Source organism: Luteibacter sp. W1I16 (genome assembly GCF_050434905.1).
Lineage (GTDB): Bacteria > Pseudomonadota > Gammaproteobacteria > Xanthomonadales > Rhodanobacteraceae > Luteibacter.
In genome coordinates this window covers 170,493-631,865 of sequence record NZ_JBNDJJ010000001.1, presented here as the reverse complement: position 1 = coordinate 631,865, position 461,373 = coordinate 170,493, and the positions used below count along the sequence as shown (strand labels likewise).

Annotated in this window: 393 protein-coding genes, 2 tRNA genes, 1 other RNA gene and 3 pseudogenes (2 of these 399 running past the window's edge); 222 read left to right on the top strand and 177 right to left on the bottom strand. The window is 66.0% G+C overall.

The window, feature by feature from the left end:
* The 13 genes from lysS to treY form a co-directional block, all read left to right on the top strand.
* On the top strand, positions 1-301 hold the 3' end of the coding sequence (lysS, locus tag QFZ41_RS02745) for a lysine--tRNA ligase (RefSeq protein WP_429197352.1). 1,232 nt of this gene lie to the left of the window's left edge; 301 of the gene's 1,533 nt are visible here — the last part of the coding sequence; its start codon lies off the left edge, out of view; the stop codon is at positions 299-301.
* Positions 302-327: 26 nt separating this feature from the next.
* The gene (locus tag QFZ41_RS02740; protein ID WP_429197351.1) at positions 328-627 is read left to right on the top strand and encodes a YciI family protein; all 300 of its coding nucleotides are present in this window, start codon (positions 328-330) and stop codon (positions 625-627) included.
* Positions 624-890 (top strand): BolA family protein, encoded by a 267-nt coding sequence (locus QFZ41_RS02735; RefSeq protein WP_429197350.1) that lies wholly within the window; start codon positions 624-626, stop codon positions 888-890. The genes QFZ41_RS02740 and QFZ41_RS02735 overlap by 4 nt, the downstream gene beginning before the upstream one ends.
* Positions 891-1,203: 313 nt before the next feature.
* Positions 1,204-4,704 (top strand): chromosome segregation protein SMC, encoded by a 3,501-nt coding sequence (gene smc, locus QFZ41_RS02730; RefSeq protein WP_429197349.1) that lies wholly within the window; start codon positions 1,204-1,206, stop codon positions 4,702-4,704.
* A 24-nt stretch (positions 4,705-4,728) separates the two neighbouring features.
* A complete protein-coding gene (gene zipA / locus QFZ41_RS02725; protein ID WP_429197348.1) occupies positions 4,729-5,739 on the top strand; it encodes a cell division protein ZipA in 1,011 nt (336 codons plus the stop codon).
* Between the two features lie 2 nt (positions 5,740-5,741).
* The gene (locus QFZ41_RS02720; protein WP_429197347.1) at positions 5,742-6,377 is read left to right on the top strand and encodes an FMN-binding negative transcriptional regulator; all 636 of its coding nucleotides are present in this window, start codon (positions 5,742-5,744) and stop codon (positions 6,375-6,377) included.
* Positions 6,378-6,534: 157 nt separating this feature from the next.
* Entirely contained in the window at positions 6,535-9,807 is a 3,273-nt protein-coding gene (locus QFZ41_RS02715) for a maltotransferase domain-containing protein (protein ID WP_429197346.1), read from the top strand.
* A gap of 3 nt (positions 9,808-9,810) precedes the next feature.
* The gene (gene treS / locus QFZ41_RS02710) at positions 9,811-13,128 is read left to right on the top strand and encodes a maltose alpha-D-glucosyltransferase (RefSeq protein ID WP_429197345.1); all 3,318 of its coding nucleotides are present in this window, start codon (positions 9,811-9,813) and stop codon (positions 13,126-13,128) included.
* Positions 13,125-15,308: a 1,4-alpha-glucan branching protein GlgB gene (gene glgB / locus QFZ41_RS02705; RefSeq protein WP_429197344.1), complete on the top strand. Its 2,184-nt coding sequence runs from the start codon at positions 13,125-13,127 to the stop codon at positions 15,306-15,308. Before treS ends, glgB begins: the two co-directional genes overlap by 4 nt.
* 11 nt (positions 15,309-15,319) lie before the next feature.
* A complete protein-coding gene (gene glgX / locus QFZ41_RS02700; protein WP_429197343.1) occupies positions 15,320-17,428 on the top strand; it encodes a glycogen debranching protein GlgX in 2,109 nt (702 codons plus the stop codon).
* The gene (treZ, locus tag QFZ41_RS02695; RefSeq protein WP_429197342.1) at positions 17,425-19,176 is read left to right on the top strand and encodes a malto-oligosyltrehalose trehalohydrolase; all 1,752 of its coding nucleotides are present in this window, start codon (positions 17,425-17,427) and stop codon (positions 19,174-19,176) included. Before glgX ends, treZ begins: the two co-directional genes overlap by 4 nt.
* A 3-nt stretch (positions 19,177-19,179) precedes the next feature.
* Positions 19,180-21,258, top strand: a complete 2,079-nt coding sequence (malQ, locus tag QFZ41_RS02690) for a 4-alpha-glucanotransferase (protein WP_429197341.1) — start codon at positions 19,180-19,182, stop codon at positions 21,256-21,258.
* Positions 21,255-23,918 (top strand): malto-oligosyltrehalose synthase, encoded by a 2,664-nt coding sequence (gene treY, locus QFZ41_RS02685; protein WP_429197340.1) that lies wholly within the window; start codon positions 21,255-21,257, stop codon positions 23,916-23,918. Before malQ ends, treY begins: the two co-directional genes overlap by 4 nt.
* Positions 23,919-24,021: 103 nt before the next feature.
* Here treY and QFZ41_RS02680 read toward each other — a convergent pair whose 3' ends face one another.
* Positions 24,022-24,282 carry an acyl-CoA-binding protein gene (locus QFZ41_RS02680; protein ID WP_429197339.1) on the bottom strand — a complete coding sequence of 87 codons (261 nt, stop codon included), beginning with the start codon at positions 24,280-24,282 and terminating at the stop codon, positions 24,022-24,024.
* Positions 24,283-24,407: 125 nt separating this feature from the next.
* On the opposite strand from QFZ41_RS02680, the gene cmk reads away from it, so the two are divergent.
* The 8 genes from cmk (at position 24,408) to galU (ending at position 33,547) form a co-directional block, all read left to right on the top strand.
* Positions 24,408-25,088 (top strand): (d)CMP kinase, encoded by a 681-nt coding sequence (cmk, locus tag QFZ41_RS02675; RefSeq protein WP_429197338.1) that lies wholly within the window; start codon positions 24,408-24,410, stop codon positions 25,086-25,088.
* Positions 25,089-25,263: 175 nt separating this feature from the next.
* On the top strand, positions 25,264-26,937 hold the full coding sequence (gene rpsA, locus QFZ41_RS02670; protein ID WP_371024961.1) for a 30S ribosomal protein S1: 1,674 nt from the start codon (positions 25,264-25,266) through the stop codon (positions 26,935-26,937).
* 81 nt (positions 26,938-27,018) lie between these two features.
* Entirely contained in the window at positions 27,019-27,321 is a 303-nt protein-coding gene (locus QFZ41_RS02665; RefSeq protein WP_306847660.1) for an integration host factor subunit beta, read from the top strand.
* A gap of 1,008 nt (positions 27,322-28,329) precedes the next feature.
* Positions 28,330-28,587, top strand: a complete 258-nt coding sequence (locus QFZ41_RS02660) for a LapA family protein (RefSeq protein ID WP_429197337.1) — start codon at positions 28,330-28,332, stop codon at positions 28,585-28,587.
* Complete coding sequence (lapB, locus tag QFZ41_RS02655; protein ID WP_429197336.1) at positions 28,584-29,756, top strand: lipopolysaccharide assembly protein LapB; 1,173 nt, start codon at positions 28,584-28,586, stop codon at positions 29,754-29,756. The genes QFZ41_RS02660 and lapB overlap by 4 nt, the downstream gene beginning before the upstream one ends.
* Entirely contained in the window at positions 29,753-30,790 is a 1,038-nt protein-coding gene (locus tag QFZ41_RS02650; RefSeq protein WP_429197335.1) for an MraY family glycosyltransferase, read from the top strand. The genes lapB and QFZ41_RS02650 overlap by 4 nt, the downstream gene beginning before the upstream one ends.
* A complete protein-coding gene (locus QFZ41_RS02645; protein WP_429197334.1) occupies positions 30,777-32,675 on the top strand; it encodes a polysaccharide biosynthesis protein in 1,899 nt (632 codons plus the stop codon). Before QFZ41_RS02650 ends, QFZ41_RS02645 begins: the two co-directional genes overlap by 14 nt.
* Entirely contained in the window at positions 32,672-33,547 is an 876-nt protein-coding gene (galU, locus tag QFZ41_RS02640) for a UTP--glucose-1-phosphate uridylyltransferase GalU (RefSeq protein WP_429197333.1), read from the top strand. The genes QFZ41_RS02645 and galU overlap by 4 nt, the downstream gene beginning before the upstream one ends.
* A gap of 204 nt (positions 33,548-33,751) precedes the next feature.
* Here galU and QFZ41_RS02635 read toward each other — a convergent pair whose 3' ends face one another.
* Entirely contained in the window at positions 33,752-35,335 is a 1,584-nt protein-coding gene (locus QFZ41_RS02635; protein ID WP_429197332.1) for an amidase, read from the bottom strand.
* A gap of 132 nt (positions 35,336-35,467) precedes the next feature.
* Between QFZ41_RS02635 and QFZ41_RS02630 the strand changes: the two genes are divergently transcribed.
* Together QFZ41_RS02630 and QFZ41_RS02625 are read left to right on the top strand one after the other, a co-directional pair.
* Positions 35,468-36,172, top strand: a complete 705-nt coding sequence (locus QFZ41_RS02630) for a c-type cytochrome (protein ID WP_429197331.1) — start codon at positions 35,468-35,470, stop codon at positions 36,170-36,172.
* 4 nt (positions 36,173-36,176) lie between these two features.
* A complete protein-coding gene (locus QFZ41_RS02625) occupies positions 36,177-37,397 on the top strand; it encodes a c-type cytochrome (RefSeq protein ID WP_429197330.1) in 1,221 nt (406 codons plus the stop codon).
* Here the strand turns inward: QFZ41_RS02625 and QFZ41_RS02620 are convergent.
* Complete coding sequence (locus tag QFZ41_RS02620; RefSeq protein ID WP_429197329.1) at positions 37,373-37,906, bottom strand: mismatch-specific DNA-glycosylase; 534 nt, start codon at positions 37,904-37,906, stop codon at positions 37,373-37,375. The genes QFZ41_RS02625 and QFZ41_RS02620 overlap by 25 nt on opposite strands.
* Before the next feature lie 71 nt (positions 37,907-37,977).
* Here QFZ41_RS02620 and QFZ41_RS02615 point away from each other — a divergent pair, with 71 nt between their 5' ends.
* Together QFZ41_RS02615 and QFZ41_RS02610 are read left to right on the top strand one after the other, a co-directional pair.
* Complete coding sequence (locus QFZ41_RS02615) at positions 37,978-39,096, top strand: mechanosensitive ion channel family protein (protein ID WP_429197328.1); 1,119 nt, start codon at positions 37,978-37,980, stop codon at positions 39,094-39,096.
* Between the two features lie 91 nt (positions 39,097-39,187).
* Positions 39,188-39,742 carry a DUF1003 domain-containing protein gene (locus QFZ41_RS02610; RefSeq protein WP_429197327.1) on the top strand — a complete coding sequence of 185 codons (555 nt, stop codon included), beginning with the start codon at positions 39,188-39,190 and terminating at the stop codon, positions 39,740-39,742.
* Between the two features lie 214 nt (positions 39,743-39,956).
* Here the strand turns inward: QFZ41_RS02610 and typA are convergent, their stop codons facing one another.
* The 8 genes from typA to QFZ41_RS02570 form a co-directional block, all read right to left on the bottom strand.
* A complete protein-coding gene (gene typA, locus QFZ41_RS02605; protein ID WP_429197326.1) occupies positions 39,957-41,801 on the bottom strand; it encodes a translational GTPase TypA in 1,845 nt (614 codons plus the stop codon).
* A 93-nt stretch (positions 41,802-41,894) separates the two neighbouring features.
* On the bottom strand, positions 41,895-44,081 hold the full coding sequence (locus tag QFZ41_RS02600) for a pilin (RefSeq protein ID WP_429197325.1): 2,187 nt from the start codon (positions 44,079-44,081) through the stop codon (positions 41,895-41,897).
* 139 nt (positions 44,082-44,220) lie between these two features.
* Entirely contained in the window at positions 44,221-45,189 is a 969-nt protein-coding gene (locus QFZ41_RS02595; RefSeq protein ID WP_429197324.1) for a hypothetical protein, read from the bottom strand.
* Positions 45,186-46,043, bottom strand: a complete 858-nt coding sequence (locus tag QFZ41_RS02590; protein ID WP_426287440.1) for an ABC transporter ATP-binding protein — start codon at positions 46,041-46,043, stop codon at positions 45,186-45,188. Before QFZ41_RS02590 ends, QFZ41_RS02595 begins: the two co-directional genes overlap by 4 nt.
* Positions 46,040-46,414, bottom strand: a complete 375-nt coding sequence (locus tag QFZ41_RS02585) for a GntR family transcriptional regulator (RefSeq protein WP_029213371.1) — start codon at positions 46,412-46,414, stop codon at positions 46,040-46,042. Before QFZ41_RS02585 ends, QFZ41_RS02590 begins: the two co-directional genes overlap by 4 nt.
* A 5-nt stretch (positions 46,415-46,419) precedes the next feature.
* Positions 46,420-46,755, bottom strand: a complete 336-nt coding sequence (locus QFZ41_RS02580) for a hypothetical protein (RefSeq protein WP_429197323.1) — start codon at positions 46,753-46,755, stop codon at positions 46,420-46,422.
* A 34-nt stretch (positions 46,756-46,789) separates the two neighbouring features.
* Positions 46,790-46,972 carry a hypothetical protein gene (locus tag QFZ41_RS02575; RefSeq protein WP_429197322.1) on the bottom strand — a complete coding sequence of 61 codons (183 nt, stop codon included), beginning with the start codon at positions 46,970-46,972 and terminating at the stop codon, positions 46,790-46,792.
* A 383-nt stretch (positions 46,973-47,355) separates the two neighbouring features.
* Complete coding sequence (locus tag QFZ41_RS02570; protein ID WP_429197321.1) at positions 47,356-49,626, bottom strand: TonB-dependent receptor; 2,271 nt, start codon at positions 49,624-49,626, stop codon at positions 47,356-47,358.
* Positions 49,627-49,919: 293 nt separating this feature from the next.
* Between QFZ41_RS02570 and QFZ41_RS02565 the strand changes: the two genes are divergently transcribed.
* Positions 49,920-51,347: a porin gene (locus QFZ41_RS02565; protein ID WP_429197320.1), complete on the top strand. Its 1,428-nt coding sequence runs from the start codon at positions 49,920-49,922 to the stop codon at positions 51,345-51,347.
* Between the two features lie 233 nt (positions 51,348-51,580).
* Here the strand turns inward: QFZ41_RS02565 and QFZ41_RS02560 are convergent, their stop codons facing one another.
* Entirely contained in the window at positions 51,581-53,326 is a 1,746-nt protein-coding gene (locus QFZ41_RS02560; protein WP_429197319.1) for a M28 family metallopeptidase, read from the bottom strand.
* Positions 53,327-53,739: 413 nt separating this feature from the next.
* Between QFZ41_RS02560 and QFZ41_RS02555 the strand changes: the two genes are divergently transcribed.
* From QFZ41_RS02555 to QFZ41_RS02540, 4 genes are all read left to right on the top strand, one after another.
* On the top strand, positions 53,740-54,720 hold the full coding sequence (locus QFZ41_RS02555) for a helix-turn-helix domain-containing protein (protein WP_429197318.1): 981 nt from the start codon (positions 53,740-53,742) through the stop codon (positions 54,718-54,720).
* Between the two features lie 154 nt (positions 54,721-54,874).
* Entirely contained in the window at positions 54,875-57,946 is a 3,072-nt protein-coding gene (locus QFZ41_RS02550) for a YadA family autotransporter adhesin (protein ID WP_429197317.1), read from the top strand.
* Between the two features lie 74 nt (positions 57,947-58,020).
* A complete protein-coding gene (locus QFZ41_RS02545; RefSeq protein ID WP_429197316.1) occupies positions 58,021-58,980 on the top strand; it encodes an LD-carboxypeptidase in 960 nt (319 codons plus the stop codon).
* A gap of 79 nt (positions 58,981-59,059) precedes the next feature.
* The gene (locus QFZ41_RS02540; RefSeq protein ID WP_429197315.1) at positions 59,060-60,463 is read left to right on the top strand and encodes a chloride channel protein; all 1,404 of its coding nucleotides are present in this window, start codon (positions 59,060-59,062) and stop codon (positions 60,461-60,463) included.
* A gap of 3 nt (positions 60,464-60,466) precedes the next feature.
* Here the strand turns inward: QFZ41_RS02540 and QFZ41_RS02535 are convergent, their stop codons facing one another.
* On the bottom strand, positions 60,467-60,808 hold the full coding sequence (locus QFZ41_RS02535; RefSeq protein WP_429197314.1) for a hypothetical protein: 342 nt from the start codon (positions 60,806-60,808) through the stop codon (positions 60,467-60,469).
* Positions 60,809-61,005: 197 nt separating this feature from the next.
* Here QFZ41_RS02535 and QFZ41_RS02530 point away from each other — a divergent pair, with 197 nt between their 5' ends.
* From QFZ41_RS02530 to QFZ41_RS02520, 3 genes are read left to right on the top strand one after another with little or no spacing between them, the layout of a single operon-like run.
* On the top strand, positions 61,006-62,250 hold the full coding sequence (locus tag QFZ41_RS02530; RefSeq protein WP_429197313.1) for a sensor histidine kinase: 1,245 nt from the start codon (positions 61,006-61,008) through the stop codon (positions 62,248-62,250).
* The gene (locus QFZ41_RS02525; RefSeq protein WP_429197312.1) at positions 62,243-63,010 is read left to right on the top strand and encodes a LytR/AlgR family response regulator transcription factor; all 768 of its coding nucleotides are present in this window, start codon (positions 62,243-62,245) and stop codon (positions 63,008-63,010) included. Before QFZ41_RS02530 ends, QFZ41_RS02525 begins: the two co-directional genes overlap by 8 nt.
* A gap of 14 nt (positions 63,011-63,024) precedes the next feature.
* Positions 63,025-63,354: a hypothetical protein gene (locus QFZ41_RS02520; protein ID WP_429197311.1), complete on the top strand. Its 330-nt coding sequence runs from the start codon at positions 63,025-63,027 to the stop codon at positions 63,352-63,354.
* A 7-nt stretch (positions 63,355-63,361) separates the two neighbouring features.
* On the opposite strand, the gene QFZ41_RS02515 is transcribed toward QFZ41_RS02520, so the two are convergent.
* The gene (locus tag QFZ41_RS02515) at positions 63,362-65,347 is read right to left on the bottom strand and encodes a CocE/NonD family hydrolase (RefSeq protein ID WP_429197310.1); all 1,986 of its coding nucleotides are present in this window, start codon (positions 65,345-65,347) and stop codon (positions 63,362-63,364) included.
* A gap of 185 nt (positions 65,348-65,532) precedes the next feature.
* Here QFZ41_RS02515 and QFZ41_RS02510 point away from each other — a divergent pair, with 185 nt between their 5' ends.
* Entirely contained in the window at positions 65,533-67,128 is a 1,596-nt protein-coding gene (locus QFZ41_RS02510; protein WP_429197309.1) for a Na+/H+ antiporter, read from the top strand.
* Between the two features lie 2 nt (positions 67,129-67,130).
* On the opposite strand, the gene QFZ41_RS02505 is transcribed toward QFZ41_RS02510, so the two are convergent.
* The gene (locus QFZ41_RS02505; RefSeq protein WP_429200299.1) at positions 67,131-67,328 is read right to left on the bottom strand and encodes a hypothetical protein; all 198 of its coding nucleotides are present in this window, start codon (positions 67,326-67,328) and stop codon (positions 67,131-67,133) included.
* A 671-nt stretch (positions 67,329-67,999) separates the two neighbouring features.
* Positions 68,000-68,179 (bottom strand): annotated as a pseudogene (locus QFZ41_RS02500) (alpha/beta fold hydrolase); the annotation flags it as partial.
* Positions 68,180-68,500: 321 nt separating this feature from the next.
* Here QFZ41_RS02500 and QFZ41_RS02495 point away from each other — a divergent pair.
* On the top strand, positions 68,501-68,722 hold the full coding sequence (locus tag QFZ41_RS02495; protein ID WP_429200297.1) for a hypothetical protein: 222 nt from the start codon (positions 68,501-68,503) through the stop codon (positions 68,720-68,722).
* A 50-nt stretch (positions 68,723-68,772) separates the two neighbouring features.
* Here the strand turns inward: QFZ41_RS02495 and QFZ41_RS02490 are convergent, their stop codons facing one another.
* Both QFZ41_RS02490 and QFZ41_RS02485 read right to left on the bottom strand, forming a co-directional pair.
* Complete coding sequence (locus tag QFZ41_RS02490; protein ID WP_429197308.1) at positions 68,773-71,799, bottom strand: TonB-dependent receptor; 3,027 nt, start codon at positions 71,797-71,799, stop codon at positions 68,773-68,775.
* Positions 71,800-72,178: 379 nt separating this feature from the next.
* Positions 72,179-72,832: a DUF6766 family protein gene (locus tag QFZ41_RS02485; protein WP_429197307.1), complete on the bottom strand. Its 654-nt coding sequence runs from the start codon at positions 72,830-72,832 to the stop codon at positions 72,179-72,181.
* Positions 72,833-73,062: 230 nt separating this feature from the next.
* On the opposite strand from QFZ41_RS02485, the gene QFZ41_RS02480 reads away from it, so the two are divergent.
* Both QFZ41_RS02480 and QFZ41_RS02475 read left to right on the top strand, forming a co-directional pair.
* A complete protein-coding gene (locus QFZ41_RS02480; RefSeq protein WP_429197306.1) occupies positions 73,063-73,521 on the top strand; it encodes an Hsp20 family protein in 459 nt (152 codons plus the stop codon).
* A gap of 950 nt (positions 73,522-74,471) precedes the next feature.
* Positions 74,472-74,810 carry a hypothetical protein gene (locus tag QFZ41_RS02475; RefSeq protein WP_429197305.1) on the top strand — a complete coding sequence of 113 codons (339 nt, stop codon included), beginning with the start codon at positions 74,472-74,474 and terminating at the stop codon, positions 74,808-74,810.
* Positions 74,811-74,890: 80 nt separating this feature from the next.
* Here the strand turns inward: QFZ41_RS02475 and QFZ41_RS02470 are convergent, their stop codons facing one another.
* Complete coding sequence (locus QFZ41_RS02470) at positions 74,891-75,625, bottom strand: SDR family oxidoreductase (protein ID WP_429197304.1); 735 nt, start codon at positions 75,623-75,625, stop codon at positions 74,891-74,893.
* Between the two features lie 88 nt (positions 75,626-75,713).
* On the opposite strand from QFZ41_RS02470, the gene QFZ41_RS02465 reads away from it, so the two are divergent.
* Positions 75,714-76,367 (top strand): TetR/AcrR family transcriptional regulator, encoded by a 654-nt coding sequence (locus tag QFZ41_RS02465; RefSeq protein ID WP_429197303.1) that lies wholly within the window; start codon positions 75,714-75,716, stop codon positions 76,365-76,367.
* 15 nt (positions 76,368-76,382) lie between these two features.
* Here QFZ41_RS02465 and QFZ41_RS02460 read toward each other — a convergent pair whose 3' ends face one another.
* Positions 76,383-78,176: an IlvD/Edd family dehydratase gene (locus tag QFZ41_RS02460; protein WP_429197302.1), complete on the bottom strand. Its 1,794-nt coding sequence runs from the start codon at positions 78,174-78,176 to the stop codon at positions 76,383-76,385.
* Positions 78,177-78,369: 193 nt separating this feature from the next.
* On the opposite strand from QFZ41_RS02460, the gene chvE reads away from it, so the two are divergent.
* From chvE to mmsB, 3 genes are read left to right on the top strand one after another with little or no spacing between them, the layout of a single operon-like run.
* On the top strand, positions 78,370-79,497 hold the full coding sequence (gene chvE, locus QFZ41_RS02455) for a multiple monosaccharide ABC transporter substrate-binding protein (RefSeq protein ID WP_429197301.1): 1,128 nt from the start codon (positions 78,370-78,372) through the stop codon (positions 79,495-79,497).
* Between the two features lie 17 nt (positions 79,498-79,514).
* On the top strand, positions 79,515-81,071 hold the full coding sequence (gene mmsA, locus QFZ41_RS02450; RefSeq protein WP_429197300.1) for a multiple monosaccharide ABC transporter ATP-binding protein: 1,557 nt from the start codon (positions 79,515-79,517) through the stop codon (positions 81,069-81,071).
* On the top strand, positions 81,055-82,260 hold the full coding sequence (gene mmsB / locus QFZ41_RS02445) for a multiple monosaccharide ABC transporter permease (protein WP_429197299.1): 1,206 nt from the start codon (positions 81,055-81,057) through the stop codon (positions 82,258-82,260). Before mmsA ends, mmsB begins: the two co-directional genes overlap by 17 nt.
* A 30-nt stretch (positions 82,261-82,290) precedes the next feature.
* On the opposite strand, the gene QFZ41_RS02440 is transcribed toward mmsB, so the two are convergent.
* On the bottom strand, positions 82,291-83,040 hold the full coding sequence (locus tag QFZ41_RS02440) for a FadR/GntR family transcriptional regulator (RefSeq protein WP_429197298.1): 750 nt from the start codon (positions 83,038-83,040) through the stop codon (positions 82,291-82,293).
* A gap of 95 nt (positions 83,041-83,135) precedes the next feature.
* Here QFZ41_RS02440 and QFZ41_RS02435 point away from each other — a divergent pair, with 95 nt between their 5' ends.
* The 3 genes from QFZ41_RS02435 to QFZ41_RS02425 are packed head-to-tail and all read left to right on the top strand — an operon-like array spanning position 83,136 to position 86,643.
* Positions 83,136-84,686: an aldehyde dehydrogenase (NADP(+)) gene (locus QFZ41_RS02435; protein ID WP_429197297.1), complete on the top strand. Its 1,551-nt coding sequence runs from the start codon at positions 83,136-83,138 to the stop codon at positions 84,684-84,686.
* Positions 84,687-84,715: 29 nt separating this feature from the next.
* The gene (gene araD1 / locus QFZ41_RS02430) at positions 84,716-85,708 is read left to right on the top strand and encodes an AraD1 family protein (protein WP_429197296.1); all 993 of its coding nucleotides are present in this window, start codon (positions 84,716-84,718) and stop codon (positions 85,706-85,708) included.
* Positions 85,709-85,710: 2 nt separating this feature from the next.
* Complete coding sequence (locus QFZ41_RS02425; RefSeq protein WP_429197295.1) at positions 85,711-86,643, top strand: Gfo/Idh/MocA family protein; 933 nt, start codon at positions 85,711-85,713, stop codon at positions 86,641-86,643.
* Between the two features lie 150 nt (positions 86,644-86,793).
* Here QFZ41_RS02425 and QFZ41_RS02420 read toward each other — a convergent pair whose 3' ends face one another.
* Both QFZ41_RS02420 and QFZ41_RS02415 read right to left on the bottom strand, forming a co-directional pair.
* The gene (locus tag QFZ41_RS02420; protein ID WP_429200168.1) at positions 86,794-86,961 is read right to left on the bottom strand and encodes an excisionase family DNA-binding protein; all 168 of its coding nucleotides are present in this window, start codon (positions 86,959-86,961) and stop codon (positions 86,794-86,796) included.
* Positions 86,962-86,988: 27 nt separating this feature from the next.
* Positions 86,989-87,644, bottom strand: a pseudogene (locus QFZ41_RS02415) (transposase); the annotation flags it as partial.
* 368 nt (positions 87,645-88,012) lie between these two features.
* Here QFZ41_RS02415 and QFZ41_RS02410 point away from each other — a divergent pair.
* Entirely contained in the window at positions 88,013-88,441 is a 429-nt protein-coding gene (locus QFZ41_RS02410) for a limonene-1,2-epoxide hydrolase family protein (RefSeq protein ID WP_429197294.1), read from the top strand.
* A gap of 72 nt (positions 88,442-88,513) precedes the next feature.
* On the opposite strand, the gene QFZ41_RS02405 is transcribed toward QFZ41_RS02410, so the two are convergent.
* The 5 genes from QFZ41_RS02405 to QFZ41_RS02385 all read right to left on the bottom strand — a co-directional run bounded on the left by QFZ41_RS02405 (position 88,514) and on the right by QFZ41_RS02385 (position 93,719).
* Positions 88,514-90,802 (bottom strand): FdhF/YdeP family oxidoreductase, encoded by a 2,289-nt coding sequence (locus QFZ41_RS02405; RefSeq protein WP_429197293.1) that lies wholly within the window; start codon positions 90,800-90,802, stop codon positions 88,514-88,516.
* 201 nt (positions 90,803-91,003) lie between these two features.
* Positions 91,004-91,282 (bottom strand): hypothetical protein, encoded by a 279-nt coding sequence (locus QFZ41_RS02400; protein WP_429197292.1) that lies wholly within the window; start codon positions 91,280-91,282, stop codon positions 91,004-91,006.
* A gap of 258 nt (positions 91,283-91,540) precedes the next feature.
* A complete protein-coding gene (locus tag QFZ41_RS02395; protein WP_429197291.1) occupies positions 91,541-92,314 on the bottom strand; it encodes an alpha/beta hydrolase in 774 nt (257 codons plus the stop codon).
* 125 nt (positions 92,315-92,439) lie between these two features.
* Positions 92,440-93,099 (bottom strand): response regulator, encoded by a 660-nt coding sequence (locus tag QFZ41_RS02390; RefSeq protein ID WP_429197290.1) that lies wholly within the window; start codon positions 93,097-93,099, stop codon positions 92,440-92,442.
* Between the two features lie 53 nt (positions 93,100-93,152).
* Complete coding sequence (locus QFZ41_RS02385) at positions 93,153-93,719, bottom strand: helix-turn-helix domain-containing protein (protein ID WP_429197289.1); 567 nt, start codon at positions 93,717-93,719, stop codon at positions 93,153-93,155.
* 201 nt (positions 93,720-93,920) lie between these two features.
* On the opposite strand from QFZ41_RS02385, the gene QFZ41_RS02380 reads away from it, so the two are divergent.
* The 11 genes from QFZ41_RS02380 to QFZ41_RS02330 all read left to right on the top strand — a co-directional run bounded on the left by QFZ41_RS02380 (position 93,921) and on the right by QFZ41_RS02330 (position 107,293).
* Positions 93,921-96,896: a sensor histidine kinase gene (locus QFZ41_RS02380; protein WP_429197288.1), complete on the top strand. Its 2,976-nt coding sequence runs from the start codon at positions 93,921-93,923 to the stop codon at positions 96,894-96,896.
* 238 nt (positions 96,897-97,134) lie between these two features.
* Positions 97,135-98,538 (top strand): cytochrome ubiquinol oxidase subunit I, encoded by a 1,404-nt coding sequence (locus tag QFZ41_RS02375; protein WP_429197287.1) that lies wholly within the window; start codon positions 97,135-97,137, stop codon positions 98,536-98,538.
* Entirely contained in the window at positions 98,531-99,514 is a 984-nt protein-coding gene (gene cydB, locus QFZ41_RS02370; RefSeq protein ID WP_429197286.1) for a cytochrome d ubiquinol oxidase subunit II, read from the top strand. Before QFZ41_RS02375 ends, cydB (QFZ41_RS02370) begins: the two co-directional genes overlap by 8 nt.
* A 36-nt stretch (positions 99,515-99,550) precedes the next feature.
* The gene (locus tag QFZ41_RS02365) at positions 99,551-99,808 is read left to right on the top strand and encodes a YtcA family lipoprotein (protein ID WP_429197285.1); all 258 of its coding nucleotides are present in this window, start codon (positions 99,551-99,553) and stop codon (positions 99,806-99,808) included.
* Between the two features lie 9 nt (positions 99,809-99,817).
* Positions 99,818-100,852, top strand: a complete 1,035-nt coding sequence (locus QFZ41_RS02360) for an HlyD family efflux transporter periplasmic adaptor subunit (protein ID WP_429197284.1) — start codon at positions 99,818-99,820, stop codon at positions 100,850-100,852.
* Entirely contained in the window at positions 100,842-102,782 is a 1,941-nt protein-coding gene (locus QFZ41_RS02355) for an FUSC family protein (protein ID WP_429197283.1), read from the top strand. The genes QFZ41_RS02360 and QFZ41_RS02355 overlap by 11 nt, the downstream gene beginning before the upstream one ends.
* Positions 102,763-104,295 carry a TolC family protein gene (locus tag QFZ41_RS02350; RefSeq protein WP_429197282.1) on the top strand — a complete coding sequence of 511 codons (1,533 nt, stop codon included), beginning with the start codon at positions 102,763-102,765 and terminating at the stop codon, positions 104,293-104,295. Before QFZ41_RS02355 ends, QFZ41_RS02350 begins: the two co-directional genes overlap by 20 nt.
* On the top strand, positions 104,292-106,001 hold the full coding sequence (locus QFZ41_RS02345) for a thiamine pyrophosphate-dependent enzyme (RefSeq protein WP_429197281.1): 1,710 nt from the start codon (positions 104,292-104,294) through the stop codon (positions 105,999-106,001). The genes QFZ41_RS02350 and QFZ41_RS02345 overlap by 4 nt, the downstream gene beginning before the upstream one ends.
* Before the next feature lie 111 nt (positions 106,002-106,112).
* Positions 106,113-106,388: a hypothetical protein gene (locus QFZ41_RS02340; RefSeq protein WP_429197280.1), complete on the top strand. Its 276-nt coding sequence runs from the start codon at positions 106,113-106,115 to the stop codon at positions 106,386-106,388.
* A gap of 105 nt (positions 106,389-106,493) precedes the next feature.
* Entirely contained in the window at positions 106,494-106,784 is a 291-nt protein-coding gene (locus QFZ41_RS02335) for a hypothetical protein (protein WP_429197279.1), read from the top strand.
* Positions 106,785-106,888: 104 nt separating this feature from the next.
* Entirely contained in the window at positions 106,889-107,293 is a 405-nt protein-coding gene (locus QFZ41_RS02330; protein ID WP_429197278.1) for a hypothetical protein, read from the top strand.
* Between the two features lie 455 nt (positions 107,294-107,748).
* Here the strand turns inward: QFZ41_RS02330 and QFZ41_RS02325 are convergent, their stop codons facing one another.
* From QFZ41_RS02325 to smpB, 3 genes are all read right to left on the bottom strand, one after another.
* Positions 107,749-108,714, bottom strand: a complete 966-nt coding sequence (locus QFZ41_RS02325; protein WP_429197277.1) for a hypothetical protein — start codon at positions 108,712-108,714, stop codon at positions 107,749-107,751.
* 105 nt (positions 108,715-108,819) lie between these two features.
* Positions 108,820-109,212, bottom strand: a transfer-messenger RNA (tmRNA) gene (gene ssrA / locus QFZ41_RS02320).
* Positions 109,213-109,293: 81 nt separating this feature from the next.
* Complete coding sequence (gene smpB, locus QFZ41_RS02315) at positions 109,294-109,794, bottom strand: SsrA-binding protein SmpB (protein WP_306847568.1); 501 nt, start codon at positions 109,792-109,794, stop codon at positions 109,294-109,296.
* A 79-nt stretch (positions 109,795-109,873) separates the two neighbouring features.
* Between smpB and QFZ41_RS02310 the strand changes: the two genes are divergently transcribed.
* Both QFZ41_RS02310 and QFZ41_RS02305 read left to right on the top strand, forming a co-directional pair.
* The gene (locus QFZ41_RS02310) at positions 109,874-110,302 is read left to right on the top strand and encodes a type II toxin-antitoxin system RatA family toxin (protein ID WP_429200167.1); all 429 of its coding nucleotides are present in this window, start codon (positions 109,874-109,876) and stop codon (positions 110,300-110,302) included.
* A complete protein-coding gene (locus QFZ41_RS02305; RefSeq protein WP_429197276.1) occupies positions 110,295-110,576 on the top strand; it encodes an RnfH family protein in 282 nt (93 codons plus the stop codon). Before QFZ41_RS02310 ends, QFZ41_RS02305 begins: the two co-directional genes overlap by 8 nt.
* 9 nt (positions 110,577-110,585) lie before the next feature.
* Here QFZ41_RS02305 and QFZ41_RS02300 read toward each other — a convergent pair whose 3' ends face one another.
* Positions 110,586-111,068: an outer membrane protein assembly factor BamE gene (locus QFZ41_RS02300; RefSeq protein ID WP_306847563.1), complete on the bottom strand. Its 483-nt coding sequence runs from the start codon at positions 111,066-111,068 to the stop codon at positions 110,586-110,588.
* A 72-nt stretch (positions 111,069-111,140) separates the two neighbouring features.
* On the opposite strand from QFZ41_RS02300, the gene fur reads away from it, so the two are divergent.
* Complete coding sequence (gene fur / locus QFZ41_RS02295; protein ID WP_306847561.1) at positions 111,141-111,554, top strand: ferric iron uptake transcriptional regulator; 414 nt, start codon at positions 111,141-111,143, stop codon at positions 111,552-111,554.
* Between the two features lie 445 nt (positions 111,555-111,999).
* Here fur and QFZ41_RS02290 read toward each other — a convergent pair whose 3' ends face one another.
* Positions 112,000-113,619, bottom strand: coding sequence for an MASE1 domain-containing sensor histidine kinase (locus QFZ41_RS02290; RefSeq protein ID WP_429197275.1), 1,620 nt, complete (start codon positions 113,617-113,619; stop codon positions 112,000-112,002).
* An 86-nt stretch (positions 113,620-113,705) separates the two neighbouring features.
* Here QFZ41_RS02290 and QFZ41_RS02285 point away from each other — a divergent pair, with 86 nt between their 5' ends.
* Positions 113,706-114,335 (top strand): response regulator, encoded by a 630-nt coding sequence (locus QFZ41_RS02285; protein WP_371024859.1) that lies wholly within the window; start codon positions 113,706-113,708, stop codon positions 114,333-114,335.
* Here QFZ41_RS02285 and recN read toward each other — a convergent pair whose 3' ends face one another.
* Complete coding sequence (recN, locus tag QFZ41_RS02280; protein ID WP_429197274.1) at positions 114,336-116,006, bottom strand: DNA repair protein RecN; 1,671 nt, start codon at positions 116,004-116,006, stop codon at positions 114,336-114,338.
* A gap of 134 nt (positions 116,007-116,140) precedes the next feature.
* Here recN and hrcA point away from each other — a divergent pair, with 134 nt between their 5' ends.
* The 4 genes from hrcA (at position 116,141) to dnaJ (ending at position 121,101) form a co-directional block, all read left to right on the top strand.
* Positions 116,141-117,202: a heat-inducible transcriptional repressor HrcA gene (gene hrcA / locus QFZ41_RS02275; RefSeq protein ID WP_429197273.1), complete on the top strand. Its 1,062-nt coding sequence runs from the start codon at positions 116,141-116,143 to the stop codon at positions 117,200-117,202.
* Between the two features lie 86 nt (positions 117,203-117,288).
* A complete protein-coding gene (gene grpE / locus QFZ41_RS02270) occupies positions 117,289-117,828 on the top strand; it encodes a nucleotide exchange factor GrpE (RefSeq protein ID WP_429197272.1) in 540 nt (179 codons plus the stop codon).
* An 88-nt stretch (positions 117,829-117,916) separates the two neighbouring features.
* Positions 117,917-119,845: a molecular chaperone DnaK gene (gene dnaK, locus QFZ41_RS02265; protein ID WP_429197271.1), complete on the top strand. Its 1,929-nt coding sequence runs from the start codon at positions 117,917-117,919 to the stop codon at positions 119,843-119,845.
* Between the two features lie 128 nt (positions 119,846-119,973).
* A complete protein-coding gene (gene dnaJ / locus QFZ41_RS02260; RefSeq protein WP_429197270.1) occupies positions 119,974-121,101 on the top strand; it encodes a molecular chaperone DnaJ in 1,128 nt (375 codons plus the stop codon).
* A gap of 60 nt (positions 121,102-121,161) precedes the next feature.
* Here the strand turns inward: dnaJ and QFZ41_RS02255 are convergent, their stop codons facing one another.
* Positions 121,162-121,608, bottom strand: coding sequence for a DUF2147 domain-containing protein (locus QFZ41_RS02255; RefSeq protein WP_429197269.1), 447 nt, complete (start codon positions 121,606-121,608; stop codon positions 121,162-121,164).
* Between the two features lie 140 nt (positions 121,609-121,748).
* Here QFZ41_RS02255 and apbC point away from each other — a divergent pair, with 140 nt between their 5' ends.
* From apbC to QFZ41_RS02240, 3 genes are all read left to right on the top strand, one after another.
* Positions 121,749-122,834: an iron-sulfur cluster carrier protein ApbC gene (gene apbC, locus QFZ41_RS02250; protein ID WP_429197268.1), complete on the top strand. Its 1,086-nt coding sequence runs from the start codon at positions 121,749-121,751 to the stop codon at positions 122,832-122,834.
* Positions 122,835-122,903: 69 nt separating this feature from the next.
* Positions 122,904-123,470, top strand: coding sequence for a dCTP deaminase (gene dcd, locus QFZ41_RS02245; protein WP_036114141.1), 567 nt, complete (start codon positions 122,904-122,906; stop codon positions 123,468-123,470).
* An 86-nt stretch (positions 123,471-123,556) separates the two neighbouring features.
* Entirely contained in the window at positions 123,557-124,048 is a 492-nt protein-coding gene (locus tag QFZ41_RS02240; RefSeq protein WP_429197267.1) for a hypothetical protein, read from the top strand.
* Positions 124,049-124,106: 58 nt separating this feature from the next.
* Here QFZ41_RS02240 and QFZ41_RS02235 read toward each other — a convergent pair whose 3' ends face one another.
* Entirely contained in the window at positions 124,107-124,838 is a 732-nt protein-coding gene (locus tag QFZ41_RS02235; protein WP_429197266.1) for a response regulator, read from the bottom strand.
* 45 nt (positions 124,839-124,883) lie between these two features.
* Between QFZ41_RS02235 and QFZ41_RS02230 the strand changes: the two genes are divergently transcribed.
* The 12 genes from QFZ41_RS02230 (at position 124,884) to QFZ41_RS02175 (ending at position 135,151) form a co-directional block, all read left to right on the top strand.
* Entirely contained in the window at positions 124,884-126,911 is a 2,028-nt protein-coding gene (locus tag QFZ41_RS02230) for a hypothetical protein (RefSeq protein WP_429197265.1), read from the top strand.
* A 45-nt stretch (positions 126,912-126,956) separates the two neighbouring features.
* Complete coding sequence (locus QFZ41_RS02225) at positions 126,957-127,565, top strand: YdbL family protein (protein ID WP_429197264.1); 609 nt, start codon at positions 126,957-126,959, stop codon at positions 127,563-127,565.
* Between the two features lie 88 nt (positions 127,566-127,653).
* Positions 127,654-128,955 (top strand): 23S rRNA (uracil(1939)-C(5))-methyltransferase RlmD, encoded by a 1,302-nt coding sequence (gene rlmD, locus QFZ41_RS02220; RefSeq protein ID WP_429197263.1) that lies wholly within the window; start codon positions 127,654-127,656, stop codon positions 128,953-128,955.
* 14 nt (positions 128,956-128,969) lie between these two features.
* A complete protein-coding gene (locus QFZ41_RS02215) occupies positions 128,970-129,494 on the top strand; it encodes a CYTH domain-containing protein (protein ID WP_429197262.1) in 525 nt (174 codons plus the stop codon).
* Positions 129,488-130,489, top strand: a complete 1,002-nt coding sequence (nagZ, locus tag QFZ41_RS02210) for a beta-N-acetylhexosaminidase (RefSeq protein WP_429197261.1) — start codon at positions 129,488-129,490, stop codon at positions 130,487-130,489. The genes QFZ41_RS02215 and nagZ overlap by 7 nt, the downstream gene beginning before the upstream one ends.
* A 7-nt stretch (positions 130,490-130,496) precedes the next feature.
* On the top strand, positions 130,497-131,051 hold the full coding sequence (locus tag QFZ41_RS02205; RefSeq protein WP_429197260.1) for a hypoxanthine-guanine phosphoribosyltransferase: 555 nt from the start codon (positions 130,497-130,499) through the stop codon (positions 131,049-131,051).
* Positions 131,048-131,794 (top strand): S-methyl-5'-thioinosine phosphorylase, encoded by a 747-nt coding sequence (locus QFZ41_RS02200; protein WP_429197259.1) that lies wholly within the window; start codon positions 131,048-131,050, stop codon positions 131,792-131,794. The genes QFZ41_RS02205 and QFZ41_RS02200 overlap by 4 nt, the downstream gene beginning before the upstream one ends.
* A 135-nt stretch (positions 131,795-131,929) precedes the next feature.
* The gene (locus QFZ41_RS02195; protein WP_306846354.1) at positions 131,930-132,136 is read left to right on the top strand and encodes a cold-shock protein; all 207 of its coding nucleotides are present in this window, start codon (positions 131,930-131,932) and stop codon (positions 132,134-132,136) included.
* Positions 132,137-132,328: 192 nt separating this feature from the next.
* Positions 132,329-132,673 (top strand): type IV pilus modification PilV family protein, encoded by a 345-nt coding sequence (locus QFZ41_RS02190; RefSeq protein WP_429197258.1) that lies wholly within the window; start codon positions 132,329-132,331, stop codon positions 132,671-132,673.
* On the top strand, positions 132,655-133,185 hold the full coding sequence (locus tag QFZ41_RS02185) for a PulJ/GspJ family protein (protein WP_429197257.1): 531 nt from the start codon (positions 132,655-132,657) through the stop codon (positions 133,183-133,185). The genes QFZ41_RS02190 and QFZ41_RS02185 overlap by 19 nt, the downstream gene beginning before the upstream one ends.
* A gap of 224 nt (positions 133,186-133,409) precedes the next feature.
* Positions 133,410-134,429, top strand: coding sequence for an isoaspartyl peptidase/L-asparaginase (locus QFZ41_RS02180; protein WP_429197256.1), 1,020 nt, complete (start codon positions 133,410-133,412; stop codon positions 134,427-134,429).
* A 2-nt stretch (positions 134,430-134,431) separates the two neighbouring features.
* Positions 134,432-135,151 carry a copper homeostasis protein CutC gene (locus QFZ41_RS02175; protein ID WP_429197255.1) on the top strand — a complete coding sequence of 240 codons (720 nt, stop codon included), beginning with the start codon at positions 134,432-134,434 and terminating at the stop codon, positions 135,149-135,151.
* Between the two features lie 8 nt (positions 135,152-135,159).
* On the opposite strand, the gene pdeM is transcribed toward QFZ41_RS02175, so the two are convergent.
* From pdeM to QFZ41_RS02125, 10 genes are read right to left on the bottom strand one after another with little or no spacing between them, the layout of a single operon-like run.
* Positions 135,160-135,804, bottom strand: coding sequence for a ligase-associated DNA damage response endonuclease PdeM (gene pdeM, locus QFZ41_RS02170; RefSeq protein ID WP_429197254.1), 645 nt, complete (start codon positions 135,802-135,804; stop codon positions 135,160-135,162).
* The gene (locus QFZ41_RS02165; RefSeq protein WP_429197253.1) at positions 135,801-138,242 is read right to left on the bottom strand and encodes a ligase-associated DNA damage response DEXH box helicase; all 2,442 of its coding nucleotides are present in this window, start codon (positions 138,240-138,242) and stop codon (positions 135,801-135,803) included. Before QFZ41_RS02165 ends, pdeM begins: the two co-directional genes overlap by 4 nt.
* Positions 138,199-139,794, bottom strand: coding sequence for an ATP-dependent DNA ligase (locus tag QFZ41_RS02160; protein WP_429197252.1), 1,596 nt, complete (start codon positions 139,792-139,794; stop codon positions 138,199-138,201). Before QFZ41_RS02160 ends, QFZ41_RS02165 begins: the two co-directional genes overlap by 44 nt.
* The gene (locus QFZ41_RS02155) at positions 139,794-140,816 is read right to left on the bottom strand and encodes a ligase-associated DNA damage response exonuclease (protein WP_429197251.1); all 1,023 of its coding nucleotides are present in this window, start codon (positions 140,814-140,816) and stop codon (positions 139,794-139,796) included. The genes QFZ41_RS02160 and QFZ41_RS02155 overlap by 1 nt, the downstream gene beginning before the upstream one ends.
* A gap of 52 nt (positions 140,817-140,868) precedes the next feature.
* On the bottom strand, positions 140,869-142,632 hold the full coding sequence (locus QFZ41_RS02150; protein WP_429197250.1) for an ABC transporter transmembrane domain-containing protein: 1,764 nt from the start codon (positions 142,630-142,632) through the stop codon (positions 140,869-140,871).
* Between the two features lie 55 nt (positions 142,633-142,687).
* Entirely contained in the window at positions 142,688-143,290 is a 603-nt protein-coding gene (locus QFZ41_RS02145; protein WP_429197249.1) for an IMPACT family protein, read from the bottom strand.
* A complete protein-coding gene (locus QFZ41_RS02140; RefSeq protein ID WP_429197248.1) occupies positions 143,287-143,895 on the bottom strand; it encodes a hypothetical protein in 609 nt (202 codons plus the stop codon). The genes QFZ41_RS02145 and QFZ41_RS02140 overlap by 4 nt, the downstream gene beginning before the upstream one ends.
* A 1-nt stretch (position 143,896) precedes the next feature.
* Entirely contained in the window at positions 143,897-144,451 is a 555-nt protein-coding gene (locus QFZ41_RS02135) for an RNA polymerase sigma factor (protein WP_429197247.1), read from the bottom strand.
* Between the two features lie 16 nt (positions 144,452-144,467).
* A complete protein-coding gene (locus QFZ41_RS02130; RefSeq protein WP_429197246.1) occupies positions 144,468-146,192 on the bottom strand; it encodes a vWA domain-containing protein in 1,725 nt (574 codons plus the stop codon).
* 56 nt (positions 146,193-146,248) lie between these two features.
* A complete protein-coding gene (locus QFZ41_RS02125) occupies positions 146,249-147,760 on the bottom strand; it encodes a diguanylate cyclase (RefSeq protein WP_429197245.1) in 1,512 nt (503 codons plus the stop codon).
* A 252-nt stretch (positions 147,761-148,012) separates the two neighbouring features.
* Here QFZ41_RS02125 and QFZ41_RS02120 point away from each other — a divergent pair, with 252 nt between their 5' ends.
* Both QFZ41_RS02120 and egtB read left to right on the top strand, forming a co-directional pair.
* The gene (locus tag QFZ41_RS02120) at positions 148,013-148,390 is read left to right on the top strand and encodes a DUF427 domain-containing protein (RefSeq protein ID WP_429197244.1); all 378 of its coding nucleotides are present in this window, start codon (positions 148,013-148,015) and stop codon (positions 148,388-148,390) included.
* 23 nt (positions 148,391-148,413) lie between these two features.
* Complete coding sequence (gene egtB / locus QFZ41_RS02115; protein ID WP_429197243.1) at positions 148,414-150,612, top strand: ergothioneine biosynthesis protein EgtB; 2,199 nt, start codon at positions 148,414-148,416, stop codon at positions 150,610-150,612.
* A 131-nt stretch (positions 150,613-150,743) separates the two neighbouring features.
* Here the strand turns inward: egtB and pgaD are convergent, their stop codons facing one another.
* From pgaD to QFZ41_RS02085, 6 genes are all read right to left on the bottom strand, one after another.
* A complete protein-coding gene (pgaD, locus tag QFZ41_RS02110; RefSeq protein ID WP_429197242.1) occupies positions 150,744-151,187 on the bottom strand; it encodes a poly-beta-1,6-N-acetyl-D-glucosamine biosynthesis protein PgaD in 444 nt (147 codons plus the stop codon).
* Entirely contained in the window at positions 151,184-152,434 is a 1,251-nt protein-coding gene (gene pgaC, locus QFZ41_RS02105; protein WP_429197241.1) for a poly-beta-1,6-N-acetyl-D-glucosamine synthase, read from the bottom strand. Before pgaC ends, pgaD begins: the two co-directional genes overlap by 4 nt.
* On the bottom strand, positions 152,431-154,305 hold the full coding sequence (gene pgaB, locus QFZ41_RS02100) for a poly-beta-1,6-N-acetyl-D-glucosamine N-deacetylase PgaB (protein WP_429197240.1): 1,875 nt from the start codon (positions 154,303-154,305) through the stop codon (positions 152,431-152,433). Before pgaB ends, pgaC begins: the two co-directional genes overlap by 4 nt.
* Positions 154,306-154,310: 5 nt before the next feature.
* Positions 154,311-156,365, bottom strand: a complete 2,055-nt coding sequence (gene pgaA / locus QFZ41_RS02095) for a poly-beta-1,6 N-acetyl-D-glucosamine export porin PgaA (protein WP_429197239.1) — start codon at positions 156,363-156,365, stop codon at positions 154,311-154,313.
* A gap of 224 nt (positions 156,366-156,589) precedes the next feature.
* Positions 156,590-157,933, bottom strand: coding sequence for an ATP-binding protein (locus QFZ41_RS02090; protein WP_429197238.1), 1,344 nt, complete (start codon positions 157,931-157,933; stop codon positions 156,590-156,592).
* Positions 157,930-158,640: a response regulator gene (locus tag QFZ41_RS02085; RefSeq protein ID WP_429197237.1), complete on the bottom strand. Its 711-nt coding sequence runs from the start codon at positions 158,638-158,640 to the stop codon at positions 157,930-157,932. The genes QFZ41_RS02090 and QFZ41_RS02085 overlap by 4 nt, the downstream gene beginning before the upstream one ends.
* Positions 158,641-158,803: 163 nt before the next feature.
* Here QFZ41_RS02085 and QFZ41_RS02080 point away from each other — a divergent pair, with 163 nt between their 5' ends.
* Both QFZ41_RS02080 and QFZ41_RS02075 read left to right on the top strand, forming a co-directional pair.
* Positions 158,804-159,043, top strand: a complete 240-nt coding sequence (locus tag QFZ41_RS02080; protein WP_429197236.1) for a hypothetical protein — start codon at positions 158,804-158,806, stop codon at positions 159,041-159,043.
* Positions 159,040-159,789 carry a MipA/OmpV family protein gene (locus QFZ41_RS02075; protein ID WP_429197235.1) on the top strand — a complete coding sequence of 250 codons (750 nt, stop codon included), beginning with the start codon at positions 159,040-159,042 and terminating at the stop codon, positions 159,787-159,789. Before QFZ41_RS02080 ends, QFZ41_RS02075 begins: the two co-directional genes overlap by 4 nt.
* 6 nt (positions 159,790-159,795) lie before the next feature.
* On the opposite strand, the gene QFZ41_RS02070 is transcribed toward QFZ41_RS02075, so the two are convergent.
* Positions 159,796-159,987, bottom strand: coding sequence for a hypothetical protein (locus QFZ41_RS02070; RefSeq protein WP_371024038.1), 192 nt, complete (start codon positions 159,985-159,987; stop codon positions 159,796-159,798).
* Between the two features lie 91 nt (positions 159,988-160,078).
* Here QFZ41_RS02070 and chrA point away from each other — a divergent pair, with 91 nt between their 5' ends.
* Positions 160,079-161,308 (top strand): chromate efflux transporter, encoded by a 1,230-nt coding sequence (chrA, locus tag QFZ41_RS02065; protein ID WP_429197234.1) that lies wholly within the window; start codon positions 160,079-160,081, stop codon positions 161,306-161,308.
* A 6-nt stretch (positions 161,309-161,314) separates the two neighbouring features.
* Here chrA and QFZ41_RS02060 read toward each other — a convergent pair whose 3' ends face one another.
* From QFZ41_RS02060 to rnd, 5 genes are all read right to left on the bottom strand, one after another.
* Positions 161,315-161,776 (bottom strand): N-acetyltransferase family protein, encoded by a 462-nt coding sequence (locus tag QFZ41_RS02060; RefSeq protein ID WP_429197233.1) that lies wholly within the window; start codon positions 161,774-161,776, stop codon positions 161,315-161,317.
* Between the two features lies 1 nt (position 161,777).
* Positions 161,778-162,851, bottom strand: coding sequence for a type II toxin-antitoxin system antitoxin DNA ADP-ribosyl glycohydrolase DarG (gene darG / locus QFZ41_RS02055; RefSeq protein ID WP_429197232.1), 1,074 nt, complete (start codon positions 162,849-162,851; stop codon positions 161,778-161,780).
* Positions 162,851-163,501, bottom strand: a complete 651-nt coding sequence (gene darT / locus QFZ41_RS02050; RefSeq protein ID WP_429197231.1) for a type II toxin-antitoxin system toxin DNA ADP-ribosyl transferase DarT — start codon at positions 163,499-163,501, stop codon at positions 162,851-162,853. Before darT ends, darG begins: the two co-directional genes overlap by 1 nt.
* 278 nt (positions 163,502-163,779) lie before the next feature.
* Positions 163,780-163,855: transfer RNA gene (locus QFZ41_RS02045), tRNA-Ala, on the bottom strand.
* Positions 163,856-163,907: 52 nt separating this feature from the next.
* Positions 163,908-165,023 (bottom strand): ribonuclease D, encoded by a 1,116-nt coding sequence (rnd, locus tag QFZ41_RS02040; protein ID WP_429197230.1) that lies wholly within the window; start codon positions 165,021-165,023, stop codon positions 163,908-163,910.
* 110 nt (positions 165,024-165,133) lie between these two features.
* Here rnd and QFZ41_RS02035 point away from each other — a divergent pair, with 110 nt between their 5' ends.
* The 3 genes from QFZ41_RS02035 (at position 165,134) to QFZ41_RS02025 (ending at position 168,627) form a co-directional block, all read left to right on the top strand.
* Positions 165,134-167,089 (top strand): formylglycine-generating enzyme family protein, encoded by a 1,956-nt coding sequence (locus tag QFZ41_RS02035; protein WP_429197229.1) that lies wholly within the window; start codon positions 165,134-165,136, stop codon positions 167,087-167,089.
* A 75-nt stretch (positions 167,090-167,164) separates the two neighbouring features.
* Complete coding sequence (locus tag QFZ41_RS02030) at positions 167,165-167,749, top strand: TetR/AcrR family transcriptional regulator (RefSeq protein ID WP_429197228.1); 585 nt, start codon at positions 167,165-167,167, stop codon at positions 167,747-167,749.
* A 140-nt stretch (positions 167,750-167,889) separates the two neighbouring features.
* Positions 167,890-168,627: a 3-oxoacyl-ACP reductase family protein gene (locus QFZ41_RS02025; protein ID WP_429197227.1), complete on the top strand. Its 738-nt coding sequence runs from the start codon at positions 167,890-167,892 to the stop codon at positions 168,625-168,627.
* Between the two features lie 28 nt (positions 168,628-168,655).
* On the opposite strand, the gene QFZ41_RS02020 is transcribed toward QFZ41_RS02025, so the two are convergent.
* From QFZ41_RS02020 to QFZ41_RS01955, 14 genes are all read right to left on the bottom strand, one after another.
* Positions 168,656-170,221 (bottom strand): DUF5597 domain-containing protein, encoded by a 1,566-nt coding sequence (locus tag QFZ41_RS02020; RefSeq protein ID WP_429200166.1) that lies wholly within the window; start codon positions 170,219-170,221, stop codon positions 168,656-168,658.
* 23 nt (positions 170,222-170,244) lie between these two features.
* On the bottom strand, positions 170,245-173,145 hold the full coding sequence (locus QFZ41_RS02015) for a TonB-dependent receptor domain-containing protein (RefSeq protein ID WP_429197226.1): 2,901 nt from the start codon (positions 173,143-173,145) through the stop codon (positions 170,245-170,247).
* 142 nt (positions 173,146-173,287) lie between these two features.
* Positions 173,288-175,225, bottom strand: a complete 1,938-nt coding sequence (locus tag QFZ41_RS02010; protein ID WP_429197225.1) for a beta-L-arabinofuranosidase domain-containing protein — start codon at positions 175,223-175,225, stop codon at positions 173,288-173,290.
* A 77-nt stretch (positions 175,226-175,302) separates the two neighbouring features.
* Positions 175,303-177,684, bottom strand: coding sequence for a twin-arginine translocation signal domain-containing protein (locus QFZ41_RS02005; protein WP_429200165.1), 2,382 nt, complete (start codon positions 177,682-177,684; stop codon positions 175,303-175,305).
* A gap of 19 nt (positions 177,685-177,703) precedes the next feature.
* Entirely contained in the window at positions 177,704-179,287 is a 1,584-nt protein-coding gene (locus QFZ41_RS02000) for an APC family permease (RefSeq protein WP_429197224.1), read from the bottom strand.
* 2 nt (positions 179,288-179,289) lie between these two features.
* Entirely contained in the window at positions 179,290-181,059 is a 1,770-nt protein-coding gene (locus tag QFZ41_RS01995) for a DUF885 domain-containing protein (RefSeq protein WP_429200164.1), read from the bottom strand.
* A gap of 6 nt (positions 181,060-181,065) precedes the next feature.
* Entirely contained in the window at positions 181,066-182,847 is a 1,782-nt protein-coding gene (locus QFZ41_RS01990; RefSeq protein ID WP_429197223.1) for a DUF885 domain-containing protein, read from the bottom strand.
* A 112-nt stretch (positions 182,848-182,959) separates the two neighbouring features.
* Positions 182,960-184,162, bottom strand: coding sequence for a M24 family metallopeptidase (locus QFZ41_RS01985; protein WP_429197222.1), 1,203 nt, complete (start codon positions 184,160-184,162; stop codon positions 182,960-182,962).
* The gene (locus QFZ41_RS01980; protein WP_429197221.1) at positions 184,159-185,754 is read right to left on the bottom strand and encodes an aldehyde dehydrogenase family protein; all 1,596 of its coding nucleotides are present in this window, start codon (positions 185,752-185,754) and stop codon (positions 184,159-184,161) included. The genes QFZ41_RS01985 and QFZ41_RS01980 overlap by 4 nt, the downstream gene beginning before the upstream one ends.
* A gap of 3 nt (positions 185,755-185,757) precedes the next feature.
* Complete coding sequence (locus tag QFZ41_RS01975; protein WP_429197220.1) at positions 185,758-186,663, bottom strand: dihydrodipicolinate synthase family protein; 906 nt, start codon at positions 186,661-186,663, stop codon at positions 185,758-185,760.
* Entirely contained in the window at positions 186,660-187,955 is a 1,296-nt protein-coding gene (locus QFZ41_RS01970; protein ID WP_429197219.1) for an FAD-dependent oxidoreductase, read from the bottom strand. The genes QFZ41_RS01975 and QFZ41_RS01970 overlap by 4 nt, the downstream gene beginning before the upstream one ends.
* Entirely contained in the window at positions 187,948-188,190 is a 243-nt protein-coding gene (locus QFZ41_RS01965) for a (2Fe-2S)-binding protein (protein WP_429200163.1), read from the bottom strand. The genes QFZ41_RS01970 and QFZ41_RS01965 overlap by 8 nt, the downstream gene beginning before the upstream one ends.
* 2 nt (positions 188,191-188,192) lie before the next feature.
* The gene (locus QFZ41_RS01960; protein ID WP_429197218.1) at positions 188,193-189,290 is read right to left on the bottom strand and encodes an NAD(P)/FAD-dependent oxidoreductase; all 1,098 of its coding nucleotides are present in this window, start codon (positions 189,288-189,290) and stop codon (positions 188,193-188,195) included.
* A complete protein-coding gene (locus tag QFZ41_RS01955; RefSeq protein WP_429197217.1) occupies positions 189,287-190,228 on the bottom strand; it encodes a 4-hydroxyproline epimerase in 942 nt (313 codons plus the stop codon). Before QFZ41_RS01955 ends, QFZ41_RS01960 begins: the two co-directional genes overlap by 4 nt.
* A gap of 213 nt (positions 190,229-190,441) precedes the next feature.
* On the opposite strand from QFZ41_RS01955, the gene QFZ41_RS01950 reads away from it, so the two are divergent.
* Positions 190,442-191,146, top strand: a complete 705-nt coding sequence (locus tag QFZ41_RS01950; protein WP_429197216.1) for a helix-turn-helix domain-containing protein — start codon at positions 190,442-190,444, stop codon at positions 191,144-191,146.
* A gap of 103 nt (positions 191,147-191,249) precedes the next feature.
* Here the strand turns inward: QFZ41_RS01950 and QFZ41_RS01945 are convergent, their stop codons facing one another.
* Positions 191,250-192,464 carry a glycoside hydrolase family 27 protein gene (locus QFZ41_RS01945; protein ID WP_429197215.1) on the bottom strand — a complete coding sequence of 405 codons (1,215 nt, stop codon included), beginning with the start codon at positions 192,462-192,464 and terminating at the stop codon, positions 191,250-191,252.
* Positions 192,465-192,854: 390 nt separating this feature from the next.
* On the opposite strand from QFZ41_RS01945, the gene QFZ41_RS01940 reads away from it, so the two are divergent.
* Genes QFZ41_RS01940 through QFZ41_RS01930 form a run of 3 tightly spaced genes read left to right on the top strand, consistent with a single transcriptional unit; the run spans position 192,855 to position 195,464 of the window.
* Positions 192,855-194,360 (top strand): HWE histidine kinase domain-containing protein, encoded by a 1,506-nt coding sequence (locus tag QFZ41_RS01940; protein WP_429197214.1) that lies wholly within the window; start codon positions 192,855-192,857, stop codon positions 194,358-194,360.
* Positions 194,353-194,721 carry a response regulator gene (locus QFZ41_RS01935; protein ID WP_429197213.1) on the top strand — a complete coding sequence of 123 codons (369 nt, stop codon included), beginning with the start codon at positions 194,353-194,355 and terminating at the stop codon, positions 194,719-194,721. The genes QFZ41_RS01940 and QFZ41_RS01935 overlap by 8 nt, the downstream gene beginning before the upstream one ends.
* A 17-nt stretch (positions 194,722-194,738) precedes the next feature.
* Positions 194,739-195,464 carry a DUF72 domain-containing protein gene (locus tag QFZ41_RS01930; RefSeq protein WP_429197212.1) on the top strand — a complete coding sequence of 242 codons (726 nt, stop codon included), beginning with the start codon at positions 194,739-194,741 and terminating at the stop codon, positions 195,462-195,464.
* A gap of 122 nt (positions 195,465-195,586) precedes the next feature.
* Here the strand turns inward: QFZ41_RS01930 and QFZ41_RS01925 are convergent.
* From QFZ41_RS01925 to QFZ41_RS01835, 19 genes are all read right to left on the bottom strand, one after another.
* Positions 195,587-195,671: transfer RNA gene (locus QFZ41_RS01925), tRNA-Leu, on the bottom strand.
* 21 nt (positions 195,672-195,692) lie between these two features.
* Entirely contained in the window at positions 195,693-196,271 is a 579-nt protein-coding gene (locus QFZ41_RS01920) for a cysteine dioxygenase (RefSeq protein WP_429197211.1), read from the bottom strand.
* A gap of 49 nt (positions 196,272-196,320) precedes the next feature.
* Entirely contained in the window at positions 196,321-197,427 is a 1,107-nt protein-coding gene (gene metX / locus QFZ41_RS01915; protein WP_429197210.1) for a homoserine O-acetyltransferase MetX, read from the bottom strand.
* Positions 197,428-197,669: 242 nt separating this feature from the next.
* A complete protein-coding gene (locus QFZ41_RS01910; protein ID WP_429197209.1) occupies positions 197,670-198,338 on the bottom strand; it encodes a tetratricopeptide repeat protein in 669 nt (222 codons plus the stop codon).
* Positions 198,335-198,778 carry a cytochrome c-type biogenesis protein gene (locus QFZ41_RS01905; protein ID WP_429197208.1) on the bottom strand — a complete coding sequence of 148 codons (444 nt, stop codon included), beginning with the start codon at positions 198,776-198,778 and terminating at the stop codon, positions 198,335-198,337. Before QFZ41_RS01905 ends, QFZ41_RS01910 begins: the two co-directional genes overlap by 4 nt.
* Entirely contained in the window at positions 198,775-199,317 is a 543-nt protein-coding gene (locus tag QFZ41_RS01900) for a DsbE family thiol:disulfide interchange protein (protein WP_429197207.1), read from the bottom strand. Before QFZ41_RS01900 ends, QFZ41_RS01905 begins: the two co-directional genes overlap by 4 nt.
* Positions 199,314-201,281: a heme lyase CcmF/NrfE family subunit gene (locus QFZ41_RS01895; protein ID WP_429197206.1), complete on the bottom strand. Its 1,968-nt coding sequence runs from the start codon at positions 201,279-201,281 to the stop codon at positions 199,314-199,316. The genes QFZ41_RS01900 and QFZ41_RS01895 overlap by 4 nt, the downstream gene beginning before the upstream one ends.
* The gene (gene ccmE / locus QFZ41_RS01890) at positions 201,278-201,739 is read right to left on the bottom strand and encodes a cytochrome c maturation protein CcmE (protein ID WP_426284851.1); all 462 of its coding nucleotides are present in this window, start codon (positions 201,737-201,739) and stop codon (positions 201,278-201,280) included. The genes QFZ41_RS01895 and ccmE overlap by 4 nt, the downstream gene beginning before the upstream one ends.
* A complete protein-coding gene (gene ccmD, locus QFZ41_RS01885; protein WP_306846465.1) occupies positions 201,723-201,923 on the bottom strand; it encodes a heme exporter protein CcmD in 201 nt (66 codons plus the stop codon). Before ccmD ends, ccmE begins: the two co-directional genes overlap by 17 nt.
* Positions 201,920-202,687: a heme ABC transporter permease gene (locus tag QFZ41_RS01880; protein WP_429197205.1), complete on the bottom strand. Its 768-nt coding sequence runs from the start codon at positions 202,685-202,687 to the stop codon at positions 201,920-201,922. The genes ccmD and QFZ41_RS01880 overlap by 4 nt, the downstream gene beginning before the upstream one ends.
* Before the next feature lie 66 nt (positions 202,688-202,753).
* Complete coding sequence (gene ccmB / locus QFZ41_RS01875) at positions 202,754-203,440, bottom strand: heme exporter protein CcmB (RefSeq protein ID WP_429197204.1); 687 nt, start codon at positions 203,438-203,440, stop codon at positions 202,754-202,756.
* Complete coding sequence (gene ccmA / locus QFZ41_RS01870; RefSeq protein WP_429197203.1) at positions 203,437-204,072, bottom strand: cytochrome c biogenesis heme-transporting ATPase CcmA; 636 nt, start codon at positions 204,070-204,072, stop codon at positions 203,437-203,439. The genes ccmB and ccmA overlap by 4 nt, the downstream gene beginning before the upstream one ends.
* A 152-nt stretch (positions 204,073-204,224) precedes the next feature.
* The gene (locus tag QFZ41_RS01865; RefSeq protein WP_429197202.1) at positions 204,225-205,604 is read right to left on the bottom strand and encodes an FAD-dependent oxidoreductase; all 1,380 of its coding nucleotides are present in this window, start codon (positions 205,602-205,604) and stop codon (positions 204,225-204,227) included.
* Positions 205,605-205,692: 88 nt separating this feature from the next.
* Complete coding sequence (gene phaR, locus QFZ41_RS01860; protein ID WP_371024070.1) at positions 205,693-206,193, bottom strand: polyhydroxyalkanoate synthesis repressor PhaR; 501 nt, start codon at positions 206,191-206,193, stop codon at positions 205,693-205,695.
* Positions 206,194-206,299: 106 nt separating this feature from the next.
* Entirely contained in the window at positions 206,300-207,868 is a 1,569-nt protein-coding gene (locus QFZ41_RS01855) for a DHA2 family efflux MFS transporter permease subunit (RefSeq protein WP_429197201.1), read from the bottom strand.
* Positions 207,865-209,064 carry an HlyD family efflux transporter periplasmic adaptor subunit gene (locus tag QFZ41_RS01850; protein ID WP_429197200.1) on the bottom strand — a complete coding sequence of 400 codons (1,200 nt, stop codon included), beginning with the start codon at positions 209,062-209,064 and terminating at the stop codon, positions 207,865-207,867. The genes QFZ41_RS01855 and QFZ41_RS01850 overlap by 4 nt, the downstream gene beginning before the upstream one ends.
* Positions 209,061-210,521 carry an efflux transporter outer membrane subunit gene (locus QFZ41_RS01845; RefSeq protein ID WP_429197199.1) on the bottom strand — a complete coding sequence of 487 codons (1,461 nt, stop codon included), beginning with the start codon at positions 210,519-210,521 and terminating at the stop codon, positions 209,061-209,063. Before QFZ41_RS01845 ends, QFZ41_RS01850 begins: the two co-directional genes overlap by 4 nt.
* Positions 210,518-211,045, bottom strand: a complete 528-nt coding sequence (locus tag QFZ41_RS01840) for a MarR family winged helix-turn-helix transcriptional regulator (RefSeq protein WP_429197198.1) — start codon at positions 211,043-211,045, stop codon at positions 210,518-210,520. Before QFZ41_RS01840 ends, QFZ41_RS01845 begins: the two co-directional genes overlap by 4 nt.
* Before the next feature lie 85 nt (positions 211,046-211,130).
* Complete coding sequence (locus QFZ41_RS01835) at positions 211,131-211,895, bottom strand: TatD family hydrolase (protein WP_429197197.1); 765 nt, start codon at positions 211,893-211,895, stop codon at positions 211,131-211,133.
* Positions 211,896-212,038: 143 nt separating this feature from the next.
* Between QFZ41_RS01835 and QFZ41_RS01830 the strand changes: the two genes are divergently transcribed.
* Together QFZ41_RS01830 and QFZ41_RS01825 are read left to right on the top strand one after the other, a co-directional pair.
* On the top strand, positions 212,039-212,641 hold the full coding sequence (locus tag QFZ41_RS01830) for a glycine zipper 2TM domain-containing protein (RefSeq protein ID WP_429197196.1): 603 nt from the start codon (positions 212,039-212,041) through the stop codon (positions 212,639-212,641).
* 29 nt (positions 212,642-212,670) lie between these two features.
* A complete protein-coding gene (locus QFZ41_RS01825; RefSeq protein ID WP_429197195.1) occupies positions 212,671-213,138 on the top strand; it encodes a glycine zipper 2TM domain-containing protein in 468 nt (155 codons plus the stop codon).
* Positions 213,139-213,442: 304 nt separating this feature from the next.
* On the opposite strand, the gene QFZ41_RS01820 is transcribed toward QFZ41_RS01825, so the two are convergent.
* Entirely contained in the window at positions 213,443-213,877 is a 435-nt protein-coding gene (locus QFZ41_RS01820; RefSeq protein ID WP_429197194.1) for a cell wall hydrolase, read from the bottom strand.
* A gap of 455 nt (positions 213,878-214,332) precedes the next feature.
* Positions 214,333-215,115: a YgfZ/GcvT domain-containing protein gene (locus QFZ41_RS01815; protein ID WP_429197193.1), complete on the bottom strand. Its 783-nt coding sequence runs from the start codon at positions 215,113-215,115 to the stop codon at positions 214,333-214,335.
* 126 nt (positions 215,116-215,241) lie between these two features.
* Between QFZ41_RS01815 and QFZ41_RS01810 the strand changes: the two genes are divergently transcribed.
* The 9 genes from QFZ41_RS01810 (at position 215,242) to lolD (ending at position 221,728) form a co-directional block, all read left to right on the top strand.
* Entirely contained in the window at positions 215,242-215,409 is a 168-nt protein-coding gene (locus tag QFZ41_RS01810; protein ID WP_429197192.1) for a DUF1674 domain-containing protein, read from the top strand.
* Positions 215,410-215,470: 61 nt separating this feature from the next.
* A complete protein-coding gene (sdhC, locus tag QFZ41_RS01805) occupies positions 215,471-215,863 on the top strand; it encodes a succinate dehydrogenase, cytochrome b556 subunit (protein ID WP_429197191.1) in 393 nt (130 codons plus the stop codon).
* Positions 215,860-216,246, top strand: a complete 387-nt coding sequence (sdhD, locus tag QFZ41_RS01800; protein ID WP_429197190.1) for a succinate dehydrogenase, hydrophobic membrane anchor protein — start codon at positions 215,860-215,862, stop codon at positions 216,244-216,246. Before sdhC ends, sdhD begins: the two co-directional genes overlap by 4 nt.
* 3 nt (positions 216,247-216,249) lie before the next feature.
* Positions 216,250-218,034, top strand: a complete 1,785-nt coding sequence (sdhA, locus tag QFZ41_RS01795; protein WP_429197189.1) for a succinate dehydrogenase flavoprotein subunit — start codon at positions 216,250-216,252, stop codon at positions 218,032-218,034.
* A 21-nt stretch (positions 218,035-218,055) separates the two neighbouring features.
* Positions 218,056-218,841: a succinate dehydrogenase iron-sulfur subunit gene (locus QFZ41_RS01790; RefSeq protein ID WP_371024084.1), complete on the top strand. Its 786-nt coding sequence runs from the start codon at positions 218,056-218,058 to the stop codon at positions 218,839-218,841.
* Positions 218,842-219,041: 200 nt separating this feature from the next.
* Entirely contained in the window at positions 219,042-219,290 is a 249-nt protein-coding gene (locus QFZ41_RS01785; protein WP_429197188.1) for a succinate dehydrogenase assembly factor 2, read from the top strand.
* A complete protein-coding gene (locus QFZ41_RS01780; RefSeq protein WP_429197187.1) occupies positions 219,262-219,678 on the top strand; it encodes a hypothetical protein in 417 nt (138 codons plus the stop codon). The genes QFZ41_RS01785 and QFZ41_RS01780 overlap by 29 nt, the downstream gene beginning before the upstream one ends.
* A 123-nt stretch (positions 219,679-219,801) precedes the next feature.
* The gene (locus tag QFZ41_RS01775) at positions 219,802-221,043 is read left to right on the top strand and encodes a lipoprotein-releasing ABC transporter permease subunit (protein WP_429197186.1); all 1,242 of its coding nucleotides are present in this window, start codon (positions 219,802-219,804) and stop codon (positions 221,041-221,043) included.
* Positions 221,036-221,728: a lipoprotein-releasing ABC transporter ATP-binding protein LolD gene (gene lolD / locus QFZ41_RS01770; RefSeq protein ID WP_371024088.1), complete on the top strand. Its 693-nt coding sequence runs from the start codon at positions 221,036-221,038 to the stop codon at positions 221,726-221,728. Before QFZ41_RS01775 ends, lolD begins: the two co-directional genes overlap by 8 nt.
* Here the strand turns inward: lolD and QFZ41_RS01765 are convergent.
* Both QFZ41_RS01765 and QFZ41_RS01760 read right to left on the bottom strand, forming a co-directional pair.
* Positions 221,725-222,474, bottom strand: coding sequence for an anti-sigma factor family protein (locus QFZ41_RS01765; protein WP_429197185.1), 750 nt, complete (start codon positions 222,472-222,474; stop codon positions 221,725-221,727). The genes lolD and QFZ41_RS01765 overlap by 4 nt on opposite strands.
* Complete coding sequence (locus QFZ41_RS01760; protein WP_429197184.1) at positions 222,471-222,983, bottom strand: sigma-70 family RNA polymerase sigma factor; 513 nt, start codon at positions 222,981-222,983, stop codon at positions 222,471-222,473. Before QFZ41_RS01760 ends, QFZ41_RS01765 begins: the two co-directional genes overlap by 4 nt.
* A gap of 135 nt (positions 222,984-223,118) precedes the next feature.
* Between QFZ41_RS01760 and QFZ41_RS01755 the strand changes: the two genes are divergently transcribed.
* The 4 genes from QFZ41_RS01755 to QFZ41_RS01740 all read left to right on the top strand — a co-directional run bounded on the left by QFZ41_RS01755 (position 223,119) and on the right by QFZ41_RS01740 (position 227,167).
* Positions 223,119-224,198 carry a catalase family peroxidase gene (locus QFZ41_RS01755; RefSeq protein ID WP_429197183.1) on the top strand — a complete coding sequence of 360 codons (1,080 nt, stop codon included), beginning with the start codon at positions 223,119-223,121 and terminating at the stop codon, positions 224,196-224,198.
* Positions 224,195-224,737, top strand: a complete 543-nt coding sequence (locus tag QFZ41_RS01750) for a cytochrome b (protein ID WP_429197182.1) — start codon at positions 224,195-224,197, stop codon at positions 224,735-224,737. Before QFZ41_RS01755 ends, QFZ41_RS01750 begins: the two co-directional genes overlap by 4 nt.
* Positions 224,738-224,777: 40 nt before the next feature.
* Positions 224,778-225,836 carry an aminopeptidase gene (locus tag QFZ41_RS01745; protein ID WP_429197181.1) on the top strand — a complete coding sequence of 353 codons (1,059 nt, stop codon included), beginning with the start codon at positions 224,778-224,780 and terminating at the stop codon, positions 225,834-225,836.
* 62 nt (positions 225,837-225,898) lie between these two features.
* Positions 225,899-227,167 carry a dicarboxylate/amino acid:cation symporter gene (locus QFZ41_RS01740; protein WP_429197180.1) on the top strand — a complete coding sequence of 423 codons (1,269 nt, stop codon included), beginning with the start codon at positions 225,899-225,901 and terminating at the stop codon, positions 227,165-227,167.
* Positions 227,168-227,272: 105 nt separating this feature from the next.
* Here QFZ41_RS01740 and QFZ41_RS01735 read toward each other — a convergent pair whose 3' ends face one another.
* Positions 227,273-227,638, bottom strand: a complete 366-nt coding sequence (locus tag QFZ41_RS01735; protein WP_429197179.1) for a c-type cytochrome — start codon at positions 227,636-227,638, stop codon at positions 227,273-227,275.
* Positions 227,639-228,186: 548 nt separating this feature from the next.
* Here QFZ41_RS01735 and QFZ41_RS01730 point away from each other — a divergent pair.
* Together QFZ41_RS01730 and pncB are read left to right on the top strand one after the other, a co-directional pair.
* Complete coding sequence (locus QFZ41_RS01730; protein WP_429197178.1) at positions 228,187-228,570, top strand: thioredoxin family protein; 384 nt, start codon at positions 228,187-228,189, stop codon at positions 228,568-228,570.
* Positions 228,567-229,772 (top strand): nicotinate phosphoribosyltransferase, encoded by a 1,206-nt coding sequence (gene pncB, locus QFZ41_RS01725; RefSeq protein ID WP_429197177.1) that lies wholly within the window; start codon positions 228,567-228,569, stop codon positions 229,770-229,772. Before QFZ41_RS01730 ends, pncB begins: the two co-directional genes overlap by 4 nt.
* Here the strand turns inward: pncB and QFZ41_RS01720 are convergent.
* The 3 genes from QFZ41_RS01720 to QFZ41_RS01710 all read right to left on the bottom strand — a co-directional run bounded on the left by QFZ41_RS01720 (position 229,742) and on the right by QFZ41_RS01710 (position 232,310).
* Complete coding sequence (locus tag QFZ41_RS01720) at positions 229,742-230,557, bottom strand: MetQ/NlpA family ABC transporter substrate-binding protein (protein ID WP_429197176.1); 816 nt, start codon at positions 230,555-230,557, stop codon at positions 229,742-229,744. The genes pncB and QFZ41_RS01720 overlap by 31 nt on opposite strands.
* A gap of 77 nt (positions 230,558-230,634) precedes the next feature.
* Positions 230,635-231,309 carry a methionine ABC transporter permease gene (locus QFZ41_RS01715; RefSeq protein WP_429197175.1) on the bottom strand — a complete coding sequence of 225 codons (675 nt, stop codon included), beginning with the start codon at positions 231,307-231,309 and terminating at the stop codon, positions 230,635-230,637.
* A complete protein-coding gene (locus QFZ41_RS01710; RefSeq protein WP_429197174.1) occupies positions 231,306-232,310 on the bottom strand; it encodes a methionine ABC transporter ATP-binding protein in 1,005 nt (334 codons plus the stop codon). Before QFZ41_RS01710 ends, QFZ41_RS01715 begins: the two co-directional genes overlap by 4 nt.
* A gap of 105 nt (positions 232,311-232,415) precedes the next feature.
* Here QFZ41_RS01710 and QFZ41_RS01705 point away from each other — a divergent pair, with 105 nt between their 5' ends.
* The gene (locus tag QFZ41_RS01705) at positions 232,416-232,898 is read left to right on the top strand and encodes a glutathione peroxidase (protein ID WP_429197173.1); all 483 of its coding nucleotides are present in this window, start codon (positions 232,416-232,418) and stop codon (positions 232,896-232,898) included.
* 113 nt (positions 232,899-233,011) lie between these two features.
* On the opposite strand, the gene dacB is transcribed toward QFZ41_RS01705, so the two are convergent.
* Positions 233,012-234,508: a D-alanyl-D-alanine carboxypeptidase/D-alanyl-D-alanine endopeptidase gene (gene dacB, locus QFZ41_RS01700; RefSeq protein WP_429197172.1), complete on the bottom strand. Its 1,497-nt coding sequence runs from the start codon at positions 234,506-234,508 to the stop codon at positions 233,012-233,014.
* A 110-nt stretch (positions 234,509-234,618) separates the two neighbouring features.
* Positions 234,619-235,404 carry an enoyl-CoA hydratase-related protein gene (locus QFZ41_RS01695; protein WP_429197171.1) on the bottom strand — a complete coding sequence of 262 codons (786 nt, stop codon included), beginning with the start codon at positions 235,402-235,404 and terminating at the stop codon, positions 234,619-234,621.
* 184 nt (positions 235,405-235,588) lie between these two features.
* On the opposite strand from QFZ41_RS01695, the gene QFZ41_RS01690 reads away from it, so the two are divergent.
* Genes QFZ41_RS01690 through QFZ41_RS01680 form a run of 3 tightly spaced genes read left to right on the top strand, consistent with a single transcriptional unit; the run spans position 235,589 to position 237,965 of the window.
* On the top strand, positions 235,589-235,834 hold the full coding sequence (locus QFZ41_RS01690; RefSeq protein ID WP_429197170.1) for a FeoA family protein: 246 nt from the start codon (positions 235,589-235,591) through the stop codon (positions 235,832-235,834).
* Positions 235,831-237,678, top strand: a complete 1,848-nt coding sequence (feoB, locus tag QFZ41_RS01685) for a ferrous iron transport protein B (RefSeq protein WP_429197169.1) — start codon at positions 235,831-235,833, stop codon at positions 237,676-237,678. The genes QFZ41_RS01690 and feoB overlap by 4 nt, the downstream gene beginning before the upstream one ends.
* Positions 237,675-237,965 carry a DUF6587 family protein gene (locus tag QFZ41_RS01680; RefSeq protein ID WP_429197168.1) on the top strand — a complete coding sequence of 97 codons (291 nt, stop codon included), beginning with the start codon at positions 237,675-237,677 and terminating at the stop codon, positions 237,963-237,965. The genes feoB and QFZ41_RS01680 overlap by 4 nt, the downstream gene beginning before the upstream one ends.
* Positions 237,966-238,057: 92 nt before the next feature.
* On the opposite strand, the gene QFZ41_RS01675 is transcribed toward QFZ41_RS01680, so the two are convergent.
* Positions 238,058-239,533 carry a phospholipase D-like domain-containing protein gene (locus tag QFZ41_RS01675; protein WP_429197167.1) on the bottom strand — a complete coding sequence of 492 codons (1,476 nt, stop codon included), beginning with the start codon at positions 239,531-239,533 and terminating at the stop codon, positions 238,058-238,060.
* Between the two features lie 37 nt (positions 239,534-239,570).
* Here QFZ41_RS01675 and QFZ41_RS01670 point away from each other — a divergent pair, with 37 nt between their 5' ends.
* The 3 genes from QFZ41_RS01670 (at position 239,571) to QFZ41_RS01660 (ending at position 243,923) form a co-directional block, all read left to right on the top strand.
* Positions 239,571-241,517, top strand: a complete 1,947-nt coding sequence (locus QFZ41_RS01670; RefSeq protein ID WP_429197166.1) for an acetyl-CoA hydrolase/transferase C-terminal domain-containing protein — start codon at positions 239,571-239,573, stop codon at positions 241,515-241,517.
* 249 nt (positions 241,518-241,766) lie between these two features.
* A complete protein-coding gene (gene ispG / locus QFZ41_RS01665; RefSeq protein ID WP_429197165.1) occupies positions 241,767-243,026 on the top strand; it encodes a flavodoxin-dependent (E)-4-hydroxy-3-methylbut-2-enyl-diphosphate synthase in 1,260 nt (419 codons plus the stop codon).
* Between the two features lie 66 nt (positions 243,027-243,092).
* Positions 243,093-243,923 (top strand): aldo/keto reductase, encoded by an 831-nt coding sequence (locus QFZ41_RS01660; protein WP_429197164.1) that lies wholly within the window; start codon positions 243,093-243,095, stop codon positions 243,921-243,923.
* Between the two features lies 1 nt (position 243,924).
* Here the strand turns inward: QFZ41_RS01660 and QFZ41_RS01655 are convergent, their stop codons facing one another.
* The gene (locus QFZ41_RS01655; protein ID WP_429197163.1) at positions 243,925-244,290 is read right to left on the bottom strand and encodes a peptidase C13; all 366 of its coding nucleotides are present in this window, start codon (positions 244,288-244,290) and stop codon (positions 243,925-243,927) included.
* A gap of 130 nt (positions 244,291-244,420) precedes the next feature.
* Here QFZ41_RS01655 and QFZ41_RS01650 point away from each other — a divergent pair, with 130 nt between their 5' ends.
* Positions 244,421-244,735, top strand: a complete 315-nt coding sequence (locus QFZ41_RS01650) for a hypothetical protein (protein ID WP_429197162.1) — start codon at positions 244,421-244,423, stop codon at positions 244,733-244,735.
* A 64-nt stretch (positions 244,736-244,799) separates the two neighbouring features.
* Here the strand turns inward: QFZ41_RS01650 and QFZ41_RS01645 are convergent, their stop codons facing one another.
* On the bottom strand, positions 244,800-245,510 hold the full coding sequence (locus tag QFZ41_RS01645) for a YdcF family protein (protein ID WP_429197161.1): 711 nt from the start codon (positions 245,508-245,510) through the stop codon (positions 244,800-244,802).
* 129 nt (positions 245,511-245,639) lie between these two features.
* Between QFZ41_RS01645 and QFZ41_RS01640 the strand changes: the two genes are divergently transcribed.
* From QFZ41_RS01640 to QFZ41_RS01590, 11 genes are all read left to right on the top strand, one after another.
* Complete coding sequence (locus QFZ41_RS01640) at positions 245,640-246,263, top strand: XrtA/PEP-CTERM system exopolysaccharide export protein (protein WP_429197160.1); 624 nt, start codon at positions 245,640-245,642, stop codon at positions 246,261-246,263.
* Between the two features lie 33 nt (positions 246,264-246,296).
* Positions 246,297-247,829 (top strand): XrtA system polysaccharide chain length determinant, encoded by a 1,533-nt coding sequence (locus QFZ41_RS01635; protein WP_429197159.1) that lies wholly within the window; start codon positions 246,297-246,299, stop codon positions 247,827-247,829.
* A 2-nt stretch (positions 247,830-247,831) separates the two neighbouring features.
* Positions 247,832-248,599 (top strand): polysaccharide biosynthesis protein, encoded by a 768-nt coding sequence (locus QFZ41_RS01630; RefSeq protein WP_429197158.1) that lies wholly within the window; start codon positions 247,832-247,834, stop codon positions 248,597-248,599.
* A gap of 62 nt (positions 248,600-248,661) precedes the next feature.
* Positions 248,662-250,020 carry an outer membrane beta-barrel protein gene (locus QFZ41_RS01625; protein ID WP_429197157.1) on the top strand — a complete coding sequence of 453 codons (1,359 nt, stop codon included), beginning with the start codon at positions 248,662-248,664 and terminating at the stop codon, positions 250,018-250,020.
* Positions 250,021-250,022: 2 nt separating this feature from the next.
* On the top strand, positions 250,023-250,799 hold the full coding sequence (locus tag QFZ41_RS01620) for a serine aminopeptidase domain-containing protein (protein ID WP_429197156.1): 777 nt from the start codon (positions 250,023-250,025) through the stop codon (positions 250,797-250,799).
* Entirely contained in the window at positions 250,799-251,635 is an 837-nt protein-coding gene (locus QFZ41_RS01615) for a dienelactone hydrolase family protein (RefSeq protein WP_429197155.1), read from the top strand. Before QFZ41_RS01620 ends, QFZ41_RS01615 begins: the two co-directional genes overlap by 1 nt.
* A complete protein-coding gene (gene galE, locus QFZ41_RS01610; RefSeq protein ID WP_429197154.1) occupies positions 251,632-252,636 on the top strand; it encodes a UDP-glucose 4-epimerase GalE in 1,005 nt (334 codons plus the stop codon). The genes QFZ41_RS01615 and galE overlap by 4 nt, the downstream gene beginning before the upstream one ends.
* Positions 252,637-252,950: 314 nt before the next feature.
* Positions 252,951-254,417 (top strand): hypothetical protein, encoded by a 1,467-nt coding sequence (locus QFZ41_RS01605; protein ID WP_429200162.1) that lies wholly within the window; start codon positions 252,951-252,953, stop codon positions 254,415-254,417.
* The gene (locus QFZ41_RS01600; protein ID WP_429197153.1) at positions 254,414-255,961 is read left to right on the top strand and encodes an oligosaccharide flippase family protein; all 1,548 of its coding nucleotides are present in this window, start codon (positions 254,414-254,416) and stop codon (positions 255,959-255,961) included. The genes QFZ41_RS01605 and QFZ41_RS01600 overlap by 4 nt, the downstream gene beginning before the upstream one ends.
* Complete coding sequence (locus QFZ41_RS01595; RefSeq protein ID WP_429197152.1) at positions 255,958-257,091, top strand: GNAT family N-acetyltransferase; 1,134 nt, start codon at positions 255,958-255,960, stop codon at positions 257,089-257,091. The genes QFZ41_RS01600 and QFZ41_RS01595 overlap by 4 nt, the downstream gene beginning before the upstream one ends.
* A gap of 103 nt (positions 257,092-257,194) precedes the next feature.
* Complete coding sequence (locus QFZ41_RS01590; RefSeq protein ID WP_429197151.1) at positions 257,195-258,022, top strand: TIGR04325 family methyltransferase; 828 nt, start codon at positions 257,195-257,197, stop codon at positions 258,020-258,022.
* Here the strand turns inward: QFZ41_RS01590 and QFZ41_RS01585 are convergent.
* The 18 genes from QFZ41_RS01585 to QFZ41_RS01500 all read right to left on the bottom strand — a co-directional run bounded on the left by QFZ41_RS01585 (position 257,986) and on the right by QFZ41_RS01500 (position 293,251).
* On the bottom strand, positions 257,986-261,084 hold the full coding sequence (locus tag QFZ41_RS01585; RefSeq protein ID WP_429197150.1) for an efflux RND transporter permease subunit: 3,099 nt from the start codon (positions 261,082-261,084) through the stop codon (positions 257,986-257,988). The genes QFZ41_RS01590 and QFZ41_RS01585 overlap by 37 nt on opposite strands.
* Entirely contained in the window at positions 261,084-262,181 is a 1,098-nt protein-coding gene (locus QFZ41_RS01580) for an efflux RND transporter periplasmic adaptor subunit (protein WP_429197149.1), read from the bottom strand. The genes QFZ41_RS01585 and QFZ41_RS01580 overlap by 1 nt, the downstream gene beginning before the upstream one ends.
* Positions 262,178-263,452: a TolC family protein gene (locus QFZ41_RS01575; protein ID WP_429197148.1), complete on the bottom strand. Its 1,275-nt coding sequence runs from the start codon at positions 263,450-263,452 to the stop codon at positions 262,178-262,180. Before QFZ41_RS01575 ends, QFZ41_RS01580 begins: the two co-directional genes overlap by 4 nt.
* 70 nt (positions 263,453-263,522) lie before the next feature.
* Positions 263,523-263,888: a hypothetical protein gene (locus tag QFZ41_RS01570; RefSeq protein WP_429197147.1), complete on the bottom strand. Its 366-nt coding sequence runs from the start codon at positions 263,886-263,888 to the stop codon at positions 263,523-263,525.
* Between the two features lie 10 nt (positions 263,889-263,898).
* Positions 263,899-265,083: a hypothetical protein gene (locus QFZ41_RS01565; protein ID WP_429197146.1), complete on the bottom strand. Its 1,185-nt coding sequence runs from the start codon at positions 265,081-265,083 to the stop codon at positions 263,899-263,901.
* Entirely contained in the window at positions 265,080-266,246 is a 1,167-nt protein-coding gene (locus QFZ41_RS01560) for a glycosyltransferase family 4 protein (RefSeq protein ID WP_429197145.1), read from the bottom strand. The genes QFZ41_RS01565 and QFZ41_RS01560 overlap by 4 nt, the downstream gene beginning before the upstream one ends.
* The gene (locus tag QFZ41_RS01555) at positions 266,243-266,881 is read right to left on the bottom strand and encodes a polysaccharide deacetylase family protein (protein ID WP_429197144.1); all 639 of its coding nucleotides are present in this window, start codon (positions 266,879-266,881) and stop codon (positions 266,243-266,245) included. Before QFZ41_RS01555 ends, QFZ41_RS01560 begins: the two co-directional genes overlap by 4 nt.
* Positions 266,878-268,050 (bottom strand): glycosyltransferase family 4 protein, encoded by a 1,173-nt coding sequence (locus tag QFZ41_RS01550; RefSeq protein ID WP_429197143.1) that lies wholly within the window; start codon positions 268,048-268,050, stop codon positions 266,878-266,880. The genes QFZ41_RS01555 and QFZ41_RS01550 overlap by 4 nt, the downstream gene beginning before the upstream one ends.
* A complete protein-coding gene (locus QFZ41_RS01545; RefSeq protein WP_429197142.1) occupies positions 268,047-269,165 on the bottom strand; it encodes a glycosyltransferase in 1,119 nt (372 codons plus the stop codon). The genes QFZ41_RS01550 and QFZ41_RS01545 overlap by 4 nt, the downstream gene beginning before the upstream one ends.
* A complete protein-coding gene (locus QFZ41_RS01540) occupies positions 269,162-270,517 on the bottom strand; it encodes a phenylacetate--CoA ligase family protein (protein WP_429197141.1) in 1,356 nt (451 codons plus the stop codon). Before QFZ41_RS01540 ends, QFZ41_RS01545 begins: the two co-directional genes overlap by 4 nt.
* On the bottom strand, positions 270,514-271,776 hold the full coding sequence (locus tag QFZ41_RS01535; RefSeq protein ID WP_429197140.1) for an O-antigen ligase family protein: 1,263 nt from the start codon (positions 271,774-271,776) through the stop codon (positions 270,514-270,516). The genes QFZ41_RS01540 and QFZ41_RS01535 overlap by 4 nt, the downstream gene beginning before the upstream one ends.
* The gene (locus tag QFZ41_RS01530; protein WP_429197139.1) at positions 271,764-272,861 is read right to left on the bottom strand and encodes a polysaccharide deacetylase family protein; all 1,098 of its coding nucleotides are present in this window, start codon (positions 272,859-272,861) and stop codon (positions 271,764-271,766) included. Before QFZ41_RS01530 ends, QFZ41_RS01535 begins: the two co-directional genes overlap by 13 nt.
* 5 nt (positions 272,862-272,866) lie before the next feature.
* Positions 272,867-273,997: a glycosyltransferase family 2 protein gene (locus tag QFZ41_RS01525; protein ID WP_429197138.1), complete on the bottom strand. Its 1,131-nt coding sequence runs from the start codon at positions 273,995-273,997 to the stop codon at positions 272,867-272,869.
* A gap of 26 nt (positions 273,998-274,023) precedes the next feature.
* On the bottom strand, positions 274,024-280,407 hold the full coding sequence (locus tag QFZ41_RS01520; RefSeq protein WP_429197137.1) for an amino acid adenylation domain-containing protein: 6,384 nt from the start codon (positions 280,405-280,407) through the stop codon (positions 274,024-274,026).
* Positions 280,404-287,156 (bottom strand): amino acid adenylation domain-containing protein, encoded by a 6,753-nt coding sequence (locus tag QFZ41_RS01515; RefSeq protein ID WP_429197136.1) that lies wholly within the window; start codon positions 287,154-287,156, stop codon positions 280,404-280,406. Before QFZ41_RS01515 ends, QFZ41_RS01520 begins: the two co-directional genes overlap by 4 nt.
* A 380-nt stretch (positions 287,157-287,536) precedes the next feature.
* Positions 287,537-289,084: a hypothetical protein gene (locus tag QFZ41_RS01510; protein ID WP_429197135.1), complete on the bottom strand. Its 1,548-nt coding sequence runs from the start codon at positions 289,082-289,084 to the stop codon at positions 287,537-287,539.
* A 40-nt stretch (positions 289,085-289,124) separates the two neighbouring features.
* A complete protein-coding gene (locus QFZ41_RS01505) occupies positions 289,125-291,128 on the bottom strand; it encodes a hypothetical protein (protein ID WP_429197134.1) in 2,004 nt (667 codons plus the stop codon).
* Between the two features lie 86 nt (positions 291,129-291,214).
* Positions 291,215-293,251, bottom strand: a complete 2,037-nt coding sequence (locus tag QFZ41_RS01500) for a hypothetical protein (RefSeq protein ID WP_429197133.1) — start codon at positions 293,249-293,251, stop codon at positions 291,215-291,217.
* A 421-nt stretch (positions 293,252-293,672) separates the two neighbouring features.
* Here QFZ41_RS01500 and QFZ41_RS01495 point away from each other — a divergent pair, with 421 nt between their 5' ends.
* Positions 293,673-296,174, top strand: coding sequence for an autotransporter outer membrane beta-barrel domain-containing protein (locus tag QFZ41_RS01495; protein ID WP_429197132.1), 2,502 nt, complete (start codon positions 293,673-293,675; stop codon positions 296,172-296,174).
* A 311-nt stretch (positions 296,175-296,485) separates the two neighbouring features.
* On the opposite strand, the gene QFZ41_RS01490 is transcribed toward QFZ41_RS01495, so the two are convergent.
* Positions 296,486-297,205: a hypothetical protein gene (locus QFZ41_RS01490; protein ID WP_429197131.1), complete on the bottom strand. Its 720-nt coding sequence runs from the start codon at positions 297,203-297,205 to the stop codon at positions 296,486-296,488.
* Positions 297,206-297,315: 110 nt separating this feature from the next.
* On the opposite strand from QFZ41_RS01490, the gene QFZ41_RS01485 reads away from it, so the two are divergent.
* Positions 297,316-297,987: a J domain-containing protein gene (locus QFZ41_RS01485; RefSeq protein WP_429197130.1), complete on the top strand. Its 672-nt coding sequence runs from the start codon at positions 297,316-297,318 to the stop codon at positions 297,985-297,987.
* 29 nt (positions 297,988-298,016) lie between these two features.
* Here QFZ41_RS01485 and QFZ41_RS01480 read toward each other — a convergent pair whose 3' ends face one another.
* The 4 genes from QFZ41_RS01480 to tviB form a co-directional block, all read right to left on the bottom strand.
* The gene (locus QFZ41_RS01480) at positions 298,017-299,417 is read right to left on the bottom strand and encodes a TIGR03013 family XrtA/PEP-CTERM system glycosyltransferase (protein WP_429197129.1); all 1,401 of its coding nucleotides are present in this window, start codon (positions 299,415-299,417) and stop codon (positions 298,017-298,019) included.
* Positions 299,418-299,569: 152 nt separating this feature from the next.
* A complete protein-coding gene (locus QFZ41_RS01475) occupies positions 299,570-301,213 on the bottom strand; it encodes a GMC oxidoreductase (RefSeq protein WP_429197128.1) in 1,644 nt (547 codons plus the stop codon).
* Positions 301,214-301,243: 30 nt separating this feature from the next.
* The gene (locus tag QFZ41_RS01470; protein WP_429197127.1) at positions 301,244-302,254 is read right to left on the bottom strand and encodes an NAD-dependent epimerase; all 1,011 of its coding nucleotides are present in this window, start codon (positions 302,252-302,254) and stop codon (positions 301,244-301,246) included.
* Between the two features lie 16 nt (positions 302,255-302,270).
* Positions 302,271-303,539, bottom strand: a complete 1,269-nt coding sequence (tviB, locus tag QFZ41_RS01465) for a Vi polysaccharide biosynthesis UDP-N-acetylglucosamine C-6 dehydrogenase TviB (protein ID WP_429200161.1) — start codon at positions 303,537-303,539, stop codon at positions 302,271-302,273.
* A gap of 326 nt (positions 303,540-303,865) precedes the next feature.
* Between tviB and QFZ41_RS01460 the strand changes: the two genes are divergently transcribed.
* From QFZ41_RS01460 to QFZ41_RS01450, 3 genes are all read left to right on the top strand, one after another.
* Positions 303,866-304,516 carry a response regulator gene (locus QFZ41_RS01460; protein ID WP_429197126.1) on the top strand — a complete coding sequence of 217 codons (651 nt, stop codon included), beginning with the start codon at positions 303,866-303,868 and terminating at the stop codon, positions 304,514-304,516.
* Positions 304,513-306,801, top strand: coding sequence for a hybrid sensor histidine kinase/response regulator (locus QFZ41_RS01455; protein ID WP_429197125.1), 2,289 nt, complete (start codon positions 304,513-304,515; stop codon positions 306,799-306,801). The genes QFZ41_RS01460 and QFZ41_RS01455 overlap by 4 nt, the downstream gene beginning before the upstream one ends.
* A gap of 74 nt (positions 306,802-306,875) precedes the next feature.
* Positions 306,876-307,739: an aldo/keto reductase gene (locus QFZ41_RS01450; RefSeq protein ID WP_429197124.1), complete on the top strand. Its 864-nt coding sequence runs from the start codon at positions 306,876-306,878 to the stop codon at positions 307,737-307,739.
* A gap of 15 nt (positions 307,740-307,754) precedes the next feature.
* Here QFZ41_RS01450 and QFZ41_RS01445 read toward each other — a convergent pair whose 3' ends face one another.
* A complete protein-coding gene (locus QFZ41_RS01445) occupies positions 307,755-307,913 on the bottom strand; it encodes a hypothetical protein (protein ID WP_429197123.1) in 159 nt (52 codons plus the stop codon).
* Positions 307,914-308,091: 178 nt separating this feature from the next.
* Positions 308,092-309,357, bottom strand: coding sequence for an NAD(P)/FAD-dependent oxidoreductase (locus QFZ41_RS01440; RefSeq protein ID WP_429200160.1), 1,266 nt, complete (start codon positions 309,355-309,357; stop codon positions 308,092-308,094).
* Between the two features lie 142 nt (positions 309,358-309,499).
* On the opposite strand from QFZ41_RS01440, the gene argS reads away from it, so the two are divergent.
* Positions 309,500-311,260, top strand: coding sequence for an arginine--tRNA ligase (gene argS, locus QFZ41_RS01435; protein ID WP_429197122.1), 1,761 nt, complete (start codon positions 309,500-309,502; stop codon positions 311,258-311,260).
* A 45-nt stretch (positions 311,261-311,305) separates the two neighbouring features.
* Here the strand turns inward: argS and QFZ41_RS01430 are convergent, their stop codons facing one another.
* Entirely contained in the window at positions 311,306-311,647 is a 342-nt protein-coding gene (locus QFZ41_RS01430) for a carboxymuconolactone decarboxylase family protein (protein ID WP_429200159.1), read from the bottom strand.
* A gap of 202 nt (positions 311,648-311,849) precedes the next feature.
* Here QFZ41_RS01430 and QFZ41_RS01425 point away from each other — a divergent pair, with 202 nt between their 5' ends.
* From QFZ41_RS01425 to QFZ41_RS01415, 3 genes are all read left to right on the top strand, one after another.
* Positions 311,850-312,770, top strand: a complete 921-nt coding sequence (locus QFZ41_RS01425; RefSeq protein ID WP_429197121.1) for an AraC family transcriptional regulator — start codon at positions 311,850-311,852, stop codon at positions 312,768-312,770.
* Between the two features lie 146 nt (positions 312,771-312,916).
* Positions 312,917-313,384 carry a DUF1203 domain-containing protein gene (locus QFZ41_RS01420; RefSeq protein WP_429197120.1) on the top strand — a complete coding sequence of 156 codons (468 nt, stop codon included), beginning with the start codon at positions 312,917-312,919 and terminating at the stop codon, positions 313,382-313,384.
* Between the two features lie 57 nt (positions 313,385-313,441).
* On the top strand, positions 313,442-313,612 hold the full coding sequence (locus tag QFZ41_RS01415; RefSeq protein WP_429197119.1) for a hypothetical protein: 171 nt from the start codon (positions 313,442-313,444) through the stop codon (positions 313,610-313,612).
* 1 nt (position 313,613) lies between these two features.
* Here QFZ41_RS01415 and QFZ41_RS01410 read toward each other — a convergent pair whose 3' ends face one another.
* Entirely contained in the window at positions 313,614-316,511 is a 2,898-nt protein-coding gene (locus tag QFZ41_RS01410) for a TonB-dependent receptor (protein WP_429197118.1), read from the bottom strand.
* A gap of 868 nt (positions 316,512-317,379) precedes the next feature.
* On the opposite strand from QFZ41_RS01410, the gene QFZ41_RS01405 reads away from it, so the two are divergent.
* The 12 genes from QFZ41_RS01405 (at position 317,380) to QFZ41_RS01350 (ending at position 332,845) form a co-directional block, all read left to right on the top strand.
* Positions 317,380-320,013 carry a TonB-dependent receptor gene (locus tag QFZ41_RS01405; RefSeq protein WP_429200158.1) on the top strand — a complete coding sequence of 878 codons (2,634 nt, stop codon included), beginning with the start codon at positions 317,380-317,382 and terminating at the stop codon, positions 320,011-320,013.
* Between the two features lie 2 nt (positions 320,014-320,015).
* The gene (locus tag QFZ41_RS01400; protein ID WP_429197117.1) at positions 320,016-321,878 is read left to right on the top strand and encodes a beta-galactosidase; all 1,863 of its coding nucleotides are present in this window, start codon (positions 320,016-320,018) and stop codon (positions 321,876-321,878) included.
* Positions 321,871-323,226 carry an APC family permease gene (locus QFZ41_RS01395; protein ID WP_429197116.1) on the top strand — a complete coding sequence of 452 codons (1,356 nt, stop codon included), beginning with the start codon at positions 321,871-321,873 and terminating at the stop codon, positions 323,224-323,226. The genes QFZ41_RS01400 and QFZ41_RS01395 overlap by 8 nt, the downstream gene beginning before the upstream one ends.
* Positions 323,205-324,152, top strand: coding sequence for a carbohydrate kinase family protein (locus QFZ41_RS01390; protein ID WP_429197115.1), 948 nt, complete (start codon positions 323,205-323,207; stop codon positions 324,150-324,152). The genes QFZ41_RS01395 and QFZ41_RS01390 overlap by 22 nt, the downstream gene beginning before the upstream one ends.
* A complete protein-coding gene (locus tag QFZ41_RS01385; protein WP_429197114.1) occupies positions 324,130-325,539 on the top strand; it encodes a 6-phospho-beta-glucosidase in 1,410 nt (469 codons plus the stop codon). The genes QFZ41_RS01390 and QFZ41_RS01385 overlap by 23 nt, the downstream gene beginning before the upstream one ends.
* Positions 325,509-325,721, top strand: a complete 213-nt coding sequence (locus QFZ41_RS01380) for a hypothetical protein (protein ID WP_429197113.1) — start codon at positions 325,509-325,511, stop codon at positions 325,719-325,721. Before QFZ41_RS01385 ends, QFZ41_RS01380 begins: the two co-directional genes overlap by 31 nt.
* 289 nt (positions 325,722-326,010) lie before the next feature.
* Positions 326,011-326,535, top strand: coding sequence for a hypothetical protein (locus tag QFZ41_RS01375; protein ID WP_429197112.1), 525 nt, complete (start codon positions 326,011-326,013; stop codon positions 326,533-326,535).
* Between the two features lie 29 nt (positions 326,536-326,564).
* Complete coding sequence (locus QFZ41_RS01370; protein ID WP_429197111.1) at positions 326,565-328,181, top strand: peptidoglycan-binding protein; 1,617 nt, start codon at positions 326,565-326,567, stop codon at positions 328,179-328,181.
* A 427-nt stretch (positions 328,182-328,608) separates the two neighbouring features.
* The gene (locus QFZ41_RS01365) at positions 328,609-328,908 is read left to right on the top strand and encodes an ATP-binding cassette domain-containing protein (protein WP_429197110.1); all 300 of its coding nucleotides are present in this window, start codon (positions 328,609-328,611) and stop codon (positions 328,906-328,908) included.
* Positions 328,823-329,272, top strand: a complete 450-nt coding sequence (locus QFZ41_RS01360) for an ABC transporter ATP-binding protein (protein WP_429197109.1) — start codon at positions 328,823-328,825, stop codon at positions 329,270-329,272. Before QFZ41_RS01365 ends, QFZ41_RS01360 begins: the two co-directional genes overlap by 86 nt.
* Positions 329,273-329,351: 79 nt before the next feature.
* Positions 329,352-331,775, top strand: a complete 2,424-nt coding sequence (locus tag QFZ41_RS01355; protein WP_429197108.1) for an FtsX-like permease family protein — start codon at positions 329,352-329,354, stop codon at positions 331,773-331,775.
* Positions 331,775-332,845 (top strand): lipocalin-like domain-containing protein, encoded by a 1,071-nt coding sequence (locus QFZ41_RS01350; protein ID WP_429197107.1) that lies wholly within the window; start codon positions 331,775-331,777, stop codon positions 332,843-332,845. Before QFZ41_RS01355 ends, QFZ41_RS01350 begins: the two co-directional genes overlap by 1 nt.
* 22 nt (positions 332,846-332,867) lie before the next feature.
* Here QFZ41_RS01350 and QFZ41_RS01345 read toward each other — a convergent pair whose 3' ends face one another.
* Positions 332,868-333,992, bottom strand: coding sequence for a hypothetical protein (locus QFZ41_RS01345; protein WP_429197106.1), 1,125 nt, complete (start codon positions 333,990-333,992; stop codon positions 332,868-332,870).
* A gap of 85 nt (positions 333,993-334,077) precedes the next feature.
* On the bottom strand, positions 334,078-334,971 hold the full coding sequence (locus tag QFZ41_RS01340; RefSeq protein ID WP_429197105.1) for a LysR family transcriptional regulator: 894 nt from the start codon (positions 334,969-334,971) through the stop codon (positions 334,078-334,080).
* Between the two features lie 85 nt (positions 334,972-335,056).
* Here QFZ41_RS01340 and QFZ41_RS01335 point away from each other — a divergent pair, with 85 nt between their 5' ends.
* Positions 335,057-335,845, top strand: coding sequence for an NAD(P)H-dependent oxidoreductase (locus QFZ41_RS01335; protein ID WP_429197104.1), 789 nt, complete (start codon positions 335,057-335,059; stop codon positions 335,843-335,845).
* A 59-nt stretch (positions 335,846-335,904) separates the two neighbouring features.
* Here the strand turns inward: QFZ41_RS01335 and QFZ41_RS01330 are convergent, their stop codons facing one another.
* The gene (locus tag QFZ41_RS01330) at positions 335,905-336,360 is read right to left on the bottom strand and encodes a hypothetical protein (RefSeq protein ID WP_429197103.1); all 456 of its coding nucleotides are present in this window, start codon (positions 336,358-336,360) and stop codon (positions 335,905-335,907) included.
* 189 nt (positions 336,361-336,549) lie between these two features.
* Positions 336,550-337,512, bottom strand: a complete 963-nt coding sequence (locus QFZ41_RS01325; protein WP_429197102.1) for an AraC family transcriptional regulator — start codon at positions 337,510-337,512, stop codon at positions 336,550-336,552.
* Positions 337,513-337,607: 95 nt separating this feature from the next.
* Here QFZ41_RS01325 and QFZ41_RS01320 point away from each other — a divergent pair, with 95 nt between their 5' ends.
* The 3 genes from QFZ41_RS01320 to QFZ41_RS01310 all read left to right on the top strand — a co-directional run bounded on the left by QFZ41_RS01320 (position 337,608) and on the right by QFZ41_RS01310 (position 340,535).
* Positions 337,608-338,843, top strand: coding sequence for an MFS transporter (locus tag QFZ41_RS01320; RefSeq protein WP_429197101.1), 1,236 nt, complete (start codon positions 337,608-337,610; stop codon positions 338,841-338,843).
* Positions 338,844-339,070: 227 nt separating this feature from the next.
* A complete protein-coding gene (locus QFZ41_RS01315; protein ID WP_429197100.1) occupies positions 339,071-339,721 on the top strand; it encodes a hypothetical protein in 651 nt (216 codons plus the stop codon).
* A 34-nt stretch (positions 339,722-339,755) separates the two neighbouring features.
* Positions 339,756-340,535, top strand: a complete 780-nt coding sequence (locus QFZ41_RS01310; RefSeq protein ID WP_429197099.1) for a YkgJ family cysteine cluster protein — start codon at positions 339,756-339,758, stop codon at positions 340,533-340,535.
* A 378-nt stretch (positions 340,536-340,913) separates the two neighbouring features.
* On the opposite strand, the gene cydB (QFZ41_RS01305) is transcribed toward QFZ41_RS01310, so the two are convergent.
* Together cydB (QFZ41_RS01305) and QFZ41_RS01300 are read right to left on the bottom strand one after the other, a co-directional pair.
* Positions 340,914-341,921 carry a cytochrome d ubiquinol oxidase subunit II gene (gene cydB, locus QFZ41_RS01305; RefSeq protein ID WP_429197098.1) on the bottom strand — a complete coding sequence of 336 codons (1,008 nt, stop codon included), beginning with the start codon at positions 341,919-341,921 and terminating at the stop codon, positions 340,914-340,916.
* A 5-nt stretch (positions 341,922-341,926) separates the two neighbouring features.
* Positions 341,927-343,345 (bottom strand): cytochrome ubiquinol oxidase subunit I, encoded by a 1,419-nt coding sequence (locus tag QFZ41_RS01300; protein ID WP_429197097.1) that lies wholly within the window; start codon positions 343,343-343,345, stop codon positions 341,927-341,929.
* A 226-nt stretch (positions 343,346-343,571) separates the two neighbouring features.
* On the opposite strand from QFZ41_RS01300, the gene QFZ41_RS01295 reads away from it, so the two are divergent.
* The 4 genes from QFZ41_RS01295 to comJ all read left to right on the top strand — a co-directional run bounded on the left by QFZ41_RS01295 (position 343,572) and on the right by comJ (position 346,217).
* Positions 343,572-344,330 (top strand): COG4705 family protein, encoded by a 759-nt coding sequence (locus QFZ41_RS01295; RefSeq protein WP_429197096.1) that lies wholly within the window; start codon positions 343,572-343,574, stop codon positions 344,328-344,330.
* Between the two features lie 81 nt (positions 344,331-344,411).
* Positions 344,412-345,527 carry a calcium:proton antiporter gene (locus QFZ41_RS01290; protein ID WP_429197095.1) on the top strand — a complete coding sequence of 372 codons (1,116 nt, stop codon included), beginning with the start codon at positions 344,412-344,414 and terminating at the stop codon, positions 345,525-345,527.
* 13 nt (positions 345,528-345,540) lie between these two features.
* Complete coding sequence (locus QFZ41_RS01285) at positions 345,541-345,708, top strand: hypothetical protein (protein WP_429197094.1); 168 nt, start codon at positions 345,541-345,543, stop codon at positions 345,706-345,708.
* Positions 345,709-345,755: 47 nt separating this feature from the next.
* Positions 345,756-346,217: a competence protein ComJ gene (gene comJ, locus QFZ41_RS01280; protein ID WP_429197093.1), complete on the top strand. Its 462-nt coding sequence runs from the start codon at positions 345,756-345,758 to the stop codon at positions 346,215-346,217.
* On the opposite strand, the gene QFZ41_RS01275 is transcribed toward comJ, so the two are convergent.
* The 8 genes from QFZ41_RS01275 to QFZ41_RS01240 all read right to left on the bottom strand — a co-directional run bounded on the left by QFZ41_RS01275 (position 346,174) and on the right by QFZ41_RS01240 (position 352,667).
* Entirely contained in the window at positions 346,174-346,812 is a 639-nt protein-coding gene (locus QFZ41_RS01275) for a YoaK family protein (protein ID WP_429197092.1), read from the bottom strand. The two genes, comJ and QFZ41_RS01275, sit on opposite strands and share 44 nt — an antisense overlap.
* Positions 346,813-346,931: 119 nt before the next feature.
* On the bottom strand, positions 346,932-348,227 hold the full coding sequence (locus QFZ41_RS01270; protein ID WP_429197091.1) for a carbohydrate-binding protein: 1,296 nt from the start codon (positions 348,225-348,227) through the stop codon (positions 346,932-346,934).
* Positions 348,228-348,576: 349 nt separating this feature from the next.
* The gene (locus QFZ41_RS01265; RefSeq protein ID WP_429197090.1) at positions 348,577-349,299 is read right to left on the bottom strand and encodes a 3-keto-disaccharide hydrolase; all 723 of its coding nucleotides are present in this window, start codon (positions 349,297-349,299) and stop codon (positions 348,577-348,579) included.
* Between the two features lie 99 nt (positions 349,300-349,398).
* On the bottom strand, positions 349,399-350,211 hold the full coding sequence (locus QFZ41_RS01260; RefSeq protein ID WP_429197089.1) for a CHAD domain-containing protein: 813 nt from the start codon (positions 350,209-350,211) through the stop codon (positions 349,399-349,401).
* Between the two features lie 80 nt (positions 350,212-350,291).
* Positions 350,292-350,663: a 2-hydroxyacyl-CoA dehydratase gene (locus tag QFZ41_RS01255; RefSeq protein WP_429197088.1), complete on the bottom strand. Its 372-nt coding sequence runs from the start codon at positions 350,661-350,663 to the stop codon at positions 350,292-350,294.
* 180 nt (positions 350,664-350,843) lie between these two features.
* The gene (locus QFZ41_RS01250; protein ID WP_429197087.1) at positions 350,844-351,362 is read right to left on the bottom strand and encodes a hypothetical protein; all 519 of its coding nucleotides are present in this window, start codon (positions 351,360-351,362) and stop codon (positions 350,844-350,846) included.
* An 85-nt stretch (positions 351,363-351,447) separates the two neighbouring features.
* The gene (locus tag QFZ41_RS01245) at positions 351,448-352,179 is read right to left on the bottom strand and encodes a 2OG-Fe dioxygenase family protein (protein WP_429197086.1); all 732 of its coding nucleotides are present in this window, start codon (positions 352,177-352,179) and stop codon (positions 351,448-351,450) included.
* A gap of 68 nt (positions 352,180-352,247) precedes the next feature.
* The gene (locus tag QFZ41_RS01240; protein ID WP_429197085.1) at positions 352,248-352,667 is read right to left on the bottom strand and encodes a low affinity iron permease family protein; all 420 of its coding nucleotides are present in this window, start codon (positions 352,665-352,667) and stop codon (positions 352,248-352,250) included.
* Positions 352,668-352,773: 106 nt separating this feature from the next.
* On the opposite strand from QFZ41_RS01240, the gene QFZ41_RS01235 reads away from it, so the two are divergent.
* Entirely contained in the window at positions 352,774-353,265 is a 492-nt protein-coding gene (locus QFZ41_RS01235; protein WP_429197084.1) for a DUF421 domain-containing protein, read from the top strand.
* A gap of 10 nt (positions 353,266-353,275) precedes the next feature.
* Here QFZ41_RS01235 and QFZ41_RS01230 read toward each other — a convergent pair whose 3' ends face one another.
* Complete coding sequence (locus QFZ41_RS01230) at positions 353,276-355,009, bottom strand: L,D-transpeptidase family protein (RefSeq protein WP_429197083.1); 1,734 nt, start codon at positions 355,007-355,009, stop codon at positions 353,276-353,278.
* Positions 355,010-355,144: 135 nt separating this feature from the next.
* Between QFZ41_RS01230 and QFZ41_RS01225 the strand changes: the two genes are divergently transcribed.
* Positions 355,145-355,867 carry a murein L,D-transpeptidase catalytic domain family protein gene (locus QFZ41_RS01225; RefSeq protein WP_429197082.1) on the top strand — a complete coding sequence of 241 codons (723 nt, stop codon included), beginning with the start codon at positions 355,145-355,147 and terminating at the stop codon, positions 355,865-355,867.
* Positions 355,868-355,920: 53 nt separating this feature from the next.
* Positions 355,921-356,256: a hypothetical protein gene (locus QFZ41_RS01220; protein WP_429197081.1), complete on the top strand. Its 336-nt coding sequence runs from the start codon at positions 355,921-355,923 to the stop codon at positions 356,254-356,256.
* Positions 356,257-356,260: 4 nt separating this feature from the next.
* On the opposite strand, the gene QFZ41_RS01215 is transcribed toward QFZ41_RS01220, so the two are convergent.
* Positions 356,261-356,650 carry a hypothetical protein gene (locus QFZ41_RS01215; RefSeq protein WP_429197080.1) on the bottom strand — a complete coding sequence of 130 codons (390 nt, stop codon included), beginning with the start codon at positions 356,648-356,650 and terminating at the stop codon, positions 356,261-356,263.
* A gap of 126 nt (positions 356,651-356,776) precedes the next feature.
* On the opposite strand from QFZ41_RS01215, the gene QFZ41_RS01210 reads away from it, so the two are divergent.
* The 7 genes from QFZ41_RS01210 (at position 356,777) to QFZ41_RS01180 (ending at position 361,600) form a co-directional block, all read left to right on the top strand.
* On the top strand, positions 356,777-357,181 hold the full coding sequence (locus QFZ41_RS01210; RefSeq protein ID WP_429197079.1) for a hypothetical protein: 405 nt from the start codon (positions 356,777-356,779) through the stop codon (positions 357,179-357,181).
* A 65-nt stretch (positions 357,182-357,246) separates the two neighbouring features.
* A complete protein-coding gene (locus QFZ41_RS01205) occupies positions 357,247-357,486 on the top strand; it encodes a hypothetical protein (RefSeq protein ID WP_429197078.1) in 240 nt (79 codons plus the stop codon).
* Positions 357,487-357,590: 104 nt separating this feature from the next.
* Positions 357,591-357,827 carry a hypothetical protein gene (locus QFZ41_RS01200; protein ID WP_429197077.1) on the top strand — a complete coding sequence of 79 codons (237 nt, stop codon included), beginning with the start codon at positions 357,591-357,593 and terminating at the stop codon, positions 357,825-357,827.
* 72 nt (positions 357,828-357,899) lie between these two features.
* Positions 357,900-360,317: a DEAD/DEAH box helicase gene (locus QFZ41_RS01195; protein WP_429197076.1), complete on the top strand. Its 2,418-nt coding sequence runs from the start codon at positions 357,900-357,902 to the stop codon at positions 360,315-360,317.
* The gene (locus QFZ41_RS01190; protein WP_429197075.1) at positions 360,314-361,219 is read left to right on the top strand and encodes a ribonuclease H-like domain-containing protein; all 906 of its coding nucleotides are present in this window, start codon (positions 360,314-360,316) and stop codon (positions 361,217-361,219) included. Before QFZ41_RS01195 ends, QFZ41_RS01190 begins: the two co-directional genes overlap by 4 nt.
* A gap of 47 nt (positions 361,220-361,266) precedes the next feature.
* Positions 361,267-361,425, top strand: a complete 159-nt coding sequence (locus QFZ41_RS01185; RefSeq protein WP_429197074.1) for a hypothetical protein — start codon at positions 361,267-361,269, stop codon at positions 361,423-361,425.
* Between the two features lie 19 nt (positions 361,426-361,444).
* On the top strand, positions 361,445-361,600 hold the full coding sequence (locus QFZ41_RS01180; RefSeq protein ID WP_371021923.1) for a hypothetical protein: 156 nt from the start codon (positions 361,445-361,447) through the stop codon (positions 361,598-361,600).
* A gap of 35 nt (positions 361,601-361,635) precedes the next feature.
* Here QFZ41_RS01180 and QFZ41_RS01175 read toward each other — a convergent pair whose 3' ends face one another.
* The gene (locus QFZ41_RS01175; RefSeq protein WP_429197073.1) at positions 361,636-362,220 is read right to left on the bottom strand and encodes an FMN-dependent NADH-azoreductase; all 585 of its coding nucleotides are present in this window, start codon (positions 362,218-362,220) and stop codon (positions 361,636-361,638) included.
* Between the two features lie 125 nt (positions 362,221-362,345).
* On the opposite strand from QFZ41_RS01175, the gene QFZ41_RS01170 reads away from it, so the two are divergent.
* From QFZ41_RS01170 to QFZ41_RS01160, 3 genes are read left to right on the top strand one after another with little or no spacing between them, the layout of a single operon-like run.
* Positions 362,346-363,374, top strand: coding sequence for a LysR substrate-binding domain-containing protein (locus QFZ41_RS01170; protein WP_429197072.1), 1,029 nt, complete (start codon positions 362,346-362,348; stop codon positions 363,372-363,374).
* A gap of 9 nt (positions 363,375-363,383) precedes the next feature.
* Positions 363,384-364,529 carry a pyridoxal phosphate-dependent aminotransferase gene (locus tag QFZ41_RS01165; protein WP_429197071.1) on the top strand — a complete coding sequence of 382 codons (1,146 nt, stop codon included), beginning with the start codon at positions 363,384-363,386 and terminating at the stop codon, positions 364,527-364,529.
* A complete protein-coding gene (locus tag QFZ41_RS01160; protein WP_429197070.1) occupies positions 364,517-365,320 on the top strand; it encodes an amidohydrolase in 804 nt (267 codons plus the stop codon). The genes QFZ41_RS01165 and QFZ41_RS01160 overlap by 13 nt, the downstream gene beginning before the upstream one ends.
* Positions 365,321-365,503: 183 nt before the next feature.
* On the opposite strand, the gene QFZ41_RS01155 is transcribed toward QFZ41_RS01160, so the two are convergent.
* The 4 genes from QFZ41_RS01155 to QFZ41_RS01140 are packed head-to-tail and all read right to left on the bottom strand — an operon-like array spanning position 365,504 to position 368,497.
* Positions 365,504-366,565 (bottom strand): C13 family peptidase, encoded by a 1,062-nt coding sequence (locus QFZ41_RS01155; RefSeq protein WP_429197069.1) that lies wholly within the window; start codon positions 366,563-366,565, stop codon positions 365,504-365,506.
* On the bottom strand, positions 366,549-367,232 hold the full coding sequence (gene mtnC / locus QFZ41_RS01150; RefSeq protein ID WP_429197068.1) for an acireductone synthase: 684 nt from the start codon (positions 367,230-367,232) through the stop codon (positions 366,549-366,551). Before mtnC ends, QFZ41_RS01155 begins: the two co-directional genes overlap by 17 nt.
* Before the next feature lie 54 nt (positions 367,233-367,286).
* Positions 367,287-367,856, bottom strand: a complete 570-nt coding sequence (locus QFZ41_RS01145; protein WP_429197067.1) for a 1,2-dihydroxy-3-keto-5-methylthiopentene dioxygenase — start codon at positions 367,854-367,856, stop codon at positions 367,287-367,289.
* Positions 367,853-368,497, bottom strand: coding sequence for a methylthioribulose 1-phosphate dehydratase (locus QFZ41_RS01140; RefSeq protein WP_429197066.1), 645 nt, complete (start codon positions 368,495-368,497; stop codon positions 367,853-367,855). The genes QFZ41_RS01145 and QFZ41_RS01140 overlap by 4 nt, the downstream gene beginning before the upstream one ends.
* A gap of 159 nt (positions 368,498-368,656) precedes the next feature.
* On the opposite strand from QFZ41_RS01140, the gene QFZ41_RS01135 reads away from it, so the two are divergent.
* Positions 368,657-368,989 (top strand): high-potential iron-sulfur protein, encoded by a 333-nt coding sequence (locus tag QFZ41_RS01135; RefSeq protein ID WP_429197065.1) that lies wholly within the window; start codon positions 368,657-368,659, stop codon positions 368,987-368,989.
* Positions 368,990-369,291: 302 nt separating this feature from the next.
* Here QFZ41_RS01135 and QFZ41_RS01130 read toward each other — a convergent pair whose 3' ends face one another.
* From QFZ41_RS01130 to QFZ41_RS01120, 3 genes are all read right to left on the bottom strand, one after another.
* Complete coding sequence (locus tag QFZ41_RS01130) at positions 369,292-370,731, bottom strand: amino acid permease (RefSeq protein ID WP_429197064.1); 1,440 nt, start codon at positions 370,729-370,731, stop codon at positions 369,292-369,294.
* A gap of 90 nt (positions 370,732-370,821) precedes the next feature.
* Positions 370,822-372,309 carry an amino acid permease gene (locus QFZ41_RS01125; RefSeq protein ID WP_429197063.1) on the bottom strand — a complete coding sequence of 496 codons (1,488 nt, stop codon included), beginning with the start codon at positions 372,307-372,309 and terminating at the stop codon, positions 370,822-370,824.
* Positions 372,310-372,524: 215 nt separating this feature from the next.
* Positions 372,525-373,490, bottom strand: coding sequence for a transporter (locus tag QFZ41_RS01120; RefSeq protein ID WP_429197062.1), 966 nt, complete (start codon positions 373,488-373,490; stop codon positions 372,525-372,527).
* Positions 373,491-373,646: 156 nt separating this feature from the next.
* Here QFZ41_RS01120 and QFZ41_RS01115 point away from each other — a divergent pair, with 156 nt between their 5' ends.
* On the top strand, positions 373,647-374,207 hold the full coding sequence (locus QFZ41_RS01115; RefSeq protein ID WP_429197061.1) for an NUDIX hydrolase: 561 nt from the start codon (positions 373,647-373,649) through the stop codon (positions 374,205-374,207).
* A 106-nt stretch (positions 374,208-374,313) separates the two neighbouring features.
* Here QFZ41_RS01115 and QFZ41_RS01110 read toward each other — a convergent pair whose 3' ends face one another.
* The gene (locus tag QFZ41_RS01110; RefSeq protein ID WP_429197060.1) at positions 374,314-374,838 is read right to left on the bottom strand and encodes a 3-hydroxyanthranilate 3,4-dioxygenase; all 525 of its coding nucleotides are present in this window, start codon (positions 374,836-374,838) and stop codon (positions 374,314-374,316) included.
* 53 nt (positions 374,839-374,891) lie between these two features.
* Here QFZ41_RS01110 and QFZ41_RS01105 point away from each other — a divergent pair, with 53 nt between their 5' ends.
* Entirely contained in the window at positions 374,892-376,250 is a 1,359-nt protein-coding gene (locus tag QFZ41_RS01105) for an NAD(P)/FAD-dependent oxidoreductase (RefSeq protein WP_429197059.1), read from the top strand.
* Between the two features lies 1 nt (position 376,251).
* Positions 376,252-376,587: a tRNA-binding protein gene (locus tag QFZ41_RS01100; protein WP_429197058.1), complete on the top strand. Its 336-nt coding sequence runs from the start codon at positions 376,252-376,254 to the stop codon at positions 376,585-376,587.
* On the opposite strand, the gene QFZ41_RS01095 is transcribed toward QFZ41_RS01100, so the two are convergent.
* The 4 genes from QFZ41_RS01095 to QFZ41_RS01080 all read right to left on the bottom strand — a co-directional run bounded on the left by QFZ41_RS01095 (position 376,565) and on the right by QFZ41_RS01080 (position 381,979).
* Complete coding sequence (locus QFZ41_RS01095; protein ID WP_429197057.1) at positions 376,565-377,506, bottom strand: MBL fold metallo-hydrolase; 942 nt, start codon at positions 377,504-377,506, stop codon at positions 376,565-376,567. The genes QFZ41_RS01100 and QFZ41_RS01095 overlap by 23 nt on opposite strands.
* 146 nt (positions 377,507-377,652) lie before the next feature.
* Entirely contained in the window at positions 377,653-378,861 is a 1,209-nt protein-coding gene (locus QFZ41_RS01090) for an acetyl-CoA C-acyltransferase (RefSeq protein ID WP_429197056.1), read from the bottom strand.
* A gap of 51 nt (positions 378,862-378,912) precedes the next feature.
* Entirely contained in the window at positions 378,913-381,282 is a 2,370-nt protein-coding gene (locus QFZ41_RS01085) for a 3-hydroxyacyl-CoA dehydrogenase/enoyl-CoA hydratase family protein (RefSeq protein ID WP_429197055.1), read from the bottom strand.
* Between the two features lie 34 nt (positions 381,283-381,316).
* Complete coding sequence (locus tag QFZ41_RS01080) at positions 381,317-381,979, bottom strand: TetR/AcrR family transcriptional regulator (RefSeq protein WP_429197054.1); 663 nt, start codon at positions 381,977-381,979, stop codon at positions 381,317-381,319.
* Positions 381,980-382,223: 244 nt separating this feature from the next.
* Between QFZ41_RS01080 and ndk the strand changes: the two genes are divergently transcribed.
* The 8 genes from ndk (at position 382,224) to moeB (ending at position 390,215) form a co-directional block, all read left to right on the top strand.
* On the top strand, positions 382,224-382,649 hold the full coding sequence (ndk, locus tag QFZ41_RS01075; protein ID WP_306846747.1) for a nucleoside-diphosphate kinase: 426 nt from the start codon (positions 382,224-382,226) through the stop codon (positions 382,647-382,649).
* An 8-nt stretch (positions 382,650-382,657) separates the two neighbouring features.
* Positions 382,658-383,782 carry a 23S rRNA (adenine(2503)-C(2))-methyltransferase RlmN gene (gene rlmN / locus QFZ41_RS01070; protein ID WP_426284695.1) on the top strand — a complete coding sequence of 375 codons (1,125 nt, stop codon included), beginning with the start codon at positions 382,658-382,660 and terminating at the stop codon, positions 383,780-383,782.
* Complete coding sequence (gene pilW / locus QFZ41_RS01065; protein WP_429197053.1) at positions 383,772-384,542, top strand: type IV pilus biogenesis/stability protein PilW; 771 nt, start codon at positions 383,772-383,774, stop codon at positions 384,540-384,542. The genes rlmN and pilW overlap by 11 nt, the downstream gene beginning before the upstream one ends.
* 89 nt (positions 384,543-384,631) lie before the next feature.
* On the top strand, positions 384,632-385,597 hold the full coding sequence (locus QFZ41_RS01060) for a helix-turn-helix domain-containing protein (protein WP_429197052.1): 966 nt from the start codon (positions 384,632-384,634) through the stop codon (positions 385,595-385,597).
* Positions 385,598-385,752: 155 nt separating this feature from the next.
* Positions 385,753-386,403: a YfgM family protein gene (locus tag QFZ41_RS01055; protein ID WP_429197051.1), complete on the top strand. Its 651-nt coding sequence runs from the start codon at positions 385,753-385,755 to the stop codon at positions 386,401-386,403.
* Positions 386,400-387,599, top strand: coding sequence for an outer membrane protein assembly factor BamB (gene bamB / locus QFZ41_RS01050; protein ID WP_429197050.1), 1,200 nt, complete (start codon positions 386,400-386,402; stop codon positions 387,597-387,599). The genes QFZ41_RS01055 and bamB overlap by 4 nt, the downstream gene beginning before the upstream one ends.
* A gap of 23 nt (positions 387,600-387,622) precedes the next feature.
* On the top strand, positions 387,623-389,020 hold the full coding sequence (gene der / locus QFZ41_RS01045; protein WP_429197049.1) for a ribosome biogenesis GTPase Der: 1,398 nt from the start codon (positions 387,623-387,625) through the stop codon (positions 389,018-389,020).
* Positions 389,021-389,045: 25 nt separating this feature from the next.
* A complete protein-coding gene (moeB, locus tag QFZ41_RS01040; protein WP_429197048.1) occupies positions 389,046-390,215 on the top strand; it encodes a molybdopterin-synthase adenylyltransferase MoeB in 1,170 nt (389 codons plus the stop codon).
* A gap of 4 nt (positions 390,216-390,219) precedes the next feature.
* Here the strand turns inward: moeB and QFZ41_RS01035 are convergent, their stop codons facing one another.
* On the bottom strand, positions 390,220-390,798 hold the full coding sequence (locus QFZ41_RS01035) for a GNAT family N-acetyltransferase (RefSeq protein ID WP_429197047.1): 579 nt from the start codon (positions 390,796-390,798) through the stop codon (positions 390,220-390,222).
* Positions 390,799-390,848: 50 nt separating this feature from the next.
* Between QFZ41_RS01035 and folD the strand changes: the two genes are divergently transcribed.
* From folD to QFZ41_RS01010, 5 genes are all read left to right on the top strand, one after another.
* Entirely contained in the window at positions 390,849-391,703 is an 855-nt protein-coding gene (folD, locus tag QFZ41_RS01030) for a bifunctional methylenetetrahydrofolate dehydrogenase/methenyltetrahydrofolate cyclohydrolase FolD (protein WP_429197046.1), read from the top strand.
* A 70-nt stretch (positions 391,704-391,773) separates the two neighbouring features.
* The gene (gene guaB / locus QFZ41_RS01025; RefSeq protein ID WP_306846757.1) at positions 391,774-393,228 is read left to right on the top strand and encodes an IMP dehydrogenase; all 1,455 of its coding nucleotides are present in this window, start codon (positions 391,774-391,776) and stop codon (positions 393,226-393,228) included.
* 89 nt (positions 393,229-393,317) lie between these two features.
* Entirely contained in the window at positions 393,318-394,874 is a 1,557-nt protein-coding gene (gene guaA, locus QFZ41_RS01020; protein ID WP_371021894.1) for a glutamine-hydrolyzing GMP synthase, read from the top strand.
* 16 nt (positions 394,875-394,890) lie between these two features.
* Positions 394,891-395,259: an ester cyclase gene (locus tag QFZ41_RS01015; protein ID WP_429197045.1), complete on the top strand. Its 369-nt coding sequence runs from the start codon at positions 394,891-394,893 to the stop codon at positions 395,257-395,259.
* An 18-nt stretch (positions 395,260-395,277) separates the two neighbouring features.
* On the top strand, positions 395,278-396,066 hold the full coding sequence (locus QFZ41_RS01010) for an alpha/beta fold hydrolase (protein WP_429197044.1): 789 nt from the start codon (positions 395,278-395,280) through the stop codon (positions 396,064-396,066).
* Here the strand turns inward: QFZ41_RS01010 and QFZ41_RS01005 are convergent.
* The gene (locus QFZ41_RS01005) at positions 396,063-396,944 is read right to left on the bottom strand and encodes a LysR family transcriptional regulator (protein WP_429197043.1); all 882 of its coding nucleotides are present in this window, start codon (positions 396,942-396,944) and stop codon (positions 396,063-396,065) included. The genes QFZ41_RS01010 and QFZ41_RS01005 overlap by 4 nt on opposite strands.
* 97 nt (positions 396,945-397,041) lie before the next feature.
* Here QFZ41_RS01005 and QFZ41_RS01000 point away from each other — a divergent pair, with 97 nt between their 5' ends.
* The 6 genes from QFZ41_RS01000 to QFZ41_RS00975 all read left to right on the top strand — a co-directional run bounded on the left by QFZ41_RS01000 (position 397,042) and on the right by QFZ41_RS00975 (position 402,043).
* Positions 397,042-397,536 carry an SRPBCC domain-containing protein gene (locus tag QFZ41_RS01000; protein WP_429197042.1) on the top strand — a complete coding sequence of 165 codons (495 nt, stop codon included), beginning with the start codon at positions 397,042-397,044 and terminating at the stop codon, positions 397,534-397,536.
* 16 nt (positions 397,537-397,552) lie between these two features.
* A complete protein-coding gene (locus QFZ41_RS00995; protein ID WP_429197041.1) occupies positions 397,553-398,056 on the top strand; it encodes an SRPBCC domain-containing protein in 504 nt (167 codons plus the stop codon).
* 25 nt (positions 398,057-398,081) lie between these two features.
* On the top strand, positions 398,082-398,876 hold the full coding sequence (locus QFZ41_RS00990) for an SDR family NAD(P)-dependent oxidoreductase (RefSeq protein ID WP_429197040.1): 795 nt from the start codon (positions 398,082-398,084) through the stop codon (positions 398,874-398,876).
* Positions 398,877-399,250: 374 nt separating this feature from the next.
* Positions 399,251-399,514: a helix-turn-helix domain-containing protein gene (locus QFZ41_RS00985; protein ID WP_429197039.1), complete on the top strand. Its 264-nt coding sequence runs from the start codon at positions 399,251-399,253 to the stop codon at positions 399,512-399,514.
* Between the two features lies 1 nt (position 399,515).
* Positions 399,516-400,856: a type II toxin-antitoxin system HipA family toxin gene (locus QFZ41_RS00980; RefSeq protein ID WP_429197038.1), complete on the top strand. Its 1,341-nt coding sequence runs from the start codon at positions 399,516-399,518 to the stop codon at positions 400,854-400,856.
* Between the two features lie 530 nt (positions 400,857-401,386).
* A complete protein-coding gene (locus QFZ41_RS00975; RefSeq protein ID WP_429197037.1) occupies positions 401,387-402,043 on the top strand; it encodes a carboxymuconolactone decarboxylase family protein in 657 nt (218 codons plus the stop codon).
* Positions 402,044-402,049: 6 nt separating this feature from the next.
* On the opposite strand, the gene QFZ41_RS00970 is transcribed toward QFZ41_RS00975, so the two are convergent.
* On the bottom strand, positions 402,050-403,186 hold the full coding sequence (locus tag QFZ41_RS00970) for an FAD-dependent oxidoreductase (RefSeq protein ID WP_429197036.1): 1,137 nt from the start codon (positions 403,184-403,186) through the stop codon (positions 402,050-402,052).
* A complete protein-coding gene (locus QFZ41_RS00965; protein ID WP_429197035.1) occupies positions 403,183-404,715 on the bottom strand; it encodes an FAD-dependent monooxygenase in 1,533 nt (510 codons plus the stop codon). Before QFZ41_RS00965 ends, QFZ41_RS00970 begins: the two co-directional genes overlap by 4 nt.
* A gap of 45 nt (positions 404,716-404,760) precedes the next feature.
* Between QFZ41_RS00965 and QFZ41_RS00960 the strand changes: the two genes are divergently transcribed.
* A complete protein-coding gene (locus tag QFZ41_RS00960) occupies positions 404,761-405,429 on the top strand; it encodes a TetR family transcriptional regulator (RefSeq protein WP_429197034.1) in 669 nt (222 codons plus the stop codon).
* Positions 405,430-405,515: 86 nt separating this feature from the next.
* The gene (locus QFZ41_RS00955) at positions 405,516-405,992 is read left to right on the top strand and encodes a VOC family protein (RefSeq protein WP_429197033.1); all 477 of its coding nucleotides are present in this window, start codon (positions 405,516-405,518) and stop codon (positions 405,990-405,992) included.
* On the opposite strand, the gene QFZ41_RS00950 is transcribed toward QFZ41_RS00955, so the two are convergent.
* Positions 405,989-406,852, bottom strand: a complete 864-nt coding sequence (locus QFZ41_RS00950) for an aldo/keto reductase family oxidoreductase (RefSeq protein WP_429197032.1) — start codon at positions 406,850-406,852, stop codon at positions 405,989-405,991. The genes QFZ41_RS00955 and QFZ41_RS00950 overlap by 4 nt on opposite strands.
* 120 nt (positions 406,853-406,972) lie before the next feature.
* Between QFZ41_RS00950 and QFZ41_RS00945 the strand changes: the two genes are divergently transcribed.
* Complete coding sequence (locus QFZ41_RS00945; protein ID WP_429200157.1) at positions 406,973-407,854, top strand: LysR family transcriptional regulator; 882 nt, start codon at positions 406,973-406,975, stop codon at positions 407,852-407,854.
* A 7-nt stretch (positions 407,855-407,861) separates the two neighbouring features.
* On the opposite strand, the gene QFZ41_RS00940 is transcribed toward QFZ41_RS00945, so the two are convergent.
* Positions 407,862-409,373 carry an FAD-dependent oxidoreductase gene (locus QFZ41_RS00940; protein ID WP_429197031.1) on the bottom strand — a complete coding sequence of 504 codons (1,512 nt, stop codon included), beginning with the start codon at positions 409,371-409,373 and terminating at the stop codon, positions 407,862-407,864.
* A gap of 78 nt (positions 409,374-409,451) precedes the next feature.
* Here QFZ41_RS00940 and QFZ41_RS00935 point away from each other — a divergent pair, with 78 nt between their 5' ends.
* Positions 409,452-409,901: a MarR family winged helix-turn-helix transcriptional regulator gene (locus QFZ41_RS00935; protein ID WP_429197030.1), complete on the top strand. Its 450-nt coding sequence runs from the start codon at positions 409,452-409,454 to the stop codon at positions 409,899-409,901.
* Positions 409,902-409,903: 2 nt separating this feature from the next.
* Here the strand turns inward: QFZ41_RS00935 and QFZ41_RS00930 are convergent, their stop codons facing one another.
* Positions 409,904-410,536, bottom strand: coding sequence for a TetR family transcriptional regulator (locus QFZ41_RS00930; protein WP_429197029.1), 633 nt, complete (start codon positions 410,534-410,536; stop codon positions 409,904-409,906).
* A 91-nt stretch (positions 410,537-410,627) separates the two neighbouring features.
* On the opposite strand from QFZ41_RS00930, the gene QFZ41_RS00925 reads away from it, so the two are divergent.
* Positions 410,628-411,296, top strand: coding sequence for an O-methyltransferase (locus QFZ41_RS00925; protein ID WP_429197028.1), 669 nt, complete (start codon positions 410,628-410,630; stop codon positions 411,294-411,296).
* Between the two features lie 73 nt (positions 411,297-411,369).
* Positions 411,370-412,026, top strand: a complete 657-nt coding sequence (locus QFZ41_RS00920) for a dihydrofolate reductase family protein (RefSeq protein ID WP_429197027.1) — start codon at positions 411,370-411,372, stop codon at positions 412,024-412,026.
* Here QFZ41_RS00920 and QFZ41_RS00915 read toward each other — a convergent pair.
* Positions 412,008-412,904: an SDR family oxidoreductase gene (locus QFZ41_RS00915; protein WP_429197026.1), complete on the bottom strand. Its 897-nt coding sequence runs from the start codon at positions 412,902-412,904 to the stop codon at positions 412,008-412,010. The genes QFZ41_RS00920 and QFZ41_RS00915 overlap by 19 nt on opposite strands.
* 94 nt (positions 412,905-412,998) lie before the next feature.
* Here QFZ41_RS00915 and QFZ41_RS00910 point away from each other — a divergent pair, with 94 nt between their 5' ends.
* The 5 genes and pseudogenes from QFZ41_RS00910 (at position 412,999) to tadA (ending at position 416,759) form a co-directional block, all read left to right on the top strand.
* Entirely contained in the window at positions 412,999-413,835 is an 837-nt protein-coding gene (locus QFZ41_RS00910) for a helix-turn-helix transcriptional regulator (RefSeq protein WP_429197025.1), read from the top strand.
* A 74-nt stretch (positions 413,836-413,909) separates the two neighbouring features.
* A pseudogene (locus tag QFZ41_RS00905) lies at positions 413,910-415,004 on the top strand (NADH:flavin oxidoreductase/NADH oxidase); the annotation flags it as partial.
* A gap of 152 nt (positions 415,005-415,156) precedes the next feature.
* On the top strand, positions 415,157-415,618 hold the full coding sequence (locus tag QFZ41_RS00900) for a DUF1348 family protein (RefSeq protein ID WP_429197024.1): 462 nt from the start codon (positions 415,157-415,159) through the stop codon (positions 415,616-415,618).
* A gap of 43 nt (positions 415,619-415,661) precedes the next feature.
* Complete coding sequence (locus QFZ41_RS00895; protein WP_429197023.1) at positions 415,662-416,213, top strand: DNA-3-methyladenine glycosylase I; 552 nt, start codon at positions 415,662-415,664, stop codon at positions 416,211-416,213.
* Between the two features lie 66 nt (positions 416,214-416,279).
* On the top strand, positions 416,280-416,759 hold the full coding sequence (tadA, locus tag QFZ41_RS00890; RefSeq protein WP_429197022.1) for a tRNA adenosine(34) deaminase TadA: 480 nt from the start codon (positions 416,280-416,282) through the stop codon (positions 416,757-416,759).
* Here tadA and QFZ41_RS00885 read toward each other — a convergent pair.
* The gene (locus QFZ41_RS00885) at positions 416,756-417,586 is read right to left on the bottom strand and encodes an NAD-dependent protein deacetylase (protein ID WP_429197020.1); all 831 of its coding nucleotides are present in this window, start codon (positions 417,584-417,586) and stop codon (positions 416,756-416,758) included. The genes tadA and QFZ41_RS00885 overlap by 4 nt on opposite strands.
* Positions 417,583-418,401, bottom strand: coding sequence for a hypothetical protein (locus QFZ41_RS00880; RefSeq protein WP_429197019.1), 819 nt, complete (start codon positions 418,399-418,401; stop codon positions 417,583-417,585). The genes QFZ41_RS00885 and QFZ41_RS00880 overlap by 4 nt, the downstream gene beginning before the upstream one ends.
* 93 nt (positions 418,402-418,494) lie before the next feature.
* Between QFZ41_RS00880 and QFZ41_RS00875 the strand changes: the two genes are divergently transcribed.
* From QFZ41_RS00875 to yjjX, 3 genes are all read left to right on the top strand, one after another.
* Positions 418,495-419,133, top strand: a complete 639-nt coding sequence (locus QFZ41_RS00875) for a response regulator (protein ID WP_429197017.1) — start codon at positions 418,495-418,497, stop codon at positions 419,131-419,133.
* A 102-nt stretch (positions 419,134-419,235) separates the two neighbouring features.
* The gene (gene pgm / locus QFZ41_RS00870; RefSeq protein WP_429197015.1) at positions 419,236-420,882 is read left to right on the top strand and encodes a phosphoglucomutase (alpha-D-glucose-1,6-bisphosphate-dependent); all 1,647 of its coding nucleotides are present in this window, start codon (positions 419,236-419,238) and stop codon (positions 420,880-420,882) included.
* Between the two features lie 14 nt (positions 420,883-420,896).
* On the top strand, positions 420,897-421,457 hold the full coding sequence (gene yjjX, locus QFZ41_RS00865; protein WP_429197013.1) for an inosine/xanthosine triphosphatase: 561 nt from the start codon (positions 420,897-420,899) through the stop codon (positions 421,455-421,457).
* Positions 421,458-421,467: 10 nt separating this feature from the next.
* On the opposite strand, the gene QFZ41_RS00860 is transcribed toward yjjX, so the two are convergent.
* Positions 421,468-422,214, bottom strand: a complete 747-nt coding sequence (locus tag QFZ41_RS00860; protein ID WP_371021856.1) for a glucose 1-dehydrogenase — start codon at positions 422,212-422,214, stop codon at positions 421,468-421,470.
* A 245-nt stretch (positions 422,215-422,459) separates the two neighbouring features.
* Here QFZ41_RS00860 and zwf point away from each other — a divergent pair, with 245 nt between their 5' ends.
* The 5 genes from zwf to QFZ41_RS00835 all read left to right on the top strand — a co-directional run bounded on the left by zwf (position 422,460) and on the right by QFZ41_RS00835 (position 426,933).
* Entirely contained in the window at positions 422,460-423,947 is a 1,488-nt protein-coding gene (zwf, locus tag QFZ41_RS00855; protein WP_429197011.1) for a glucose-6-phosphate dehydrogenase, read from the top strand.
* 119 nt (positions 423,948-424,066) lie between these two features.
* Positions 424,067-424,531, top strand: a complete 465-nt coding sequence (msrB, locus tag QFZ41_RS00850; RefSeq protein WP_429197009.1) for a peptide-methionine (R)-S-oxide reductase MsrB — start codon at positions 424,067-424,069, stop codon at positions 424,529-424,531.
* The gene (gene msrA, locus QFZ41_RS00845; RefSeq protein WP_429197007.1) at positions 424,528-425,028 is read left to right on the top strand and encodes a peptide-methionine (S)-S-oxide reductase MsrA; all 501 of its coding nucleotides are present in this window, start codon (positions 424,528-424,530) and stop codon (positions 425,026-425,028) included. The genes msrB and msrA overlap by 4 nt, the downstream gene beginning before the upstream one ends.
* 67 nt (positions 425,029-425,095) lie before the next feature.
* Positions 425,096-426,175, top strand: a complete 1,080-nt coding sequence (locus tag QFZ41_RS00840; protein WP_429197005.1) for a sensor histidine kinase — start codon at positions 425,096-425,098, stop codon at positions 426,173-426,175.
* A complete protein-coding gene (locus QFZ41_RS00835; RefSeq protein ID WP_429197003.1) occupies positions 426,172-426,933 on the top strand; it encodes a LytR/AlgR family response regulator transcription factor in 762 nt (253 codons plus the stop codon). The genes QFZ41_RS00840 and QFZ41_RS00835 overlap by 4 nt, the downstream gene beginning before the upstream one ends.
* 40 nt (positions 426,934-426,973) lie before the next feature.
* Here QFZ41_RS00835 and QFZ41_RS00830 read toward each other — a convergent pair whose 3' ends face one another.
* Both QFZ41_RS00830 and QFZ41_RS00825 read right to left on the bottom strand, forming a co-directional pair.
* On the bottom strand, positions 426,974-427,642 hold the full coding sequence (locus QFZ41_RS00830; protein ID WP_429197001.1) for an HAD hydrolase-like protein: 669 nt from the start codon (positions 427,640-427,642) through the stop codon (positions 426,974-426,976).
* A 29-nt stretch (positions 427,643-427,671) separates the two neighbouring features.
* Entirely contained in the window at positions 427,672-428,334 is a 663-nt protein-coding gene (locus QFZ41_RS00825; RefSeq protein WP_429196999.1) for a TetR/AcrR family transcriptional regulator, read from the bottom strand.
* Between the two features lie 114 nt (positions 428,335-428,448).
* Here QFZ41_RS00825 and QFZ41_RS00820 point away from each other — a divergent pair, with 114 nt between their 5' ends.
* The 4 genes from QFZ41_RS00820 (at position 428,449) to QFZ41_RS00805 (ending at position 432,137) form a co-directional block, all read left to right on the top strand.
* Positions 428,449-429,948: an MDR family MFS transporter gene (locus QFZ41_RS00820; RefSeq protein WP_429196997.1), complete on the top strand. Its 1,500-nt coding sequence runs from the start codon at positions 428,449-428,451 to the stop codon at positions 429,946-429,948.
* Positions 429,949-430,284: 336 nt separating this feature from the next.
* Entirely contained in the window at positions 430,285-430,455 is a 171-nt protein-coding gene (locus tag QFZ41_RS00815) for a hypothetical protein (RefSeq protein ID WP_429196995.1), read from the top strand.
* Between the two features lie 59 nt (positions 430,456-430,514).
* Positions 430,515-431,606, top strand: a complete 1,092-nt coding sequence (locus tag QFZ41_RS00810) for an ATP-grasp domain-containing protein (RefSeq protein WP_429196993.1) — start codon at positions 430,515-430,517, stop codon at positions 431,604-431,606.
* Between the two features lie 123 nt (positions 431,607-431,729).
* Complete coding sequence (locus tag QFZ41_RS00805; protein ID WP_429196991.1) at positions 431,730-432,137, top strand: hypothetical protein; 408 nt, start codon at positions 431,730-431,732, stop codon at positions 432,135-432,137.
* Positions 432,138-432,160: 23 nt separating this feature from the next.
* Here QFZ41_RS00805 and QFZ41_RS00800 read toward each other — a convergent pair whose 3' ends face one another.
* Both QFZ41_RS00800 and QFZ41_RS00795 read right to left on the bottom strand, forming a co-directional pair.
* Positions 432,161-433,231: a redoxin domain-containing protein gene (locus QFZ41_RS00800; protein ID WP_429196989.1), complete on the bottom strand. Its 1,071-nt coding sequence runs from the start codon at positions 433,229-433,231 to the stop codon at positions 432,161-432,163.
* Positions 433,232-433,310: 79 nt separating this feature from the next.
* Positions 433,311-434,030 carry a Crp/Fnr family transcriptional regulator gene (locus tag QFZ41_RS00795; RefSeq protein WP_429196987.1) on the bottom strand — a complete coding sequence of 240 codons (720 nt, stop codon included), beginning with the start codon at positions 434,028-434,030 and terminating at the stop codon, positions 433,311-433,313.
* Positions 434,031-434,178: 148 nt separating this feature from the next.
* Here QFZ41_RS00795 and QFZ41_RS00790 point away from each other — a divergent pair, with 148 nt between their 5' ends.
* On the top strand, positions 434,179-442,665 hold the full coding sequence (locus tag QFZ41_RS00790; protein ID WP_429196985.1) for a GH36-type glycosyl hydrolase domain-containing protein: 8,487 nt from the start codon (positions 434,179-434,181) through the stop codon (positions 442,663-442,665).
* Between the two features lie 202 nt (positions 442,666-442,867).
* On the opposite strand, the gene QFZ41_RS00785 is transcribed toward QFZ41_RS00790, so the two are convergent.
* Positions 442,868-443,806 carry a LysR substrate-binding domain-containing protein gene (locus tag QFZ41_RS00785; RefSeq protein ID WP_429196983.1) on the bottom strand — a complete coding sequence of 313 codons (939 nt, stop codon included), beginning with the start codon at positions 443,804-443,806 and terminating at the stop codon, positions 442,868-442,870.
* Between the two features lie 186 nt (positions 443,807-443,992).
* Between QFZ41_RS00785 and QFZ41_RS00780 the strand changes: the two genes are divergently transcribed.
* The 6 genes from QFZ41_RS00780 to QFZ41_RS00755 form a co-directional block, all read left to right on the top strand.
* The gene (locus QFZ41_RS00780; protein ID WP_429196981.1) at positions 443,993-444,781 is read left to right on the top strand and encodes a response regulator transcription factor; all 789 of its coding nucleotides are present in this window, start codon (positions 443,993-443,995) and stop codon (positions 444,779-444,781) included.
* Complete coding sequence (locus QFZ41_RS00775) at positions 444,774-448,316, top strand: two-component regulator propeller domain-containing protein (RefSeq protein WP_429196979.1); 3,543 nt, start codon at positions 444,774-444,776, stop codon at positions 448,314-448,316. Before QFZ41_RS00780 ends, QFZ41_RS00775 begins: the two co-directional genes overlap by 8 nt.
* Before the next feature lie 304 nt (positions 448,317-448,620).
* Positions 448,621-458,295 (top strand): cadherin-like domain-containing protein, encoded by a 9,675-nt coding sequence (locus tag QFZ41_RS00770; protein WP_429196977.1) that lies wholly within the window; start codon positions 448,621-448,623, stop codon positions 458,293-458,295.
* Between the two features lie 55 nt (positions 458,296-458,350).
* Positions 458,351-460,273, top strand: a complete 1,923-nt coding sequence (locus QFZ41_RS00765) for a TolC family protein (protein WP_429196975.1) — start codon at positions 458,351-458,353, stop codon at positions 460,271-460,273.
* Positions 460,270-461,064 (top strand): efflux RND transporter periplasmic adaptor subunit, encoded by a 795-nt coding sequence (locus tag QFZ41_RS00760; RefSeq protein WP_429196973.1) that lies wholly within the window; start codon positions 460,270-460,272, stop codon positions 461,062-461,064. The genes QFZ41_RS00765 and QFZ41_RS00760 overlap by 4 nt, the downstream gene beginning before the upstream one ends.
* Positions 461,065-461,068: 4 nt before the next feature.
* On the top strand, positions 461,069-461,373 hold the beginning of the coding sequence (locus tag QFZ41_RS00755) for an efflux RND transporter periplasmic adaptor subunit (protein WP_371021837.1). 1,075 nt of this gene lie beyond the right edge of the window; 305 of the gene's 1,380 nt are visible here — the first part of the coding sequence; the start codon lies at positions 461,069-461,071; the stop codon falls past the right edge of the window.

The window sequence follows — 461,373 nt, the reverse complement described above, 5'->3', positions numbered from 1 at the left end:
GGACAAGGGCATCACCGACCGTTTCGAGTTGTTCATCAACGGCAAGGAGATCGCCAACGGCTTCTCCGAGCTCAATGATTCCGAAGACCAGGCCGCTCGCTTCCAGGCCCAGGTGGATGCGAAGGATGCCGGCGACGACGAGGCCATGCACTACGACGCCGATTACATCCGCGCACTCGAGGTCGGCCTGCCACCCACCGGCGGCCTCGGCGTGGGCATCGACCGCCTCGTCATGCTGCTGACCGGCTCGTCGTCCATTCGCGATGTGCTGCTCTTCCCGACCATGCGTCCCGAGGCCTGATCCAGCCCCGTTATCCGGAGATTTCCATGTGGTATGCCATCGTCGCCCTCGACCATCCGAACTCGCTAGAAAAGCGCGTGGCCGCGCGTCCTGCGCATCTCGCCCGGTTGAAGGCTTTGCTCGATGAAGGACGCCTCAAGCTGGCAGGCCCGTTTCCGGCCATCGATGCCGAGGATCCGGGCGAGGCCGGTTTCGACGGAAGCATGATCATCGCCGAGTTCGGCGATCTCGCGGCCGCGAAGAGTTGGGCCGATGTCGATCCTTACGTCGAGGCCGGCGTTTATCGCGAAGTGACGGTCCGCCCGTTCCGCGTGACCCTGCCATGACCGTCGAAAAAGTCGAGCGCATCCGCACCCTGCTGACCGAGGCCCTGGCTCCGGTCCAGCTGGATGTCATCGACGAAGGCCACAAGCACGCGGGCCATTCGGGCGAGGGCAAGGGTCATTTCCTCGCCCGCATCGTCAGCCCGGCCTTCGCTGGCAAGAACCCGATCCAGCGGCATCGCATGGTCTACGCGGCCCTGGCCGAGATGATGCCGGACGGCATCCACGCCCTGGCCATCGAGGCGAAAGCCCCCGGGGAACCATAATCTGGGCCAGGGGCCCCAACCTGGCCAGGGAAGCCATAACCTGGTGGGAGCCGACCCTGTCGGCGATGGGTGCTTGCCGCAACCCGGCCCGCTGCCGCGGGATCGCCGCTGAAGCGGCTCCCACCAGGTTATGGCTCCCACAAAGGCTGTGCTCATCGAGTCGGAAGGTGGTTTTCGGTAAAACAATGGGTTAGCGCTTTAACCTCATGCTACTTCGTGTATTGCGCACCCCGTCCCCCTTTGGCAAAGTGACCGATCAGCCAGGGGGAGGCTCCGAACGGGAGCCCACGGCCGCGTCCCAACGGAAAACATAATGCGTCTGACCACGATCAAGCTGGCGGGATTCAAGTCCTTCGTCGACCCCACCACGCTGCACCTGCCCACCAACATGACCGGCGTCGTCGGCCCGAACGGCTGCGGCAAGTCGAACATCATCGACGCCATTCGATGGGTGATGGGTGAATCGGCCGCCAGCCGCTTGCGTGGCGATTCGCTCACCGACGTCATCTTTTCCGGTTCGAGCGCGCGCAAACCGGTGGGCCAGGCCACGGTCGAACTGATCTTCGACAATAGCGACGCCACCATCCAGGGCGAATACGCCAGCTTCGCCGAGATCTCGGTGAAGCGCGTGGTCAGCCGCGACGGCCAGTCCGCCTATTTCCTCAACGGTGCGCGTTGCCGCCGGCGCGATATCACCGATCTCTTCCTCGGTACGGGCCTCGGCCCTCGTTCCTACTCGATCATCGAGCAGGGCATGATCAGCCAGATCATCGAGGCCGCCCCCGAGGAACTGCGCACCCACCTGGAGGAAGCCGCCGGCATCTCCAAGTACAAGGAGCGCCGCAAGGAAACCGAGAGCCGCATCAAGTCCACGCGCGAGAACCTCGACCGCGTGCGCGACGTGCGCGACGAGGTCGAGAAACAGCTCGACCACCTGAATCGCCAGGCCCGCGCCGCCGAGCGCTGGAAAGCGTTCAAGGAAGAACACACCCGCCGCGAGGCCGAGTTGCGCGCGCTGGAATACCGCACGCTGCATCGCCGCCATGAGGGCGAGGGCTCCGGCCTGCGCGAGGCCGAGTTGGAGATCGAGAAACACCTCGCCACGCAGCGCCAGGTCGAGGCGCAGCTGGAGAGCGTGCGCGAGCGCCACCAGGGCGCCAGCGAACACATGAACCAGGTGCAGGCCGATGTGTACAAGGTCGGCGCCGAGATCGCTCGCGTCGAGCAACAGGTACGGCACAACCGCGATCTCAGCGAGCGCCTTACGCGTTCGCGAGCCGATGCCGAACGGGAATACGAGGAACTGCTGGGCCATATCGGCGCCGACCGGGAGCAGATCGAGGCCTTGCGCATGGCGCTGGCCGAAGGCGAGCCGAAACTGGAAGCGTTGCAGCAGATCCAGGACGAGACGGGCGAGGCGCAGCGCGCGACGGAAGCCAAGCTCGCCGACTGGCAGCAACGTTGGGACACGCATACGCGTGGCGCTTCCGAATCCAGCCGCGCAGCCGAAGTGGAGCGCACCAAGCTGGCCTACCTCGACCGTCAGGCGGTCGACCTGTCCAAGCGCCGCGAGGCGCTCGAAGCCGAACAGCGCGCCACCGACGTCGCCGCGCTCGATGCGGCCGCCGAACAACTGGACACCGAACACGAGACCCAGCGTGAACGCGTGGAGCAACTCGGCGGCGTGCTCGACCAGCACAAGGTCGCCTACGAGCGCGTGCTCGACGAAGAGCGTCAGGTGCAGTCGGCGTTGAACGACGCACGCCAGCAATTGCAGACCGCACGCGGCCGCCAGGCCTCGCTGGAAGCCTTGCAAAGCGCGGCGCTGGGCCAGGAAGAAACCGCCGCCAGCGGCTGGCTGGCCCGCCTGGGTCTGGACCGCTCGCGCCGCCTCGGTGAATCCCTGCAAGTGGACGCCGGTTACGAATCCGCCGTGGAAACCGTGCTGGCCGGCGTGCTCGACGGCGTGCTGGTCGACGCCCCGGATGCGCTGACGCCGGAATTCGAGGCGCTGGGCCAGGCCGACGTCGCCTTGTTCGCGCGCGAGCAAGGCGGTCCCGGCAGCGCCGGCACGCTGGCAGCCCATGTACGTGGCCCGCTCGCCGCGGTGAACCTGCTCGGTCATGTCTTCGTGGCCGATTCGGTCGAGGAAGCCGCCTCGCGGCTCGCCTCGCTGGCGCCGCACCAGTCGGTGATCACCCGCGATGGCGCCTGGATGGGCCCGGGCTGGGCCCGCGTGCTGCGCGCGCAGGGCAACCAGGTAGGCGTGCTCGCCCGCGAGCGCGACATCCGCCAGCTCGCCGAACAGATCGAGACGCTCGAGGCTTCCATCGAGGAACGCACCGAGCAGCTGGAAACCCTGCGTGCCCGCAAGTTCGAGACCGAGCGCCTGCGCGACGATGCGCAGCGCGACCTCTACGCCGCGCACCGCCGGCTTTCCGAACTGGCCGGTCAGTTGCAGAGCCATCGCGGCAAGATGGAAACGGCTCGTGCCCGTGCCGAGAAAGTCGGTGGCGAGATCTCGGTCATCGTAGAGCAGCTCGACGAACTCGAGGGGCAGACCCGCGAGGCGCGCGCCCGTCTCGACGAGGCGGTGGGGCACATGGGCGACCGGGAAGACGAGCGCCGTGGCCTGGAGAACGAACGGCGCGAATTGCTCGAGGCACGCGAGGAAGCGCGCATCAACGCGCGCGAGGCAGCCGACCAGGCGCACCAGCTCGCGTTGAGCATGGAATCCAAGCGTTCCGCGCTCGGTTCGCTGGAACAGGCGCTGGGCCGCCTCGATACGCAGCTTCGCCAGGTGGTGGCTCGCCGCGACGAGATCGACCAACAGCTCGCCGCCGGATCCGACCCCATCGCCGAGCTCGAGGCCGAGCGGCAGACCTACCTCGACCAGCGCCTGCTGGTCGACAAGCAGTTGGTGGAAGCGCGGCGCGCCCTGGAAGACTGCGACGCCGAATTCCGCCGCCTGGAGCAAGAACGCCAGCGCATCGAGCACGTGCTGAACCAGGTGCGCGAGAGCGTGTCGGAGAAGCGTCTCGCGGCTCAGGCACTGCAATTGCGCGCGGAACAGCTTGCCGAAGCCATCGCCGCCTCCGGGCTCGAACTGGAGGCCTTGCTCGCCGAACTCGCCGAAGATGCCGAGCCGGAACGTTGGCAGCAGCAGTTGGTCGATCTTTCACAAAAGATCGCGCGCCTGGAGCCGGTCAACCTTGCGGCCATCCAGGAACACGCCGAGCAGTCGCAGCGCAAGGAATACCTCGATGCGCAACTGACCGATCTCGCCAGCGCTCTCGAAACGCTCGAAGGCGCGATCAAGAAAATCGATCGCGAAACGCGCCAGCGCTTCAAGGAAACCTTCGACCGCGTCAATGCGGGCGTGCAGGAACTGTTCCCACGCCTGTTCGGTGGTGGCCATGCGTATCTCGAACTCACCGGCGAAGACCTTCTCGATACCGGCGTGGCGATCATGGCCCGGCCTCCCGGCAAGCGCGTGTCCAACATCACGCTGCTTTCCGGCGGCGAGAAGGCGCTGACCGCGGTGTCCCTGGTGTTCGCGATCTTCGGACTCAATCCCGCGCCGTTCTGTCTCCTGGACGAGGTGGACGCACCGCTGGACGAGGCCAACGTGGGCCGCTTCTCGGCCATGGTCCGCGAGATGAGCGAGAAGGTGCAGTTCATCTTCGTGAGCCACAACAAGGCCACCATGGAAGCCGCGCACCAGCTCTGTGGCGTTACCATGCGCGAACCAGGCGTATCGCGTCTCGTCCAGGTCGACCTGGCCGAGGCGACCAAGCTCGTCGGCGTCGCCTAAGCATCACATCCAAGGAATCGAACCATGAATCCCGCCATCGGCCTCGCCTGGAATCCCGCAGTAGGCATCCCGATGCTCTTCGTCGGCATCGTCGCGCTCGTGTTGCTCTGGCTGTTCGGTCAGCCCCGCAAGGAACAGGGGCGCCGCAAGCCGTTGCAGGAACAGCCCGAGCGCGCGCGCGAGCGCCGCGAGCCGGTGTTCGGCGACGAGCGGGACGAAGGGGAGGCCGATGCCGGGGAATCGTTCAGTGCGCGTGACGAGGACGCCGGCGATCCGCTGTTCAGCCCCAAGGCGACACAAGGCGAACTCGATGTCGACCTGCGTGCCGAACTGGAACGACTGGGCGCCTCTCTGGCGGGCGAGCGGACGGCGTCGGCCGCTCCGGTGATGAAGGACGAGCCCGCCAACCGCGGCCCGTCCGCGCGAATCGATCCGCGGCTGGACCTGCCTTTCGAGACCGATGAACCCGCGTTCCATGCCGCCGCTCCGGTCCCGGCTCCCGCATCGGCCCCGGCTCCGACTCCCGCACCGGCGGCTCCGCCGAAGGCGCCGCCCCGTTCCGACCTGGGCCGCCGGCCGCCGCATGCGCCGGTCGAGCGCATCGTCAGCCTGTATGTCGTTTCCCGCGAGGGCAGCAAATTCAACGGTTCCGACCTGGTGGTCGCCGCTGAAAAGGCGGGCCTCGAGTTCGGCGACATGGGCATCTACCATCGCCTCGTCGACGGTCATCCGGAACACGGCCCCATCTTCAGCGTGGCGAACCTGGTCAAACCCGGCAATTTCGACATGGCGCGCATCGCGACGCTGCAGACCCCCGGCCTGTCCTTCTTCATGGCCTTGCCGGGGCCGGTGTCGGCCCTGGACGCGTGGGACGCGATGCTGCCCACGGCGCAGCGCCTCGCCGAATTGCTCGACGGCCTGGTCCTCGACGAGGAACGCAATGCCCTGGGTCGCCAGCGCATCGCGCACATGCGTGACGAATTGCGCGGCTGGGATCGCGGTCACGAAGGCGAAGAGATCAAGTTCGGCCAATAAGCATGTACACGCCGAAGGCATTCCTCGAAGAACGGCTGCCGGTGCTGCACGGAGCGATCCGCGAGATGGCCTTCGGTATGCTGGTGACGGCGGGCGAGGGCGGTATCGAGGCGTCGCATCTGCCCTTCGTACTGGCAGCGGACGAAGGCCCGTGGGGAACCCTTTACGCCCACGTGGCGAAAGGCAACGACCATGTCGCCCGTCACGCTGGCGAGGCCCTGGCGATCTTCGCGGGCCCACACGCTTACATCTCGCCGAACGGATACCCCGGCAAGGCCACGCATCATCGCGAGGTGCCGACCTGGAACTACATCGCGGTGCATGCCTATGGCGTGCCCGAAACCTTCGTCGACCCGGCGCGCCTTCGCGCCTTGCTCGTACGCCTGACCGGTCAATCCGAAACGGACGCGGCCCAGCCACGCCCATGGCGACTGGACGACGCGCCCGGCGATTACGTCGCCAGCATGCTCAAGGGCATCGTCGGCATCCGCATGCCCCTCGATCGCATCGAGGGAAAATGGAAGTTGGGACAAAACCGCACGGCGGAAGATCGCCAAGGTGCCGCGGCCCTGCTCGCCGAACGGACCGGCGACGACGAACAAGCCATCGCCCGGGCCATGCGATCGTTCGAAGGCTAGTGGTCCGGCTCCTGCCGGACCGCCCTTGCGGTGTGCATTCACACTGCCGCAACACCCCTCTGCGTCACTGTCGTGGTCTTCGCGTGCCCGGGTCATTGGCACGATGCATACATCCGGCCCGGCATGCTCGTCTCCATCTTCGAGGAACGCGAGTCACATGTCGGCCAGTCCGTGTGCGCCATTTCGCATTTATTACCTGCACCCGCTCCTGGCGGGGCCGCTGACCGCCTGGAACGCGTGGATCGAACACGCGGCGGCGCTCGGGTTTCGCCAGCTGCTTGTCGCGCCGCCCTTCGAGCCGTCGGCTTGCGGCGATGTCTTCGTGACACGCGACTTCGACCGGCTGCATCCGGCCCTCGGCGCGGACGGCGATGCCACGACGCGCCTTGCGCAGATCGCCAAGGCATGTCGTGCGCATGACCTGGAACTGTGGCTCGACCTGCCCCTGGATGAACTGGCTGCGGATGCGCCCGTGCGCCTGGAACATCCGGAGTGGTTCCGCGCGGTCGCCGCGCAACATGGCACGCCCGATCCACGGTGGACGCCGAGCGAAAGCGACAGTGCGAGGTGGCGGTTCAACGACCCAGGCGTGGTCGACGCGGCCTGCCAGTGGTGGATCGATCGCTTGCGCCGCTGGACGGCCGCGGGCGTCTCGGGATTCCGCCTGGTTCATCCGCAGCGTCTCGGTGCGGCCGTGTGGAAGACGCTGGCCGACACCGTGCGGACCGATGCGCCGCGCGTTGCATTCCTGGCGTGGACACCGGGACTCACGCCCGAGGAAGTGACTGCGTTGCGCGGCTCCGGTTTCGACGCGGTGGTCTCGTCGGCCAACTGGTGGGACTTCCGCGCGCCCTGGTTCGCGGAGGAGGCCGAACGTCTCGACACCTTGGCTCCCGTGCTCGCCTGCGCGGAAGCACCGTTCGCGACGCGGCTGGGCGACGAACTGGGCGAGGAGAACCAGTTGGATCGCGCGTATTGCCGCGCGATCGCCTTCAGCGCCACCTCGCCCGCGGGCTGGCTCATGCCGCTCGGTTTCGAATACGCCGCGCACGATGCCCTCGATCCACGACGCGGTCAGCCGGTGACGCCGGCAGCGATGGCGAAGGATGCGGTGCTCGACGTCACCGCGACCGTGAAAGCGGCGAATGCCGCGGTGGGCGAGCGCATGCCGGGACCGCCCTCGATCAGGACGGCGCATGGCGTGGCGATGTTCCTCACCGTCGACGGCGCCGATCCCCGCACCGCGGAACAAGCCACGCTCACGCTGGTGAACGCGTCGCTGGATCGCGAGGTGCCCGTCGCGGCGGCGGAAGCCCTGTCCGGCACCGCGGCGCATTTCGCGCCGTGGACCACGCCGGATGGTCGCAAGGTCTTCGACCAGGGCGACGGGGTGGCCCTGGCGCCCGGCGCGGTGCTGACCCTTCGGGGCACGCCATCGGCGCCGGCGAAGCGGAAGCTCGGCGCCACGGCGCAGAAGGAATTCCTGCAAGCCTCGACGCGCGCGCCCCGCGTGATCATCGAGGCGGTGACGCCGACGGTCGACGAAGGACGGTTCCCCGCCAAGCGCCTCGTTGGACAGCCCGTGACCGTCACGGCGGATATCTTCATGGACGGCCACGACGTGCTTTCGGCGCGCCTGCGATATCGCGCGCAGGACGAAAAGGCCTGGCGCGAGACGCCGATGACCTTCGTCGACAACGACATCCATACGGCCAGTTTCACGCCGACGCGGATCGGCCGTTACGAATTCCAGATCGAGGCATGGCACGACCCGTTCGCCACCTACCGGCACGAGATCGAAGTGAAGCACGCCGCCAAGGTACCTGTCGCCCTGGAACTGGAGGAGGGCAGGTTGCTGGTGGAAGCGCGCGCGAAGGACGCGGCCGGCCCGAAGGCGAAGGCGTTGCGCCATCTCGCCGCGGCGGTGGCCAAGGCGGAAGGAGATGACCGGCTGGAAATCCTGCTCGCCGACGGCACGCTGGAATTGATGACCGCGACCGACCCCCGAGAGCGTTCGAGCATGGCCGGTCCGTACGTTATCGAAGTGGATCGCCGGGAGGCCGGATTCGCGAGCTGGTACGAACTGTTCCCGCGTTCGATGACCGGCGCGAAGGAGAAGCACGGCACGTTTCGCGGCACGATCGCCCGCCTTCCCGCGATTCGCGACATGGGCTTCGACGTGCTGTATTTCCCGCCGATCCACCCGATCGGCACGGCGTTCCGCAAGGGACCGAACAATACGCTAAGCCCCGGCCCGAACGATCCGGGCAGCCCGTATGCCATCGGATCGCCGGAAGGCGGCCACACGGCGATCCATCCGCAGCTGGGCACGCTCGACGACTTCCGTGCGCTGCGCGATGCCGCCCACGCCCATGGCCTGGAACTGGCGCTGGATTTCGCGATCCAGTGCTCGCCCGATCATCCATGGTTGAAGGAACACCCCGAGTGGTTCGACTGGCGCCCGGACGGCAGCATCAAGTACGCGGAAAACCCGCCGAAGAAATACCAGGACATCGTCAATGTCGACTTCTACGCCGAAGGCGCGATTCCGTCGCTATGGCAGGCGCTATGCGACGTGGTGCTGTTGTGGGCGGCCGAGGGCGTGCGCACGTTCCGCGTGGATAATCCGCACACGAAACCCTTTCCGTTCTGGGAGTGGATGATCGCGCGGGTGCGTGCGAAATACCCGGATGTGCTGTTCCTTTCCGAGGCGTTCACGCGCCCCAAGCCGATGTACCGCCTGGCCAAGGTCGGCTTCAGCCAGTCGTACACCTATTTCACGTGGCGTAACTCCAAGCAGGAGTTCATCGACTACCTGACCGAGTTGACCACCACGCCGCCGAAGGATTTCTTCCGGCCGAACTTCTTCGTGAACACGCCGGACATCAACCCGTATTTCCTGCAGACCTCCGGGCGCCCGGGATTCCTTATCCGCGCCGCGCTGGCGACCACCTTGTCGGGTCTCTGGGGCATGTACTCCGGTTTCGAGATCTGCGAATCGGCACCGGTTCCCGGCAAGGAGGAATACCTGGATTCGGAGAAGTATGAAATCCGCGTCCGCGATTTCGACGCTCCCGGCAACATCGTGGCGGAGATCACGCAGTTGAACCGGATCCGCCGCGCGCACCCCGCCTTGCAGACGCACCTGGGCGTGCGCTTCCTCCCGGCGAACAACGACCAGGTGTTGTTCTTCGAAAAGCGGGCGGGCGACGACCTCGTCCTCGTGGCGATCAGCATGGATCCGTTCAACGCCCAGGCCGCCGACCTGAGCCTGCCGCTTGGCGACTGGGGACTTTCGCCGGATGCGCCGTTGGATATCCACGACCTTTTGCACAACCGATCCATCACCTGGCGCGGCTCGACACAGCATGTATGGCTCGGCCTAGGCCAGCCTTACGCGGTCTGGCACGTGCGGCTTCCGGGAGTCTGATCCATGGCAATGCGCGGCAAGGGAAAAAAGCAGGCGGTCGCTCCCGATTTCTCGAGCGATCCGCTCTGGTACAAGGACGCGATCATCTACCAGGTACACGTGAAGTCGTTCTTCGATGCCAACGACGACGGCGTCGGCGACTTCCAGGGCCTCATCGATAAACTCGACTATATCGCGGAGCTGGGCGTCAACACGCTCTGGTTGCTGCCGTTCTATCCGAGTCCACGGCGCGACGATGGCTACGACATCTCCGAATACAAGGCCGTGCATCCCGATTACGGCAAGTTGTCCGACGCGCGGCGTTTCATCGCAGAGGCGCATGCGCGCGGGCTGCGCGTGATCACCGAGCTGGTCATCAACCATACCTCCGATCAGCATCCATGGTTCCAGCGCGCGCGCAAGGCGAAGAAGGGCTCCGCCGCACGTGATTTCTACGTCTGGTCGGATACCGACCAGGCCTACGACGGCACGCGCATCATCTTCCTCGACACCGAGAAGTCGAACTGGACATGGGACCCCGTGGCCGGCCAGTACTTCTGGCATCGCTTCTTCTCGCACCAGCCCGACCTGAACTTCGACAACCCGGCGGTGCTCAAGGCGGTGCTCAACGTGATGCGCTTCTGGCTGGACCTGGGCGTGGACGGCCTGCGCCTGGACGCCGTGCCGTACCTGATCGAGCGCGAGGGCACCAACAACGAGAACCTGCCCGAGACACACGCGATCCTGAAGCTGATACGCGCCGAGATCGACCAGCATTACCCGGACCGCATGCTCCTGGCCGAGGCCAACCAGTGGCCCGAGGATACCCAGGATTATTTCGGCGCCGGCGACGAATGCCACATGGCGTTCCATTTTCCGCTGATGCCGCGCATGTACATGGCCATCGCGCGCGAGGACCGTTTTCCGATCACCGACATCATGCGGCAGACCCCGGCGATCCCGGAGAACTGCCAGTGGGCGATCTTCCTGCGCAACCACGACGAGCTTACCCTCGAAATGGTCACCGACAGCGAACGCGACTACCTCTGGCAGACCTATGCCGCCGACCGCCGCGCGCGTATCAACCTGGGCATCCGTCGCCGCCTGGCGCCCTTGCTCGAACGCGACCGCCGCCGCATCGAACTGATGAACGCCTTGCTGCTGTCGATGCCGGGTACGCCGGTGCTGTACTACGGCGACGAGATCGGCATGGGCGACAACATCCATCTGGGCGATCGCGATGGCGTGCGCACGCCGATGCAATGGTCGGTGGACCGCAATGGCGGGTTCTCGCGCGCCGATCCCGCGAGCCTCGTGCTCCCGCCGATCATGGACCCCTTGTACGGTTTCCAGGCCATCAACGTGGAAGCGCAGGCGCGCGACCCGCATTCGCTGCTCAACTGGACGCGCCGCATGCTCGCGGTGCGCAAGCGCTACAAGGCATTCGGACGCGGCAGCCTGAAATTCCTTTATCCCGGCAACCGCAAGGTGTTGGCGTACCTGCGCGAGTACGAGGGCGAACACGTGCTCTGCGTGGCGAACATGTCGCGCTCGTTGCAGGCGGTGGAGCTGGACCTCGCCGCGTTCGACGGACAGGTGCCCATCGAGATCATGGGTGGTTCCTCGTTCCCTCCCGTGGGACAGTTGCCGTACCTGCTCACCGTGCCGCCCTACGGTTTCTACGCGTTCCAGATCTGCCCGAACGCGCAGATGCCGGCATGGCACGAGGTGCCGGCGGAGCCGATGCCCGATTACGAGACGCTGGTGTTGCGTGGCGCCCTGGTGGAAGGCCCCGTGATGGCCCACCACCGGGGCGTGATCGAGAAGCAGGTGTTGCCGAACTACCTCGCGGTGCGCCGCTGGTTCGCGGCGAAGGATCGAGGCATCGAGTCGGTGAAGATCCTCTACGGCGCGGCCTGGCCCGACCGGGGCGACGATCTCATCCTCACCGAGGTGGAGGCCACGCTGTCCGATGGCGGGAAGGAGCGCTATAGCCTTCCGGTGGGCATCGTCTGGGAAGACGAGAACCCGACCGCGCGCGCGCAGCAACTGGCGTTGGCGCGCGTGCGCCGCGGGCGCCGGATCGGCCTGCTCACCGATGGCTTCGCGCTCGAGGCGTTCGCCAGCGGTCTCCTGATCGGCTTGCGCAACGGCGTGGAGCTGGCGACGCAGGGTGGCGCCGTGCGCTTCGAACCCACGATCGCCTTCGCGGGCGTCATCTTCGATACGACGATCGAGAATCGCTGGTTGTCCGCCGAACAATCCAACAGTTCCATGATCCTGCATGACGCGGGTGTCGTGAAGCTGTTCCGGCGTACGTCGGCGGGCGTGAACCCTGAAGTGGAAATGGGCCGCTTCCTTACCGAGAACGGCTACGCCAACACGGCGCCATTGCTGGGCGAGGTGGTGCGCCTGGGCGAGCATGGCGAGCGGACGACGCTCGCGGTCCTGCAAGGCTTCCTGCGCAACCAGGGTGACGCGTGGGCGTGGACGCTGGACTATCTGCGTCGCAGCTACGACGAGTTCAGCCATTCCGACGAGGAGGAACGCAGGGCCGAGATCGAAGGCGGTTATGATGCGTTCGCCGCCGCGGTGGGTACGCGATTGGGCGAACTCCATGCGCTGCTTGCCAAGCCTAGCGAACTTCCGGCGTTCTCGCCGGAGTCCGCGGGCGATGCGGTGGTGACGAACTGGCGTGAAAGCGTTCGCGGGCAGGTGCGGCGTGCGCTGCAATCGGTGGATTCGGCGGCCGAGCTGCCGCCCGCGCTGGTCGCGGACGTGGACGCCCTGCGCGGCCTGGCCGACGCGTTGGACGATCGTATCGCCACGCTGGCCGCCGCCGGGCAGGATGCGCTCACCACGCGCACCCATGGGGACTTCCACCTGGGCCAGATCCTGGTCGTGCAGGACGACGCCTACATCATCGACTTCGAAGGCGAGCCCGCACGCACGCTCGACGAGCGCCGCGGCAAGAGTTCGCCGTTGCGCGATGTCGCGGGTTTCCTCCGCTCGCTCGACTATGCGGCCGCGATGGCCCGACGTGGGGAGGACGGACTGGCACCGGTCGAGGACGAGGGATTCGGCGAATACCTCACCCGCTTCCGCGCGCGCTCGGCGAAGGTATTCCTCGACGCGTACCGCGCCGTGCTCGATGCCGCGTCCACGCCTTGGATCGCGGCCGGGGCGCTGGCCCCGGTGCTCGAACTCTTCATCATCGAGAAGGCCGCCTATGAAGTGGTTTACGAGGCGGCGAACAGGCCGGGCTGGCTCGACGTGCCGCTGCGTGGATTGCTGTACATCGCGCGCGGCGAGACAGCGAACGAACTGAAGGAGGATACGTGACCGATCCCCTTACCTATGGGCTTTCCGATCCCTCCGCGGTGGATGCGCTGGTCGAGGGCCGCCATGGCGACCCCTTCGCCTTGCTCGGCCCGCACGCGGTGGAAGGGCGCCGCGTGGTCCGCGCGTTGCAGCCCGGCGCCCAGGGTGTCGAGCTGATCGATGCGCGGGGTCATGTGCTGGCCGAGCTGGCGCGCGTTCATCCCGCTGGCCTTTTCGCGGGGTTCGTCGACGATGGGCCCTACCGTCTGCGCGTGCATTGGCCGGCCGCGACGCACGACACGCACGATCCTTACGCCTTCGGTACCTTGCTCGGCGACGAGGATCTGCGACGGTTGTCCGACGGCAGCCATATCGAGTTGTTCCGCTGCCTGGGCGCTCATCCCGTCACGGTCGATGGAGTGCACGGCGTGCGCTTCGCGGTATGGGCGCCCAACGCGAAGCGCGTCAGTGTCGTCGGCGACTTCAATAGCTGGGACGGCCGCCGCCACCCGATGCGCAAGCGCGTGCCAGCGGGTGTCTGGGAGCTTTTCGTCCCGGGCCTGCTCGCCGGCGCACGCTACAAGTACGAGATCTGGGGTGCGGATGGCTCCTTGACCCAGCGCGCCGATCCGGTCGCGCTGGCCGCGGAACTGCCGCCGGCCACGGCGTCGATCGTGGCCGATCCCACGGCCTTCCACTGGACCGACGAAGGCTGGCTTCGCCGGCGAGGCGCCCTGCATCATGCGGGGTCGCCGTTGAGTATTTACGAACTGCATGCCGGTTCGTGGCTGCGTGGCAAGGACGGCAAGGAACTGCACTGGGACGAACTGGGCGAGCGGCTGATCCCTTACGTCGCGGGCATGGGTTTTTCGCATATCGAGTTGCTGCCGATCTCCGAGCATCCGTTCGGCGGCTCCTGGGGTTACCAGCCGCTCGGGCAGTTCGCCCCCACCTCGCGCTTCGGCACGCCGGAAGCCTTCGCCCGTTTCGTCGACCGCTGCCACGAGGCGGGTATCGGCGTGATCGTGGACTGGGTGCCCGCGCATTTTCCGACCGATATCCACGGGCTGGCACACTTCGACGGCACGCCGCTGTACGAGCACGCGGACCCGCGCGAAGGATTCCACCAGGACTGGAACACGCTGATATTCAACCTGGGCCGCAACGAGGTGTCGGCCTTCCTGGTGGCCAGTGCACTGGCCTGGCTCGAACGTTTCCATGTCGATGGCCTGCGCGTGGACGCGGTGGCGTCGATGCTCTACCGCGATTACTCGCGCAAGCACGGCGAGTGGGTTCCGAACATCTACGGCGGCCGCGAGAATCTCGAATCCATCGCTTTCCTGCGCCGCGTCAACCAGCTCGTGGCGGAACGCCACCCGGATTGCATGACCATCGCCGAGGAATCCACCGCGTGGCCGGGCGTGACCCAGCCGGTGGAGCAGGGTGGCCTCGGTTTCACCTTCAAGTGGAACATGGGCTGGATGCACGACTCACTGGAATACATGTCGCGCGATCCGATCCACCGCCGCTGGCACCACGGTGAAATGACCTTCAGCATGGTCTACGCGTATTCCGAGAAGTTCGTGCTGCCGCTGTCCCACGATGAAGTAGTGCACGGCAAACGTTCGCTGCTGGGCCGCATGCCTGGCGACGAGTGGCAGCGCTTCGCTAACCTGCGCGCCTATTACGGATTCATGTGGGGCCACCCGGGCAAGAAGCTGTTGTTCACCGGCGCCGAAATCGCCCAGCCGCATGAATGGAACCATGACGCCCAGATCGCCTGGGACCTGCTCGACCATCCCTTGCACCTGGGCGTGCAGAAGCTGGTCCGCGACCTGAACCTGGCGTATGCCGCCACGCCCGCCCTGCACGCCTGGGATACGGATCCCCGTGGGTTCCGTTGGGTGATCGGCGACGACGCGGCGCAGAGCGTGTTCGCGTGGGTACGCCTGGCCGAGAGCGGTCCTCCCGCGCTGGTGGTGAGCAACATGACGCCGACGCCGCGCCTCGGCTTCCGTATCGGCGTGCCGCGAGGCGGACGCTGGCGCGAGGCGATCAATTCCGACGCGGCCGACTACGGCGGTTCCGGCGTCGGCAACGAAGGCGAACGGCATGCGCAAGATGTTCCCGCGCATGGTTTTGAGCACTCGCTGGTGATCAGCCTGCCGCCCCTATCCACGGTCATCTTCGTGGCCGACTGACGAGGAATCCGATGCCCGCTCTACCCGAACGCATGCAGTCCGGTATGCCGTACCCGCTGGGTGCCACATGCGACGGCATGGGAACCAACTTCGCCGTGTTTTCCGCCCATGCCGAACGCATGGAGCTCTGTCTTTTCGATCCGTCCGGCAAGCGCGAAATAGCACGTTACGAATTGCCCGAGTGCACCGACGAGATCTGGCACGGCTACCTGCCGCGCGTCCGCGGCGGCACCCTGTACGGTTTTCGCGCGCACGGCCCTTATGCCCCGGAGGAAGGGCATCGTTTCAATCCGAACAAGTTGCTGCTCGATCCCTACGCCCGTCTGTTGCATGGGCAGGTGCGATGGTCCGACGCGCTGCACGGTTATCGCGTGTCCTCGCCGCGTGCCGACCTGTCGTTCGACCGGCGCGACAGCGCGGCGGCGATGCCCAAGGCGGTGGTCGTGGACGAACCGATGCACTGGACCCACGGCAACCGTCCGCATACCCCGTGGAACGAGACGGTGATCTACGAGACCCACCTGAAGGGGTTCACGCGTACGCTGAAACGGATACGCCAGCATGAGCGGGGTACCTTTATCGCGCTGGCCGACCCTTACGTGATCGATTACCTGGTGAAGCTCGGCGTCACCGCCGTCGAACTTCTTCCGGTGCATGCGTTCCTGCAGGATCGCCGCCTCACCGAGATGAAGCTGCGCAACTACTGGGGCTACAACACGCTCGCCTTCTTCGCACCCGAGCCGGCATACCTCGCCGAGGGTGCGCTGAACGAGATACGCGCCGCGGTGCAGGCCCTGCATGCGGCCGGTATCGAGGTGATTCTCGACGTGGTCTACAACCACACCTGCGAGGGCAGCGAACTGGGCACCACCATGTCGTTCCGTGGCCTCGACAACAAGAGTTACTACCGGCTGATGCCGGACAACCCGCGCTATTGCATCAACGACACCGGCACGGGCAACACGGTGAACACCGCGCATCCGCGCGTGCTCCAGCTGGTCATGGATTCCCTGCGCTACTGGGTGCAGACCTTCCACGTGGACGGTTTCCGTTTCGACCTCGGCGTCAGCCTCGGCCGCGAGGAACACGGTTTCGACCCGTGTTGCGGCTTGTTCGACGCGATGCGCCAGGATCCCGTCCTGGCCAACGTGAAGCTGATCTCCGAGCCCTGGGACATCGGCCCCGGCGGTTACCAGCTAGGCAACCATCCGGCGGGCTTCGCGGAATGGAATGGTCAGTTCCGCGACGATATCCGCAAGTTCTGGAAGGGCGATTCCAACATGCGCGGCGTGCTCGCAGGGCGCTTGCAGGCTTCGGGGGAGCTGTTCGACCACCATCGGCGCAAGCCCTGGGCGTCGGTGAATTTCCTCACGGCACACGATGGCTTCACGCTCGAGGATCTCGTCAGCTACAACGACAAGCACAACGAAGCCAACGGAGAGGACAACCGCGACGGCGGCAACGACAACGAAAGCTACAACTACGGCGTGGAGGGGCCGACCGACGATCCCGCCATCCGTACCGCGCGCGACCGGGTGAAACGCGCCATGCTGTCCACGCTGTTCTTCTCGCACGGCACGCCGATGCTTCTCGGTGGCGACGAGTTCGGCCGCACGCAGCAAGGCAACAACAACGCGTATTGCCAGGACAACGAACTGTCGTGGTACGACTGGAAGCTGGCCACGGACGACCGCGGAAGGGAGCTGACCGACTTCGTCGCGCGTCTCGTCCGTCTTCGCGAGAAGCATCCGACGCTCAGGGCGGCGCACTTCCTGCGTGGAGACACGGAAGTGGCGCCGGGCATGCGCGAGGTGGCGTGGTTCGACGAGAGCGGCACGGAAATGACCCAGGAGACCTGGGGCTATACCGAAGGGCGCCTGCTGGCGCTGCGCCGCGCACAGGCCTACGGCGAGAAGCGTGCCGACGTGACCCTGGTCCTGATCAACGCCACCCCAGAGAAACACGTGTTCCATCTTCCGCAGCCGGCCGTGAACTGGCGGATGAGTTGCAACAGCGCCGTGCCCTCCGCACCGGAGGCGCCGTGGAACGAACCGTCGATCGAGGTGGAAGGCCGCAGTGTCGTCCTGCTGTCGGCATCGGTGAGGACCGACCCGGCATGACGGAGGAATTCGTCCACGCGATGCCTTATGGCGCCCGGCACCTGGGCGACGGTCGAACCCGTTTCCGCCTTTGGGCGCCCGACGTGGAGGCGGTGACGATCGAGTGCGACGGCGGCCATACCTCGCCGATGCGTGCGCTCGACGATGGTTGGTTCGAATGCGTCTGTCCGGCGGAGGTGGGCTCGGGCTACCGCTTTCGTATCGGCGACGACCTGGTCGTGCCCGATCCCGCCTCGCGCAGGCAGATCGGTGGCGACGTGCATGGCTTCAGCATGGTCACCGATCCGGCGGCTTACGCGTGGCGCCATGCCGGCTGGCGGGGCCGGCCGTGGAGCGAATCGGTCATCTATGAACTGCATGCGGGGGCGCTGGGTGGCTTTCATGGCGTGGAGATGGTCCTGCCGCACCTCGCCTCGCTGGGCATCACGGCCGTCGAACTCATGCCCATCGCCGAGTTCGCGGGAGAGCGCAACTGGGGCTATGACGGCGTGCTTCCGTTCGCTCCCGCGGATGCCTATGGTTCGCCGGACGACCTGAAGTCACTGATCGACACCGCCCACGGACTGGGGCTGATGATTTTCCTCGACGTGGTCTACAACCACTTCGGACCGGAGGGAAACTATCTGGGCGCATACGCGTCGCCGTTCTTCGATGAGTCGGCGCCGACGCCTTGGGGCGCCGCTATCGGCGTGGCGACGCCGCAGGTGGGCGACTACTTCGTGCACAACGCGCTCTACTGGTTGCAGGAATTCCGCTTCGATGGCTTGCGCTTCGACGCCGTGCACACGATCGGCAATCCCGGCTGGCTGGCGACGCTGGCCGATCGAGTGCACGCCGCCGTGGAACCCGGGCGGCATGTCCACCTGATCCTCGAGAACGAGGCCAACCAGGCGAATCTTCTCGGCCGCGGCCGCTTCGACGCGCAATGGAACGACGATTTCCACAATGCGCTGCATGTGCTGCTCACGGGGGAGAACGAGGGCTATTACGCGCACTATCAACCGCCGATGGAAAAGCTGCTACGCAGCCTGCGCGAGGGCTTCGCTTTCCAGGGCGAACCCATGGGCGGGCGTCGCCGCGGTGAACCGAGCGCCCACCTGCCACCGGCGCGGTTCGTCAATTTCCTGCAGAACCATGACCAGGTGGGCAATCGCGCCTTCGGCGACAGGTTGAGCACCCTCGTCGCCACCGACACGCTGGATGCGGCCCTGGCGTTGCTCCTGCTGTCGCCCTTCGTGCCCATGCTGTTCATGGGCGAGGAGTGGGCGAGCCGCACGCCGTTCCTGTTCTTCACCGATTTTCCCGACGAGGACCTGCGCAAGGCCGTGCGCGACGGCCGGCGCAAGGAGTTCGAGGCCTTCACGGGGTTCGCCGGCGAGGAGATACCCGACCCGAACGAGTACGGCACGTTCACGGCGTCCATCCCCGTGCGGGACCGCGAACGTGGCGAGGCGCGCCGGTTGCTCGTGAAGGAATTGATCGCCTTGCGCCAGAAGCACATCGCGCCGCATATCGAGGAGGCGCGCAGCCTCGGCGCCGAGGAGGCCGGCGAACGCGCCTTCGTCGCGTCCTGGTCGCTGGGGGGCTCCTCGCTCACGTTATTCGTCAATTTCGGCGACGCCGACGTCACTTTCGCGAAGCCACCATCGCCGTCTGCGGCCTGGTTGCATGGCGATGCCGCCGATGTCGCTTCCGTTTCGCGCGGCCTGCTCCCCGCACGCCGCACGCTCGCCTGTCTGGAGTCCTGATTCGTGAACGAGCCCCTCGACGACCGCCTCGCGTTACTGGCCGAACAGGCCGGCATCGACGTGAACTGGCGCGACGCACTGGACCGGCCGCAATCGACACCGGCACGCACGGTGCGGGCCGTCCTGCAGGCCCTGGGGCTGCCGGCGGACAATGCGGACGATGTCGAAGCGAGCCTGCGGCGCATCGAGGAAGAACGCAGCGGCCGGCAACCGCCGAGGCTGCTTACCGCCGAGGCGGGCGGCAGGGTGGAATTGCCCGCGGCGGCACGCGGCCGGTCATGGAAAATCGTGACGGACGAGGGCGGTCCGGTGAGTGAAGGCGCCTTGCCCTCGGGCGAACGCATCGTCGATGCGCCCGCCTTGCCGGGCTACTACAGCTTGTTGATCGACGACGAGCCGATCATTCTCGCCGTCGCGCCTCCCCGGGCTTTCGGCATCGGCGACATCGCCGGGGCCACCCGGCCGTGGGGCATCGCCGTGCAGATGTCGGGCTTGCGTCGTCCCGGGGATGGCGGCATCGGAGATTTCACGGCGCTGGAACTGTGCGCGAAGGCAGCCGCGGAGAAAGGGGCGGACGCGTTGGCGATCAGTCCGCTGCACGCCTTGTTCGCCGCCGCTCCCGAACGCTACAGCCCTTATGCGCCGTCGAGCCGCCTGTTCCTCAATGGCCTGTACATCGATCCGGTGCGGACCAGTGGCGAGCAGACGGTGCGCGCGGTGATCGATACGCATAACCTGCGCCAGGAACTGGCCGAGCTCGAATGGCTGGAATTGATCGACTGGCCGCGTGCGGCGCGTGCCCGCATGACCATCCTCCGTTCCGTCTTCGAATGGGCGTCGGTGGACATCGCCCATTCGGAGCGCTTCGCCGCCTTCCGGCGCGAACAAGGCGAGCCGCTGGAACGGCATGCGCGCTTCGAGGCCTTGCATGCCGACTTCACCGCGCACGGAAGGCCTGGCGGCTGGCAGGGATGGCCCGAGGCGTTCCACGATCCGGCAAGTCCCGACGTGGCGGCGTTCGCGCGCGAACACGCCCGCGAGGTCTCGTTCCACGCCTGGCTGCAATGGCTCGCCATGCAGGGCCTGGAAGGCGCGCAAAAAGCCGCGCGTGAGGCGGGCATGGCGATCGGCCTGGTGGCCGATCTCGCGGTGGGGGCCGACGCGGGCGGCAGTCATGCGTGGGCACACCAGAAGGAAGTGCTCAACGGTCTGTCCGTCGGCGCGCCACCCGATGCGCTCAACCGCCTCGGCCAGGACTGGGGGCTGACGACCTTCTCACCGCGCGGATTGCGCGAGACCGGTTTCAGGGGCTTCATCGGCATGCTGCGCGCGGCACTGGCGCACGCGGGTGGCGTGCGCATCGACCATGTGCTGGGCCTGAAGCGCCTGTGGATGGTCCCGCACGGCGCCGGTGCCACGGAGGGCGCTTACGTGCGCTATCCGCTGGAAGACATGCTGCGTTTGATCGCGCTGGAATCGCATCTGCACCGCGCCATCGTCATCGGCGAAGACCTGGGCACGGTGCCCGGTGATTTCCGCCAGACGATCGCCGGGAAGGGCGTACTGGGTATTCGGGTGTTGTGGTTCGAGCGCGCAGCGGACGGTGGCTTCATCGCTCCCACGGAATGGTCGGGCAAGGCCATGGCGACCACCAGCACGCATGACGTGCCGACGGTGGCGGGATGGTGGAGCGGGCGGGACGTGGAATGGCGCAAGCTCACCGGTCTCGATAACCCCGAGGTCGACGAAATGGCACAGCGCGAGCGTGAGCGAGTGATGCTCTGGCGTGCGTTGTTCGCCTCCGGGTCGGCATGGAACGAGGACGCCCTGCCGGCGCCGGACGATATTTCGCCCGTCGTGGTGGCGGCCGCGAGACACGTGTCCCAGGCACCCGCGCCGCTCGCGATCTTTCCCGTGGAAGACGTGCTCGGCCTGCACGAGCAGCCGAACCTTCCCGGTCCCACCGACGCCATCCACCCGAACTGGCGGCGAAGGATGCCCGATTCGTCTTCACGCCTGTTCGATGGTCCTATCGCGCACGCCGTCTGCGCGGCGATCGACCAGACCCGGCATCGCGCATGAGCATCCCGCGTGCGCTGGCCCGCCTGCAGTTCCATGCGGGCTTCACCCTCGACGACGCGGTCGGTGTCGTCGGCTACTACGCGCGCCTCGGTGTCAGTCATCTTTACGCTTCGCCGGTCCTTCGTGCGCGCGCCGGCTCCACGCATGGTTACGACGTCGTCGACTGCCACGAGGTGAACCCGGAGATCGGGGGCGAGGACGCGTTGCGCCGCCTTGTCTCCAGCCTGCGTTCCCACGGCATGGGGTTGGTGCTCGACATCGTGCCCAACCACATGGGCGTGGGGGTCGAGAACGCATGGTGGATGGATGTGCTTCGGCACGGCCGCGAGAGCCGCTACGCGGGGTATTTCGATATCGAATGGCAGGCGCCCGATCCACTGTTGAGGGGACGCTTGCTGCTGCCGATCCTGGGCACGGGCTACGAGCAGGCCCTGCGTGACGGGCACGTGCAGTTGGCCCGGCGGCGCGGTGAATGGATGCTGCGGGTCTACGACGATCACCTGCCGCTGTCGCCGGCTTCGTCGGCCCACCTGGGCGAGGATGCGCGGGCCATGCACGATCCGGCGTCCGGCGAGGGCAGGGCGGCACTGCACGCGTTGGTCGAACGGCAACACTATCGCCTGGCGTTCTGGAAGCTCGCCAGCGACATGGTCAACTATCGCCGCTTCTTCGACATCAACGAGCTGGCGGGGCTGCGCATCGAACGGACGGCGGTCTTCGAAGACACGCACAAGACCATTTTCCGGCTGTATGCCGAGGGACTGATCGATGGCGTGCGATGCGACCATGTCGACGGACTGGCCGACCCGCGCCGCTATTGCAGGCAATTGCGCCACCGGCTCGAGCGCCTGCGCACGCAACGTCCCGCGGATGCACCGCGCGGCGGTGCCTACCTCGTGGTGGAAAAGATCCTCGCGCCGGAGGAAAGCCTGCGCCTCGACTGGCGCACCGATGGCACCACCGGCTATGAATTCATGGACCAGGTGTCGGCCGTGCTGCACGACGAAGACGGCGAGGCACCGCTGACCGGCTTGTGGCGCAAACTCACCGGCGAGAGCGCCGACTTCGGCACGCAAGCGGTGCGCGCGCGGCGGCAGATCCTCGTCGACAGTTTCGAGGCGGAACTGGACCGCACGGCGCGAACCCTGTTCGCCGCGGCGCGTGCCGATGTCGCGACGCGCGACGTTTCGCTGGCCGGCATCCGGCGCGTGCTGGTGGAACTGCTCGTGCATTTCCCGGTATATCGCACGTATGCCGGGGGCGCCGGCCGCGACGCCTATGACGAGGCCGTGTTCGCACGCGCGGTCGAAGGCGCGCTGCGTACCATCCGTCTCGAAGACAGCGAATTGCTGCACCTCGTCGCCCGGTGGCTGGGTGGCGAAGCGCCCCGTTCGTTGCCCCCGGGCCCGGTGCGCCGTGCGCGTGAGCGAGCCCTCGCGATGTTCCAGCAGGCGACCTCGCCAGTAGCCGCCAAGGCCGTGGAAGACACGGCGGGCTATCGCTATGGCCGTCTGCTCTCGCGCAACGAGGTGGGCGTCGATGCGGCGAGGCTGGCGATCGCGCCGGAGGATTTCCATCGCCATTGCGCGGAGCGCGCAGCCACGTTGCCGCATAACCTGCTGGCCACCGCCACGCACGACCATAAGCGGGGTGAAGATCTTCGCGCACGTCTGGCCGTGCTCTCCGAGGTGCATCAGCGCTGGATTCTCACCGTCGATCGCTGGCGCGCCCGCCATGCCGGATTCCGGCAACGTGCGGAAGGAAGGATGGCGCCCTCGGCGGCGGACGAGCTGATGCTCTATCAGATGCTCGTCGGGGCGTGGCCGCTCGGGCTGTCGCCAGGCGACGTGGATGGCGTGGAGCGTTTCGCCACGCGGATCGCCGCGTGGCAACGCAAGGCCCTGCGTGAGGCGAAGCGTTGGACTCGCTGGACTTCGCCGAATGAACCCTACGAGGATGCCTGCGAGGATTTCCTGCGTAGCGTGTTGTCGGGTGATTCGGTCACGGAACTGGCCGCCTTCGCGAACTATATCGGTGTACCCGGAGCCGCGAACGGATTGTCCCAGGCCACGTTGCGCCTGACCACGCCGGGCGTGCCCGATCTCTATCAGGGGACGGATTACTGGGATTTCAGCCTGGTCGATCCCGACAACCGGCGCCCCGTGGATTTCCTCGCCCGGGCCTCGTCGCTGGAACGCGACGATCCGCCGTCGGCCTGCTTGCCCACCTGGCGGGACGGCGCGATCAAGCAGGCGGTCATCGCCCGCCTGTTGCGGCTACGCCAGGCACATCCCGACCTGTTCGCGCGGGGAAGCTATCGGCCGCTGGTGGCCGAAGGCCCGGCGGCGGGGCACGTGCTGGCCTTCGTTCGCGAGTGGCGGGGCCAACGGCTCGTGGTCGCCGTGGCGAGGCACACGGCGGGGTGGCTGGGTGGGACGGAGACGCCCGCGATTCCCGCCGGGCGATGGGAGGGGACATCGTTGCGCTTGCCCGAAGGCCGATGGAGCGGGGTGCTCACCGAAGGCCGGCTGGAGGCGGCGGAGCCCCGGCGGGGTGCGCCGGTCTCCGCGGCGGCGGCATCCGGCAGCCCGCCTGTCGCCGCGGCGACAGTGTTCGGCAACCTCCCGGTCGCCGCCTGGATCTCGCTCCGCGCTTCGTAGGATCGCCGATGAATCGGCTCCCACGAAGAGCCCTGCCGTTTGGCAAGCCGCTCCGGACGTCGGGTCGGGTGTGGGAGCCGCTTCAGCGGCGATACCCGTGTCCTCAACCCCCCAGCGACCTCACCAGGTCGATGTAGTCGCGCATCGCGTCTTCCCGCGGCACCCCCTTCAGCGCCGCCCAGGCTTCGTGCTTGGCCGTGCCCACGAAATCGAAGAAGCCAGGTTTGTCGCCGTGCACGTCCCCCTCTGAGCCCTGCTTGTAAAGGGCGTAGATGCGCAGGAGGGTGTCGTTGTCGGGCCGGTGGCCAAGACGGGTGAGGTCCAGGTAAGCCTGCTCGAACTGGCTCTGGAGATGGTCGGACATGGAACGCTTCAAACCCGTGGCGCATAGAGGTTGGGGGCTTGTAGCACGGCCTCCGGGGGCTGTCCATGGCCGGTTTCAGGCCTCCGACGCGATATCATGCGTGTTTCGCGAACGAGGTTGATCCCATGGCCCATACGGCTGCCGTCCCCGTGCTGACCATCGACGGCCCGTCGGGCTCGGGCAAGGGCACCATCAGCCGTCTGGTGGCCGATCGGCTGGGCTGGCGCCTGCTCGATTCCGGTGCGCTCTATCGCGCCGTGGGCTATGCGGCGGGCGAGGAGGGCATCGACCTTTCCGACGCCGAGGCCGTGACCCGCTGCGCGCAGACGGTGAAGATCCGCTTCCAGGCCAGCCCTGACGGTGGAGAAACCCGGGTTCTGGTGAATGGCCACGACGCCACGGACGAACTACGCACGGAAACGGCAGGGGCCGCGGCCTCCGCCATCGCCGTGATTCCCTCGGTCCGCCAGGCCCTGGTGGACCTCCAGCACGGTTTCCGCAAGGCGCCGGGCCTGGTGGCGGACGGCAGGGACATGGGAACGGTGATTTTCCCCGATGCCGCCCATAAGTTCTTCCTCACGGCCAGCGCCGCCGAGCGTGCGAAAAGGCGCTATAAGCAGTTGAAGGATAAGGGCCTGAGCGTTACACTTACCCTTCTCCAACGAGAGATCGAGGCACGTGACGAAAGGGATGCGTCGCGGCCGGTCGCCCCGTTGAAGCCCGCCGAGGGCGCCGTGGTGATCGATACCACCGGCATGCCGATCGAGGCGGTGGTGGAAAAAGTATTCGCCGTGGTGCGTCCTTAAGGGCGCATCCGGCACAACCCCCGCGCACGCTGTGTGCTCGGGATATTGGCAACGGTGCAGGGCGGTTTCCCAAGAGGCTTCCCCCATGCGCCCACGACCGGTGGGTCCCCCGTCCGCTTGCGCTCGAGAATCGAGGCAGACGCCGGGTACGACCTTTCATAACCCTGGAATCAACATGACTGAAAGTTTTGCCGAACTGTTTGAACAGAGCCAGCAGGCCATTTCCAAGCTGAAGCCCGGCTCCATCGTCACCGGTATCGTTGTGGAAATCCGCAACGACGTGGTGGTGATCAACGCCGGCCTGAAGAGCGAAGGCATCGTCCCCATCGAGCAGTTCAAGGACGAATCCGGCGCGCTGGAAGTGGAAGTGGGCGACGAGGTCAAGGTCGCGCTCGACGCGCTCGAAGACGGCTTCGGCGAGACCAAGCTCTCCCGTGAGAAGGCCAAGCGTTCGATGGTGTGGGACGACCTCGAGCAGGCGTTCGACAAGGAAGAGACCATCACCGGCAAGATCTCCGGCAAGGTCAAGGGCGGCTTCACGGTCGACATCAAGGACGTCCGCGCATTCCTGCCGGGCTCCCTGGTCGACGTGCGTCCGGTCCGCGATCCGGTCTACCTCGAGGGCAAGGACCTCGAGTTCAAGATCATCAAGCTCGACCGCAAGCGCAACAACGTCGTCGTCAGCCGCCGCGCGGTCGTCGAGACGGAGTTCTCGGAAGAGCGCGAGAAGCTGCTCGAGCGCCTGACGGAAGGCGCGGTCGTGAAGGGCGTGGTGAAGAACCTCACCGATTACGGCGCATTCGTCGACCTCGGCGGCATCGATGGCCTGCTGCACATCACCGACATGGCGTGGAAGCGCGTGCGTCACCCGTCCGAAGTCGTCAACGTCGGCGACGAGCTGGACGTCCGCGTGCTCAAGTACGACCGCGAGCGCAACCGCGTGTCGCTCGGCCTCAAGCAGCTCGGCGACGACCCGTGGGTCGCCATCGCCCGCCGCTATCCGGTCGGCAGCCGCCTGTTCGGCAAGGTCTCCAACGTCACCGATTACGGCTGCTTCGTCGAGATCGAGCCGGGCGTCGAAGGCCTCGTGCACGTCTCCGAAATGGACTGGACCAACAAGAACGTCAACCCGGCCAAGGTCGTGCAGGTCGGTGACGAGACGGAAGTCATGGTCCTCGACGTGGATGAAGAGCGTCGCCGTATCTCCCTCGGTATCAAGCAGACCCGCTCGAACCCGTGGGAAGCGTTCGCCGCCATGCACAAGAAGGGCGACAAGGTGTCCGGTCAGATCAAGTCGATCACCGACTTCGGCATCTTCATCGGCCTGGAAGGCGGCATCGACGGTCTCGTCCACCTGTCCGACATCTCGTGGCAGGCATCGGGTGAAGACCTCGTGCGCAACTTCAAGAAGGGCGACGAAGTCGAGGCCGTGGTTCTGGCCGTCGATCCGGAGCGTGAGCGTATCTCCCTCGGCATCAAGCAGATGGAGCAGGATCCGTTCGGCCAGTTCATGGCCACGAATCCGCGCGGCACGGTCCTGACCGGCACCGTTCGCGAAGTCGACGCCAAGGGTGCGATCGTGGATCTCGGCGAAGGCGTCGAGGGCTACATTCGCGCGAACGATATCGCCAAGGAGCGCGTGGACGATGCCACGCAGTACCTGAAGGTCGGCGATGCGGTCGAGGCGAAGTTCACCGGCATGGATCGCAAGGGCCGTCAGCTCCAGCTGTCGATCCGCGCGAAGGACGAGGAAGATCTGGCCGATACCATGGCCGACTACCAGTCCGCCGCTGGTGGCACGACCAAGCTCGGCGCGCTCCTGAAGGAACAGATGAACAAGGCCGACTAACCGTCGGGCGAGGGGCGGCCGTGCCGCCCCTCGCTGTTGTTTGACAGATTAGCGTCAGCTTCGAGAACCACCAGGGGACCCATGACAAAGTCGGAACTGATCGAGGCGCTGGCGCGGCGCCAGACCCACCTTGCCTTCAGCGACGTGGAACTTGCCGTCAAGAGTGTGCTCGAACAGATGAGCCACGCCTTGTCCACGGGTGAACGTATCGAGATTCGCGGCTTCGGCAGCTTTGCGTTGCACTTCCGTCCGCCGCGCATGGGGCGTAACCCCAAGACCGGCGAAGCGGTAGCTCTGCCGGGCAAGCACGTGCCACATTTCAAACCCGGCAAGGAATTACGCGAACGCGTAAACCTTATCGAGGAAACCGACGCCGCGCAGTGACGCGGCGTTTTTTTTGCGCTTCGTACGGCTCGGCTTGGCCGTCGCGTGGGGGCGGGCAGAGCCGTCGGCCGCCACCCTCGTCGCTCCGAGCTGCACCGTCGCTCGGGAAAGGATGCCGCTGCGCGGCCGTGTCTTATGGCTGACGCCCCTTCGCGCCCGTCGCGCCGGGCGGGGTTTCCGATTCGCCCTCCGTGGCTCAGCGGAAACGGCCGGCCATCCATGGCCGGCCCCCTACGGGCCTTTTCGCCCGTCGCTCCTCGGTTCCACAAGTCGCGACGAGGGTGGCGGCCGACGGCTCTTCCGAGCACTAAGGGGTCGTGCGACAAGGGCAACGCTCGCCAGGGGTTGGACACCGCACATGGAAACCGCCTCCCGTGAGTCTCCCTCACCCGGGTGGGAAGCGGGCTGGCCCGCGATTCGCCTCCCTGTTTTCGAACGAATGAAGCTGTGCATTGCAATCGAGCGAGCGGTGACAACCCTCGCCCGATCATCGCAAGGCTTCCTTCGCCAGCGGAGAGATCGAGGACTCGCGGGCCAGCCCGCTTCCCACCCGGGTGCGGCAACCGGCAATCGGCAAATGGCTGGTGACTGGCTGCACGTGGCGCGGCGGGCTTTGCTCTTCCCACCAATCACCCCAGTGTCGAGTGAGCTGCCGGGCGCCACCCTCGGCGCGACATTAGGAGCCGAGGACGGACGGGTGGAAAAGGCCCGCAGGGGATCGGCCAGGACGGCCGATCGTTTCCGCTGAGCCAGGAAGGCGAATCGGAAACCCCCGCCCGACCGTCCGAGCCCGAAGGGGCGCAGCCATCAGACATGGCCGCGCAGCGGCATCCCTTCCCGAGGGACGGCGACTACCGTCGCGCCGAGGGTGGCGCCCGGCAGCTCCCCCGCCTCGCCACACAACCAACCGCGTCATCGCCGGCACACAGTCCTGAACGTGCCGCCGAAGCTGTATGAAAAGCCAACCGCACCGCACCATGTTATTCAGGATTCGGGTAGAGTCGCCGGATGCGTCTGCTTGCCATCATCTTTCTCTTGCTGTTCATCGCCGCCGGCATCGTTTTCGGTGCGCTGAATGCCGATCTCGTGCCGTTCGACCTCGGCTTCGCCCAGTTGTCCCTGCCGAAGGGCGGGGCGATGCTGGGGGCCGTTCTGGTGGGATGGATCCTGGGCGGCATCACGGCCTGGCTGGGGACGTCCTTCGCGCACCGGCGGCGCCGGCGCGACCGCGGCGAACGCAAGGCGGCCAACGCGACGACCGCATGAATCCGATCTGGTTGTTGGCGCTCGTTCCCCCGCTGGCCTTCGCCTGCGGCTGGTGGCTCGGCCGGCGGAGCCACGCCAGGCGCTCCGGCGATCGCGTCAATGAGCTTTCCTCCGATTATTTCCGGGGCCTGAACTACCTGCTGAACGAAGAGCAGGACAAGGCGCTCGAGGTGTTCCTGCGCCTTGCGGAATACAACCGCGACACTGTCGAGACCCATCTCGCGCTGGGCAATCTCTTCCGCAAGCGCGGCGAGGTCGACCGGGCCATCCGCCTGCATCAGCACCTGGTCTCGCGCCAGGGACTCTCCGATGAAATGAAGACGGTGGCCTTGCTCGAACTGGGCGAGGACTACATGCGAGCCGGCTTGCTCGACCGGGCGGAAACACTGTTCTCCGACCTCGTGGCCATGGATGCGCTGGCACCCTCTGCATTGCGCCATCTCGTCGCGATCTACCAGCACGAGCGCGAGTGGCACAAGGCCATCGACCACGCCCGCCGGCTGGAGACCATGACCGGCGAGGACGAGTCGGCGATGATCGCCCAGTTCTACTGCGAGCTCGCAGAGCAGTCGCGCCAGCATGGTGCGCGTACCGAGGCCCGCGAGTACGTCAAGGAAGCCTTCGGCTGCCAGCAGGATTGCGTCCGCGCGCACATGATCGCTGGCCGTCTCTCCTCGGAAGACGACGAACTCGATCCGGCGATCGCGTCGTACGAGGCCGCCATCGCGGCGGATATCGCCTTCGTTCCCGAGATCCTGCCGCCGCTGCTCAACTGTTATGCCCGCTCGCAGCAGATGGATCGCGCCGAGACCTTCCTGCGCGAGATCATGGAGCGCTACCACGGCATATCGCCCGTGCTGGCCCTGACCCGGCTCTACGAGGGCAGGGACGGTGAGCGGACCGCCATCGACTTCCTCACCGGGCAGTTGCGCAAGCGTCCCTCCGTGCGCGGCCTCATGGCGCTGATCGACGCGACCATGGACAAGGTCTCCGGCGAGGCCCGTGAGAACTACCTCATCTTGCGCGACCTGACGCGCAAGCTGCTCGAAGGGCAGGCGATGTACCGCTGCAGCCGCTGTGGCTTCGGTGCCAAGGCGCACCACTGGCAGTGCCCGAGTTGCAAGAACTGGGGCACGGTCCGGCCCATCCACGGCGTCGCCAACGAATGACGGGCACAGTCGCGAGCGCCGGCTCCTTGCTGATCGGCTGCGCCCTGGCCGCCTTCCTCGTCTCCTTCGCCAGCGTGCGCGTCGCCATCGCCTACGCGCATCGGCGCGGCATGCTCGATGCGCCCGGTCATCGCCGCTCGCACACGATGCCCACCCCCCGCGGCGGCGGTATCGGCATCGTCGCCGGCGCGCTGGCGGGCATGCCGGCGGCGCTCCTCCTCCTGCCGGGCTCGCCCGGGGTGGCGGTCGTCGGCGCGTTCACCGTGGCGGTGATCGCCGTGGCGGCCATCGGCTGGCTGGACGACCATGGCTCGCTGCCGATCAAGCCCCGCCTGCTCATCCAGCTGGCAGCCACCCTCCTGTTCTGCGTCGCGGTGGCCACCGGCACCACGAGCCTGCTCTGGTCCTTGCCCTTGCTGGTGGCCGGCGTCTGGTGCATCAACCTGCACAATTTCATGGATGGAATCGACGGCCTGGCCGCCCAGCAGGCGATCTTCTTCGGCGCGGCCTCGGCGGCCCTGGCCTGGGCCGCCGGCAACCCGGCCATCGCCGGTGCCGCCCTCGCCCTGGCTTCGGCTGCCGTGGGTTTCTGGTGGTTCAACCGCTCCCCGGCCCGGATATTCATGGGCGACGTGGGCAGCGGAACCGTCGGCCTCATGGTTTTCGCGATTTCCGCGACGTTATGGGCTTTTCGTACGAATTTGCTCTGGCCGGCGCTGATTTTCTCCTCCGCCTTCGTCATCGACGCGACCTTGACGTTGCTCGTGCGAATGCTGCGCGGTGCGCGCTGGTACACTCCGCACCGCGAACACCTTTACCAGTGGCTCGTGAGGCGAGGGGCGTCACATCGGAAGGTAGCCGCGGGCTACTTCGCATGGAACGTGCTCGTCTGCGTTCCCGTCGCATGGATCGCGTTCCGCTCGCCAGCGGCGGCGCCCCTGTGCATGGGAGCGGTGTACCTGTTGGGAGCAGCGGTCTGGCGTACTGGCAAGCGAAACTGCTTGCGTCGAAGGGAGCGACATGTTTCTGCGTAAGTTCATCGGCATCATCCACCCTCGTACGGCGGTCGTCGCGCACGACCTGGCCATGGCGGCACTCGCGTGGTGGATCGCGAAAGCGCTGCGCTATGCCTTGATGCCCGACCTCGCGCCGGTCACGTACCTGCCGATGGAATTTCCCATCGTGCTGCTGGTGCAGGGCGCCGTGTTCAACTGGACCGGCCTCTACAAGGGTGTCTGGCGGTTCGCCAGCCTGCCCGATCTCTGGAACATCATCCGCGCCACCGTGATCGGTGCGTTGATCATCGGCCTGGCCATGGTCATGTATGCGCGCCTCGATGGCGTGCCCCGCTCGGTATTGCTGGTGTACCCGGTGGTGCTGGTCGTGCTGCTCGGGCTGCCCCGGCTCAGCTACCGTTTCTGGAAGGACAGCCGCATCGACCTGTTCCAGTCGGCACCGACCAAGCGCGTGCTCATCGTGGGCGCCGACCGGGCGGGTGAAGCCTTGTCGCGCGACCTTCGCCGCGACAGCCGCTACAGCGTGATCGGCTTCGTCGACGACAATCTCGCGCTTCGCGGCGCGCAGATCGGTGGCATCCCGGTGCTGGGAACGGTGGACCAGTTGGCCGAGTTGTCGAAGGCCGTGGCCGTGCAGATGCTGCTGATCGCGGTGCCCGGAGCGACCACGGCGCAGATGCGCCGGATCGTGGCGTTCTGCGAAAGTACCGGCTTGCCGTTCCGTACCGTGCCGCGCCTCGAGGACGTGGTCGCGGGGCGTGCGCAGTTCAACGAGATCAAGGAAGTGGCCATCGAGGACCTGCTCGGCCGCGATGCGGTGGAGCTGGATTGGACGGCCATTCGCGAGAACATCAGCGGGCGCCGCGTCCTCGTGACCGGCGGCGGCGGCTCGATCGGTTCGGAACTTTGCCGGCAGGTGGCGCGCCTGGGCGCCAACTCGCTCACCGTGGTCGAGATGTCGGAGTACAACCTGTACCGCATCGGGCAGGAGCTGACCTCGGCCTATCCGGAACTGATCTTCAACGGCGTCCTCGCCGATGCGCGCGACGCCACCGCGGTGAATCGCCTGTTCGAGGAGACCCAGCCGCAGATCGTCTTCCATGCCGCAGCCTACAAGCACGTGCCGATGTTACAGGGGCAGTTGCGCGAGGCCTTCCGCAACAACGTGCTCGGCACGCGCATCGTCGCCGATGCGGCCGTGCGTTGCGGTGCGGAATCGTTCGTGCTGATCTCCACCGACAAGGCGGTGAACCCGACCTCGGTGATGGGCGCCTGCAAGCGCATGGCCGAGATCTGGTGCCAGAATCTCGCAGCGCATACTTCGACACGTTTTATTACGGTCCGCTTCGGTAACGTACTGGACTCCGCCGGTTCGGTGGTCCCGTTGTTCCGCAGGCAGATTCGCCAGGGCGGCCCGGTGACGATCACGCACCCGGAGATATCGCGCTATTTCATGACCATTCCCGAGGCCTGCCAGCTGATCCTCCAGGCGGCCAGCCTCGGCAAGGGTGGTGAAATCTTCGCGCTCGACATGGGCGATCCCGTGAAGATCCGCGACCTCGCCGAACAGATGATCCGTCTCGCCGGCAAGCGTCCCGGTTCCGACATACAAATCGTCTATACCGGGTTGCGTTCGGGCGAGAAGTTGTTCGAGGAACTGTTCCACCCACTGGAGAACTACACGAGCACCACCCACGCGAAGATCTTCCAGGCTCAGCACCGCCAGGTCTCGTGGGAAATGTTACAGATCCAGCTGGCACGCGCCGAGGAGGCCGTGACCGCGTTCGATGAAGAAACCCTGCGCCGGTGCGTGTCGCAGCTGCTGCCTTCCTTCCGCTGGAGCGAGCCGCAGACCGACAACGTGCTGCCGCTACGCCGCAACGAAAGTGGAGACAACGCATGACCCAACCCCTGCGCAAGGTCGTATTTCCCGTCGCCGGTCTCGGTACGCGCTTCCTTCCCGCGACCAAGGTGGTGGCCAAGGAAATGCTGCCCGTGCTCGACCGTCCGCTGATCCAGTACGCAGTGGATGAAGCCGTCGACGCGGGTGCCGATACGCTGGTGTTCGTCACCAACCGCTACAAGCATGCGATCGCCGACTACTTCGACAAGGCTTACGAGCTGGAAGAAAAGCTCGCGGAGAAGAACAAGGAAGAACTGCTGTCGATCCTGCGTGGCATCCTGCCGCGTCACGTTCGCTGTGTGTTCGTCACCCAGCCGGAGGCCCTCGGTCTCGGCGACGCCGTACTCCGCGCCGCCCCGGTGGTGGGCAACGAGCGTTTCGGCGTGATGCTGCCGGACGACCTCATCTGGACCAAGGGCAAGGGCGCGCTTCGCCAGATGGCCGAGGTGGCCGACGCGAACGACGCCGGCGTGATCGCTGTCGAGGAAGTGCCGGAGAACGATACCGACAGGTACGGCATCGTCGATACCAGCGAACAGCTCAGCGACCGTGCATCCGTGATCACCCACATGGTGGAGAAACCGAAGCCCGCCGATGCGCCGTCGAATCTCGCCGTGGTGGGCCGCTACGTGCTGCCCAGCGGGATCTTCGAGTACCTGCGCAACACGAAGGAAGGCGCCGGCGGCGAGATCCAGCTTACCGACGCCATCGAGAACCTGCTCAAGGACAAGGGCAGGGTGCTGGCTTATCGCTTCGAAGGCACGCGCTTCGATTGCGGCAACAAGGCCGGCCTGGTCCGCGCCACCATGGCGATGGCGCTGGAAGATCCGAAGCTCGCACCGATCGTGCGCGAGTTCGCCAACAAGGCGTAATCGCCATCGCCGACAGGGTCGGCTCCCACCAGGGCTGCGGAAGTCTCTGTAGACGAGCCGGCCCTGTGTGGGAGCCGCTTCAGCGGCGATCCCCGCGGCAGCGGGGCGGGTTGCGCTAGCACCCATCGCCGCTGAAGCGGCTCCCACAAGTACTCCCACGACCGGGGTGCTTCCGTTACTGAAGCGGCTGCCCCGTGAGTATCGTTATTTCGTCGGCAAGGTCGGCAGGAACTTCGGGCGGCGGAAGGCGTTGGCCTTCTGCTCCACGCCGTAGGCGATCGCGATCAAAGTGGGTTCGCTCCACTTCGCGCCGAAGAACACCACGCCGACCGGCAACTCGTGCGCGAATTCCACCGGCAGCGTGATCGACGGGTAGCCGGCGATGGCGGCCGGCGCGGAGACGCCGCCGACGGTCGGGTCGCCGCTCACGACGTGGTCGCCCAACACCAGGTCGTTGACGAAGGCGGGACCCCAGCTCGGTGCCAGCAGGGCGTCGAGATGGTCTTTCGCCAGTGCCGCGTCGATACCCTCGGGACCGGCGAGCCGCTTGTTCGTGTCGCGCATCCGGATGTATGACGGATCGTCCAGGCCTCCCTTCGCCTGCGCGGCAAGGAACAGTTCCTGGCCGAACCAGGGCATTTCCCGCGCCGCCTCGCGCTGGTTGAACGCGATGAGGTCGGCCAGTGTCTTCATCGGCTGGTCCGGGCGCGTGGCGAGGTAGGCCTGGATGTCGTGCTTGAACTCGAACAGCAGCACGTCCAGTTCGTTGTCGCTGAGTTCTTTCAGGTGCGGGATCTCCACGGGATCGATGACGGTCGCGCCCTGCGCCTTCAGCAGGGCGATCGTGGTTTCCAGTGCATGGTCCGCGTTCGGTTCGATGCCCGCCAACTGGCGTACCACGCCGATGCGCTTGCCGCGCAGCGCATCGGGAGCGAGGAACTTCGTGTAGTCGGAGGCGTGCTTGTCCGCCTCGGCCGTGGCCGGATCGCGTGGATCGCTGCCCGCGATGGCGCCCAGCACGATCGCCGCGTCCGCCACGCTGCGCGCCATCGGGCCTGCCGTGTCCTGGCTGTGCGAGATGGGAATGATGCCTGCGCGGCTGACCAGGCCCACCGTGGGCTTGATGCCGACAAGGCCGGTCATGGCGGCCGGGCAGATGATCGAACCGTCGGTCTCGCTTCCGATCGCCACCGTGGCGAGGCCGGCGGCCACGGCAGCGCCCGACCCGGCGCTGGAACCGCAGGCGTTGCGATCGAGCACGTAGGGATTGACCGTGAGGCCGCCACGTCCGGTCCAGCCGCTGGTGGCGTGGTTCGAGCGCATGTTCGCCCATTCGCTGAGGTTGGTCTTGCCCAGGATCACGGCGCCCGCCTTGCGCAACCGGGCGGCGACGCCCGAGTCGCGTGGCGCGGGCTTGCCGACGAGGGCCAGCGAACCCGCCGTCGTCATCATGCGGTCGCCTGTATCGATGTTGTCCTTCAGCAAGACGGGGATACCCGCCAGCGGACCCGTCTTGCCGCTCTTGCGCGCGATGGCGAGTGCGTCGGGATTGGTTTCAAGCACGGAACGGATCGTGGGGCCGGCCTGGTCGATCTTCGCGATACGTTCGATGAAGAGGCGTGTGAGACCCTCGGGCGTGAGCTCGCCGGACGCGTACGCCTGGCGAATCGTGGCGATCGAGGCGAAGGCATCGTCCTCGCCGGCTTCGCGGGCGGCGACGGTGCCGCCGGCCAGCATCAGTGCGACAGCGGCCGCGAGGGCGGCGGGCTTTGACCAGACATGCGGCATGTGACGTTCCCCTTGGCGGATCGGACGGCGGGTCGCGTCAATCTTACCCGCGCGGAGCCCGGCTATACTGCATCGACGCCGTGCCCGCCCGTTATCCGGCGGGCGTAGCCCACGTCATCCAGGGAGTCCCACATGCGCTGTCTCGTCCGCCGGCTCGCCGTCACGGCTGCCGTGCTCTGCGCCGCATCGGCGATGGCCACCGATTCGCCGGCGGTGCCCGACACGCTGGTCCAACGCATCGCCGCTTGCACGAGTTGCCATGGCGAACACGGCGAGGGTGGCGACAACGGATTCAATCCGCGCCTGGCGGGAAAGCCCGCAGGCTACCTGCACCGCCAGATGCAGGACTTCCAGCGCGGTCTGCGCCACTACGACATCATGGAATACACGGTCGCGCCGCTGACCGACGATTACATGCGGGAGATCGCCGGGTACTTCGCGGCACAGGAGGTGCCTTATGCGCGACACCCGGTGCCGGCGATGACTCCGGCCGCCATGGCGCGCGGCGAACAGCTGGTCACGAAGGGCGATTCAGCCCGTGGCATTCCCCCTTGCATGGCGTGCCATGGGCCCAACCTCACGGGCGTGCAGCCGGATATTCCCGGGCTGGTCGGCCTGCCGTACGACTACATCAGCGCGCAGCTGGGATCATGGCGCACCCATACGCGCAGCACGGTCGAACCCGATTGCATGGCGACCATCGTCAGCCGCTTGAGCGACGCCGACATCAGCGCGGTCTCCGCCTGGCTGGCGCAGCGCCCGGTGCCCGTCGACGCGCATGCGGAACCGGCCGGCAGCGTGACGCCACCGCTGCGTTGCGGCGTGCTGGGAGGCTGAACCCATGACCACGATATCCCGCCTCCTCGTGTTGCTCTGGCTGGCCCTGGCCAGCACTTTCGTCTTCGCCGACGATGCCGTGCAACGCGGCCGATACCTCGCCGCGGCGGGCGATTGCGCCGCCTGTCACACCGCGCGCAACGGGCAACCCTTCGCTGGTGGCCGCGTGATACCCACGCCCTTCGGAGCCATTCCCGCACCGAACCTCACGCCGGACCGTGAGACCGGACTCGGCGCGTGGAGCGCCGACGATTTCTACCGGGCCATGCATTCGGGCAAGAGTCACGATGGCACGTCGTTGTATCCGGCGTTTCCCTTCACCTCCTATACGAAGGTCACGCGTGCCGACACGGACGCGATCTTCGCGTACCTCAAGACCCTGCCCGCGATAAAGCGCGCGAACACGGGCAACACATTGGGCTGGCCTTACAGCATGCGTTCGCTGATGGGTGCCTGGCGCACGATGTACTTCGAGGAGGGCGAATTCCAGCCAGACCCGGCGAAGTCCCCGGCATGGAACAGGGGCGCCTATCTCGTCCAGGGCATCGGCCATTGCAACGAGTGCCATGCGCGGCGCAACAGTTTCGGCGCGATGGTGGACGATCCGTTCCTTGCCGGTGGCATCGTCCCGGTGCAGAACTGGTACGCGCCCGACCTGTCGATGGGTGCTGGCGGTGGGCTCGCCGGGTGGACCGAAGCCGACGTCGCCGCCTTGTTGAAGACCGGCCGCTCACGCAAGGGGACGGCATTCGGGCCCATGGCCGAAGTGGTGATGCGCAGCACGCAGCACCTGAGCGACAGTGACCTCGCGGCCATGGCCACCTACCTGAAGTCGCTGCCTCCTCGCGACCCGCCACGCCTTCGCGAATCGGCAGCCGATGCGCGCGAACTCGCATCGAGGGGTCGCAAGGTCTACACCGACCAGTGCGCGACATGCCACGCCGACGACGGCCGCGGGAAGGGAGACGCCTATCCGCCACTCGATGGCAACGGGTCGGTGACCGATCCCACCGGTATCAATGCGATTCGTATCGTGCTGTCCGGGGGCTTCGCGCCCGCCACGGCCTCGAACCCCCGGCCTTATTCGATGCCGCCGTTCTCGCAGAAGCTCAGCGACGACGATGCGGCCGCGGTGGTCACGTACATCCGGCAGGCGTGGTCGAACAAGGCGCCGTCGGTGTCACCCAACGACATTCGCGCTTACCGTTCGGTCCCGGGCGGCTGAGCGGCGACGAAATCGGCCAACGCCTGCCACACGCCGATGTCCCATGAACGTCGTGCCTGCCCGGAGGGCGAGGGCAGCACGAAGGCAGGCACGCCGGCGAAAGGCGCGGCCTGCAATCCGTAAGTCGCGCCTTTGCCGAGCGCCGATACACCTGCGTGTTTGCTGGTGAAGGCGATTACGCGCGGCGCGTAGTGTTCGATCTTGCTATGCAGGGCGGCGACATCGAAGGCATCGACCGGAAGGTCGGCGTCATTGCCGTGGTGGAATTTCGAAAGATCGGTGAGGCCGATGCCGAATGCCGGCAACGACGGAAATTCAGCCGGCGCGAGCAAGCGTGGCGTCAGCCCCACGGCGAAAAGCGTGCGCCAGAACATGTTGCCGGGATGGGCGTAGTAGCTGCGCTCGCGCGCGGAGCGCGTGCCCGCGGCGGTCCCGCAGATGACCAGGCGCAGCCCCGGTTGCAGCAGATCGGGCAGGACGAAGGATTCGGTGCTGAAACGCGTGGCCATGGCGCCACTTTACCTCGTGCTTGCTGCGTCACAACAAAACGTGGACATCGTTCGTCCTAAGGTAGGTGCCCATGAACCCTTCCGACTGGATGCCCGATTTTGCGCATCCGTGGACGCGTTTCGCGCTCGCCGTGGTGGTGGCGCTAGCGGTCGCGGGTCTGCTCCGCCGCGTGGTGCTGGCCTTCCTGCGCCGTTTCGCCCTGCGCCATCCGCGGGGCGCGAGCATGATCGCGCGAGCCAATGCACCCATGGAGGCCATCGTTCCGTTGGCCATGCTGTTGCTGGCTTTCCGTGCCGCGCCGGACGAACCGGCACGACTGATCGGCGCGCTCGAACACATGGTCGGCCTGAGCCTGATCGTCGCCTGCACATGGTTCGCCGTGCGCTGCGTCGGTGCGTTGGACGCGATGGTGTCCCGCTTCAACCCCATCGACCTCGAGGACAACCTGCGGGCGCGCCGCGTGCAGACCCAGGTGCGCGTGTTGAGCCGCACCGCGATGGTGGTGATCGTGGTGCTGGGCATCGGCGTGGCCTTGATGACGTTTCCCGCCGTGCGCCAGTTCGGCGCGAGCCTGCTCGCCTCGGCGGGACTCGCAGGCCTGGCAGTGGGCCTCGCCGCGAAGCCGGTGCTCGGCAACCTCATCGCGGGCATCCAGATCGCACTCACGCAGCCGATCCGTATCGACGACGTGGTGATCGTCGAGAACGAGTGGGGCAGGGTGGAGGAAATCACCAGTACCTATGTCGTGGTGAGCATCTGGGACGAGCGGCGGATGATCGTTCCGTTGCAGTATTTCATCGAGAACCCGTTCCAGAACTGGACGCGGACCAATTCGCAGATACTCGGCTCGGCGATGCTCTGGTTCGACTACGGCTTGCCGCTCGATCCCCTGCGTGCTGAACTGGAGCGGCTGTGCAAGGCCGCACCCGAATGGGACGGGCGTGTTTGCGTGCTGCAGGTGGTGGACACCAACGACAAGGCGATGCAATTGCGGGCATTGGTGAGTTCGCCGAACTCCGGCAAATCGTGGGACTTGCGCTGCAAGGTTCGCGAAGGGTTGATCGATTATGTAAGGCGTGAATTTCCAGACTTCCTGCCGCGTGTCCGCGGCGAAGTGGCGAGCGATGTCCGCATGGCCGACGCAGGCACGCCTCCCTTCGGGCACCGGATGACGTCCGCGCGACGTTGAACGCCCGCGAGATATCGCACCAAGCGATGCCCTCTCACGGCGTGATAGCGTCACGCCGGAATCGATCCCCTATCCTCGAGAGGACTGCCCCATGTCATTGAACGAACACCCCAGCGAACACGCGGCGCGCCGCTGGTTCGCCAAGAGCCTGTCGGACCTCGGCCACGCCGAGCAACGGCTCCTCGATCGGCTGGCCCAGCGCAAGCTGGTCGCCGAGGACGTCAACGAGGTGTTCAGTTCGGACCTGACCTATGGCCAACGGCTGGCGGACAAGGTCTCGAGGTTCGGTGGCTCGTGGACCTTCATCATCGTCTTCGCGATCGTGCTGGCCCTGTGGACGGGCCTGAATTCCTACCTGCTGCACCGGCCCTTCGATCCTTACCCGTACATCTTCCTCAACCTGCTGTTGTCGATGCTCGCGGCCATCCAGGCGCCGGTCATCATGATGAGCCAGAACCGCCAGGCGGCGAAGGACCGGCTCGATGCGGAGAACGATTACAAGGTGAACCTGCGCGCCGAGATCGAGATCATGGGGCTGCACGACAAGCTCGACCAGATGCGCAGCGACGAACTCGAACGCATGCTGGTGAAGCAGCAGGAACAGATCGACCTCTTGTTGAAGCTGGTCGGCAGAGGGGAAGGGTGAGGCAAGCACCCATCGCGCCCCGCAGTGGGAAGTGCTGTGGGAGCCGACCTTGTCGGCGATCCCGCGGCAGCGGGCCAGCTTGCCGCAAGCACCCGATCACCGACAGGGTCGGCTCCCACCAGGTAGCAAGGCCACCAGTAGCGCGGCCCGTCAACGAAAAGGCCCGGCTATTCGCCGGGCCTCCTTTTCAACGCACGAGGAACAGTGCTCGGCTTTAACCGCGCGATGCCTTCTTGCGATCGTTTTCCGTCAGGTGCTTCTTGCGCATGCGGATTTCCTTCGGCGTCACCTCGACGAGCTCGTCGTCGTCGATGAAGTCGAGCGCCTGCTCCAGCGTGAACTTCGTGGCCGGGGTCAGCTGGATGGCGTCGTCCTTGCCCGAGGCGCGCATGTTGGTCAGCGGCTTCGGCTTGATCGCGTTGACCGTGAGGTCGTTGTCCTTCGCGTGGATGCCGATCAGCTGGCCTTCGTACACGGAGTCGCCCTCGGCGGCGAACAGCTTGCCGCGCTCCTGGAGGGGGCCGAGCGAGTAGGCCGGCGTGGTGCCCGGGGCGTTCGCGATCATGACGCCGTTCTGGCGCTTGGCGATCGGGGCGGGCGTGTACGGACCATAATGCTTGAACACGTGGAACAGCAGGCCCGAACCCTGGGTCAGGGTCTTGAACTGGTTCTGGAAGCCGATCAGGCCGCGAGCCGGGATTTCGTACTCGAGGCGGACGCGACCGTTGCCGTCCGACACCATGTTCTTCAGTTCACCCTTGCGGATGCCCAGGCGCTCCATGACGCCACCCTGGTGGATTTCCTCGACGTCGATCACCAGTTCCTCGATCGGCTCCATCTTCTGGCCGTCGATTTCCTTGATGATGACTTCCGGACGCGACACGGCCAGTTCGTAGCCTTCGCGACGCATGTTCTCGATCAGCACCGAGAGGTGCAGTTCACCGCGACCCGAGACCAGGAACTTGTCGGCGTCGGAGCCATCTTCCACGCGGAGGGCGACGTTGTGCACCTTCTCGCGGTCGAGGCGCTCGCGCAGCTGGCGGCTGGTGAGGAACTTGCCGCCGGAAAGATCCTTGTTGCCGACGAAGGGCGAGTTGTTGACCTGGAAGGTCATGCTGATCATCGGCTCGTCGACGCTGAGCGCCGGCAGCGCTTCCGGCACGTCGAGCGAGGTGACCGTGTCGGAAATGGTCAGGTCGGGGATACCCGAGATGGCGACGATGTCGCCCGCTTCGGCGGAATCCTGCTCGATGCGCTCGAGACCGAGGAAGCCGAGCACCTGCACGATCTTGCCCTGGCGCTTCTTGCCTTCGCGATCGATCACGGCGACGGGCATGCCCTTGCGTAGGGTGCCGCGCTGGATGCGGCCGATGCCGATGACGCCGACGAAGTTGTTGTAGTCCAGCTGGCTGATGCGCATCTGGAAGGCGCCGTCGGGATCGACGTCCGGCTTCGGCGCATGCTGCATGATCGCTTCGTACAGCGGAGTCATGTCGCCTTCGCGGACGTTCTCGTCGAGCGAGGCGTAACCGTTCAGCGCGGAGGCGTAGACGATCGGGAAGTCCATCTGCTCATCGGTCGCGCCGAGTTTCACGAAGAGGTCCCAAACCTGCTCGACCACCCACTCCGGACGGGCGCCCGGACGGTCGACCTTGTTGACGACGACGATCGGCTTGAAGCCCATCGCGAACGCCTTCTGCGTGACGAAGCGCGTCTGCGGCATCGGGCCGTCCATCGCGTCGACGAGGATCAGCACCGTATCGACCATCGACAGCACGCGCTCGACCTCACCACCGAAGTCGGCGTGTCCCGGAGTGTCGACGATGTTGATGCGGTTCTTGACGCCCTTCTTCTTGTCTTCCCAGGTGATCGCGGTGTTCTTGGCGAGGATCGTGATGCCACGTTCCTTTTCCTGGTCGTTCGAATCCATCACGCGCTCGGCCAGCACGGTGCGCTCGTTGAGCGTGCCCGACTGCTTCAGAAGCTGATCGACGAGGGTGGTCTTGCCATGGTCGACGTGAGCGACGATGGCGATATTGCGCAGGTTTTCGATCGACATGCGTTATGCGCCGGCGGTGGGCCGGATCGCCTCTTTGGTTTGGGAAGCCGCCGATTATAAAGGAAAAGCGTGGCGGCCGCATGACTGGGGGGTTTAGGGCAGCAGTGGCTCGTCGCGGCAGCTCGCCGGCAGGTATTTGGCGTCCACGCCCTCGCCGGAGCACCCCCACGAGACCGTATGCCCCTCCACCCGCGGCGTCAGCACCAGCGTGGCGGAATCCAGCCGCGCGTCGGTCTTGTGGGGAGGCGTGGCGTCCATGGTGACGACGATCCCGCCACCGGGACCCACTTCGACCGAGCCGGCGTAGTCGTTGCCGAGGCTTTCCGGCGCACCCAGGCCGGCGGCCTTGTTGCTGGCCGGGAATTTGCCCGTGCTCTGCCGGTGCTCCGCCACCGCGACTTTCACTGCTTCCGCGGCGGCGAGCGCCCCACCGACCTGGCTGCGCAGCGTGTAGTTCTGGTACTGCGGCACGGCGATGGCCGCCATGATGGCCGTGCCGGCGACGATACCCATGCCGCCCACCGAACCGACCAGCTCGACGGGGCTTTGCTCGTAGGTGAACGAGATCGCCAGCGTTTCCGAATCGACCTCCACGGCCGCGCCGATCACACCCTTCTCCGGGAGGTTCAGGGTATGCGCGGAAGGCAGGCGGCTGATGTCCACGTCCGCCCCCGAGGCGGCGCCGAGAAACTGCAGGATCTGCAGGTAGCTGTAATAGGCCTCGCGCTGGGCGTCGCGGCTGGTGGCCGTGTAGCCGATGAGGGTCCGGCCGCCGGGGTAGGCGCGTGCCTTGAACCAATCCTCGAGCGAGCTCTCCGGCTTTGCCGCGGCGCGGTCGGCCAATGCCTGGGGCACCTTCGCCATGACGATCCAGTCGCCGTCCTCGACCCAGTACGAGCGGCCACCGAGGCGACCGGTGAGGGCCAGTAGCGGTTTCAACGAGGGGTCGGCGTCGGCCGGCATCTCCTCCGTGCCCGGGCCAGGCATGTACAGCCAGTGCACCTCGGTGCCGTCGACCGTCGACACCCCGGTCTTCCATCCCTTGGCCGCCAGGGCGTTCATCCGCGCGTACCAGTCCTTGCGGTCGGGTGTGCGCATGGCGAAGAACAGGCCCGCGTCGTCGGAGAACACGAGGAATTCCGGCCCGAACCAGCGGAACCAGTCCGCGGGTTCGGCGCCGTAGCGGTCCTTGATCTTCGCCACGCCGGTGCGATAGCTCTTCGCGGCGTCCTGACCGAAGTCGAGGTTGAGGTTGTCCTCGAAGGTCTTGTACGCCTTGGCATCGGGTAGCGACATCGTCATCGCCCAGCGAGGTTCGCCGGCCGTTTTCAGGTCCGGCGCGAAGGCGTGGGGAGCGAGGTATTGCAACAGGCGGGCCTGCGGCGCGTGCACGATGACCCGAAACTGCGCCCGTCCATCGACCGTGCCGCCGCCGAATGCGACAGCGTCCGCCTTCGAGGCGAAGTCCGCGGGCAGCTTGCCGAAGGGGGAGTCGCCGGCCTGCGCGGCGGCGACACCGCCGACACCGCGCACGCTGACCCAACCGAACAGGCCTTCGCCGGAGGTATCGATACGCTGTTCCAGCGTACCCAGGGTGGCGGGGGCGGTGGCCTGCGTGGACTTCCCGACGGTGGCGATCACCTCATCGAGTTTCGCCTTGTCGCTGGGCTCCTGCGCCGACTGGGTCACCCAGACGCGGTGCTCGGCGGCGACATAACGGATAGCGCCGCCACCGGTGAGCTGGCCGTTGCCCTGCGCGTCCAGCGGGGCCATGAGCAGCGGCGAGCCCGTGCCGAGCGAGGCGATGCGTGCGTTGAACGCCTCGACGGAGGGAGCATCGAGAAGGGCGGTGACGACCACGCGCGAGGTCGGCGCCGGAATGCCAAGGGGATCGATCAACGCGGCCTCCACCGGCGACCGCAAATCGCCCAGCAGGAGGTTCACCACGGGCGCGAGCTTGAGATCCGCGAGCACCTTGTCCTTGGCCATGCTTTCGCGAATGCGCGCGATGGCGTCGAGATGGGCCTTCGTCGACAGCGCCGCGTCTAGCGGGCGGCCGTTCGGCACGCCGCCGATCATGGCCCAGGGCGACGGGATACGCAGGTAGGCCACGGTCTGCGCGGGCAGGTGCTGGCGCAACCACGCCGGCGAGGCGATGGCCGCCTGCGCGGCGGCGACGGCTTTCGGGTCCGCGGCGGGTGCTTCGTCTTTGTGGCAAGCGGCGAGGCCGAGTGCCGCGACGATGGCGGCGGACAGCAAGACGGTACGGCGGGCAATCATTGCGCTCTATCCCCTGGGTTCATCCGGCTCCTGCCGGGCGGCGAAAGGATAGCAGCGCCTCCGCTTCCTCTACCCGTCGATAAGAAGACGGCTCCCGAAGGAGCCGTCGCGATGGTCATCTCGTCAGATGGTCATCTCATCAGCTGTCGTCGCGCCAGCGGCGGAACCAGATGGCGCCGGCGATCATCGCCACGCCTGCCGCGGCACCGATCCACAAGGACGGGCTGGCCAGCGCGCTGTAGTGGTAGGACAGGTCCAGGGCCTCCAGCACCGCGGCCGGGTCATCGTGGCTCGGCACCACCAGCGGGGATGCGTTACCCACCCAGCCGCCAGGAATCAAGCTGCCCAGCATGCGTCCGACCACGTTCTTCCAGAACCAGCCGCTCGGCTGTCCCGCCATGCCCATGAGGCCGAACCAGGAGACGATGACACCGGCGCCGACGGGCAGGGCGATCGCCCAGAGGAAGGGCTTGCCACGGGCCCACGAGGAGCAGAGCAGGAGCCAGCCGATGGTCGGCAGCGCCCAGATGGCGTACAGCGGGATCAGCAGCACCAGGTTGAGCACGACCCGGAACGGATGCGCTTCCATCAACAGGCTCCACACCCCGATACCGTGCATCGTCGCCACGACGGCCACCAGGATGGCCAGGGCCAGCCCGACGATCACGCCGACCACCACCGCGATCGCGGGAGCGAGGAGGATGGCGCTGACGACCTTGGACAACACCGTCGAGGTATCCGACAGCGGCAGGGACTTCCAGAACAGCACGCTGCGGTCGCGGCGGTCGTCGTACAGGGCGCCGAGGCAGTAGAAGAACACCACGATCGCGGTCACGGCAAGGACGATACCGGCGATGGCGTAGAGCATGATGTCGATGCCGGCGCCCGCGTTGTGCAGGTCTTGCGGGGAGATGTTGCTGCCCTGGAAGTGCAGGTCGCCGTTGTACTTGAAACCGCCCCAGTTGGACCGGCGTCCGAACACCTCGCCGAGGATGATGCCCATGGTGTTGAGCACCAGGAATACGATGCCGGTGACCACGGGCGCCCAGAAGAAGCCGCCCTTGTGCTCCCAGAACTCGCGCTTGACCAGCCAGTAGAAGGTTTTCATGCGTAGGTGCCCTTCATGGTGGCGACGAAGAGGTCGCCGATCGACGGCCGCCGCACCTCACCCAGCTGTTCCAGCTGCGGGCGGCTGACGTTGTCGAAGAGGAAAATGCTCTTGCCGAAGACCTGGCGTTCGTCCAGCGGCTTAAGCTCGCGTGCCGCCGCGGCGAATTCCGCGCCGACCAGCACTTCGGCGAAGCGGTCGCCCAGGCTGTCCATGTCGGTATCGAGCACGATCTTGCCGTCGCGGATGAACATGAGGTCGGTGAGGATGTGTTCGATCTCCTCCACCTGGTGCGTCGTGACCAGGATGGTCTTCTCCTCGTCGAAATAATCTTCCAGCAGGGACTGGTAGAACTGCTTGCGGTAGAGGATGTCCAGGCCCAGCGTCGGTTCGTCCAGTACCAGCAGCCTCGCGTCGATCGACATCACCAGGGCGAGGTGCAACTGCACGATCATGCCCTTGGAAAGCTGCTTCACCTTTTGTCCCGGCTGCAGCTTCGTGCGGGCCAGGAAGGCGTCGCACTTGGCGCGGTCGAAGCGGGGGTGGGTGTTGGCGACGAAATCGACCGCGTCGCGCACCTTCAGCCAGCGCGGCAGCACGGCCACATCGGCGATGAAGCAGACCTGCTCCATCAGCTTGTCGCGATCCTTGCGCGGGTCGAGGCCGAGGACGTTGAGCTGGCCATCGAACGTGGTCAGGCCCAGGATGGCCTTCAGCGCCGTGGTCTTGCCGGCACCGTTCGGTCCGATCAGGCCGACGATGCGGCCCGAACCGATCTGGAACGTGGCGCCGTCCAGGGCCAGCGACGACTTGTAGCGCTTGGTCAGGCCAGTGGCGGTAACGACCGCGGTCATGACGGGTCCTCCGTGGAGCCATTGGCTTCACGCATCAGGGTTTTGAGATCGAGGCCCATGCGCTGCAGGCGGGCGAACAAGGCCGGCCATTCCTCGCGCAGGAAGCGCTCCCTTTCACTCTTGAGCAGCGCGTCGCGCGCTCCATCGATCACGAACATGCCAAGACCCCTCCGTTTCTCAACCAGTTGTTCGTCGACCAGCTCCTGGTACGCCTTGGATACGGTCAGCGGATTGATCTGAAAATCCCCCGCGACCTGGCGTACCGACGGCAGCGGATCGCCTTCGTTCAAGGCGCCATCCAGGATCATCGCCACCACGCGTTCGCGGAGCTGGCGGTAGATCGGGACGCTGTCGTTCCAGGTGATGGACATGTATGTCATTCCTTCGCCGTGTGGCGCAGTGCGTTACCGAACGAATAGTAGGGCATGGCCAGCTGCGCACCGATCAGCGCGGCGGCACGATCTTCGGCGCTGCGCTTCAGTGCGGCCGCGGCCGAATCGAGTGTGGCCTCGCCCAGGAGCATGGCCTCGCGCACATCGGCGTCGGTGGGCCGCACTTCGAGCGAGGGCAGGTCGACGACATGGATGCCGTTGACGAAGTGCGGCGCGGCGAGCATCGCGGCGGCGCGGTCATCGAAGGAGCGCATGGCGAACACGCTGGTGCCGGCAATCAGGATGGAAGCGGTCAAGGCGATGAGGTTCGGCGCTTTCATGGGACGACTCCGATGACTTGTTGCTGGACTCGGGTTAGAGGGAGGCGACGTTCGCGCCGGCGTCGGCATAGACGACGATGGGAGCGAGGTCGGTGACCTTGGCGCCGTTGATCTCGGTCAGCGGGGCGGCGGTGGTCGAGGTGCTGCTGAAGACGGCCAGGGCGGCGGTGGCGATGGCGAACGAGGCGGCCAAGGCGAGGTAGTTGGGGCTTTTCATGGTGCTCTCTCCAGTAGTGGTCTGGGTGACCGGTGTTGTAGTGAACTATAACACCAGATTTTCGATCGTCAACGGAAATTTTCGTTAAATTCCCTATGACTTATGGCCTATGCCGTGGGGCGCTGTGCTGGTGGGGTGCGTCTGTAGGCACCGGTTCTGATGCTGGTTTGGCGGGAAAGGTTTAGGGGCATCGCCTACGCTTCCACCAAGTCTTGCCGCGCTGCCGCGCGAATCGCCGATAGAATCGGCTCCCACAGGGGCAGGCTGCCGCGGCTTGGTGGGAAGCCGACTTGTCGGCGATCCGCGCGGCAGCGCGGCCGGAAACGAAAACGGCCGGCCCCCGAAGGAGCCGGCCGTCACCGGTCAAACCAACGCGAGGCCGATCAAAGCTCCGCGCGGAACTCCACACCCACCACACGCGGGTCATTCACGAACGCGGTGCGGTTGTTGAAGTCGATGCCGCCGGTGATCACCTTCTTGTTGGTGATGTTGCGGCCGTACAGGGCGATCTCGCGCTTGCCGAACTCCCAGTTGTAGCCGATGCGGATGCCGCCTTCGAGGAACGGCTTGCTGCGGAACTCCTGCGAGTCGTACAGGAAGAAGTTCACTTCGCTGCGGTAGTTCCAGTCGGTGTAGACGAAGAACTCGCCACTCTCGCCATAGGGGATGCCATAGCGCGCGGTCCAGGTGCCGATCCACTTCGGCGCGTTCGGCAGCGCGTTGCCGTCGATCAATGCATTGCCCGTGGCGTTGAGCGGATCGAGCACGGTGCAGCCGCCGCCGCACGGTGCCACCGCGAGGTTGCGGTCCTTCAGTTCCGTATGGTTGTAGCTTCCGCCGGCGGTCATGTAGAACTGCGGCGTCAGATAGGCCTCGAGATCGAACTCCGCGCCGTAGCCTTCGGTCTTCTTCGCGTTGATCAGCTGCGTGACGTTGGTCGCGCCACCCACGGCGGTGAGCTGCTGGTTGTGCATGTTGTACTTGTAGATGTCCGCGTTGAAACGCAGCTTGTTGTCGTCGGTGGTCGACTTGAAGCCGATCTCGTACGAGGTGATCGTCTCCGGCTTCGCCGTGGAAATGCTGTTGGCGAAGTTGATGCGGCCCTGCACGCTCGGCGCGCGGAAACCGTTTGCGATGCGCGCGTAGACGTTCGCGTTCTTCGATAGCTGCCAGGTGCCGGTCAGGTCGCCGCTCCAGCGGGCGTCGGTCGGATCGGAGGTGAGCGGCCCTACCGGGCCCGTGAAACCGAGGAAGCGCTCCGCCTTGAAGTCACGCTTGTCGTGCGACCAGCGCGCGCCGGCACGCACGTCGAACTCGTCGGTGAACTGGAAATCGGCCGAACCGAACACGGCCCAGGCCTTCGTGCGCTGGCTCTGGTCGACCCAACCATTGAGGGCATGGTTGTTCAGCGTGTCGTACGAGAAGTTGGTGATCGCGATGTCTTCGTCGAAGTAGTACGTACCCACCTGCCACTTCAGGCGTTCGGCGCTGTCATTGGACAGGCGGAATTCCTGGGTGATCTGGCGGTCCTTCGGCAGCGCGTCGGCGGTTTCGGAGTAGAACGGTGTGACGCGGTTGGTGAAGCTGGCCTTCGCCGGCGTGCCCGACGCGTCGTAGCCGCCGTCGACGTCGCCGAGGCTGTACGTGGTCGCGCGTTCCAGGCCCGTGATCGAGGCGAAATTGAGGTCGCCGAAGTGCCAGTTCAGGTGCAGGTTGCTGCCCCAGGTGAACAGGTGCTGCTTGTTGCGGCCGTCCTGCGAAACCGAATCGCGGTCGAAGCCGGGAACGAGCTGGTCGCCGCCCAGGGTGATCGAGTTGGCGCGGTTGACCATGGCGCTGCCGTCGAGCCAGCGGCCATGCACGTTGATCAGGGCGTCGAAGTCTTCCGTGGCCTTGTACAGCGCCTGCAGGCGGATGGCGCGGTCGTTGTAGCCGCCCAGGTCATCCTTCTTGCCGGTGTAGTCGTTGTCGATCCAGCCGTCGCGGTGCTGGGCGAGGGCGGAGACGCGGCCCGACCAGCTCGAGCTGATCTTGCCGCCGATCGCGGCTTCCGCATTGGCGGTGCCGTACGAGCCATAGGAAACGCGCGCGTAGCCCTCGGTTTCCTGCGTGGGCTTGCGCGATTCGAACTTGATCACGCCGGCCGGGGAGTTGCGGCCGAACAGAGTGCCCTGCGGACCGCGCAGCACTTCGACCTGCTCGAGGTCGAACAGGGGGAAGCCTTTGAGGATGGGGTTTTCCTGGACGATGTCGTCGTAGACCATCGACACCGGCTGCGACGCGTTGAGGTCGAAATCGCTGTTGCCGAGGCCGCGGATGTAGAAGCGCGGGAACTCGCGGCCATAGGACGTCTCGGCGTACACGCTGGGTGCGCGGGAAGCCAACTGCAGCACGCCGTCACCTGCCTGGCCGAAGGACTCGAGCTTCTCGGCCGTCACCACAGTCATGGAGATGGGCACCTTTTGCAGGTCTTCCGTGCGCTTTTCCGCGGTCACGTTGATGGTCTGCAGGGTGGCCGTCCGGGTCGGGGCGCTGGACGGCTGCGTATTGGACGAGGCGTCCTGGGCGATGGCCGCGCCAGCGGTGAGCGCCGTGGCGATGGACAAGGCAATGACGAGACGTCGCGGCATGCGGCGCGAGCTTGCGAGAGACATGTTGTGGTTTCCGCCTGGATAGGACTGGGTGAGAGTGCCTCGCCGACGACGGCATGGCCGTCATCCCCTGGCGAGGGCGCGTCTGGGCGGAATTATCCCCTGTGTCACCGTCATGACGAAAGTGTTGCGCTGCGGTAACGGCCCGCTGCCACATGGCGCGGCGGGTGTCACGTAAGTGAAATGCGTGGACGCTAACGTGCGCCGGATCGACGCGGATAACGCTGTTTGCCACTTTTAGGCGCGTTATCGGCGACGTTTGAGGTTTTTCTCAATCCATTCGGAGCACGAGCGCGATGAAGAGACTTCCCCTGGCCGCCGCCTTCTGGACAATGTGCGGTACCGCGGTCGCCGAGGGCGCCCCACAGGCCGCCATCGAGTTGTACGTCGACACGAACACGCGGCAGATCTTCGCGGAGCCGGGTCCGGGCCGGCAGCGGCTGGGCCGGTTCGTGCAGGCCAGCGACGAGACGGCCCCGGCGGCGAGCGTGGCGACGGGAACGGCCGCCCCGGCCGCCACCGGTACGCCCGGCACCGCTACTTCCTCGTCTCCCGCCGTCGCCGCGGCCAAACCCGCGTCGTCGTCGGCCAAGGCCTGGTACGAGAAGATCGGCATCCGCGGCTACGTGCAGATGCGCTACAACCAGGAACTCGGAGAGGACGCCAAGGACCTCAAGTCGCCGGGCGATCGCTTCATCGGCCGCGAACAAGGCTTCGGTATTCGCCGTGCGCGCGTCGTCATCAGCGGCGATGTCACCGACAACATGTCGATCTACATCCAGCCCGACCTGGCCAGCACCCCTTCGGGCTCGAGCACCACCAACTTCGCCCAGTTGCGTGACGCTTACGCCGACCTCTGGCTCACCAAGGACAAGACGTGGCGCATCCGTGCCGGCCAGTCGAAGATTCCCTATGGTTGGGAAGACCTGCAATCGAGCCAGAACCGCCTGGCCCTCGATCGCGCCGACGCGCTGAATTCCGGCGTGCGCGACGAACGCGACCTCGGCGTGTTCGCTTATTGGTCGCCGACGGTGGCGAAGGAACGTTTCGCCTATCTGCAGAAGTCTGGCCTGAAGGGATCGGGCGACTACGGCGTGATCGGATTCGGTGTCTATAACGGGCAGGGTGCGAATCGTCCGGATCGCAACGATCAGCTGCATTCCGTCGTGCACTTCTCGTACCCGTTCAAGTTCGCCAACGGCCAGTACCTCGAAGTCGGCGCGGACGCGTATTCGGGCCGCTATAAGGTGAGCACGGGTTCGGCGACGATCGACGGCCGCACGTTCACGCCGGGCGTGGATGCGCCGGAAGCGGGTTCGACGGATCGGCGCGTGGCCGCGCATGTCGTGTATTACCCGCAGCCGTTCGGATTCCAGGCCGAGTGGACCGTGGGCAAGGGGCCGGAACTCGATATCGCCCGGCGGACGGTGCGTACGAAGTCGCTGCGCGGCGGCTATGCGCAGGTGATGTACAAGTTCGACGGCGGCTTCGGCTCGCTGATGCCGTACGCGAAATGGCAGACCTATCGCGGCGCGTCGAAGTTCGACACGAACGCGCCGCGGATGGAAGTCGACGAGCTCGAGGCCGGCATCGAGTGGCAGCCGTCGAATGCCATCGAACTGGCGGTGGCCTACGCGAACATGCGCCGCACCGATGTCAGTGCGGCGCCGTACCGGAAGATCGACGGGCAGCTGCTGCGGGTGCAGCTGCAGGTCAATTACTGAGGAAGGGAAGGGCTGAGGACGGCAAAGGGCAGGGCTGCTGGAACCGGGTGGGAAGCCGCTTAAGCGGCGATCCCGCGGCAGCGGGTTGGGTTGCGGCGAGCACCCATCGCCGCCGAGGCGGCTTCCCACAGTGGGCGGTTCCCCACCAGCGGCTTCCCAACATGGCGCGGTTTCCCACCATGGGGCGGCTTCCCACCATCGAGCCGCCCCTATAGGGGAAGCGGCTCCCCGGATTACTTCTTCTTCTTCGAACCAGCCGCCAGCGACTTCTCGCGTACCGCCTTGAACTCGCTGCCGTCTTTCCAGGCGGGCCACATGTCGCTGTTGGCCAGCTTTTCGCCGAGCGCGTAGAACGCTTTCACGTTCTGCGTCACGCCGTCGAAGTTCCAGCGCATGTCGTACACGTCCGTGGGCTGGTGGTAGTGATTTTTCACGTAGTCGGCTTCGGCCGCCTCGCCGGCGGCTTTCCCGCCGTTGACCATGTCGATGCCACCACCCGCGGACAACGCCGGCACGCCGGCCTTGGCGAAGTTGAAATGGTCGGACCGGAAGTAATGGCCTTTCTCCGGTGACGCGTCGCCGCTGACGACGCGGCCGTCGGCCTTCAGCACCTCGGCGAACGTGTCTTCGAGGTCGCCCTGGCCGAGGCCCACCACTTCCATGTCCTTGGTCGGCCCCGTGATCGGCAGCGCATCCATGTTGATGTCCGCGACGGTCTTGGCGAGGGGGAAGGGCGGGTGCGCGACGTAGTACCTGGAGCCGAGCAGGCCGGATTCTTCCATCGTCACGGCGGCGAAGATCACCGAGCGCTTGGGCTTGTCCTGCGCGAACTTGCCCGCGATCTCGAGCAGCGCGGCGATGCCGGTGCCGTTATCGACCGCGCCGTTGTAAATCTGGTGACCCTTGAGGGCGGGGTCGCGGCCCAGGTGGTCCCAGTGAGCGCTGTAGACGATCGCCTCGTCGGGCTTCTCGCTGCCCTTGACCATGCCGATCACGTTATTGCTGAGCGAATGCGAGATGGTGCTCTGCAGGTGGATCGACGCCTTGGCATCGAGCGGCACGGCCTTGAAACCGCGCATGTCCGCTTGCTTCGCGAGTTCGTCGAAGTTCTTGCCGGCCTTGGCGAACAAACGCTGCGCGGCCTCGTGGGTCAGCCAGCCCGCGACGGGCAGGCGCGGGGCAGGGTCCTCACTCTCGGGAAGGTCCAGCCGCGGCATGGTCCAGCCGCTTTGCACCACGTTCCAGCCGTAGGCGGCCGGCTCGGTCTGGTGGACGATGAACGCCGCGGCGGCACCTTGCCGGGCCGCCTCTTCGTACTTGTAGGTCCAGCGGCCGTAGTAGGTCATTTCCCGGCCCTTGAACAGGCTGGGGTCCTTGCCGTTCCAGCCCGGGTCGTTGACCAGGATCACCAGCGTCTTGCCTTTCACGTCGACGCCGTCGAAGTCGTTCCACTGCGCTTCGGGCGCATCCACGCCGTAGCCCACGAAGACGATGTCGGAATCCTTCAGGTCGACGTCGGCCTTTGCTTGCAGCGTACCCACGACCATGTCCTTGCCGAACGCGAACGCTTCCTTGCCACCGCCCTCGGCGACGTCGAGCGAGAGCGAGTCCTGCCCGTTCAGGGCCGTGGATACCGCGGGAACGGTCTGGATCCAGTCTCCCTTGTTGCCCGGCTCCAGGCCCATCCGCTTGAATTGCTCGATGAGATAGTTCGTAGTGAGCCGCTCACCCAGGGTGCCCGGTTTGCGCCCTTCGTACTCGTCCGACGAGATCACGCGCAAATGCGCGGCGAAATCGTCGCCGGTGATCTCGGGACTGAACTCGTGGTGCTCGTTGGCCACAGCGGGCAACGGCGGCGGTGGCGCGGTGGAAGGGCCGGCCGGGGCGGGGGCGGGCGCCTGGGCGGTCTTGTCTTCATCGTGGGACTGGCAGGCCGCCAGGGTCAGGACGGTCAGGCAGGCGAGAACGAGGCGTCGCATCGTCGGGGCTATCCCTTGTTGACTGGAAACACGGACCCGAGTGTAGCCGCAGCGGGGTGTTGGCTGCCCGTCCGTCCACAAGCACTAGTTCGGCCAAATTCGCCGAAACCCGGCAGGGGCGATATGCCGAATCGGCAAATTCACAAAGTACTGGCATTTGCTTCCATACACCGTTAGTTATAGGCAGCGCCGATGGTTTCATCCGGAAGGGATGGGCCGACGGCGCACGGAATGCAAGGCCGCGGGTCGGGAGCCCGCGGTATGACGCGGGGGTGCGTAATGAGTGTCATGGGGTATGTCCCGGAAAGTACGGGCAGCGACAGGGGCGTTGCCGGGAGAGGGCTTCCGCAATGGAGTCCGTTCCCGCCGATGCAGGCGAGAACAACTAGGGCAATCCGCAGGGAGGTAATCGCATGAGCCGTCCTTCCGATGTGCTGGGTCTGGAAGACTACGATCTTGTGACGCTGGGGGCTTCGCTTGGTCTTTGCGAAGTGGACCTGTTGACCTTGAGTCCCGGGCGACCTCGTGCGGCCATCGCATCGAAGATTCAGGACGGGGTGACGTATCTCACCGCGCATATCGACTTCGATGTCCGCGGTTCGCTCTCCGTACCCGAAGATGCCTGCATGCTCTTGTACCTGCATGAAGCCGGCGAGCGCAGCTGGTGCCAGGGCATCGGCGTGGAGTCGGACATGGCGGTCACCTTGCTGCGCGGAACGCCCACCGATTTCATGTTCGAACGCGGCACGCGCTTCACCCTCGTCGTGGCACCGTACGCGCGCTTTCGCGCACGTTTCCTGGCATCGGACCACGCGGATGTCGACATGGCCGCGCAGCGGCTGCGTCTTTTCTCCGTGCATTCCGGACACCTCAAGCGCGCATATCGACAGATCGCCAACCAGGTGAAGGAAGCAAGCGAGCCAGTGATGGGGCCCATCGAAGACCTGCTGGACGAGCACATCCGCGTCGCGCTGGCTTCGTCGCCTGAAGAACGGCCGGTGGCATCGCGCGGCAGGCGCGCGCATTACCAGGTGGTGCGCCGCGCCGAACGTTTCATGCGCGCCAACCTGCGTCGCGACATCTACTCGCAGGAGCTTTGCCAGGCGGCCGGTGCGAGCGAGCGCGGGTTGCGCTACGCCTTCGACGACTTGCTGGGCATTCCGCCCAACCGTTACCTGGCGATGCTTCGCCTGTGCACGGCGCATCGCAGCCTGGTGACCGCGGAAGCCGGCAGGCGTTCGGTGAAGTCGGTGGCACTGAGTTGCGGCATGTGGGATCTCTCGCGTTTCGCCGAAAAGTACCGCAGCGTGTTCGGCGAACAGCCGCGCGAGACGCTTACGCGTACCTCGCCGACGGAAGATCTCAGTGCCGTCGAGGAATACGACGGCTGGTAACGCGTCGCGGCACAGGGAGGTGCCGTTTCCGATTAGCCCGTTGCCGCAATCGATTATGCCACTGCCGCAATTGACCAGCGCCGGCGCGCCAGTCCCCTTCTAATCGAACCCGACCGCACATCGCGCGGTCGGTTCGTTCGTTAAGGGGAAAACAATGAATCTCAGAATCCTCGATCTACCGGGGCGCACCCTGTCGTGCGCGTGCCGTCGAGCGGTGATGCAAGCCGCGATAATATTGGCGATCCCGGTCTTCGGAAGTGACGCCTTCGCACAGGAGGCGCAAGCGAGAGACGCGTCGACGCCTCCGCCTCCGCCGTCGCCCGTCACGACCTCGACGACGGGCGACACAGGCGCCGTCACATCCACGTCCACCACGACGCCATCCGATACGACGGCCGCCGATGCCGCGGAGGAGGACGAAGACGACAAGGCGGCCACGGTCGCGATGCAAGGCATGCTCGCCACCTCGCCGTCGATGCGCGCGGCGTTTACCTCGGGCCCGGTCATGTCACCCATGGCCATCGCACCGGGAGATCCCCGTTATCCGTTGCCGGCGGAACCGACCCCCGCAGGTCTCATACTCGGTACCGGTGGACTGGTCGGCAACGTCGGCGGCGCGCTGTCACCCACGCTCACCGCCCTGCTCAATCCCAATGCGCAATACCTGAGCAGTGGCGCGCTGAACCTCGCCTCCGTGAACGTGACCGGCACGTTCCAGACGATCGGCATCGGCGGCCTCAGCCTGGTCAACCTCACACCCGTATCGACGGCCATCAACGGCACGCTCATGGGGCAGAACCAGCATCTGACCCTGCTCGGCGGTGTCACTTCCGGTAGCTACATCACCAACATCAACCGCGGCACCGACGGCTTCTTCGCCGGTGGCGGCGGCATTCTCCTGCCTAGTGGTGCGCCGGCGTGGTCGTCCGACTGCGCCGCCCTGCTGGGCATACCGCTGGTGCGTTGCTGGGCGGTGAATCCCGCGCAGGACAACCAGGTGATCGTCGGCGACAAGGCCACGGCCAACGGGTCGCAGGAAGTGGTGATCGGTCGCGGTGCGAGCCATACCCTTCCAGCCGAAGACGCCAATACCGTGTTCCCCGGCTCGGGCCGCAACGATCCGAACGATCCGACCGGCGTGCCGACCAACGACTTCGCGGCGCGCAAGGGCAACTCCGTCGTGATCGGCGACAGCGCCTCGGGCACGGCCAATGCGCAGACGATCATCGGCGCGAACGCCACGTCGACGCAGGTGAACAGCGTGGCGCTCGGTAATGCTTCGGTGGCCGATCGCGCCGCCGCCACCGGATACATCGCGTTCGGGCTTGCCGCGCCACAAACCTCCGTCGGTGCCGTTTCCATCGGCAGCGCGGGCAACGAGCGCCAGCTCACCCACGTCGCCGCAGGCACCGACAGCTACGACGCGGTGAACGTGCTGCAGCTGCAGGGCGCGATTTCGCAGGTGTCCGCACTCGATCCACTGGCCGTGACCTACGACCCCGATGGCGGTGGCTTGCCGACGAACTCGGTGACGTTGGTGGGCGCCGGGACGGGCGCGGTGGGCGTGCACAATCTTGCCGCGGGATCGCTCGCCGCCGGCAGCCTCGATGCCGTCAACGGCGCCCAGGTCGGATCGATCACCCAGGCCCTGGCGGGTTACCTCGGCGGTGGGGCGGCGTTCGACCCCGTTACCGCGATCTTCACCGCACCCGCGTACGCATTGCGTCCGGTGGATGCGAGCGGCAACGTTTCCGCGGCGTCGTTCGCCAATGCCGGCGACGCGTTCACTTCCCTCGACGGCTCGGTCTTCGCCTTGAACAGCCGGGTCAATGCCATCGCGGCTGGCCTGTCACCCTACCTGGACGTTCAGTCCACCGCCGTGGCGGCCGATGCGACAGGCAACGATAGCATCGCGCTTGGCGGCGCGGCGTTGGCTTCCGGCGACGACGCCATGGCGGCCGGGGCGCAGGCAAGCGCCAGCGCCGCCGGTGCCGTGGCCATGGGAGCGCGCGCATCGGCGTCGGCGGCAGGCGCCGTCGCTATCGGTAGCGATTCGATCGCCGATCGTCTTGGCGGTGGCAACGAAGCGTTCAGCGGTGTCGCGGTGCCGGTGCAAGGTGTCGTGTCGGTGGGCAGCGCAGGCGCCGAACGGCAGATCGCCAACGTGGCCGGCGGCAGCGCCGACACCGATGCGGTCAACGTGCGCCAGTTGCGCGTGGTGGCCGATTTCGCGGGAAGCATCGGCGCATCGGCCGTGCAGTACGACGACGCGTCGCATACGAGCGTCACGCTCAACGCCGGCGGCGCGGCCACGCTCATCGGCAACCTGGCAGCAGGCAACATCGCGCAGGGTAGCGCGCAGGCGATCAATGGCGGCCAATTGTGGGAGTGGACGCAGAACGCGTCGAACGTGTACAGCAATCTCGCCTTGTACACGAGCATCCAGGCGTTGCAGGGTGGCGGTACGAACGGCGGCAGCATCGGTCTCAGCGTGAACAACACCGACAACCTGCCGGCAGCCGCGGCCAGTGGCGGTAACACCATCGCGGTGGGTGCCGGATCGACAGCGAGCGGAGAAGACAGCGCGACGCTCGGCAACGGCGCACAGGCCACCGCCAGCAACTCGGTGGCGATCGGCGCGGGTTCGGTCGCCGACCGCGCGAATACCGTTTCGGTAGGCGCGGAGGGCGCGACACGCCAGGTGACGAATGTCGCCGCGGGAACCGCCGGCACGGACGCCGCCAACGTGGCGCAGGTGAACGCGGTGCGTGAGGGCAGCGTGGGTTACGACACGCGGCCGGACGGCAGCGTGGACCGCGGCAACGTCACCCTCGGCTCACCGGGCGCGCCCACCGCCGTGCATAACGTGGCGCCGGGTACCGCCGCCACGGACGCCGCCAATGTGGGCCAGCTCGACCAGGTGGCCGACTGGTCTCGCCGCTACACCGACGAGCGGGTGGGGGCGATCGATCGCGACATCCAGCGCACGAACAACCGGGCCAGTGCGGGCGTGGCCTCGGCGATGGCCATGGCGGGGCTTCCCCAGGCCACCACGCCCGGCCGCAACATGGCTGCCGTGGCAGGAGGAACCTTCCGTGGGGAGTCGGGTATCGCCGTCGGTATCTCCACGGTCACGGACGGAGGAGGCTGGGTCTACAAGCTCAGCGGGTCGGCCAATTCGCGCGGTGATGCGGGTTTCAGCGTCGGTGCTGGCATGGAATGGTGAAGCCGGCAGCCACCTTTCGATTGCCTTATGAAGGCGGTCGAGGTATTGCTAGGCCGAATCACTTGTTGCCAGACATGCCGAAACGACTCGATATAAGGCTCATCGCCCCCTCCGGATACGCGGACGACCGTGCCGCCTGCGAGCGGGGCATCGAGCGGCTGCAAGCGGCCGGACACACCGTCCACGGCCGCGAAGTGGTCGACCGGGTGATGCTGCGTTTCGCCGGCAGCGATGCGGAGCGTGCCGCGGATATCAACCAGCTGGCGAGGACCGACCGGCCCTTGCCCGATCTCGTCATGGCCGCCTGCGGTGGCTATGGCGCGATCGCCTTGCTCGACCGGCTGGACTACGACGGCCTGGCCGCGCGTTTCCTCGATGAATCGTGCGTGCTGGTGGGGCACGGTGATTTCACCGTGCTGCAATGCGCGCTGTATGCGCGCAGCGCGATAGGCACGCTGCACGGCCCGATGCTCGTGCGCGATTTTGGCCAGGGTTATCTGCGCGAGAACACGTGGCGGCATTTCTGGCACACCGTGCTGTCGCCACGAACGGAAATGACCTGGACCTGCGGCGACGAACAGCACGACATGCTCGTTGAAGGCACGCTCTGGGGTGGCAACCTGTCGGCCCTGTGCAGCCTCATCGGTACGCCTTACCTGCCGAAGATCGATGGCGGCATCCTCTATGTGGAGGAAACCGGTGAGCATGCCTATCGCATCGAGCGCATGCTGTTCGAACTCAAGCTCGCCGGCGTGCTCGATCGTCAGCGCGCCATCCTCATCGGCGGACTTGGCGGGCAGCGGGTCAGCGAGTACGACAACGGCTACGACATCGACCATGCACTGGAGCGTTTCGCCAAGGCATGCGGTTTGCCGCTGCTGCGCGGGCTCGCGTTCGGGCACGGGCCGGATAAGTGGACGTTGCCATTCGGAGGCCACGCTTCGCTGGAGGTTGTCGCGGGGAGTGCCGCCCTGGCGGTCTTCGACTACCGGTATGCCGGGGCACCGATCGACGGGTCGACGGCATCGGCCTGAGCAGCCGTTCATCTGCCAGCCAGCCACTGGGCGTGGATCCCGCTAGTCTTTGCACGCCGCTTCCCACCGTATAGTCCCCATGACCGACCCTCTACATACACCGCACGATCGTGCGGCGATTCCGCTTGCCCCGTCGCTGGACCCATCGCTGATCGACGCCCACATGCCGACGCGTCTGCCGTTGCTTGGCACGCGTGTATTGCGCATCGGCGCCCTCGCCATCCTGCTCGGCCTCGTCGTCGGTGGCATCGCCAAAGGACTGACGATGTTGATCGGCCTGATCACGAACCTCGCGTTCCACCAGACCTGGAGCACCGCTTTCGGCCGGCCGACCGGCCATCATCTCGGCGCCTGGGTGATCGTGGTTCCCGCGTTCGGAGGCCTGGTGGTGGGCGCGATGGCCCGCTGGGGCTCGCGTGCCATCCGCGGGCACGGCATTCCCGAGGCCATGGAGCAGGTGCTGACCAACGAGAGCCGCATTCCCGCGCGCATGACCTGGCTGAAGCCACTGTCGTCGGCGGTCGCGATCGGTACCGGTGGGCCGTTCGGTGCCGAGGGACCGATCATCGCCACGGGTGGCGCGCTGGGTTCACTGCTCGGCCAGCGCCTTCCCGTGACGGCCGATGAGCGCAAGACGCTGCTGGCAGCCGGTGCCGCGGCGGGCATGGCGGCGATCTTCAGCGCGCCGGTCTCCGCCGTGTTGTTGAGCATCGAGTTGCTGTTGTTCGAACGCCGCGCGCGCTCGATGCTGCCCGTGGCGCTCGCCGCGGCGACGGGGACCGGCGTGCGATTCGCACTGGAAGGCCCCGGCCCCGTCTTTCCCATGCCTGCGCTCGCCGCGGTCGCGCCGCAGGCATTGATCGTCTACGCGCTGCTGGGCGTGGTGATGGGTGTCGCGGGCGTCTTCATCACGAGACTGGCCTATGCCGTCGAGGACGCCTTCGAGAAGTTGCCCATCCACTGGATGTGGTGGCCAGCCCTGGGTGGCATCGTCGTCGGCGCGGTCGGCTATGTGATGCCCGAAACCCTGGGCGTGGGCTACGAGAACATCACGGCCGTCATCTCGGGCCATCTCGGGCTGATGGCGATGGCGTGGTTGGCCGCCGCCAAGTTGCTCTCATGGTCCGTGGCGTTGGGCAGCGGCACCTCGGGCGGCACGCTGGCGCCGTTATTCACCGTCGGCGGGGCGCTGGGAGGTGTCTGCGGATTGGCACTGGCGGCGTGGCCACCCTTGCACGTGGACCCGAACATGGCCGCGTTGATCGGCATGGCAGCCTTGTTCGCCGGCGCGTCGCGGGCATTGATGACGTCGGCCGTTTTCGTGTTCGAGACCACGATGCAGCCGCACGCCTTGTTGCCCTTGCTCGCCGCCTGTACCACCGCCTACCTGGTATCGGGGCTGATGATGCGTCACACGATCATGACCGAGAAGATCGCGCGGCGCGGCGTGCACGTGCCCACCGATTTCGGGGTGGTGCCGTAACCGTCAGCCGATGGCGGTGAATTGCGTCGCGCCGATCACGCCGATGAAGACGATGGAGAGCATCCAGAAGCGGGCTGGATCGCGCCATACGCAGACGCCGAGGCAGACGATGCCAAGCACGCAGGAGACGATGCCGGCGGCGGTGAGTCCGAGTGCGGCCAGCGAGGGATCGCCACCGCCCGACGCCAGCAGCATGGGCCGGAAGATCGCATACCAGGCGAGAACGAGGCAGGCGCCACCGACGACGCCGAGCAGCCAGTTGGCGGGATGATGCTTCGGCAAGGTGCGAATGCCGAGAAAGATCGCAAGTACGACGACAGCGAAAACGACGAGCAACAAGGCCATGCAGTAACCCCTTTGTCGTGGCTTGCGGTCCCCACCGCGAAAGCCGTTTCCCGAGAATGGCCCATCGGGCGCCCGAGGTCATGCTGCGCCGCGCAAGGAGGGTTTCGTCGGCGTATGCCGCGTTTCGTCGGAATCGACGCCAGCCGGCGCGAACGCCGTCGTATGCTCCACGCCAATCCAGGGTGGGAGTAGATGTGATGGCAAGCCTGAAATTCCTCGGACGCATCATCGTGGCGTGGGTGGCGGCACTGTGCGTCCTGCTGGTCGTGTGGTCCGGCCTCGGCTGGAACCGCGGCGAATTTCCGTGGATCTTCACGCTGGCCTGGTTCATCGGCCTGCTCGTGGCGCTCGCTCGCGGTATCACGCACTTGTACCGCGTGCGCGTGATAGCGGGCCGTGTCGACGCAGAAACCGTCTCCAATCGTCAGCGGCGCCGCGTGGAGGTGCCATACCCGGCGGACGAGGCTTTCGCCATCGTCGACGAGGTCATCCGCGAACTGCCCCAGGTGCAGGACGTGAGTGGCACGCGAGGGGGGCTTCAGCTGCGCGCGGTGATTCGTTCGCAGGCGAACGATCCGTCGCGACGCCGCGCCCGTCCGCAGTGGCAGGCCTCGCTCGACCGCCACACCAGGATATCCGCCACGATCACGCCCACCGACGGGTCCAGCAGCGTGATGTTCGTCTGCGAACCGGACAGCGGCGCGTGGACCGACTGGTTCAACCCCGATGGCGGCGCCTCGCTGGAATGCGTGGAGACGCTGGTCCGCGCCACCACCCAGCGCCTGTCGGAACGGCGCAACCGGGAGCGCGCCGACGTGCGCCAGACCGCGATGGAAAAGGAACTGACCGCCGCGCAACTCGGCCTGCTGCAGGCTCAGGTGGAACCGCACTTCCTCTACAACACCCTGGCCAGCGCACAGGAGCTGGTCCGCACCGACCCCGCGCGCGCCGACCGCATGCTCGGTCACCTCATCGAGTACCTGCGCCGCTCACTGCCGAGAACGGACGGATCGCTGTCCACCCTGGGCGAAGAGCTGGAACGCTCGACCGCGTGGCTGGAGATCATGCGCCTGCGCATGGGCGAACGGCTGGCCGTGCACACGGATGTGCCGACGGAGGCCTTGAAGGTACCGATGCCCTCGATGATGTTGCAGACCCTGGTCGAGAACGCGATCAAGCACGGGCTTGAACCGAAGCCGGGCGGTGGTGGCATCTGGATTCGCGCCGGCGTGGATGGGTCGGGACTCTCGCTCACCGTGGCCGACGATGGCATGGGTTTCCGCAGCGATGGCGCGGGTACCGGCATCGGCCTGAAGAACCTGCGCGAGCGCCTTCGCCTGATGTACGGCAGCGCGGCGACGTTCTCCATCGGCAACAACTTTCCCAGCGGTGTCGCCGCGACCATCACGCTGCCGGTGACGGGAGTGGTCGAACATGCCTAGTTGCATCGTCGCCGAAGACGAAAAGCTGCTCGCCGCCGCCTTGCAGCGCGAGTTGGCCGTCGCCTGGCCTGATCTGGAGGTGCTGGAAGTCGCCGAGGACGGCGGTGCCGCGCTGGAAGCCATCGCCACGCACCGTCCGCAGATCGCCTTCCTGGATATCCGCATGCCCGGGCTCACGGGTATGGAAGTGGCCGCCGCGGCCGCCGACGTGAGCCCCGAGACCCTGGTCGTCTTCATCACCGCCTATGACCAGTACGCCGTCGACGCCTTCGAACGAGGGGCCGTGGACTACCTGTTGAAGCCGGTCACGTCCGACCGGCTCGCGCAGACGGTGGCGCGCTTGCGCGGTCGCCTCGCCGACGCGGCGCGGCATGTGGGGCGCGCGGCGCGGTTGGCACGCGACCTCGGTACCCATTTCGACCGGCCGCCCGACGAGCCGTTGACGTGGCTCACCGCCAGCACCGGCCGCGCGACCCGGCTGATCCTCGTGGAGGACGTGATCTATCTGCGCGCGGACAACAAGTACACGCTGGTGGCGACCGCCGAAGGCGATGCCTTGCTGACGAGGCCGATCCGCGACCTGCTCCGCCAACTGGACCCGAAGATATTCCGGCAGATCCATCGCTCGACCATCGTCAACCTGCGCCAGGTCGCTTCCGTGGAACGTGACGACAGCGGCAAAGGTTGCCTCCGGCTACGCGGCCGTCCCGAGACCCTGAGCGTGAGCCAGCCGTTCATGGCCATCTTCCGCGCCATGTGATGAAGGAGACACCCATGCGCCTCTTCCTTGCCATCGTCTATTGCTTCATGAGTCTCGCCGGCTGCACCGATGCGCAGAACCGGACGATCGTCGCCAGTTCGCAGGAAAACGGTGTCGTCACCCTGGATAGCCGCACCGAGGTGCGGATGGGCAGGGCGCGCTTCGCCTGCCAGGCGAGCAGCGCGGGGCGCTGCTATTACACCGTGTTCAATGGCCCAGCCGAGGTGAAGGCTTTCTCGCTGGCGGTATCCGAGGAGCGGTTGGTGGACAGGCTGCCTGCCGGCTTCTCGCAATGCGTGACCACCACGGCGGAGAAGGTCTCCGCCGGGTGCAAGGCCATCTGATCCGGTCTTACGGCGTGGTTCGCGGCACCACGGTGAACGTGATTTTCGACGGGTGGGCGGCATCGTGGTGCACGGCGTTGTGCGCGATCACGCCCTTGGCCTCGTCGTAGTTGTTGCCGCCGGTGTTGAGGTTGCGGTCGAAGCGCGGGAAGTTGCTGCTCGATACCGCGACGCGCAGCTTGTGCCCGGGGAAGAAGAAGTTGCTCGTGTCGATGGGCTGGAAGGTGACCTTGTAGACCTCGCCATCCTTCATCCACACCGGCGGCTTGTCGTATCCCTCGCGGTAGCGCATGCGCTGGATGTTCTCGGTGAGGTTGAACGCGCGGCCATCCGGATAGACGTCCATCACCTTGAAGGTGAAGTCGGTGTCCTTCGCGTCGGACGACACGTACAGCGTGACCGTGATTGGCCCGCTCACTTCGGTGCCTTCCTTGAAGGGCTCCGAATCGTAGACGAGGATGTCGTTGCGCGTGAGCTGCGGGTTCTGGTCGAACGAGCCGAACTTCACCGCCGTGCCCTGGCAGCAACCGCCGCCGCCGAGCGTGGTGACCGGGTTGGCCGGATCGTAGAGGAACTGGTCGGGATGATCCGTACCGCCCGCCGCGTCGACCAGCTTGCCGTCGCCGTACAGCGTGTTGGCCTTTCCACCGCTGGTGAGGAAGAGGTCGCGCGTGGTCGCTCCGGCGGGTGGCCACGTGGGCGAGTCGCGCCACTTGTTCTCGCCCATCACGTAGTACATGACCTTGGGTTGTTTGTCGACGGCGGGGCTGTCCACGCCCTTGAGGAACTTGTCGAACCACCCGAACACCAGGCCTTCGTAGTCGAAACGTGCATCACCCACGTCGAGGTCGCCGATCACCGTATGTTCCGTGGCACGTGTATAGGCGCAGTGCAGCACCGGGGCGATGATCGCGTACTGCTGGTCGGCGATGGGTTTGGGTGCCGTGGCGCGAACGTGGTTGTAGGCGGCGAGGTTGGGCGACACCGACACGTCGAACCAGCTCATGAACCACAGGCCCGGCTTGTTGATCTTCATGTCGTCGTGCCACAAGCCGCCCTTGTACCAGGCGGGGCTGTTGGGCGTGCGGGCGATCATGTTGCCGCCCGTCGGCACGTCCATGGCGTCGGCGAAGATGCCCTTGGGACCGTCGATGGACTTCATGATGTCCTTCTCGGGAAGTACCCAGAACGCCTTGTCCCAGTTGGGCTCCGGCGGCTGAGAATCGAGATCGAACATCTTCGAGGCGCGGATGAGGTCGGCCTGCGACAGGTTCGCGGGGAACATCGGGCGCACCTGGTTCTGTTCCTTGTAGAGCCAGTCGATGAAAAGCATTTGCACGGCACCGCCGCGGTACCAGTTGCCCTGCTCGTAGTAGGGGCCGACGCGGCCCACGCCGGCGCCGAAGCCCTGCACGTTGAACGTGGCCAGCCCCGGCTCGTTCTGCGCGACGACGGCCATCTGCCATTCGGCGGTGGACGAGCAACCCGTGGTGCCCACCTTGCCGTTCGACCAGGGCTGCGACGTCATCCAGCGGATGGCGTCGACGCCGTCGCTGAGCGGTGCGCCGAGGATCTCGTAGTTGCCCTCGGAGAAGTAATGGCCACGCTCGTTCATGTCGACATAGGCGTAACCGCGCTTCACCGCCGCGAGCTGGCGGCTCATGTCGCGCGGCGCGCCGAGCTTCACGTCCCAGAAGTTGAAGTTGTACGGGGTGCGCACGAAGATCGTCGGCACCTTGCCGGACGCGTTCTTCGGCCGGTACACGTCGGCGGCCATGCGCTTGCCGTCGCGCATCTTCACCATCACCTTGCGGTCGATCACGGCGACGGCCTCGAGCTGTTGCTCGATGTCGTTGCGCTTGGCTATGGCCGCCTTCTGCTCCGGCGTCAGCACGGTCTGCTGCGCGGCGACGGGACCGGCCACGAGGGCGAGGCAAACGGAGGCCACGCCGACCGACAACGCGGTCCTGACGTGGTGGAGGGCAGGGCGCATGGGTCGCATCGGCAGACCTGTTTTCAGGGACGGTTCATCGAGTCTGGCAAAATGTCCCTGTCAGGTAAATGCATGACTTCCGGCAGGGGCCACCACCGGACGGGGCTCGCACGGCTCCGACGCATCGATCCAATCGGCGGGCCACGTGATACGGATAAGATGCCCCCGGTATGCCTGGAGGGCGCATGGCTTCGACCGAAACGTTCAAATTCGTACTGATCCTTCTCGTCGCGATCCTCGTGCTGGAGCTGATCGCCCGCCGTCTCCGCCTGCCGTCCGCCGCGGCCTTGCTCGCCGGCGGCATCGGGATCGCGTTCCTGCCCGGCATTCCGGAGGTGAGCTTCGACCCCGAGCTGGTGCTGACGATTTTCCTTCCCCCGCTTCTCATGGACGGCGCGTTCTATACGGTGTGGTCGGAGTTCCGCAAATACCTCGGCGGGATCCTCTGGCTGGCGATCGGAGCCGTGGTGTTCACCACGCTCGCCGTGGGTGTCACCGTCCATTGGGTGCTGCCGTCCTTGCCGTGGGCCGCGTGTTTCGCGCTCGGTGCCGTGGTGTCGCCGCCGGACGCCGTGGCGGCGAAGGCGGTGTTGGGCAAGGTGCGCCTGCCGCGCCGGTTGATGGTTCTCCTGGAGGGGGAAAGCCTGCTCAACGATGCGACGGGTCTCGTGTTGTTCCGTTTCGCGACGGCGGCCGCGCTCACCGGCGCATTCAGTACTTCCGACGCCGTGCTCAGTTTCGGTGTCCTCGCGCTGGGCGGCATCGTCGTGGGCGTCGTGCTGGGCTTTGCCCTGGTCTTCGTGCTGCGCCGGATCGACCACATCTTCCTCGCCATCACGGCCGCATGCCTGTCGCCCTGGGCCGCTTACATCGGCGGCGAATCCTTGCACGTGTCCGGTGTGATGTCGGTGGTCAGCTGCGGCATCATTTTCGGCTGGTACCAGCACGATGTCTTTTCGGCGCGGGTGCGGGTCAACAGCTTCGCCTTCTGGGAAGTCATGATCTTCCTGCTCGAAGCCCTCGTCTTCATCCTGATCGGCTTCTCGCTACGCGGTGTCGTGGAGCGCATGGGTGGCGTGGGCGAGGCGTTGTCGACGCTGGGCATGCCGATCCTGGCGGTACTCGCGGCGGTGATCCTGTCGCGCTTCGTCTGGATCTACGTGACCGAATATCTGCGTGTGCCGCTGGCGCGCATCGTTGGGCGCAACCCCGTACCCGCTTCGGCGAAGGCGTCGTTCCTTCTCAGCTGGGCGGGCATGCGTGGCGTGGTGACGCTGGCGATCGCCTTGTCGCTGCCGGAAGCCATGCCAGGACGCGACCTGACCATCGCGGCGGCGTTCGCCGTGATCCTGGTCACGGTGGTGGTGCAGGGCGGTACTATCGCGCCGGTCATTCGCTGGCTCAGGCTCGACGCTGGTGAGCGGCCGGAAAGCACGCACCTGAGCGAAGCTCAGGCGTCGGTCTTCATCGATAACGCGCAGCTGGCGGCGGTGAAAGCACATGCCTATGACGACGAAGGCCGTTTGATCCACCCTCGCCTGCTGGAGCAATACACCTATCGGTTAACGGTCGCCGAGCGCTACAGCAAGGCGCCGCACGCAAACGAAGGAGGCCGTGCCGCGCATTACGACGTGGTCCTGGCAGCCATCGCCGCGGGGCGCGCGGAACTGTTGCGGCTGCATCGCTCCGGACAGATCCACGACGAACTGCTGCACTACATGGAGCGGGATCTCGACTTGCAGCAGATCGAAGCGGAGAACGACAGGCAGAGCCCGGCCTGAGATCAGGGGGACTTCGCGGACGGCGCGGCTTTCGATGTCGGTGGAGCGAACGGCGGCACTTCGAAATCAGGAACCGGAAGGCTGACTGCAACCGGCAGGCCCGTCGTCTCGCCCGTGGCGAGGAACCGGTACACGGCCTGCTTCGCGGCCGGGTCGTCGCGCAACTGGTAGAACGCACCGTCGTGCGAGCCACGGTGCACCAGGATGGCGTGCCCCTTCGGAAACCAGGCAATAGGCCCAGCGTGTTCTCGACCGGCGTGGAGGTATCCCAGTCTCCGTGAACGAAGACCACGGGTATGTCGGTCAGCGTGGGTTTGCGCACGTCGTCGCCCATGTCTTCCGTGGGCCATTCGTCGGCCGAAGCGATGTTCCCTTCGAAGTTCCATGTTCCCAGCAGGGGCAGGGCGGGGTCCGTGTGCAAGAGGAAGTCCCGTTCGGCGGTCACGCCCAGGCTGCTGTCCGCGAGCGGTCCGATCAGGATCCTCGGGTCGGGCTTGCGGTCCTTCGCGACCTCCCGAGCCCAGCCATCGTAATGGCCGTGGTAGAGGGAGAGGATGAAGGCTGGCCATTCCGCGCTCTCCTGCGTGTGCGACAGGAGCGCCTGCTGGAGATCCTCCGCGCCGAGCACGATGCGCCGGCTCGTGCCGTTGTCTTCCTTGAAAGTGACCGTGATCGGGCCAGCGGCGAAGCGCTCGTGCAGTGCCCGGACGGCCGCCATGAGGCCACCCGGCGGGAGGTAGGGCGCGAGCGGCGGCGCGCGGTCGGCGTCATAGGCGATGCGTTGCAGCGCGGCGAAAACGTGCGAAGGCATGTCGTATCCGTTATTCAACGGTTCCACGCTGGAGATCACCGCGCGGCTGACGGTACCTGGATACAGCCGCATCACCGCCAGCGACCATTGCGAGCCGAAGCTCCCGCCGAACAGGCTGATTTTTTCATAGCCGAGTGCACGGCGCAGGTCGTCGACGTCGGCGGCGAATGCCCCGATGTCGTAGCCGGAGAGGTCCTTGCCGGGATAGGCGGCGATGGCGGCCCTGGCATCGGCCCGCATGGCGGCGACATCGGCGCGCACGGAGGCGGGGCGGTCGTCGGCAAGGGGCTTCGATGGAATCGTCAGCATGTCGCCACGGGTGGTGTAACCGCGTTGCTCCACGATCACCAGGTCGCCCACCTGGCCGAAGGCCAGCCATGAGCGCAGCCGCGCCTTGGCCGATGCACCGGTCTCGGTAAAGGCGCCGAGAACGGTCAGCCCCGGGCCGCCGGGGAGCCAGAAGACGGGAGGGGTTCCGGGACGTGTCGACGCCGGTCCCTTGATACGGGCGAAGCCGACGCCGATGAGCCGGCTACCTGGCTTGTGCCGGTTTTCCGGTACATGGAGGGTGCCGATCTCGTACTCGACAGGCTGTCCCTTTTCGTCATGCGTGGTGTGCCGCTCCACGACGATATCGCCCGCCTTGTATTGCGCGAACGCGGACGTGGGCAGGAACAGGAAGAGCGCGACATGGAACCCGGATACCTTCCACAACGAACGCATGCATCGGTCCTTAAAAAAAACGCCGCCGTTGTGCACGGCGGCGAGGGGAGTTTGCAATGAGGGGCCCTCCCTGGCCCGGTTATTGTTGTGATGCGCAGTCGTTCTCCAGATCAGAAGTCGTAGCTTGCGGTCAGGCGCGCATAGCGGGGCGTCTGGTAATACAGGCCGGCGCCGTAGGTATTCGAAACCGTGAAGCGGTCGTCCTCGTAGACGTAGTCGTTGAGGAGCGGCTTGCGTTCGTTGGTGACGTTGAACACCTGCAGGCCGAAGGCCAGCTTGTGGTCGGCGAACGCCGGGCGGTATTCGACCGACAGATCCAATTGCTTGAACCACGGCATGCGCTGCTCGCCCGGCGCGTACAGCTTGCCGGCGCAGGAGTGGTATGACGAGCCATAGCTGATCGGGTCGTCGTCGTTCGGGCCGAAGAAGCCAAGGCAGGATTTCGGCGCACCGGAGGTGAGGCGCATCGAACCGGAAAGCAGCCATTCCGGGGTCACCTGATAGGAACCGTAAGCCTTGAACTGGTGCTTGCGGTCGTTGGCCAGCAGCCCATTGCTATGCACCATCAGCGCGGCGGCGTCCCAATCCTGCGTCTTCGAGATATCGTTCTGGCCGATGTCCGACTTCACCTGGCCTTCCGTGTTGCCATAGCTCTTGGAGAAGGTGTAATCGAAGCGGCCGAACCATTTACCATCAAACGGATGTTCCAGGTACAGGTCGAGCGAGTAGTACTTGCGCTTGGCGCCAGTGGTGAAGCCCCAGTCGTCCTTGGACATCTTCACCTCGGTGCGGCCGCTGCCATCGACGTTGGCGAGGCTGAACTCGTTCGAGCGGCCCGGATTGAAGATCACGCAACCCGGAATGGTGACGCTGTCCGGATCGACACCGGTCGCCGCCAGTTTGTCGGCGATGCGTGCCGTGTCGCACACATCGTCGATGGCGGCGCGCAACTTGCGCACCATGACCTTGGCGCCCGTGACCCATTCGGGCCCCAGTGTCTTGTCGAAGCCGAGGATGGCTTCGTCCTGGTACTGCGACTTCAGGTCGGTCGCGGTGATCGACTTCGGATCGTTCGGCTGACCGTATTCGCCATTCGACGACACCGGACCAGGACCGATCGGGCTCAGGCCTGTCGGCTCGCCGTTCGGATCGACACCTGTATAGGTGAAGTACTCGTTGGTGAAGGTGGATGACGAGGCGCCGCGGATGGCGACGCTATTGGGCAGCGCGAGATAGTAACGGCCGAGGTTGCCGTAGATCTTCAGCGAGGAATCACCGAAGACATCCCATGAAGCACCGAATCGAGGTGCCCACTGGTTGCCACTGTTGACATAGGTGCGGCCGCGGTCGTTGTAGTTCTTGAACCGGTCGTTGCGGACACCGATGGTGAACAGGAACTTGTCCGTGATCTGCCACTTGTCTTCGAGGTAGTAGGCTTTCTGATCCACCTCCATGCTCGTGGTCGTGCTGAAGATCGTGCGGCGGGTGTAGTAGCCTTCACCGCCGGTCGGGCCCACGCCTAGTCCCGGGACCAGTGGTACGGTCGGATCGGTCACGCGACCATAGGTCCAGAAATAGCCCGGCCCCGTGGTCGTGACACCTTCGTCTTGAGCGGTGTACTTCATGTTGTCGATACCGCCTGTCACGCGGTGATCACCGACCTGCCATTCCAGGTCAGCCCGGAGGCCATGGGTCTTGCTGTTCGCGCCCGGAGCGAACTTTTGCGTGGTGGCGGTGGTGTTGGTGAACGACTGCCCACCGGTGATGGAAGGGTCCTGCAGATCGGGGCGGCTGATGAAGGGGAGGCCCAGGTCGCCCGGATTACGCTGAACGTCTGTCGTCTTGCTCTTGCCGTAAGTGGCCGAGAACGTCAGGGCGTCGGTGATGTAGCTGGTGTACTTGGCGATGCCGTAGGTCGATGATGTCTTCGTGCTGTCGGGGTAGCGTCCCTGGAAGCCGAGGTGCTCACGTGTGTCGTAGTCGAAGGTGGAGTACTTGCCGCTACGCTCGTCAGCCGAGTTGATGCCGGTCAGTTCGAGGATGTTGCTGTCGTTGATGTTCCAGTCCAGCTTCGCGTAGTACTTCGGCAAATCCCACTTGTAATGGTTGGTCGCGTTGGGCGAGGTGGTGAACGCATTGGTGGTGGTGCCTTCGGTCTTTTCCGTTTCCGCGGCGACGAACAGGTACAGCTTGTCCTTGATCAGCGGACCGCCGGCATACGCGCTGACCGTGCGCGTCCATTGGTTATCGCCCGACCGGTTGCGGTAGAGCTGGCCGGCGAGCGAAGGATCGGAATACTCGTAGCCCGCAGGCAGGTTGGCGTTGGCGAAATACTGGTTGCCCAGCTGCGAACGCGCGAACTTCGGCTCCCACAGGATCTGCGCGCCGAAGTGCCATTCGTTCGTGCCGCGCTTGCCCACCTGGCTGATCACGCCGCCCTGCGAGCGGCCGTACATGGCGCTGTAACCGCCTGTGTAGATTTCCTGCTGATCGATGGCGCCGTACGGCAGGCCTACGCCACCGAGATTGCGCAGAGGGTCGGCCGTGTTGTAGCCATTGATGTAGTACGCATTCTCCGAGACACCGGAGCCGCCGAACGAGACGGTGCGCCCGAAGAAGCCCGCGCCTGGATTCACGCCCGGGGCGAGCAGGGCGATCGCTTCGGCATTGCGGCCGAGCGGCAGGCGGGCGAGTTGCTCGGAGGTGATGACCGTGCGCGAGTCGACTGCGGATACATCGATAGGAGGTAGCGCGTTCGCGGTCACGGTGACAGATTCCAGCGCCTGGGCGCTGGTGGCTGGGGCACCCGTGAAGGAGACCTCCGAACCTGCACCGACCGTCAGGCCAACGTTCTTGCGGGAATCGACCACCTGGCCGTTCTGCATCACGTTGACCGTGTAGCTGCCCAGTGGAAGGTTACCGATACGGTACCGGCCGTCGGTGCCGACCGTGACCTCTCGGGTCACACCCGTCGTACCGGATACCTGGACCGTGCTGCCGGGACTGGCCTGGCCGAAGATCGCACCCGTGGTGGCCTGGGCAAGCACGGTACCCGTGCCGCCGAGGCCGACCGCAAGGGCCAGGGCCAGTGCGGAACGACGCAGGACTTGCGCCTGCCGTGTGTCACGTGAATTCATTTACAGCTCTCCCCAGAGTTGGCCCCCCAACGGGCCAGAAGTAGCGCATCGGCGATTGCCGAAGGTCTCACCCGGAAAGCATTTCCTTTCGCTGATTCGAAACTCTTTCCGAATGGTGCGAAACGCTGGAATACGTACAAACCGCCGGGCTTGAAATCCCCGCAGCGCCCCGAACATAAAACTATCGTTCAGAAGTCGTCAATACTTACGATGTGAATAGTCGTACGCAATTGCGGAAGTAGCGATATGAACGATCTAAATACCTGAAACTAAGAGATAATTCACGTAAGTTTCACGTCGCAAGTTACTGCTTTCATTCAGCGCGCCTATCGCAAGTAATTGTCTTTCCGGACGGCATGCCTGGCACTCCGGGTGGAAATCAGCTTCCCGTCTTGCTATTAGGCGCATCGACTGGCTTGGATTGCGGGGAGTCTTTCTGGCGGAGAAAGATAGACAGCACGACGAGGGAGAACACGGCGAGGAATTCGCTTTGCCAGTTCTGGAACGATTCGAACCAGAACGACGGATCGGCGATATAGGAAGCCAGCCCTTCGGGGGCCTGGTGGTGTGCCACCGCTTCGGCGATGGACTTTCGCCAACTGCCGAACAGGTGGCCGGTGAAACTCAGGACGAACAAGCACAGGAAGGCAATGGAAAGTGAATTGGCGTAAAGCCAGCGGATGACGCCGCCGCGGCGCCAGGCCCGGGGCTGCAAGTGTTCGGGAGTCGGCTCGCCTTGCTCTTCCTGCTCATCCATGGGGCGTGATTCGGCAGACCCTTTCTGGCGCAGCCATACGGTCAGCAGCACGTACAAGCCCATTTGAAGGAACTCGGATTCCCAGTTCTCGCAGGTGGCCGACCAGAAGTCTCCGCTGATCAGATACGCACCCAGGCCGATACCGGGAAGACCATGCTCGCCGAGTTCCTGGTTATGTGCCGCATGGCCCGTGATGGCTTGGGCCGTCCATGCCGCCAGCATCATCAGGGCGACGACGATGCTCAACCCGTTGCGTTTGAAGAACGAATCCTTCATGGCCATGCTCCGGAGAAATGACCGAAGCATTCGGCGGGCGATGTGAAGAAGGGGTAGCCGGCGCGGCTGGCCGACCGATTGGACGGCTAAATGAAGACTGAACGACTCCTCTTGAAACGGCCCATGGCGGCCTTAGTTACGGCTCGCTGGCCGCTTCGGGACCAGCCTGTCCACTCCGGTTGGAATGGACCAGAGAACCCATCCATGTTGCTTATGCAGAGGATATGGCTATGCGTACTCTTCTCGATTATTCCCCGCTCATGCGCTCGAGCATCGGCTTCGATCGCGTGTTTGAACTGCTTGAATCCGCTTCCCGCTCGCAGCAGGGAGACAACTATCCGCCGTTCGATTCCGTCAAGCTCGATGAGGATTCCTATCGCATCACCATGGCGGTGGCTGGCTTCACGGAAGATGAGCTGAATATCTCGACCCAGTCGAACATGTTGATCGTCAGCGGCGAGCATAAGGCCGAGCCGGAAGGTGAATACCTGCATCGCGGTATCGCCACCCGGGCCTTCAACCGGCGTTTCGAACTGGCGGAGCATGTGCACGTGACGGGCGCCCGCCTGGCCAACGGCCTGCTCTCGATCGATCTCAAGCGCGAGATTCCCGAGGCCATGAAGCCTCGCCGGATCGAGATCAATCGCGGTACGGAAACCGTTCGTCAGTTGCATAACGAAGCCGCCTGATATCACCGCCGGTATCGCCCGGCGCCAACCACCCCAAAAGACGGAACCCGCGGCAGGGAGGCCGCGGGTTTTTCTTCGTCCACATATTTGAGATTCGCCCGGCGTACCGTCCGGCTCATGACGACGGTCCAGTGGATCCAGATGGGTGAGCGGCAGTATGCAGTCCTGAGTGGCACGGACCGTCCGTTCGCGCGTGTGTATCCGAAGGAGGGCCGGTGGGTGGTGCAGTTTCGCTATGGGCCCCGTCGCGGCTGCGACACGCCGGTTCGTGGCGTGGGCCTGATGAAGCGCATGGTGACGCGATGGGCGGAAGCCAACGTCGAGCGATTGCGGGGAATGGTTCCGCCCAAGGCGAAGCCGTTCGATCCGCCTGACAGGCTGGAGCGCTATTTCTACGATGCGGTATGGCCGGGGTATGTACCGGCCTCGCGTGTGGGTCGGACGATACGGGTCCCAGCGTGGCGGACGGATCGGCTGGTGTAGAAGGCCTTGTTCGTCACGCTGCTATGGAACCTTCCGTAGCGGGCTAGGTCGAAGCGATATCGACTGGGGGAGCCAAAGGAAGGCAGGGCGTGAAGGTAGAAGAGTTGGATCCCGGCGGTATACGCGAACCTGCGCTCCGAGTCGCGGCGATGGTCGCGGCGATCGGTCTCCATCTTGGCTTGTTGATGTTTTTGCTTCGCCCTGGAGTAGATGGACTGGGTAGGTCGTCGGTAGTGGAAAGCGACACGGCCGTTCTCCACCTCCGATTCGTACCTCCGCCGGTACCACATCCCATGCATGCCATTAGGTCGAAGCACTTCGTGGTTAAGCGGCTGGCTGGAGGCCCACCTGCCGTGGTACCTGTGCCTTCCCAGAAAATCCACCACGAGCCAGCGCCGGGTTCTGACGAGCCAGCCGTTGGCGCGGACACCACGAATGCATCCGCAGTCCCCAGTTCGCCCTCATCCGTGACGGCGACCACCGGCAACGAGGCAACCTCCGGTGATGGAGGATTCCAAGAGCGACTGAGGAACGCACAAAGTTCGACCCGTATCCGTGGAGTGCCCGGATCTGATATACGCGTTGCGCCCGGCATTCGGCTGATCGATCCGATGAATCAAGGCGTCGGTGCGTTGATGCGAAACGCGCAACGGCTTTTCGGGGTTGCCAATCGGCATTGCATCGATGTCGAGATCTGGCGGAGTCTCAGTCCTGAAGAGCGGATCGTCCGGCACATCTCATCCAGTGACGTGGCGAAGATCGACGAAGAATACAAGTGCGACAAACCACCAGGGCTGAGCTTCTGATCGTTTGTCGCTCTGCGTCCTGTGGCCCTTGGCGAACACGAAGAGCGCCGGGGCGCTCGTCGCAAAAGGAGGCAAGGTGATTACCAGGGTTCGGCACCGTCGGAGTTGAAGAACCCGCCGGTCGGGCCGTCGTCCGGGAGCAGCGCGAGGCGGATGGCCTCGGCGGCGCCCTCGGGAATCGTCTGGTGGCCACTATGACCGTTCAGATCGGTGGCCGTGTAGCCGGGGTCAGCGGCATTCACCTTGATTCCATGATCCTTCAACTCTGCCGCGAGAAGCACGGTGAACATGTTCAGGGCGGCCTTCGAGCCGTTGTAGCCCAGCAATTTCACCGCGGCGTAATCCCAGTCCGGGTCGTTGTTGAAGGTGATCGAGCCCAAGCCGCTCGAGACGTTGACGATGCGGCCGGAAGTGGACTTCTTCAGCAGCGGCAACAAGGCTTGCGTGACGGCGACGGTACCGAAGAAGTTCGTTTCGAAAATCTGGCGCACCACATGCAGATCGACCGTTCCGGGAAGGCCATCGTTCTGCAGCGCGATGGCCGCATTGTTCACCAGGACGTCGAGACGGCCTTCGTGGGCCCCGATGTCGGCAGCCGCGGCCGCAAGTGACCCGGGATCTGTGAGATCGATGGCCACGACGCGGACATCGACACCCTCGGCCTGAAGTGTCTTCGCCGCTTCCCGGCCGCGCGTTTCGTCGCGGGCGCCGAGCAGAACGCGGTGGCCTGCCTTGCCGAGCTGGCGGGCGACTTCGAGGCCTATGCCCTTGTTGGCACCGGTGACGAGGGAGATGCGGCGATCAGAGTTACTCATGGCGTTTTTCCTGGTGGAGTAGTGGTGGTTGGCGCTATGAGTTAATTTATGAATCATCCTTCGGTTTTTACATTCGCATATGACCGTCGTGCCTTCCGATTCCCTGAAGCCCCGTAAATCGCCACGCCAGGCCCGTTCGACGGTGACCGTGGCGGCCATTTTCGAGGCGACGTTTCAGGTTTTGCTCTCCGAGGGCATCGCCCGGCTCACGACAACGCGCGTGGCGCAGAGGGCCGGGGTCTCCGTGGGCACGATGTACCAGTACTTCCCGCACAAGCAGGCCTTGCTGTATGCGGTGCTCGACCAGTACCTGGGAGACGTGGTGATCGCCATCGAGGCGGCGTGCGAGCAGTACGAGGGAGCATCCCTGCGAGAGATGTCGGACGGCCTGTGCCGTGCGTACCTCGACGCGAAGCTGCGCCATCTCCCCGGATCGCGCGCGCTATATGTGGTCGCTGCCGAACTGGATACCGCCGATCTGGTCGCCGACGTGGTCCGCAGGACCGATCAGGCTATTACGCGCGTATTGATGACCGCATCGGACGCCGTGTTCGGCGACGTCGAGACAGTGACGTTCGCATTGCGTTCGATGCTTGTCGGCACGGTGCAGGCCGTGCTGGAGAAAGATGGTTCGCCCGAGTCCCTCGCGATACTGCGAGCGCAATTGCCCGTGATGTCACGTGCTTATTTGTTGGAAGCGTCGCGGAGCAGGCCGAACGCCAGGGGCGAGCCGGCCGTCTAGCGTTTTACCCGGCGGTCAATGGCTGTCCCGCGGAAGCCCCATCGTCTGTGCGATCTGCTGATATTTCTCCGCACCTTCGAGAATGGCGCCGGTTTCCATCTGCCCGACGACGGCGCGTTGAATCTCCTGCCATGGCGTTTGCGAGGCCAGGTAGCGGTAGCCGCCCGACTCGGCCAGTGCGCGGCGACGTTCGGCCAGTTCCTCGTCGCTGATCAGCACGTTGGCCGTGCCCTTGGCGAGATCGATGCGGACGCGGTCGCCGGTCCGGATCAATGCCAGTCCGCCCATCACCGCGGCCTCGGGGCTGGCGTTGAGAATGGAGGGCGATCCCGAGGTGCCCGACTGGCGTCCGTCGCCGATGCACGGTAGCGCGTGAACGCCTTCGCGGATGAGGTACGCGGGCGGCCGCATGTTCACCACTTCCGCGGAGCCTGGATAACCCACGGGGCCCGCGCCGCGCATGAAGAGTAATGTGTCGGTGGTGATGCCGAGGTCGGGGTCGTCGATGCGATGGTGATAATCCTCCGGGCCATCGAAGACGACGGCCGGGCCTTCGAAGGCGTCGGGATCTTCCGGGCGGCTGAGGTAGCGCGCGCGAAACTCCGGGCTGATGACGCTGGTCTTCATGATGGCGCTATCGAACAGGTTGCCACGCAATACGATGAAACCCGCGTCTTCCTTCAGCGGATTGGCGAACGGGCGAATCACGCGTTCGTCCTCGATGGTCGCGCCGCGGCAGTTCTCGCCGATGGACTTGCCGTTGGCCGTCATCGCGTTTTCATGGATCAGGCCCTGCCTTAGCAGTTCGCCCACCACCGCCGGTACGCCGCCGGCGTGATAGAAATCTTCGCCGAGGTACTCTCCCGCCGGTTGCAGGTTGACCATCAGCGGCACCTTGTGGCCGTGCGTCTGCCAGTCGTCGATGCTGAGTTCCACGCCCATATGACGCGCGATGGCCGCGAGGTGGATGGGGGCGTTGGTCGATCCGCCGATCGCCGAGTTGACGACGATGGCGTTGAGGAATGCTTCGCGAGTGAGGATGTCGGAAGGCTTGAGGTCTTCGGCGACCATTTCCACGATGCGCTTGCCGGTGAAGTAGGCGACTTCCTGCCGGTCGCGGTAAGGTGCGGGGATCGCCGCGGCACCCGGCAACTGCATGCCGAGGGCTTCGGCCAGGCTGTTCATCGTCGTCGCCGTTCCCATCGTGTTGCAGTAGCCGGTCGATGGTGCCGACGAGGCGACGAGCTTGATGAAACCTTCTTCGTCGATGGCGCCCGTGGCCAACAGTTCACGCGCCTTCCAGACGATCGTTCCCGAACCCGTACGCTCGCCCTTGTGCCAACCATTGAGCATGGGGCCGACCGATAGCGCGATCGCGGGGATGTTCACCGTGGCGGCCGCCATCAGGCATGCCGGCGTGGTCTTGTCGCAACCGATGGTCAACACCACGCCATCGATAGGGTAGCCATGCAGCACCTCGACCAGAGAGAGGTAGGCGAGGTTGCGATCGAGACCGGCAGTGGGCCGCTTTCCGGTTTCCTGGATCGGATGCACTGGAAATTCCAGCGCGATGCCGCCCGCTTCACGAATACCCTCGCGCACGCGTTCGGCCAGCACGACGTGGTGGCGGTTGCACGGGGAAAGGTCGCTGCCCGTCTGCGCGATGCCTATGATTGGCTTGCCCGAACGCAATTCTTCGAGCGACAGGCCGAAGTTGAGATACCGCTCCAGGTACAGCGCGGTCATGTCGATGTTCTCGGGATTGTCGAACCAGGCGCGCGAACGGAGCGGGGAGGCGGTCTTGATCATGGCGAGCGGAAGGTCTCCGGGGACAGGCAGGGAACGGCTCAGCGTTACGAGATACAGTCGAGCGCCGGTCGTTGACGCGCGATCCATGCGCCGATAGGCTATTACTCAGACAAGATAATCGATGAGAGGCGCGGCGGTAAAGGCGTTTCGGAAAGACGGGCAACTTCCAGCACTCAACCGAAAGGTATCCATAGTGAACGCACGCAACCTGTATACCGGCCTCGCAGCCGTGGGCCTGGCACTTTCGCTCGCGGCCTGTTCCGGCGGGCGCGGCAACGGCGACACCGCCGCTTCGTCATCGGACAACAAGGGCGCCCTGGTCGGCGTCGCCATGCCTACCAAGGTCTCCGAGCGCTGGATCAAGGACGGCAACGCCGTCAAGGAAGATCTGGAGAAGCTCGGCTACAAGGTCGATCTCGAATACGCGGACAACAAGATCCCGCAGCAGGTGCTCCAGGTCAGCAACATGATCACCAAGGGCGCCAAGGTGCTGGTCATCGCATCGATCGACGGCGGTTCGCTCAGCGATCAGCTCGATGCCGCGGCAAAGGCGGGCATCAAGGTGATTTCCTACGATCGTCTGCTCACCGGAAGCAAGAACGTCGATTACTACGTGTCGTTCGACAATTACAAGGTCGGCGTCGACCAGGCCAACAGCCTGCTCACCGGTCTCGGCTTCCTCGACGCGAACGGCAAGAAGACCGACAAGAAGGGCCCGCTGAATGTCGAGCTGTTCGCGGGTAGCCCGGACGACAATAACGCCACGTTCTTCTACAACGGCGCGATGGACACGCTCAAGCCCTACATCGACGACGGTTCCATCGTCATCAAGAGCGGCCAGACCGGCTTCACCCAGGTAGCCACCCTGCAGTGGGATCCGGCGACGGCGAAGGCCCGCATGCAGAACCTCGTCGCCAAGTCCTATTCCGACGGCGCCAACGTCGATGGCGTGCTTTCGCCGTACGACGGCATGTCGATCGGCATCATCTCCGCCTTGCAGGGAGCGGGCTACGGCGGCGCCGCGAAACCGCTGCCGGTCATCACCGGGCAGGATGCGGAAGCGGCGTCGGTGAAGTCGATCATCGCGGGCCAGCAGTACTCCACGATCTACAAGGACACGCGCAAGCTCGCCGACCAGGCGGCCGTGATGGCCAACGACCTGCTGACCGGCAAGAAGCCGGAGACGAACGACGACAAGACCTACAACAACAAGGTCGTGGTGGTTCCGACGTACCTGTTCCAGCCGACCGTGGTCACCAAGGCGAACTACAAGGAAGTGCTCGTCGATAGTGGTTACTACACGCCGGCGCAGCTGCAGTAAGTCGCGCTGGAGTGCACGTGACCGATCATATTCTCGAGATGCGAGGCATCACGAAGACGTTTCCCGGTGTGAAGGCGTTGCAGGATGTTTCGCTCGGCGTGAAGCGTGGCCACGTCCACGCCATTTGCGGCGAGAACGGTGCTGGCAAGTCGACACTCATGAAGGTGCTCAGCGGGGTCTACCCCGCTGGTACCTTCGACGGACAGATCGTTTTCGAAGGCAAGCCGGTGGACTTCAGGAGCATCAACGACTCCGAAGCCGCCGGTATCGTGATCATCCACCAGGAGCTCGCGCTCAGTCCGTACCTCTCCATCGCCGAGAACATCTTCCTCGGCAACGAGCAGCAAACGCGTGGGTGGATCGATTGGAACAAGACCAACCTGGAAGCGGCGAAGCTGCTCGAACGGGTGGGGCTGAAGAACAACCCGGTCACCAGGATCACCGACCTCGGCGTCGGCCAGCAGCAGCTGGTGGAAATCGCGAAGGCGCTGTCCAAGCGGGTGAAGCTGCTCATTCTCGACGAGCCCACCGCGGCGCTGAACGATGCCGACTCGGCGCACTTGCTCGGCTTGATCAAGCAACTCCAGGGCCAGGGCATCACCTCGATCATCATCAGCCACAAGCTCAACGAGATCGAAGCCATCGCCGACGAGGTGACGATCATCCGCGATGGCCGGACGATCGAGACCCTCGACATGCGCGCGGATCATGTATCCGAGGAGCGGATCATCAAGGGCATGGTCGGCCGCGAGCTGGAAAGCCGGTACCCGGAACACACGCCGAATATTGGTGAGGAGTTGCTGCGTATCGAAAACTGGAATGTCTTCCATCCCATCGACGTCACCCGGCAGATCATTCACGACGCCAGCATCCGCGTGCGCGCCGGTGAAATCGTCGGCATCGCGGGTTTGATGGGCGCCGGTCGAACCGAGTTCGCGATGAGCGTGTTCGGCAAGAGCTACGGCGTGAAGATCAGTGGCAAGGTCTTCAAACGCGGAGCCGAGATCGACATGAGCACCGTGCCGAAGGCAATCAGGAACGGCGTGGCTTACGCCACCGAAGATCGCAAGCGCTACGGGTTGAACCTTATCGACGACATCACCCGCAATACATCCGGATCGGCGCTGGGCAAACTGGCCGGCCTGTTCGGTTTCGTCGATGGACATAAGGAAGCGACCGTAGCCGGGGAGTACCTGAAGTCCCTCAAGATCAAGGCGCCCGGCGTGTCTTCCATCACCGGGAAACTCTCGGGCGGTAACCAGCAAAAAGTCGTGCTTTCCAAGTGGATGTACGCCGATCCCGATGTGTTGATCCTGGATGAGCCGACCCGCGGCATCGACGTGGGCGCCAAGTACGAGATCTACGCGATCATCAACCGGCTCGCGGACGAGGGCAAAGGCATCATCATGATTTCGTCGGAACTCCCGGAACTCCTGGGCGTCTGCGATCGTATCTATACCCTCGCCGAGGGACGTATCACGGCGGATATCCCGCGATCGGAAGCGACCGCCGAGATCCTCATGCAGCACATGACCAGAGAACGGGAGCGGGGCGCCAGTGACAACCTCCAATGAATCGACGCCACCGGCCAGCGCCACGACATCCGCGCTGAAGTACCTCGCGGGACAGCTTCGCCAGGTCGGCCTGTTCAGCGCGCTGATCGTGATCGTGCTGTTCTTCCAGTTCGCTACCGGTGGCATCACGCTCCGGCCGATCAACGTGTCGAACCTGGTCATCCAGAACAGCTACATCCTGATCCTGGCGATCGGCATGGTGATGGTGATCATCGCCGGGCATATCGACCTGTCGGTCGGCTCGCTCGTGGCTTTCGTGGGGGCGATGGCCGGCGTCATGATCACGCAGTGGCATATCCCCTGGCCGGCGGCGATCGTGCTTTGCCTGGTCATCGGCGGCGTCGTCGGCGCATGGCAGGGCTTCTGGATCGCCTATTTCAGGATTCCCGCGTTCATCGTCACCTTGGCGGGCATGTTGCTGTTCCGCGGCGCCGCGCAGATCGCGCTGCAGAACCAGCAGATTTCGCCGTTCCCCGAGGCGTTCCGCCGCATGGGTTCCGGTTTCCTTCCGGCTTTCGGCACCAGTGGCTACGAGCCACTCACGCTCATCCTCGGCGGCCTGGCGGCCATCGTGCTGCTCTATGGATCGTTGCGCCAGCGAATGGTGCGGCACACCTATGGCCTGGAGACCGAGCCGCTCTGGTACTTCATCCTCAAGCTGGCGTTCTCGGTCTTCCTGATCGGTTGCATGGCCTTCCTGCTGGCCAGCTACAACGGCACGCCCATCGTGCTGGTGATCCTCGGCGTGCTGATCGTGGCGTATGCGGCGATCATGGCGCGGTCGGTCTTCGGTCGCCATGTCTACGCGATAGGCGGCAACCTGCATGCCGCGGCGCTTTCGGGCGTGAAGACCAAGCGCGTGACCTTCCTGTTGTTCGTGAACATGGGCGTGATCTCCGCGCTTGCCGGCCTGGTGTTCACCGCGCAGCTGAACCTGGCGAGCCCGAGTGCCGGTACGGGCTTCGAGCTCGACGCGATCGCCGCCGTGTTCATCGGTGGGGCCGCCGTGACCGGAGGCATCGGCACCGTCACCGGCGCGATCATCGGTGGCCTCATCATCGGCCTGCTCAACAACGGCATGTCGATCCTTGGCGTCGGCACGGAATACCAGTCGCTGATCAAGGGCCTGGTGCTGTTGGCTGCCGTCGCGTTCGACGTCTACAACAAGCGGCGCGTCGGCGGCCGCTGAGCCCCGCGCGTCACCGGCGGACGATGCGGCTCAGGGTTCCATCGCCTGCCGCGTGTCTTCCAGCGCCAGTTCGACCAGAACGCGCATCGCCTCGCTGGCGGCGGCAGGATCGCGGTCGGCGATGGCGACGAGCACCCGGCGATGATCGGGGATCGGATTGCGGGGCAGGGTGCGCTGGCGTTGCTTGAACTGGGTCGTCCAGTTGACGGCCGCGCAGATGCTCGCATTCAACACGATGAGCGCGTCGTTGCGCGTGGCATGCAGGATCGCGCTATGGAAATCGCGGTCGGCCGTGCGGCCGGCCTCGGTGGCGAGGGTGTGGCGGGTCATGCGGGCAAGGGCGTCACGCATGACCTTCAGGGCGTCGTCGTCGCGCCGTTCCGCGGCCAATGCGGCGGCGGCGGGCTCCACGATGGCGCGAAGTTCGAAAAGGCTGCGGATGAAGCCGATGTCCGGTTGACCCGAGAACGCCCAACCCAGCACCTCGGGATCGAGCAGGTTCCAGCGGCTGCGCGGCAAGACGCGCGTGCCCGCCTTCGGCCGGCTTTCGACCAGACCCTTGGCGGCCAGCGCCTGGATCGCTTCGCGGTAGGCGGTTCGCGAGACGTCCAGTTGCTCGGAGAAAACCACTTCACCGGAAAGCACGTCGCCGGGGCGGTACTCACCGGAGAGGATCGCGGCGCCCAGCTTGTTCGCGATCGCGCCGTACAGGCGTCGACCGGTACTGCGTGCTTCGCGCTCGCGTTCGATCGGTGCCGCTGGCGGCTTCGTCTTGCTCACGTGCTCATCCCTTCCTGATCGCCCACCGCGTGGCATTGCAAAACCAGCATAACCGCCTTAACCTAATTGTCTGAGTAATTATCGTGGCGCAGCACATGTCGAACGATGAAACGACCGGCGAGTTGAACAATGATTTCCGTTCGGTGGACGCGGTAACCGGGCAGCCCTTCGGCCCTGCGTTCACTTCGGATGGAATCCCCCAGGTCAGAACCGCCTGCGCGGCAGCCGAAGCAGCCTTCGAGGTTTATCGTACGACAGATGCAGGCGACCGGGCGGCCTTCCTGGAACGCATCGGTGAGGAAATCCTCGCGCTGGGCGACGAATTGATCGAGACGGCCATGCGCGAAAGCGGCTTGCCGCGCGCGCGTATCGAGGGCGAACGCGGCCGTACGGTGGGCCAACTCAGGTTGTTCGCCGGCGTGCTGCGGCGTGGGGACTGGATGGGGCTGCGCATCGATCCCGTTCCAGCGGGCGACCCGCCGTCGCCTCGTGCCGATTTGCGCCTGCGGCGGATTCCTCTGGGTCCGGTCGCCGTGTTCGGCGCGTCGAATTTCCCCTTGGCGTTTTCCACCGCCGGTGGCGATACGGCATCGGCGCTCGCTGCCGGCTGCCCCGTCGTCGTCAAGGGCCATCCCGCGCATCCGGCCACGGGCGCCCTGGTTGCGAAAGCCATCGACAAGGCGGTAAAGGCGAGCGGACTGCCGTCCGGTGTATTCGCGAACCTCACCGGTCCGGGCATCGAACTGGGAGCGGCCCTGGTTTCCGATCCGGCCATCGCAGCTGTCGGATTCACCGGTTCGCGCGCTGGCGGCTTGGCGCTGGTCAGACTGGCGCAAGCGCGAGAGATTCCCATTCCTGTGTTCGCCGAGATGTCGAGCGTCAATCCGGTGCTGCTCTTGCCGGAGGCGCTGCGCGCACGTGGCGAAGCCATCGGCACGGCCTTCGTCGGTTCGTTGACGATGGGCGCCGGACAATTCTGTACCAACCCCGGACTGCTGCTGGCGATCGAAGGGGAAGGGCTGGATGCCTTCGTGTCGGCCGCCAGCCGCGTGGTATCCGAGGCGCGTCCGCAGACCATGCTGACCGCCGCGATCCACCATGCCTACGAGACATCGGTCGAAGTGCTTCGGAAACACAGTGATGTGACGGCTCTGGCGCAAGGGCCGGCCGCCGAAAGCGCGAGCGCCGGACGTGCGGCATTCTTTTCCACGAGCGGTAAAGCGTTTCTCGCCGACAAGGCGCTCGCGCACGAGGTCTTCGGCGCGTCGTCGCTGCTGGTTCGTTGTGCCGACGAAGCCGAACTTCGTGCCGTCGTCGCGGCCTGCGAAGGGCAGCTGACGATGACACTGCAAATGGACGACGGCGATACAGACCTGGCGGCGCGGCTGGTCCCGCTGCTGGAACGGAAGTGTGGACGCGTCGTCGTCAACGGTTGGCCGACCGGCGTTGAAGTGACCCACGCCATGGTGCATGGCGGGCCGTTCCCGGCGACATCCGACGGGCGTTCCACATCGGTCGGCAGCCTCGCCATCGATCGTTTCCTGCGTCCGGTGTCGTACCAGAATTTTCCGCCGGCCTTGCTGCCTGCCGTCCTGCGCGACGATGCGGGCTTGCCACGGCTCGTCAACGGCATTCCGGCCGCCTGATTCTCCGCCTTCGAAAAGAGAGAGGCTCCATGACTTTGCGTCTCCTGCAACATCGTGCCGCGGACGGCGTGCGCTCGGTGATCGCCGCGCGAGGCGGCAGCGCCGCGTTCGTGCCCGGTGTCGACAGCGTTCGCGCACTCGCCAACAAGGCCATCGCCATGGGTACCGATCTTGCGGGCGCTATCGCCGCATGTGGTGCCGGGGCGCCAGTGGATATCGCCGAGGAACTGGCGGCGGGCCGCCTGCTCGCCCCGATCGATCACCCGGACCCGGCGCATCTGTTCATGACCGGCACGGGACTCACCCATCTGGGTTCCGCGGAAGGGCGGGACAAGATGCATCGTGAGGCGGCCGCCGCCGAGAAGCAGACGGATTCGATGCGGATCTTCCTCGAAGGTGTCGCTGGCGGCAAACCCGCGGAAGGGAAGGTCGGCAGCCAGCCAGAATGGTTCTACAAGGGCAACGGCCACGGGCTGGTCGGACCGGGCGCTCCGCTCACGTCGCCCGCGTTCGCGAAAGATGGTGGAGAGGAGCCCGAGCTCGCAGGCATCTACCTCATCGGCGACGACGGCACGCCTTTCCGTCTCGGCGTGTGCCTTGCGAACGAGTTCAGCGACCACATCACCGAGCGGCACAACTACCTCTGGCTGGCGCACTCGAAGCTACGCCAGGCGGCCCTGGGTGCCGAATTGCTCGTCGGCCCACTTCCTGCTGAAATCGAAGGCAAGAGCCGTATCCATCGCGATGGTACGGTCGTGTGGGAAAAGCCGTTCCTCTCCGGGCAAGAGAACATGTCGCACAGCTTCGCGAATCTCGAGGCACATCATTTCAAGTACGAGCTGTTCCGGCAGCCGGGTGATGTCCACGTCCATTTCTTCGGCACGGCGACGCTGTCGTTTTCCGACGGTGTGGTCACCCAACTCGGCGATATGTTCGAGATAGAAGCCGCGCCGTTCGCCTTGCCGCTGCGCAACGCGCTGGCACAGGCACCCGAGCAGCCCGTCGTGGTCAAGGCGCTTTGACGGTGGCTCCCATCCGTATCGCGGTGGTCGGCCTTGGCAAGATCGCCCGCGACCAGCATCTTCCCGCGATCGCGAGCAACGATGACTTTCAGCTCGCGGCGGTGGTCGACCCTGCCGCATCAGGTGTCGAAGGGGTTCCCCGCTTCGACAGCCTCGATGCGATGTTCCGGGATGGGCCGGCCGTCGATGCGGTCGTCCTCTGCACGCCTCCGCAAGTTCGCTACACGCTGGCCAGGGAAGCGCTGAAGAACAACGTCCACGTCTTCCTCGAGAAACCGCCGGGCGCGACGCTGGCCGAAGTCGCGGCGCTCGCACAGCGCGCGGATGCAAGTGGCCTGACGCTGTTCGCCGGCTGGCATTCCCGATATGCCGCCGGCGTGGAGCCGGCGCGCGCCTGGCTCGCCGGGCGAAAGATCGAGAGCGTTTCCATCAGCTGGCGGGAAGACGTTCGCGTCTGGCATCCCGGGCAAGAGTGGATATGGGAAGCCGGCGGGTTGGGCGTATTCGATCCGGGGATCAATGCGCTATCGATCGCCACGTACATACTTCCCAGGGCGTTCATCCTGCGATCCGCGACCTTGTCGATACCCGCGAACCGCGCGGCGCCGATCGCGGCCGACCTGCAGTTCATCGACGGTGACGGCGTGCCAATGTCGATGGATCTCGACTGGCGCCAGACCGGTCCGCAGAGTTGGGATATCGTGGTGGGGACTGATCAGGGTAGGTTGGCGCTTGCCAAGGGTGGCGCCGTGCTGACCTTGCCTGGACGGGATGTGGGTGGGGAAGATCGGGAGTATGCGGGGATGTATTCGCGCTTTGCTTCGCTGGTCCGTTCGCGTAGTTCCGATGTGGATACGGCGCCGTTGCGGCTGGTGGCTGATGCGTTCTTGCTTGGTCGTCGCGAGTCTACCGAGGCATTTCACTGGAGTTCGTGACGACATGAGCAGATAAGGACGAGTCTGCGTCTGTCAGATCACCACTTTCCAGTCACGCAACTCGGTCAACGCCAGGCGCATCAGCAGGTCGCGCAGCGGTGCGGGGTAGAGCACACACGCGTCGTTGACGACGGTGAAGTTCGAACTCATTCATTCGTATCCCATCTTGAGCGCCTGGGCTTGCTCGGCCAACGCATCGAGGGCTTTGTTGCGCTCAGCATCGAGCCGCTCCTTGTACGCAACCACATCCTGATAGCGGACACGACGGTGGGTTCCGATCTTGTGGAAAGGGATCTCGCCACGCTCCAACAACTGCACGAGAAAGGGCCGCGAGACGTGGAGCACGTCGATCTCGATGGCGACTGCCTCATGTGTAGCGTCATCGACGATCGTCAGGCACTTCAATACGCGCCCTTCGGCGGTGCGATCGAAGACGAAATCGATGGACCAGACCTCGTTTGCGGTCGCGGGCCGAAGCAGCGGCTGCCTATCAGCTGGGGGCACCTTTTTCCGCTTCCGCCGGCGCACCTGCAGGTTCGCCTCCTGGTACAGGCGCTCGACTCGTTTGTAATTGACCATCTGACCGGCCTGGCGGAGCTTCAGGTAGATCATGCCGACGCCGTAGCGTTTATGGCGATTGGCCAGCGCGCAGATCATCTCGCGCAGATCGACGTTGGGGTCGGGCCGCGGTTCGTATCGGTAAGCGCTTGCGTTCATGCCGGCGATCGCCAGCGACCGGCGCTCACTCAGTTCCTGGCCGATCAGATAGCGCACCAGCTCGCGCCGGTCCGGTGCGCTCACCATTTTTTTCGCAGAGCTTCCTTGATGACCTCGTTCTCCAGAAGCTGCTCGGCAAGCAGCTTTTTAAGGCGTCCGTTCTCCGACTCCAGGTCCTTCAGCCGCTTGGCCTCGGGCACGCTCATGCCGCCGAACTTGCTTCGCCACAGGTAGTAAGAGGCTTCACTGAAGCCGTGCTTGCGACATAGGTCCTTGACCGGCATGCCTGCCTCGGCCTCGCGCAGGAAGCCGATGATCTGCTCTTCGGAAAAACGCTTCTTCACGTCCAATCTCCTTCTTGTGGGGGATTGAACTTGAAACCGGGGCGCTACTCAAATTTGGGGGGACGTCGGCGATGGCCCCCCCATTTGTCGGTGTTCGGCCCCGCCAAAGGGCGATATCGTCCATGGCCCGTGTCGCCAACGTTGTGATGTTCCATGGTCGTTGATGCTCAGTTGATTGCAGGTTTCGGTATGTGCTGCGGACGCATGGCTGCATCAGAGCCCTCGGGCGGCTACGGTGCTGCCGCGGTCTCCCCGCCCCATCGGCATGCAGCGATTCATGCGGCCATCAACTGGATGGAGGCAGCGTGATGTGGACGGAGATCGACGAATCAAACGAACTGGATGTCACGTTCCAGTTCTTTGGTTATTGGAATAGTGGTCGCATTGGTGATGCGTTGTCCCTGCTTTCCGACACCGTCACCTACGACCGGGTGCCGTTGGCGGCGGTTCGGGGAAGGAGGGAGGTCGAGAGTCTTCTGCGCGGGTTCGGCATCGGTGCGTCATTTACAGTGGCGTGGCAGATCACCAACTTTGCAATCAGCCGGAACGTCGTATTCACCGAGCGTGTGGATGTATACCGTCACGAGTGTGGTGGCGCTATTGTCGTCCCGGTGATGGGAGCCCTTACCGTCGTTCACGATGAAATTACCTCCTGGCGCGACTACTTTGATCACGCGTCATTCGACGAGCAACTTGCAGCGATCCACCGTCGGACGGACGGAAGGTCGCGGCCGTAACCGGCCCAGAACGTAAGCCAGCACGCCGACGTGCGGTAGGATGTGCTTCCGATCGTCCCATGTCCGCACCGGCTAAGCTGGCACTCCCATCCGGCGAATCCGCACGGGCACCGACTTGTAGGAGGGAGTTCCACTGGCCGGGTCGATGTAGTCCAACGGCACCAGCCCGTTGCCCTCGGGGTAGTAGGTGGCCACCGACCCGCGAGAGATGTTGTAGATTACAGCGATCACGCCGGTGAGGCTGCGCGCACTGTGAAGGTCGAACGCGGTCTCAACAACGATGGCGTCGCCTTCGTTGATCCCGCGATCGGCCATGTCCTCGGCATTCATGAACACCACGTCGCGCCGGCCGAAGACGCCACGGTAGCGGTCGTCCATGCCGTAGATGGTGGTGTTGTATTGATCGTGGCTGCGGATGGTAGCGAGCTTCAGGATCGACGTGTCGGCGAGGGTGAGATCTTCGTCCACACCTACGAAGGGAATGAGTTGGGCTTTGCCAGAGGGGGTCTTCCACACCCGCTCCGTTGGAGGAAGGGGCAGACGAAAGCCGCCCGGGACGCGGATGCGCCTATTGAAGTCGGCGAAGTCCGGGAACACCGCTTCGATGCCGTCGCGGATGCGATCGTAGTCCATGATGAGATCCATCCAAGGCACCCGGCTCTGCGGCAGCGTGGCAGCGGCGATGCCGGCCACGATGGCCGGCTCCGAGCGCAAGGATGGCGAAGCCGGCGGGAGCTTCCCGCTTGAGGCATGCACCATCGACATCGAGTCTTCCACGGTCACCGCTTGGATCCCCGTCGCTTGGAGGTCGCGTTCCGTGCGACCCAGGCACGGCAGCAGATAGGTGTTCTTTCCCACGAGCAAGTGGGACCGGTTGAGCTTGGTGCCGATATGCACCGACAACTCCAACCCCTTCATTGCCGGAAAGCAGGCCCCGGCGTCGGGCATGGCCACCGCCACGTTTCCACCCAGGCAAATGAGCGCTTTGGAGCGACCGGCGGCAATCGCTTGGAAGGCGCGCACTGCGTCGTGGCCGTGCGTAGTCGGTGGCTTGAACCCGAATCGCTGCTCGATGCGAGCGAGCAGATCTGCACTTGGCTTCTCGGTGATGCCCACGGAGCGGTCGCCTTGCACATTGGAGTGCCCACGCAACGGGCAGATGCCTGCACCCGGTTTGCCGAAGTTGCCGCGCAGCAGCAACAGGTTCGCCATCTGATGCACATTTTGGGTGCCTGTGCTGTGCTGGGTCATCCCCATGCCGTAGGTGATAATCGTGGCGTTCGATTGCGCATACGCACGGGCGACGTCGCGCAGGGACGCTTCGGGTAACCCGGAGGCGGTTTCGATGGCCAGCCAGGACGTGGTCGCCAAGTCGGCGGCCAAGGCCGGGAAGCCTTCCGTGTGCTCGGCGATGAACGCGTGATCGAGCACGGCCGCCTCTGGCCCCGACGATGCGTCCAGTTCAAACAGCGCTTTCATGATGCCTTTGAGGGCAGCCGCATCGCCACCGACCTTGGGCTGAAGGTAAGTCGAGGCAACGCGCGTCGACGAAAGCGTCGTCATCTCCAGGACATCCTGGGGGTCGGTGAACCGCTCCAGGGAACGTTCCGCCAAGGGATTGAACGCGATGATCGGCACGCCTCGGCGGGACACCTCATGCAATGTGCCCATCATGCGCGGATGGTTCGTGCCTGGATTATGGCCCATGGCGATGATCAGCTCACAGCGATCGAAATCATCCAGGGATACCGTGCCCTTGCCAATGCCAATCGACTGCGGAAGCCCCACGCTGGTGGCTTCGTGGCACATGTTCGAGCAATCAGGGAAGTTATTCGTGCCAAGTTCGCGGGCGAACAGCTGATACAGGAAGGCCGCCTCGTTGGATGCGCGCCCCGAGGTGTAGAACTCAACCTGGTTCGGATCCGCTTGGGCGCGGAGTAGGGCACCGATTTGCGCGACCGCCTCATCCCAACCGATGGCCTCGAAGCGATCCAGATCACTGTTGTAGGTCATCGGCTCGGTCAACCGTCCTTGGTCTTCGAGCTGGTAGTCGCTCCACGTCAGAAGCTCGGCGACGGTATGTTCGGCAAAGAACTGACGCGTCACGCGTTTTTTGGTGGCTTCCCATGTCACCGCCTTGGCGCCGTTTTCGCAAAACTGAAAGGTCGAGGTGTGGTTCTTATCTGGCCAAGCGCATCCTGGGCAGTCAAAGCCGTCCGGCTTGTTCGTGTGGTAGAGGGTGATCGGCGCCTGAGCCCCCATCATCTGCTCGGCCACGGCCTTCGCGGTTGCTTTCAATGCCCCCCAGCCACCCGCTGGCTGGCTGTAGGGACGGATGCCGGGGATGGGCTTATCGGCCATGTTCGTGTCCTTCCACAGGGTGCGCAGGGGCTGCAGGGCGGATCCGGCTCACCATGCCTCGTCGGTGCCCCCGGGTGATGCACCGCCGCCAGGACGTCGCCGGGCGGGGTGTGCTTTGTGTTGCAATCCATCTCCGTCGAATGAGGCGACATAGGCAAGCCGTGGCCGGGTGCCACCACGGCTTGCCCGGATGCAGGACGGTCAATCGTGAGGGTTGGCCATGTAGAGGTCGTATTCGTATTTGTTGATGGTGCCGTCGTGGTCAAGGTCGGCGTCGGTGAAATGCGACTTGAGGCCCTTCAACTTGGGATACTTCTTTTCATCGAGCTTGTTGATTTCGTCGCGGCTCAGCATCTCTTTGCCCTCAGCGATGGAGGCAAACGGCGGATACTTCGCGCTGCCATCGGCGAAGGCGGCAGAGGACAACAGGGTTGCGGTGGCCATCGCTGCGGCCAGAACCAGGGGGCGTGCGGATTTCATGGAACCTCCTCGGTAAACCCGGCCGCGCGGCCGATGGCCAAACGCGGGCAGGGCAGTGACGGCACGCTCAACGCGTCCTGTGGCTCGCTCTTGCCACAGCAACCGTGGAAAGTGCCACGGGACCCACGGGACCCGCCGTCGTTGGGTGGCCAACGGCCAGTTTTCCCGTAGATCGGACCTTGCGTGATGCAGGGAATTGATGTCGCTCCGCCACTTGCCGCGATGACGACGCGTGCTCGGTGCGTCGGAATGCCCCCGTCAGGGCAGGGCGTGTGTGGCCGCCTCTTCAATCAGCTTGGACACTTCTTGCGGGTGGGACTGATAGACCGAATGGCTCGCACCTTGCACCTCGATGGTGTGGCTGTTGGCGCGCTTGGCATACATGCGCTCCAAGTCCGGGTTGATGATGCGGTCGGCCGTAGCCACGGCATACCAGCTGGGCTTGGACTTCCAGGCGGGCGCCCCTGCGGGCGCGGCAAATACCGAGGCCGCGGTGAGTCCTTGAGCGTTCGCTTCAAAGCGCGACTGGCTGATGGGCAGATCTGCGGCGAAATCCGCCGGATATTTGGCCGGGTCGAGGTATAAGAAGCCGTCGGCCGTCTTCTTGATGTCGGACGTTTGGCTGGTCAAGCTGGGAAATCGCTTGCCATTACCAACTTCGGTCTCGCCTTGGTCGAGCGCGTGAGCGGCGATGTAAACCAAACCGACGACTTTGGGGTCGTTGCCAACCTCTGTGATGATCGCTCCGCCGTAGCTGTGACCGACCAGGATGGTTGGGCCGTCCTGCATGTCGACGATGCGCTTCACGGCTGTTACATCGTCTTGAAACGAGGTCAGTGGATGTTCGGCGACGGAAACGCGGTAGCCCTGCTTCACGAGAAGGTCGTAAACCGGCTTCCACCCGCTGCCGTTCACCCAGGCCCCATGAACGAGCACGATGTTGGTCACCTTTTCTGCGGCGAATACCGGTCCAGTCATGCCGGCAGCCAAGGCCACGGCGAGCGAAGCCGCAAGGCGAGATGCACGAATCATGGGAGATCTCCGTTCGTAAAGCCGTTGAAAGAGTCAGTCCGTGAGTCTCCCGTTCGCGAGAGATCGCCGGAATGACGCGGGTCCGGTCACAGCATCCGAGGTGAGAGTCGCAACTCGCTGGCGAGTCAATCCGGTTTGATGTCGTCGCCGGAGAGAATGCCGCGCTTGATGGCGATGCTCACTGCATGGGCGCGGTTATGTGCACCCAGCTTGTCCAAAATGTTCGAGACGTGATCCTTGACGGTTCCCGCTGAGATGCCGAGCTGTTCGGCGATCGCGCGATTCCCGATGCCTTCGGAAATGCCCTGCAGCACCGCAATCTCACGGGGCGTCAGTGTTTCGTCGGAAAAGTGCTGCGCCATCTGGGTAGCGACGGACGGGGTGACTCGCCGGTGACCCCCAAAGGCAGCGCGCAGGGTCGCAATGAGTTCCTCGCGGATCGCGCCTTTCAACAGATAACCAATCGCCCCCGCCGACAGCGCCATGCGCGCATGCATGTCGCCAGAGTAGGTTGTCAAGACGATGATCCGCGCGTCGGGATCGTGCTTACGAATGAGTCGGATGGCTTCGGCGCCGCCCATGTCAGGCATTTGCAAGTCCATGAGGACCAAGTCGGGACAGGTCCGCAGGAACTCTTCCACTGCCATGCGACCCGTGGCCGCTTCGGCACATACCACCATGTCGCCTTCGTAACCAATCATCGCGGCAACGCCATGGCGCAGCGCAGGATGGTCGTCGGCAACGAGTATCCGGATGGGACGATCGCTGGTGGCGTCGGTGTCCATGGCGGTCCGGAGAGGGGGCAAGGCAGACTGGGGCGAGTGTAGCTGCACGTCAATCAGAGTCCATAGTAGGCACGACGGTGCCAGGTTAGCGGGGTTACGTAAGCATGCGCTTTGAAGACCCGGCTAAAATGCGACTGGTCTTTGAATCCGCACATGAGAGCGACGTCGGCAATGCTGCACGGCTCGGTCGAAAGGAGCTTCATCGCACGCTCGACGCGCTGCGTTTGAATCCACCGATGGGGCGGCACGCCGTAGGTCTGCTTAAATGCCCGGCAAAAGTGGCCCCGCGACAGCGCACACGCTTCGGCCATCCGCACCGTCGACAGTCCAGCTTCCATGTGTTCTTCAACCAACTGTTCCACCCGGCGCGTCTGCCACGAGGCCAAGCCACCGGAATGCCCCGTGCGCGCCATCCGGGGAGGGGAGAGTTCGTCGAGTGCCAGCTGCATGTAACGGAGCGCGTCTGGGGCCATCCAGTCGGCGTCGACCAGCGCGGCAGATAGGACCTCGATGAGGGCGCACCCTGCCGTGGAGCCCGCTGCCGACAGCCCCGAGCCTCCCAGCGTAGGCGCGGTTGCGCGATCTGGGAATGGCCGGGATGTGATCGCATCGATCGTCATGGAGAGGGCTCCGGGGCGCGTTTCATCAATCTAGCCCCTCTACGACCGACATGAACCCGCCACCTGCGGGTCGGTTGCCCCCCCTAAATGGCAGGGTCGACTCAGGTGCATCGAGACTATCGGACTGCCCTGCGCGGCGTAATACTGTCACGAAGCCGTCACCACCCAGCGACGGCGATCCGCTCCCAGGACTTCCTCCCCATGGTCGGCTCCAACCGTTCGGCGCAACATCGATGGCCCCACCGCATTTGTGTCCCGGCCTTGGCCTGGCTGATGGTCTGGCCCCTGTTAGCCTGGGCAGATGAGGCGCCGACGTTGGGGCATTTCCAACACACCTCGTTCAGCAAGCGCGAGGGGGCGCCTAGCGACATCGGCGCGTTTGCTCAAACCTCAGACGGCTTCCTCTGGGTCGCTGGCGCACGGGGCATCACCCGGTTCGACGGGTATACCTTTGAACCGTTCGTGCCCGCACCCGGAGAGGCGCTCGCAGCAACGCAAGTGGACATGCTCTTTGCGCCCAAGGCGGGCGGCCTGTGGCTTGGGTTTAGCGGCCCCGCCGTCGATTTCCTCAAAGATGGTCATCTGACGCATTTTGGCCCCGCCCAGGGCATCGGGCTTGGGCCGCGGCGCTTTGCGGAAGGACCCGATGGCGCCATCTGGAGCTTTTCCCAAGCGGGCGCTCAGGTATTCCGCAGAGGGCAGTGGACGACCGTCCTCACCCCGCCCGACGGCACCGATTTCAAGACGGGCGCCTTTGGCCCCGACGGTAAACTGTGGATTGGGAGCAATCGGGGGATCTACCTTCTCGATAAGGGCGGGGAACCGCCTCGACTGGTTCGCGAAGGATTGGTCGTGATGCAGTTGGCGATGGACAGCAAGGGCATTCTCTATGCCCGAACGCATGACAGAAAGATCTATCGGTTCAAGGCCACGGATGGGCTCCCACCGGTGGAGATGCCCGCAGTAGAGGGAGTGACGAACCTTTTGGTCGACCGGAGCGACAACCTTTGGGCGCCGTCCGGGAAAAGTGGCATTCAGTTCCTTGCCGATGGTGCGGCATCTGTGGAGACCTTTGGGCCTGGGGCGGGGTTGAGCGGAGAATCCGCGTGGCCCGCAGCGACAGACCGGGAAGGCAATATATGGGTGGGAACGGAAGCGGGCATCGACCGCTTTCGTTACGCGGTGTTCTCATCGCTATCGCTGCCGCATGGCATCCATGAACTGGCGGTCATGCCAGTGTCCGATGGTGAAGCCTGGATTGGCAGCGAGAGTCACAACATCATTCATGTATCCGGGCACACACAAGTGGAGACAGAAGTCCCACCCTTCGCTCTGGCGCTGTCGCGCAGTCCCGTGAACGGGACCGTGCATGCCGTGGCGACGAAGGGGGTCTGGCAACTCTCGCCGGGGCCCGTTCGAGTCGTTGCCCCCCTTGAAGGCAGGAACCTCCCGCTCGCAAACGCGATAGCGCAGGGCTCGGACGGGCGCATCTGGATCGCTCCCGCATCGCATCGTCAGCCCATTCGTGCGTGGAACGGCAGCGACTGGACAACATACGCGGCCTTGCCGCCATCGCGCAGCATCGCGGCAGGAGCGGACGGCACGGTTTGGCTGGCTTCTCGCGAACCCAATGAGCTGGTCAATACCGATGGGAAGCGTACACAGTGGTTTGGAGCGGTCGATGGGGTGGGTGTCGGTATGGTCAGCGCCATCTGGCCGGCTCGACACGAAACGTGGGTTGGTGGAAGTCTTGGGCTTGCACGATCTGAAGGAAAGCGGTTCGTCCAGATGCGCGTATCCCACGCCGACGTGTCCGATGTCACGGGACTGGTCCTCGATGCCGAGGGCACGATGTGGGTCCAGACGCTCGCCGCCGTCTTCCGCATTTCAGCCGCGGAACTAGAGCGTTTCCGAAAAGATGCCACCTATGCGCCACAGAGCCGCCGTCTTGACAGCAGTGACGGCGTGCCGGGGTCGCCCGACCCGGATCGCGCACTACCGACCGTCAAGCTTGGCGACGACGGCCGGGTCTGGATCCAAACCGCCTCGGGCGCGGCGTGGCTCGATCCTCATCATCTGCCCACAAATCGCGTTCCACCGATCGTTCATATGGATGCGGTGGTGAACAACGAGCGGACCTTTCCTATCATCGATGGGGTGGTCACGCTCCCGCAAGAGGTGCGCACCTTCCACATCGACTATACCGCGCCGATGCTCGCGGTTCCTGAGCGGGGGCACTTCTCGTATCGCCTGACCGGCATCGACGCAGAATGGCAGGACGCGGGACAGGGCCGGCGTGCGGTGTATACCAACTTGCCCGCCGGCAACTACCGGTTCGCTGCGATGGCGTGGAATGAAGACGGCGTCCCAGCCGAGCGGGCTGGCGTGATCCGGATACGCCTCTTGCCTCGATTCTATGAGACGTGGTGGTTTCGAGCCCTGGCGGTGGTAGCCCTGCTTGCGGCGCTTTGGTGGCTTTACCTGCGCCGCCTGCAAAAAATAACGGGCGCGATGCGTATCCGAGTGGAAGAACGCGAAGCGATCGCCCGTGACTTGCATGACACCTTACTGCAATCGGTGCAGGGAACGGCACTGCGCCTCGACGTGTTGTCGCGACGGCTCCGAAATGCCGCGTTTGATCGGTCGGCAGCGGCTGACGAACTCATGCAGCTGGCGGTGGATACCGATGCCGCGACGGCCGAAGCCAGGGAAAAGGTGCAAACGCTGCGAAGTCGGGCGGCAGAGGCCGAGGATCAAATTGGGGCAATGCTGGGCGCAGCCATGAGCATTGCGCGCCAACACCACGGCCGAGTCGCACTCACCGTGATGGGCCGCCCACGCCGGCTTCGCGTCGGACCGGAAGAAGAGCTTCGGATGATGCTCGGCGAAGCCGTGTCGAATGCGTTCCGTCATGGAGAGAGCAAAACCGTGACCATCACGCTGCGTTATGGGCTGTTCCAGTTCTCGGCAACCATCCGCGATCAAGGCAAGGGCTTTGACGTGAAGGCCTTTGGTCGAAACGGCAAAGACGGGCACTGGGGGATCCAAGGGATGCGCGAGCGGGCCCATCGTCTGGGGGGCAGCCTGCGCTTGCGCAACATGCGCACCGGGGGCATTGAGGTGCTTTTCCGCGCCATCGCGGGAAAGCTCTACGTGCCTCGGCGCCATCAGCACTGACCACCCGAGCAAGCGGGCGTCTCGCTAGGGTGTCTAGCCGATTTGTCGCGCAATCGCCGAATTTGCGCTTTCGATCAGTTTTATCTGCTGGATGGATGTGCAGACCGCGTTCTTCAGCGTAGGGTGAATTCATCGCAAGCAACGTCCTCCCGCCTCGGGCCGGGACAGCGTCGTTCGCCCCGCGTTTCATCAGCGAAACGCGGGGCTGGCGAATCCTTGGCCACGAAGGATCACCACCATGCTGACCGCGCTCTTCCTTTCAAGGCTGCAGTTCGCGTTCACCGTATCGTTTCACATCATCTTCCCCAGCTTTACCATTGGCTTGGCCGCTTGGCTGTGCGTGCTTGAGGCCCGACACCTGGTCACCGGCAACCCGGTTTATCGCCGTTTGTTCGACTTCTGGCTCCGCATCTTCGCCATTGCCTTCGGTCTGGGAGTGGTCTCGGGCATTGTGCTGGCCTTCGAGTTCGGCACCAACTGGAGCGTCCTGTCGAAGATGTCGGGCCCGATCCAAGGTCCGCTCCTGTCCTATGAGTCCTTCACGGCCTTTGCGTTGGAAGCCTCCTTCTTCGGCGTGCTCATGTTTGGCCGGGCAAAGGCATCACCCAAGTTCTATTTTTTTGCCACGCTCATGGTGGCTCTGGGGACGACGCTGTCGGCGTTTTGGATCATGGTCAACAACAGTTGGATGCAGGTGCCAGTGGGCTACCGCATCGCGAACGGTGTGTTCGAGCCCACGGACTGGGGCGCCATCATCTTCAGTCCGGTCGTATGGGTCAGGTTTCCGCACGTGCTGTTGGCGTCCTATCTGACGGGTGCGTTTTGCGTCGCGGCCACCGGTGCCTGGTATACGCTCCGGCACATCCACCGAGACGAGGCGAAGGTGATGCTGAGGATGGGGTTGTTGTTCGCCGCCATCTTGCTCCCCGTGCAGATGTTCTTAGGACATTTAAATGGCGATTACGTGCATCGCCACCAGCCGGCCAAATTCGCGGCCATTGAGGGCCGCTGGCACAACGAAAAACCCGCAGCCGAGGTGCTTTTCGCCATTCCTGATGAGGAAGCCGAAATGAACCATCTGGAACTCTCTGTGCCAGTGCTCGGCAGCATCATCGCGACCATGACGACAGACTCCGAAGAGGTCGGCCTGACCTCATTCGCAAAGGCTGACCGGCCGCCGGTCGTGATTCCATTTTTTGCCTTTCGGTTGATGGTGGCGTGCGGATTTTGGATGCTCGCGATAGCAGTCTTTGGAAGCATGGCGCTGTGGCGACACCACGCCATCCCCCGCTGGCTGCTGCGCCTGACCTTCTGGACGTTCCCTTTGCCATTCATCGCGACCCTCACGGGGTGGTTCACCGCCGAAGTGGGCCGTCAACCGTGGGTGGTGTATGGGGTGCTGCGCACCTCCGAAGCGCTGAGCCCCTCCCTGGGCGTGGGCGAGGCCGTGACCACGCTGGTGGTCTTTGTCGCCATTTATCTAGCCATCTTCCTGGCCGGAACCTATTACATCTATCGATTGCTGCGGCGTGGGCCGGCGGTGCCTGCCGTGACCCTTCCCCCCGACGGAAACCCGTCCCGTCCTCTGGCGTTGGCTGGCGACGCCGTGGCATCTACCATTGGAGGGCGCGATCATGGCTGAGTTCTGGGTCATGGTGGTCCTCGTGGCCATCACCCTGTATGTCCTCTTGGACGGCTTCGATCTCGGTGTGGGCATCCTGTTCGCTGCAGTCCGCGATGAGCCTCGTCGCCGGCGCATGCTTGATGCCATTTCACCGGTCTGGGATGGCAATGAAACTTGGCTGGTAATGACGGGCGCCGTGCTGTTCGGTGCATTTCCCGTCGTCTACTCGGTGGTGCTCTCGGCGTTTTACCTGCCCATCTGCATCATGCTCGCGTGCCTCATCCTGCGCGGGGTCGCCTTCGAGTTTAGGCAACACGCGGTGCACCTTAAATGGCTCTGGGACGGGGGCTTTATGGCGGGGTCCGTGCTCGCCACGTTCATCCAAGGCTGCGCCATTGGTGCGATCGCGCAGGGCTTACCAGTGCAAGCGGGTCAGTATGTGGGATCGACCTTCGCGTGGGTGACGCCCTTTTCCATCCTGTGTGGCGTCGGCTTGACCACGGGCTATGCCGCATTGGGTGCTGCATGGCTCATCCATAAGTGCGACGGAGACGTTCAAACCTTCGCTAAGCGCGTGTTCCCCTACCTGATGGTGGCCACCTTCGCCGCACTCTGCCTCGTCTTCAGCTTTGCCATAGCGGAGGATGAGCCGGTGTTGCATCGATGGGATGTGCTTTCCTGGCGTTATGTCTTTCCAGCCGTGGCATTGGTCGCCACGGGATGCCTTCTGTTCATCAAGCGCAAGCGGAGGGATGTCCGCCCGCTTCTGCTGACGATGGTCATTTTTCTTTGTGGCATTGGTGCGCTCGTCGCTTCGTTCTGGCCGTGGATGATCCCATTCTCCATTACGGTCCATGACGCCCAGTCGCCGCCATCGAGCTTGTCCTTCATGTTTTGGGGCATCGGCATCCTCGCTTTCCCACTGACGCTGGGATACACGCTCGTAAATTACTTCGTCTTTCGCGGCAAGAGCCGCTTGGCGAACGAATACTGACGGGGCCGCGTTGTGTATCGCATTGATACCCGAACAATGACTGCACGCATTGCAGTTTCGGCAGCGATGGCGGTCGCGCTGGCATCCTGCAGCGCGTCGCCGTCGCGAAGCATTCTGGGGTCTTATTTTCCCTCGTGGATGATCTGTGCCCTCGGCGGGATCGTCCTGACGGTCCTGCTCCGTCTTGCACTGGTGAAGTCCGGCGTCGATGCCGAATTGCCGGCGCCATTTCTCGTCTATGTCGCCTTCGTGATCGCATTCACCCTCGGCATTTGGCTGGCCTGGCTGGCATAGGACATAACGATGAATGCCCATGACAATACAGGACCAACGCCGCGCGGCCGGCTGCTGATGTTCCTGTCGTTTGCCCTTGCGGCAGCGTCCATTGTCGCGACCGTTTTGGTGACCAATGCGCGTCCGCGCACGCATGACGCCTATCTCTTTGCGTTCAGTGCGGGCATGGCACCCGAAGTCAGCGGCCGCATCGTTGAGCTACACGTCACCAACAATATCGCAGTTCGCAAGGGCCAACCGCTGCTGGTCATCGATCCGGAGCCGTTTCGACTGCGCTTATCCCAAGCACAGGCCCAGGTCGCTGCGCTGCAGGCAGAAATTGACTTGACGGGCAGGCAAGTGACCTCGCAAGGATCGGGCGCAAACGCAGCGGCCCGTCAGGTAGACCGTGCGGCTGCGCAACTGACGTTGGCAAGGAGCACATTGGCGCGCCTTGAGCCCTTGCTGCCGCCAGGGTATGTGACCACGCAACAGGTGGATGATGCCAAGGCCAAGGAGCGCGAAGCGGCGGCACAGTTGGCGACCGCGGTGCAGCAGGCCAGTCAGGCGAAGGAGGCCATCGGGGATGTGGCAAGTTTGCTGGCTCAACTGAAGGCGGCGCAGGCCGCCGAAGCACTCGCCGCACGCGACCTCCGGCTGACCACGGTGCTGGCGCCATTCGACGGGCAGGTGGTTGGGTTGAATATCGCCGTAGGCACCTTCGCCACGGCGGGCCACCCACTCTTCACCCTGATTGACTCCGGCCGCTGGTATGCGGTTGCCGACTTTCGGGAAACGGATTTGCCGGGTATCCACATGGACGACCAGGCGACCGTCTGGCTAATGGGATACGAGGGACAGCCCATGCGTGGCCGTGTGGAGAGCCTCGGCGCTGGGGTGCAACCGCAAGGAACGAGCGGGCCGGGCCTGCCATCGGTCGACAGGAACCTCAACTGGGTCATCGTGGCCCAGCGATTTCCAGTATGGATCCGTTTAGAGCATGCCTCCGGCGCGATGCTGCGCACGGGTGCAACGGCGTCGGTGCGGGTGGATCATGGGCGCTGAAGCAAGCCGGCAGCCGCTTGGCTTCTACGAGTTTCTTCGCCTGGAGCTGAGGCCGAATGCGGGGCGGGTTCGTTCGGTTCTGCGCATGGCGTTGGCCTGTTCCCTGACCGTCGTGCTCGCGATGGTCTTCCAAGTGCCTCTACCGGCTTACATGGCCTATGTGGTGCTGCTGATCAGCCGGGACGAAGTCGCCGGCACGCTTGTCACCGCGTTGGGTGGCCTTGCGGCGGCGAGTTTGGCGGTTGCGCTGTCGCTGCTTTTTTATATCGTCGACGCGTCGGAGCCTGCGCTCCGCATCGTGTTGCTTGCAGCAAGCACCTTCACCGGTATCTTCGTCGCTCGAACCTTTGCGCTTGGGCCGATCGTCTTTCTCGGCGCATTCGTCCTTGTGCTGTCACAAACCCTCCTGGATGACGTTCCCTCGCCAGAAGTGATGACCCACTTTGTTCTATGGCTCTGGATGGTTGTGGCCATCCCAGTGGTAGTCACGGTGGTTATAAACCTCGCCGTGGGCACGAGTCCCGTGGTGGCGCTGCGCCAGCGAACGCGGGAATTCACCGATGAGTTGGCGAGCCGAATCGAGGCGGGCGCAAGCGCGCCGCTGGGCCGATGTGGGGAATCACTGGCGGCGATCATGGCGCTGCTGCCTCGCGCGCAGTCTTGGGACAGGTCGCTCAAGCCCTACGACCAGGCTGATCGACAGGTTCTCTCGACGCTGGCAGAAATCCTCATGCTGACGCGCCTACCACCCCAGGATACCAGCAGTGGTTATCGCCTCGCGTTTGCGAACTGCCTTCGCGCATCCGTCGGACGATGGATGACCGCCAGCGACCGCGATCCCGTCGCCCGTCCCTATTTTGCTACCGAGCGGATGGATCCAACCGAGGCCGCGCTTGCGCATGCACTGCTTCAGCTCGACCAGCAGATCACCCGACGCGAGACGGGGATGTCGGTATCCGGATCGCCTTCGCCCAGGCCGAGGTGGATCCCGGATGCATTCACCAATCCTGCGCACGTTCAGTTTGCGTTGAAGGTGACTGTTGCCGTTGTCGCGGCCTATGTGACCTACACGCTGCTTGTCTGGCCTGGAATCCGCACTGCCGTCACCACGTGCTTTTTCGTGGCTCTGAGCAGCCTCGGTGAGACGATGCACAAGCTGACGCTGCGGCTATTGGGCGCGCTTATGGGCGGACTCCTGGCAGGCCTTTGCATCGTATTTGTCATCCCGTTGCTGACGGACATCGGCCAACTGGCGGTGCTCATTGCTACAGCGGCGATGGTGTTTGGCTGGGTCGCCAGCAGCAGCGAGCGGATTGCATATGCCGGCCTGCAAATGGCGTTTGCCTTTTTTCTAGGCGTGCTCCAGGACTATGGTCCGCCCACGGACCTGACGGTCTTGCGCGATCGGCTGGTGGGCATCTTCATCGGCAACCTCTGGATGTCCATCGTCTTCAGCGCGTTATGGCCAGTGACGACCGCGACCCTTATGCGCCGCGCGCTGACCACGGCGCTTCACGTGGCCGCAAATGTGCTGGCTCCAAAACCAGCCGACGCAACCCCTGGTCCGCTGGCGCTGGTCATGCCCTTGGTGGCGGCTGAACGGCTTCTACCGCTGTCGTGGTTCGAGTGGAAGTTCTCAGCCTCAGTCCGCGCGGCCGTAGCTGCGGCACAACGGACGGTCGAGGCCATCGAACGAGTGGCGGCCGCAGCGCTCGTGCTCGCACGCTGCGATCGCGACGCCAAGGCCGATGCGCTCGGGGAAGCCCGAGGGATTGAAGTAGCCTGGTTGAATGCGGCGGCTGGATGCGTAGCTGCTGAATCGGGCGTGCGGCTCCCGTTACCGACGGTGCGCAATGCCGGACCCGCCGGTCCGTCCGACGCGCGCTCGCGCTTGCACGAGGAGATGCGACATGCGGCGCCGCATCTCTAGTGGAGGCGGCGTGCCACGGAGCTGGTCTCTGCTGAGCATCCTGTTCGTCGGAATGATCCATCCCGTGAATGCCAAGGAAACGAAGTTATGGCGTGAGCCGCCGCCGAACAGCGGGGCGTGCGCAGGGCAAACCCCGCAACTGTGTGCGTCAAGAACCTATTCGCTGGGGCAACTCCTTCGGCTGGCCCAGAACAAGAACCCGTCCATCCGACGCGCAGGCGAGACCGCGAACCAGGCCAGCATCGCACGCGACCTCGCAACGAGTTCATATTGGCCACAGGTTTCGCTGAGCGTGGTGGGCGGATTTCAGCGCACGCCGTTGCCGATTCCCACCAATGTCTCGCCTGCGGGCTATTTCGTATCGAACACGCGCGAACTCATCCCCGGTGTTGGCATGAAATGGCTCCTGTTTGACTTTGGTCGGCGAAAAGGCAGGGTCGAAGAGGCGCGACAGACTGCCATGGCAGCCGACGCCGACGTGATCGGCGCGAGACAAAAGCTCGCCTTCGACGTCAGCCAGGCTTACTTTGCTCTCGCGTCGGCCAATGCCTCGGTGCGCGCCTCAGCCGCCATCGTCCAAGCGGCACGAACGACTGAGGAGGCGGTGATCGCACAGCACCAGGCTGGCCGGGCGACGGTGGTTGCCGTGGCCGAAGCGCAGCGCCAAGTGGCCGCTGCCAGGCTCACGCAGGTGCGAGCCCAGGGCTCGGCCCGTTCCGCGAATGCCGTCTTGATCAGCACGGTGGGGCTTCCGGCCGACCTCGACATCGTGCTGGCCGATGACCTGCCGCTGCATGTGGCGGCCCCCCAACTGGCGCCGATCCAGTCTCTGGTTGCCGATGCCCTTCGCCGCCGTCCTGACCTTCGTGCCGCCGACAACCAGGTGAGCGCGGCAGGAGCTCGGCTCGACGCGGCACGCGCGGCATACCGCCCGACCATCTCCATGACTGCGCAGGCCTTCCAGAACGCAGGGGCGGTAAGCAGCGATGGGAGCCGCTACGCCACCGTCAACCGGCCGGGTGGTGCATTGCTGGTCGCCTTCGAGCTGCCATTGGTCGATGGCGGCACACGGCGGAACAACGTGGCGATGGCCAACTCCCAGGTCTCGGCGGCACTCGACCAGCGGGATGCCGTCAAAGATCAGATTTCAGCCGAAGTCGTGCGTGCCAACGCCGCGCTGCTGACGGCCACGCAGCAGCATGAGGAGGCCGAAGCCTATGTCGCTGCATCAAACGCGGCATATCAGGCAATGCTCGCCGGTTTCAAGCGCGGACTTTCGACCGTGCAAGACATCGAAGGGGGCACCGCCGCCCTCGCCGAGGCGATTGCTGCACGGGAATCTGCCCGAGCAGACCTACAAGTCGCCATCGCACAACTGGCCTTGGCTACAGGGACCATAGCGGTGGACGAGCCAGAGACCGGCGGCGCCGGCAAGCAACCAGCGGATGACCCGAATGTGCGACATGACGTCGCCTCCGACATCCATATCCGTTCACCAGGAGACTCCCCATGAGCAAGAAGACAGCGCAGATCATTGTCGAAACACTGGAATCCGCTGGCATCAAACATTGCTACGGCATCGTCGGCGACACGATGAATCTGCTCGCAGAACATATCGAGGGCAGCGGCATCGAATGGATTCAGATGCGGCACGAGGAAGCCGGCGCCTTCGCGGCTGGCGCGGAGGCCATGGTCACGGGACGCTTGACCGCCTGCGGCGGAAGCTGCGGCCCAGGCAGCCTGCATTTCATCAATGGCCTTTATGAGGCCAACCGCAACCGGGCCCCTGTGGTGCTGATTGCCAGCCAGATCCAGCGCAGTGACATCGGATTCAGTTCCATTCAAGAGGTGGATTTCACCCGCGTCTTCGATGGCTGTTCGGTCTACTGCGACATGGTGTTGACGCCCGACCAGGCTAGGAAGAAGACGGTTCTGGCCTGCCAAGCCGCATTGACCCTACGGGGTGTGGCCGTGCTTATCGTGCCGGTGGATATTTCCAACTCAGACGTACCGGACGATGTGCCCTACAGCGTCCATGTCAGCCATCCGACGGTCCACCCAAACGAAGAGGAACTGCAGGAGATCGCGGCCATCCTCAACGCGGGCAACCGCATCGCCATCTACGGTGGGTCGGGCTGCGAAGGCGCGTTGGACGAGATCCTGGCGGTCGCCGATTGTCTGAAGGCGCCCATCGCGCACACCTCGCGCGCCAAGGACTTCCTGGAACACGGCAATCCCTACAACATCGGCATGACGGGCATCCTGGGAAACGAAGCGGGCTTCCGCGCCGTATTGAACTGCGACACGTTGCTGTTGTTGGGCGCGGACTTCGCGTGGCGCCAGTTCTATCCCGACCACGCCGACATCGTTCAGATCGACATCGACCCTATGCATTTGGGCCGGCGCCACCCTGTGAAGCTTGGCGCGGTCGGCGACGTCAAGGCCACCATGAAGGCGCTACTCCCGTATCTGAACAAGCGGGAGGACACGGTGTTCCGCGACGAATATGTCAACCGCTATTCCAAGACGATGGCCGAGATGCGCGGGCATGCGAAACCTGGAGCACATGACGCCATTCCTGGGTCGTATGTGGCGAGCGTCTTGGATCGGCTGGCGGCCGACGATGCTCTTTTCACCGTGGATGATGGAACGCCCCTGGTTTGGGCTTTGCGCTTCATTCACGCCACGGCGGAGCGCCGCATTGTCGGCAGTCTGCTTCATGGGACCATGGCAGCGGGCCTGGCCTCGGCATTGGGCTTACAAAAGTCGCACCCTGGACGTCAGGTCATTGCCATGTGCGGAGACGGGGGGCTTGCCATGCTGTTTGGCGAACTGATGACCACGGTGCAAGAAGATTTGCCTGTCAAGATCATCGTGTTCGACAACGGGAAGCTCGGATTTGTCGAAATCGAACAGAAGGCCGAAGGCATGCTCGATACCTTCACACACCTAAAGAACCCGGATTTCGGGTCGGTCGCTAACGCGATGGGCTTGTGGGGGCGGACAGTGCGCAGCGCGTCGGTCCTGGACGAGGCGGTCACCGAATGGCTTGCACAGCCCGGTCCGGCGCTGCTGCATGTCCTGGTCACCCCCATGGAATTGGTCAAGCCGCCGTTCACGCAGCTCAAACCGGTTATTGGCATGGGCATCTACTCGGCGCGCGCGATTTTGCACGGGCGGGGTGGTGATGTGTTTGAAATGATTCAAGAGAACTTCTAGGGTCCCCGACCTGGAGGCCGGAAGGGCGCGAACCGCAAGACTCCCGCTTGTGGTTCGCGCCCATGAAGGGACCGCCTTGCGCTGGCGATGAAAACAGGGGCAGGCACAAACATGGTAGGAAACGACGAGAAGCAGGTGGTGTTGGCGCACATGGTCAGCGATGCCGCGGCGGTGGGTGCCGCTGCGCTCTGTCACGACTTTGACGAAGCGCGATTTCGGGCCCTTCTCATTGCTCGATGCGCAGAGGTCGCCGGCTTCGCTAATGTCGCCAGAGCAGCGAACGATCTGGTTGAGGCGCTCGGTCCAGTCGGGTCCCAGCCGGAACTGTCCTACGGGGCGAGCATGCTTCGGGTTGCGGACGAACTCGATAGCTTCAGCCATTCGTGAGCTGAAGTCTCGGTAGACGGTTGCATGCCTTGCAAGCGTGAGAACGCTATCGCTTCTGCGCGCAGTCCTCTTCAGTCAAATTGCTCAGACAGATCGGAGATCATCATGTTATTCATCGCATTCGCACTGGCCAGTTCGCAAGGCGTGACCATGAGTGCAAAAGACGGACCCAAGGCGTTACCGCATGAGGTTGCCGCGTCCATGGACTGCGGCGCGTTCAAGAAGAACGCCGATGGTTCTTGGACATCAATCCATGCCACCAAGGTTGCTGCCGTCACCATGTCCGCTGGCGGCACTTTTTTTCGCGGGGTCAGGCTCGATGGTGTCGACGTCGGAGCGAGCCTGGATACCAAATGTGCGCCAGGTAGAGACAAGGCCGCAGGGGCAGGCAAGTGACGGACTCCTGCGAGGGATAGGGAACAGACCAAGTTTTTGGTCTTGCGCCTGTCATTTGGCCCACACCCGGACGCTGACGGGCGGTTCCGTTGCGAGGAGAGAATATGAGCGACCCACCGGAGAGGCTTCGGATCTTGTTTATCGACTTCGACTCGCAGGACCGAATCGGCTTTGAGACGGCGGGCGTGCAGGGCGAAGCATTGGTGGCCCGGTTGAGTTGTGCGCCGGCGCCACCCTGGAGCGAGCGGTTTCTGCGCATCGCCGCTGCTTCGAGAGGCGTATTGGCGCGGGTCGAAGTGGTGGGGAGCACTATCCGATTTTTGGCGCTGCGCGATCGTTCGACGACCGCCATCGGTCAGCTTAGTAACCTCGTCGAGGAGGTTAATAACGCAGCAGACGCTTGCGTCGCACCGGGCGTGTCGCCGTGGCCCGAGGAACTGCCCGGTCGTGTGCATCAGGCACTCCGGCGGGGACGCAGACAGACCGCACACCGGAAGGCGCGTCGATGAACGATGGCATGCTCCGCAAGGTGAAGGAAGAACCTGGCAGAAAGCCTGATGGCGGCGACATCGAAACTACGCGCTCGCGGAAGATCCATAGAAAAGATCGCTTCATTGCTCGGTTCCCAGGGTGCCGACCAATGGCAGGCGGCCGGCTTGGCCGTCCTGGACAGGATCGTGGCCCGAGACTAACGGCCAATCGCGCGGCAGTTGGAGCAAGGACCAGATGGCCGCCGGTATCCGTCGACACCGGGCTTTCCACCGGGTATTGAGCCGAGGGGGGGGAAGGGCTAACTCGTTTCGAATGCGCGACCGGTGGCCCCAGGCGTTCGAGGTGTCGGTCCATGCGTGTTTCCAGGCGGCTACCTCGGCCAAGTCCACGATCAGGCAATCGGCGACCGAATAGCGTGGGACGGCAGGTATGTGCGCGGCGGAGTGGGTCGAGGAAAGTCCCACTTTGTTCGCTAGAAGGATCTCGCTTGTGTTCTTGCCGCGCGTTCCTTGACTGCCTCTTCCCGGCGCCGCGTTCGTTTCATCCGCTCAAAAAAGTTGGTGAAGGCCTCCGGCTCGTAGGGCTGAAGGGTCACCGCACTGTGCGTGATCAGCGCCACGGTCGCTGCACGCTCGGGCAGGGTCGGCACGTCGATGTAATGACCCCGCAGCACTGAGGTGCCCTGGCTGTGTCCCGTGATGCGCGCCAGTCGTCCTTCGGGGATGTTCAGGCGGTCCGCTGCGGTGGAAAAGGTGTGCCGGAAGCAGTGGAACACCTGGCCCTCGCCCTGAATGCGGCACCGCTGGCGTAGGTAGGTGCGGTTGAACCAGTCACTGATCGCGTCGCCCGGCTTGGCGCCCAGTCCCGGAAACAGGGGGCCACTCCCTAGTTCTTCGCGCACCTGAGCCACGTAGTTCAGAAATCCGGCTTTCAGAAGTGCGGGGTGGATCGGCACAAACCGCTTGGACTGCCGGTTCTTGATCCGCTGGCCGAGGAACCGCGCGGCGATGTGGAGGCCCCAGATGCCTGCGACCTCCTCCACGTCTTCGGTGTGGAGCTGCCCAAGTTCCTGGACACCGTCGGCGATGATCACCCAACTGCCATCCAAGCGTTCTTCGACCTGATAGCGCGCGTGATCCGTCCACTGATCCGGGTCGTCGGTGATCCGGCGCCGGATGCGACGGCCATCAATATGGACGTAAGCCATGTCGGTGCCGGCGTCGGCTGACTTCCCTTTCTTCCCCATCGCTCGCAGTCCGCTGAAGAACTGATTCAGAGCATAGCCCAGCCGCGCCGCAGCCAGCCGGGCCTCGTCGCCGCGGCGAGCGCCCAGGGACCTCAGGATGAAGCGGGAGCCCCAGGTCGAGCGGGCGTGGCCGGGAACCAGGAAGCGGACATACAGACCCGACGGACGTGGGATGAAATAGGGCTTCGGCACAAAACGATACCCAGAACGATACCTCGTGGATGGGCGTTTCAGGTCGAAATCGAACCCCAAAAACGCAAACGGGCCAAGAGGTTAAGTCTTGGCCCGAGCGTCGATTGGTGGAGGTGGCGGGAGTCGAACCCGCGTCCGAAGGCGTTTAATCTCCAGATCTACATGCTTAGCTCACCGTTAAGTCTCGTCCGCCGACAGCACGGCGTGCTAAGCGCACCGGCGGACATGTCTGATTGATCTAGCGTCAGACCCACAGACGGAGGGTCTTTCGGCGGTCTCATGATAGTGACCCTACACCGACGAGCATGAGCACAAGATCGGTTCGGGGGTTTGGCCTTTTTTAGGGGCCGGACAGCTTAGGCGGCGAGAGCCACCGAGTTGTCACCGTAGTAGTTGTCATTGGCAACTATATGTTTTGCGGCTGGTTTAACGAGGAAAGCTGCCCCCTCGGCATGCACCAGTAGATCGCACTACCCCCGTCGAAACCAGTACACCCCCGGGGAAAACGTAATGTGACTACACCCAGCAGTATATGGGCGGGGAGGGGCACCCACAATGGGCGCCGCCCGGCCGTTCAGGTCAGCCCATCTTGTTGTGCGAGCGCATCACGCGCTGCTTGTCGATCGCCCACTCGCGTTCCTTGTCGGTGTTGCGCTTGTCGTGCTCCTGCTTGCCCTTGGCCAGGCCGATCTCGCACTTCACCTTGTTGTTCTTCCAGTACATGGCGGTGGGGACCAGGGTGTAGCCCTTGCGCTCGACGGCGCCGATCAGGCGGTCGATCTCCTCGCGGTGGAGCAGCAGCTTGCGCGTGCGCCGGTCGTTCGCCACCACGTGGGTGGAGGCGCTGATCAGCGGCGGGATCTGGGCGCCGACGAGGAAGACCTCGCCGTGCTGGATGATCGCGTAGCAGCCCTCGCCGAAGTTGATCCGGCCGGCACGCAGGGACTTGAGTTCCCAGCCCTGCAGTTCCATCCCGGCTTCGAAGCGCTGGTCGATGTGATATTCGTGGCGCGCGCGCTTGTTCAGCGCGATCGTGCCGCGGCCTTCCTTTTCCGTGTCCTTCGGTTTCGCTTTTGCCATGTCCGCTAAAATCGGTCTATCGGATCCCTGATACAAGTCCGGCGGGTCCATGAGCCGGCGAATAAGACGAGGTCTTCACGTGATTGAAATCCGCCGCAGTGCGATCGTGCCGTTCACGCCCGCGCAGATGTTCGACCTGGTCAACGATGTGGAAGCATACCCAAAGCGCTTCGGCTGGTGTGACGCCGCTACCGTGGTGGAGCGGGACGACAATGTGCTGGTGGCCCGGCTGGATCTCAAGTTCGCCGGCATGAAGCAGCATTTCACCACCCGGAACACCATGGAGCGGCCGGAGCGCCTGTCCATGAAATTCGTGGAGGGGCCGTTCCGCTCGCTCGATGGCGTCTTTACCTTCCAGGCCCTGGGCGACGTCGGCTGCAAGATCGCGCTCGCCCTCGATTTCGACTACGCCGGCCTGGGCGGGGGCGTGCTGAAGATGGGTTTCCAGCAACTGGCGAACCGGATGGTCGACGACTTCTGCGACGAGGCGCGCCGGCAGTATGGCTGAGATCGCCGTCGAGGTCGCCTACGCCGGGCCCGAAGGGCAGGTGGTGCTCGCCCTGCGCGTGCCGTCGGGGACGACCGCCTGGGAGGCCGTGGAACGGGCCAGGGCGGAACTGCCAGAGGGAGTGGCGCCGGACCCGTCCCGGCTCGGCATCTACGCGAAGAAAGTGCCCCCCGGACAGGTGCTGGAAGAGGGCGACCGCGTGGAACTCTACCGGCCACTGACCCTCGACCCGATGGAAGCCAGGAGGCGCCGCGCGATGCGCGGCGGCACCTGAGCCGAGCCCTTACTGCCGCTTGCTGGCCGGGCTGTCGTCGGACGAGCCGTTGACGCCGACACCGAAGCCGCCGTCGCTGGATTCCTTCTTGCCATCGGTGTTCTTGTCGCCGTCGGCACCGCCGGTCGGATTGGCCTTGTACTTCTCCGAATCCTTCAGCAGCTGCTGGGCATCCTGGGAGAAGAAATCACCCTCGGTACGCACCAGCGTGTCGTTGTTGAAGGACAGGGTCAGCGTGCGGGTCGTCATCGGACGGCCACGGTGCGAGAACGTCGAGACGTAGTCCCAGCGGTCCTGGTCGAACGGCGAGATGACCGAGGGGGTGCCCAGAAGGACGAGGACCTGGCGCTTGGTCATGCCGGGCTGCAGCTGGTCGACGTTTTTCTTGTCGAGCAGGTTGCCCTGCTGCACGTCGGGGGTATAGAGCAGGCCACAGCCCGCGATGGCGGTCGCCATCATGGCCAAACCCAGCGTGCGGATGAGCTTATGCATGCGTAGTAACGTCCGGATCGTGAAGCCTGTGATGATACACTAAGCGCCTTACGGCACCGCGAGGGGTCTGACATGGACCAGGAAACCAAAGAGCTCCGCAAGGCGGGCCTTAAAGTCACGCATCCGCGCATGCGGATCCTGCAGATCTTCGAAGAGGCGGAGGAACGCCACCTCACGGCCGAAGACATCTACAAGCGCCTGCTTGCGCACCAGGAGGACATCGGGCTTGCCACGGTGTACCGTGTCCTGACCCAGTTCGAAGCTGCCGGCATCGTCATGAAGCACAACTTCGAGGGCGGGCAGGCGGTGTACGAGCTGGACCGCGGCAAGCATCACGACCACATGATCGACGTGGACAGCGGAAAAGTGATCGAGTTCATCAGCGAGGAGATCGAGCGCCTCCAGCACGAGATCGCCGAGCGCCATGGCTACGTCATCGAGGACCACAGCCTGGTCCTGTACGTCCGGCCCAAGAAAAAGCGCTGATTCCAGCTGCCGGAACGGAATAAGGCCCTGCGGGGCCTTTTTTTTTTGGTTCTTGGCGGAAGTCCGGCTTGGCGGAAGTCCGCGAGCGAGTCATCCGGGGAAGATGCTCTGGTGGGAGCCGACCTTGTCGGCGATCCCGCGGCAGCGGGCCAGTTCGAGGCAAGCACCCATCGCCGACAAGGTCGGCTCCCACCAGGTTTTCGAAGGTCGGCTCCCACCGGGCCCAAAAAAACGCCGCCGGTGGACTCCTGTCCACCGACGGCTTGATCCGGTGTCTTCAAGGTTCGTGGATCGCGAGTTGCTCGCTGGATCCCGATCTCCATGTCGCACCGGCGAGGCTGACATCCTGTCGCCTCATCAGGTCGATCGTCCCCACGACCGACCTGGGCTCACCGTCTCTCGACGGCGGCTCCCCCACATCGATAATGGGATCGTAACGAACCGTTCACCCACCCGGTATCGGAAAATTTCCTATGTTGCTTCCGATACTTGTGCTGCGAAGCAGCACGCGGAGGTGAAGTCCTACGGGCTCCGGGCGGATGCGAAAGAGGCCCCCGAGGGCGGTGATCCGGTCGCTCATTCCCTGCAATCCACGGCCGCCGCCATCGGTGCGCACGGGACGTGGCGTCGAGGGCAGGCCGGTCCCGTCGTCGCGGATGTCGAGGATCGCCACGGGTCCGCTGTCGCGCAGGCCGATGCGCAGGCGCAACTTCATCTCACGGGCGCCCGAGTGCCGCACCACGTTGGTCGCGCTCTCCTGGACGACACGATAGATGGCCGTAAGGGTGTCGTCGTCGAGCAGGCGGGGGTCGCCCCTCAGATCGGTCATGTAGTGGATGCCCGCGGCGGTAAGCATGTCGCGCACCGGACCTTCGTCCAGCGCGCGCAGCAGGCCGAACTCGTCCAGGACCGAGGGGCGCAGGCTGTCCAGCATCTTGTGCAGGGCCCGGCGCATGTGGCCGAGGATGCCGTTGATCGACATGCCGATGTCTTCCAGGCCGGCGCTGCCGAGGCGGGTCTGGGCCAGCTTCAGGTGGGTCTGGATCGCGGTGAGGTTCTGGCCCAGTTCGTCGTGCAACTCCGCGGCCATGTGCCGGCGCAGGTTCTCCTCCGCCTGGAGGTTGCCTCGCGCGGCGTCCCTGAGCTGCCTGGCCAGTTGGTCCAGGCGCTGGTTGGCCGCGGCCAGGTGGGTGTTCTGCTGCGCAACTCGCTCGCTGCTGCGGCGCAGCGCATCGGTCGCCGCACCGAGCATCAAGGTGCCCGTTCCGGCCACCGCGAGGAACAGGTGGGCGGCCGCCGTCGGCGCTCCGCGGCCGATCATGTCCTCGGTCACGTTCAGCCCCACGCTGGTGATCAGCATGGCCAGGCCGGCGCCGCGCCAGCCGTGGCGGAACGCGAAGAACAACACCGGCGCCAGGGAGAGCACGCGGGCGAACTGCGGCTGCGGTGAATATTCGGCGAGCGTGATCAGGATGGCCAGCGAGGGCAGCATCACCAGCAGGCCGTCGAGCAGCAGTTCGCCCATCGCCGCCCGGGTGGGGCGCTCGCGGAAGGCCAGGATCATCACCGGCACCACCAGCAGCACGCCCAGGTAGTTGCCGAGCAGGTCGCTGCCGAAGGTGGTGCCCAGCATCTCCACAGGGGCGGCGGGATGCATCGAGGCCATCATCGCGGCGTTGCCCGCGGTGGCCACGGTAGCCGTGACCATCGCGGAAAGCAGCAGGCGGGCGACGTCTTCCGGCGTATTGAGGCTGGCGTGCAGGTGGGCGCGGCGCAGCAACCAGAGGCACGCCGCGACCATCAAGGGCTCGGGAGCATCGCCCAGGACGAAGCCAGCGCCGCCGATCGGCAGGCCGCTACGCCATTCGCAAAAGGCGCTGGCGGCGATCTCGGCCCCGAGGATCCAGAACCAATGGCGCGTGCGCATCAGCAGCAGCGCGCCGAAGCGCAGGCCGAACGGCAGCACCCAGTAGGGCTGCTCGGTCGGCCACAGCATCACCCACGCCGCGGCGTAGGCGAGCGCGAAGAGGGGGCCGGCGAAGCGTGAAAGTCCGTGTAGTCGCATTGGCGGGATGTTACACGGCGAATGCGCAAGGCCGGCGGCGGCGATAGCCATACGCACGCGTCGGGCGAGCCTGCTACATTCAGCCCATGCCCAGAATCGTTCTTGTAGATGACCATGCCATCGTCCGTGAGGGCTTCAAGCGCCTCATCGAACTGGAACCCGACCTCGATGTCGTCGCCGAAGCCCGCAACGCCGACGAGGCGGTGGACGCGGTCACCCAGCATCGGCCGGACCTGGTGGCGGTGGACCTGTCTCTGCCGGATGGCAGCGGCCTGCCGCTGATCGAGCACCTCGGCAGCATCGCCCCGGGCATGAAGATCGTGGTGCTAAGCATGCACGACGGCGAACCCTACGTATCCGAGGCACTGCGTCGCGGTGCTCGCGGTTATGTGACCAAGGGCGTCGCGCCCGAGGAGTTGGTGGCTGCGGTGCGTTCGGTGCTCGGCGGCGACCAATACCTGAGTTCGGACCTGCGCGAGCGCCGCTCGGGCCGGCCGACGACCGACCTGGACCCGTTCAATCGCCTGACCGCCCGCGAGCGGGAAGTTTTCCTGCTATTGGCGGCCGGCCGCGCGCCCAAGCAGGTGGCCGCGGAACTGGGCATCGGGCAGAAGACGATCTACATCCACCGCGCCGCGGTGATGAACAAGCTCAACGCCGGCTCGGAACTGGACCTTTACCGCATGGCCCAGGAGCGCGGCCTCATCCGCACCTGATCAGCCCTGCGCACGATCCAGCATCTTCTTCGCATGCGCCCTGGTCTCCTTGGTGATCTCCACCCCGCCGAGCATGCGGCTGAGTTCGTCACGCCGCCCGGTGGCATCGAGCGCATGGATGCGCGTGCGGGTCGCCTCGCCGTCGCTCTCCTTCGCTACCTGCAAGTGCGAATGACCCTGGGCCGCCACCTGGGGCAGGTGCGTGACGCATAGCACCTGCACGCGCTCGCCGAGCGCGCGCAATTTCTGTCCGACCACCTCGGCCACCGCGCCGCCGATGCCGGTGTCCACTTCGTCGAAGATCATGCAGCCGATGTTGTCGTTGCCCAGCGTGGCGACCTCGATGGCGAGGCTGATGCGCGCCAGTTCGCCACCGGACGCGACCTTGCGCAAGGGGCGCGGCGGCTGTCCCGGATTGGCGCTGACCAGTAGTTCGCAGCGCTCGCGGCCCTGCGGGTCGGGCTCGTCGCCCTCGGCGCGCTCCAGCGAGACTTCCAGCCGCCCGCCCGCCATGCCCAGTTCGCCCATCAGTCCGGCGACGATGCCGCCGAGCCGCGTCGCGGCCTCCGCGCGTGCCTTAGAGAGGGCGGCCGCGGCGGTGTCGTACGCCTGGTGCAGGCGGTCGCGCTCGCGGCCGAGGCGGTCGAGGGCATCGCCCGCGCCTTCCAGTTCGGCCAGACGCTCGCGGACTTCGTCGGCCTTGGTCGTGAGTTCGGCGACCGGCAGGCGGTAACGGCGTGAGAGATCGTGCAGATGGGCGAGGTGGGTATCCACCTCGGCCAGCCGCTCCGGGTCGAGTTCCACATCCTGCGCGTAGCGGCTGAGGCTGTCGACGGCTTCGCCCACCTGGATCTGCGCGCTGTCCAGGAGTTCCAGCGTGGGTGCGAGCGTGGCGTCGAGTTCGGCGAGGCGCGAGAGTTCCGCATGTGCGCGGAGCAGGGCGCGGCCGATGGCGAACTCGCTCTCGCCATCCAGCATCTCGACCACGCCGTTGGCGCCCTCGGCCAGACGCCCCGCATTGGCGAGCCGGCGGTGCTGGGCTTCGAGGTCTTCCAGGGCGGCCGGGGCGAGCGCCCAGCGGTCGAGTTCCTCCAGCTCGTGGCTGAGGAGTTCGATCTGGTGTTCGCGGTCGTCGCCGCCGGAAAGCGTGCGGATGCGCGCCACGGCATCGCGCCACGCCTTCGCCGTGTCGCGTACCTGGGCCAGCAGGGCCTCGTTGCCCGCGTAGGCGTCGAGCAAGGCCATCTGGTGCTGGCGCGAGAGCAGGGCCTGGTGCTCGTGCTGGCCGTGGATCTCGACGATCAGCGCGGCCAGCGCCGACATCTGGGCGAGGCTGGCGGGGCGGCCGTTGATCCAGCCACGCGAGCTGCCCTCGGTGCGGATCACGCGGCGCAACCGGCAGGTCTGCCCGTCGTCGAGTTCTTCCTGGCGCAGCCAGTCCAGGGCCTCGGGCAGGCCGGCGAGATCGAATTCCGCGGCCAGTTCGGCGCGGTCGCTGCCGGCGCGGACCATGCCGCTGTCGGCACGGGCACCGGCCAGCAGCATCAATGCGTCCACCAGCAGCGACTTGCCCGCGCCGGTCTCGCCGCTGACCACGGTGAGGCCCGGCCCGAAGGCGACCTCGGCTTCTTCGACGACGGCGAACTGGCGGACGTAAAGCGAGGTGAGCATGGGCACGGGAGTGGCGAAGGGAATCGCGCCGATTGTAGCGGCAGCGGCGTCGCAGAAGCCGAGACTTGCAAGCGGAGCGCCCAGACCTTATTGATAACCCGACGATCCGACCCCCTTCCCATCCAGTCAGGCGCATGAATCCGTTTTCCGGTCACGACATCGATGCTCGCGCGCGCCGGCTGCTGCGGACCCTGATTTCCCAATACCTGTCCGATGGCGAGCCGGTCGGCTCACGCACCCTGGCGCGTTCCTCCGGCCTGGAAGTCAGCCCGGCGACCATCCGCAACATCATGGCCGACCTCGAGGATGCCGGCCTGGTGGCTTCGCCGCACACCTCGGCCGGACGTATCCCGACGCCGCGAGGGCTGCGCCTGTTCGTCGACAGCCTGCTCGAACTGAAGCCGCTGCCGCGTGACGAGATGGCCCGCCTGCAAGGCGGCCTGCCACCGCACCAGACGACCACGCGCGACCTGCTCGGCAACGTCTCGAACCTGCTTTCGGCCATGACCCATTTCGCCGGGGTGGTCACCGTCCCGCGCCAGGGCGATTTCCCCCTGCGCCACATCGATTTCGTCAACCTGCCGGACGCGCGCGTGCTGGTGATCCTGGTGTTCTCGGACAACCAGGTGCAGAACCGCGTCGTCCAGCTTGCCCGGCCGCTGGAATCCTCCGACCTGGAGCAGGCGGCGAATTACCTCAACGCACAGTTCGCCGGGTTCCGGCTGGCCGATATCCGTGCGCACCTCGCCGCCGAGTTGCGCGAGGCGGGTGGGGAGATCAACCGCCTGCTGTCCAGCGTCGTGGAGCTGGCGACGGTCTCGTTCGCCACCGACGAGGATGCCGATGACGTCCTCGTCAGCGGCCAGACCAACCTGATGGGTTATTCGGAGTTGGCCGACATCGACCGGCTCCGCGATCTGTTCGACGCCTTCCAGCAGAAGCGCGACCTGCTTCAGCTGATGGAAATGTGCGTCAAGGCCCCGGGCGTGCGCTTGTTCATCGGCGAGGAGTCCGGATTCTCGGCCCTCGACGGATGCAGCATCGTCACCGCCACCTACGGCACGAGCGGCCGCATGCTGGGCGCGATCGGAGTTATTGGACCGACGCGTATGGCATATGAGCGGGTGATCCCGGTGGTCCAGGCCACCGCGGGACTGCTCAGTGACGCCTTGAATCGCGCCGCGGCGACCTCATAAACCGCCACGGGAGGCGGGTTTAGTATTTCCCGCGAATGTTCGGCCCCTCCATGGAGCGGGTCGGTAAGCTGACATTTGGAGTAACCATGCAGAACAACGATCCCCACGTGCCGGATCCCATACAGGACGGCGCCGCGGTCGACAACGACGGCGTCAATGCCGACCTCGACGCGTTGACCGCGAAGCTGGCCTCGCTCGAATCCGAGCTCTCTCAGGCGCGCGAGACGGTCCTGCGCGAACGCGCGGAGATCGAGAACCAGCGTCGCCGCCTCCAGCGCGACCTGGATCAGGCGCGCCGCTTCGCCAACGAGAAGCTGCTCGGCGACCTGCTGCCGGTGTACGACGGCCTGGTGCTTGGTCTGGCCAATGAATCGGCCGACGCGAAGACCTTGCGCGAAGGGCTCGAACTCACGCTGAAGCAATTGGAGAAGGTCACCCAGGGCAATGGCCTCACGGTGGTCGACCCATTGCACAAGCCGTTCAATCCGGAACACCACCAGGCGATCAGTTCGGTCGAGTCGAACGAGCACCCGGCGGGGACCGTGGTCGCGGTGGTCCAGAAGGGTTTCATCCTCAACGACCGTCTGCTGCGTCCGGCGCTGGTCGCCGTGGTGCGCGACAACTGAACCCAAAGCATTGAATCGATGGGGCCGGGCCCCATTTTCCAACACAGTCGCGGCCGCGGGGGCCGCTTAGCATTTCGGAGCAACTTCAATGGCCAAGATCATCGGCATCGACCTCGGTACGACCAACTCCTGCGTCGCAGTGATGGAGGGTTCGACCGCGCGCGTCATCGAGAACGCGGAGGGCGATCGCACCACGCCGTCCATCGTCGCGTTCACCAAGGACAACGAGGTCCTGGTCGGCGCGCCGGCCAAGCGCCAGAGCGTTACCAATCCCAAGAACACCTTCTACGCGGTGAAGCGCCTCATCGGCCGCAAGTTCACCGACGCCGAGGTGCAGAAGGACATCAAGATCGTGCCGTACGGTATCGTCGCGCACGACAACGGTGACGCCTGGGTGCAGACCGCCGACGGCAAGAAGATGGCACCGCAGGAGATCTCCTCGAAGGTGCTGATGAAGATGAAGAAGACGGCCGAGGACTTCCTCGGCGAGTCGGTCACCGAAGCGGTCATCACCGTGCCGGCGTACTTCAACGACAGCCAGCGCCAGGCCACGAAGGATGCCGGCCGCATCGCCGGCCTCGACGTCAAGCGCATCATCAACGAGCCGACCGCGGCCGCCCTGGCCTATGGCCTGGACAAGACCGACGCGCGCGATCGCAAGATCGCCGTGTACGACCTCGGCGGCGGCACGTTCGACGTCTCGATCATCGAGATCGCCAACGTCGACGGCGAGAAGCAGTTCGAGGTGCTGGCGACCAACGGCAACACTTTCCTCGGTGGTGAAGACTTCGACAACCGCGTCATCGACTACCTCGTCGAAGAGTTCAAGAAGGAGCAGGGCATCGATCTGCGCCAGGACCAGCTCGCGCTGCAGCGCCTGAAGGACGCCGCCGAGCGCGCGAAGATCGAGCTTTCCTCGGCCCACCAGACCGACGTCAACCTGCCGTATGTCACCGCCGACGCCTCGGGTCCGAAGCACCTCAACATCAAGCTGACCCGCGCCAAGCTGGAGTCGCTGGTGGAAGACCTGGTCAAGGGCACGATCGATCCCTGCCGCACCGCGCTCAACGACGCCGGCCTGCGCGTGTCCGACATCCACGAGGTGATCCTCGTCGGTGGCCAGACCCGCATGCCGAAGGTGCAGGAAGCGGTGAAGGATTTCTTCGGCAAGGAGCCGCGCAAGGACGTCAACCCGGATGAAGCCGTGGCCGTCGGCGCCGCGATCCAGGGCGGCGTGCTGGGCGGTTCGGTGAAGGACGTGCTCCTGCTCGACGTCACCCCGCTGTCGCTCGGCATCGAGACGATGGGCGGCGTGATGACCAAGCTCATCGAGAAGAACACCACGGTGCCGACCAAGGCCTCGCAGGTCTTCTCCACCGCCGACGACAACCAGACGGCCGTCACCGTGCACGTCCTCCAGGGCGAGCGCGAGCGCGCCAACGCGAACAAGTCGCTGGGCAAGTTCGACTTGCAGGGCATCCGTCCGGGACCGCGCGGCACGCCGCAGATCGAGGTCACCTTCGACATCGACGCCAACGGCATCCTGCACGTGTCGGCGAAGGACAAGGACACCGGCAAGGAACAGAAGATCGAGATCAAGGCCGGTTCGGGCCTCTCGGACGAAGAGATCCAGCGCATGGTCGCCGACGCGGAAGCCAACCGCGAGGAAGACAAGAAGTTCCACGAGCTCGTGCAGGTGCGCAACAAGGCCGACCAGCTCGTGCACGCCACGCGCAGCCAGCTGAAGGAGCACGGCGGCAAGATCCCCGCCGAGCAGCTCGCCGGCATCGACAGCGCGGTATCCGAGCTGGAGAAGGCCAAGGACAGCGACGACAAGAACGCCATCGAGGCGAAGATCGCCAACCTCGAGCAGGTCGCCCAGGCGCTCGCGGCGGCAGCCCAGTCGTCCGGTGGTGCGCAGGACACCGCGCAGCAGTCGGCGCCGGGCGGTGGTTCGGCCCAGCCGGACGACGTGGTCGACGCCGAGTTCACCGAGGTCAAGGACGACAAGAAGTAAGTCGTCCTGAGTAAAACGATGCCCCGCCGCAGCCCTAGCGTTCGCGGCGAGGCAAGGGTCAACCGGATCGATCGCGCCGAAGGGTTTCCCGCCGGCGCGTTCGTTCGTCCAGGGAAAGCAAGCGTGCAATGAGCAGCAAGCGCGACTACTACGAAATCCTCGGTGTGGAACGCACCGTGAGCGAGGGCGACCTCAAGAAGACCTTTCGTCGCGTCGCGATGAAGTATCACCCCGACCGCAATCCGGAACCGGAAGCGCTCGAGAAATTCAAGGAAGCCAAGGAAGCCTATGACGTGCTGTCCGACGCGCAGAAGCGTGCGGCGTACGACCAGTACGGCCATGCCGCCTTCGAGGGCGGTGGCTTCGGTCGCGGCAACGGCGCCGGGTTCGGCGACGTCGGCGACATCTTCGGTGACATCTTCGGCGACATCTTCGGTGGTGGCGGTGGACGCCAGCGCACGCGCCGCGGTGCCGACCTGCGTTACATGATGGATCTCGATCTCGAGGAAGCCGTGTTCGGCGTCGAGAAGAAGATCGAGGTGCCCACGCAGGTCAATTGCCACCACTGCAACGGCACGGGCTCGGAAGACGGCAAGGTCTCCACGTGTTCCACCTGCGCGGGCCATGGCCGTGTGCGCATGCAGAACGGCATCTTTTCCATCCAGCAAGCCTGCCCGACGTGCCACGGCTCCGGCCAGAAGATCGACAAGCCCTGCAAGAAGTGTCACGGCGAAGGCCGTCTCGAAGAAGAGCGCACGCTGTCGGTACGCATTCCGGCGGGCGTGGACAATGGCGATCGCATCCGTTTGACCGGGCAGGGCGAAGCCGGTCCCGCGGGTTCGCCGGCCGGCGACCTCTACGTGGAAGTGCGCGTGCGTGAGCACAAGATTTTCCAGCGCGACGGTTCCGACCTCTACTGCGAAGTGCCCATCCGTTTCGCGCAGGCGGCGCTCGGCACCGAACTGGCCGTGCCCACGCTCGAAGGCGAGGTCTCGGTGAACGTTCCGCCGGAAACGCAGACCGGGCAGCAATTCCGCCTGCGCGGACGCGGCGTCAAGTCCGTACGTGGTGGGCGCACGGGCGATCTCATCTGCACCGTGGTGGTGGAGACACCGGTCCGTCTCACGAAGGAGCAGCGCGACCTGCTCACCCAGCTGGAAGCCACCTTCGTGGGCGAGGAAGCGGCAAAACACACGCCACGCTCGACCACCTTTATCGACGGCGTCAAGGACTTCTGGTCGCGCGTCACGTCGTAAAACGACGTTGGGGCAGGAGCGCAAGGCGCGCTCCTGCCGGTCATGGCGTCATGACGGGGCTTATTCGGCCCGCACCCACTCCTGGCTGCGTCCGATCAGCGAGAAACCCACGTAGCCGTGGACATCGAGGGTCTTCCCGCCGTCTTCGAGCTTGAGGGTGACCTTGTAGATCTTGCCCTTGGCCGGGTCGAGGATCTGGCCGCCGGACCACTCGTCGCCGTCCTTCTTCAGGCCCCACATGATGGTCATGCCTTCGATGGGCTTGTTCTTGCGCTCGCCATCGCATTCGGTGCAGAGCGGGTGCGGGCCATGATCGGACTTGAGCACCTGCAGCACCTTGCCTTCGAGCAGGCCGCCGTTCTCGGTGATCTCGACGATGGATTTCACTTCCTTGGTCTTGTCGTCGATCGTCTTCCACTTGCCCACCGGCGAGTCGTTGGCGGCCAGGGCGGGGAGGGCGCTCGCGGCAAAGGCGAGGGCGAGGGTGGTGCGGATCAGAGTCTTCATAGGCTCGGGGGCTCCCCATACGGTCAGGTACGGCCGGAGCCTGACGACCGCCGCGACGCCCGTCAAGCTGCATCGCGCCAGACCGGGCCGGCACGCACGCTGGCATAATGGCCGATCTTCGATTTTCCTCACGTGCCCCCATGACCCAGCCCACCGAAACCCTCGTCCGCGGCATCCTCGACCGCGTCATCGATCCCCACTCCGGGCAACCCCTGGGCGCGTCCCTGCGCGCCGTCGGCATCGACGGCGACCGTGTCTCGGTGGACATCCAGCTGGGCTATCCCGCCACGGGGTACCTGGAGCAGGCGGCGCATGAGGCACGCGACGCCCTGCAGGCCAATCCCGCTATCGCTTCGGCCGCCGTGTCGCTCAGCTGGCGCGTTCACGCGCACAAGGTCCAGGGCCAGCTGGCGCCGTTGCCGGGCGTGAAGAACATCATCGCCGTCGCCTCGGGCAAGGGTGGCGTGGGCAAGTCCACCGTGTCGGTGAACCTGGCCCTGGCCCTCGCGGCCGAAGGGGCGACGGTCGGCATCCTCGACGCCGACATCTACGGCCCGAGCCAGCCGCGCATGCTCGGCCTCACCGGCAAGCCGTCGTCACCCGATGGAAAAAGCATCGTGCCGATGCGCGCCCACGGCCTGCAGGCGATGTCGATCGGCGTGTTGATCGAAGAGGACACGCCGATGATCTGGCGCGGCCCGATGGTCACCCAGGCGCTCATGCAGCTCCTGACCGACACGCGCTGGGAAGAACTCGATTACCTGATCATCGACCTTCCCCCCGGTACGGGTGACATCCAGCTCACGCTTTCGCAGAAAGTGCCGGTGTCCGGCGCGGTGATCGTCACCACGCCGCAGGACATCGCCCTGCTCGACGCGCGCAAGGCGCTGGGCATGTTCCGCAAGGTGGAGGTGCCCGTGCTGGGCGTGGTGGAGAACATGGCCACGCACATCTGCACGAACTGCGGGCACGAGGAACACATCTTCGGCCAGGGCGGCGGTGCGCGCATGGCGCAGGAGGCCGGCATCGCCTACCTGGGCGACCTGCCGCTGGATATCCGCATCCGCCAGCAGGCCGACGACGGCAAGCCCACGGTGGCCGCCATTCCCGATTCCGACCTGACGGCGCGGTATCGCGCCATCGCTCGTACCACGGCTGCGAAGCTGTCGTTGCAGGCGCGCAACAAGGCCATTTCGTTCCCGAAGATCGTCATCCAGAACACCTGACGCCGTGCGCCAAGTGGCGTGTCCGGCGACGTTCCTATACCTTTCCGGCTCCAGCGAGGGAGACAGTACGTGAGCATCAAGTCCGACAAGTGGATCCGCCGCATGGCCGAGCAGCACGGCATGATCGAGCCGTTCGCCCCTGGCCAGGTCAAGGAGCGCGACGGCCACCGCCTGGTGTCTTACGGCACGTCCAGCTATGGCTACGATGTCCGTTGCGCCGACGAGTTCAAGGTGTTCACCAACATCAACTCCACGATCGTCGACCCCAAGGCCTTCGACGAGCGCAGTTTCGTCGACGTGAAGTCCGACGTCTGCATCATTCCGCCGAATTCGTTCGCGCTGGCGCGCACCGTCGAGTATTTCCGCATCCCGCGCCAAGTGCTCACGATCTGCCTCGGTAAAAGCACCTACGCGCGCTGCGGCATCATCGTGAACGTGACCCCGCTCGAGCCCGAGTGGGAAGGGCATGTGACCCTGGAGTTCTCGAACACCACGCCGCTGCCCGCGAAAATCTACGCCAACGAGGGCGTGGCGCAGATGCTCTTCCTCGAATCCGACGAAGAGTGCGAAGTGTCCTACGCCGACCGCGGCGGCAAGTACCAGGGCCAGCGCGGCGTCACCCTTCCGAGCACCTGAACGCGGCCTTCACGTCGCATCCGCGCGCGACATCCGCGCGCGGTAGACTCGCCCATTCCACGCATACCGATCCACGGAGACACCGCATGATCCGAGTTCCCACCCTGATGGCCCGCGCCGCCACGGCGCTCTTCCTCGCCAGCATGCTGGTGCTGGCCGGCTGCCATCGCGGCGCCTCGAAGTCCGACCAGGTCGCGACGGAGCAGGGCCAGTTCGACTACACCATCAAGGCGTACAAGAGCGGCCAGTTCATCGTCGATGGCGCGGTACTTTCCGCCGCCGACACCGGTAGCCACTTCGCCTACCTGAAGGACCAGGGCAAGCTGCCGAAGACGGTGCTCGTGCTGCCCAGCGACGACTCCAAGATCCGCGACAACCACCTCGGATTCCTGGCTCGCATGCAGCTGGATTACGGCTTCGCGGTGTACTACGACAAGAAGGGCGAGCTGGTCCGCCTGAACGCCGTCGAGGAAAAGGCCCGCCAGCTGGAAGACACCCCGCACAAGGCCGCCTTGCCGGATCGCATGCAGGGCAAGGAAGCGTCCAGCGGCGCCTACGACCCGCAGACGCAGCAGTAATACCCGCCGTCGAACGAAAGGGCCGCCCTCGGGCGGCCCTTTCGTTTGTACCGGTGGCTCAGGACGGCAAGGCCGCCAGGGTCGCGTCCAGCTCCGCGCGAAATCGCGCCAGGGCATCCGGTACCACGGCGCGGATGTCCCGCAGGTGCGCTTGCAGCGCTTTCGCCTGCGCGCCCAGCCGGGCGGCGCCACAAAAGCCACAGGCCGAACGCAGCCGGTGCATGCGCTCCATGAGCGCCGCCGGGTCGGTGGCCCCGGTCTCCAGTTCCCTCGCCAGTTCCACCAGTTCCGCGCGCAGCAGCGCGCGCAGGGCCTGCATGGTCGCGGGGTCGCCCGCGGCGGTCAGTCCCGCATGGTCGTCAAGCACGCGGAGGCCGCCGTCGATGCCCAAGGTCGCCGCGAGCGTGTCGACCACCGAGGCGATACGGCAGGGTTTTTCGATGACGCCCGCGAAGCCGGCCTTGAGCAATTCCGTGCGCAGGCCGGAGGGAACCTCGGCGCTGGTCGCCAGCGCGATCGCCTCTCGCGAGGCCGCCGCCGCGTCCGCGCGCAGGGCGGCCAGTACCTCGATGGCGCCGGCGTGCGGCATGCGGCAATCGAGGATCAGTGCGTCGAAGCGCTGGGCGCGTGCCAGCGCCACTGCCTCCGCGCCGTCACATGCGAGGGTCACCGTATAACCGTGCCCGCCGAGCGCGCCGGCAAGGAACTGCCTCGTCGACGGATCGTCGTCGGCGACCAGCAGCCGGCGCACACCGGCGGAGGTGTGGAGGGAGGGGGCGTCATGCGGCATGCAACGTTCCGTGTCGTTCATCTGGATTTGGCAGAATGGCCGACCATGCTCCCCGTATCAACCCGCCCGTTCATCATGCTGCTCGTCGTTTCGATCGCCTTGGGGTGGGCGAGCGGTGCGCAGGCGGGGCTGTCCGTGGGGGCCGACACACTTCAGGTGCCCGGGCTGGAGATGTCCGGGATGCAGGCCGACTTCGACGCCGCGGCCAGCGGCAAGGGCCTGGACGTCAAGCTGACGGCCGACCGTGCGGACATGCCGGCGCTCGGCTGGCGCAAGCTCGGCCTCGGCCTCGACGGTGTACTCGACCGCGACGAACTCGGACGCTGGGTCTTCGATGGCTCGATCCGCCTCAAGGGCGCGCCAGGGGGCGCCCTGGGCAATGCCACCGTGCGGATCGTCGCCGACGCCGCCGCGAACACGCTGGAAGTGTCGTTGACCCAGGAGAAGGCGTCGGCTCGCGTGGCCTTGCCGATGGATCAGCCCACTCATGCGCAGATCACGCTGAAGAACCTTCCCGCAGGCTGGCTCCAGGGCCTGCTTTCCACCGTATGGTCCGGTCGCACGACCGCGGGACGCGTCGATGCCGACCTCGCGCTCGACATCCTGGAAGAGGGCGTCCAGGCCGCGGGACAATTCGCGTTGGACGGCGTCGGCTTCGAGGGCCAGGGCGGCAAGCTCGCCGGCCAGGGCCTGTCGGGCGGCGGCCGCCTCGGCTTGGACAGTCACGCCGACGGCCAGTCGATCGACCTGGATGCCACGTTGCGCGGTGGCGACCTGCTGCTCGGGCCGCTGTACGCCGATCTGCCGTCGCACGCCGTGCAGCTGTCGGTGGGCATTCGTTCGCGCAAGGGCGAACTCGCGGTGCCGCGCTTGCGCCTGACCGATCCCGATGCCTTGCAGTTCGAAGGCGACCTCGGCTTCAACGCGAAGGGCGACCTGACACGGCTGCATATGGACCGCTTCAATGCGCGTTTTCCCGCCGCCTACAACCGCTACGGCAAGGGCTTGTTGCGAGATGCCGGCATCGACGGCCTGCGTGCCAGCGGCGAGGTGACCGGCCACGTCACCATGGAGGCCGGAGCGCTCAAGGCCTTCACCATGCAGACCGGCGGGCTCGACCTGGCGATGTCCGACGGCCGCCTCGGTATCCAGGGCTTGCGCGGTTCCCTCGACTGGAGCGCCACGGACGAACGCCCGGCGACGAAGCTCGGTTGGCGCGCGCTTCAGGTTTACCGCATTCCCAACGGTGCGGCGGAGGGCTCCTGGCGGAGCACCGGCGGCGCGTTGAAGCTCGACAAGCCGCTGGCCATTCCCGTTCTCGACGGTCAGTTGCGCGTGCTGGGCCTGACGCTGCGTCCGGCGGCCGCAAGTGGCGAACGCCTGCAAACCTCGCTGGCGCTGACCCAGATCGACATGGCCGCGTTTTGCCGTGCGCTCGGCTGGCCGGAGTTCCAGGGCAAGCTCGGCGGCGCCGTGCCGTCGCTGCGCTACGTCGACGATCGGGTGGACCTCGCGGGAGGGCTCTCCCTGAATGTCTTCGACGGCTTCGTCGACATCACCGGCATGAGCCTGTCGCGTCCCTTCGGCGACGCGCCCGTGCTGACAGGAGACATCGCCTTGCGCCAGCTCGATCTGGGGCTGCTCACCTCGGTGTTCGACTTCGGCAGCATCACCGGCCGCCTGCACGGAGCGATCGAGGACCTCCGGCTGGTCGCATGGAGCCCGGCCTCGTTCAAGGCCAGCCTCGTCGCCGACGAAGGTGGCAGGATCAGCCAGAAGGCGGTCAACAACCTCACCTCCGTCGGCGGGGGTGGCATCGCCGGTGGCCTCCAGGGCACGGTGCTGAAACTGTTCAAGACCTTCGGATACAAGCGCATCGGCCTGTCGTGCACCCTGAAAGGCGACATCTGCAGCATGGGCGGCCTGGGGCCGGCGAAGGATGGCTACACTATCGTGGAGGGCAGCGGCTTGCCGCGCCTGACGGTGGTGGGACACCAGCGCGAGGTCGACTGGCACACTCTCGTCCGCCGCCTGCAGGCCGCGACCGAAGGCGACGGGCCCGTCGTTCGATAAACCCGGGCAGCCGGCGAGCCAACGCTAGGAAATGGAGTAGAAAGCATGCGCAAACCCTTGATTGCCCTCATTGCGGCCACTGCCGTAGCGCTCGTCGGCTGCGTCACCATCAATGTCTACTTCCCCGAGGCGGCGGCGCAAAAGGCCGCGGACCAGTTCATCGGCAACGTCCTGGACGAAAGCGGGGCCAGCAAGCCATCGTCCGGGAAAGACCCTGGGCAGGCGCGTCCCGCCCCCGGAAAGCAGCCTTCCGCCTCGCTGCTCGATCTCGTCATCCCCGCGGCGCAGGCGGCGGAATCACCCGACATCCAGGTCCGTACGCCCGAAACCGACGCGATCCGGGCGCGCATGAAGGCTCGCTTCGGCGGACAGTTGAAGGCGTTGTTCGATAGTGGCGCCGTGGGCTTCACCGCCGACGGCCTTGTGGCCGTGCGCGATGCCGGGGCATTGCCGCTCGACCAGCGCTCGCAGGCGGATGCCCTGGTGAAGCAGGAAAACAACGACCGCGACACGCTCTACCGTGCCATCGCGGCGGCGAACGGCCACCCGGAGTGGGAGCCTCAAATCCGCAAGACCTTCGCCGACGGTTGGGTCCAGCGCGCACCGTCGGGCTGGTATTATCGCGATGCCTCCGGCGCCTGGAAGCGCAAGTAGGCAGTCCGCCAGGATCGCACGCCGCATCGCGGCGCGTCCTCCCAGCCAGCCCGGGCCGTCGGCGGTCCGGGCTTTACGTTTTGAGCGCATGACCGAATTCGAAGCCACCATCACCGACCTCAGCCACGACGGCCGGGGCGTCGCCCGCATCGACAACAAGGCCACCTTCGTTTCCGGCGCGTTGCCGGGCGAGCGTGTGCTGCTGAAGTATCGCAAGCGTCACCGCAACTACGACGACGCGGAGATCGTCGAGGTGCTCGAGGCAGCCCCCGAGCGCGTGGCGCCGAAGTGCCGGCATTTCGGCCAGTGCAGTGGCTGCTCGCTGCAACACATGGATCCGGCCGCGCAGATCGCCGCCAAGCAGCGCGTGCTGGCGGAAAACTTCGAGCGCATCGGCAAGGTGAGCCCCGCGTCGTGGTTGCCGCCACTCACCGACCAGCCCTGGGGCTATCGGCGCAAGGGGCGCTTCTCGGTCCGCCATGTCGCGAAGAAGGAACGCGTGCTGGTGGGCTTCCGCGAAGAAGCCAACCCGCGTTTCGTGGCGGACATCGATACCTGCGAGGTCATCCACCCCGCGCTTGGGCCGAAGGTGGGCTTGCTCGCCACGCTGATCGGCGGGCTCCACGCGGCGCGCGATATTCCGCAGGTGGAGTTCGCCGCCGGTGACGACACGGTGGCCCTGGTATTTCGTCACCTGGTACCGCTGTCGGAACGGGATCGGGCCGCCCTGGTGGCGTTCGGCAAGGAGCATGGCCTGGCGATCTACCTGCAGCCGGGCAACCAGAGCAGCGTGTATCCGATCTGGCCGGAATCGCCGCGGCTGGCATTTGCCGTGCCGGCCGAAAACGTCGAGCTGGAATTCCTGCCACTGGACTTCGTGCAGGTGAACGCCGGCATGAACCAGCGCATGCTCGCGCGCACGCTGGAACTGCTCGACCTGCAGCCCGCGGACCGGGTGCTCGACCTGTTCTGCGGCCTCGGCAACTTCACCTTGCCGATCGCGCGGCATGCCGCGGAGGTGGTCGGGGTGGAAGGCGAGCATGGGCTGGTCGAACGCGCGGCGGCCAACGCCGCCCGCAACGGCCTGGGCAACGCCTCGTTCCGCGTCGCCAACCTCTTCGAAGACCAGCGCACGGCGCCATGGGCCACGCAGCCGTGGGACAAGATCCTGCTCGACCCGCCGCGCGCCGGTGCCGACAAAGTGCTCGAGTACCTGCCTCGCAAGGGTACCTCGCGTATCGTCTACGTCTCGTGCCATCCCGGCTCGCTGGCGCGCGACGCGGGTATCCTTGTCCAGAAGCACGGCTTCAGGCTCGTGTCGGCCGGTGTCATGGACATGTTCCCGCACACCGCGCATGTCGAATCCATCGCGCTGTTCGAGCGCGGCTGACGGAGCGGAAGCCCATGGGCGTCGAAATCGAACGCAAGTTCCTCCTCGCGAACGACGGCTGGCGTTCCCTCGTGGAGCGCAGCGAGCGCATGGCGCAGGGTTACCTCGTCAATGCCGCCGCCATCGCCGCCGGGCAGGCGAAGTGTTCGGTGCGCGTGCGCATCGCCGGCGACACGGCATGGCTCAACATCAAGTCGGCCACGCTCGGTATCGAACGCCACGAGTTCGAATATCCCGTGCCGCTGGCCGATGCGGAGCATCTGCTCCACGAACTCTCCGATGGCGTGCTCGAGAAGATTCGTCACCATGTCATGCTCGATGGCGCACACTTCGAGATCGACGAGTTCCTGGGCGACAACGCCGGCCTGTTCGTCGCCGAAGTCGAACTGCCGTCGGTCGACGCGGCGTATCCGCGACCGGACTGGCTCGGCATCGAAGTGAGCGAGCAGTCCCGCTATTACAACGTCAACCTGATCGGCCGGCCCTACGCGACATGGCCGTCCGCCGAGCGGGAAGGGAAGGAGAACGCCGCATGCTGATCATCGGCCTTGCCGGTACCGAACTGGCCGCGCACGAACACGGCCGGCTCACCGCGCCAGGCGTGGTCGGGACGATCCTCTTCTCGCGCAACTTCCGTTCGCGCGAACAGGTAACGGCCTTGATCGACGCCATCCGCGAGGTCGCCGGTGACGACTTCCTCGTCTGCGTCGACCAGGAAGGCGGCCGCGTGCAGCGCTTCCGCGACGGGTTCACCCGGCTGCCGCCTCTCGCCGCGATCGGCAAGCTGTACGAGAGCGATCCGGTGGAAGCGGTGAACCGCGCCGAGGAACATGCCTGGATCATGGCCAGCGAAATGCGCGCCATAGGCGTCGACTTCAGCTTCGCGCCCGTGGCGGATCTGGAACGCGGTAGCGCCGCCATCGGCAATCGCGCCTTCCACGCCGATCCGGTCATCGCCGCGGAACTCGTGCAGGCCTATGTGCGTGGCATGCACCTGGGCGGCATGGCGGCCGTGTTGAAACATTTTCCCGGGCACGGCTCGGTGAAGGAAGACACCCACGAGTCCGTCGCCGTCGATCCTCGCGGCAAGGATGAGATCCTGCGCGACGACCTGCTGCCCTTCGTGGCTGGCATGGAAGCACGCGCGGAAGCCGTCATGGCCGCGCACGTGATCTACCCCGCCATCGACGACCGGCCGGCCGGTTATTCGCGTATCTGGATCGAGGAGATCCTGCGCGGTGAACTCGGTTTTCGCGGCTGCGTGTTCGGCGACGACATCAGCATGGCCGCGGCCGGTGGGGTCGGCGGCATCGCCGCCCGCGTCACCGCCAACCTCGATGCGGGCTGCGATCTCGTGCTGGCCTGCTTTCCCGACGTCGTTCCCGACGCGATCGCGGCGGTCGAAGGCCGCAGCGCGTCACCGGCCGAGCGTTTCGCCCCCTTGCGTGGCGCGATCGGTTCGACCTGGGAAGGACTTGTCGACAACCCCCAACGCGACCGCTTCATCGCGCGCGTGACCGCCCTGGAGTCCTGACCCGCCCATGACCGCCGCTTCGCTCGACGACGCGCTCGCGCGTTCCGACATCCTGTTCACCCGTGAACAGCTCGACACTGAAATCGCCCGCATGGGCAAGGAGATCGACATCGCCCTCGCCGGCGAACGTCCCGTCTTCCTTACCGTGATGCACGGTGCGCTGGTCTTCGCCGGACAGCTGGCGTTGTCGGTGAAGACCGACCTCGAGTTCGACTATGTCCACGCCACCCGTTACCGGGGCGAGACCCAGGGCAGCGACCTGCACTGGTTGCGCCGCCCCGAGGTGCCCTTGAACGGCCGCACCGTCCTGCTCGTGGACGACATCCTCGACGAAGGCCATACGCTGAAGGCCGTGCGCGACGCCTGCCTCGACATGGGCGCGTCACGCGTGTTGCTGGCAGTGCTCTGCACGAAGCTGCACAGCCGGCGTGCACACGGCATCGAAGCCGATTTCAACGGCGTCGACCTGCCCGACCGCTACGTCTTCGGCTACGGCATGGATTACTACGAGCAGGCGCGCAACCTGCCGGCCATCTACGCGCTGAAGGACGGAGGGCCATGAGCATCGATCTCGCCGTCATCGGCGGTAGCGGCCTGTACGCGTTCGAAGGCCTGGAGCGTGTCGAGCGCCGGCATGTCGAAACTCCCTTCGGTCCGGCATCCGGCGATGTCGTCACGGGCGATTTCCATGGCAAGCGGCTGGCGTTCCTCGCCCGCCACGGGGAGAGCCACACGCTGCCGCCGCACCGCGTGAACTACCGGGCCAACGTGTGGGCCTTGCACGCGCTGGGCGCGCGGCGCGTGGTGGCGGTGAACGCCGTGGGCGGCATCCGTGACGACATGGGGCCGCGCACACTGGTGGTGCCGGACCAGATCATCGATTACACCCATGGCCGCTACACCAGCTTCAACGATGTGGAAGGGGCGGAAGTCCGCCATATCGATTTCAGCGAGCCGTATACGGAAAGCCTGCGCCAGGCGATCGTCGCCGCCGCGCGTGCGGAAGGGCTGGCGATCGTCGACGGGGGTGTGCACGGGGTTACCCAGGGACCACGCCTGGAAACACGCGCGGAGATCGCTCGCATGAAACGCGACGGCTGCGACCTGGTGGGCATGACCGGCATGCCCGAGGCGGCGCTCGCGCGGGAACTGGACCTGGAGTTCGCATGCCTCGCGCTGGTCGCGAACTACGCGGCGGGCGCCGGCGACGAAGCGGAGATCAGCATCGAGGAGATCTTCGCCCATCTCGCGGCGGCCACGGCGAACGTACCGCCGATCCTGGGACGCCTGTTGGCCAACGCCTGATCGGAAAGCGTCCCAGTTGCGCTTTGGTCTGAAACATGATGATACTTTGTGCGCGCCGCGGGGGCAGGCCAAGGGGATCCATGGGGAACGCCTCGCCATCCGGGTGCTTCCAGTCCATGTCCAGAGGTTTCCGCAATGCGTTTCGGTACGGTCAAGTGGTTCAACGATGCCAAGGGTTTCGGTTTCATCGCGCCCGAGGACGGTGGGGAGGACGTGTTCGTCCACTTTTCTGCGATCAATTCAAAGGGGTTCCGTAGCCTTCAGGAAGGCCAGCGTGTGAAGTTCGAAGTGACCAATGGGCCGAAGGGTGCCCAGGCGTCGGGCGTCGAAATCGCGGCGTGAACGCCTCGACATTGGTGCCATGAAAGCCCCGCGCGAACGCGCGGGGCTTTTTTTTTAAAGATGGGAGCCGGCCCTGTCGGCGATGGATGCTTGCCTCGCCGCGTACCACCCACAAGAGGCGGCACGGTTTCCGACGATCACCTTTGCCGTTTTCCGGCAGCGTGCGCAGGCCCGGCATCGGACCCTGTCGGGATGCGACAGGTCTCCGGCTCATCCCTCATTGAATCGCTCGTCGCGCTGGCCGTGTTCGCGATCGGCAGCGCGTCGACCGCGGCGTGGGTGGCGCAGTCGATGGTGGTCGATGCGAGGGCGTCGCGGCTCGTCGCGGCGACCACCATCGCGGTCAGTACGGAGGCGCGCATACGCGCCGGCGGCGGCAGCATTTCCGATGTGGACATGGAGTTATTCCATGGTGCCCTCGAACGAGGGATGGGAGCGGCCGCCAAGGGCTCCTTGACCTGCGAGGTTCCCGCGCCGTGCGTTATCCGGATCGCCTGGGCGAAGCGCGAGGTGCTGTCGTGGTCGTTCGTTCCGTGACGGCGCGCGGCATGACGCTCGTCGAATTGCTCGTGGGACTGGCGGTGGCCGCCATCGTCGCCGCGGTGGCCATGACCGGCTTGTCGATCATGGGCCTCGCCGTCGTTCGCCAGCGTGCGGCGACGAGGATGGAAGACGCCGTGTGGCTGGCGCATGCGGCGATCGCCCGGGACCTGTGCGCGTCGGCGCGATGGAAGGGCTGCGTCGAAGCGCGGGGATGCACGGCGCAGGGCGTGCATGGCGGCATGCGGGCGCTCGTGCTCGACCATGCCGAATGGTTCGTCGACAAGGGACTCTGGCGATGCGAGGGCGCGGAATGCGGGACGTATCTCGATGGCATCGCCGGCGCCGAATTCATCGCCTTGTTGCAGGACGGCGGCTCGCTCCGTCAGGTGCCCTTCGCGCCGATCCATGGAAACACGGCCAAGGCGCTCGAGGTGGTGCTATGGACGTCGGATGGACACCGTTATAGCCGGACGACCGGCCGGAAGGGTTGTGCGCGGATCCACTGAGCGCGGCGCCATCCTTCTCGTGGTGCTTGCGGTGCTCGCGGTGATGGCGATCCTGGCGTCTTCCTTGTCGCGCTCGGCACGCTCGCGGGCGCTGGCCGCGCAGGAGTTTCATCAGGCGGAGTCGGACGCCCGCCGCGGGCGTGTTCCTCGTGGTGGCGGGCGCGGTGACGCCCATGCGACCATCGGCGATGGCGCGGCTGACGCGTCGTCGAATGAGGCAACCCATGGACCGCAGACGATTCCTCCAGGGGGCGACGGTCGCTTCCGGCGTGGCACTGGCCGCCAAGGGCATCGCTAAGGCGGCGCCCGCCACGAGTGGCGCGGGGATGGTTCCGCGCGTGTGTTCCACCTGGGACTTCGGCGTGGCCGCCAACCAGGCTGCCTGGAAGGTGCTCTCTTCCGGGGGGCGCGCACTCGATGCGGTGGAGCAGGGCGCACGCGTGCCGGAAGCCGATCTGCGCAACCATAGCGTCGGCCGCGCGGGTTACCCCGACCGCGATGGCAAGGTCACGCTGGATGCCAGCATCATGGACGAGCAGGGCAATTGCGGCGCCGTCGCGGCGATCGAGCATATCGCCCATCCCATCTCCGTCGCGCGCCGGGTCATGGAGCGCACGCCCCACGTGCTGCTGGTGGGTGACGGTGCGCTGCAGTTCGCGATCGAGCAGGGCTTCCCGCGCGAGGAACTGCTCACCCCCGAGTCGGAAAAGGCCTGGCACGAATGGCTGAAGACGGCGAAGTACAAGCCGGTCGCCAATAGCGAGGTCAAGAGCTACAACGCCGGTCCCGGCGGCACGCCGGGCGACGCCAGCAACCACGACACCATCGGCATGCTCGCGATCGACGCCCGGGGCAACCTGTCCGGTGCGTGCACCACCAGTGGCATGGCATGGAAGCTGCACGGTCGCGTGGGCGACAGTCCCATCATCGGCGCGGGCCTGTATGTCGACAACGAAGTGGGTGGCGCGACATCGACCGGCGTGGGCGAGGAAGTGATCCGCAACGTCGGCAGCTTCCTCGTCGTGGAACTGATGCGCCAGGGAAGGTCTCCCGAGGACGCATGCCGCGAGGCGGTGGAGCGCATCCTGCGCAAGAAGCCGAACGCGAAGGACCTGCAAGTCGGGTTCCTCGCGATGGACAAGAAGGGCAATGTCGGCGCCTGGGCGATCCAGAAGGGGTTCTCGTACGCGGTTTGCGACGCGGCGAAGCAGGACGCGTTGATCCCCGGCAAGAGCAGCTACTGACCATGGCCCTGCTCGAGATCGCGGCCAATTCGGTGGCCTCGGCGTTCGCCGCGCAGGAAGGTGGCGCGGGCCGCGTCGAACTGTGTGCCTGCCTGGAAGAGGGGGGCGTCACTCCTTCGCACGGCACGATCGCGCTGGCGCGCGAAGGCCTGGACATTCCGCTCTACGTGTTGATCCGCCCGCGCGCGGGCGACTTCGTCTACGAGAATGCGGAGGTCGAGGCGATGCTCGACGACATCGCGCATTGCCGGGCACTCGGTTGCGATGGCGTGGTCGTCGGCGCGCTCACGTCCGAAGGCGAGGTGGACGCGGACGTCTGTGCGCTGTTCGTGCGAGCGGCCGAAGGCATCGGTCTGACCTTCCATCGTGCGTTCGACCTGGTGGAGGACAGCTCCTCCGCCCTGGAAACGGTGATCGACCTCGGCTTCGAGCGTGTGCTCACCTCCGGCGGCATGCAGAGCGCCATGGCGGGCGCGTCGTCCATTGCACGGCTGGTGGCGCAGGCGGGCGGACGGATCGTGGTGATGCCGGGGGCGGGCGTCGAGCCAGGCAACGTCCTCGCGCTTCGCGAAGCGACCCGCGCACGCGAATTCCATGCCTCGGCGAAGAAGCGCCTGCCGTCGGCCATGCGCCGGACGCGTGGCGATGCGCTCGGCATGGGCGCGGGCGAGATCCGCACCGACGTCGATACCGTGCGCGCGCTGGTCGCGTCACTGGCCTGACAGGCATCTCAACCCACCGGCAGGAGACCGGCGGGCGTGACGGCGACGATGTGGCGGTCCGGCGCGCGGGTCACTTCGTGCAGGCCTGTCAGCGTGCCGAACGCCGGCAGCATGCCCACGTCGCGGTCGAAGACGAAGGCCGGCAGCCGATGCCTGCGCCAGCCGTCGCGAACGGTCACGCCAGGATGGACATGACCGGCGATCGTGTACCCCCCGGCCTGCGCGTGCGGATGATGCGAAAACACGAACGGTGGCACGGCGAGGCGTTCCGGCAGTACATCGAAGCCGAGCGATGCGACGTCGAAATGACGATCGTGGTTGCCCGCGATCAGCAGCATCCGCACGGCGTCGTGCTTGCGCCGCCATGCGCGCACCCGGTCCACCCACGCGCTGCGAACGGTGGCGCTGCCGTGGACGAGGTCGCCCAGCACCACGACACTTTCCGGGATGAACGCCGCGATCAGTTCGTCCAGGCGAACGAGATCGTCTTCCGTGTCGCCGCTGGGAACGGCGATGCCCGCGCGGCGGAACACGGCGCCCTTGCCGAAGTGCACGTCCGAGACCAGCAGCATGCGCCGCGCGGACCAGTGGATAGCGCGCTGCGCATGCAACGTGAGTCGTTCGCCCGCGATCTCGATATCACGCTTGATCATGCACCGGCTCCTCGTTCGAGGGTCGCGAGCATGCGCTCCACGCGCGTCCGCCAGTCGTCGGTGGCGATGCCACCGCGCAAACGTTCCACCCATAGCGGAAAGGCCAGCGGGCTCAGCCGCTTCGGTTCCTGCCAGAGCAACCGCGAGCGGGCAACCCGCAGCAGGCAGGCACGCAGCCGCGTGTAGTCCAGTTGCTGGTCGAGCACCTCGCGTTCGGCCTGCCAGAGCAGCGGATGCGCGGGATCGTGCCGGCGCAGCACGTCGAAGAGCAATCCGCTCGACACCTGCAACTGGCGCAGCGTCTTTGCCTGGGCGGGATAGCCATTGAAGACCAGTCCCGCCACCCGGGCGATCTCGCGGAACTGGCGCCGGGCCAGTTCGGACAGGTTGACGCTGGCGCGGATGTCGGTACGCAGACCGGCGGGATGCAGCAGCCTGCGCATCGTCCCGGCGTCGAGCGCGGGCATGCGCGCCGCGGTGAGGGTCAGCCCGTAATCGTTGACGGCATAGCCATAGTCACCCGGCTGGATGCGCGCCAGACGATAGGCGAGCACGGCGGCCAGGCCCTCGTGCGCGAGCCGCCCCGCGAAGGGGAAGACGAACAAGTAGTCGCCTTCGCGCGTGCGCGTGCGCTCGCACAACGTTTCGTCGACACCCGGAACCACCGACTGCCGACGCTGTATCGTCAGCAGCGGCACGAGCGCGCGCATTTCTTCCGAGCGGTGGGTCGTCTCCGCGAGCGTGCGGCGCAATTCGTCGGAGAGTTCGCCCGAGAGTGGCAGGCGCCCGCCCATCCAGCGCGGCACGCCGCCACGGCGGTTCGGCGCGGCGCGCACCCACGCGGTCATGTCGCGCACGCGGACGAGCTCGAGGTTCCGCCCGGCGAACAGGAAACGGTCGCCGGGCCGCAGCCGGGAGACGAAGCTTTCCTCGACGGTCCCGAGCCGGGCGCCTTTCATGTAACGCACCTGCAAGCTGCCATCGGAGGTGATCGTGCCGATCGACAGCCGGTGCATGCGTGCGATGCGGCCACTCTCCACGCCGTAGCGTCCTTCTCTCGCGACCAGCTTGTGGTATTCGGGATAGCTGGCGAGCGCCGACCCACCGGTACACAGGTACGCGAGCACGGCGTCGAAACGCTCGCGCGGCAGCCGCGCATATGCCAGCGACGACGTTACCTCGGCGAAGGCCTCGTCGGCGCTGAAGCCTCCGCCGAGCGCCATGGTGATCAGATGCTGCGCCAGTACGTCCAGGCAGCCGCGCAGCGGCCGCCGGGGTTCCAGGTGCCCCTCGGCAAGCGCGCGGCGCGCGGCGGCGATCTCGGCGAGTTCCAGCAGGTGGGTCGGAACGCAGAGGATGCGTGACGGCACGCCCGGCTGGTGGCCGCTGCGTCCGGCACGCTGGAGCAGGCGCGCGACGCTCTTCGGGCTGCCGATCTGGATCACCCGCTCGACGCTGGCGAAATCCACGCCGAGGTCGAGGCTGGACGTGGCGACCACGCAGCGCAGTGCGCCGGCGCGCAAGCCTTCTTCCGTGGCGAAGCGCAGCTTGGGGTCGATCGAACCGTGGTGCAGGGCGAGGGTCGCCGGCGACTCCGGCCACACCGACGCCAGTGCTTCATGCCAGAGTTCTGCCTGTGACCGCGTGTTGGCGAAGACGAGGCTGCTGCGGGACGCCAGCACGGCATCGAGGACGCGCGGCAACTGTGACAGGCCCAGGTGTCCGGCCCAGGCGAAGCGTTCTCCCCGATCGGGCACGGCCGTGTCGATCGTCGTCTTCTTGCGCGCGCCACCCCCGACGAGCACGCCATCACCCGCCAGCGCGTGCAAGGCCTCGTCGAGGTTGCCCAGCGTCGCGGAAAGACCCCATGTGCGTAGGGAAGGCAGCCAGTGCCGCAGCCGCGCGAGGCCGAGCTGGAGCAAGGTGCCGCGTTTGTTGCCGACCAGTTCGTGCCACTCGTCCACCACGATGCCGCGAAGCTGCGCGAAGCGTTGCCGTGCATCGGGGTAGCTCAGCAGGAGGGCCAGGCTTTCCGGCGTGGTGACCAGCAGTTCGCACGCGCCGCGCCGCAACCGGGCGCGTTCGGCACTGCCGCTGTCGCCGGTTCGGCGCAGCACGCGCCAGGGCACTTCCATCGCATCCACGGCCGCCGCGAGGTGCTGTGCCGTATCGGTCGCCAGCGAGCGCAATGGCGTGATCCAGAGCAACTGGAGGCCGGCCTGGGGCCGAAGCACGGCGTCGATCAGCGGGCCGCCGGCGGCGGCAAGCGTCTTGCCCGTGCCGGTGGGCGCGTGGATCAGGCCGTTCCGTCCATCGCGCCAGGCGCGCCACGCGGCGCGCTGGAACGGCGCGGGCCGCCGCTCCAGCGCGGCGAACCATGCCAGCAGGCGGGCCTCAGCCCGACGCCAGGCGGCGGAGGTCGTCGAGCTTGTCGGCATCGCGGATGGCGAGGTCGGTACGCCAGCGCAGGATGCGCGGAAAGCGCACCGCCACGCCGGCCTTGTGGCGGCCCGAAGCCTGGATCGCTTCGAACGCGAGTTCGAACACGTGCGTCGGCTCGACCGATCGCACGGGCCCGAAGCGATCGATGGTGTGCGCCCGTATCCAGCGGTCGAGCCGGCCGATCTCGTCGTCGTCCAGGCCCGAGTAGGCCTTGGCCACCGGCACGAGCGCTTCGCCGTCCCAGACACCGAACGTGTAGTCGGTGAAGAGGCCGGAACGCCGGCCGTGGCCTGGCTGCGCGTAGAGCAGTACGGCATCGATCGTGTACGGGTCGACCTTCCACTTCCACCAGTCACCGCGTTTGCGGCCCACGCGGTACGGCGAGTCGAGCCGCTTGAGCATCAGCCCTTCCGTACGGCGCTCGCGCGATTCGGTGCGCACCGCCGCCAACGCCTGCCAGTTCGGCGCCGTGATCGCGGGCGAGAGCATCAGCGTGGGGCGCCGCTCCTCGATAAGGCTGGCGAGCATCGCGCGGCGTTCGGAAAGAGGACGTTCGCGCATGTCCTTGCCGTGCAGTTCGAGCAGATCGTAGGCCATCAGGCGTACGGGTGTATCGGCCAGCAATTTCGGGCCGGGCTTGAGCTTGCCGATGCGCTTTTGCAACGCGGTGAAGGGCAACGGATGGTCTTCGTCCAGTGCCCAGGCCAGGATCTCGCCGTCGATCACGCAGCCGTCGGGAAGATCGCGGGCGGCCTGCTCGATCTCGGGGAACCGCCCGTCGAGGCGTTCCTCCCCGCGCGACCAGAGCAGCGCCTCGCCCGCGCGGCGCATCAGTTGCGCGCGGATGCCGTCCCACTTCCATTCGGCCAGCCATTCGCCGGCATCGCCCAGCGAGGCGGCCTCCTGTTCCAGTGGCGAGGCGAGAAAGAACGGATACGGCCGTTCACCGGCGTGCTCGTCCGCGCGCTCCGGGCCGGATAACGCCCGGAAAGCGGAGGCATTCGGAGTCCAGTGGCCGCTGAGCCGGTGCGCGATCAGGTCCGTGGGCAGGTTCGCCCACTGCGCGAGCGCCTGCACGACGAGCCGGTGCGACACGCCCACCCGCAGCGATCCCGTCAGCAGCTTGTTGACCAGGAACACCTGGCCGCGTGGCAAGGGCCGCCACCATTCGCGCAGCAGATCGACGCGTCCGGACGATTCGAGCGTGTGCAGCGATGGAAGCCGTGCCTCCATCCATACGTGCAGCGGCGTGTCCTCCTGTTCGTCGCCGCCACTGGGCAACATGAGCGCGATCGTCTCCGCGAGATCGCCCACATGCTGGTAGCTTTCGTCGATGAGCCAGTCGGCATAGCCCGCTTCCGCGGCGAGCGCGAGGCGCAGTTCGGTCGACGTGGCGGTTCGCTTGAGCTTGCCTCCGCCGAGGACGTAGACGGCCCACGCCGCGTCTTCCGCGGGTGCCTCGACGAAGTACGCCGCCATCGCGTCGCGCTTGGCGGCCGTGGACGAGGTGCGGTCGAGCACCTCGAAAAGGGCGGCGAACCGGCGCATCAGTCGCCTTCCTCGCTGCGGCGGAGTTCCGGCATGCGTCCGCCGAGCGTGCTCAGCGGGAGCGCGTCGTGGCCCTTCTCGCGCAGGTGGCGGATCAAGGCCTCGCCATCGCCATGGGTGACGTAGATGCGCTTCGCGCCGCAGTCTTCCACGCTGCGGATAAGTCCTGGCCAATCGGCGTGGTCGGATACGACGAATCCGCGGTCGTAGCCGCGGCGGCGACGCGCCCCACGCACCTGCATCCATCCGGAAGCGAAGCCGGTGGAGGCCTTGGCGAAGCGGCGCATCCATGGCGAGCCCGCCGCCGAGGGTGGGGCCATGACCAGTTCACCCGCGAAATCCTTGCCGCGGGCGGAGTCGCTGACGGCCTGCGTGGGCAGCATCTGCACGCCCGCCTCGCGGTACGCCTCGACCAGGCGCAGCATCGCGCCATGCAGGTGCACCGTACGGTCGCTGCGCATGGCCAGTTCGGCGAGCAGCCGTTGCGCCTTCCCTAGGGCGTAGCAGAACAGGACCGCCGTCACGCGCCGCGCCGCGCATTCGTCCACCCAGCCGAGGATCTCGTCCACCACCTGGCTCATGGGCGGCCACCGGTAGATCGGAAGGCCGAACGTGGATTCCGTGACGAAGATGTCGCAGGGCACCGGTTCGAACGGTTCGCACGTGGGATCGGGGTCGCGTTTGTAATCGCCGGAGACCACGGCCACCTTGCCGCATCCTTCGATGCGCACCTGCGCCGCGCCGAGGATGTGTCCGGACGGGTGCAGGGACACGCGGGTCTCGCCGAGGGTGAAGGGCTCGTTCCAGCCGTGTTCGAGGAGCGTGGCCGGGGCACCGAGGCGCTCGCGCATCAATCCGCCGCCGGCGCGTGCCACGTGGTAGAGCGCGCTACCTGCGCGCGCGTGGTCCCCATGCGCGTGCGTGACGACCGCGCGGGCGACCGGCTGCATCGGGTCGATGAAGAAGTCGCCCGCCGGGCAGTAAAGGCCCTCGGGCCGCGGTAGCAGCAGGTCGCGATCCATGCGGCCGAAGGTAGGGGGCGGATCGTCAACAGCGCGAAAACGCGCCGGCGGATCAGGCCACGAACTGCAAGCGCGCCAGTTCGGCGTAGAGGCCGCCTTCGGCCAGCAGGCTCTCGTGCGTGCCCTGCGCCACGATGCGGCCACCGTCCATCACGACGATGCGATCGGCACGCTGCACCGTGGCCAGGCGATGCGCGATCACCAGCGTGGTGCGGCCCTTTTCGAGGCGCTCGAGCGCGTGCTGGATGGCCGCTTCCGACTGGGCGTCGAGCGCCGAGGTGGCTTCGTCCAGCAGCAGCAAGGGTGCGTCGCGCAGGATGGCCCGGGCGATGGCGATGCGCTGCTTCTGTCCACCGGACAGCCGCACGCCACGCTCGCCCAATGCGGCTTCATAGCCGTCGGGAAGAGCGGCGATGAAACCGTCCGCTTCGGCGAGACGCGCGGCTTCGCGCACCTCGTCGTCGGACGCGTCGGCACGGCCGAAACGGATGTTGTCCGCGGCGGTACCGCCGAAGATCACGGTCTCTTGCGGTACCAGCGCGATCGCCCCGCGCAATTCGGGCAGCGCGAGTGCGCGCAGGTCGATGCCGTCGAAACGGATGGAGCCTGAACGCGGATCGTGGAAGCGCAGCAACAAGCTGAAGACCGTGCTCTTGCCCGCGCCCGACGGCCCGACCAGCGCCACGGTTTCGCCCGGCGCGATGTCGAGGTCGAAGTCGGAGAGCGCGGCCACGTCCGGACGCGACGGGTAGCGGAATTCCACATGCTCGAAGCGCAGCGATCCGGTGACCGGCCGGGGCAGGGGTTCCGGTGCCTCCGGCGTGAAGATGCCCGGCCGTTCGGCGAAGAGTTCGCCGATGCGTTCCATGGCGCCGGCGGCGCGCAGTACGTCGCCCCATACTTCGGACAGGCCCGCCACCGAACCGGCGGCGAAGATCGCATACAGCACGAACTGGCTCAGCACTCCCGGCTGGAGATCTCCCGCGATGACGTCGCGCGCGCCCGCCCACAGCACCAGGGTGATGGCGCCGAAGATCAGCACGATCACGGCGGCGGTGAGCAGCGACCGCATGCCGATGCGGCGGCGTGCCGTCGCGAGGGCGAGGTCGATGGCGCTGGCATAGCGGCGGCTTTCGATCGGCTCGCGGGCGTAGGCCTTGACCGCCTGTGCCGCGTTCAGGGTTTCATTGGCGACGGCGGCGGCATCGGCGATGCGGTCCTGGCTGTGTCGCGAAAGTTTCTGCACGCGGCGGCCGAAGACGAGGATGGGCAGCATCACCGCCGGGATGACCAGCGCGGTCAATCCGGCCAGCCGCGGGCTCGTCCAGGCCATGGCCGCCGCGGCGCCGATCAGCATCACCACGCTGCGCAGCGCCACCGAGATGCCCGAACCGACCAGGGTCTGCACCACTTCGGTGTCCGTGCCCAGACGGGAGGTGAGTTCACCGACGCGGGTGCTTTCATAGAAGCCCACGTCCAGCCCGATCACATGCTGGTAAAGGGTGGTGCGGAGCGAGGCGAGCGAGCGTTCGCCGAGCAGGGCGATGCAGTAGTACCGGGCGGCGGTGGCGATGGCCAGGACCACGGCTACGCCGAACAGGCCAAGGAACGTGCCGTTGATCGTCGCGATGCTGGAGGCGAGGAAGCCATGGTCGATGATGTGCCGCACCGCCACGGGCAGGAGCAGCGAGGCACCCGAGGAGATCCCCAGGAAGACCAGCCAGCCGATGGCGAGGCCCTTGTGCGGCTTGAGGAATGGCCAGAGGTTGCGCAGTGCCCCGATCTTGCGTGACTTCTCCCTGCGTTCTTCGCTCATGCTCGCTTCGCTTCCGGTTTCATTCGCCAACGGATGGGGCCATCCGGTGCAGTATTCAACATGGATCGACGCGGCGGGGGTGCACCTTGCCCCGGGTGAGGTCGACGATCCGCGCGGCGATCGCGTCCAGGCGCTCGACCGGCGCGCGTACGCTCAGCTCCGCGCCGTCGGCGACGAAGGTTTCGTCCTCGATCGTGGCCTCCATCTCGCGCAACCGCGCCGAGACAAGGGCCAGTTCGCCGAACTCGCAGCGTAGCCGCAGGCACCCGGTGGCGACGATCGGCAGGCGTGGAGCGAGGCGCAGGCATTCGGCCGCTGTCCCGCCATAGGCGCGCACGAGCCCACCCGCGCCAAGCTTGATCCCGCCGTACCAGCGGGTGACCAGCACGGCCACGCGGTCGCAACCCTGGCCGTCGATGGCCTGCAGGATGGGACGCCCGGCGGTGCCCCCGGGTTCGCCATCGTCGTTGAACCGGTATGCGTCGCCGATGCGATACGCCCAGCAGTTGTGCGTGGCACCCGGATCGCCCACCGATTCGAACCATGCCAGGGCGTCGGCCGGCGAGTCGACAGGCGTGGCCAGGGCAAGGAAGCGGCTCTTCTTGATGTCTTCCTCGTGCCGCCAGGGCGAGGCGAGGGTTTCCAGCGGTGCACTCAAGGGGTCAGGTCGCGCAGGTCTTGTGGCAGCTCGTAACGAGGATAGCGCTCGCGCAGTTCACGCAGGCGCCGCAAGGCTTCCTCGCGTTCCCCGCGGCCGAGCAGCTGCCGGATCTCGCCGACGCGATCGTCCGGACCGAGCTCCGTTTTCATGGCCCGGTCGGAAACGGCGCCGAAGGCCTGCGGGGCGGGTTTGGATACGGCCGATGACTTGAGTGCAGGTGCCGGTGCCGAACGGCGCGCCATCCTCGGCTGGGTTGCCGCGGGTGCCGACTCTTGCAGGACGACAGGAGCGCTTGCGGGCGCGGGCGCGGTGGATTCGATGCGTTGCGCCGTGGGAACGGGGCGCGTCGCCGTCACGTCGGGGCGGCTGTCGCGCAGCTGCCAGGCCAGCCCGGCAGCCAGCACCAGTACCGCCGCCGACCCCAGCGCGACCGGCCAATGTGCCCGGCGGCGACGAGCCGGTACCGCACGATCGGCGTGTGCGAGCACCGCCGCATCCAGCGCCGGGTCGGGCTCGGTCTTTGGCAGGCGCGCGTAGAGCGCCGCGAGTTCGCGCTCGTCGGGCAGGTCGTCGTCGTGGGGCGGTGGCGTGTTCGGGTTCATGTCAGTCGGCAACGAGTTCTCGTATCCGCGCCATGGCGTAGCGAAGCCGCGATTTCGCGGTTTCCTTGCCTACGCCGGTCACGGTGGCGATGTCCTCCAGGGATAGTTCGTTCTCCATGCGTAGCACGAAGGCCGTTCGTTGTTCGTCGGGAAGGCTTTCGATCGCGCGCTGCATGTGCCTGCGCAGTTCGAAATCCGACAGGGCGTGATCGGGTTGCTCGCGTTCCGGAGCGGCCTGTGCGGCGAAGACGGCTTCGGTTTCCTCCGCGCCTGCGCGTGGGCGCTGCCGGCGGAAGCTGTCCATGGCCAGGTTGTGCGCGATCTGGAGCAGCCAGGTGCTGAACTTCGCCTCCGCGCGATAACGCTGGCGTGCGACGATCACGCGGCTCCAGGTTTCCTGGAACAACTCGTCGGCGACCGCGCGGTCCTTCACCGTCTTCAGCAGGAACCGGTACAACGGGCCCTTGTGCTTCGCGTAAAGCTCCCCGAACGCGGCCGTGTTCCCGCCCGCCCAGGCGAGCATCAGCCCGCCGTCGTCGGTAAGGGGAGCATCCATGGACGGGGAGGTTACCTTATCGACGCGGGGATTCCGCGACCGGTCCGGTCGACATCCCGCTGGCCATGCCCGCCAGCCTCGACATCTCCGCGCGATAGCCGTCTTCGTCCTTGCCGAGCGCGCCACGCGCCAACTCCGCGACCTTGTCGTAGCCGAAGCCATCCACGTATTTGCCGCCGCGCAGGTTCTCCGCGAAGGCCGCCACCGCCGCGGCGAATCGCAGCCGGTCGCTGGCCTGCGGCGCGACGTCCGCATGCAAGGGCTGCTCGATCAGCTGGCTCGCGCCGCCGTCGGGCGCCTTGTAGCGCAGGCGAAGGAAGCCGAGTTCGCCAGATGTGGGCGTGTCATTCGCGGAGGCGTAGCGCAGCGGATCGACGCGTGCGCCCCTGGAACCTTTCAACGTGATCTCGTACAGCGCGGTGACGCGGGCACCCGCGCCGATCTCGCCCGCATCGACGGCGTCGTTGTTGAAGTCTTCCCGCGCGAGGACACGTTTCTCGTAGCCGATCAGGCGATACTCGGCGACCACGCCCGGGTTGAACTCCACCTGGATCTTCACGTCCCTGGCGATCGTCATCAGCGTCGCCGACATCTCGTCCACCAGCACGCGGCGCCCCTCGCCGAGGCTGTCGATGTAATGGTGGCTGCCGTTACCGGCATCGGCCAGCTCCACGGCCATCTCGTCGTTGTAGTTGCCTTCGCCGAAGCCCAGCGTGGTCAACGCGATGCCACTCTTGCGCTTCTCCACGATGCGTTCTTTCAGGGCCTGCACGCCGACCGTACCGACGTTGAAGTCGCCATCGGTGGCGAGGATGACGCGGTTTACGCCGCCCTTGATGAAGCCCTTCGCCGCCTGCGCATACGCCAGGTCGATGCCGGCGGCGCCGTTGGTGGACCCTCCCGCGCCGAGCGCGTCGATGGCCGCGGCGATCTTCGCGTGTTCGTCGCCCGGCGTGGAGGGCAGGGCCACGCAGGTGGAGCCTGCATAGGTCACGAGCGAGATGCGATCAGCCGCACGCAGTTTCGGCACGATCTGCTTCAGCGACGCCTTCAGCAGGGGCAGCTTGTCGGGCTCGTCCATGGAGCCGGAGACGTCCACGAGGAAGACGAGGTTGGCCGGGGGAATCTCGCTGGCCGGCACGTCGTATCCCTGGATGCCGATGAGTAGCAACTGGCGCTCGGGGTTCCACGGCGCCGGCGCGAATTCCGCCGTGACGCCGAACGGCTTCGCGCGACTCCCCGGCACCGTGTAACCGTAGTCGAAGTAGTTGATGAATTCCTCGGTGCGCACGGCATCCACCGGCGGCAGGCGTCCCTCGTTGAGCATGCGGCGCACGTTCGTATAGGAACCGGTATCCACATCGACGCTGAAGGTCGACACCGGATCGCTGGCGGCGAGGTGGACGGCATTCGCCGTGCGATGCGCGTAGTTTTCGCGGTCGACGGGCAGATAGGGCGGAGCGATCGCGGTGACATGACCGGACTGCGCCACTGTTTCCACGATCGCTTGCGGTACGGCCTTCGTCATGGCCGGCGGCGCGGGGGCCGCGGCCGGAGCGACCAGTGGGCGTGAGAGCATCCGTCGGACTGGCATGCCCTGGCCCGGCTGGCAGCCGGTGTCGTCGGCCGGTGGCGATGGCGCGTCGCGCCGTGCGGCGAAGGCATCGCCCGAAGCGGCCACGCCGGTGGCGGCGACCGCGGCGGCGAACAGGAGGGAAAGCGTGATGCGGAGCGTGTTCATCGTGCATGGCCTCGTGGGTGACATGACGGTGAAACGCGGGAAGGGGCGAAGCGGGGTTAACCGATGTGACGCGATTCGCTGAGCAGGTGAGGGCCCGCGCGGGTTTCCTCGCCGGCGCTCACCCTGTTCCGGCCCGTCTGCTTCGCCCGGTAGAGCGCGCGGTCGGCCGCGTTGAGCAGATCGAGCGGACCGCCGTGCGCGCTCACCTGCACATGGGCCACGCCGATGCTGATGGTGACGACGCCGAAGGGACTCGAGGGATGGATGATCGCCAGCGCCTCGACCTGCGCACGCAAGTCCTCGGCCAGGGCCAGCGCTTCGGGCAGGCGGGTGCCGGGAGCGATCACGGCGAACTCTTCGCCGCCGAAGCGCGCGACGAAATCGCCCGCGCGAACCCCGCGTCCGATCAGGCCACCGACGAGGGAACGCAGGCAATCGTCGCCCGCGAGATGGCCGTAGCGGTCGTTGTATTCCTTGAAGAAGTCGACATCGATCATCAACAGGGAGATCGGTTCCTGTTGTCCGGGGCGGTGCCATTCGCGCAGGAGGCGCTCGTCGAGCGCCCGCCGGTTGGCCAGGCCCGTGAGGCTGTCGACGAAGACCAGGCCCTGCAGCTCGTCGCGGCTGCGCGACAGCCGGTATTCCTCCTCCACCAGGCCGACCTGGGCCAGGGTGCCGCGAAGGCCGATGCCGATCACGGCGGCAATGGCGCCCACGATGCCCAGCGTGGGGTAACCCGGGATCACCATCAGACCGAAGCCGAGCACGCTCATGGCCAGGAAGGTGGGGCTCGCGCTCTGCACGAAGCGCACGAGATAGACGGGCGGGTGCCAGTGCCGTCTCGGCTGGCGCAGCGTCGCCGTGACGAAAAGGACGAGGAAGGGAAGATCCAGCAGCGCGTCCCAGGGAGACGTGCCGAATTCGGGGTGCCCACCGAGCGCCACGAAGTGGTTATAGAAATAACCGGCGATCGCATAGGTGACGAAGAACGCCGTCACGCCACGGAAAAAGAAATGATCGTCGGCGCGGTCGGTCGCGAGGTAGCGTAACGACGCGGCCAGCGCGAGGCACGCGTTCTCGAAATCGAGCATGTAGGCGATGTCGAGGGCCTGCTGGGTCGCCATCGCGCCCTGCACCGAGACGATCGAGAACGTGCGCACGTAGAACAGCACCCCGAGCAGGGCGGCCAGGATCAGGTCGATCGCGATGGCCCACTTCTTCCGCCCCGGCACGGGTGCCGACGAGACGGCCACCAGCACGGGCAGCACGTAAAGGATGTAGAAGAACATGCTGTCGCCGGGCGCCGGGTTGGAGTTTTCCAACACGTAGTTCTGACGGGCGGACAACGACATGCCCACGGCCCACAGGACGAGGCTGGCGAACAGCAACCACCAGCGCGGATCCCGGGGAGGCCCCGAGCGCCGCCATGCCATCACCACGCTGCCCAGCGCCAGCGCCGCGACGGTGAAGAAGCACACGTAGGAAACCTCCATGCCCCCGGAAGGCATGTTCGCCAGTGCGATCACGTGGACCAGGACGATGGCCGCCGCGACGATGACTGCTTTCATGGCGCGCCTCCCCCTGCCTGCAACGCAATAGTCATATCGGCGGAGACAGCGGGAAGTTGAGTTCCATGAACGGATGTTAAGCCTGGGACGGCCGAAGATGTGAAGGTGCTGACGGACCCTGGCGGCGGTTTTCCGGTCCAAGACGGCAATCTTTGCCTTTCGGTAATGTCACCTGTTCCGGGTCGTCGTCTTGGATTCCCTGCGTAGGGGTCGCAGGATGTCTGCCTTGTCTGGTCACCGAAGGAGCGTGCCATGTCCTCACGTCCCGTGAAGATCCCCGGCCCCGATCATCCCATCACGGTCGAGCCCGCGGGTGGCAGGGTGCTGGTGCGCGATGGCGACCGCATCATCGTCGACACCCGCGATGCGCTCGTGCTCAGGGAAGGCCGTTACCCGGCCGTGTTCTACGTTCCCCGTGCCGATGCCGACATGGCTTCGTTGAGCCGGACCGAACACCATACGTATTGCCCTTATAAGGGTGAAGCCTCGTATTACAGCCTTCCGGGTAACGAGGAAAGGGCGATCAACGCGATCTGGACCTACGAGGAGCCGCACGAGGCGGTCTCCTCGATCCGCGATCACCTCGCCTTCTACCCCGACCGCGTGCGCATCGAGCACACACCGGGCTGACCGCACCGTCAAGGAATTCATCCATGCAATCATTCGTCGACACCTCCTGGGCGCCCGGCGCCGCCTCCCGTCGCGCCGGCACGAGCGCCACCGCGCTCCGGGGCCGGCCCGACCTTCCGCTCTCCGAGCGTTACGACGCCGTGCGGGCGCGTACCGAGGCGCTCGTGGCCGCGCTCGGCCCGGAGGACATGGTCGTTCAGTCGATGCCCGATGCGAGCCCCGCCAAATGGCACCTCGCCCACACGACCTGGTTCTTCGAGACCTTCCTGCTCGGGCCTAACGTGCCAGGCTACGAGGTGTTCGATGCCGAATTCGGGTATCTGTTCAATTCCTACTACGAAGCCATCGGCCCGCGTCATCCGCGGCCGTTGCGTGGCTTGCTGACCCGCCCTCCGACCGATCGCGTGATCGCCTATCGCCATCACGTGGACGCGCATATGCGCGCTTTCCTCGCTGGCGCGGTGAGTCCCGAACTGGAAGCGCTGGTGCGGCTCGGCTTCGCCCATGAGGAACAGCACCAGGAACTGCTGGTGATGGATGTGCAGCACCTGTTCGCGCAGTCGCCGCTGAAGCCGGCCTTCGATCCCTCCTGGTCCGCACCGGCGCCCGGTCCGACAGGCCGCTTCCGCCCGGTGGGCGGTGGACCCGTGCGCATCGGTGCCGCCGACGAGCCCTTCGCATTCGACAACGAAGGCCCCCGGCACACCGTCTGGCTGGAGCCGTTCGAGATGGCGGACCGCCTGGTCACCAACGGCCAGTGGCTGGCCTTCATGGCGCTCGGCGGCTATCGCCGCGCCGACCTGTGGCTTTCCGACGGGTGGGCGCAGCGGCAGGAGGAGGGGTGGGAATCGCCCCTCTACTGGCAGCACGACGGCGAAGCGTGGTCGCACATGACGCCCGGTGGCTGGCGTCCGGTCGATCCCGACGCGCCGGTCACCCATGTCAGCTACTACGAAGCCGAGGCATTCGCGCGCTGGGCCGGCGCCCGGCTGCCGACGGAAGCGGAGTGGGAGCATGCCATGCGCGCACGCGACGATCTGGAGCAGGTCGACGATGTCGCCTGGCAGTGGACGGCCAGTTCGTACTCGCCGTACCCGGGGTTTCGCGCGGCGGACGACGCGGTCGGCGAGTACAACGGGAAGTTCATGATCGGCCAGATGGTCTTGCGCGGCGGGGCCAGCGTCACGCCGTCCGGGCACGCGCGGATCTCGTACCGCAATTTCTACCGGCCCGGGCAGCGCTGGATGTTCAGCGGCGTGCGCCTCGCGCGCGATCCCGCGTTCACCCCTGATGGCGACCGCCTGACTTTCCTGCGCGATACGCTGGCCGGGCTGTCGTCGTCTCCGAAGGCCTTCTCGCCGAAGTACTTCTACGACGGGGCGGGGTCCGAGCTGTTCGAGGCGATCTGCGTCACGCCCGAGTATTACCCGACGCGGACGGAAACGGCTTTGCTTCGTGAGATCGCCCCGGCGCTCGCCGCGAGTATTCCGCAAGGCGCCGTGCTGCTCGAACTGGGCAGTGGGGCGAGCGACAAGACACGGATGCTGCTCGACGCCGCGCCATGGATTTCCGCCTATGTCCCGGTGGACATCAGCGCCGCCGCGCTCGATGGCGCGGTGACGCGCTTGCGCGAGGCTTATCCGTCGCTCGCGGTGCACCCGGTGGTGGGTGATTTCACCCAGGCCATCGAGGTTCCGAAGGCGGTGGCCGGACGGCCCATTGTGGCGTTTTTCCCTGGTTCCACCATCGGCAATTTCACGCCGGCGGAGGCCATCGCCTTGCTGCGTTCGGTGCGGGAACGGCTTGGACCCGCTGCGCGCTTCATCGTGGGCGCGGACCAGGTCAAGGACGTGGACGTGTTGCTGGACGCCTACGACGATGCCGCCGGCGTGACCGCCGCGTTCAATCGCAACGTGCTCGTGCGCATCGACCGCGAACTCGGCGGCGATTTCGATCCCGAGGCCTTCGAGCATCGCGCGGTGTGGAACGCGGAACTCGAACGTATCGAGATGCACCTGGTGAGCCGCGAGGCGCAGCGGGTGACGGTCGCGGGGCAGTCGTTCGCCTTCGCCGCCGGCGAATCGATACACACGGAGAACTCGCACAAGTTCACGCCCGCATCGTTCGCGAGGCTGGCGGAAGCGGGTGGGTGGCGGATCGAACGGGAATGGGTGTCGGCGGCGCCGGCGTTCGGGGTGTATTTGCTGGGTGCGGCTTCGTAGGGTATCGCGGCCGAGGCCGCTTCCCACCAGGGCGCTTCCGCCATGCCGCTTCCCACCAGGGCGCTTCCCACCGGACGATGAGCAAGTCGGCGGTGGTGGGAAGCGGCCTCGGCCGCAATGCTTCGTCCCCGTTACCGAACCTCGTCAACCTTCATATAGCCACCTTCGGACACGCTCACCACCGAGCGCCGGTGCCCCTGCATCTTCACCGCATCGTCCACCGAGGCGCCGATCGCCGAGGCGGTCTCGGCCACGCCCACCGGCTTGTTGCCGCGCCGCTTCTGCTTGCCCGCGAAGCGGGCGTGGTTGTAGCCCGACCAACTCGTGAACACGACCGCGCAGGCGATGGCAACGATGAGGATCACGTTGATATCGCCGCCATCGCCGATCGGGCCGAGCACGTGCAACTGCAACCAGGCGCTGCGTACGCCGAAGGCCCACGCGCCCAGCGTGAGCAAGGGTAGCCATAGGAAGACCCAGAACAACCACGCGAAGATGGTGACGGTGGTGAACACCGCCTTTTGCGCCGCCGATTGACGTTCCGGGCGCTGGATCAGAATGGCTTCGGCTTTCATCGCAGTCCCCGGTCGGGGCTGACCCAGACGGCACGCGTGCCCTTGCGCTTCAGCAACGCCTTGGGTAGCGCGACGATCGAGGTCGCCGTGTTGAGCAGCCAGTACACCAGCGGGTACCAGATCATCCAGTAGTAGTTGCGGCCGATGCGGGTCTCGTAGCGGCGGTCGACCAGCAGGCTGATGAGGAACTGGAGCAGGCAGATCGCGCCCAGCACAACGCCGTGCCATTGGGGTAGCAACGTGTCGATGTACAGCGACGGCGGCAGGTCCACCACGCGGCCGAGCACCCAGAGCACGATGATGACGGCCATCGTATAGGACCAGAGCAGGCTCATCACGTACTCGAAGGCCACGGGCCACATGCGCCGCTGGCGCCACTTGAGCAAGCTCCCGGTGTATCGCAGCAGCACCTCGGAGCCACCCTGGGCCCAGCGCAGGCGCTGCTTCCACAATCCGCGAAGCGTTTCCGGCATCAGGATCCAGCACAGCGCGTTCGGTTCGTAACGGATTTCCCAGTGACGCATCTGCAACCGCCAGCTCACGTCGATGTCCTCGGTGACCATGTCGGTGTTCCAGTAGCCGACGTCGTGCAGCGCGCTCTTGCGGAAGCAGGCGATCACGCCGGACACCGTGAAGATGCGCCCATACACGCGTTGGGCCCGTTTGATCAGCCCGATGATCGAGGAGAACTCGCCCACCTGCAGCTTGCCCAGCAGGGTGGAACGGTTGCGGATGCGCGGGTTGCCCGTGACCGCGGCGACGCGCGGGCTCTCGAGCATGTGCATCATCATCCAGTGGGTGGCGTAATCGTCGAGCAAGGCGTCGCCGTCGACGCAGACGAGGAAGTCCGATCGCGCGGCGAGCGCTGCCGCACGCAGGCCCATGGCCTTGCCCTGGTTGCTCGACATGTGGATCACGCGCAACGCGGGGTACTGTTTCATCAACTCGTCGAGCTGCGTGCCGGTATCGTCGGTGGAGCCGTCGTTGATCGCGATGATCTCGAAGTTCGGGTATTGCTGCGAGGCCAGGTGCGCGATGGTCTCGCGTACCTGCTCACCCTCGTTGTGGCAGGGCACCACGAGGGTCACCATCGGGTATTCGGGCAGCATGTGCGGTTGCACGCGTGCCGGCTCCCGGCGTTCCCAGCGCACGAAATAGATGATGCCGCCGCTCATCCAGATGAGCGACATCACCAGGGGGTAATAGAAGGCGAACTCGAGTAGCGCGTGCAGGATGCCGCCGTTCATCGCGCGGGCTCCCGGTAGGGATAATCGGCCGCCGAAATATACGGGCGAATCGCTTCCAGGGCGGGATGGTCGTGGACGAAGTCGTCCGGGTAGTAACCGATGTGACGCGCGCCCGCCGCCTGCACGGCGCGCATGCGCGCGGCGAGTTCACGGTCGGCGATCGGCTGGTGCGTTCGCCAGTCTTGCGTGGCGAATTCGAACAGCGTGCGTTCCATGGCCCCTGGCGTGGCGTTCACCTGCGCGACGAGCTTGCGGTACCAGCCCAACCGGTCGGCTTGCTGGTCGAGCTGGGGCATGGCCATGATCGCGGTCATGTCATAGGCGCTGTTGAAGGCCGGCAGGGCCTGCGCGAACCAGGCCTCGGCCTTCGGCTGCAGGATCGGCCGCGCGTAGATGTTGCGCGCGGTGAGCAACTGCGGCCGCCAGCGCTTCATGCGCTGGGCCAGCTCCAGGGTGAAATCGATCAGGGCCTGCGTGTTCTGTGCCGGCGTGTTCTTTGCCCAGGGACCCAGGTGGTCGGTGTCGCGCAGGTAAGCGTCGTCGGAGAACAACACCCCGGCTTCGTCGGCGTGCATCGCCAAGTCTTCGTACACGTCGCCGATCAGCCCGCGCACGCGTGCATCGTAAGGCGCCAGGCGGAAATGGTCGCCGCCGGCTTTTGGCTCGCCGGCCAGCGAGGGCAGGTCCTTGCCGTCCGGGAAGCGGAAGGCGAGCACCGGCATCCATGCGTACACGCGAACGCCGGCGCGGGTGCGTAGCTGCCACGACACGCGCGAAAACAGGTCGGCTCGCACCGGCAGGTGACGGTTCGGGAAGTACACGGCATCGGCCACGCCATCGCCGTCGGGATCCGCATACGCCTGCAACCAGACTTCACTGGGATGCATGCGCTTGATCCGGTCGAGCAGGTTGGACAGGTTACGGTCCTGCTGCGCGGGATCGGGGTCGTAGACGTAGTCGAGGTCGACCTGCACGGCGCGCGTCGGATCGATCCGTGTCTGGTGGCGCATCAGCCAGCCGAGACGGTTGGCAGTGACGTTGCCACTCACCAGCAGGCGCGGAATCGTGCGTCCCGGAACCAGGTTGGGCAGTTTATCGCCGAGGCTGAAGGTGACCGTCATGCCCAGTTCGCCGGCGATATCCCGTCCGACCTGGGTGTACGCGCCGTAGGGCCATGCGACCGCGCGCGGACGCACGCCGATGTGCTTCTCGATCTCGTCCGCGCTATGTGAGAGGTCGGCACGGATCCGCTGCGCATATTCACCGGCGGTCTCGTAGCGCTGCTTCGTCGTGTCGTAGGCCAGCGCCGCCGCCGTCGGCAGCAGGTTGCCTTGCGGGTTCGCATTCAGGCCCTGGTGCATCTGCCAGGAGTGCGAGGCGAATTCGACCAGGCGGGACGCGTGCATCTCGGCGACCTGCTCCCAGGTGAGGAAGCACGAGCGATCGCAATCGGCGCCGTTATAGGGCATGCGTTGTCCCGGCGGCATGTCCATCCACGACCCCACGAGGGCTTGCACCGCGGGGTAGCCATAGGCGCGCAACAGCGGGTACACACGTGTGTAGAAGCTTTCCAGCCCGTCGTCGAAGGTCAACAGCACCGCGTCGGCGGGCAGCGGGGCGCCGCCATGGGTGGCTTGCACGACCTGATCGAGACTGACGACGTGGTAGCCGTTCGCCTTTAGCCAGTCGAAATGGGCGACGAGGTGGTCGGTACTGATGGCATCGGGGTCGCGATCGGCGGCCAGGCCGACGTCGTCCCGGACATCGTGGTAGGCGAGCACGATGAGCGGCGGCCGCGCGGGCGCGGCCGGCTGCGCGAACGCAGGAAGCGCAAGCCCGAGCAGGGCAAGCAGGATCAACAGCGGGCGCATCGTTCTCATTCTCCCCAGTGCATCGTCAGGTCGAGGACGACGCGGTGCTCGCGGCGTCCATCGTAAGGTTGGTTGTGCCAGCCGATGCCCCAGCCGAAGTGCAACCCCGGGCCCGTCTGGATCGTCTGGCCGTAACGCACCGTGGCCATCCAGTCGGTGGCGAAGCCTTTTTCGGCGTACTGGCCCACGGCCACGTCGATGCGCTGGGTCACGCTTCGCTCGTAGAACTGGCCGAGCAGGTTTTCCAGCCGGCCGGTGACCGCATAGCTGTGGTCGCGGCGCGGATTGAAGTAGGGGCGGTCGGTCCGCGTGTTCATCGAGCCGCCGAGTTCCAGGCCACCGTCGAGGGTGAGGTTCGGCGCCGTATGCAGGCGCTGCGTCAGCGCGGCGAGCCAGCCGGTGCGCTTGTTGCCGTCGCTGAAATCGTCGCGCGACAGACCGAGCCGGGCCTGGGTGAGTTCGCTGGCACGCCAGGTCACGGCGGTGTCCAGCGTCTTCGCCGAGATGCCGTAGTACTGCGCACGCAGCGGCGTGTCTTCGCCGGCGGTGCTGAAATCCGCGGCCCACGACCAGTGATCGCTCAATGACCAATCGAAGCCGGCTTCGATCGCCGTCTTGTCGACATAGCTGTCGGTGGCGGGGAGCGCCTGTATATACCCCTCGATCCCACGGGCGTAGCCACGGATGCCGACGCCCACGCGGCTGCGCCGCACGTCGCCCTCGGGCAGGTCCGCGGTCGAATACCGGCCGAGCGCGATCACGCGCCAGTGGTCGTCGATGAGCGGGCTGGCGATCGTCGCCTGGGTGGTTCCGTCGCGATCGCCGAAGTCGGGGCTGGAGCCCTTGCCTTGTTCGGTCGCGAGGTCGAACTGCCAGCCACGTTCGCGATCCCACGAGCGAAGCGCGCGCTCGACACGGCCGTTGCGGTCGGCCAGGGTCTGCGCGAGGGCGAGATTCTCGTCCACGCCCTCGTAGTCGTTCAGTGCCCGGCTCGCATCGGCTTCGCCGATATACGCGCCGATGTCGCGGCGGTCGAGCGTGCCGGCGATGTTGAAATCGTCCTGCGCGCGGCGCGGCCAGCCACGGGCGAGTTCCACCATGCCCAGTTCGCGGCGGATTTGCGAATTCGCGGGAGCTTCGCGGCTGAGCGGTTCCAGCCGGGCATATGCTTCCGCCGGCATGTTCACGTATTCGCGCAAGGTCGCGGCGTTGAGGTCGGCGTCGACCTTGCGCGCGTTCTGGACCGGCAAGCGAATGCCGGGCACACGCACCCAGTCCGGCTCCTTCGATGCCAGGTCGTCGATCGTCCTGAACGCCTTTGCCGTTTCGCCTGCCTCGAGGTACGCATACATCAGGCCGATCCGTGGCTCGCTTTCGTTGGCGCCGTAGGGACCGGGGTCGTTTGCGATGCTCGCCTCGTAGAGCGCGGCCGCTTCGGCCGGCCGGCGCTTCACCAGCAGGGCGTCGGCCACGGCGCGTTGCACGTAAGGTGGTAGTTCGACCCCTTGCTTGCGCAAGGTGTCGTAGCGCGAGACGGCCTCGTCCGTGCGGCCGGCGCGATCGAGTGCGACGAGCAGGTCGAGTTCCGCACGCTGGCGCAGGCCGGCGGGCAACACCGGGTCGCCGGCCAGGCGGCGCGCATCGGCGACCGCGCGATCGGCTTCGGCGTAGGGACGGGTGGGATCGGCGGGTTCGCCCTCGGCCCAGCGGATCTCCTGGGCCACGTGGTCGGCGTCGCGACGGTACCTTGCGGCGGCGTCCGGCGCGGGACGCAGGCTTTCCGCCAGTTCCCTGGCGCGCGTCGTTGCGCCCAATTCCGTCAATAATGTGACGTTGAGCGCCTGTGCCTCGGTATCGGCGGGCCAGCGATCGAGGATCGCCTGGCAGAGGGCGAGGGCGTCCACGCGGTGACCGGCATCGCGCTCCTGGTGCAGCCTGGCCATCAGCGCATCGCGCTCCGCTGGCCTGTCGGCGGCCACGGCCAACGGTCCGTGCAGTGCCAGCAGCAATGCCAGGCACAGCCGTCCCCTCGCCACACGCATGCTGCGCGGAGCTGTCATCGAATTCCGTCCCATCCTGTAAACATGATCCCTATCGGCCGCACCGGATGGTCATTACCGGCACGGGTGAAAAAGAAGAACGGTATTTTCGTTGCAAGCAGCGTGCCGAAGATAGCCGGCGCCGTCGGTATGTGACCCGGCCATCGCGGCTAGACTGAAAGGCATAGTCGCCACGCAAGCTCCCTCATCGCTTGTCGACGTGGCGTGTGCGCCACCCGGCGCGCTCAGGTTCGCGCCGACTCGATGGGCAGCAGCAGGGTCGCCGCGAGCCCCTGTGCCGTATTGCCCAGGACGACATCGCCCCCATGGCCGCGCACGATGCTGCGCGCGATGGGCAACCCGAGGCCGACGCCACCGGTGTTCCGGTTTCGCGAGCTCTCGCCGCGGAAGAAGGGCCGGAACACCGTTTCCTGCAGCGACTCGGGAATGCCCGGCCCGTTGTCCAGGATGCGCAGCCGCACATGCGCGATATCAGTGCCGAGTTCGACGTGGGTCTTTCCGCCGTAGCGCATGGCATTGCCCAGCAGGTTGGTGATGGCGCGCTTCAGCGCGATGGGTCTGCCTTCGTAGATCAATCGGGCGGGGCCGGCATAGGTCACCTCGCCGCCTTCGTCACGGCCATCGTCGATCACGGTCTGGACCAGTCCGGCGAGGTCGAAGCGGGTAGGGGCTTCTTCCTCGCCGTCGCCACGAAAGAAGGCGAGGGCGGCGTCGATCATGGAGCGCATCTCGTCCACGTCGGCGAACAGCTTGCGCTGTTGTTCGGCCTCGTCGATGTACTCGCCGCGCAGGCGGATACGCGTGAGCGGCGCGCGCAGGTCGTGGGAAATCGCGGCCAGCATGTCGGTGCGGTCGCGGACGAAGCGCTGGATACGCCCCTGCATCTCGTTGAACGCGCGCATGGCCACGCGCAGTTCCAGCGGGCCCTCGGGACGTATCGCCGGTGCCTTCACATCGGCACCGAAACGTTCGGCGGCCGCCGCGAGCCGGCGCATGGGGCGCGAGAGGTGCCGGCTGGCGACCGCGGCCACGAGCACGCTGGAGAACATCACGAACAGGCCGATCACCAGGTACCGCGTGTGCGGATGGACGCCCCAGATGCGCGTGGCGGTGTCGAACGTCAGCCAGCTACCGTCTTTCAGTTGCACGGCGAGCATGTAATGGGTCTGCCCGGAGCGGCCCTCGGGGTCGTCGTCGTGGGGATCGAACGCTTCCATCCGCCGCTGTCCGAGTATCTCCACCAGCGGTTCCTTGAAGGACGTCGCATCCTGGTCCGACGGCGGCATCGGCACTTCATCGCGCGATGCGTACCAGTGCACGCCGTATTCCTCGTGATCCGAGATCGCGGCGGCCATGCGTGGCCTTTCGGCCGCGGGGCTGGCCTCCACGGCTTTCAGCATGATGCCCATCTGCTGCAAGAGCCCGCTCTGGACGATATCGGGACGCGCCCACACGCTGGCGAAGGCGATGACGGCGGCATTGAGCAGCACCACCATCAGGATGGCGAAGACGATGTTCACCATCATCCATCCGGCCAGCGTGTTCAGGCGCCAGTTGAAGACGCTCATGCGTTCTCCACCGGCACGGCGAACATGTAGCCTGCGTTGCGGATGGTGCGGATGAGTTCCGGCGCCGTCGCGTCGTAGCCGAGCTTGCGGCGCAGGCGGCTCACTTGCACGTCGATGCTGCGATCGAAGGCCTCGTGGCGATTGCCGCGCGCGAGGTCGATCAGTTGCTCGCGCGTGAGCACGCGCTGCGGGTGTTCCACGAAGGCCAGGAGGAGATCGAATTCACCCCCGGAGAGTGGCACGAGCGTGCCGTCGCCAGCGCGAAGTTCACGACGCGCGACGTCCAGCTGCCAGCCCGCGAAGCGCACGGCCACGCGCGTACCCGTTACAGGGCCCGGCAGCGCGGCATCCGCGCGACGCAGGATGGCCCGCACGCGCGCCAGCAATTCGCGTGGATCGAACGGCTTCGCGAGGTAATCGTCGGCGCCCACTTCGAGGCCGACGATGCGTTCGGAGGTGGCGCTGGTGGCGGTCACCATGATGATCGGCAACGCCGACTTCGCGCGCACGCGCCGGCATAGCGACAGGCCGTCCTCACCGGGAAGCATGAGGTCGAGTGTCATCAGGTCGTACGTGCCACGCGCCAGCCGTTCGTCCATCGCCACGCCGGAGGAGGCCACGTCCACCTCGAAGCCATTGCGTTCGAGGAAGCGCCGGAGGAGGGCACCGATTTCCTCGTCGTCGTCCACTACCAGGATGCGTCTCAAGCCCGTCGGTCTCGTTGTTAAAACACCGCCGTTATAGCCGCTGGCGTGCGCCAAGTCATTTATTTCCGGGCGGAAACAATATGTCGGCTTCGCAGGAAAACAGACAAATCGAAGCAAACCACGATAGGCACGCTTGGCCCACCTCTCCCCATCAGGTGCCACGATGCGTCTGCCCGTCCTCGTTCGTTCCCGTCTGCGCGGCCGTCCACGCGATCCGTCCATGGAGGCGGTCGCGATCGCCTCGCGCCTCGAGCCCGATCCCGCGCTCCGCGACGATTGGTTCCATCACGATCCCATCCGCGAACTTCGCGGCATGACCGCGGAACGGGCCATCGCCTCGGGCAAAGCCGGCGAACTCGTGCGCCTGCTGCGATCCATCGAAGCGGGGAGGCGTGGACGATGACGCGCCGCTTCTTCTCCGTGGCGGTGGGTGGCTTGCTCGCCGTGCCGGCGGTCGCGCTCGCGGCCGAGGACGCCAGTTCCTCGTGGGCGCTCGGGGCGGGCTTCGGCGTGGTGCGCCGGCCTTACAAAGGTATGGACAACGACACCCTGGCGTTCCCTTTCATTCGCTATGAAAGCCAGCGGCTCAACATCCTCGGCACCGGCGCCGACTTCAAGTTCGCCCCGGTCGGCGCGTTCTCGTTCCGCCTGCGCGCTCGCTACGATTTCGGCGACGGCTACGACGCCAGCGATTCCTCGTTCCTGCGCGGCATGGCCGACCGAAAGGGCGGGTTCCGGGCAGGCGCCGCCGTGGTCTGGCGGCCGGGCCCGGTGGAGATGTCGCTCGACTGGCTGGCGGGCCTGGGTAGCGCGAAGGGAAAGAAAGCCAACCTGGCCCTCGCCGTGCCGTTCCATGCCGGCCCGCTGCGGATCACGCCGTACGTCGCCGCCGGGTGGGTCGACCGGACGTACGCCACCTGGTATTTCGGCGTCCGCTCGTCCGAGGCGCGGCTCGGCCGTCCCGCCTACGAGGCGGATGCGACGGTGAACCTCTTGGCCGGCGTTCGTGCCGAATATCCCTTCGCCCAGCGCCACGCCTTGTTCCTGGACGTGAGCGGCACACGATACGGAAGCGAGATCCGTGACAGTCCCATCGTCGACCGGTCGAACTCGACGATGCTCCGGGTCGGCTACGCCTACCGGTTCTGACGCGCGTCAGGGATTGACCGAGGCCTGCAAGGCGGCTGCCAGGCCCGCGTCGCCGCTCAGTACGTCCTTCCAGGCAAGCGAGACGCCGTTTCGTTTGCCCTTGGCTACAAGCTTCAGGCCGTCGGGGTCGATGGTGAGGGTATAGGCCTGGCCATCGACCTCGAGTTCGCGTTTCAGGGGCTTGTCTAGCGGGGTCATGGAAGCATGCTCCTGGGCAAGGGGCCCCAGCATGTCGCCGGTGCTGTCTGGGAACGGTATATTGAATCCGAAGCCCACTCTGGATTCCCCGATGGGGCAAGTGGACAACCTTCGCCGGGAATACAACAGCGTGATGAGTGCCAAGGGCAGCGCATGGGAGGTGGGTGCGGCCTTCCTCAAGCTGGGCCTCACCTCGTTCGGCGGTCCCGTGGCGCACCTGGGCTATTTCCGCCGCGAGTTCGTCGAGCGGCGACGCTGGCTCGACGAGGAACACTTCAGTCAGCTGCTCGCGCTATGCCAGTTCCTGCCGGGGCCGGCCAGTAGCCAGCTCGGCTTTTCGATCGGCTTGCTTCGTGCGGGATGGGCGGGCGCCATCGCCGCTTTCGTCGCCTTTACCTCGCCCTCCGTCCTCCTGCTGCTCGCCTTCGCCACGTTGAGCGCCTGGCTGGCCGGACCGCTGGGACAAGGTGCGATCCACGGACTGAAGCTGGTCGCCGTGGCCGTCGTCGCCCATGCGGTGCTGGGCATGGGCCGAACGCTGACGCCGGATCGCACGCGTCTCCTGATGGCTGCCGCCGCCGCTGGCGCGATCGCGTTCAGCACGGGTCCCGCGATGCAGTTGGGTGTGGTGGTGTGCGGTGCCTTGCTGGGGCCGTGGTTGTGCCGGGGTGTACATGCGCGGCAAGGCGAGACGTTCCCGCTGGCCTACGGCCGGTCCACTGGTTTCGCCTTGCTTTGCGTGTTCGGGGTTTTGCTTCTGCTGGCCTTGTTCGTCGCACCCGACCTGTCGCCACTGGGTCAGGTGGCGGGCGCGTTCTATCGCGTCGGCGCACTCGTGTTCGGTGGCGGACACATCGTGCTGCCGCTGTTGAAGCAGGCCGTCGTCGATCCCGGCTGGGTCGGCAACGACACCTTCCTCGCAGGTTACGGCGCAGCGCAGGCGGTACCCGGGCCGATGTTTTCGCTATCGGCATTCCTTGGTTATCGTTTGCAGGGAGAGCAGGGCGGATTCGCCGGCGCGCTCGTGGGATTGTCGTCGATCTTCCTGCCAGGCCTGCTGCTGGTGGGAGGCGCCTTGCCGTTCTGGCGCGCACTAGCCATGCGCAACGACGCGGCTCGCATGCTCGCCGGCGTGAACGCGGTGGTGGTCGGCATGCTGGCGTACGCGTTCTATGATCCGGTGTGGATCAGCGCGGTGCACGACGTGCCGGACATCGCCATCGCCGCCGGGGCGTTCGGTTTGCTTATCGCGCGCTGGTCGGCGTTGCCGGTGGTCGCGCTATGCGTGGTGGCATCCGTGTTGCGCGTGGCGTTGGGTTGACGGGCTTCAAAGCAACTTGCGGTACACGATGAAGCCGGACTTCTCCGCCACCTTGTCGTAGAGCAGCATGGCGTGCGTGTTGGTCTCGTGGGTCTGCCAGTAGACGCGGCCAGCACCCGCCTTTTTCGCCTCCGCGTATACACGTTCGATCAAGGCGCGTCCGATACCGGTACCGCGCGAGGATTCCGTCGTGAACAGGTCCTGCATGTAGCAGTTGTCGCTGGTGCTGGTGGTGGTGCGGTGGAACAGGAAATGCGCCAGGCCGAGCATCTGGCCCGAGCGCTCGGCGACTACCGCATGCATGGGTTCGGCGGCATCGAGGAACCGCGCCCAGGTCGCCAGCGTGATGGCTTCGGGTAACGCCGTCGCACCTTCCCGGCCATAGAACGCGTTATAGCCGTCCCACAGGGGTTTCCAGGCGGCGAAGTCCCGGTCGGTGACATACCTGATCGTGAGGGGTTCGGCCATGTTAGATCCCGCTGGAGGAATTGTTCGGAGCCAGCCTTTCTAGCGCGATGCCCAAGGCCCGGTCGTCGAAAAGCCTGGCCTTGCGCTCTGCCGCATCGGGGCCGCTACGCCAGTGGCGCAAGCCCTCGCGCACGGCGGGCACCGTCGGGGTCACGCCCTCCTTCGTCAGAAGCCAGTCCACCGTGGCCAGCAATTCCATGCCGAAGGGTGATTCGAAACCGTCGATCAAGGTCGCAGTGGCTTCCAGCGCGGGGACGTATTCCTTTGCTTCACTTTTAAGGTAGGTCTGGACGAAGGCCTTGCGTCCGTCGTCGAACCAGATCACGTCTAGCGGATCGGCGTCACCAATGCGCTTATCGCAGTGCAGGTAGCTGCCGTCCAGCCCTTCCAACAGGTGGCGCAGACGGTCGGCGTAGGGGCCGTACTTGTTCGGGGCGAAGCGCAAATCCAGCGGCGTTAGTCCTACGCGCTCAATGTTGCGCTCAAGGAACCACGCCAGCTTCTGGATTTCCAGCAAGCTGCATTCCATGCCCAGCACCCAGTAGCGACGCACCAGCTCGGCAATGAGTGCGCGGGCCGGGGTCAGCTTCCCAACGCCCGTGCGCTTGGCGACGTTCTGGTACTTCTGCGTTGGTTCGAACACGATGATCTCGGTGTCGAGGCCATCCAAGGCCTCCTCGATCCGCGGCCGCACCTCGTCCCAATCCAGCCCGCCGTTGCCCGCGCCCAGCGGCGGGATGGCGATGGACTTGACCTTGTTCTCGATCAAGAAGCGACGCAGGTCTTGCAGCCCTTCGGCGATCCATTCGATCTTCGAATCGCCACGCCAGTGCTGCTTGGTCGGGAAGTTGACGATCCAGCGCGGGCCACCCAACTCACGAACTTCGGTAACAAACATCTTGCCAGTGCGCACTTCCTTAACCTTGCACGCAGCGGCGTAGCGACGGAAGTTTTCGGCAAAACGCTCCTTGAACATGAGCGCGATGCCCTTACCCATCACACCCACGGTGTTGACAGTGTTGACCAGCGCCTCGGCGCGGGCCTCCAGCAGATTGCCGTGCGTGAACGTAATCATCAGAAATACCACCCGGCGCGGGCATAGACCGGCAGGTTGAGGTCTCGTGCCTGAAGCTGCCGCTCGATGACCTGCCTCATATTATCTGTATAGCACACGACACCGAGCAAGCCCTTGATCGGTAAATGCCGATGAACCAGGGCCTCGGCCTGATACCGTTCGAATTTGGCCAGGTCTTCCGGGTCGCGCCGAAAATCCCGAGCCTGAAGTAATGGCCAGTCAATCTTGTTGAGATCGGCCAAATCAGAATAGAAATTCGCCCACTGGTAATAGGCGTGGCTATCGGTGAACAAGAAAGGCCAGCCTTGGGCAGCGACGTGATGCAGGCTCGAAACGAGAATCACGATTTCCTCGTTGGGCCGTCGCTGTATGCCGCCCCAGCCAGTGTGGATGTTGCGCAGCATCGGCGAAAACGGAGTGAAGTAGAACGGCACGTAATCGTTCAGGAAGCCACCCGGTGGCAATGGCACAGGATGATTGGCGCGCTTGTCGATCAGCTCAGGGTTGCCGATGCTCGTCCAGCCAGGAGTCTGCACACCACTGTTCCCACAGTGCAGGCCGTTGTCCAGAATCCACGGGAGATTGTCTCGGTGGACGATGCGCCAGATCAGCGCCTTCTTCGGGTTGAGACTGGGGTAGTGGTTAGCCATCCGCCACCTCCGATCCTAAGATCGGGCAGTTGCGGAACCCGATGCGCAGATCGTTACTTGAGATCGTCATCGGTGAATTCCCGTGGAATGTCCAGCCCGTCTGCTCCTGGACCGACGATGTTACCAGTTACCGGTTACCGCCCGCGCCGGTCGAAGCTGCCGGGGCGCGAACCACGGACCCTGCTCGGCCATGTTCGGGTCACCGCTGGAGGAATCGGACTTCGATCAAAACGCAAAAAGGCCGAGGTTTGCATCCCGGCCTTTTGCAAAGGGTGATTTGGTGGAGCGGAGGAGGATCGAACTCCCGACCTTCGCATTGCGAACGCGACGCTCTCCCAGCTGAGCTACCGCCCCACACGAGCTGAAGATGTTAGCAGGGCTTCCGGCGGTCGCCAAGAGGGGTTCTTCACGGCAGGAGCGCCGACAAGCGCTCGAAGAGGACCTCGCGCCGCCAGCCTTCCAACGCTTCGGGCCACGCGCCGGTCATGACGAATTCCTCCATCGAACGGCGCGCGCAGAGCAGGCCCGGCGGGAGGTCGAGTTGGGTGGCGAGGGTGTCGATGGCGCTGCGCATCTCGTTGATGGCCCGCTTCGCCTCGCCCATGGGGTGACCGACGACCGGGGCCGTGGCCGCGACCTCGTCGCTTTCCACGGGGCGTCGCAGCAGTTCGAAGAGTTCCTGCCGCTGCGCGGAGCGCAGGGCACGCGTGCCGCGGGTGCGTTCGTCGAGGTTGGCCTGCGTACCGGGGATGTCGCCGGCGAGGTCGAGCGCCTGGACGTCTTCCAGGAGCCACGAGCGCGGCTTGTCCAGTTCCCGCGCCGTGGTCTCGCGCCATCGCAGCACGCGGCGGAGCAGGGCTTGTTTCTCCGCCGGCCATTCGCTGGCAGCCTTGAAGCCGCGCTGCGGTTGCGGATCCCCTTCACGGTGGCTGGCGCGGCGCTTCATGCGCGCGCAATCCTCGGCGTGCCAGCCGGCGCGGCCGCGCTCGGCGAGACGCTCCGCCAGGATGGCGTGCACGGGATGCAGGTGGACGACATCCAGCGCGGCGTAGAGTTTTTGCGATTCGGTGAGCGGACGCTGCAGCCAGTCGCTGCGCGTTTCACCCTTGTCGAGTTCGGCGCCCACCAGTTCGGCCACCAGCGCGCGATAACTGATGCCCAGTCCCATGCCGGCGAAAGCGGCCGCGACCTGCGTGTCGAACAACGTATGCGGGCCGTCGGGCAGGAAGGGCGACATCGCTTCCAGGTCTTCGCCAGCGCTGTGCATGACCGTCACCACGGGTTGCGCGGCGAAGGCCGGCACCAGGGCGTCGGCCAGGGGCACGGCCAGCGGGTCGATCAGGGCGTAGCGCCCATCATGGGCGAGCTGGAGGAGGGCGAGTTGCGGGTAGAACGTGTTACGGCGCATGAATTCCGTGTCGAGCCCGACGACGGCCGAGGGGCCGATGGGGGCGATCCACGCATCCAGCGCCTCGCGGCGGTCGATCCAGGGGGCGTCGGGAGCGAGTTCGCTCGATGTCATGCAGGCGTCCTTGTTGAACTTGGGAGCGCGCCGACGTTCGTGTTGCCCTGTCGCGCGCGATTCCCTAAGGTGGCAGCGCACGATAGCAGGCCCGCACGGAACCGCCCACCATGCCGAATAACGAGACCGTCCGCCGACAGCGCGCCATTGGCGGCGCGTTGGGCGTTGCCGTGCTCGCGTTCGCGCTGTTCTATCACTTCTTCCCGCAGGCCCTGCACGTCCAGCCCACGCAGAACACGTCGCGCTCGCCGCTGCGTGGCCAGCCCACCGTGATGGGGTTCGACCGGCGTCCCCAGGCGGCGCCGCCGGCCGTGGTGTCCGAGATCGATGCCGGACCGCCGATCATGCTCGCTCCGGCCTCGGTGATCGCCGCCCGCCGTCGCGAGAAGACCGATGCCATCGAGTTGCCTGCGCAGAAGACACCGGATTCCCCCGAACTCACCGCCTTGCTCGATCGTGCCGACAAGGCCCTGGCGGTGGACCGCCTGGTCGGAGGCAAGGACAGCGCGGCCGCGCTCTTCGCCAGCGCGCTCAAGGAAAAGGCGGACAGCCAGCGCGCCCTGGAGGGCATGAACGAAGTGCGCGCACGCCTGGCCGCGGAGATCGAGCAGGACATCGCCCTGGGCGATGCCGATGCCGCGCGCGAATCGCTGGCGGCGCTGAAGTCGCTCCCGTCCAGCACCAAGGACGCCGCGCCGCTGCAACAGAAGCTGGCCGTGCTCGACAAGGTTCGCCCACTGCTCGGCAAGGCGGCCGCGCAGTTGCAGGACGGGAAGGCCAGCCAGCCGCGCGGCGACAGCGCGCTCGATACCTATCGCGACGTGCTCGAACTCGATCCGGAGAACGCCGTGGCCGAGCAGGGCATCACCACCGTGCAGCGCAGCGTGCTCGACAAGGCGCTCGCCGCCGTCGCGCAGAACGACTTCGCCGCCGCCGACGCGGCGTTGGCGGAAGCCGCGACCATCGCGCCGGAATCGCAGGCGTTGCAGGACACGCGTGGCCGCATCGAGGGCATGCGCCGGCAGAGCGCCACCGCGATGCTCGCGCAAGCGCGCTCCGCGCTCGACGCCGGCAACATCGACCTCGCCCAGCAGCTGGCGGCCAAGGCGCAACAGGTGAGCCCCGACCTCGCCGGAATCGACGATTTCAACGAACGGGTGACCAACGCGAAGCTGTATTCCAGCTACAAGCCGGGCCAGGTGTTCGCGGACCGCTTCATCGACTCGACGGGGCAGGCGCCAGCGATGGTCGTGATTCCCACCGGCAAGTTCCTCATGGGATCGCCTGACGGTGAGGCAGGCCACGACGCCGACGAAGCGCCCGTGCACGAGGTGCAGGTCGACAAGGGTTTCGCCATGGCGCGCAGCAGCGTCACCATCGGCCAGTTCCGTGATTTCGTGCGCTCGTCCGGGTACGTGCCGCAGTCGCAGTCGATGGGTGGCGGCAGCGTGTACGACGAGCAGAGCGGTGGGCTCCGCGATGAGCCGTCGGTCACCTGGCAGGACGACTACGCGGGCAAGCCGGGACAGGAACGCCTGCCCGTGATCAACGTGTCGTGGAACGACGCCAAGGCGTACGCCGATTGGCTCTCGCAGCGCACGGGCAAGAAGTACCGCTTGCCGAGCGAGGCCGAATTCGAATACGCGTTGCGCGCCGGCAGCACCACGCGCTACTGGTGGGGTGACGGGAATCCAGGCTCCCGCGTCGAGAACCTCACCGGCGGCAACGACCGTTCCGGTTCGGGCCGCCGCTGGAGCAACGCGTTCGCGGGGTACAAGGACGGTTATTGGGGACCGGCGCCGGTGATGAGCTTCACACCCAATGCCTTCGGCCTCTACGACATGGGCGGCAACGTCTCGGAATGGGTGGCCGACTGCTGGCACGACAACTATGTGCGCGCGCCTCGCACGGCCGAGGCCTGGGTGAACCCGGGTTGCAACCGTCGCGTGATTCGCGGCGGTTCCTGGGGCAGCGCCCCCGACATGGTCCGCTCCGCCTATCGCCAGGGCGCCTCGGCCGATCTGCGCAACGCGCGCGTCGGTTTCAGGATCGTGCGCGAACTCTAGAACCCGGCGTGTTCGCAGGCCCGCGCGCGCGGAGTGGTATTATTTGTGGACTCTTCGTTCCAGAAAGGCCTGGCCATGGCACGCCCACGTGAGTTCGACCGGGACACGGCCCTGCAACGGGCCATCGAAATCTTCGCGATGCACGGGTTCGAAGGCACGACCACGCCCATGCTGCTGTCCGCGATGAAGATCGGGCGGCAAAGCCTCTACGACACGTTCGGCGACAAACGGAAGCTTTATCTCGAGGCGCTGCGCCGTTACTCGGAAGACAGCGTCGGAGCCACGCTCTCGGCGATGTTCGCCAGTGACTCGGTGCCCGACGGCATCGAGCAGGCGCTGCTTCGTTTCGCAAGGGAGGCGACGACGGGTACCGGACAGGCCTGCCTTGGCATCCACGCGGTCACCGAGTTCGGCACCACAGCGCCGGACGTGGCGGCGGTGACGGCGGACGTGACGGCGCGAACGATGCTCGCATTCGAAAGCAGGATTCGAGACGGCATCGCCCGTGGCGAACTGGCAACGGAACTGGACCCCGCGGACGCGGCGCATTTCCTCCTCGCGACGCTATCCGGCCTCAAGGTGGTGGCGCGGGGCGGCGCATCTTTCGAGGTCTTGCGCGGGATCGTCAGGGTGGCATTGGGCGCACTGGCGACTCGCTAAAATTGTGGACTGATAAGTCAAGTATTTGATAAGCTATGCGGCATGCGCCCTTAAAGGGCGCGCAAGTACAGCTTGAGCAGGGGCGTCAGCCCCTTCTTTTCCTCCGTTTATTGACTAATCATTCCATAATTAGGTGCGTCATGACCATCCAGTTTCTCGAAGGCAAGTCCGCGTTCGTCACGGGCGGTTCCCGTGGCATCGGCGCCGGCATCGTCCGCTCGCTAGCGGCGGCCGGTGCCCATGTGACGTTTACGTATGCCAGTTCGCCCGACGCCGCCCAGGCGCTGGTGGACGAAGTACGCGCGACGGGTGGCAAGGCTGAAGCCGTTCGTGCCGACAGCGCCGACGAAGCATCGCTAGCCGGAGCGATCGACGATGCGGCCAGCAAGGCCGGCGGCCTCGATATCCTGGTGAACAACGCGGGCGTGCTCGTGTATGCCACGCTCGATGACACCTCGGTGGCCGATTTCGATCGTCTGTTCGCGATCAACGTACGCGCGGTCTTCATCGCCACCAAGGCGGCGTCGGCGCATTTGCGGAACGGGGGCAGCATCATCAACGTCGGAAGCGTCTCGGCTGATCGCGCCGGTCTGCCGGGCGCCGCGATCTACGGTGCGTCGAAGGGCGCCATCCAGGCCATGACGCGCGGGCTCGCCCGTGACCTCGGCCCGCGTGGCATCACGGTGAACAACGTTCAGCCCGGCCCCATCGCTACCGACATGTCGGCCGGTCACGAGGAGATGCTGATCCCGATGCTTCCGGTGGGCCGCCTTGGCGAGCCGATGGAAGTCGGCGCGCTCGTCGCCTATCTCGCCGGCCCACACGCGCGTTACATCAACGGCGCGAGCGTGACCATCGATGGCGGGTTCCTCAGTTGAGGCAGGCGATGCACGCCCTCCGTCCGGCTCAGTAACTGCCGAGCCGGACCTTCAGCAACACCGGCCTGTCCGTGAAGTTGAGACCGTAGTCGGTTTCGTCGCCGTTCCACCAGCGGACCGTTTTCCACTGGCCGTCGACGTAACGGCCTTCCTCGACCCGCAGTAGCTGACCGTGCCGTCCGTCCACGGCATCGCGGGCGAATTCGATGCGCGCGTCGAAGCCGGTGACCAGGTACTCGTCCGCGCCCACTGGCACGACGAGTACGTGCCCGGTCGCTTCGGGCGTGCCAGGCAGCTCGGCGGGCGCGTCGCCCCAGCGGGGTGCGCCGTAAGAGACATCGGCATGCCAGTGGTTGGCTAGTTCGACCGCCTGCTTCGGCTCGCCGCGCTGTTCCACGGCTGCGCGCAGCGTGCCGCGATACGCGGCTGCCGCCACCTGTTCGTTGATCGAATCCACCAGCGCGAAATTGCGCGCATGCGCCAGCGTGGCCTTGCGGCGTTCCGGCGTATCGGGGTCGTTGTCGACGCCGAACAAGGAGAAGCCGATGCCACCCTTCGCCAGCACATGGAAGAGGTAAGGGGCACTGCCAGCGTCGTAGCCGGTTTCGGAAATCCATGGCGGATTGTCGGGACGCGTGTACTGGGCGACCACCTTGGTGAACTCATGGTAATCCGTGCTGTAGAGGTCGGTGCCGATGAGGTCGATGTGCGGCGCACTGGCTTTCCACAGGTCCAGGACGTTCCACGTGGCGCCTCCGCTGGGATAGTCGTTTCCAGGGAGGTGCTTGCCCTTGTAGCGAAGCCACGTGTTGACGTACATCGGCAGCGGATAGGCCGCCTTGCCGGCGGCCGCGACTTCGTCGATGTAGCGCGCTATGCCATAGGCGTTGAACTGTTCGTCGGCCTCGGCACCGAACGTCTCGGTCCAGGTTTTGCCCGTGGGTTTGCCCAGCGCCTTCGCCAATCCGACGGGGACGGTGTCGCGGAAAGCGCGTTCCGCGGCGGGCGAGTGGTCGCGGATGGCACCGATCGTGCCGGGCTCGTTCTCCACCTGCACCATGATGACGGTATGGCGGTCGCCATCGATGCGCTTCAGATGCGCCATCAACGCCGTGAACGCGGCCTTGTCGGCCTCCCGGTTGGACGCCGACTGCGTGGAAAGGTCGTCGACCGGCAGTCCGTGCTCGTCCTGCACGCGCGGATAGCTGGCGGGATCGGACTTCACCCATTCCGGGACGTAATGCATCTGGCCGTTCTTCCAGCTGCCGAACCAGAGGATCACCAGCCGCAGGCCATGTTTGCGTGCGCCGTCGACCAGGGCGTCGACATGGCTGGTGTCGAAGCGCCCCCTCGCCGGCTCGAACTGCTCCCAGTACACCGGCGCTTCCAACGTGTTCGGATGCAGGGCCAGCACGTCGTCCCATACACCGGGCAGCATCGCCGGCCACGCACTGGAGTTATGCAACTGCGCGGCCAGGACCGTATACGGCCGGCCGTCCACGAACAGGGCGTGACGCCCCTGCTCGTGGACGATGCGTGGCATGGACGTGGCGGCACGCGCCGCCGCCGACGCGGCGACGGCCAGCCAGAGCATCGCGACCAGGAAGAGCGAGCGCCTCAAAACGACACCGTCGCGCGCATCCAGTAGAAGCGGCCCAGGAGATCGTAGGTGGCGACGTCGGTATTGGCGTTGGTCGTGTTGTTCGCGTAGTACAGCGGCGGCTGCTTGTCCGTGACGTTGTCCACGCCCAACTCCAGCTTCGTGTGCCAGGGCTCCACGTTATAGCCCACCTGCAGGTTGTGGTAGACATACGCGCCGATCTTGCGCTCGACGCCGGCCTGGTCGTAATCGGCGGAGAGGCCTTGCCGCAGGTCCGCGCTGCCGACCTGGCTACGGCCGACGTAGCGCAAGCGCCACGAGGCGTTCCAGTCGCCGTGGGACCAATTCAACGTGCCCAGCGCGCGCCAGCGGGGGAAGTTGCCGTAGCTGTAGGTGAAGATGCCCGCGTTGTGGATTATCACGGAACTCGGATCGGTCGTATCTGGATTGATGTCGTAGCGCTTCATGTAGGTGCCGTTGAGGCTGGCGGTGAAGCGGCCGTAGCGCGTTTCGGGAAGGCGATAGGTGGCGGCGAAGTCCGTGCCGGCGGCCCAGAGCTTGCCGAGGTTCACCGTCGGCTCGGCCACGTAGTTGATGGTGCCGTTACCGTTGCGGTGGATAAGGGTGCAGAAGGCGCTGGATGGATTGGCGTAACACTGGTTGAGCACCGTTTGCGCGGAGACCGTGGAGATCGTGTCCTTCAGGTTGATCTTCCAGCTGTCGACGCTCAGCGACAGCCCTTCCAGCCAGTGCGGGTCGTAGACCACGCCGATATCGTACGAACGGCCGGTCTCCGGCTTCAGTTGGTAGCCGGCCACTTCCGAACCGGATGCCTTGCCCGATATCTGGCCATCCGCCTGGCGATAGCTGCCATCGGTGGGCACGTTGGCGCAGGCGACGTCGTGGCCGCCGGTATAACCGTTGCATGGATCGTTCACGGTGGCGGAGTCGCCCGCCACGCCTGCGTAAAGTTCGCTGGTGTTCGGCGCGCGGAACACTTCCGACACGGTGCCGCGCAGGAGCAGGTCCTCCACGGGACGCCATTCCAGCGACACCTTGCTGTTCGTGCTGCTGCCCACGGTGCTGTAGTCGGACCAGCGCGTGCCCACGGTGAGGTTGAGAGAGCGAACGCCGGGAAGGTTGGCGAGCAGGGGAATCAGGGTTTCGGCGTAGGCCTCCTTGACGTTGAAACGGCCGGCGAGGGTGGAGGCACAATATTCGATGACGCCGCAGAGGCCGTTCTCATCGGCGGTCCAGAGCGGATCGGCGCTGGTGGAGGTGCTTTCCTTGCGGTACGACAATCCCGTGGCGAGGCTCACCGTGCCGGCCGGCAGGTCGAAGAGGTCGCCGTTGGCGTTGGCCTCCAGTTGTTTCACCGTGTAGACGCTGCCCACGGAAGGGTTGACCACCATCGACTGAAGGTTGGACAGACCGGACGGATCGTTGATGTTGAAGAGGTTCAGCGGCGTGCAGCCGGCGATCGCGTTGCCGGCCGTACCGCAGCGCACCGTGCCATCGGTATCCATGAATGACGGACCGACGGCCTGGTTGAACTTCGCGTAATCCAGGAAGCCATAGTTGATCGAGTCCTGGCGCACGCGGCCGTAGTTGATCGACGTGTCCCATTGCCATGAACTGTCGCCGAAACTGCCACGCAGGCCGGGGTTCACTTGCAGGTTATAGGTGTTGTACTGGTAGCGCCGGTTACCGAGCAGGGTAAGGCGTGTATTGAGGTCGTTCGTGGACGTGCCGGTGGTGCGGTCGGTGCCGAAATCCACGCCGAAGGGGTTGTAGTAGCTGCTGGCCGACGCGAGGAAATTGTCTCCGTTGGCGAAGACGGGTATTGGCGCGATCACCGAGGACGATTTCGTCTTGCTGAAATAGCTGTTGACGTAGGCCCGCACGTAATCGTTGAACTTGTAGTGGCCGATCACGAAGGCATTGGTACGCTTCTGCGGCGTTTGCAGAAGGTTATAGGGTTGGTAGTTGTACGAGTCGCTTCCGTTGTAGCAATGGAAGTCGCCTGGGCCGGCGGCCCCACTGACGCCCGGGTTGAGCGTGACGCGTGAGCAACCGTTGGCAGCGGCCAGTGCGCTCGAGGCGGCGGAGCCGTCGTTGAAGTTGACCGAACCGCTTGGGGTGGCCGATGAACCTTGTTTCACCGGCTCACCGTCGATGAGGTACAGCGCATCCTTGGAATAGTCGCGGGCACCCGCCGGCACCGGGTCGATGTCGCTGTACGACAGGCCGGCGATCACGCCATAGTCCTTGCCTGTGTGGCCAGCGGTCAGCGAAAAATTGCGCCGGTTTCCGTCGCTGCGCTTGCTGGTGCCGAAGTCGCTGGAGATCTGCACCCCGTCGAAATGGTCGCGCAGGATGAAGTTGACGACGCCGCCTATCGCGTCCGATCCATAGATGGCGGAAGCGCCATCGCTGAGCACTTCGATGCGGTCGATCATGTTCGCCGGAATGGCGTTCACGTCGTTGTACGCGAGGCGGATGCCGTTGACGAGTACGAGCGTGCGCTTTTCACCAAGGCCGCGTAGCGAAACGGTGGACGCGCCCGTGCCACCACCGTTGTTCGTGTTGGGGTTGGTGGCGTTGCCCGCGATGGACGGGAGTTCCTGGACGAGGTCGCCGAGGGTGGCCTTGCCGGTGGCTTCGATGGCCGAACGATCGAGGGTGACGACCGGGTTCGCGGTTTCGACGTCCACGCGACGGATGCGCGAGCCGGTGACCGTGATGCCTTCCAGATCCTTGGCTTTGCTGGCGTCGGCGGAGTCGCCACCGCCGGCGTCTTGCGCATGCAGTGTTCCCGAACCGCCGATGAGGCCGATGAGGAGGGCCGCGTGTACGGCCAGGACCAGCGCGTGGCGGCGCGGATGACGGTCGGGCGAATCGCTGTGACGCTGGTGCATGGCTTCCCTCGTTGGCGGTGGGCGTGTGGAAGGCGGACGAGTTCGCTCGGCGCTCGGCATGAGGCCGATCGCTCAGGGGGCGCGGCGGGACCGCGGCCTCGGGAGTTGAAACGCGATCGCGCGGCCGCGCGATCGCAGGGGCTCAGCCCGCGCCGTCCGCAGGCATCTCGGCCTGCCAGTAGACGGCGTAGCGTTCGCCGTGAATCTGGTTGAGCGGGATCACGGACAGCGTGCCGTCGCGCGTGGTCGCGCGGAACGTCAGCGGCTCGTCGGCCGGCGTCAGCCAGTCGAGTCGGTCCGGTCCGTCCATGGCGATGCGAGGCGCGGGCTGTGGCTTCGGTTCGGGCGACGGGCCCGCGTCGTACTTGCCGTACTGCTGGTCGTGCGTCAGGCCTTTGTCGCCGAGCCGCGCGGCGAGCACCAGCGGACCGTAGAGCACGGCCTGAAGGCTGTCGTCGCCCGGCAAGGGCATGGCATGCAGACGCATGGGCAGGGTGATGGTGAGGCGATCACCGGTTTGCCAGCGACGCTTGAGGGTCAGGTAGCTTCCGGGCGAAGCGAACACATCCAGTGGCACGCCGTTCAACGTGACGCTGGCGCCCGGCGCGATCCAGGAAGGAATGCGCAGGTTCACCGTCAGTTCGTGGGGCTCGTCGAGCGTGAACTCGAACGCGCTGGAGGGCTCCTTCGGGAATTCGGTGCGCTGGATCACGCGCAAACCGCGTTCGGGCCAGCGCAGTTCCGAGGCGATGTAGAGATTCACGTGCAACTCGTCGTCGTCGTGCGCGTAGATGGCGTCGTTGAAGCGGGCGAATTCCTCGGCACCGGACCCGGTGCAGCACCAGAACGAATCGGTTGGCGAGTTGTAGAACTTCGCACCACCCGGTTGCAGCGAGTAGTAGTAGAGCTTCATGCCCTTGGCGTCCTGTGTGCCAAGGCGTGCGTTGTAGAGCGTGCGCTCGTAGTAGTCGAACGCGCGCGGATCGCCATTCCACGCGTAGACATGACGGGTCAGTTTCAAGAGGTTATAGGCGACGCAACACTCGGCGGCATACAGCCCGAGTTGGCCCTTGAGGTCGCCCGGGCCGGTCTTCCAGAACTCGTCGTTGCTGGAGCCACCGGTCGCATAACATCGGCCCTGCGTCACCGTTTCCCAGAAATACTCGGCGATACGACGATACCGTGGCTCGCCCGTCAGCTCGTAGCGGCGCGCCGCCCCCAGCACCTTCGGGATCTGCGTGTTGCTGTGCAGCCCTTTCAGTTCATCGCGATGCGCGGCCAGCGGGTCGAACAGCGAGGCCTGGTCGAAGCGATGCGCGGCGTCAAGGTAGCGGCCGTTGCCGGTGATGGCGTAGAGGTCGTACATCGACTCGTTCATGCCGCCGTATTCGGTCTTCAGGATATGCGCGATCTCCGTATCGGAGAAACCGTTCAGCCAGCGCACGGTCCAGTTGCCGATACCGGTGGCGACATCCAGAGCCTGGCGATTGCCGGCGAGCCGGTACATGTCGAGCATGCCGGCCTGGATCTTGTGGATGGTGTAGAAGGGCGCCCACACCTTCTCGCCACGGCTCAACCGGTCGAAGAAGTTCTCCGGAAAGGCACTGAGGTAACCATTGGATTGCTGGCAGGATGCGAGGATGCCTACCAGTTCGTCGCCGCGTGCTTTCAGCACCGCGTCGCCCTGCGCGGCCCATGCCAGGGCCGCCGCCGAAAGGTAATGACCACCGCTGAAGTGCCCGCGCAGTTCGCAGTCGGGCTTTTCCCAGCCACCGAGCGGCACGGCGCGAGTGGGTTTGCCGGCTTGCACCAGGAAGGCCCGGGCGAGCCGGTCCACCGGAAGGCTGTGCAGGTAATCGAGGTTGATCGCCGTGGCGCGGCGGAAATCACTGTCCAGCAAGGTCACGCGGCCGAGCGCGAAGGACTGCATGCGGCTGACCGGCTTGTCGCGCACGGCGGCCGTTGTCGTGCCGGCCGGATCGGCGGTGTCGAAGGCGCGCAACGGAGTCGCCAGCAGGGCACCGGCAAGCGTGGATGCGCTCGCCTTCAGGAAACGCCTTCTCCGATCGATACCTTGCATGCTTCTCCCCGATGTGATGACGCACATCCCCCGATGCACGCTTTCATCCTGCGGTCACACGACCGTGCTGTCTTGTGTCATTTCCGGATGCTCGATGCGGAATCCCGCATAGTCGCCACGACGCGCAGGGTCTGTCCCGGTTTTCCGCGTAAGCGGATGGCGTCGCCATGCCGGTCCGCTGCGGCAACGGCCTCGTCGTCGACCCGGACGTCGGGACCCGTATCGCGCAGGGTGAGCCAGATGGCCCCGGGGCTCGCGCTGACCGGCAGCCTGACCGTCGCGGACAGTTGAGCGTCTTCTTTCCTCAACGTGACGCCGCAGCGCCCCCAACGCGTGGGAGTGGCGTCCAAGCTCACTGGCTCGCCGGTGTCGAGCCACGCGCGGGGAATCGCGCGGGCCAGCCACAGCGTCTCGCCGGCGCTGTCGTCGAAGACGAAGGCCCAGCGCAGCAACAAGGGGACCGTCATTTGCGCGGGCATGCAGAACAACGGCATGCCGCCGGTGATGTCGGCGACCTCGCCGGCCGTCCAGCTTCCGGGCGTATGCGCGTGGTGGCGGTGCGCATACAGGAACAACAGGTACTCGTCGATGCGGCCGAGGCGCAGGAGTTGTTGCGCGTACCCGTAGGAGATGAAACCGAGGATGTCCCGGCTCTTTGGGTCGACGGGGCCGATGTTGGCGACCACGCCGAGGCTGGTGGCGCCATGACCGCGCATGCCATCGATCACGAGATGGGCCAGGTCGTCCGGCAGCACGTCGGCCTGCAGGAGTTCCGCATAGGCGCGGTGCGGCCACTGCTGCTCGCTGGGTTTCTCTTTCGCCAGGGATTCCCGGAACGTGAGCCGGACCCCGGGTAAGGGCGGCGCGTAAGCCGGCTTCAGGTCGTGGCGGATGTTGGCCCGCAGGCTCTCTTCGACACGCCGGCGCAACGCCTCCGCTCGCGCGATCCATGTCGAGGCCGCGGCCGCGGCGGCGTCCGCGATGTCCGGCCACACCGAGGCGATGTCGTGCAGGCCGCGCGCGGCGAGGGCGCTGTTGGCGTAATACGGCTTCCACCACAGCGCCGGATCGGGGAACAGGCAGGCGTCCGATTCGTTCCAGCCATGGATCAGGCCGTGGCCGGGATCACCGGTAGGCAGGCGCAGGCTCTCGTCATGCAATTCCAGCAGCGTCGCGACCGTGGCCTCGATCTTCTTGCGGTGCTTGCGCAGGAGGGGCGCGTCGTTGGTGTAGTGGAAGTAGCGTGCCAGGAGCGAAAGGGTCAGGCCGAACTGCCCCGTCTCGGCGCCGCGCATGTTGATCATGCCGTCGTCCTGGACGAAGTCGCGGAAATAGCCGTCCAACACGGCGGCGGCCTGTTCGAAACGGCCCCATTCCAGGTTGGCGTAGAGCGAACTGGTGAAGGTGTCCTGGAAACCGTCGTATTCGTTGCCGTAGTAGTCCCGGTCGACGGCACCGTACTTGGGATACGTGCCATCCGGACGGACCACTAGTTCGCGGGCGAAGGCATGCATGGCCATGTCCGCCCATCCCGCGACGGGAACACGCACCGACGCGACGTCTTTCAACTGCGCATGCCACTCATCGTGGAAACGCAACAATGCCGCATAGAACGCCTCGGCCCGCGGCGGCTCCCGGCGCGGCGGATAGGCCGGATAGCTGTGTCCATAGACCACCCGGGTGAAGCGGCCATGCTCGACCAGCGCGGTCCGGTGCCAGGTCTGCACGACGAAGCGGTCGTTCGCGTCCACATCGGCGAACACGAGCACGTCGTACCAGCGGCCATCGTCGAGCGGCACCACCTTGTGCACCGCGGGCAACCATCCGCCCAACAGGCCCTCGCGCCGGCGAGCGACCTTCTTCGGGTCGTGCAGGTCGGCGAACACCTGGTCCGCGTGATACGTGCGCGTGCTCCCGGAGGTATAGACGGGCATCGTGTCGGCGCACTGGCGGGTGCCGACGAACGTGGTCCAGGGCAATCGCCCGTAGTAGTTCTCGGGGTCCAGCGCCGATGCCGCGGGTGGAGCGGCCAGGCGCACCTGCGTCTCGTCCGGTTCGCCCTGCGCAAGGAGGCGCTCCGCGAGGAGGTCTGCCCCGGCCAGCGCGACATCGGCCAGCTTCATGCCGAAGTAGGGCTGCGCGGCTTCGTCGTAGGTGGCCTCGGTGCGCTTGCCGATCACGCAGGCCTGCGTGCCGTCGTGGAGCACGATCGGCCCGTCGGGGTGGGAAAGGTCTTCGCCCACCCTCCAGTCGTGCCCTTGCAGGCGAAAACCGGGCAGGCCGACGAGGTCGTCGCGCGGAACCCCGGCAAGCGGAACACGCGTAGGCACGGTGGTCCCGCGAACCGCCGTCTTGCCGGTGGCGACTGGTGGCGGCGCGAACGCTTCCGCCGTCAGCGGGCCCAGGCTGGCGGCGGCACCCGTCGCCGCCAGCACGCGGAGGAAGTCGCGCCGGTCCATGGCGGTCTCATCACCGCGCTCACTCATCGTCGTCGTCCAGTGCGAGTTCGTGGGCCGGCAAGCCGGTGCGCGCGCCCCAGTGGTAGATGCCGATCGCCATGACCAGCACGGTGAGCGAGTCCCAGGGATGCGCGATGGCGCCGATGCCACCGAAGGTGCCCAGCCACGAGACGATCATCGTCAGCGCGTAGAAGCCGATGAGCCACAGCGATGAGCGCACGTTACGCAGCAGCCGCGCACGCTCGCCCCCTGTCGCCAGCTTATAGACGACATAGATGGCGAACATCACGATCTGCAAGCCTAGCAACCATGACACCGTCGCCCACGTGGACCAGTACACGATCAACGCCGCCACGGCGAAGGACAGCGGTCCGATCAGGCCGAAGGCCCTGACCCGGAACGGGCGGACGAGGTCCGGCGCGCTCCGGCGCAACGCGGCGACGGTCACCGGCGCGACGGCGTAGCTGAGCACGAGGGCGGCGGAAACCACCTGGATCAAGGCTTCCCACGACGGAAACGGGAGGGTCCAGAACACCGACAGGGCGAAGGTCAGCCAGAGCGCCGGGCGGGGGATGCCCGACGTGCGATCGATGCGCGTGAGCACCGGGAAAAAAGAGCCACTGCGAGCCCAGCCATAGACGATGCGCGGCGTGGCGTTCATATAGATATTGCCGGTGCCGCTGGGCGAGATCACCGCGTCGCACACCACCAGCGTGGCCAGCCAGCCCAGGCCGAGGGCCATGGCGATATCGTGATAGGGCAGGGCGAAGGCCTTGTCCACGCCTGCCCAGCCTTCACCGAGCAATTCGGTGGGAATGCCGCCGAGGAAGGCGAGCTGAAGCAGCACGTAGATCACGGTCGACAACACCACGGAAAGGATCAAGGCGATGGGGATCGTGCGTTGTGGATCGCGTACCTCGCTGGCGACCGAGACGATCGGCGTCAGGCCGAGGTAGGCGAAAATGATGCCGCCTGCGGAAATCGCCGCCTCCACGCCCGACAGGCCGTTCGGGGCGATGCCGTGGATGGTCAGGTTGCCCGGATGGAAGTGCGTCAACAGCAGCACGATGACCAGCAGGGGCACGACGAACTTGAAGATGCTGACGATGTTGTTCGCCTTGGCGAACGCCCTCACGCTGAAGTAGTTCAGCACGAAGAACACAGCGAGCAGGGCGAACTGCACGGCCCAGCCGAGCAGGCTGGCGTGCGAACTGCCGGGCACGTTCAGCGCCGGCATCCAGGCCGCCGCATACTGGCGGCAGGCCACCACCTCGATCGCGATCAGGCTGGAGAACGCGATCAGCGTGATGAAACCCATCAACGATCCGAGCAACGGCCCGTGCGAATACTCCGGATAGCGCACGGCGCCGCCGGCACGCGGAAGCGCGGCGCCGAGTTCGCAGTACACCAGTCCGAGCAACAACACGGCCACGCCGCCGATTACCCACGAGAGGATGCCGGCCGGCCCCGCCAATGCGCTGACGTGGCTGGCGGCGAAGAGCCAGCCCGAGCCGAAGATGGCGCCGAGGCCTATGAAGGTCAGGTCCACCAGGCTCAGTTGTTTATGGAACTTGCCTTGCGGCGGTGCGGAAGCGTCGGCCATGGTCAGTGATCCTTTCCTGCATAGGGCGACTTGCCGCCGCTGGCGATGAAGGCGTCGATCCGTGCCGCCAGCACGGGAAGAGGTACCGAGCCGGTCGAGAGCACGGTGTCGTGGAAGGCACGGATATCGAAGCGTTCGCCGAGCGCCTTCTCCGCTTTCGCGCGCCCGTCGCGGATCGCCATTTCACCCAGGTAGTACGAGAGCGCCTGGGCGGGCCAGGCGATGTAGCGGTCCACTTCCGTATCGATCTCGTGCTCGGCCAGGGCCGTGTTGTCGCGCAGGTACTGCCGGGCCTGCTCTCGTGTCCAGTGCATCTGGTGGATGCCGGTGTCGACGACGAGGCGCGCGGCGCGCCATGCCTGGTAGCTGAGGTAACCGAAGCGCTCGTACGGTGTGTGGTAGATGCCCATCTCCTGGCCGAGGTACTCACAGTACAAGGCCCAGCCTTCGCCATAAGCGGAGATATAGGTGTAGCGGCGGAAGTCGGGGAGGCCGTCCATCTCCGCGGCCAGAGGCATTTGCAGCGCGTGGCCTGGCGAGGACTCGTGCAAGGTCAGCGCAGGCAGCGAGTAGAGCGGACGCGCGGGTAGGTTGTACGTGTTGACGAGGTAGATGCCTGGCCCGCCACGCCCACCGGTGTAGATCGGAGCGAGATCGGCGGGAACGGGTTTGATCGCGAAACGCCGGCGCGGCAAACGGCCAATGTAGTCGCCGACCACACCGTCCACTTCCTTCGCTATCCACGCTGCGTCCTTGAGCAGTTCGTCCGGCGTCTTCGCGTAGAAGCGCGGATCGCTACGCAGGAACTGGAGGAACTCGGCGAAGCTGCCCTTGAATCCCACCTCCTTGATGATGTCGAGCATCTGCTGGTGGATCGAGGCCATCTCCTTCAAACCCACCGCATGGATCGCCTCGGGGCTCATGTCGAGCGTGGTGTATTCGAGGATCTGCGACCGGTAGAACGCCTCGCCGTCGGGCAGGTCCACGGCGGCGAGGCTATCGCGTGCCTTCGGCGCGTATTCTTCGCGCAGGAAGCGCAGCAGTTTCGCGTAGGACGGGATCACCTGCGCATCGATGATGGCGAGCGCTTCCGCGCGTAGCCTGGCCTGTTCGGCGGCAGGCACGCTGGCGGGCATCTTCTGGAATGGCGTGTAGAAGAGGTTGGCTTCTCCCTTCGTCGTGGTGGTCTGCTGGATGCCGTCGTACTGGCTTTCCACGATCAGTTTCGGCTGGGTGAATCCACGCGCCATGCCCAGGCGCATGTTGGCGATCTGCTCGTCGAAGTAGCGCGGGATATCACGCAGCTTACCCAGGTAACGCCGGTAGTCGTCCTCGCGAAGGAAAGTACCGCGTGCGCTGAAACCGAGGTTGCTCCAGAACGCCGAGTCCGCGTTGAACGGCATCTGCCATGTCTTGTCGCGCTGGCCGGCGAACAAGACCTCGACCTGCTGCCGGTAGACCGCGTAGTCGACGGGGCCGTTCCCGCTCAGCTCCTTCGGATCGATCGCCTGCAATTGCTTCAATACGTCGGCCCAGCACCGTTCGCGTGCATCCTGCGTGGCGGCGTCCACCTTGGGCAGGTTCGACGAGGCGTGGCCGGGACCGTCCTCGTCGTCGGCCCCGGCGAACTGCTGCTGGCGCCAGGTCCATTCGCGTTTATAGATCGCCTCGAACCGTTGGTTCGCATCCTCCGTGGCGTGGGCGATGGGCAGGGTGCCGAGGATGAGTCCAAGCAGGCAGGCCACGCGGGCGACGGATAGGGGCACGGCGATCTCCGCTCAGGGTTGGGTGGTTTTTCCGGCTTTCACGGCGGCGATCCATGCGTTGGTGCGTGCGTCCAGCATGTCCAGCGGCATGGCGCCACCGGAGAGCACCTGGTCGTGGAAGGCGCGGATATCGAAGCGGTCGCCGAGCTCCTTCTGCGCACGCTGTCGGAGTTCGAGGAATTTCAGCTGGCCCAGCTTGTAGCCGAGCGCCTGGCCGGGCCATGCGATGTAGCGATCGGTCTCGGCCTGCATGCTCGGCTCGTCCTCGGCCGGATGGGCGTGGAAGAAGTCGATCATCTGCTGCCGGTTCCAATGCAGCGCGTGCGTTCCCGTGTCCAGCACGAGGCGGTCGGCACGCAGCAATTCGCCGCTCAACCGTCCGTAATCCTCGTAGGCATCCTTATAGAAACCCACGTCCTTGGCCAGCTGCTCGGCATAGAGCGCCCAGCCCTCGATATACGCGTTGTAGCCGGCCTGCTGGCGGAACGGTGGCAGGGGCAGGGTCTGCGCGACGGAGATCTGCAAGTGATGGCCGGGCACGCCTTCGTGATAGGCGGTGTCCTCGATCGTGTACAGGCCACGTTGTTCGTAATCTCCGGTGTTGACGAAGACGATGCCGGGGCGCGAACCATCGGGCGTGCCCTGGTGGTATTCCGCGCCGGCGGCGTCTTTCTCGCGATAGCGCTCCACGGCCTGCACCCGCAGCGCCGTCTTCGGCAGCGTGCCGAACAGCTTGGGCAATTCCGGCTGCATGCCCGCGATGTACTTGCGGTAGTCGTCGAGGATCTGCTCGCGCGAACTCGCGTACAGCTTGCGATCGCTGGCCACGGCCTTGCGCAGCGCGGGCAGGTCCGCGTAGCCGAGCTTGTGCGCGATGGCGGTCATCTCGCCTTCGATGCGCTTCACCTCGTCCAGGCCGATCTGGTGGATGCGCTGCGGGGACAACTCGGTGGTCGTCTGCGTATGGATGGCGAAGCGGTAACGCGCATTGCCGTCGGGCAGCGACCAGATACCTTCCTGGCTGCGGCCGTGCGGCGCGTATTCCTTCGCGACGAAGTCGGCCAGCTTGCGGTACGCCGGACGCACCTTGTCGTCGACCGCGGTGAGGATCGCCTTGCGCAACCGGGCCTGGTCGGCGGCGGGAACGCTCTTCGGAAACTGTGCCACCGGCTGGCCGAAGACGTTGTCTTCGTCTTTCGCGGTGGCGATGTCCTGGGCCTGCTTGACCACCTTTTCCAGGAGGTAGCGCGGCTGCATCAGCCCATCCGCCATGCCCAGGCGCGAGGCGGCGATCATCTGGTCGATGGCCGCGGGTACGGCTTCAAGGCGCTTGAGGTAATCCTCGTAATGCGCCGTGCTGTCGAAGGGAATGGTGGAGACGAAGCCGGGGAGGGCGAGATGGGCGCCACCGATCTGGTCGAGCGGCATCTCGTAGTTCTTCAGGCGGATCGCTTCAAGACGGTCGCGCAGTTCGCGGATCGCCATGTCGCGGCTCAACCGTCGCTGTTCGTCGAGGCTCGCCGTGTCCACCGCTTCGAAGCGCTTCAGGAAGGCCTCGGTAGCCTTGCGGTCTTCCACCACGTGGGCGGGTGAGTAATCGGTCCAGCGGTCGTTGTAGCGATAGTCGCCGATCGTGGTGGCGAGTTCCGGACTTTCCTTCAGCTGGTACTCCCAGCGTTGCGCCACCAGTGCGTCGAAGGCGGCGGCTCCCGTCGTTGCACCGTGGGCGGCGATGAAAGGCCCTGCGAGCAGGCCGCACAGGCAGAGTCCCCGGACGATCGGGCGAAGCTTCATCGAACACCCCTTCACGATTATGACAACCCGATGCTCACCCGTGTGGCCGCCGGGCGCTAGAAGCGATTGCCCGGCGACCATGCGGAATTGGGCACAACAGGCGCGAACCTGCTCAATCGGCGAACGGTTGGTCGATCGCGGGCGAGGGCTGGGTGAACCACGCGCCGCCGTCCCCCGTCACGTAGAAGTGGTCCTCCAGGCGGATACCGAAGCGGCCGGGCACGACGATCATCGGCTCGTTGCTGCAGCACATGCCGGGTCCGAGCAAGGTGCGATTGCCGCGGACGAGGTAGGGCGCCTCGTGGATGGCCAGTCCGCAACCGTGCCCCGTGCGGTGGGGCAGGCCGGGGAGCCGGTAGTCCGGGCCCAGTCCGCCCGCTTCGAGCACGCGCCGCGCCGCCGCGTCGATCTCGGCACAAGCCACGCCGGGATGTACCGCGTCGAACGCCGCCTGTTGCGCGGCGCGCTCCAGTTCCCAGATCCGAGCCTGGTCGGCATCGGGCGTGCCGAAGATGTAGCTCCGCGTGATATCGGACTGGTAACCCTGCACGCTGCACCCGGTATCGATCAGCACCAGGTCGCCGCGTTGGAGGTATTGCTCGCCGGGAATGCCATGGGGGAACGACGTCGCTTGCCCGAACTGGACGATGCAGAACGTCGAGCCGTTGTCGGCACCCAGCGCGCGGTGGGCCTCATCGATGAAGCGTTTCACCTCGCCGGTGCCGATGCCCTCGTAAAGCATGCTCGCGGCCAGTCGCTGCACCTGCAGTGTCATGGCCGTGGCCTGCTTCATCAGGGCCAGCTCCGGCTCGGACTTCGACATGCGGCAGCCGTCGATCACGGCCGTGCCGTCGACGATCTCGCCGTAAGGGAACACGTGGCGCAACGCCTCGAAAACCCCGAATGGCACCGCTGGATCGAGGGCGAGGGTGCGTCCTCCGGCAGCCGCGAGGCGGCCGGCCACCAGCGCCTGCGGATCTTCGTGTTCTTCCCACATGGCGAGGTCGACAGGGTGGGCCATCACGGCGCGCAGCGACCCTTCCTCGAACGCGGGACAGACCAGCACCGGCTCGCCTCGGCGCGGAAGCAGCAAGGCCACCAGCCGTTCGGTGGCGCCCCACGGGATCCCCGTGAAGTAGCGAAGCGAGTTGCCGGCACCGACCAGCAAGGCATCGGCGCCGATATCGTGAAGGAGTGTCCGGGCGTGCTCGATGCGCGCGAGGTATTCCTCGCCGGCGATGGGCGGGGCGACGGCGTGCCATGGGGCCAGGGCCGCACGCGCGTCCGCCGGCGAGAGGTGGCCGATCTGGATCATCGGGAGACCCCCACGTCCGCATCGGTCCACCGGCCGTCGATGCGGCGTTGGATCGGTCCCGGATTGCGATCGCGCAGTTCCGGCGGCAGCAACGCTTCGGGCACGTTGTCGTAGCTGTGCAGCGCGGCGAACCGGTGGATCGCGGCGGGCATGCCCACCGCGGTGAAGCCGGGGTGGGCCGTCGCGGGATAGGGGCCGCCATGATTCATCGCCGGGCTGACTGCCACACCGGTAGGCATGCGATTGGCGATGAGGCGGCCCACGCGCTTGCGCAAGGGCGGTGCGACCGCCTGCCAGAACGTGTCGTCGCCGCCGTCCGCGGCGCGGTACAGCGTCGCCGTGAGGTTGCCCTCGAACGCTTCCGCGATCGCGATCATGGCGGCCTCGTCCGCGCCGCCGACAACGAGGCTCACGGGACCGAAGGCTTCCGTCTGCAGGGCCTGGCGATGAGCGAGGAAGGTCGCGGCGTCGACGTGAAGCAAGGTGGGCTGATAGCGATAGCCTTGGCCGTCGCCGATGCCGCCACCGGCCAGCACGCTGGCACCGGCAGCGAGAAGATCCCGCACGGCGCCATCGAGATTCCGTTGCACGCCGTGGGAGAACAGCGGGCGCGGCGTCGCCGACGCGAAGTGTTTCGTGGCCGCGGCGACGAAAGTGTCACCGGCCTCGCCACGCGCGACCACGACGATGCCCGGGTTGGTGCAGAACTGGCCGCTGCCCATCGTGCACGAGGCGAAGAATTCCTGCGCGAGGGGCTCGGCGCGTTCCGCCAGCGCACCCGGCAAGAGGAAAACGGGATTGACGCTGGAAAGCTCCGCGTACATCGGTACGCCGGCCGCATCGGCGGCAGCCTTGAGTGCGAGGCCGCCCGCGCGGCTGCCCGTGAAGCCGATGGCGCCCAGCCGCGCATCACCAGCCAGGGACACGCCCAACGCATTGTCGAAGTGGTAGAGCATCTGCACGGATGCGGCCGGCAGGCCGGTATCGAGCAATGCCTTGTGCGCCAGTTCGGCGAGACGGCGACTGGTCGCCGGATGCGATGGATGGGCCTTGGCGATCACCGGGTTGCGCGCGGCGATGGCCGATGCGAAGTCGCTGCCGGCGATGGCGTTGAAGGCGAAGGGGAAGTTGTTTGGCCCGAACACCAGCACCGGCTTGCCCAGCGGTGCGCGGTGCGCGCGCAGGCCAGTAGCGGTGTCGATGACCGGGTCGGTCCACGCGTAGTCGCGCACGGCGCGCGCCGCCTGTCGCAATTGCCCGCTGGTGCGCGGCAGTTCCACCGAACGCAGGCGCGGCTCCGCCGGCAGTGCGGTTTCCTCCGCGGCCAGCGCGACCAGCGTGTCCGCGTCCTCGTCGATCGCCTGGGCGTAGCGGTCGAGGAAATCGGCGATGCGTGCCGGAGGTGTCGCCGCCAGTTCCGCCGCGACCGAGGAAGCGGCGGCGAGCACGGCTTCCAGATCGGCCGCGCCGCTGATGGGAAACGCAGGGCCGATCGGCTCGGCCCGCGCTGGATCTTCGGCCCGGAACGAGCCGGCCGCATCGAGCGATGCGCACCAGCGGCCGCCGAGCAGCAGTTTCGCATCGGCTTGCATGACTCAGAGCCCCGGCTTCGTGGCGATGGCGTGGTCGATCACGGCCAGCGCGGCTTCGCGTTCGGCACCCGTGACCGCCAAGCGTGGCGCGCGCACGGTTTCGCTGCCCATGCCGGTCTTGGCCTGCACCAGCTTGATCAACTGCACGAAGGTGGGCACCGTGTCGAGGCGAAGCAGCGGAAGGAACCATGCGTACAACGATTCCGCGGCGCGGGGGCCACCGTCACGCGCGAGTTCGAACAGCTTCACCGATTCCTTCGGATACGCGTTGACGAGGCCCGCGATCCAGCCCACCGCGCCCATGCTAACGCCTTCGACGATGGCATCGTCCATGCCGACAAGGAGGTCGAGGCGATCGCCGAGGAGGGCACGGATGGCGGCGAAGCGGCGCACGTCCCCGGAAGATTCCTTCACCGCCTGCAGGTTCGGGAACTGCGCGGCGAGTTCGGCGATCTGCGCGGGCGCGAAGTCGGTCTTGTAGGCGACCGGGTTGTTGTAAAGCATGCAAGGCAGGTCGGTGGCCGCGATGACGGCCTTTACATGCGCGCTCATTTCGCGCCAGTCCGTGGAATACACATACGGTGGCAGCACCATCAGGCCGGCGCAGCCGATGGCCTTGGCTTCCTTCGCGAGGCGCACGGCTTCATCGGTCGAGAGCGACGCGATGCCGGGAATCACCGGCGCGCGGCCGTCGAGCGCCTTGACCAGGGTGCGCAGGATGTCCGTCTTCTCCTCGAAGCTCAGCGTGGCCGCTTCGCCGAGGGAACCGAGGGGGACGATGCCCTTGCAGCCGGCGTCGATCATCTGCAACGCATGGCTGGCGAGGAAGGCGTGGTCGACCTTGCCATCGGCGGTGAAGGGCGTGGTGACGGCGGGCAGGACACCGCGCCAGAAAGTTGCCTTGCTCATGATGTGTAGCCTCTGGTATCGCTGACGGAAGAAAGAACGGGTTCGCCCAGCGTGGCCAGGCGAGTAGGAAAGAGAGGCGGCCGCATGCCGCCGCGTGGGCCATGCCCGAGTTCGGCGAGCGCGCTGCCGCAGATGCGGCCCTGGCAGGCGCCCATGCCGCAGCGCGTGGCGAGCTTCGCTTCGCGGGCGTCGGCATGGGGGCGTACGGCGCCGAGGGTGACGTCTTCGCACCGGCAGATCGTCGTATCGTCGTTCGCGAGTCCACGCACGTCGTCGCGCAGTGCGAAGTGTTCGCGTAGCGAGGCGGCGAAGGCCCGCGCGCGATCGCGCCGGTGCAATAGCGTGGGCGGCACGTCCGCGCCCGCGGCGGCCAGGCCCGCGATGCGGCCCTCCACTCTGGCGCAGTCGAGTCCGCCGATACCGCAGGCTTCGCCGGCGGCGAACACGCGTGGCTGGCTCGTGGCCTGCCACGGGCCCACCTGCACACGCGCATGCGCGCCTTCCGGTTCCAGCGCGCACCCGAGCAATTGGGCCAGTTCCACCTGTGGGAGCAGGCCGTAGCCCACCGCCAGCAGGTCGCATTCGATGCGTTCGTCGCGCTGGCCGCCGCGTATCCGCGCGCCGCTGACGCCATGCTCGCCCTCGGCGCCGGTCACGATGCTGCCGGTTCGATAGGGGACGCGCGCCAGTTCGAGTCGAAGCCGTGCCGCTTGTGCGAGCTTGCCCGGCCAACGCCAGAGGCCGGCGGCGAAGCGATGCACGTCGGATGCGCCTGCCTGCTCGTGGATGCCCACGACGTGCGCGCCGTGGCGCTGCGCGGTCGCCGCGGCGGCCAACAACAGCGGTCCGCTGCCGGCGATGAGCACACGCTTGCCGCGCAAGGGCCAGCCTTGCTTGGCCAGCGCCTGTAAACCGCCGGCACCGGTGACGCCGGGCAGGGTCCAACCGGGGAAGGGCAGCAGGAGCTCGCGGGCGCCCGTGGCGAGTACCAGCGCGCCGTAGGCGAGATGGAAACCCCGCTGCGCGTCCTGCAGAAGTAGCCGGCCCGGTTCGACGGCGACGACCTGCGTTCCTTCGAGGCATGCGATGTTGGCGTTTCCGGCGATGGCGCGGATCGCATCCGTCGCCACACGCGGTTGACCGTGAAGCACGTCGTGCCGCCATACCTGGCCGCCCACGCGTGGCTGGTTGTCGATCAGTACCACCCGTTTGCCATGGCTCGCGGCGGCTTCCGCCGCGGCGAGGCCAGCCGGTCCGGCGCCAACGACCACGATGTCGCAGGTATCAACCATCGGTTTCCACCCGCATGCCTGGATTGACGACGCGCTGGCAGGCGCGTTGCTGGCCCACGCCGTCGATGCGCACGCGGCATTCGAAACACACGCCCATGCCGCACAGCGGCGCGCGCGGCTCGCCCGTCACGGAACGGCGGAACGGTTCACCGACGAGCGCGATCGCCGCCGCGACGGATATGCCTGCGGGCACGTGCACGCGGCGTCCATTAACGGTCAGTCGCACGGCGCTCATTTTCATGGCCGCACCCGCGAGGGATCGTAGGGTGTCGGATCGATCGCGGGCGCGCGACCGAGGATCTGATCGATGACCACGCGCGCGCTGCCCAGCGAGGTGGTCACGCCCAGCCCTTCGTGCGCGGCGGCCACCCAGACGTCGTCGCGACCGGGTGCACGGCCGAGATAGGGCAGGCCGTCCACGCTTACGGGACGAAAACCCGTCCAGAGGCGAATCGCATCCAGTTCACGCAGCCGTGGCAGGAAACGGAAGCTCCGTTCCAGCATGCGCCGGATCATCTGCATCGAAACGTCGGCGTCGACGGCGTCGTATTCACGCGACGAGCCGATCAGTATCTGACCGGTAGGGCGGGGTTGAACGTTGAAGGCGACACTGGAGGTGTCACCACCGTGTGCGCTGTCCGCGTAACCGAGTTCGAGCAGTTGGTGCCGGATCAGCCCGGGATAGCGATCGGTGATCACCAGGTGCCCCTTGCGCAGCCGTACCGGCAAGCCGGGCAACAGCGACGGCAACGCGCCGCCATTGGTGAGCAAGACGGGGCCGGTCAATCGCCGGCCTCCGCGCAGGAGGACACCGGAATCCTCGAGGCGAAACACGGCATCGTGGTGGAAAACGGCACCCCGTACGATCGCCTGGTCGATCCCATGACGCGCGACGGCCGGGGGAAACACCACGGCTTCGTTCGCGACCCGCATGCCACCGGCGAGGCCGGGTGCGAGTGCGGGTTCGAGGCGGTAGAGCTCGCGCGCGTCGATCCTCTCCGCCGAGACGCCCGAGCGGGCGAGCCGCGCGATTTTTTCCGGAATGCGCGCGAACTCGTCGTCGTTGCTGGCCACCCACAGGGTTCCGCAGCGGCTGAACTCCGCCTGCGGCAGGTCCGCGAACGCTTCCCAGAGGCCTAGCGAGTAGTGCGCCAGCGCGAGTTCCGCGGGGTCGTCATCCATGGCCACGAGGTGGCCCATCGCCGCGGCGGTCGCGCCGCCACCGACGACGCCCGGTTCCACGATGGCGATGCGCATGCCCTGCGCGGTGGCGTAGTCGGCGCATGCCGCGCCCACGATGCCGGCACCGACGATGATCAGGTCGTAACCGCTCACTCCGCGCCGATGCCCCAGGCCAGCGGATCGGCCTCGTCGATCAGGATTTGCCCCTTCATGGTGACGTGCGCGCTGCCAGTGATGCGAGGCAGCACACCGGACGCCCCTGGCTGGAAAGTCACCTCGAACACGCTGCCGAGGATGCCGGCCTGCCGCCAGACGGCACCGGCGGCGAGCTTTCCGTCAGCCGCCAGGCAGGCGACCTTGGCGCTGGTCCCGGTGCCGCAAGGCGAGCGGTCGTAGGCCATGCCGGGGCAGAGCACGAAGTTGCGGCCATCGGCGTCCGGTTGCCCCGGCGCCGCGTTCAGTTCGATATGGTCGATCTCCGCACCGTCCGGGCCGGTGATGCCCTCGCGTTCCAGCGCCGCACGGATCGCCTCCGTGTAAACGGTGAGCGGGCGTTGATGCTCGAGGGTCAGCGGCAGCGGCGTGTCGGCCGTGATGAAGAACCAGTTGCCACCCCAGGCGACATCGCCGACGACGCTGCCGTAACCGGGCACGTCCAGCCGGACATCCTTGAGATGACGGTAGCTTTCGACGTTGTCGATCGACACGCGGCCGTCGTCCAGCAGTTCGATGCCGACCGTCCCCACCGGTGTCTCGAGACGGTGGCGGCCCGGTGCGATGCGGCCCAGGTGCTGCAACGTGCGGATCGTGCCGATGGTGCCGTGGCCGCACATGCCGAGGTAGCCGACGTTATTGAAGAAGATCACGCCGGCGCAGGCCTCGGGATCGGTCGGCGGGACGAGCAGGGCGCCCACCATGGTGTCCGAGCCACGCGGCTCGCAGGCGATCGCCTGGCGCCAGCGGTCGTGCTCGGTGCGCATGATCCGCCGCCGCTCGGCGAGGGACCCGTTGCCCAGGTCGGGGAAGCCGGACAGGACGACGCGTGTGGGTTCGCCGCCGGTATGCGAATCGATGAAGTCGAGGATGTGCATGGCTTCATGCTCGCCGGGGAGCGCCTTGGCGGGATAGAAACCTTTGCCGGATTAAGATGCGGAATTCGGCATACCGGATGACGAGGAGCCGATCGCGCCGATGTAGCCCCCGTACTTGCCATTCGACCGTCCATCGGCTTTATGATGCGGTGCGGCAGCGAATCGTCCCGTTGCCCAAGCCATCGCCGCTCGCCCCGGAGGAGCCCCGCGCCCGTGAAGATTTCAGCCGATGAACTCGAGCCGCTCTTCGACGCGCTTCCCGACGTGGTGTTCTTCGTCAAGGACACCCAGGGCCGTTACACGCATGCCAACCTGACCCTGGTCCGCCGCCTGGGACTGAAGCACCGCAGCGACATCATCGGCAGGGACGTGACCGAGTTGTTCCCGACCACGATGGGCGGTTCCTATGCGGCGCAGGATCGGCGCGTGCTCGCGGGCGAGTTGATCGAGAACCAGCTCGAGGTGCACATCTTCAACAACCGCGCGCCCGGCTGGTGCCTGACTTGCAAGCGACCGTTGATCTCGCGCGGCGAGGTGCGCGGCGTCATCGGCATTTCGCGTGACCTGGGCCAGCCGGATGGCAGGCATCCCACGTACGACCGGCTGCGCCGCGTGCTTGCGCACATGCAGGAGCACTATGCGGACAACGTGCGCGTGCATACGCTGGCGACGCTCGCCGGCCTCTCTGTCGCGCAACTGGAGCGGCATTTCCGTCGTGTCTTCCAGCTCACGCCGCAGCAGGTGCTGACCAAGGTGCGCATCGAGAGCGCGATGCGCCTGCTCGGCGGCGAAGACAGCATCGCCGCCATCGGCATGGCATGCGGTTTCGTCGACCAGAGCGCCTTCGCGCGGCAGTTCAAGGCGACGGTGGGAATGACGCCGAGCGCTTATCGCACCATGGTGAAGGCCGAGCGCTGAGCTCTGGTGGGAGCCGACCTTGTCGGCGATCGGTGCTTACCTCATCCTGGCCCGCAGCCGCGGGAATCGCCGACAAGGTCGGCTCCCACCAGGTCTTGGTCCGTCATGCTCCGACTGGATCGATACGCAGCAAGATCACCCCATGCCGGGGAATCTGCCCAACGAAGGATTTGGCGGAAGGCAAGGTCACGTGTCGCCAGAGGTCACGGGCGACGGCACCTTGCCTGAAGCGACCGCCAAGACGATCCCAGTCCAGTGCGGCTCTCGCTTCGGCATTCCCTCTGTTGAAGAATCCGACGACGACCGAACCGTCGGCCAGGTCGCGCACCAGGACGTCTACCTCACCGTGTTTTTCCAGACGCCGGGCCGGCTTGCCGAGCGGATCCTGGTCGACCGCGATCACTTCTCGATTGAGAAGGATTTCCCTGGTCGCGGGGTCCATGGTTCGAAGATCGTTACCGGCCAGAAGCGGGGCCGGCAGGATCGACCAAAGGCTCATCTGTGTCCGGTATTCATCGGAGGTCATGCCGCCGTTGCCGATCTCGAGCATATCGGGGTCGTTCCAATGGCCCGGGCCTGACCACTGGCCAAGATCCAGTTGACGAAAGCCGCGTTGCGACATGGAGTCCCAGTCGTCACTGATGTCGGGCGTCGTGCGCCAAAGGTTGGCGCCCGTCGTGGATCCCCACCGCCAGATGTCGAAATCGCCCGCTTGCGAAAGGCTGTAGACGATCGGCCGGCCCGTCTCGCGCAGGGCCGCACCCATTCGCCGGAACAAGGCCTCCTGGTTCTCCCGTGTCACAGGGTAGATATCGCGGGCGCCGCAGTAGTCATACTTGAGATAGTCCACGCCCCATGCGGCGAACGTCCTGGCGTCCTGTGCCTCGTGCCCATGGCTGCCGGCGAAGCCTGCACAGGTCTTGTCGCCGGGCGAGGAATAGATGCCGAGCTTGAGACCCCGCGCGTGAACGTAGTCGGCAAGTGCCTTCATGTCTCCGAACTTCGCGTTTGGCTGGATCTCGCCGGATGGCGCGCGTGAACCTTCCCACGTGTCGTCGACGTTGACGTAGACATAGCCGGCATCGCGCATGCCCGTGGACACCATCGTGTCGGCCATGGCGCGTACATCGGCGGCGGTGATCCGGCCAGCGAAATGATTCCAGCTGTTCCAGCCCATGGGAGGTGTCCGTGCCAACGTGTTGCCGGGCACGGCTTCGACAGCTGGAACATCGTCCCGTCCGCCCGCGGCGAAGGCCGCGCCGCCCAGTGAGAGGGCTACGAGGCTTGCAAGCAAGCGCACCCATCGGGATGAGGTCATGCCGGACTCTCGACAACGTTTACAGGAATGTCGGATGGTACAACGCGCGAAGAAAAAGGTTCTTCACGCATTACCGGGGAAGGCGGTCGCGACGGTCACCGACATCTCGTACGGTTCCGCTGGGGCATGCGCTCGCAGACTTGGACGGGATCGTTATCGATATGTGAAGGCGGCGGCGAACGCATGGCAGTTGCCACTGACGTCTCAATTCGTACACTCGCTTCCCGTTATATGAGAACCCTTGTTCGCTCGAGCGACGGACCATGGGGACTCGGACGAAGCAGGCGGCGGCCGCAGGGCGCCAGGCGATACTTCATCATCGACCGTTCGCTCTGGCTGGGTGCGGAGCGTTAGAGCACCCGTCGAGTAGCACGGAAAGGCATCAAAGCCATGTCGAACGTCGAGAAATTCCCCATCGGTCAGCGTGCGCTGACCGAGTTCGAAGCGCTTGTCGCAGCCGGTCCCGAGGTGCTGGAGGCCATTCCAGGTGCCGTCTACCTATGCGACAGCGAAGGCTGGCTCCTTTCCTTCAATGCCGAGGCCGCCGGTCTCTGGGGTCGCACTCCCAATCTGGACGGTACGAATGAACGCTTTTGCGGTTCGCACCGCCTGTTCCTGCTCGACGGCACGCCACTGCGGCCTGACGAATGCCCGATGGCCGATGCGATACGCGTGGGCACCGCGACGAGGAACGCCGAGGTCATCATGGAACGCCCCGACGGCTCCCGCTTCACGGCCCTGGTCAATATCCGGGCCCTGAAAGACCGTCATGGCGCCGTGCAAGGCGCAATCAACTGCTTTCAGGACATCTCGACCCGAAAGGCGGCCGAGGACTATGTCGGTCGCCATGTAGCCGGATTCCACGCAGATGCGCCGGTCACGCATCTGCATGAAGCCGAGCTCGCCCGCCGGAACAGCGAGCAGCATATGCGGGACCTGTTGGAGGCCCTGCCGGCTGCCGTCTACACGACGGATGCGAACGGACGGATCACGTTCTTCAACAAGGCCTGCATCGAGATGGCTGGCCGTACGCCGCAGCTGGGCGACGAATGGTGCGTCACGTGGCGGCTCTATACCTCCGACGGAGTGCCCTTGCCTCATGACCAGTGCCCGATGGCGGTGGCGCTGAAGGAAAACCGGCCTGTGCGGGGCGTTGAAGCCATGGCGGAACGTCCGGATGGGACGTTCGTGCCGTTCACGCCGTACCCCACGCCACTGCACGACGCCAGTGGCAAGCTGATTGGCGCGATCAACATGCTCGTGGACATCGGCGAGCGCAAGCGGGCAGAAAACCGGCAGAAAACGCTGATCGACGAATTGAACCACCGGGTGAAGAATACCCTGGCGATCGTCCAGTCACTGGCGATGCAGACGGTTCGCCACTCGGACGACCTGCAGGATTTCAGCCAGCGGTACGAATCGCGGCTGATCGCACTGGCCCGCGCACACGATCTCCTGACAACACGGCATTGGGAGAACGCTCCGCTCGACTTCCTGGCGCGGGAGATCCTGGCGCCCATGCCGGATGCGGAAAAGAGGGTTCACATCCAGGGCCCGGTGGTCAAGCTGAACCCGAAAGAGGCGCTCAGCCTGACGATGGCGTTGGGTGAACTCGCGACCAATGCCGCAAAATACGGCGCCTTATCTTCCGAGGCCGGGGAACTGGCGTTGAGCTGGCAAGTGCGGGAGGATGCGGACCCGGCGATGGTAGAGCTCATCTGGCAGGAACGGGGCGGGCCGCCGGTGCAGGCGCCAACACGGCGAGGATTTGGCTCGCGGCTTATGGAGCGCTGTGTCGAGCGCGACCTGAACGGCAAACTTGACCTGATCTTCGAGCCAGGTGGACTGTATTGCCACATAAGCATTCCTTTGCGAGGAGAGGCGCTGAATGGTTGAGTTGATCGGCCTTCGAGCCCTGGTGGTCGAAGATGAAGGGGGCGTGGCGCTGCTCATCGAGGCGATGCTCGAAGAGCTGGGCTGCGAGGTCGTCGCATCCGTGGGCTCGCTGAGCAAGGCTCTGGAAATCGCCGAAAGTGAGTCCTTCGATCTGGCGGTGCTCGATGTGAACATCGTGGGAGGATTGGTATTCCCCGTTGCCGAAGTGCTGCGACGTCGCCGGTTGCCATTCGTCTTCAGCACGGGCTATGGGCGCATGGGCGTTCCCGATGTCTTCAAGGACTGCGCCGTCCTGAGCAAGCCGTTCGCCATGGCGGATCTGAAACAGGCGCTCCGTCTGGCCTTGCAACAACCCTGCTGATAGTCGCAACCGCAGTCATGCAATCCAGCATACGCATCGGGTGTGCCGGCTGGTCGCTTCCGTCGAACGTAGCCAGCCTGTTTCCTACGGAAGGCAGCCACCTGCAACGTTACGCGCAAGTGTTCCCGTGCGTGGAAATCAACTCGTCCTTCTATCGGTCGCACAAGCCGAAGACCTATCTGCGCTGGGCCGGGAGCGTGCCCAAGACGTTTCGCTTCAGCGTCAAGATGCCGCGCACCGTCACCCACGACTTGAGACTGCGACGGTGCGAAAAGCCCGTACGCGGCTTCCTCGATGAGATTGCGTCGCTTGGGAGTACGCTGGGCTGCATCCTCGTTCAACTGCCGCCGAGCCTGGCGCTCGACGAACGGGACGCCACGGCCTTCTTCTCATTGCTGCGCCGGTGCACGCAGGTACCCATCGCTTGCGAACCGCGACATGCGACCTGGTTCACTCCCTTGGGCAGCTCCATCCTGAAGGAGGCGGGCATTGCCTGCGTGGAGGCGGATCCGCCGCCTGTCGCCGGTGCCGATTGTCCAGGCGATCCAGCGCTTTTCTATCTGCGCCTGCACGGCACGCCCCATGTCTATTATTCTGCCTACGACGACGCATTCCTCGAAGGTGTTGCGGCGCAGATACGCCGTGCACACGCGGAGAAGAGGGACGTATGGTGCATCTTCGACAATACCGCACGGGGGGCGGCGGTACCCAACGCTATGACGTTGCTGGAGCGGTTGGCTTAGCTTCGCTGCCTGTTGCCGAGATCTGAAGTCGACCAGGGAGGGAGGTAGGCGGTCTGTTCGGCGGCCGAACAGCATGCAACGCGCAAATGAAAAGCCGCCTTTCGAAAAAGGCGGCTTTGAATTGGTGCCCGAGGTCGGACTCGAACCGACAAGCCTTGCGGCGGAGGATTTTGAGTCCTCTGCGTCTACCAATTCCACCACTCGGGCATGGACGCGATTATGCGGGAATCAGTGGACGCGGTCGAGGCCCAGCTGGCGTTCGTCGCGCAGGTACCAGTCGTCGCCCTGGGGGTTGAACACGGCGCACTGGGTCATGCGGCCCGAGTAGATGTGCAGGCTGACGGCCACCGAATCCTCGCTGGGATTGCGAATGGTGTGGTACTCGTGCGGGGGGATCAGGCTGCCGGCGGAACCGGGCCCGGCCTGAATCGAGCCGACGGGGCGGAAGTGGTAACGCTGGGCGTCGTGGTCGAGCAGCTCGTACTGGACGATCTCTAGTGCCCCGTTCCAGACGCCCTCGACGCACCACATGCCGCTATGGTCGTGGATCAGGGTGCCCTGGCCGGGGCCCCAGGTCATGGCGACGACGCTGTAGCCGTGTTCCTCGCTGCGGTAGAGCTCGCGGCGCGCGTAGTGGTCGCCGGCGGTCTCGAAGACGCACTGGGGTAGCTGCACCTCCTGCGAGCGGATCAACCGGCACAGCGCGTTGCGCAGGGTGTCGGTGATCGCCGGGGTGCTCGGCTGGGTGACCGAGGCGTCGATGGCGTCGATGAGCTTGCGGCTGCCCGGAAAGTCGACCGTGATCATGGGCTTGAACCTCTGGATGCGGTGGCGTGGGGACGCCGGTCGCCGCCGATCATAGCAGGGAGCGGAGGAAGCCCCCAATCGCCCGGCTGTAGTTCTCGATGTCCACCAGGAAGGCGTCGTGGCCCTGAGGCGAGTCCAGTGCCACGAACTCGACCTGGGCGCCGGCCGCCTCCAGGCCCTTGGCGATGGTTTCCTGCTGCTCCAGCGGGAACAGGATATCGGTGCTCACGCCGATCACCAGAGCGCGTTCGACGTGGATCCGGGCCAGGCCGCGCATCACGTCGCCCTCGCCGTATTCAGCCATGTCGAACCAGTCGCTGGCGCGCGACAGGTAGAGATAACTGTTCGGATCGAACTGGCGGTTGAAGCGCCGGGCATGGCCTTCCAGGTAGGACTCCACCTGGAACTCGAAGCCGAACGGCTCGCTGTCGTCACGCTGTTCCGGGTCGAGCCGGATGCGGGCGAAACGGCCGTTCCATTCCATGGCCGACCGGTAGGTGATGACACCCAGCTTGCGCGCGATGCTCATGCCGTGTTCCGGCCATTCGTCGCCTCCGTATCGGCCCTCGTTCCAGTGCGGGTCGAGGCGGATCGCCTCGCGCTGCAGCGAGCGGATGGCGATGGCGAACGGTTGCGCCTGCGGCGCGGTGTCGACGCTGATGTGGGTTCGCGTGGAACCCGGGTGCAGCAGCATGTAGGCCAGCGCGCTCATGCCGCCCATGGAGCAACCGACGAGGCAGGCCAGCTGTGCGATACCCAGCGCGGTGACGGCTTCGTAAGCGGCGTTGGCCACGTCCTCCAGCGAGAGTTCCGGGAAGGTCAGGCGGTACGGTTCGCCGGTGGCCGGATCGATGGAGGCAGCGCAGGTGGAGCCCTTGTCGCTGCCGAGCGAGTTGACGCAGATGACGAAGTATCGATCGGTATCGAAGGCGCGGCCCGGGCCGATCATGTCGTCCCACCAGCCGGGGCTGGGGTCCTCGGCGTTGGCCGCCGCGTGCGCGCTGGGCGACAGGCCGGTGAGGATCAGGATGGCGTTGTCACGCCCGGCCGCGAGCGTGCCCCAGGTCTCGAACGCCACGCGCGCGCCGTGCAGTTCCCCGCCGCGCTTCATGCGGAACGGGGACGTCAGATCGTGGTATTTGCGAGCGTCTGCCATGAACTCGATCTTGGTCCGAAACAGTATTATTGAATGCCCGTTGCTCGGGTGGGAAGCGGGCTGGCCCGCGATCCGTCACCCTGGGACGAGCGAACGAGGCGATGCATGGCATCGAGCGAGCGGTGGAAAGCCTCGCTCGATCACCGCAAGCCTTCCTTCGCCAGCGGAGAGGTCGAGGGTTCGCGGGCCAGCCCACTTCCCACCCGGGTGCGGCAACTCCCGCACTCTTTCCTGGCTGTTCGTTACATGGGCTTGTTCGCGGCGCGCTTGTCCGCAAGGGCGATTTGCTGGGCCACGGCGTGGGCCACGTTGGAATCCGGGTCGAGCAGCGGTTGCAGCTTGCGCCAGGTGGCCGCGGCGTCGGTGTAACGCTCTTGCTGGAATTGCGCGATGCCGAGCAGCCACAAGGCCCGCTGACTCTGCGGTTCGAGGGCCAGCGCACCGGTGAGCAGATCCATGGCACGGCCTTCGATGCGGTGATCCGGCCGCACCAGCGAATCGGCCTCGGCCCAGCCGACCATCGCGGCGACGTTCTTCGGATCGGCTTTCAAGGCGCGGTCGTAGGCGTCGCGCGCATCGGGCGCTTGCTTGAGCATGCTGTAGGTCTGGCCGAGAAGGACCCAGCCTTGTGCATCGTCGGGATGTTCCTTCAGGCGCGCGAGCAGGCTGTCGATGGCCTCGCCGACGGTCATTTCCTTCGCCGGCTCGACACCACCGAGGGTCGACGGCGTACCGACGAGCAGATAGAGGCCTGCACTGCCCAGCGGCAGGAGTACGGCGATCGCCACCACCCATGCGAACACGCCGCGCGGACGGCCATGAAGGCGCCCCTGACGAACGAGCGGAACGAGCAGCAAGGCGAGCGCGAGGGCGAGCATCGCCGCGGCGACGAGATAGAACGCGAGTGTCACCAGTCGTCCTCGGTGTCGTTGGCCGGCGTGCCGACGGTGGGATTCTGTCGTGCGCGGCGGCGCACCTGCACGGCGACGACGATGGCGCCGGCGGCGAGCAGGGCGAGCGGGCCGAACCAGAGCAGCCAGGTGGACGGCTCGACGGGCGGCTTGTACAGCACGAACTGCGAGTAGCGGTCGACGAGGTAGGTCTTGATCTCGTCGTCGCTCTTGCCCGCCTGGATCATCTCGAACACCTGCCGGCGCAGGTCGTGTGCGATCGGCGCGTTGGAGTCGGCCAGTGTTTCGTTCTGGCACATCGGGCAGCGCAGTTCGGAGGTCAGCTTCTGGAAACGCACCTCTTCCGCACGGTCGTGGAACGGCAGCGGTTGGATGGCCTGCGCGCAGGCCACGACGGGCAGCACGCAAAGCACCAGCCAGAGAAGGGCGCGGCGGATCACGGCGTTTCCTTCGCCAGTGCGACGAGAGCGGGACGAATTTCCTTCTCGATCACCTCGGGGGTGATCGGACCGATACGCTTGTAGCGGATCACGCCCTTCGCATCGATCAGGAAGGTTTCCGGCGCCGCGTACACGCCGAAATCGATGCCGGCGCGTCCGTCGCGGTCGGCGACGATCACATCGAAGGGATTGCCGTGCTCGGACAGCCACGCCGTGGCTGCTTCCGGCTCGTCCTTGTAGTTGAAGCCGACGATGGGCAGGCCGAGCTGCTTCATGTCCGTCATCAGCATCGGGTGTTCGTGCACGCACTCGATGCACCAACTGGCGAACACATTGAGGAAATACGGCTTGCCGAGCAGCGACGTCTTGTCCACGGTGCGCGACGGTTCCCCGAGCACCGGCAGCGCGAACGCGGGCGCGGGCTTGTCGATCAGCGGCGAGGCGATCTCGCGCTGGTCGTGCTGCGTATTCCACCAAATGCCGAAGCCGAACAGGCCCACCAGCAGGAGGAAGCCGATCAGGGGAAGCAGGCGGCTCATGCCGGCGTCGCCTCCGCCTTGAGCTTGTCGTCGGCGGCGACGATCTTCTTCGCCCGGAAGCGGCGCTCGCAGGCGGCGAGGAACCCACCGGCCATCATGAACAGGCCGCCGAGCCATATCCAGCGCACGAAAGGCTTGTGGTACAGGCGCAAGGCCCACGCACCCTGCACGTCGTTCGCGTCCATCGGTTCGCCCAGCGCCACGTAGATGTCGCGGAACAGGCCGGCGTCGATGGCCGACTCGGTCTGTACCTGGCCGCGTGAATAGGTGCGCTTCTGCGGGTGCATCGTGCCCACCGTGGCGCCGTCGCGAAGGATCGTGACGATGCCTTCGTCCGCGCGCCAGTTCGGGCCTTCGGTTTCCTCTACGCCGTCGAAGCGGAAGTCATAACCGCCGATGGATTCGGACTGGCCGGGCGCGAGGCGCACGTCGCGCTCCACGCTGAGCGATTCGGAAAGCATCACGCCGATCACGAAGATCGCGACGCCCGTGTGCGCGACCAGCATGCCGGCCATTTCGGCGGGATAACGTCGGCCTCGCGGCATCTCGCGCCAGCGCTTGACGATGTAGGACAGCGTGCCCGCGCCGACCCACACCGCGCCGGCCACGCCGGCGACCGCGCGCAGATGGCCTTGCGCGAAGAAAGCGGCGGCGATCGCGCAGATGAGCGCGGCGACACCGGCGCGCAACGCCATGGCCGTGAGTTGCCGTCCTTCGGCTCGGCCCCAGCGCAGGTACGGGCCGAACGGAAGCAAGAGCACCGCGGGCGCCATCAGCATCACGAACAGGAAACCGAAGTAGGGTGGCCCCACCGAGATACGACCCAGGTTCAACGCGTCGCCGATCAACGGGAACAGCGTGCCGAGCAAGACCATCGCCGCCGCCGTCGTGAACAACAGGTTGGCGACCATGACACCGGTTTCGCGCGACAGCGGCGCGAAGGGCTTGCCCGTGGCGACCTTGGGCGCGCGGATGGCGTACAGCAGGAGCGATCCGCCGATCACGACGATCAGGAAACCCAGGATGTAGAGGCCGCGCCGGGGATCGGATGCGAACGCATGCACCGAGGTGAGCACGCCGGAACGGACGAGAAACGTGCCCAGCAACGACAGCGAGAAGGCGAACAACGAGAGCAGCACCGTCCACGCGGGAAGCGATCCGCGTTTTTCCGTCACCGCCTGCGCATGGATCAACGCGACGCCGACCAGCCAGGGCATGAACGACGCGTTCTCCACGGGATCCCAGAACCACCAGCCGCCCCAGCCCAGTTCCGCATACGCCCACCAGCTGCCGGCGACGATGCCGAGGGTCAGGAAGGCCCAGGCCACGTTCGTCCACGGCCGTGCCCAGCGCACCCACGCCTGCTCCATGCCGCCGCCGAGCAGGGCGGCGATCGAGAAGGCGAAGGCGACCGAGAAGCCCACATAGCCCATGTACAGCACGGGCGGATGGAAGGTCATGCCCGGGTCCTGCAGCACGGGATTCAGGTCACCGCCATCCGCGGGCATCGGCAGTTCGCGCACGAAGGGGTTGGAGGTGAACAGGATGAAGGCGAGGAAGCCGACGCCGATCAGGCCCAGCACGCCGAGCACGCGCGCGACGAAGGCGGGCGGCAGGTGCCGGCTGAATGCGGCCAGCGCGACCGACCAGATGTTGAGGATGAAGACCCACAGCAACATCGATCCTTCGTGCGCGCCCCATACCGCGGTGATGCGGTAGTACCAGGGCAGGGCGAGGTTCGAGTTGTCGGCGACGTAGGCCACCGAGAAGTCGTAGTGCAGGAAGGCATGGATGAGGATCGCCATCGCCGCGAACACGAAGATACCCTGGCCCGCGGCCGCCGGACGCGCCACGGCGATCAGGGCCGCGTTGCCGCGCCACGCGCCGAGGATCGGCAACACGCCCTGCACGAGGGCGAGCAGCAACGCCAGCGCGAGCGCGAACTGGCCGAGTTCGGGGATCACCGCGGCATGTCCTTCTTGTCGTCGATCTTGCGGTTCTCGTGCGCCTTGGCCATGGCGTCCTTGAGTTCCTTCGGCATGTAGTTCTCGTCGTGCTTGGCGAGCACTTCGCTGGCGATGAAGCGGCCGCTGTCCATGCGCCCGGTGGCGATCACGGACTGGTTGTCGCGGAACAGGTCCGGGAGGATGCCGGTGTATTCCACGGGCATGGCGCCACCGTCGTCGACGACGATGAAGCTCACCTTCAAGGTGTCGGCCGCGCGCTGGATCGAGCCGGACTTCACCATGCCGCCGAGGCGGAAGGTGGCGTACTGCGTCGCCTGGCCTTCCTGTACCTGGCTGGGGGTGAACAGGTAATTCATGTTCCGCTGCAGGGCGAACACGGTCAGGCCCACCGCCACGGCGGCGGCGGCGACGACCGAGATCACGATGGCGAGGCGGCGTTTACGCGTCGGATTCATTGCTTGGAGGGGTTCCCGGCCGGCGACGGTTTTCCTGGCGCGCGAGCCGTGCGCGAAGTTCGCGCAGGTTGCGGCGGCGCCGGGCCAACGGGGCCAGCGTGTCGATCAAGAGGACGATGAAGAAGACGGCGACGGCGGACCAGACATAGAAACCGTAGTCGCCCATGGCGAAGGCGTGGCTCATGCGGGATCGTTCCCCGCGCGGCTGGCCAGCAGGTCGCGCACCCAGCCCTTGCCGCCTTCGGAGGCGACGAGATCGGCGCGCACGCGGGCGAACAGGCTGGCGATGTAATAGAGCTTGGTGGCGGCCATCATGGTCAACAGCGGCCAGAGCATGCTCGCCTCGATGTGCGACGGTCCGAGCAGGCGCACCGTCGAGCCCTGGTGCAGCGTGTTCCACCAGTTCACCGAGAAATGCACGATGGGCACGTTGACCGCGCCCACCAGAACGAGAAAGGACGCCGCGCGGGCCCCCTGGCGGCGATCCTCGAACGAGTGGTAGAGGCCGATCACGCCCAGGTAGATGAAGAGCAACACCAGTTCGGAGGTGAGGCGCGCATCCCAGGTCCACCACGTACCCCACATCGGCTTGCCCCAGAGCGAGCCGGTGACAAGGGTGATGAAGGTGAAGGCGGCGCCGATGGGAGCGGATTCCATCGCCACCGTTTCGGCGATCTTGATCCGCCAAACCAGACCGATGAAGGCGGCCACGGCCATCGCGCCGTAGATGAACAGGCTCATCCACGCGCTGGGCACGTGGATGAAGATGATGCGGTAGGCGTCGCCTTGCTGGTAATCCGCCGGCGCGATGAACAAGCCGCCATACAACGCGACCGCGCCCAGCACCAGCGCGAGACCGAGCGCCCACGGGCGCACGGCCCCGGCAAAGCGGTAGAACACCGGCGGCGAGCCGAGGCGGTGAAGCCAGAGCGGAACCCAGTTAGCCATCGATCCTCGTCGCAGGTTCGTTCAAGCACCGTGAGTCCCCCGATGGGACCGTGTGGTTGCGTGCGTTCATGTGTCCATGGCGATGCGTAGCGCGGCGGCGCAGGCCAGCGGCGCGAGGACGAGCGCCAGGGCGAGCCCCGCTCCCAGCCAGGCGATCGGCGCGATCCACGGCAGCCCTTCCTGCGCGGCGGCCACGGCTCCGGCGGCGAAGATCACGACCGGCACGCACAACGGCAGCAACATGAGCGCCAGAAGCATACCAGAGCGCCTCGTTCCCGCCGTCAGGGCGACCAGCACCGCGCCCATGAGGCTCAGCAGCGGCGTGGCGAGCGACAACGCGGCGATCAGCACGGGCATGGCCTCCGCCGGCAGCTTGAGCATGCCCGCCAGCAGCGGCGCCACCACGATCAGGGGCAGGGCGGAGGTGATCCAGTGCGCGAGGATCTTCATGGCCACCAGCAGGGCCAGCGGCTGCGGCGCGAGCATCAGCTGCTCCATCGAACCATCCTCGATGTCGGCGCGGAACAGCTGGTCGAGCGAGAGCAGAATGGCGAGCAGCACGGTGACAAACACGACACCCCCGGCGATCCGCGACAGCAGGGCCGGGTCGGGGCCCAGCGCGAACGGGAACAGGGTGGCGACGATCACGGCGTACAGCACGGGCAGGGCAATATCGCCGCGGCGGCGCCAGGCCAGGGTGAGGTCGCGCCGCAGCAGGGCTGCGCACGCGGCGGGCGTGCTGCCGGGCCTCACGCGTGCAGCCGGATGCGTCGGGGTTCGCCACCGGCGAAGCTGACCGCGCCGTGGCTGGTCACCAGAGCCGCGCCGCCGCGCGCGGTGTGGCGCTCGAGCAGGCGATTGACCAAGGCGATGCCTTCGCGGTCGAGGTTCGCATACGGCTCGTCGAGCAGCCAGATGCGTGCGGGCACGAGCAGGAGCCGGGCCAGCGCGGCGCGTTTCTTTTGTCCTGCGGAAAGCCGCCGCACGGGCTCGTCCTCGAAGCCGGCCAGGCCGACCTCGGCCAACGCGGCGTCCGCGTCCGCACCCTCGCGCAGGCCATAGAGGCCGGCGCTCACGGCCAGGTTCTCGCGTGGCGACAGGTCGAACTTGAGTCCGAGGTGATGGCCCAGGAACACGACCATGCCTGCCATGGTGTCGAGCGAGAAGGTGGCACCGTCGAGGCGTACCTCGCCTTCGCCCGGCCGCAGCATGCCCGTGAGCACGCGCATGAGGGTGGTCTTGCCACTGCCGTTGTCGCCTTCGACCAGGGCGATCTCGCCCGCATGCAGCGCGAAATCCAATGGCCCGAACACCGGCTCGTCCTGGCGCAGGAAGCCGAGCGCGCGGGCTTCGAGCAGGATCGGGGGTTCGGTGGCGGCGGTCATCCCACGATTGTTGCGGGCCGCCGCGCGGATGTCCATGTATCGGCATGCCCATCGCCGACAGGGTCGGCTCCCACCAGATCGACGCGCGCCTGGCAGGTCGGAGCGCGCTCGGTGGGAGCCGACCCTGTCGGCGATTCCTGCGGAGCCGGATCTCACCCCCGTTCGAACGCCTGCCTCGGCAACGGCGGCAGCGTCGCCTCCAGCGCCCGCACGGCGGCGTCCATGTCCACCGAATCCACCGCCTCATGCCCCCGAAGCAACTGCTCCACCAGCACGTCCTGCGCACGCCCGCGCTCCAGCGCATACGCATACGGAAGGTGGGTAAAGGTGACCATGCGATAACGCGGCAGGTAATGCGTGGGCGAACGCTCCGCCAGCAGCGCCCCAAGCTCGCGCTTTCGCAGGTAATGCGGATCGGCGACCGAATCGCGCATTTCCACGTAGTTTTCCAACGCCATCTGCGCGATGGCGTCGGCATTGGGCTTGCGCCGGCGCTCGAACTCCGCGAACACGGCCGCGGCGTCACCCGGCTGCGCGGCGAACAGGTCCGCCAGTTCCGCCGCGTCCTCAAAGCCGCAATTCATGCCCTGCCCATGGAAAGGCACGATCGCATGCGCGGCGTCGCCGATCAGCAGGGCGCGGCCGCCGACATGCCAGCGGTCGAGGTAGAGCGTGCCGAGGGTACCCACGGGATGCGCCGACCAATCGGCGGCGAACTCGGGCATGAGGGCAAGCGCATCGGGGAAATCGGCGCGGAAGAACGCCTCCGCGGCGCCCGCGCCGGCGATGGTGCGGAAGCTGGGATGCTCGCCGTCGTTGGGCAGGAACAGGGTGACGGTGAAGCTGCCTTCGCGATTCGGCAAGGCGATGCACATGTAGTGCCCACGCGGCCATATGTGCAACGCGTTGCGCTCGATCGCGAACGGTGCGGCGGGATCGCTTCCGGGCGGGATCTCCAGTTCCTTATAGCCGTGGCCGAGTTCCTCCACGCGCTCGCCCAGGGGCGAATGCAGGTGCATGGCCGCGCGCAGCGCGGAACCGGCGCCGTCCGCGCCGATGACGATGGGCGCCTCGACCGTACGTTCCACGCCCTGGGCGTCGCGCAACGAGAGGGTTCCCGCATCGAGGTCCGCGCCCGCCAGGCCCTGGTCGAAGTGCACCGTGGCACCGGCCGCCTCGGCGGCGTCGAGCATCAGCGTGTTGAGGCCACCACGCGACACCGACCAGATCACTTCGGAATCGTCCACGCCATAGCGTTGCAGGCCGCTATGGCCGGCGGGATCGTGGACCATGCGCCCGCGCATCATCACTGCCTGCTCGAGCACGCGGTCGGCGAGACCGGTGGCGCGCAAGGCATGCAGGCCGCGTTCGGCCAGGGCGAGGTTGATCGACCGGCCGCCCTGGAAGCCCGCCTGGCGAGGATCGGAGCGTTTTTCGTAGACGGTGACGCGGAAACCGCGCTGGGTGAGCAGGGTGGCGACCAGGGCGCCGACCAGTCCGGCGCCGACCACGGCGATGTCGTTACGGGGCATGGAGGCCTGCATCCGGGCGCGAGATATTGCGGGGCAGCGCATCGTGCGCCGCAGCGCCGCCGGGGGCAAGCCCGCGGCGGCGGGGCTCTTAGCTGGGTTTCTTGCCCGTGCGGGTCGCGGGCCGGACCGGCTCGGCCGGCTTGGCCGTCGCGGCGTCGAGGAAGCCGCGCTGCATCGACTTCCAGACGTCGAGGTTGCGCTCGGTCATCTCATTCAGCATGGACCACGGCGTCTGGCCCATCAGGCTGTTGAGCTGGTTGCGGAACTGTTGCTGCTGGTCGAGGAAGACTTGCAGGCTCCGCTCCAGGTACGGCCCCATGAAGCCCTGCAGGGAGTCGCCGTAGAAGCGGATGATGTGGGAGAGCAACTGCGGCGACAGCATGGGCTGGCCGTGCTCCTCGTGTTCCGCGATGATCTGCAGCAACACGGAACGGGTCAGGTCTTCACCGGACTTGGCGTCGCGGACCTCGAAAGTTTCCCCGTCGAGCACCAGCTGGCGGACTTCCTCCAGCGTGATATAGCTCGAGATTTCCGTATCGTAGAGACGACGGTTCGGATACTTCTTGATGATGCGTAGGGTTTGTGCCATGCGGCGAAAGCTACCACGAGGTATTGCGCCGCACCAGTTGCGGTGACTGGCCGTAATCGTTTACGGATTTCACATTCGTGTTTGGATCGATTTAGCTAACTTTGTTTTAATGTGCTGCCGCACCCCCCGCATTCCCGAACGGCGGCTTCGCCAGCCAGAGGATCGGAATCAGGGCGAGGAAAAGCAGCGCGCACCCCCAGAACACGTCGTTCACGGCCAGCGTGGCCGCTTCCCGCGTCACCAGTTGATCGACCACCGCGAGGCCCGGCTTGCCCGGAATACCCAGTGTCGTGAGCTGCTGGGTAAACGCCGTGGTCGCGGGCGACGCGTGCGTCACGTATTCGGTGAGCGAGGCATGGTGCGATTCGGTGCGATGCTGCCAAAGGGTGACGGTCACTGCTGTGGACACGCTCGACGCCAGCGTGCGGCAGAAGTTCGCCAGTCCCGACGCGCCCGCGACCTGATCCGGGTTGAGGCCGGAGAGGAAGATCTGGTTGAGCGGGATGAAGAAGCACGCGATGGCAATGCCCATGATGAAACGCGGCAACACCAGCGTGGCGAACGAGGCGCTGCTGTTGAACTCCGAGAACCAGAACGCGGTGAAGGCGAACACGATGAAGGCGAAGGTCACCACGGCGCGCAGTTCGAGCCGCTGGATGTTCTTGCCGATGAAGGGCGATACCAGGAAGGCGAGGATGCCCACCGGCGCGGTGGCGAGGCCGGCCCACGTCGCGGTATAGCCGAGCGTGGTCTGCAACCACAGCGGGAACACCACGTTGATGCCGAAGAAGGCGAGCATGCCCAGCGATAGCGCGGTGACGCCGACCGCGAAATTGCGCCGGGTGAACAGCGAGAGATCCACCACGGGATGTTTCGCGGTGAGTTCCCATATCACCAGGAAGACCAGGGCTACGAGTGCGATGAGTCCCAGCGTGAGGATCATCGGCGAGGCGAACCAGTCATGGTCGTTGCCGTTGTCCAGCATGAACTGCAAGGAGCCCACGCCGATCACCAGCAAGGCTAGCCCGACGGTGTCGATGGGCGCACGCGTGATCTTCGTCTCGCGATGGCGAAGGATGCTCCAGGTCACCACGCCGGCCGCCGCGCCCACGGGCACGTTGATGTAGAAGATCCACGGCCAGGAGAAATTGTCGGTGAGGTAGCCACCGAGGATCGGGCCGAAGATCGGCGCGACCACCACCGTCATCGCCCACATCGCCAGTGCGATGCCTTGCTTGGTTTTCGGATAGCTGGCCAACAACAGCGACAGCGACAAGGCCACCATCGGCCCCGAGCCCGCGCCTTGCAGGAGGCGGAAGATCACCAGCATCGGCATGCTCGTGGCCAGGCCGCAGAGCATGGAGAACGCGACGAACAGCGCCACCGATACACAGAACGTGCGCACTTCCCCGAAGCGTTTCGCCAGCCAGCCTGTCAGCGGCTGCATGATCGCGCTGGCCAGGGCGTAGGAACTGATCGCCCACGTGCCCTCGCTCGGACTCACGCCGAGGCTGCCAGCGATATGCGGCACCGCGACGTTCACGATCGTCATGTCGAGGATCTCCATGAAGGTGGAGAACGCGACGGCGATCGTCAGCAGGACCAGTGGCCCGCCATGCAACGGCTTGGGGCCGTTGGCGGGGGCGGCGTCGGGAAGGGCGGCGGCGTCGCTCAAGGCACGTCGGCTCCGAGATTGTCACGAACGATGGCGTCGGCGGCGGCATCGGCCTTCGCGGCGACCTCGTCGTAGACGCGCGTCTGCGCGACCGGCGTGGTGGACGGCTGCTTCGCGAGCACGTCACCCTTGTCGTCGGTGATGTCCACCGTCACGGCGGTGGACAAACCGATTCGCAGCGGATGCTTGTCGAGGTCTTGCGGGTCGAGCGCGATGCGCACGGGCACGCGCTGCACGACCTTGATCCAGTTGCCGGTGGCGTTCTGCGCGGGCAGTAGCGAGAACGCACTGCCTGTACCGGCGCCAAGGCCCACCACCTTGCCGTGGTATTCCACGCCGCCCCCGTAGATATCCGCCTCGATCTTCGCCGGCTGGCCGATGCGCACATGGCGCAACTGGCTTTCCTTGAAGTTCGCGTCGACCCAGAGGTCGTGCAGCGGCACCACGGTCATCAGTTGCTGGCCGGGCTGCACGCTGTTGCCGACCTGCACGCTGCGCTGGGCGACGTAGCCGTCGATGGGGGCGACGATGGCGTTGCGCTGCGCGGCGACCCACGCCTGGCGGAAGTTGGCGCGAGCCTGCTCCACGGCAGGGTTGCCCTGCACGTCGCTGCCGTCGACCAGGGCGCGGGCGGCGTCGGCCTGGCGCTGCGCGGCGTCGAGCGCGGACTGCGCGCTGGTGACCGCATCGCGTGCGTGTTGCACTTCCTCGGGTGCCACGGCCTTCTCGGCGAGCAGCGGCAGGCGGCGCTTGAGGTCGTCCTGCGCGCGTTTCAGGTCCTGCCGCCGGGCGACGAGCGAGGCGTCGGCGCCGGCCGCCGACTGGGTCTGCTGGCGTACCTGGCGCACCGCCTGGGCGAGCGCGCTGCTGGCTTTGCGCAGGGCGACATCGGCATCGGTCGGGTCGAGCCGGACGAGTACCTGCCCGGCGTTCACGCGCTGCGTGTCGTCGGCATAGACGCCGACGACGATGCCAGGCACCTGGGCTGAAATACCGACCTGGTTGCCGCCGACATACGCATCGTCGGTGGTCTCGCGCGTGGAGAACACGAACAACCAGAGCAGGACCCAGGTGATCGCGGCAAGGACGAAGACCGCCAGCGCGATCAACAGCGCGCGGGTGCGCTTGCGCTTGTCCTTCGGCGCGTTGCCGCCATCGTCCTGGGCGCGCGGCGTGTCGGTGGGATTGGCGCTCATGGGCTGGTGGCTCCGTTCGTGCGAGGCGTGGAAGGGGATGCGATGGTTTCGGCGCGGTATCCGCCGCCGAGGGCCTTGATGAGGGCGACGTCGGTGGCCAGGGCCTGTCCATGCAGGTCGGCCTCCATGTCCTGTTGCTGGATCAGCGCGGCCTCGGTGGCCAGCGATTCGCGGTCGTCGCGAACCCCACGCGCGGCACGGGCGCGAGCGCTGGCGAGCAAGGCGTTGGCGGCCTCGACCTGCGCGTCCTGCTGCGCGCGACGGTCGGCGATCTGCTGCGCGCCGAGCGCCTGGGTGGCCACGTCTCGTGCGGCGCTGGCCACGGCGGCGTTGTACTGGGCGACCGCCGCACCGAGTTGCGCGCGGGTGACACCGTGATTGGCTTCCAGCGAGCCGCCCTCGAAGATCGGCAGGTGGATCGCCGGCGTGAGGGCGAAGACGCGGCTATCGGCCGAGAAGACCTTGTCCATGTCGATGCTCGACAGGCCGGCCATGGCGCTCAGGCTCACGTCGGGGAAGAACTGCGCGCGCGCCGCGTCGGTCTGGCGCAGCGCGGCTTCCACCTGCCAGCGGCTGGCGGCGATATCGGGCCGGCGCGCCATGAGGTCCGTGCCAGCGTCCGTCGGCAGCCCGGGTGTCACCGCCGGCAGCGGCCGCGGCGTCAACGCGGGAAGCTCGGCGGGCGACACGCCGACCAGGGTGGCGAGCGAGGCGCGGCGGATATCCGCCGAACCCTGCAGCGCGACGCGTTGCTGCCGCGCGCCGGCCAGTTCGGCTCGCGCCTGCTGCGCCGTGTCGGGTTCGTCCACGCCCTGTTTCACCCGCAGTTCGGCGATGCGCAAGGCGCGCTCGCGCGCGGCGACGAGGCGGTCGGCGAGGGCGACACGGGACTCGTCGGCCAGCCATCCGAAATAGGTATCCGCGACCACGGCCTGGATGTTGAGCGAAGCGGCCGAGCGTTCCGCTTCGGCGGCGCGTGCGCTGTCGATCGCGGATTCGATCGTGTAGCGCTTCTTGCCCCACCAGTCGAAGTCGTAACGCACCTGGATACCCAGATCGGCCTGGTTGTACCAGGTGAAACCGAGGAATTGCGAAGGAATGAGGCCGTGCTCGCTCATCCGCTGGCGCGCGACCTGGCCGCTGCCGTCGACACGCAGGCCGGACTGAGCGGCGGCGACGCGGATGTTCTGCTCGGCGGATTCCACGCGCGTCCTGGCCTGGGCGAGGTCCGGTGCACCGCGCAGCGCGAGGTCCATCAGCGTGTCGAGTTGCGGGTCGCCGTAGACGCGCCACCAGTCGGCCGCGGGCCAGCCGGCGCGGGTGCCGGTGGAGAGACCCGCCAGGGGTGCCTCCTCACGTAGCGCGGGGCGGTCGATCTTCGCCGGCACGTGGCAGGCGGCGAGCAACACGGCCACCGCGCCTGCGAGCAGGGCGGGGCGGAGCGATATACGAATCATGGGCTGGCGTCCGTGTCGACCGTACGGTCGATGTGCAGGGCGAGTTTCTTGAGCAGCTTCTCGAAGGTCTTCCGTTCCGTGGCGCTGAAGCAGGCGAACGACTCCGTCACGGCCGGAAACATGGGCGGTAGCAGCTTGGCGACGAAGCGCCGGCCGGCTGGCGTGATCCGTAACAACACCTGGCGCCGGTCATGCGTGGCGTGGGAGCGCGAGATGAGGTCGAGCTTGGCCAGCACGTTGGCGATGCGCGTCATGTTGGTGGGCTTCTGCTCGGCGAGCACGCACAATTCGCCCGGTGTGGCGCTGCCGTCCTCGCTGCTGTACAGCATCATCAGCGTGCGGAAATCGCTGTCGTTCAAGCCGTGGGGCTTGAGTCTGTCCTCGAACTCGCGCAGCAGCGCACCCGCGGTCAACATCAGCAGGCGGACGAGGACCACTTCGGACTTCGGCAGCTCCGGGATGCGGCCGGCGACGCGGCCGACGCCCTCATAGAGCGCCTCCACGCATGGCTTGAGGCTAGGCATTTCGCTGGTAAATAGTTCGCTGGTGAACTATTAGATTAGCAAGCATCGCCGGGATACCGCAACATGCCGGTTTGCCAGGGGCGGCCTATAGCCCGAACAAACGCTCCGCGTTGGCCGTGGTCGCCGCGGCGATGTCCGTTTCCGGCGCGTCGCGCAAGGTCGAGATGGCCCGCAAGACGTCCCGCATATAGGCAGGCTCGTTGCGTTCGCCGCGGTGCCGCGAACAGGGCTGGTCGGGAGCGTCCGTTTCGAGCAGCAGCCATTCCAGGGGCATGCCGGCGATCACGCGATGGATGCGGTTGGCCCGGTCGTACGTCACGGGTCCGCCGATACCGATATGGAAGCCGAGATCGAACAACTGGCGCGCCTGTTCCTCACTGCCGGAGAAGCTATGCACGACCCCGCGCAGGCCGCCGATGCGGCGCAGCGTATGGATCGTTTCCTCGAAGGCACGGCGTGCGTGGACGATGACGGGCAGGCCGTGTTCCTTCGCGACGTGCAACTGGCGTACGAACAGATCGCGCTGGCGCCCTGGATCCAGCCCGTCGACGTAGAAATCGAGGCCGATCTCGCCGACGGCTACCGTGCCTTCTTTCTCCAGCCAGGTGGGCAATTCGTCGAGGTGGGTATCGCGATGATGCTCGAGGAACAGAGGGTGCAGCCCGAAGGCGGGATAGACGCCCGCACGGGAGGCCGCCATTTCCTCGACCTTCTCCCAGTTCCCGCGGTCGATCGCTGGAACGATCCAGCGCCGCACGCCGGTTTCGGACGAACGGTCGAACATCGCCGCCCGGTCGGCATCGAACGAGGCGTCGTCCAGGTGGGCATGGGTGTCTACGAGATCGAGCATGTCGGTGTGATGCCGGGATGAAGGGTGGATGCAGTCTAAGGCGTCGTTCAGTTTACCGACTGTCAAATGTGACCGAGGCGACTTCCGGGTGATGGGGCTCTGGCGCCATCGAGGTCGCTGACCTTTGTTAGGAGATTAGGGTTATGAGCAGGTTGAAGATTTCCGTCCTGAACGCTGGTTTGGGCGCGGCCCTGGTATTGAGCCTTTCCGCCTGCAACCGCGATGCGAACGCCGACATCGCGAATGCCCCGGCTCCGGCTCCCGAAAGCGCTCCGGCGCCGGCCCCCGAGCCGGAGGGTCCGAAGTACGGACGCGTCGTCAGCGTGGACCCGATCCGTGCGCAGGCTTCGGCACCGCAGCGCGAGTGCCATGACGAAGTCGTGACCCGGCGTGCGCCGGTGAAGGACCAGCACCAGATCGCCGGCACCGCCATCGGCGCGGTGGCGGGTGGTCTGCTGGGCAACCAGATCGGTGGCGGCAAGGGCCGCACGCTGGCCACGGTGGCCGGTGCGGTCGGCGGCGGTTACGCGGGCCACGAGATCCAGGAGCGCCGCCAGGAGACCAACACGGTCACCAGCACCGTACGCAAGTGCAGCACGGTGTCGGCCGGCAATAGCGACAAGATCGTCGCCTATGACGTGCGCTACGAATACAAGGGCGTGACCCGCACGGTGCGTATGGACCACGACCCGGGCGATCGCGTCGAAGTGCAGGAAGGTGTCTCGGTCGTCTCCGACGCGCGTTGATCCACGAACCATTCATGAGGGCGTAAGCCATGCATAGCATCGTCCGCAAGAGCGGCATCGTCGCGGTGGCCCTGGCCACGCTGTCGCTGTCCGCGTGTTACGAAGAGCCGCGCCGGGTCTACCGGGAGGACCGCGTCGTCTACTCCGGTGCGCAGCGAGGATGCGAGCAATGCGGTGTCGTCGACGACATCGAGCAGGTCTACGTGCAGAAGGACTCCTCGCCCTTGGGCGCGGTGATCGGTGCCGTCGCCGGTGGCGTGCTGGGCAACACCATTGGCAAGGGCGATGGCCGCTCCGCCGCCACGGTGGGCGGTGCCGTCGTGGGTGGCCTGGTCGGCAACCAGGTGGGCAAGCGGAACGGCTCCGACGACGTGGCCTTCCGCGTGCGGATCCGTCTCGACGACGGCCGCTGGGCAACGGTGACGCAGCGTGAGGATCCGCAGCTGCGTCGCGGCGATTACGTCGAGGTACGTGGGGACCGCGTTTACAGGCGTTGATCGTTTAGCCGTAAAGACGTCCAAAAAAAGCCCGCCTCATGGCGGGCTTTTTTTTGTAGTCCCCAATGAGACCGCCAGTTGGTGGGAGCTGACCCTGTCGGCGATCCCGCGGCAGCGGGCCAGGTTGCGGCGAGCACCCATCGCCGACAGGGTCGGCTCCCACCAATGCAGTCAGTGCCACACGTGTTATCCGTGGCGGCAAATACTTTTCCACAGGCAAAAAAAAGACCCTCGTCCGAGGGCCCCTTTTCCCGGAGATCCCAAGCTGCCCGCCTGGATCCCTTTTCCCCCGCACGTTCTTGCGTCAGTTGACGGCGTAGAACGCGTGGTCGCCGATCTTGCGAACGACACGGCTGCTCGACCAGCTCGGCGCCACCGCGACGGTAGCGAAATGATCGGCTTGCGGTACGTAGACGAGGCGTTCGCTCTTGGGAAGGCTCCAGTTGTTCATGGAGTCGCCGGCGATTTTCCATGCCTTGTTCCACGCGACGAGATCGTTGATCTCGAAATCCTTCGGCGTGGTGGTGATAGCGAACTGGCGCGGAGCCTTCACGACTTCACAGACGTTGTTGCCGCCCATGCCGCGATCGCGGCGACGTAGAGCGACTTCCGCCACGGCGTACTGGCCGATGGTCGGTTCACTGCGTGCCTCGAGATACACCGTCGTCGCCAGGCAGGTCTGGTCGGCGAGGTGGCTTGGAAGGACGGACGCCATCCAGAGCAAAGCGGAAAGTTTCATGTGTATCTGCCTCCAACGAGCTTTTCCGTCACTTGCGGCCTTGGAAGAGCCATGGGGGACGTATGAGCGGTAGACGGGCGGGCAGGCCGTTACTACCTGGACCAACCGACGGCATCCGATGGGTGTGAGAACACGGATGGCGCGGGCGTCACACACTGTGACTTAACTGGGCGGCTGTCCGGAGCCACCCGGTATGGGGTGTCGCCGAATGAGTTCGGCTCACGACGCGCCATGGGGATGCGCGTTACGTTGTGCTCCGGCGGGGGCCGGGTCGCGCCAGAACCGTCATCATCGACGGATCGTCGCGGGTGTAACCGTGCAGTGACAACACGGCCACGCAAATGGATCGGCGGAGCCTAGTGGCGCGTGTCGATTTGCGCAAGTGCGCGGGCGGCACGGTTCAGCTTCGACTCACACAAACGAGCGAACATTTTTTTACGATGTCGTCGCCATGTTCACTCGGCAAACGTCGACAAGACATGCAGACGTACGCCTTCTGTTTCAAGAGTGTCCGCCTGCGACATCGTGTCGTCCAGTACGACCAGTGATGTAGGCGAAGACGAATAGGTGTGCTGCATCAAGACGATGCCAACCTCACGTCCGTCAACGTGCAGTGAATGTCCTTCCTGCAACGCAACATCGGATCGGACGATGCGCAAGTGGCGTTTGTGTCCGCCGAGGAAATGCAATCGCGCCGCGATTTCCTGCCCTGGAAAGCAACCTTTGTCGAATGACACGGCGCCGAGCCTTTCCATCGACAACGCGGGCGGAAGCAACGTGCCGAGCGCCCGGTCGGGAAGCCATGCGTAACCCTTGTCGATGTGTCGTGCTATCCATGCGTCGTCACCTTGTCGCGTGCCGATACGCAACGATGCGTCACCTTCACCGAAGAACAGTGAATCGTCTTTTTCTTGCGCTTCGCCTTCGGCCACAGGCGCGCCGTTCGATACATGCAGGTCGCCGGAGACATGCATCGTCACCTTGGAGCGGAAAACGAAACGTTGAAGGTCGGCGGCGAGCGACGGTGCATCGCCGCCGCGAGGAAGGGCGACGTAACGGTCGTCCGCGAGACGGGCGACCTGAAGCAGCGCACGGACGCGCCCCTTGGGATCGAGCCATCCGCTCCATTGCCACCGGCCGACGCCGAGGGACAGGACATCGCTGCTGAACTGGGCGTTGGCGAACGCGCCGGCGTCGGGGCCGGCGAAGGTGATGGTGCGAGTGGTACGGCTCGGCATGGGGAGGCGCAAGGCAGGGCGGAGGGGTAAGATATACGGTCCAGCCCTGGCCAAACCAAGCCTTGCGGCTTTCGTCAAGGTTGTGCTGCCGTTGCACAGGTATTACGCTTTTAGGGCTTTATAACCATGTCCGACAATCCCTCCGAACCCCAGGACGCGAACGATTCCGCTCCGGCGAAGCCGCTCGTTCCGCCGATCGCCCCCACGAATGGCGGACCAAGGGTCGAGAAAGCGCCATTGGACCCCACGCGTTACGGCGATTGGGAAAAAAACGGACGCTGCATCGACTTCTGACCGATCGGAAGGCGAGGGAAGGCCGTCGGGCATCTAGCGATTCCAATCCAGGATAGCCGCCATGGCACAAACGGGACGACCGCTTTCACCGCATCTCCAGGTCTACAAGTGGCAAGTGCAGATGGTTTCTTCCATCCTGCATCGCGCCACCGGCATCCTCAATGCCGTCGGTAGCCTCATCATCGTCTGGGGGCTCGCCTCCATCGCCGCCGGTCCGGAGGCCTTCGGGACGTTCACCAGCGTGGCCGGCAGCCCGTTCGGCACGGTCCTCATGATCGGCTGGACCCTGAACTTCTTCTACCACCTGTGCAACGGCATCCGTCATCTGGCACAGGACGCCGGCGCCGGCTACGCCGTCGAAACCTTCATCCGTTCCAGCTGGCTTTCCATCGTCGGCGCCATCGTGCTGACCGCTCTGGTCTGGGGCTACGTGCTGCTGGGAGCCCAGGCATGAACAAGGATCTGCGCAACCCGCTCGCCCGCGCCCGTGGCCTGGGATCGGCGAAAGAGGGCGTCAGCCATTGGATGCTCCAGCGCGTCACCGCGCTCGGCCTGATCTTCCTCACGCTCTGGTTCGTCTTCACCGTGGTGAGCCTGGCACACGCCGATTTCGACACGGCCCGCGCCACGCTGGCGAAGCCGTGGAACGCGGTGCTCCTCATCGCGCTCATCATCACGATGTTCCGGCACGCCGTCATCGGCCTGCAGGTCGTGATCGAAGACTACGTCCATACCCGCTGGCTCGAAGTGGCCTCGCTGGTCGTCATCAAGTTCATCGCCGTACTCGCCACGCTTACGGGCGTACTGGCCGTGTTGCGCGTCGCGCTCGGAAGCTGATCGATGGAATCCTACAAGGTTCAACAACACAAGTACGACGTGATCGTGGTCGGCGCCGGTGGCGCTGGCCTGCGCGCCACCTTCGGCCTCGCCGAGAAGGGCCTCAAGGCCGCCTGCATCACCAAGGTCTTCCCGACGCGCTCGCACACCGTGGCGGCCCAGGGCGGCATCTCGGCCGCGCTGGGCAACATGGGCGAAGACGATTGGCGTTTCCATTTCTACGACACGATCAAGGGTTCCGACTGGCTCGGCGACCAGGATGCGATCGAATACATGTGCCGTGAGGCCATCCCGGCCATCATCGAGCTCGAACACTACGGCGTGCCGTTCTCGCGTACCGAGGAAGGCAAGATCTACCAGCGTCCGTTCGGCGGCATGACCACCCATTACGGTCAGGGCACCGCGCAGCGCACCTGCGCCGCGGCGGACCGCACCGGCCACGCCATCCTGCACACGCTGTACCAGCAGGCGCTCGCGCACGACGCCACGTTCTTCATCGAGTACTTCGCCATCGACCTCGTCTTCGAGGACGGCAAGTGCGTGGGCGTGCTCGCGCTCGACATGAACGAAGGCACGTTGCACCTCTTCCGCGGTCACGCGGTGGTGATGGCGACCGGTGGCTACGGCCGCGCCTACTTCAGCGCCACCTCGGCGCATACCTGCACGGGCGACGGTGGCGGCATGGTGCTGCGCGCCGGCCTGCCGTTGCAGGACATGGAGTTCGTGCAGTTCCATCCGACCGGCATCTACGGTGCAGGCTGCCTGATCACCGAAGGTGTCCGTGGCGAAGGTGGTTATCTCACCAACTCCGAGGGCGAGCGCTTCATGGAGCGCTATGCGCCGAACGCGAAGGATCTCGCTTCGCGCGACGTCGTCAGCCGCGCGATGACCATCGAGATCCGCGAAGGCCGTGGCGTGGGCCCGAACAAGGATCACATCCACCTCAACCTGATGCACCTCGGCCCCGAGGTGATCGGCGAGCGCCTGCCGGGCATCGCCGAATCCGCGCGCATCTTCGCCGGCGTGGACGTGACCAAGGAGCCGATCCCGGTCCTGCCCACCGTCCACTACAACATGGGCGGCATCCCGACCAACTACCATGGCGAAGTGGTCACCAAGCGCGACGACGATCCGGATTCCATCGTGCCGGGCCTGTTCGCGATCGGCGAGGCCGCTTGCGTGTCGGTGCACGGTGCCAATCGCCTGGGCTCGAACTCGCTGCTCGACCTGGTGGTGTTCGGCCGCGCCGTAGCCCATCGTTGCGCTGAACTGATCAAGCCGGACACCCCGCACAAGGATCTCCCGGCCAATGCGCTGGACAAGATCCTGGGCCGGTTCGATGCGCTTCGTCACGCCGACGGTGGCACGCCCACCGCGCAGATCCGCGCCGAGATGCAGAAGACCATGCAATCCGACGCCGCGGTGTTCCGTACCGGCGAGACGCTGAGGGAAGGCAAGGCGAAGATCTCCGCCGTGTACGACTCGTTCAAGGACGTCAAGGTCAGCGATCGCTCGATGGTCTGGAATTCCGACCTCATCGAGACGCTGGAATTGTCCAACCTGCTCGCGCAGGCGGTGGCCACCATGCATTCGGCGGAACAGCGCCCGGAAAGCCGTGGCGCCCATGCGCGTGAGGACTTCCCCGACCGCGACGACCACGACTGGCAGAAGCACACGCTGGTGTGGATCGACGAGGCGGGCCAGTCCAGCTTCGACTTCCGCCCGGTGCACATGTACACCTTGACGGACGATGTCGAAGTCGTGCCGCCGAAAAAGCGCGTTTACTGATACCGGACCGGAGAGGCAATCGTGGCAGAGTTCACGCTACCCAAGAATTCCAAGATCCAGGCCGGCAAGCATTTTCCGGCGAAGGGCGCGAAGAACGTGCGCACCTTCAAGGTCTATCGCTGGACGCCGGACGACGGCCAGAATCCGCGCACCGACACGTACGAGGTCGATCTCGACGCGTGTGGCCCGATGGTTCTCGACGCCCTGCTGAAGATCAAGAACGAAATCGACTCGACGCTCTCGCTGCGCCGCTCGTGCCGCGAAGGCATCTGCGGGTCGTGCGCGATGAACATCGACGGCACCAACACGCTGGCATGCACCAAGGCCATCGAGGATTGCGGTAGCGGCACGGTCAACATCTATCCGTTGCCGCACATGCCGGTGGTGAAGGATCTCGTTCCCGATCTCACCCACTTCTATGCGCAGTTCGCCTCGATCAAGCCGTGGATGCGTACGCAGAGCCCGGCGCCCGCCGACAAGGAGCGCCTGCAGTCGCCCGAAGACCGCAAGAAGCTCGACGGTCTCTACGAGTGCATCCTCTGCGCCTGCTGCTCGACCTCGTGCCCGAGCTACTGGTGGAACGGTGACCGTTACCTCGGCCCCGCGATCCTGTTGCAGGCCTACCGCTGGATCGTCGACAGCCGCGACGAGGACACCGGCGCGCGGCTGGACGACCTGGAAGACCCGTTCAAACTCTACCGTTGCCACACGATCATGAACTGCGCGCGCACCTGCCCGAAGGGTCTCAACCCGGCGAAGGCGATCGCGGAGATCAAGAAGCTGATCGTGCAGCGCCGCTCGGCCTGACGGGCGCTCCACTTGGGGGAGCTCCACCCATTGGGAGCTTCGCCCGGTGGGAGCCGACCCTGTCGGCGATGGGCGCTTGCGGAGACCTTGCCCGCTGCCGCGGGATCGCCGACAAGGTCGGCTCCCACCAGGGTCCGGCTCCCCACCAGGGTCCGGGTTCCACCAGGGTCCGGCTCCCACAGTGATTTCGGTGACCTGTAATGGAAGAAGCTCGCCTCAAACGTCTGCGTTGGCGTACCCGCCGGGGTACGCGCGAGCTCGATCGCCTGTTCGGCGGCTGGCTGGACGAGCGCTTCGCCGACGCGGACGAAGCCATGCGGCTGGCTTTCGACGAACTGCTCGACGTGCAGGATCCCGATCTCTGGGATTGGGTGATGGGCCATGCCCGCGCTCCCCGCGAGGACTGGCAGGCGATCATCGATGATATCCGCGCGAGGTACGGGCTTTGACGTCCGTCCGTCAGCGACGCTGAGCCGCTTCGGCGCGGGCGTCGTCGCCCTGGCGACGATCGCTCCGCTGTTCACCGACTTGCCATGGACCATCCGCTGGGCGCTCGCCCTGGGCATCGCGTGGTGCGGCTACCGGCGGCTGGTGGCGTTCCGGCGGTCCGCCATCGTCTCGCTGCGATGGACGCCCGACGATGTCTGGTTCGTTCGCTTGCGTGGCGGCGCCGAGCGTCCCGCGGACCTGGAAGATGCACGAATTTTCGGCACCTCCGTCTTCCTGCGCCTGCGCTGGCGCGATGGCGGGGGAGAGGTTGCCTTGCTTCCCGACAACGCGCGAGCAGACGACCTCCGCCTCCTGCGCGCCCGCCTTTCGACCCGGCAGGCGCCTTGAAACCGACGCCACGCTGTCCGGATGCCGGGAACCTGCTTGCCCCGACCGGCCGCATCGGGCACTCTGCCGCGCGGTGCATGCCTTTCGTGGCGGCCCACTCACTACAGGCTGTTGTCGACCGGTATGTTCAGACCCCTCGAGCTCTTCATTGGTTTGCGCTACACGCGCGCGAAGCGCCGCAACCAGTTCATCTCCTTCATCTCCACGGTCTCGATCGTCTGCATCGCGATCAGCGTGACCGCGCTGATCACCGTGATGTCGGTGATGAACGGCTTCGATAGCGAATTGCGCAACCGCATCCTCGGCGCCGTGTCCCACGTGACGGTGTCGGGAATCGATGAAACCGTGCAGGACTGGCAGAGGGCGGTGAAAACCGCCGAGGCCACCAAGCACGTGCGCGGCGCGGCGCCCTACGTGGAGATCCAGGCCTTCCTGCAGGCCAAGCGGCCCAGCGGCGCCATCATCCGCGGCATCCTGCCCTCGATGGAGCCGAATGTCTCCGACATCGACAAGCACATGGTCGAAGGCAAGATGACCGATCTCACCGACCGCGGCTGGAAGATCATCGTGGGCCGCGAACTGGCCCTCGCGCTCGGCGTCAGCGTGGGCGACAAGGTCACCGTCGTGGTGCCCCAGTTCACTGCCACGCCCATGGGCGCAGTGCCGAAGCTGCGCAGCTTCACGGTCAGCGGCATCTTCGAACTGGGCATGCAGGAATACGACGCGAACCTCGCCCTGATCGATATCCAGGACGCGCAGCGTCTCAACGGACTGGGCGGGCCGACCGGCATCCGGCTCAAGCTCGACGACATGCGCGCGGCTTATCCGGTGGCCCAGGACCTGGTCAACACCCTTGGCCAGTCGTATCGCGTCGAGACCTGGATGGACACCCACGCCAACTTCTTTCGTGCGATCGACATGGAGAAGACGGTGATGTTCGTCATCCTCTCGCTGATCATCCTGGTGGCGGTCATCAACCTCATTTCGATGCTGATGATGCTGGTGACGGACAAGCAGGCCGACATCGCCATCCTGCGCACGCTGGGTTCCACCCCGCGCAGCATCATGGGCATGTTCATGGTGCAGGGTCTGCTCGTGGGTATCGTCGGCATCGGGCTCGGTGTGTTGCTCGGCGCGCTGTTGTCGTACAACCTGCCGGCGCTGGTGAAATGGATCGAGCACGTGACCGGGCAGACCTTCCTTTCGCCCGACGTGTATTACATCAGCGAATTGCCCAGCCAATTGCTGTGGTCCGACGTGGGCTGGGTGGTCCTGGTCACGTTCGCCTTCTCGCTGCTGGCCACCTTGTATCCGGCGTGGCGCGCCTCGCGCACGCAGCCCGCCCAGGCACTCCGTTATGAATAAGCCCAACGACGACATCGTCCTGCGCGCCATCGGCGTCGCGAAGGTCTACGAGGAGGGCGACCTGCGTACGGGCGTCCTCTCCAACGTGAATTTCTCGCTGCGCCGTGGCGAGACCATGTCCATCGTGGGTGCGTCGGGTTCGGGCAAGTCCACGCTGTTGCACATCATCGGCGGCCTCGACACGCTGAGCGCGGGCAAGGTCGAGGTGAATGGCCGCGTCCTCTCCGAATTGTCGGACGCCGAACGTGGACGCGAGCGCAATCGCTCGCTGGGCTTCATCTACCAGTTCCATCACCTCCTGCCCGAGTTCACGGCGCTGGAAAACGTGTGCATGCCGCTGTTGATCCGCGGCGTGTCGATCGGGCAGGCGCAGAAAGAGGCCACCGCGCTACTCGAACGCGTGGGGTTGGGGGCGCGTCTGCGCCACCGTCCGGCCGAGATGTCGGGCGGCGAGCGCCAGCGTTGCGCGGTCGCGCGTGCGCTGGTCACGCGCCCCGCCTGCGTACTAGGCGACGAACCCACGGGTAACCTCGACGAAGCCAATGCGGCCCACGTCTATGAATTGATGATCGAACTCAACCGTGAAATCGGCACCAGCTTCGTGCTGGTCACCCACGATTCGCGCCTGGCCGGCCGCATGGACCGCACGCTCGAGTTGCATTCGGGCGAGCTGCACGAACGCTAGATCGATCGCTCCAGCACCCGTTCGGCGGCGGAGCGGCCGGCGTTGTCAGCCATCGCGACCACGGCGTAGTTGTGGCCGCCGTCGGACCAGTAATTGGCGAGCAGGCCGCTGTCCTCGCGGCTGCCGCGCGGCAGCATGTGCCGGGCCGGACCGGGTGGGCGCACATAGAAGCTCACCGTGTGGCCGTTTCCATCGTCGTAGAGCACCATCGCCGCCGGCCCCTGGTCGGTGGCGAAGAGCCGGCCGCCCATCGGGCGGAAGCCCGCATCGGCCAGGTCGGGCAAGCGCACGTTCGATCCGACGCGGCCCGAAAGCCACGCACGCAGGTCGCCTTCGTTGCCGGTGGTGATGTCCATGCCCACGCCGTGGTCCAGTGCCAGCAACCGATAGGCCTGCATGGCATCGGCCATGGGCGCCTTCCCGGTTCCCATGCCGCGTGCGGCCCAGCCGCCCAGGCCGCCCACGATCAGGCACAGGAGCAGGCTGGCCGCGGTGGCCCAGCGGACCGCATGGCGGTGCCGTGCCCGGGCGCGAACCTCGGCGGGGTCCATGGACGCCGGCATGTCCGTGAGGTCGCCGGCAAGCAGGGCACGCAGCTGCTGGGCGTCCTGCCGCCAGCCCTGGACCTCGTCGGCCTGGTCGGGGTGCCTGGCGAGGTAACGCTCGACCTCGCCACGGCGCGCGCCGTCCAGGTGTCCGTCCACGTACGCGTGGATATCGTGTTCGCTCGGGGGTGTGGTGTTCATTTCAGGAGCCGCAGGGAAGGGGGGCGGACTTCGCCTTCGCCCAGCCGGCGCAGCGTGCGGCGGGCGCGAGAGAGACGTGACATCACCGTGCCGATCGGAACCTGCAGGATGTCCGCGACTTCCTGATAGCTCATGCCCTCGACGGTGATCCAGATGAGGAGGCTGCGTTGTTCCACCGGTAGCCCGGCGAAGGCGGCCAGGGTGGAGTGGGCCGTGGCGACACGCTCGGCGGACGGCCAGCTGGCTTCCTCGTGGGCCAGGGAGCCGAGCAGCCTCGCATAGCGGCCGGCCCGGCGCTTACCATCGAGGAACAGCCGGTACAAGATGGAAAACAGCCAGGCCCGCAGACTTTCGTCGTCACGCCTGGTGTGCCATTTGGTCAAGGCCCGTTCCACCGTGGACTGGACCAGATCGTCGGCCGCGCTCGAATCGCGCGCGAGCCACAGCGCGAAGCGCCGCAAACGCGGCAGCATCGTGCGCAGGGCTTCGTCGATTCGTGGATCGGACATGCGGGTCCCGTGGGGGAGTGGATGGACGTAGGACGTCCGCTGAGATGAATTATTCCCCTACCGGGAATAAAAGACCCTGACGCACGTCCCACCCTGCAATGCCACCCCAAAACCTCACCGGTCGGAGAGATGACAATGCAAGAACCCGAGACGCGGCACCCCCCGGCACATGCGGCCTGGCGATGGGCATTGATTGGGCTGGTCGTGGCGGGCGTCGCTGCCGCCTTCGGTTACGTTGGCGGCTGGCTGGCGCCCGGGCGCCTGACCCCGAAGCGGATCATCGACACGCTCCAGGCCAACGGCGGGGAACACCCCGGTTACCGCCGCAATCACGCCAAGGGTATCTGCGTGGCCGGCCGTTTCGAGTCCAACGGCGCGCTGGCCACCTATTCGACGGCGCCCTTGTTCGCTCCCGGCAGTACCCCCGTGGTCGGCCGGCTCGCCATTCCGGGCGGAAATCCTTATGCCGCGGACAGCTCCGTCCCCATTCGCAGTTTCGCCCTGCGCTTCGACCTCGCGGATGGCGAGCAGTGGCGTACCGGCATGAACGCCATGCCGGTCTTCCCCGTGTCCACGGCGAAGGCCTTCTACGACTTACAGGTAGCGACGCATCCGGATCCCGCCACGGGCAAACCGGACCCGGCGAAGCCGAAGGCGTTCTTCGCCGCGCACCCGGAGACGGCGGCGTTCCTGGCGTGGGTGAAGACGGCCAAGCCGTCGGCGAGCTACGTGACCGAGACGTATGAAAGCATCAACGCGTTCTATTTGCGCGATGCGGCGGGGCAGCGCCACGCCGTGCGCTGGAAGGTCGTTCCCGAGCAACCACCGGCCGGTGACGGCGGCCCGGCCGCGGGCGATCCGGACTACCTCGCCGCCGACCTGGCGAAGCGGCTCGGTGAAGCCCCGCTGCGCTGGCACCTGCGCATGGTGTTCGCCGCCGACGGCGATCCGGTCGACGACGCGACCAAGGTATGGCCGGACGACCGGCAAACCGTGGATGCCGGCACGATCGTGATCGATCACATGGAGGCGCAGGCCGACGGCCCCTGCCGCGACGTCAACTACGACCCGACCATCCTGCCGCGTGGCATCGAGGTGTCGAACGATCCCTTGCTCGTGGCCCGGTCCGCGGCGTACGCGGATTCGTACCTGCGGCGCACCCGCGAAGAGGGTCATCTGCCCGGTACGGCCAGCCCGAAGGAGAATCATCCATGAGCCGCGCAGACACCTTCCATCCGTTCGCCCGCGTGTTGCACTGGTTGATGGCGGCGGCGATTCTTTCGATGCTGTTCGTCGGCGCCGGCATGGTGACCTCGGTCGAAGCCAGGCACGCGTGGCTGCTCGCGATCCACAAGCCGCTTGGCATCGTCATCTTCGTGCTCGCGCTGGTTCGCCTCGGCTTCCGCCTGACCCATCCGGCGCCGCCGCTTCCCGCGGACATGCCCGAGTGGCAAAAGCTTGCCGCTCACGGGTCGCACTGGCTGCTCTACGCGTTGATGATCGCGATGCCGCTGATCGGCTGGGGCATGCTGTCGGCCGGCAATTATCCGGTGACACTGGGCGGTGGTGTTCGCCTGCCGCCGATCCTGCCCTTCGACGCGGCCCTCTTCGCGTGGTTGCGCGAGGCACATCGCTATCTCGCGTGGTTGTTCTTCCTGACCTTCCTCGCCCACATGGGCGCGGCGTTGATGCATGGGCTGATCCGCAGGGACGGGGTGCTCCAGTCGATGACCGGAGGAAAACGGCCGGCCTGAAGGGGCATCGGCGGGCGGCGGCATGCGGCACAATGGCCCGATGCGCCACGTGCTCGTCGCCACGCTGATGCTGCTCGCCGGATGCCGTTCGCTCGGGTACTACGCCCATGTGACGCATGGGCAGGCCGCGCTGCTCGCCGAGCGGCGTTCGATCGACAAGGTCGTGGCCGATCCGAAGACGCCCGACGTCACGCGCCGCCGGCTGACGCTCGCGCGTGAGGCGCGCCGCTTCGCCTCCACCAGCCTGGGTCTGCCGGATAACCGCAGCTACACCTATTATGTGCAGCTGGACCGTCCCTGGGTGGCGTGGAACGTGTTCGCCACTCCCGAGCTATCGGTGTCGGCAGTGACACACTGCTTCCCGGTGGCGGGTTGCGTCGCCTACCGTGGCTACTTCCGCAAGGACCTGGCCGACCGGGAAGCGGCGCGTGAGCGGGCCTCGGGCCATGACGTGGCCATCGGCGAAGTGCCTGCCTATTCCACGCTCGGCTGGTTCGCCGATCCCATTCTCAGCAGCATGCTGCGTTGGGATGACGACGAACTCGCCGCCACCATCTTCCACGAACTGGCCCACCAGAAAATCTACGTGAAGAACGATTCGTCGTTCAACGAGTCGTTCGCGACCTTCGTGGAGCGCGAAGGCCTGCGCGAGTGGCGGCTGGCGAGGAACCAGCCGGTGCCGGACGAGAAGGGCGATATCCTGGAGCGGTCCTTCACCACGCAGATTCTGGCGCTGCGCGACCGCCTGGGAGCGATCTATGCCCAGCCGTGGGCGGACCAAGCGAAGCGGGTGGCCAAGGCCGAGGAGTTCGAGGCGTTTCGCGGCCACTACCTCGCATGGCGAGATGGCGAGGCGGGCGGGGACCATCGTTACGATCGCTGGATGAAAAGGCCGTTGAACAACGCGGCCCTCCTGCCGTTCGGCCTCTACGATACCTGGGTGCCCTCGTTCGCCGCGCTGTTCGCGCAGGTGGACGGGGATTGGCCGACGTTCTTTGCGCGGGTGAATGGGCTGGCGAGGATGGCTCCGATGGAACGGACGGGCGAACTGGAGAGGTTGCGCCCCAGCGTTCACCAGGGGAAACACAGTGTCCGATGATGGACGTCCAGACGGCTAGCCGGCGGTGTAAGGTGGATCGTTCGCGTGAATAGGTGCCATCCATGCCGCTTATATCTTCCTGGTTACGTATCCGCTTCTGGAAGCGGGTGGCGGCGGGCTTCGTGCTCGGTGCGTTCACCGGCTGGCTGCTGGGCCCGTCGGCCGCGACGTGGTTCGGCCCATTGGGCGATCTCTACGTCACCCTGATCAAGATGATCGCGGTGCCGCTGGTGTTCTTCGCCGTCCTGCACAGCGTGTCCAGCCTGCATGGGGTGAAGGACGTGGCGGCGCTGGGCGGGCGCACGTTCGCCTGGTTCGCGGCGACCGCGACGCTCGCCGTGCTGGTGGGGCTGCTCGTGGCGCATGTGACCCAGCCGGGACTCGGGGTGGAAGGACTGACCACGCCCGCCGGCTGGAAACCGAAGGTCGTGCCCGAGCCGGTCAAGGTGCTCCTGGACATCGTGCCGGCCAACCCGTTCCGCGCGCTGAGCGAGGGAAAGATCCTGCAGGTGATCTTCTTCGCGGGCTTGCTGGGCCTTGCCCTGGTGAAGATCGGCGAGAAGTCGGCGCGCCTGCGCGCGCTGACCACCGAAGCCAACGACGGCATGATCCAGGTCACGCGGTTCGTGCTCGAAATGACGCCGCTGGGCACGTTCGGCCTCATCGCCGCGCTCGTGGGCGCGTACGGTTTCGAGAAATTGCTGCCGCTGGCGACCTTCGTCGGTGCGTTGTATCTCGCCTGCGCGTTGCAGATCGTCGTGGTATACGGCGGCTTGCTGATCACGCATGGCCTCAATCCGCTCAAGTTCTTCCGCGCGGCGTTTCCCGCCATGCAGGTGGCTTTCACTTCCTCGTCGAGTTTCGCGGCGATGCCGATCGCATTGCGCAGCGTCGTGCGCAACATGGGCGTGAAGGAGGAATACGCCGCGTTCGCGGTGCCGCTGGGCGCGAGCATCAAGATGGATGGTTGTGGCGCGATCTACCCCGCGATTTCCGCGGTGTTCATCGCGCAGTACTTCCATCTCGACCTGCAACCGGCGCAGTACATGGTGATCCTGCTGGCCTCCGTGCTCGGCTCGTTCGGGACCGCCGGCGTGCCCGGCACGGCCATGGTGATGGTCACCCTCGTGCTCACCTCCGCGGGACTTCCGTTGGAAGGCATCGGCTACCTCGTCGCGATCGACCGCATCCTCGACATGATGCGCACGATGACCAACGTCACCGGACAGATGGTGGTGCCGGTGCTGGTCGCGCGCGAGCGGGGGATTCTCGACCTCGAGGTTTACAACCGGGCTTCCAGTGAATTGGTGGTCGAGGGGGAGCGGGCCTGAGGGGCCTTGTATCGCCGACAGGGTCGGCTCCCACCTCCCACCAAGCTGGCCGCTGCGGGGCAGGATGTACCTTGCCCGGTGGGAGCCGACCCTGTCGGCGATGGCTCAGGGCGAGACTTTCCGCCCGGCCATATGCTTCAGGTAAGCCACCAGATCGTCCAGATCCGCATCCGATAACACCTTGGCGTCGAATGCCGGCATCTTCGCCTGGGGCCAGCGGCGGAGGTTCTGCGGATTGCGCACGAGCGTGCGCAGCATGTCCTCGCGGAAGTATTCGGTCGGGCTGTGCGGAATGTTGAGATCCGGTCCCACCTTCGCATCGCCCTGGCCATTCAGCGTGTGACAGCTGATGCAGTTGCGCTGGAAAACGGCAAAGCCACGCCGCGCCGGCGCATTCGCGGGTAGCCCGGCGGCCGGCCGCATCGCCGGGAAGCGTGCGGCTGGATCGGCCTGCACCTTGATCGCCGCCACCTGGTAAGGCCACTGCTCGGGACCGACGTGACCGGCCTCGGGATGCAGCCAGACGAGGTAGAAAGGCCCGGCGCTGGGCTTGCCTTCGCCGAGCTTCGGCCAGGGCCTGGCGGCCGGCTCGATGGCAAGCCATGCCTCCGCGCCGTGTCCGTCCAGGACGAGGGAAGCCGGAATCTCGGCGGTGAAGCCATCCAGCGCGACGAATTGCAGGTGCGCGTCGCCAGGAAACGCCTTCCAGCAGCGCTTTCAAAGGCACCGCGCGATAGCTCATCGCGGCATGGTAGGACACGTCGCCCGGCACCCGGATCTCGCGTACGTCCGGACGAGCGAGCAACTGTTCCGTACTGAACCGGCGTGGCCCGCTTCCCGTCTCGACGGTGAGCGTGGCGGCGAACGCGAGGTGCGCGTGAACGAGGAGCATCAGGCCGATGATGAGACGCACACGGATTCCTTGGAAGCTTGGCATGGGGGCAAGGTGTCGCGGTACCCTCGGATTATCGCTCCCGCGACCCCATGTCGCGCATTCGACCCGTTCACGGATTTCGCCCATGGCCGAGACCAGCGTTCCCGACTTCTTCCAGCGCTTCCCCATGCAACGCATCGTCAATGCGGAACTGGATGCGGACCTCGCGGCCGACGACAACCGCATCGTCATCCTGTTCCTGTGGGGGCGCGACTGCCCGAACTGCGATATCGCGAAGCGGCAGGTCCTGTTGACCCCCGAACGTTTCGTGTGGCCCGAGGTACGCTGGTTGCACGACAACGTCTATGACGATCCCAGCATGGCGACGCGCTTCGGATTGCATGGCATTCCCGCCTTTTTCCTGTTCCATCGCGGCAGGAAGCTCGGCCGCATCACGTCGTGGCCGGGCACGCAGCCGTTCGTGGATGCGGTGAACCGGCAGATCGCGGCCACGGGCGCCAGCGCATGATCATCCGGTCGCTGCTCGACACGGACCTCTACAAGTTCACCATGATGCAGGTGGTACTGCATCAGTACCCAGCGGCGCAGGTGGAATACCGCTTCCGCTGCCGCACGCCGGGCGTGGATCTGGCGCCGCTCATCGGCCGCATCCGTGAGGAATTGCAGGGATTGTGTTCGTTGCGCTTCACCGAGGACGAACTCGCCTACCTGGGCAGCCTGCGCTTCATCGACAGCGATTTCGTGGACTTCCTGGGCCTGTTCCAGCTCAACGCGAAGTACGTCACCGTGGACCCGTCGCCGAAGGGCAATGGCGAGATAGAGATCGTGATCGCCGGACCTTGGTTGCACACGATCATGTTCGAAGTGCCGCTGCTGGCCATCGTGAACGAACTCTATTACCGGACAGCGTATCCGGACATGGACCTCGGCGAGGGCAGGGCGCGCTTGCGGTCGAAGATCGAGCTGCTGCGCGATACCCGTGGCTACGAGGGTGTCCGCGTCGCCGACTACGGCACGCGCAGGCGTTTCTCGCAGCGCTGGCACGAGGAAATGCTCGGCGTCATGAAACGCGACCTCGGTACGCAGTTGGCGGGCACGAGCAACGTCTGGCTTGCCATGCGCCTGGGCCTGGTGCCGATCGGCAGCATGGCGCACGAATACCTGCAGGCCTTCCAGTCGCTGGGACCGCGACTTCGCGACTCGCAGACGGCGGCACTCGAGGCGTGGGCGCGCGAGTACCGCGGCGATCTGGGCATCGCGCTGTCGGACGTCTACGGCCTGGATGCCTTCCTGCGTGACTTCGACATGTATTTCTGCAAACTGTTCGATGGCGCACGCCACGATTCCGGTGACCCCATCGTGTGGGGAGACCGCGTGCTGGCGCACTACGAGTCGAACCGTGTCGATCCGCGAACGAAGACACTGGTGTTCAGCGACAGCCTGGATATCCCACGCGTGATGGAGCTTTACCGGCACTTCGCCGGGCGCTGCCTGCTTTCGTTCGGCGTGGGCACCAACCTCACCAACGACGTGGGGCCGGCGCCCATCAACATCGTGATCAAGATGACCCGCTGCAACGGCCAACCGGTGGCGAAGCTTTCGGATTCTCCGGGCAAGAGCATGGGTACCGAAGACCCGGACTACATCGCGTACCTGCGCCGGGTCTTCGAGATGCCGGCTCAGAAGGCCGGCAACACCGCGCCGCCGTAGTTCTTCTCGATGAAGGCCTTCACTTCCGGCGAGGTGAGCGCCTTGGCCAGCTTCTGCACACGCGGGTCGTCCTTGTTGTCCTGCCGCGAGACGAGGAAGTTCACGTAGGGGGAGTCCTTGTCCTCGATCAGGAGGGCGTCCTTCACCGGATTGAGCTTCGCGGCGAGCGCGTAGTTCGTGTTGATCAGCGCGAGGTCCACTTCACCCAGCACGCGTGGCAGCATCGCCGCCTCCAGTTCGCGGAACTTGAGGTTTTTCGGGTTGGTGGCGATGTCCTTGAGCGTGGCAAGGCGATCACCCGGGTTTTTCAGCGTGATCAGGCCATGCTTGGCCAGTAGCAGCAGCGCGCGGCTGTTGTTGCTGGGGTCGTTGGGAATGACAACGTCCGCGCCGTCGGGAAGCTGGTCGATCGACGTGTACTTGCGCGAATAGGCGCCGAAAGGCTCGATGTGTACGCCCACCACCTTGACCAGGTTCGTGCCGCGCTCGCGGTTGAAGGCATCGAGGTAGGGCTCGGTCTGGAAGAAGTTCACGTCGAGCTGCTTCTGCGCCACCTGCATGTTCGGCTGCACGTAGTCGGTGAACACGCGGATCTCGAGCCTGATTCCCTCCCGTGCCAGCAGGGGCTTGATCTCCTTGAGGATTTCAGCGTGAGGCACGGGTGTCGCCGCGATGGTCAGCGTGGCCTCGCCGGAACCTTCCTCCTTGCCGGCGCCATTGCCCCCCGAACAACCCGCGACCATGAGCGTGAAGGCGGCGGCGAGGGGGAGCAGGTACTTCTTCATGGGAGGCGTCCATCGCGATGTTGCGGTGCGACAGCATAGACGTCCATACCGCCAGATGCAAAGCCGCCCGCGTGGATTCAGCGCCGGGTGTAGCGGGTTACCAGGCGGTCGCCGAGCGATTGCAGTATCTGCACCAGCACCACGAGGAGCGCCACCGTGACCAGCATGTAATCGGGTTTGTATCCGTTGTAACCATATTGGTAAGCAAGGGCGCCCAGGCCACCCGCGCCGACGATGCCGCCCATCGCGGTGTAACCCACGAGGGCCACCGCCGTGACCGTCGTGCTGGCGATGAGGCCGGAACGGGCCTCCGGCAAGAGTACCCGTGTCACGATCTGCGCCGTGGTCGCACCCATGGCCTGGCTCGCCTCGATGACGCCCCGGTCCACCTCGCGCAGGGCGGTTTCCACCAGCCTGGCGAAGAAGGGCGCCGCGCCGATCACCAGTGGGACGATCGCGCCGCGGATGCCGATGCTCACGCCGGTGATGGCCTGGGTGACGGGAATCAGCAGGATCATGAGGATGATGAAAGGAACCGATCTCAGGACGTTCACCACGAGCGAAAGGACGCCGTAGAGTTTCGGCCTGGCGTGCAGTTGTCCCCTGGCGGTGAGGAACAGCCACACGCCTAGCGGCAGGCCCAGCACGATCGTGAACAGCAGCGAGCCGCCGAGCATCAGCAGGGTGTCGACGCACGCCTGACCGATCTCGGGCCAGTCGATGTTGGGGAACAGGGTTTGCAAGGGGCTCATCGCGCCACCTCCTCGATGTCGACGCCGGCATCGCGGATCTGCAGCAGCGCGTCGTCCAGGCGCTCGCCATGCATCGCGAGCGTCAGCTGGCCATACGGTATGTCCTTGATCCGGTCGACACGCCCGGACAGAAGGTTGTATTCCACGCCCGTGTCGCGGACCACGCGCGAGAGCAGCGGCGAGTAGGTCGCCTCGCCGCGGAAAGAGAGACGGAACAGCCTGCCCGGCACGCCCGGGAACTCCGCGCCACGTCCTTCGCGATGGTCGGCTTCGGCGACGAAGCGGCGGGTCGTGGGATGTTGCGGATGCAGGAAGACGTCGGCGACGGTTCCCAGTTCGACGATCCTGCCGGCATCGAGCACGGCGACGCGGTCGCAGACGCGACGGATCACGTCCATCTCATGCGTGATCAGCACGATGGTCAGGCCGAGCCGGCGATTGATGTCGGCGAGCAGTTCCAGCACCGAAGCGGTGGTTTGAGGATCGAGCGCGCTGGTGGCTTCGTCGCAGAGCAGGATCGACGGACGGCTGGCCAGCGCACGCGCGATGCCGACGCGTTGCTTCTGCCCACCGGAAAGTTGCGCCGGATACTTGCGCGCATGCGCGGTCAGGCCCACGAGATCCAGCAGTTCGTCCACGCGCGCGTGGATCGTCGCCTCGTCGGTGCCGCCCTGAAGACGAAGCGGGAAGGCCACGTTGTCGGCGACGGTGCGTGAGGAAAGCAGGTTGAAGTGCTGGAAGATCATGCCGATGCCGGAGCGCAGCTTGCGCAGTCCGGCGCCTTGCGCATGGGTGACCTCGCGGCCATCGACGAACACCTGTCCCGCGGTCGGCCGCTCCAGCAGGTTGATCATCCGTAGCAAGGTGGACTTGCCGGCGCCGGAATGGCCGATGATGCCGAAGACTTCGCCCGCTTCGATCGTGAGATCGACGGGTTGCAGGGCGGGCACGAGCGCTCCGTCCACACGGTAGGACTTGGACGCGGCGGCGAAACGGATCACGGGCTGTGGCTCTCCGGCCGGAAAGACGTCCATGGTATCCGATGCGGGGGCGAGGGCGCCTCGCCCGGCGTAGACTGCGCATATCCACCCAACGAGGGAACGCGCATGGCCAGCATCTACGATTTCTCCGCCGTCGACATCGAGGGCAACGAGCGCTCGCTCGCCGAGTTCCGTGGCAAGGCGCTGCTGGTGGTCAACGTGGCCTCCAAGTGCGGATTCACGCCGCAGTACAAGGGGCTGGAAGAATTGCAGAAGACCTGGCACGACCGGGGTTTCGAAGTCCTCGGCTTTCCTTGCGACCAGTTCGGCCACCAGGAGCCGGGCGACGAGGCGGAGATCCGCGATTTCTGCTCGCTGACCTACGACGTGAGCTTTCCCATGTTCTCGAAGGTCGAAGTCAACGGTGACCACGCGCACCCGCTCTATCGCTGGCTAAAGGCGGAGAAGAAGGGTGTCCTGGGTACCGAGGGCATCAAGTGGAACTTCACCAAGTTCCTCGTCGATCGCGACGGGCACGTGGTGGAACGTTACGCGCCGACCGACACGCCGGAGAAGATCGGCAAGGATTTGCCGAAGGTGCTTGATTGACGGAAGCCATCGCCGCTGAAGCGGCTTCCCACACGAGCCCGGTGTCCCCAAAAGACCCGACACTCGACGCCTCGTCGAGCGCCCCGGTGGGAAGCCGCTTCAGCGGCGATGCTCTAAAGCTTTTCCACAGCCTCGGCCAGCATCACCGCGATCGCATCGACATCCGCCGAGGCCGAAGGCACCGGCTCAGCGCTCTTCGCCAGCGGCCGGTAATTGTTCAGAAGGATCGCGAACGCCAGGCGTTGGCCACTTCGGGTGGTGACGTAACCCGCCAGCGCGTTCACGAAGCTCATGCTGCCCGTCTTCGCCACGACGTTGCCTTCGGCAGCCGTACCTCGCATGCGGTTGGCAAGCGTGCCGTCCACTCCGGCCACGGGAAGCAGGCCATGCCAGACCGCGGCGTTCGGCGACGTATCCATCAAGGCGAGCAGCCGGGTCAGCGACGCCGCCGTCGTCAGGTCGTGACGCGAAAGACCGGTGCCTTCGTCCAACGTCGTCGATGACGGACCGATGCCCCGGGCCGCCAGCCATGCCGCGAGGGCCGTGGCGGCGTTTTCCTCGGCGCGCGAGCCTTCGGTGTCCGCCGACTCCAGGCCGCAGAGAAGGAAGACGCTTTGCAGGTAGAGGTTCTGCGAGCGCTTCAGGCCGGCGCGAAGCATGTCCTCGAGCGTGGGCGAAGGGAACGAGGCGACGGTCGGGCCGCTGGGCGGCGGCACCGGCCATTGCACGCTGCGCGCCTCGCCCTCCACACGCATTCCCTGACGTTCGAGCGCGGATTGCAGACGCCGGGCCGCCGTGAGCGCGGGGTCGGGAATGGACAGGCGCGAGCGGCTCGGTTTTTCCGCCTCGCTCACTTCGCCCAGCACGTGCAGCGTCGCCGACCCCGGTGCCCGGTAGAGTTCGAGGCCTTCGGCCGGTTGCATGGCGACCGTCATGGCCGCGTCCCCGGGCGTCACCTCGATGCCCTTCGAGGACACGACGGTGGTCATCGTGTTCTCGTCGATGTCGAGTCCGCCCGCTTGCGCACCGTAATACGTCTGCAGGTCTTCCGCTTCCCAACCGCTGCCGATGGGGGGACCGCGAAACACCGTGCCGTCGCCGACGATGCCGCCGTCGATGCGATGGATACCTTGGTCGCGCAGCGCCGTGGCGAGCGTGTCGGCCCAGGCATGGCCGGCAAGCGTCGGATCGCCGCGGCCACGCAGGACCAGAGGGCCGCGCAGGCGGCCCCGCCGCAGCTCGCCCACGGCGAGGACGTCGGTGTGGGTGCGGTAGTCCGGACCGAGGCGGTCGAGCGCGAAGGCGGCGGTGTAGAGCTTGGCGGTGGACGCGGGCAGGAGCAGGCGGCCCTCGTCGTGCGTATAGACGGTGCGGCCGTCATCCAGCGATACCACGGAGACGCCCCACGAAGCGGCGGCGAAACGGGGTTCGGCCAGATGCCGGTCGATGCGCTGGGTGAGGGTTTCCGCGTGTGCGACGGTTGCCAGCGATAGCAGGAGGGCGGCGAGGCAGGGGAGGCTGCGGTGTTGCCTGTCGCGGCCGAGGCCGCTTCCCACCCGATCGCGGCCGAGGCCGCTTCCCACCCACTCGTGGCCCAGGCCGCTTTTCACCGGATCGCGGTGCGGACCGCTTTCCGCCGAGCTAGGCTTTTGTCCTGACCTACCTTCGGGTGGGAAGCGGCCTGGGCCGCGATCGGCGCGATCGGGCCCAATCGCCACGATCACCCCAGCCAAGATGGCTGGCCCTTGTCGAGGAAGGCGGAGAGGCCGTCCTGCCCCTCGGCCGATACACGAAGGCGGGCGATCAGTGCCGCGTTCACCGCATCGGTCGCTTCCATGGCCGAGGGCTCCATGCCCGCCATGCTTAAGGCAAGGCGCTTCGCCTCGCGCTGGGCAATCGGACCGCCCTTGGCCAGGAAGCCCAGGACGCGCTCGACCGCCGCGTCCAGCTCCTCGCCCTGGACCACCTCATGGAGCAGGCCCATCGACAGCGCGGCCGCCGTATCGAAGACCTCGCCGGTGATGAAGAGCCGGCGTGCCTGGCGCAGGCCGATGGCGGCGATCACGTAAGGCGAGATCACGGCTGGCACGAGGCCGAGTTTCACCTCGGACAGGGCGAACTTCGCGCCATGCGCCGCGATGGCGATATCGCAGCAGGCGATCAAGCCCACGCCACCGCCGAACGCCGCGCCGTTGACGCGGGCGATCGTCGGTTTCGACAGGCATTGAAGATGGCGCATCAGCTTGGCGAGGCGCAGCGAATCGTCGCGGTTGTCGGCTTCGGAAGCCTGCGCCATGCCGCGCATCCAGTGCAGGTCGGCGCCCGCCGAGAAACTCGCGCCGGCACCGGTCAGTACCACCGCACGCACGGTGTCGTCGGCCTCGACGGCATCGAGTGCCGCCGTGAGGTCGGCGATCAGGCCGTCGTCGAAGGCGTTGTGCACCTCCGGGCGGTTCATGACCAGGTGGACGATGTTGCCCTGACGGACCCGTTCGACGGCTGACATGGATGAACTCCTGTTTCAAGCCGCCGATCATAACGGCGCACCGGGTTGAAAGGCGGGCGGCACTTTCCCGGTCCACTGCCCGATGCCGCCCCCCGGCGGACTGCCGATCCACAAGTTCTTGCGTTGGATGCAGCCCTTCCGGTAAAGGCATATAATGCGAACAGTTCTTATTTGAGTAAGCCCAGTGCGCCTCTCAGACGCGCCGAAAGGTGCCCAAGCCGTGGTCCAGTCCGTCACCGATGCCCATCCGTCCGACCCGATCGCGCAACGCCTGCGCGACCTAGGCTTCGTCGCCGGCGAACCGGTTCGCCTGGTGGCGCGTGGCCCCCTCGGCGGCGATCCCCTGTTGATTCACATCGGCTCGACGCGCTTCGCCCTGCGCAAGGCCGAAGCCGAGCGCGTGGAAGTGTCCGTGGGCGGTGCGGCATGAGCGCCACCGCGATGCGCATCGCGCTCGTCGGCAACCCGAACTGCGGCAAGACGGCGCTGTTCAACCAGCTCACCGGCGGCCGGCAGAAGGTGGCCAATTACGCGGGTGTCACGGTCGAGCGCAAGGAAGGGCGTTTCATCGCGCCATCGGGCCGCACGCTGCATATCCTCGACCTGCCGGGCGCTTACAGTTTCGATGCCACGAGCCCCGACGAGGCGATCACCCGTGACGTCTGCCACGGGCGCTACCCGGGCGAAGCCGCCCCCGACCTCATCGTCTGCGTCGCCGACGCCACCAACCTGCGCCTCCACCTGCGCTTCGTGCTCGAAGTGCGCCGCCTGGGACGGCCGGTGGTGCTCGCGCTGAACATGATGGACGCGGCTCGCCGGCGCGGCATATCGATCGACGTGGCGGCCTTGTCGCGCCGGCTCGGTGTCCCCGTGGTCGAAACCGTCGCCGTGAAGCGCGGCGGTGCGAAGGCGCTTATGGAGCGCATCGACGCCAGCGTGCCCGAGGTGGCGCCGGCTCCGGTCGACGACGCCGACATCGAACAACTGCACGCGGAAGTACGCTCCATCCTTGCCGACACGGTGACGTTGCCGCGCGACACGGTGGCCATCGACGACGCCATCGATCGCTGGGCGCTGCATCCCGTGTTTGGCCTGGCGATCCTCGCCACGCTGATGTTCCTCATCTTCCAGGCCGTGTTCTCGTGGGCGCAGCCGGTGATGGACGGGATCGAGGCGGGCATCGCCGCGCTGGGCAACTGGGTGACCGGTTTCCTTCCCGCGGACAGCGCATTGCACAGCCTGCTCAACGATGGGTTGTTCGCCGGCCTGGGCGCGGTGCTCGTGTTCCTGCCGCAGATCCTCATCCTCTTCCTGTTCATCCTCGTGCTCGAGGAATCGGGATACCTGCCGCGCGCGGCCTTCCTGCTCGACAAGATGATGTTCCGCGTCGGCTTGACGGGCAGGGCGTTCATCCCGCTGCTGTCGAGCTTCGCCTGCGCCATTCCCGGCATCATGGCCACGCGCAGCATCCAGGACCCGCGCGACCGGCTGACGACGATCCTCGTCGCGCCACTGATGACGTGCTCCGCGCGCCTGCCGGTCTACACCTTGCTGATCGCCGCCTTCATCCCGAACCACACGGTGTGGGGCGTGTTCAACCTTCAGGGCATCGTGCTCTTCACGTTGTATTTCGCGGGTATTTTCAGCGCGCTGGCGGTGGCCTTCGTGATCAAGCGCATGCGCAAGGACAAGAGCGAACACGCGTTGATCATGGAGCTTCCGTCGTACCGGCTGCCCAACGTGCGAGACATCGGGCTGGGCCTGTGGGAACGCGCGATGATCTTCCTCAAGCGCGTGGGCGGCATCATCCTGGCGCTCACCGTGTTGCTGTGGTTCCTGTCGAGCTTTCCGGGGCCGCCGCCCGGCGCCACTCAGCCCGCGATCGACTACAGCATCGCCGGGCGCCTCGGCCGCATGCTCGAGTACGTGTTCTCGCCGATCGGGTTCAACTGGCAGATCTGCGTCGCGCTGGTGCCGGGCCTCGCCGCGCGCGAAGTGGCCGTGGCCGCGCTCGGCACCGTCTACGCGATGTCGGGCAGCGACGATGCCGTGGCGTCCCAACTCGGCCCGGTCATCGCGCACCAGTGGTCGCTCGCGACGGCGCTTTCGCTGCTGGCGTGGTACGTGTTCGCGCCGCAGTGCATGTCCACGCTGGCGGTGATCCGCCGCGAGACCAATTCCTGGCGCAATGTCGCGGTGGCGGCCGGTTACCTGTTCGGGCTCGCCTATCTCGCATCGCTGGCCACTTATCAGATCGCGAGGGCGCTCACATGAGCACGTTCGAACTGGTGCAGGGCGTGGTCATCGCGCTCGTCGTGGTTGTCAGCGCTTATGTGGCTTTCCGCAAGCTGTTGCCGAAGACCTCGACGCGGATCATGGCGCGAGTGTCCGCCAGCCTGAACAGGAACGGCCGGCCCGGTGTCGTGCGTTCGCTTGGCCGTCGCCTGCAACCCGCGGCGGCCACCGGCAGTTGCGGCGATGGCTGCGGTTCGTGCGGAAGCTGCGGCCCGGTGGCGCCGAAGACCGAGGCCCAGCCGCTGCATTTCAAGCCACGGAACTGATCAAGCCGGGGTACTGAGGCAACCTGCTATCGCCGACAGGGTCGGCTCCCACCGGTTGCCGCTGCCTGGTGGGAGCCGACCTTGTCGGCGATTCATTCCGAAGGCGGCGCCCGGTCGGCTGGCGAAGGCCCGCGCTTCCTGCGCTGCCGCATGCTCCACCAGCTCACCGCCAGGTTCACGGTGAACCACGCGCCGATGACCGCCAGCGGCCATGCGATCACCGCCGGCCAGAGCACGCCGACCACGGTCAGCACCAGGGCCGCGGCCGCTCCTGCGAGCAATGGCCCCGTTTCCGTATCGCCCAGCACGCGGTGCTGGGTGATCGCCGCACCTACCGTGTTGGCGATGCGCAGGGCCCCGGCCGCCGCGCGACCGGAGCTTCCGCCGCTGCGCCGCGGTCGTGGCGGTCGGGGTGAACGGCTGCGCAGGCGTTCGTTGCCCGCGCGGTAGCGCGGCCGGTGCAGCAGGATTTCCGTGGCGTTCTCGAGGTCCGCTTCGTACTGATGCGCCAGTTGCGTGGCGAACCCGGCATCTTCGACGGCCACGTCGATTTCGCGGTTGCCGAGCCAGCTGGCGATATTGAGATTGGACGAGCCCACCCGTGCCCAGCGCCCGTCAGCGACGGCGGTCTTCGCGTGGAGCATCGAGCCGTTCCACTCGAACACCCGGATGCCCGCCTTCAGCAGCGGCCGGTAACCGGAGCGCGACATGCCGGCCACCATCGGGATATCGCTGCTTCCCGGCACCAGCAGGCGCACGTCGACGCCGTCGCGCGCGGCGGCGCACAAGGCCTGGACGTATGGCGCGACGCCCACGAAATAGGCATCGGTCAGCCACAACGTTTGCCGCGCCATCGCGGCGACCATCTGGTCGAGACGGTACATGCCGGCCGTGCTCGGCTGCGTGGCGATCACGCGCAAGGAAACCTCGCCGGCGGCGGTGCCGGTCACGGGAAGCACGCGCTCGTCGTCCGGTAACGGTTCGCCGGCTTCACGCCAACTGTCGGCGAAGGCATGTTCGATCTCCGCGATAGCCGGGCCGCGAAGCATCACGCCGGTATCCCGCCATGGCGGGACGTTACGCGATGGATCGCCCAGCCACTTCTCGCTGAGGCACACGCCCGACAAAAAGCCGACTTCGCCATCCACGACCAGCACCTTGCGATGGTCGCGGCTCACCCAACCGAAGGTGCTGCCGAGCGTGGGCGGGTTGTAGATGCGCACCTGTCCGCCGGCCTCGCGCAGCGGCGCCCAGAACGACGAGCGCGACTGGCCGAGGCAGCCGATCCAGTCGCCGATCACCGCGACGAACACGCCCGCCTTCGCGCGCTCCACCAGGGCGTCGCGGAAGGCCTTGCCGATGCGATCGTCACGGATGATGTAGTTCTCGAGGAAGACGTGGCGGCGCGCGGCCGCGATGGCCGCCAGCCACGCATCGAAATGGGCCTGCGCGTCGATCAGCAGTTCGACGGCGTTGCCTCCGATGAGCGGCGCGCCGGCGCTGCGGCTCAATGCCTGCTCGGCGAACAGGCGGCTGGAAAACCCTGTGCTGCGGTGACGGACGTTCATGATGGTGAGTGTATCGGCATCTGGCATCATCGCCTTCATGGCATCGACATCGCGTGACCGTGACACCGAAGCCGCCGTCGAGGCGATCCTGCGACGCACGGGTGGTCATCCCCGCGTGGCGGCGCCCCTCGGCCTGGGCAAGCCGCATGCCTTGCTCAATGCGCTCTACCGCGCCGTGCAAGGGCGCGAGGATCGTTCGCTGACGATTTTCACGGCGTTGTCCCTGACCCGGCCAGCGCCGGGGAAGGGGCTCGCGGGTCGATTCGCCGCGCCCTTCCTCGCTCGCCATTTCGGCGAAGCGTACGTGGACCTCGACTATGCGCTGGCCCAGGCGCGCGACGCGCTGCCGGCCAACGTGCACGTGCACGAGTTCTACATGCAGTCCGGCGCACTGCTGGGTTCCGGCGCGGCCCAGCGCGATTACATCAGCCAGAACTACACGCATGTGGCCAGGGATCTGGTCGGCCGCGACATCGATGTGCTGGTCCAGCTGGTGGCGCTGCGTGACGGCCGGATCAGCCTCTCCTCGAACCCCGACCTGACCTTCGATTTCCTCGATCACCTGGCGCGGTCGGGGAAGCCGAAACCGTTCTGTGTCGCCGTCGCCCACCCGGACATGCCTTACGTCAGCGGTCATGCGGAGGCCGAGGAGGGACTTTTCGACCTGCTCGTCGTACCCGACGTTTCGCCGCCGCTGTTCGCCTTGCCGCGCTCGCCCATCGAGCCGGCGGAGTTCGCGCTGGGCATGCATGCGAGCGCGCTGGTGGTCGATGGCGGCACGCTGCAGATCGGCATCGGCGCGTTGTCGGATGCGCTGGTGCGCGCGCTCATCCTGCGGCACGAGCAGAACGGCTCCTGGCGGGAAGGCCTCGACGCCCTCGATGTCACCGGGGGCACGCGTCGCTGGATGGATGGCTGGGGCGGGAGCGCCGCCTTCGCGACGGGTTTGTACGGCGCCAGTGAAATGGTGATGGACGGCTTCATGCACCTGCAACGCGCGGGTATCCTGCGCCGGCGCGCCTATGACGATCTCGAACGGGAACGCCGGGCGGCCGCGGGAGAAGACGTTGGCACGGAGGGTGGGCACTACCTGCGCGGGGCATTCCTGCTCGGGTCGCGTGAGTTGTACGCCTGGATGCATCGCTCGGAAGTCGACGATCCCGACGCGATCGACATGTGCCGCGTGTCCAACGTCAACCACCTTTATGGCGACCACCAGCCTCTGGCCGCCTTGCAGCGGCGCGGCGCGCGTTTCTTCAATACCTGCATGATGGCGACGTTGGCCGGCGCCGCCGTCTCCGACGGGCTGGAGGATGGCCGCGTCGTCAGTGGCGTCGGCGGGCAATTCAATTTCGTGGCGATGGCGCATGAACTGCCCGGCGGGCGATCGATCCTGCTGCTGCGTTCCACGCGCGGCAAGGGGCGCAGGGCGGCTTCGAATATCCGCTTCAACTATGGCCACACGACCATCCCGCGCCATCTGCGCGACGTGTATGTCACGGAGTACGGCGTGGCCGACTTGCGTGGCCTTTCGGACGAGGCGTGCGTGGAAGCGATGCTTTCGGTTGCCGATGCCCGCTTCGTGGACGCCCTGGCGGAAGAGGCCAAGGGCGCCGGGAAGCTGCGCCGGGATTTCGTGGTGCCGGAGGCGTGGCGGGCGCATACGCCCGAGGGGTTGGCGGCGGCGCTGGAGCCGATGCGGCGGCGCGGCTTGCTCGACCCTTTCCCGTTCGGCAGCGACTTCACGGAGGTGGAACGGCGGCTGCTACCTGCGCTGGGGTGGCTTCGGGATGCGGGAAAAGGGGCGTTGCTGCGGGCATTGCTGGCGCCTGGCCGGCCAGTGGATGGGGAGATCGAGGCGCTGGACCGGATGGGGCTGGCGCGGCCCGGTTCCATCGCCGAGCGCCTGGAACGGCGGCTGGTGCGGGCGGCGTTGCGGCGGCAGGGGCGGCTCGCGCCGGACCGGACACCGAGGCAAGCCTGAATCGCCGACAGGGTCGGCTCCCACCAGGCTCCCAAGGCTCCCGCCAGGCTCCCACTAGGCTGTCGCTGGTAGGAAACTGGCGCCGGTCCGGTGGGAGCCGACCTTGTCGGCGATCCCGCGGCAGCGGGCCAGGTCGCGGCACGCTCCCATCGCCGCTGAAGCGGCTCCCACAACGGCTGTCCCAGCCAAAACTTCAACCAACTTCAACGGTCGGCGAGCGGTCATGCCGATGCGCTAAAATGGCCAGCTATGACCGAAGACCTCACCAGCCGCCCGCGTCCCGCGGAAGCCGGCGCCCGCCGCCCCAGTACGGGTGTCCAGATCGACCGAGTCCACGTTGGTGGCGGTGCTCCGATCGTCGTCCAGTCGATGACCAATACCGACACGGAAGACCCGGCATCCACCGCGAAGCAGGTGGCCGAGCTGGCCCGGGCGGGTTCGGAACTCGTACGCATCACGGTGAACACCCCGGCGGCCGCCGCGGCGGTGCCGCGCATCCGCGAGCGCCTCGACATGATGGGCGTCTCCGTACCGCTGATCGGCGACTTCCACTACAACGGCCACCAGTTGCTCGAAGGCGAGCCGGCGTGCGCCGAAGCTTTGGCGAAGTACCGGATCAACCCGGGCAATGTCGGCTTCGGCAAGAAGAAGGACGCGCAGTTCGCCTCGATCATCGAGATGGCCATTCGCTACGGCAAGCCCGTGCGCATCGGCGCCAACTGGGGTTCGCTCGACCAGTCCATGGTCGCCGCCCTGATGGACGAGAACGCCAGGCGTGCGCAGCCCTGGGATGCCGGCCACGTGGCCCGCGAGGCCCTCATCCGTTCGGCGCTGGATTCGGCCGCCCGCGCGGAAGACCTCGGCCTGCCACGCGACCGCATCATCCTGTCGTGCAAGGTCTCCGGCGTGCAGGAACTGATCGCGGTCTATCGCGACCTCGCCCGCCGCGCCGACTATGCCTTGCACCTTGGCCTCACCGAGGCAGGCATGGGCTCCAAGGGCATCACCGCGTCCAGCGCGGCGCTGGGCGTGCTGTTGCAGGAGGGCATCGGTGACACCATCCGCATTTCGCTCACGCCGGAACCGGGCCAGTCGCGCACGGCCGAGGTGATCGTCGCGCAGGAGCTGTTGCAGACGATGGGCCTGCGCGCGTTCACTCCGCTGGTCACGGCGTGCCCGGGCTGTGGCCGCACCACCAGCGAATTCTTCCAGGAACTTGCGAAGACGGTACAAGGCCACGTGCGCGAACAGATGCCCCTGTGGCGCGTGAAATACGACGGCGTGGAGAATCTCACGCTGGCGGTCATGGGCTGCGTGGTGAACGGTCCGGGCGAATCCAAGCATGCGAACATCGGCATTTCACTTCCCGGCAATGGCGAGGCGCCATCGGCGCCGGTGTTCATCGATGGTGAAAAAGCCATGACGCTGCGCGGCGACAACATCGCCGACGAATTCGTCGCGATCCTCGACAACTATGTCGAGACCCACTACGCCGCACGCGGCGACTGATCGTCACGCCGTGCATGCGGGGCCGTCCGTCACCATGGCGGGCGGTGCAACCCGCAGGAGACACGCATGGCATTCAAGGTACCGACCCTCGCCCTCAACGATGGCAACAGCGCGCCCCAGATCGGCTTCGGCGTGTTCCAGATTCCCGATGCGGAAACCGCGGACGCCGTGGCGATCGCGCTTTCCGCCGGCTACCGCTCCATCGATACGGCGGCCATCTATGGCAACGAAGCCGGTGTTCGCCAGGGCATCGAACGTTCCGGCGTTCCGCGTGGTGACATCTTCCTCACCACGAAGCTGTGGAACGCCGAGCAGGGCTTCGACGAAACCCTGCGTGCTTTCGATGCCAGCCTGAAGAAGCTAGGCACCGATTACGTCGACATGTACCTCATCCACTGGCCGACGCCGAAGCGTGACCGGTACGTGGATACGTGGAAGGCGTTCATCCGCCTGCGCGAGGAAGGCCGCATCCGCTCCATCGGCGTGTCCAACTTCCAGGCCGGACACCTCGACCGCATCGTCCAGGAGACCGGCGTGGTGCCGGTCGTGAACCAGATCGAGCTGCATCCGGATTTCGGCCAGCGCGACGTCGTCGCGGCCAACGCGCGGCACAAGGTCGTCACCGAGTCGTGGAGTCCGCTGGGACAGGGCGGCGACCTGCTGAAGCGCGACACGCTGGTCGACATCGGCCGGAAGCACGGCAAGACGCCGGCCCAGGTGGTGCTGCGCTGGCATGTGCAACTCGGCTACATGGTGATCCCGAAGTCGGTGACGCCCGAGCGCATCGCCGCGAACATCGACATCTTCGATTTCGAGCTGTCCGCCGAGGACATCAAGGCGATCGATGCGCTGGAGGCGGGCAACCGCATGGGACCGCACCCCGACCAGCTCAACTGAATCAGGGGTCCATCGTCACGTCGATTTCCACGGGGTAGGGCGCCGGTGCCTTCGGTGGCACCGGCAGTGTCCATGCGGCGAACTGCCCGGCGAAACAGCGCGCGACGGGCGTGGCCGGACGCACTTCCACGCCGGCGGAGCGGCCATCGGCGGTCACATCGGCCACGAGGGTGAACGGGCGCTTGTCGGCCGGCGTATTGCTGGCGATGCAATCTTTCAGGGCATCCGTGGCGGGATTGCCCACACGGTCCCACATCGCCGACTGCCAGGCCTTGCCGTCCGCCTTCCGTTCGAGCGCCTTGGCGGCCTGGACACGGGATTCGAAGCCGTCGCCGGTGGCGAGTGCGAGCGCAAGGGCGAACAGCATGGGCATCTCCGCGGGTGAAAGCCGGGAGCCTAGCAGGGCGGCCGGCGATTCACACGGTGAACGGGATGGATCGCACGCTCTTGCGCCGGTGCGCTACCATCGGAAGATGCCGTACCGCGCGGGGGTGAGGATGAAACGAGCGATCGCCGTGGCCGTCGTCGCGGCCGGAATCGCCGGATGTCAGGGCATGGCGGCGAAAATCGCCAGGCTGGACGTAGGCACGCAACGCGACGAGGTGATCGAACGCCTCGGCCGCCCTGATTCCGACCGCAGCATCGTCGGATACGAAGTGCTCAGCTGGTTCGACCGCCGGCCGGGCAGGTTTTCGTTCTCCCATAAGGACTACACCGTCGTGCTGAAGGACGGCAAGGTGGTCCAGTTCGGCCCGGGCCTCATCCGCCGCGATGGCAAGACGTCCTTGCAGATCGAAACCGGCGACCCGTAGACAGAGGTCCTTTGCCAATCGCGGGCGAGTCCGCTTCCCACCCGGGTGAGGGAAAGCCGAAGCCTCAGATCCATCCTCGCTGACGGTAGATCCACACGGCCACGTATTCGTGCAGGCAGCGCGCGGTCAGCGTGAGCGCATCGCGTCTCGGCAACCACGACGGCGCCCGTTCCAGCATCGCGTGCGCGTCGGCGGTGGGCACGGCGGACACGGCGAGTCCTTCATGCCGGAACGCGGCCGCGGCGCGACGCATGTGGATGGGCGAGGTCACCAGCAAGATTTCCGACGAGCCGTTCGCGCGCAGGAGGGCCGCCGAGTTGCGCGCGTTCTCGTGCGTGTTGGTGCTCGCGTCTTCGATCCGCAAATCGCGGGCGGGTACGCCGGATACCTCATAACCCTGCGCCAGCGTCTGCGCCTGGTCGCTGCCCGACACCAGCAGAAGGGGGGCGAGGCCGGCCCGCCAAAGGGCCAGGCCCTTGCCTGCGCGCGTCGTCGCGCGTGACCAGTCGTTCACCGGCAGCTTGCCGCCGCCGAGCACCACGATGGCGTCCGCCCGTGGCGTGGCACCGGCTGCCGGTGTCACGAGCGCGTCGCGCAAGGCAAGGGCGACCGCGGGGGTCGAGGCCAACCAGATCCACGTCACCGCGACCAGCGCCGTCACCAGTGCCGGTACATGCTTGCGCAGGAGCACCAGCGCCATCGACAGGCCAGCCAGCAGCAAGGCCTGCAAGGCGGGGTGCAGCAGGCGCGGGGCGATGTCCATGAGCTCGGCCACGGCCCAAGCATCGCCCAAAACGCCGGCGCGTACCTTCTGTCGAATGGCATAGGCGGGCTGTTGAATAGACGCGTCGCTCCATTGAAATGACGATAGCCACCGTGGAAGTCACAGGGGTGGGTGGACATCATGAAACAGTGGAACCGTGCAATCACGCTCGTCGCCGTCGTGCTGCTGACCGCCTGCGCCACGGGTGGAAGCACGACGCCGCCGCCGAAGCCGGACGTCGCGACGCAGGCGGTGGACGCCTATCTGATCGGTGTGGACGACCAGTTGCAGGTGACCGTCTGGCACAACCCGGACCTCAGCGTTAGCGTGCCCGTGCGGCCCGATGGCAAGGTCACCGTGCCGCTGGTCGGCGACATTCCCGCCGGTGGGCGTACCACTGACCAGGTGGCTGCGGAGATCCAGCAGAAGCTGGGCCAGTACATCCGCGATCCGCAGGTGGCGGTGATCCTCACCGCGTTGCGCAGCCATGAATACCTGTCGCGAATTCGCGTCACCGGCGCGGTGCGCAGCCCCATATCCATTCCGTACCGGCAGGGCATGACCGTGCTGGACGCGGTGCTCGCCGCCGGCGGCACGACGGAATTCGCCGCGGCCGACCGTACCGAGCTTTACCGCCGTAACGAAGGTGGTTCGACGCAATCCTATGCGGTGCGCCTGGAAAAGATCCTCCAGCAGGGCGACCTGGCGAACAACTATCCAGTGCAGCCCGGTGACGTGATCACCGTCCCGCAACGCGCTTTCTGACCGAACCCGCATCCGCGGGGGCAAGGGGTACATATGAACGGGGAACTCGTTCCTTTCACGGGCATGCTGCCCGCACTGATCGGCGAAGCGCGCAGGCGGCGTGTCGTCATGGGATTCGCCTTCGCGGTCATCGCGCTGGCTGCCCTCGGCGTCGGCTCCGTCTGGCCGAAGAAGTACGAGGCATCGACCACGATCCTCGCCCAGGAAGCGAGCATCATCACGCCCCTGATGGAAGGCGCGGCGACGGCAACGGGTAACAAGAACCGCGCCGGCATCGCCCGCGACGTGATCTTCAGCCGCAAGGTGCTCGACCAGGTACTGGAAACCGGCGGCTGGCTCGCATCCAATCCGTCGCCGCTGGAGCGCGACAAGATCGTCGATGGCATCAAGTCGCGCACGAAGCTGGTCAACAACCGCGACAACCTGATCACGATCAGCTATTTCGATTCCGACCCGAAGCGTGCGTTCGAAGTCACCCGCGCCTTCGGTCAGTTGTTCATCAGCGAGAGCCTGGCATCGAAGCAGCGCGAGAGCCGCGAAGCCTACGAGTTCATCAATAGCCAGGTCGAGGCGTACCGGACGAAGCTCACCGACGCGGAAGACAAGCTGAAGGCGTATCGCGACGCCAACGCGGACGCGCGTCCCGGCAGCGAGACCGACACCAATACGCGTATCAGCCAGCTGCGCACGCAGATCGAAAACAACCGCATGGACTACATGCAGAGGCAGTCGCAGGCCGCCGTGCTGTCGTCTCAGTTGAACGGCGAGTCGGAGGTCAACGCGGTGCAGACGGTCGGGGGCATCTACCAGACGCAACTCGCCGACCTGCAAGGGCAACTCGACAAGCTGCGGTTGAACTACACCGAGGATTATCCGGACGTGATCCGCCTGCGTCACCAGATCGAGGACGTGCGCCGTCAGGCGCAGACCGCGGACGCACAGCGTGCCTCGGGCGGCGCCATCGCGCTCGACCATGCCGTGACGATGAACCCCGTCTACCAGCAGATGCGCCTGCAGCTCGCCGCCGTGCGCGGCGACGCGGCCGCCAGCGCGGCCCGTGTCGGCGCCAGCGAGGCGATGCTCCAGGCCGAACTGGAACGCAGCAAGCGCATCGCCAATTCCGAGAACGTGACTGCCGAACTCACCCGCGACTACACGGTGAACCGCGACGTCTACCAGGACCTTCTGAAGCGCCGCGAGAACGCGCGTGTATCGATGAATCTGGACGCCGAGCAGCGCGGCCTGACCTTCCTCGTGCAGAACCCCGCGATGATGCCGCTGGTGCCCTCGGGCCTGCGCTTCATGCATTTCGGCCTGGCCGGTCTCGCCCTGTCACTGGCGATCCCGCTCGGCTTGTTGTTCGCGGTGGCGCGGTTCGATCCACGCGTCCGTTCCGTCGCCCAGCTCGAACGCGCCACGGGCTTCCCGGTGCTGGCCGCGATTCCGTTCTACCCGACGCCGCGCGATCGTCGCCGTGAGCATCTGCACAACATGATGCTCGCGCTGATCGTCGTCGGGGTCGCCGCCGTGTACCTCGTGGTGTTCTGGCTGAGGATGAAGGGCTGAAGATGAACAAGATGGCCGCTGACAATATCGAGATGGGCGAAATGGTTGCCGATCGCGACGAAGGAACCGATGCGTCGCCGGGGCATTCCATCGCGCGGATGCGTGAAGAGGGCGGGGCCCTGGCGCCGATCGACTGCGAACGCAAGCGACTGATCCATCGCGAGGAGTCGGTGCGGCAACAGTCCGACGCCTTCCGCGGCATCCGCACGCGGCTGCTGGAAATGGCGGGCGAGCACAACTTCGTCACCCTGGTGGTCTCGGTGAGCCCGCGCTCGGGCGGCAGCTTCGTCGCCCGGAACCTCGCCACCGCCTTCGCCTTCGACGAATCCAAGACCAGCCTGCTGGTCGATTGCAACCTTCGCTACCCGAACCAGCACAAAGCCTTTGGCGTAGAACCGCGCACCGGAGGGCTGATCGATTTCCTCGAACATCCGTCGCGGGGCATCGCCTCGATCATGTACCACACCGGCGTGCCGCGCCTGCGCCTCATACCGGCCGGCAAGTCGCGCGAGAACAGTGGCGAGTACTTCTCGTCGTTCCGCATGCGTGCGGTGCTCGACTCGTTGCGTTGCCGTTACTCGGACCGGTACCTGTTCCTCGACGGTCCGCCGATCAAGGGTTCGCCGGATGCACGGATCCTTTCGGATCTGGCGGATTTCGTCGTGATCGTCGCCGGCTACGGCCGCGATACCCCGGCGACGATCAACCAGGCCGTCGCCAATTTCGACCCGGCGAAACTCGCCGGCGTGGTGTTCAACCAATCGCCGTGAGCGCGGCACCCTGGCACGCGGCCGGCAGGCGTCGTGCGCCAACAGGGGTAAAGGGAGGGAACATGCCGGCACCGTCCAGGCTCGCCCGCGCCATCGTGCTCGCGCTCGTGTCGGTACCCGGCGTGGTGCTGGCCGGTACGCTCGACTACACGCTTTACGCCGGCTTGGAGCACAGCAACAACATCGCCCTCTCGTCGGAGCGTCCCGTCAGCGAGAACGTGCTGACGCCCGGCGGCACGTTCCAGTTCACCCAGCTGGGTTCGACGTTCCAGGCCAACGTGGCCGGCACATTCGAATACCGCAAGTATCTCGGCAACCATTTCGATTCCCAGGCACAGACCCAGCTGGCCGGGCAGGGCAACTGGACGATCGCGCCGGATCGCCTCGATTTCTCCGTGGAAGACTATGCGGGCGTGCAGCCGGTCGACCAGTTGTCGAGCGACTCACCGGACAACCAGCAGCAGACCAACGTGCTCGTGCTCGGCCCGACCCTGCGCATGCGCTTTGGCGAAACGACGCGTGGCCAGTTCGAACTGCGCTACATCAACAGCTATGCGTCGAAGGTGGACGACTTCGATTCCTCGCGTGGCCTGGCGGCCTTCCGTGTCTATCGTGACCTCAGCCCGACCAACCAGCTATCGGGCAATGTCGAGTTCCAGCGCGTCGACTTCACCAACCAGGGCAGTGAAGCCAATTACGACCGCAAGGAGGCGTTCGTCCGCTATACGAGCACGCTGGCTCGCTTCGACCTGGACGTCATGGCCGGCGGGACACGCCTGGAATTCAACGATGGCGGTAGCAAGTCGGCGCCGCTGGCGCGTCTGAGCCTCGGTTGGCGGCCCACGGCGCGCAACACCGTTTCCCTCACGGGTGCCTACCAGTACGCGGACGCGGCGCAGGACATGATCACCACGCCCGGCGTCTATGACGCAACGGTGGCCGATCGCGTCGAGGCATTCGATCCATTCGCCGCCACGGGTGGCCTGGGTCGCGGCAATGGCACGGGTATCGGCGTGGGCAGCGCCGTGATCGGCTCGCAGGTCTACAAGGAAAAGCGGCTCGATGCGACCTGGAACTGGCGTTCGGAGCGCGTGGTGCTGACGGTCTCACCCTCCTTCAACAAGTTGCGCTACATCGGCGACCCCACCTTCGACCAGACCGACAAGGGCATCAGCGTGGGTGTCGGCTACCGGATTCGTCCGACCCTCACCCTCACCGGCTACGCCTCGGGCAGCCGCCTCAAGTACGACAGTCTCGAACGCAACGACACCACCGTGCGCCTGGGGCTCGACCTCGGCCAGCAGTGGAACCGGCACTGGAGCTGGCACGTGTCGGTGTCCCGCGAGCGGCGCAACAGCGATGCCGTGGGCCAGGACTATCGCGAGACCCAGTTTTTCGTCGGCGTGGTCTACAGGAGATGAGTGTGCGAACCGACGCCGAGATTCCCTTCTTCTTCGGGGCCGACGGCGGCCTCTTCGGCATGTACCACGCGCCGGCCTTGCCCGCGCGCCGTGGGTTGTTGATGTGTCCACCGCTGGGTCAGGACCTGATCCGTTGCCACCGCCTCTACCGGCAACTGGCACAGGCGGTGGCCGGGCAGGGCCTCGCGGTACTGCGTTTCGATTATCACGGCACGGGCGATTCCGCCGGCAGCACCGCCGAGGTGGACTGGGAGCGCTGCATCGCCGACACGGCGGCCGCGGGCGATGAGTTGCGCAAGCGGGCGGGTGTCGACCGCATCGTGGCGTTCGGCGCCCGGCTGGGCGGCAGCGTGGCGCTTGCCGCCGCCGACCGCGCCCGTTTCACCGAGGTGATCGCCTGGGATCCCGTGCTGGATGGCGACGACCATGTCCGCGCCCTGGACGCCTTGCAGGCGGCCCTGCGCGAAGACACCGACCGGTTCAACCAGCCACGCAGCGATGCCGACGTGGCCGGGCAATGGCTCGGTTTCGAGATCGGCGACCACTTGCGCCGGCAGCTATCGGCGCTGCACCTGCACGCCTCGCACGTTCCCACGCTGGTGCTCGATTCGCTTCCGCCGGTCGCGAACGGGCGCTGGGAGCGCATCACCTCGCCACGCGGCGCCGTGTCGGCGATCGCGCCATCCACACCGTGGAACGACCTGCGCAGGCTCGAGAGCGCGATCCTTTCGCAACCGCTGATCCAGGCCGTGAGCGGCCGCCTGAAGGAGATCGCGTGATGCGCGAGGAAGCCCATCGGTTCGGTCGCGGCAACCATCTGGTCGGCATCGCCGGCGTACCCACGCCGGCGAGCGGCGAAACCGGCGTGATCGTGATCAACGCGGGTCTTGTCCATCGCATCGGTCCGTTCCGGCTGCATGTGGAACTGACCCGGCAGCTCAATGCCAGCGGCTATCCCACCTTGCGTTTCGATCTTTCGACCCTCGGCGACAGCGGCGCTACCGGCGGCGGGCAAACCCGGACACAGCAGGTGTGCGCTGATCTCGACGACGCGATGAACCTGCTCAAGGCGCGCGCGGGGTGCGACCGGTTCGTCCTGGTCGGCCTTTGCTCCGGCGCACAGAACGCGCACATCGTCGCCGCCACCGATCCGCGCGTATCCGGGGCGGTCTTCCTCGACGGCTACGCCTACCGGACCCTGGGATACAAGTTGCGCCATTACCTGCCGCGCATCGTCGATCCGGGCCGCTGGGCGCGCTTGTTGCGACGTGGCGCCGCCGCGAACGGCGCTGCTGGAAAGACGGCGGCCGAGCCGATTTTCGCGGTGGCGCCCGCGCCGCGCCAGGAAGTGATCGCCGATTTCACCGGCATGGTCGCACGCGGCATGAAACTGTACCTGGTGTATTCCGGCGGCATCAGCAACTACTTCAACCACGCGCGGCAATTCCGCGAATGCTTCGGCAAGGTGATGAGCCATCCGGCGGTCACCACGCGCTATAGCGCCGAAGCCGACCACACCTACATCCTCACCGGCGACCGGGCCCGTCTGCTCGACGGTATCGGCGGCTGGCTCACGCACAATTTCCCGCCGGCCGCGGCCGGGAGGCACGCATGAATTCGGTCCTGGTCACGGGCGGTGCCGGTTACATCGGCAGCCACACGGTGCAACAACTGGTCGAGCGCGGCGATCGCGTGGTGGTTATCGACAACCTCTCGACCGGATTCCGCGACGCCGTGCGCGGTGCTTCTTTCGTGGAGGGAAACGTCGGTGACCTCGACCTCGTCTCGCGCGTGCTCGATGCGCACCGCGTGGATGCCGTGCTGCATTTCGCCGCGCATACCGTCGTTCCCGAATCGATGAGCGACCCGCTCAAGTATTACGCCAATAACACCGGCAATACGCGGAACCTGCTGGCGTGCTGCGCGCAGGCACGCGTGGACAAGTTCATCTTCTCCTCCACGGCCGCCGTCTACGGCACGACCGAGGCAGGCATCGCCGATGAGGACACGCCGACCCAGCCGATCAATCCCTACGGCCGCTCCAAGCTGATGTCCGAGACGATGTTGCGCGACTGGTGCGACACGGGCGCGATGCGCCACGTGATCCTGCGCTACTTCAACGTGGCAGGCTGCGACCCGCAGGGCCGGATCGGCCACTCGACGCCCGAGGCGACGCTGCTGATCAAGGTGGCTTGCGAACACGCGGTCGGCAAGCGCCCCAGTGTGGCGATCTATGGCACGGACTACGACACGCCCGACGGGACGGGCGTGCGCGACTTCATCCATGTGGAAGACCTGGCGGCGGCGCACCTGCGCGCGCTGGACCACCTGCGCGACGGCGGTTCGTCGCTCACCCTCAATTGCGGCTACGGCCATGGCTACAGCGTCCGCGAGGTGATCCACGCCGTGGCACGCGCGGCAGGACACCCCCTGAACGTGCTGGAGTTGCCGAGACGGCCGGGCGACATACCGCAGTTGATCGCGCGCAGCGACAGGCTGCGCCGCGAACTCGGTTGGGAGCCGTGCTACGACGATCTCGACGTCATCGTGCAGACCGCGCTGTCCTGGGAATACCGGTTGGCCAGCGCCGCGTTGCCTACCGCGTCCGTGGCATGAATGTCCGTTGTCACGTGTCGCTGCGCGAACGAAGGCGCGCGTCACGCGGGCTCGACGAGTCGCCGCCGTCGTCATCGGGATTACCGCGCCACGTGCTCTGGGTACTCGGCGTTTTCCTGGGGTTGGCTGCCGCGTTTCTCCCGGCGACAGCGGCCAGCTCTTCTGTGGGAGCCGCTTCAGCGGCGATCCCGCGGCAGCGGGCCGGTTCCGGGCAAGCACCCATCGCCGCTGAAGCGGCTCCCACAACAGCCTTCGCGAAGGTCGTTCGCGAGATCACGGTGCGTCGGATAGCAGGAAAGGGCGATGACTTGCCCGTGACCGTGGGGATTCCGTTCCCACCGGGCGTGCTACGCGACCCGAAGCAGCTGCGCATCGTAGATGACCGCGGCAGGGAGGTTTCCTCGGCGGTGACGTCCACCATGGCCTGGCATTTTCGCGATGGCAGCGTGCGCGCCGTGCGCGTGCAGTTCCGCGCGGCGCCTGGCACGTATCACTTCACGTTCGATACGGCGCGCACGGCCGATATCCCCGGCTGGCCCTACGCGAACGGGCTGGTCGACGGCAAGCTTGCCGCTATCGCGACGTTGACGCCGGCATGGCTCACCGCCTCCCTGATCGCGGGACCGCAGTCCGTGGCGGCTAGCGATGAGCCGTACGCCCGCTATGTCGACGGCCAGTTCCGCTGGGCGTCCACGTTGCCCGTGAAGGACACGACAGCCTGGTTGTTCGACCGGCCGTCGACCTTGTTCAAGGCCTATGTGCGCACGGGCAGGGCGGATTACCTCGAAGCCGCCGAAACGAGCTACCGCTGGTACATGGCCGGCATCAAGCGCGACGGCCTGCCGGTGAGCCCGGCCTGCGGTGGCGGCTGGTTGCCCGACGGCAAGCCGTGCGACGTTAAGTACGTCTATATCGAACCGGTGTTGCTCGCGGTGGCGCTCACGGGCGACGACTCCATGCACGATGCGGCGACCGTGGCGAAGATGGCCGACCTCTGGAACAGCGGGGGATGGAACGGCGCGCCAGGCCCGTACAGGCGTCCCGGCGACTATTTCACCGAACGGCTCGCCGGCCTCGGCCTGGTCGAGACCGTCGCCGCCTATGAACTCACCGGGGACGAGCACTACCGGCAACGCATCGACGCGCGTGTCGGCTGGTTGTTCGACCACCAGCGCTCGAACCCCGACGGCCTCGGCGACGACGGTTCGTGGCGCAACAGCTGGAATGTGCACGAGAACGATCCGCACGGCAGCGACGACATACGTGGCGCATCGCCGTGGATGAGCGAGAACATCGTGGACGGACTCTGGCATGCGTGGCTCGTCACCGCCGATCCGCGCATCCCGGGCATGCTCACCGCGTTCGGCCGTTACCTCGAGCGTTACGGCTGGATCGACGCGAAACAACTCGTGCCACCGCATGACTGGCGTAACGACTGTTCCGGTCCTGGCGGGCAGATCGCCTGGTACTGGTCGTCATCTCAGGCGGAGCCCGAAACCTTGATGAAGATCCAGGAAAGCGAGGGCTGGTACAGCGACGGCCATACCGTCGAACTCGGGCTGCCCGTGGCGGCGGCGTGGTACTTCGAGAGCGACCCCGTCCAGGCCGCCGCGTTGAAGAGGCGTTTCCGCGCGATCGCGTCGTCCTACAGTCCCGCCTGCGCGGCCATTTCGGATACCTTGCGCCGTTTCAACTGGAATAACCGTGGCGCCGGCGTGGCGCAATGGATGATGGCGCAGCCGGCGGGTTCCGGCGCACGTCATGTGGCGGCCACGCCATGAACCGCCGGGTCGCCGTCCTTCGCAGCATCGGCATCGTCACCGTGTCGACCTACATCGAGTACGCCCTCGGCTTGCTGATGAGCGTGTGGATCGCCCGGTCGCTCGGGCCGTCCGATTTCGGTCGTTACGCTTTCACCGTGTGGCTCTGCGGCTGGCTGATCGTCTGCTCCAACCACGCCCTGACCACCTCGTCGACCAAGTTCATCGCCGAGGCCGACGGGATGGGCGATCCATCGCTGGCCTCGCATCTCGCTGCACGGTTCTCGCACATCCAGACCTACAGTTCGGTCGCGGTCATCGCTCTTTTCATCCTGGTCGGCTGGCTGTTCCGCCCGGCGGAATGGGACGACTCGCTGCTGCCGATCATGGCCCTCGTCGTCGTCGCCGTGGTCGCCAAGGCGAACTACGCCATGCTGGTCGCCATCGGCAAGGGCCAGGAACGTTTCGAACCGGAAGCCGTGGCCACGGTCGCCGGGGGCATCGTCGGCATGCTGCTCGTGCTCGGTGCGATGATCCTGCACGCGGACCTCGTTTCCTTCGTGGCCTTGTTCGCGGTGGCGTGCCTGCTGCTGAACCTGATCAACCGCATCGCCTACCGGCGCTGCTGCCGTCCCTTCGAAGCGGGCGCCGTTCCGGCCGCCGTGAACAAGCGCGTTAACCGTCACCTCAGGCTCACCGCCGCCCTGGTGCTGATGGGCTCGTTCCGCGTCGGCACCATCGAGGTGTTCCTGCTCAACGTCTTCACCGGCTCCGTCGCCGTGGGTTACTTCGCCATCGCCGGAACGCTCACGCGCGGCGCCGTGCAGCTGTTCTCGGTGGGCCTCACCTCCACCTTGCTGCCGTACATGGCCAAGACCTATGGCGAAAGCGGCACCGCGCGTGCCGCGCGCTTCCTTTCCGAAGCCACGCGTTTTTACTGGGCGGTCGGCATCGCCATCGCCGGGTTGGGTCTGGTCACCACGCCGGAGATCGTCCGGCTGATGTACGGCAACCGGTACGTCGATGCGATCCCCGCCATCGAGGCCACCCTGGTACTGGGTGGGCTCCTGCTCATCGGCAACGGCATCGCCGCGTTCCAGACCGTGGTCGACCGGCAGGACGACCGCATCCGCATCGCCGTCGTCGCCCTCGCCGCCAATGCCGTGCTCGGCGCGGCGTTGATACCGCCGCTGGGCCTGGCCGGTGCCGTCGTCACCTACGCGGCGACACGCGTCGTCGAAATGGCCCTGGCGATCCACTACCTGCGCAAGGCGACCAGCGGCGCCCTCCCGGTCGGGGCCATGTCGCGACTGTTCGCCGTGGGACTGGTGGCGACGCTGGCGGCCTGGGGCGCGACCGCCGCGACACCGTCGCGCCTCGGCTTCCTCGTCGGCGCGGCCGTCTTCATGGCCCTGTACCTCCCCGGCAGCATGCTGGTTCGCTACTGGACCGGCGACGACATCCACCTGATGACGGGCATCAGCCGCCGTCTGGGTCCACCCGGGCGGCTGCTCGGCCGGGCACTCCAGTTCGTTCACCCATCCGTGGCGAAGGCCAGTCCATGAGTTACGTCTGCTCCACCTTGCATACCCTGGAGGCCCTTCGCGAACTTCGCGACGAGCTGGCGCACGTCGCGGAACAACCAGCGGCGGCCAGCGGCATCGTGCAACATCCGGACTGGATCGCCTACGAGGTGGCCAGCCGTCGCGACGGGACCGTGCCGCACGTGATCGTCGTCCGCGACGCGGAGGGCAGGGTGGCCGGCTATGCTCCGCTGCTCGCCATCGATCACACCGCGAGGCTCGACCTGGCGGGACGGCGGCTGAAGTTGTACCGCGGCGCGGCCTTGCGCATGCTCGGTGGCGGTATCGTCGCGAGCGAGGCGGAACGCTCCGCCGTCGAACTGCTCGTGGCGCGGCAGATCGTCCACGACACCAGCGTTCGCGTCGTTCGCATCCAGGAGGCGGACCTGCCCAATCGCTTCGCGGCGTCGTTGTCCCATGGCGGTGGGTTCCGCACGGTGGCGGCGCACCTGCTGGACCAGGTGCATTGGTCGATCGATCCCCAGGCTTCCTCCGAGGCGTGGCTTGCCGCCATGGACAAGAAGAAGCGCGCCGACCTGGTACAGCGCGTGGGGCGCGCCTATCGCAAGCTGGGTGGAGACGCCGTGCTGCGTGTGTTCGACCGTGGCGAGGAGATGGCGGAGTACTGCCGGCTCATGAACGAACTGTACGCCCGCACCTGGCACCATGCCGACCTGCCGACCGACTGGGAGGCACCGGAGCGGGTCGCCTTGTTCCGGCGCCTCGCGGATGCGGGACAGCTGATCGGTCACGTGGTGGTTCGCGACGGCCGGCCGCTAGCCTATGTGCATGGCTATCGCATCGCGGGTACCTATCTCGTCGACGATCTCGGTTACGACGAGGAAGTGGCGAAGGTGGGCATCGGTTCGGTGGCCGTGTTCCAGGCGGTGCGTGGCCTGCTCGACCGTTTCCCGGGCGAACGGATCAGCTTCGGTTACGGCGACAACCAATACAAACGGCTGCTGTCGAACCGTGCCGAGCCATGCGGCTCGCTGTACGCCGTGCGTGCCACACGCGCCACGGCGGGGTTCCACATGATCGCGCCACTTCGCTGGCTGTATCGGGGCCTGCACCGCGTGCGTGCGGACATGCAGGCGCGCCGGCAGGGGTGAAACGGGAAGCCGCCGTCGGCCGGATGGACTAAGCCTCTGGACGATGGGCAGGGCGGCCTTTGAGGCGCAGGCTAAGGGCTGCAGGATCCGTCCAGAGGTGCTCATGAACACGCAAGTCGACTCCCGGCCGTACCAGGAGGCGACGGCAAGGCTGCCGTTGATCCGTTCCTTTCTCGAAGCGCGCTACGCGCGGACGTTTTTCGCCCACCGGGCGCTGACCCACCATCTCTATCGTGGTGTGTTCCCCACGTTCGATGAGGCCCAGGCGAGCATTCCCGCCGTCAACACCAGCGGCTACGACAACACCGAGTCCGCGGAGCTCTATCGCGAGCGGATCCGGCGCGTCTTCATCAACGACTATCCGATGATGTACTGGCTCGGCCGCTTTTTCGCGGACGGCGCGCGTAGCGTCTTCGACATCGGCGGACACATCGGCATCGCCTATTACGCTTACCAGAAATACCTCGCCTATCCGGCTGACCTGCGCTGGACGGTGATGGACGTGCCCGCGGTCAACGCCGCAGGCGAGCGCTGGGCGAAGGACCACGATGCAACCCGTCGCCTGGATTTCGCGGACGACGTGGCCAAGGCGTCCGGCGTGGACGTGCTGTTCGCGGCGGGCTCGCTGCAATACCTGCGTTATTCACTCGTCGAGGCGCTACAGGCGATGGAACACCGGCCGCGTTTCCTGTTGCTCAACTCCGTGCCCGTCCATATGCGCGAGTCGTACTTCACCGTGCAGAACATCGGCACCGCCTGCTGCCCCTACCGGGTGACCGCCGAACGTGAATTCCTCGGCGGACTCTCGTCGCTCGGTTACGAATTGCAGGACCGTTGGGAGAATCCGCAACGGTCCTGCATGATTCCGTTCCATCCGGAGCGGTCACTGGACCGCTACTTCGGTTTCGCTTTCCGCTCCATCCAGTCGTAGACGACCGGCAACAGCACCAGGGTCAGCAGGGTGGAGGTGACGAGGCCACCCACGACCACGGTCGCCAGTGGCCGTTGTGTCTCCGCGCCAACGCCGCTGGACAGCAGCATGGGCACGAGGCCGAGGATCGCGACGCTGGCGGTCATCAACACCGGCCGCAGACGCAGGGCCGTGCCGCGCAGCACGGCTTCGCGCACGTCCAGCCCAGCGGCGCGCTGCGCATCGAGGAAGCTCACCAGGACGATGCCATTCAGCATCGCCACGCCGAAGACGGCGATGAAACCGATCGCCGAGGGTACCGAGATGTACTGGCCGGTGATGTACAGGCCGAAGATCCCGCCGATGATCGCGAAGGGCACGTTGGCCAGGATCAGGCTCGCGTGGCGCAGTGAGTTGAAGGCGGTGTAGAGCAACACGAAAATGAGGAAGATGGTCGCCGGTACGATCAGGGCGAGCCGCTTGAGCGCCCGCTGCTGATTTTCGAAGGCGCCTCCCCATGCGGTGTAGTAGCCGGTGGGGAGGGTGACCGACGCGCCGATGCGTTCGTTCGCCTCGCGAACGAAGCCGTCGATGTCGCGCCCGCGCACGTCCATGGCGATCACGGCGTAACGCTGCAAGGCTTCGCGGCGGATGAACGAATACCCTTCCGCCGTGGTGACCTTGGCCACCTGACCGAGCTGGACCAGGGCGCCGGACGGTGTCCGGATCGGAATCCGCCCGATCGCGACGGGCGACGCCTTGCTGGCATCGTCCAGGCGCACGGTGATGTCGAAGCGACGCACGCCATCGAGCAGGGTCCCCACCGGTTCGCCACCGATGCCGTTGCGCACCACGGTGAGCACGTCGTCGGCGTTGAGGCCGTACCGGGCCAGGGCCTCGCGGTCCACCTCGATGCGCAGTTGCGGCTTGCCGATATTGGCCTCTAGCGCGAGGTCCGCCACGCTGGGTACGCGAGCCAGTACATCCTTCATGCGCGACGCCAGCCGGTCGAGTTCGCCCAGGTCGTCGCCGTAGATCTTCAGTGCCAGGGTGGCACGGACGCCGGAGATCAGTTCCTCCACGCGCATCTGGATCGGCTGGGTGTAGCTCACCACGGCGGTGGGCAGGAATGTGCCGAGGTCGTCCTGCATGGCTTGCTCGATCGACTCCAGGGTCTGTCCGTCGCGCCACTGCGATCTTGGCTTCAGTGGCGTATAGACCTCCATGTAGTTCACGTCCGCCGTCTCGCCTTTTTCGGCGCGCCCGATCATCGCCAGCGTGGTCTCCACTTCGGGGAAGCGATTCCCGATCCGCTCGGCGACGCGCTTCGACAGGCCGATCGATTCCTCCAGCGAGGCCGATGGAATCGAGGTGATCCGCCACATGATCGCTCCCTCGCGCAGGTTGGGCATGAATTCCTTGCCGAGGAAGGGAAACAGGGCCAGCGCCGCGAGAAGAGCGGTTCCCGCGACACCGATCACGACCGGCCGGTGCGCGAGCGACCAGCGCAGCACGCGCGCATAGCCGCGTTTCAGCCAGGCGACCAGGCGGGTGTCCTTTTCCTCGCCGGGCTTGAGCAGTAGCGCAGCGAGGACGGGAATGAGCGTGAGCGCCAGGACCAGCGATCCCGCCATGGCGAAGCCGATGTTGAACGCCATGGGCCTGAACATCTTGCCTTCCAGCCCCTGCAGGCCGAAGAGCGGCAGGAACACCACGATGATGATGAGGATGGCGAAGGCGATCGGCGTGGTGACCTCGCGCGCGGCGTCGCGCACGGCGGCCGTGCGGTCCTCGGGTTCGCCCCGGGCCTTGCGCTCGGCCATGAGGCGGAACGCGTTCTCGACCATCACCACGGCGCCGTCCACCATCATGCCGATACCGATCGCCAACCCGGCCAGCGACATCAGGTTCGCGGAAAGCCCGGCCTGCGCCATGCAGATCACGGCGATCAGCAGGGCCAGCGGCAAGGTCGCGACGACGATCAGGGCACTGCGCAACTCACCGAGAAAGAGGAAAAGCACCGCGGCGACGAGGATCGATCCCTCCACCAGGGCGCGCGTCGCGGTGCCCACGGCGGCATCGACGAGGTCGCTGCGCTCGTAGACCGGGCGAACGGTGACGCCTTCGGGAAGCGCCCGCGTCAGTATCGCCAGCTTCGCCTTCACGGCGTCGACCACGTCGCGCGCGTTCTCGCCGATGCGGGCCAGCGCCTGTCCCATGACCACTTCCTTGCCATCGCGTGTCACCGCGCCGGTCCGGGGTGCGCCTGCCTCGATGACGGTCGCCACGTCACGCACGTAGACCGGGGTGCCATCCGCGGTTTTCACGACGATGTCGCCGATGTCGGCGGCATTCCGGACCAGGCCGAGGCCACGCACGAGGTACTGTTCGCGGCCGACGTCGACGACGTTGCCGCCGACCTGGGCATTGTTCGCCTCCACCGCCTGCATCACGTCCTTGATGTCCAGCCCGTGTGCGAAGAGCCGGATCGGATCGACGCTCACCTGGTACTGCTTCTCCTGCCCACCCCAGGACGTGATGTCGTCCACGCCGGGCGCGGTGCGCAGCACCAGGCGCAACGTCCAGTCCTGCAGGCTGCGCAGGTCCATGTCGGACGGCGCCTTGGCGGGGTTTTTCCCGTCGCGTTCCACGGTGTACCAGAACACCTGCCCGAGGCCCGATGTGTTCGGTCCCATCTCGGGCTTGCCGTAGCCCGCGGGAAGGCGGTCGCCCACCTGTTGCAGGCGCTCGTTCACGAGCTGGCGCGCGAAGTAGATGTCCGTGCCGTCGTCGAAGTACACCGACACGTACGACAGGCCGAACAGGCTCACCGAACGGATGTCCTCGACGCCCGGCAGTCCGGCCAGCGCGGATTCGACGGGCGTGCTGAGCAGTCGCTCCACATCCTCGGCGGCGAGGCCGGAGGCCTCGGTGTAGACATTGACCTGGACCGGCGTCACGTCGGGAAACGCATCGATGGGCAAGCTTCCGGCGGCTCTTATCCCGAGCAGGGCGACGACCGCGAACGCGATCAGCACCAGTGGCTTGTACTGCAGCGAAAGTGCGACGAGACGTTGCAACATCACTCTTCCCCCAACTGCGATCGCAGGAGCCGGGCCTTCAGCGCGAACGCGCCCTTGCTCACGTAGGTGTCGCCGGCACGCAGGCCTTGCCGGATCGGGGTCCAGCCGTTGACGGTCGCATCCGTTTCCACGGGAGCGGCTTCGAACCGGCCGGTCGCGCCACGGCGTACGAAGACGGTGGGCTGGTCCTGCAGAAGCAGCACGGCTTCCGATGGCACCGCCAGCCGCTGCGTGGGAAGGCCGATGGCGATACGGCTCTCCACCAGTTCGCCGGGATGCAGCAGGTCGTCGCGGTTGTCGACCTGGATGCGTACCGCCACGGTGCGCGTCGTTTCGTCGGTCTGGTGCGAGCGCTGGAGCACCTTGCCGGGAAGCTCCGTGCCGTGGGCGCCCACGGTCACCATGTCGCCTCGCTTCACGTTCTTCGCCGTGGCGGGAGGCAGCCGCGCCTCGACCCAGATGGAGTCCTCGGTCACCAGGGTGAACAGGGTTTGCCCGGGTTCCACGCGCTGGCCGACGAGGAAGTCGTCGGTGGTGATCCGCCCGGCACGCGGTGCCAGCAATTCGAAACGGCCATCGGCGGCTGACGAACCACGCTTGACCACGCGCGCGATCTGTCCTTCCGAGAGGCCGAACGCGCGCAGTTTCGCCTGGGCCTGGTCACGAGCCACCAGTGTTTCGTTGTAGCGCCGCGCGGACACCGCCTGGGGACCCAGTGCGGAGACGCGTCGCCAATCCTGGCTGGCGACGATCAGTTGTCCCTGCGTCTCGGCCACCTCCACGCCGGAGAGCTCGACCAGGGGCGTGCCGGCGGCCACCACGTCGCCGAGTTTCGCCCGGCGCGAGACGACTTGCGCCGCGATGCGCGGGGAAACCAGTACCGTGGAATACGCATCGACCTTCACCTCGCCGGGCGCGACGATCAGGTCGTTCATCGCGCGGGGCCTCAAGGTGTCGACGACGATCCCTGCTTCCTTGATGGCGGCCTCGTCGAGGGTGAGCGGATCCTCCCGTTTCTCCGCGGGGGCCTGGGCATGACTGGGCACGATCGGCAGGAGGGCGAGTACGAAAATGAGTCGGCGGAGCGGAGCGTTCATCGGGCGGTATCCATCGGAGCGCCGTCGATCCAGTCGTCGAGACGGCCGGCGGCGGCGAGATAATCGAACCAGGCTTGCCAGGCCTGGCTTTCGAGGGCGAGACCGGACAATGCGGTATCGAGGCTTTGCTTCAGCTGCACGAGGTAATCGGAGGTACCGATCTCCCCGGCTTGCCACAGCCGTTCCAGCAAGGCGGTGCGCTCGTCGAGCGCGCTCGCGCGGCTTCCACGGAAAGCACGGGCGGCGGAGAGCAAGGCGCTGTACGTCGCCTGCTGCTGTCTAAGCGCCGCCTGCGAACGCAGCAAGGCGGCACGACGGTTGGCGCTGGCCGCATCCGCCTCCGCCCGGGCCGCCGCGATCTCGGCTCGTCCCGTGTTCAGCACGGGCAGCGGAATCGATACGCTCAGTCCGACGACGCGATCGCTGCGAGCGCCATCACGCACGCGTCCACCGGTGAGGCTCAGCGTGGGATCGGGGCGGCGGGCGCGTTCCGCGACGACGATGCCGGCTTCCGCGCGTTCCTGTTCGGCACGCGCCTGGATCATCTCGGGCCGGGCATCCGCCGGGAGGGGCGCGATCGTGATGGGTTCGGGCGGCAGGGCGGTGGGAAAGGGTGGCAGTATCGATGCCGCGTCCATGTCCACGGCTTCCAGCGCGGCCCGTGCCGTCGCTTCCTGCCCGGCGAGCGAGGCTTGCTGGATCTGCGCTTCACCCACCGCCAGGGCCGCCAGATCGCGTTCCGTACTGCCGATGTCGCCAACCGCAAGCCGTTGCGCGGCGAGCCGGTCGAAACGCTGCATCAGGTCCACGCGTTGCCGGCCCATGTCGCTCTGTCGCACAGCGAGCAGGCTGGCGCACCAGGCTTTCAGCCACTGTGCCGCCACGTCACGCCGCTCGAGCGCATAGCTTGCTTCGCTCATGCGCAAGGCCGCGTCGCCTTCCGCCGCGCGTGCGCGGCGTTTGCCGCCGAGATCGAGTGCGAGGCTCGCTCCGGCCGTGCGCCGATCGACGTCAGCGTTCTCGCCTTCGAAGGTCAGGGAGGGGTTGTATACCGGCTGCGCGGCGGCACGGGCGTTGGCCAGCGCGGCACGCCGGGTGGCATCGGCCGACTGGATGCGCGGATGGTTCGCCCACACCCGATGCACGGCCTCGCGTACGGCGGGCGGGGCGGAAAGATTGGCTGGAAATGAGGCAAGCGCCTGTGGGGCGAATGCGTACAGGAACAACCACAGGCACGCGGCCCTACAGGGCGCGGTACGCGGGGAAAACATGGGTGGATCTCCTGGAATCGGACACGAGTCGACACGGCCGCTCAGGCGGCCGGTGCCGGGCATTCGGATGTCAGGCGATAGGGGGGCGCAGGGGAGAGCGAGCGAAGGCCGGTGGGGCCGTGACCGGCAACGCGGGGCCTACGCGGGAGACCAGTGAGGGAACGGTCACGGTGGTAGTGGCCACCGGCAACGCCACTGCGTGGGCGCACGTGCAATGGCAACCCTTGCCTTCATCGAGCACGCAAAGGTCGCCGTCGTCGAGCGTCACGTTCGAAGCGGCGGTGACGCTCGCGCCGTCACCGGAGAAGGCGACACGCGGGCCGTCGAGCACGCAGAAGGTCGACATCGCAACCTTGAACAGCAGCACCGCCAGGGCGAGCATCCACACGTCGCGGCGGCGAAGGTGGGTGAACAGGCGTGGCGAGGGGCGGCGCATGGCCGCGATCCTAAAGGACCTCGGCGGTGTTAGACAATTCCACCGGGGTGCCATGCGGCCTGGCCAGTTCGAAATCGCGATAGGCGCCGGGGTCTCCCGTCATTCCTGCTTCGGCCGCCTTGGCGATGTTGTACATCTCGCGGGCCGTCACGTAGTGCAGCACGTGGCGCTTTCCGTCGTTGTAGGCGGATTCGAGATAACTGTGCATGTCGTCCACCGGCTTGCCGAGCAGCGTGTCCATGTCGCCTTCCTGCGTGCCATGCGTATGGATCTTGATGAAGACCCATTCCGGCCTCCCCTCGACATGGACGCCCGTGCGGACCCACTGGTCCACGCGGGAAGGCGTGGGCGGGGAGCCGCGGCGGATATCCGAATTCTCGATGCGTGGAATGATGCCGAAGCGACGGCTCTTCCAGTTGAGGCCGAGCACGCCCTGGATGATCAGGAGGTCGCCCGAGGGCTTGCCGCCCACCCGCATGGGAACGCCCGTGTCATGCGACTTGCACTTATGCGGATCGTCCGTCGCATAGTAGATCGCGTTCGACATGCGTGTCTGCGTGTCGCTGGGCGCGGAGGGCAGGGTGAAGTCGGCGTAGCAACCCAGCTCGCGCAGCAGGATCAGTTCGTTGTCGATGCCGCACCAGCGGCCGTCTGCACGTGAGTTGTCCAGGCACCAGTTGCCGTGTATGAAGGCGAAGCGAAGCTGGCCGGTGACGGGATCGCGTGGCAGCGCACCGTGCTTCTCGTGCAGAAGCCGGTTGAAGCGATCCATGGTGGCGACGAAGTTTTCCGGCGTGTCGTTGTCGTGGTGCAGGTGGATCTCGATTTCACCGTAGCCGTCGGCACAGAGCGCGGCGATCTTGTCCAGGTGCTCCTCGACGTATTCCTCTTCGGGGTAAAAGAAACTGTGCTGCGGCACCCGCCCGTCGGCGTCGCGGTGGCGCGATGCCATGGCACGGTATTCGTCGCACCAGCGATCGACGCGGCGGCGTTGGGTAGCCATGTCGACCCGGCCCCAGTTCGGCTCGAAATGGTCCACGAAGCAGAACAGCACATGCACGGGTCCGTCCACCTTAGGCGGCTTGCGCCGGGTGAGGTTGCCCCACAACCAGTACTGCATGTTGCGCGCGCGGATCGCCACCGTGACGGCGGCGGCGAAGAGCAGGATCACGACGAGCAGGACGATGACGATCACGCGGCGGCTCCGGTCGGGACCAGGGTGAGCAGTTGCTCGGCATTGTTGCGCCATTGCCGCTCGCTGGCGATGTAGTCGCGCGCGGCATGGCCGACACGTTTGCGTTCGTCCGCACGCTGGGCCAGTTCGAGCACGCGCTCGACGCAGGCCGCGGCGTCGCCTCGCGGGAACAACCAGCCCGTATGGCCGTCGACGATCACTTCCGCCACGGGCGCGTAGTCCGGCGCGACCACGGCCACGCCCATGCCCATGAACTCGAACAGTTTCATGGGTGAGCCGTAGTGGTTGGAATTGGGCAGTACCGCGTAATCCATGCAGGCGATCCAGCTGGCGACCTCGTCGTGCGGGACGCGGCCGGGCAGGAGCACGCGGTCGGACAGCCCGCGTGCCGCGATCAGTTCGCGTACCGCCGGCAGGGTCTTGCCGTCGCCGACGAAGACCAGGGCGAGGTCGGGCACGCTGTTCAGGCGGTTGGCGATGGCCTCGACGAAGCCATCCACGCCATGCCAGTGGGCGAAGGCGCCGATATGGCCGCAAACGATGCGGCCGTCGAGGCCGCGTTCCGCACGCAGGCGCTCGCGGTCGAAGCGGGTGGGATCGAAGCGTGGCAGGTCCACCGCGTTGGGTGAGACCACGGAAGGAGCGATGTCACCATAGGAGGCGCTGGCGATGTCGCGGAAATAGGTGGAGATGAACACCAGGCCGGTGGCATGGCGCAGGCACCAGCCTTCGATGCGGCGAGCCACCCCCCTCATGGTCAGGGGACGCACGCGATCGACCAGTGCCGAGTCGTTGATCTCCAGCACCAGCGGTATGCCACGCCTGCGTGCGAGCCACACGGTGGCGAAGAGGAACAGCGAGTAGCGTTCGTAGATCAGTTGCGGCGCGGCGCGGCGCCACGCCCAGGCCATGCGCAGGAGGGTCGCGCCGTTGTAAAGCAACTCGAACAGTTCGAAGACGATACCCGGGAGCTTCGTCACGAACCGCGCGAGTCTTCCGCGTCCTGCCCCGGTGGCTGCTTCGCTCTCCCGTTCCGGATCGGCGCCGGGAAACGACATCACCGTCACGTCGTGACCCAGTTCACGCAGTGCGCCGACGATGCCCCGGATGTGCACGCCTTCCACATGGCGGCCGCGCGTGCGGTGGTGGTAGAGGATCCTCACGATGCGTTGCCCGGCAAGGCGGCGAAGCGCATGCCCTGGTCGAGCCATTCCGGGAGAAGCACGTCGAGGGCGTCGGCCGCCTTGTCGCTGTCGTCGTGCATCAGCACGATGTCCCCCGCGGCGGGCGGATCGCCGCGCAGGCGTGCCACCAGCGCTTCGACCGGCCGGTCCTGGTAGTCCAGGCTGTCGTACGACCAGTAGACGAAACTGCGTTTGTGCCTGACGAAATGCGCCAGCAAGGGCGCACCCACATAGCCGTGCGGCGGGCGCATGCGATGGTGCGGGCGGTCGTCGAACAGGCGCAGCAGCGCGTCTGTTCGGTGCACCTCGTCGATCTGCCGGGCGAGCGTCATGTTGCTGAAGGACCAGTGGCTGTAGGAATGGTTGCCGATCATGTGCCCCTCGTCGACGATCCGCCGCACGATGTCCGGGTGCTGTTCGATCTTCTCGCCGACCAGGAAGAAGCTGGCCTTCACGCCATGCCTTGCCAGCGTGTCGAGCAACCTGGGTGTATGCGCCGGATCGGGGCCGTCGTCGAAGCTGAGGTAGCGCAGCGCGGAATCCCGCGTGCGGGTAAGCACGAGGTTTTCCGGCAACAAGCCGAGCAGGTCGTGTTTCTTGGGTTTCCAGTTCATGCGTTGGCGCCAAGGTGGGCCGGGGCTCCGGCGGCGACACGGCCGAGCATGCGCTCGAGCCGGTCGATGTTCTCGTCCCAACGAAAGGTCGCGGCATGCGCGGCGATCGCGGTGGGGTTGAAGTGACGCTCGAAGGCTTCCACCAGCGCGGTGCCGAGTTCGTGCGGCTGGTGGGGTGGCACGAGGATACCCGCGTGGCCCGGAACCACCTCGGGAATGCCCCCGACCGCGGTCGCGACGATCGGCGTGCCGCAGGCCATGGCCTCGAGTATCACGTTGGGCACGCCTTCGTTGTGGCTCGGCAGGCAAAGCACGTCGGCGGCACGGAACCAATCCGCCAGCGCGGCGTGGTCCACGGCGCCTTCGAAATGCACGGCCGTGGCGCAGCACAGGGACGCCGCGCGGTCCTCGAGGTTGGCCCGGCTTGCGCCGTCGCCGACATAGACCAGGCGGGCGTCGTGGTGGCGCTTGGCCAAGGCCGGAAATGCTTCGATCAGGTCGTGGCAGCCCTTGGTGGCCTTGAGGTTGCCCACGTACAGCACGATCGGTGCCTCGGGTGGCAGGCCCAGGCGCTGGCGCGCGGCGGTCCGGTCGCCACGGTGGAAGATGCGCGTATCCACGCCGTTGTAGATGGTTTCCACGCCGTCGGGCCGCGCACCGAGATCGACGGCCTTCCGTGCCAGCGCCTTGCTTACCGCGACCACGGCTCCGGCACCACGCAGCGCGGAGCGTATCTGGGGGCGGCGCAGACGCGAGGCGGCCTGTACGTTGAGATCGCTGCCGTGCACCTTCACGACATAGGGAATGCCGAGCAGGCGCGCCACCCATGCGCCACCCGCCGCGTCCGGGTAGGCCCAACTGGCCAACAGCACGTCGTAGCGGCCCCGGCGCAGGTCACGGCCGCGCTGCCACATCACGCAGGCGAAGAAACAGAGCGCGTTGAGAAAGCGGCCGATGCCGGGCGGATGGTAGAACGTGAAGTGATCGCGCCGGACGCCCGGGACATCCACCGTGCCCTGCACGCCACCCATGCGTTCGCGGAAATCCACCGCGGTCAGTACGTCTACCTCGTGGCGTTCGGCCAGGCGTTGGAACTGCTGCCGGTTGAACGCGCCGCGGCGGGGATCCCAGGGGGTGGGAAAGAGGTTGGTGAGGACCAGGATCTTCATGATGCGCACTCCATGTCGCCGAAGTAGAGTCGGCCATAGCGCGCGGCCATGGCCTCCATCGATCCGTGCGTCTCGACCCAGGCGCGTGCCGCGAGGCCGAGCGTGGAGGCGCGGTGCGTCGCGTGCAGCAGTTCCAGGATGGCAGCGGCAAGGGCGGGTGGATCGCAGGCCGGCACCAGCCGCCCGGTGTCGCCGTCGCGCACGATTTCCGCGTTGCCGCCCACGTCGGTCGCGACGATGGGCAAGCCGGCGGCGCAGGCTTCCAGCAGCGCCATGGAATACCCCTCGGTCACCGAGGAAAGCGCGAACAGGTCGAAGCCCTGCAGCAGGTCACGCACGTCGTCGCGGTCGCCCAGGAAATGCACGCAGCCGGCGACTCCTTCGTCGAAGGCGGCGGCGCGCAAGGTCTCGCGCAACTCGCCATCGCCGACCAGCACGAGCGCGGTGTCCGGCCGGGCGTGGCGAACGATACGGAACGCGCGGATCAGGCTCATCTGGTCCTTTGCCCAGTTCAGCCGGCCCACGCTGCCGATGATCCGCGTGCCGCGCGGCACGCGGATCATCCGGGTGAGGCGCTCGTGCATGATGTCCGACGCCACGTCGAAGCCATCGAGGACGATGCCGTTGGGCACCACGCACGTCTTTCCGGCCGGCGCGATGCCGCGCCGCACCGCATCGGTGCGCGCCGCTTCACAGACGGCGACGACGGCGTCGGTAGCCTTGAGCGCACGGCGGAACAACCATTCGCGCCGGCCGGGCTTTCGCTGCGCACCCATGCCGTGACGCGTGTTCACCACCTGGCGGATGCCCATGCCGGCGCTGGCGAGCACCGCCTGGTAATGCGCCACGGCGTTATGCGTGTGCAACACCTCGGTACGGTGGGCGGCCAGCCACTGGCGGGCACGCCCGAGGGCGCGCAGGTCGAAGCCGGTGCGCTTGTGGCAAGCCGCCACCGGGATGCCGAGCGCATCCAGTTCGCCCGCCAGCGAACCGCGTTCGAACAGGCACACCACCTGCACCTTGTGACCCTGGCGATGCTGTTCCTTGACCAGGTCCAGGACCATGCGCTCGAGACCGCCGCGGTTGAGGTTCTCCACGAAGTGGGTGATGTTCACGAGGCGAGCTCCGAGACGGTGACGCGCAGCTTTCCACTGCGTGTCAGCGGAATGTCCTCGACGAAATGGCAATGCAGTTCGGCGCTGTCACCTAATACCTTGCCCACTTCGCGGCGAATGTAGTCGAGCGAGGCGTCCTCGAACCCACGGCCGCGCACGATCGAGAGGTCGAGCCGGTCGAGACGCCGCTGGACGAGCTGGAAACGGGCGAGCCCTGGCACGTCCTTCAGCATGTGCGGGAAGAATTCGCCCGGCAGGATATGGCCCGCCGGCGTGCGGATCGCGTCCAGCTTGCGCCCGTCGACGGAGGCGAGCAGGGGCAGGCCGCGTCCACAGGTGCAGCCGGACGTGGCATGGGTGGCCATGTCGCCGTTGACGTAGCGGATGAATGGCATGCCGTAGTTGAACAGGTCGGTGATGGCGACTTCGCCGCTGCCCGATGATGACGGCGTGCCTTCATGATCCAGCGTCTCGACGACGAGGTGATCCGCGTTCACGTGCAGGCCCTGCCGGTGCTCGCACTCTGAGGCGATGAGCATGAATTCCCGGCAACCATAGGTGTTATATGCGGGCGCGCCGAACGCGCGCTCGATGATGTCGCGCTGGAACGGATGCAAGGCCTCGGCGGCACCGATGACGGAGGCCGGGCGAGCGACCTGGCGATGGTTCGCGAGCAGCCATTCGGCCAGCCGGACCAGCGGTCCGACATAGCCGACCACCACTTCAGGGCGGTACGCATCGATGGCGTCGGCGTAGCTGGCCATGTTCGACTCGTTCATGTGGAAGCTGTCGAGCAGCTTGCGCGCGAACACGGCGTTGTAGACCCGGTCCTTCAAGCGGTGCGCCGCACTGGGATTGCCGACGGCACCGCCCCAGAGGAACAGCGTGCGCCGGCCCATCCGCGATCCCGCCCAGCCGTAGCCGCGCCACATCACCGCAACGCGCCGGTCGTTGCTTTCGCGGGTGAAGCCGAACCGCAGCGGCTCGCCAGTGGAGCCGCCCGTGGCTTTGTAACCGAGCGACGCCTTGAGCGAAGTGGCCTTGATCTCTTCCGCGTTGTCGCGGATGTCCGCCTTGGTCAGCACGGGTAGCTTCGCGTAATCGTCCATGTCGCGGATGTCCTGCGGCACGATGCCCAGCGCGTCCCAGCGTCGCTTGTAGTAGGGCACTTCGCGATAGCACCAGTCGAGCAGCCGCTTCAGGCGCTGGAATTGCAACGAGGCCACTTCCCCGGGCGCCAGCCACTGGTCGCGCTCGTAGCGGCGCATGTAGGTGGGCGTGTCGCGACGGCGCAGGCCGCCTTCGTAGGCGGGCCAGATGACGCGGCGCAGCGCGGTCTCGTAGAGGTTCATGTGGTTCTCAGGAGCACGGCGACGAGGACGAACAGGGCGAACACGCTGCACGCGCCGGCGGGCAACCAGCGCCATCCTCCGTTGGAGAGGCGGAACAGCGGCAGGGTGGGCCAGCGCTGGCGCGCACCGACGTAGTAACCGGCGACCATGGCCGCGATGAGGTAGAGCACCACCATGTAGCTGCGGCTGAGGAAGAAGGCGGCGGCGAACAGGCCGCAAAGCGAAAGCAGCAGGGTCAGCGCCATCTGCCGTTCGGCGGCCCATTCCGCCTCGACCGTGGGATTGCCGCCGGCCGGGCCTTGATGGCGGACGATCGTGAGCATCATCCAGAAGCCGTAGCCGACGAAGGCGAGCCACAACACGAAGCCGATGAATCCGGTCTCCGCCAGCACGAGCACGAAGGAGTTGTGCGCGGTCAGGTCGTTGTATTCGGTGAAGTTGCCCGGACCGACGCCGAAGGCGGGGTGCTCCCGGAACATTTCCAGGCCCGAGTACCAGGCATCGACGCGCCCCGCGGCGGATTCCTCGCTGGCGTCGAGGGCTTCCATGCGCGAGGACACGAGCTTCATCGCCGCCAGGCCGACGACGCCGATCGCGGCGGCGACCAGGGTGCCCTTGCGGTACCAGACATAACAGCCGGCCACCACGAGCACCGCCAGCATGGCGCCGCGCGAGTTGGTGAGGTACGTGCCGTAGAGCAGCAGCAGCGCCGCCGCGAGCCATACCGCGCGCATCGCGCCGGCGCCGCGCCTGCCGAGGAACACGGCCATGGGCAGCGTCGCCGCGAACAGCAGGCCGAGGTCGTTGGGATCGTTGAAGATGCCCACGTACTGGATGCGCCCGCCTTCGCTCAGCGGGGTTCCCGTCCAGCCCATGCCGGTGCTGGCCTGCTCGACACCGTGCAGGGCAAGCACCACGGCGCAGGCGACGAACACGCCCATCGCGATGCGCACCCGCTTCTGCGTGCCGCATGCCGCGCCGAAGACGAAGAAGGCGATCACCACGGGGCCGAATCGTGCAAGCTCGTCCAGCGCGCCGCCAGCCCAGCCGTTGCTCATCTGCGAGACCATGAGGATCAGCAGGAAGGCGGGCAGGATGACGAACTGCGGCGCTTCGAAAGTCTTGGAGCGCGACGCCAGCCATGCGATGAAGGAAAGCAGGAGCACTACCGGAAGGATGGGCACGGTCTCCAGCCCGGCGATGTAGTCCTGCGGGCGGATGATGGTGAGCACGACGTAGAGGAGGATCAGGGGGAACATGGCCGCTCCCGGGGTCCGGCCGCCTGGTGGGCGGGCGTCGGGTAGCTCATCAGTTGCGGCAGGGCCAGCATCGCGGCGAACCAGCCCGGCCCCATGTTGCTTTCCACCGGCAGGCGATAGAGCGAGTAACGGTTCTCGCTGGGTTCCGCATTGGTCCCGCACACGTAGCTGCACGCGAGCTGGAAGCCGGCATGGCGCGTGGCCGAGATCACGTCGTCGTTGTATGCGCGATCGCCACCGACCGGGTAGGACATGAGCACGGCGGGATGGCGTAGTTCGCGGTCAAGCGTGGCCTTCGAAGCGAGGATCTCGCGCTCCATCTCGTCGCGGGGAAGGCGGGCCAGCATGCGGTGATGCACGCCGTGCGAGCCGAACTCGAGGCCGGCCGCCTCCATCTCGCGCGCCTGGTTCCATGTCATGGGGCGGCAGTCGACGGGACGCGCGTTGGCCGAGGGCATGTCCCATTCCCCTTCCAGCCGCTCGATCATGGCGCTCTGGCCTAACGCGTCCAGCCACTTCATGCGCAGCAGCACGTTGCCGGCGATACGCCGCCGGTGCGAGCGGTCCGGCGGCAGGGCGACATCGATCGACAGCTCCGGAAGGACCAGTCTCGCCGCCTTCGTGAGCAGGATCATGTGCACCAGCCAGTCGTACGCGTACGGCCGGCCCGAGTCGATGTGCCCGGTGGAAACGAAGAAGGTGGCCGGCACGCCGACCTCGTCGAGGATCGGCGCGGCGATGCGGTAGTTGTCGTCGTAACCGTCGTCGAAGGTGACCGCCACGGTATCGGGCGGCAACGCTTCGCCGGCGTCGAGCGCGGCGACGATGTCGGTCAGGCGCATCGGCCGGAAATACTTCTTTATCCTCAACATCTGCTCGCGGAATTCGGCCGGCGGCGTGCTGATGAGTTCGAGATCGAAGCCGAAGGTCTCCGGGTCCGGGAGCGGCATGACGCGGTGATAGGCGAGGATGCGCAGGTCGCGCTGCCACCACGCACGCACGCGTTGCAGCGAATGCAGCAGGCCGCTGGAGTAGCACAACTCGCCGAGCCGGCCACGGATGCCGGGCGCGCCGCGCATGGGCATGGAGGTCACCATAGGTGTAGCCTTCGATTGCGCGCGAAGGCCAGGAGCGCCTGCGCCGCGAAGAGGTTGAGGTAGAAGAACGCGACCGCGATGCGCAAGGGAAGCAGGCGGCCCAGCGGCGGTTGCAGGCGTGCGAGCCCGACGAGCAGCAAGCCGCCGACGAGCCCGCCGAACGCGATCGCATACATCGGGTGGCGCGTGAACAGCAGCCCGGTGCTGACCGTGAGGGCCAGGATGAGCCATGGCGCGAACAGGCGCAGCAGCTTATGGCTGACGAAGCGGAACCACAGCGGGTTGCGCCACGGCGCGAGCAGCCATGGCGCGAGCTGGATCAACTGGTAGTTGCCGGCGAGCGTGCGGATCTTCCGGCGCCGTTCGTCCGCGGGCAATTGCGATGGCTGGTCCCATGCCATGGCCTTCGGCTCGAAGACCACGCGCTTGCCTTGCGCCGCCACGCGCATCGGCACGAGCACGTCGTCCAGCACGGTGCCGGCCGGAAGCGGCTGGAACAGCGAACGGCGTATCGCATACAAGGCGCCGCTGACCCCGATCGTCGAGCCGGAAAGGCTTTCCGCGTGGCGGATGCCTTTTTCATAGCGCCAGTAGAAATCGACGCCCTGGGCGAAACCGCTGCGCACGTTCTCCATGTGCAACTCGCCACCGACCGCGCCCACCGTGGGATCGCCCAGGTTGGCGAGGAGTTCCTTCAGCGCCACCGGGGAAAGTTTCTGGCGTACATCCGTGAACAGCAACACTTCGCCACGCGTGAGTGCCACGGCGTCGTTGATGCAGGCGGCCTTGCCACGGCGATTGGGAAAATCGAGCACGGTCACCCGCGGATCGGTCGAACGCCGTGCCATCGCCACTGTCAGGTCGTGGCAACCGTCGCAGGCGATGACGATGTCGATCAGCTCGGCGGGGTAGTCCAGTTGCCTGAGGCTGGCGAGCTTCGCGCGGATGAAACGCTCGCCATCGTGCACGGCCATCACGATGCTGACCGTGGGAAGGATGGCGCGCCGCGCCACCGGCATGGGACGCAGGCGTGCCTGTATCCACACCAGCAGCGGATAGCCGATGAAGACGTGGACCAGCAGGGCCGCCGAACTCCAGCAGACGAACCAGGCGATGTGTGTCATGTCGGCGTTCCCCCCCGGCCGCCAGCTCAGCCGCGCCCGAGCAGGCGGCTGAGCAAGCCACGTTTCGTGGCGGGCGCCATGGCGGCGGGCGTCGCGACGGCCAGTTCCGCCGCCAGCGTACCGAGCGTGCCATTGGCGATGTCGAGCAGGTTGAGTTGCACGCCCGTGAGTTTCTGCACGCGGACGGCCATGTCCACCGCGAGCAGGGAATGGCCACCCACGTCGAAGAAGTTGTCGCTGGTGCGGATGCGCGACATACCGAGCAGTTCGGTCCATACCGAGGCGAGCAGCCGCTCGCTTTCGCTTTGCGGTTCCGTGCTCTCCATCGAGGCGCCCGGCTGGGCTTCCGCGGGAAGCGGCAAGGCCGCGATGTCGACTTCGCCCGTGGCGAGCGCGGGCAACGCGTCCAGCACCACGAGGTGCGCGGGCATGGCCAAGGCCGGAAGCGACGTGGCGAGCGCGGCACGCAGGCCGTTGGCATCGGGCGGATTGCCCGGTGCACCCACGGCGTACGCGTCGATGCGCGGGAGTCCGGCATGATCGGTACGGGCCACCGCAAGCGCTCGCACGATGCCAGGCTGGGCCAGCAACAGGGCTTCGATCGCCGCCGGCTCCACGTCCAGGCCATGGCGGCGGATACGCCGGTCGCCACGGTCGATCAACTGTAGCTGACCGTCGGCCAGCCAGCGTCCGCGATATCCGGTGCGCAGCAGGCCGCCCTCGGCCGGCTGACGTTCCGCGTGCGCGCGCTGGCCGAAGGGCATGGCGAGCGTGCGGCCGCCGACACCGACCTCACCCGTCGCGCCGATCGGACAGGGCTCGCCATCGCCGTCGAGAATCCAGATTTCCGCGTGGTTGGCCGGGCGGCCTTCGTGCAAGGCGTCGGCGATGCGTTCCACGCGCCCACAGGTGGCGACGGGGGCTGAAGCCGCGTCGCCGAACAGTGTCCACAACTCGCTCGCGGAAGCGGCGATGCGTGAGGCCATGTCCGGTGTGGGCGTCCCGCCGGTGACGACGGCGCGCAGGCGGCCATCGCCCGTCCAGCCCCTGCCGATGAGCGCATGCCATGTTTCAGGCGAGGCGATGAAGGTGTCCAGGCTGCCCAGGTCGCCGTGTGCGATATCGTGTTCGTCCGCGATGCGCCAGGTGGCCCCGTATGCGAAGGCGAAGAGGGGCGCGATGACCGAGAGCGGATCGACCGGCAGGGCATCCGCGGAGAGGCGCTGGCCCGCTTCGACGGGGAGTGTGCCGGCGAGACCTTCCACGGCTCCCGCGACGGCGCGATGCGAAAGGGCCGTGCCTCGCGCCTTGCCGTCGGGGCCAAGGATATGGAAAGCGATGGCCGCGTCGTCAGCGTCCGGACGCGCCGCGAAGTCGCCGTCGTCGGCGACGGCGGCGTCGAGTTCAGCATGGTCCGCGTCCAGCCAGAGAGCGCAGGCCCGTGGCCAGTCGAGGGTCGTTTCGAGCGCCGCGTCACCGACCAGGACGGTCATCCGCGCATCGGCGAGGATGTCGCGCAGGCGTGCCGAGGGGTCCGCCCGGTCCAGCAACAGGGCCGTGCCGCCTGTCCTGGCGATGGCCAGCAGGGCGGCGAGTCGGTCCGCGCCCGGGTCGACGCAGAGACCGACGACGCTGCCGGTCCGGGCGCCGCGTTCGCGCAACAGCGCCGCCATGCGGCCCGCGCGACGCAAAAGCGAGGCGTAACTCGTTTCGCGATGCCCTTGCGCGATGGCGATCGCGTCGGGCGAAAGCGCCGCCGCGCGCGCCACCATGGTGTAGACGTCCGTCGGCAGGCCGATGTCCGCGCCGGGCGTGTTCCAGTCGCGCATGCGCTCGCGCTCGGCCGCCGTGGCTGCCGTTAACGCGCCCACGGCGATCGCGGGGTCGGCGGCGACCTTGCGCATCATGCCGAGGTAACGCTCGCGCATCAGCCGCGCGGTATCCGCCTGCAGGAGGTCGGCGTTGTACGTGACGCCACCGACCATGCCGGCGTGCCCCTCCAGGAACCAGAGGCCGAGGTCTTCGGTGGCACCGCTCTGGAACAGAAGGATCTGTTCATGGGCGAGGCCGCCCCAGTCCACCACGCGCTGGCGTGCGTCCTGGAATGAGAACAACGCCTGATAAAGCGTGGCGCCCGCGCCGTGGCCGACCTTCAGTTCCCGCTGCAGGTACTCCAGCGGAACGTCGGGGTGACCGAAGGCCTCGATGGCGGTGCGCTTCACGTGGCGGACGAACTCGAGGAACGACAGCGCCGGATCGACGCTCACGTGCAACGGCAACAGGTTGTTGAAGTAACCCATGACCGATTCCACCTCGGTCTGGTTGCGCCCGCGTACCGGCGTGCCGACGACGAGATCGTGCTGGCCGGCGGAACTCGAAAGCATGGTGAAGTACAGGGCGAGAAGGGTCATGTTGAGCGTGGCGTCCGCCTGGCGGGCCACCTCGTGCATCGCGTCGGTATCCTCTCGCGACACGCGGATCCATTCGGTGCGGCCGAGGCCGGACATGCCCGGGCGACGCGGATGGTCGGTGGGCAGCGCGCGCACGTCGCCCATCTGCGCGAGACGCTCCCGCCAATAGCCGAGCTGGGCCTGGAACGCCGGTGATTCGAGCCACTCCGCGTGCCATTCGGCGAAGTCGCCATAGGTCACGGGGAGGGGCGCCAGGGGCGAGGCTTGCCCGGCGGCGAAGGCGCGGTACAAGGCGGACAGTTCGTTGTAGAGGATGTCGAACGACCAACCGTCCCAGATGATGTGGTGCGGCATGAAGAAAAGCGCGTGCTCGTCGTCGGCGAGGCGGAACATGCGCGCACTGAAGAGCGGCGCGGCGCCGAGGTCGAACGGCGTATCCGTCAGTTCCTGCAGGCGCTGCATCAACCGGGCCTCGCGCTCTTCTGCCGGCAGGTGGCTGAGGTCCTCGGCAGGGAAGAGCGGATACTCCAGTTGCGGCACGACGACCTGGGCGATGTCGGCGCCGATGTCACGGAACGCGGTACGCATGATCGGCTGCCGCTGGATCAGGGCCTGGAAGGCCATGTCGAAGGCGTGCTCGTCGAGCTTGCCGCGCAGGCGGTGTGCCGACGGCGCGTTATAGGTGACGCGGCCGGGATGCATCCGTTCCAGTGCCCACAGGCGGCGCTGCATCAGGGACAGCGGCGCGTGGTCCTGCGCCGCGGCGGGACGGTGACCGATCGGCGCGGTGGGCGGTGCGGCGCCGCTTGCGACCTGCGAGCCGATTTCGGCGGCGAGCCGTTCGATCGTCGGCGCGTCGAACAGCGTGCGAAAGGAAAGGGTGACACCGAATTCACGGTTCAGCCGCGCCGTCAGCTGGGCGGCCAGCAGCGAGTGACCGCCGAGGGCGAAGAAGTCGTCGCGAATGTCCAGGTCGGGCAGGCAGAGAACGCTTTCCATCGCCGCGGCGACACGACGCTCGTCATCGTTGCGCGGCGCGACGCGCTCGCCGGACGTGGCTATGGAATGGGCGATCGGCGGGGGCAGGGCCTTGCGATCGGTCTTGCCGTTGGGCAGCAGCGGGATCGCGTCGAGAACGAGGATGTGCTGCGGCACCATGTAGTCCGGCAGGCGCGCGCGCAGACGCGCCCGCAGGTCGTCTTCGACCAGGGCGTCGCCACCCTCACGTCCGACCACATAGGCGACGAGCCGCACGTCACCGGGGCGGTCCTCGCGCGCCATCACCACGGCGCGGGCGACGTCCGGCGCATCCGCCAGCACGCACTCGATCTCGCCCGGCTCGATGCGATAGCCACGCACCTTCACCTGGAAATCGAGACGGCCCATGTGCTCGAGCAAACCATTGCTGAGCCAGCGGCCGCGGTCGCCGGTCTTGTACATGCGCGAATCGGGCGCTTCCGACCAGGGATCGGTGACGAACTTCTCCGCCGTGAGTTCGGGACGATCGAGGTAGCCGAGCGTGACGCCGGCCCCACCGATGTGGATTTCGCCGGGCACGCCCAGCGGGCAGTGGTTGCCGCGCTCGTCGAGGATGTGCACCGTCGTGTTGGCGATCGGGCGGCCGATATAGATGCCGCCGCGCGGATCGGACACACGCCAATAGGTGGAGTAGACCGTGGTCTCGGTGGGGCCGTAGCCGTTCCACACTTCGCCGCAGCGGTCGAGCAGCGACTCGGCCAGGTCGACCGGCAGCGGTTCGCCGCCGGAGACCGCGCGGAACGCGGGGCGGCCTTGCCAGCCCGCTTCCACCAGCAGGCGCCAGCCCGCCGGCGTGGCTTGCATCATCGTGGCGTCGCTTTCCTCGATGAGCCGTCGCAGCTGCCCACCGTCGCGAACGTCGTCACGGCCCGCTATGACGATCTCGGCGCCGCTGGTCAGCGGCAACATCAGCTCCATGAAGGCGATGTCGAACGACAGTGTCGTGACCGCGACCAGGCGGTCGTCCGGAGCGATACCGGGCACACGCTGCATGCTGGTGAGGAAATTCGCCGCCGCACGGTGCGGCACGCGTACGCCCTTGGGGCGGCCGGTGGAACCGGAAGTGAAGATCACATAGACGACGGAGTCGGGTGTGGCGGCGCGGCGGTTGCGTTCGGGCCGTTCGAACGACGCATCGACGACCTCGCCGCTGTTCAGCGCGACGACGCGCGTGGGATCGAAATCGAAGGCTAGGGGCGTATCGTCGTCCACCACCAGCGCGGCGAGCGAGGCATCCTCGGCCATGAAGGCGAGCCGGTCGGCGGGGAAGGCCGGGTCCAACGGAACATAACCTGCTCCGGATTTCAGGACGCCCAGCACGGACGCGACCATGTCCAGCCCGCGTGCCAGTGACAGGCCGACCAGGTCGCCGTGGCCGATGCCGCGCGCGCGCAACGCGTTGCCGATGCGATTCGCGCGGGATTCCAATGCGGCATAGCTGAGCGAGCGGTCGGCATGACGGACGGCGGCGCGCTCGGGCGCGCGATCCACCTGTTGTTCGAAGAATTCGTGGGCCAGGCGAAGTTCCGGGAAGGGTGTGGGCGCGGGCTGCAGCGCGGCCAGTTCACGGTAAACGGCATCGGAGACGACCGGCACGGCGACGGCGGCTTCCGCGGGATCGATCGCGGCGTGACGCAGCAGAGTCGCGTACGCGTCGAGCCAGCCTTGCACGGTGGCTCCGTCGAACAGGTCGGCGTTGTACTGGCATTCGAGGCGCAAGCCGCCCTCCACCTGTACTGCGTTGACGAACAGCTCGAAATTCTCGAACTCGCGCGGCACCGCTTCCACGTCGAAGCGCAGGCCAGGGAAACGCACCGTGCTTTCATCGAGTTGCGCATCGAGGTTGAACAGCACGGATACCAGCGGCAGGCGCGAGGGATCACGCGCCAGCGAGAGCCGGGCGAGAAGGCTGCCCAGGGTGTACCGCTGGTGGTCGAAGGCGTCGAGCAGATCGTTGCGCACGGCACCCAGCAGGGTCGCGAAGCTCGTGTCTTCGTCGATCCGCGCACGCAGGGGCAGCACGTTCACGCAGTGGCCGACCAGCGTCTGCTGGCCTTCGGCCGCCTGCCCGGCGGTGGGAATGCCGATCACCACATCGTCCTGCCCCGCCAGGCGGCGGAGCAGGACGGCGAACGCGGTGAGCAGGGTCGCGTAGAAACTGGCACCGTGGGCTGCGCCCAGGCGCTTGATCGCCGCGACCTCCGTCGGGTCCAGCATGCGGTCTTCGCGCCGTGAGGCGAACGTACGACGGCGGGGGCGGGGGCGGTCCGTGGGGAGGTCCAGTACGGGCAGCCGGCCTGAAAACCGGTCGAGCCAGTACTTTTCGTCCTCACGGGCCGTCTCGCTGCCGGTGTGCGCAGCCTCGGCCAACGCGAAGTTCGAGAACGCGCCCGCGGGCGCCGGGCCGGAGCCCTGGCCGGTGCGTTGCGCGTAAAGGGCGGCGAGATCGCTCACGATCACGCCGAAGGACCATCCGTCGCAAACGATATGATGCGCGGCGATGGTCAGCAGATGGCGGCCGGCGCCGAGGCGGAACAACTCCGCGCGGACCAGTGGGCCGTTCTCGAGATCGAACGGTGTGGTGACGATGCGCGAGAACGCAGCCATGATCCGCGCGTCGCTCTCGAACGGCGCCAGCAACGACAGGTCGTGGAAGGCGATGGGCAGGGTGACGTGACCGGCCACGAAGAGCCCTTCGCCATCGCCGCTGAACGTCGCGCGCAGGGCCTCGTGGCGGTCGACGACCGCCTGCAATGCCCATTCGAGAGCCGGCACGTCGAGCAAGCCCTTGAGGTCGAGCGAAACCGCTTCGTTATAAGCCAGCGAGGCTTCCGGCTCCAGCCGGGATGCCAGCCACACCTCGTGCTGCGGTGCCGTCGTCGGGACGAGCCGCGTGAGCGGCGCGCCTGCGAACGGGTCGTAGTCGACCGCCGTGGCGGCGGCCAGCTCATTGTGCGTCATGCGGTAACCCTCAGGTACTTGCCCGGCGCATCCGGGTTGGGAACGAACCACGCGGGACGCCCTTCGGGGTCCTTGCCCAGGCGCGCGCCAGGCACGGGCGGGTGCTCGGCATCGAAGGTGGCCGTCTCGCGGCGGCGCGGCAGGAATTCCGCTTCCTGCATTTCGAGGATGGATTCACGGAAGGCGTTCGCGATGGCGGCGAAATCCGCCTCGCTGTGCGCCGTGGTGAAGAAGCAGGGGAAGTTGTCGAGGATGTGGATGCCACGGCTGCGCATCATCGCGAAGAGCAGGTCCTGCAGCGGGTGCTCCTCGGTGAAGATGGTCTTCCACACCGACGAGAAGTGGACGACGTGCACTGGCGCCCCCACGCTCGCGCAGAACGCGTTCAGTTCCTCGGCCATCGCCGTGACCTTCGCGTTGAGCGTGGCCTGCAGGGCGGGACCGTGCTCCTTCAGGTGTGTGAGCACGGCGTGCGCCGCGGCCAGCGCCAGCGGATGACGGACGAAGGTGCCCGCGAAATAGGTGACACCGACCGTCGGCGTGGAATCGTCGCCGAACCGCCAGTGACCGCCGTCCAGCGCGTCCATGAAGCGGCGCTTGCCGGCGATGACGCCGATGGGGAAGCCGCCACCGACGACCTTGCCGTACGACGCCATGTCGGCGTCGATGCCGAGCATCGCTTGGGCGCCGCGCGGGTGCGAGCGGAAACCGGTGACGACCTCGTCGAAGATGAGCAGGGAGCCGGATTCCTCGGTGATCGCGCGCAGTTCCTGGAGGAATTCCACCGGCTGGAAATCGGGGCGGCGGCTCTGCACCGGCTCGACCAGCACGGCGGCGATGGACGACGCCCGCTCGCGAATGATCGCCAGCGATTCCGGTGTGCCGTAGTCCAGCACGAGCACGTTTTCGGAGGTGTTGCGCAGGATGCCCGGCGCGGCCGGAACGGACTTGAGCTTCCTGGTGCCGCGGACGATCACCTCGTCGAAGATGCCGTGGTACGAACCGGTGAAGATCACCAGGGTGTCGCGGCCGGTGACGGTGCGCGCCACGCGCACGCAGCCCATCACCGCTTCGGAACCGGTATTGCACAGGGCGGCGCGGTCGAAACCGGTGAGGTCGCACACCTGCTTGGCGACCACGCCGGCGAGCGGATGCTGCGGGCCGATCTCGTAGCCTGCCTCCAGCTGCGTGCGTACCGTGTCGAGCACGAAGTCGGGCTGCCAGCCGAACAGGTTCATGCCGAAGCCGTTCAGGGCGTCGACGTACATGTTGCCGTCGAGATCCCAGACCTTGGAGCCCTTGGAACGCTCGATCACGATCTGGTAGACGATTTCCTTCAACAGCGGGCGGAAGCCGTTGACGACGCGCGGGTCCGCGAGATGCGGGCGGTGTTCCTCGGTGTACGCCTTCGATGCCTTGCTGCGTTCGATGTAGCGGCGCATGAAGGCGTCCAGGCGTGCACGCTGCCGCGCGGAGAGACTGGTGTTGGCGGAGTGGATCCGGGCGATCGCGCCGAACGCCTTCTTGACGTCGTAGGTGGTGTGGGCGAGCGCCGCTTCCTCGTCGTTCGCGGCAGCAGGGGAATTCCCCTGTCCAGAGGCAGCACCCTGTCCGGAAACAGCACCCTGCTTGGTGGGAGCCGACCCTGTCGGCGATGGAGCCGCCGTATCGCCGACAGGGTCGGCTCCCACCAGAGCAGATCCCACCAGAGCGGCTCCGTATGATCCGGCTCCCGCGGGAGCGGTGGCTCCCGCCAGCAACGCCAGCTGTTCCCGCATGATCTGCATCTGCTGCGCGATCACGTCCTGGACCAACCCGCCGCCGGTGGCCATCGCCACTGGCGCCACCGCCGCGGCCGGTACGGCGACAGCCGCGGCCACGGGCGCCACCGGCTGGGCTTCAGCCGGCAACAGGCGATCGATATGCGCCGCGAGCCGTTCGAACGACGAGCAGCCGTCCATCAGTTCGCGGAAGGTGATCTTCAATGCGTAGGTCTTCTGCAACTGCAACGCCACCTGGGTCAGCGACAGCGAGTCCAGTCCCAGCTCCACGAAGGTCGCCGCGGGATCGACGCCATCCAGTTCGGTGCCGGAGACATCCTCGAACAAGGCGGCGAGTTCGCCGACCAGGCGTTGCGGACGAGCGGTGTTGGCGGGGGCGGAAGGCATCGGCATGGGGGGAAGCTCCGGGACGGCGGCAATGGCGGTGACGGACGGCGCGACAGGCGCCGCCGCGGCGATGGGGGTGACGGACGCAGGGAGGCGCGCGTCGATCCAGTGCCGCTTGCGTTCGAAGGGGTAGGTGGGCAGGCGCACGCGGCGCCGGTTGTCGCGATGGTCCAAGGCGCCGGTGTCGATGGCGGCGCCTGCCGACCAGAGGGCACCCGCGGCCGCGAGCCATGCCACCCGTTCGTCGGCCGGGCCATCGCCCAGTGACGCGACGATGGTGCGGCCGCGGCTTTGCGTGTGCTGACGGGCGAGCAGCGCGAGGCTGGGTCGCGGGCCGACTTCAAGGAACGCGTGCGTACCTTCCTCCAGCACGTGCGACAGCGCCGGCGAGAATCGCACGGTGTGGCGCATGTGCCGCGTCCAGTAATCGGGCGAGGTGGCGTCGGCGTCGGTGAGCGGCGAGCCGGTGAGGGTCGAGACGATGCGCAGGCGCGGCGGCGCCAGCGGCACGGCGGCCACCTCGGCACGGAACGCGTCGAGCACCGGATCCATCATCGCCGAATGGAAGGCATGCGAGGTGTGCAGCAGGCGGCAGGCGACGCCTTCGGCGTCGAGCGCGACGCGGAAGGCCTCCACGGCGTCCGTGGCGCCGGAGACGACGCTCGCGTTGGGCGCGTTTTCGGCGGCTAACGAGAGAGCCTCCGGGAGCCGGGCACGAAGCTCGGCGGCGCCCAGGCGAACGGAAAGCATGGAGCCCGCGGGCAGCGACTGCATCATGCGGCCGCGGCGCGCGACGAGGCGTGCCGCGTCGGCTAACGGCATGACGCCAGCCAGCGCGGCGGCGGCGAACTCGCCCACACTGTGGCCGATCATCGCCACGGGTTCCACGCCGAGACTCATCCACAGGCGGGCTAGCGCGTATTCCAGCGCGAACGTCGCGGGCTGGGTCAACGCGGTAGCCTTCAGCGCATCCGCATCGCCGGCGAACATGCGGTCGCGCAGGTCGAATCCGAGTTCATCGCGCAACGCGCAGGCGACTTCGTCCAGCGCGGCGCGGAACACCGGCTCGGTGGCGTGAAGTTCGCGTCCCATGCCGGCGTATTGCGAGCCCTGACCGGGGAACAGGAACACGACGCCGGGCGACGGGCTCGCACAGGCACGGCACATCGCCGCGGCGGCGACGTCGCGCAGCTTCGCCACCGCATCGTTGGTGGAGACGGCCACGACATGGGTGCGTTGCACGAAGGCCTTGCGGCCGGCGGCCAGCGTCCATGCCGCATCGGCGAGGTTGCCGTCCGGATGGGCCGCCAGGTGGTCGGCGAGACGGGCGGCGGCATGGCCGAGCGCGGTGGGCGTGCGCGCGGACAGCAGCAGCAATTGCGCGCCGCTGGCCGCGTCGGACGGTACGCGCTCGGGCGCTTCCTCGATGATGAGGTGGGCGTTCGTGCCACCCACGCCGAACGAACTCACGCCCGCCCGCAGGGGGCCACCGGCGGTGTGCCACGGGCGCAGCGTGTCGTTCACCACGAACGGGGAGTCCGCGAGGTTGAGACGAGGATTGGCCACCTTGTAGTGCAGGGAGGGCGGCAGGCGGCGCTCGTGCAGGGCGAGCGAGGTCTTGATGACGCTCGCCGCGCCGGCCGCCATGACCAGGTGGCCGACGTTGCTCTTCAGCGAGCCCAGTGCGCAGAAGCCCTTGTCCGTGGTGCCTTGGCGGAACGCCTGCGTCAGGCCCTCGAGCTCGATCGGATCGCCCAGCGGAGTGGCCGTGCCATGCGCTTCGACATAGGAGATGTCGCGCGGCGAGACGCCAGCGTCGTCGAGGGCCATCGTGATCACGGCGGCCTGCCCGGAGGCGTTCGGCGCGGTGAAGCTGGCCTTCACCCCGCCGTCGTTGTTCACCGCCGCGCCGCGGATCACGGCGTAGATGGGATCGCCGTCGCGCAACGCATCGGACAGGCGCTTCAGCAGGACGACCGCCGCGCCGTCACTGAACACCGTGCCCTGGGCATCGGCGTCGAACGCGCGCGTATGCCCATCCGGTGAAAGCATCGAGCCTTCCTGGGCGACGTAACCACTGTTCGGCGGGCAGGCGATCGACGAGCCGCCGGCGAGGGCCATGCCACAGCGGCCCGCGCGGAGGGCGTCGAACGCCTGCGCGATGGCGACCAGCGACGTGGAACACGCGGTGTTCAGGCTGATCGCCGGCCCGGTGAGGTTGAGCTTGTGCGCCACGCGCGTGGCGAGGTAATCCTTCTCGTTGCCGAGCATCACCTGGAAGGCGCCGAGCTTGTCGATCAGGTCGGGCCGGCCACTGATATGGCGCTGATAATACGTCGCGTTGTGCATGCCGCCGAAGACGCCCACCGGTACCTGCTGCGCGTCCGGCACGTAGCCCCCGCGTTCGAGGCATTCCCAACAGAGTTCCAGGAACAGGCGCTGCTGCGGGTCGGTCAACTCGGCCTCGCGCGGGGACATGCCGAAGAAACTCGCGTCGAACTGCTCGACGTCGTCGATCACGCCGCGCGCGGCGACGTAAGCCGGATCGTCGCGATCGGCCGCGCTCACGGCCGGGTCGAGTTCCCCCGGTGCGAAGAAGCGGATCGTTTCGCGGCCGGCACAGAGGTTGTCCCAGAAGGTTTCGACATCCGGAGCGCCCGGGAAGCGACCGGCCATGGCGATGATCGCCACCGGCTCGCCCGCCGCCGGCGCACCACCCGCAAGACGTCCTGCCAACGCTTGCCGGGTGGCGCGCCCTTCGATGGTGGCCGCGATCGCGGCTGGTGTCGGTTCGGCGAAGAAGCCGACCAGGGTAGGGGTCGGCGACAGTTCGTCGTGCACGCGGGTCATGGCACGCGTGGCAAGAAGAGAGCTGCCGCCGAGGTCGAAGAAGTTGTCGTCGCGGCCGACCGCGTCCAGGCCGAGAATCTGGGCGAAGATGGCGCAGAGCCGGGTCTCGATATCGCCACGCGGCGCGACGAAAGGCGCGGCCAGTTCGGGGCGATCGCCGCCGGGCGCGGGCAGGGCGTGGCGGTCCAGCTTGCCGTTGTCGTTGACCGGCAGCGCGTCGAGGCGCACCCAGGCCACCGGCAGCATGTAATCGGGAAGGGTGCGAGCCAGTGCGTCGCGCAGCTCGCGCGCATGTATCGACTCGCCGGTGCCCACGTAATACGCGACCAGCCGCTTCTCGCCCGGCGTGTCTTCACGTGCGACCACCGCCGCGGCGGCGACGCCGGGCAACGCGCGCAGGGCGATGTCGATCTCGCCGGTCTCGATGCGATATCCGCGGATCTTCACCTGGCCGTCGACACGCCCCACGAAGGCGAGGTTGCCGTCGGGAAGCCAATGCACGAGGTCGCCGGTCCGGTACAGCGTGCCGCCGGCGACGAAACGCTCCGCGGTGAGTTCCGCCCGGTTGAGGTATCCGCGGGCCACGCCGGTGCCGCCGATGAAGAGTTCGCCGGTTTCACCGTGCGCCACTTCGTTGCCTGCGCTGTCGAGCACGTGCAGCGAGGTTTCACCGATGGGCGTGCCGATCGGGATCGCGCGCAAGTCGTCGGGCAGCTCGCGCGGGATGGGATAGGTGGTGGCGAACGTGGTGCATTCGGTCGGGCCGTAGCCGTTGACCAGCGTGGTGGCCGGAAGCGCGGCATAGGCCTTGCGCACATGGGGCACCGACAGTGCTTCGCCACCGGTCAGCACGACGCGCAGGCCCGCGAGGCTGGCGGCGTCGTCATCCACGATGGCGTTGAACAGGGCGGCGGTCAGCCAGGCAATCTCCGCACCGTGCCGTTCCACGGTACGTGCGATGCCGCAACCGGTCGGTACACGCTCGGCATGCACCACGCAGGTACCGCCGTTCAGTAGCGGAGCGAAGATCTCGAAGGTGGAGGCATCGAAACCCAGCGGCGCGGCATGCAGCACCTTGGGCGCGTCGAAATCGATGTAGCTGGAGCGCAGGACGAGGCGGAGGATCGAGGTATGCCGGATCTCGACCCCCTTGGGCGTACCCGTGGAACCGGAGGTGTACATGGCATAGGCCAGGTCCTCACCCGATCCCACATGCGGGATCCGCTTCAGCGGCGAGGGGTGCCCGCCTGGGTCTCGCCCGCTGCGCGGGATCGCCGACAAGGTCGGCTCCCACAGGGGTGAGGGCCAGCTGGAGGTTTGGGTGTCGAGGGACGCGACCGTGAACAGGGGAACGTCGTCGGAAACGAAATCCAGTGTTTCGTCCGCGACGATGGCCGCGACGTCCGCGTCACGCAGAGCGAAAGCCACGCGTTCGGCAGGCCAGCGCGTGTCGATGGGCAGATATGCCGCGCCGGCCTTCAATACGCCGAACGCGGCGACGATCGCGTCGGCGGAACGCTCCATGAGCAATGCCACGTAGCTGCCGGGCTCCACGCCCGCCGCCACCAGACCGGACGCCACGCGATCGCTGCGCGAGTCAAGTTCGGCGTAAGTGAGGCTCGACGCGTCCGATGCCACGGCAGTCCGTTCCGGAAAGGCCTTCGCCACCGCGGCGAAGCGACCGTGGACGGTGCCGGTGTCGTCCCCGGCGATGGAAAGTGCTCGATTCATCGTGTGGCCTCGTACCCGTTGGGGGAGCGCGAAGGCATAGGCCGAACGGACGAGGCGGCCAAGACCCCGCCGGGCGATGCGCGATGCGCTTCGCCGCGGCTTGCCCGGTTGCCCCTGCCATCCCTTGTCGACCCCGCCGTGCCTTCGGCTTTCATGCGATCCCCCGTCACGCGTAGCGAGCCGGGTGGCCCTTCCGCGTCTGTGGAATCTTTATATCTCCCGGGTCCGCGGGGGCATATACAACTGGCGCGCTAGCCGCCTTGTGCAAATGGCCGAGGGAACAAGAGAAGGGCCGCTTGGGAAGTCGGCTCCCACCGGGAATGAAGAACCAAAAAAAAGGCGTCCTCAAGTGAGGACGCCATCGTGCCCATGGGCCAAAGCTAGCGTTTCGACCGGAACTTGAACGAATCCAGCCGGATCACCTCGAGCGAACGTATCTCCGCATGCCGTATCCGTCCCAATCCCCCATCGTCATGCACGATCAGGGTTTGCCGCTGCACGTCGCCCGGGTCGATCCGGTGAATCGAGCCGAGCACGTTGAGGTCGGCGTCCTTGAATGAAATGGTCACCTCGCGACTCGCCGACGTGACGGCGAAACGCACCCTGTCCCAGCTCTGGTCGAAGTTGATGAATACGGTGTTCTTGTTTTCGATGCCGGGCGGATAGCCGATGTAGAGGTCGTTGCCCGCGAATTCACCGCCAGCCGCAAAGGGGTAGACCTCCACGCCGAGACGTTCGGCGGGAGCGTGTGCCGTGTCGGGATCGAACTGGACGTTCATCGTCCCGCGGGCCTCGGGGAAATAGAGAAAACCGCCGGGATTGACGTAGCGAACGCGATCCTGATCGAAGTTGTACTCCTCGTCCCATTCGCTCGGAGGAGCCGTTTCGATGATCAACGCCAGGCTGTCCGAAGGCGTGGATGTGCCGTTGCGGAGCACCGTGTACTGGCACGCGACGGTTTGCCCCTGGTTGGCCTGGATAAGCGCCGCGCTGATGGGAAAATCGAGTGCCACGCCACCGGTCGCGGGCTTCGTGCCGAGGGTGCTGATACCGAAATAGGCGGTGACGCTGTCGCCCGTCTGCAGGCCCGCGCTGGCAGGTACGCGGAGGGTCGCCCCCAGGGCGTCGCCTGGCAACGACCCGCCAACGGCCTCGGGCACTTCGGGTGCGGGGAAGCTGTTCGGGTCGGTCACCGCGACCGACGCGGGGAGAGACCACAACGACCAGTTGTTGACGACATCGTAGATCTGGTACGTGATCTTCAACGCATCACCGACTCCGCCGGCGTCGATGATGTTCCGGCCGACGGGCACGAAGATGCTCGCCGTACCGGTCGCCTCGGCCTGGGTCAGCGGACCGTACCGGACATCATTTCCGGCGGTGTTCCAGCGCACGGTGATCGCATCGCCCGCGGCGCGATTCTCGTAGAACTTGATCTCGACGGTCGCGCTGGGCGTGACGGGGGCGATCGTGGATGGCATGACGATCGCCAGGGGTAGGTTTTCGTTCACGTCGGGAGGCGTCGGCGTGAGATCCACCCCTCCTGGTACCGTGAGTTTGACCAGGATGGAGACGGGCAGTGAGTCGATCGAATGGCCGAGGATGTTATTGACCCTCGCCACGACATCGACGGTATACGTACCGGGGGCGGTGGCATCCGCGATGCGCTTGATGATCCGGGTCGGCACGGGGACCTTGACGATGGTATTGGCGTCGGCCTGGCTCGCGGAATACGTGGCCACGATTTCCGCCGTGGCGCTCCATAAGATCTCCAGGGTGTCGCCGTCGCTGAAATCGGTCCACGGGCCGACTTCGACGATCACATTGAGTTCGGTGGTTCCAACGACATCGTCGTAGCTCAGCGCTCCATCGAAGGCGAGCGGGATACGCGGCGTGGGAAGGGCGGCGCGGGTATTCGTAACGTCCATGTGCTTGCGTCCTTGTCCTGGTGGATTCGCGGGTCGACGATCATGCCGAAGGCGGGCGGGTCGCTACATAAATCCAGGCCTGTTCGGCATCTGCCTTGCCGACCGTGTTGGTCACCGCGTAGTCGAACGTGGCCCGCCCGTATTCGATGGCGAGCAGGTTCGTGGTGGGAATGAGGAAATCGATGAACACCGCATCGACAGGCGGGCTCACGGTTTCGTCGCGTTTGGGAACCAGGTCGGCAGCCTGGACCACGTAGTCGAGGGTGTAGGCGGCGCCGGGGAGAGGATCGCCCCACGGTGGCGTGATGCTGTCGAAACCATGAAACGCGATGGAGACGGCGTCGTTCGCCGCCATGTTGACATAGCGATAGACGCGTAGCGGTGTGCCGCCGCCGCTGTTTGCCTTGTCGTAATCGATCTGGTCCGGAATGCCAGGCGCCGCGGGCCCTTCGACCCACTTCGCCGGGGCAAGGGGTTTTCCTCCACCCGGCAGGTCCGCGGTGTCCTTCACGTCGACGACTTGAACGGGGGACGTCCCCGTGTTGACGAACGGCGTCGTCGCCAGCGCGCGTGACGCCGTGTAGTGCACGTCCCATTGCCCGGGGCTGTGCGCCACCAGCACCGCCTTGGGAACGTTGCGGATGACGTCCTGGCCAGCCGCGGTCACCACGAACTCGCTATCGACGGCTTGACCGTTCCAGTACAGCTGCACCCGGTCGCCCGGCCGGAAGGCCGGCACCGGTGGCGTGCCCGCGGTCATGCCGGGAATCGCCGCGGCGGCGTCTTGACCGAGGGCATCGGCGGGAATGACGTTCGGCGGAGCGCCTCCGGCGGCCTGGACCACGGGAGGATGCAGGTTCTCGTGCTCCGGGGTTTCCGGTGCCGGGTCTTCGCCGCCCGGCCCGAACAGGTTGACGAGCACGCTCGACGGCTGCGCAGGTTCGCCGATCGACATCCCGCCACGCTCGACGCGGTAACTGACGAAGGCCGGGACATTCAGGTCGGCATCGCCGGACACCGCGAACCAGTCGCCGTAGACCTGGCCGTAGCCAGCCGTGAGCGTCTTGAGCGGGTCCGTGCCGACCTCCGTCGCGTCCACGGCGACAGGCGGTGCCTCATGCGCGTTCCAGCGCAGCACGATGAGGTCACCTTGTTCGATCGAGGCATGACCAGGAATCGTCACGGTGACGCCACCATTCACACGGGCGTCGCCATCGGTCACCAGACCGTCGTCGAAACCGGGCACGAGCGGTGGAAGGAGATCGTCGATCTCATCGGACAAGTGGATACGAAGGCCGACAATCGCGGAGAGCTGGGATACGTTGCCGGCGCGGTCGCCGATGCGACACGCGAACGCATGGTCGCCGCCGTCGAACGCTTCCAGTTTGTCACGAGGAAAACGCAGCTCCACATCGGTGCCGACCTGGGCGGCGGTGATCTCCACGAGCGGCGTCGACACCGTGCCGTCGATGAAGCCGACGATCCAGTCACCGATGGCGGCCGTATCGTATCCCTTGACGAAACAGGGCAGGTAGCTGCCACCCGCACCATCGTCGACGAGGTCGTCGGCCGTGACGCCATCGGCCCCGACACCGGCGGCGAACACGAGCGGGCCCAGCGAGTCGCGTCCGGGCCTGACGATATCGGTGACGAACTGCTGGTCGCGCGGGCCATCCTCGAAAAATCCCGCTCCGGAGGCGTAGGTCACGCGATAATTGATGCCCGTCATTTTCCGGTCGATCACGCTGTCCAACGGTCGATTCGCCGCGTGCAGCGTGATGTCGATGATGTCGCCGGGCTTGTAGGGTTTCAGTTGAATGATGTCGCCGACGGGTGTGCCATCGACGAGAAGTTGGAGCAGGTCGGAATCCCCATCCTCCGGTGGATCCGGCAGGGGATAGTCCAGTGCGAGGGTCAGGTCATCGTTCCTGACACTTTCGTTGAGCAGATGATCCGGCGCCAGGCCGGCGGGAAGGCGTGCCAGCGCATCCGCTGGGAAAACCAGGCGCGGCGGAAGAATACGTGGACGCGATGGTGTGCTCACTTGGCGATTACTCCGAAGGACGCCGCCGTGTGACGGCGGCGCCCGGTCCATGCCGATCGATCATTCCCTTTCGAGCACGCTTCGCCCTACGGCTCTTCGCCGCGGCAATCGACCCTGACGTAGAGCACGTCCGAACCGACTTCGACGGCCGCGCCTGCTCCAACGACCTTGTAGCTGATGTGCGCGTGCATGGTCAGCGGGGCCTGGCCGAAGTACATCAGTTCGTCGTAGTTGAAGGTGACCGTGCTGGGCGTCCCGACATCCACCGCTCCCACCGTGTGCGTCTGGGACGCCGTCCGGGCGGGAACGATGGGGAGTTCGCCGTCCGTATGGCTGAACCTGGGGAACATCTCCAGGCTTACCGTGATGAAATCGCCCTCTTTCTTGTTGGAGTACAAGGGCATCTCGATATCCACGCCCGCACGCGCTTCGACGGGACCGACGGTCGTCTTGCCACCGGCATTGGACCATGTGGCGGCCGCGAGGGTGGCTCCGCCTCCGGGCAATTCGCCGGAACTGGATACGGTGACCGGTTGCGCAGGAGACAGCGACAGGTTCGTGCCGCTGCCATCGCCTCCTGCGAGAGCCCTGGTGATGGTATAGGCCGCCGGAATCGTTCCCGTGCCCGCGGCGGCGATGCTCGCTGCCAGCAGAACGATGGAGATATCGGTCGCGACGTCGACGTCGGCCTGCGTCACCGTGTAGGTGAAAGGCGCGGCGGTGCCGTACTGCACCGTGATGATGTCGCCGGCGATGAAGGCGGCGACGGCCGGGCCTGGCGTCGCGGTGGTGAGGAAGGGAACGACGACGGTGCCGTCCTTGTCGAAGTCCTCGATCGGGATCACGTTGTCGGTCGCGCCACTGGACGATTTCACCGTGGGCGCGACGAGCGATTCATGCACGGGTGTCTCGGGGTCGGGGTCGGTGCCGCCGGCGAGGTAGAGATTCACGTCGACGGGCACCTTGGGTGAATCGCCCGCGTGGATACCGTTGAGAAAAACTTCGTACCAGACCTCCACCGGCACGGCCTGGTCGCCTCCGGCGGATGTGGCGAACCATTCGGCGTAGACGGTGCCATACGGAATGATCCGTGATGCGACGGGATCTTGTGCGCCGGCCGGAATGGCGAAGGGATCGCTTTCCGCCGAGCCCCAGTGAATGATCGCGGTATACGTCTGGTTGAGCTTGGGATTCGCGGGGATCCCGACGGTCACGCCTCCGTCCGAACGGGCCGTGGCGTCGTCGACCAGCGGTGCCGCGCTTTGCTCGACGATGGGTGCCACGAGGTCGTTGATGAATCCCCTGATCAGGCTGGTCATCGTCACGGGCGCGGCAAGGGGCGATTTGTTGCCCGCCCGGTCTTCGATCCGATAGACGAACTCGTGCGGGCCATCGGCCAGCGTATCGATCATGGTCTTTGGATACGTCACGAGGATGGGATCGCCCGGAGCGGGAATATGGTCCACCACGGCACTCGCCGCATTCTCGACATTGTCGATGATGAGGATGATGCGGTCGTCGATAGCCAGTCCGGAGTAGCCGAATACGTGCGCGGGAAGATCGCCATTGGCATCCAGCCGCTCCGGGGTGAGGCCCTCGCTGGGGTCGAAGCCGAACTCGATGTCGGAAAGATCCGGGAAGCCGGGTGGATTGTAATCGACGATGAAGGACTGGTTCGGGCCGTACTCATCGTTACCCCCGCCGGAGACAAATATCATGTGGTAACCGAGGGTATGCCTGCCGGCGACGGCGTGCGCGGCGGCAGGGAGCGTGAGCGTCACGTCGTTCGTGCTGCCGTCGAATGTCACGGTCATGGCGGGAAGGTCCACGCCGTCGATCATGAGTTGCACGGTGTCGTCCTGTTCCGGCTCCGAATCCGCCGGGTACGTCAGCGTGAGGACCAGGTCCCGGCCCTCGGTGCTCGTGGGTGCGTCGCCTCCCAGCAGCAGGTTGTCCGGCGCTCCCGTGGCGGGCAGCGGGGCGAGATCGGTGGCGACGAAGGTAAGCAGTTCGGTGGAGGCAGGGGCCACCGTCCTGCCGAGGGTGCGTGTCCCTCCTTTATGCGCGGATTTGGCAGGTGCGGCGCCGAACGTGCCGGTCGCCGGACGTTGAGTTCCATTCATGACGTGCTCCTTGAATACAAGTCCCGTTTGCGGTGGCGCCTCATGGCGAGTCGCCACCATCCATGGCCGATACGCACACAGGGCGCTATCTGCCGTACGAAACTACGGCAGCGGGGCGACGGGATAAATAGCGCTTCAGTTGTAGGGGTCCGGGGAGCGCGTTTGTCGTCGCCGCGTTCATCCGTCCTTCACGTAACGAGGACTATTCGCCATTTTCCCCTCCTCGCAAATTCTTGCTGAGGCCGGGCGGGGAAGATGTGCAGGGGGATGATCATTTTAGGAGTTCGCCTCATGGCGGACTCCGCGAAGCGCTGCTCAAATGGGTCATCGGCCAGGTTCGCCCACGTTGTCGCTTTCGCCGCGACGATGCTGGCGCGTGCATGCCCTGGCGACTCGTCCACGTCCTCCAGGGAAACTCACCATGCAAACCTCCCCGAACCACGCGCAGCGCGCACGGCTCTCTTTCGCCATCGGCGCGGCATTGCTGAGCCCGGCTTTTCCGTCGGTAGCCGGCACGCTCGTCGGTATGCCGCATACCGTACTCGCCGGCGATCCCAAAGAATCCTGGCTTCTTTCGCAACATGCCAGTCTCACTCTGAATCCCGGCGCGACCGCCGATAGCATCACATCGGGCAGTTCGTCGTCGGTGAGCATCGACGCCGGCGCGGTGAGCACGACGGGCACGGGCCTGCTCCTGTCGAACGGTTCCACGGCCACCATCTCCAATGGCGCCAGTATCGTAAGCACGGGTGGCTTCGGGTTGCGGGTAAACAACATGGCCGGTGGTGTGGACGCGGGCCTGGTGACGACGGTGAATGTGACCGGCAGCAGCATCGTCGGCGCCACTACCGGTGTGCATCTGTCCGGCGGCGCCCAGTTCACGGCTACCGGTAGCAGCATAAGTGGAACCGGTCCGGCCGGCCTCGGCATGAACGTGTTCAACGCGAACGTCCTCCTCGATGGTGGAACGACCGTGAGCGGCCAGTTGCACGGGATGCGCATCGGTCGCGACGACCGTGGCGAGACCATCTTGCCCACCGCCCGCCACGTCGTCCTCGATGGCTCGCAGGTCACGGGCGTCTCGGGCAGCGGCATCCTCATCGATACGCCCACCACGCAATCCGCTCCCGTGACCGATGTCACCATCGAAGTACGGAACGGCAGCGAGATCGTCGGCGGAAACGGCATCGCCATCGACATGGCGGCGCGAACCTCGGCGGACATCCTGGTCGACGACAGCCACGTCGGCGGCGACGTCAGGGTCGCCGCCGGATCGTCGGCGCGGATCGGCCTGGCCAATGCCTCGACGCTCGACGGTGCGATGAATGGATCCATCGTGGCAAGCATCGGTAACGGATCGGCATGGAACGTCACGGGAGATTCGAACGTCTCCTCGCTCGCCCTCGACGCAGGCGCGCTCACCTTCCAGGCGACGACGGACGGTAGCCACCATACGACGACGGTGCACGGCGATCTTTCCGGAGCCGGCGGCGTCATCACGTTCAACAGCGTGATGAACGAGGGCGGCGCCCTGGCCAACCAGGCCACGGACAGGCTGCTTATCGAAGGTAACGTGACCACGACGGGCCCTACGGAACTCGTGGTGATACCGACGCGCGATGGCGCACTGACGGACGGCAACCACAATGGCGTGGTCGACGCGGGCGAAGGCATCTCACTCGTGCAGGTCGCCGGCAGTTCGCGCGCCGATGCGTTCGCGCTGCGTGGCGGTTACGTCGCGGCCGGGCCCTGGCAGTACACCTTGCATGCCTTCGGGCCGGGTGCCACCGATCCGGCCCAGAACGCCTTGGCCACCGGCGCGCTCAACTGGGACTATCGCCTGGGCAACCTCTACGTATGCGAGTCCGATTGCGATCCGGTCGACCCGGAGGTTCCGCCGGTCGATCCGCCGGTCGATCCCCCGATCGACCCGCCCGTGGATCCGGTGGATCCAGGCCGCGTGGCCGTGGTGCCACAGTTGCCGTCGTACCTGTCCGCTCCCGCCGCGTTGCTCACCTATGGCGACATGATGCGTGACGGCCTCCATCAACGGCTCGGCGACATCCGTTCCGGCTCGTCGAACGATCCGGTGGGTGGCGAGGTGTTCGCCAGGTATCTCGGCGGCCAGTTGCGCTACACGTCGAACCTGTCGTTCCAGCGATACGGCTACGACTTCGACCAGCAGGTCAACGCGCTGCAGTTGGGTGGTGGCCTGATCGCGCTGGATGGCGACAACGGCACGCTGCGTGCGGGCTGGGCCGCCGACCACGGTACGACGCGTGTCACGCCCAAGGCCGCCGACGGCGCCAGCTCCGCCAAATACCGGGCCAATGGAATGTCCGGCTGGATCACGTGGCAACAAGGGAATGGACTCTGGGTCGATGGCGTGATCGGTTCGACCCGGTTCCGCGGCGACGTGGGAACCGACCTGCGTGGCGCGGACGTCGGGCGCATACGGGCGAATGCGTGGACCATGTCGGTGGAAGTGGGGATGCCTTTCGCCCTCGGCCACGAGTGGACCCTCGAACCGCGCTTCCAGCTCAAGCACCAGTCGTTGAACTTTCGCGATTTCGTCGATGGCGATGGCCTGGCGGTGAAGCTCGGTACGGCGAGGCAGACCAGCGCGCGCCTGGGGGGACGCATCGCGAGAACGGCCAATCCCCTTTTCATGCCATATGCCAGTCTCGACCTCACGCATACGAGCAACGGTGATCCGAACGCCAAGGTGTCCAACGAAGACTGGGATATCGCTGAGCGCTTCGGCTCTGGCCGCGTGGGTAACGCTTATCGCGTGGCGGCGGGTATGACGAGCCAGTTGGGTGCGCATGTGCAGGTGTACGGCGAAGGCACGTACCAGCACTTCGTCGGCAGCTATGGCATGCGTGGCTGGGCTGGCAACGTGGGTATCCGCGTCACGTTCTGATGGGTCGACACCGCGGGGCCGCGGGCGAGGTCCTCCTCCCTCGCTTCCTGGCGCATCCATGCGCAACGTCGCTCCCTGCATCGTCCGTGGCGTCCTGCTCGTCCCGCCGCGGCCTCGTGGTGTCGGGGAGTCAAGCTATCTACTTGTACCAGCGAGGAAAATAGTCCTGTGGTTGTAGGCGCCGACGTCCATTTCCGGACAGCTTCGCGTGGCGTTTTCCGGTGGAGTGTCCGTTATCGTACGCACCCCTCGCCGTGATGGGCTTCGCGCGGTCCCCTGGGTAGACGCGCTGTCCGGATCCGGACAGCGCGCTAGCGGATGGCGATGATCCAGAGCGCCGCGCCCTGCACGGGCGCGGCGGTCCAATGCACGCGGTAGGTGCCTGCGGACGTGACCTGCCGCCAGGCGACGGCACCCTGCACGCCGCTCTCGTCGGGCAGCTCGACGAAGGCGTCGATCAGCTGGAAACCATCGCCGGGCACCGCGCTCATGCGCTTGACGCCACCATCGCCCCACCAGAACGCGAGCAGCGTGGCAGGACCGTCGACCTCGATGTCGCCGCTAGCGACCACCAGCGACGGTTCCGCGTAGGACTGCGCGATCGCCTGTACGCGGCTCGCATTGCGCACCTCGACGAAGGGCAGGGAGAGTTCACCGCGGGGCTCGCCACGCTTGACGATGGATACGCTGTGGCCGGGGCCACCTTTGCCTTCCAGCGCGATGTAACCCTTGACGTCGAAACGATCGCCATAATCCGCATAGGTCGTCGTATGGCCCAGCGGTTTCCAGCGATTGCCGTAGGTGTCGCGCGGCATCGCGTCGTTGTTCGCGTAGCCCGCGTTGAAGACGACGAACACGCTTCCCCTGGGTTGTGTGTCCACCGCTGGCGTGATGGCCGGGCTGACGCCAAGGCCTTCGCCCTGGCCGAGGAACACATGTGCTCCCAGCGAGGACGGTGGATCGCCGGCCGCCACCTGCGGCGCGATCGAAAGCAGGGCCGCGGCGGCCGCGGCGGCACGAAGACGACGCATGTCCGATCTCCAAAGGTTGTACTTGTCAGCACGAGGGCCGTGAGCGACGCTCACGCTGCGGACCGCATGCCTGACGATACGTCACGCGCGCCGCTCAAGGGGGCTTCACCGTGGCGGACGAAACCGATTTTCTCGACCTGTACGCGAAGTTGCGTCTGGACCCCGGCTGCTCGCTGGAGGACTTCAAGCAAGCTTATCGTCGGCATGTGTCCCTGTGGCACCCCGATCGCCGGCCTGGTTCCCGCGCCGACCAGCTGGCCGCGGCGCGTTTGCAAAGGCTGACGGCACAGTACGGGGCGGCGATGGAATTCCATCGGCGTCACGGGCGGCTGCCCGGCGCGCCGCGTGTGGCACGCGTCGCCGACACGGCGCATGCCGGTGCGGACACACCGCTGCCCCCGCACGAGGGCACGGCGCCCGCCGCCACGCCACCACGCGTCGCGCAACGTGTGCTCGCGACGCGCTGGTGGGTGGCGCTCGCACTCATGGGCATGGGCGCCGTGACGTGGTCGATGTGGCCTGCCGGCGAGGGACCGGACGCGGAAGCGGGGCAGGAGCCGGTGGCCGTCACGCCCGCGGCGACACCGGCCGTGTTGTCGGCGCTCAGCCTCGGCATGATGCCGGACGAGGTGATCGGCATCGAAGGGGAGCCCACGCGCCGGGCCGACGATCGTTGGGAATACGGCCCGTCCTGGATACGCTTCGAGCAGGGCGTGGTCGTCGACTGGTACAGCTCGCCGTTGCGCCGTCTTCGCACGGATTCGCCGCGTCCGAGGCCCTAGGCCTCCGCGCGCGCCGTCGCGGCACGGATTCATCGCGCGCCGCGCCCGAACAGCACGACCTCCACCGTCTCGATCAGGATCACCACGTCGAGGAACAGGTTGTGATTCTTCACGTAGAACAGGTCGTACTTCAGTTTTTCCGCGGCGTCCTCTTCCGACGCACCATACGGGTAGCTCAGTTGCGCCCAGCCGGCCAGGCCCGGCTTGATGCTGTGGCGAAGGCTGTAATAGCGGATCTTGCCTTGCAGGTCGGAGACGAACTGCGGCCGTTCGGGGCGCGGCCCGACGATACTCATGTCGCCGCGGATCACGTTCCACAACTGCGGCAGCTCGTCGAAACGCAGCTTGCGGCAGACGCGCCCGACGCGGGTCACGCGATCGTCGTTGCTGGAGGCCCATCGCGCGACACCGTCCATCTCTGCGTCCGTCCGCATGCTGCGGAACTTGTACAGCCAGAACGTGCGGCCGTGCTCGCCGACGCGCTCCTGCCGATAGAAGATGGGTTGCCCACGGCCGGATTCGATGCGGATGGCCAGCGCGACGCCCAGCATGATCGGCCAGCAGAGCAGTGCGATAAGGAGCGACGCGGCGAGGTCGAAACCGCGCTTGGCGAACAAGGCCAGCGGCGTCGCGTTGAAACCACCGGAGAACACCAGCCACGAAGGGTCCAGCATGGTCAGTTGCACGCGGCCCGCCTCGCGCTCGACGAAGGTCGTCAGGTCGGTGATCTGTACGCCCAGCTGGCGACAGGCCAGCAGGTCGTCCATGGGCAGGCTGCCGCGGCGATCGTCGACGCCCACCACGATCTCGTGGAGTTTTTCCCGCCGGGCCAGCTCCGCCAGCGAACCCGCGGGTTCGATCAGGAGGAACTCGGGAATCGCGATGCTCTCGTTGGCCCCACGCACATAGCCCAACAGGCAGAAGCCTCGACGATCCGAGCGCCGCCGCATGCGGTTGTGTATCTGGGCGGCGCGCTGCCCGGCGCCCAGCACGAGCACGCGGCGCTTGAGCGATTCCATCTCCACCAGGCGCATGAACACCGCGCGGAAGCCGGCGGTCGACAGGAAGCCGATCACCAGGGCCATGCCGAGCACGCCACGGCCGACGTAGGCCTGCGGAATCACGTAGTAGCCCACGACGAGGGCGAGGCCGCCGAGGACGAAAGCGATGGCGTGCCGGGCGAGTTGCCCGCGCCAGCTCATCCGCAACGTGGCCCGGTATTCACCGAGCGCCGCCATGCACAGGAAGATGACGGCGGCGAACATCACCGCGCGTGCCGTCAACGAATGCGTGGAAGCCGCGAGATCCTCGGGTGACGGTGCGAAGCGGATCCAGACGGCCACGTTGAGCGAGGCGGCGAGCAACAAGAGTTCGCACGTCCCAAGCAAGGTGAGCCAGCGCACGATCGGCTGTCTGAACAGGCGGATCATCGGATGTTCCCCTCGATGCACGCAGGGCTTGCGTGCCGGTACGCCAAGGCTATGGAGCGGCCGCGCCGGTGTCGATTGCACTTCCGGCCGGAACACGGCTAGGCCGAATGGCCGCCCGATGCATCCGTGTAACGCGAGGTGTATCGAAACCGTTACAGCAGGTCGCGCAACTGTTCGGCGAGGCGCAGGCTCAGTGCGACGATGGTGAAGGTCGGGAACGCCCAGCCACCGGTGGGAAACACCGAACTGCCGGCGATGTGCAGGTTGTCCATGCCATGCACCTTGCCCTGCGGGTCGACCACGCCATGTGCCGCATCGTCGGCCATGCGCGTCGTGCCCATGTGATGCGCGGTACCGCGAAGCGCGGGCGGGCCTTCGCCGAGCGTCCATGGGGCGGGATCGAAGCGTCCATCGCAGGCCGCGGCGAGGCCGTCGCCGGCGATGCGGGTCATGGTGCGCCAGGTGTGCCGGTCGAGGTCGTCGAGGCGCCAATCCACGCGTACGCGGCGCAAGCCCAATCCGTCGGTATCCGTCCCCAGCGTGACGCGGCTGTCGCGATGCGGCGCCTGCTCGAAGAAGCCGACCAGTTCGACCCGGTCGCTGCGCACGGTCGGCCGGTCCGCGACCTTTTGCGCTACCGCGCGGACCACATCGCCGATATTCAGGCCAAGGCGGATGGCATTGATGGCGAGGCCGGAGTGCATGGTGGCCACATCGCCGCCGGGCCCGTTCTGAAGGGCGGCGCACAGCCGTGCCTCGAGCAGGGTCGCTTCCGTCCGCGGCGGTGGACGCAAGGACGCGCGCAGGTCACGCAGGGCGCGAATTCCCTGCGGTACGTGGCCTTCGACGGGAAAGGGATGCACACGGGCGTTGAGAGTGCGGTGCCGTCGCTGCGCTTCCATGGAAAGGCCGATTTCCGGCGAGAGCGGTGCGCGTACCTTGCCGATGCTGCGCTCGTAGGGGCGGGTGACGCGGTCGGGTTCGTCGGCGCGGATCGTGCCGATCGTGCCCCGGGGATGGTCCATGAAATAACGGCCCACCAGATCGTGGCCGTTGCCGAGGCCGGACGATGCGACGCTGTCGGAAAGAAGCAGGATCCGCGCATTTTCGATCCCGCCCGCGGCCAGCACGTAGTGTCGCGCACGCACGCGGCCGCGACGGCCATCGATGGTGCCGATGCGTGCGCCGGTGACCACCTTGGCGTCGGCATCGGACTCCAGCTCCATCACGTTCGCGTGCAGCAGCACGGTGATGTTGGGTGCCTGCTGCAACTCGTCGCGGTAGGCTTCGCCGAACGTGATGGGGCTTCGGGCGAAGATGAAATTCACCAGTTCCCCGGCATCGAGGTCGAGTGGGCGGCGCGGGGGCGGCCCGTCGAAGGCACCGGGGCCGAAGCCATGGGCGGCATCGATACGGCAGAACTCCCGGGCGCGTTCGTACCAGGGAGCGAGGTCGGCGAACCTCAAGGGCCAGCCGCTGTCGGGTACCCAGTCGCGCGGCTCCAGATCGTCATCCGAGAATGGTATGCAGCCACCCCCCCATAGCGTGCAGCTGCCACCGAAGGCGCGCATGCGCGAGGTGCCCGCGTCGAAGGGGAGATCGCCGGTCGACTCTCCGTCATACAGCGACTGGCTGCGATCCTCGCCGGACAGGCCGCCCCCTTCGATCAGGCAGACGGTGATGGAACTTCCGGCGAAGGCGCGGGCGATGGCGATGCCGGCGGGACCGGCGCCGACGATGCACAGGTCGGCCTGGAGGTCGGCAGGCGCCGCCCCATCGAGATAATCGATGATCAAGATGCGTCTCCTGTTCTTATCGAGCGCATCCTACGCACCGTAAAATTCTCGATACCAGGCGACGAAGCGCGCCACGCCCTCGGCCACGTCGACCTTCGGCGCGTAGCCGGTGGCCTGGACGAGGGCGGAGACGTTCGCTTCGGTGTCGGGCACATCGCCCGGTTGAAGCGGCAGCATCTCCAGCCGTGCCGTGCGTCCCAGGCATTTCTCCAGCACTTCGATGTAACGCAGCAACTCCACCGGCTTCTCGTTGCCGATGTTGAAGATGCGATAGGGCGCGACACCGCTCGTGCCCGGGTCGGGACGGTCGCCTGACCAGTGCGCATCCGCGGCGGGCACCCGGTCGAGGGTGCGCAGGACGCCCTCGGCGATGTCGTCGACATAGGTGAAGCTTCGCTTGTGCCTGCCGTGGTTGAAAACGCGTACCGGCTCGCCGGCGAGGATCGCACGGGTGAACAGGAATAAGGCCATGTCGGGACGGCCCCACGGGCCATAGACGGTGAAGAAGCGCAGGCCGGTACAGGGCAGTCCGTACAGATGCGCGTAGCTGTGCGCCATCTGCTCGTTCGCCTTCTTGCTGGCCGCATACAGCGTCAACGGGTGTTCGGTCGGCTGGTGTTCCGAGAACGGCATGCGCGTGTTCGCACCGTAGACCGAGCTGGTCGAGGCGAAGACGAGATGCTCCACGCCGTGCCTGCGGCAGCCTTCCAGCACGTGCAGGAAGCCGGTCACGTTGCTCGATACGTACACGTGCGGGTTCGTCGCGGCGTACCGCACGCCGGCCTGGGCGGCGAGATTGATCACCCGTCGTGGCTTGTGCGCGGCGAACACCGCCTCGATCGCGTCGCGATCGGCGAGGTCGGCGTGCACGTGGGTGTAGCCGGGAAGTTTTTCGAAGTGCGCCAGACGGGCCTTCTTCAGGCCTACGTCATAGTAATCGGACAGGTTATCCAACCCGATCACCTCGTCGCCGCGCTCCAGCAGGCGGGTCGCGACGTGGTATCCGATGAAACCGGCGGTGCCCGTGACCAGTATTTTCATACGGGCGCCCGCATGGTCAGAGCCTTCCGTCCACGGCGTCGCGCGGCAGTACGTATTTCACGTCGTAGATCACGGACAGCGGTTTCCCGAAAGCGCGGATGCCTTCCGCGCCGAGGGCCACGAACTCACGATGGCCCACGGCGACGACCACGGCGTCATAGCTCCCATGCGCCGGCTGAACGACCGGCTCGATGCCGTATTCATGCATGGCCTCGCTGGCGCGAACCCAGGGATCGTGGACATCGGCGGCGACGCCGTAGCCGTTCAATGCCCCCAGGATGTCGACGACGCGGGTGTTGCGCAGGTCCGGGCAGTTCTCCTTGAAAGCGAGGCCCAGCACCAGCACGCGGGCGGACACGGGATTGATGCCCTTGCGCACCATCAGCCGTACCAGTTCGCCGGCGATATAGGATCCCATGCCATCGTTCGTGCGGCGACCGGCCAGGATCACGTCCGGATGGTGCCCCACCTGCTGGGCCTTGTGCGTGAGATAGTACGGATCGACGCTGATGCAATGGCCGCCGACCAGACCGGGCCGGAACGGCAGGAAATTCCACTTCGTCCCTGCGGCCTCGAGTACTTCCAGTGTGTCGATGCCAAGCTTGTTGAACAGGATGGCGAGGTCGTTGACCAGGGCGATGTTGAGATCGCGCTGGGTGTTTTCGATCACCTTGGCCGCTTCGGCCACTTTCATCGAACTGGCGCGGTGCGTTCCGGCGGTGATGATCGAGCGATAGAGCGCGTCGACGAAATCGGCGGCCGCCGGCGTCGAACCCGAGGTGACTTTGAGAATGCCGGTCACCCTGTGGGTCTTGTCACCCGGATTGATGCGTTCCGGGCTGTATCCCGCGAAGAAGTCTTCGTTGAAGACCAGCCCCGAGACGCGCTCGAGGATCGGCACGCATACCTCTTCGGTACATCCGGGGTAGACGGTGGATTCGTAGACGACGATGTCGCCGCGCTTGAGAATTTTGCCCAGGGTTTCGCTCGCGCGGACCAGGGGCGTGAGGTCCGGGCGGCGCGCGTCGTCGATCGGGGTGGGGACGGTGACGATATACACGTCGCAATCCGCCAGGTCGTCCAGCCGGGAAGAGAAACGGAGGCGGTCGGCCGCACCGAGTTCCCGGGCGTCGACTTCCAGGGTGGCGTCGTGGCCTGCGCGGAGTTCATCGATGCGCTCGCAGCGGATGTCGAAACCCAGCGTCGCATAACGCTTGCCGAACTCCACGGCGAGCGGAAGGCCCACGTAGCCGAGCCCCACGATACCGACCCGCACCGTGTCCAGCGGCCGTGGAACGGGGCTGCCGTCGGTGGCCCACGGGCGCCCGTTCACCACCGGTTCGGCCACGTCGGCAGGGCCGGTGGCGCCTCTGAGGCTTGTTGTGTCCATGCCTGAGTCCTACCCCTTCGATGACGTCGGAAACCCCCTCTGGCGGAGGCGACGAAAGCGTAGCAATGCCCGCCCGACTTGCCTGTATGGCTTACGGAGGTGGTCGAATGGCCGATATCGGCAACGCACGACATTTACAAGGCGTTCCCGCCGAGATATGGTTCGTCCGCATCGCCCACCGATGTGGGCGTACGACTACATAATGGCTTTCAGGTCCACTCATGTCCGCGCGATCCTACTTTGGCTCTGTGCGCGTGGCCTTGCTGGACGACCATGCGCTCGTCCTGAAAGGACTGATCGCGCACCTTGAGAAATCTCCTTCGATCGTCGTCGTCGGCAGCCACGCCAGCAGCCGCACCTTCCGCGCGATGCTTGCCAGCATGCCGGTCGACGTCGCCCTGATCGACTATTCGCTGGCGCTGGACGATATCGACGGTATCGCCCTGATCAAGCTCTTGCGGGCGGGGTACCCACGGATGAAGATCCTCGTGGTTTCCGCGCACGACCGGGGGCTGGTGATCCACAGCCTGCGCCAGGCCGGCGCCGATGGGTTCGTCGCCAAGAGCCAAGACCCGGACGAGGTGATCCGCGCGATCGACGCCGTGATGACGGGCAGGGAGTACCTGCCGCCGCGGGACCAGGACATGCTCGAATCATCCGACATGGTGGCCCTTTCCCCACGCGAGTGGGAAGTGATCCGGCAATTGCTCGAGGGCCTCACCGTGGGCCAGATCGCCGCGCGCTCGGGGCGCAGCCTGAAGACCATCAGCACCCAGAAGTCGGCCGCGTTCCGTAAGTTGCAGGTCACCTCCGACAACGAACTGTATCTGTTGCGCGACTATATCCTCGCGCTCGGTGGTGGCTCGACGTGAGGCGCGCGGTAGCGCTCATCCTTTCGCTGTTCGCGCTGTCCTTCACCATGGCGGGCGACGTGCCCGACGCCGCGGCGCGCAAGCGCTGGATCGCCGAACATCCCGTGCTGCGGATAGCGATCGATCCGCAGCAAGGATCGGAGATCAGCAAGGGGCAGTCCAATCCCCTGGTCAGCCAGTATCTGGAACTGGTGGCGCGGCATACCGGATTGCGTGTCGTGACCGTGCGCACCCGTTCCTGGGAGGAGTCGGTCCGGGCCTTCCTCGACCATCGCGTCGACATGTTGCCCTCGCTCAGCGACCGTCTGCTGATGGCCGACGTAGGCGACCGTGCACTGATCTCGACGCCGTTCTACGTCGGCCGTACCGTCATCATCAGCCGCACCGTGGGTCCGGCGGCGCTGGACCTGCACGCGCTGGAGGGACGCACCATCGCCTTCAAGGGCGGCGGCGTGTACGAATCCTGGTTGCGGCGGGAACATCCGGGGATCACGCGCCTCCCCCTGGCCGATGTCCATCAGGTGCTCGCCGCGGTGGAGACGGGGATCGCGGACGCCGCCGTCGGCGTGGACGTGGCCTATCACCCCATCGTACGGCGCGACTACGCGTTGAGCCTGCGCATCGCCGGGAATGTCGCCGAAATGCCGGTGACCATCCGTGTGGCGGTACGCAAGGATGCCCCCGAGCTGCTCGCTATCCTGGACGACAGCCTGCATGGCGTGAGCCCCGGCGAGAACCAGGCGGTGATCGAACGTTGGCTGGAGACCGCTTATCTTCGCGCTCCCACGCTGGCTCAGGTGGCGTCGGCCTATCGCATCGAGATTGGACTGGGCCTGGCGCTCGTGCTGGTGCTGTTCTTCGCCGTGTGGCAAATGCGCCGCGCGCAGCTGGCATCGCGCCGTGGCGAGCGGCAGAAGACGATGCTTCTCGCGGTGATGAGCCACGAGGTGCGCAACGCGGTGAACGCGGTGGCCGCGTCGGTCGACCTGCTCTCGCGCACTTCGCTGGAAGGTCCGCAGCGTGACCTGATGGCCATTGCCCAGTCGAGCAGCCGGAATCTTCAGAATCTTCTCAAGAGCGCACTCGACTACAGCCGTTCCGAGAGCGTCGGTTTCACCGCCGACCTGGCGGCCTGCGACGCGGTCGCCGTCGCCCGTCAGGTGATCGAAGGCCAACGGAGCGCGATTGAACAGAAAGGGCTGGCGGTGCGCCTCGACCTGCCCATGGGGCCGCTGCCCTGGTTGTTGCTCGACGAGACCCGCTTGCGCCAGTTGATGGAAAACCTGTTGTCCAACGCCGTGAAATTCACCGAGCGCGGGCATGTCGGGATCGCCATGTGGCAAGCCGCCGGCGAGGCGGTGGACGACGTACGGCACCTCGTCGTGGAGGTTTTCGACACCGGCATCGGCGTACCACCCGAACGGCAGCGCCAGCTCTTCAGGCCGTTCTCGCAGGCGCACGGCGCGCACTCCAAGCGCATGGGCGGCAGTGGACTGGGACTGGGCATCTGCGCGGAGATCGTGCGCCACCTCGGTGGGCGCCTCGAACTCAGCAGCGACGTGAGCGTGGGCACGGCGGTTCGCATCGAACTGCCCACGAGCCGCGTGCCCGTGGTGCCCCCGGCGGACGGGCCCAAGCCGCCGGCGGACGAGGCCGGCCCGGCCGTGAGCGGCACGGTCCTGCTGGTGGAGGACCACCCGGCCAACCGGCAAATCATCGCGGCACAGCTGAAATTCCTCGGCTACGAGACCCACGCCGTGGATCATGGCCAGGCCGCGATCGACGCTTTCGTTCCCGGCCATTTCGCCGGCGTGCTGCTGGATTGCGAACTACCGGACATGCAGGGGTACGACATCGCCGCCGAACTGCGGGCGCGCGAGGTGTCCGCGGGTGCGCCGCGCACGCGGTTCATCGCCATCTCCGCCAACGACGGGGCGGCCCATATCCGCCGCTGCGAGGAAAGCGGCATCGACACGGTGCTCGGCAAGCCCTTGTCCCTCGACGGCCTGAAGGACGCCCTCGCCGGCGCTCCCGGCACGACGCTGGTCGAACGGACGTTCCATGACGAGAGCCTGCGGGATATCGATGCGATCCGCCGGGCGTTGGGAGACGCCGACCCCGACGCCGCCTTGCACGTCGCGCACAGGCTGAAAGGCGCCGCCCTGGTGTGCGGCGCGCTGCAACTGGTGGAAGACGTGGAGCGCGTGGAGACGCTGCTCCAGGCGCGTCCCATGCCGCGGGGCGATATCGACGGCCTGCTGCAAGAAATTGTGGATCGTCTGTAGCGTTCCTTTCAATTCCCGTCACGGCGCCCCATGTCATTCTGGTTTCCTTCGTCCCCCACGTAACGGAGTCCAGCATGACAAGCATCAACGCATCCGCGAGCGGCACGTTCAGGATCGGTGGCGACCTCGAGGTCAATCGCCTCGGCTTCGGCGCCATGCGCATCACCGGCAAGGGCATCTGGGGCGATCCTGCCAACCCCAAGGCCGCGCGGGATACGCTGGCGAAGCTGTCCGAACTTGGCGTCAACCTCATCGATACCGCCGACAGCTACGGTCCCTACGTCAGCGAAGACCTGATCCGCGAGGTATTGCACCCGTACAAGGGCCTGGTCATCGCCACCAAGGGCGGGTTGACCCGCCACGGCCCGGACATCTGGGCTCCGGTGGGGCGGCCCGAGTACCTGCGCCAGTGCGTGCTGATGAGCCTGCGCCGCCTGGGCGTCGACCGCATCGACCTCTGGCAGTTGCATCGCATCGACGCCAAGGTGCCGCGCGACGAGCAATTCGGCGTGATCCGCGACATGCAGAACGAAGGCCTCATCCGTCACGTGGGCCTTTCCGAGGTCAACGTCGAGGAAATCGAAGCCGCCTCGAAGTACTTCAAGGTCGCGACGGTGCAGAACCTGTACAACCTGGGCAACCGCCAGAGCGAAGCCGTCGTCGATTTCGCGGACAAGCACGGCATCGGTTTCATTCCGTGGTTCCCGCTGGCCGCCGGCGACCTGGCCAAGGAAGGGTCGGTGTTGTCCGGTATCGCGAAGAAGCTCGGCGCGACCGATGGGCAGGTGGCGCTGGCCTGGTTGCTGAAGCGCACGCCGGTGATGTTGCCGATACCGGGCACGGGCAGCCCAGACCACCTCGAAGAGAACGTCAAGGGCGCGTCGTTGCAGCTATCGCAAGAGGATTACGAGGCACTGGAGCACGCGGTCAAGGCGTGACACGTCGATCACGGCCTAGCGGGCGTGGAACGGCGGCTGGTCCGTACGTTCCGCGCGCGCCTCGTAAAGCCGGCGGTCGGCCGTGGCGAGCGCGTCGGAAAGCGACGCTCCGCGCGGCTTGATCGCGGCACCGAGGGTGAAGGCGATCGGGGCCTCCGCCGCGTTCGCCTGCAACTGTTCGGCGAGTCCTGCCAGCCGTTGGCCGTTCGCGGCGCAAGGGCTGGCGCAGGCTGTCCAGGCGGATCTCCGTAGGCGGGTGAACGGGTAGCAGGAGATGGTAATGGACGGTACCGGTTCGCACGCCCGTGATGAGTGATCCACGTCACGCGGCCACCGCGCCCGCCCGGCGAACCTAGTGCAGCTTCACGGGCGGTAGCGTGGTATTGCGTAGCCAGTCGGCCAGCCACAACGCGCTGGCCCGCGGCCAGCCGTGCAGGGTGGCGCGGTGCATGTGCTGGAGGGAGACATACAGCATCTTCGCCAGCCAGCCCCGCATGGGTATGGGCGCCTTGCCGCGCGCGCCCGATGGCAGTTCACCGGTGGCCTGGCGTTCGCCAAGCGAAACGAGCGTGCCCTTCGCATGATAGGTGAACGGAGCGACGGACTCGCCGCGGATCGCACGCGGCAGCGCCCGCGAAAGGTAACTGGCCTGCTGGTGCGCCGCTTGCGCGGTCGGCGGCACGCTGGGACCATCGGGTGTCGTGGTGGCGAAGGCGCAATCGCCGATGGCGTAGACGTGCTCGACGCCCAGGGCGGCCAGTTGGCCGTCGACGATGATCCGCCGGTCCTTCGACAACTGGAACGGCCCAAGTCCCCTGACCATGTCGTGTCCGGTGACGCCGGCGGCCCACACCTGGATATCGCAAGGGACCGTGCTTCCATCGGAGAGGTGGAAGGCTCCGCGTTTGACCGAGTCCACGCCGACGCCCACGCGCACGGTCACGCCCATGCGTTCGAGTATGCGCTGGGCCGACGCCGAGGTGCGCGGGTCCACGGCGGGAAGCACGCGGGGCGCCATGTCCATCAGGGTGATATCGAGCTTGGATGCCGGGTCGAGGCCACCGTAGCGGTGCATGTCGTTGAAGGCGTGATGCAGCTCGGCGGCCAGTTCCACGCCGGTGGCGCCCGCGCCCACGATGCCGATGGAAATGCGCCGGTCGGGATCGCCCGCGCTGCGCAGCGCCAGCGCGAGGATCTTCCGCCGCAGCGCGACGGCCTGCGCCGGGCTGTCGAGCATGTCGCAGTATTCGAGCACGCCGGGCGTGCCGAAGTCGTTCACCCGGCTGCCGAACGCGAGCACGAGCGTGTCGTAGCGAAGCGATCGTGGCGGCAGGATCAACTCGTCCGTCTGAGGCAGGCGCACTTCCTCGAGATCGATGCTCCGTGCCTCGGTATCCACTCTTTTGAGGGCGCCTGGTTCATAGCGGTAGCCGTGGCTCTGCGCATGGGCCAGGAAGGGAACGGCTTCCTCGCCGTCGCCGAGCAGGCCGGCGGCCAACTCGTGCAGGCGTGGCTTCCAGAAGTGGCTGGCATCGCGGTCGACCAGGGCCACGTCGAGATCGCCACGCTTGCCTAGCCGGGTCGCGAGTTCGATGCCCGCCGCGCCACCGCCGACGATGACGACGGGTGTGCGCGCCAGGATGTTTCGAAGCGGTCATGGAGGATCTCCTGCGTTTTCCCACCAAGCATACCGGTCATATCGTTGGTTGCTTGCGAAGACCCGCCGTGCCATATAAGCAAGCTTCCGCGGAGAAGATTCCATGTTCAAGTCGCCGGTGTCGCGCGTCGACGCCAAGCTCGCCGTCGTCTTCGATTCCCTTGGCCTGCCTGCGCATCTCGCCCGGGCGCAGCCATCCGATCGTCCTGAACTGGGCGACCTGCAGTGCAACGGCGCGCTCGCTGCCGCACGTGACCTCCGGCGGGCGCCGCGGCTCATCGCGGACGACATCGTGGCGCTCTTGCGGAACGATCCGGCATTCGCGGCCGTGGAGGTGGCGGGCCCTGGCTTCGTCAACCTGCGTTTGTCCGCCGCCTTCCTCACCGCTTGCGCGGCCGACCTGGTGGCGGACGAGCGCCTGGGTATCGCCGACGAGGGCAGGGGGCGCCTCGTGGTCCTGGATTTCGGTGGCCCGAACGTCGCCAAGCCCCTGCACGTGGGGCACCTTCGCTCGCTGGTGCTCGGCGAGAGCCTGCGGCGCATCCACGCGGCTTTGGGATGGCGTACGCATGCGGATGCGCACCTGGGTGACTGGGGCTTGCAGATGGGCATGCTGAGCGCCGCGATCCGCCATCGTTCGCCCGGCCTGGCGTACTTCCAGCCGCCGTCGGACCGGCCGTATCCCGCGAATCCCCCCGTGACGCTTCAGGAGCTGGAGCGGCTCTATCCGGAAGCCGCGGCGGCCTGTCGCGCGGACCCGGAACGAATGGCCGAGGCCCGCGCGGATACCGCCGCGCTGCAAGCGGGCGATCCCGGCCTGCTCGCGTTGTGGCACGCCTTGCGTGCGCTCAGCCTGGAGGCCCAGGTCGCCGACTTCCGCGAGTTGGGCATCGTGTTCGATGCGCTGGACGGGGAGAGCGATGTGCGCGACGCCATCGCGCCGCTGGTCGAGCGCATGGTCGCGTCGGGCGTGGCGCGGCATAGCGATGGCGCTCTGGTGGTCGACGTGTCCGATCCCGGAGACACGCACGAGGTGCCGCCGTTGCTGCTCGCCAAGAGTGACGGCGCCGCGCTCTATGCGACCACCGACCTCGCCACCCTGGAAGCCCGGGCCGCGATGCCTGGCCTCGCGAGGGTGGTGTATGTGGTCGATCAGCGACAGGCACTGCATTTCGCCCAGGTATTCCGTGCCGCTGGAAAAGCCGGCATCGCTTCGGGCGTGGAGCTGCTACATGCGGGCTTCGGCACCGTGAACGGGCGCGACGGCAAGCCGTTCAAGACGCGCGATGGCGGCGTGGCGAAACTGACCGACCTGCTGGATGAGGCCGTGGAACGTGCCACCGTGCGCATCGGCGAGTCGGGTTATGGCGCTGGTCTGGACGACAACGGAAGACGGGTGTTTGCGCGGCAGGTGGGCATCGGCGCCGTGAAGTTCGCCGATCTTTCCGGCGATCGCCTGTCAGGTTACGTATTCGACGCGGACCGCCTTGTCGCGTTCGAGGGGCGCACGGGCCCCTACCTGCAATACGCCTGCGTGCGTTTGCGGTCGTTGCTGGAGAAGGCCGCCGGCGCCGTGTCCGGACCGCTGCTGCCGATCATGGACGAGGAGCGCGACCTGTTGTTGTCGTGCCTCGGCTTCGGGGATGCCGTGTCGGAGGCAGGGCGCGAACTGCAATCGGGCATCCTCGCGGAGTACGCGTTCGGCGTGGCGCAGCGCTTCAGCCGGTTTTATGCGGCCTGCGCCGTGATCGGCGAAACAGATCCCGCCGTTCGTGCCTCGCGGCTCGGCTTGTGTCTGCTCGCTCGGGGCGTACTGGAGACATCGTTGGACCTGCTCGGCCTGGATGTCCCGCCGCGCATGTGAACGGGCAAGGCAGGGCCGCGGCGCCGTCCGCCGCGGCCCCTGCAATCACGCCTTCGAATACGCCTCTGTCGCGTCCATCACGCGCGCCGAGTAGACCAGCGCCGCACCGGCGTTCAGCGCCACCGCTACGCCGAGGGCTTCCGCGATCTCTTCCTTCGTCGCGCCGTTCTTCAGCGCTTCGGCGGTGTGCACTGTGATACATCCGTCACAACGTGTCGTTACCGAGACAGCGAGCGCGATGAGTTCGCGGGTCTTCGCGTCGAGATGGTTGGTCTTCGCCCCCGCTGTGGAAAGCGCCTGGTAGCCCTGGACGGTGCCGGGGCTCAGCTTGGCGATTTCCCCGATACGGCCCATCAGTTGGCTGCGATATTCGACCCAATCGAGCATGACCTCGTCCTCCGATGATCCGGCGGCACGGTATGCGTCGTCGGTCGGCACATCATGATCCTGGTGGGGAGGCGTGTGAACACCGCGGCGGCGCAAGGTTTGGCTCGATCGTCTCAGCGCGATCCCCTGAAGCCCCCGCGGCGTGAGCGTCGGATGTCATTTCCGATTTGCCTGTCGTGCCATGAGCATGAATACTTCGGGCATGGATGCTCTTACTCGCGTGCTGGAACTGGCTAATGTGCAAGGTGCCCTCGACGTACGCTGTTATCTCGCGGGCGGTTTCAGCCTCGATCATGAGGACGCGTTGCCCGGTGAAGCACCGTTCCACCTGGTGCTCGCCGGTGCGGCGAGGCTGGAACTGCCAGGCCATGCCACCGTGGACATGGCGGCGGGCGACCTCGTGGTGCTTCCGCAAGGCACCCGCCACCGCGTTCACGATGGCGGACCGCGCTCGGCGGCGGTCGAACCCTTGCTGGATCATCGCGGCCCGCTCGACATCAAGCGCAATACGCTCGGGCCGGCGGACCTCGACCTGCTTTGCGGGCGCTTCACTTTCGCTCCGGACGCCGCGCGCCTCCTGCTGAACGCGTTGCCGGAGGTTCTGCACGTGAAACTGGCGGACGATCATGGCCTTCCTGCGCTCGAAGCCATCGTCGGCATGTTCAGGAATGAGGTGACGCGGCTCGAACCCGGCGCGCTATCGGTGGTGACGGCATTGACGCGGGCGTTGTTCGTCTTCGCCTTGCGTGCTCACCTTCGCCAGGGCACGTTGCCGCCGTCGCTGCTGTCGTTGATGGGTGACCCGCGGCTGGGCAACGCGGTGCTGGCGATGCTGCGCGACCCCTCGCGCGAGTGGACCGTGGCGACGCTGGCCGCGGAAGCGGCGATGTCACGCGCGACCTTCGCGAGGCATTTCGAAGCGAAGGGAAAGATCCCGCCGCACGAGGTACTCACCCTCCTGCGCATGCACCTGGCGGGCGACCTGCTACGCCGAGGCGAACTGACCGCCGGCGCCGTGGCCGACCGCGTGGGCTACAAGTCCGAGTCGGCATTCGGCAAGACCTTCACCCGTGTCATGGGCACCACGCCCGCTCGCTTCCGGCGGGATAACCAGTTGGCGTGAGAGCGGTCCCGGTGGCGGCAGCTCGTACGGAAGTGTTGTGGCAAGGTCGGGATGTAGAGTCCATTGGCATGAGGCGCAAGATGCGGATGGCTGGCGGGTGGTCCGTGGGAGACGATGCACCTGTCCCCCACAAGGAGCCGTCCGCCATGTCATTCCGCATTACCGGCCTCGACCCCCAGCCCTATGTTTCGTTGTATGGCCTCGACGAGGCATCGCTCGAGGCTCACGGCGTGATCCGCATCATGGCGACCGACGACACGGGTTATCCGGAACGCGTGGAGCTTCGCGCGGCGCGCCGGGGCGAGCCGTTGTTGCTGCTCAACCACATGCACCAGCCAGCGCGAACGCCCTACCGGTCGAGCCACGCGATCTTCATCCGAGAGGGCGCGACCACGCCGTACGGCGGCTACGACGAGGTGCCCGACGTGATGCGCGTGCGTACCTTGTCGTTGCGCGGCTTCGACCGCCACCACCATATCGCCAGTGCCGTCGTCGTCGACGGCGGCACGGCGGCCGAGGCCATCGAACGCCTGTTCGCGATGTCCGCCGTGAGCTACATCCACGCCCATTACGCGGCCTATGGCTGCTTTGCCGCGCGCGTGGACAGGGCTTGACGCCGGCTTCGCTGGAGTGGCGTATAACGGAGCCGTTTCCGCGAGAGGCGATTCCTCATGCCAACCACCAGCGAATCCACGGTCTGCGCGATCTGCCAGGGCACCGGCACCGTCACCTATATCGACGAGGAAGTCGGTTGTCAGGTGGAGGTGCCGTGCTGGGCCTGTACCGAACGCGACGAGACGGCGTTGGCCCAGCACTCCCCGAACGTACCCTGGATCGGCTGACTCAGAGCTTGTAGTTGACCCCGAACATCACGGTACGCCCGAACGTATCGTATTCCAGTGGGCGCGCGACCTTGACGTTGTTCGGCAGGGCGGCGATCTGCTCCGTCTTCATCGGCGAGTTGGTCAGGTTGTTCACCTGCAGCAGGATCGAGAGACCGTTCCACGTGCCGTGGTCGAAGGCATAGCCGAGCTGGAAATCGGTCTGCTTGTCCGCGAGCACGCGCGTATAGCCAAGCTGGTCGAACAAGGCGACGGCCTCGCCCGTGAATGACGAGCGGTAGCGTTCCGCGATGCGCACCGACCAGCCGTATTTTTCGTAGTACAGGGCCAGGTTGGCCACCTTTCGGGACAGGCCGGGCAGGGTGGACGGGCTGCCGGGAATGCTCGACACGGCGCTCACCGGCAACGTGCTGTTCGTGAGCGAGAAATTGGCTTGCACGCCGAAGCCGTCCAACGCCGGGGCGACGAGCGCGCCTTCCAGGGCACCGGACAGTTCCAGGCCCTGCATCTTGCCGCCGGTACCGTTCTCCGGCCGCGTGAACGAGCCGATGGTGCTGGTCGGCGTGAGGGTGGGGTTGTCGTTGACGTAGCGAGAGAAGTCGTAATCGAGCGTGGTCTGGTTGTAGATGTAGTTCAACAGGTTCTTGTTGAACACCGCGGCGGCCACGTAGCTCGACGTGCCGAAGTATTTTTCCCACGACAGGTCGGCGCCCACGGCGATATACGGCTTCAGCTTCGGGTTGCCGCCGCTGCCGGACCAGAGCACCTGTCCGGCGGCGGGACCGTCGTTGACCAACGCGACGCCTGCGGACGTGGCGACCTTCTCGTCGTCGATGCGGCCGCGCGCCATGGTCTTGGCCAGTCCGAAGCGCAGGAACTGCTTGTCCGCGATCTCGGCCACGAGGTTCAGGCTGGGCAGCACCTTGGTGTACTTCGTTCCGTCCGAGATACGTCCCACGAGCGCATCGCCATTGGTCTGCAACGCATCCGACGACTGATCGGTCCTCACCGCCTGGACGCCGACGTTGCCGCGCAAGGGAACGTCGCCCAGGCTGGTATCGATGTTGAACTTCACGTAGGCGACGGGAACCTTCTCTTCCACCGTGTAATTGCGGCTCCAGTCGGACTGGCCGTTGCGCTGCGTGAGGTAGAACTGGTTGCCGAGCGCGCGCAGGACGTCGTAGTTGACGATGCCGGGAATGCCGCCGTAGCCGAGGTCGGTGCTGCCGCTCAGGAAGGACGGGTCGATCGGTGTGGCGAAGCCGGGCACATAGGTGTCCCCCGTGGCGCCATTGCCGTTGAGCCACGCGAAATAGACATCGGCCTGCTTGGTCTTCTTGCGATCGGAGTAGTTCACGCCGACATTGACGTCGCTGAAGATCCAGCCCACGGGATGGCTCACTTCCAGGCGGAACGCCTTGATCGTGTCCTTCTGCTTGTCGAACTCCTCGCGGCCGTTGTAGCCGTAGTTGTTCGGATCGGTGAAGAACATCGCGGACGGATCGGCGAAGTTCACCCCCGGCCGGAAATCGGGAAATCCTTCGTGCTCCGGCGTGGCGAAATCGGTCGACGACGTGGCCTGATCGGGAAGGCCCGCGAACAGGTAGGCATCGTGCAGGCGCTTCTTCGCGCTGGAATACGAGGCATCGGCGGTGATCACCCAGCCGTTGCCGAAGTCGTACTGGTTGTTCCAGCCAGCGGAGAACAGCTTGTCGTGTTCCTTCGTGTACTCGTTCTGCAAGACGGACTTGAGCCCGTCGATGTGGCCGGTGGTGACGATGGGATAGGGCAAGGCCGGCACGTAGCCGACGTTCGAATAGGAGACGTTGTCGTACGGGCTGCTCGACCACTGCGCGCCGTTGAGATACGTCTTCTGGTTGAAGGTGGAGTAGTAGAGGTCCAGCGTCGAGTGGTAATGATCGTCCGGGGCCCACTCGAGCACGGTCATGAGGCCGTTGCGCAACTGGTTCTCCGACTTCGCGCGCAACTGCATGCCTTCCTGCGACAGCACGTTATCAGGCATGCCCGGCGTATGCGGCGCACCCCAGTTCGTCTCGGCGCCTTGCGAGCCGTTGTTGAGGCTCCACCACCACGCCTGGTACTGCTTTTCCTGCACCGGCGAATCCAGTTGCGCGAAGCCCACGGCGAGACCGAGCGTGTGGTCGAAGAACTGGTCGATATAGGAGAAGCTCGCACGGTGACCCGTGTCGCCCACGCCCGTACCGTGGTTCAGGCTGCCGTTGGACGTATTCTCGCCACGCAGGTTGGCGGCGAAGGTGCGCTTGGGCAAGTCGAGCGGTTTGATCGTGTGCAGGTCGACGGTACCGGACAAGCCCTGGCCGATGAGGCTCGCGTCCGGCGTCTTGTAGACCGCCGCACCGCTGATCAGTTCGGACGGATACTGGTCGAAATCGACGCCCCGGTTTTCGCCGATAGTGGCCTGCTCGCGGCCATTGAGCGTGGTGCCCGCGAAATCGGGCGACAGGCCACGGATCGAGATCTGATTCGCCCGGCCATCGACGCGCTGCGTGGCCAGGCCCGACAGGCGGGCGAGGCTCTCCGCGATGCTGCTGTCGGGAAGCTTGCCGATGTCTTCGGCCGAAATGGCCTCGATGATGTTGTCCGAGGTCTGCTTGGCCTTGATCGCGCTCTGGATGCTGCCCTGGATGCCCGTGACGACGACGGCGTCGAGGTTGCTTACGGCATCCGGATTCGCGGGTTTCTTCGGTGTGGTCCTGGTGGCCGTGGGAGCGGCCGGTTCGGACGTCTGTTGCGACTGATCCTGTGCGTTCGCGGCGCACGCGAAGGTGAGCAGCAAGGCGGTGGCGCATGCCAGGGCGAGCGGCTGCGGACGAAGTACAGGCACGGAAGGAGCCTGCGTCAGGCGGTGACGATTCATCTGTTTTTCCCCGCATTCCGGTGGAGTGACCGGCGCCCCCGCGCCGCGGGCCGGAGAATGAGGGAGTGACACCTGACTGTCATCCTGCGTCGCAGCAGAATTCCGCGTTGCGTTCAGGTGGAGCGAACGCATGCATCGCTCATGCCGCATCCTGGTGCGTCGCAGCAACCGGAGACCTATGCAAATTCGGCCGTTGACGCGTAATTTGCGGTGCGCTATACGTTGCACCGTGCAGGACGTGCAGAGTTTGCCGTCCGTCGCACGCCAAGGCCGCACATGCATGGGGCATGCCGGTCGCGCAGCTCGCGATGAATGATGGGACAGCCACGATGCGTCGCCTCACTTCAAATCTTGCGAACACCAGCTGCGCCTTAGCGGGTCACGCCTTCCCGCGCGTCATGGCCGATGGCCTGCCGATTCTCGTACGCGCCAAGCTGAGCGCGTTGCGCTCACGTGGCAAGTGCGTCGCCGGCTATTCTCCCCCGCACACCCTCCGCTGATCCCATTCGACTGATCGGCACGTTCCTCGTCCGACGGCCCGTCGACGCACGCCTGTACACGCAGGTGTGCCGTCAGGCCATGCACGGACCCGTTGGTGAACCCCGCTGATCATCGGAACAGCGCTTCGCACGCCGAGGGGCCGTGCGAGAACTCTATGAACACTTTCGGGGTGGGGTGGCTTGTGCGTAATCAATACGTTTTAACCAGGAAAACGCTCGTCGCGGCGCTGTGCGCCATTATCGGATCCACGGCATTCGCTCAGCAGGCCCAGACGCCGCCCGCGGATGCCACGACCACGACGCCAGGCACCGCGCCCGTGACTACCCATGGGACGCCGCCGCCGGCCAAGCCGGAAAAGGCGGTGCAGATGAAGGGGCTCAGCGTGGTGGCGAATCGCTACGACGCGACCAATATGCGCATGGATTCGGTGAACACGGTGGAGGTGCTGTCGGCGAACGACCTGCAACACACCGCCGTGCATAACGTGGCGGAGGCACTCGGCCTGATGTCGGGAGTGAACGTGACCACGACCGGGACAGGTTACTTCGGCGGCATCGACGGTGCGGCACGCGGTGAAGGCATGTTCGCCTCGGTGCGCGGCCTGCCTTCCGAATACAACGTGAACCTCATTAACGGATCCAACGTGGCGCAAGGCATGCCGTACAGCCGCAGCGTGCAGCTGAGCTTGCTGCCGCCGTCCGGCTTGCAGACCATCGTGCTGAACAAGACCTCGATGGCCGACATGGACGGCGATGCGATCGGCGGCACGATCGACTTCCGCACGCCGAGTGCCTTCGATTTCAAGAAGGACTTCAGCGGCAGCGTGACCGCGAGCGGCCGGTCGGAGAGCCGCGCTCGCGATTACGGTGGCAGCGGCCTCGGCGGCGGTCTCGCCGCGGAGTTGCAAGGAAAATTCGGTGCCGAGAAACAGTTCGGCGTGTATGTGAGCGGCTACTACGACTACCGGAACATCGCGAACAGCGAGATCGGCGCGGCGGAGAGCGCCTCGAACGATGGGTCCTGGGCCTTCCTCCATGCGACGGCCGACGGTGACAACGCCCCCGGTTACGATCCGGCGCGCAACCTCACGAGCACGGGTACCAACGTGGGTATCGCTTCGGGTTTCGAGCGGCGCTACGGCGGCAACATCTCGCTGGACTGGAATGTCGACCCCACCCTGAAAGCCTACGCGAAGATGACCTATGCGTACGCGCTCACCGAACAGAACACCACGTATACGCAGCTGCTTCCGTCGAACGTGACTTACGTCCCCACGGCGACGCCCGGCGTGTATGCGCCGAACATCGGCCGTATCGCAAACCGCTTCTGGTTCGAGACCAACCCGGAACGCGCCGATCTCGCGACGATCCAGTTCGGTGCCGACAAGGTCGCGGGTGGCTGGACGATCTCGCCGAACGTGTTCTGGAGCATCGGCCGTAACGACCGACCCAACCACGTCGAGATCGACGGACGCGAGGACAAGTATTCACAGGATAACTTCGCCTACGGAGGCAGCTCGTTGCTGCGTTACGGTGGCGGCGGCTTCCCGTACCCGCAGCTGACGCCGGGCCTGCTCGGCTCGGTGAACAACATCGGCGCGATGTGGGCGAACGATTATGGCGAGGTCACCGACATCCGCTCTGGCCAGAAGCGCGGCGGCGCCAAGCTGGACCTGCGCTACGACTTCGACGGCGGCCCGGTCTCGTCGGTGAAGTTCGGCGTGAAGTACAGCGACAGCTCCCGCGAGTTCACCAATCGCGACTGGTCCACCGGCGGCATCAACGACGGCGTGACGACGCTGGACGACCTGGGCATCTTCAAGGGCTATTACTCGTCGATCTTCCCCGATAAATACCACTGGCGTACCCCGGACGTGAGCCGCGCGGCGGTCGCGGCGTTGATCGACCAGCACGTGCTGCCGTCGGACCTGGACACGTGTAGCTCGCTCGATTTCAACAACTACAACTGCGACACCATGCGTGGCACCGAGGCCGTCACCGCGGCCTACGCCATGGCCACGATCAACCAGGGTCCGGTGGAGATCATTCCCGGCGTACGTTTCGAACACACGTCGATCCACAATACGTTCTGGACCACGCCGACCGACGCCGACGGCAATGAATTGCCGGGCTTCTTCGACAATAACCGTACGGTCTACAACGAGCCGCTGGGCAGCCTGTTCATCAATTACCGGCCCAACGGGAACGTGGTGTACCGTGCCGCGATCTGGCAAAGCTACACGCGGCCCGCCTTCGTCCAGCTGGGCGGTGGTTCGCAGATCAACACGTCCGAGGGCGTGACGACGATCACCCGTGGCAATCCGAACCTCAGCCCGATCAAGTCCACCAATGTCGACCTGGCCGCGGAATGGACGACGGATCGCGGCGGCTATGCGTCGTTCTCCGGCTTCTACAAGAAACTGCGCGACTACATCTACGACAGCGGTGGCGGCCAGGCCAATCCGGACACGGTAGGCGAGGGCACCGTGCTGACCAAGACGCCGACGAACGGCGGCGACGGCAAGGTGTATGGCCTGGAGATGACCTGGCGGCAGAAGTTCCAGGATCTTCCCGCGCCGTGGGATGGCCTCGGCTTCAGCGTCAACGCGACGCGACAGAACTCCAAGGTCGACCTGGGGCGCGAAGGCTTCAGTAACGAGCGCTTGCAGGCGGCACCGGAGCGCATGGCGAACGCGGAACTCTTCTATGAGAAGAACGGGTTCTCGTTGAACCTCAGCTACCACTACACGGGCTCCTACCTCTCGACCTACGACTTCCTCAACCAGGGCAGCCCGTGGGACGACCTGTGGATCCGTCCGATCCGCCGCGTGGACCTTCATGCGGGGTATCTCCTGCCGAACGGCATCCAGCTCGACCTGCAGGTGAGCAACCTCACCAAGCAGTACTCGTACTGGTCGCACATCGGCAGGAACAGCCTGGCCAACTCGGACATCGTCGATGCGGGCATGACCACGCTGCTCACCGTCAAGTACTCGTTCTGAGCATGCAGCGCCGGGACTTCCTCGCGTTCTCGCTGCTCGCGCCGCTGGCGTGGGGCGGAACCCTGCCAGCGGCGCTGGCGGGAACGGCCCCGCCGGTAAAGCCGGTGCCGCCCGACGGCAAGCCGCACGCCTTCGGCTTCGGCCGGAGGCGCTTCCTGCTCGACGGCAGGGAGTTCCGCATCCACAGCGGCGAGATGCATCCGGCGCGCATCGCGAAGGAACACTGGCGTCACCGGATACGCATGGCGCGCGCGATGGGCCTCAACACCATCGCGCTCTATGTCATGTGGAATCATCACGAACGCGAGCCGGGCACGTTCGACTTCGAGACGGGCAACCGTGACATCGCCGGCTTCATTCGCCTGTGCCAGGAAGAGGGCATGTGGGTGTACCTGCGTCCCGGCCCTTATGTGTGCGCCGAATGGACGAATGGCGGGCTGCCGGCGTGGCTGCTTCGCGATCCGGATACGCGCCTGCGCGATGGCGACGATCCGCGTTACATGGCGGCGGTCCGGCGGTACATCGGTGCGCTGGCATCCCACGTCGCCCCTTTGATGGTGTCCCGGGGTGGCCCCGTGCTGATGCTCCAGGTGGAGAACGAGTATTCGATGTTCGCCGCGGACATCGGCTACCTCAAGGCGATCGAGTCGGCGTGGCGCGAGCAGGGCATCGCGGGTCCTTTCGCCCTTTCCGATGGCTGGAAGGACCTGACGCGCCGGCGCGCGTACCTTCCCGGTGCCGCGTTGGGCCTGGATGGCGCGGACGTGGATGTCCTGGCCAAGGGCAGGGTGTTCGCGGGCGAGGCGCCAGTATGGGTCGGCGAGGGGTATCCCGGATGGCTCACCCATTGGGGTGAACCCGTGTTCACGTCGAAGGATTACGTGGAAACGCTGCGCCGCGTGATGAAGGCGGGGTATTCGTTCAACCTCTACGTGGTGCACGGAGGCACGAATTTTGGCCTGACCGCGGGCGCCAACCTCGAAGACGATGGCTCGCAGTTCCAGCCCGTCATCACCAGCTACGACTACGGAGCACCGATCGACGAGCGTGGATACCCGACGCCACAGTACGGGTGCTTGCGCAAGGTGATCGCGGAAGCGACCGGGATGCGGCCACCCGCCGTGCCGCCCGCCGAACCCTCGGCCACGTTCTCACCGGTAACGCTCGAACCGTACGCCTCCTTGTGGGAGAACCTGTTCGAAGAGCCGGCACGCCTGCCCGTGCCGGGGCCGAACGAGATACTGTTCGGCCAGGATCAGGGCCTGGTCCTCTATCGCAAGCGCATCGAAGCGGGGTCGCGGCTTCGCCTGGAGGGCGTGCGCGACTATGCGGTGGTGTATATGGACGGCCATGAAGTCGGCCAGGTGTCGCGCGTCGAACACGCGAAGGTCTCGTCGTCGCCGGACGTCTCCTTGCCACACGGCTGCATCCTGGATGTACTGGTCGACACGTTCGGGCACGTGAACTTCGGTCCGCGCCTGGGCGACCACAAGGGCCTGATCGGGCCGGTGACGCTCGACGGCGAGCCATTGCGCGACTTTCATGCCTGGCCCTTGCCGCTCGACGGTAGCTGGCTGGAACACCTGCGGCCGCTGAAAGGGGCTCCCGCCCGTGGCGGTGTCTTCTTCCGGGGCAAGATCCACCTCGACAGGCCGGGCGATGTCTACATCGACATGGGCGAGTGGACGAAGGGCTATCTTTGGGTCAACGGGCGATTGCTGGGCCGCTACTGGCACATCGGGCCGCAACAACGGCTGTTCTGCCCCGGCCCGTGGCTGCGCGAAGGCGAGAACGCCGTGATGGTGCTCGACCTGCACCGGAGCACCGGTGCGGGCATCCACGCCGCGGAGCGCCTGCATGACTGAGCTGATCGTGCCGACACGCAACATGCCACCGCGAGCGATCGGCTTCTGGGGCGGTCTTTCGGCCAACGTGCTGAACATGATCGGCATCGGGCCGTTCGTGACCATCCCGCTGGCACTCTCCGCCCTGGCGGGTCCCGGCGTGCTGCTGGGCTGGATCGCCGGTGCCTTCCTGTGCCTGTGCGACGGCATGGTATGGGCCGAGCTTGGTTCGACCATTCCGGAGTCCGGCGGCCCGTACCACTATCTGCGGGAGGCGTATGGGCGCGAGCGCATGGGCCGGTTGTTCGGCTTCCTCTACCTGTGGCAGACGCTACTCACCGCGCCTCTTTCGATCGGCTCGGCCGCCGTGGGATTCGCGCAATACCTGGGCTACCTCGTGCCGTCGCTCGGCGACGGCGGGCGGATTCTCGTGGCGGCGGGCCTGTGCCTGGCCAATACCGCCGTGCTTTACCGGCGCGTCGGCGAGATCCAGAAGCTGTCGATGTTCATCACCGCCATCGTCGTCGTGTCCTGCGCCTGGATCGTCGTCAGCGGCATCGCGCATTTCGACATCGCGACCGCCAGCCGGTTCCTGCACATGCGTACCGAATCGACACACGGATTCTGGCTCGGCCTGGGGGCGGTGTCGCTGATCGCCGTCTACGACTACGGCGGTTACAACAACGTGTGCATGCTCGGTGGCGAAGTGACGCAGCCGCGGCGCACCATTCCGCGCGCGGTGCTCACGTCGATCCCGCTGGTGGCGGTGCTTTACCTCGGCCTCAACATCAGCATCCTCGGTGTGCTGCCGTGGGAGCAGGCCGCGCAGTCGAAGGCCGTGGTGGCCGATTTCATGCAAGCCGTCCACGGCCGCATCGGCGGTACCCTGGCGGTGTCGTTGATCCTGCTCGCCAGTTGGGGATCGGCGCTGGTGGTACTGCTCGGCTATTCGCGCGTGCCTTATGCGGCGGCCGCCGATGGCCAGTTCTTCCGGGTGTTCGCGAAGCTTCATCCGCGCGGGGGCTTCCCCACGGTGTCGCTGGTCTTCGTCGGCGTCACCTCGTCACTGGCGTGTTTTCTTTCGCTGGAACGGCTGATCGCCACGCTGATGGTCGTGCAGATTCTTTTCCAGTACATCGCACAATGTTTCGCCGTCGTGGCGCTTCGCCGGAAAAGGCCATCGGCCGATGCGTTCCGCATGCCGTTCTACCCGCTACCGATCGTCGTCAGCGTGGTGGGCTGGCTCTACCTCGTCGCTACCGCCGGCTGGCCGTCGGTCGTGACCGCCGTGGTCGCCGTCGTCGTCGGCACCCTCATCTTCCTGTGGCAAGCCCGGAGAACGCGCTCGTGGCCGTTTCCATCGACCTGAAATCCTGGGATGTCGCCGTCGTGGGCGAAATCTACGCCGACCATGTGTTCAGCGGCTTCGCCCGCTGGCCGGGTCCGGGTGAAGAAGTGCTCGCGAAGGATTACCTGCGCGAGCTCGGAGGCGGCAGCGTCAACACCGCGTGCGGCTTGTCGCGGCTCGGCCGTCGCACGCGCCTGGTCGGTTTGATCGGCGAGGCCGACTTCGACTGGTTCGAGCGCCGGCTAGGCGATTTCGGCGTGGGCATGGACGGCATCCGTCTCGGCGCCGACGGCACCGGTACGACGGTCAGCGTCTCCACGCGCGAAGACCGGTCATTCTTCACCTACCCGGGCGCCAACGCCGGCTTGCCCGAACTGCTCGAGGTTCCCACCGTGATCGCCGATCTCGTCGCCGCGCGCCACGTGCATTTCGCGATGCCGCTGGCACGCGAGCTGGCGGCGCGCATCCTTCCGCAGCTCCGCCAGGCCGGATGCACCGTATCGCTCGACGTCGGCTACAGCGCCGACTGGCTGCGCGATCCCGCCAACCATGACACCTGTCGCGAGGTCGACTTCTTTCTGCCCAATGCGAAGGAAGCCGCGCTGCTCGTGGATGACGACAACCCGGCTGCTTATGTGGCGTGGGCCGCTGCACAGGGTTTGCGCCATATCGTGCTCAAATTGGGTGCGCAGGGCGCGTTGGTGGCCGACGCCGCCGGCGCCCGAATCATCCACGCACCGGCGGTCGAGGCGCTGGATACCACCGGTGCAGGCGATGCCTTCGACGCCGGACTCATCGATGCCGTGCTCGACGGCGACACCCCTGACCGCCGCGTGCAGCGCGCCTGTGTCACCGGCGCCTTGTGCACCACCGCGGCGGGTGCCTTGCATGCTCTTCCCCATCCCCCGACCTTGAGGACTCTTCGTGAGCGGACGTACGGATCGTAAGATCGCATTGATTGGAGGGGGCAGCGTCCGCTCGCCCCTGGTGGTTTTCGGTGTCAACGAGGCCGCGGAGGCGCTCGGTGCCGCGGAGATGGTGCTTTACGATCCCGACCCGGCACGGTTGCGGATCATGGTCGACCTCGGCAAGGCCATCGTCCGGCATTTCGGTGGCGATCTGCGCCTGCGCGGCGCGTCGTCGCTGGAAGACACCATCGAAGGCGCCGACTTCGTCCTCAACAGCATCCGCATCGGTGGCATCGCAGGCCGGGCGGCCGACGAACGGGTGTCAATCGACCACGGATATCCCGGCCAGGAAACCACCGGTCCCGCCGGCGTCGCCATGGCGCTACGCACCATTCCGATCGCCATCGAGCAAGCACGGTTGGTGGAACGGTTGAGCCCGGACGCCTGGCTGGTGAACTTCACCAATCCCGCCGGCCTCATCACGCAGGCCGTGAACGACCATAGCAAGGCGCGCATCGTCGGCATCTGCGACACGCCCACCGAACTGTTCCACAACATCGCGCGCGCCCTGGGCGAACCCGCCGACGACGTCGAATGCGATTACGTGGGCCTGAACCACCTCGGCTGGGTGCGTGGCGTGCGCGTGCGCGGCGAGGATGTTTTCGATCGCCTTCTGGCCGATGACGAACTGCTTCGACAGCTCTACCTCGCGCCGCTGTTCGACTTCGAGATGATCCGCACGCTGCGCCTCATTCCGACCGAATACCTGTTCTTCTATTACGAGAAGCGCCGCGCTCTCGACAACCAACGCAGGCAGGGCGGCAGCCGCGGTGCGGAGATCCAGCGCCTCAACGACGACTTGCTGGCGACGTTGACTTCGCGCTTGAACGCGGGCGATGGCGAAGCGGCCGTCGACATCTACGCGGCCTACCTGAACCAGCGCTCCGGTTCGTACATGAAACTCGAAGCGGAGGGTGGATCGGCTTTCGACCACGGCGTGAGCCTTGAAGGCGACCCTTTCCGCGTGGCGACCGGGTACCACCGCATCGCCATCGACGTGATGAGTGCGCTGACCGGCGCGAGACCCGCGCGTATCGTGGTGAACACACGCAACCGTGGCGCCTTGCCCGATCTTCCCGATGACGACATCGTCGAGATCGCGTCGGACATCTCGCTCGATTCCATCGTTCCCCGGCCCATCGCACCATTGCCGGACGCGGTGAACGGGCTTGTCCGTTCGGTGAAGGCGTACGAGCGCGCGGCGATCGCGTCGGTGTTGGAGCAACGCCGGCTCGAAGCGCGCAAAGCCATGCTGATCCACCCGGCGATCGGCGAGTGGACACTGTCAGGTGATTTGCTCGAAGCCTTGCTGGGGCATGCTAACGACGATGGCGAATGCCTGTGCCACGGGCCGGTGCTTCGCTAGCGGAGGGCGGTGCGCGCCACTACATCGACCCCGAAGCCTCGGCGCACGATCTGCGCAACGACGCAACGGAATGGCTGCAATGCGGCCGAGGCCTCACCGGATTACTCGCCGGTCTCGTGCACGAATCGGACACGGTGGATTGCGCGCAGTTGGCGCTTCGCTGGAAGCGATTGGAGCACTGACCCACATGGGCGTGCAGTGCACGGCGCAGGCGCATGCGCGGATGTGTTGGGAAAAATCGCGTGACGCGGGTGAGCCGGTCCGCGCTACCGATGGGTTCGCCGTTGAGATTCAAACGGCCGAGTGAGAACTTTCCCCACCCTTGTGTTGCGCCACCGAAAAGTGGCTAAACTGCGCACCTCAAAGTGGGCACGGAGAGCCTGATGTGAATGAATCGACGAAGGCCGCACTTGCAGCGGCGATGTTCCTCAACATCGAGGAACAGAACGTATGAAAGCCAGATGCGCAGCCATGGCCATGATCTTCGCCGTGGTACCAATAATTGATGCGTCGGCACTGCCGATTTCTTCGCGTTACCAATCGATCAGGGTCCACGGTGGGATTTGCTCGGTTGGCTCCGTGGGCGATGAGGACGGTTTAAACAGACGTCCATACGCCGAATGGAGCGATGCGCGCAAGGGCGGCGTGAGCTGGTCCAAGAAGCTGGACATTCCCGAACTGTTCTACGAAGGACGTGCAACGCACTGCTTGCGTCAACGCGGATCACTCTTCGTTTTACTTCAATTAGATACTTATTCCCAACGATCGATGTCCCAGGATGTGCTTCACTTGGTGAAGTTGCGAGTAAGTGATGGGCTTATTGAATCCGATACAGAGGTATTGGTCCCGGGTGTTAGTGGGGCGTATTCGGCATGGGTGGAAGAGGACCCTTCGAGCTTTAGAGAAAAGCAAGGCGAGATAGTCATTGTCGGCAAGTATCGTCATCGCGATACCGACGAGGAGGACATTTCCTTCTGCGTTAGCTTGAAAATGTAGTTATCAGGAAGCTATGAGAGGAACAGGTCATGGATGCTAGAGAAGAATTCATTGCGGAGTTGTATCCAGCGGCACGAAAGGTGGCCGAAGAGTCAGGTATGTCGTGGGAGCTCATCCTTGCCCAGGCGGCTCAGGAGACTGGATGGGGGCAGAGCGTGCTACCTGGCACTAACAACATCTTCAATATTAAGACGAGCGTGGATTGGGATGGTGAGAGCAAGATCTTTAATGTCTGGGAGCGGAAAAAGGGTAAGACGATATGGTTCGACCAATCTTTCCGCGTTTATGAATCGATCGAGGACTCGTTGAATGACCGCATCAAGTTTCTACGTGAAAATCCCCGATACGGGGATGCGGGGCTCTTTGACGCTGGGACCGCGGGCGACCTGCGAAACGAGGCGCACGCGCTACAAAGGGCTGGTTTCGCGACGGACGAAGACTACGCAAAAAACCTGATCGAACTGTTCAACGGGCCGACCATGCGTCGCAGCATCGCGTTGGCAATCGGACAGGACGTGTCGGGATTGGCATCTCCAGTGGCGGGGAGGGGTCGGGTCCTTCGTCCGGGCCTGTCCGCACCTGCCGTTGGCGAGCTTCAAAACCAATTGATCCGGCTCGGCTATGTTGGTACGAAAGACGCACCAGTGCTTGCTGACAGCCATTTTGGGCGCCATACACGTGCCGCCGTGCAGGCATTCCAGAGGGATCACAATCTTGCGGAAGACGGTATCGCAGGCGCCGCGACGCTAGCCGCCGTGCATCGCGCCGTGGAGACCGAACTACGCTCGATCGGACAACCGGACGCGCCGTACTTGCGGAACGAACAGCCCGACGATGCGATCGCGGCTTATCGGTCCGTGGTGCCCGAGGCCCGAATGGTGTCGCCCCTTTTTCCGACCATCGATCAAGCGCCGCCAGAGCGACGGACGGACCCTTTGCAGGCCGCAGCAGCCGTAATCCCGAATGCCGATGGCATCCGCACCCTGCAAGAGAACCTGAACACGCTGGGCGTGCCGGACATGGCGGGACATCCACTGACCGTCCATGGAACCTACGACGCGCCCACGCAAACCGCCGTGGCGCGTTTCCAGTCGATGCACGACATGCCAGTCACGGGCCTGCCTGATGACGCGACCCTCAAGACCGTGCAGGCGCAGGCCTTCATTGCCGACCTCCAGCAGGCAGTGACGCCCTCGGTGTCGCGGAGTGCCCCGGCATTCGGTGCAACACAGGAAACCGAGCCCGAGGAACCTGAGAAGGAACTTGAGGCCATATCCCAGAGTCGGGGCCACGGCCGCACCGACCCACGGCACCCCGACAGCCCGAATCACGACCTCTATAACGAACTGCAAAGAAGCATTCCCGAGGCGTCGGAAGACCGCTTGCTGCAGTTCACGGCGGCATGTCACAAGAATCAGATCACGGCCGACAACCTGGCCGCTGTTCATCTGAACGAGGAGACCCTGACCTTGACGATGCTCGGCCGAGGGCCTTTGACGAGTCCGGCGCAGGTGGATCTCAGCGTGCCACCGCCGCAGCCGGAGCAGGCGATCGGGCAGATCCAGCAATTCGATCAGCAGCAGTCGCAGATGCTCGAGGCGTTCCGGGAGCAGAACATGCAACTGAGCCAGGGGATGTCGCGCTAGGCGAACGTAGAAGCTCCGCCGCAGTTGGCGCCTGGTGATAGCCTTGCACCATCGCGTCTACGACAGGCGGCAGGCTCGAACGCATGGACACCCAAAAAACCTACTGGTTCGGTCGCAAGCGGTTCGGCTGGGGCAACGGTCCCAGGAGCTGGCAAGAGTGGTTGGCGTCGGCACTCTACGTCGCGCTCCTCATTGGACTGAGGCAGCTGTCTCCGGAGATCCTGGACCATCGGGTCTTCCTTGCCATTTCTATCGCCTTGACCGTGGCGTTTCTGGGCCTCATTGCCTGGAAGTGCGAACGAAGGGCGCCCCGGTAAGCCTAGGGGCGTCGCTTGGGCGGTCGGTGCGAGCACCCATCGCCGACAGGGTCGGCTCCCACCCTAGCGGACCGCAAAGGTAAACTGCTGTCTTTACCCGGAATCCCGGCATGCTCAACGTCACCGGATTGGTGAAGACCGTCCCCGGCGGGCGGACGCTTTTCAAGGGGCTCGACCTGTCGCTGGCTCCTGGCGAATTCGTCGCCGTTACCGGTGAATCCGGTGCCGGGAAATCCACGTTGCTGAATCTTGTCGCCGGGCTGGATTCGCCGGATGCGGGTAGCGTGCGTATCGACGGAACCGATATCGCCGGCCTCGACGACGATGGCCGCACGCGCCTCAGGCGCGATCGCATCGGCTTCGTCTTTCCAGGCGTTTCATGTCCTGCCGCACCTCGACCTCGCCCATAACGTGGCGCTGCCGTTGGCGTTGCAGGGACACGACGCGCAGGCATCGCTCGTCGCGGCGGAGGCGATGCTGGTTTCCGTGGGCCTGGGCGGCCGCGGCGATGCCTACCCGCGCGAGCTTTCGGGTGGTGAGCTTCAGCGCGTGGCGGTCGCGCGCGCGCTCGTCCACCGGCCCGGCCTCATCCTGGCCGACGAACCTACAGGCAACCTCGATCCGGACACGGCGGCGCGCACGCTCGCGTTGTTCGTCGACCGGGTGCGCGATGCCGGCGCCGCTGTCTTGTTGGTGACCCATTCCGCCGTGGCGGCTTCCGCCGCCGACCGCACGCTCGTGCTTTCGCCGGCGGGCCTCGTCGAACGTGATTAGGAACGCGTCGCCGTCCGTTGCCCTTCGCTGGCTCCTGTGGAGCGAGTGGCGCGCGTATCCCGGAAGGGCGGTCGCCGCCGTGTTCGCGATCGCGCTGGGCGTGGCGCTGGGATTTGCGGTGCACCTGGTCAACGCGTCGGCGCTGGGCGAGTTCGACAAGGCGGTCCATGCGGTGAGCGGGGCGGCGGATCTCAAGGTGCGATCCGCCAACGCGTTCGGTTTCGATGAGCTGCTTTATCCGCGGGTCGCGCGTCTGCCGGGACTGGACGTATCGCCTGTCGTTTCACTTTCGGCTCTCGTGGACGGCAAGATCCCCGTCTCACTGGAAGGTATCGACGTCCTCCGCGCGGGCGGCATGGGGCAGGGCGTTTCCGGCGGCGCGATGGAAGGATTCACCGATTTTCTTTCGGGCCGTTCGGTATATCTATCGCCGGCAGCGCTTGCGGCGACGGGGCGCAAGACAGGCGATACGATCACGCTCAGTGCGAACGGGCACACGAGTCAGGCGCGTATCGCGGGTTCCTTGCCCACGGCCGCGAACACGAACGTTGCGACGATGGACATTGCCGCCGCCCAATGGCGCTTCGGCATGCTCGGCCGCCTCCAGCGCCTGGATATCCAACTGGGACCGGGTGTTGGCGCTGGTGGCGCGATTCGCGCGATTCGCGCCGTATTGCCACCCGACACCATCGTGGCGGATACCGCCAGCGAAGCGGCGCGAAATGATGGCCTGTCCGCCGCGTATCGCGTGAATCTCGACATGTTGGCGCTCATCGCACTGCTGACGGGCGGCTTTCTCGTTTATTCCGCGCAGTCCCTTTCCGTGGCACGGCGGCGCGCCCAGTTCGCGTTGCTGCGCGTCCTGGGCATGCAGCGAAGGAAGGTACTCGGCCAGGTCCTGGCCGAGGCCCTGGCCCTCGGTGTGGTTGGCGCGGGCGCAGGCGTGGCACTCGGGCTTGGCCTGGCGTCGCTCGCGCTGAAACTGTTGGGTGGCGACCTCGGTGGCGGATACTTCCACGGCAACGCGCCGCAACTCGTGTTCGCGCCATGGGCCGCCGCGATCTTCGGGCTGCTCGGTATCGGCGCGGCGGTACTGGGCAGCATGGTGCCTGCGCTGGCGGCGTCGCGCATCCTCCCTGCACTGGCTATCAAGAACGCGGGAGACGCCGTCGATCCGCGTGTTCGTGCGCGGCCATGGCGTGCGGTCGTCTGCTTGCTGGCGGCGCTTCTGGCATCGCTGCTGCCCGCGGTGGGCGGGATCGCGCTGTTCGGCTACGTGGCGATGGCGCTGTTGCTGGCCGGTGGCGTGATGCTCATGCCCTGGCTCGCCCGTGCGCTCGTTTCTCCGTTGCGGCATGTGCCTATTCGCAACGTCCCGTTCCGGCTCGCCACCGCCCGTCTTTGGGGCGCACCGTCGCAGGCTTCCGTCGCGTTGGCGGGGATCGTGGCGTCCACCGCGCTGACCGTGGCAATGGCGGTGATGGTCACCAGCTTCCGCGGTTCGGTGGAGCGCTGGCTCGGCGATGTGTTGCAAGCGGACGTCTATCTTCTCGCCGACGGCGGAAGTGGTGGATTCGATGCCGCGACGCTGGAACGCATTCGCAAGGTACCGGGCGTGGCGTGGCTGGGCGTGCTGAAGGAGACGCCGCTTCAGTTCGATGCGCGGCGTCCCGCCGTGACGCTGCTCGCGCGTACCTTGACCGGCGCCGGCGGCCACCTCGCCTTGATGGGGCCTCAGGCGAAGGTGCCGGCGGACACCATCCCCATCTGGATTTCCGAGCCCTCGTCGCGGATCTACCACTGGAAACCGGGCGACACGCTGACGTTGCCGTTACCGGGCTCGCCGCAGGTCCGGGTTGCCGGCGTGTGGCGCGACTACGCCCGCCAGCATGGTGCGATCGTCATGGATGAGGGCACCTATACCCGCCTCACCGGCGACCGTAAGCGCACGGGGGTGTCGGTGCTTCTCGGCACCGGCGCCGACATCGACACCGTCACCGCGGCTCTGCGTTCGGCGGTGGGCACCGATGGCAAGGGTGTCACCGTGAGCCGGCCGCAGGATATCCGCCGGCAGGCGCTGGAAGCCTTCGACCGCAGTTTCCTGATCACGTACCTGCTCGAAGGCATCGCCGTATGCGTGGGTCTGGCGGGTGTCGCGGCGACCATCGGTGCGCAGGTCCTTTCGCGCCTGCGGGAGTTCGGCATGCTTCGACATGTGGGCGCGCTGCGCGGCGATCTCGTGCGCATGCTGCTGATCGAGGGGGCGCTGCTCGGGCTGGTAGGCGGCGTGGCCGGCGTAGCGCTCGGCGTGGCCATGAGCCAGGTGTTGATCCACGTCGTGAACCCGCAGTCGTTCCACTGGACCATGGACACCTTGTTGCCCTGGCCGCTGCTTGGGTGGGTGGTCGCTGGGCTGGCTCTGGCGACGTCCGGCACGGCGCTGGTCGTAGGTCGGAGCGTGCTCTCCGCCGATGCCGTGCGCGCGGTGCGGGAGGACTGGTGATGCGTTTGCTTCGTCTTGCCCTGCTGTCGTCGCTGGGGTTCGCCGCCTGCGTGTGGGCCAATGATCGCGTCGTATACGCACCCGTGCCTTTGGATGCTCCGGTAGTCCTGCCGCGCGACCACGGGGCGCACCCCTCCTTCAAGACCGAATGGTGGTACGTCACCGGATGGCTACAGACGAAGGGTGGTCCGATCGGCTTCCAGGTGACCTTCTTCCGTTCACGCGTTCCCTTCGACGATGGCAATCCCAGCCGTTTCGCGGCCCGGCAGGTCATCGTCGGGCACGTCGCGCTCGCCGATCCGGCGATGGGACATCTCGAACAAGGGCAGCGGCTCGCGCGCGAAGGCTTCGGCCTGGCCGAAGCGGCCACGGGCGATACCGACGTCGTGCTCGGCGACTGGCGTCTCGTGCGGAACGAGGATGGCAGCTTCACAGCCCGTGCCGGCACAGCTGGCTTCGCCCTGGACTTGCGATTGAATCCCACCCAGGCCGCATTGCTGCAAGGGGACCGGGGCTACAGCCGCAAAGGCCCCGGGCAGGGCGAGGCTAGCGCCTATTTCAGCATGCCGCACCTGGCGGTCACCGGACGGTTGACGCGCGGCACGCGCACCGAGACGATCCGGGGCGAAGGCTGGCTCGATCGCGAATGGTCGTCGAGCCTGCTCAATCCGCGTTCCGTGGGCTGGGACTGGGCTGGCCTGAATATGGACGACGGAAGCGCCGTGACGGTGTTCCGCGTACGCGATGCACAGGGCTATCCCGTATGGGCGGGCGGCAGCGTGCGCGGTGCGGATGGCGTGCTTACGATCCTGGGCCCGGACGACGTGGCATTCGCACCCCGGCGCCGTTGGCAATCGCCACGTACGGGCGCGGCCTATCCGGTCGAGACAACGGTCTCGGTCAGGACGCCGGCCGGTACGAAGCGTTTCGATCTTCGTCCGTTGATGGACGACCAGGAATTCGACACCCGGCGCACGGGCGGGCCGGTGTATTGGGAGGGCGCCGTGGAGGTGGACGGCGGGCGAGGGTACCTGGAGTTGGTCGGATATGGAGGAACGGTGAAGCTTTGAATCCATCTTGCACGCTATCTCGTCAAGCGTGCAGTAACGAAATGCCGATCTCCACGATGATAAGCACGACGATGGCGATCTCGAGCAGTTCGGCGCGCCGGCTGGACGCTTCGTCGTAGAGCGCGGCATAGGTGTCACGGACGATGGCGAGCTTGCGGTCGACCGAGGCGCTCAAGGCGGGCACGCGGAACAAGGACAGCGCCGTGCTGTAGACGCGTGCGAGGTAGACGTCTTCGGTCACCTGCAGCGCGTTATCGACACGCTCGGTGAGTTCGGTAACCTCGGCGACGAGTGTATAGAGCCGCCGTGCGAGGTGGGCGAAACGTCGCGATGCGAAAAGGGACGCCGCGGTACGCGCCGTCTCCACCTGGTCGTACATGCGGGGAAGTTCGTTGTCGAGGAGGATGTCGTAATACCGCAGCTCGACGAGCTGGGCATTGGCGACCTCGATGACGTCGGCAACGTCCGAATCGCTTCGTGGTTCGTAGACGAAGGCGCGATCCCAGTTCAAGACGACGAGGTCGTCGGCGTAATAGGAAAAACTTCTCGAAAGGAGTTCCTTTCGAGATGCCCGGGAAAGGGGGCGAGTCTCGCCGGAAAGGACCTCCGTCAGGTCGACACGCTCTTTCAACGTTTCCGCGTCCATGGGTTCGTCGAACGCCTGGACGGTGGCGATCAGGTAGTCCTCCTCCAACCGCTCTCCTTCGGCGGGACGGTCCAGGGCGGGGCGGATGACTTCGTGCACGCGGTCCAGCAAGCCGTCCCAGAACGACGTGCGGGCGGACGGACCGAACTGCGCATCGACGGCGGCGACGTCGTTCGCGTATTCGGGCCACGGCTGGTCCGAGCAGCGTGCGCGAAGTGACAACGTGGCGACGCCGAAGTCGTACAGGCGTACCGAGACGGCGGCTCGTACCGTCCCTCTTGCAAGCAAAACGTCGGTCTCCCCCAGTGAAAGCCACAGCGGAGCGACGCCAAAGGCCACGGCCTTGGGTGGCGTACTTGAAAGGTAGGAACGGTTGGACGCGGTATTGGCATGCGCCGTCCACAGGCGCTCCGCCTGCACCAGGTCGATGCTGTAGGCGATGTCGACCAATCGCAGGACGGTCAGTTCACCGGATGTAACGACGGGATGGGCGGAAGTCACGGCAAGAGCCTCGGTTGGACGCCGGTAGTGTAGGCGGGCGATTGTGAAATCCCGACGTTCAACTCGTTACACGTGCCGCCCCGCGTCAGACGGAAGCCGCGATGTGCTCGCGCAGCCACGTGTGCGCCGGATCCCGGTGGGAGCGCTCGTGCCAGAGCATCACCATATCGAAGCCCGGTACGTCCACCGGTGGCGCGACCACCCGTAGTCCCGTCGCGTGCCGGATCAGGCGCTCAGGCACCATGGCGACGATGTCGGTGGTCGCGAGTATCGAGAGCAGGAAGAGGAAATGGGGTACGGACAACACCACGCGGCGACTGAGACCCTGTTTGGCCAGCGCGTCGTCGGTGATGCCGTGGAAGCCTCCACCGTCGGGTGAAACGATGGCGTGTTCCAGCTTGCCGAACTGTGCCAGCGTGGGGCGCCGCTTCAAGGCGGGATGGCCGGAACGGCCGGCAAGCACGTAGTGTTCGGTGAACAATGCACGCTGGTGGAGTTCCGGCGGCGCCATGTCCTTTGTCCGCAGGGCCAGGTCGATATCGCCATGCTCGGCCATGCGGGCGACCCGCTCGGGCGCGACGTCGAGCACGGCGAGCCGCGTGCCGGGTGCCGCGGCACGCAGGCTGCGCATGGCAGGAATGAGTACGGTCGATTCGCCATAGTCCGCCGCGGCCACGCGCCAGGTCTGATCCGCCACGGCGGGATCGAAAGGAGCAGTCGGTGCGACCGCGCGCTCGAGAACGTGAAGCGCCTCTTTCAGCGGGCCGCGCAGCGCTTCGGCGCGCGCCGTAGGTAGCATTCCTCGCGGGCCGGGAAGCAGGAGTGGGTCGCCGAAGATGTCGCGGAGCTTGGCCAGGTGCACGCTGACCGAGGGCTGCGAGAGGTGAAGGCGCTCGGCCGCGCGGGTGACGTTGTATTCGGAGAGGAGGACATCCAGCGTCACCAACAGGTTCAGGTCGATCCGTCTGAGATTAGTCATGACTATAGCTGCAATAGAACAAATTCATTTTGACTATACCTCAAGAGCGCCCATCATGAGGACATCACAGCTTCCGGAACTCGCCATGAAAGTCCTTCTCGTCTATGCCCATCCCGAACCACGCTCCCTCAACGGGTCGATCAAGGATTTTGTCGTCAAGCGACTCATCGCGGCGGGGCATGAGGTGCGGGTGTCCGATTTGTACGCCATGGACTGGAAGCCCGCGTTGGATATCGCCGATAGCACCGAATGGAACGAGGACGAGCGGTTCGAACCGTCACGCGCCTCGGCACGGGCCTTCGCCAACGGACACCAGAGCGCGGACATCGCCGCGGAACAGGAGAAACTCCTGTGGGCGGACACGCTCATCCTGCAGTTTCCGCTGTGGTGGTTTTCGATGCCGGCGATCCTGAAGGGATGGGTGGACCGCGTGTACGCGAACGGCTTCGCGTATGGCGTCGGTGAGCATTCCGACCAGCGTTGGGGCAACCGCTACGGCGAGGGCAACCTGTCCGGGAAGCGGGCGATGCTGATCGTCACCACGGGCGGTTGGGAGTCGCATTACAGCGCGCGCGGCATCAACGGGCCCATGGACGACGTGTTGTTTCCCATCCAGCACGGCATCCTGTACTACCCGGGCTTCGAGGTCGTGCCGCCGTTCGTCGTTTATCGCACGAGCAAGGTCGACGAGGCCCGTTTCGAGGCGACATGCGAAGCGTTGGGCGAACGGCTCGATAGCCTTTGGACGACCGCGCCGATTCCGTTCCTGGCGCAGAACGGTGGAGCGTACGCCATTCCGCAGTTGACGTTGAAGGACGAGATCTCGTCAGGAAAATCGGGTTTCGCCGCACACGTCACCCATGACCCTGCCTGACCGCGATGCGCGACAGCCACGAGGGCACCGCGCCCTCGCTGGCCGTCACGGCCGGTTGCTTACTTTACGAACGCACACTGCGAGGCTTCATTGCTCTCACATGAACTCGCCTGTGCGGAAGTCGATTTCCATTTGTCGCCCAACGTGATTTTGGCCGGCGTTTCCAGGCTCAGGCGAAAGCCCCCGTTCTCCAGGACCGCGCCTTTGGCATCGTGAAACTCGTAGTCGCAATACACTTGCGTAGAGCCATCGGAAGCCTTGTTGGCGGCGGCACTCATGAATCGAGGCGACGCCTTGCCGTCTTTGCCAGATTCATAGGGATCGCTGCCGGTCCACCGGTTTCCCGCCGCCGACGTGATGTCGTATTCGCAGCCTTCATACCCCTCGCACGTGGTAACCACCTTCATCGTGATATTTGCCGGAGCGGGGCAGGCGTCCTGTTGGCCGGCCTGCGCCGCGGCCATCGGCACCGTCAGAAGAAAACATGACGCGAGGGCACTGTTCCATGTGCGCATGAGAAGGTCCTTGATGTTGGGTGTGCGTCGGAGTGTCGTCCCAGGGCAGGGACGCTTCAATAGGCCGTCGGTTGTAGGGGTGGGAGCCGACCCTGTCGGCGATGGGTGCTTGCCTTAGGCTGGCCCGCTGCCGCGGGATCGCCGACAGGGTCGGCTCCCACCTGATCGCTTCCCGGCTCCAGCCCGGCTTTAAAGACCGCCGGCGCCACGCACGGCGCCCGGCGGGCGCCCCACCACCCGCTTGAACGCACGGCTGAATGCCGCGAGCGATCCATAGCCGAGCCGGAACGCGACGGTTTCGATGGGTTCCCGGTCGCGACCGATCCATTGCGCGGCAAGGCGCATGCGCAGTTCGGTGAGGTAACGCAGCGGTGTCATGCCGGTGGCCTCGAGGAAGCGTTCGGCGAACACCGAGCGCGAACTGCCCATTTCCGCGGCGAGCTCGGCGACGGTCCAATTCCTCCCGGGATCACGATGTAGCGCGACGATTGCCTTGCCAAGGCGCGGATCGCGCAATGCCTGTACCCAACCGGTGGCGTCACCACAACCGCATTCGACCCAGCCGCGCACGATGATTGCCGAGACGACGTCGGCGAGGCGGGCGAGGATGCCGGCGAAGCCCGCACGCTTCGCGCAGGACTCGCGCTCCATCGCATCCAGGATCGGCGGCAACTCCGGATACTTTTCCAGCAACGTGCCTACCTGCATCACTTCAGGCATGGCGGCAACCAGCGGCTGCATGCCACCCAGTTCGAATTCCATGCAACCGCTGAAGACCAGCGCACCGTCCTCGCGGGTGGCGACAGGGCAGTCAGGGTGGATGTCGTTCACGGTGTCGCACAGGGGCGTGATGTCGAAACTGGCGATGTCGCGGCAAGCCACATCGGACGAGGAAAGCAGCGTGTGGGAACTGCCCTGTGGCATGAGCACCGCATCGCCCTTCGAGAGCGGGTACAGCGTGCCGTCACTTGTCCGGAGCAGCACCGGCCCGCGTCCGACGAAGTGGAACTGGGCGCGTCCGGGCGCTGCGTGGAAGGCGATTCCGAACGGGCGGGCGACTTCGATCCGCCGGTACTGCACGCCGTTCAGGCGCATGCCGAGCAGTAGTTCGCTGGCGGGATCGGGGTGGCGTGTCGCGTCGATGGTGGCCATGGTCCGGACGTATGATCAAATATTGAGGATTTCGCATCATATACCGTCCGGGGTCGGCCGTTTAACCTGCCGCTTTCCCTGGATATGGAAGTGACATGAACACCTGTGTGGACGCCGCCGTCGCGGCACCTGAGGAGGTCCGGCCCGCCTGGGGCGCGGTCTTCGCCATGACCCTGGGCGTATTCGGGCTCATCACGGCCGAATTCCTGCCGGCAAGCCTGCTTACGCCGATGGCGGCGACGCTCGGCGTGACCGAGGGGATGGCCGGACAGACCGTGACCGCCACGGCGGTGGTGGCCCTGGTGACGAGCCTGGTCATCGCGGTGGTGACGCGAAACATCGACCGGCGGTGGGTGCTGCTGTCGTTCTCGGTCTTGCTGGTCGGTTCGAACCTGCTGGTGGCGTTCGCGCCGAACCTCACCGTGGTGTTGTCGGGCCGCGTGCTGCTGGGCATCGCCATCGGTGGCTTCTGGACGATGTCCGCCGCCACAGCGATGCGGCTGGTGCCCGAAGCGATGGTGCCGCGCGCGCTGTCGATCATCTTCAGTGGCGTCTCGGTGGCGACCGTGGCGGCAGCGCCGCTGGGTAGCTATTTCGGCCACCTCATCGGTTGGCGGAACGTTTTCCTCATCGCTACGGCGATCGGTGTGTTCGCCTTCGTCTGGCAACTGTTCACCCTGCCGCGCATGGCCGCCACGGGGGCGGCACGCATGGGGACCCTGGTGGAAGTCATGAAGCGGCCTGCGATGCGCATGGGCATGATCGCGGTGGTGCTGGTATTCACCGGGCACTTCGCCTTCTTCACCTATCTGCGGCCGTTCCTGGAAGTGGTCACGGGAGTCGGCGTCAATGGCTTGTCCGGCATGCTGCTCGGTTTCGGCGTGGCCAACTTCATCGGTACGTCGCTGGCGGGCTTCGCGCTCGAACGAAACCTGCGCATGACCCTGCTGCTCATGCCTCTTGCGATGGGCGGCATGGCCCTCGCATTGGTGTTGCTTGGCCGCGCGCCCGTGGCCGACGCCATCCTCGTGGCGCTATGGGGCATGGCTTTCGGTGCCGTGCCCGTCGCATGGACGACGTGGATCACGCGCACCGTGCCGGACGAGGCCGAGAGCGGTGGTGGCCTGATCGTCGCCGCCGTGCAGTTGGCCATCACGCTCGGTGCCGCGGTGGGTGGCGTGGTGTTCGATGTGTCCGGCGCGAACGGTGTATTCGTCGGCTGTGGGATCGTCCTGCTGGTCGCCGCGGCGACGATCGCCACGAAGCTTCATCCGGTCTCTCCCGCCTACGACGGCAACAGGGATTTCATCGGCGAAGCCGACGAGGCCTGAGCGATACGATCCGGCTGTTGACCCCGGGCGCGGTGGCCGGGGACAATGCGCACCACTTCCCCAAAGACGGGCATACCCATGAAAGACGACCCTGATCGGTTCGTTTCCCATACGTAGCACCGTCTCCGACGACATCCGGATGCGGTGAAAAACCCTCCGGCTGTCGTTTCCACGCGATGGCCCTCCAGCGCGACCGGCAAGCAAGGCTCTGGTCGCCGAGGTGCAGCATGTCCCGGTTCCTTCTTTTCCTGCTGGCTGTGTGGCCTGCCTTCATCAGCCTGCCGAGCTTCGCCTCGGGAGGCAGCTATCTTGTCGACGACGCGGCCATTACGCCCGCATCGCATTGCCAGCTCGAAAGCTGGATGCAGTTCCGCACCACCGCCCGATCCGTGACCACCGTGCCCGCCTGTTCCTGGGGCGACGTGGAGTTCTCGGCGCAGATCACCGGCGGCGTGCATACCGGAGCGGGAAGCGTGGCGCCCGGTGCGAAGTGGCAGGTGTTCAACGGATCGCGTGTATCGACGGCACTCGATGCCGGCGTGACCGCGCAAGGCGGGCGTGTGCATGGGGCCATCGCCTATGCGGCTTCCACGGTGCAACTGGACCAGGCAGGGCGTTGGCTGTTCAACGTGAACCTCGGCGCGACGCATCAGCGAGGCGAACCGACGCGGCGCATCCTCGGTGGCGGTATCGAATTCGCCGCGTCCGCCAGCGCCACGCTGCTTGCCGAGGTACTGGACACGGCGGGTGCCGGGCGGACATTACAGGCGGGCGTCCGGCTACCTTTCGGCGACAACAGCATCGATCTCGTGCTGGGCCGTGCCCTCGGCCAGCAAGCCGATCGCTGGATCAACATGGGCCTGAACCTGGCGTTCTGAGACATACTCGCGTTTTGCATCCGCGCGAACCGTCATGACCATCCACTTCTCCTGCACCATGTGCGGCCGTTGCTGCAACGGCCTTCGTTTGCCCGTGGGTGTCGATGAAGCGATAGCCTGGCTCCGCGACGGCGGCGACGTGCAGATATTCTGCGAGGCGATTCCCTGGCCGGAAGATCCCGCCGCCGATAATCTCCCCGCCTGGTACAAGCACCGCCGCTCGTTCCCCGCGACGAGCGGCCAATTGCCGCTACGTGTGATCGTCTCCTTCATGGCGACGTTCGAGGGTCCGTGCCCGAACCTCCAACCCGACCTGCGTTGCGGCATCTACGAGCGCCGGCCACGTGCCTGCCGCGTGTATCCGGCGGAAGTGAACCCGTTCTTCCAGGTCGATCGTGCGGGCAAGCTGTGCCCACCCGAAGCATGGCAGGCCGAGGGACTCTTGCAGAACGACGACGGCGAGTGGAGCGATCCTGAAGTGGCCCAGGCGGTCGTGGGAATGCGAGAGGCGGACGCGCGCGATGCACAGGTCAAGGCGCGCGTTTGCGCCATGCTCGGTATCGCGATGGGCGGCCTTTCGAACGAAGGCGTGGTCGTGCATGCGCCGGAGCGGGGGCGTTTGTTGACTGCGTTGGAGTCGGCGCTCGATGCGGACAGTGCCGTCGGTGACACGAATGCTGGATGGTCCATCGTGAGCAATCGCAAGGGCACGCTCGAACTCTTGCGGTCGGCAGGGACGGTGTCGTTGGATGCTTCAGGGATCGAGTTGGAGGGGGCGAGCTACATGGGTTTCTTGCCAGGCGACGCAGAATAGCGGCTAGGCATTTCGCGAGCACCCATCGCCGACAAGGTCGGCTCCCACCTTAAGCGCGCACAGAGGGTGCGCGCACAGAGGCGCCCTCACACTGCTCGCCAACAACCCACCGTGTCGTTCGGTGGGGAGCCGTCGGGTGTCGTTCTCTGAGCGATTCCGCAGGGAGGCGAAGGCCGGACGAGGACTTAGCGAACGAGAACGGCACCCGGCGGCTCCCCTGCCTCGATACAAGCAAAACGCGATGGCAAAGCCGAGCCGTGCAAGATCAGCGAGGAATCAGCAGCCGGAAAAAGAGCGCCACGAGGGTGACCGCGACGACGCCGCCCGCGTAGAGCAGGACAAACCACGCCGCCTGACGCCACCGGCTTCGGGCGGGCATCAGTGGTAACCCTCGTCGCCGGCCCTCACCTTGCCGCGGAAGACCCAGTAGGCGAGGGTGGTATAGGCGAGGATAATCGGGATGATGATGGCGGCGCCGATCAGGGTGAACACCTGGCTCGACCGCGGCGCCGAGGCCGTCCAGATGTCGACCGACGGCGGGATGATGTTCGGGAAGATGCTGATGATCAGCCCGGTGTAGCCAAGGAACAGGATCGCCATGGTCAGCAGGAAGGGCGCGCGGTCGGCACCGCGGCGCACGCAGACCAGGATGCCGATGAGACAGGCGATCACCAGGATGGGCACGGGCAGGAAGAAGAACAGATCGGGCAGGGCGAACCAGCGCTTCGCCACGGCGTCCTGGCCCGCGATCGTCCAGATGCTCACGATGCCGACGGTGGCGCCGAGCGCGAGCGTCAAGGGACGCATCAACACCGCCATGCGGCGTTGCAGTTCGCCTTCGGTCTTCATCAGCAACCAGCCGCAGCCCAGCGTCGCATAGGTGACCAGCAGACCGATGCCGCTGAACAGGTTGAAGGGCGAGAACCAGTCGAAGGGACCGCCGGCGAACTTGCCATCGCGCACTTCCACGCCTTGCAGCAAGGTGCCGAGGATCACGCCCTGGGCGAACGTGGCCACGCCGGAGCCGGCGATGAAGGCGAGGTCCCACAGGTGCTGCGTGCGCCGCGCCTTCGCACGGATTTCGAAAGCCACGCCACGAAAGATCAACCCGCAGAGCATGGCGATGATGGGCAGGTAGGTCGCCGGCAGGAGGATGGAATAGGCAAGGGGAAATACGGCATACAGGCAGGCGCCGCCGAGCACCATCCATGTCTCGTTGCCGTCCCACACCGGCGCCACGGTGTTGAGCATCACCTGGCGTTCGCCCTCGCGGTCGAAGAAGGGGAAGATCAGGCCGATACCGAGGTCGAAGCCATCCAGCATGACGTACATGAACACGCCGAAAGCGATGATGGCTGCCCAGATGACTGGCAAGTCGATAGGCATGGCGGTTACTCGTCGATGGAATCGGTGGGGCGCGACAGCGGGCGATGGTCGAATCGCTCCCTGCCGCGGCCGGTGTCGCTGGCTTCGGCATCGGCTTCGTCGTGGGGCAGGTGCGGTCCCTTCGCCATCAGCTTGAGCATGTAATAGATGCCGGTGCCGAAGACGAGGAAGTACACCATCACGAAGATCATCAGCGACGTGCCGACCTGGTCCACGGTGATGGCCGAGACGGCGTCGCGCGTGCGCAATACGCCGTAGACCACCCATGGTTGGCGGCCCGCCTCGGTGGTCACCCATCCGGCGAGCAGGGCGATCAGGCCCGAGGGTGCCATGAACAGGGCGAAGCGCTGGAACCAGCGGGCGTCGTATAGCCGTCCGTTGCGTCGCAAGGCGAGCCCGCACACGGCGAGCAGGAGCATCAACAGGCCCATGCCGACCATGATGCGGAAGCTCCAGAAGACGATCGTCGAGTTCGGGCGATCTTCCGGGGGGAACGACTTCAGCCCCTGAATCTCGCCATCCCAGCTATGCGTCAGGATCACGCTGCCCAGGTGCGGCACCTTGACGGCATAGCGGGTGGCTTCGGCTTCCATGTCCGGCCAGCCGACGAGGTTGAGCGAGGTGCCGCCTTTCTCGGTTTCCCAAAGCCCTTCGATGGCGGCGATCTTCGCGGGCTGGTGCTCGCGCGTGTTGAGCCCGTGCGCGTCGCCCACGGCGACCTGGATCGGTACCACGACCAGCAGCATCCACAGCGCCATCGAGAACGATTTGCGGATGGCGTCGTCCTTCCGTCCCCGAAGCAGGTGCCATGCGCCACAGGCGCCGACGATCACGGCGGCAACGATGAAGGCGGCCAGCGCCATATGCACGAGCCGATAGGGGAAGGACGGATTGAAGACGATCTTGAGCCAGTCCGTGGGAACGACCTTTCCGTCCACCATGGCGAAGCCCTGCGGCGTTTGCATCCAGCTATTCGAGGAGAGGATCCAGAAGGTCGATATCAGCGTGCCGACGGCGACCATCAAGGTGGCGAAGAAGTGCGCCTTCGGGCCTACCTTCGTCCAGCCGAAAAGCATGATGCCGAGGAAGCCCGCTTCGAGGAAGAAGGCCGTCATCACCTCGAAGGCCAGCAGCGGACCGGTGACCGCGCCGGCAACGGCCGAAAAGCCCGACCAGTTGGTGCCGAACTGGTAGCTCATGACGACGCCGGACACCACGCCCATGGCGAAGCCGACGGCGAACACCTTCGACCAGAAGAAAAACAATTCCTTGTAGACCACCTTGCCGGTCTTCAGCCAAAGGCCTTCGAGCACCGCCAGATAGCTGGCCAGCCCGATGCTGATGGCCGGGAAGATGATGTGGAAGGACACCGTGAAGGCGAACTGCCAGCGGGCCAATAGGAGCGCCGTGTCGGATACGTGCATGGGAATCTCCGTCTGGCATCCAGTCTAGGCCGTGGCGCGCGCAGGGTACGCCGGCGCGACACTTTGGCACGTGAAGGATTGTCGCAGGACGGGTGGCCCGGTTGAATTGCAGCGTCTTGCCGTGACAAGGTGTTTCCACTTCCCGTCACCCTGCCATCCGATCGGGGAAAGGTCCTTCTAAGGAGCGCTGCCTAGACTCGACCGTTCCCCAAGCGAGGGCCACAGGATGCGCGCTCCCACCTCGATCACCGTCGGTAAAGTGCCGCAGGTCACCATCGTTTTCTGGATCCTGAAGGTCGCCGCCACCACGCTCGGCGAGACGGGCGGCGACGCCGTGTCGATGTCACTGGGCCTCGGCTATCTCCTGGCCAGCTGCCTCTTCCTGGCGATCTTTGTCGTTGCAGTCGTGGCGCAGGTTCGTGCGACACGTTTCCATCCGTGGTTGTACTGGTCGACGATCGTCGCCACCACGACCGTCGGTACCACGGTGGCCGACTTCGCCGACCGCTCCTTGGGGATCGGTTATGCCGGCGGAAGCGCGCTGCTTCTCGCGTTGGTGCTGGTATTGCTGGCGACCTGGTACGGGGCGATGGGATCGGTGTCCATACATCAAATCGTGACGCCGCGCGCGGAGTGGTTCTACTGGATCACCATCATGTTTTCGCAGACGCTCGGCACGGCGCTCGGTGACTGGACGGCGGGTGACGCCGGCATCGGCTATTTCGGCAGTGTCATGCTCTTCGGTGGCCTCCTCGCCGTCATCGCCGTGGTGTATTCCGTGACCCGTGTGTCGCGCACCCTGCTGTTCTGGATGGCCTTCGTGCTAACACGGCCGCTCGGCGCCGCGTTCGGCGATTTCCTGGACAAGCCACTCGATGATGGCGGACTCGCGTTGAGCCGCTATGCCGCTACGGCCATGTTGCTTGCCTTCATGGCGATCTGCATCTGGCTGGTGCCCCAACGGCCCGCCGATACACGGAACTAGTCCCGGCCATCCATGTCCCATGGCTTCCGATGCTAGGATTTCGCCTGGCATCCATACTCCACTCGGCCTCCGGGAGCAGACATGGGCAGGCGATCCCTGTGGCGTACCGAATGGTTCCTTCCGGTGAGCCTGGTCACCTGTGTGATTTTCCTCGCCGTCCCGGAGGTGCTTCTCTCCGGACTGGAATCGATGGGATGGCTCGCGGTGGTCTTCGCCTGGCTGTTCCTCGTCGTCCTGGGTTCGGCGGTCGCGGTCGTCCGCCACGCCGAGCATCTTGCGCATCATCTGGGCGAGCCGCGCGGTACGCTCATCCTCACGCTGGCGGTCACCTCCATCGAGGTGATGAGCGTGTCGGCGGTGATGCTACACGGCGCGAACAATCCGACCCTCGCCCGTGACACGTTATTCTCCGTCACGATGATCGTATTGAACGGCATGGTGGGACTTTCGCTGCTCCTGGGTGGGCTGAAGCACAGCGAGCAGTCGTACAACCTGCAAGGCGCGAATGCCTACCTCGGCCTGATCATTCCGCTGGGCGTCCTCAGCATGGTGTTGCCGAGTTTCACCCGGGACGCCGCAGACTCGCCGTTGAGGTTCTCCCATCAGTTGTTCCTGGCGATCTTCGCGCTGTTGCTCTATGCCACCTTCCTGTTCCTGCAGACGCGGCGGTTGAAAGGCTATTTCGTTCCTGACGGTATGCCCTTGCGTGTCGAGGCAACGGCGGCCCGGACGCAAACGCCTTCCCATGGACCGCTGATATCGGCCTTGCTGCTCGTCGCATACATGCTGCCTGTCGTCTTCCTCGTCGACAGGCTGGCGGTGCCTGTCGACTACGTGGTGGAAACACTGGGTGCGCCCGCGGCCCTCGGTGGCCTCGCGATGGCGATGCTCGTGGCGATGCCCGAGGGCATGGGTGCCATACGCGCGGCCAATCGCAACGAATTACAGCGAGCGGTGAACGTCTTCATGGGCTCGGTGCTTTCCACGATCGGTCTCACCATTCCCGCGATCCTCATCATCGGTGGCTTGACCGACCACCCGGTGATGCTGGGCCTGCGTCACACGGACCTCGTGCTGTTCGTGTTGACCCTGTTCCTGTGCATGGTCACGTTTTCCAGCCGGCGTACGCACTTGCTCCAGGGCGCCGTCCACCTCATGCTGTTCGCCTGCTTCGTCTTTTTCGTTTTCGCTCCCTGAACGGTGGAAACCCATGAAACACACGTTGGTGCTCGTGCTCCTGGTATTGGCCGCGGCGAGCTCCTATGTCGCTGGTAGCGTCGCCGGCCTCCTGGTCCTGGTGGGGATGGGCGTGCTGTTCGAACTGGCGTTCTGGTTCGGGCTCGTCCAGCGACGACGAGGCAAAGCCCGCCACGCCTGAGTCGTACGATCGCGAGTATCATCCGGGTCGGTTTGTCAGGAGGACGCATGGACAGGACGCTCATCGACGTAAGGCTGACCCGGCAGCAGATCGTCGTCTGCTGGGCCGCCATGGACTCGCCCTTCAGTGCCTGGAGTGAACGGCAGATCGCCCAGGGCTTCGCGTGGCGCCCCGGTTCGGCCTCGTTTCGTCTTCACCAGCAAGACGGTCCTCACCAGATCCAGGTGACACGGGTCCGTGGATTCCAGCTCATTTCGGCAGATGCGGTGCGCGTGATCGAGGTGCCTTTTCTCCTGCCCATGGTCAGCGGCATCGAAGTAGGTGGCGTCGGCGACACGAGAATGATCGCGTGTCTGCCGGGAAGTTATCTGCTGCGCGCGACCTTCTTCGATTCACCGCGCCTGGAACTGACCTTCCTTGCGGACGCCGAACCCCGCTTCGCCATTCCCGTCGCCGACCCTGCCATCACTCGGCGGGCGGATTTCGACGTGGCGGCGGTCCAAGCCTGAGCCCGGTCGATGCGGCCATGGCGATCACGACGAGCGCCGGCAGCCAGAGGGCGCGGCCCGAGCAGGGCCCGAACAAGACCGCGCCACACGCACCCCCAGCGATGAAGGCACCGATGACGACCACGCAGATGCGCGTGCGCCGTGGATCGAAGGCGGCGCCCCGCCACCGCTGACCCATCGCGATGCCGAGGTCGGTGAACATGCCGGTGAGATGGGATGTGCGCAGCACGGCGCCAGTGACCAACGAACTCGCACCGTTCTGCAACCCGATGGCCAGGCCGCATAGGCAGGTGCCCAGGGTCGGGTCGATGTCGAGCGTGTGGGCGGCCAGGGCGAGTAGAGCAGCTTCGGAGCACAGGACCGCCACCGAGGCCGGGCCGCGTGCCCAGCGTTCGCTGCGGATGGCCCAGGCACTGATGGCGCAGCCCAGCGTGAACAAGCCCATGATGGCCAGCGCGTGGAGCAGGAGCCGGCCATCGGCGGTGCCGATGCCGATGGCCCCTTCGGTCGATATGCCCGTGAGGTGGGTGACTCCGCCGTGACGCAAGGCGAGCAGCGCGATGGCATTGGTGGCGCCCGCGGCGAACGGAAGCACGGCGGCCCAGCTCCATACCCAGCGGGGAAAGGAGGGGATCATCTATGCATGGGGTTCTCTGTCATTCCCGTAGTTTCGCACGGTCGCGAAGCCTCGGCGGCTTCGCGACCGCGTGGCACTCACTTGCCGAGGTTGCTCAGGAAACGCTTCGTGTATTGCAGTACCGTCGTGCTGGGTACGGAGTTGCAAGTGGGCGAGGCGAATCCACCGGAGCACGGGTTGTCGCGGTCGAGCGACCAGAAGTGCAGGCCCGCTAGCTTGTTGGCGACTGCATAGTTGGTGACCGTGTCGATATCGGCGACGGTGAAGGTCTCGCTCGAGACATCGTTCACGCCGATCATCGGGGTGATCTCGATCTTGCTCAGCGGGATGCCGTAGGTGTGTTGCAGGTTGATCACCGCCTGGATCGCGGATTGGCCCATGTCGCAGCTGCCGTTCTTGACCACACAGATGCCCGGTCCCGCCGAACCGTAATCCATGGTCATGAGGTTGATGGTGTAGTTCTTCAGGCCTGAGGCCTTCACGGCACGTACGACCGCGTCACCCGTGGCGTTCACGCCGCCGAAGCTTCCATCGGACGCCGCCAGCGTGGCGAGGGTGAAGGAAAAGCGCAGGTTCGGGTACAGGCCTTCGGCGTAGACAGCATTGCTGACCAGGGCGTTGAGTTGTGCCGGCGTTTGCCCACTCTCGATGTCGAAATCGACACCGACCATGTGCGAGGTCATGTACGTGGAGAGGAACTTCGCCATGCCCGTCGCACTGCCGCACGTGAACACGCCCGCCTGGCCGCCGGTCGATACGACATAGTTCACGCCCGCGCTGTTCAGCCGCGCGATGTTGGCGCTGGCGAAAGCCGCCGCGGGCACGCCGCCCCAGTTCTCGCTTCCGCACTCACCCGTGGCGAAGGCCAGTGTGATCGCGCCGAGGTTCGGCACCTGGGTGGAGACGAGGCTGCCGCTGCCCACGACCGGCAGACGCGTGCCCGTCACCATCGTCGACATGACGTTGGTGTTCCAGTCGAGGTTGATGGTGATGTCCTTGTAGGGACTGAAGAGCAGGGTGCCGCTGGTCGGGGGCGGATTGTCCGGCGGCGGGTTGTCGGGTGGTGGCGTATCGCCACCGGTACACGAGCCCTGCGAAGTCCATGGTTGCCCCGATCCGCTGCCTCCATTGTTGGTGGCGGGGTCGTTGCCTTGCGTCCACCAGTTGGCAACGTAGTTGGTGCCGTTCTCGCTGGCCGTGTTGCCGGCGGTGTAGACCGCCGTCGCGTTCCATGCGGCGGCGCAGGCACCGGCCGCATGGGCCTGTCGCATCGGCACCATCGAAGAAAGGGCGATGGCGATAGCCACGCCTAGCGTGCCCGAACATCCACCGATAACCGCACGAGACCGCACACCGGATGTCTTCATGAACATGGAGCGCCTCCTGACCGAAAGTAGTTGGAAGGGGCCCGCTGACTCACGGCCGATACCGTGTGTTCCCCGTTCCCCTGGTGCGTTCGGCGCGGAGCAGCCGCGGCGAAACGCGGCTTCGGTTTAGTCCTCAATGACAACGTTGTCTATTTGCAATGCGGCGAAATGTGACCGTCGGCGTGAATGATATTTAACGAATGAATGGCGCGGTGCGGCGGGCGGACCGGCGTCCGGGAGCGGAATGATCGTTAAAATAGTTGCCTTGGCACCTGATGCACCGCATCAGGTGCCAAGGCGACTTTCGGCGGTCGAATGTCCACGAATGACAACGACAGCCAAAGGGTCTGCGACCTCAGTCAAGCTCCTTGATCCGGATGTTCCGGTACGAAATGCGGATGGGCTCGATGCCCTTGTCTTCGCCGCCTTGCAAGGCGATGTGCCCCTTATGGAAGCGGGCGAAGTCGGGCATCTTCGCGAACTTCGTCCTTGCGACGAGGGCATTCCACTCGGGCGTCCACAGTGTCGTGTCGACGGTTTTGTGGCCGTTCTGGAAAAATTGCACGTGGCCGTGGTCGACGATGATTTCCACCGCGTTCCAGTTGCCGTGTTCCTTCACGTTCTCGATGTCCGAGGAAATGAGGTCGAACAGGTCGCCGGAGCGTTCGTACAAGGTGTAGCTGTCAGGCTTGGTGCAGACCAGGTCGGCGATCTGCATCTCGGGGCCCGTCTCCCAGGTCTCATGGTACTTCGGTGACTCCTGCACGTTGAACATGATGCCCGCGTCGGCGCAGGGCGTCATCGTCCATTCGAGCTTCAAGTCGAAGTTCTCGTATTCCTTGTCGGTGACGAGGTCGGCGAAATCGCGGGCCGGCGCCTTGAGGTCGCGCTGGAGCTGGATGGTGCCGTCGGCGACGCTCCAGTCCTTGCCGATGCCTTTCTGTCCGAACGAATGCCAGCCGGCAAGGGTCTTGCCGTCGAACAGCGAGGTGAAGCCCGGTTCCTTGTCCGCGGCGTGCGCGGACAAGGTGGCGAGGCAGCAGGCCGCCGTGACGATCTTCAAACGGGTGCGAATCATGGGACGCTCCGGGGGATGGGATGGCGAGCGTAACGCACTTGGCGGGCAACGCCATGCGTCCACGTATGGACGTCTGGACTTCCATGGTGTGTGGACGGCTCAGCCTATCTTGCGATGCTTCTTCAGCTCCACGCGGATCTGCTCGAGCAAGGGCGCGACGGCCTGCGGTTCCCGCAACGAGCGCAGCGCCGTGCGCAGTGCCCGAAGATCCTGCTTGGCGCCAAGGGCATCGGAAAGTTTCGCCATGGCATGTGCCGCGGCCTTGTCCTCGTGGGCGCGGTGATGCGACGACTTGGCGGCCACCTTCAACACCTTGCGCCAGACGTCCAATTGCATGCGCAGGCGTCGTGCACGGCGGCGCCAGCGATGCAGGCTGGCTGGTGACGGGTCATGCGATGCGCGCTTGTGCGCCTTGGCGACGCGTCGCTCCGAACGGGCGATCGCCTGTTCGACGGTGTCGCGCCGTACCTCTTGCCAGGGCAGTGCCTCGATCGCGCCGGCCAGATCGCGCAGTTCACGGCGCCGCTTGAGGAAGCGCGGGTCCTTCGCGAGCACAGCCGCGAGGCGCCCCTCGCTACGATGTTCCAGGGCTTCGATGACATGTCGCCACTCGGGAGAAGGCGAGGGTCCGGCTACCGCGCGGGCCGTGTTGACCGCCACGTACGCGTCCCGCAGCGGCGACAGTCCGATGGCCAGGCGCGCGAGGATGGCTTCGATCGACGGCAGTGAATCAGCGAAGGGTTCCGCTGCGAGGATGAGCAGGCTCTTCAGGCGGCGAACGGCCTTCCGCGCCTCGTGGACGCCACGGTGGCACTGTTTCGGATCCGACAAAGCGCGCATGGCGGCACGGCATTCCCTGACCGCGAAGGAAGCGAGGGCTTCGGCGATGCTGGGCGCGGCGGTCTTGGGCATGCGCATTAGATAGCAAAGTTGATGGCGCGGCACCTGGTGCCGTCTCCGATCCCCTCGCAAGGGCGTCAGTACCCGGCCCGTTATTCGACCGGGGGACTGCCATCCGAGGTGCCATCCGGATCGGCCGGCTTGCGCCGCCGCCGGGGCTTGGGCTCGCTCGCGGCGATCAGGGCTTGCAGGTATGCGACGCCTTCCTCCGGGGGGAACCAGGAGACCACATCCGCGACCGTGAGGCCGTGCCGCAGGCGCAGCGCTTCGAACTCGGCGCGGGCACCGGCCAGTGGATCGACCTTGGGTGGCCGCCCACGACGCTTCGGGACGACCGGTTCGGGAGTCGCCGCCTTGGTAGGCACGGGGTCGGCCGCGGGGGGCTTGCTTCCCGAGGCCTGGCGGTCGAGGGCGGCAAGTTCCTCCTGGAACTGCTTGAAGTCGTATTTGCCGGACGAGTTCATCGTACTGCTTGAAGCTGGAGGAGTTCCCATTGTGGCACGGCCGTTCGCCGCCGGCTTGAGATTGGCGGCCAAATCAACGTGACGATTGTGTGACCAATGCGACGCAAGTGGCTGTCGCGTAAGGCGACGTATGACTTATCCACACGGTTATGCAGGTGCTTTCCACAGCACCTGTGGATATCAGGAGACGCTGGCCTCGGCACCCGTGGAGATATCGTCCGCGTGGTTGTTGCGGAAGATCTCACGAGCCACGTCGCGCTGATGGCCGCTGTCGGTATGCACCGAGATCAGGATGCTGCCCTCGCGCACCTTCGCATCGTAGCGCTTGGCCTCGAACTCGGGGATGCCCATGCCGACCAGGGCGCCGATGAGCCCGCCCGTGGCCGTGCCCACCGCGGCACCGCTGAGCGCCGCCATGATGGGGCCGGCGGCGATGAAAGGCCCTATCCCAGGAATGGCAAGTGACCCGACACCTGCCAGCCAGCCCAGCCCAGCGCCAAGCCCGAATCCAACGACTCCCCCGGCGGTCGCGCCCTCGGGCGCCTTCGTGTGGTGCTCGTGCGCGAAGTCGCGGGTACCGCGGCGGTCGGGCAGAAGGGCGGAGATATCGTCGCTGGTGAAGCCGGCCTGCTTGAGTTCGAGGACGATGTGTTCGGCCTGTTCCACGGTGCGGGCGGTGCAATAGACGGACGCTTTCATGGGAGCCTCGACGCGGCGGCTGCGGTGGCCGCAGTACGCCCGAGCCGTCGTGAACCGGCGGTGGAATGCGCGCGAAAGCGAGCGCTCAGGCGGCGCGGAAGGTCACCACGAGTACGTCGCGATGCGACGCCTTCGCGGCGTCGAGGGGCGTCACCGGCGTTACCCCATGGAACACCCGCGGGTCGTGGATCAGCGCGGCGTCGAACGGCTGCGCCAGCGTGAACTCGCCGAGCGCGCGTCCGTCGGGAGAATGGATCGTCGTCGTTCCGCTGGCGATGTTTTCCCGGTCGACCAGTAGCACAAGCACGTAGTCGACCCCGTCGCGATGGCTGCCTTCCGGGGTGGGCTCGCCCGCGGCACCGGCGGTGGCTTCGATGCGGAACTGGTGTACCTCGACATGCCAATGGTCGACTTCGGGCGAGAGCCCCCCGAAGAAGTCGCGGCAGAAATCGAGGATCGCGCCCATCGTGGCGCCCGTGGCGATCTCCGGAAGTACCGGTTCGAACCAACGCGCGATATCGCCCTGCAGGCTGTTGTAGGCCAGGGTCTGGAAATGGGCCTGGTGAGGCTTCGGCTCGACGTGGCCGAAACGCGAGGCGGCGAAGGTCGCGTGGCGACGGCGGCGGAACCGCCCCGTGGCGGCGAGGTAGGTATCCGGCTCGAGTGCATTCCAGCTGGCGACAAACGCTTTCCAATCGTTCAGTGGCGCCAGGTGTTCGACCAGGGTGCGCATGTGTGGCCCGTCCACGAAGGCGAAGCCCTCGTCCCGGACCTGGTCGTGGAGGGTCGTTTCACTCACTTCGAGGGGGGCGTTCATGAGCCGCAGTATACGGCGGCGGCCCGCTACCGCATTGCGGCAAATGGCCCGGCCAGCCTGCCGAGGGTTCAGATGGCTTCGTGTTCCGGATCGCCGTCGTGTCCCTGGGCCCTGCGTGCCTCCGCCGCTCGTCGCGTGTAATGGGCCCGGATCTTGTCGAGGGTGGCCTCATCCAGCTCTTCCAGGTCGAGCAAGGCCGGGTTCGCCCCATTCAGCGCGTTGATCAGCTCGTCGAGCTTGATCTGCATCGCCGCGGTGTCGCGGTTCTGGGTGTTCTGGATCAGGAACACCATGAGAAAGGTGACGATCGTCGTGCCGGTGTTGATCACCAGCTGCCAGGTGTCGTTGAAGCCGAAGACGGGCCCCGTTACCGCCCAGATCACCACGATGGCCACGGCGGTGGCGAAGGTGGCCGGCTTGCCCGACGCCTTCGCCACCGCCATGGCCATGCGGGTGAAAAAACTCTGGTCGTTGCTGTCGCTTGCCATGCCGGCGTCTCCTCTTTCACTTCGCCCATGCGGCCGGGCGGCCACAACGTGCGCAGGGTGTTTCGTTGCCCGTGAAGCACGAGCGAAGAGCCGAGGAGCATCGCAAATGAACGAATGGTTCGAATTATCGGAGCCGTGGTGGCACTTCGCCGCCCGTGGCGTACTGACGTATGTGGGCTTGCTTGTCCTCATGCGGGTCTCGGGCAAGCGAAGCTTCGGCGAAATGTCAGCCTTCGACGTGCTGGTGCTCGTGCTCGTCGGCGGAACCCTGCGCACGGCGATCATTGGCGACGACCATAGCTACCTGGGCGCCTTCATCGGCGTGGCCAGCATCCTTCTGGCGAACAAAGGGATGGGCTGGTTGTGCACTCGCATGCCGCGTTTCAACCGCATGGTAGAAGGATTGCCTGCGGAGCTCGTGCGCAATGGCAAGCGCGATCCGGTGGAGATGCGGCGCCAGGATCTTCCCGAGGCCGCATTCAATCGTGCCCTGCACGCGGCGGGCATGGAGGACGAAAGCACCGTGGTTATCGGCCGGCTGGAACCGAACGGGAAGATTACTTTCGTCCGGGACATGGGGAAGCAGACCCTGCGCTGACGGGCGCCGCTCAGGGCATGTGGAGTGGCTGGGGTTTGTCCAGCGCGGCCAACAGCGAACCGTCACGCTGGTACACGTCGGGCTTGTAGGCGAGCTTTCCGTCGTCGGCGATGTCGACGGTCCAGTACGCGAGCAGTACCGGTACCGCCGTCGGCAGCGTCACGTTCTGGGTCTTCCGGGTGGCGATGCGCTCGTCGATCACCTGGCGGTTCCATTTCTGCTCGTCATTGAAGAGTAGTTCGACCAGTTCGAGCGGGTGTTCCACCCGGATGCACCCGGAGCTCGTATCGCGCTTGGCTTTCTCGAAGAGCTCCTGGTGCGGCGTGTCGTGCAGATAGACGGCGAACGAGTTGGGGAACCGGATGACCACTTGCCCGAGGGAATTTCCCGGTCCGGCGTCCTGCCGCAATGTGATGCCGCGCGGGTTGGCCCAGTTCACCTTCGAAGGCGATATCGCATTGCCGCTGCTGTCGAGTACGCGGATGCGATTGTTGGCCAGGTAGGATGGATTCTTGCGAATCTTCGGCAACACGTCGTTCTTGAGGATGGTAGGTGGGATCGTCCACGTGGGATTGAAGGTGACGTAGGTGATCTGCGAGCGGAAAATCGGCGTGCTGCGGTAAGGCTTGCCGACCTGCACGCGCGATTTCCATACCGGGTTGCCGTCGCGGTAATAGGTCACCTTGTAGCCCGCCACGTCGACCACGACGAAGGTTCCCTGCAGGGAATGCAGCAACCAGCGTGCCCGCTCCAGATTGGCCCGGACCTGGCCGATGCGATCCTGGATGGATACGTTGAGCGCGGCGATCGTCTCGCTGCCCACGCTGCCGTCGGCATCCAGGTACTGGTCGGACTGGAAGCGTTTGACCGCGTCTTTCAGCGGATTATCGAAATGCTCGCCTTCCGCGAGCGTCGGGTCCAGGTAGCCGCCCGCGACCATGCGCGTGCGCAACGCGGCGACGCGGGTATCCGTCATCCCGGGTTTCAGCACCGGGCCGTCCGGCACGGTGGGCCAACCGCCCGCCGCCGCCGTCGCGCGAAGTTGGGCGAGGGCCTCGCGCAGCTTCGCGTAAAGGGGGTTCTGCGGCCTCGCCGTGGCGAAGGCCTGGTCGATGCTGCGTTCGTCGATCGAGGTTTGCAGCAGCGCCATGCCTTCCTGGGGGTCGATCGCGGTGGGATCGAAGTTCCAGGTCGGGTCCAGCCGTACCGGGTCCACCTTCCCGCGGGCCAGTTGAACCAGCGCCGTGATGTAGGCGCCCGTCGCCGTCACTTCGAATTCGGCTCGCCGCTGGGGCGATGCGCCCGCCCAGTCGGGGGCTTCCACCGTCGCCTTCAGTGGGGAGAGCTGGTAGTCCTCGGGTAGCAGCCCGTCGCCTTCGACAGAAGCGAGCCCCGTCAGTAGCTGGTGTACGTTGGCCTCGTCCGTCCACGCGGCGGCGTAGTGGCGTTGCGCGTAGAAGTCGGCCACCGCCTTTCCGAGCGCGGCGTCCTGACGTGGCAGTGGGCCCCCTTCGAGGGGCGTCATCTGCTGCAGTCGGGCATAGATGGCTTGCGCGAGCGGGTCGTCGGACGGAGGTGGCGGGGGTACGCTGGCGGCCGGTGCAGGCACCGTGGCCACGATAGGTGGCGGAGAGGCCGCGGATGAGGGCGGTGAAGGAGGGGACTGGCCCCAGGCCGACGCGGGGAGGGCGCCCCAGAGCGCCAGGAGGGCAAGGAGGCGTAACGGCTTGGCTTCCATGGTCATTATCGGTGCTTCCTTTGTCGAACGTTGATTACCCTACGCTTTCACCTATCTGAATGGCAAAGAAGTGACGGCGTTGTGGTCAATAAATGATCAGCACGTTAGGATGCCCCGTCGTATTCCCTCCTGGCTGGCCGCATGATTCGACCGTTTCGAACGCTCCTCGCGTCCGCGCCGCTTCTTGGCGCCCTGTTCTTCCTCCCCGCCCAAGCCCACGCCGCCGATTCGCTCGGCGACGCCTTGTCGCGACTGGCGCCGTCGGCCGACCCGAAAGTGATCGGTCTGGCTGTCCAGGCGGCGGAGTGTGCACAGACGCAGGGAGGCCAGCCAGCCGACCGTCTCGCCGTGATCGATTATTCGAAGCCCTCCTCGGAGCCGCGCCTGTGGGTGTTCGACACGGTCAATCGAAAGCTGCTTTTCCAGGAGCTGGTGGCGCACGGCAAGAACAGCGGCGATGCGAACGCCACGAAATTCTCCAACGCGCCTGACAGCCTCGCATCCAGCCTTGGCCTATTCCGCACGTCGGATACCTACACCGGGAAGAACGGCTATTCCCTACGCATGACGGGGCTCGAGCCCGGCGTGAACGACCAGGCGATGGCGCGCGCCATCGTGATCCACGGTGCGGCCTACGTGAACGAGGCGATGGCGAAAGTGGCGGGCCGCATCGGCCGCAGCTGGGGTTGCCCCGCGGTCCGCACCGCCATCGCACATAAGCTGATCGATGCCCTCAAGGGCGGCCAGATGGTGTTCTCCTATTATCCGGACAAACGCTGGCTGACCTCGTCGAACTACCTCAAATGCTCCAACGGCCAGCTCGCCAAGGCCGAGGCGAACGTCGTCGCACGCGCGGGTACCTGATCGCAGGTGGCTCGTCGCGCTAGAATTCCCGGACCCTTACCGTGGAATCCAGCATGAAACACGTTCTTGCGATCGCCGCCTGCACCGTCCTCGCCGGCTGCGCCACCAGTGGCATGACCGACACCCTGCCCAAGCTCAGCAGCAAGACGGGCAAGAGCGTGACGGCTTACGTTCAGTGCGTGGAGCCGAAGTGGCAGGCCCTTTCCAAGGACTCCAAGGGCGATGCGAAGGAAGACAAGGGCCGCGTGACCGCCAATGACGATGGTAAGCACGAGCGCCTCGACGTGACCGCCAGCGGCGCCGGGGCCCAGGTCGTGATGTACGAGATCCAGAAGGGCAAGGGCGACTACGACAGCCGCTTCCGCGACGACGCCATTTCCTGCCTTTGATGGTTCAGACGCGCGGGCGGGATTCCCTCGCGCGTTCCACGGCGTCCAGCAGTTGGGCGCGGTCGAAAGGCTTCTCCAGGAACACGGCGGACAGCGGGAAGGGCTCCAGGTCCTGGGGCAGCCGGCTGGAGACCACCACGATCGCGGTGTTCGGGCGCTCGCGGATCAGTGCCTGAAGCAGGCCCGTTCCCCGGCGTTCGCCAGGGGTGTCGGCATGGATCACGACGAGGGCCAGTTCCGGCAGTTCGTTGAAGGCCCGCTTCGCGTCGCGATAGGTGACGGTGGCGCGCGCCGCGTAGCCCGCGTCGGCGAGGACGAGGGCCACGGTCTCCGCCACCAGGTGGGCCCGGTCGAAGACGAGGGCGGTGGGCGTATGGGCGGGCTTGACGGTCATCGCGAGAGTCTAGCGCCGAAATTGCCGTCTTGGGCAGATGGGATGAGCGGTCTGGAGAAGGATTTTCACGTACCCTCTACATTGCGGAACGAATGCTGCCTTCATCCTCTACGGAGTGTTTCCCCCATGCGCCACCTCGCCCTTACCGCCCTCGTCCTGCTTGCCGGCTGCGCCACCCAGAACGAGCGTCACGTCGGTATTCACGACGTGCCTTCCAGCACGGTCTTCGGTTACCAGGACCCCAACGGCGGCGACGCCACCATCAACATCGTTCGCGAGCAGGGCCTCTGGGGCGCTGGCTGCTCTTCGGCCATCTATGTCGACGACAAGGCGGTGGCCGACATGGAGATCGGGCAGCAGCTCGTCCTTCACGTGCCTTCGGGCGCGCGAAAGCTCAGCATGCTTCCGCACGGCGCCTGCTCGGCGGATAGGGTCGAAGCCGATGCCAGCCTGGGCCAGGGCGAGGCGAAGACATTCACCATTCCGGCCAGCGGCGAAGGGCTGGGCACGCAAGCGCCGCCGAAGGCCTGAGCGTTCGTTCTCACCCGTGCGGCGGCCTCGCCATGCCGCCGCCATCCGACCAGGAGAGTCGTATCGTGCATCGACGTATCGTTGGCCGGTATTCCGTGGAAGTCCGCACGTTGAAGACGTCGGCGGGCCGCTGGAAGGCGGCCTATATCGTCGAGCCCGCGGCCTATGCCGGTCCCCGGGACTTCGTGATGATCACCTTGCTCGACGAATTCGAGGAAGAGCGCCTGGCCGTGGACGCCGCCATGGAACGGGGGATCAAGCACGCCGACTGGCTCGCCAGCGCCAGGCGCGCCTATTCGCGGTGACGTGACCGCGACGGCGACCCGCTCATAACGCGCCCGCGACGGATCGCCACCTAGCTTCGTCCGCAGCAAAGGCCGAGGGGGCCTTTCCCGGCGGAGCCACCCACTTGCAGCGCACGACCCTCTACGTACCGTTCAACGCGTCGTCCCGCGGGCAATGGAGCCTGCGCCGCAATGCCGAGCTGGTCGGCCAGTTTCCCACCCGCGAAGAAGCCCTGCGTCATGCGCTGGCGCTGGCGGCGGCGATCCAGGCCCAGCAGGGTCAGCCCGCCGAGATCAAGGTCGAGGACGAATCCGGGCTGTGGAGGCTCGCGGGCGCGGATGCGGGCGACGAGGTCGCCTAGCGGCTTCCCAGGCGTCGCAGGATCTGAGACCGGAACACGGGATAACAGGCGCCCCAGTGCCCGGTAGTTCCCATGGCCGCCTATCTGAAAGCCCTGCGCACCGACGAGGCCGACTCCGCCCTCGCCACCCACCATGACGGCCGCACGCTTGCGCACCGTCTCACCGACAAATATGGCGACCGGGTCTGTTCCGCCTTCACGGTGTTCGGCCGGGAAGGGAGCTTCGTGCCCCTGCCGGACGATCTCCCGGCGGGATTGGCGCGTGCCTTGGCCGCGCGCGGCATCGACCGCCTTTACAGCCACCAGCAGGAAGCCTGGGACGCCGCGCGCGGGGGCAGGCATGTGCTCGTCGCGACGCCGACGGCATCGGGGAAGACGCTCTGCTACACGATGCCGGTACTGGCATCGGTACTCGAATCGGGGGCGAAGGCCCTCTACCTCTTTCCCACCAAGGCGCTGGCGCAGGACCAGGTGGCCGAGCTGCTCGACATCAATCGCGCCGGCGACCTGGGCGTGAAGGCCTTTACCTTCGACGGTGACACCCCAGGCGATGCCCGGCAGGCGATACGCCTGCACGGCGATGTCGTGGTCAGCAACCCTGACATGCTGCACCAGGCCATCCTCCCGCACCACACCAAATGGGCGCAGTTCTTCGAGAACTTGCGCTACGTGGTGATCGACGAGATCCACACTTACCGTGGCGTGTTCGGTTCGCACCTGGCCAACGTGCTTCGGCGGCTCAGGCGCATCTGTGCGTTCTATGGAGTGCGCCCGCAATTCGTGCTGTGTTCGGCCACGATAGGCAACGCCACGGAGCATGCCCGGGCGCTGATCGAGGACGAGGTGGTCACCATCGCACGCAGTGGTGCGCCCAGCGGCGACAAGCACGTCTTGTTGTGGAATCCGCCGGTGGTCAATCCGGACCTGGGCCTGCGTGCGTCGGCCCGGTCACAGACCAACCTTATCGCGCGCGTGGCCATCAAGGCGAAGATGAAGACACTTGTGTTCGCGCAGTCGCGGTTGATGGTCGAGGTGCTTACCAAGTACCTGAAAGACGTCTTCGACCATGACACGCGCAAGCCCGCACGTATCCGCGCCTATCGGGGCGGCTATCTTCCGACGGAGCGGCGCGATGTCGAGCGCGAGATGCGGGCCGGCAACGTCGACGGCATCGTCTCGACGTCCGCGCTCGAGTTGGGTGTCGACATCGGCAGCCTCGATGCGGTGGTGTTGAACGGCTATCCGGGATCGATCGCGGCCACCTGGCAACGGTTCGGCCGGGCCGGACGTCGGCAGCAACCATCGCTCGGCGTGCTGGTCGCCACCAGCGCGCCGCTCGACCAGTACCTCATGCGGCATCCCGCCTTCCTCACCGAAGCAAGCCCCGAGCACGCGAGAATCCAGCCCGACCAGCCGCTGATCCTGCTCGACCACATCCGTTGCGCCGCGTTCGAGCTGCCGTTCGTCACGGGCGATGCGTTCGGCCCGGACGACGCGGAGCCTTATCTCCAGGTGCTCGCGGAGTCCGAGGTGCTTCACAACGAGGGCGACCGCTGGGAATGGATCGCCGACAGCTATCCGGCGAACGCCGTGAGCCTGCGCTCGGTCGCCGATGGGAACTTCGTGGTGGTGGATCGCACGGAAGGCCGGCAGACGATCATCGCGGAAGTCGACTATTCGGCCGCCGCATTGACGCTCTACGAGGGCGCCATCCACATGATCCAGTCCGTACCGTACCAGGTCGAGAAACTCGACTGGGACGGACGCAAGGCCTATTGCACGCGCACCCGTGTCGATTACTACACCGACGCCATCGACTACACCAAGCTGAAGGAGCTGGAATGCTTCGATGGCAGCAAGTCGGGCGAGGGCGGCGCCCGGCACGGCGAAGTGCACGTGGTGCGCCGGGTGTCGGGGTACAAGAAGATTCGTTACTACACCCACGAGAACATCGGCTACGGCCCGGTCAACCTGCCGGACCAGGAACTTCATTCGACGGCCGTGTGGTGGCAATTGCCGCAGACGGTACTGGACGAAGCCTTCCGCTCACGCCAGCATGCGCTCGACGGCTTCCTCGGCGCGGCATACGCCCTGCATACGGCGGCTGTCGTCGCGGTGATGGCGGAACCGCGCGACCTGCAGAAGGCCGTCGGTTCCGGAGACGGCGGCTGGTCCGCCCAGGTGGATGCTCGTGGTCGTGGGCAGGTCCGGGCACCGGATGGTGGGCTCGCACTGCCGGATGCGCTGGAACGCTTCCTGCCGACGGTTTACCTGTACGACAACTTCCCCGGCGGTGTCGGGTTGAGCGAGCCCTTGTTCCGCCGCGCGCCGGAGTTGCTGCGGCATGCCCTGGGTACGGTCGAGGCGTGCGAGTGCAAGGCAGGGTGTCCCGCGTGCGTGGGGCCCGTGCTCGCGGCCGACGAGGGGCGGGACGAGACACCGCGGGCATTGGCATCTCGCGTGCTGCGGCTATTGGGTGCGGGTGCATGAGCGACCTGGCGTTGAAGCTGGCCATCCTGCGCCGGCAGGCCGGAATCGCCGCTCCGCAGGAATCGCCGATCGTGTCGGCGATGGGTGCTCGCGACACCGCTCCCATTCCTTCCGCCACCCGCGTCCCCGACCTTGCCACCCTCCGTCGCATGGCGGGCGTCCGCGATCGCCTCGCTCAACCAAGGACGTCCCTCCGCCCGCACACCCGGGACGTCCCCGGCGACGAACTCTCACCCGGCCTGCGCTACATCGAACGACGCTTCGCCTGGGCCGAGCCACCCGCGGAACTCGATCTCTCGTTCGCGAAGCTCACCGTCGCCCGCCGTGAGCAATTCCTGCACTTCGATACCGAGACCACGGGGCTCGCCGGCGGTACCGGCACGCGTGCCTTCATGATCGGGGCCGCGGACTGGCACGAGGGTGCCTTGCGTGTTCGACAGCTCTACATCACGGCGATGTCGGCCGAATCGGCCATGCTGCGGGAATTCGCCCGTTGGGTCGACCCTGAAACGGTACTGGTCAGTTACAACGGCAAATCCTACGACGCCCCCTTGCTGGCCACGCGCTATCGGCTCGCACGATTGACGAACCCGCTGCCTGGCTGCGCGCATGTCGATCTGCTGCATCCGATGCGTCGCCGCTACCGGCAGATCTGGGAAAACTGCAAGATGCAAACCGCCGAGCGCAAACTGTTGCGTATCGTCCGCGAGGACGACCTGCCGGGTTCCGAAGCGCCACGCGCATGGCTCACCTACCTGCGCGGAGGTTCGTCGGCGAACCTGGTCCGCGTGGCGGAACACAATCTTCAGGATGTTCGCAGCCTCAGCGGCCTGCTTATCGAGGCGCACGGCTGGGCCACGCTGGACGCGGGCGCCGTTTCGCCGCCCGGTTACGAAAAATAGACGCCGCTCCGCGCAGGCTCGTGCAGGCAACGTTGAGGAGCCGACGCATGAACGAACCCAGCAAACCCTGTGACCACGTGGGCTGCAATTGCCAGGTACCTGTATCGAGGGACTATTGCAGTGAAAGCTGCCGCATGGCCGCCGAGAGCCAGAACATGGGCGGCGCCTGCGAATGCGGCCATGCCGCCTGCCAGCAACGGCCCTGAACGGACCAGAGGTGATCAGATGACCAACGACGGCAAGCAACAGACCCCGGGCTATCGGGAAGACAATCCCAAACCCTCGCACGGCAAACCCAAGGTGCCAGGCGAGGGACATCCGCAGGAACATCAGAACATGCCGAAGGACAAACCGGGAAAACAGAATTCCCCATCGTCATGAGAGAAGGGCCGCGCGATACGCGGCCCTTCGTCTTATCAGGCAGCCTTGCGCAGCAGGCTGCCGATACCGGCGATGGCCCCGCCGACGGCCTGGTTCTTGTGGTCGTCACCCATCGCGACGCCCTCGGCACGAACGAACTCGATGTCGGTGACGCCGAGGAAGCCGAAAAGCGCCCGCAGGTACGGCTCCTGGAAGTCCATGGCCGCGGCCGGCGTCCCAGGGGTATAGATGCCGCCACGCGACGAGGCGATGATCAACCGCTTGCCGCCCGCCAGGCCTTCGGGGCCGGCCGAGGTGTACCGGAAGGTCTTGCCGGCCACCGCGATGCGGTCGATCCAGGCCTTCAGCGTGCTGCTGATGCCATAGTTGTACATGGGCGCGCCGATGACGACCACGTCGGCGGCGAGGAACTCTTCCATCACCTTTTCCGCCTCGGCGGCGTTCGGATCGTCGTCGCCCGCGGGCAGCGACCAATGAGCCAGCGGCGCGGCATGCAGGTCGCGGTAGGTGATCTCGATACCCGGGTGGTTGCGGACGAACTCGGCCACCACGGCAGCGGTGAGGCCGCGCGACACGGAATGGGCGCCAAGGGCGCTGGCATCGATATGCAGGAGTTTCATGGACGAGTCCTCAGTAGATTGACCGCTCGGGCGGCATGCGGAAGACGATACGCCGCAGACAATCCCCTGATTAGCCGCCTTGGAGTAGACTGATTGTTTCTTAGGCGAAACGACGGGAGCCTCCGATGGAAGGCGCGCTGCAGGACCTGAACGATCTGTATTTCTTCGCCTCGGTGGTCGAACACGGCGGCTTTTCAGCGGCGGGGCGCGCCCTGGGCATTCCCAAGTCCCGCCTGAGCAAGCGGATCGCCCAGCTGGAGGATCGCCTGGGCGTGCGACTGCTCCAGCGCACGACCCGGCGTTTCGTCGTGACCGAGATCGGTGAGCGCTTCTACCAGCACTGCCGCGCCGTGCTGGAAGAGGCTCGGGCGGCGCAGGACGCCGTGGACGAACTGCGCACGGAGCCACGTGGCGTCGTCCGGGTGAGCTGCCCGATTTCGCTGGCGCAGAACGTGGTCGGCCCCATGCTTCCGGCCTTCATGCTCGAGCACCCGAAGGTGCAGGTGCGCCTGACCGCCACCAACCGCCGCGTGGATGTCATCGGCGAGGGTTACGACGTCGCCATCCGCGTGCGCGAGAAGCTCGACACCGACGCCACCCTCGTGCTGCGCAGCATCGGCTATGCGCGAAGCCTGCTGGTCGCCAGCCCGAAGTTCCTCGATTCCAACGGACGGCCGAAGACGCTGGACGACCTGTCCTTGCTGCCGGCATTGTCCATGTACGAGCACGAGGGCGCGCAGGTATGGGAACTGGTCGATGCCAGTGGGAAGAAGGCCGCGGTGGAAGTGAAGCCGCGCCTCGTCAGCGGCGATTTCTCCGTGCTGATCGCCGCCGCCGTGCAATGTTGCGGCGTGGCGCTGCTGCCCGAGGATTTTTGCGGCCCCTTGCTTGCCAACGGTGACCTGGAATGGGTGCTGCCGGAGTACACCACCGCGCAAGGCACCCTGCATTTCGTGTACCCGAGCCGTCGCGGCTTGCTGCCCGCCATTCGTAGTTTCGTGGACTTCCTGGCCGAGCGCTTGCCGCGCGCGCAGGCTGAATTCCACAAGGATTGCGAGAAAGCCGCCGCGAACCCGGAGCAGGCCGGAGCGATCCGCCTCGCCCGCATGGTAGGATCGGCCAATCCGACGGCGTTTGGCCGTCCAAACGAATAAGGGCGTTCGATGCAGCTCGAAACCAAGCTCCCCAAGGTAGGCACCACGATTTTCAGCGTCATGAGCCAGCTGGCCGTGGAGCACAAGGCGGTCAACCTGGGACAGGGCTTTCCCGACTTCGAACCGCCCGAGGCCCTGCGCGACGCGATCACCCGCGCGATGGCCGAAGGCAAGAACCAGTACGCGCCGGGTGTCGGCATCGCGAAGCTGCGCGAGCAGATCGCGATCAAGACCGAGCGCCTCTACGGCCATCGCGTGAGTCCCGACACCGAGGTCACGGTGACCTCCGGTGCCACCGAGGCACTTTTCTCGGCTATCGCGGCCCTGGTCCGCGCGGGCGACGAAGTGATCGTCTTCGATCCGTGCTACGACAGCTACGAGCCGGCGATCGAGCTGCAGGGCGCGACCGCCGTGCACCTGCCGCTGACCCTGCCGGCCTTCGCGATCGACTGGCAGCGCGTGCGTGACGCGGTCACCCCGAAGACGCGGATGATCCTCATCAATTCGCCGCACAATCCTTCGGGCGCCGTGCTCTCGCGGGGCGATCTCGACGAACTGGCGGCCATCGTCCGGAATACGCCGATCGTGGTGCTTTCTGACGAGGTGTACGAGCACATCGTCTTCGACGGCCACGAGCACCAGAGCGTGCTGCGCCACGAGGAACTCGCCGCGCGCAGCATCGTCGTGTCTTCGTTCGGCAAGACCTACCACTGCACCGGCTGGAAAGTCGGCTACGCCATCGCGCCCAAAGCGCTCACGGCCGAGTTCCGCAAGGTGCACCAATACCTCACGTTCTGCACGTTCAACCCTGCTCAGTGGGCGTTCGCGGAATTCCTCGAATCCACGCCCGGGCATTACCTCGATCTGCCTGCCTTCTACCAGGCCAAGCGCGACCGCTTCCGCGACCTGTTGAAGCCGTCACGCCTGAAACTGCTGGATGTCCCGGGCGGATACTTCCAACTCGTCGACTACAGCGCCATCCGCGATGTCGACGACATCAACTTCAGCGAATGGCTGGTCCGCGAGGGTGGCGTGGCCGTCATTCCGCTCAGCCCGTTCTACGAAAGCGCACCGGACACGCGACTGGTCCGCCTGTGCTTCGCCAAGAACGACGCCACCATGGAAGCCGCCGCGGAGCTCCTGTGCAAACTCTGACCATCACCCTCGTCCAGGGCGCGACACGCTGGCACGACGCCCCCGGCAATCGCGACTACTACGGCGCGCTTGTGCGCGATGCCGCCCCCAGCGACCTCATCGTGCTTCCGGAGACCTTCCTGTCGGGTTTCACCAACGACACGTTGGGAAATGCCGAGTTCATGGATGGTCCCAGCGTCGCCTGGATGTGCGCGCTCGCCGGCGAAGTGAACGCCACGATTACCGGTAGCCTGGTGATCCGCGACGGCGATACCGTCTACAACCGGCTGATCTGGGCCTCGCCGGACGGTTCACTCGCGTACTACGACAAGCGCCATCTTTTCCGCATGGCCGGCGAGCACACACGCTATGGCGGTGGCAACGAACGGCTGATCGTCGAGTTGAAGGGCTGGCGGATCCTGCCGCAGGTCTGCTACGACCTGCGATTCCCGGTGTGGTTGCGCAACGGCCGCCGTGAAGCATCGGCGGGCGGGATGGATTATGACCTGGCTTTGTTCGTAGCCAATTGGCCGGCACCGCGCAGGCAGCCCTGGCGCACCTTGCTGCGCGCCAGGGCGATCGAGAACCTGTGCTACGTGATCGGCGTGAATCGCGTCGGTGTCGACGGCAACGATCTGCCGTACGCGGGCGACAGCGCGGTGATCGATCCGGTAGGCGAGCCGCTGGTGGAGTTGGGCACGCAGGAACAGGTGATCACGGTGGTGCTGGACCCGGCGCCGCTGATGGCGCACCGCGAGCGCTTCCCGGCATGGATGGACGCCGACCGGTTTTCGTTGGATACCTCGGTCTGAAGAGCATCGCCGCTGAAGCGGCTCCCACCGGGCAGGTTCCACCAAGTGCCATCGCCGACAGGGTCGGCTCCCACCAGGTTATCGCTGACTGGTGGGAGCCGACCCTGTCGGCGATGGCGCCGATGGAACCGAATGTGGGAGCCGCTTCAAATGTGGGAGCCGCTTCAGCGGCGACAGGTTCCCTTATCTGGCAGCCTTGAACGGCACCACCGGACCGATCTTCGCCGTCTTGCGCCACGCGGCCAGCTTGTTCTCGATACCCGCGCCGACGTCGATCTGCGGCTCCGAAGCTTCCAGTGATTCCTTCGCTTCCCACGCGGCGATCTCGGTCCTGGCCTTGCCGAACGCATCGACGAAGTCGGGTGTGGCGTTCAATCCATCGACGAGCCAGGCACGGCCGAAGTAGGTGATGTCCGAGTCCGCGCCGCAACCGAACGAGGTGCGGTCGCTGCGCGCCGAGGTCAGCACCAGGGTGCCGGTGCCGCGCAACTTCGGAACGAAGCCACCTGAATAGCAGGCGTTGACCACCACCACCTTCCAGCGGAAGGTGTGTTTTCCGAGGATCTCCGCCAAGCCGTCGGGATCTAGCTGGTCGAGGGGAATCGGGTCCATGTCGACCAGCAGCGAATGGTCGTTGCCGCCATGCGTGGCGACATACACCAGAAGGACATCTTCCCGCGGGTCCATCACCTTCGCCAGCCCGTCGAGCGCGGCCTCCAGGTTCGTCCAGCTCGCCAGGGGGTGCGTGGAAAGGGTCGCCGGATTGTTTTCGAGGACGAGCGTGTGTCCAGGGCTGTCGAAGCGGCTCGACATCAGTGCGTCGACATACTCCGCTTCGTTGCGGAAGACGTCCTCGGAACCGTCGCCGCCAAACGCGATGGCGTAGACGTTCGGCTTGCCGCGCGTGCGCGGCGCCAGTTGGCCGATGGCCTTGCGGACGGCCTCCGGCTGGGCCGAAAAGACCTGTTCCGGTGTCGGCGCATCGTCCGGCCACGCGCTCGCGTCCAACTCGACGCCGCTCGCGTCGGCGGCGTCCGGCGCGGCGGATGCCGCGACCGCCGGCGCGGACGATGCGCCCGTGGGCGCGGAAGCCGCCGGCACGGGTGCCGCCGTGACCGGGGCGGGGCGGGCCGTGAGCGGATCGGGCCCATGACGCAGCAAGCCGACGGTCAGCAGGACGCCCGCGGCGAACGAGGCGAGTACGTAGATCGCCGTCCGCCGGCGCGGATCAAGGAGTGATGGCATGGAAGTCGGTGACGGCGGGATGCCCGCTGTCGCTCAGGGTCAGCGGGGGGCGGACGAGTTGCGTGGTGCGCATGCCGGCATCGCGCGCGGCATCCAGCTCCTCCTTGATGTCCGAGAGGAACAGGACGTGCCCGGGCGGCAGGCCGATGGCGTCGGCGATCCGGCGGTACGATTCCGCCTCGCGCTTATGCCCGGTCTGCGTATCGAAATAGCCGGAAAAGAGCGGCGTCAGGTCGCCATTCTGGGTGAAACCGAACAGCAGCTTCTGCGCGGGCACGGAGCCCGAGGAATAGACGTAGAGCTTCAGGCCCTGCGCCTGCCAGGCGCGCAGCCGGTCGGCGACTTCCGGATACATGTGAGACACATAGACACCGGACTCGTAGCCTTCACGCCAGATCATGCCTTGCAGGGCCTTGAGTGCCGTGGACTTGCGATCCTCGTCGATCCAGCGGATCAGCATGTCGATGATCTCGCCACGCGTGGCTTCCATGATGCCCGCTTCCTTCGCGGCCTCGTGTAGCCAGTGCTGCACCTCGGCTTCGTCGGTGTGCGTCTCGACGTAAGCCGGCAGGTGTTTGCGGGCATACGGAAAGAGTACGTCCTTGACGAAGTCGATCGAGCTCGTGGTGCCTTCGATGTCGGTGAGGACGGCGCGGATATCGGACATGCGGGACAAACCTGCGGATCGGGGAGTATCCGCAGGATAAACGACGGGACGCGCTTACGATACGGTCATGGCCGAGGTGTGCGGGCTCATGCGCGGGAAGCGCTCGGCGATGTCCGTACCGGTGAAATTGGCGACCCAGCCTTCGGTGTTGGTGAACAGGCGGATCGCCACGAAGTAGGGCGATTCGCTCATGTCGAACCAGTGCGGCGTGCCATCGGGTACTCCGATGAGGTCGCCCTTTTCGCAAAGCACCTCGTACACCTTGCCGTCGATGTGCAGGGTGAACTGACCGGCGCCGGCAACGAAGAAGCGCACTTCGTCCTCGCTGTGCGTGTGCTCGTTCAGGAACTTCTGGCGGAACGCTTCGCGATCCGGGTGATCGGGCTTGAGGCTGATCACGTCCACCGACCGGTAACCGTTCTCGGTCATCAGGCGGTCGATGTCGGCGCGGTACGCGGCGATGACTTCCTCCTGGCTCGCGCCAGGAGCGATCGGTTGGCTGGCTTCCCATTGTTCGAAACGCACGCCGACCGCGTTCAGCGCGCGGGCGATGTCGGCGTGGTCCCCGTAGGTAGCGATGGGAGCATCGTTCTTGTTGTCGTCGTAGATACGCAGACGGCTCATGGGGAAAGCCTCCTCAGGTCGAGTTCGCAGCCCAACAGGAATTCCAGGGCTTCCAGGTGACGGCGGGTCTCCGCCATGTCACGGCCCCAGGTGTAGATGCCATGCCCGTCGATCAGGTAGGCGTAGAGCGGTTTTCCCGAGTCGATCCAGGCGTCCACCTGCGCTTCCAGCTCGGGCATGTGCTGGGTATTGGGGAATACGGGGATGTCGAGCACGCTTTCATGCGTGGTGTAGCCGGAAATGGCCTTTTGCAGCTCCCAGCCTTCGAGGTGCACCCGTCCTTGCGCGGCGAACAGCCTCGAGGCCACGCTTTGCGTGCGGGAATGGGTGTGCAACACCACCTTGGCGCCGGGGAAGCGGCGGTAGACCTGCGTGTGCAGGCCGGTCTCTGCGGACGGGCGGTGGTCCGACCCCACGGCCTTGCCCGACATGTCGACGACCATGATGTCGTCGCGCCCGAGGCGGCCCTTGTCGCGCCCGGAGATCGTGATGGCCGCGAGTTCCTCGTCGATCCGCATCGAGAAATTGCTGCTCGTCGCCGGGGTCCAGCCGAACGCGGCCAGTTCACGGGCTGCGTCCGCGATGGCGTCCGCGCGTTCGGCAAGCACGGCGGGATCGACGGTGGGGAAGGTCTTCGACATGGGGATTTGGACGTCCAAACAAGGCGGAATCATAACATGCGGGCTTCCGGCGGCCTTGCACGATTAATGCGAACCACTCGTTTTTGGCCGAAGACGGTAGGATCACCGCCAGCACCGGAGGCCCCAGGCTTCCGGTCCACTATCGACGGAGGTTCACCTATGTCGCAACACGATGAGAATAATGAGGGGCGCCGGCGCTTCCTCAAGGCCGCCGCCGGTGGCGTGGCGGCAGCCACCGTCCTGGGCACCTTGCCGGGCCGGGCCCAGGCCCAGGATCTGCCGCACCTGTCACCCTCGGATCCGACCGCTTCGGCCCTGAAGTACACGGAGGACGCGAGCAAGGCCGCCGGCAGGAAGGATCCCAAGGACGCCTGCTTCAACTGCAACTTCTACCAGGGCAAGGCTGGCGCTGCCTGGGGGCCCTGCCAGCTCTTCCCGGGCAAGGCCGTGGCGGCCAAGGGCTGGTGCGTTTCCCACGCCGTGATGATCTGATCCGGCCTCGGCTGGAACGACAAAGGCCAGCCCTCGGGCTGGCCTTTTTCATGCCGATCTTAAAAATGCAGCCCAAGCGCGCCAGGCCGAGGAGCTGACCCGCCTGACGCGCTGGGCGGCAATCCGGGGCCCACTGCCAAGTGATATACCCGCGGACTCGGGATGATACTCCCCTCCGGTGGTGACCGGCCAATGGCAGTTGAATGACGTGCGAACTTTTCTAGAAAGTCATTCATTAACAACTAGTTAAGATCAATAGCTCATCAGGTCGCCTAAGTGGCGTCCTGGCTGGCGGCCAAGGCTCAGGCCTGCCGCTTGAGACGGCTGTGGCGATAGCCGTAGGCCGTGTACATCAGCACGCCGAGCAGGGTCCAGATGCCCATCAGCACCCAGTTGCGGATGCCCATGGACCACAACAGGCCGATGCAGCTGAGAATGCCGAGCACGCACGTCACGGGGGCCCACGGCACGCGGAACGTGCGCGGCAAGTCGGGTGCGGTCTTGCGAAGGATCATCACGCCCGCGCACACCGCCGAGAACGCGACGAGCGTGCCCATGGAGGTGAGGTCGCCGAGCACGTTCAGCGGGAACACGGCGGCGAGCAAGGCGATGCCCAGGCCCGTGATCACGGTGTTGATGTGCGGCGTGCGGTACTTCGGATGGATCGTGGTGAAGACCTTCGGCATCAGGCCGTCTCGTCCCATGATCATGAAGATGCGCGGCTGCGCGATGATCATCACGAGAACCACCGAGGACAGGCCGATCAACGCGCCGACTTCCACGATGCCACGCAGCCAGCCCAGTTCCGGGTGCTGGCGGATGGCGGTGACAACAGGTTCCGACGTGCCCAGCTGGCCGAAGGGAACGAGGCCCGTGAGCACGGCCGCCATGGCGATGTAGAGCACCGTGCAGATGCCGAGCGAGGCGAGCGTGCCGATCGGCATGTCGCGTTGCGGGTTCTTCGATTCCTGCGCCGCCGTGGAGGTGGCCTCGAAACCGATGTAGGCGAAGAAGACCATCGACGCGCCGCGCAGGATGCCGGACCAGCCGTACTTGTCGCCGCCCTGGTTGGCGGGGATGAACGGGTGCCAGTTCGCGGTGTCGATGTGGCTCGCGCCCACGACGATGACGACGATGATGAGCGCGGTCTTCAGCAGCACCATCGCCATGTTGATACCGGCGGATTCCCTGATGCCCACATAGCAGACCCAGGTCAGGGCGAGCGTGATGCCTACGGCGGGCAGGTTGAACAGGGCGCCCGTGAGCACGACGTGGCCGTCGACCCAGTCCACCGGCGCGTTGGTCAGCGCGGGCGGGATGTGGATGCCCACATGGTCGAGCAGGCTGACGAAGTATCCCGTCCAGCTCACGGCCACGGCGGATGCGGAAACGCCGTACTCGAGGATCAGGTTCCAGCCGATGAACCAGGCCGCGCCTTCACCGAGCGTGGCATAGGCATAGGAATAAGCGCTGCCCGAAACCGGGATCAGCGAGGCGAACTCGGCGTAGCACAACGCGGTGAACGTGCTGCAGATGGCCGCCAGGATGAAGGACAGGATGATCGCGGGGCCGGCGTGTTCCGCCGCGGCGACGCCTGTGATGACGAAGATGCCGCCGCCGATCACCGCACCGATGCCCAGTGCCGTCAGGCCCCATGGGCCGAGGGTGCGGCGCAGGGCGGGGCCGTGCGCGTCGTCGGGTTCGGCCTGGGGCGCTTTCTTGGCGAGCAACTGCTGGAGCATGGACAGCCTGGAAGTGGGGAGGAGCGTGGAAAGGATGCCGTGAACGGAAAGGCCGGCGGACATCCGCCGGCCTTTCCCTCGTCGCTTCGATCAGCCGAGCGACTTGCGCAGCTTGCTGTGCGCGTAGCCGTAGCCGAAGTAGATCAGCTGGCCGATCACGATCCAGCCGATCATCAGGCGCCAGTGTTCCTCGAAAGCCTGCCAGAAGAGGTAGACGCAGGCGAGGGCGCCGATGATGCAGATCGGCCACACGAACGGGACGCGGAAGCTGCGCGGCAGGTCGGGTCGGGTGTAGCGCAGGATCAGGACGCCGATGCAGACCGTGGCGAAGGCGAGCAGGGTTCCCATCGAGACCAGTTCGCCGAGCACGCTGACCGGGAACAGGCCGGCCATGGCGGCCGCGGCGACACCGACGATGATCGTGCCGATGTACGGGGTACGGAACTTCGGGTGCACCCTGGCCAAGGTCTGCGGGAGCAGGCCGTCTTTCGCCATCGAGAAGAAGATGCGCGGCAAGCCCATCAGCATCACCAGGATGACCGAGGACAGGCCGGTGATCGCACCGAGCACGACGATGGCTTTCAGCCAGGACAGGTGCGGATACAGGCCGAGCGCGGTGGCGACTGGCTCCGGTGTGTTCAGCATGCGGAACGGGGCGATGCCGGTGAGTACCAGTGCCACGGCGATGTACAGCACCGTGCAGATCGCGAGTGAACCGAGGATGCCGATGGGCATGTCGCGCTGCGGGTTCTTCGCCTCGCCCGCGGCCGTGGATACCGCGTCGAAACCCACGTAGGAGAAGAACACGATGGTCGCGGCGCGGAAGATGCCACCCCAGCCGTACGTGCCAGGACCTTCGGCTTCCGGAATGAACGGGTGCCAGTTGGCGGGATTGATCACCTGGATGGCGAAGGCCAGGAACAGCAGGATCACCGTGACCTTGATCGCGACGATGATGGAGTTGACGAAGGCCGACTGGGTGATGCCGACGTAGCACAGGCCCGAAAGCGCCGCGATGATGACCACGGCGGGAAGGTTGATCAGGGTGCCGGTGGCCTGGATGTGTCCTTCGACGAACTGGAATGGCGCCGAGGCGAGGGCGGCTGGCAGGGCGAGGTTGCTGCCGGTCGTCTGGCCGATGAGGCCCAGCAGTTCGTTGAAGTAGCCCGACCAGCCCGCGGCGACGGTCGCGGCGGCGAACAGGTATTCGAGGACCAGGTTCCAACCCACGAACCAGGCGACGTATTCGCCGAGCGTGGCGTACGAATAAGAATAGGCGCTGCCGGAAACCGGGAGCATCGCCGCGAATTCCGCGTAACACAGGCCGGCGAGGGCGCAGGCGAAACCGGCGATGAGGAAGCTGATGACCAGCGCGGGACCGGCGTGCAACGCGGCGGCCTGGCCGGTGATGACGAAGATACCCGCACCGATGACGGCGCCGACGCCGAGGAGAATGAGGTGCTTCGCGGTAAGGACCCGCTTGAGCTCGCCTCCATGCGCGCCGGTTTCGATATGTTCACCAGCGTCTACGTGCGGCGCGGCCTCGATGGCATGCGTCGCGAACAGGTGTTTCAACATGTGTCTCCCCTACTGCCGGAATGTAGCCTTTTATTATTGGGACCGCCGCGTGAGTTACGGTGGACACGCCGCTGCCCTGAAGCGCTGGCACGGCACCATAGCCCAGCGGGCATCGGCCGTACAAGCTGCATTGCGAGGCCTGCCAAGGCATTGCATGCGCAGGGTGCGGGTGTCGACCATGACTTGCGGCGGTTGTGCATACGCGTGCGCGGTGTTCAGAAGACCATGTTCAGCGCCACCTGTGGCGCCACGTAATCGGCGGTATTTCGCCCGGCCACCGTGAACTGGACACCGGCGATGAGGCCCAGGTTCGGATTGAAGTGGTATTCGACCGCCGGAGCGAGGCTGAACTCCTGGCTGGGCGCGAGCCTCTGTGCCATCGGGGTACCACCGCCGGCCCTGCCGCGAAGGGTGATGGCGCTGGCTCGGTTCCAGATGGCTTCGCCGACCAGCACCCAGCGCGGATCGAGTACATATTCGGCAGCGACCGACGCGTTCCACGCCTGGCCCGGCCTCGCCTGGCCGCGGAAGCCCCTCTGTGTCCCGTAGACGCTGCTGTCGCGGACCCGAACGCGACCGGGCGATGGACTCCAGGCCAACTGGGTTCGCCAGCGCAGGGCGTGGCCGCCCTCCAGCCAGTGCAACTGCTGGGCGCCGAAAGCGATGGTGGTGCGCGTGGCGCCGTTGCCGGTGCCGTTGAGCGGGTTGGTATCCAGCTGGTGATATTTGCCGGTGGGCAGGCGTTGCTGGAGCGCCAGTGCGAGAACGAGCCCACCGCCGTCGGCATCCGGCCCGCGCAGGCGTTGCTGGAAGCGGATGGCGGAATCGCCCATGCGCATGCCGTCGGAATGCAGGCCATCGCCGGAAGTGCGCGAGGCGTTGAGGGTCAGCTGCACGAACTGCGTGTCGGTGAACGCATACGTGATCGGCATCGCCACCTGCCATTGGCGCACGGTGGGCTTGCGCTCCCTGCGGCCGCCCGCGTTGTCGTAGCTGCCGCGGGTATTGGTATGGATGAGGTACGGTTCGATGTTGAGCATGCCCGCCGGCATCGAATTGACGGCCGGCGTCACCAGGGGCCCGGTGAAGTTCGCTTCGCCATGGGCATCGGTGGCTGATGCGGCCAACGGGGTGATGCAGGCGAGGGCCGCGGTGAGGGCGATCGTTGGATAGTGCGACATGCGTGCCTTCCTTGCGGTACACAGCGGGTGCTGCGGGTGTGGGCGAAGCGCGTCGTGCGCCCCGGAGACATCGTAGGCAGGCCCTTGGCCTGGGCGACATCGGACAACTCCCAAAATGGCGTGCGAAAATGCCGCGACCTCAGCAGGTATTCCCCCATGGACACGACAAACCAGGCCTTGCACGAGGCCTTTCTCGATTACGTGGCGCGCTGGCCGGACGAAGCGGCCGCCATCGGATTCGTCCGCTGGCTTGACGAGCAGCCGCAGCCGTTCCATCGGGAAACGCGGTCAGGGCACTTCACGGGATCGGCCTGGTTGGTGAGTGCGGACGGAAAGCGCGTGCTCCTCATGCTCCATCGCAAGCTGGGGCGCTGGCTGCAGCCCGGTGGGCATGCGGATGGCGACGCGGATCTCGCCGCCGTGGCGTTGCGAGAGGCGGAGGAGGAGTCGGGCCTTCGCGATCTGGAGGTGCTTCCCCGCATTTTCGACCTGGATCGGCACCTGATCCCCGCCCGCGGCGATGAGCCCGCCCATTGGCATTACGACGTGCGCTACGTGGTGGTCGCCAAGGGAGACGAAGCATTCACGGTGAACGAGGAATCGCTCGCGCTGGCCTGGCGGCCGGTTGCCGACATCGCGGCTGATCCATCATCCGACGAATCCCTGCGCCGCATGGCCGCCAAGTGGATGACCGTTGGCAGCCCAGCGAATACCTGACGCGAGCTATGGATCTTGTGGGAGCCGACCTTGTCGGCGATCCCGCGGCAGCGGGCCAGGTTGAGGCAAGCACCCATCGCCGCTTAAGCGGCTTCCCACCTGGTTTTCAGGCGGAATAGCGTGCCGGGGCGGGATGCACGGTGCCGCACCGGGAGCAGGTGCGGGCGTCGAGCGAGCGGTAGAAGGTTTCGAACACCGGCGGGAAATCGGTTTCGATGCTACCGAGAGGGAAATACTGTTCGAACAGCTTGTGGTTGCAGTTCGGGCAGAACCACATCAGTCCGTCCTTTTCCCCCGCCAGCCGGCGCCGCTCGATCACCAGGCCGATCGAGTCGGGCATCCGCTGCGGTGAGTGCGGAACCCTCGGCGGCAGGTAGAACAGTTCGCCCGCACGGATCGGAATGTCGCGCGCCTCGCCATCATCCTGCACCTTCAAGACCATCTCGCCTTCGAGCTGGTAGAAGAACTCCGGACCTTCGTCGTAGTGGTAATCGGTGCGCGCGTTCGGCCCCCCCACGATCATGACGATGAAATCGCCGTCGACGATGCACTTGTTGCCGACGGGCGGCTTGAGCAAGGCGCGGTTCTCGTCGATCCAGCGCTGCAGGTCGATCGGTGGGAGGAGGCTCATCGCATGGTACGGCTCGGGAAGTCCGGAAGATCATACTCCGCCGTGGGAGCCTGATGACTTCCATGGGATATCCAGCCCTTTCGCGTTGCTCCGCCGTGTCGTACAACAACGTTCCGTCCCCCGATAATCGACGCCTCATGCCGTCGTGGTACCACGATCGAATCGCGACACCCACGCTTCGCCCGCCGCCGCAGGGCCGTCGCGACGCGTCCGTGGTCATCGTGGGCGGCGGTTTCGCCGGGCTCAACACCGCGGTCGGTCTCGCCGCGCGGGGCATACGCGACGTCGTGTTGCTCGAGGCGAAGTCGATCGGTTACGGAGCGTCGGGTCGCAATGGCGGCTTCGTCTTCGCCGGGTACTCACTGGGCGAGCGGGCACTGCTGGAGAAGGTGGGCGCGGAACGCGCCAGGGCGCTCTACCGGCGCACGGTGGATGCGGTCGATCTCATTCGCGAACGCATCGCCGCCCTGTCGATCGATTGCGATGCTGTGGATGCCGGTGTCGTCTGGGCCAACTGGTTCCGCGACGGCGATGTCTTGCGCTCCCGGCAGCGCCTGCTCGCCGAACGCTACGACACCGACTGGCAGTGGATCCCCGCCGACGCGATGCATGAGTTCGTCCGCAGTGCCCGTTACCACGATGGGTTGTATGAACGGAACGCGCTGCACATCGACCCGCTCGCCTATGCCCGCGGGTTGGCGCATGCGGCGGAAAAGGCCGGCGTGGCGATCCATGAAGGTTCCCGGGTGCGCATGCTCGAGCGGAGGGGGCCGCGCTGGATCCTGCGCGTGGGCGATGCGGAGATCGAGGCGCCCAACGTCGTCCTGGCCTGTGGCGGCTACCTTGCCGGGCTCGACCGGCGGATCGATCGGGCGGTGTTGCCCATCGCCACTTATGTGATGGTGACGGAGCCGTTGGGCGAGCGCCTGGCCGAGTGCCTGCGCACGCGCGCGGCCATCTACGATACGCGCTTCGCCTTCGATTATTATCGGCCCTTGCCCGACACGCGCCTGCTGTGGGGCGGCCGTATTTCGATACGCGACCGTTCACCGCGTGCCGTGCAACGCCTGTTGAAGCGCGACATGCTGCGCGTCTTTCCCGCGTTGAAGGACGCGCGCGTGGAGCATGCCTGGTCGGGCTTGATGAGCTACGCTCGTCACGAGATGCCACAGGTGGGTACCCACGGCAACGGCCTCTGGTACGCCCAGGCATTCGGTGGGCACGGACTCGCGCCGACCTGCGCGGCGGGTGAGGCATTGGCCGATGCGATCGCCGCGGGCGAACCCGCCCTGGACGCGTACGCAGGCTTCGGCCTGGAGCCCGTGCACCGGCCATTCGGCTACCTGGCTGCACAGGGGACGTACTGGAAACATGAACTGCGCGACTGGTTCAAGTCGCGACTGGAAGGATGAAATGAGCGAGGAAATCAGCTGGTCCGATTTCGAGAAGGTGATGTTGGTGGCGGGCACCATCGTGCGCGCCGAGGCTTTTCCGGAAGCACGCCGTCCCGCATACAAGATATGGGTCGATTTCGGGCCGCATGGCGAAAAGAAGACCAGTGCCCAGGTGGCGTCCATCTATCAGCCGGAGGAACTGGTCGGGAAGCAGATCGTCGGCGTGATCAACTTCCCCGAGAAGCAGATCGGTCCCTTCCGCTCGCAATTCCTGCTGACGGGATTCCATACGGAAGAGGGCGTGGTGATCACCACGACGGAGCGCCCGGTACCTAACGGGACGCGACTGGCCTAGCGCCTTCCCGATCCAGCCACACGACGACGCCCTGGGCGTTCAGGCGGATGTCGATTTGCAGCAGCTCGATGATGGTTTCCCTCGACAGCGTCACGCCCTGGCGGTGCGCGCGGTCGACGTAAAGGTCGGTGAAGTCCGCCGCGATCCGCTGCTCGCGATCGTCCGCCGTCGCGTGCCGCCTCGCGATCGCCACCATGGCATCGATCTGTTCGTGCAGGTCGTTGGCGAGCCTGTTCACGTCGGTGACGCGATCGAAATGGGTGAGGTACATCGCCTCCGGCTCGTAGCGAAGCATGCGTTCGATGGACGCGTGCGCCGCGTCGGGCTCGAACTGCACCGGCGAGCTCGTCGGAATGATGAACGGACCGCCGGACGAATCGAGTTCCCGATACGACAGGCCGAAGACATCGCCGGTGAAGAACGCGTTCGCGCGCTCGTCGTGGATGGCGATGTGGTGGCGCGCATGGCCGGGGGTATCGAGGCAGAGCAGGGCACGTCCGGCCAGGTCGACGACGAAGCCATCCTCGGCCTCGATCACGCGGTCCTTTTCCACGGGAACGATCTGGCCGTAGTGACGGCGGACGACGTCTTCGCCGTAGACGGCATTGGCGCCGGCGATGAGGACCGAGGGATCGACCATGTGCCGCGCGCCGCGCGGATGCACGGCGAGCATGGCGTTGGGCAGGTGCCGCATGAGTTCGCCGGCGCCGCCGGCGTGGTCGAGATGGACGTGGGTGAGGATCACCCAGTCGATGTCGCGTGGCTCCAGGTCGGCGGCCGCGATGGCGTCGAGGAAGCGCGGTAGCGAATGCGTCGTGCCGCTGTCGATGAAGGCGCCTCGACCGCGTTCCACCACGAGGTAGGCGGCGTCGAACGATGGGCGGCCGAAGCCGGTGTCGATGGTGTGGATGCCGTGCATGGCGCCAAGACTAATGCAGCGGTGGGGGCTTTGTGTTTGGGCTTAGTGTGGGAGCCGCTTCAGCGGCGAATGGGGCCTTGACTCGGACTGGCCCGCTGCCGCGGAATCGCCGATGAATCGGCTCCCACAAGGGTTGGAACGCCCGGTCAGAGCGCCTCGAAGATCCCCGCCGCGCCCATGCCGGTGCCGATGCACATGGTGACCATGCCGTACTTCTGCTTGCGGCGGCGCAGGCCGTGGATCAGCGTGGCGGCGCGGATGGCGCCGGTGGCGCCCAGCGGGTGGCCCAGGGCGATGGCGCCGCCGAGCGGGTTCACCTTGGCCGGATCGAGGCCGAGGTCGCGGATGACCGCCAGGGCCTGGGCCGCGAAGGCCTCGTTCAACTCGATCCAGTCGAGCTGGTCCTGCGTGATACCCGTCTGCTTGAGGGCCTTGGGAATGGCTTCCTTCGGGCCGATGCCCATGACGTCCGGTGCCACGCCCGCGACCGAGAAGCCCACGAAGCGTGCGAGCGGAGTGAGGCCGTAGTCCTTGATGGCCTTTTCGCTGGCGATCAACAGGGCACCCGCGCCATCGGACATCTGCGAGGAATTGCCCGCGGTCACCGAACCACCGAACTGGCCGTTGCGGAACACCGGGCGCAGCTTGCCGAGTACCTCGAGCGAGGTGTCCTTGCGCGGGCCTTCGTCGGTGTCGATGATCCGGCGATCCTCGCGGACGCTGTGGTTCTTGAGGTCCGGATAGCGGTCGTCGAGCTGGAACGGGGTGATCTCGTCCTTGAACTCACCCGCGGCGATGGCCGCGAAGGCGCGCTCGTGCGACTGCAGGGCGAAGCGGTCCTGGTCTTCGCGGCTGACCTTCCAGCGCTCGGCGACCTTTTCGGCCGTGATGCCCATGCCGAAGGCGATGGCGCGGTTTTCATCGTTCTCGAAGATCGCGGGGTTCATCGCGATCTTGTGGCCCATCATCGGCACCATGCTCATCGACTCGGTGCCGCCGGCCAGCATGAGGTCCGCTTCGCCGAGGCGAATGCGGTCCGCGGCCATGGCGATGGCCTGCACGCCGGACGAGCAGAACCGGTTGATGGTGACGCCCGGTACCTGCTCGGGCAGGCCGGCCAGCAGCACGCCGATGCGCGCTACGTTCATGCCTTGCTCGGCCTCCGGCATCGCGCAACCGATGATGGCATCGGCGATCAGGGCGGGATCGATGCCCGGCGCCTGCTCGATCACGGCGCGGATCACGTGGGCCAGCAGGTCGTCGGGACGGGTGTTACGGAACACGCCGCGCGGCGCCTTGCCTACCGGGGTGCGGGTGGCGGCGACGATATAGGCGTCTTGCACTTGCTTGCTCATGGGGTGGTTCCTTTAAGTGAGGAGGTCGGATGCGTAAGAGCGCGTGGCGCGTCAGTTACGCAGCGGCTTCCCCGTCGTCATCGTGTGCGCGATACGGGCCTGGGTCTTTTCGGTCTGCGCCAGTTCGACGAAGTGGCGGCGTTCCAGGGCGAGCAGCCACGCTTCATCGACCGGCGAGCCGCGTTCGATCTTTCCGCCCGACAGCGTGTCGGCGATCCGGCTGGCGATCTCGATATCGTGGGCGGAGGCGAAATAGCCCTCGGCCAGGTTCGCCAGCGAGGACTTGAACGTGGCGGTGGAGACGTCGCCCGCGGCAGGGATGGCGCGGGCGGGCAGCGGCGGACGGTAGCCCGATTCGGCCATCGCTCTGGCCTGTGCCTTGGCCACGTGGAGCAGTTCGTAGTTGTTGAAGACGACGATGTCGTCCTTGCGCAGCAAGCCCAGCGACTTGGCTTCCAGCGCGCTGGCGGAGACCTTCGCCATGGCCACCGTCTCGAACACCTTCTTCAGTGACTCGAACGGATCGTCCGGGTTTTCCTGCGCGGCGCGCACGGCCAGTTCCTTCAGGCCACCGCCCGCCGGCAGCAAGCCTACGCCAGCCTCGACGAGACCGATGTAGCTTTCCAGCGCGGCGACGGTGCGTGCCGAATGCATCTGGAATTCGCAGCCACCGCCGAGGGCGAGACCGCGAACGGCCGCCACCACGGGCACCAGAGAGTATTTGATGCGCATGCTGGTGGCCTGGAAGTTCGCCACCATCGCCTCGAACTGGGCGAGCTTGCCCGCCTGCAGCAGGCCGAGCGCACCCTTGAGATCCGCGCCCGCAGAGAACGGCTCGGACGGCTGCCAGAGCACCACGCCACGGAATTGCTGTTCGGCGAGGCCGATCGCATGCTGGATACCGTCGAGCACCTGGTCGTTGACCGTGTGCATCTTGGTCTTGAACGAGATCACGCCGATGTCGTCGCCCGCATGCCACAGGCGCACGCCGTCGTTCTCCCAGACCGTGCTGCCCTGGTCGAACTTCTCACCGAGGATCGGATCGGGGAAGGCCTGGCGGGCGTAAACCGGGTGGCTCGAACGCGGCTTCTCGGCGTTGGCGCTGGCCGAGTAGGAGCCGGCCTTGCCATGCACGCCGCTACGGCCATCGGTGACCCAGGCCGGCAGGGGCGCGTTGCTCATGGTCTTGCCCGCGGCGATGTCCTCGGCGATCCAGCCGGCGATCTGCTGCCAACCGGCGGACTGCCAGATCTCGAACGGGCCGAGCTTCCAGCCGTAACCCCAGCGGATGGCGAAATCGACGTCACGCGCGGTGTCGGCGATGTCGGCGAGGTGGTAAGCGGTGTAATGGAACAGGTCGCGGAAGACCGCCCACAGGAACTGCGCCTGCGGGTCGGACGAGGCGCGCAGCTTGGCGAACTTCTCCGAGGGATCCTTGATGGCGAGGATGGCGGAGACCTCGTCCGAGGCCTTCTGTTCGGAGACCCGGTAGTCCTGCTTCTGCAGGTCGAGCACCTGGATGTCCTTGCCGGCCTTGCGATAGACGCCCGCGCCGGTCTTCTGGCCGAGCGCGCCCTTCTCGATCAGCGCCTTGAGCCAGGCCGGAGGCTGGAAGTACGCGTGCCAGGGATCGTCCGGCAGGGTGTCGCTCATGGTCTTGACCACGTGCGCCAGAGTGTCCAGGCCGACGACGTCCGCCGTGCGGAAGGTGGCGCTCTTGGGGCGGCCGATGCCCGGGCCGGTCAGGGCGTCGACGGTATCGAAGCCCAGGCCGAACTTCTCCGTGTGGTGCATGGTGGACAGCATCGAGAACACGCCGATGCGGTTGCCGATGAAGTTCGGGGTGTCCTTCGCGTACACCACGCCCTTGCCGAGGGTGGTCGTGAGGAAGGCTTCGAGGCCTTCGAGCACGCTCTTCTCGGTGAGGCGGGTCGGGATCAGTTCGACCAGGTGCATGTAGCGCGGCGGGTTGAAGAAGTGCACGCCCGTGAAACGGTGGCGCATTTCTTCCGGCAGGGCTTCGGCAAGGCCATTGATGGAAAGGCCCGACGTGTTGCTGGCCAGGACCGCCGTCTTCGATACGTGGGGCGCGATCTTCGTGTAGAGGTCGAGCTTCCAGTCCATCCGCTCGGCGATGGCCTCGATCACCAGGTCGACGTCGGCCAGCAGGGCGAGGTCTTCCTCGTAATTGGCCGGGATGATCGCCGCCGCCAGGTTCTTGTCGGCCAGCGGCGCCGGCGAGAGCTTCGCGAGGTTGGCGATGGCCTTGATGGCGATGCCGCTCTTCGGACCTTCCTTCGCGGGCAGGTCGAACAGCACGGTCTCGACGTTGGCGTTCGTCAGGTGCGCGGCAATCTGCGCACCCATGACGCCGGCGCCGAGTACCGCGGCCTTGCGAATGCGTAACGGTGTTGCGGTCATGGTGTTCTCCGATAGCTCAAGAATCGTTCCCCGGTCAGCGGCTGGCCGGGGAATTCGAAACGGATGGGTTGCGCAGGCCGGCGGCGGCGAAGCGGATCAGGTGCTCGGCGGCGGTTTCTCGGTGGTCGCGCTCGGCGACGTCGCTCTTGCGCTGGATGATGCCGAAGTCGGCCATGGCGTAAGTGAGGGCGCCGGTGACGATGTCCAGGCGCCAGTAGATCTCTTCCTTGGCCAGGCCCGGCAGCAGGCGGGCGAACTCGCCGGCGAACTGGCGCAGCACGTGGCCGTAGTTGTCCGAGAGGAACCGGCGCAGGGTCTCGTTGTGTTCGGCATAAGCCCGGGCGAGGACCCGGACGAAGGCCGCGCCGCCGCCGTCGACGCGCGACAGGTCGAGCGCGGGGCGGATATAGGCGTCGAGGACGTCCTCCAGGCGGGTGTCCTCCTTGCCGGCGATCCTGCCCAGGGCCGCCAGGCGGCGGCTGTTGAGTTCGTCCAGGCGGCGCCGGAACACCTCCTCGATGAGCTTGTCCTTCGAGCCGAAGTGATAATTCACCGCCGCCAGGTTGACCCGGGCCGCGGCCGTGACCTGGCGCAGTGAGGCCCCGGCGAATCCGTGGGTGGCGAACAAGGCCTCGGCGGCCCCGAGGATCCGCTCCTTCGTGCTGCGTTCGCGGGACGCGTAGGGTGCGCTCGTCATGTCGGCGGACTCCGGAGGCGGGTGGTTTGAATCAAACGATCGTTTGAGAGTACGCCCGGCTGCCCGGGCGGGTCAATCTGCGACCGCACATGCCTGCAAACGACTTGCGATTGAGCTAGAATCTGTCAAGATTTCGTGAGCTAAGTCAGTCATTCCGGACGGCTTTGGCCCCAAACGTTCACCGGGCGTCCGCACGGACCCTGGCAGATTTTCCTGTCCTTTTTCCATTTCCCGGAGCACCCGTATGGCGCTGGAGCGCACCCTTTCGATCATCAAGCCGGATGCCGTCAAGAAAAACGTCATCGGTGAAATCCTTGCCCGCTTCGAGAAGGCCGGCCTCAAGATCGTCGGCGCGAAGATGAAGCAGCTGACCCGTGAAGAAGCCGAAGGTTTCTATGCGGTGCACAAGGAGCGTCCGTTCTTCAAGGCGCTGGTCGAGTTCATGATCTCCGGCCCGGTGATGATCCAGGTGCTGGAAGGCGAGGGCGCGGTCCTCAAGAACCGCGACCTCATGGGCGCCACCAACCCGAAGGAAGCCGCGGCCGGCACCATCCGCGCCGACTTCGCCGATTCGATCGACGCCAACGCCGTTCACGGTTCGGATTCCGCCGAGAACGCCGCGATCGAGATCAAGTTCTTCTTCAACGACTCGGATGTCGTTTCGCACTGAGTGACGCCGTGAATACGCCCGCCGAAAAGGTCAACCTGCTCGACTTCGATCGCAAGGGTCTGCGCGAGTTCTTCGCCCAGATCGGCGAGAAGCCGTATCGCGCCGAGCAGGTCATGAAGTGGATCTACCACCGTCTCGAAAGCGATTTCGAGAACATGACCGACGTCGGCAAGGCACTTCGCGAAAAGCTCAGCGCCACCTGCTACATCGGGCCGCCGACGACCGTGTTCGAGAAGGCCGCGGTCGACGGCACCCACAAGTGGCTGCTCGGCATGGATGGCGGCAACGCCATCGAAACCGTGTACATCCCCGAGCCGACCCGGGGCACGCTCTGCGTGTCGTCCCAGGTCGGTTGCGCCCTGAACTGCCAGTTCTGCTCCACGGCGACCCAGGGCTTCTCGCGCAACCTGTCTACCGCCGAGATCATCGGCCAGGTATGGGTCGCGGCCAAGCACCTGGGCAACGTGCCGCACCAGCAGCGCCGCATCACCAACGTCGTGATGATGGGCATGGGCGAGCCGCTGCTGAACTTCGACAACGTGGTCAAGGCGATGAGCCTGATGCGCGACGACCTCGGCTTCGGCCTGGCCAGCAAGCGCGTCACGTTGTCCACGGCCGGCCTCGTGCCGATGATCGACAAGCTGTCGGCGGAGAGTGACGTCTCGCTCGCCGTGTCGCTGCACGCGGCCAACGATGAGCTGCGCACCGAGCTCGTGCCGCTGAACAAGCGCTATCCGCTGGCCGAACTGATGGGCGCCTGCGAGCGTTACATCAACCGGGCGCCGCGTACGTCGATCACCTTCGAATACACCCTGATGAAGGGCGTGAACGATCAACCGGAGCATGCCCGGCAGCTGATCAAGTTCATGCGCCGTCTTCCGGGGGCGAACAAGGTCAACCTTATCCCGTTCAATCCGTTCCCCGGCACGCGTTTCGAGCGTTCGGGGCAGGAAGAGATCCGCGCCTTCCAGACCCAGCTGCTCAACGCCGGCGTGCTGACGATGCTCCGCCGCACGCGTGGCGACGATATCGACGCCGCCTGTGGCCAGTTGAAGGGCCAGGTGGTGGATCGCACCCGCCGCCAGGCGGAATTCCGCAAGAAACTCGCAGAGGGAGTGGTGAATGCGGCTTGAGCGGTGGGGGATGCTGGCGGCGCTCGCGTTCGCGTGTGCCGGCTGCGTGGGGGACGGCACGGGGCTGAAACCCTCGACGGCCGCCGACGACCGTGCCAAGGGGGCCGAGGTCCATACCGAGCTCGGCCAGCGCTACATGCAGAACGGCGACCTCAGGGGTGCCATGGAGAAGCTGCAGAAGGCGCTCCAGTTCGACCCGAAATACGTGCCGGCGCACACGGTGATCGCGGTGCTCTACGAGCGCATCAACGATCCTGTCAACGCAGAGCTGCACTATCGCAAGGCCGTCGAATTCGATCCGAAGAAGGGGTCGGTGAACAACAACCTCGCCGTGTTCCTGTGCAAGCAGCACCGCCCGGCGGATGCCAGGCCGTTCTTCGACCGCGCGCTTGCCGACCCGTTCTACGAAACGCCTGACCTCGCCCTGGCCAACGCCGGAACCTGTCTTTTGCAATCGCAGGATTACGACGCGGCCGAGGGCTATTTCCGCAAGGCCGTCGCGCGCAACCCGAATAACGCGGATGCGCTGTATCAGATGGCTCACGTGTTGTACCTTAAGAACGATGCATTCAGGGCCCGTGCCTTCCTGCAACGCTACGAGGCGTTGGGGAACCCGAGTCCGGAGTCGTTGAAGCTCGGTCACGATATCGAGCTCCGTCTGGGCAACGGGGAGGGTGCCCAGGACTACGCCAAGCGCTTGCGTGAAAAGTTCCCGGATTCGGAACCCGCGCGCGCACTCGAAGCCACCGCACGTCAATGACCACAGCATCGTCGAATTCTTCCGGTCGGGACGGACGCGAACAGGATTTGTTCGCCGGACTCGAGCCGAACGCAGACAGGGAGCAAAGCATGGACCCCCAGCTCGAAGCGGTTAGCGAAGACAGTGGCCGGGTACTGATCGACCATTCGTCCGGGAGCACCGGCGGTTTCGGCGCGCGCCTTCGCGCGGCCCGCGAAGCCCGCGGCTACAGCATCGAGGCATGCGGGCAGGCCCTGCGCCTGCCGACGCGGCTGTTGCGCCAGCTGGAAGCCGGTGAATACGGTGGTATCGACTACCAGGTCTACCTCGCCGGCTATCTCTCCAAATACGGCCGTCACGTCGGTGTCGACGAAGAGGCCATCCAGGCGGAACTCGCGCGATTGACGCCCCGCCAGCCCGACCTCGTGGTCACCGGCGGCGTGTCCCACTCGCGTTACCTGCTCGAACGCTACATCACCGCGGCCACGTACGTGGTGTTGACCGCGGTCATCGTCGTGCCGATGGTCTGGCTGGGTGTGCGTGGCACGCTCGACCGCGACATGGCGCGCCTGGCGCCCCTCGATGCCGCGCCCGTGGCGCAGCAGGATGCGCCCGCCAGCACGTCGTCGAGCGCGATCGCCACGGCGGCCACCAGCGACAACAAGCCGGTCCCCGCGGCCGAGCAGCACACCGAGGACCAGCAGCCGCTGCTGGCCTCGATGGCGATGTTCCCGCCGCTCGACCACACCTCCAAGGCACCGTTGGCGACCACGGCGGCGACGCCGGAGGCTGGCGGCGGGCAGGGTGGTCATAGCCTCACGCTGAACCTGCCTTCTGCCAGCTGGGTGGAAGTGACCGCGGCCGATGGTTCGCGCCTGGAGTACGGCATCCTCCCGGCGGGTACGCAGAAGTCCTACCGCAGCGACACCCCGCTGGATGTTCGCATCGGCAATGCCAGCGGCGCCCAGGTGGCCGTCGACGGCCAGCCCGTGCAGCTCGACGGGTTCCGCCGCGCCAACGTGGCACGATTCCGTGTCGACATTCGCGACGGCAAGGCTGCCCCGGTCGCGTTCTGATCCTTCCCCGGCACGCCGCGCGATCGTTGCGCGGCGCCGCCCGCCCGTGCTTTTCGGGTATCCTTGCCTATTGATCCGCGCCGCCCATCGCCGATGGCCGGTCGCGGGCTCGTTCCCTCCTTGGTTTTGCTGCGCGGAGCGCAGTGGGTGATTGCATGGCATTCGACGTATACGACGATTACGAACAAGGCGAACGCGTCCAGCAGTGGCTGCGCAAGAACGGCGTTTCCATCGCCGTCGGCATCGTCCTGGGCCTGGTGCTGATCTTCGGCTGGCAACAGTGGAAATCGCATCGTGCGAATCACGAGCAGGCCGCCGCCACCGAATATTCGGCCTTGCAGGCCGCGGTGGCGCAGAACCGCGCCAACGAGATCGACATGCGTACCGAGACCCTCCTGAAGGATTATTCGGACACGGCCTGGTCGGTGTTCGCCGCTGGCGAGCGCGCTCAGCGCAACGTCCTGGCCGGCCAGCTCGACAAGGCCGCCGGTGACCTCGAATGGGCCCGGACGCACGCCAAGGACGACACGCTGAAGACCCTAGTCGACCTCCGCGCGGCACAGTTGAAGTACGCGCAGGGCAAGCCGCAGGACGCCATCGCCGCGCTCGACGCGATCAAGGGCGCCTCGTTCGTTGCGCTCGCGCAGGAACTCCGCGGCGATGCGCTGGTCAAGCTGGGACGCCCGGACGACGCACGCAAGGCCTATCAGGCGGCGATCGCCGCGATGGGCGACAGCGCACCGCAACGCGGTGTGGTTCAAACCAAACTCGATGATCTGGCCGTGGCCGGGAAGCAGGGTGCATGAAACGTTTCTGGGCAATCGCGTTGACTTCGTCGCTGGCCGTGCTGGCCGGCTGCCATTCGTTCAAGAAGGAAAACGTCGAACCGCCGACCCCGCTGGATAAGAAGTTCGAGCCCTCGCTCAAGGTCGAGCGCCTGTGGAAGTCCAGCATCGGTGATGGCGCGGCGGAATCCGGCGTGCGCATGCGTCCGACGGTCGCCGACGGCGTGCTGTATGCCGCCAGCACCGATGGCAAGATCGCCGCTTTCGATGCCGCCTCGGGCAAGAAGTTGTGGTCCAAGAGCACTCGTCAGCATGGCTGGTTCGGCTGGGGCGATGCGAAGCGTGAAGACGCCCGCTTCTCGGGTGGTCCGGGCGCCGCGGGCGATCTCGTCGCCATCGGCACGCTCGACGGTCACCTGTACGGCATCAACGCGAAGGACGGCGAGCGCCGTTGGGCCGCCGAGGTCTCTTCCGAGGTCATCACCGCGCCGGTCATCGTCGGCGATCTCGTCGTGGTCCGCTGCAACGATGGCCGGGTGTACGGTATCGACGCCAAGAGCGGCGAGCGCCGCTGGGTCTACGACCAATCGCAGGTGCCGCTGCTCAGCTTGCGCGGCAACGGCCGCCTGCTCGTCGCCAATGGCGTGGTCTTCATGGGCAGCGATGCCGGCAAGCTCGTCGCCATCCGCCTCGACAACGGCGAGAAGCTCTGGGAACAGACTCTCGCCAGCGGCGAAGGCCGTACGGAGATCGATCGCCTGGCCGATGCCGACGGCGCGCTCGTCCTCGATGGCAGCACGCTCTACGGGGCGGCCTATCATGGCCAGCTCACCAGCATCGACGGCCCCAGCGGTCGCCCGCTGTGGAACCATGCGTTTTCCACGTTCACGTCGCTGGACGTGCACGGCAATTCGCTCTACGGCGTGGACGACCAGTCGCAGGTGTTCGCCTTCGACAAGTCCGGCGGCGCCAACATCTGGAAGCAGGACGGCCTGAAGTACCGTTGGCTCACCGGTCCGGCGGCGCAAGGCAACTACGTGGTGGTCGGCGACCTCGACGGTCACATCCACTGGCTCAATGGCGGCGACGGCAAGATCGTCGCCCGCGAGCGCCTGTCCAAGAAAGCCATTCGTGCCCAGCCCGTCGTGGTGGGTGACACCGTGTACGTCGAAGATGTCGAGGGCCACATCGGCGCCTACCGCATCCCGGCGAACTGATCCACAGGATAGATGCATCTCCCATGTTACCCGTCGTCGCCCTGGTCGGCCGCCCCAATGTCGGTAAGTCGACCCTCTTCAATGCGCTGACGCGTAGCAGGGACGCCCTCGTCGCCGATATGCCCGGCGTCACCCGTGACAGGCACTACGGTGTCTGTCGCCTCGGTCCACGACCCTTCGTGGTCGTGGACACGGGTGGCTTGTCGGGCAACGACGAAGGCATCGAAGGCCTCACGGCCGTGCAGGTTCGCGCGGCGATCGCCGAGGCGAACCTGCTCGTCTTCGTCGTCGACGCGCGCGACGGCATCCTGCCGCTGGACGCCGCGATCCTCAACGAGCTGCGCCGCAGTGGCAAGCCGGTCATGGTCGTGGTCAACAAGACCGACGGCGTCGACGAGACGCTGGCGCTCGGCGAATTCGCCTCGTTCGGCATCGCCGACACGCTGCCGATGTCGGCGGCCCATAATCGTGGCATCGACACGCTGGTAGCGAAAGCGCTGCCGTACCTGCCGGACGATCGTGACGATGATCCGGGCCTGGAAGACCAGGGCATCCGTGTCGCCATCGTCGGCCGGCCGAACGCCGGCAAATCCACGCTCATCAATCGCCTGCTGGGCGAAGACCGTCTGATCGTCTCCGACGTCGCCGGTACCACGCGCGATCCCATCCGCGTATCCCTGGAACGGGATGGCCGCCGCTACACGCTCATCGACACCGCCGGCGTGCGGCGTCGGGCGCGCGTCGAGGAGGCGGTAGAGAAATTCAGTGTTATCAAGACGCTACAGTCTATTTCTGCGTCGCAGGTCACCATCGTGATGATCGATGCGCGGGAGAACCTGGCCGACCAGGACCTCACGCTGATCGGCCATGCGATCGAGGAAGGCCGTGCGCTGGTCATCGCCGTCAACAAGTGGGACGGCATGGACAGCTACCAGCGTGAGCAGACCCAGAAGACGCTGGAACGGCGCCTGCAGTTCGCCGAATGGGCGAAGACGGTCTTCATTTCCGCCTTGCACGGTTCCGGACTGCGCGAGCTGATGAAGGCGGTCATCCGCGCCCACGCCGCCGCGACCAAGGAACTCACGTCCAGCGAGTTGACCCGTACGCTCGAGAAGGCCTACGAGGCCTACCAGCCACCGCTGGTGCGCGGTCACGCGCCGAAGCTGCGCTATGCGCACCCGGGCGGCTCCAATCCGCCGACGATCGTGATCCACGGCAGCCGCACCAAACACATCGCGCCGGCGTATCGTCGCTACCTGGAAGGCTTCTTCCGCAAGCGTTTCCGCCTGGAAGGCACGCCGGTGCGGATCGACTTCCGCGATGGCGAGAACCCGTTCGCCGGCAAGAAGAACGTCCTGACGGACGGCCAGCAGCGCCGCCGCCAGCGCATGATCCGTAACGCGAAGCGACGCGAGAAGTAAGCGTCGCCCCGTCGAGGAGCCTCGCATGACCGAAGAGCTCAACCGGGACCGATGGCTGGCCGAACTGCGTTCGCGCATCGCCGAGGTCTCCGCCACCGAGGCACTGGCCCGGCAACTGGGCGGCGCCTTGCTCGTCGACGTCCGCGAAGACAACGAACGCGCCACAGGAACGCCTTCCGGCGCGCTGGGGTTGTCCCGCGGCTTCCTCGAATTGCGCATCGAACAAAGCGAGCCCGACCGGCAGCGCGAGATTCTCGTGCTCTGCGGTAGCGGCCAGCGTTCCTTGCTGGGAGCCGAGGCGCTTCAACGGATGGGTTATCGCAAGGTCTCCTCCATCGCTGGCGGGATGGGAGCGTGGAAGGCGGCGGGCCTGCCGGTCACCGCAGGCGTCCTGGATACCGATGCCGCCGAACGTTACGCGCGACAAATCCTCCTGCCGCAGATTGGCGAGGCGGGCCAGGCGCGGCTGGATGACGCGCGTATCCTCTTGCTCGGCGCGGGCGGCCTTGGTTCGCCGGCCTTGCTCTATCTGGCGGCGGCCGGGGTGGGCCACATCACCGTCATCGACGACGATCGCGTGGAACGTTCCAACCTGCATCGTCAGGTGGTCCACACCGACGGACGCGTCGGCATGGGCAAGGCCGAATCGGCCCGCATGACCGTGGCGGCGCTGAACCCCCGCGTGCGCGTGGAGACAGTCGCCGATCGCCTGCGCGCGGACAACGTCGAGGACCTGATCCGTGGCCACGACGTGGTGATCGATGGTGCGGACAACTTCGCCACGCGCTATCTGCTGGCGGCGGCCACGCGACAGCTGGGCATTCCCATGGTCTATGCCGCCATCGAACGGTTCTCCGGCCAGGCCAGCGTCTTCGATCCGCGCCGCGACGACTCGCCGTGCTATCGCTGCCTGTTCCCCGAGCCACCTTCGGCGGCGGATGCGCCGAATTGCAGCGAGGCAGGCGTGCTCGGCGTGCTTCCGGGATTGGTCGGCCTGATCCAGGCCACCGAGGCGATGAAGCTGGTGCTCGGTGTCGGGCAGTCGCTGGTCGGGCGGCTGCTCACCTACGACGCCCTCGGCATGCGCTTTCGCGAACTCAAGCTGCGTCGCGACCCGGATTGCCCGGGATGCGGAACGGGGGCTCGTTTCGAGGGCTACGTGGATCTGGAACGGATGTGCACTTCGGCGGGCTGAGTTTCTAAGGCGCAGAGGCTTGGAGATCCTCGGCGGTCAACGAATACATCGCCGCATCGACCGAAGTTCCTTTTACCACCAATCGCTTACGCAACCTTCCTTCGAAAGCGCCTCCAAGTCGTTCAGCCGTTTTCCGGCTCGGCAAGTTGTCCCATGCCGCCACGATCTCCAGTCGCGCCACCTTGACGGCGTCGAAAGCGAAACGAATGGCCAGTCGTCCGGCACGTGTCGCGATTCCGCGCCCCTGCATCGACTCGCGTACCCAATACCCCAGGTTCGCGAAACGCTGCTCGCGGTTGCGCTGATTCACGCCCATGCCACCGAGGATGGCGTCGGTGCGCGCATCGACGATCAGCATCTCGTAGCCATCGCCTAGCAGCCAGTCCTTGCGGCAGGCAGCCATCCACGTTTCCGCATCGGCCATGGCGTAGCCTGAGTGGCACCAGTCCTGCCAGCGGCCCACGGTGGCGACGGATTCACGCACGGCGACGGCGAGCGCCTCCGCGTCCGTCGGCCGGTGCACGCGCAGCGACACGACGCCATCGCCGAGGTCGTGCGGATAGGGAAGGGTATCGATGGTCACGCCCGCATTGTATCGGCGATAATGCCGCGTTTTCGCAGGGCGACCCTCTCATGACCGCACGCATCCTCGATGGCAAGCGCATCGCCCAGGAACTCCTCGAGCACATCGGCCGCCGCGTAGCCAAGCGCGTGGCCGAAGGGCGCCGCGCACCGGGGCTGGCCGTCGTGTTGGTCGGCGACGACCCGGCGTCCTCCGTTTACGTGAAGAACAAGCGCCGAGCTTGCCAGCAGGTGGGCTTCGAATCGTTCGGCTACGACTTGCCGGCCACGACGACGCAGGACGAGCTCTTCGCGCTGATCGACACGCTCAATGCCGATCCCGCCGTGCACGGCATCCTCGTGCAGTCGCCGCTGCCCGAACATATCGACGAGGACGCGTTGGTCGATCGCATCGATCCGGGCAAGGACGTGGACGGCTTCCAAGCCGTGAACGTGGGCCGCCTCGCGCTGCGCCGCTTCGGCCTGCGCCCGTGCACGCCGAAGGGCGTGATGACGCTGCTCGGCCATACCGACCGGCCCGTACGCGGCAGGCACGCGGTGATCGTCGGAGTATCCAACCATGTCGGTCGGCCTTTGGCGCTTGAGCTGCTTATTGCAGGAAGTACAGTCACTTGCTGTCACAAGTTCACGCAGGATCTAGCAGCCTTCGTCGCCCAGGCGGACATACTGGTCGTCGCCGCCGGTAAGCCGGGACTGGTCAGGGGCGAGTGGATCAAGCCCGGCGCCGTGGTCGTGGACGTCGGCATCAACCGTTTGGAAGACGGCCGCCTGGTCGGCGACGTGGAATTCGCCCCGGCCGCCGAGCGTGCCTCGTGGATCACTCCCGTGCCCGGCGGTGTCGGCCCGATGACGGTGGCGACGCTCATGGAAAACACGCTCGAAGCCGCCGAGGCCATCGACGCCTGAGTTCATCGGCGGCTGTCGCTTTGTTGCAACGCACGGTATAATGCCGCGATTTACTCGCGGGACTAATGCTATGCGCATCCTTGCCGAGGCACTCACTTACGACGACGTGTTTCTGGTTCCCGGCCACTCCACGGTCATGCCGCGCGATGTGGATACCTCGACGCGCTTCACGCGCGGTCTTCGCCTGAACATCCCCATCGTGTCCGCCGCCATGGACACCGTCACCGAGGCCCGCCTCGCCATCACCATGGCTCAGAACGGCGGCATCGGCATCATCCACAAGAACATGACCCCGGCCCAGCAGGCCGCCGAAGTGCGCCTGGTGAAGAAGTTCGAGGCAGGCGTCATCCGCAGCCCGATCACCGTTCGCCCGGACACCTCGATCGGCGAGGTCATGGCGCTCACCCGCGCGCACAACATCTCCGGCGTGCCCGTGGTCGATGGCGAGAAGCTCGTCGGCATCGTCACCAGCCGCGACCTGCGCTTCGAGCGCAAGCACGACGATCCGGTCCGCAACATCATGACCCGGGAAGACCGCCTGGTCACCGTCAAGGAAGGCGCTTCGCACGACGAGGTGCTCGAACTGCTGCACCGCAACCGCATCGAGAAGGTGCTCGTGGTCAACGACGGCTTCCAGCTCCGCGGCCTGATCACGGTGAAGGACATCCAGAAGGCCCGCGACAACCCGAACGCCGCCAAGGACTCGCACGAGCGCCTGGTCGTCGGCGCCGCGGTCGGCGTGGGCGGCGACACCGAGCAGCGTATCGAAGCGCTGGTCGAGGCCGGCGTCGACGTGATCGTGGTCGACACCGCGCATGGTCACTCGCAAGCCGTGATCGACCGTGCGGGCTGGGTCAAGAAGCGCTATCCGCAGGTCCAGGTCATCGCCGGCAACATCGTCACGGGCGAGGCGGCGCGCGCGCTGCTCGACGCCGGCGCCGACGCGGTGAAGGTCGGCGTGGGCCCCGGTTCCATCTGCACCACCCGCATCGTCACCGGTATCGGCGTGCCGCAGATCACCTCGATCGACCTCGTCGCCACCGCGTTGAAGGGCGAGATCCCGCTCATCGCCGACGGCGGCATCCGTTACTCGGGCGACATTCCCAAGGCGCTGGCCGCCGGCGCGTCCTCGGTGATGCTCGGTTCCATGTTCGCCGGTACCGAAGAAGCCCCGGGCGAAGTCGAGCTGTTCCAGGGCCGTTCGTACAAGAGCTACCGCGGCATGGGCTCCATCGGCGCGATGCAGCTCGGCTCGAAGGACCGCTACTTCCAGGACGAGGCCGACGCCGACAAGCTGGTGCCGGAAGGCATCGAAGGCCGGGTGCCGTATCGCGGTCCGCTGCGCAACATCATCCACCAGATGATGGGCGGCCTGCGCGCTTCCATGGGTTACATGGGCGCGGCGAACATCGAGGAAATCCACCAGAAGGCCCAGTTCGTGAAGGTGACCGGTGCCGGCGTGCGCGAAGCGCATCCGCACGATATCCAGATCACGAAGGAAGCGCCCAACTACCGCCTGGACTGACGCCTCCGGGCGCTTCGCTCCAGGTACCCAGGACGCCCGCCGCAAGTGGGCGTTCTGCTTTTTGACATTCTTGAACTGCAGGCCGCCCGATGACCGACATCCATAGCGACAAGATCCTCATCCTCGACTTCGGTTCGCAGTACACGCAGCTGATCGCCCGCCGTATTCGCGAGATCGGCGTCTATTGCGAGGTCTGGGCGTGGGATCACGCGCCGGACGAGATCCGCGGCTTCAATCCCCGCGGCGTCATCCTCTCCGGCGGCCCGGAATCGGTGACCGAGGACGACTCCCCGCGGGCTCCGCAGGTGGTGTTCGAACTCGGCGTCCCCGTGCTCGGCATCTGCTACGGCATGCAGACCATGGCCGAACAGCTCGGCGGCAAGGTCGAGGCCGGCCATCACCGCGAGTTCGGTCCCGCCACGATCACCTTCGGCAGCTGCGCGCTGTTCGAGACGGTGGTGCAGGACGGTGAGTCGCTGGGCGTCTGGATGTCGCACGGAGACCGCGTCACCGCCATTCCCGAGGGCTTCGCCGTGTCGGCGTCCACGCCAAGCCTGCCGCTGGCGGCCATGGCCGACGACCGCCGCCGTTTCTACGGCGTGCAGTTCCACCCGGAGGTGACCCACACCAAGCGCGGCATGGAACTACTGCGCCGCTTCGTCGTCGACCTCTGCGGTTCGGCCACGCTGTGGGACGCCGCGCACATCATCGAGGACGCCGTCGAGCGCGTGCGTGCGCAGGTCGGCAACGACCGTGTGCTGCTCGGCCTGAGCGGCGGCGTGGATTCGTCCGTCGTGGCCGCCCTGCTGGAAAAGGCGATCGGCGACCAGCTCACCTGCGTCTTCGTCGACACCGGCCTGCTGCGTTTCCAGGAAGGCGACCAGGTCATGTCGACCATGGCCGAACACATGGGCGTGCACGTCATCCGTGTCGACGCGAAGCAGCGTTTCTTCGACGCCCTCGCCGGCGTGGAAGACCCGGAAGCCAAGCGCAAGGTCATCGGCCGCTTGTTCGTCGAGGTCTTCGACGAGGAATCGTCCAAGCTCGAAGGCGTGAAGTGGCTGGCTCAGGGCACGATCTACCCGGACGTCATCGAATCCGCCGGCAGCAAGACCGGCAAGGCCCACGTCATCAAGAGCCACCACAACGTCGGCGGCCTGCCGGAGCACATGAAGCTCAAGCTGGTCGAGCCGCTGCGAGAACTGTTCAAGGACGAGGTTCGCCGCATCGGCGTCGAACTCGGCCTGCCGCGCGAGATGGTCTACCGCCATCCGTTCCCGGGTCCGGGCCTGGGCGTGCGCGTGCTGGGCGAGGTGAAGCCAGAGTACGTCGACCTGCTCCAGCGCGCCGATGCGATCTTCATCGAGGAACTGCGCAACCACGGTCTCTACGACCGCGTCAGCCAGGCATTCGCCGTGTTCCTGCCGGTGCGTTCAGTGGGTGTGGTCGGCGACGGCCGCGCCTACGAGTGGGTGATCGCGCTGCGCGCCGTGGAGACGATCGACTTCATGACGGCGCATTGGGCGCACCTGCCGTATGACTTCCTCGATAAGTGCTCAACTCGCATTATCAATGAGTTGCGCGGTATTTCTCGCGTTGTTTATGATATTTCGGGGAAGCCGCCGGCTACGATCGAGTGGGAGTGAGGGGAAGGGACGCAACATGTACGAGCGATACATCGCCTGCCTGAATGCCCGTGCCTGGGAAGCGCTCGGCGATTTCGTGGCCGCCGATGTGGTTCACAACGGGCGCTTGCTTGGTGTGGATGGCTACCGGGCAATGCTTGAAGAGAATTGCCGCGATATTCCAGATCTTCATTTCAAGGTTGATCTCGTCGTGGCGACCGAAAGCCGCATCGCCTCCCGGCTTCGTTTCGACTGCACGCCTATCGGTGAATTCCTCGGCGTGCCTGTCAATGGACGGCGTATCGTCTTCCATGAACATGCCTTTTACACGTTGAGAGAAGGCAAGATCGCGGAGGTTTTCTCTGTCATCGATAAGGCGGCGGTGGAAGCGCAGGCGAGGCGTTAATGGCCGTTCTCGAAATAGTTGTTTTCTCTGGTACCTGATTTCCAGCTTGCCATCTCCATGGCGTGGAACTTCACAGGCTGTCCACTTCGCGGCTTCGGACCGACGCGGTTCTTATCGGAAGCAACGATACGCAGTGGTCAGCAGGCGGCGCTGGGGCGCGACATCGTCGAACTGTTGGACGCCCTTGGTATCGAGCGCGCCCTTCTTGCCGGCTATGACTGGGGCGGCCTGGCTTCCTGCGTGGCGAGTGCGTTGTGGCCGGAGCGTGTCACGGGTCTCGTTTCATATGCGGGCTACGACATCATCGACGTCGAGCGGCTTGGTCACGCGTACTCCCCAAGCCTGGAGCAAGCCGTGTGGTATCAGCACTTGTTCCAGCACGAGCGGGGCAGGGAATGCCTGGACCTTCACCGGCGCGAGCTCTGCCGGATTCTCTGGAAGCAGTGGTCGCCTCATTGGATATTCGATGAGGCGACCTTCGAGCGCACGGCGGCGTCCTTCGATAATTCCGACTTCGTCGACGTCGTGATCCATTCCTATCGCTTCGACTTCGGGCTGGCCGAAGGCGACCCCGCACTTGCACCTCTGGAAGAACGACTCGCGCAGAAGCCGCTGATTACCGTGCCGGCCATTACGATGGATGGGACGCAAGATCCGCTCAAGCCGGGAGGCACCGCTGACCACGCGAAGATGTTCGCTGCGCGGCATGAGCACCGCACCGTCGAATGTGGACACAATCTTCCATGGGAAGCTCCACGGGATTTCGCCGACGCGATTCTCACCGTCAATCGTTGGACGCAGGGTTAAATACGTAGCGGGAGCGTCATCGCGAAGAAGTCCGTGGCACGCCGCACACGTGTGGGCACGAACCGGCGTTTCGGCCAGACGAGGCTGACATCCCTAGGCCCGTCGATGAAGTCGTCCAGGACCGTGATCACGTCGGGATGCTGGAACTCCCCGACAAGCGAAGCCCTGTGGAACATGCCGATGCCAACGCCTGCCAGTACGCCGGCCAGGATCGTTTCGGCGCTGTTGGAGGAAAGATTGCCGCTGACCGGCACGTTGAATCGGCCTTCCGGTCCCGTGAATGGCCACTCCGTCATGTCGCCGTAGATCAGGCAATTGTGATCGACGAGTTCAGCGGGCGTCTTCGGAATACCGCGTTGAGCGAAATAGCGGCGAGAACCGGCGCAGACGAGTGAGGTGCCGGCCACGCGCCGCACGACGGAATCAGGATCGTTGACGGAGCTGGCGCGAATGGCCAGATCGATCCGGTCTTCCACCATGTCCCTCATGGCATCGGACAGCACCAGATCGACCCGCAGGCCAGGATGACGCGACAACAGTTCGGGAATCAGCGGCAGAACATGCAAGCGGCCGAATGTCGAAGGTGCGGCGATCCTGACCAGGCCTGAGATATCCAGCGAGCTACTGGTCAGCTCGCTATCCGCCACCTGCATTTCGTCAACCAGCGGTTTGATGCGCTCGTAATACCTCTGCCCCTGGTCGGTCAGCGTCACTTTCCGCGTACTGCGATGGAGCAGCGCCACGCCAAGGCGTTTTTCCAGCGCGTTAATCGCCTTGCTGACGCCCGATTGCGACTCGCCGATCTTCCGCGCGGCCGCGGAAAAGCCACCGATTTCGACCACGGCGATGAAGGCGTTCAATTCATTGAAACGATCCATTCTATTTTGGAATCAGTCTTATGATTGTTCGGATGATTATCAATCATATTGGCATTAATTACCATCCTCCTCCCGCCGCGAACAACAAGAGAAAACCATGTACGAAACCATCAAGTGGCCCGAGGAAATGAGACCGAGCCGTTCACCGATCCACTTCACCAACGAGCTGGAGGTTGCGGCCTCGGTGGAGACGATCTGGTCGCTGCTCACCGACCCCGACGCCTGGCCGAGCTTTTATCCCGGCGTCCAGCACGTGCATTTGCTGGATGGCCACGAGCGCTTCGGCGCCGGCACGCGCTTCGAGACGAATCTGGCTGGGCAGGATGTCTATGCCTCGGTACAGGAATTCGAGCCGATGACGCGCATCGCCTGGGGCGGCTATCCGAAGGCCGCCGAACATTCCAAGGCGTATCACGCCTGGATCATTACGCCGACGGCCAACGGTTGCCATTTATGGACCGAGGAAACGATGCGAGGGCCACACTGGATCGAGCTGGCCAGGCAGGCGCCGGATATTTTCTGGCTCACCCACGAAAAGCTGCTCAGAGATATCGCCGAAGTCGCGGTCGCCCGCGAGAAATCGGGCGCTTGAGGATCGGGAGGAGAACATGATCGACAAAGTGATCTGGCCCGAGCGTTACGACCCGAAAACGTCGGCTATCTATGCACTCAACGACATCGACGTAAAAGCACCGCCTGAAGTGGTCTGGAAGTTGTTGGTCGATGCCGAACATTGGGCGCGATATTTCCCCGCCGAGGATCAGGTGAAAATCCTGTCCGGGGAGTCGGAACTGATGCTGGATACGCGCTACCACCGGGTGACGGTCGGCTATCCGATGAGCCTGACCGTGACCGAATGCGTGCCGAACCGCCGGCTGGCGTGGGCGACAACGGTCGATGGCGACGACACCGGCTCCACCGCCTACCACGGCTGGGTCATCACGCCGACCGACGAAGGCTGCCATGTGCTGACAGAAGAAACCCAGCAAGGCGAGTTCTTCCTCGACGTGATCGGACGCCAGTATCCCGGTGCGCTGTATCGCTACCACCAGGACTGGGTCGAACGCCTTGCCCGAGCGGCGGAAGGCGAAGTGGCGACACTGGCAGGTTGACCCATCCCCCGACAGGAGAGAATCCATGCATATCGAACTCAAGAACCGCAAGGCGGTCGTGACCGGCTCCACCGCTGGCATTGGCCGCGCGATCGCCGAAGGGCTGGCGCGTGCAGGCGCGGCGGTCGTCATCAACGGGCGCACACAGGAACGTGTCGATACCGCGTTGCGCGAGATGCGCATCCTGTTGCCGGACGCTGAATTGACCGGTGTCGCCGCGGATATCGCCACGGCGGCAGGGTGTATAGCTCTTTTCGAGCACGCACCGGATGCGGATATCCTTGTCAACAATGCGGGCACTGCGCACCTGAACAATTTTTTCGATCAGGGCGACGACGAATGGCTGGATCTGTTCCAGCTCAATGTGATGAGCGGCGTGCGTGCCTCGCGCCACTATGTGCCGAAAATGACGGCGCGCGGCTGGGGGCGGGTCGTGTTCATCAGCAGCGAATCCGGGCTGAACATTCCGAAGGAAATGGTCGACTACGGCGTCACCAAGACCGCGATGCTGGCCGTTTCGCGCGGACTGGCGGAACTCGTCGCTGGCACGGGCGTTACCGTCAATGCCGTGTTGCCGGGCCCGACCAATTCCGAGATTCTGTCCAACTGGATGAAATCGACTGCGCAAGAGCAGGGCATCACCCAGGAGCAAGCCGAGCAGCAGTTCCTGAAAAACGCACGTCCCACAACACTGATAAACCGTTTCGCCACCACGGATGAGGTTGCGAACATGGTGGTATACGTTTGTTCGGAACAGGCTTCCGCTACGACAGGTGCCGCGTTGCGAGTCGATGGAGGCGTAGTTCGCTCGATTGCTTGAGACGTTTCGCCTAGAGGCGTCAGGCGGTACTCGACGCTCGGCGGCCTGGTCGGGAAGTTCTGGCGCGGGGCGGAATCTATGGCGAGGGATCGCCGAACGCGCGCCATGAACATGCGGAAACCTGTCTGCGGTCCATCTTCTCGGTGATTGGCATCGACAACCTCCAGGTGATCGCCGCCGATGGGGTCGACATCAGTCCTGAACTGCGCTCGGCCGCGCTGGCGCGCGATGGGCAGCATCGAGGCGCTGGCTTAGTCCCAGTTGTCCTATCACCGGCTGTACGACTGAGATCGCATTTATACTCGTTATCCGGATATTTTGCGAATACTTGATTTTCGGATATATTGCATTTATCAGGATTTCGAGTATCCGCCATGCCTCCGACATCGCATCCGCTGCTCACGGTGAGCCAACTCAGCTCGTTGCTTCAGGCTGCGCGCAAGGCGAAGGGACTCACCCAGGCCGCATTGGCCGCTCGTATCGGGCTTAGTCAGCCGCGGGTTTCCCACCTGGAACTGAACGCCCAGGACTTGAGCGTCGAGCAACTCCTGGCCTGGTGCGCCGCACTGGGCCTGGAGTTGACGGTTGGAAGCCGGGGCGGCGGAGCCGCAGCCGCTCCTTTGAAAACGGATTGGTGACATGGGACGTCGATCGCACAGCCGCAGCCTGTCCCTCTGGACCAACGGGGTTCGCGTCGGGCGATGGACACTTCCTGCCCGCGGAGAGATGGAACTGCATTACGACCCGGACTGGGTCGCCGCCGACATAGGCCGGCCGCTGTCGCTGTCGCTGCCGTTCAACTTGCAGAACCTCCCGATCAAGGGAGAGAAGGTCGCCAACTACTTCGACAACCTCCTTCCGGACAGCGATGCCATCCGCCGCCGCGTCGCCGAGCGATTCAGGACGGGGTCGATCGATCCATTCGAGCTACTGAGAGTCATCGGACGCGACTGTATTGGAGCCGTCCAGATCCTGGATGGCGAAGAGGTGCCGAAGGGCTTCGATCATGTCAAAGGCGTGCCCTTGTCCGAGGAAGACATCGAGCGGCACCTGATCGAAACCGTTTCGCCGCACGCCTTCGGAGCGAGCGGAGATCCCGATGCGGACTTCCGCATCTCCCTTGCCGGTGCACAGGAGAAGACAGCTTTCCTCTGGTGGGACGGGCAGTGGCTCGCACCGCGTGGCGCGACGCCGACGAGCCACATCTTCAAGCTGCCGCTGGGCCTGATGGGCGGACGGCGCGCCGATTTCAGTACCTCGGTAGACAACGAGTGGCTGTGCCTGCGGCTGCTGAAAGCCTATGGGTTGAACGTCGCCGACGCACGTATCGCGACCTTCGGCCGCCAGCGCGTGCTCGTGGTGGAGCGATTCGATCGCCGCATCGCCCCTGATGGGCAGTGGCTTATGCGCCTGCCACAGGAAGACTTCTGCCAGGTCGAGGGCTGCTCGCCGCTGCGCAAGTACGAGAACGAAGGTGGACCAGGTCTCAAGGCTCTGTTCGCCACGCTGCGGCAGTCGGTGAACGCCGAAGCCGACATGAAGACGCTGATGGTGGCGCAGGTCCTGTTCTGGTTGCTGAGGGCACCCGATGGCCACGCCAAGAATTTCAGCATCCATCTTCTGCCGCGCGGCCGTTTCCATTTGACCAGGCTTTACGACGTGATGTCGGCCTATCCGGTATTGGGCGAGGGTCCCAACCAGTGGTCGCCCCACGACATCAGGTCCGCGATGGCGCTGCTCGGCAAGAACCGGCATTACGACATGCACGGCATCCAGCGCCGGCACTTCAACAGCACCGCGCGAAAGGTCGGCTATGGATCGACCGCCGAGCCGATCATCGAAGAACTTCTCGCCCGTACACCGGCAGCCATCGCCGAAGTACAGGCCGACCTGCCGAAGGATTTTTCCCCGCGTGTCGCGGAATCCATCCTGGGCGGTCTCGAGCAGGCTGCGGCGACACTCGGTGCGATGGCGCCATAGACGGAAGAGAACCCGGTCCTTCCCCAGAGCTCATGGCGCGCCAGGATGCCACGTCGAAGCGACGCGGAAATTCGGGATAAGCATCAAGCCGGCGCCAAATATCACGCGGTGGGCGAGGAGGGTATTGAGTTGAAGGCTATAGCGGAGGCTATCGGCGATGGCCTGAACATACCCGTATCCTCGATTCCCCCGGAAGACGCCGATGCATATTTTGGTTTTTTCGGAAGGCTGGTGAGGCGCGACCTATCGGCATCGAGCGCGATCACACGGAAATTGCTCGGATGGCATCCTACAGGGCCGGGGCTTCTTGATGATGTAAGAGAGCATTTAAGAAAGTAATGGTCGAATCGGGATTGGAGGTGACGCACCCGGCCGACGAGTTCATCTATCGCTGTGTAGGCAAGGGATACTGGATCGCAATTAGTGAACCATTCGCATAACGACATGCGGATTTACGATCTTCCGGACGTGTAGCCGACATAATAGATTCCCAGGCATGACGTTTCGTAGGGACGCAGGCATCACCACACATGACACAAGAATCAGCGGCATCTGAAACCCTCTCGGCACGCCAGCAAGCCATCGTTCCCATCGCGGCCTTCGCCGCCACCGGTGACATCGGCAGGTTGACCGCGGCCCTGGATCAAGGACTCGACGCTGGCCTGACCGTGAGCGATACACGGGAAATCCTGGTGCAGGTTTATGCGTACGCGGGCTTTCCACGCAGCCTCAATGCTCTCGGCGAATTCATGAAAGTGCTGGAGTCGCGCAAGGAGCGAGGCATGCGTGACGCGATCGGACAGGCCCCGGGCCGCGCCATCCCCAAGGGCGACGCACTGCTTGCCGCGGGAACCGCCAATCAGACCCGGTTGGCGGGCGGCCCGGTGAAGGGACCCGTGTTCGACTTCGCGCCAGCGGTCGACGAATACATCAAGACTCATGTGTTTGGCGACATCTTCGAGCGCGACAACCTCGACTGGCAAAGCCGTGAACTGGCCACCGTTTCCATGTTGGCGGCGTTGCCGGGAGTGGAATCGCAACTGCAGGCGCACATGCGCATCTGCATGAATATCGGCCTTTCGGCGAGACAATTAGGTCAACTTGGCCAAACGCTGGCCGACCGTGTGGACGTCGAAGCGGCGAGGCGAGCACATGACGCCTTGGAGCGGCAGCTAGCTTCTGCCTAAGGGCGCTCACCCGGATATCCGGTGGTTAGCGAAAAACTCCACCACGCTCCAGGGTGAGCGGTCGTTGAAGAACAGTCTTAGATTCCGGTCCGACTCGGCCGCCGTGGTGGCGCTGCGAGGGAAGAGATCCTTTTCGTACGCGGCGAGCGCGGCTTCGACATCCCCCGGATGGGCGACGATGGACTTCGCCAGTTCCGCGCCGTCGAACATGGCGAGGTTCGCACCTTCCCCGGCGAACGGTGACATCAGGTGCGCGGCATCCCCTAACAGGGTGACTCCGGGCATCCGCTCCCAGTGGTGATGGACGGGAAGGGCATAGATGGGGCGGGGCACGGGTGGGGTTTCGCTGTGCCGGATGAGCGTGGTCAGTGCGGGCGCCCAGCCGTCGAACTCTTCCGCGACGCGCGCCAACGCGGCCGCCGGGTCGGAGAAGTCGATGCCGGCGAGCCATTCCTCGGGCTCGTTCAAGGCCACGTAGGCGTGCAGCGTGGCGTTGGCTTCGCGGTGCGCGAGGATGCCTTTGCCTGGAGCGACCGCCAGCAGCGTGCCGCCACCAACGGCTTCCGCGGTGGCCTTGTGGCGAGTGTCGCTGTCGAAAAGGTACGTCTCGATGAACGACGTGCCGAGATAGACAGGCGTGGCGCTGGAGAGGAGAGGGCGGACTCTCGACCCGGCGCCATCGGCACCCACGAGGAGCCCGGCGGTCGTCGTTGAGCCATTGGCGAATGTGAGGATGTGCCGACCGTCGCCGAGCGGACTCACCGCGGTGAGCTTGTGTCCCCACTGGATCGTCCCGGCGGGAAGTGAGTCGATCAGAATGCGGCGAAGGTCGCCGCGGTGCACTTCGGGTCGGCTGCCGTTGCCCTCGTCCAGGTCATCGAGCAGGATGGTGCCGTCCTTGTCGAGCACCCTCTGGGCATCGGCCCCCGCCTGGATGATTCCGAGGAAGGCGTCGAAGAGTCCCGCTGCCTTGAGCGCGAGCTGGCCGTTGTATTCGTGGATATCGAGCAACCCTCCCTGAGGGCGAGCGTCCGCCGAAACTTCCGCTTCGTAGATGGTCGCTGCGATGCCGTGCAGGTGGAGAACTCTCGCAAGCGTCAGGCCGCCGAGGCCAGCGCCGACGATGGCGATAGGCGGGCTCATGAGCATGCCCCACGAACGAACCAGCGGGCGGCTGCATCGTCCAGTTCGCCGATGTCGGGGAAGTCTTCCGAAGCCCATGCGACGAAGCCGTCCGGGCGTATCAACAGGGCATTCAGTCCGAAGGATTCCTTCGGGCGGCCTGCGACATAGGCGATGTGACCGCCGTAAGCGCCGGCGAACTTTTCGAGCGAGATGTTCCCGTCGAAATCGAGGAGGACACCACGGCCGTCGTGCATCAGTTCACCGATCGTCCTGCCATCTTCGAGTTCGAACTGGGGAACGCTCTGGCCCATGAGCGGGTGGCCGTCGCCGACGGGATAGCGAGTGGCAAGGCCCCATACTTTGCCAGCGAAATAAGTCGCGCCATCGCGCGTATCCATGAGGTCGCGGACGATCGCGTTCAGGGCGCGGGCATGCGGCTCGGGCCGCATGATGGCGACCTGTGCGCGTGACCAGTCCAGGATCCGTTCGCCGATCGGGTGTCGCTCCGTGTGATAACTGTCCAGCAAGCCATCGGGTGCGCGCTCCTTGATGGTCGCGGCGAGTTTCCAGCCGAGGTTCATCGCATCGCCCAATCCCAGATTCAGACCCTGGCCACCGAGCGGCGAATGGATATGCGCGGCATCGCCCGCGAGAAAAACGCGGCCCTTGCGATAGGCCGTGGCCTGCCGCGCGCGATCGGTCCATGTCGTCGCGATGTGCACGGCGTCGATGGTCACATCGGTGCCCGAAATGCGCCGAAGAACGTCCTGCACATGTTCCCGGGTGATGGGCATGCCGGCCGCATGAAACGCGCCGCCGTCGAAGTCCTGTATCGCGAGGTGACCCGGTTGTGACTGCAGGTACATTCCACGGGGCGTCATGTTCCTGCCCGGCTTCAGCTTCTCCGGATCGGCGATGTCCACTTTCGCCGTATAGCCCGTGAACTCCGGTTCGGTACCCGCGAATTCGAAGCCGCCCAGCTTGCGAACGGTGCTGCGGCTTCCATCGCAACCCACGAGCCATTGGCTTTCGAAAGTCCGCTCGTGTGAATGGACCGCAACCCCGTGCGCTGTCTGATCGAAGCCGGTCACGGCGCGCCCGCGCAGGATGCGGACGCCAAGGGTTTCCGCGCGCCGGGCCAGAACGGATTCGAGTTCTTCCATTTCCGATAGCAAGTGGGTGGGTGTCGAACCCGGCAGGCGATAGGGCCATCGAGTGCTGTCGATGTCGTCGTCATGAAAAGGGATGCCGGCGAAATGCCCTGCTTGCCGGCGCGGCCCCAGCCCGACATGTTGATGCGGCGTCTGGATGCGCTTGTGGGTCTGCAGTTCATGCAGCAACCCGCGCCGGTGAAGGGCCTCGATCGTGGGCGCCGAGAGGCCGCGTATCCCGAAGGGCACCCGTTTCAGCGGTGAACTGGGGTCTTTCGCCCTTTCCAGCACCAGCACGGAGCATTGGGCCAGGGCCAGCTCGCAGGCGAGGAACAGGCCCACCGGGCCGGCGCCGGAAATGATCGCGTCGTAGCTTTTGTTGTTATGGAACGTCATTCCATCATATTGGAACGGTGTTCCATCTATGTCAATATACAGTGCATGGGCAAACGTGCACGACGAGAAGAATCCCTATCGCGGGACCGCATCATCGAGGCGTCGATCGCGCTCCTGGACAGCCGTGGAGAAGACGGGCTGACCTTTCGCGCGCTCTCCGAGCGGTTGGCGACCGGGGCCGGCGCCATCTATTGGCATGTCGAGAACAAGGGCGACTTGCTGACCGCGGCCTGTGATGCGGTCGTCGCGCGCACGATGGCGCCGTGCGCGGCCGGAGCCTCGCCTGAAGACACCATCCGCGCCTTGGCCCTCGGCCTGTTCGATGCGATAGACGCGCATCCCTGGGTCGGCTCGACACTCACGCGCGCAGCGGGGCAGGCGCCCATGCTTCGGATCGTCGAATGCCTGGGCCAGCAGGTCCGCGCCCTCGGCCTGTCCGATGAAGGCCAGTGGACGGCGGCCTCGGCGCTGTTGCACTACATCCTGGGTGTTGCCGGACAGAACGCCGCAAACACACAATTCGCCCGTGCGCACGACATCGACCGCGCTGATTTTCTGGGAGCGATGGCAACCGTCTGGTCCCAACTCGACCCGAACGACTATCCCTTCACGCGCAGTGTCGCCGATCGCATGCGCGAGCACGACGACCGTGCCGACTTCCTCGCGGGGGTCGATCTCATTTTGTGCGGCATCGCGTCACAAGGCGGGCGCTGACGTGCGCGTTTCCGGCGGGTTCGACACGTCCGGCCGGTGTGGCTAAAGTCGCGGGGGATGCCACCCCCCGACCACGGAGAAGCGAGATGACCGACGGTAAATTCACGAACTGTCTGTTGTTCCATGGTGACGAAGCGCGCAAGGCCGCGGAGTTCTACGCGGCGACATTCCCGGATAGCCATGTGGGTGCCGCGACGGACCATCCTGGCGGCCCGCCGGGCACCGAGTTGATCGTCGAGTTCACCGTGCTCGGCCAGACCTTCGTCGGCATCAACGGTGGGCCGGACATCAAGGCCAACGAATCGGTCAGCTTCATGGTCCTGACCGACGACCAGGCCGAAACGGATCGCTACTGGAACGCCATCGTGGACGGTGGCGGCGAGGAGAGTGTCTGCGGCTGGTGCAAGGACCGCTGGGGCTACTCCTGGCAGATCACGCCACGTGCCTTGCTCGCGGCGATGAGCCATCCCGATCGCGCCACCGCCAAGCGGGCCATGGAGGCCATGATGTCGATGCGCAAGATCGATATCGCGAAGATCGAGGCAGCCGTTCGCGGCGGCTAAGACGGCAAGTCCAGTTCAGACATCACGTCATCGGGCAACTCCAAAGCCGAGGCGGCCATGTTCTCCCGAAGATGGGCGACGGACGAGGTGCCGGGAATCAGCAGGATGTTCGGCGCGCGACGAAGCAACCAGGCGAGCGCCACCTGCATCGGCGTGGCGTCGAGACGCCGTGCCACGTCGGACAGGATGGAGGACTGCAACGGGCTGAAACCACCCAGCGGAAAGAACGGCACGTAGGCGATGCCTTGGCTGGCGAGCTCGTCGATCAGCGCGTCGTCGCCGCGGTGCGCAAGGTTGTACTGGTTCTGCACACAGACGATGTCGCAGATCCGTCGTCCTTCCGCGACCTGTGCCAAGGTGACGTTGCTCAGCCCGATATGGCGGACGAGTCCTTGCCGCTGAAGTTCGGCCAACGTGGTGAGAGGCGCCTCGATCGAGCCTTCGGCGGGGCCGTGCACATCGAACATGACCCGCAGGTTGACCACGTCGAGCACGTCGAGTCCGAGGTTGCGCAGGTTGTCGTGGACCGCCTGGGTGAGTTCCTTCGCTGAGAAGGCCGGGCGCCACGACTTATCCTCGCCTCGCAGGGCACCGATCTTGGTGACGATGACGAGGTCGTCGGGGTAGGGTGCGAGCGCCTCGCGGATCAGACGGTTGGTGACATGGGGGCCATAGAAGTCGCTGGTGTCGATGTGGTTCACACCGGAAGCGATGGCTTCGCGCAGCACGGCCACCGCCGCGTCGTGGTCCTTTGGCGGACCGAACACGCCAGGGCCGGCGAGTTGCATGGCCCCGTAACCGAGGCGCTTCACGCCGCGGTCGCCGAGGGTGAAGTTTCCGGAGCGGTCGACGCTGGACATGACGGTATCTCTTCGAAGGCGGGGAGTCCTCAAGATAGCCACTCTCCATCGCCCCGATAATCCGGCACAATCCGCACGGGTTGTACGGAATGACGAACAATGAAAGTCGACCTGAACGATCTGAACGCGCTTGTCGCGGTGGCGCGGGCCGGTGGATTCCGTGAAGCCGCGCGGGCGAACGGGACCAGCGCGTCCAGCCTTAGCGAAGCGGTGCGCCGCCTGGAGGCGCAGGTGGGCGTCCGCTTGCTCAACCGGACGACTCGCAGCGTCGCCCCCACCGATGCGGGCAGGGGCCTGTTGTTGCGGCTGGGGCCCGCGCTGAGCGAAGTGGAAGCGGCGCTCGAGATGGTGAACGACTTCCGCGACAGACCGGCGGGGACGCTCCGCCTCAATGTGCCCGTGGTCGCCGCGCGACTGGTGCTGCCCGCGATCGTGCCGCCGTTCCTCGCGGCCTATCCGGATATACGGTTGGAGATCATCGCCGAGGAAAACTTCGTCGACATCCTCGAAGCCGGATGCGATGCCGGCATTCGCTACGACGAGCGGCTGGAACAAGACATGATCGCCGTGCCGATCGGGCCCCGCGTGCAGCGCTTCGCCACGGCCGCGGCACCGTCGTATCTCGCGCGTCGTGGCCGCCCGGAGCATCCGCACGATCTTCTCGACCATGCCTGCCTGCGGGGCCGGTTCCCCAGCGGCACGATTCCGCCATGGGAGTTCGAGCGCGACGGCGAGATCGTTCGCGTCGATCCGACCGGACCTTTGATCGTGCGGATCGGCGGTGGCGCCGATCTCAATGTCGACGCCGCGCTCGCCGGCACCGGCATCATCTACCTCTTCGAGGATTGGCTTCGCCCGCACCTCGACACGGGTGCGCTCGAACCGGTCCTGGAGCCGTGGTGGCAGAGTTTTTCCGGGCCTTTCCTTTATTACCCGGGGCGGCGACTGGTGCCACCGCCGCTCAAGGCCTTCGTCGATTTCGTGCGGGCGTTGGCCGTCTAGCCGTTCGTCAGGCCGCCACGCCTTCCTCGACCAGCGCGACGTGCCGAAGGTATTCCTCCAGCGCGCCGAGGTGTGCCGTCGAAACGACCGCGCCGATGTACCCATCCGGCCGGACGAGGAACCAGTCACCCGGCGAAGGCGCATAGGCAGCGTCGAAGTGCCCCGCATCGTCCACCAGATCGCCACGCGCGCCGAACGTGTGGACGCGCAAGCCCGCGCGTGGCGGTACCGCGTCGCGGTCCACCTCGTAGCCCAACAGTGTCCAGTGCGTTCCCTTAAACAGCTGGAACAGGCGCGCGGGCATGCCCGCCGCGCCACGCACGGGCGCGTCGGGTGCACGGTCGCCTGCCGCGAGGCCACTTGCCCGCTTGGGGCGCTCCAACGCAAGCGCTGAGCCCTGGTAGCCGAGGTCGAGTTGGCGAACCTCGCGGCCGCGCCGCAAGTCGCCACGCTTGAGTGAGTCGAGTAGTTGCGTTGAGAGACCAAGCATGTCGGCGGCGATAGGGCGGCGTTCCTGCTCGTAGCTGTCGAGCAACGCATCGGGCGCGCCGGCGATCGCCGCCGACAGTTTCCAGCCCAGGTTATAGGCGTCCTGCACGCTGGTGTTGAGGCCTTGTCCCCCGGTCGGCGGATGCGTGTGGGCAGCGTCGCCGGCTAGAAAAACACGCCCCGCCCGATAGCGATCGGCAAGCCGCGCATGCATATGGAAGGCCGAAGCCCAGGTCACCGAGGCGATGCGGATGTCGTCGCGGCCCGTACGCTCGGCGACCATGGCCGCGAGGCCTTCGACCGATACATCGATGTCGCCTTCCAGGGGCACCGGAGCCTGTATCTGGAACAACTCGGTTCCGGCTAGCGGGCATATCGCGATCTGCCTTTGCGGGTCGCTTTCACGGAACCGGTGCCACGCGTCGCGTTCCAGGCCCGTCAGCATGACGTCGGCCACCAGGCCACGTGCGCCCAGAGTCCTTCCGGGAAAGTCGATGCCTGCCGTCTGCCGCACGGTGCTCCGGCCGCCGTCGGCACCCACGAGGTAACGGGCGCGGAGGGTTTGTTCGCCTTGCGGGCCGGCGATCCGGGCGGAAACGCCCTCGGCATTCTGTTCGAACCCGACGAGGGTGTGCCCGAAGGCGGGCCGTTGACCGAGTTCGGCCAGTCGCTCGCGCATCACCCGTTCGGTAAGGTATTGCGGCAGCATGACTGCGGCGGGGTAGGGTTCGGCCGGCGTGGGATCCATGTGTTCCATGAGCGGGGACTCGGTATACCCACCGTCGTCGCGATATGAGCGCGGCTGGGGATAGGGGCCACCCGCCGCCACGATGCGCTCCAGGATGCCGAGATCCTCGAAGACTTCGAGCGTCCGGGGTTGGAGTCCCTTGCCACGCGACCCGTGGAAGGGCGTCTCCTTTTGTTCGACGAGGCGGAACGACACCCCCCGCTGCGCCAGTTCGATGGCGAGCGTGAGGCCGCTCGCCCCCGCGCCGCAGATGAGCACGTCCACCCTGGTGCCGTTCGTCATGGTCGGTCCTTTATGTGTAATATGCACGTAAGTAGAGGAGAGGGTATGCCTGGGAAGAGAAATGTGCAAGATGCACATATGTCGGAACGGATACGCGCGCTGCATGGCGCGTTGCTGAGCATCGTCCACGTCATGAATCGTCCCGAAGGCGACGACAGGCTGATCGGTGAGGCCGGCATCGCGCTCGAGCGGGCCTTGTTCCCGCTCCTGGTGTTGACCGAGCGTTTCGGACCGATCGGCGTCGTCGATCTCGCTGGGCGGGTGGGGCGCGACTACACCACCGTGAGTCGCCAGATGGCGAAGCTGGAGCATCTCGGCCTGGTGGCGCGCCGCGCCGGCGGCGAGGACCGCCGCGTACGCGAGGCTGTCGTCACGCCGAAGGGCCAGGCGATGACCGATGCCCTGGACGCCGCCCGTGAGCGTCTCGGTCGAAAGCTCCTCGCGAGTTGGGATGAGAAGGAAGTGGACGAACTCGTGCGCTTGCTACAGAAGTTTGCGAAGGACGTCGAGATCGTGTCCGCGCCGTGACCTCAAGCGTCCTGGATGGCCTTCAGGTACGCACAGAACATATCGGCCATGGCATCGGCGTACGCCCCGATGTCCGCGTGCGTGCGTGGCGTTTCCGAAAACTGCTTGCCCACCGCGCCGAACGTCGTCGTGATCAGGTCGCCGGCGAGTACGCGGACCGCCTCCGGAGCATCCGGCAGTGCCTCCCGCATGAAGGCCTGGATCGTGCGTTCGCCCGATGCCTTCACTTCCCGCGCTTCGGGCGCATCGCGATAGAGCGGGGCGGCATCGTTGAGGGCCACGCGCATCGCGGCCTCTTCGCATTCCGAGTGGATGAAGGCATGGACGAGGGTGCGCAGGCGTGTGAGCGGCGGATGGCGCGTGTCCTCGAGGATCTCGCGTAGCAGGTTCGTCGTCTGCCGCCATTCGTCGCTTTGCAAGCGAAAGAGGATGGCCGCCTTGTTCGGAAAATACTGGTAGAGCGAACCGATGCTGACGCCCGCTTTCTCGGCCACCCGCGCCGTGGTGAAACGGTGTGCGCCTTCCTTGGCCAAAACCTGAGCCGCGGCTTCCAGGATGGTCGCGACGAGCCCGGACGAACGAGCCTGTTTGGGCTGTTTTCGCGAGGAAATAGGCGGATTTCTACGATCGGTCATGGGCGGCGCCGTAATGCGATTACAAAACGCGAGTAAACCATCGCATTCTAATCCGGCGCAACACGAGCGCATTTCAGACCGGAGAAACCGCATGTCCACCCTTACCGCCACGCCGCTTGCCACGCTGATCGACCGCCTGTTCCACGAGGCGGACCAGACGTCCCCGGCAGCCGCGCCCGCCATCGCCGAACTGTCGCGCGACGACCACGAACGCCTCATGCGCAGCACCACCGAATACCTGGACTTCTATGGGCGCCTGAAGGACATGCCGCTGGCCGTCTCCCGCGAGACGGGCAAGCTGCTCTACATGCTGGCGCGTGGTTGCGGCGCACGGACGATCGTCGAGTTCGGCACCTCGTTCGGCATCTCGACCCTGCACCTTGCCGCGGCCTTGCGCGATAACGGCGGTGGCCGCCTCATCACCACGGAGTTCGAGCCGTCCAAGGTGGCACGGGCCCGGGATAACCTCATTGCCGGGGGGCTCGCCGACCTGGTCGAGATCCGCGAGGGCGATGCGCTGAAGACGTTGGCCACTAATCTTCCCGAAAGCATCGACCTGCTCCTGCTCGACGGTGCCAAGGCCCTCTATCCCGCGGTCCTCGACCTGGTGGAAAGCCGCCTGCGACCGGGCGCTTTCATCGTCGCCGACAACGCCGATTACAGTCCCGACTACGTCGCACGCGTGCGTTCCCCGGCGCGTGGCTACCTGTCGATGCCGTTCGATGGGGATGTCGAGTTGTCCGTGCGGATTGGGAGTTGATGTCATCGTCGTGATGCCTTATCCCCTGCTAAGGCATCATTGAAGCGCACAAAATGCACGGAGGGGACGGAGCATGACGAAGGTACGTGTCGCTGGATTCACCCTGTCGCTGGACGGTTTCGCGGCCGGACCCGAACAAAGCCTGGATCATCCCCTCGGCCTCGGAGGCGAGGCGCTGCACCGATGGCTGGTCGGCACCAGAACCTTCCATGCGATGACGGGCGAGGAAGGCGGCACGTCGGGGGTCGACGAGACGTATGCCGCGCGATCCATGCGAGGCATGGGCGCCTGGATCCTCGGCCGCAACATGTTCGGTCCCGTTCGCGGCGCATGGCCCGACGGAAGCTGGAAGGGATGGTGGGGCGATACACCGCCCTATCATTGTCCCGTCTTCGTCCTGACACGGCATGCGCGGGCACCGGTCGAAATGGAAGGTGGCACGGTTTTCCATTTCGTCACCGGTGGCATCGACGAAGCGCTGGCATCGGCCAGGAAGGCCGCCGGCGAAGCCGACATCCGCATCGGCGGAGGCGCCTCGACCATCCGTCAATACCTGCAAGCCGGCGCGATCGACGAATTGCACCTGGCCATCTCGCCGGTGCTGCTCGGACGTGGCGAGGCATTGTTCGCGGGCATCGATCTTCCCGCCCTGGGCTATGCGTTGGTCGAACATGCCCAGGGCGAGAACGCCATGCACGTCGTGCTGGCTCGTCAAGCGCCTTCGAAGTAGGCCGGCTGGTCGATATCGGCGAGCAGGCCTGGCTGCGTCGGCTGCCAGCCGAGCTGCCCGCGCGTCCGTTCGCTCGATGTCGGCGCGTCGATGCCGGTGAACATGGCGAACCAGCCGAAGTGGGCCTTCGCTTCCTCGACGGTCTTGCTCGCGGCGGGAACACCCAGGCGGCGGCCGATCACCGCCGCGATGTCCCGGAACAGCACGCCTTCTTCGGCGATGGCATGGAAGCGGCCGCCGATCGCATTGGCGCCCAGGGCGAGCCGGTACAGGCGCGCGGCGTCGAGGCGATGCACGGCCGGCCAGCGATTGGTCCCTTCGCCGATGTATGCGGCGACACCTTTCTCGCGAGCGAACTGGATAAGACGTGGCACGAAGCCGTGGTCGCCTTCGCCGTGCACGGAAGGAGGAAGGCGAACCACCGACGCGCGCACGCCGCGCGCCGCGAGTTCGAATGCGGTCGTTTCCGAGGCGCGGGGATAGGTGCTGGAGGTCGGCACCGGACCGTCTTCTTCCGTCGCCAGGCGGCCATGGGCGAGATGCGCGACGCCCGAGGTCACCAGCAAGGGACGTTCCGAGCCGTCGAGGGCTTCGCCCAGGGCGAGGATGGCGGCGCGATCCATCGCGCAATTTTCCCCGAAGCGTGAGAAGTCGTGGTTGAACCCCGCGTGGATCACGGCATCCGCCATGGATGCTCCACGGCGCAGGCTGTCGAGATCCTCAAGGGAGCCGCGATGCACCTCCGCGCCTGACTGGAGTAGTGACGCGGCGTTCGCGTCGGAGCGAGCAAGACCAAGCACGGCATGTCCGGCGTCCAGTAATTCCTTCACGACGGCGGAGCCGACGAAGCCTGTCGCACCTGTCACGAATACGCGCATGGATATCTCCCATCGAACGAATGATGGGCGTACTCTCCATGGATGATCTATCGGGGTGAAGTAGTGACGTTATACGGGTATGAGGACTAACACGATGAGCGTTCCGCTCACGAGGGACAACGCGCTCGGGGAATTCCTGCGTGACCGCCGCGCAAGGCTCGACGCCGCGGCGCTCGGATTCCCGCTGGCACGCCGGCGCACGCCCGGCCTGCGCCGTGAGGAAGTCGCCCAACGCGCCAACGTCAGCGCCACCTGGTACACGTGGCTGGAGCAAGGGCGGGGCGGCGCTCCATCGGCCGATGTGCTCGAGCGCATCGCGCGCGCGCTCATGCTCACCGATGTCGAGCGTGAGCATCTCTTCCTGCTCGGCCTGGGCCGGCCGCCCGAAGTCCGTTACCAGGCGGTGGAAGGCGTGACGCCGCGTTTACAACGCGTGCTCGATGCCTTCGAACTCTGTCCGGCCATCGTGCGTACCGCCACGTGGGACGTGGTCGCCTGGAATCGCGCCGCCGCGGCGGTGCTGACCGACTATGGCGACCTCGAGGCCGCCGATCGAAATATCCTGCGGCTGATCTTTTCCAACTCGCGCGTCAGGGAACGTCAGCTGGATTGGGAAAGTGTCGCCCGCTTCGTGGTCTCGTCGTTTCGCGCCGATGTCGCGCGCGCCGGGGCGTCCAGGGACATCGAGACCTTCGTCGCCGACTTGCGCCGCGAAAGCGCCGAATTCGACGCGATGTGGCGTAACCACGACGTGAGCCACCACGGAGGCGGCACCAAGATCTTTCGCCACGTGGATGGCGGGCTGCTGACGATGGAATATTCGGCGTTCACGGTCGACGGACGTCCCGATCTCAGCATGATCGTCTACAACCCGGCCACGCCGGAGGACGCGGTACGCATAAAGACGATCCTCGCCGCATCGCCGGCCTGACCGAGGCTTGCCAATCCCCTGCGCGGCACCATGTGGTGGGTCTGCCCTTCGAAAAACCTTCAGGAGAAACCGTCATGGCGCAACCCGCGCTATTCAAGCCGATTCACGTACGCCGCCTCGAGTTGCCCAACCGGATCGTCATCGCGCCCATGTGCCAGTACTCGGCGGAGAACGGCCAGATGAACGACTGGCACCAGATCCACCTCGGCCAACTCGCCATGTCGGGAGCCGCCCTGCTGACGATCGAGGCCACGGGCGTGCTTCCGGAAGGCCGCATCACCTGGGGCGACGTCGGTTTGTATGACGATGCGACCGAAGAAGCGATGCGGCGCACGCTCGAAAGCGTTCGCCGCTGGTCGCACATTCCGATCGGCATCCAGTTGGGTCACGCCGGACGCAAGGCGTCCACGGAGGTCCCCTGGGCGGGTGGACACCAGTTGCCACCGGACGATCCGCACGGCTGGCAGACGGTTGCGCCATCCGCGGTGCCGTTCAACGACGGGGATGTGGCCCCCGTGGCCCTCGATCGCGAAGGCATGATCCGTATCCGTGACGCTTTCGCGGCGGCGGCGGTCCGGGCCGCGCGGCTGGGCCTGGACTTCGTCCAGTTGCACGGCGCGCACGGGTATCTGTTGCATCAGTTCCTTTCGCCCCTGTCGAACCAACGCACCGATGAATACGGCGGTTCGCTGGAGAACCGCATGCGCTTCCCGCTCGAGGTGTTCGACGCCGTACGCGATGCCTTCCCCGTGGATCGCGCCGTCACCATGCGTGTGTCGGCCACGGATTGGGTGGACGGGGGCTGGGACCTGGAGCAGACGATCGCCTTCGCACGGGCTCTGGAAGCGCGCGGTTGCGACGCCATCCACGTGTCCACGGGCGGCCTCCATCCGGCCCAGCGCATTCCCGCCGGTCCGAGTTACCAGGTGCCGTTCGCGCGCGCCGTGAAGCAGGCGGTGAAGATGCCGGTGGTGGCGGTCGGCCTCATCACCAGTGCCGAACAAGCCGAGGCGATCGTCGCCACCGGCGACGCGGACTTGGTGGCGCTGGCCCGCACCATCCTCTACGACCCGCGCTGGCCGTGGCACGCGGCGGCCGAACTGGGTGCCACCGTGCTTCCGCCGAAGCAGTACCTGCGTTCGCAACCCGCACGCCACCGTCATCTGTTCGGTGTCGACGGCCCCGTCGGTCCGATGGCGTCGTGGGAACGGGACGAGAACGGCGCCTACTGGTGAGGTGCCGGGGCTGCGACAAGATGATGCAAGTCGCTCTGTCGCAGCCATCGCTACACTGGGTGCTCCTCCCGGCAAGGAGCGCGACCATGGCAGCACCCGTTCCGCCTTTCACGCACGAAACCGCCGTCCAGAAGGTCCGCCTTGCCGAAGACGGCTGGAACAGCCGCAACCCGGAGAAGGTGGCCCTGGCATACACGCCGGATAGCCGCTGGCGTAACCGCGCCGAGTTCGTGAACGGACGGGCCGACATCGTCGCGTTCCTCACCCGCAAGTGGGCGAAGGAGCAGGAGTACCGGCTGATCAAGGAATTATGGGCCTTCACCGGCGACCGCATCGCCGTGCGTTTCGCCTATGAATGGCATGACGACAGTGGCAACTGGTTCCGCTCGTACGGCAACGAGAACTGGGAATTCGACGAGGCCGGCGAGATGCACCATCGCTATGCCTGCATCAACGATTTGCCGATCAAGGAAAGCGAACGCAAGTTCCATTGGCCACTCGGCCGCCGTCCCGATGATCATCCGGGGCTTTCCGACCTCGGCCTCTGATATCTTCCCCGGCCGTGCGTGGACATGAGGCCGAGGACGATTCATGAGCAAAGAACCCAAGCGTTGCGCCTGGGCGGGAGCCGACCCGCTGTACCAGGCGTACCACGACACGGAGTGGGGCGTGCCATTGCACGACTCGCGCATGCTGTGGGAGCAATTGATGCTCGAGGGTTTCCAGGCAGGCCTTTCGTGGATCACCATCCTGCGCAAGCGCGAGACCTTCCGGAAAGCATTCAAGGGCTTCGATCCGGCGAAGGTCGCGCGCTTCGGCGAGAAGGATATCCTGCGGCTCCTCGGTGATCCCGGCATCATCCGTTCGCGCGCGAAGATCGAGGCCACCATCAACGGTGCGCGCGTGTATGAGGACATGCGGGCCCGGGGTGAGGACTTCGACAGCTATTGCTGGTCGTTCACCGGGGGGAAGGTGCTGCGCGGCGACGGACGCACCATACAGGCGCAGACGCCGCTGTCGGTGACCATCTCGAAGGACCTGAAGAAGCGTGGGTTCAAGTTCGTCGGGCCGACGATCACGTATGCCTGGATGCAGGCGGTGGGGATCGTGGACGATCATGCGTTGGGGTGCTTCAGGCGCTGAGGGGGGCGGTGGCGTAGAATCCCCGGTTTCGCAGAGCGGGCTGTTTCCTTGCTTCCGAACGATGCCATGCCTTCCGTCACCCACGCCGCGTTCGACGAGAACGACCGGGCGTGGATGGCGCGTGCGCTCGAGCTGGCCGTGCATGCGCGCGACGCCGAGGGCGAGGTGCCGGTGGGCGCCGTGTTGGTCCTGGATGGCATGGCGGTGGGCGAGGGCTGGAATCGCAACATCACGTTGAACGATCCGACCGCGCATGCCGAGATCCAGGCACTGCGGGCGGCGGGCCAGACGCTGTCGAACTACCGGTTTCCGGGGGCCACGCTCTACGTCACGCTGGAGCCGTGCGCGATGTGCGCCATGGCCATGGTGCATGCGCGCGTCGCGCGCGTGGTGTTCGGCGCGACCGACCCGAAGACGGGGGCCGCGGGCAGTGTTTTCGATACCCTGCTGTCGCCACGGCACAACCACCGCGTCGAGGTGACGGGTGGGCTTGAAGCGGAGGCGGCGGGCGACCTCCTGCGCCGCTTCTTCCGCGAACGCCGCTAGGCGTACGGTGCCAGTGCGTCGGCGCAGGATCGCTCCACCTTCAACGTGATCAGGCTGTCGGCCCGCGTCACGCCGAGGTTCACCGAGGCGATCGGCAGCCCGCGGCGCGATGCTTCCAGTACGAACCGGTAACCCGAATACACCATCAGCGACGAGCCGACCACCAGCATCGCATCCGCCCGGCCCAGGTGCGCCCAAGCGGTATCGACGCGGCCGCGGAGCACGTTCTCGCCGAAGAAGACCACGTCTGGCTTGAGGATGCCTCCGCAGACGGTGCAGGGAGGAATCGAGAACCCTGAGAAATCGACGCCCTCCAGGTCGGCATCGCCATCCGGCGCGATGGTGGCCTGCACGGCCATCCATGCGGGGTTGGCATCTTGCAGGCGCGACTGCATCGTCTCGCGCGAGGTGATATCGCCGCATTGCATGCAGCGCACGCGGTCGAGCCGGCCGTGCAGGTCCACCACGTTGAGGCTGCCCGCCCGTTCGTGCAGGCCGTCGACATTCTGCGTGAGCAGGAGTTCGATACGGCCCGCTCGCTCCATCGCCGCCAGCGCGAGATGCGCCACGTTCGGCGATACGGCGGAGAAGTGGCGCCACCCGATCATGCCGCGAGCCCAGTAGCGTGCGCGCGCCGGCGGGCCACTCATGAACGCCTGCAAGGTCATCGGCGGGCTTCGCTTCCACGCACCGCGGTCGTCGCGATAATCGGGAATGCCAGAGTCGGTGCTGATCCCCGCGCCGGTGAGTACGAACAGGCGTGGGTGCGCGTCGATGAAGCCGCGCAACGGGTCGGCGGAGGCGTCGAGGGAGGGCAGGGTGTTCACGGCCGGGAACTATAGCCGATCGGCCCGGCCTGCTCGCGAAGGGCCTCCAGGACTTTGCCGGCGTCATCGGCGAAACGCCCGATCGCCAGGTCCAGGAGACGGCTGCGCCCCTGGGCGAGGTCTCGTTCCAGGGCCAGGCCCACGCATGACAGCCCCGTGGCCTCGGCCATGCCGAGGGCGCCGGAGACCCTGTGCAGCCATGCTTGCAGGTGGTCTTTCCCCGGCTCGGCCAGCAGCGCGGGCAACCCTGCCAGGTCGCTGCTCAGCGACCGGTCGAGCGCGGCGATCACCTCGCGAAGCGCCTGCTCTCCACCGAGCGTGGAACGCAGTGCGTGGACATCGATGCGCGGCGGCGGGCGTGGACGTTCCAGCGCGAGTTCGACGATCACGCGGCTACCGATGTCCGCGTCCCTTTCGCGGTGCATCACGCCGCCGAACGAGGCGACGATGGTCGCCACCTCGTCTTGGCATGCCAGGCCGCCCGCGGCGACAGTGAAGTGCACGATCTGCATTCCGCTGTCATCGCCGACCACATCCACATGCAAGGCGACACGTGGAGTCAGGGCGTCGAGCGCGTCGTCGAGCAGCAGGGACAGGGCGTGCCCGAGGGCGGCATAGGGACCATGCAGGTCGCCCGCGAGCACAGGATCTATCTCAAGTTCGAGCACGACGCCCCGTGTGCGCGCTTGCGCCTCGTAGTGGCTGCCGAGCGCGCCCAGCAATTGCGGAAGGCTGGTGCTCGCTGCGATTCGCGAGCGTGAAAAGGCGCTGATGCGATCGTGCCACCAGGCCGCGAGACGCCGATGGAGTGGCATTGAAGGGCGCGATGTGCTCAACTCAACGGTCCACCGGCGGTGCTCCAGACCGGCATGTCGGTGGCTGGACAAGCAAGAAAGGAAGGATCACTCATGGTCTATCGCGTCATTCTGGCGGACGATCATCCCGTCGTGTTGAAGGGCCTCACGCTGGCCCTGGCCAAAGATGGCCTCGCCACCATCGTCGGCGAAGCGCAGTCGCCGGACGAATTGCTCGGGCTGCTCGCCACGACCCCTTGCGATGCGCTGATCACCGATTTCAGCATGCCCGCGCCGGGGCGGGACGGCCTCGTTCTGTTGCGGGAAATCCGGCGCCGGTTTCCGGCGATTCCCGTGATGGTGATCACGACGTTGGCCAATCCGGCGTTGTACCGCGAGATCATCGGCACCGGTGTGCTCGGCCTCATCGGCAAGTCCGGCGATACCCGGGAGATACCCGAGGCACTGGTGGAAATCCTGTCGAACCATGTCTACCTCGGTAGTTCGGTGCGCGATCTGGTCGCCACGCCGCAAGGCGAGCCGCTGGGCAAGTCCGGCACCCTGGCCGACCTCTCGCCGCGTGAGTTGAAGATCCTGCAGCTGTTCGCCGCCGGCAACAGTGTCACCGATATCGCCAGGGCGACAGGGCGCGGATTGTCGACGGTCAGCCAGCAGAAATCGAACGCGATGCGAAAGTTGCGACTCGACACGGATGCCGAGATCTTCGAGTACATCGAGCGATTGCGCCTGTAACGCGCGCTCGACAGGCGTCACGATAACGATCGCCGGACGCGACGGACATGGAAGAATTCTTAAAACACGTCGTATGCTTGGGGGCCGGATCCCAGGAGAGCGATGGTGAGTGCCAAGATCAGCCCACTTGCGGGTAAGCCCGCGACGGAAAGCCAGCCAGTCGACGTGGCGGCCCTGCTAGCCGCCTACCACGACCTCAAGCCCGACCCGTCCGTGCCCGAGCAGCGGGTCGCCTTCGGCACCTCTGGCCATCGCGGTTCGTCGTTCGACCGTTCGTTCAACGAATGGCACGTACTGGCGGTGGTCCAGGCGATCTGTGAATACCGCGCGAAGGACGGCGTCGACGGTCCCCTGTTCGTCGGCATCGATACCCACGCCTTGTCCGGTCCCGCGTTCGAAAGCACGCTCGAGGTGCTGGCGGGGAATGGCGTGGAGACACAGGTCTCGGCCGGTGGCGAGTTCACCCCCACGCCGGCGGTGTCGCACGCCATCCTCGTGTACAACCGCGGCCGCGAGAAAGGACGGGCCGACGGCATCGTCATCACGCCGTCGCACAATCCCCCCGAAAGCGGCGGCATCAAGTACAACCCGCCGCATGGCGGCCCCGCCGACACCGACGCCACCTCGTGGATCGCGGCACGCGCCAACGCACTGATCGAGGGTGGCCTGCGCGAGGTGAAGCGCATGCCGTTCGCCCAGGCGCGCAAGGCCGGCAGCACGCATGAATTCGACTTCCTCCAGCGTTACGTCGGCGACCTTGACGACGTGCTCGATCTTGAAATCATCCGGGCGAAGGGCGTACGCATGGGCGTCGATCCGCTCGGGGGTGCCGGCGTGCATTACTGGAGCGCGATCGGCGAGCGCTACGGCCTCGACCTCACCGTGGTGAGCGAAGTGGTCGATCCCACGTTTTCGTTCATGTCGCTCGACTGGGACGGCCGCGTGCGCATGGACCCATCCTCGTCCTATGCGATGCAGCGGCTCATCGGCCTGAAGGACAAGTTCGACGTGGCCTTCGCGTGCGACACGGACCACGACCGGCATGGCGTCGTGGCGCCGAGTTCGGGTCTGATGCAGGCCAACCATTACCTCGCCGCCGCGGCGTGGTACCTGTTCCAGAATCGCCCCGGCTGGCGTGCCGACGCGGCCGTCGGCAAGACCGCGGTGAGCACCGCGCTGCTCGACCGTATCGCCGGGCACCTGGGCCGGCCGTTGCGCGAAGTGCCGGTGGGTTTCAAGTATTTCGTCGCGGGCCTGTATGACGGCAGCCTCGGCTTCGGCTGCGAGGAAAGCGCCGGCGCATCGTTCCTGGCCAAGGACGCCTCGGCATGGTCGACCGACAAGGATGGTATCGTGGCCGCCTTGCTCGCCGGCGAGATGACGGCCCGCCTTGGCAAGGACCCGGGCGAGCTGTATTCGGACATCACCAAACAGCTGGGCGACCCCGCCAATGCGCGCATCGACGCGCCGGCCAACCATGCACAGAAGGCGAAGCTGTCGAAGCTCGCGCCGGAGCAGGTCACTTCCAGGACTCTCGCCGGAGATCCGATCGTCGAGGTGACCAACAAGGCGGGAGGGCAGGCCATCGGTGGCATCAAGGTGATCTCGGCGAACGGGTGGTTCGCCGCGCGCCCGTCGGGCACCGAGGATATCTACAAGGTCTATGGCGAGAGCTTCCGCGGCAAGGAGCACCTGCGGACCGTCCTCGCCGAGGCCCAGGCGATGGTCGATAACGCGCTCTCCGGCTGATACCGAGGTTCCCGATGTCCAACGAAAATGCGCCGATCAGGGTGCTGGTCGGTTCGCGTAACCCGGTCAAGATCGGCGCCGTGCGCAACGCGCTGGCACCTCTGTTCCCGGGGCGCCTCGTCGAATGCGAGGGCATGCATGCGCCGTCGGGCGTGCACGACCAGCCCATGTCTGCGGCCGAAACCCGCGAGGGCGCGATCAACCGCATGAACTTCTGCCGGCAGAACGGCGAAGCGGATTTCTATGTCGCGCTGGAAGGCGGCGTGGATGTCACCGAGGACGGCCCGGGTACGTTCGGCTATGTCGCCATCGCCAACGGCGTGGACGTATCGGTAGGGTGCAGCGCATGGTTGCCCCTGCCACCGGCCGTTTACGAAGCCTTGCTCGACGGCGAGGAACTCGGCGACGTGATGGATCGCCTGTTCAACACGGTGAACATCAAGCAGCAGGGCGGCGCCATCGGCCTGGTCACCAACGGCCACGCGACACGCGAGAGCGCGTACACGCAGGCGATGGTGCTGGCGATGGCGCCGTTCCTTCATCCGGAACTCTACGGGCTCCGGCCGGCTATCTAGCTCCCGCGGTTCAGCGCATGCCGCCCGAGGCGATGATCAATTCGCCAGTGAGCCAGCGCGCATCGTCCGAGGCCAGGAAGGCGACGATCGGGGCGATGTCGTCCACCTGGCCGACACGTCCCAACGGCGTCTGGCTGACGGCGAAGGCTTCCAGGTCGGAACCTTCGAAGCCTGCCGTCTTCACGCCCTCGGTGATCACCATGCCTGGGTTGACTGCGTTCACGCGGATACCGCGCGGGCCGAGCTCGCGGGAGAGCACCCCGGTGATCGCGTCCACCGCGCCCTTGGTGCCGGTGTAGACGGCACTCTCGGGCGGCGTGATGCGGGTGACGGTGGAACCGATGTTGATGATGCTCGCGCCCGCGCCCAGGTGCTTCACGGCGGCCTGCGTGACCAGGAGCGTGCCGAGCACGTTGATGTCGAAGGTGCGGCGGTACAGTTCCTCGGTCGTCACTTCGATCGAGGCGAACTCGTACACGCCCGAGTTGTTCACCACGACGTCCAGACGGCCAAAGTGTTCGATGGCCTTGGCGACGAGGTTTTCCGCTTCCGCTTGCTTGGACACGTCGCCACCCACGGCCACGGCTTTGCCACCGGCGGCCTCGATCTCGGCCACGACCTTGTCCGCGCCGGCCTTGCTGGACGCGTAGTTCACGACGACCGATGCGCCTTCGGCCGCCAGCGCCTTGGCGATGCCCGCGCCGATGCCCTTGGATGCGCCGGTGACCAGCGCGACCTTGTCTTTGAGCTTGCTCATCTTGATGTTCCTGGACTAAGTGAGAGTCCGCCACAGGGGCGGTCGGCCCCGGTGCGGGGCCCTGCACCGATCCATGGGGACGAGGACGCGCGAGCTGTCATACCTCGTCGCGCATAACACTTATGCCGTGGAGGCAACGGTGATCGCCGTAGATGTACTTGAAAGGCGCCCACGGCACCTTATTCATGTTCCGGTCGAGGTGACGGCAGCACGCCGCCCCACCCATTGCCATCGGAATCCCCGCCATGAACAGTGCCACCCCGCTCGAACCCGTCGATTCTTTCGATTACGTTATTTTTGGCGCCACCGGCGACCTCACGATGCGCAAGTTGTTGCCCGCGCTGTACCGGCGTTTCGCCGAAGGGCAGGTGCCTTCGGATTCGCGCATCGTCGGCACGGCTCGCTCGGCACTGGACGATGAGAGCTATCGTGAACGCGCACGCCGGGCCCTGCACGATCACGTGCGCGCGGATGAGCTGATCGATGCGACAGTGAACCGGTTTCTTCGGATGGTTCACTATGTGAGCCTCAACGGCGCCGAATCCACAGGTAACTGGGACGGCCTGAAATCCTTGCTGGAATCGAACGTGGCGCCCGATCGCGTGCGCGTCTTCTACCTGGCGACGGCACCGGATCTGTACGGGGACATCGCACGCCATGTCGCCGAGAAGGGTTTGCGCAGCGAGTCGTCGCGCATCGTGCTGGAGAAGCCGATCGGTACCGACCTGGAGACGGCGCGCAAGGTGAACGAAGGCGTGGGGCGCTATTTCCCCGAAAGCAGCATCTTCCGCATCGACCACTACCTGGGCAAGGAAGCCGTGCAGAACATCATCGCGCTGCGCTTCGCCAATCCCATGCTGGAACGCATGTGGGATCGCGACTCCATCGAGTACGTGCAGATCACCGCGGCCGAAACCGTCGGCCTGGAAGGACGTGGCGGTTATTACGATGGTTCCGGTGCGCTGCGCGACATGATCCAGAACCACCTGTTGCAGGTGCTCACCGTGGTCGCCATGGAGCGTCCCGCATCGCTCGACGCCGATGCGCTGCGTGACGAGAAGGTGCGTGTACTGAAGACGCTGAAGCCGCTCGATCGCGACAACCTGCGGGCCAATGTCGCCCGCGGCCAATACGTGCAAGGCACCGCGGATGGCAAGCCGGTGCCGGCGTATCGTGAAGAGTTGCCGGGCGAGACCCCGAGCAACACCGAGACGTTCGTCGCGTTGAAGGCGGAGATCGATAACGCGCGCTGGCGCGGCGTGCCGTTCTACCTGCGCTCCGGCAAGCGCATGCCGGAGAAGCTCACCGAGGTCGTCGTGCAGTTCCGTGCGGGCGAATCCGGCCTGTTCGGCGAAGCTCGCCCGGGCAGCCGGCTCGTCATCCGCGTGCAGCCGAACGAAAGCGTCACCTTGCCGCTGTTCGTGAAGCATCCCGGCAACAGTTTCGGCCTCGACGAGGTGGATGCCCTGTCCCGGCTCGGCGAGCCGGGCCGCATTCGCTACCGCGACTCGTACGAAGGGCTGATGCTGGATGCCGTGAAGGGCAGTCCCGCGCTGTTCGTCCGCAAGGATGAAACCGAGGCGGCCTGGCAGTGGGTCACGCCGATCCTGGAAGGCTGGCGTGAGGATACGAACGGCCCCGATACCTACGAAGCCGGCACCTGGGGCCCGGATTCCGCCCGCGAACTGCTGCGCCAGGCGGGTCACCAGTGGGTGGAGGATATCGCCGCCTGAGAGGCGGGCGGCCGCCTGTCCCATTGCATCCAAGACGGGCGGCCGCATTATGGGGAGAGTGCCGGGAGAGGGCCCCGAGCCCCGTTCCCTAGGCAACCTTCCTTCCCCTTGGAGGCCCCATGTCCGAGTATCGCAAGACCCCCGAAGCGCTGGCCAAGCTGACACCCGAGCAATTCCGGGTCACCCAGCAGAGCGGCACCGAGCGGCCGTTCCACAACGAATTCCATGACAGTCACGCGCCGGGCATCTACGTCGACATCGTGTCGGGTGAGCCCCTGTTCTCCTCGCTCGATAAATTCGACAGTGGCTGTGGCTGGCCGAGCTTCACCCAGCCGCTCGAGAACGAGCACGTCGTCGAGAAGCAGGACGCGAGCCACGGCATGGTCCGTACCGAAGTCCGCTCGACACACGCCGACAGCCACCTCGGCCATGTCTTCCCCGACGGTCCGCGCGACCGTGGCGGCCTGCGCTATTGCATCAACTCCGCATCGCTTCGCTTCATTCCGCTGGCCGACCTGGAGAAGGAAGGCTACGGGCAATACGCGAGCCTGTTCGCCGGCGACGCGAAGGGAGGTGCCGCATGACGTCGCGCGCCATTCTCGCGGGCGGTTGTTTCTGGGGCATGCAGGACCTGATCCGCAAGCAGCCGGGCGTGATCGCCACCCGGGTCGGTTACACCGGTGGTGACGTGCCCAACGCCACCTATCGCAACCACGGCAGCCACGCCGAGGCGATCGAGATCGAGTTCGATCCGGAAAAGCTCAGCTACCGCAAGGTGCTGGAGTTCTTCTTCCAGATTCACGACCCGACCACCTTGAACCGGCAGGGTAACGATCTCGGTGAGAGCTATCGCTCGGCGATCTTCTACCTCGACGAGGAACAGAAGGCCGTCGCCGAGGACACCATCGCCGACGTGAACGCTTCCGGCCTCTGGCCGGGCAAGGTCGTCACCGAACTCGCGCCGGCAGGCCCCTTCTGGGAGGCCGAACCGGAGCATCAGGATTACCTGGAAAAGTATCCCAACGGGTACACCTGCCACTTCATCCGGCCCGATTGGGTGCTGCCCCGCCGCGCCAGTTGACCCGGCGGCACCCCCGGCTCTGGTATAAGAGCCGCGGGGTGCTGGCAACGCAGGGGGCGGGCAGGGCATGGAGAGTGCGATCGGTGCGGGGTACCGGCCGTCCTGGCGACGTGGCCTTCGAGCATGGCCGTGGTTGGCGCTGCTCATCGCCATCGGCGTCTTGCGCGCCACCAACCGGTATCTTGTCGACGCGGCCGACAGCCATCCGTCGCTGTTCACGCCGACGCTGATCGACGAACTCACGAGTTCCCTGAGCTTCGGCGTTTTTCTGCCAGCCCTGTTCCTGATGCTGCGGCGCATGCCACGCAGCTGGTTCGCGCATGCCGCCTTGTTCATCACGCTGTCGATCGCACAGACCAGTCTGATGATCGTCCTTCGACAGATCGTGTTCCGCATGGTGGACATGGCCGGGTTCGCGGATTTCCCGACGCGATGGCGTTATCTCATGGATATGCCGACGCAGCTGTTCTTCTACGTGGTGATCGTGGCCGGCGTATGGCTTTTCGACCGTTACAGGGAAGGGCAGGCGCGCGAACTGCGGGCCGTGCAACGGGAGTCCGCGCTGTCCGAGGCGCGGCTCGATGCCCTCCGCCTGCAGCTCAATCCGCACTTCCTCTTCAACACGCTCAACGCGGTGTCGGAGTTGATGTACGAACGGCCACGCGTCGCCGACGAAATGCTTTCACGTATCGGCGAGTTGCTGCGCAACACCTTATCCGCATCCAGCCACGAGCACAGCCTGGCCGAGGAATGGCGCCTGGTGTCCCTCTACGTGGACATCCAGCGCGCGCGCTTCGGCGACGGTTTCGATGTGCAGGTCGACACGAATCCCTCGCTCGATGACCTGCGCATTCCCTTCCTGCTCCTTCAGCCCCTGGTGGAAAACGCCATCGAGCACGGCGGTTCCCCCGACGGCCTGCGCGTGCGGGTGGATGCGTCGCGCGAAGCGGGGCGGCTCACGGTTCGCGTGCGCGACCACGGCGGCGACGCAACGGGCAGGCCCGGCCATGGCATCGGCCTGGGCAACGTCGGGGCGCGGCTCCGTCAGCTCTACGGCGAGGAAGCGGGTATGCGGCTCGACCTGGTGGCCGACGGTGGCAGCATGGTCAGCGTCTGGCTGCCGGCCAGGCGCTGGGAGGCCGCGTGAACCTGCGCGCGATCGTCGTCGACGGCGAGGCACCTGCGCGTGCCAAGCTGCGCCGCTATCTCGCCGAAAGCGAAGGCGTGCAGTGGATAGGCGAGGCTTGCGATGGCCGCGAAGCGGTCAGGATGATTCAGCGCGACCGCCCCGACATGGTTTTTCTGGACATCGGCATGCCGGGCCTCGACGGTTTCGCCGTCCTGCAGGCCCTGGGCGATCCCTTGCCGGCGGAGATCGTGTTCGTCACCGCACACGACGACCAGGCGGTCCGCGCTTTCGAGGTGCATGCCTTCGAATACCTGTTGAAGCCGGTGGGGCCGGAACGTTTCGCCCGCACCTTGGCGCGCCTGCGCGCCAAGGTGGCACCCGCGCTCGGCATCGCCGGCCGGCTGGAGGGCTTGCTGGGTGACGCACCGCCCCCCGCGCGTTATCTCGACCGCCTGCTGTTGCCCTGCGGAGACGCCGCCGAACTCGTCCACGTCGAGCGCATCGATCGCATCGAGTCCGATCGCCACTACCTGGACGTGTATGTCGAGGGTACGGCCCACCGATTGCGCGGAACACTCGATGCGACCCAGGCCCGCCTGAATCCAGGGCAATTCGTGCGGGTGAATCGTTCGACGATCGTCCGTCTCGACGCGATACGCGGCATCCAGCCCTGGCCGGATGGGGAGCGGCGGCTCCTGCTTGCCGACGGCGCACGGATCACCTGGACGCGCCGCTATCTCGCGAACTTGCCCGAAGGCCTCTCCCTCGGGGCCTGAACCCGGCCGTGGGTGCGGCCCCGGCAGCGCTTAGCAGCGCTTAGCCGACGGCTTCGGAAGGAGCGAGGGACAGCAGGTCGGGCATGCGATCGATCACGGCCACGGCGCCGGCGCCATACAGGTCGAGCGACTTCCGGTAGCCGTAGCTCACCAGGACGAAATCCATGCCCGCATCGCGCGCGGCGAGCACGTCGCTTTCGGAATCGCCGACCATCAGGCTCCGCTCGACAGGTACATGGGCTTCGCTGGCGAGATAACGCAGGGGCACGCCGCTGGGCTTGCGCTCGGGCAGGGTGTCGCCACCGACGATGCCGTCGATGAAGGGCAGCATGCCGCGCACTTCCAGCAGGGGGCGAACGAATTCCTCGTTCTTGTTCGTGCATACCGCCAGTTTCACGCTTTGCGCGTGCAGCGACTTCAATGTCTCCACGACGCCGTCGTAGGCGACACCGTCCAACGCCGTCTCCGCATAGTGATCGAGGAATCCCGGCATCACCTCGTCGATATCCACGTCGCTGCCTGCATGGCGGAAGGCATAGGTGATGAGCTTGCGCGAGCCTTCGCCGATCCATCCGGTGATCTGCGCCGTATCGTAGGTAGGCAGCTTCCAGTCGATCAGTGTGCGGTTCACCGATTCGGCGATGTCCGCGGCGCTGTCGACGAGGGTGCCGTCGAGATCGAAGATGACGAGGGAATAGGGGAAGGCCAAGGCGTCGCTCCGCGCGAAAGACACCGATTCTACGCTTTCGACGGGGCGAGCCCGTGATTCAGCAACGCCACCGCGTGCCGTGTGATCTCCCCGGCACCGATGTGCTTGCGCAGCGGGTCGTCCTTCCATTTGCGCCGCGCGGTCATCGGCAGCACCGTCAGGCTGAGTACCGAGGTCATCAGCAGGGCAGGGTCCAGCGCTTTGTTCAGCCGGCCCTCGTCTTGCCAGCGGCGGATGGCATCGACCAGGGCGACCTGCCGGCTGGCCTTGACCCGCTTGCGCAGATGTTGCTTGAACAGGTCGTGGTCGTTCAGCAGTTCGCCGAAGAACACCGGGCCCATCCAGGCATGCTCGGCGGCCAGTTCCACGAAGCGCTCGGCGAGGCTCGCGAACGCCGCGATGGGATCGTTGGCGTGGGTCTGGAAGATGTCGTCGATGCGCGCCCGCATCGGCGCGATGTGTTCGTCGAAGATCGTGTCGAACAATTGCTCGCGTGTCTTGAAGTAGTAATGCACGGCCGCGGGGGTCATGCCGGCGGCACGCGCGATCGCGGCGAGCGTGGTCGCCGTGTAGCCCTGCCGCGCATAGAGTTCCAGGGCGATGCCGACCAGGCGTTGGCGCTGGTCGGGACCATCCGGCTGCGCGGGGGGCCGCCCAGGGCGGCGGGCTTTGCGGGGAGTGGAAGTGACCACGGTGTCTCCGGGAATCGAATGACCGCATGGATACCATGAACGGCCGGGCATTTGACCTCGCGACGTGATGGACATATATTAACTCATCACTTAATTAATTGCAGGCGATGCGACGTGACGACTGAAACAGTCCAGGATGCAGGCCCGCCAGTGCCTTCGCTGCGCCTGCTCTTCACCGCACTCATGCTGGTGATGCTGCTCGCCGCCCTGGACCAGACCATCGTCTCCACCGCGTTACCGACCATCGTGGGCGAGATGGGAGGCTTGAGCCAGTTGTCGTGGGTGGTGACCTCGTACCTGCTGACGTCGACGGTGGTCGTTCCGCTGTATGGCAAATTCGGCGACCTGTTCGGCCGCAAGATCGTCCTGCAGACGGCCATCGTCATCTTCCTGATTGGTTCCGTGCTCTGCGGCCTCGCGCAGGACATGACACAGCTGATCCTGATGCGCGCCTTGCAGGGGCTTGGTGGCGGCGGCCTGCTCGTGGTGACCATGGCGTCGGTGGGCGACGTGATCCCGCCTGCCGAGCGTGGCAAGTACCAGGGATTGTTCGGCGGCGTTTACGGACTCGCCACGGTGATCGGCCCCTTGCTCGGGGGGTTCATGGTCGATCACCTTTCGTGGCGCTGGATCTTCTACGTGAACCTGCCACTCGGCGTGCTGTGCATCGCGGTCATCGCCGCGGTGTTCCATCCGCACGTGCGCCATGTCCGTCACACCATCGACTACTGGGGCGCGGGCTGGTTGGCGCTGGCATTGAGCTGTCTCATCCTGTTCACCACCGAGGGCGGTACCACGTTGCCATGGGATTCCGCGCAATTGTGGTTCATCCTCGCGTTCGCGGTGCTCGGCGTGGTCGGTTTCATCTACGAGGAAAGCGTCGCGGCGGAGCCGATCATCCCGCTGCACCTGTTCCGTCATCGCACCTTCCTGCTGAGCTGCCTGATCGGATTCTTCGTGGGCACGGCCTTGTTCGGCTCTACGACCTACCTGCCGTTGTACCTGCAAGTGGTCAAGGGCGTGTCGCCGACCGGTGCGGGCTTGCAGCTGCTGCCGCTGATGGGTGGCGTGCTGGTCAGTTCGATCGTCAGCGGACGTCTCATCAGCCGGTTCGGCCGGTACCGCGTCTTTCCCATCCTCGGCACGCTGATCGCCGGGATCGCCCTGGTCCTGCTCGGCACGGTGCGCGACAGCGACCCGCTGTATCTCATTTATCTCTACGCGGGCTTCCTCGGCCTGGGCCTGGGCATGGTCTTGCAGGTGTTGATCCTCGCCACGCAGAACAGCGTGGAGATGAAGTACCTCGGCGTGGCGACATCGGGCGTCACCTTGTTCCGTTCCATCGGCGGTTCCATCGGGGTGTCGGCGTTCGGCGCCATCTTCAGCAATGGATTGCAGTCGCGATTGAACGACGTGATGCCGGGAGGTCAGCGCACGCAACACGCGCTCGGGCCGGACGCCGTGCGCTCACTGCCGCCGGCGATCCACGATCGTTACCTGCACGCCTTCGGCGCCTCCCTGCATACGGTGTATCACGTGGCGGCGGCGGTCATGGCGGTGGCGTTCGTGCTGGCCTGGTGGCTGCGCGACGTACCGCTCCGTCGCGCACACTGAATGCCTGTAGGAACTGAATACCTGTAGGAACTGAACGCCTGTAGGAACTGTCACGGAACCGGCTCTGGTGGGAAGCCGCTTCAGCGGCGATGGGTGCTTGCCTCGACCTGGCCCGCTGCCGCGGGATCGCCGACAAAGTCGGCTCCCACCAGAGCGGCTCCCGCCAGAGCAGCGGCCGCAGAAGTGGCGTGTGCATTTCCGGCAGGGATGGCGGGCAGATGATGTTTGTAGCCATCAGGCGACGTAGTATCGGTCGGCCCATGCGCCGCGGCGCTGGGCAAAAAGCGTTATTCCTTACGATCAAACACCGTGCGATCCACCAAGGAGTTCCCCGCTATGACGAACCATGTGTCGCAGTTCGATACTTCGACGAAGGCCCGTGCCTTCGCCCGCCTCAGCGCCTTCGAAGTGGCCCCGGCTCCCGAAGACGACAAGGGCGGCCTGTTCCTGACCATCTATACCGATCCGGATCGTCCGGAGCCTGAGGTCGGCATCATCGGCGGCTGACACGCCTCGTCCGCTCCCGCGCCCCGCACCCGCGGGGCGCTTCGTTCCGGGAGATTCCCATGCGTCGCCCCCTCATCCTCGCTCCTTCGAGCGATCCGCATGCATGCGCACTGGCGTGGGCAATCCGGCAGCAAGGCGTCGAGCCGGCATGGATGCCGTCGTTGCGCGCGGAGCGCGGCGTCCACTACAGCGTCCACACGGCGAACGACGGTACGTCGTTCAGCGACTCGTCGCTTGTCGACGACAGCATCAGTGCCGTATGGAACAGGCGCATGCATGACCCGGTGCCCGATTGCGCGGAGGCGGACAGAAACTTTGCGACGTGGGAATGGAAACTGTTCCAGCGCAACGTCTTCAGCCTCGAAAACGCCTACGGTGGAGCCCTGTGGGTAAATGGACTGGCGGCATCGCAGCGGGCGGAATTGAAGCTCGTGCAACTCGATACCTGCCGGCGCCTGGGCATTCCGTTCCCGGAAACGCTGGTGACCACCGACGCCACCGAGGTCGCAGGGTTCATCCGGCGATGGGGCAGGGTCGTGTTCAAGAGCTTTCTCGTGCACCAGTGGGAGGAACGGATCAGCGGCAGGATGCACGCCGTGGGTGTCAGCTTGCTCGACGGTGACAGCGAATTACCTGCGGAGGCCATCGCGGTCTGCCCCGGCATTTACCAGCGCTATATCGAGAAGCGCTACGACGTGCGCGTCACCGTCATAGGCGATCGCCTGTTCGCCGTGAGCCTGGGCAAGGGGGCGAGCGGGGCATATGTGGATTGGCGTGGACAGGCCAAGGATCCGGCATTCCGTGCCGAAGCGATCGTGTTGCCTTCCCCTGTCGAGGAAAAGCTGCGTTTCCTGATGCACGAACTAGGCCTTGTTTTTGGATGCATCGACCTTGCTGTCGACCGTGACGGCGACTTCTACTTCCTTGAAGTGAATCAGGCCGGCCAGTTCCTTTTCATCGAGGATATGGTGCCTGAACATCCGGTATTGCGAAGCATGACGGCCTTGCTTCTCACCGGCCGTCCGGACGCCCCCACCGGGGATTTGCGACCGGTATCGATGGATGCGTTCTGGGAGTCGGAAGCCTACGCGGCCTTGCGCGACGGCGTGGAAACGCGCCCACCCGAGCGTCCGTTGTTCACGCTCGAATAGCGTTTACGATTCGCCCTTCCGTATTTGCGCACTAGATGTTTTGCGCGCAGGCCACGCTTCTGATAAAGACGCTACCTGAGTACCACCTTGCGGGGTGGCGATACGAGCCAGGAGGGCTTTGCGATGGTCACGGAAGACATGGTGAATACATGCGTCAGAACCTACTACTCGACATTGGCGGGCGTCAGCTTTCGGATACTGGGTGAGCTGGACGCGACGCGCGTTGGGTACCTCACGGGCCTTTATGCCGAAGGCTTCAAGCCTCGTATCGATTCTCTGCACGCCACGAGCGGATACAACGTGGCCGCTCGTGCCTTCCAGTGCGCGCGTGGCGCCGGCGCGTATCAGTTTCTTATCGACCGGGTGACGTTCGTGGAATGGGACGGCGATGTCTGCATCGCGGTGAAAGCGACGCGGCAGGCTCCTAACATGGTCTCCGCGGAATTCCTGGAGGTCTTCGTGGCTAGCCTGGATGGCGAAAATCTCTTGATCAAGCAACAGTCATACAACGAAAGCACGTTCGTCCGCTAGTCCGACAGGCCCGGTGCGCGCGGCTATCCGAATGTAAAGGAATAGACCTGGATGCCGGGGTCGATAAACTCGATCTCGACATCCCGGTCGGTAATCTCACCTGCCTGGCGAATCAGCTGGTACATCTTTGGCGTGGTCACCGTGCCGCCGCCATCGGCGGCGACATCGACACCGTGACCGGCACCGGGAGGCTTGCCGTCGATGAGCACCCGGAAGCGAACGGACGCGCCGTTCGACGACGGGCCCATCACAAGGTGGACGTCACGCGCATGGAAACGGAAGACGATGCGGGCACCGGCCTTGTCGGAGCGCGCTGATTCTTCCTTGACCGTCCAGTCACCCACCAGACCCCAGTTGCCTGGCGACAGGCCATCGGGACGGACATACGTCTTGCTCCGGCCCTGTTCCATGCCGCCGGGCGAAGAGAAACCATCGGTACGGCCGTAGCCGACATAGGTTTCCTCCGTACGAAGCTGGGCCCAATCGGCTTGTGCCTCGACACCCTTGGATACCACCTTCGCTCCCGAGGGCAGATCGGTGTGTCCGGCTTCGGCCAGCAACTGCCTGATGATCGCTTCGGTCCGGTCGTACTCGCCTTCACCGAATACATGGTGACGGATGCGGCCCTGGCTATCGACGATATAGAGCGCGGGCCAGTATTCGTTGTCGAAGGCGCGCCACACGGCATGGTCGCTGTCGACGGCGACCGGATAGCCAGGGGCGATGTCCTTAACCGCGGTTCGCACGTTGTCCAGGTCTTTCTCGAAACCGAATTCCGGCGAATGGACGCCGACGACGACGAGGCCATGGTTTCCGTACCGTGCGGCCCACGCGCGCAGATAAGGAATCTGCCTGAGCGAATTAATGCAGGAATAGGTCCAGAAATCCACGAGCACCACCTTGCCGCGCAAGGCCCGGGACGACAACGCGGGGGAGCCGAGCCAGGTGGTCGCGCCGGAAAGCGAAGGCATGCGGCCTTCGACGGGCAAGTCGATCGCCGCGGCCGCCGGTGTGGCGTCGTCGCGGCAAACCGCCGTATAGGGAAATGCGGCGGCGAACGCCAGCGAGATCGTCAGGAATATGCGTGGTTTCATGGAGCGCTCCGGTACCCATGCGCATGTCACTACAATCCGTATCCGATCTCTTGGAGCGGCGTGCCCTGGCCACGATGCGTCAGCGTGGCTCGCCCTGGGGGAGCAGACGGTCGTACTCCCGTTTCACGACGGCATAGCATTCACAGGTGCGCCGTTCCAGGCCGTCGCGATCGAGCACGGTGATGTGCCCGCGCTTGTAGTGGATCAACCCGGCGCGCTGCAAGTGACCGGCAGCCTCCGTCACGCCTTCACGGCGCACGCCCAGCATGTTCGCGATGAGTTCCTGGGTCATGAGGAGTTCATCGCCGTCGAGGCGGTCGAGGCTGAGCAACAACCATCGGCACAGTTGCTGGTCGAGGGAGTGGTGTCGATTGCAGACCGCGGTCTGCGACATCTGCGTGATGAGGGCCTGCGTATAACGGAGCAGCAGGTGAAGCACCGGTCCCGCGCGGTTGAATTCCCGGAGCATTGCACTCGCTTCAAGCCGGAACCCCTTTCCCGCGCTCTGGACCAATGCCCGGCTGGGAGTCGATTCGCCCCCCATGAAGAGTGATATGCCTACGATCCCTTCATTGCCGACCACGGCGATCTCCGCCGAGGCGCCGTCCTCCATCACGTAAAGGAGGGAAACGATCGACGTGGCGGGAAAGTAGACATGGGTCAAGCGCACGCCCGGTTCGTACAGCACTTGCCCGAGTGGCATGTCGACGGGTTCGAGCCGGGGCGTCCACAGTGCCAGCGCATCGGCTGGCAGCATGGCGAGCAAATGGTTTTCGCGCGGATCGGGAGTCGAGGCCATGTGCTTTCCTCCATGGGGTCCGCTGGGGGAGTCTACTACCTTGGTGCGCCAGCGCACCGACAAACGCGTCCGCGATAGTGCAGAGTGGGCGTCTGCCCGGCGTCCCGGGCCAAAGGGTGCCATGATTCTTTTTTCCCGGCGCACCACGATGAAAGCGCCCACCGCCGAACGCGAACCCGCGCTCCGCTCCGAACTCTTCAACGCCGACCAGCTCGAAGCCCACGGATCCGTACTGGCGGCCCGTCATGGACTCGCGCGGAAGCGATCCCCGGAATGGCTACTCCCACGCCTGGCGGACAACGAAGCCGTCATACTCGAAGCCTGCCGGGCGCTGACGACCGTGGACCGCAGCATGGAGGGCACCACGCCCGCGGGCGAATGGCTGCTCGACAATCTCTACCTCATCGAAGAACACATACGGATCGCCCACAAGGATTTCCCCAAGGGATACAGCCGCGAACTCGTCCAGTTGGAAAGTGGTGCCTCGAAGGGGCTGCCGCGCGTCTACGACATCGCGCTGGAGGTGATCTCGCACGGTGACGGACGCCTCGACGCGTCAGGCCTCGCGCGCTTCCTCGTAGCCTACCAGGCCATCGTTCCGCTGACCCTCGGTGAGCTGTGGGCGATTCCCATCATGCTTCGCCTGGCCTTGATCGAGAATCTCCGGCGCATCGCCGTGCGGGTGATGCTCGACCGGTCCAGGCGGCGGCGCGCCACGCGCTGGGCGGATGCCATGACTCGCATGGCCGTGGACGATCCCAAGAACGTCGTCCTGGTGGTTGCCGACATGGCACGGTCTTCCCCGGTGATGAGCGCGCCTTTCGTCGCGGAACTCGCGCGACGGTTGCAAGGGCAGGGGCCGGCGCTGGCCATGCCGCTGGGCTGGGTGGAACAGCGGCTTTCGGAGTCCGGCCGCAGTATCGACTACCTCGTGCAAGTCGAGTCGCAACAACAGGCCGCCAATCAGGTTTCCGTCGCCAACAGCATCGGCAGCCTGCGTGCGCTCGTGACCATCGACTGGCGCGACTTCGTCGAGGAGGCCAGCCTGGTCGAGGCGATCCTGCGTGAGGACCCCGCGGCCATTCATCAGGCCATGGATTTCGCCACGCGTGATCGTTACCGGCACGCCGTGGAGCGGCTCGCCCGCACGGGCCCGCACGATGAAGTGGCCACGGCGCGCGCGGTGCTGGCGGCCTGCCTGCGCCCGGGCAATGACGGCCTGGCGACGCATGTGGGCTATCACCTCATAGGTGCCGGCGCGCGCGCGATGGAAAACGAGCTTGGTGCACGGCCCGGTTTCGCCGCGCGTTGTCGGCGTGCCTTCGATACGGCACCCTTCGCTTTCGCCCTGTTTGCCCTGGTGGTACTGACGGCGGTGCTCGCACGTGGCGTCATTGCAACGGCATCGGTGCCATCGGTGCCGGCCTGGGCGTGGGCGGGCCTCGTCCTCGGGGCATCGCTCGTGGCGAGCCAGCTTGCGATCAGCCTGTTGAACCTCCTGGCCACGCTCGTCACCAAACCCGACTTCCTGCCACGGATGGATTACGCCGCCGGCATACCGGCCACGGCGTCCACGATCGTGGTGGTGCCGACGTTGCTGGGTTCCGTGGAGGATGTCGAGGCCGTCGTGGAGTCGCTCGAAGTGCGCTTCCTCGCCAACCGTGACACCTCCCTGTACTTCGCCTTGCTCACCGACTTCACCGACGCGGACTCCGCCTCGATGCCCGGCGACGCGGCGATTCTCGATTCCGCGCATCACCTGATCACGGCGCTGAACGAGAAATACCCTTCATCGGGCGAGGACCGCTTCTTCCTGTTCCACCGGCCACGAACCTGGAGCGCGACGCAGCGCCGCTGGATCGGATCCGACCGCAAGCGCGGAAAACTGGTGGCGTTGAACGCCTTGCTCCGCGGCGAAGGCGCGGATGCGTTCATGCGCGTGGTGGGACGCTTATCCGGCCTTCCGCCAGTCCGTTACGTGATCACGTTGGACACCGATACCCAGCTGCCGCGCAACACGGCGCACCTGCTGGTCGCCGCGATGGATCATCCGTTGAACCGGCCGGTGTTCGCCAGGGAGGGGGCGAAGGTGCTTTCCGGGTATGGAATCATGCAGCCTCGTGCGGGCATCGCCCTGCCGGCCCGAGCGCGGTCGACTTTCGCACGCCTGTATGGCAGCGATGCCGGCATGGACCCTTATACCCGCGCCGTCTCCGATGTCTACCAGGACCTCTTCCACGAAGGCTCGTTCATCGGCAAGGGTATTTACGACATCGACGCCTTCGAGCGTGCGATGGCCGGCCGGCTGCGCGACGAGCGCGTCCTCAGCCACGACTTGATCGAAGGATGCTTCGCTCGCTCGGCCTTGCTCAGCGACGTCACCGTCTTCGAAGAAACGCCCGAGAAATACGTCGACGACACGCTGCGACGCCATCGCTGGATACGTGGCGACTGGCAGCTCTTGCCCTGGTTGCTGCCGAAGGTTCCCACGATGTCCGGCTGGCGGCGGAACGACCTGTCGGCCCTGTCGCGCTGGAAGATCCTCGATAACCTGAGGCGCAGTCTGGTACCGGTGGGCGCCGTCGCACTGCTCGTCGCGGGTTGGACGTGGATCCATCCGACGACGACCTGGACGCTGGCCGTGCTCTCCATGACGTTCGTGCCCGTGCTTCTCCAGGCCCTCATGGAGACGTCGCGCAAATCGCGCGACGTCGATTGGTCGCAGCACCTTCGCGTGTCGCTGGCGGGCGCGGGCCAGCACGGGGCGAGGCTCGTGTTGTCGATGGCATGGTTACCCCACGAGGCGGCGTTCGCGCTCGATGCGATCCTGCGCTCCGTCTGGCGAATGACGGTGAGCCGGAGGTACCTGCTCGAATGGCGCTCGTCGAGCGAAGTCGAACGGCAGGGGCGCGGGTCGCGGGCCGTTCCATGGCGCGCGATGTGGGCGGGCCCCGTGCTGGCGATCTCCCTGGCCGCGGTCCTTTCGTTCGTCCGGCCATCGGCGCTGCCGGTCGCCTCGCCGTTGCTTTTCCTGTGGCTGTTGTCGCCAGTACTCGCGTGGTGGGTGAGCCGTCCGAAGGTCGAGGCCGCCTTCGTACCGAGCGACGCCGAACAACGCTTCCTTCGTGGGCTGGCGCGGCGCACCTGGTCCTTCTTCGACGAGTATGTCGGGCCTGAGGATCGCTGGCTTCCGCCCGACAACGTGCAGGTGACACCGGAACCCATCGTCGCGCGGCGCACGTCGCCCACGAACATGGGCCTGGGCCTTCTGTCCTGCCTCGCAGCCTACGATTTCGGTTTCATCGGCATGACGCGTCTCGTCCGCCGGACATCCGCCACGCTCGAGACGATGCGCTCGCTCGAGCGGCATCGCGGGCACTTCTACAACTGGTACGCCACCGACACGCTCGCACCGTTGCGTCCGTTGTACGTCTCGAGCGTCGATAGCGGCAACCTCGCCGGACATCTGCTTACCTTGCAACGCGGCTTATTGACACTCGCGGATGAGCCGGTCTTCCGTATCGCGTCGCTATCCGGCCTGCGCGACGCGGTGGACATACTCGCGCATGAAGCCGGCGCCGACGCAAAAGCCGGTCTCGACGCCTGGTCGACAGACTTGTCGAACGCGGTGAACGCGCCCCCGCGAAACCTGCACGACGTACTCTCCCTGGCGATACGCCAGGACGGGCACCTGCGCGCGGCGACCGCGCGGCTGGCGCCGGTGGCGTCGGCGGAGGTGTCATTCTGGCTCGAACGTCTGACGGTGCAATGCGAAGAGTTGGTATCCGATGCGCGGTACTGGCAAGGCGCTTCCGGCACCATCGAGGGGATCCCGACGTTCGCCGCGCTCGCGAAGGCCGGGGATGGAAGCCCGGCCCACGCCCACGCGGCGACGCTCGTGAACGATGTAGCGGCACTCGCGGCGCTCGCCAACGAGTTGTCCGTCATGGACCACGCCTTCCTCTACGACGAGCGCCGGCACCTGTTCTCGATCGGGTACGACGTGGAGAGACACACCCTCGATCCCTCCTTTTACGACCTCCTGGCATCGGAGGCCCGGCTGGGCAGCTTCGTCGCCATCGCCCAGGGCCAGGTGCCCCAGGACAACTGGTTCGCGCTGGGCCGGTTGCTGACGACATCGGGAACGTCCACGGTGCTGTTGTCGTGGACCGGATCGATGTTCGAGTACCTGATGCCCATGCTGGTCATGCCGAATTACGAAGGAAGCCTGCTGGCGCAAACCTGCCGCGCGGCCGTCGCGCGACAGATCGCCTATGGCAAGCAACGCGATGTGCCATGGGGGGTTTCCGAGTCGGGCTACAACGCCGTCGACGCCCATGGAACGTATCAGTACCGGGCCTTCGGTGTCCCGGGACTGGGACTCAAGCGTGGACTGGGCGACGACATGGTCGTCGCGCCGTATGCGAGCGCGCTCGCGCTCATGGTCGCGCCGGAGCCGGCGATCGCGAACCTCCGGCACCTCTCGGATCTGGGCATGGTGACGCGCCACGGCATGTACGAGGCGGTCGACTACACGCCCGCCCGTGTTCCACCGGGTCAAGGCGCGGCCGTCGTTCGTTCGTTCATGGCGCACCACCAGGGCATGGCGTTGCTCGCCATCGAACATCTCCTGCTCGGCGAGCCCATGCGTCGGCGTTTCGAGGCGGACCCCGCGGTGATGGCCACGAGCCTGCTGCTCCAGGAACGCATTCCGCGGACGGTGGCCGGCTACCTGCACGCCACCGAGTTCGCCGAGGCGGCGATCGCGACGCCGGCCCCTGAAGCACGCCTGCGCCTGTTCACCGAGCCGGACAGGTCGCGGCCCGCCGTGCAATTGCTTTCGAACGGCCGCTATCACGTCATGGTCACCAGTGCGGGCGGTGGTTATAGCCGAAGAAACGCCATGGCGGTCACGCGTTGGCGCGAAGACATCACGCGCGATGCGCACGGCATGTTCTGCTACGTGCGCGATACGGAATCGGGTGAGGTCTGGACGACGTCGTACCAGCCCGTGGCCCGGCGCACGGAGCGCTTCGAGGCCATTTTTTCAGAGTCCCGGGCGGAGTTCCGCGTTCGCCAGCGCGGATTCGAAACCCATACCGAGATCGTCGTCTCCCCCGAGGACGACATCGAACTCCGCCGCACCCGCGTGACCAATCACGGGCGTTCCCGCCGAACCATCGAGCTGACCAGCTACGCCGAGGTGGTGTTGGCCGATCCGGTCGGTGACGCGATGCATCCGGCCTTCAGCAAGCTCTTCGTGACGACCGAGATCGTCACGGAGATGCAGGCGCTGCTGTGCAAGCGCAGGCCGCGATCCGCCGACGAGCAGGTCCCGTGGATGTGCCATCTCGTCGCCGTGCACGATGCCGATGTCGATGCCATATCGTACGAGACCGACCGTTCGCGGTTCATCGGCCGGGGACGCAGCACCGCACATCCGGCCGCCCTTGACCCCGGCGTCACCAGCCTGTCGGGAAGCGATGGCGCCGTCCTCGATCCCATCGTGTCGATCCGTGTATGCGTGACGCTCGACCCGGGACAGACAGCGACGCTGGACTTCGTCACAGGCGTCGCGGACAGCCGCGACGCCTGTCTGCGCCTGATCGAAAAGTACCGCGATCGTCACTTGTCGGATCGCGTGTTCGACCTTGCCTGGACCCATGCCCAGGTGCTGTTGCGCCAGGCCAACGCCACGCTCGCGGATGCCCAGCTCTATGAACACATGGCCACGTCGATCCTCTACCCGAATATGGCGTTGCGGGCCGAGCCCTCGCTGATCGCGGCGAACGCGCGGGGCCAGTCCGGGCTGTGGGGCCAGGCCGTGTCCGGCGACCTTCCGATCGTCCTGCTCCGGATCGGCGATATCGCCCGCCTGGACATCGCCCGCGACCTCGTCCGGGCGGCCGCGTACTGGCGGCTGCGCGGGCTCGTCGTCGACCTCGTGATCTGGAACGAGGACAGCACGGGCTACCGGCAGGCGTTGCACGACGCGCTGACCGGCCTGCTGGCTTCCGGCACCGAGGCCAGCCTGCTGGACCGGCCTGGCGGCGTCTTCATCCGCGCGGCGCAGCCGCTCTCCCACGAAGACCGCATGGTCATGCAGGCGAGCGCGCGCATCGTCGTGGTGGACAACCTCGGTTCGCTGGCCGAGCAGATGGAGCGCCACCGGCTGGAGTCGCGGCCGTCACCGCCCGACGCGGCCACATGGCCGCAGAAGCCGGCATCACGGCAGCCCGTGCAGACGACGGCGGCGGGTGCGTTCTCGGCGGACGGCAGCGAGTACGTGATCGACCTGGAGCCGGGCGCGGTCACGCCGGCGCCCTGGTGCAACGTGCTCGCCAACCCTTCGTTCGGCAGCGTCGTCTCCGAGAGCGGTTCCGCGTATACATGGGCCGAGAACGCCCACGCTTGCCGGCTGACCCCGTGGCACAACGACCCGGTCGAGGACGCCGCAGGCGAAGCCATCTACCTTCGCGACGAAGCCAGTGGCCAGGTATGGTCGCCGAGCCCGCTGCCTGCGCGCGGCAACGGCCGTTATACGACGCGTCATGGTTTCGGCTACAGCATCTTCGAACACATCGAGGGAGACATCCGCTCGCGACTCGACGTGTTCGTCGCGGTCGACCTTCCCGTGAAGTTTCACGTGCTGCGGCTCACCAACGAAGGTGACGCGCCCCGGCGCATATCGATCACCGCATACGTCGAGTGGCTGCTCGGTGACATCCGGGAGAAGAACGCGATGCACGTGGTGACCGATATCGACGCTTCCACGGGCGCGTTGTTCGCACGCAACGCCTACAACAGCGACTTCCCCGGACGCGTCGCCTTCCTCGACGTGGGCGATCCGGAGCGCAAGGTCGGTGGCGACCGCACCGAGTTCCTGGGGCGTAACGGAACGCTGGTGTCTCCCCTGGCGATGCGCCGGCAGGACTGGTCGAACCGCGTCGGCGCCGGGCTGGATCCGTGCGGCGTCCTGCGCGTGGAGGTATTGCTGCCGCCCGGCGAGTCGCGCGAGGTCGTCATCCGTCTCGGCATGGGCGCCAACGAGGCCGAGGCGCGAGCATTGGTACGCCGCGGGCGGATGGACGGCACCGCCGACGGGGTACTCGCGGCGGTGCGCGCGCACTGGCGGCGTGTACTGGGCGCGGTACGGGTCGAAACGCCCGATCCGGCCATGGACGTGCTCACCAATGGCTGGCTCCTGTACCAGACGATCGCGAGCCGGATGTGGGCCCGCAGCGGCTACTACCAGTCCGGAGGCGCGATCGGTTTTCGCGATCAGCTGCAGGACTCGATGGCGCTGCAGCATGCCGCACCCGCCATGGCCCGGTCGCAGCTCCTGGTGTGCGCCGCGCATCAGTTCGTCGAGGGCGACGTGATGCATTGGTGGCATCCACCGACCGAGCGGGGCGTGCGCACGGCGTGCTCCGACGATTACCTGTGGCTGCCTCTGGCGGTGAGCCGGTACGTCGCCAGCAGCGGCGATAGACCCGTATTGGACGAGACGATCGAATACATCGAAGGACGAGCACTGCGGGCCGGCGAGGAATCCAACTACGACCTGCCGCGCCCGTCCGGGATGAACGCGACCCTTTACGGACATTGCGTGAAGGCGATCGAGCACGCGATGCCCCGTGGGCGCCATGGACTGCCCTTGATGGGCGGCGGCGATTGGAACGACGGCATGAACCTGGTGGGCATCGAAGGGCAGGGTGAGAGCGTATGGCTCGGCTTCTTCCTCCACCATGTGCTGTGCGAGTTCGCCGTGACCGCGCGAGGCCACGGTGACCTGGCTTTCGCGGACCGTTGCCTCGCCGAGGCCGCCAAGCTGGCGATCAGCCTCGAGTCGGAAGCATGGGATGGTGACTGGTACCGCCGGGCATGGTTCGACGACGGCACTCCGTTGGGTTCGGCGGCGAACGAGGAATGCCGGATCGATTCCATCGCGCAGAGCTGGTCGGTGCTGTCGGGCGTCGCGAGCCCCGGGCGCGCAAGGCAGGCGTTGGCCTCGCTGGATGCCCACCTGATCGACCAGGACGCGGGCCTGATCCGGCTGCTCGATCCGCCGTTCGACCGGACGGCGATGGAGCCCGGCTACATCAAGGGCTACGTTCCGGGCGTGCGCGAAAACGGCGGCCAGTACACGCACGCGGCCGTATGGGCGGCGATGGCCTTCGCCCGCATCGGGCAATCCGACCGGGCGTGGGAACTCGCGCGCATGATCGCGCCGTCCAGCCACACGGAGGGGACGGCTTCGATCGAGCGATACAAGGTGGAACCCTACGTCGTCGCCGCCGACGTCTACAGCGTCGATCCCCATGTCGGACGTGGCGGCTGGACCTGGTATACGGGCTCGGCGGGCTGGATGTACCGCCTGCTCGTGGAGTCCCTCCTGGGCGTGCGCCTCGATGGCGGCAAGCTGCGTTTCGAACCGGCCGTACCCGCGGCGTGGACGGGATACCGCGTGGAGTATCGCCACGGAAACACGACCTGGGACATCGACCTTCGCCCCGCGCAAGAGGGCGAGGAGGCCTGCGTCCGCTTCGATGGCGACCTCGTCGATGGTGGCCGGCTCGAACGAATCGACGACGGGCTTCGACACAGCGTGCAGGTGACATACCCGCCCCGCTAACGATGGCCTAACGCGATGGCGACCAGCCTCACGACAGAGCGCATGTTCGCGTCGTCTGGAGTCAGCGCCATGGGCATGAAGAAGCACGTCTCCTATCTCGAGTCGCGCAAATGGATGCTCGAAAACTACGACGTGGCCGCGGCGACGAATCCCGCGGCATGCGTCGTCCGCGTGGTCGACGAGTCCGGGGCGCCCGTGCCGCCTACGACGCCCGGTTCGGTTGCGCCGGCAGGTGCTCCTGCCAACGAGCGGCCATCGCCCCGAGGCTCTGCTGCACGAAGCGGACGAAGTTCAGCGTCGCCTCGCTGACGGAGCGGCTGGACATGGTCAGCGCATGCAGGGGCAGGGGCTGGGGCTCGAAATCTTCCAGCACGAGTCGAAGGCGGCCACCGGCGATGTCGTCGGCGACCATGTAGAGCGGAAACTGGGCGAATCCCAGGCCGGCGCGGGCGGAGGCGAGCAAGGCGCCGAGGTCGGCCGAAGCCATGCGCGCGTTGCGGCGCTGCGCCACCATTCCGCGGAACATCCAATAGCCGGGGGTGTCGCCCGAGGCGTAACTGAGGTAATGATTTTCGTCCAGGCTGGCCGGGTGTGCCGGCTTGCCCACCCGGCGTACGAGGTCGGGGCTGCCGACGGTGACCAGCCGGACCGTGCCGAGCGGCCGCGCCACGATGTCGCTGCTGTCGGGCAGGGTCTCGCGCAGGCTCAGGATCACGTCGGCCTGTTGACGCAGCAGGGCCTCGATGTCGCTGCCGCTGGCGGTCACCGCCAGCCGCGTGCGCGGATGGTTAGCGACGAATCCCGGCACCAGCTCCGCCACCAGGGGCGAAAGCAGGCCCTGGGCCTCGATTCGCACGAGGCTGCCCGCGTTTGCCGAGGGCGCCGCGGCTTGCTCGGCGGCGAGGGCGGCTTCGCACATGACCGATGCGTGACGATAGACCCGTTCGCCCGCCTCGGTGACCGCGAAGCGGCGAGCGTTGCGATGGAGCAAGCGCGTACCCAGACGCTGTTCCAGCGCGATGATGCGCCGGCTCAGAAGGGATCGTGTCGTGCCCAGCCGTGTCGCCGCCGAGGAAAATCCGCCGGCCTCGACCACGTGGACGAACAGGAAGAAGTCGCCGAGGTTGTTGATCTGTTCCATCCGCCCGTGCCCCGCCGTCACATCGGCGCCAGCGCTTCATTCTAGTGAGCGCTCGGTGGCCTGTTTTTGGATGAGCGACGAATTCCTTTGCTGGAGCGGAAATGAGTCGGCCAAAAGACATATACTTCGGCCGAAAACGCGCCGAGCCGCCGTCATGGGCCGGAGCGACCGCAGGGGGGGAACACCATGTCCGTTCAGGATGCTCACATTCTGGTCATCGACGACGCGCCGGAGGAAATCCGCTCGTTGCTTCAGGCGTTGCGTGCCCAGTCCTGGCGGGTGACCCTCGCCACCACGGCGCAGCAGGGCTACCAGCGTGCCCAACTCCTTGCCCCGGACCTGATCCTTCTGGACGTGCGCATACCGGGCATGGATGGCTTCGCGCTATGCCGCCAGCTGCAGGAACTGCCGCGGGTGCGTCACATCCCGGTCCTCTTCCTCACCTCCGCCGCCAGCCCCGAGGAACGCCTCGAGGGCCTGAGCCAGGGCGGCGTGGACTACATACTGAAAAGCTGCGAGCCGGCAGAACTGCTGGCGCGCGTGCAGATTCACCTGCGCCTGGCACCCCGGCCGGAGGCGTCCGCGCCGGCCATGCCGGACGCCAGCTCGCCGAGCCAGGACGAGGTGATCCTCCGCGCCGCCATGCGGCTCATCGGCCGCCGTCTGTCCGAGCCGTTCACGCTCGAACAGATCGCCGGGGCCGTCGGCACCTACGACAAGCGCCTCTCCGCGATTTTCCGCCAGCGGCTGGGCATGACCGTGTTCGCGTGGATCCGCGAGGAGCGCCTGCGCAAGAGCCGCCAGCTGTTGATGGAAACCGAACTGGGCATGCAGGAGATCGCCGAGACCATTGGCTTCCGCAGTGCCTGCAACTTCACCACGGCGTTCCGCGAACGTCTTGGCGTGACGCCCAGCCAATACCGCAAGGCCGCGCGGCACGACACGCCCGCCGCGATGGATGCCGTGGGTGCGTGATCGTCTGACCTCGCGCCACGCGCCGCCGCGGTGGCGCGTGGCGGTCGCCGTCTTCCTGCTCGCCATGGGCATGGCCGCGTGGGTACCGTCGCGTGCCTCGGCGGTGCAGTTGCCCCTGACCGTCTACGACCAGTCCAACGGACTGACCAGCCTGTCCGTGATCCGCATGATCCAGGACCGGCAGGGCTATCTGTGGGCCGGCACCGAGAAGGGCCTCTATCGTTTCGATGGCGTGGGTTTCACCCAGGTCGGACCCGCGAACGGTTTCCAGACGTCGGAGGTCATCGGATTCGCGGAAGATGCCAATGATCATCTGTGGGTGGCGTCGCGGGCCGGCCTTCAACGGCGGGACAGCGACGGAAGCTTCCATTGGGTGTTGCCCGGCGGCATCCAGGTCATGGCCGACCGTGGCCAGACCCTGGCCGCCGACGATCGTGGTGGCATGCTGGTGGTGAGCGGGCACCGGCTGTTGCGCCTGACCCAGGATGCCGGTGGACGCTGGACGGGCGCTCCCATGTTCGGGGCGGCCGCCGACCACCACGGGGAAGACCCGGGCGATGTCGCCGCCGTGCTCCAGCGCAACGGAACCACCTGGTTCGGCTGCGGTGGCGCCTTGTGCCGCCTGCGTGACGGGCTGCTGACGACATACGGCACCGAGCATGGCGTGCCCAACGACAAATGGGTCGGCATCCTCGCCGCGCGGGACGGCAGCATCTGGGTGCGCGGCATCCGCAACGTGCTGCGCCTGCCGGCCGGTGCTTCCGAATTCACCAGCCACGAGATTCCCGGTGGGCACACCGAAGTCGCGGCATCCAGCATCGACATCATCGAGGACCGGGCAGGGCGGATAGTCACGCGTACCGATGTCGGCATCGCGCGCTGGGACGGCGCACGCTGGGAACTGTTCGACACGGGTTCCGGCTTGCCGGGCGTTGGCATTTCCTCGCTGCTCGCCGACCGCGAGGGCATGGTCTGGATGGGCACCTATGGCCGCGGCGTGGTCTATTGGAGCAATGCCGACGCGGTGGAGAACTGGACCTCGGCGCAGGGCCTGAGCAACAGCCTGATCTGGTCGATCGCGCGGGGCGACGCGCGGTCCATCTGGGTCGCCGGCGAAGCCGGTGCCGAAGTGATCGTGCCGGAAGAAGGCCGCGCGCATCGCGGGCCGCTGAAGGCGGCGCCGCCGAACCAGGCACATGCGGTCATCGTCGATGCGGAAGGGATCATCTGGTACTTCCTCTTCGACGGCCGCGTGCTGCGTTACGAACCGAAGACGGACAAGACCTCGCAGGTGGCCGTGTTGCCGTACCTGGTGCGTGGCGCCTACCTGGATCGCGCGGGGCACTTCTGGGCCTATACGCTGGGTGGCCTCTACGAGGTCGATCCGGTGCAGGGGCGTGTCTCGCCCGCCGCGCCATCCCTCATGCCGTCCACGATGTGCTCGGACCTGGCCGAGGACGCGGGCGGCGACCTGTGGGTGGCTTGCAGTGGTGGGTTGTTCCGCCACGGTGCCGCGGGCTGGGCGCGCGTTCGCGTGCAACCGGAGGAAGCCTCGGGCGGCTACGAAAACGTGGCGGTCACTCCGGACGGAAGGCTGTGGTTGAGTTCGTTGCAGCCCGGGCTGCTGGTCGGGCGGATCACGGATGCGGACCAGGTGACGATGGCGCCGGTGAAAGACCCGCTACTTGCCGACACGCGATTCTATTTCCTGCGCGCCGACCGGCGCGGCCGCTTGTGGGCTGGCGGCGGCAACGGCGTCGACGTCTACGACGGCGGCGACTGGACCCGCCTCTCCACGCGCGACGGTCTGCTCTGGGACGAAACCAATCATGGCGCGTTCTTCGCCGACGACGACGGTTCCGTCTGGATCGGTTCGCCCATCGGCCTGACCCATATCCTCGATCCAGGCCAGCTCCTGGCGTCCCGGCGGATCCTGCCGCTGCTTATCTCCGCGCGCTATGGCGAGCGCGATGTCGCCGGTCCCGATGCCGGGATGTCGTTCGAGGATGCCGCTCCCCTCGTGATGCGTTTCGGCGTGTCGGGCAATGGGGCGGGCCAGCCGGTGCGCTTCCGTTACCGTCTTTCCGGCGCCGACAAGGATTGGGTGGAAACCAGCCAGCGCGAGGTGCGTTACGCATCGTTGCCGCCGGGCCATTACCGGTTCCAGCTCCAGGCCGTCGACGCGAACCGGCGCACCGTCTCCGAGCCGGTGATTCTCGACTTCGGCGTCGATCCGCCATGGTGGCTCACGCGATGGGCGTATGCCGCCGCGGCGTTGCTGGTCCTGGGGCTGGTCGTGCTCGCGTGGCGCTGGCGCACGCGCGTTCTGATCCGTCATGCGCAGCGCCTCGAACACGTGGTCGAGGAACGCACCGCCGAATTGCGGCAGTCGCTGCAGTCGCGCCGCATGCTGCTGGCCCATATCGGCCACGACCTGCGCTCGCCGCTGGGCGCGATCCTGGATGCGGTGCGCCAGTGGCGAGCGGGCAGGACGGGACGTGACTATCCACGCGCGATCGAGCGGCACGTGCGCCAGCAGATGGACCTCATCGACGAACTCCTGGAGTTCTCCCGCGGCGACCTGACCGAGCTCACCCTCGAGCCCGTGCCAGGTTATCTGCATGGTTTTCTCCACGAGGTGGCCGATCACGCGGCACCGCTGATGGAGCGCCACGCCAATCGCCTGGAGTGCCGCTTCGACCCACGCCTGCCGTCGTTGGCCGTCGCCGATTTCCGCCGCCTGCGGCAGGTGCTGTTGAACCTGCTCGGCAACGCGGCCAAGTTCACCCATGATGGCCTCGTGGTTTTCCGGGTCGACCTGCTCGGTGGCGATGGCCTTCGCGCCCGCCTCGCCTTTTCGGTCGAGGACACGGGCATCGGCCTCGGAGCCGAGGTGGCCGCGGCGATCGCCCAGCCCTTCGCTCGCGGCGGCAACGCGGCGCAACACGAAGGAACCGGTCTGGGCCTGGCGATCGTGACCCAGTTGCTCGATCACATGGACAGCCACCTGGTGGCCGAGCCGGTGGCGTCGGGCGGCAGCCGGTTCGGCTTCGAGGTGGCCTTGCCACTGGCGAGCGAAGACGAACTCGAGCCCGAACTCGACGCCGGCGGCGACATCGGCGACGTGGATGGCGAGGGCAGGGTGGTGCTGATTCTCGAACCTCACGCCGCACGGCGTGCCGTGTTGTGCGACCTGCTGGACGGATATGGCTTCCGCAGCCTTGCCGCCAGCGATGCCACGAGCGCCCTCAAGACGCTGCGTGACGACATGCCCGACGTGGTCGTGACGGAACAGCGGTTGCCGGACATGGAGGGCTGGCGATGGTTGCAGGCGTTGCGCCACGCCCATCCGCGCATGCCGGTGCTGCTCTATTCGGCGTTGCCGCCGCGGCGTCCCGACGATGCGGCCGTGGAAGACTACGACGACGTCCTTCTCAAACCCGCCACCGCGGCGGAGTTCATGGCGCGTATCGTGCGTCTGCTTGAACCGGCGACGGATGAAGCGGTGGTCGTCGCGCCCGACGGCATGCGCTGATCGCTCCTCCTTCACAAACATCACGCTTCCCTTCAAGCAAAGGTCCATCACGGCCATTCCGGCGCCACGGCGTCGAAACGCCGGGAACGGCCGTGCCCCGCTTGTAGAAGCCTCTCCTCCCGCCTTTGCCGGAGCGGACTGCCGTCATGCCCGGCGTGACGCAATTTCCCATTCCACCGCCTTCTCAGCGCGGACGTCCATGCATAGCATCGGCGCCGCCGCTGTGACGTAAATCACAGCTTCACATCGATAGCGATTCCCGAAGGCCTCCCGGCCCCCGGGATGGAGCCCGTCGGCCTACGTCATGCCCCGTTACCTTGAAGGCGATCCCATGCCAGGGACAAAGTCACCGAACCCGTTCCGTCCGCGTTCCCACCGCTATGCGCTGGAGCCGCGCCAGATGTACGACGGCGCCGCGCTCGTGGAAGCGGCCAGCCATCATGTCGATCCCGCGGAAGCGGCGCATGACGGCGGCAAATTCCACAGCGCCGCCGTGGAACAGCCGGGCCATGCCGCGGCGCCGCCGCCGGCGCCCAGCGTCCCGGCACCGACCCAGGTCTACGTCATCGACCAGAGCGTGGCGAACTGGCAATCGCTGGTCGCGCAGCTGCCGCCGGGTGGCCAGGTCGTGGTGCTGGACGACAAGTCGTCCGGTCTGACGCAGATCGCCAACGCGCTGCGCGGCGAACACGACATCGCCGCGATCCACATCATCAGCCATGGCGCCAGCGATTCCATCTCGCTGGGCACCGATACGGTGACCGCCGGCAATATCGCCTCCTACGCGAGCCAGCTCGGCGACATCGGCGCCACGCTTTCGTCCAAGGGCGACATCCTTCTCTACGGTTGCGACGTATCGCACCAGGACAACGCGCTGGTCACCCAGCTGGGCCGCCTGACCCAGGCCGACGTCGCCTCGTCCACGGACGCCACCGGCGCCGCCGCGCTCGGCGGCGACTGGGCGCTGGAAAGCTCGGTGGGCCACATCGAGACGCGTTCGCTCGCGCTCGACTACGACGGCCTGCTGGTCGCGCCGAGCATCGGCACCACGAGCAGCGGTCTCACCGTTTCCGAACCCAGCGCACTCAATGCCGCGGGCGCGGACCGCGGCACGCTCACAGGCTGGTCCATCGTCGACGATGGCGTCGGTGGCGACCGGGTGACGGTCACCGCGGTCGTCGCCGACCCCGGCAAGGGCACCCTGGTCACGGGAACGGCCGCCACGGCGGTCGCGGGTGGCTACCGCTTCACCGGCACCGTCGCCGAGGCCAATGCATGGCTCAACCAGCTCAGCTTCGTCGCCTCCGATGTCGAGCTGGGCAATACCGCCGCGCGCACGACCATCGATGTCACCGTCACCGATGCGCAGTCGCTCTCGGCGACGCGCTCGCTCGACGTCACCATCACGCCTTCGAACGATCCGGTCGCCGTGCCCGGCGCCACCAAGACGGTGCTCGAAGTCGGTACAGGCGACAGCCCGAGTGTCACCGTGATCGGCACTGACACGCTGGCCGCATCCGATGCGGAAGTGACCATCGGCACGCAGTCCGCCAGCCAGATCGTCTACAGCCTCACGGCGTTGCCGCAGTACGGTTACCTCACGCTCGACGGCAACCGCCTGGGCGCGGGTTCCGTGTTCACCCAGCAGGACGTGATCGACGGCCGCCTGAGCTACGTGCACACGGCCACCGGCGCGAACCAGGACGCCACGGACGGCTTCGACGCGCGGGTCAACGACGGTGCTACGCCGCTCGACCGTTCCGCCACCGTGCATGTCAACCTGGCGGTGCAGCCAGTGAACCAGGCGCCGACCGTCGGTGGCGCCGGCATGGTCTACGAAGGCCAGCCGGCCAACGCCGTGGACACGGGCAACGTGGGCCAGTACATCGTCGCCGGCAGCGGTGGCGATCCGCAGGATTCGGCGCTGCAGATCACGATCACGGCATTGCCCACGCATGGCACGCTTTTCTACAACGGCGTCGCTGTCACGGTCGGCCAGAGCTTCGACTACGCCAACCGCAACCTGCTCACTTATCGCAACGACGGCGTGGACGGCGTCACCCAGGACAGCTACGGCGTCCGCGTCACCGACCTCGGTGGCGGCACCGGTACGCCGGGCAGCGCCGACGGCACGATCGTGCTCGACGTGCATGCCGTGGACGATGATCCCTCGCTGGACGTCGGCAGCACCCGCACGGCCACCGTGACCGCGGGCGGGAACGGCAGCGCGGGCCCGTATTCGGTCGTGCTCACCACGGCCATGCTCGGCGCGACGGATGTCGATTCGCCCGAACAGAACATCAGTTTCGTCACCAGCCAGGCAGGCCTCACCCACGGTTACCTGCTGCTCAATGGCGAGGAACTGAAGGACGGCGCCACCTTCACCATGGCCGACGTGCGCGCCGGCCGCGTGCAGTACGTGCAGGTGACGGGCGCCACGGCGGGCCAGCAGGACAGCTTCCACTTCCAGGTGGTAGACAACACCACCGCGCTGCGCTGGAACGCCGACGGCACCACCTTCACGCGCATCGGTGGCGACTACACCGGTGCTGCCTCCACGGACACCCTGCGCGACTACACCTTCACCATCGCCCTCGCGCCGACACCCGACGGCAACAACGGCGGCTTCCCGGTCCACGACGTGACCACGGGCCAGCAGCAATCGACTTACGCGGGTGTCGATCCGTCCGGCAACGCCATCGGCAGCGTGTCCGAGGGCGGCGCCATCGTCCTGCACGGTACGACGACGAACGGGCAGCCGACCGACTTCCACACCATGCCAGGCCTCAGCTATACCGCGGAAGGTGTCGATCCGTCGCAGGTGGTCTATACCTTCCTCGGCTTCACCAGCGACGGCGCGGGCACCGGTACCGCCGGCACGTTGCAGAAACAGGTGAACGGCACGTGGGTCGATGTCGCCACCTATGGCACGTTCACCCAGGCCGACCTCGACGCCGGCCGCATTCGTTTCCAGCACGACGGCGCCAGCGAAGACTTCCACGCCACGGCTAACTTCTCCGTGTCCGCCGGCCTGGTCACGGTGGTGAACGGCCAGGCGGTCGTGGACAGCTGGAAGCCGTCGTTCGACATCTACGTGAAGCCGACCAACGACCTGCCGACGGTCGTCGGCTCGTCCACCACGGTGATCAACGAAGGCCAGATCGCCTATATCACCAAGGACCAGCTCGGCCTGGCCGATCCGGACGACGCCACCAGCGCGAGCTACCTCGAGAATTCGCCGACGCTTCCCGACGGCAGCCCCAACTACGCGTACAACAACGACGCCACGGGCGCCGCCGCGCTGAAGTTCGTCATCACGAGCCTGCCCGCGGGCGGCAAGCTACAATACTCCACCGATGGCGGCGCCAGCTGGCAGGACGTAACCGCCAACACCTTGCTGGATGCGTCCATCATCACCGGCAGCGCGGGCACCACGGGCCTGCGCTTCGTCAGCAACGGTTCGGAAGTGCGCAGCGCCAGCTTCACGGTCGAGGCACAGGACCGTTGGGGCGCGCGTTCGGCCACGGACGCCACCGTCACCATCCAGATCACCAACGTCAACGACGCGCCGCAGATCGCGAAGGATCCGACCCAGGCCGATCCGACCGTGCCCGTCGATTCGCCGAACAACATCGGCGGCGCGCCGGTGAACAATCCGCTCACCGTGGCGGAAGGCGGCTACGCCCAGATCACCACGGCCATGCTCCAGGCCTACGATCCGGACAGCTCGGCCGAGCAGGTGCAGTACACGATCACCGGCGGCCCGGCGCACGGCAAACTGGCGTATTCCACCGACGGCGGCGTGACCTTCCACATCCTCGGTGCGGGCTCCTCCTTCACCCAGGCGGATGTCGCCGCGGGCCGTATCTACTATCTCAACGACGGCACCGAATCCACCGGCGCCAGCTACCCCTCGGCGCCCGACGACCGCTTTTTCTTCACCGTCTCCGACGGTGACAAGGAACAGGCGGGCAACGAGTTCTGGGTCTATACCGATCCTACCAACGACGCCCCGAAGGTCACCGGCCCGGCCGGCCCGGTCGATCTCGACGGCGCGGACCCGCAGTTCAACCCGGTGCCGGGCTTCAGCGTGGCCGATCCGGATCTCACCACGGTCGGCGGTGGCGAGACCGATTACCTGCAGGTCACCGTGCGCTTGTTGCACGCCGACGGCACGGCGTTCTCCGCCGCCGAATACACCGCCGATGGCGTGGCGATCGGCTATGCGGCCGGTGGCGGCGTGCTCGTGGATGGCGACAAGAACGGTGGCGGCGACTACCTCGTGCTGAGCGGCACGCGCGCGCAGATCAATGCCGCGCTGGCCGGCCTCACCGTGAACTTCGCCGGCGACCGCGACGCGAAATACCAGGTGCAGGTGATCGCCGACGACCGCTTGCGCGACGCCGGCGGGAACCTCGTCGGTGGCGCGAACGGCGGCGACGTGAACCAGCCGGCCACCCCGGGCACCGGCGGCGCGACCACGCCCATCGATGCCACGAACTACGACTGGTACAGCGATCTGGCGCCGACCAACAGCGGTGACATCGCCGCCGCCGCCGTAGTGGTGCGCGCGTCCAGCGTGAACGAGCCCGGCACCCTGACCGGTCCCACCAGCGGCACCGTGTACGAGGATCAACCGACCCATATCGGCGGCGGCTTCGTCGTGGCCGACCCCGAGTCGGCGGCGTTCGACACGCCGGTGACGGTGCGCGTGACCGTGCCAAGCGGCACGCTCGGCATCGGTGGCAACGGCAACCAGACCAGTTTCACGCCGAGTGCGGCGGGGAGCCTTGCCGTTACCATCAGTGGCGACAATACCGGCACCCTGGTCCTGACCGGCCGCGCCAGCGACATCCAGGCGTTGCTCAACGATGCGACCAACGGCCTCACCTATCGCAGCACCGCCAACGTCAACCACGACACGAACGGCGCCGCCGCGGGCGATGTCACCGTCACGCTGCACTTCGACGATACCGGCTCGAAGATCGGCGGCGACACCGGCGCGGGAAGCGTCGCCAACAATCCGGCCGATATCCAGGTCGCGCTCGACATCGTCGCCGTGAACGACGCGCCGACCGTGACGGCGGGTGCGGGTACCGTGTACCTCAACGGCAGCACGCCGGTGGGCGGCTTCGTCGTCGGCGATGTCGATTACACCGACGGTGGCGGCATCACCCAGGGCGAGCAGGATTTCATGCAGGTGACCGTTCGCGTCACCGATGCCGCCGGCAACCCGCTGGCGCAATCGGCCTATGCGAACATCGTGCTGGGCTCGAGCAACGGCGGCACCTCCGGTGCGACCGTGGACGGCACCTACGACGGGACCGATGCCGCGCTGGTCATTCGTGGCACGCGGCAGCAGGTGAACGATTACCTCGCCGGCTTGCAGGTGTCGATCGGCGGCGCTCTCGCCAACGCCGACCAGTCGTATCGCGTGGAAGTGATCGCCGATGACCGCATGCGTGACACGGCCAGCGGAACCCTCGACGGTTCCGGTGCCGCCAATGGCGGCCAGAACGCCGCCGCGAACGGTACCCAGGCGGTACCGGCGACCGCCGTGGATCCGTATGCGGTCGTGCCGGGTGGGCTCACGCAGAACGTGGCTTCCTCGTCCCGCGAGGTGTTCCCGTCCTCGATCAACAACCCGACGGCGATCGGTGTCACTGGCCCCAACGGCACCAACGAAAGCGCCGCTGGCCTGTATACGCTCAGCCACATCACCCTGGCCGATCCGGATGCGGGCACGGACAGCATCACCGCCACGGTGACGCTGCAGAACGGCTTCAGCATTCACGATGTCAATGGTTCCACGGCGACCTCCGGCACCTATGCCGGTGCCACGTACACGTTCGGCACCGATGGCCAGGGCCGCAGCACGATCACCATCACCGGTTCGATCGATCAGGTGCAGTCGGCGATCAACGCGGTGGGCGTGCGGTTGCCGTCGGCGGAAACCGGCGACAACAACGCTTACTGGAACGGCACCTTCCAGGTGCAGGTGGCCGTGAACGACAACGGTAACCATGGCAGCCGCCCTGACCGGCCGACGCTCGACGGCGACGCCGCATCGAACGTGGGTAGCGACCCCAGCACCGCCGGTGACCAGTACGGTTACGCCGATGGCGAGGCGGGTTCCTCGAACGCGCTCGTCACCACGCGCGTCTTCGACGTGACCGTCAGCAGCCGCACGGGGGTCAGCGAGGCCGGGTTGGCCGACAACAGCGGCAGCCAGGGCGTGGACGGAACCGAAACCTTCGCCCTGTTCAACGGCCTGGACAGCGTGACGATCGGCGATCCCGCCGCGGGCGCCGGGCACTCGGTCACGCTCACGCTGGCGCAGCTGCAGGACATCGCCAACGTGCCCCTCGCCGAGCGCACGATCGAGACCGACCACGGCACGCTGGTCGTGACCGGCTACCTTCCCGGTGCGGATGCGGGCCACGGCACGCTCGTCTATCACTACAGCCTCAACGGTCCCGTGGACCAGCCGGGTGCGACCGGCAGCAGCGAGACGATCGCGATCGCCACGCGTGACAGCGCCGGTTTCACCGACAACGGCAGCATCACCGTGGATATCGCCGACGACGTGCCCCTCGCGCACGCCGATACGAACACGGTGGACGAAGACGGTGCGCCGGCCACGGGCAACGTCGTGCTCGCCGGGGGCGGTGCCGATCATGTGGGCGGCGATGCCACGCCGACGCCGGTGTCCGGCGTGGTGTTCGGCAACGCGGGTGGCCCGGTCAGCGGCAACGTCGGCGCGGCGATCGCGGGGCAATACGGCTCGCTCACGCTCAATGCCGACGGGAGCTACAGCTACGCGCTCGACAACGCCAACCCCGTCGTCAACGCCCTGAAGGATGGCGAGACGCGTACCGAGGTCTATACCTACACGATCACCGACGCGGACGGCGATACCAGCACCACGACGTTGACCATCACCATCGTGGGTCATACCGACGGCGGCCCCGGCATCGTGCCGCACGACGGCAACGGTGCCGGCAATGGCGTGAACACCACCGGCGAAACCACGGTGTGGGAGTCGGGCCTGACCACGAACGGTCCGGCGGGGCAGGATCGCGCCGCGACGGATACCGTCGCCATCTCCGCGCCAGACGGCCTCGTCAGCGTCACCGTGGGCGGTACCACGCTTACCACCGCGCAACTCGGCGCGTTGAGCGCGGGTACGCCGGTGACCATCGCGACGGCACACGGCACGCTCGTGCTGACCGGCTTCACCGCGACCGCCGAGGTCGGTGGCGTACCGACCGCGGGCACGCTCACCTATACCTACACCCTGGGCGGATCCATCGCCCAGCCCGGCGCGGACCACAGCACCGACGACATCGCCTTGTCCGTCAACGATGCCGGTGGCGGCAGCGCCACGGGCACCCTCGTGGTCAACATCGTGGACGATGCGCCGACCGCGCGCGCCGATGGCGCGGACATCGGCGAGGATGGCGCGGCCACCGTCAACGGCAACGTCGTGTCCGCGACGGGTCCTGGCGATGTCGCCGATCGGCTTGGCGCCGACGGAATCGCATCGCCGGTGGCAGGCGTCTCGGCCGGCACCGCAAGCGGTCCGCTGGCAGGTCAGGTAGGTACGGGCGTGGCAGGCCAGTACGGCACGCTCACGCTCAACGCCGACGGCAGCTATGGTTACGCGCTGGACAACGGCAACGCCGCCGTGAACGCCTTGAAGGACGGGCAGACGCTCACCGACGTCTACAGCTACACCATCGTCGACGCGGACGGCGACACCAGCACCACCACGCTCACCATCACCATCCATGGCCATACCGACAGCGCACCGTCGATCGCGCCGCTGGACGGCAACGGTGGCGCGGCGGGGCACGCCACGGTCATCGAGGCGGGCCTGGTCGATCACGACGGGTCGCAGGTCACCACCGGCAGCATCGAACTGACGGCCGACGATGGGCTGGCCAGCGTGACGGTGGGCGGCACCACGCTCACTGCCGCGCAGCTCGCCGCGCTCGGCAGCGGTTCACCGGTCACCATCACGACACCGGACGGCACGCTCGTGCTCACCGGCTTCAACCCGACCTCGACCGTCGGTGGCGTCCCCACGGCCGGCACGCTCAGCTACACCTACACGCTCGACCGCGCCGCCTCGCAGCCGGGCGCCACCGATAGCACCGAGAGCATCGCGCTCACCGTCACCGACGCGGGTGGCGACACGGCGGCGGGAACCCTGGTGGTGAACATCGTCGACGATGTGCCGGCGGCCCGTGACGACACGGCGGCCGTCACCGAGAACACCGCCGGCGTCACCGGGTCGGTACTCGTCAACGACCGTGTCGGCGCCGACGGTACCGCCACGCCGGTCAGCGCGGTCGGCTTCCACGGCACCGCGGGTTCGGTCGGTTCGCCCCTCGGCGGCAGCTACGGCACGCTCACGCTCAACGCCGATGGCAGCTACAGCTACGCGCTCGACAACGACAATCCGGCGGTGAACGCGCTGAAGGACGGGCAGACGCTGACGGAAACCTTCACCTACGTCATCACCGATGCCGATGGCGACAGCAGCACCGCGACGCTGACCATCACCATCGGCGGCGTGACCGACGGCAACCCCTCGATCGTCCCGGTGGATCGTGACGGCAAGGTCGGCGGCCATTCGGAGGTCGGCGAGCCGGGCTTGGTCGACGGCGGCGGCAGCGACACCACCAGTGGCCATATCGACCTGAGCGCCCTGGACGGTCTCGCCAGCGTCACCGTGGGCGGCACCACGCTCACGCCTGAGCAGTTGTCCGCGCTGAGCCCGCAGCATCCCGTCACCATCGTCACGCCGGACGGCACGCTCGTGCTCACCGGCTTCACCGCCACCTCGACGGTGAACGGCGTGGCGACGGCGGGTACGCTCGATTACACCTACACGCTCGACCATGCGTTGCAGCAGCCCGGTTCGACGTCCACCAGCGATGTCATCGCACTGGGTGTCACCGACGTGACCGGTGGCGTGTCCACCGGCAGGCTGGTGGTCGACATCGCCGACGACGCGCCCGTCGCGCACGACGACAGCGCGACCATCGTCCAGGATGCCGGGCAGACCGGCGCCAGTGGCAACGTGTTCACCGGCAAGGGTCCCTCGCACGACGGTTCCGACCGGATCGGCGCCGACGGCCCGGCCACTGGCGGTCCGCTCACCGGCGTGGCCTCGGCCAACCTCGGTACGTCCGGCACGATCGGCGGAAGCAGCCGTGGCGAGTTCGGCACGCTGATCCTCAATGCGGACGGTACGTACACGTACCAGCTCGATGTCCGCAATCCGAGGGTGAGCGCGCTGGACGCCAGCCGCACGCTGAGCGAAGTGTTCGTCTACACCATCACGGATGCCGACGGCGACGTGAGCGAGGCACGCCTCACCATCACGATCCAGGGCACGACGCCGCCGATGCAGGCACGCTGGGGCGACCAGATCTTCCCCATCGCCTACGACCGGACCACGCGCGACATCCGCCAGGGTTACGAGCCGGGCCTGTTCGTCCTTCCGGCCGTGGACCAGTCGCAGGGCGACACGATGCGCTGGCACAACCAGTGGATCACGGGTCGCTACGACGCTACCTCGGACCTCGGCGACACACCGCTGGACCCGTCGAACACCCAGCACGTGCTGCGTGACGGCGTGGCCTTCTCGCGCCAGTTGCTCGCCGAGGCGCACAGCCGCGCACGCGTCGCCCTCAACGATTTCGGGCTGGGCTCGAGCGTGCTGTGGGACGACTTCTCGCCGTTCTCGCCGACGCGCATCCATGACCTGGAGAAAACGGCACAGAACCATGCCGAGCGTACGCAGCCCGCACACAAGGCCGCGCACGAGGTACCCACCGCCATGCGTGTGCCACCACCGGCGTCCACGCCGGCCGGTGCGCCATCGCTGACGGCACAGATCGCGGCGATGGCCAAGGCCGCCGCCGTGCCGTTGGCCACCGCACCCGCACCCACGCAGCCACGTCACTAATCGCGAACCCGGCGATCCACGCATCGCCGGCCACGTTCACAAGGACCGAATCTCCATGCACCACATCCATGCCATGAAGACCACCACACCGACGACTTTCGTCATGCGCCGCGCGCCGCTGGTCGCCTCGCTGGCCCTCGCCGTGTTCCTTACCGGTTGTGGCGCCGTCAAGCCGAAGCCGCTCACTCACGACGAAGTCGCCACGCGCGTCAAGAACGACCAGCAGGCGATGTACAAGGGCCAGGAGCCGATCGGCGCCCCCTTGACCTTGTCCGACGTCATGGCGCGGTCGCTCAAGTACAACCTCGACTATCGGCTCAAGCTGATGGAGACCGCGTTGTCGCGCGGCCTGCTCGATGTGTCGCAGCTCGACATGCTGCCCAAGCTGACCGCCGATGCCGGTTACCGCTGGCGCAGCAATGACTCCGGCGGCACCAGCATCGGCATCGAGGATCGCATCGTCAGCCTGCGTCCCTCCACCTCCGAGGAGCGCGTGCATTACCTCGCCGACGCCACGCTGTCGTGGGACGTGCTCGACTTCGGCCTGAGCTACTACCGGGCGAAGCAGCAGGCGGATGACGTCAACGTCACCGACGAGCGCCGCCGCAAGGTCTTGCAGAACATCGTGCAGGACGTGCGTGACGCCTACTGGCGCGCTCTCGGTGCGCAGCGCCTGCTCGGGGAGACCCAGGTGCTGGCCGACAACATCCAAGCCGCATTGGAAAAGACCCGTCAGGCCGAGCGCGCCGGCGTGCTGCCGCCGGTCGAGGGCCTGGAATACCAGCGCGCCTTGCTCGACGCCATGACCCTCGTCAACGAGAAGCGCCAGGAGATGGAATTCGCCAGGCGCGAACTCGCCGCCCTGATGAACCTCGCGCCCGGCACCCAGTTCACGCTGGCCGATGCCACCGAGACACGGCTCTCGCAGGTTCCGTCCAACCTCGACCAGCTCGAGCAGATGGCACTGGAGCAGCGCCCGGAGCTGCGCGAGGAAGACTACAAGGCGCGCATCGACGCGATCGAGACCAAGAAACAGATCGCCGCGTTGTTCCCGAACCTCAACCTGTTCGGCGGCATCGGCCACGACTCCAACAGCTACCTGTACAACGAGAACTGGACGCAGGGCGGCATCAGCATGTCGATGAACCTGATCCGTCTCGCCGGGCTGCCCGCGATCAAGCGCACCAACGAAGCGCGGATGAAGGTCGACGACGCCCGCCGCATGGCGCTCAGCATGGCCGTGCTGACCCAGGTGCGCGTCTCCGTGGAGCGCTACAAGCTGGCCGTCTACGACCACCAGCTCGCCCAGGAATCCGCGCAGGTGGACCAGCGGTTGGCGAGCGTGGCCCGCGCCGGTTCCAACAACCAGCTCACCAGCGAACTGGAAACGCTGCGCACGCAGGCGCGTTCGATGGTGTCGCGCTTCCAGGAAGCGTCCTCCTATGCGGCGGCGCAGTCGGCGTACGGCCGCGTGCTCAACTCGGTCGGCATCGACCTGATGCCGGAGCAGGTCGCGGGCAGCGACGTGCCGACGCTTTCCAAGGCCATCCAGGCCAGCCTGATCGACGGCGAGAAGCACGTGTTCACGCAGTCCGCGGATGCCATGGCGGTGGACCGTCCGATCCAACTCAGCGTGACCGGCCTGCCGGCGCGCGTCGACGGCGTGGCGGTGCGCGATGCCGTGGGCAAGGTGATGACCGGCAACCGGCTGGCCCTTGGCAACGGTGCGGACGGCCTCGCCATGGAACTGCACTACAGCGCCACGCCGAGCAAGGCGGCGACGCGCGCGCAGTGGGACGTGACCGTGCAGGACACGGCCGGCAAGCGCCTGCTGACGCAGAGCTATCGCAGCTTCCTCCCCGACGACGCCAACACGCGTTCGGTGATCGCCCTGGCCGAAGCCGCGGCGCTCTCGGTGATGGCGGAAGTGCGTCGTCTCGCGGCCGCACCGGAAACGGCGGCCACGGCCCAGCCATGAAGACCGCGACGACGATTTCGAAGGCGATGACGTTCGCCGCCTTCAGCGCGGTGCTCGCATGGGGCCTGCCTTGTGCGGTTTCCGCGCAGGCTCAATCCGCGCCGGCGGCGGCGTCGACCCAGGCGCCCGTGCGCTTCCTCGTGGTGGCGGACCGGGAAAGCCCGCTGTCCGCCGTGGCCGGGGGGCGCGTCGCACGCGTCTACGTGCAACTGGGCGATACCGTCGCGAAGGGCAAGGTGCTGGTCTCGCTCGATTGCAGCGACGTGGACGCGCGGCGCGCGGCGGCCGACGCCGAATACAAGGCGGCGCAGCTGCGCTACGAGGCGAAGGCCAAGTTGCAGGGCCTGCAATCCGCCGCCGCGCTGGAGGTCGAACTCACCGCGGCCGACGTCAATCGCACGCGCAGCCAGATGCGCATCTTCGACGCGCAACTGGCGCAGTGCCGCTTCGTCGCACCGTTCGACGGGCGCGTGGCGCGTATCCACGTGAAGGAAGGGCAGGGCGTGTCGCCGGGTGCCCCGGTGATCGAACTGGTCGGTACCGGCACGCCGAAGGCGCGGCTGAACGTGCCTTCGAGCTGGATCGGCTGGCTCAAGCCTGGCGCGCACCTGGACGCCGCCGTCGACGAGACCGGCGAACACCATCCCCTCACGGTGACGCGCCTCAGCGGCCGGGTCGACGCGGTCAGCCAGACCATCGAGATCGAGGCCGATTTCGAAGGCGACACGAGCCGCGTGCTGCCGGGCATGAGCGGCCGGGCGACACCGGCGAAGAGCACCGGGCAGGGCTGAAACCATGAATCCCCAGGACAACCCCGGCGCCAGCGCGTCGTCGCGCTTCTATGCGCTCGCCGCACGCGCCGAAGGCGCGGCGACCGCGACCGAGCTTGGTTTCGTCGCATGCAACGAGACGCGTAGCCTGGTCGACTATCGCCAGGCCGCCTTGCTGGCGACTCCTCCGGGACGGAGTCCTCGTCTTGCCGCCCATTCCGGGCTGGCCGAGCCCGATCCCAACACGCCTTATGCGCTGTGGTTGTCCGCCGTCGCACGGCGGATCGCGCCGCAGTGTGCCGAGCTGCCCGCCGGTGCCCGCGTCCTGCC

Excerpts from the sequence above, each read along its gene's own strand:
- QFZ41_RS00925 (WP_429197028.1), top strand. The coding sequence starts at position 410,628 with ATGTCCACCCTTACCGCCACGCCGCTTGCCACGCTGATCGACCGCCTG.
- QFZ41_RS01225 (WP_429197082.1), top strand. The coding sequence starts at position 355,145 with ATGATTCGACCGTTTCGAACGCTCCTCGCGTCCGCGCCGCTTCTTGGC.
- ccmE (WP_426284851.1), bottom strand. The coding sequence starts at position 201,739 with ATGAATCCGACGCGTAAACGCCGCCTCGCCATCGTGATCTCGGTCGTC.
- QFZ41_RS02740 (WP_429197351.1), top strand. The coding sequence starts at position 328 with ATGTGGTATGCCATCGTCGCCCTCGACCATCCGAACTCGCTAGAAAAG.
- QFZ41_RS00975 (WP_429197037.1), top strand. The coding sequence starts at position 401,387 with ATGACACAAGAATCAGCGGCATCTGAAACCCTCTCGGCACGCCAGCAA.
- zipA (WP_429197348.1), top strand. The coding sequence starts at position 4,729 with ATGAATCCCGCCATCGGCCTCGCCTGGAATCCCGCAGTAGGCATCCCG.
- QFZ41_RS01600 (WP_429197153.1), top strand. The coding sequence starts at position 254,414 with ATGAACCGCCGGGTCGCCGTCCTTCGCAGCATCGGCATCGTCACCGTG.
- QFZ41_RS02610 (WP_429197327.1), top strand. The coding sequence starts at position 39,188 with ATGTCATTGAACGAACACCCCAGCGAACACGCGGCGCGCCGCTGGTTC.
- QFZ41_RS01170 (WP_429197072.1), top strand. The coding sequence starts at position 362,346 with ATGGAAGGCGCGCTGCAGGACCTGAACGATCTGTATTTCTTCGCCTCG.
- QFZ41_RS02345 (WP_429197281.1), top strand. The coding sequence starts at position 104,292 with ATGAGCAAGAAGACAGCGCAGATCATTGTCGAAACACTGGAATCCGCT.
- pdeM (WP_429197254.1), bottom strand. The coding sequence starts at position 135,804 with ATGATCAAGCGTGATATCGAGATCGCGGGCGAACGACTCACGTTGCAT.
- QFZ41_RS02285 (WP_371024859.1), top strand. The coding sequence starts at position 113,706 with ATGCCCAGAATCGTTCTTGTAGATGACCATGCCATCGTCCGTGAGGGC.
- der (WP_429197049.1), top strand. The coding sequence starts at position 387,623 with ATGTTACCCGTCGTCGCCCTGGTCGGCCGCCCCAATGTCGGTAAGTCG.
- QFZ41_RS01830 (WP_429197196.1), top strand. The coding sequence starts at position 212,039 with ATGAGCAGGTTGAAGATTTCCGTCCTGAACGCTGGTTTGGGCGCGGCC.
- QFZ41_RS01125 (WP_429197063.1), bottom strand. The coding sequence starts at position 372,309 with ATGTTGAAACACCTGTTCGCGACGCATGCCATCGAGGCCGCGCCGCAC.
- QFZ41_RS01835 (WP_429197197.1), bottom strand. The coding sequence starts at position 211,895 with ATGCTCGATCTCGTAGACACCCATGCCCACCTGGACGACGCCTCGTTC.
- QFZ41_RS02230 (WP_429197265.1), top strand. The coding sequence starts at position 124,884 with ATGCTCCCCGTATCAACCCGCCCGTTCATCATGCTGCTCGTCGTTTCG.
- QFZ41_RS01810 (WP_429197192.1), top strand. The coding sequence starts at position 215,242 with ATGTCCGACAATCCCTCCGAACCCCAGGACGCGAACGATTCCGCTCCG.
- QFZ41_RS01765 (WP_429197185.1), bottom strand. The coding sequence starts at position 222,474 with ATGAACACCACACCCCCGAGCGAACACGATATCCACGCGTACGTGGAC.
- ndk (WP_306846747.1), top strand. The coding sequence starts at position 382,224 with ATGGCGCTGGAGCGCACCCTTTCGATCATCAAGCCGGATGCCGTCAAG.
- QFZ41_RS02020 (WP_429200166.1), bottom strand. The coding sequence starts at position 170,221 with ATGCTCTGGCTGGCCGTCGCCGCGTCGGCGGCGGCGCGTGCCGCCACG.
- treY (WP_429197340.1), top strand. The coding sequence starts at position 21,255 with ATGAGCATCCCGCGTGCGCTGGCCCGCCTGCAGTTCCATGCGGGCTTC.
- QFZ41_RS02090 (WP_429197238.1), bottom strand. The coding sequence starts at position 157,933 with ATGAGCGTCTTCAACTGGCGCCTGAACACGCTGGCCGGATGGATGATG.
- QFZ41_RS02720 (WP_429197347.1), top strand. The coding sequence starts at position 5,742 with ATGTACACGCCGAAGGCATTCCTCGAAGAACGGCTGCCGGTGCTGCAC.
- QFZ41_RS02545 (WP_429197316.1), top strand. The coding sequence starts at position 58,021 with ATGCCGAAACGACTCGATATAAGGCTCATCGCCCCCTCCGGATACGCG.
- QFZ41_RS02175 (WP_429197255.1), top strand. The coding sequence starts at position 134,432 with ATGGCCCTGCTCGAGATCGCGGCCAATTCGGTGGCCTCGGCGTTCGCC.
- QFZ41_RS02035 (WP_429197229.1), top strand. The coding sequence starts at position 165,134 with ATGCCGAATAACGAGACCGTCCGCCGACAGCGCGCCATTGGCGGCGCG.
- QFZ41_RS01130 (WP_429197064.1), bottom strand. The coding sequence starts at position 370,731 with ATGCTCCAGCAGTTGCTCGCCAAGAAAGCGCCCCAGGCCGAACCCGAC.
- QFZ41_RS02150 (WP_429197250.1), bottom strand. The coding sequence starts at position 142,632 with ATGAGCGAAGAACGCAGGGAGAAGTCACGCAAGATCGGGGCACTGCGC.
- QFZ41_RS02535 (WP_429197314.1), bottom strand. The coding sequence starts at position 60,808 with ATGGCCTTGTTGCTCGTCGTTTTCGCTGTCGTCGTACTTGCGATCTTT.
- QFZ41_RS02225 (WP_429197264.1), top strand. The coding sequence starts at position 126,957 with ATGCGCAAACCCTTGATTGCCCTCATTGCGGCCACTGCCGTAGCGCTC.
- QFZ41_RS02495 (WP_429200297.1), top strand. The coding sequence starts at position 68,501 with ATGGAGGGTGCCGATCTCGTACTCGACAGGCTGTCCCTTTTCGTCATG.
- QFZ41_RS01850 (WP_429197200.1), bottom strand. The coding sequence starts at position 209,064 with ATGAGCGCCAATCCCACCGACACGCCGCGCGCCCAGGACGATGGCGGC.
- dnaJ (WP_429197270.1), top strand. The coding sequence starts at position 119,974 with ATGAGCAGCAAGCGCGACTACTACGAAATCCTCGGTGTGGAACGCACC.
- QFZ41_RS02365 (WP_429197285.1), top strand. The coding sequence starts at position 99,551 with ATGACTGCACGCATTGCAGTTTCGGCAGCGATGGCGGTCGCGCTGGCA.
- QFZ41_RS02635 (WP_429197332.1), bottom strand. The coding sequence starts at position 35,335 with ATGCCGCATGTCTGGTCAAAGCCCGCCGCCCTCGCGGCCGCTGTCGCA.
- QFZ41_RS01580 (WP_429197149.1), bottom strand. The coding sequence starts at position 262,181 with ATGAACGCTCCGCTCCGCCGACTCATTTTCGTACTCGCCCTCCTGCCG.
- QFZ41_RS01215 (WP_429197080.1), bottom strand. The coding sequence starts at position 356,650 with ATGACCGTCAAGCCCGCCCATACGCCCACCGCCCTCGTCTTCGACCGG.
- QFZ41_RS01820 (WP_429197194.1), bottom strand. The coding sequence starts at position 213,877 with ATGAAACTTTCCGCTTTGCTCTGGATGGCGTCCGTCCTTCCAAGCCAC.
- QFZ41_RS02080 (WP_429197236.1), top strand. The coding sequence starts at position 158,804 with ATGCGTCTGCCCGTCCTCGTTCGTTCCCGTCTGCGCGGCCGTCCACGC.
- comJ (WP_429197093.1), top strand. The coding sequence starts at position 345,756 with ATGGACAGGACGCTCATCGACGTAAGGCTGACCCGGCAGCAGATCGTC.
- QFZ41_RS01955 (WP_429197217.1), bottom strand. The coding sequence starts at position 190,228 with ATGCACATCCTCGACTTCATCGATTCGCATACCGGCGGCGAACCCACA.
- QFZ41_RS01420 (WP_429197120.1), top strand. The coding sequence starts at position 312,917 with ATGTCATTCCGCATTACCGGCCTCGACCCCCAGCCCTATGTTTCGTTG.
- QFZ41_RS02600 (WP_429197325.1), bottom strand. The coding sequence starts at position 44,081 with ATGATTGCCCGCCGTACCGTCTTGCTGTCCGCCGCCATCGTCGCGGCA.
- QFZ41_RS02120 (WP_429197244.1), top strand. The coding sequence starts at position 148,013 with ATGTCCTCACGTCCCGTGAAGATCCCCGGCCCCGATCATCCCATCACG.
- QFZ41_RS00980 (WP_429197038.1), top strand. The coding sequence starts at position 399,516 with ATGGGACGTCGATCGCACAGCCGCAGCCTGTCCCTCTGGACCAACGGG.
- QFZ41_RS02070 (WP_371024038.1), bottom strand. The coding sequence starts at position 159,987 with ATGACCCCGCTAGACAAGCCCCTGAAACGCGAACTCGAGGTCGATGGC.
- bamB (WP_429197050.1), top strand. The coding sequence starts at position 386,400 with ATGAAACGTTTCTGGGCAATCGCGTTGACTTCGTCGCTGGCCGTGCTG.
- QFZ41_RS01695 (WP_429197171.1), bottom strand. The coding sequence starts at position 235,404 with ATGTCAGCCGTCGAACGGGTCCGTCAGGGCAACATCGTCCACCTGGTC.
- chrA (WP_429197234.1), top strand. The coding sequence starts at position 160,079 with ATGGGGCAAGTGGACAACCTTCGCCGGGAATACAACAGCGTGATGAGT.
- QFZ41_RS02735 (WP_429197350.1), top strand. The coding sequence starts at position 624 with ATGACCGTCGAAAAAGTCGAGCGCATCCGCACCCTGCTGACCGAGGCC.
- QFZ41_RS01330 (WP_429197103.1), bottom strand. The coding sequence starts at position 336,360 with ATGCGCACATGGAACAGTGCCCTCGCGTCATGTTTTCTTCTGACGGTG.
- sdhD (WP_429197190.1), top strand. The coding sequence starts at position 215,860 with ATGAACAAGGATCTGCGCAACCCGCTCGCCCGCGCCCGTGGCCTGGGA.
- QFZ41_RS02135 (WP_429197247.1), bottom strand. The coding sequence starts at position 144,451 with ATGGATGCTCCCCTTACCGACGACGGCGGGCTGATGCTCGCCTGGGCG.
- QFZ41_RS01595 (WP_429197152.1), top strand. The coding sequence starts at position 255,958 with ATGAGTTACGTCTGCTCCACCTTGCATACCCTGGAGGCCCTTCGCGAA.
- QFZ41_RS02620 (WP_429197329.1), bottom strand. The coding sequence starts at position 37,906 with ATGGCCACGCGTTTCAGCACCGAATCCTTCGTCCTGCCCGATCTGCTG.
- QFZ41_RS01715 (WP_429197175.1), bottom strand. The coding sequence starts at position 231,309 with ATGAGCCCCTTGCAAACCCTGTTCCCCAACATCGACTGGCCCGAGATC.
- QFZ41_RS01340 (WP_429197105.1), bottom strand. The coding sequence starts at position 334,971 with ATGACTAATCTCAGACGGATCGACCTGAACCTGTTGGTGACGCTGGAT.
- QFZ41_RS02075 (WP_429197235.1), top strand. The coding sequence starts at position 159,040 with ATGACGCGCCGCTTCTTCTCCGTGGCGGTGGGTGGCTTGCTCGCCGTG.
- QFZ41_RS01195 (WP_429197076.1), top strand. The coding sequence starts at position 357,900 with ATGGCCGCCTATCTGAAAGCCCTGCGCACCGACGAGGCCGACTCCGCC.
- QFZ41_RS00880 (WP_429197019.1), bottom strand. The coding sequence starts at position 418,401 with ATGCCACTCCATCGGCGTCTCGCGGCCTGGTGGCACGATCGCATCAGC.
- QFZ41_RS01335 (WP_429197104.1), top strand. The coding sequence starts at position 335,057 with ATGAAAGTCCTTCTCGTCTATGCCCATCCCGAACCACGCTCCCTCAAC.
- QFZ41_RS01255 (WP_429197088.1), bottom strand. The coding sequence starts at position 350,663 with ATGAACTCGTCCGGCAAATACGACTTCAAGCAGTTCCAGGAGGAACTT.
- egtB (WP_429197243.1), top strand. The coding sequence starts at position 148,414 with ATGCAATCATTCGTCGACACCTCCTGGGCGCCCGGCGCCGCCTCCCGT.
- QFZ41_RS02625 (WP_429197330.1), top strand. The coding sequence starts at position 36,177 with ATGACCACGATATCCCGCCTCCTCGTGTTGCTCTGGCTGGCCCTGGCC.
- QFZ41_RS01425 (WP_429197121.1), top strand. The coding sequence starts at position 311,850 with ATGGATGCTCTTACTCGCGTGCTGGAACTGGCTAATGTGCAAGGTGCC.
- QFZ41_RS00930 (WP_429197029.1), bottom strand. The coding sequence starts at position 410,536 with ATGACCGATCGTAGAAATCCGCCTATTTCCTCGCGAAAACAGCCCAAA.
- QFZ41_RS01155 (WP_429197069.1), bottom strand. The coding sequence starts at position 366,565 with ATGCCATCACTCCTTGATCCGCGCCGGCGGACGGCGATCTACGTACTC.
- QFZ41_RS01740 (WP_429197180.1), top strand. The coding sequence starts at position 225,899 with ATGCCGCTTATATCTTCCTGGTTACGTATCCGCTTCTGGAAGCGGGTG.
- QFZ41_RS01055 (WP_429197051.1), top strand. The coding sequence starts at position 385,753 with ATGGCATTCGACGTATACGACGATTACGAACAAGGCGAACGCGTCCAG.
- pgaB (WP_429197240.1), bottom strand. The coding sequence starts at position 154,305 with ATGCGCCCGCTGTTGATCCTGCTTGCCCTGCTCGGGCTTGCGCTTCCT.
- ccmA (WP_429197203.1), bottom strand. The coding sequence starts at position 204,072 with ATGACCGCCGCCACCGAACCCCCGATCCTGCTCGAAGCCCGCGCGCTC.
- QFZ41_RS01785 (WP_429197188.1), top strand. The coding sequence starts at position 219,042 with ATGGAAGAAGCTCGCCTCAAACGTCTGCGTTGGCGTACCCGCCGGGGT.
- QFZ41_RS00805 (WP_429196991.1), top strand. The coding sequence starts at position 431,730 with ATGGTCACGGAAGACATGGTGAATACATGCGTCAGAACCTACTACTCG.
- QFZ41_RS01880 (WP_429197205.1), bottom strand. The coding sequence starts at position 202,687 with ATGGCTAACTGGGTTCCGCTCTGGCTTCACCGCCTCGGCTCGCCGCCG.
- rnd (WP_429197230.1), bottom strand. The coding sequence starts at position 165,023 with ATGACATCGAGCGAACTCGCTCCCGACGCCCCCTGGATCGACCGCCGC.
- pgaD (WP_429197242.1), bottom strand. The coding sequence starts at position 151,187 with ATGAAAGCCGAAGCCATTCTGATCCAGCGCCCGGAACGTCAATCGGCG.
- feoB (WP_429197169.1), top strand. The coding sequence starts at position 235,831 with ATGAGCGCCACCGCGATGCGCATCGCGCTCGTCGGCAACCCGAACTGC.
- QFZ41_RS01080 (WP_429197054.1), bottom strand. The coding sequence starts at position 381,979 with ATGACGAGCGCACCCTACGCGTCCCGCGAACGCAGCACGAAGGAGCGG.
- cydB (WP_429197098.1), bottom strand. The coding sequence starts at position 341,921 with ATGCCTATCGACTTGCCAGTCATCTGGGCAGCCATCATCGCTTTCGGC.
- yjjX (WP_429197013.1), top strand. The coding sequence starts at position 420,897 with ATGTCCAACGAAAATGCGCCGATCAGGGTGCTGGTCGGTTCGCGTAAC.
- QFZ41_RS02615 (WP_429197328.1), top strand. The coding sequence starts at position 37,978 with ATGAACCCTTCCGACTGGATGCCCGATTTTGCGCATCCGTGGACGCGT.
- QFZ41_RS01930 (WP_429197212.1), top strand. The coding sequence starts at position 194,739 with ATGCAATCCAGCATACGCATCGGGTGTGCCGGCTGGTCGCTTCCGTCG.
- QFZ41_RS01635 (WP_429197159.1), top strand. The coding sequence starts at position 246,297 with ATGAACGGGGAACTCGTTCCTTTCACGGGCATGCTGCCCGCACTGATC.
- QFZ41_RS01510 (WP_429197135.1), bottom strand. The coding sequence starts at position 289,084 with ATGGACGTTACGAATACCCGCGCCGCCCTTCCCACGCCGCGTATCCCG.
- QFZ41_RS01495 (WP_429197132.1), top strand. The coding sequence starts at position 293,673 with ATGCAAACCTCCCCGAACCACGCGCAGCGCGCACGGCTCTCTTTCGCC.
- pgaC (WP_429197241.1), bottom strand. The coding sequence starts at position 152,434 with ATGAACGGCGGCATCCTGCACGCGCTACTCGAGTTCGCCTTCTATTAC.
- QFZ41_RS02390 (WP_429197290.1), bottom strand. The coding sequence starts at position 93,099 with ATGGACACCGACGCCACCAGCGATCGTCCCATCCGGATACTCGTTGCC.
- QFZ41_RS00760 (WP_429196973.1), top strand. The coding sequence starts at position 460,270 with ATGAAGACCGCGACGACGATTTCGAAGGCGATGACGTTCGCCGCCTTC.
- QFZ41_RS00790 (WP_429196985.1), top strand. The coding sequence starts at position 434,179 with ATGAAAGCGCCCACCGCCGAACGCGAACCCGCGCTCCGCTCCGAACTC.
- QFZ41_RS02395 (WP_429197291.1), bottom strand. The coding sequence starts at position 92,314 with ATGATTCGTGCATCTCGCCTTGCGGCTTCGCTCGCCGTGGCCTTGGCT.
- QFZ41_RS02490 (WP_429197308.1), bottom strand. The coding sequence starts at position 71,799 with ATGAATTCACGTGACACACGGCAGGCGCAAGTCCTGCGTCGTTCCGCA.
- zwf (WP_429197011.1), top strand. The coding sequence starts at position 422,460 with ATGAACAGTGCCACCCCGCTCGAACCCGTCGATTCTTTCGATTACGTT.
- QFZ41_RS01530 (WP_429197139.1), bottom strand. The coding sequence starts at position 272,861 with ATGCCCATGCGCGGCGCGCCCGGCATCCGTGGCCGGCTCGGCGAGTTG.
- apbC (WP_429197268.1), top strand. The coding sequence starts at position 121,749 with ATGACCCAGCCCACCGAAACCCTCGTCCGCGGCATCCTCGACCGCGTC.
- QFZ41_RS02680 (WP_429197339.1), bottom strand. The coding sequence starts at position 24,282 with ATGTCCGACCATCTCCAGAGCCAGTTCGAGCAGGCTTACCTGGACCTC.
- QFZ41_RS01980 (WP_429197221.1), bottom strand. The coding sequence starts at position 185,754 with ATGCAAGCCGATGCGAAACTGCTGCTCGGCGGCCGCTGGTGCGCATCG.
- QFZ41_RS01640 (WP_429197160.1), top strand. The coding sequence starts at position 245,640 with ATGAAACAGTGGAACCGTGCAATCACGCTCGTCGCCGTCGTGCTGCTG.
- smc (WP_429197349.1), top strand. The coding sequence starts at position 1,204 with ATGCGTCTGACCACGATCAAGCTGGCGGGATTCAAGTCCTTCGTCGAC.
- QFZ41_RS01310 (WP_429197099.1), top strand. The coding sequence starts at position 339,756 with ATGACCATCCACTTCTCCTGCACCATGTGCGGCCGTTGCTGCAACGGC.
- QFZ41_RS00985 (WP_429197039.1), top strand. The coding sequence starts at position 399,251 with ATGCCTCCGACATCGCATCCGCTGCTCACGGTGAGCCAACTCAGCTCG.
- pncB (WP_429197177.1), top strand. The coding sequence starts at position 228,567 with ATGATCATCCGGTCGCTGCTCGACACGGACCTCTACAAGTTCACCATG.
- QFZ41_RS02165 (WP_429197253.1), bottom strand. The coding sequence starts at position 138,242 with ATGCCGACAAGCTCGACGACCTCCGCCGCCTGGCGTCGGGCTGAGGCC.
- QFZ41_RS01745 (WP_429197181.1), top strand. The coding sequence starts at position 224,778 with ATGCGCCACGTGCTCGTCGCCACGCTGATGCTGCTCGCCGGATGCCGT.
- QFZ41_RS02510 (WP_429197309.1), top strand. The coding sequence starts at position 65,533 with ATGGCTTCGACCGAAACGTTCAAATTCGTACTGATCCTTCTCGTCGCG.
- QFZ41_RS01575 (WP_429197148.1), bottom strand. The coding sequence starts at position 263,452 with ATGTTTTCCCCGCGTACCGCGCCCTGTAGGGCCGCGTGCCTGTGGTTG.
- QFZ41_RS02015 (WP_429197226.1), bottom strand. The coding sequence starts at position 173,145 with ATGCACCAGCGTCACAGCGATTCGCCCGACCGTCATCCGCGCCGCCAC.
- QFZ41_RS01135 (WP_429197065.1), top strand. The coding sequence starts at position 368,657 with ATGTCGCAACACGATGAGAATAATGAGGGGCGCCGGCGCTTCCTCAAG.
- QFZ41_RS01515 (WP_429197136.1), bottom strand. The coding sequence starts at position 287,156 with ATGAATCGAGCACTTTCCATCGCCGGGGACGACACCGGCACCGTCCAC.
- QFZ41_RS02200 (WP_429197259.1), top strand. The coding sequence starts at position 131,048 with ATGAGCATCGATCTCGCCGTCATCGGCGGTAGCGGCCTGTACGCGTTC.
- QFZ41_RS01165 (WP_429197071.1), top strand. The coding sequence starts at position 363,384 with ATGCAGCTCGAAACCAAGCTCCCCAAGGTAGGCACCACGATTTTCAGC.
- QFZ41_RS01825 (WP_429197195.1), top strand. The coding sequence starts at position 212,671 with ATGCATAGCATCGTCCGCAAGAGCGGCATCGTCGCGGTGGCCCTGGCC.
- QFZ41_RS01900 (WP_429197207.1), bottom strand. The coding sequence starts at position 199,317 with ATGAGCCGCCTGCTTCCCCTGATCGGCTTCCTCCTGCTGGTGGGCCTG.
- darG (WP_429197232.1), bottom strand. The coding sequence starts at position 162,851 with ATGATTACGTTCACGCACGGCAATCTGCTGGAGGCCCGCGCCGAGGCG.
- QFZ41_RS01315 (WP_429197100.1), top strand. The coding sequence starts at position 339,071 with ATGTCCCGGTTCCTTCTTTTCCTGCTGGCTGTGTGGCCTGCCTTCATC.
- QFZ41_RS02235 (WP_429197266.1), bottom strand. The coding sequence starts at position 124,838 with ATGCCGCATGACGCCCCCTCCCTCCACACCTCCGCCGGTGTGCGCCGG.
- QFZ41_RS02460 (WP_429197302.1), bottom strand. The coding sequence starts at position 78,176 with ATGATCAAGACCGCCTCCCCGCTCCGTTCGCGCGCCTGGTTCGACAAT.
- QFZ41_RS02125 (WP_429197245.1), bottom strand. The coding sequence starts at position 147,760 with ATGAAAGCAGTCATCGTCGCGGCGGCCATCGTCCTGGTCCACGTGATC.
- QFZ41_RS01585 (WP_429197150.1), bottom strand. The coding sequence starts at position 261,084 with ATGTTGCAACGTCTCGTCGCACTTTCGCTGCAGTACAAGCCACTGGTG.
- QFZ41_RS01660 (WP_429197164.1), top strand. The coding sequence starts at position 243,093 with ATGGCATTCAAGGTACCGACCCTCGCCCTCAACGATGGCAACAGCGCG.
- QFZ41_RS02195 (WP_306846354.1), top strand. The coding sequence starts at position 131,930 with ATGCGTTTCGGTACGGTCAAGTGGTTCAACGATGCCAAGGGTTTCGGT.
- cydB (WP_429197286.1), top strand. The coding sequence starts at position 98,531 with ATGGCTGAGTTCTGGGTCATGGTGGTCCTCGTGGCCATCACCCTGTAT.
- QFZ41_RS01115 (WP_429197061.1), top strand. The coding sequence starts at position 373,647 with ATGGACACGACAAACCAGGCCTTGCACGAGGCCTTTCTCGATTACGTG.
- QFZ41_RS01840 (WP_429197198.1), bottom strand. The coding sequence starts at position 211,045 with ATGCCTAGCCTCAAGCCATGCGTGGAGGCGCTCTATGAGGGCGTCGGC.
- QFZ41_RS00840 (WP_429197005.1), top strand. The coding sequence starts at position 425,096 with ATGGAGAGTGCGATCGGTGCGGGGTACCGGCCGTCCTGGCGACGTGGC.
- QFZ41_RS00965 (WP_429197035.1), bottom strand. The coding sequence starts at position 404,715 with ATGACGTTCCATAACAACAAAAGCTACGACGCGATCATTTCCGGCGCC.
- QFZ41_RS00875 (WP_429197017.1), top strand. The coding sequence starts at position 418,495 with ATGGTCTATCGCGTCATTCTGGCGGACGATCATCCCGTCGTGTTGAAG.
- QFZ41_RS01500 (WP_429197133.1), bottom strand. The coding sequence starts at position 293,251 with ATGAATGGAACTCAACGTCCGGCGACCGGCACGTTCGGCGCCGCACCT.
- QFZ41_RS01415 (WP_429197119.1), top strand. The coding sequence starts at position 313,442 with ATGCCAACCACCAGCGAATCCACGGTCTGCGCGATCTGCCAGGGCACC.
- QFZ41_RS01470 (WP_429197127.1), bottom strand. The coding sequence starts at position 302,254 with ATGAAAATACTGGTCACGGGCACCGCCGGTTTCATCGGATACCACGTC.
- QFZ41_RS02000 (WP_429197224.1), bottom strand. The coding sequence starts at position 179,287 with ATGGCCGACGCTTCCGCACCGCCGCAAGGCAAGTTCCATAAACAACTG.
- QFZ41_RS02525 (WP_429197312.1), top strand. The coding sequence starts at position 62,243 with ATGCCTAGTTGCATCGTCGCCGAAGACGAAAAGCTGCTCGCCGCCGCC.
- QFZ41_RS01095 (WP_429197057.1), bottom strand. The coding sequence starts at position 377,506 with ATGCACGGCATCCACACCATCGACACCGGCTTCGGCCGCCCATCGTTC.
- QFZ41_RS02385 (WP_429197289.1), bottom strand. The coding sequence starts at position 93,719 with ATGACGATCGATGCGATCACATCCCGGCCATTCCCAGATCGCGCAACC.
- QFZ41_RS02555 (WP_429197318.1), top strand. The coding sequence starts at position 53,740 with ATGAGCCGTCCTTCCGATGTGCTGGGTCTGGAAGACTACGATCTTGTG.
- QFZ41_RS02520 (WP_429197311.1), top strand. The coding sequence starts at position 63,025 with ATGCGCCTCTTCCTTGCCATCGTCTATTGCTTCATGAGTCTCGCCGGC.
- QFZ41_RS01430 (WP_429200159.1), bottom strand. The coding sequence starts at position 311,647 with ATGCTCGATTGGGTCGAATATCGCAGCCAACTGATGGGCCGTATCGGG.
- QFZ41_RS02360 (WP_429197284.1), top strand. The coding sequence starts at position 99,818 with ATGAATGCCCATGACAATACAGGACCAACGCCGCGCGGCCGGCTGCTG.
- QFZ41_RS00990 (WP_429197040.1), top strand. The coding sequence starts at position 398,082 with ATGCATATCGAACTCAAGAACCGCAAGGCGGTCGTGACCGGCTCCACC.
- QFZ41_RS01185 (WP_429197074.1), top strand. The coding sequence starts at position 361,267 with ATGAACGAACCCAGCAAACCCTGTGACCACGTGGGCTGCAATTGCCAG.
- QFZ41_RS02350 (WP_429197282.1), top strand. The coding sequence starts at position 102,763 with ATGCGGCGCCGCATCTCTAGTGGAGGCGGCGTGCCACGGAGCTGGTCT.
- araD1 (WP_429197296.1), top strand. The coding sequence starts at position 84,716 with ATGACTTTGCGTCTCCTGCAACATCGTGCCGCGGACGGCGTGCGCTCG.
- QFZ41_RS01730 (WP_429197178.1), top strand. The coding sequence starts at position 228,187 with ATGGCCGAGACCAGCGTTCCCGACTTCTTCCAGCGCTTCCCCATGCAA.
- QFZ41_RS00995 (WP_429197041.1), top strand. The coding sequence starts at position 397,553 with ATGATCGACAAAGTGATCTGGCCCGAGCGTTACGACCCGAAAACGTCG.
- QFZ41_RS01190 (WP_429197075.1), top strand. The coding sequence starts at position 360,314 with ATGAGCGACCTGGCGTTGAAGCTGGCCATCCTGCGCCGGCAGGCCGGA.
- QFZ41_RS00955 (WP_429197033.1), top strand. The coding sequence starts at position 405,516 with ATGACCGACGGTAAATTCACGAACTGTCTGTTGTTCCATGGTGACGAA.
- QFZ41_RS02290 (WP_429197275.1), bottom strand. The coding sequence starts at position 113,619 with ATGCGACTACACGGACTTTCACGCTTCGCCGGCCCCCTCTTCGCGCTC.
- QFZ41_RS01295 (WP_429197096.1), top strand. The coding sequence starts at position 343,572 with ATGCGCGCTCCCACCTCGATCACCGTCGGTAAAGTGCCGCAGGTCACC.
- QFZ41_RS01285 (WP_429197094.1), top strand. The coding sequence starts at position 345,541 with ATGAAACACACGTTGGTGCTCGTGCTCCTGGTATTGGCCGCGGCGAGC.
- ccmD (WP_306846465.1), bottom strand. The coding sequence starts at position 201,923 with ATGAGCCACGCCTTCGCCATGGGCGACTACGGTTTCTATGTCTGGTCC.
- QFZ41_RS01090 (WP_429197056.1), bottom strand. The coding sequence starts at position 378,861 with ATGAGCAAGCAAGTGCAAGACGCCTATATCGTCGCCGCCACCCGCACC.
- sdhC (WP_429197191.1), top strand. The coding sequence starts at position 215,471 with ATGGCACAAACGGGACGACCGCTTTCACCGCATCTCCAGGTCTACAAG.
- QFZ41_RS00810 (WP_429196993.1), top strand. The coding sequence starts at position 430,515 with ATGCGTCGCCCCCTCATCCTCGCTCCTTCGAGCGATCCGCATGCATGC.
- QFZ41_RS01460 (WP_429197126.1), top strand. The coding sequence starts at position 303,866 with ATGTCCGCGCGATCCTACTTTGGCTCTGTGCGCGTGGCCTTGCTGGAC.
- QFZ41_RS00960 (WP_429197034.1), top strand. The coding sequence starts at position 404,761 with ATGGGCAAACGTGCACGACGAGAAGAATCCCTATCGCGGGACCGCATC.
- hrcA (WP_429197273.1), top strand. The coding sequence starts at position 116,141 with ATGAATCCGTTTTCCGGTCACGACATCGATGCTCGCGCGCGCCGGCTG.
- QFZ41_RS02650 (WP_429197335.1), top strand. The coding sequence starts at position 29,753 with ATGACGGGCACAGTCGCGAGCGCCGGCTCCTTGCTGATCGGCTGCGCC.
- QFZ41_RS01940 (WP_429197214.1), top strand. The coding sequence starts at position 192,855 with ATGTCGAACGTCGAGAAATTCCCCATCGGTCAGCGTGCGCTGACCGAG.
- QFZ41_RS01755 (WP_429197183.1), top strand. The coding sequence starts at position 223,119 with ATGCAAGAACCCGAGACGCGGCACCCCCCGGCACATGCGGCCTGGCGA.
- QFZ41_RS01990 (WP_429197223.1), bottom strand. The coding sequence starts at position 182,847 with ATGAAGCTTCGCCCGATCGTCCGGGGACTCTGCCTGTGCGGCCTGCTC.
- QFZ41_RS01535 (WP_429197140.1), bottom strand. The coding sequence starts at position 271,776 with ATGTTCCCCCTGATCCTCCTCTACGTCGTGCTCACCATCATCCGCCCG.
- grpE (WP_429197272.1), top strand. The coding sequence starts at position 117,289 with ATGCAGAACAACGATCCCCACGTGCCGGATCCCATACAGGACGGCGCC.
- QFZ41_RS00860 (WP_371021856.1), bottom strand. The coding sequence starts at position 422,214 with ATGAGCAAGCTCAAAGACAAGGTCGCGCTGGTCACCGGCGCATCCAAG.
- QFZ41_RS02180 (WP_429197256.1), top strand. The coding sequence starts at position 133,410 with ATGGACCGCAGACGATTCCTCCAGGGGGCGACGGTCGCTTCCGGCGTG.
- QFZ41_RS01760 (WP_429197184.1), bottom strand. The coding sequence starts at position 222,983 with ATGTCCGATCCACGAATCGACGAAGCCCTGCGCACGATGCTGCCGCGT.
- phaR (WP_371024070.1), bottom strand. The coding sequence starts at position 206,193 with ATGGCACAAACCCTACGCATCATCAAGAAGTATCCGAACCGTCGTCTC.
- QFZ41_RS00815 (WP_429196995.1), top strand. The coding sequence starts at position 430,285 with ATGACGAACCATGTGTCGCAGTTCGATACTTCGACGAAGGCCCGTGCC.
- QFZ41_RS01410 (WP_429197118.1), bottom strand. The coding sequence starts at position 316,511 with ATGAATCGTCACCGCCTGACGCAGGCTCCTTCCGTGCCTGTACTTCGT.
- cmk (WP_429197338.1), top strand. The coding sequence starts at position 24,408 with ATGGCCCATACGGCTGCCGTCCCCGTGCTGACCATCGACGGCCCGTCG.
- QFZ41_RS02010 (WP_429197225.1), bottom strand. The coding sequence starts at position 175,225 with ATGCAAGGTATCGATCGGAGAAGGCGTTTCCTGAAGGCGAGCGCATCC.
- QFZ41_RS00780 (WP_429196981.1), top strand. The coding sequence starts at position 443,993 with ATGTCCGTTCAGGATGCTCACATTCTGGTCATCGACGACGCGCCGGAG.
- QFZ41_RS01675 (WP_429197167.1), bottom strand. The coding sequence starts at position 239,533 with ATGAACGTCCGTCACCGCAGCACAGGGTTTTCCAGCCGCCTGTTCGCC.
- QFZ41_RS02375 (WP_429197287.1), top strand. The coding sequence starts at position 97,135 with ATGCTGACCGCGCTCTTCCTTTCAAGGCTGCAGTTCGCGTTCACCGTA.
- QFZ41_RS02470 (WP_429197304.1), bottom strand. The coding sequence starts at position 75,625 with ATGAGTAACTCTGATCGCCGCATCTCCCTCGTCACCGGTGCCAACAAG.
- QFZ41_RS00950 (WP_429197032.1), bottom strand. The coding sequence starts at position 406,852 with ATGTCCAGCGTCGACCGCTCCGGAAACTTCACCCTCGGCGACCGCGGC.
- tadA (WP_429197022.1), top strand. The coding sequence starts at position 416,280 with ATGCCTTCCGTCACCCACGCCGCGTTCGACGAGAACGACCGGGCGTGG.
- QFZ41_RS01720 (WP_429197176.1), bottom strand. The coding sequence starts at position 230,557 with ATGAAGAAGTACCTGCTCCCCCTCGCCGCCGCCTTCACGCTCATGGTC.
- QFZ41_RS02665 (WP_306847660.1), top strand. The coding sequence starts at position 27,019 with ATGACAAAGTCGGAACTGATCGAGGCGCTGGCGCGGCGCCAGACCCAC.
- QFZ41_RS01985 (WP_429197222.1), bottom strand. The coding sequence starts at position 184,162 with ATGATCCAGATCGGCCACCTCTCGCCGGCGGACGCGCGTGCGGCCCTG.
- galU (WP_429197333.1), top strand. The coding sequence starts at position 32,672 with ATGACCCAACCCCTGCGCAAGGTCGTATTTCCCGTCGCCGGTCTCGGT.
- QFZ41_RS01780 (WP_429197187.1), top strand. The coding sequence starts at position 219,262 with ATGATATCCGCGCGAGGTACGGGCTTTGACGTCCGTCCGTCAGCGACG.
- QFZ41_RS01550 (WP_429197143.1), bottom strand. The coding sequence starts at position 268,050 with ATGAAGATCCTGGTCCTCACCAACCTCTTTCCCACCCCCTGGGATCCC.
- guaA (WP_371021894.1), top strand. The coding sequence starts at position 393,318 with ATGACCGACATCCATAGCGACAAGATCCTCATCCTCGACTTCGGTTCG.
- QFZ41_RS01350 (WP_429197107.1), top strand. The coding sequence starts at position 331,775 with ATGCGTTTGCTTCGTCTTGCCCTGCTGTCGTCGCTGGGGTTCGCCGCC.
- QFZ41_RS01815 (WP_429197193.1), bottom strand. The coding sequence starts at position 215,115 with ATGCCGAGCCGTACCACTCGCACCATCACCTTCGCCGGCCCCGACGCC.
- QFZ41_RS01650 (WP_429197162.1), top strand. The coding sequence starts at position 244,421 with ATGAAACGAGCGATCGCCGTGGCCGTCGTCGCGGCCGGAATCGCCGGA.
- QFZ41_RS01250 (WP_429197087.1), bottom strand. The coding sequence starts at position 351,362 with ATGAAAGCGTCCGTCTATTGCACCGCCCGCACCGTGGAACAGGCCGAA.
- QFZ41_RS01520 (WP_429197137.1), bottom strand. The coding sequence starts at position 280,407 with ATGACGCACAATGAGCTGGCCGCCGCCACGGCGGTCGACTACGACCCG.
- QFZ41_RS01525 (WP_429197138.1), bottom strand. The coding sequence starts at position 273,997 with ATGACACACATCGCCTGGTTCGTCTGCTGGAGTTCGGCGGCCCTGCTG.
- ispG (WP_429197165.1), top strand. The coding sequence starts at position 241,767 with ATGACCGAAGACCTCACCAGCCGCCCGCGTCCCGCGGAAGCCGGCGCC.
- QFZ41_RS02630 (WP_429197331.1), top strand. The coding sequence starts at position 35,468 with ATGCGCTGTCTCGTCCGCCGGCTCGCCGTCACGGCTGCCGTGCTCTGC.
- QFZ41_RS02645 (WP_429197334.1), top strand. The coding sequence starts at position 30,777 with ATGTTTCTGCGTAAGTTCATCGGCATCATCCACCCTCGTACGGCGGTC.
- smpB (WP_306847568.1), bottom strand. The coding sequence starts at position 109,794 with ATGGCAAAAGCGAAACCGAAGGACACGGAAAAGGAAGGCCGCGGCACG.
- guaB (WP_306846757.1), top strand. The coding sequence starts at position 391,774 with ATGCGCATCCTTGCCGAGGCACTCACTTACGACGACGTGTTTCTGGTT.
- QFZ41_RS01380 (WP_429197113.1), top strand. The coding sequence starts at position 325,509 with ATGCCTGTGCCACGGGCCGGTGCTTCGCTAGCGGAGGGCGGTGCGCGC.
- typA (WP_429197326.1), bottom strand. The coding sequence starts at position 41,801 with ATGTCGATCGAAAACCTGCGCAATATCGCCATCGTCGCTCACGTCGAC.
- argS (WP_429197122.1), top strand. The coding sequence starts at position 309,500 with ATGTTCAAGTCGCCGGTGTCGCGCGTCGACGCCAAGCTCGCCGTCGTC.
- QFZ41_RS01845 (WP_429197199.1), bottom strand. The coding sequence starts at position 210,521 with ATGATTCGTATATCGCTCCGCCCCGCCCTGCTCGCAGGCGCGGTGGCC.
- nagZ (WP_429197261.1), top strand. The coding sequence starts at position 129,488 with ATGCTGATCATCGGCCTTGCCGGTACCGAACTGGCCGCGCACGAACAC.
- QFZ41_RS02025 (WP_429197227.1), top strand. The coding sequence starts at position 167,890 with ATGACCATCCAGTTTCTCGAAGGCAAGTCCGCGTTCGTCACGGGCGGT.
- sdhA (WP_429197189.1), top strand. The coding sequence starts at position 216,250 with ATGGAATCCTACAAGGTTCAACAACACAAGTACGACGTGATCGTGGTC.
- QFZ41_RS01240 (WP_429197085.1), bottom strand. The coding sequence starts at position 352,667 with ATGGCAAGCGACAGCAACGACCAGAGTTTTTTCACCCGCATGGCCATG.
- QFZ41_RS01670 (WP_429197166.1), top strand. The coding sequence starts at position 239,571 with ATGGCATCGACATCGCGTGACCGTGACACCGAAGCCGCCGTCGAGGCG.
- rpsA (WP_371024961.1), top strand. The coding sequence starts at position 25,264 with ATGACTGAAAGTTTTGCCGAACTGTTTGAACAGAGCCAGCAGGCCATT.
- QFZ41_RS02130 (WP_429197246.1), bottom strand. The coding sequence starts at position 146,192 with ATGAACACGCTCCGCATCACGCTTTCCCTCCTGTTCGCCGCCGCGGTC.
- metX (WP_429197210.1), bottom strand. The coding sequence starts at position 197,427 with ATGGCAGACGCTCGCAAATACCACGATCTGACGTCCCCGTTCCGCATG.
- QFZ41_RS01140 (WP_429197066.1), bottom strand. The coding sequence starts at position 368,497 with ATGTCGAAGACCTTCCCCACCGTCGATCCCGCCGTGCTTGCCGAACGC.
- QFZ41_RS01775 (WP_429197186.1), top strand. The coding sequence starts at position 219,802 with ATGTTCAGACCCCTCGAGCTCTTCATTGGTTTGCGCTACACGCGCGCG.
- QFZ41_RS02575 (WP_429197322.1), bottom strand. The coding sequence starts at position 46,972 with ATGAAAAGCCCCAACTACCTCGCCTTGGCCGCCTCGTTCGCCATCGCC.
- msrB (WP_429197009.1), top strand. The coding sequence starts at position 424,067 with ATGTCCGAGTATCGCAAGACCCCCGAAGCGCTGGCCAAGCTGACACCC.
- QFZ41_RS02300 (WP_306847563.1), bottom strand. The coding sequence starts at position 111,068 with ATGCATAAGCTCATCCGCACGCTGGGTTTGGCCATGATGGCGACCGCC.
- QFZ41_RS01370 (WP_429197111.1), top strand. The coding sequence starts at position 326,565 with ATGGATGCTAGAGAAGAATTCATTGCGGAGTTGTATCCAGCGGCACGA.
- QFZ41_RS01935 (WP_429197213.1), top strand. The coding sequence starts at position 194,353 with ATGGTTGAGTTGATCGGCCTTCGAGCCCTGGTGGTCGAAGATGAAGGG.
- QFZ41_RS01365 (WP_429197110.1), top strand. The coding sequence starts at position 328,609 with ATGCTCAACGTCACCGGATTGGTGAAGACCGTCCCCGGCGGGCGGACG.
- pgaA (WP_429197239.1), bottom strand. The coding sequence starts at position 156,365 with ATGACAGCTCCGCGCAGCATGCGTGTGGCGAGGGGACGGCTGTGCCTG.
- QFZ41_RS00895 (WP_429197023.1), top strand. The coding sequence starts at position 415,662 with ATGAGCAAAGAACCCAAGCGTTGCGCCTGGGCGGGAGCCGACCCGCTG.
- QFZ41_RS00800 (WP_429196989.1), bottom strand. The coding sequence starts at position 433,231 with ATGAAACCACGCATATTCCTGACGATCTCGCTGGCGTTCGCCGCCGCA.
- QFZ41_RS00795 (WP_429196987.1), bottom strand. The coding sequence starts at position 434,030 with ATGGCCTCGACTCCCGATCCGCGCGAAAACCATTTGCTCGCCATGCTG.
- lolD (WP_371024088.1), top strand. The coding sequence starts at position 221,036 with ATGAATAAGCCCAACGACGACATCGTCCTGCGCGCCATCGGCGTCGCG.
- QFZ41_RS02540 (WP_429197315.1), top strand. The coding sequence starts at position 59,060 with ATGACCGACCCTCTACATACACCGCACGATCGTGCGGCGATTCCGCTT.
- QFZ41_RS00770 (WP_429196977.1), top strand. The coding sequence starts at position 448,621 with ATGCCCCGTTACCTTGAAGGCGATCCCATGCCAGGGACAAAGTCACCG.
- QFZ41_RS01260 (WP_429197089.1), bottom strand. The coding sequence starts at position 350,211 with ATGCCCAAGACCGCCGCGCCCAGCATCGCCGAAGCCCTCGCTTCCTTC.
- pgm (WP_429197015.1), top strand. The coding sequence starts at position 419,236 with ATGGTGAGTGCCAAGATCAGCCCACTTGCGGGTAAGCCCGCGACGGAA.
- QFZ41_RS02660 (WP_429197337.1), top strand. The coding sequence starts at position 28,330 with ATGCGTCTGCTTGCCATCATCTTTCTCTTGCTGTTCATCGCCGCCGGC.
- QFZ41_RS02160 (WP_429197252.1), bottom strand. The coding sequence starts at position 139,794 with ATGCGCCGGTTCGCCGCCCTTTTCGAGGTGCTCGACCGCACCTCGTCC.
- QFZ41_RS02340 (WP_429197280.1), top strand. The coding sequence starts at position 106,113 with ATGGTAGGAAACGACGAGAAGCAGGTGGTGTTGGCGCACATGGTCAGC.
- QFZ41_RS02005 (WP_429200165.1), bottom strand. The coding sequence starts at position 177,684 with ATGGACCGGCGCGACTTCCTCCGCGTGCTGGCGGCGACGGGTGCCGCC.
- QFZ41_RS01705 (WP_429197173.1), top strand. The coding sequence starts at position 232,416 with ATGGCCAGCATCTACGATTTCTCCGCCGTCGACATCGAGGGCAACGAG.
- QFZ41_RS01360 (WP_429197109.1), top strand. The coding sequence starts at position 328,823 with ATGGCCGCACGCGCCTCAGGCGCGATCGCATCGGCTTCGTCTTTCCAG.
- QFZ41_RS02715 (WP_429197346.1), top strand. The coding sequence starts at position 6,535 with ATGTCGGCCAGTCCGTGTGCGCCATTTCGCATTTATTACCTGCACCCG.
- QFZ41_RS02240 (WP_429197267.1), top strand. The coding sequence starts at position 123,557 with ATGATCCGAGTTCCCACCCTGATGGCCCGCGCCGCCACGGCGCTCTTC.
- darT (WP_429197231.1), bottom strand. The coding sequence starts at position 163,501 with ATGGCTAACCACTACCCCAGTCTCAACCCGAAGAAGGCGCTGATCTGG.
- QFZ41_RS01750 (WP_429197182.1), top strand. The coding sequence starts at position 224,195 with ATGAGCCGCGCAGACACCTTCCATCCGTTCGCCCGCGTGTTGCACTGG.
- dnaK (WP_429197271.1), top strand. The coding sequence starts at position 117,917 with ATGGCCAAGATCATCGGCATCGACCTCGGTACGACCAACTCCTGCGTC.
- QFZ41_RS01100 (WP_429197058.1), top strand. The coding sequence starts at position 376,252 with ATGAGCGAGGAAATCAGCTGGTCCGATTTCGAGAAGGTGATGTTGGTG.
- QFZ41_RS02305 (WP_429197276.1), top strand. The coding sequence starts at position 110,295 with ATGGCTGAGATCGCCGTCGAGGTCGCCTACGCCGGGCCCGAAGGGCAG.
- lapB (WP_429197336.1), top strand. The coding sequence starts at position 28,584 with ATGAATCCGATCTGGTTGTTGGCGCTCGTTCCCCCGCTGGCCTTCGCC.
- QFZ41_RS01970 (WP_429197219.1), bottom strand. The coding sequence starts at position 187,955 with ATGGTTGATACCTGCGACATCGTGGTCGTTGGCGCCGGACCGGCTGGC.
- QFZ41_RS01865 (WP_429197202.1), bottom strand. The coding sequence starts at position 205,604 with ATGCCCCGTAACGACATCGCCGTGGTCGGCGCCGGACTGGTCGGCGCC.
- QFZ41_RS01120 (WP_429197062.1), bottom strand. The coding sequence starts at position 373,490 with ATGTCGCACTATCCAACGATCGCCCTCACCGCGGCCCTCGCCTGCATC.
- QFZ41_RS00940 (WP_429197031.1), bottom strand. The coding sequence starts at position 409,373 with ATGACGAACGGCACCAGGGTGGACGTGCTCATCTGCGGCGCGGGGGCG.
- QFZ41_RS00915 (WP_429197026.1), bottom strand. The coding sequence starts at position 412,904 with ATGCGCGTATTCGTGACAGGTGCGACAGGCTTCGTCGGCTCCGCCGTC.
- QFZ41_RS01680 (WP_429197168.1), top strand. The coding sequence starts at position 237,675 with ATGAGCACGTTCGAACTGGTGCAGGGCGTGGTCATCGCGCTCGTCGTG.
- QFZ41_RS01490 (WP_429197131.1), bottom strand. The coding sequence starts at position 297,205 with ATGCGTCGTCTTCGTGCCGCCGCGGCCGCCGCGGCCCTGCTTTCGATC.
- QFZ41_RS01085 (WP_429197055.1), bottom strand. The coding sequence starts at position 381,282 with ATGACCGCAACACCGTTACGCATTCGCAAGGCCGCGGTACTCGGCGCC.
- QFZ41_RS01110 (WP_429197060.1), bottom strand. The coding sequence starts at position 374,838 with ATGAGCCTCCTCCCACCGATCGACCTGCAGCGCTGGATCGACGAGAAC.
- QFZ41_RS02565 (WP_429197320.1), top strand. The coding sequence starts at position 49,920 with ATGAAGAGACTTCCCCTGGCCGCCGCCTTCTGGACAATGTGCGGTACC.
- QFZ41_RS00900 (WP_429197024.1), top strand. The coding sequence starts at position 415,157 with ATGGCAGCACCCGTTCCGCCTTTCACGCACGAAACCGCCGTCCAGAAG.
- rlmD (WP_429197263.1), top strand. The coding sequence starts at position 127,654 with ATGACCGAATTCGAAGCCACCATCACCGACCTCAGCCACGACGGCCGG.
- QFZ41_RS01570 (WP_429197147.1), bottom strand. The coding sequence starts at position 263,888 with ATGCGCCGCCCCTCGCCACGCCTGTTCACCCACCTTCGCCGCCGCGAC.
- QFZ41_RS01245 (WP_429197086.1), bottom strand. The coding sequence starts at position 352,179 with ATGAACGCCCCCCTCGAAGTGAGTGAAACGACCCTCCACGACCAGGTC.
- QFZ41_RS02560 (WP_429197319.1), bottom strand. The coding sequence starts at position 53,326 with ATGCGACGCCTCGTTCTCGCCTGCCTGACCGTCCTGACCCTGGCGGCC.
- QFZ41_RS01265 (WP_429197090.1), bottom strand. The coding sequence starts at position 349,299 with ATGATTCGCACCCGTTTGAAGATCGTCACGGCGGCCTGCTGCCTCGCC.
- QFZ41_RS02335 (WP_429197279.1), top strand. The coding sequence starts at position 106,494 with ATGTTATTCATCGCATTCGCACTGGCCAGTTCGCAAGGCGTGACCATG.
- QFZ41_RS02030 (WP_429197228.1), top strand. The coding sequence starts at position 167,165 with ATGGCACGCCCACGTGAGTTCGACCGGGACACGGCCCTGCAACGGGCC.
- QFZ41_RS02485 (WP_429197307.1), bottom strand. The coding sequence starts at position 72,832 with ATGAAGGATTCGTTCTTCAAACGCAACGGGTTGAGCATCGTCGTCGCC.
- QFZ41_RS01395 (WP_429197116.1), top strand. The coding sequence starts at position 321,871 with ATGACTGAGCTGATCGTGCCGACACGCAACATGCCACCGCGAGCGATC.
- QFZ41_RS01175 (WP_429197073.1), bottom strand. The coding sequence starts at position 362,220 with ATGAAACTCCTGCATATCGATGCCAGCGCCCTTGGCGCCCATTCCGTG.
- galE (WP_429197154.1), top strand. The coding sequence starts at position 251,632 with ATGAATTCGGTCCTGGTCACGGGCGGTGCCGGTTACATCGGCAGCCAC.
- QFZ41_RS01320 (WP_429197101.1), top strand. The coding sequence starts at position 337,608 with ATGAACACCTGTGTGGACGCCGCCGTCGCGGCACCTGAGGAGGTCCGG.
- QFZ41_RS01210 (WP_429197079.1), top strand. The coding sequence starts at position 356,777 with ATGCGCCACCTCGCCCTTACCGCCCTCGTCCTGCTTGCCGGCTGCGCC.
- QFZ41_RS01300 (WP_429197097.1), bottom strand. The coding sequence starts at position 343,345 with ATGCACGTATCCGACACGGCGCTCCTATTGGCCCGCTGGCAGTTCGCC.
- QFZ41_RS01655 (WP_429197163.1), bottom strand. The coding sequence starts at position 244,290 with ATGCTGTTCGCCCTTGCGCTCGCACTCGCCACCGGCGACGGCTTCGAA.
- QFZ41_RS01375 (WP_429197112.1), top strand. The coding sequence starts at position 326,011 with ATGGCCATGATCTTCGCCGTGGTACCAATAATTGATGCGTCGGCACTG.
- QFZ41_RS01400 (WP_429197117.1), top strand. The coding sequence starts at position 320,016 with ATGCAGCGCCGGGACTTCCTCGCGTTCTCGCTGCTCGCGCCGCTGGCG.
- QFZ41_RS02550 (WP_429197317.1), top strand. The coding sequence starts at position 54,875 with ATGAATCTCAGAATCCTCGATCTACCGGGGCGCACCCTGTCGTGCGCG.
- QFZ41_RS01105 (WP_429197059.1), top strand. The coding sequence starts at position 374,892 with ATGACTTCCATGGGATATCCAGCCCTTTCGCGTTGCTCCGCCGTGTCG.
- QFZ41_RS02355 (WP_429197283.1), top strand. The coding sequence starts at position 100,842 with ATGGGCGCTGAAGCAAGCCGGCAGCCGCTTGGCTTCTACGAGTTTCTT.
- pilW (WP_429197053.1), top strand. The coding sequence starts at position 383,772 with ATGCGGCTTGAGCGGTGGGGGATGCTGGCGGCGCTCGCGTTCGCGTGT.
- QFZ41_RS01945 (WP_429197215.1), bottom strand. The coding sequence starts at position 192,464 with ATGACCTCATCCCGATGGGTGCGCTTGCTTGCAAGCCTCGTAGCCCTC.
- QFZ41_RS02530 (WP_429197313.1), top strand. The coding sequence starts at position 61,006 with ATGGCAAGCCTGAAATTCCTCGGACGCATCATCGTGGCGTGGGTGGCG.
- QFZ41_RS02595 (WP_429197324.1), bottom strand. The coding sequence starts at position 45,189 with ATGAAAACCTTCTACTGGCTGGTCAAGCGCGAGTTCTGGGAGCACAAG.
- QFZ41_RS01230 (WP_429197083.1), bottom strand. The coding sequence starts at position 355,009 with ATGACCATGGAAGCCAAGCCGTTACGCCTCCTTGCCCTCCTGGCGCTC.
- QFZ41_RS01965 (WP_429200163.1), bottom strand. The coding sequence starts at position 188,190 with ATGAGCGCCGTGCGACTGACCGTTAATGGACGCCGCGTGCACGTGCCC.
- QFZ41_RS01630 (WP_429197158.1), top strand. The coding sequence starts at position 247,832 with ATGAACAAGATGGCCGCTGACAATATCGAGATGGGCGAAATGGTTGCC.
- QFZ41_RS01060 (WP_429197052.1), top strand. The coding sequence starts at position 384,632 with ATGGACCCCCAGCTCGAAGCGGTTAGCGAAGACAGTGGCCGGGTACTG.
- QFZ41_RS01590 (WP_429197151.1), top strand. The coding sequence starts at position 257,195 with ATGAACACGCAAGTCGACTCCCGGCCGTACCAGGAGGCGACGGCAAGG.
- QFZ41_RS02400 (WP_429197292.1), bottom strand. The coding sequence starts at position 91,282 with ATGAAATCCGCACGCCCCCTGGTTCTGGCCGCAGCGATGGCCACCGCA.
- QFZ41_RS02405 (WP_429197293.1), bottom strand. The coding sequence starts at position 90,802 with ATGGCCGATAAGCCCATCCCCGGCATCCGTCCCTACAGCCAGCCAGCG.
- QFZ41_RS00765 (WP_429196975.1), top strand. The coding sequence starts at position 458,351 with ATGCACCACATCCATGCCATGAAGACCACCACACCGACGACTTTCGTC.
- QFZ41_RS02380 (WP_429197288.1), top strand. The coding sequence starts at position 93,921 with ATGGTCGGCTCCAACCGTTCGGCGCAACATCGATGGCCCCACCGCATT.
- QFZ41_RS01235 (WP_429197084.1), top strand. The coding sequence starts at position 352,774 with ATGAACGAATGGTTCGAATTATCGGAGCCGTGGTGGCACTTCGCCGCC.
- QFZ41_RS02205 (WP_429197260.1), top strand. The coding sequence starts at position 130,497 with ATGACCGCCGCTTCGCTCGACGACGCGCTCGCGCGTTCCGACATCCTG.
- QFZ41_RS01405 (WP_429200158.1), top strand. The coding sequence starts at position 317,380 with ATGAAGGGGCTCAGCGTGGTGGCGAATCGCTACGACGCGACCAATATG.
- QFZ41_RS02215 (WP_429197262.1), top strand. The coding sequence starts at position 128,970 with ATGGGCGTCGAAATCGAACGCAAGTTCCTCCTCGCGAACGACGGCTGG.
- QFZ41_RS01615 (WP_429197155.1), top strand. The coding sequence starts at position 250,799 with ATGCGCGAGGAAGCCCATCGGTTCGGTCGCGGCAACCATCTGGTCGGC.
- QFZ41_RS01920 (WP_429197211.1), bottom strand. The coding sequence starts at position 196,271 with ATGATCACGGTCGACTTTCCGGGCAGCCGCAAGCTCATCGACGCCATC.
- QFZ41_RS02585 (WP_029213371.1), bottom strand. The coding sequence starts at position 46,414 with ATGTCCATCACCTGGAACGACAGCGTCCCGATCTACCGCCAGCTCCGC.
- QFZ41_RS01325 (WP_429197102.1), bottom strand. The coding sequence starts at position 337,512 with ATGGCCACCATCGACGCGACACGCCACCCCGATCCCGCCAGCGAACTA.
- QFZ41_RS02060 (WP_429197233.1), bottom strand. The coding sequence starts at position 161,776 with ATGGCCGAACCCCTCACGATCAGGTATGTCACCGACCGGGACTTCGCC.
- QFZ41_RS02435 (WP_429197297.1), top strand. The coding sequence starts at position 83,136 with ATGTCGAACGATGAAACGACCGGCGAGTTGAACAATGATTTCCGTTCG.
- msrA (WP_429197007.1), top strand. The coding sequence starts at position 424,528 with ATGACGTCGCGCGCCATTCTCGCGGGCGGTTGTTTCTGGGGCATGCAG.
- QFZ41_RS02140 (WP_429197248.1), bottom strand. The coding sequence starts at position 143,895 with ATGAACCCGAACACGCCACCGCCCCACGACGACGACCTGCCCGACGAG.
- QFZ41_RS01145 (WP_429197067.1), bottom strand. The coding sequence starts at position 367,856 with ATGAGCCGTCTGCGTATCTACGACGACAACAAGAACGATGCTCCCATC.
- QFZ41_RS01000 (WP_429197042.1), top strand. The coding sequence starts at position 397,042 with ATGTACGAAACCATCAAGTGGCCCGAGGAAATGAGACCGAGCCGTTCA.
- QFZ41_RS02515 (WP_429197310.1), bottom strand. The coding sequence starts at position 65,347 with ATGCGCCCTGCCCTCCACCACGTCAGGACCGCGTTGTCGGTCGGCGTG.
- QFZ41_RS01270 (WP_429197091.1), bottom strand. The coding sequence starts at position 348,227 with ATGTTCATGAAGACATCCGGTGTGCGGTCTCGTGCGGTTATCGGTGGA.
- QFZ41_RS01015 (WP_429197045.1), top strand. The coding sequence starts at position 394,891 with ATGTACGAGCGATACATCGCCTGCCTGAATGCCCGTGCCTGGGAAGCG.
- QFZ41_RS02570 (WP_429197321.1), bottom strand. The coding sequence starts at position 49,626 with ATGTCTCTCGCAAGCTCGCGCCGCATGCCGCGACGTCTCGTCATTGCC.
- QFZ41_RS02255 (WP_429197269.1), bottom strand. The coding sequence starts at position 121,608 with ATGAAGACTCTGATCCGCACCACCCTCGCCCTCGCCTTTGCCGCGAGC.
- QFZ41_RS02590 (WP_426287440.1), bottom strand. The coding sequence starts at position 46,043 with ATGACCGCGGTCGTTACCGCCACTGGCCTGACCAAGCGCTACAAGTCG.
- QFZ41_RS01555 (WP_429197144.1), bottom strand. The coding sequence starts at position 266,881 with ATGAACTGGAAACCCAAGAAACACGACCTGCTCGGCTTGTTGCCGGAA.
- QFZ41_RS01540 (WP_429197141.1), bottom strand. The coding sequence starts at position 270,517 with ATGAACCTCTACGAGACCGCGCTGCGCCGCGTCATCTGGCCCGCCTAC.
- QFZ41_RS01450 (WP_429197124.1), top strand. The coding sequence starts at position 306,876 with ATGACAAGCATCAACGCATCCGCGAGCGGCACGTTCAGGATCGGTGGC.
- QFZ41_RS02190 (WP_429197258.1), top strand. The coding sequence starts at position 132,329 with ATGCGACAGGTCTCCGGCTCATCCCTCATTGAATCGCTCGTCGCGCTG.
- glgX (WP_429197343.1), top strand. The coding sequence starts at position 15,320 with ATGCCCGCTCTACCCGAACGCATGCAGTCCGGTATGCCGTACCCGCTG.
- recN (WP_429197274.1), bottom strand. The coding sequence starts at position 116,006 with ATGCTCACCTCGCTTTACGTCCGCCAGTTCGCCGTCGTCGAAGAAGCC.
- fur (WP_306847561.1), top strand. The coding sequence starts at position 111,141 with ATGGACCAGGAAACCAAAGAGCTCCGCAAGGCGGGCCTTAAAGTCACG.
- QFZ41_RS01625 (WP_429197157.1), top strand. The coding sequence starts at position 248,662 with ATGCCGGCACCGTCCAGGCTCGCCCGCGCCATCGTGCTCGCGCTCGTG.
- QFZ41_RS01480 (WP_429197129.1), bottom strand. The coding sequence starts at position 299,417 with ATGATCCGCCTGTTCAGACAGCCGATCGTGCGCTGGCTCACCTTGCTT.
- QFZ41_RS00785 (WP_429196983.1), bottom strand. The coding sequence starts at position 443,806 with ATGGAACAGATCAACAACCTCGGCGACTTCTTCCTGTTCGTCCACGTG.
- QFZ41_RS02480 (WP_429197306.1), top strand. The coding sequence starts at position 73,063 with ATGCGTACTCTTCTCGATTATTCCCCGCTCATGCGCTCGAGCATCGGC.
- QFZ41_RS00910 (WP_429197025.1), top strand. The coding sequence starts at position 412,999 with ATGAGCGTTCCGCTCACGAGGGACAACGCGCTCGGGGAATTCCTGCGT.
- QFZ41_RS02580 (WP_429197323.1), bottom strand. The coding sequence starts at position 46,755 with ATGAAAGCGCCGAACCTCATCGCCTTGACCGCTTCCATCCTGATTGCC.
- QFZ41_RS01220 (WP_429197081.1), top strand. The coding sequence starts at position 355,921 with ATGAAACACGTTCTTGCGATCGCCGCCTGCACCGTCCTCGCCGGCTGC.
- folD (WP_429197046.1), top strand. The coding sequence starts at position 390,849 with ATGACCGCACGCATCCTCGATGGCAAGCGCATCGCCCAGGAACTCCTC.
- treZ (WP_429197342.1), top strand. The coding sequence starts at position 17,425 with ATGACGGAGGAATTCGTCCACGCGATGCCTTATGGCGCCCGGCACCTG.
- QFZ41_RS00935 (WP_429197030.1), top strand. The coding sequence starts at position 409,452 with ATGTCGGAACGGATACGCGCGCTGCATGGCGCGTTGCTGAGCATCGTC.
- mtnC (WP_429197068.1), bottom strand. The coding sequence starts at position 367,232 with ATGTCCGATATCCGCGCCGTCCTCACCGACATCGAAGGCACCACGAGC.
- QFZ41_RS01005 (WP_429197043.1), bottom strand. The coding sequence starts at position 396,944 with ATGGATCGTTTCAATGAATTGAACGCCTTCATCGCCGTGGTCGAAATC.
- QFZ41_RS00970 (WP_429197036.1), bottom strand. The coding sequence starts at position 403,186 with ATGAGCCCGCCTATCGCCATCGTCGGCGCTGGCCTCGGCGGCCTGACG.
- QFZ41_RS02330 (WP_429197278.1), top strand. The coding sequence starts at position 106,889 with ATGAGCGACCCACCGGAGAGGCTTCGGATCTTGTTTATCGACTTCGAC.
- QFZ41_RS01975 (WP_429197220.1), bottom strand. The coding sequence starts at position 186,663 with ATGAGCAAGGCAACTTTCTGGCGCGGTGTCCTGCCCGCCGTCACCACG.
- moeB (WP_429197048.1), top strand. The coding sequence starts at position 389,046 with ATGACCGAAGAGCTCAACCGGGACCGATGGCTGGCCGAACTGCGTTCG.
- QFZ41_RS02155 (WP_429197251.1), bottom strand. The coding sequence starts at position 140,816 with ATGGATCGCGACCTGCTGCTACCGCGGCCCGAGGGCCTTTACTGCCCG.
- QFZ41_RS01290 (WP_429197095.1), top strand. The coding sequence starts at position 344,412 with ATGGGCAGGCGATCCCTGTGGCGTACCGAATGGTTCCTTCCGGTGAGC.
- treS (WP_429197345.1), top strand. The coding sequence starts at position 9,811 with ATGGCAATGCGCGGCAAGGGAAAAAAGCAGGCGGTCGCTCCCGATTTC.
- QFZ41_RS01180 (WP_371021923.1), top strand. The coding sequence starts at position 361,445 with ATGACCAACGACGGCAAGCAACAGACCCCGGGCTATCGGGAAGACAAT.
- QFZ41_RS02410 (WP_429197294.1), top strand. The coding sequence starts at position 88,013 with ATGTGGACGGAGATCGACGAATCAAACGAACTGGATGTCACGTTCCAG.
- QFZ41_RS00920 (WP_429197027.1), top strand. The coding sequence starts at position 411,370 with ATGACGAAGGTACGTGTCGCTGGATTCACCCTGTCGCTGGACGGTTTC.